The sequence below is a fragment of the Corynebacterium sp. LaCa_70 genome (assembly GCF_058182015.1).
Genome location: NZ_CP190914.1, coordinates 1,381,842 through 1,843,214, shown reverse-complemented (window position 1 = coordinate 1,843,214; position 461,373 = coordinate 1,381,842). Strand labels below are relative to the sequence as shown.

Sequence of the window (461,373 nt, the reverse complement as noted above, 5' to 3'; positions counted from 1 at the left end):
AAGAATAAGATGCCGTTGCACACAGAGCCGTATGGAGTCGAACAAGATTACTAATTAATGAATCCTGACGTGGATAATTCCCAGACCATCAGGAGATCAACTTCAGTGCATCGAACGCACTATTGAGCAAAGAATTCAACTCAGGGCGGGTCTTTTCGCCAACTGCTTCGGTTGCTTCAGAGTCAGAATCAGAGACGCCGGAGCTGCCGACATCGCGGCTGCGTGCCGACGACCGTGCAGCCGTGTATTCGTCGACCGCCGAGGCAATCGCGGCGCCGATCAACCAGTCGTACGTGTGGATGGTGAACTGATCAGCATCCGGCATCCGCGCGGCCAAAGCGTCGGCAAGCAAATGCGGGGACGTGTTGCCGTAGTTCTCCTCGAAGGCGTATTTTGCTGCACTAATATTCGGCATCGCCGCTACCTGCTGCACCACGTGCATTAACGCAACCATCGAGGACTGCTCGCCAGTGCCAGTGCCAGTGACAGCGTCAGTGCCAGCACCAGCATCGGACCCCACAACAAACACCGCGCGGGCAGCTTCCACCACGGAATACTCGGCCGGAACCTGCGCGAAAGCCTCGGTGATCTCCGCGCCGTGCAAATGGATAAACCACAGCAAGGCCTCTTCCATGGACTGGAAGTAGTTGTGAAACGTGCGGGGAGAAACCCCGGCCGCCTGGGCAACATGGGCGACAGTCAGCGCCTCTGCGCCGTCGCGCAATAAGACGTGCGCTGCAGCTCGGGCGATGGCCTCTTTGGTTTCGGCCTTCTTTTTCTCCCGCAGGCTGGTGTTGCTGGGGCAGCCCCCAGTCGCCCTGTTGCCAGCACCGTGGCCCGTGCGGCTAGTCATCGCTGGCCTGCTTTTCCGTGCGCGCCAACAGCTTCTCCTTGTCGTCTTCCAAAGCTTCGCCTTCGATATCCAGGCGCGGCAAAATCTTATCCAGCCAACGCGGGAACCACCAAGCGCTGTTGCCCAGCAGGTACATCGTGGCCGGAACCAGCGTCATGCGCACGATAAACGCATCCAACAGGATGGCGACGGCCAGTGCGAATCCCATGGTGCGGATGAACGGTTCGTCGAGAAGCATGAACGCCGCGAACACCGAAATCATGATCAGCGCAGCAGCAGTGACCACACGCGCGCCGTGCTTGAAGCCGTTCGCCGTTGCATTGCCAGCGGTCTTGCCGACGCGCACGAAATTCTCGCGCATGCGGGTGACCAAAAAGACCTGGTAGTCCATGGCCAAACCGAAAGTCAGACCGATGAGCATGATCGGCAGGAAGGACAAGATCGGCTGCGGATCGCTGACGATGCCGAACCCGCCTTCCTGGAAAATGAACACCGTCAGGCCGAAGGTCGCAGCAACCGAGAGGGCGTAACCTGCGGCCGCGATCAGCGGCACCAGAATGGAGCGGAACACCAGCACCAACACGATGAATGCCAGGCCCAGCACGATCAGGATATACGGGATCAAAATGCTGGTCAGCAGCTGCGAAATATCGTCGAAGATCGGGGCGATGCCGGTGATGCCGAATTCCGCGTCGTACTGCTCAGCAAAGTGCGTCTGGTTCTCGCGCAGACGCTCCAGAGTATCGGTGGTTTCCTCGTCGGTAGCGCCCGTGGTGGGGGTGATCAGCATCTGGATGCCATCGGCCTCGGCAGTGGTATCTATCACCTGGGCATTGACGACGCCGTCGGTGGCGGTAAACGTCGTCATCGCTTCCTGCATCAGCTGCGGGCGCTGCTCGGCAGGGGTGTTGGTGGCGTCGATATACGCGAGCATCGGGGCGTTGCGGCCGTCCCCAAAGGCCTCGGCGGTCATCTCATAAGCGTTGCGCTGCGGGCTGCCGGGCGATTCCTGGCCCTCGGTAGGCATAGCCAACTGCAACTGCGCTGCCGGAATGGCCAGAATGCCCAGCATGACGACGCCAACCACCAGGTTCAGAATTGGGTGCTTGCGAATCTGCCGCGCCCAGCGCAGCCCCATGGTGGGGTTATCGTTTTCTGGGTCCGGGACCTTCGGGCCCGGGATGCGCAAGGCGAAAATCTTAGAGCCCAGCAGGCCGACCAGAGCGGGCAGGAACGTCAGTGCGACCAGCACCGCGAGTGCGACGGTGCCTGCGGCGGCCAAGGCCATGGCGGTCAAGAATGGAATATCGATGATGCTCAGGGCAGCCAAGGCGATCAGTACTGTGACACCCGCGAAAATCACGGAACCGCCGGCGGTGCCCAGGGCCATGCCCATCGCGTGCGCGCGGGTAGGCTTGTCCAGGCCACGTAGCGTCTGGGCGAATTCCTTCGGCGATTGGTGCTGCGCCCCGGTCACGGTGATCAGCTCGTTGCGGAAGCGCGAAAGGATGAACAACGAATAGTCGATACCCACGGCCAAGCCGATCATGCTGGCCAAAACCGGGGTCATGTCATTGATAGCGTCGGTCAGTGCGGTGCCGGACATGACAATGAGCAGCCCGGTGGCAACACCGACGATCGCAGAAATCAGCGGTATGCCGGCAGCGATAGCGGAACCGAAAGTCACCAGCAGCACGATGGCGGCAACGGCTAAACCGATCATTTCCGCGGTTGGGTCCATGCCCATTTCACCCATGAAAGCGTTGCCAGAATAGCCAGCCTGGAAGCCGGGTTGCTCGTCGAAGGCGTCGACAAGCGAGGTAATGGCTTCGCGGGCTTCGGGCGCAATGTCCATGGCGGTTACGGCATCGAAGGTCAGCGAGATGGTGCCGGTGTGTTCGTCGTCCGATAATGGCGAGATTGCGGCCAGGTCCGCCTGGATTTTTTCTTCCGGCATGCCCTGGGCGGCGAGCTGCTCACGCATTTGCTGTTCCATGCCCGCAGCCGCCATAACCGGGTTGACCACGGATTCTGGGGTAGCGAGCACGCCGGTGGCCTGCATATCGGCGACCAAGGCGTCGACTTCAGCCATGACCTTCGGGTCCGTTAGTGGGGCATCCTGTGCTTGGATAACCACCGTGCCCTCGGGCGCGGAGACGAAATCCTGCTCGTCGGTGGCCTCGCCCTGCGCAGCTTTATCGCGTGCGAAATGCTCCTGCATGCGTTCTTGGGTGTCGGTGGAATCCATCGACGGCATGGAAAAATTCGGCGAAGGTTGCTGGGCAACGGTGGCAACGGCGATGCCTAAGCCGGTAAGAACAATGAGCCAAAAGGCGAGAAAAGGCCAGGCGTGCCGGTAGGCGAGGCTACCGAGCCGGTAGAGGAAGCGCGACATGACAATCCTTTGCGGTATGCAGCAAATAAAATACTTGCACATACTATGCAAGATTGCAGTCGGTGTGCAAGTATCGCGCGGGGCTTATGGATAGTGTCGCGCGGGGGTGGGGATGGCCCACATTGCGCCTGGCAGGGCGCGGGCAGGCAGGCTTAAATGCTGTAGGGCTCCGGCAGGGACAGCTTCAAGAACTTCCGAAAAACGCGATCCAGCTGCCGTGTTTCCGTCAAAAAGGCGTCGTGACCCACGGGGGAGACAATTTTGGCCATGCCCAAGAAGTTGCCGATATTGCGCGAAAGGTGTTCTTGCTGGTGATACGGGTACAAAATATCCGTGTCGACGCCGACGATCATCGTGGGCACAGTGGAATTTCCGAGTGCACGATTGAGGCCGCCGCGCCCACGCCCAATATCGTGCCGGTTTAGCGCCTCGGTGAGTGCGACGTACGAACCGGCGTCGAAACGCTTCGACAGCTTAAGGCCTTGGTGCTCTAGATAGCTATTGACGGCAAAGCGCTGGGTGGGATCGCGGAATTCACCAAAGGGGTTTTCGCCTTCGTTGGGATCGGAACCAAAGCGCTCGTCGATCTCCTGCTCACCGCGGTAGGTCAGGTGTGCGATCCGGCGGGCGGCGCACAGGCCCTCGAGAGGATAGTCGTCGGTGTCGTAGTAGTCGCCACCGTGCCAGTTGATATCGCGCTCAATGGCGGAAATCTGCGCGCACTGAATACCAATTTGCCAGCCGGAAGCCCGGGCAGAGACCGCCAGGATGCACACCGCATCCATCATTTCAGGGTAGAGCAGCGACCACTCGAGCGCGCGGGCACCGCCCATGGAACCGCCGATGACGGCGTGTATTTTTTCCAGGCCGAGCATGGCGAGCAGCTGGGCCTCCGCGGCGACGATATCGCGAATTGATACCGCCGGGAAGCGTGAACCCCAGGCGCGTCCGTCGGAGGCATTGCTAGACGGCCCCGTGGAACCGTGGCAGCCGCCCAACGCGTTCACGGAGATAAAGCACCAGCGCGAAGTATCGAGTGCGCGGCCGGGCCCAAGGAGATCTCCCCACCAGTCAGAGACGTCGGAGGAACCGGTCAGGGCGTGTTCGATCAGGATGACGTTATTGGGGCCATCCAGTTCACCCCGGAAAGTGCCAAATACGTGGTAGCCCAGCGTGACCTCATCCATCATGGCGCCAGCCTCGGTGCGGAATTCGCCGATGCTGGCGTGGTTCAGCGTGGAAGTTGGGCCAAAAGGCGTGGTATGAGGCATATCTGTCGCTTTCCGACGTGGACGGTAACTTGCTTCACATAGTCTAGATGAACAGAGCTGTCTACTTATAGAATTATATTCTGCTTCCGCGGCGGGATTCGTCGACAAGCCTGATATGGCCGATTTGTTTGTGCTTCAGATCTGGTTTTTTATTCTTGTGATGTGGCTGACATAATGGTGTGGACTGCTCAACAATCTGTGATTATTAATAATCATTCTTGACGACGGAAAGGCTCCAGCTCGTGAGCGAAAAACACACTCCCGCCTCAGCACAGACCGAAACCGCAGGCGGCCAAGGTACAGCTGGCGATCCCGGCGCACCAGGCGGTTCTGGCTACGATCAGGACGTCCGCGGCGAAAAACCCAACAACTCGAAGTGGGCCCTGGCACTGTTTGGTACCGCAGTCGGTGCCGGCATCCTCTTTTTGCCCATCAATGCCGGTAGCTTCGGGTTCTGGCCGCTTTTGGTAGCCACCCTGCTGATCGGCCCCATGGCATTCTTTTCGCACCGCGCCTACGCGCGCATGCTCAGCGGATCCTCGCAACAAGGCCAAGACGTGCTGGAAGTAGTCACCAGCTTCTTCGGCAAAAACGCCGGTATTTTGGTCGCCCTGATCTACTGGTTCACGGTATTCCCGATCGTGATGATCTACGGCATCTCGATCACCAACACCGTCGACAGCTTCATCCAAAACCAGCTGAACGGCCCAGAAATCTCACGCCCAATCTTGGCGACGCTCTGCGTCGGCTTGATGACGCTCGGCTTTGCCCTCGGCCGCAACACCGCGCTGTTGGTCGCGCAGTTCGTGATCTACCCGTTGATCGTGGCGCTGGCAGCGGTGTCTTTGTACCTGATCCCGCAGTGGGATTTCAGCTCGTTCTACCACTACAGCGCCGACGGCTTCGTCGCTAACCTCGGCGACATCATCTTGATCATGCCGGTGCTGGTGTTCTCCTTCAGCTTCCTGGCGGCAATTTCGCAGTTCGTGCTGGACACAGAACGCTTCTACGGTGACGGAGCCGAGAAGCAATCCTCCAAGATCATCCTGATTGCCACGGCCTTGCTGACGCTTTTCACCATGTTCTTCGTCTGGTCTTCCGCACTCGCTTTGGGTGCAGACGGCATGGAAGAAGCCTACGAGCAAAACATCCCCGTGCTGTCTTACCTGGCGAATGAGACCGGAACGCAGTTCCTGGCCTATATTGCGCCGATCGTGGTGATTTGTGCGATTGTTTCGTCGTATTTCGGCCATCTGCTGGCCACGGTGGAAGGCACCCGGTACTTCGGCAAACTGGTGGCGCCAGGCGCGATGCGGGATGCTAACCCACGGAGCGTGGCCATCGCGATCTACGTATTCGTGTTTGTGGTGGTCACGGCCGTGGCGATCATCAACCCATCCATCCTGGACATGATCACGCTGATCGGTGGCATCTTCATGGGCTTCATGACGTACCTGCTGCCAGTGTGGGCGATCTACAAAGTCGATGCTCTCAAGCGCTTCCGGCCGGTTGCCAGCAACTGGTTCGTGGTCATCATCGGTATCGTCGTGATGGCCGGAACCTTCTGGGATGTGCTGCGCAACCTGGTGGGTTAAGTGGGGCTGGGGCAGCCCGGAAACCTTCGCTACCTGGTGGGGTAAATGGGGCTGGGGTAGCCCGGGAACCTTCGCAACCTGGGGAAATGGGGTTTTTAAACCAAAACTAGTGGTGCATTTTTACAAATAGTGTGGCAAAAAGGGCGGGTTTTGGCCCACTATTTGCAAAAAAGACACAAAACCCGAATATCTCGGCAACATCCGGAGCCGGGCACCCCCCGAGAATCTAAGCCCAGAGCCAGAGCCGCGCAACACCCCGAGAATCTAAGCCCAGAGCCAAAGCCGGGCAACCCCCCGAGAATCCAAGTCCGGAGCCAGACCCGGAACCAGAAAACCAAAGCGCCCGGGGCAGAAAAACCTGCCCCGGGCGCTTTCAGCTTTAATTATGTACCTGCGCCGCTTATACGGCGCAGGTTCTGCAGCTAATTTAGCCGCCGCAGCTGCCGAATTCAGAACGGCTCGAAAGCAACAGCAGCTACTACAGCTGCTGCATGCTTTGTGGTTTCGGCAGCATCCCCGACTTAAGCCGAAAGATTACTTCTTCAGCTCTTCCATCAGCTGATTGTACGTAGCCGATGGACGCATCACCTTGGAAGCCTGCTCGTCGGATGGCTGATAGTAGCCACCCAGGTCAGCGCCTTCGCCCTGAACTTCCATCAGCTCGGCGTCGATCTTGTCGGCGGCCTCGGAGAACTTCTCTGCGATTGGTGCGAAGTGCTCAGCCAGCTCCGATTCCTCGGACTGTGCCGCCAGCTCCTGCGCCCAGTACATCGCCAGGTAGAAGTGGGAACCACGGTTGTCGATCTCGCCTACCTTGCGGGAAGGGGACTTGCCTTCGTCGAGAAGCGTCTCGGTGGCCTTGTCCAAGGTGGAGGCCAGGACCTTTGCCTTGGCGTTGTCGTTTTTCGCTGCCTCGTGGCGGAAGGATTCTGCCAGAGCCAGGAATTCACCGAGGGAGTCCCAGCGCAGGTGGTTTTCTTCCAGAACCTGCTGGACGTGCTTCGGAGCGGATCCGCCAGCACCAGTCTCGAACAAGCCGCCGCCAGCCATCAGCGGAACCACCGACAGCATCTTCGCGGAAGTACCCAGCTCCAAGATAGGGAACAGGTCGGTGTTGTAGTCACGCAGCACGTTACCGGTCACGGAGATGGTGTCCTCACCCTTGCGCATGCGGTCGACGGACTTCTTGGTGGCCGAGATCGGATCCATGATGGTGATGTCCAGGCCCTCGGTGTCGTGATCTGCGAGGTACTTGTTCACCAGCTTGATCAGGGTGGCGTCGTGGCCACGGTTCTCGTCCAACCAGAAAATGGCTGGCATGCCGGAAGTACGTGCACGGGAAACTGCCAGCTTGACCCAGTCCTGGATTGGCTCATCCTTGGTCTGGGTGGCGCGCCAAATATCGTTTTCTTCGACGTCGTGGGAGATTAGAACTTCACCGGCGCTGTTGCGAACCTCGACGGTGCCTGCAGAAGGGATCTTGAAGGTCTTGTCGTGGGAGCCGTATTCTTCGGCTTTCTTGGCCATCAGGCCCACGTTTGGCACGGTACCCAGGGTGGTTGGGTCGTACTGACCATTCTTCTGCGAATCCTCGATGACGGTCTGGTAAACACCGGCGTAGGAAGAATCCGGGATGATTGCCAGGGCGTCCTGGGTTTCGTCGTTCTTGTTCCACATCTGGCCGCCGGTCTTCATCATGGCAGGCATCGAAGCGTCCACGATGACATCCGAAGGCACGTGCAGGGCGGTGATGCCCTTGTGGGAATTGACGTACGCCAGTGGGGCGCCGTCTTCCTGCGCCTTGTCGAAGGCCTTCTTGATCTCGTTGCCGTTGTCCAGCTTGTCCAGGCTCTCCAGGATGTGGCCCAGACCGTTTTCGCCGTTCAGGCCAGCTTCGATGAGCTCGTCACCGTACTTGTCGAAGACGTCGTGGAAATAAGCGCGTACGACGTGGCCGAATAGAATTGGGTCGGAGACCTTCATCATGGTGGCCTTCAGGTGCGCCGAGAACAGCAGGTTGTTTTCCTTGGCGTAGGCAACCTGGTCACGCAGGAAGGAATCCAAGGCTTTGGCGGACATGAAGGTGGCGTCGACGACCTCGCGGTCTTCTACCTTCAGGCCTTCTTTGAGAACCTTCTCGGAACCGTCAGCGGCCTTCAGCACGAAGCTCAGCTCGTCGTCACCGTCGATGATGACGGACTTCTCGTTGTGCGCGAAGTCGTTGTCGTCCATGGTGGCCACAGCGGACTTGGAATCTGCTGGCCAGTCCTGCATGGAGTGTGGGTGCTTCTTCGTGAAGTTCTTTACAGCCTGCGGTGCGCGGCGGTCAGAGTTGCCCTCACGCAGCACCGGGTTCACAGCCGAACCCTTCACGGAATCGTAGCGATCGCGAATCTCTTCTTCTTCGTCGTTCGCTGGCTTATCTGGGTAATCAGGAAGGTCGTAACCGTCTTCCTGGAGCTCCTTAATGGCGTTTTTGAGCTGCACCAGGGAAGCCGAGATGTTTGGCAGTTTGATGATGTTGGCCTCTGGCTTTTTCGCCAGCTCGCCAAGCTGTGCCAGGGCGTCGTCCATTTTCTGCTCGTCGGTGAGACGCTCTGGGAACTGCGCGATGATGCGTCCGGCCAAAGAAATATCGGCGGTTTCGACATCAATATTCGCGGTGGAAGCAAACGCCTCAACCACTGGCTTGAACGAGTAGGTAGCCAGCAGTGGGGCTTCGTCGGTACGGGTCCAAACAATTTTAGCCATTTCAGACTCCTTGAAATATTTCGTCACTAAAATGTTGCGGCCCCAGGTTACCTATAAACTGACTAGTTTGCTGTTCGACGCCGAGAATTGTGACCCACGTATGGAGGTTTCACAAGGTAGTTGTGGTACCTGCCACAGAAACTTTGCCGGACTAGGCACCTGCGCTTTTATGGGCGTAGGGTCTCATGCGTGCCACAGTTGAGTCATTTGCGCAATTTAGCTTCTAGCCCCCGTCGTCGAGCCCTGCCACGGCAGACGGAAATTACCGAAAAACGGCGATACATCGTCATGGTCGCCCTCGGGTTGGGTGGGTTCGGAATCGGCGTGACGGAGTTCGTCTCCATGGGTTTGTTGTCGCTGATCGCCGAGGATTTCGGGGTCACGGAAGATTCTGCAGGGCGCATCATTTCGCTCTACGCGCTGGGCGTGGTGATCGGCGCGCCAGCGATCACGGCGGTCACCGGCAAAATCCCGCGTCGACGCCTGCTGTTGTTGCTGGTCGGTGCGTTTATTGTTGGTAACTTTTTGTCGGTCGTTGCTCCGACGTATGAGTTTTTGCTGGTAGCGCGATTTATTGCCGGCCTGCCGCACGGTGCGTACTTCTCGGTGGCTGGTTTGGCTGCGGCCTCCATGGCGCCGGAGGGCGAGCGTGGGCGCGCGATTTCCTTTGTCTCGATGGGTCTGTCCTTTGCCACCGTCGGTGGTGTGCCTGCAGCACAGGCACTCGGTCAGGCCTTCGGCTGGCATGCCTCCTACGTATTCGTCACTGTCGTCGGTGTGATCACTTTGGTCTCGTTGTGGTACCTGATGCCGCACATGGTGCGCATGGGTGCGACGTCGGTCCGCACGGAACTGGGCGCGCTACAACGCGGCCAGGTGTGGCTCACGCTGGCGATGGGCACCGTTGGTTTCGGCGGCATGTTCGCGGTATATACCTATATTTCCTGGACAATGACCGAGCAAGCAGGCCTGGATCCGTCGCTGATGTGGATCGTGCTCATGGCCTACGGCATCGGCATGGTGGCCGGTACCTGGTTCGGTGGCCGCGTTGCTGACTGGAACCTGGAAAAGGGCATTTTGTTCGCCTTGGCAATGATCTGCCTGGTGCTGGTCGCGTTCTACTTCACTTCGTCGAACCCGTGGTTGGGCACCATCAACTTCGGCTTGGTCGGCTTCTTCGGTTCGACGCTGGTGCCGTCGTTGCAGATTCGCCTGATGGATACCGCTGGCGACGCCCAAACCCTGGCTGCGGCTCTAAACCACTCCGCCCTCAACATGGCGAATGCCGCTGGTGCCGCGCTGGGCGGCGCGGTGATTTCTGCCGGTTACAGCTACAGCGCACCTTCTCTCGCCGGAGCTGGTTTGGCCATTGCTGCCATCGTCATTTGGTTCCCGACTATCTGGTTGCGGCACAAGTCTTTCACTAAGACCGGTTAGTTTCTTGACTGTGGCGCCCACGCTATACAGTGGTGGCCATGTCTGAACCTCAACTGACGATAGCCACAGTTAACGTCAACGGCATCCGCGCCGCCTGCAAAAAGCGTAACGACGACAACCTGGGAATGAACCATTGGCTGGAAAATACCTCGGCCGACGTCGTTCTCATGCAGGAAGTCCGCGCGACCCCGGAACAAACCGAAAAGGCATTAGCCCCCGCGCTGGAAGCCGGCTGGCACCTGGTGGTTGCCGATGCCGAAGCCAAGGGCCGCGCCGGGGTGGGAATTTTATCGCGCAGCCCGCTTGCCGACGTCCAGGTGGGCTTTGGCGACGCAAGCGCGTTTGCCACCGCTGGCCGCTGGATTGAGGGCACTGTTGACTCCAGTTTTGGTGACGTGCGCGTGGCCTCGCTGTATCTGCCGTCGGGCGCGCAGGGGACAGCCAAGCAAGATGAAAAATATGCCTTCTTGGACGAATTCGATTCGATCTTGCTGCAGCGCGCAGATGCACACGAGAACATGGTCATTGGCGGCGACTGGAATATTTGCCACCGCAGCCAAGATCTGAAAAACAACAAACCAAACGAAAAAGTGTCGGGCCACTTGCCCGAAGAACGCGCATTCTTTGATTCCGTCTTTGGTGCGTTTCCTGATGAAGCCCCGCAGGAAAAGAAATACCTCGGCGACTACCAGGGTGTTGTGGACTATGCAGCGAACACCCAGCGTGAGCCAGCCACGGATCCGCAGTGGTTTGACCTGGCCCGTCGCCTAAACCCAGATCCGGAACACGACGGCCCGTATACCTGGTGGACCTACCGTGGCCAGGCTTTCAACAATGATGCGGGGTGGCGTATCGATTACCAGGCTGCCACCCGCGCCATGCTGGAACGCGCACAACGGACGTGGGTAGAAAAAGCCCCGACCGTTGAGCAGCGTTGGTCCGATCACTCGCCTTTGCTGGTGGAATTTCACTAAGCTCGATTCTCATGTAAAGGACGTGCACCTATGACCGTGACGACGTTATTAACCGCGACGTATGTGGTTGGTATTTCTGCAGAGGCGATGACCGCGGCTTTGTCCGCAGGGCGCCAACGGCTGGATTTCTTTGCGGTCTCCTTGCTCGCCGCTATTACGGCTTTCGGTGGGGGAACCGTGCGTGACGTGTTGCTTGGGCATTACCCGCTGGTGTGGGTGGATAACCCGGTTTATTTGATCGTGGTGCTGGTAGCAGCGGCGGTGACGGTGTCGCTGTCGTTTTTCATGCACTATTTCCGGTCGCTGTTCCTGGCTCTCGACGCAGTGGGGCTGGCAGCGTTTACAGTGTTGGGTACCCAGGTGGCGTTGTCGGAAGGCCATGGGCCATTGATCGCTATCGTGGCCGCGATTTGCACCGGTGTTTTCGGCGGAATTTTGCGCGATATTCTAAGCGACCGTGTCCCGCTAGTATTCATGGGCGATTTGTATGCAGCCTGTGCACTGATCGGCTCGGTGACGTATATGGTCTTGGAACAATTAGGTGCCCCACCGGCCGTGGTGATTCCCGCAGGGCTGATCGTGACATTCGCGGTGCGCATGTGGGCAGTGAAATACAACAAGTCCATGCCAATTTTCGCGTATAACGACGAAAACCAGCCGGTGGATCCGCGCCTGCGCCTATCTGCGCAGTTTGTGCGTGAAACCGCGCGGAAAGCGAAATCGAAGGTTGCTAGGGGGATCAAGCCGGAGACGTCGAAGAAATCCGTGGACACTTCTAAGAACCCTGAAAATGAGCAGTCAAAATCGTCGGAAAGCGACTAAGCTGCTAGCATAAAAGAGACTTATTTTCTGATACTGACCGGAAAGAGAATTCAGTATGATTCGCGTTTTATCCTGGCTGATCATTGGCATTGCCATCCTGGCCGGCTCGATTGTCTGGTACATGAACGTACAGTTCTCCATGGCAGGGCTGGTCTCGGGTATCACCATGGGTGTCGGTGGCGCGTGCATCGTTGCTGCTTTCGCCACTGCGCTGGATCTGTATGATCCAACCTCGCGCAAGGTGTAGCCGACTACCTACAAGCTACCGTTAGCTTCGCGCCCTGCTGGCTGTACTCTGCGCCAGCAGGGTTTTTGCGTGCCAGAAACCACGTTAAGTGCAACGTAAACTGCCACTTTCAGTACTGAGTAAAGGATAAAAAGATGACCGCATCGGTACCTACTACAGACAAACCTCGTGTGCTGTCTGGCATTCAGCCAACCGCCGATTCGTACCACCTGGGAAACTACCTCGGAGCCCTGAAACAGTGGATCGAACTGCAGAATGACTTCGACGCGTTCTACTTCATCCCGGACATGCATGCGTTGACCGTGGAGCAGGACCCGAAGCAGCTACGCGAGCGCACCTACGCCGGTGTTGCACAGCTGATTGCGCTGGGGATTGATCCGGAGCGCTCCACGCTGTTCATCCAGTCGCATGTGCCAGAACACGCTGAGTTGAACTGGGTATTGCAGTGCCTGACCGGCTATGGCGAGGCCGCGCGCATGACACAGTTTAAGGACAAATCCGCCAAGCACGGCGAGGAGCGCACTTCGGTGGGCCTGTTTACCTACCCGATGCTCATGGCCGCCGATATTCTGCTCTATCACCCGCAGTATGTGCCGGTGGGCGAGGACCAGCGCCAGCATTTGGAGCTTACCCGTAACTTGGCAGAGCGGTTCAACACGCGCTTCGGCACAACGTTTGAGGTACCAGAGCCATTCATTCCCGAAGGTTCGGCCAAGATTTACGATCTGCAGGATCCGACGATCAAGATGTCCAAATCCACCCCGCACCCCAAGGGCCTGATCAACCTGCTGGATCCGCCAAAGACCTCCGCAAAGCGCCTGAAGTCCGCCGTGACTGATGACCGCGGCGTGATCGCCTTTGATCGTGAGCAGCAGCCGGGCGTTTCCAACTTGCTCACCATCCAGTCCGCGTTAACCAATACTCCTGTCGATGATCTGGTTGCTTCCTATGAAGGAAAGGGCTACGGCCACCTCAAGGTTGATACTGCGGATGCGCTGGAAGAATTCACAAACCCGTTGCGTGCTCGTTACGACGAACTCATGGATGATCGCGCACAGCTGGGCCAGATTCTTGCCGACGGCGCGGACCGTGCCCGGGATGTTGCCGCAGGGATGCTTGCCGACGTCTATGACAAGGTGGGTTTCCTGCCAGCGCAGCCGCGTTAGCTACGGATGCGTTAGAGTGAGGAAGCAACGCTCACAGAGAAAATCCAGGGCCGTGCAAGCCAGCGCCAATTACCAACTTAAAGGACACTGAAGTGGCAGCCACCACCACAAAGTCAGCTGAGAAAAACCAGGACAACTACGGCATCGAACGCGTGCGGGACGATGATCCTGGATTCGTCGAGAAGATGCGGCACAAGTCTGATTTTTTCGACCACATCATGCGCACCGTCGAGCGTTACGGTGCACAGGGTGGTAATCAGTTTGCCGCTGGTATTACGTATTTCTCGGTGTTGGCGGTTTTTCCGATTGCGATGTTGATCGTTGCGGCTGCCGCGCAGGTCTTGGCGGGTCGTCCGGAACTGTTCGCTAGTTTCCAGGATCAAATTACTGAGTCGCTGGAAGGCCAGATGGGCGAGATCGCCAACGAAATCCTGGAAGGCGCGGTGGAGCGCCGTGGTGCCGTGGCCGGAATTGGTGGTTTGACTGCGCTGTGGACCGGTCTGAACTGGATGCATAATCTGCGCGCCGGTATTTCCTCGATGTGGAACATGGATCCGAACGATGGCGCAAACTTCGTCGTCAAGAAGTTCAATGATTTGCTGGGCCTGATCGGTTTGATCCTGGCATTCGTCATTGCTTTCGGCATCACCGCTGTGGGTTCGTCTGGCATTGTCTTTACCGTTTTAGAGTGGCTGAATGTTGACGATGTCATGCCAGGGTTGAACTATATTCTGTTCTTCTCCGCGCTGTTCATTGGTATTCTGGCGAACTTCCTGGTCATGTGGTGGCTGGTGGTTATTCTGCCGCGTAAGAAGGTACCGAAGAAAGCCGGCTTCATTGGTGCATTGCTCGGTGCACTTGTTTTTGAAGTAATTAAGCAGCTGTTTACCGTGATCCTGTCTTCGGCCACAGGCAGCCCAACTGGCGCGATCTTCGGGCCGATCATCGCTTTGATGATTGTGTTGTATCTGATCTGGCGCGTGGTGCTCTACGTTTCTGCATTCACCGCCACCACCAAGCAGGCTCGTGCCACGGAAGAGGTTCCGGTTCCCGAACCAGCCGTGATTCGAGTGCGCCACGAGGTGAAAAAGCGCCCGTCGACCCGAACCCTGCTAGGCGCCGGTGCAGGCTTGGGTGCGGCTGGTGGTTGGGCGCTTCGCCGGATCTTTAAGGCGAAATAACCTGAGGTATAGCGCATCGCTGGGGTATTTGTCAGAATAGTTATCAGCGGCGTTGCCCCCAAAAAGGAGTTTTAACGCCTACGCAAGAAGAATCCCGCAATTGCCGCTATTCCGGCGCCAGCGGCGATGACAGCGAGTACCACAATCAAGATTGTCTTTTCGTGGGGTTCAGCATTCGTACCGGCATTGTCTGCGTCCGCGCTATCCGGTGATGTATCGTCAGAATTTTGCGGTGCCGGGCTAGCCCCTTGTGTCAGGGTGGGTTCGGTGTCCGCATCGGCGATTGGTTGCAATATGCCGATATTCGTGCCCGGTGCCACAGAGAATCCCGAGTGCAATAGTTTCTGCGCTTGCTCCCACGCGCGGGCCTTGTCGACGGTGGTATCGAGAATTACCGCCATCAATCGACGACCGTCACGGTTCAGTGCACCGACGAAGGTGTGGTTGGCATCGTCGGTGTAACCAGTTTTACCGCCCATGCCATCCGGGTCATTCATGAACAGGTGGTTGTCGTTCCACACTTCGAATCCCTCGTGCTCGTCGAATCCCGGGAATGCAATGAATTCAGTATTCACGATGCGGTCAAAAGTAGGGTTTTGGTAGGCCGCGCGATAAATCAACCCCAGGTCATACGCAGAAGCCGAGTTACCCGCCACGTCCAAGCCGGAATAGCTCGCGGCGTAGGTGTCCGTGGTGCCGAGATCGTCGGCAAGCTTATTGATTTTGCGCAGCGTCGCCTCGTCGCCACCAAGTTCCTGTGCCAGAGCGTGGGCGGCATCGTTACCCGATGCCAGCAACAAACCGTGTAATAACTGCTCGATGGTGTATTCGCCACCGGCGCCGATGCCTACTCGGGAGCCGACTTGATCGGCAGATTCCTGCGAGACGGTCACGGTCTTTTCCAGATCCAGCTCTTCAATGGCGACCAAAGCCAGCAATGCCTTGATGATCGAGGCCGGGCGGTAGCGCCCGTGGGGATCTTTCTGTGCGATGATCTCGCCGGAATCAATATCGGCAACCAACCAGGCCGAAGCCAAGACGGATTCGTCGACATGAAAACCCGGAGCAGTGCTGACCCCGCAATTTTGTTTTTCCAGCGGCGGCAATGGGGTAGGAGAGGGTTGACCGGGCGCGACAGCCTCAGAGGTCGTGCGAGCCTGCGGCGGGTGCACGCGGTTTGGGCACGAGCTGGTATCGGGTGCTTCCTCGCGGCTAAGTGGCTCCGGAGCTGCCGACTCGTCGCCCTCGCTTGGAGCTGGGCCTTCCAGCGGGGTGGGTTCTTCCTGCTGGGCGTGGATCAGCGGGGCCGCGGCAGCGTGTGGGGCAGCGGAGTTGAGTGTGCCGATGCCAAACGCGGTGGTTCCCGTGACCAAGCCAGTGGCAAGTACAGCCGCGCAGCAGGTCGATCCGTATCTCACAAGGGCGCGGCGGCCGGGTTTGCTCTCATTCATAACAGCCGATAAGTCTACTCCTTGTTATGGCAGCATTGCCTTTTTGTTTGGGCGGGGCGAAGAAACTCTGCGTGTGAAATTCGCGCGGTACCATCGTGGGCATGATTGAGACCCCTGCGATTAGCCCCGAGCACAAAAATTTTGCTTCCCAGTTGATCAGTGAGCTGCCGAAAGTCACGATCCTCGAGCAGTTGCCTACCCGCACCCAGGATGGTGCAGCGGTGACCACGCGCGAGGAGCTGGCCGCACACATCCAGTCCACCGTGCACAAATACCGCGACGACAACGTGGTGTACCTGGAATTACGTGTTGTGGTGGAGGATTTTTGCACCGACAACTTTGTGCTTGCCGACGCCTTCGCCACCGCTCTGGATGCCGTGGCGGTGGATGGAATCCGGGCGCGATTGCTGCCAGTTGCGCGCGCAGACAGCGATGCCGTCGCTGAGTTGGCGGAGCTTGTGCTGCATGCACAAGGTGACCCGAACCTGGCTGGTGTGGTGTTCCTGGTTTCTGGAACTACCCATGATGCCAAACCGGGCGCTGCTGGCTCGGCTTTGGCAGCCGCCTGTGCCAAGCTGCGGGAAAATTTTCTGCCGTTTGCCATCGATGGCGCTGCTGATATCGAATCCATCGGCGCAGCCGTGCGATTGGGGGCGCTGCGCCTGGGGCGTCCGTTGGCGTTGGTTGATGATTTTTCTGCCGATATGACCGGCATCGTGCCGGGAAAGATTTCTGGTTGGGTGCGTGATCGTGGCATTGCTGCAGAAATGACGCCATTATGGGATCTTGCCGACGACTCGTTGGGCGATGCAGCTGTTGGTGAGCTGCCGGATCATCCGCTTCCGCTGTTTCAGCAGCTTGGTTTTAGTTGCACGATTTCCGCCGGGGATGTGGCAGCCGGTAATTGCACCGATGTCATGAACGCGCTGACCGAAACTTTCGGTTATGGTCTGGAAGAATTCTTTGACCTCACGGCAAAGACAGTTGCGGCAAGTTTTTTGACTGAGCCGGAGCGTCAGCAGCTCATGGAGACCCAGATTTTGCCGCGCTATGAAAAACTGGCCGACGCGGAACTGCGCCAGCCAGATGATGCGGATGAGTCAGATGATATGGACGAGTCAGAGAAGAGCGATGCTGCCGTTGATTAGCAGGCTGATTAGAATTTCGCGAAGCGCTTAACCAGCATGTCTTCCAAGCCGCGCCATCCCTTCGAGTGGTCGGTGTACGGCTTGGATGGCACGTAGCCACTAGTTTGCTGCGAGCCCAGCATATAGCCCAGGTAATCCTGGAAGCGTGGGTTTGCCAGCATATAGGAGTTGATGGAATCATCGCCGGCCCAGTCGGCGGCGTCGGCAAGCAATTCGTAGCAGGCTGACATCTGTGGGATATCCACGGCTTCGGGGCCTTTTTCCATGTCCTCGGTAAGACCCTGGAAGCTGTAGGCGTTATCGCGGTGTACGGTCAGTTCGAGTTCACCAGCATTGGCGGCGGTGACGATGTCTTCCCAGGTAGCAACTTTTGCGAGATCGTGTTCGTCGTTTTCGATGATCCAGCGCAACAGTTGACGGCCGGTGGGGAAGGTGTTGATGGTGCCGAAACGCCCCAAAAAGATCGGCGCGCCGTCCAGATAGCAGCGCAATGTGTAGACGGATTTGCCGTCGATGGTGATTTTTATTGGGTCGATGCCTGCCGCCGCCCAGGCAGAAGAATCATACGGATCCGCAGCCTCGGCCTGACGTTTGCGTTCTTCTTCCCGCTCTGCGCGTTCTTTGTCTGCTTGTTCTTTCGATTGGGTGATGCGTTTTTCTGCATCGGCGATGGTGTCTTTATCCACGCTGTCGAAATCTTCGGTGACATCGACGATGCGCACGCTGTCTGCCAGGTTGGATTCGATCTTTTTCCAGTTTGTCAGTACCGCACGCCCTACTGATGACCACTCGGAAAGCCCATGGTCGCCGGAGTAGTGATCAGCGCCGCGTTGCACATTGCCGAGCACGGAGTGGGTGGAAAAGAAGATCATGGTGTCATCGTCGGCGCAGACATTTCCCAGCGCCTTGGTGATGGACAAGATCTTGGCCGAGGTTGCCACCGCGTCATAGGACGGACGGTCGGCCAAGTAGTGTGGCAGCCCAACGATGTCGTAGTGGTCGCGGTCTTCTGGGTGCGCGCGATATTCTGGAAGCTTCGCGAAATCCCCCCATTTCGGGTGCTCACGAAGGTCGTGCTTAGTGGTGTTTTCAAGATACACCAGCATTTCGGCCACTGTGGGAAAGACCAGGACGTTGTCGTCGTCGCCGAGAAAAGCTTCCCACTGTGAGCCGTTTTCTTTCCAGGTCGGAGCCCACAGGGTATAAAAATCACCGCTGCTCAGTGATAGAGAAACCGGGATGATCGCGCGATTATTCATGGGCACTAAGTTTAGCGAACGTGGTGGGGCAGTGTGCCGTCGTGGTGCTTGGGTGGTGCCGTCGGCCGGTAGACACGCTAGCTCGTCGGCCGGTAGACACGCTAGCTCGTCGGCCGGTAGAAACCATGAAAGTTCATATCCAGGTTGTTAGTGCGCAGTGGTGAGGTGGAAACCGGGCTGCCAGCCTCAATGAGTTCACCGTTTCCTGCGTACATGGCGACATGCCCGTCCCAGACAGCCAGGTCTCCTTCACGTAATTCACTGGCAGAAATCTGCTGGCCGACGGCTTGTTCATGCGCCAACCGTGGAATATCCACACCGGCTTGGCCCCAAGCCCACTGCGTAAACCCGGAGCAGTCAAAACCGACTCCGGGGGTGGTCCCGCCCCATTCATAGGGCGTGCCCAGTTGGCTGCGCGCGGCAGCCACGGCTTGGCGTCCAGCTTCAGCCCCAGCATCATCGCTCGGGGCTGGTGCGTCTACCGCTGCCGGTGCGAAAGCAGGATCAGAAGTGGTAGCTGATCCGGCATCGCCGGTAGGAACCGTGCTTGGCGGCGGGCCAGCAGTGGAGGTCGCTGCGGCGGCCTGGGTTGCAGCTGGTGCCTCGGTAAGCGCGAAAGGCTCGTCGGCAATGTTGTGCAGCCGACCCGCCAGGGTAGAAAGCGTTTCGTCTAACTCACCTGCAGCCGCTTCTGCTTGGGCAATATGCGTACGTGCCACCGCTTCAAGCTGCGCAATAGCAGAGGTGGCTGCACCCGGGGTTGGCTGTAAAGCAGAAAGCGCGACTGGCGCGGCCTGGTGCAGAAACGATTGTCCTATTCCGAATAGTTGTTCTGCGGTGGCGCTTATCGCCGCTTGTGCCTCAGCGGTGATCCCGGCGATCTGGTGATTGTGCCCATCAATCAGCGTTGCTGCAGCCTCGATATCGGCTGCGCTTGCCCCGCTGATCGCTGCCAATTCACCGGCGGCAGACACATCCGGCATAACGGGTACGGGATAATCACCCAACTGGGCAGGCACTAACTCGCTAATGCGGCTTACGGTTTCCACAACACTCATCAGCGCACCTCCTCAGCCGTCGGCACGGCGTCGGCAAGCGAATGGATCCCAGCTCTCGTGGCATTTTCTGCCAAGGAAGCATCGCGGACCATCGCAAAACCAGAATCAGCTGCGGCGGATAAACGTTGTGCTAACTGGCGTGACTGCATGGCGGTAACGGAGCTGGCACGTTGCATAGCAGAGAGGAATTCCTGGTGGCCAGCAGCATGAGCGGGCAGGGAGAGATCGACAGGTGGGGCGGCGGGTTCGCGCACATCTATGGCGGCGCGTTCTAGATCCTTCGCTAGTGCAGTGGCGTGGTCATAATCTAAAGCAAACGTCGTCATGGTCCATTAGACAGTGCAATCCGCAGAATGGTTCCGCGGGACCCCGAATATCACCGAACACCCCGAATATCACCGAGCACAGTCACCGGAACTACTTCGTCATGGCATAGCATGGGGGATATGGATATCACCGTGGTAGAACACCCCCTGGCCGCCGCACGCTTGAGCTTGTTGCGCGATCAACGTAGCGACAATGCCGCCTTCCGCGCTGCCCTGAAAGATCTCGGTTCCATGCTGGTTTATGAGGCCGCCCGCAATCTGGATGTCGACGAATTCGCCCTGGCCACCCCGGTCGCCGACACCACCGGTACGCGGCTGTCGAACCCACCGATTATTGTGCCGATCATCCGCGCCGGGTTGGGCATGGTGGACCCGGCCTTGGCGATGATCCCGGATGCGCAGGTCGGTTTTATCGGTATGGCCCGCGATGAGGAAACCCACGAGCCGGTGCCGTACCTGGAAGCGCTTCCCGACGATCTCAGCGACCGCACGGTTTTTCTCGTCGATCCCATGTTGGCCACCGGCGGCTCCCTGTTGCATTCGTTGCGCTTGTTGGCAGACCGCGGCGCGCGCGATATCACCGCGGTATGCATCGTTTCGGCGCAACCCGGTGTGCAGGCGCTGCAAGAGTCCGGGTTGCCGGTTCGCCTAGTGACCGCGGCGATTGATCCGGAACTCAACGACAACGCGTATATCGTTCCCGGGCTTGGCGACGCCGGCGACCGCTTGTATGGACCGCGCAATATCGACCTGTAAGCCCCTACCTCTAAACACCTACCTGTAAGCTAGGCCTCATTGCACATGATTTCGGGGGATTTCGGGGAGGATCTGCAATGGGGGAATACCACCGTTGGTATTGGGCGAGTTTTGGCCATGCACTGGCGAATAACCTGCGTGCGTTGCGGAAAATGCGTGGTCTTTCGCAGGCCAGGTTGGCGCAATTATCCGGGCTGTCGCGCACGGTGATCTCTAACTTGGAGCGCAATGAATCCGGCGCGAAAGCCTGCGATCCGCAGCTGTCCACCGTGTATAAACTGGCCCAGATTCTCTACGTCCCGCCTGGGGTGTTGCTGCCGCAAGCTGATGCGTTAATCGACGGGCCTTGTACCGCGAGCACGCCGCATCTGCGCAGGGTGTGGCCTGTTGACGAGGTTGATACCGCGCCGTTTAGTTCGGGTTATCTGACGCGTGCGCGGGCTAACGAGTTGCCGAAATTTGCTGGTTCCTAGAACCAGTGGGCAGACCAGCGTGCCGACGACACCGGCCTGTAGGCACAACCGCGTATAATCTGCACACGTGCCGTAATATACAGCTCAGAAAACTATGAGCGTGAAATAGCTGAAGAAAGGATCGGGTTAATGGACATTGCCTCGTTCGTTGCTGAGTGGATCGAGCACCACCACGACGAGGTGATCGGCTGGCGGCGTCACATTCACCGCAACCCGGACCTTTCGCACAAAGAGCACGCCACCACAGATTTCCTCTGTGGCGTATTAGAAGAATATGGCCTGCAGCCGCACCGCTTCCCAGAAACCGGTCTCTACGTGGATATCGGTGATGACCACGGAAAAAGGCGCTTGGGCTTCCGCGCCGATATTGACGCGCTGCCGATCCAAGAACTCACCGGTGCTGAATTTGCCTCGCAGATTGATGGAGTTTCGCATTCTTGTGGCCACGACATCCACACCACCGTCGCTTTGGGTTTGGCGTGCGCCCTAGGGCAGTTGACTAACGCCTATCCTGGTGCTTTGAGCTTCGGGGTACGCGTCATTTTCCAGCCCGCAGAAGAGGTCATGACGGGTGGTGCGGTCAATGTCATTGAGTGGGGTGCGCTGGCGGGCGTATCTGCTTTGTACGCGGTTCACGCTGAACCAAAACTAAAAGTCGGCCAAATCGGCATCCGCACCGGTGCTATCACCTCGGCCTCCGACGTCATTGAAATCGCGGTCTCTGGTACTGGCGGCCACACCTCACGCCCGCATCTCACCAGCGACGTCGTCTATGCGCTGGGTAAACTCGTGACCGAATTACCGGCGGTGCTGTCGCGCAGGGTTGATCCGCGCACCGGCACCGTCGTGGTTTTTGGCGCTATTCATGCCGGTTTTGCTCCGAACGCGATCCCGGAACAAGGCTCTGTGATGGGCACACTGCGGACCGCGGATATCACCGTGTGGCGGTGGCTGCGCCGGGAGCTATCGGAGATTATTGGCGAGATCCTGGCTCCGACGGGCGTCGATTACGTCGTCACGCATGATCAGGGAGTGCCACCAGTGCTCAACGATGAAGTGGCCACCTCGCTGCTGACAGAGGCAGTGACCAGTATTGATCCGCACGCTGCGGTGCAGGCGCCGCAGTCGTCGGGCGGCGAAGATTTCTCCTGGTACCTCGAACACGTGCCGGGCTCGATGGCGCGGTTGGGTTGTTGGTCGGGAACTGGCGAGATGCAGGATTTGCACCAAGGCAACTTCAACCCTGATGAGCGCTCGGTGTCCGTGGGAATCCGTCTGTTCGCAGGCATCGTTGCGCGTTACGAAGCCCAAGCACGTTAGAATAGGGAAAAGTGTAATCTTCGCCGCACAGTTTTGTGTGCCAAATCAGGTGTGCGGGCGTGTGGCGAGGAACTAATTATGACGAAACCCAAGACTGCACAAAATTTTTTGACGAGAGTGTAAGGAGCCCGCGTGTCTCACACCGCAAAGCGAATGGTCATCATAGGCGGCGGACCAGCCGGGTATGAAGCAGCCTCGGCGGCTACCAAATATGGGGCCAAAGTGACGTTGATCGATGATCTGGCTCCGGGCGGCAACTCGGTGCTATTGGACTGTGTTCCGTCGAAATCATTTATCGCCGGCGCGAATATTAAAACCGACTTGCGCCGTGCCGACGACATGGGCCTGAACGAAGGCATCGGTGAAACCAATCTGTCGGTGAAAGCCCTGAACGAGCGTGTGCAGGTGCTGGCCAATGAGCAGTCTGCCGATATTGCTGAAGGCCTGGAAGAACTGGGCGTTCGCGTGATTAACGGCCGCGCCAGCTTCGAAGAAATGGTTTCTGGTGTCACCCACTTGGTTACCGCGACCCATAAGGAAGACGGCCGCGAAGAACTTATCCCGTGTGACCTGGTGCTTTTGGCTACCGGTGCTAGTCCAAGGATCCTTCCGGGCGCGCAGCCGGATGGTGAACGCATTTTGACCTGGCAGCAGATTTATAACTTGGAGGAGCTGCCAGAACACCTCATCGTGGTCGGTTCCGGTGTTACCGGTGCTGAGTTCGTCTCCGCGTTTTCTGAGCTGGACGTCAAGGTCACGATGGTTGCCTCCCGGGACCGCATTTTGCCGCATGACGACGCCGACGCCGCCGATACTCTGGAGGAGGTTCTGGCAGAACGCGGTGTGGAGCTGGAAAAGCACGCGCGTGTTTCCGAGATCAAGCGCACCGACGGTGAGGGCGGGGAAGGCGTGGTCGTTATTACCGACGACGGCCGCGAAATCCACGGCTCGCACGCGCTGCTGTCGATCGGTTCCATCCCGAATACTTCCAATATGGGCCTGGAACGCCTCGGCGTAGAGATGGAAAAATCCGGACACATCATGGTGGATCGCGTTTCGCGCACCAACGTGCCCAACGTTTATGCTGCTGGTGACTGCTCGAACTTGTTCCCACTAGCGTCGGTGGCCGCCATGCAGGGGCGCATTGCGGCATATCACGCGCTGGGCGAAGGCGTTTCTCCGCTGCGTTTGAAAACCGTGGCTACTGCGGTGTTCACCCGCCCAGAAATTGCCGCTGTGGGTGTGACAGAAAAAGAAATCGAAGACGGGGAAGTGCTGGCCCGCAAGTTCAAACTGCCGCTGCACACCAATCCACGCGCGAAGATGCGTTCGCTGCGCCACGGTTTCGTCAAGATCTTCTGCCGTGGGCAGTCGGACTTGGTCATTGGTGGCGTCGTCGTCGCCCCGCACGCCTCGGAATTGATTTTGCCGATCGCTGTTGCAGTGGCGAATAACCTCACCGTGACGGATTTGGCTGATTCGTTTGCCGTGTACCCATCGCTGTCTGGTTCGATTACCGAGGCCGCTCGTCGCCTGATTGCGCCAGATACGCTGACCTAAAGCCGAATTCGGTAGCGCCAGATTCCGCAATATCTGTCGAGTTATCACCCCACCCGCCGTCACCCACGGCGGGTTTAGTATATTGAGACCTAGATTACCCAGGCGCCTGTGTGCCGTATGCCTACATACGAGGGTGCCGGTTGGGTGATTTCTCTCGTGTATATCCGAAAGGAAGTTGACGTGGCACAGTCAGGCTTGCCAGCCTTCAACAAAGTTCTGGTCGCTAACCGCGGTGAGATTGCCGTTCGCGCATTCCGCGCCGCTTTCGAAACCGGGGCGCGTACCGTCGCGGTGTATCCGAAAGAGGACCGCAACTCGTTCCACCGCGCTTTTGCTGATGAGGCAGTGCGCATTGGTGCTGAGGCCCAGCCGGTCAAGGCTTATCTGGACGTCGACGAAATCATCCGTGCTGCCAAAAAATCGGGCGCGGATGCTGTCTACCCGGGTTATGGTTTCCTCTCTGAGCGCGCGGATTTGGCGCGGAAGTGTGCAGAAAACGGCATTAAGTTCATCGGCCCTACTGAGGACACTTTGCACCTGACTGGTGACAAGTCCGCCGCTGTGCATGCTGCGGAAGAGGCTGGCTTGCCGACGCTGAAAGACTCCAAGCCGTCGTCGGACGTCGACACGCTGGTGGAGTATTCTTCGGAGTTTGAATACCCGCTGTTCGTTAAGGCCGTGGCCGGTGGTGGCGGACGCGGTATGCGCTTTGTGAAAAGCGAGAAAGAGCTGCGCACCAAGATCGCTGAGGCCTCCCGTGAGGCCGAAGCCGCTTTCGGTGATGCCAGTGTCTACCTGGAAACCGCGGTGATTAAACCACAGCACATTGAGGTGCAGGTGCTGGCGGATTCGCAGGGCAACGTCGTCCACCTTTATGAGCGTGACTGCTCGCTGCAGCGCCGCCACCAGAAAGTCGTCGAAATTGCCCCGGCACAATTCCTGGATGCCGAGCTGCGCGAAAAGATCTGCGCCGATGCGGTGCGTTTTTGTGAGCACATTAATTACGAGGGTGCGGGTACCGTCGAGTTTCTTGTCGACGAAAACGGCAAGCACGTCTTCATCGAGATGAACCCACGTGTGCAGGTCGAACACACCGTCACTGAGGAAGTGACCTCGGTAGACATCGTGAAATCGCAGATGCACATTGCCGCTGGCGCTACCCTGGAGCAGCTCGGTCTCACCCAAGATTCCATCACACTCTCCGGTGCCGCGCTGCAGTGCCGCATTACCACTGAGGATCCTGCCAACGGCTTCCGCCCAGATACCGGCACGGTCTCGTCGTATCGTTCGCCGGGTGGTGCGGGTGTGCGTCTCGACGGTGCTACCTCTGTTGGCGCAGAAATCACCCCGAACTTCGACTCGCTGCTGGTGAAGATGACCTGCCGCGGAGCGGATTTCCAGATCGCGGTTGCTCGCGCGCAGCGGGCACTGAACGAATTCACCGTTACCGGTGTGTCCACGAATATCGGCTTCCTCCGCGCCCTGCTACGGGAACCGGAATTCGCCAATGAGCGCATCAACACCGGCTTCATCGCGGATCACCCGCACTTGCTGGAAGCCCCACCGGCTGACGATGAGCCAGGCCGCATCCTGGAATACATCGCGGATATGACCGTGAACAAGCCACACGGCGAGCGCCCCACCGCTTTGCGCGCCTTTGACAAACTGCCGAAGACGCTGGCACCGGAGATCCCGAAGGGTTCGCGTGACCGTCTGCTAGAGCTTGGGCCAGAAGGCTTCGCGAAGTCCATTCGTGAGCAAGATGCGCTGGCGGTCACCGACACCACTTTCCGCGACGCGCACCAATCGTTGCTGGCTACACGCGTGCGTACCTCCACGCTGTTCGCCGCGGCCCAGCACGTCGCACGCATGACACCGGACCTGTATTCCGTGGAAGCCTGGGGTGGCGCTACGTACGACGTTTCCATGCGCTTCTTGCACGAAGACCCGTGGCAGCGCCTGGATCTGCTGCGTAAAGAAATGCCGAACATCAACCTGCAGATGCTGTTGCGTGGTCGCAACACGGTGGGTTATACCCCGTACCCAGATGCCGTCGCCAAGGCTTTCGTGCAGGAGGCTTCTGATTCCGGTATTGACATCTTCCGTATCTTTGATGCGTTGAATGATGTTTCGCAGATGCGCCCGGCTATCGACGCTGTGCTGGAGACTAACAAGTCGGTCGCTGAGGTTGCCATGGCGTATTCGGGTGATATGACCTCGCCGAAAGAAAACATTTACACCCTGGATTACTACCTGCGCCTAGCAGAAGAAATCGTGAAATCTGGTGCACATGTTCTGGCGATCAAAGACATGGCTGGTCTGTTGCGCCCTGCCGCTGCCACCAAGTTGATTACTGAGCTACGCAAGAACTTTGACTTGCCGGTGCACGTGCACACCCACGACACCGCGGGCGGTCAGCTGGCTACCTACCTGGCAGCAGCCAATGCGGGTGCTGATGCCGTCGATGGTGCATCGGCACCATTGGCTGGCACCACCTCGCAGCCGTCGTTGTCGGCGATTGTGGCAGCCTTTGAAAACACCGAGCGTGACACCGGACTGGATCTGCAGGCTGTGGGGGATCTGGAGCCGTACTGGGAGGCCGTACGGCAGGTCTACGCCCCATTTGAGTCTGGTATTCCAGGGCCGACCGGTCGCGTGTACAAGCACGAAATCCCGGGCGGCCAGCTGTCGAACCTGCGTACCCAGGCCAGCGCGCTGGGCTTGGCCGATCGTTTCGAGCTGATCGAAGACACCTATGCCGCCGTGAACGAAATGCTGGGTCGCCCAACCAAGGTCACCCCGTCGTCCAAGGTGGTCGGTGACCTCGCGCTGCACCTGGTGGGTGCGAATGTATCCCCGGAGGATTTCGCCGCTGATCCGCAGAAATACGACATCCCGGATTCAGTCATCGCCTTCTTGCGCGGTGAGTTGGGTACCCCACCTGCCGGGTGGCCAGAATTGAAGGACAAGGCGCTGGCGGGCCGCTCCGAATCTAAGCCAGCTTTGACCGAGGTTCCGGAAGAAGAAGAAAAAGCGCTTGCCGACGACGACAAGTGGGTGCGCCGCGGCGGCCTGGATCGTTTGCTGTTCCCGAAGCAGGTGGAAGAATTCGCCGAGTTCAAACGCCGCTTCGGCGATACGTCCGCGTTGGATGATCGCGTGTTCTTCTACGGCTTGGTGGAAGGCGAAGAAACCGTGTTGCACTTCGCCCCGGATGAGACCGGCTTTACCCCGCCATCCATGGTGGTGCGCCTGGATGCTGTCGGTGATCCGGATGAAAAGGGCATCTGTAACGTCGTGATGAACGTCAACGGCCAGATCCGCCCGATCAAGGTCCGCGACAACTCCGTGGAATCATCCGTGGCGTCCGTGGAAAAGGCTGATAAGTCTAACCCAGGGCATGTGGCCGCACCATTCGCTGGTGTTGTGAACCCAACTGCTCAGGTCGGCGACAAGGTTTCTGCTGGCGACGAGGTGGCGATCATCGAAGCGATGAAGATGGAGGCCCAAATTTCTGCCACCGTCGATGGCACCATTGAACGGGTTGCGATGGGCCAGGCCACCAGCGTGGAGGGTGGAGACTTGATCGTCGTGATCAAGGAAGACTAGTGCGCGACTAGACTAGCCAGTCTCTGTCCAGCTAGTCTGCGTCCACTTCGAAGTACTCGGCGATATCGTCGAGTACTTCGTTTGCTCCATAAATGCCGACGGCGCTCATCCAAATGGTGTCGTCGACATCGTGGATCTCACCTTGCAGTTGGTTCCAGAGCGGATTGCGCTGGAACTCTTCTTGTGTCTTTGCGGCTTCGCCATCGTTGTCGCCATACGCGCTGGTAAAGATGTAGTCTGCATCCGCTTTGGCGATTTCTTCTGCGGAAATTTCGGTGCTGAACCCAGTGCCGGTGGAAGCGTCATTTCGTGCGAAGCCGAGATCGGCAAAGATCACCCCGATATAGCTGTCGTCTTTATAGATCCGAGTTGGCCCATCGACGAATCGCACGGACGTCACGCTAGGGTTTTTCCCGAGCTTTTCGCGTACGCGATCACCGATGCGCGCAGCACGCTCTTCGTAGTCGGTGATGAGCTCGTCGGCTTTTTCGGATTTATCCGCTACTTCACCTACCAGGCGCAAGCTGTCTTTCCAGCCATGGCCTCCAGAATCAGAAAAAACCGTCGGCGCGATGCTGCTCATCCGTTCGTAGAGATCTTCATGCCGGACTTTCGACGACAAGATCGCGTCGGGTTTCAGCGCAGCGACTTTCTCTAATGACGGGTCACTAAGTTCACCAACCGAGACCGCGTCACCTGCATATTTCTCGCCATCATCTCCGAAATAAGCAGGGATTTCGCTGCCTCCTTGGAGCTCGGTGAAGCCAACGACGTGCAAGCCCAGAGCGATAGCTGGGTCCAATACCGTGCGGTCGAGTGCTGCGACGGTGGTAATTTCTTCGCCCAGCTCCGTCGTTCCCATTGCGTGCGAAATTGTCCGTGTAGCAGACGATTCTGCAGGTTTGAGTGTGTTGTCTGCAGTGCCGGTGGTTGCATTCTGGCTGGAGTGCGCAGAATCATCGGCTGGTGCGGTACATGCAGTCAGTAGCCCCAAGCTGCAGGCGACTGCGAGGAATGCGCTTCTGGCCTTCCGGCTATGAAATGGGCTGCCGAGCGATTGCCTGCTTATCGACGTTGGGTGTGGGGAGAATTGCCTGTGGGGAAGTGGTGAGGAAACTGCTGCTGCTTCGGGCAGTGGGGATGCTGGCACTGTGGCTGTACCTCCTGGTCGCAAAACTGAAGTGCAGACCAAAAACGCCGAACTAGCGTACGGTGTTGCTAGTCTACCCTTATTACGGCCAATAGGTTAGCATAGCCAAAGTTATAAGTTATTGTGAAGCTGGGTTATGAAACGGTGGTGATGATGTGGAGACGATGAAATAGCCACGGAGCCGTGGCGGGTTAAATCCCGCTCAACGTGCAGACCGGCCCCGCTAGACTCCCACAACGCCCCCGCTAAACGCGTGGAGTCGCGAACCACTTGATCATCGTGGAATCCGTCTTGTATTCGAATCCGAATTTCTCGTAGCGGGCACGCGCACGTGGGTTGTCCTTATCCACGAACAAAGAGATACCTGGGGCGCCTTGTGTGCGCGCTAGTTCCACACCGGCTTCCAAGAGGCGGGTGCCCAACCCGAGGCCGGCATAGCGGCGTTCCACAGCGATCACGAGCTCCGGAACCTCTGGGTAGCCCACCCAGCCAGAGCCAGGGTTGTTGGACTTCCAGTAGCGCAGGAACAAACCGCCAGCTGGTACCGCGTGGCTCGATATCGCGATGACACCACCCTGGGTGTATGGGTCCCACTGGTTGACGTATTTGTGGTGGTCAGCAGACTCGCTTTCGGGAAGATCCCGGCTCTCGTCACCGAAAACGTCGGCAAGATAGTGCAGGCGAGACAGGTAAGTGCGATCGTCGTTGGTGGCAGGGCGCAGGGTAATTGTTGTGTCGTTAGGCATAGCTACTCATGATAGTCGAATTGTATTGCTTCCGAACTGTTTTGTCGCCAGAACTAGCCAAACAACTACTTCAGCTCCAGCATGACATCGCCTTTGCCAATCTGGCCACCTTCGGAGATATTCAGGCCGGTAACCGTGCCAGATTTGTGCGCCTTGACTGGGTTTTCCATTTTCATGGCCTCGAGAACGACGATGACATCACCTTCTGAGACTTCCTGGCCTTCTTCCACAGCGACTTTAATGACGGTGCCCTGCATCGGCGCTGTGACTGCATCGCCCGAGACAGCGGATTTGGAACTGCCCCCGCGGCGCTTTTTTGCCTTCTTCTTCGGCGCCTCGCCGCCTCCGCCGATGGTAAGCGATCCTGGCAATGCCACCTCGATGCGACGCCCATCGATCTCGACGACGTATTTCTGCGGTGGCAGGTCCGGCTCGGCGTCTGGCTCCACGTGCTCGCCGGAAAATGCCGGCAGGTCGTTGGTCCATTCCTCTTCGATCCATTTGGTGTAGACCGTAAAGCCCTCGGCATCGGCGGCGGCAAATGCCGGATCGTCGATGATGGCGCGGTGGAAGGGGATGACCGTCGGCATGCCGTCAACCACAAACTCATCCAAGGCGCGGCGTGAGCGAGCCAGTGCCTCGTCACGGTTTTCTGCGTGCACGATGAGCTTCGCCAGCATGGAGTCGAATTGACCACCGATCACCGTGCCTTGCCGCACGCCGGAATCCACGCGGATGCCAGGGCCAGCTGGCTCGGAGTAGGTAGCGACGGTACCGGGGGCAGGCATGAAGTTCGCGCCTGGGTCCTCGCCGTTGATACGGAACTCGAAAGCGTGGCCCACCGGCTGTGGATCTTCGGTAAAGCGTAATTTTTGGCCCTCGGCGATGCGGAACTGCTCGCGCACCAGGTCGATGCCGGTGGTGACTTCGGTGACTGGGTGCTCTACCTGCAAACGGGTATTGACCTCCAGGAAGGAGATCAGCCCATCAGAGCCAACTAGGAATTCGACGGTACCGGCGCCGTAGTATCCGGCTTCGCGGCAAATGCGCTTGGAGGATTCGTGGATCTCTGCACGCTGCTTATCAGTCAAAAATGGGGCAGGGGCTTCTTCCACCAGTTTTTGGAAACGGCGCTGCAGCGAACAGTCACGCGTGCCGACGACAATGACGTTGCCGTGCTGGTCTGCCAGCACCTGGGCTTCGACGTGGCGGGCGCGGTCCAAGTAGCGTTCGACGAAGCATTCGCCGCGGCCGAAAGCAGCGGTGGCCTCGCGGGTGGCGGATTCAAAGAGCTCGGCGACTTCCTCGCGCTCGTAGGCAACTTTCATACCGCGGCCACCGCCACCAAAAGCCGCTTTAATCGCGATCGGCAAGCCGTGCTCGTCGGCAAACGCTTCTACCTCTGTGGCATCGGCGACTGGGTCCTTGGTGCCCGGGGCCATGGGCGCATCGGCTTTTTCTGCAATGTGGCGAGCAGTGACTTTATCGCCTAAGTCCGCGATAGCGTCAGGTGATGGGCCAATCCAAATAAAACCAGCGTCGATGACTGCGCGGGCGAAATCCGCGTTTTCTGACAAGAAACCGTAGCCGGGGTGGATGGCGTCGGCGCCGGATTTTTTCGCAGCATCGAGCACTTTATCGAAGTCCAAGTAGGATTCTGCAGACGTGGAACCACCCAAGGCGAAAGCTTCGTCGGCAAGCCCAACGAATGGGGCGTTGGCATCAGGTTCCGCATAGACCGCCACGGAACCAATTCCGGCGTCTTTGGCGGCGCGGATGATACGTACCGCGATTTCGCCGCGGTTGGCGATCAATACCTTGGTGATTTTCGTCTGTTCAGCCACGTTGGCCCTCCATAGCGCTTAATAAAAAATCGTTCTACGTTTTACGTTCCACGTTCCGCGTGCCAGGTACCGCAATGCGTGATTTCGTCAGCGTGTGGTTTCTGGAACGCGTGATTTCGTCTCAGTCTATTCTTACACACCAAAACATGAGAAAACCATCAGGTTTTGGTTCGTATCCCAAAATGATGCCGCAATTTGTGCGAAATGACAATTCCCAGCACTGCATACGCAGCCAGATATGTACGCAGCCGGTTACGTGCTTTGCCCGGTTACGTAAGCAGCCCAGTTACGACGTGCCCGTGCCTTGGTCGATGGGCATGCCGACCATATTTCCCCACTCGGACCAGCCGCCGTCGTAAATGCGGGTTTTGTCATGACCAAGCAAAAACCGACCGACGAACCAGACCAGCGCCGCACGGGCGCCTACCTGCGAATACACCACGCTGTCCTCCGCAGGCCACAGCTGATCCAATTCCGCGCGCGAACGGAACATCCCAGCCGGTGTCATCAGCGATTTCCACGGCAGATGGATCGCACCAGGCACATGGCCTTGCCTGCGGGTAGTAACCGCGCCCGGGCCCGAACCCAATTCCCGCTCGGCAGCGTCCTGCTGGTGTGGCAGCCCAGAAAACTCCGCGGCGGAGCGCACGTCCACGGCGGTCAAGGCGTCGTCGTCGGCAAGTTCATCGACGAAAGCACGCACACCGGCATCATTTCTTTCGCACACCGGGTAATTAGACGGATGCATGACCAGTGCTGGGGTGAGTGAGGTATCGCGTTCTTCTTGCATCCAGCCTTCACGCCCGCCATCCAAAATCCGGGTATCCGGGTGGCCGAAAAGCTCAAAAACCCACAGCGCGAAACACGCCCACCGGTTGCCGCGGTCGCCATAAAACACCACCGTGTCCTCGCGGGAAATGCCCAACCGGGACAGCAGTGCGGCAAACCCCTCGCCGTCAATAACATCGAGCGTGGCGGGATCAACGAGTTCTTCCGGATTGATCCGCAGCGCAGAGGGCAAATGCCCGATGTTATACAGCACGGAATCTTCATTACACTCAATGACGTGTAATCCTTTGACTCCTAACCGCGCGGATAACCACGACGCAGACACCAGCCGTCCTGGGTCCGCATAGTCCCGAAACGACGGATGGTTATCGAAAGCAACAGCCACGGGTCAGCCTTTCAAGTGGTGGAAAGTATACTCTACAAATCTTATCGAAAACTCTCTAGGCAAGGAGCAACCATGCGTCGCGACATCCACGAGGCGGTCGTCATTTTCGAAATCGAAGGCGGCAACGACAAAACCATTCACGGCAACCGGGTCGATACCAAGCCCATCGTTGAGGCGCTGCAGGCTGCGGGCTGGCACGCGGAAGTTGTGGTGTACCGCCCGGAATGGACGGACAAGATTTTCGACTACGTCGCCGGTTCCTTTGACGCTTATATTTCGCGGGTTAACCCGGGCAATATCCCCGGCGGTGAGGACGGATATTTTGCATTGCTGGAAAGGCTTGCCGACGCCGGGCTGGCCGCGTTTTCCCGCCCCGCAGAAATGCTCGCTTATGGTGCCAAGGACGCGCTGGTCAAGCTCAATGACACCGATCTGGTGCCTGCCGATACCGCGGCCTACTATGACGTAGCCAGCTTCCGCTCTGCGTTTCCGGTGTCGTTGGCCCGCGGCGAGCGCGTGCTCAAACAAAACCGTGGTTCGACCGGTGAAGGTATTTGGCGTGTGCAGCTGGCAGATGAATCCGCGCGACCGGAACCAGGTGCGCCTATCCCATCTGATGCGCTGGTCACGTGCACCGAAGCCGTGGATAACCATACGGAAACTCACACGTTGGATGAGTTCATGACACAGTGTGAGGATTACCTGGACGGCGATAATGGCATGCTGGTAGACATGCGGTTTTTGCCGCGCATTGTGGAAGGCGAAATCAGGATTCTTCTGGTCGGCGATATGCCGGTGTCTGTGATCCACAAAAAACCGGCGGCCGGTGGAAATAATTTCTCCGCGACGCTATTTTCTGGGGCGCAGTACACCCATGACACCCCGGATGCGTGGCCGCATTTGTTGGACGTATTCGAACGGTTCCGCCCGGTGATCGCCGAACGCCTCGGCGGCGAGTTGGGCGGTGCCATGCCGCTGTTGTGGACGGCCGATTTCATTCTTGCCGGTGGTGCTGAGGGCGCAGAGGGCGCTGAGGGCGCGGATAACACCCGTGATGCCTATGTGCTTGGCGAGATCAACTGCTCGTGCGTCGGCTTTAGTTCTCAGCTGGAATCTGGAATCCAAGAAAAAATTGCCGCGGAAGTGATCTCGCGGGTACAGGCTCGGGCTTAGCCCAGGAGCTTGTCGACGCTGCCTGGGTCCGCATCCGAGAGCATCTGGCGGCAACGATCGTATTCGGCGTCGTCGCCGATGGCTTTCGAAGCGAGTGCCAACGCGGCGATTGCGCGCAGCACACCCTGGTTGGGCTCGTGGGAAAACGGAACCGGGCCCCAGCCCTTCCACCCGTTGGCACGCAGACGATCGAGGCCGCGGTGGTAGCCGGTGCGCGCACAAGAATAAGCGATGAGTTTTGTTTCATTGCGCGATAAGCCCTCCGCGGTGGACTGTGAGGCCCACAGCGAAGACACGGATTCGGCTTCGCTCGTACTGAGCATCTTCAGCGTTTCTTCGGCGCGAAACGCCCACACCAGAGGGCTTTCCGGGAATTTCAGGGCGGTATCTGCAGATTGCAGATCCTGGCCCTGGGCCGGATCGGCGGGCAGTTTCAGCGGTTCTGGGGCAAGCATGTCTTTCATTTCCATGCCCCATAGACTACTGGAGAATTGTGCACCTCACTGTGCGGTTATTCGTGCAGCGTGGTTAGGCGTGCAGCGTGGTTAATCGTGTAGCTTGTTCCAGAAATCGGAGACGTCAAAGCCGAAGTGATACAGCGCGCGGCGCACCACGGGTAACGACAGCCCAATGACCGACGACGGATCGCCGTCAATTCGGTCAATGAACCAGCCGCCCAGAGCTTCTAAGGTGAATGCGCCGGCGCATTTCCACGGCTCACCGGTAGCGGCATAGGCTGCAATATCGGCTGTGCTCGCTTGGGCGAAATCGATGCCGGTGGTAGCAGCTTCCGTATAGACCTGCCCTGCGACAATCAGGCAGTGACCGGTCAGTAGCTCGGCGTGGCGCCCAGCTTGTGCCTGCCAGCGTTCCACAGTGGCTGCTTCAGTATGCGGTTTGCCCTGCAACTCGCCGTCGAGAAGCAGCATGGAGTCACCACCAATGACGACATCATCGGGATAATCGTGCGCGATCGCTTCGGCTTTTGCCTGCGCTAAGGCGGCGACGATCTCGGTGGGGGAAGACTTAGCCAGCCCAGCTTGGATCGCGGCTTCGTCCACATCGGCGGGCGCGATGAGTGGCTCCACGCCTGCGGAACGCAAAATCCCAGCGCGCGACGGTGACTGGGAAGCCAGCACAATGCGGGGTCGGTGTGAGTTAGTCGTCACAGTACTCACTAATCAAAGTGCACATTCCGGTAGGCCGAAGGGTTGTACACGGGGCGTCCGCCGAGGTTTCGCCCAGTGCCCCAGCGGTTGCGTGGAGCGTGCACACCGGCGGCTTCGGCGCGGGCGCGGGCATGTAATTGCGCGACGACGACGGTCAACGCGGTTAATTCACCCTTGCTCGGGTCGCCGTTAACGACAGAATACGATTCCACAGCGTTGATTATTCCTTCCAGCGTGATGGGATGCTGTTATCTACAGTGTGATTATCTACAGCGCGATATTGCCGTGTTTTTTCTGCTGCGTCATGACCACTTTGCGGCCCAGCATGCGCAGGGCTTCGACCAAGTGACCGCGGGTTTCATTTGGCGGGATGACGGCATCGACGTATCCGCGCTCCGCAGCGGCATAGGGGTGGATGAATTTTTCTTCCATTTCCGCGGCCTTGTCTTCTGTAGCGTCAGCACCAAAAATGCCGCGGGCGGTTTCTTCGGCCTCTGCTACCGCGATCTGGGCCGTTGGCCAGGCATAGACTAGATCAGCGCCGAGATCCTTCGAGCCCATGAAAACATAGGCGGAGCCGAAGGCTTTCCGCAGGATGACGGTGATTTTCGGAACCGTGGCTTCGGCATATGCATAAGCCAGCTTTGCGCCTCGGCGCAACAAGCCGGAGCGTTCTTCAGCGTCGCTGTGCACAAAATCTGCCGCGTCCACGAATTCAATGATGGGCGTGTTGAAGGCATCGCAAGTGCGGATAAAACGCGCGGCCTTTTCCGCTGCCTGCGAGCTCAGCGCACCTGACTGGTGTGCGGACTGGTTGGCGACGATACCCACGGCTCGTCCTTCAATGTGGGCGAAGGCGGTGACGATATTCGGTGCGTATTCGTGCTGCAACTCAAAGATACCGTCGTCAGTGACAATATTGAGCACGTCGCGGACATCATAGGCAGCGTGGGCATCGTCCGGGATGAGCTCATCCAACTGATAATCAGTATCAGTGACGTTGTCTTGGACCGAGCCGACCTGGATTTCCGCTTCGGTGCGCAGGGCTTCTGCCATGTTGTTGACAGGCAAAAAGCCAATGACAGTGCGTGCGGTTTCTAACGCCGCAGCGTCGGACTCTGCACGCAAGTGGCAGGTGCCGGATTCGGTGGCGTGGATTTCTGCGCTTCCCAACGCTTGGGCATCCAGCCGGGTTCCGGTGGCATGGGCAATAGCTTCCTGGCTTGCGTGGTGCAAGCTGGCTTCGCCGTCGACCATAATGACGATATCCGAAAATGCTGGGGTGAAAGCATGCAAACCGGTGGTCTGGCCGGTCACCACAGAAATTTGCGGAACGACACCAGATGCCTTCGTCATGTGCGCCAAAATCTTGGAATACATCGACAAGGTGACGATGCCCTCGGCCAACCGCGGGCCGATGCCTTCGTGGATTGCGACGATTGGTTGGCCGGTTTTGGTGGCCAGCTCATAAATCTTGCAGATCTTTTCACCGTAGACTTCACCCAGCTGCCCGGAAAAGACCGTGTTGTCTTGCGAGTATACGCAGACCCGACGGCCGCCGATGGTTCCGTAACCAGTGACTACACCGTCGGTGAGCGGCTTGTTGTGCTCGAGATCGAAATCACTAATCCGGTGCCGCGCGAGAGCATCGGTTTCGACGAAGGAATCAGCATCAAGTAGCTGCTCTGCACGCTCGCGCGCGGTGAGCTGACCGGCCTCGTGACGCTTGTCGACGGCCTCAGCTCCAACGGGCTGCGCTGCGTTTTTTAGGCGCTGGGCAAGGTCGGCGAGCTTGCCTGCGGTGGTAGTCATATCCGGTTGGGAAGCAGTCATAAGTGTCTAGTTTAGAGAACGGGTACCAAACCAGGAAATGATACCGCGAGAATTTCATAGATTTTAATAGAAGCGGACGTGGGGGAACTGGACCGGCAGGTATTCGCGTCCAATATCAGCGACCAGACGGCGGGTTTGCGGAGTACGTGCTGCGGTGGTGCGCTGCGGGCGGGCCGCCAGCGAGGACACGATTGCCGACAGGGCTGCGAGTTGGTCGTGGGTCGGATTGCCTTTTGTGATCTGCAGCAGCGGAGACTGGGTAGAAGTTAAGTTCAGAGAAGCCATGAATACAAATCCTTTCGAAAAACTAAGTGAAAACTCACTGAAAACTACAGCTGAGAACTACAGCGGGATATTGCCGTGCTTGCGCGCCGGGCGGGCGACAGATTTATCGGCATACAGCCGCAGATTGCGCGCGATCATGCCGCGGGTTTCACTCGGCAAAATTACGGCGTCGATCAGCCCACGCTCGGCGGCCTTATACGGGTTAAGCATGAAATCTTCGTATTCGCGCTCGAATGACGCCGCCAGGGCAGCGGTGTCCAGCCCGTCGTCGGCGGCTTTTTTGAGTTCCTTGCGGTGAATGAACCCCACCGCACCGGCTGCTCCCATGACCGCGATCTGTGCTGTTGGCCATGCCAGGTTCACGTCTGCGCCCAGGCCTTTCGACCCCATCACGCAATACGCGCCACCGTAGGCCTTGCGCATGGTCACGGTGATTTTCGGGACGCTGGCCTCGCCGTAGGCGTAGAGCAGTTTCGCGCCGCGACGCAGGATGCCGCCGTATTCTTGCGAGGCACCGGGCAAAAAGCCGGGGACGTCGACAAGCAACACGATCGGGATATTAAAAGCATCGCAGGTGCGGATGAACCGCGCGGCCTTTTCGGAGGAGTCGATATCCAAACAACCCGCATAGACCTGCGGTTGGTTGGCCACAAAACCGACCGTCTGGCCTTCGATGCGGCCAAAAGCAATCACGACGTTTTCGGCGCGTTTTTCCTGAATCTCTAGGTATTCGCCATCGTCGGTCAGCGCTTCGATGACGTCGCGGACCTCATAGGGTTGGGTCGGGGAATCCGGAATGATGGAATCCAATGCCGAATCCGTGTCCGCGAGATTATCCTCGACGGCACCGGTTTCCGGCACGTAGTGCTCCCGTGGTGGGCTCACGCGATTAGAGGTTGGCAGGTAGCTCACCAGGTCGTGTACCCAATCGAGGGCTTCTTCATCGGTGTCGGCAGTGAAATGCGAGTTGCCTGCTAGCCCCATGTGTGCGGAAGCGCCACCGAGTTCTTCCTGCGTGATTTCCTCGCCGGTGACAGTTTTGATGACGTCCGGTCCGGTGACAAACATCTTGGATTTCTTATCCACCATGACCACGAAATCCGTCAACGCGGGTGAATAGGCGTTTCCACCTGCGCAAGCACCCATGATGACCGAAATCTGTGGCACGACGCCGGAGGCTTGAATGTTTTGGTAAAAAGTCTGCGCGATCCAATCCAGTGAGACCACACCATCCTGGATGCGGGCACCGGCACCCTCGTATAAGCCGATCAGCGGGCGACCGGTAGTGATGGCTAGTTCTTGGATTTTCACCATTTTCTCGCCATAAACTTCGCCGAGCGCGCCACCAAAGACGGTGCCATCCTGCGAGAAGATGCACACCTCCCGCCCGTCGATAGTGCCCCATCCGGTCACGATACCGTCGGTGACCGGGCGGCGCGCACCCATGCCGAAATCCTGCGTGCGGTGCCGGGCGAGCTGGTCGGTTTCTACAAACGAGCCCTCATCGAGGAGATAATCCAGCCGGTCACGCGCGGTGAGCCTGTCCTGGGAGCGCACTTTGTCGTGTGCGGCGGTACCCATGGGGGCGTGGGCTTCTTCCCGGCGGCGCTTGAGGTCGGCGATCTTTTCCGCGGTGGTTTCCGCAGCCAAGTTCTCTAAAGGTGAGGAAATAGTCATGTTTAGACTATAGGCAGGTTTTGCGACAGAAAGCACGTTTATATGAGGGTGAGTTTAGTCACAAAACAAAACTAATATGTTCGTGGCGCCGTAACCAACGAAGCAGCAAAGGCTAAGCCTCCAGTGAAAACCAATAAAAACCATGCGGCGGCAGCATCACCGTCCACGGCGTGGTGCCGCATTGCGGAAAGCGCGCGCCACCGGATAATTCCACCGGCGTGCACCCGGCAAAAGCCGAAAGATCCAGGTGGGCGGCCTGCGCGGAATCCGCGAAATTAAACACGCACAGCACAACTTCGGCGGGTTGCCGATCAATCGGGCGCTGCTTGTCGACGGCCGGCCCCGCCGCACCGTTCGCCGCACCACACGCTCGGGTAAACGCCAAAATCGCAGGATTACCACGGGCGGGAGTGCCGGTGGTGTTTTCTGCACTAGTTTCTGTCGCTACTTGTGCAACTTCGTGATAGCTTCCTTCGCCAAATGCCGGGTGTGCTTTGCGAATCTGAATCAGCTCGCGGAACCAGCGCAACAACGAATTATCCAATTGCAGCTGCGCAGCGACGTTCACTGCTTGATAGCCAAAGCGCTCATTCGCGATCACCGGGCGTCGTAAAGCTTCTGGCTCTGCGGTGGAAAAACCTGCGTTGCGCTCCGACGACCACTGCATCGGGGTGCGCACGGAATCGCGATCCGGTAAAAACAGATTTTCTCCCATGCCGATCTCATCGCCGTAGTAAATAAACGGCGAACCCGGCATGGCCAGCAACAAAGCCTTGAACAATTCGAGCTTATTTCGGTCACCGCCCAGCAGCGGGGCCAAGCGGCGCGAAATGCCCACGTGAGCGCGCATCTGCGGATCCGGCGCATACATGGCATACATGAGTTTGCGCTCGGCGTCGTCGACCATTTCCAAGGTTAGCTCGTCGTGGTTGCGCAAAAACGTGCCCCACTGAGCGGTGGCAGGCAGAGCTGGCATCTCCGCCATGATCTCCGAAATCGGAGCCGCCTCCCCGCGCGCGGCAGCCTGGTAGATCCGCGGCATCAGCGGGAAGTTGAAACACATGTGGAACTCATCGCCGTTGCCCTCGCCGAAGAAATTCACCACCTTCTCCGGCGGCTGGTTGGCTTCGGCGAGCATGATCGCATCCGGGTACTCAGCATCCAGCAGTGCACGGATGGAGCGGATGAATTCGTGGGTTTCCGGCAATGATTCACCACCGACGCCATCGCGCTCATACAAGTAGGGGATGGCATCCAAGCGGAAGCCGTCCAGGCCCTTGTCCATCCAGAAACGAATGATGGCATAGACCTCATCGTGCACCGCGGGGCAGTCATAGTTGAGGTCTGGCTGGTGGGAATAAAAACGGTGGAAATAATACTGCCCGCGCACCTCGTCATAGGCCCAGTTGGAGGTTTCTACGTCCGTGAAAATCACGCGGATTTCCGGGTATCGGTTCGGATCATCACCCCAGACGTAATAATCACCGTAGGGCCCTGTTGGGTCCGTGCGGGATTGCTGGAACCAATAGTGATCACTTGAGGTGTGGTTGAGTGCCAGGTCAGTGATGATTTTCATGCCGCGCTTATGCGCCTGGTCCAGTAGTTCCTCCAGGTCGGCCATGGTGCCGTAGGCGGGAAGGATCGATCGGTAATCGGCAACATCGTAGCCGTCGTCGCGCAGAGGCGAATGAAAAAACGGCGGGAGCCAAACACAGTCCACGCCCAGCCACTGTAAATAATCCAGCTTGGCAGTTACCCCGCTGATGGTTCCGGTGCCGCGGCCTGCCCCGTCGTAGAAAGCCGGTACCAAAGCTTGGTAGAAAATCGCGTTTTTGTACCACATGGTGGCGACACTCCTTGCAGTAGTGGATGGCGGTTATGGCGGGGTATGGGGTGTGGCTGGGTACGGGATATGGCTGGGTGTGGGGTATGGCCGGGCGGGGTGCGGACCCTGCTTTATGGTCTAGCGCGCCAGACAACGACGCTGAGAATGAGCATGCCAGCAAACACGAGCGCTGGTAGCACCCCAGGCTCATCCTGAAACACGTTCCACACGGCTTGCACGCCGGCTAGCACGGTGAAAAACCCGACGAAGCCAGCGATGGTCTGCCACACGAGATGATCCCGCTGGCTGTAGTGCTCCGGGGCCCGATCGCCGTGCATAAAGCTTAAGCTTTCACGCCGCCAGCAGTCAGGCCGGAGACGATGCGGTGCTGGAATATCAGCACCATGACGATCAGCGGGATGGTCACCAAAGCACCGGCAGCCATGGTGGCGGCATACGGGTATTCGAATGCCGACGGACCGGAAAAACGGGCAATGGCGACGGTCACGGGCTCGGTCGCCCGGTTGGACAGCTGGCGTGCCAGCATGAATTCATTCCAGGTGGTGATAAACGCGATGATCGCCGTGGTAAATAACGCCGGGGCTGCCAGCGGCAAGAGAACCAACCGGAAGGCTTGCCCGCGTGATGCGCCGTCGACGCGCGCGGCTTCTTCCAATTCCCACGGCAATTGCCGGAAAAACGACACCAGGGTGTAGACGGTCAGTGGAAGGGCGAAAGAAATATTCGGGATGATCATTGCCCGGTAGGTGCCGATCCACTCCAGGTCACCGAACAGCTGAAATAGTGGGGTGACTAGCGCGATCGCCGGGAACATGGACGCAGCCAGGATCAAGCCAGTGATGAATCCCTTGCCCGGAAATTCCAGGCGTGCAATGGCATAGGCAGTAAACACGCCGACAGCGACAGCCAGGCCGGTCGTTGCCAAGGAAATCAACAGCGAGTTAACAATCGCGCCCACAAAGTCGTTGCCCTTGTCCGTCGCCAAGGCATCAGCGAAGTTGTCCAGAGTGACGTGCGTGGGCCACGGGGTGGTATCGAAGGTGTGGTCGGAATCGCGCAGTGCGGTGACCACCATCCAATAAAACGGTGCCAAGCCCCAGAAGATGATGAACGCCAGGCCCAGGTAGTGCCAAAGCTGTGCAGGCCGACGGCCCGAGCGCGCGCGTGGAGCTGCCTTAGATGGAGCTGCCTCAGTGTGTGCCGTGCTCATTTAAGACACCTCCTGCGGTGTTGTCGTGCGCTTGCTGCCGGAAACATTGGCGCCCAAAAAGCGAATCATGAAAAACGCCACGGCGAAGATCAGCAGGAAGATCAGTGTCGAGAGGGCAGAAGCGGAATTGAAATTGCCCTGACGCATATCTTCGACGACCAACTGGGAGATCACTGCCGTCGGCGAGTTGGAAGAACCAGAAATCATGATCACTGGCAAGTCATACATGCGCAGTGCATCGAGGGTGCGGAACAAGATCGCCACCATCAGGGCAGGCTTGACCAGTGGCAACGTGATGCGGACAAAGCGCTGGATGCGGCTAGCGCCGTCCACCTTGGCGGCATCGTAGACCTCATCGGGGATCATCTGCAGGCCAGCGAGAATCAGCAAAGCCATAAACGGCGACGTCTTCCACACATCGGCGATGATTACCGCAAATCGCGCGGCCCACGGGTCTGTTGTCCAGTGAATATTGGCGTCAAGCAGCGAGTTCACGACGCCGTGATCGGCAAACATGAATTGCCACAGCTTGGCCGTCACCGCCGTCGGAATCGCCCACGGGATCAGCACCGCGGCACGCACCAGACCGCGGCCACGGTATTTCCCATTCATGATCAACGCCATGGCCATACCCAGAATGATTTCCAGGCTGACGGTCACGACGGTGAAAAACAGCGTGATGCCCACCGCCGGCCAAAAATCCGTCGCCAGAGAGCCTGGAGGGCAGGTGATTGCGGTGCCATCAGAGCCCATACACCGGTTATTGACCCAGTACAGATAATTATCCAGGCCGGCAAAACCGCCTTCGGTAAACAACCCTGTTTCGGGGTCGAGTCGACGGTTTCCTTGAAACGACAAGAAGATCGCGCGCACCACCGGATAACCAATCACGATGGCGAGCACGATCAACGCTGGGGCAATGAGCCAACCAGCCTGCCGAAGTTGTGAACTCCAGGTAGTGCGTGCAGGCATATTAGTGAGAGGCAGCCTCGATAGCCTTCTTCATGTCCGCAACAGCCTCATCGACGGGCTTGTCGCCCTTCAATGCCGCATATGCGTTGTCCTGGATGGCCTTCGAGATCGCCTCGTAGAACGGCGAAACCGGACGTGGTGCGGCGTTTTCCAGGGATTCCTTCAGCGCTGGCAGGTACGGGAACTGCTCAACCAAGGACTCATCTTCGTAGATGGACGCCAGTACTGGTGGGAAGGAGTTTTCCGCGAACGAGGTCTGGTTTTCCTCGTTGATGATGAACTTCATGAAGTCCAGCGCGGTCTTCTTGTGCTCCGAATTGACGTTGATGCCGTTGTTGTAACCACCCAGGGTGGACACACCGACGCCATCCTTACCGACGAGCGGGGACACCTCGAACTTGCCAGAAGTCGCGTCTGCTTCTTCCGCGTTGGTGTACATATATGGCCAGTTGATGGCGTAGGCGGTCTCGCCGCCAGTGAATGCCAGGTTGGTTTCTTCTTCGGTAGCAGACAGTGACGACGAGGAAATGGTGCCGTCCTCGAAGGCATCAACTAGTGCTTGCAGGCCAGCTTCGGCTTCGGCGCTATCTACGGTGACTTCGTCGCCGTCCAGCACGGAACCGCCCCAGCCTTCGATAAAGCCGATGGTGTTGACGGTCAAGCCCTCGTACTGCTTCAACTGCAGGGTCAGACACTCGACGGCGTCGTCCAGATCCGCACAGGACTGTGCCAGGTCATCGAAGTTTTCCGGCTCGGAATCCACCAGTTCGGTGTTGCGGAACAACAGCTGGCCGTTGGTGTTTTGCGGCAATGCGTACAGGGTGTCGCGGTAGGTTGCGGATTCCACGGTGGCATCCAGCAGGTCCGAGGTATCAACTTCGTAGTCGCCCTCGAGTGGTTCCAGCCACTGGTTTGCAGCGAAGTCGGCGGTCCAGATGACATCCAGTGCCATGACGTCATAGTCCGAATTGCCGGCCTGCAGGGACTGCACGAGGGTTTCGCGCTGGTCATCGGCCTCGCCTGCGAGCTCTTCGAGCGTTACTTGCTCGTCGGGGTGCTCTTCGTTCCACTTTTCGATAATTGGGGTGATCTTATCGGTGTCGTTACGGCCCATGGCGAAGGTGATCGGGCCGCGGCCTTCTTCACTCGAACCGGATTTCTCGGCGGTGGATCCGGCCGAATCTGCCGAGGAATCGGAGCCAGAACCGGCGCTGTCTGCTGAATCTTCCGAAGAACAGGCAGCAAGTACCAGGGAAGAGGCGAAGACGGTGGCAGCAACTTTGCCGGTACGGCCGGTGGCCAGGGAACGCATGGACGGCAGGGTCCTGGTCTTGAGTGGCTTGGAGGTCATGGGGCGAGGCACCTTTCTGGTCGGGGGTGTGTGACGTGCCGCGCGAATCACTCGCGAGTGGCGGTGTGCACACAGGTGTTGACTAACTTTAAAATGAATCCACAGTATTGCGCGCTGAAATCTGGAAATTCACCCCCAATATAGGGAATGTTGGGGGTGGAAACTACTTGTTGTGTCCGCCGCTGGCGCGCGCGGTGACAGAGTTATCGCTGACAGCCTGGCCGGTTTCGGCATCGAAGCGGTGGGCACTGGCAGGATCGAAAGACAACGTCACTGTCTGGCCACGCTGGGGGCGTGTATCGGCATACCAGCGAGCCACGAAGCGGTGGGGAGTGCCGTCGCCATGTGCGCCTGCATTATCACTGCCAGTAACACCGCGGCCAATACCATCACGGCCAGCCGCGTCATCCGGCGCGAGGTAAATATAGGATTCCGCGCCTAATTCTTCGACAATGTCGATGGTTCCGCGCACCGTGGCGAGGGAGGCGGGGACTGCGGGGGCCTCCGAGGCTTCAGGGGATTGCCGGCTGGTGTCGTCAGCAGGGGCGATGTGGACCTGCATATGCTCAGGGCGCACGCCAAAACGAATGCCGTGATGCGCATCCGCATCGCCGTCGGCAAACACAGCGCTGGCCGGGAAGATATTCATCGCCGGGGAACCGATGAAACCGGCGACAAACTCGTTGGCTGGGTGGTCATAAAGCTCACGTGGCGGGGCAACTTGCTGCAATAGGCCATCTTTGAGCACCGCCACGCGATCCCCCATGGTCATCGCTTCGACCTGGTCGTGGGTGACATATATCGTCGTGGTGCCCAGGCGCTGTTGCAATGCGGCCAGCTCGGAACGCGTCTGCACGCGCAGCTTCGCATCGAGGTTGGATAGCGGCTCGTCCATCAAAAATGCCTGCGGTTCCCGCACAATCGCCCGTCCCATGGCCACACGCTGGCGCTGACCACCGGAAAGCTCTTTCGGTTTGCGCTTGAGAAAGTCCGTCAGCCCCAGGGTTTCCGCGGCGGCTGCCACCTTTTTCGCGATCTCAGCTTTGGGAACTTTCGCCAGCTTCAACGCGAAACCCATGTTCTGCTCGACCGTCAGGTGCGGGTACAACGCGTAGTTTTGGAACACCATCGCGATATCACGCTCGCCCGGTTCGGTGCCGGTGACGTCTTTGTCTCCAATAAGAATGCGCCCGGAGCTGATATCTTCCAGCCCGGCGAGTGCGCGCAGCGTAGTGGACTTGCCGCACCCAGAGGGACCGACCAGCACCAAGAATTCGCCGTCGGCAATCTCAAGATCCAACTCGGAAACCGACGGTGCCGCTGCGCCGGGATACTGAATAGTGACCGACTCAAACGTGACTTTTGCCATGCAAGCAATGTAGCACCAGTAGAATATCGACCATGAGTCTTGATGCCCGCCAGCTTGCCGACGCCCTGGATTTCGCGACTATTTCCTATACGGAATCCACCGAATCGACGAATACCGATCTGCTTGCCGACGCCGACGCTGGGCCGTGGACGGTGCGCATCACCACGAACCAAACCGCGGGCAAAGGCCGATTGGGTCGGGTGTGGGAAGCCCCACCAGGGGCAAATCTGGCGATGTCGGTGCTGCTGATGCCTACTTCGCTGGATCGCATTGGCACGATCCCGCTGGCTGCCGGTCTGGCGGTCGCGGATGCGATTAGTGGAACCCGCCTGAAATGGCCCAATGACGTGCTGTTGGGAGAAAAGAAGCTGTGCGGAATTCTGGCGGAAGCTAGTGCAGCGCCGAGAGCTCGCGTGGTCGTTGGTTGGGGCATCAACGTGGCGTTGCGCGAAGATCAATTGCCGGTGCCGCATGCCACCAGCCTGCAGATTGCTGGGAAATCAACGGATCACACGCAGGTCGCGGCAGATGTGCTGCGCAACTTCTACGAGCGCATGCAGCAATGGCAGGACAACGACCCACAGTTGCTGGATGATTACCGCTCGGCCTGTGCCTCAATTGGTGTGCGGGTGCGCCTGGAGAGCCATTCGGACACCATTGAAGGCACCGTCGATACTGTCACCGATGATGGGCGCATCAGCATCGATGGCAAGGCGTTTTCTGCTGGCGACGTGTCCCATCTGCGTCGACAAGATGGGAACTATAGCTAATGGCGGGCATGGGCACAGGCGGTGGCCGCGGGCTGGCGATCAAACCGGACGAGCAGGTGTTGGTGGATATGACTGCGCCAACCAGCACGCTGGTCTTCCCATTTTTGGAAGTCATCCTGCTTACCGGTGTGGCCTGGATGGGTATTGGTTGGCTGGATAACCCGCATAACCTACCGGACCTCGCTACCGGTGTGTTTGATCCCGTGCTGCTGCACAACAGTGTGGTCACGGTGTGGCTGGTTTTGGTGGTATGGCGATTTGTGTTGCCGTTGCTGCGCAGTCGCAAACAGCGGTTCATCGTGACCAACCAAAGGATCGTCGCCCGCCCCGCCAAGCTGACAGCAAAGGTAGATTCCATTCCCTTAGGGCAGGTGCTGGATGTAGCGCGGCGTCGCAAAGGGATTTCTTTGGCGGTGCGTGGGTTTTCGTATCCGCTGTATTTCGGCGGAGTTCCGAAGTCCAAGAAAGTCGTCGGGGAAATCAACAATGCTTTGCACCCGAGCCCATATTTTTAACCCGCAACGTGCAGCAGCTTGAAACAGCGATGGTTTCCGGCTTAGTGCGAGCCCGGTTACAATAAGTTTTTGTGACTAACCCATCTGAGCCATCTGAGACAGAACAATCCAATTCCGCTGCAGCTGAAAGCCCGGCACGGACACCCGCCGCTGATCTTCCAGTAGTCGCAGTCGTCGGCGATGGGCAGTTGGCGCGCATGATGGCCCCGGCGGCCAGCGAATTGGGGCAATCGCTGCGCGTTTTGGCAGGCAAGCCAGATTCTTCGGCGGCCCAGGTCACCAGCGATGTTTACATCGGCGACTACCGTAACTTGGATGATTTGCGTGCGGTTGCCGCTGGTGCTGATGCCGTCACCTTTGATCATGAACACGTGCCGCTAGAGCACCTGCGCACCTTGCAAGCGGAAGGCGTGAATATCCAGCCAGGTCCTGCTGCCTTGGAAAACGCGCAGGACAAACTGGTGATGCGCCGCAACCTGGACAGCCTCGGCGTGCCGGTGCCGGCATTTGCACCGATCACCGATTCCGAGAGCGCCCGTGCGTTTTGGGAGGAGCACGACGGCAAAGTTTGTCTGAAGGCTTGCCGCGGCGGATACGACGGCAAGGGCGTCTGGTTCCCGGAATCGATAGCCCATTTAGAAGCTCTTGTCGACGAACTGCTGGCAGAAGACGTCGAATTGCTAGCAGAAACCAAGGTGGATTTCGTCAGCGAGCTCTCCGCAATGGTTGCGCGTGCACCATCTGGCCAGCTGCAGACCTGGCCAGTGGTGGAATCGGTGCAGGCCGGGGGAGTGTGTGCCGAGGCAGTTGCCCCCGCGCCGGGGCTGCCGGAATCGCTGCGCAGTGAGGCCGAACAACTGGCAGTGACCGTGGCCGAGCAACTGGATGTGACCGGCGTTTTGGCGGTCGAGTTGTTCCATTATGTTGATGAATCAGGTAACGACCGGTTGAGCGTCAACGAGTTGGCGATGCGCCCGCACAACACGGGACACTGGAGCCAAGATGGGTGCGTGATCTCGCAGTTTGAACAGCATTTGCGGGCGGTGCTGGATTATCCGCTTGGTTCAGCTGAGACCACCGCGCCGGTGACCGTGATGGCCAATGTATTGGGTGGTGAGGCTGATCCGGAGATGCCGATGCGCGAACGTGTGCGCGCAGTGTGGCAGCGTTTTCCGCAGGCCAAGGTGCATTTATACGGCAAAGATTACCGTCCAGGCCGCAAGATGGGGCATGTGAACATGAGCGGAGGGGCTGACGCCGCGGAAGTACGTCGGCAAGCCACACTGGCCGCGAATTTCGTGGTTAATGCCCAGTGGGACGATGGCTACACCGGCTAGTCTGAAAATGAGCGTCTGAAGATGAGCATGTGAGCATGAGGAGGAGCAAAGATGAGCCAAGAAACTACGCAGCACCATCACGTACAGAACACGCAGAATAACGGCCCTGCTATTGGGCTAATCATGGGCTCGGATTCTGACTGGGACACCGTCAAGCCCGCCGTAGAAGTATTCGCGGAATTCGGAGTGCCATTTGAAGTTGGCGTAGTTTCGGCGCACCGCACCCCAGAAAAAATGCTGGCGTATGCGAAACAAGCACACCATCGGGGCGTGAAGTGCATCGTGGCGTGCGCAGGCGGTGCTGCTCATTTGCCGGGCATGGTGGCTGCGGCCACTCCGCTTCCCGTGATCGGGATTCCCCGGGCACTGAAAAACCTGGATGGGCTGGATTCTTTGCTGTCTATCGTGCAGATGCCAGGCGGAGTGCCGGTGGCTACGGTCTCGATTGATGGGGCGAAAAACGCCGGACTGTTGGCGGTGCGTATTTTGTCGGCGGGGCAGCCAGAGCTGGTCGACGCCATGGCGAAATACCAGGAGTCCATGGCTGCCGACGTCGAAAAGAAAGACCAGCGTTTGCGCGAGAAACTCGAACGCATGGCCGAAGAAGAGGCCTAGACGGGTCTAGATGGGCCGAGGCTGCGCGATGGAGTACCACGGGATCGTGCCGCGGCCATCGCACCCTGAATAAACCTGAATAAACCTGAATAAACCTGAATAAAAATCCCCGGAAAATTGGCTGTGAACTGACAGTACGCGTGTGATCCGTCATACTGTCTGAATGAAAACCTCCGAGGATCGCTCCGCGAAGCTAGCCGTTACCGTGTTCCCCGTCGCCATTCTGGTGGGGATCACGATTGCGTATTTCTTCCCGGCACCGTTTCTGCCGCTCGCGGATTACATCACGTATTTCCTGATGCTGATTCTCTTCGCGATGGGGTTGACACTTACCATCCCGGATTTTCAGGAAATCGCGCGTCGCCCATGGCCAATCTTTCTCGGTGTGATCGGCCAGTTCGTGATCATGCCGTTGTTTGCGGTGGGTGTTGCCAAGCTTTTTGATCTGGATTCCGCACTCGCCGTCGGACTGCTGATGCTTGGCTCGGTTTCTGGTGGAACCGCCTCGAACGTGATCGCCTACCTGGCGCGGGGAGATGTCGCACTGTCGGTGGCGATGACTTCAGTATCCACGCTGGTCTCACCGATTGTGACCCCACTGCTCATGCTGGCACTAGCCGGAGAAGACATTGCTGTTGACGGTGCCGGAATGGCCCAGACTTTGGTGCAAACCGTGTTGCTGCCGGTGCTGGGTGGCTTGGTGCTGCGCTATTTCTTTGACGGCTTCATCACCCGGATTACCCCGATCCTGCCGTGGGTGTCCATCGTCGGTATCTGCTTGGTGATGTTCCCGATGGTGGCAGGCGCCGGCGAGCGTTTGGCGCAAGTCGGATTTGTCCTGGTGATCGCCGTGTTGCTGCATAATGTCATCGGGTATGTGCTGGGATATCTTGTTGGCAAACTATTGGGCATGCCGCAGTCGTATAACCGCACCGTCGCCATCGAAATCGGTAGCCAGCAATCAGGCTTGGCCTCGGCGATGTCGGCAAAATTTTTCAGTCCAGAAGCCGCGCTACCAGGTGTGGTAGCTGCGATTGTCCACAACATCACCGGCGCAGTCTTTGCCACGATCGTGCGCCGGACGGGCAGCGATGCTGCACGACCTACCCAACCTGCTCGTTAAGAATAAAATTTCAGAAAGTGACCATCGACCGTGACAATGAGAACCTCTGAGGACCGCTCGGCTGCCATCGCCGTGACCGCATTTCCTGCCTTCATCTTGGTAGGAACGATCATTGCGTATTTCTTTCCTGCGCCGTTTGTGCCATTGACCGGGGCAATTACCTATTTTCTGATGATCATCATGTTCGGGATGGGGCTCACACTCACCATCCCGGATTTTCAGGAAATCGCCCGTAGGCCGTGGCCGGTGTTTATCGGGGTGGTTGGTCAATTCGTGATCATGCCGCTATGTGCGGTGGGCGTCGCCAAGCTCTTGGGGCTGAATCCAGCGCTGGCAGTCGGGCTATTGATGCTGGGCTCAGTGCCAGGCGGAACCTCGTCGAACGTGATTGCCTATCTTTCGCGTGGCGACGTCGCGCTGTCCGTGGCCATGACGTCGGTGTCGACGTTGCTCTCGCCGATCGTGACCCCGTTGCTCATGCTCGCATTAGCTGGGGAAGACATTGCCATCGATGGTGCTGGCATGGCGGTGACTCTGGCGCAAACCGTGTTGGTTCCGGTGATCGGTGGGCTTATTTTGCGTTATATTTTGGATACTGCGATCGCGAAAATTAGCCCGATCCTGCCGTGGGTTTCCATCGTCGGTATTGGCGGAGTGGTCTTTCCTACCGTGGCAAATACTGGCGAGCGGCTCGCGCAAGTTGGGGTGATCGTGGTGGTTGCTGTGTTGCTCCACAATGTTTTCGGTTATCTCTTGGGGTATGCAGCTGGCGCTTTGTTTAAGCTGCCACCATCGCATAACCGCACCATGGCGGTCGAAATTGGTACGCAATCGGCGGGTCTGTCTTCCGGCATGGCCGCAAAATTCTTTACCCTAGAAGCAGCATTGCCGGGTGCTGTCGCCGCCGTGCTGCACAACATCACCGGCGCTATCTATTCTGCGATGGTGCGGCGTTTTTCTCGTGCGATTCCGAACGCCACTGATGCCGATGCTGGTGGCGTGGTGTCGCAGTCGCTACCGGCCACCCGGTAAATGCGGTTTAGCTCACAAAAAATCGGGTGTGTTAACTGGTTCCCCGCTATAATTGCGGGGCATGATCTTCCAACGAACCGTACCGCAGCGTTTGTCCCTGCAACCACTGCCCGATAAATTTGCCGATTACCTACGGACCTTCGCTTTTACCGGGGCAGATGGTGCAACCGCTGCAGAAAGGGTCGAAATCGCAGCACCGTTTTTGTCCCAGTCACTGGGGTGGGTCCCGAAAGTTGGTGCTGATGTCGCGGTCGAGGCATTTGATAAAGCACGCGCGGTGCAACCCGAGTGGCATGCGCTCGGCGTGAAAAAGCGCGCGAAGATCATCGAAAAATTCCATGATCTGGTGCTCAGTAATCGCGAGCTGATCATGGACCTGGTGCAGCTGGAGATGGGCAAGGCCCGTTCGGGCGCGTTCGATGAGGTCACCGACGTGGCGAACAATGCCCGGTATTATGCGGGGCAAGCACCCAGACTGCTGCGTCCGCAGAAAAAGCGTGGTGGCATGCCGGTGCTGACCACAACCTATCTGCATCATGATCCCAAGGGTGTCGTTGGGCAGATCAGTCCATGGAATTACCCGTTTAGCTTAGGTATTGCCGACTCTATCCCGGCGCTGCTGGCGGGTAACACCGTCGTCGCCAAGCCGGATTCGCACACCCCGTTTACGATGTTGCTGATTGCGCACTTGTTGTCTGAAGCCGGCCTTCCTGACGGCGTGTTCACTGTCGTGATCGGCTCTGGTGGGGTAGTGGGCAGTGTGATTGCTGACAACTGCGATTTTTTGATGTTCACCGGCTCGACAGCCACCGGCAAGATCCTAGCGGAGCAAGTGAGTAAACGCCTGGTCGGTTTTTCTGCGGAACTCGGCGGTAAAAACCCAATGATCGTCGCCAAGGATGCCAATCTCGATACCGCGGTGCGCGCGATCACGCATGCGTGTCTGTCGAATACGGGGCAGCTGTGCGTGTCCATCGAGCGCATTTATGTCGAGCACGATATTTACGACGAATTTTGTGAAAAGCTTGCGGAGGCTTTCCAGTCGCAGAAACTAGGCGGTGCGCTGAACTGGAAACACCAGGTCGGTTCGTTGGTCAGTGCAAGCCAGCTGGAGACCGTGCAAGAGTTCGTGGATGATGCGAAAGCCGCTGGTGCGCGCGTGGTTACTGGTGGCAGGGCCCGGCCGGATGTGGGGAAGTATTTCTACGAGCCGACGATCCTGCTCGATGTCCCGGATAGCGCCCGTCTGTTGCGCGAAGAAGTTTTTGGGCCAGTCGTGTACATCCAGCCGGTGGCGGATATGGACGAAGCCGTCGCGGCTGCAAATGACACCTGCTATGGGCTGAATTCTTCGGTATTTGCGGCACCGAAAACCGCGTGGAAGATTGCTCCACGGGTGCAGGCGGGATCTGTCAACATTAACGACGGCTACGTTGCGGGTTGGGCCTCGGTGGATAGCCCGATTGGTGGGTATAAGGAATCGGGGGTTTCGCGGCGCCATGGCGCAGAGGGGCTATATAAATACACTGAGCCGAAAACGATCGCACAACAACGTGGTTTCCCCATTTGGGGGCCGCGACGACTTCCACAAAAGGCCTGGTCAAAGGTGTTGAGCCGCAGTTTATCGCTGGGGAAGAAAACTGGGTTGCTGCGCTAAGATCTTTTCGTTATAGTAGGAGATGTCTTCGCAGGCCGTGGCCCGGGCCACCACCCCCCCGAGTGGCCCCTGGCCCTCCTGTCGGAGGCGCCGCCCCGTGGAATTCACCCCCCCCGAAATCCCACGGGGCTTAAAAATTTCTTGGTTAAATAAGTGGCAATAGATCACACGTCCGCACCCCTCCTCCTGGCCAACGCCATGGTATCTTATGTAAAAATATCGGCCGATGTAGTGCCGATTTGTTGACAATGTTGTGGTGTATGGAGGCAAGGGGCGGAATGTCGGGTGTGCTGAAAGTTGTAGCTGGCCTGCTGGTAGGAATTGTTCTGACGGTGGGTGCTCTCTTTGGCCTCAACAAGATGAGCCTATTGGAGGAGCCGACTCGCTCCATTACTTCGACTGGTATCGGTGGCACGCTCGAGGAGATCTCGGAAGTGGCCGTTGAGCAGTACTCGTATTCTGCCGTGGGACGCTTTGAGGAAGACGGGTGGAGGGCACTAGGGTTCAGGGTTCCGCTGACGGGAAAGCATTTTCTTATTGCCTACGACGGGGTGGTGAAGGCCGGGGTGAAAAACATTGAGAAGTCGGATGTGCATATCGACGATGCCGCCCGTACTGTCACCATCACGGTTTTCCAGGCGGAGATCCTCTCGAATGAAATTGAGCCCTCGTCCGTGGTGGTATATGACCAGTCATTCAACCCTTTGAATCAGGTCAGGGTGGAAAATTACGCGGAGTTCTTGGACAGTGAAGAAAAGCGAGCTGAGGATAAGGCCAGGGAGAATGGTTTGCTCGAGCGGGCGCAACAGCGTGTGACTGATTTGGTTGCGGCCCAGGCCGAGGCGTTTTTGGCAGGATCGGACAAGGACGGCTACGAGGTTCGAGTCCAAGTTTCCTAGGCCGCCGAGTATTCGGGTTCAGCTCCGCGCGCCTTGACGCGCCGCGACCCCAGCACTAGACATAAGTTATGTCTCTCAACACCACTTCCAGTCGCCATTTTGGCCACAACCTCAAAGAACACACGCTCACCGTCCCGTGGGACCCGCACAGTACCTCCGCCGGCAGCTTTGAGCTCTACGCCCGCGAAATTTACGCCGACGGTAACGAAGACAAACCCGCCATCGTCTACCTGCAGGGTGGCCCAGGATTCCCCGCACCACGCACGTTCGGAGGGGCAGGCAAAGTCGCCGGATCCGAGATCGGCGGGGTAGTGGGCAAAGCACTGGAAGAATTCCGTTTCATCCTGCTGGACCAGCGCGGCACCGGCCGTTCCCACCGTATCGATAGCGCCAGCCCAGCCGAAGATTTAAGCGTCGAGCGCCTGTCGAAACTCCAGCAAAGCTATATCGTCGACGACGCCGAAGCCCTACGCAAGGCCCTGGGCATCGAAAAATGGTCCTTGTTCGGCCAATCCTTTGGCGGTTTCTGCATTACCTCGTATTTGTCGCGCTACCCAGAGTCCATCGAGCATGCCTACCTCACCGGTGGCCTACCCGCCACGAGCGTGGGCATCGATGATGTCTACCGCTCCACTTTCGAGAAAGTGCGCGCCCGCCACCACGCCATGTATCGCGAGTACCCCTGGATCGATGAGCGCATCCGGGAGGTCTGCCACCACCTGGATCAGTCCCAAGAACTCTTGCCGACGGGCGAGCGGCTGAGTGCACGCCGCCTGCGCACCATCGGCATCACGCTGGGGCAGGGGCCGGGATTCCACACCCTGGCGTACCTATTTGAAGATCCATTCCGCACTGTTGGCGGCGAAAAACGGTTGAAGACTGATTTTTTGACGAGCGTCGCCGGAATGGTGTCTTTTGCCGACGGCCCTTTGTATGCCGCGATCCACGAATCCATCTACGGCGGTGTGGTAACCCCGGGCGCTACGAACTGGTCTGCGCACCGCATCCGCGAAGAAATCCCAGGCTTCGAAGAAAACGCCGATCCTCGTTCGAACGAACCGTTTTATCTCACCGGTGAGCATGTCTTCCCGTGGCAATTCGATGAAGATCCCGCCCTGCACGCTTTCCGCGAAGGCGCCCACGATCTGGCACAATACAATTTCCAGACCTCGCCGTATGACCGTGCGGTCTTAGCAACCGCACCCGTATCTGCTGCTGCGACGTATTTCGACGACATGTATGTGCCATTTGAGCTGTCTTTAGACACCGCGCGCGCTTATGCGGATTGTCGCCTGCATGTCACCAACCTGTATCAGCACGACGGCATCGGCTACGCCGGCGCAGAAATCTTCGACACCCTGCGCGATAAGGTCCGCGATTTTTAACAGTGAAGAATCTTTTAACAGTGAAAAATCACAGTGCCGCTGCTAGTAGACGAGCGGTGTAGTCGTGGGCCGGGTTCTGCCACATCGTGCCGACGGCACCGGATTCCACGATCCGGCCGTCGCGCATGACAACCGCCTCATCGCAGATCTGGCGCACCACGTGCAGGTCGTGGCTCACGAACACTAAGGTCAGTCCGTAGTCGTCGACCAGCAAGTCCAGTAGTTCCAATACCTGGGAACGTACGGAAACATCAAGCGCGGAGACGGCTTCGTCGGCAAGCAGAATATCCGGGTTGCCAGCAACCGAGCGCGCAATGGAAATGCGCTGGCGCTGGCCACCGGAAAACTCGTGCGGCAAGCGGGCGGTGGCATCGTCGGGCAACCCGACCTCGGCCAGGATTTCTGTGATGCGCTCATCGCTACCGCCGCCCTCCGCAATGGCGCGGCCGATGCGCAGCCGCGGGTTCAGGGAAGAAAACGGATCCTGGAACACCATCTGGACCCCAGCGTTGACCTGGACTTTCCCGGCAGTCGGAGCCTCCAAACCTGCGATGAGTTTCAGCAGCGTGGATTTCCCAGAACCGGAAGCGCCCACGATGCCCAGGCGCGCACCCCGGCGCACCTGCAAGTTGATATCGCGTAGCACCGGGGCCGCATCATAACAATGCGCAACCCCCTCGAGCGTGATGATGGGCGGTTCGGAGGTGTTTTGCGTTTGCGTTGACACTTGCGCACGCGCGGGCAACTCGTGCCGAGAAGCCGCCACCAGCCGCTGCGTATACGGCTCGCGGGGATTATTTAGTACCTCCGCGCTAGCACCGCGCTCAACAACCGAGCCATTGTGCATCACCAGCACATCAGCGCACATCCGCTGCACCACAGCCAGATCATGGCTGATGAATAACAATGCCATACCGCGCTCGCGCACAAGCGACTCAATCACGCTGAGCACCTCATCCTGGGCAAGGACATCCAGCGCGGTCGTTGGCTCGTCACAAATCAACACCTCAGGATCCTGCGAGATAGCCAGCGCCAACAGCACCCGCTGGCGTTGCCCACCGGATAATTCGAATGGATAACGGGAAACGAACTCCGGATCCAGTCCAACTTCCGCCAGCAGAGCACTGGCGTTGCGGCCTAATAACCGACCCACCTTCATCAGCGGATCCAGCGCGCTCATGGGCTCCTGGAACACCATGCCAATGCGCTTGCCTCGCAGTTGTGCCCAGCGTTTTTCCTGCTTGCGGGCGCTAAGCTCTGCTGCAAGCATCTCGCGGCCTGCAACGCGGATAGAACCGGTGGCTGCCACCCCACGCGGTAACAATCCCAGCAGCGCTAAGGCCGACAGTGATTTTCCAGACCCGGATTCCCCAATGATGCCCAGTCGCTGGCCAGGGGAAAGCGAAAAGCTGAGATCGTCGACAAGCACGCTACCACCAGCCTGAATACGCAGCTTGTCGACGTCCATCAGGTGTTGCTCCTCTGCAGAGCCCATGGAGCCTCTAAGTCGTGCGTTAGTCATCGCTTCCTCCTGTGTGCACTGTGGCGGGGATCTAACGCGTCCCGTAAGCCGTCGCCAAGCATGTTAAAGCCCAGTACAGTCACCGCGATCGCAAGCCCCGGCCAGAGTGCCAGCAGCGGGGAAGTACCCAGCTGAGTTTGCGCCGCCTGCAGCATCAAACCCCACGACGGATTCGGTGGGCTGGCGCCAAGGCCGAGGAAACTCAGTGCGGCCTCGGCAAGAATCGCCAGGGCAAAAGCCACCGACGCCTGCACAATGGCCAGCGCGCGAATATTCGGCCAAATATGGCGCCACGCAATCACTGGCTCCGGCACCTGCGAGATGCGTGCAGCAGAAATATAATCCTGCGTGAGCACCTGTAGCGCGCCAGCCCGCGCGACGCGCGCAAACCCCGGAACCCCCGAAATCCCAATGGCCACCATCGCGGTCACCACCGAAGGCCCAAATACCGCAGCGGCGATAATCGCCAACAACAATGCCGGGAAAGCCAACAACAAATCCGCGCCACGCATGATGAAGACATCCGTCCACCCGCCACGCATAGCAGCCCAGATACCCAACGGGATGCCCACGGCCGCGGAAATTCCCACGGCGATGACACCAACCACGAGCGTGATCTGCGCGCCCACCATAAGCCGGGAGGCAATATCGCGGCCGAAGCGGTCAGTCCCCAACCAGTACTGTGTCGAAGGGCCCTGCAAACGGTCTGCAGGGACCGCCTGCACAGGATCGTGCGGAGTCCACAACACCGAAACCACCGCCAGCACGACGACGAGCCCGACGATGCCAGCGCCCAGGTAAAGCGACAAATTTTTCTGCGGCGATGTGCTCATGTGCGCAACCTCGGGTCAATAAACCGATAAGCCAGATCCACCACCAGGGTCACGGCCAAGGTGAAAAACACCAGCACCATCACCAGCGATTGCACAGTGGGCAGATCTCTGGAGTTGACCGCATCCAACAGCATGGAGCTCAAACCCGGGATGACAAATACCCGTTCGATGACCACCGCGCTTGCCACCAGCGTCGCCAACTGCACCCCGGCGACAGTGAGCACCGGCAGGCTAGCGTTGCGCAGCCCGTGGCGGCCTAAAGCCTGCAAGCGCGAATACCCGCTGGCACGAGCGGTGCGCATATAATCCTGCTCGATGACCTCCAACACCGCCGAGCGCACATAACGCGTCAAAATCGCCGCCTGTACCAGCGCCAAGGAAACTACCGGCAACACCAGACGCGCAAGGAACCCACCGAAACCATAGTTCGGCGGCAACCAGCCACCAGCCGGTAACCAACCCAGGTGCACGGCGAAAACGGCGACCAGCACGATCGCCAACAAAAACGACGGCACCGCAATGCCCAACTGCACCAACCCGGAGACCACCGCGGCATCCGGCTTACCCTGCCGGTAGGCCAGCCAGGAACCAACCGGCACAGCAACAGCCAACGACAGTGCCATGGCCAAGCCCACCAAAATCAGCGACACCTGCGCACGATCCCACACCAACGGGGTGATATTTTCCTGCGAAACCAGCGAGGTACCGAAATCACCACGCAGCACACCAGCGATCCAATCCAGATACTGCACCACCAGCGGGTGATCCAAACCCAGCGCCGCAGACAACTCTGCGACGTCCTGGTCAGAAGCAGAAACCCCTAGCGCCACCCGCGCCGGGTTACCGGGAGCTGCCCGCAGCAGCAAGAAAATTAGTACTGAGGCCAGTGCCAATAACACGAAAAAGCGCGCAAATACCCGGGCGAAAACCCGAACCGTGCCAGTGGTGCTCATTGCGCCTCCCGGAGACTCGACAAGTTGATCGCATCGGTGACCATGGTCGGCTGAATCCCAGAAATTGCAGGATCGGACAGCACGATATTCGGCAAATTCGCAACAGTCAGGGCCCCGGCATCATCCATGATTTGCGCGATAGCCGCGCTCATCTCCGCAGCTGGGTTCTCGCTGCGGCCGGCGGCGTCGAAAAGCTCGCGCACCCGCGCGTTGTCATAGCCCAGGTAATAATCCAGGTTGCCAAACATATGCTCGGTATCGCGGGCTTCCAGATGCGCGATGATCGAGGCTTGATAATCCGCAGCACCATGCACCTGATTCAGCCAGACCGCCGGAAACTCAACGGTTTCTACCGCCACCTGGAAACCAACCTCGCGTAGCTGTGAATAGAGCAATTCTGCCAGCAACGTGGCATACGGCAGCGACGGCACCGTCAACGTGACCAGCTGACCGTCGTAAGAGCTTTCCGCCAATAGCTCCCGTGCCCGCTCTGGATTATGCGGATAAAAGCCACCGCTGTTGTTCGCGCTGCTGCTCTGAGCGCTGTTGTTGGCGGCGCGGCGGACAACCTCGTCGAACCACGGGTCCGACGGCGAGACCGGAGCGCCTGCAGTATCAGTAGCATGCCCGGAAAAGATGACTTCATTGGCAGCAGCTCGATCAATCGCGAACGCCGCGGCCTGGCGCACCAACGGATCGTCGAAAGGCGCGGCCTGGTTATTCATGGAGAAAATGATCTCACCGTTGGTGGTGCCGATATCGACGTTGATGTCTTCATCCAGCGCATCCAACAGCTCCGGCGCCTGCATCGCCCACACGAGATCCACCTGGCCCGACTGCAAAGCATTAATCGAGGAGATTGCATCAGAGAAATAACGCACCTCCACCGGCGACTGTGCGGGCTCACCCCAATAATCCTGTCGCGGGACAAACCGAATCGATTCCCCCGTCGCAAAGCTTTCCACCGTCAATGGGCCCGTGCCGACGGGATCGGTGGCCAGTGCGTCCACGCCCGACGGCGACATCATGGCCCCGATGGTGGTGCCCATCGACCACAACCACTGCGAATCCGGATGTTTAAGTTGCACGCGCAGGGTGTATTCATCGAGTGCTTCGGGCTTGGCGACGACATCCATGCCGGATTTCAGGCCGTTCGTCCACTCCGTTTGCACGTAACCAATGCTAAAAGCCGCGGTTTCGGCAGTAAAAGGCGAACCATCAGAAAAATTCACGCCCTCGCGCAGCTGAAAAATATATTCGGTGCGATCATCCGAGACCTGCCACGAGGTCGCCAAATGCGGAACCACCGCACCGTCATCGTCGATGCGCACCAAAGTCTCATACACATCAGTCAGCAGCGCGCCGGGTGCGGCAGAACCACCGGTATTGGTGAAATCCAGCGAACTGGCAGCAGAGGTTGCTGCCACCACGATGGCATCGGCACTTTTGGGCCGCGCGTAATTGGCGGTGTGCCCAGCCGAGCACCCGGCCAACGCTAGTGCGCTGACCGAGGCAACAACTGCGCTGCCTGCTTTGCGCATTGGTGCGCGCACCCTAGCCCAGCTGCCAAGCGTTCGCCAAATGCTGCATGCCCGCTGCCGTGTCGTCAAAGGTGGTGCCCTGCAGGGAAATCATCAACTCATCGGCGTGTGCGGTAGCGGCGAAATCCTGCAGGTAGTCGCGTACTTCGTCTTCGGTACCGACGGCAGTGTAATGCAGCATGGAAATAATTTGTTGCCCCTGTGGCGAGTGCACCAAACCCTCCAACTGGGCGTCGGTGATCTTCCGGCCGCGCGCAGCGAACGCACGGACGCGACTGCGAGCTACCTGGTCGAATTGCTGTTGAGCGCCCTCGGTGGTCTTGTCGGCGATGACGTTGACCGCCGCGATGACATAAGGTTCGGAAAGGTATTCGGAGGGTTGGAAATTTTCGCGATAATAGGCCGTGGCATTTTCCAAGTGTTGCGGAGCGAAATGCGAGGCGAAGGCATAGGGCAGGCCATATTTCGCTGCCAGGGAGGCGCCAAACATGGACGAGCCCAAAATAAACAGTGGCACATTGGTATTCCGGCCCGGAATCGCAATGACACCGGGAACCGGGGAATCCTCCGGTGCACCCAAAAACCCTTGCAGTTGGCGAACATCGTCGGGGAAGTTTTCGGCCGCACGCGGATCACGCCGTAAAGCACGACCCAAGGTATGCATGTCGGTGCCCGGTGCTCGGCCCAAGCCAAGATCGATACGGCCGGGATACATTTCCGCCAGCGTCCCGTACTGTTCTGCGATGGAATACGGCGAGTGGTTTGGCAGCATCACACCACCGGCGCCCAAACGGATCGAGTCCGTGTGCGCACCCACGTGTGCCATGATCAGCGCTGGCACGGATGAAGCGATGTGAGGCATGTTGTGGTGCTCGGCGTACCAAATACGCGAAAAGCCAAGTTTTTCTGCAGAACGAGCAAATTCCACCGACCGAGCCATGGTGTCGGCGGTGGATTCTCCGGAATACAGAGTGCAGAAATCAATCAGGGACAGAGGGATTCTCTGAGCGGAAGCGTTGGCGGGACTAGTGGGGCTCGCTGCGCTAGCGGCATCAGTGGAATTAGTGGAACCAGCGGAACCAGTGGAAACAGAATCAGACATAATGCCCGCCAAATTAGTCTTTGATTATCTTCTGCGCAATATTTTCCAGTGCAATATCTTCTTGCGCGAAGGTTTCCTCGTGGATGCGTTTATGCTCCGCGCACTGCTTCCTGGCGCAGGCGAGCCTGCGCTGGTGCTTGCCGTGGCTTCGAAATATCCATAATGAGACCAATGACTACAGCGATGAGCACCGGCAATACCCAGCCGAGGTCTACTGCGTGCAGCGGCGTCCAGCCGATGATCGACTCCAGGCCTTCCACACCCTGGGATACAGCGACCATGAACGCGGACCACACGACTGCGGTCCACAGCCCGATGCGGAAGGTGAAGAAGAAGTTCACCTTGCCGCCGAATGCGGGCTCGAGCAAAGTGAGAATGATCAGGGTGATTGCTGGCGGGTACAAGAAGATGATGATTGGCACGGCAATATCCAGCACGAAATCCAGACCCTGCGCGGCCAGCACCAGCGACACCACGGTGAAGATGACGGCCCAGACGCGGTAGCCCATCTGTGGGGTCAGCGTCGCAAAGAACTCAGAGGTCGACGAGATCAGGCCGACGGCGGTGGTCAAACACGCCAGCAAGACGATGAAAGCCCAAATGATCTGGCCGGGGGTGCCCAGCGCGGATTCGGCAGCAGCAGACAAGATTGCCGCACCGGAATCATGATCCGCAGCGCCCGGCAGCGTCTGGCCGATATAACCCAAGCCGATATAAATGGCTGCCAAGAATGCACCAGCGATGATGCCGGTGGTGATGGTGCCGCGAACCAGCTGACCGCCTTCAGTAAAACCTTTGGTGCGCAGCGTAGAAATGATGACGATACCGAAGGCCAGACCAGCGATGGAGTCCATCGTCAGGTAGCCCTCCAACAGGCCGGAGGTGAATGCGGATTCTGAGTATTCCTCAGCAGCAGTCAAGGTTTGCGGTTCAAAATTGGTGATCGCAGAAACCACCAGGATGATCAGCAATATGGTCAGCGCCGGGGTCAAAATACGGCCCAGAGTGTCCATGATGGTGGTCGGGCGCCAGGCCAGAGCCAGGGCGACGCCGAAGAAGATCAGACAGAAAATCCAGTTCGCGGCCGTGCCTTCAAAACCTAGGATCGGGGTGATCGCGGTTTCAAAAGATACGGCAGCAGTGCGGGGCAACGCGTAAAACGCACCGATTGACAGGTAGGCCAACAGCGAAAAGACCAGGCCGAAGATGGCGCCGCCGCGGGCAGCGAGGTCGCGCACGCTGTTACCGGAAATAGCGATCGCGATGATTGCCAGTACCGGCAGGACCACGCCGGAGCCGACGAACCCGAGGATCGCCGGCCAGAAGTTTTCGCCCGATTGCACACCGAGCATCGGCGGGAAAATCAGGTTTCCGGCGCCGAAAAACATCGAAAACAGCATCAACGAACTGAAGATGATGATGCTGATGCCCGCACCGGACTTCGCAGAACCGCCTGCCGAATCCTGCTGAGCCTGGGTAGCAGCTGTTGCCATAGTGAGTCACCTTAACTTTGTGGGTGAGTAGTGAAGAATATTCAGAATACTGTACACAGACCCTAACCAGTTTGCGGTGATGAGACTATCAGATTGCCAGATTTTTATTCAGCTGCCCGCTTGTCGACGGCTGCCTTGATCCGGGCGATCGCTTCTTCCAAAATTTCCCGCGACGTTGCAAAGTTTAGCCGCGCGTGCCCGGCGCCTCCGGTGCCGAAGTCCGTGCCTTCATTCAACCCTACTTTCGCGTGACGACGAAGCCACTGCGCCGGGGTATCCAGATCACCCAATGCGGTATCGCGGAAATCCAACCACATCAGGTAAGTCGCGTGCGTGGCAGAAACCCGCAACCCTTCGACGGCCTCCGGCAAGGCCTGCACGAGCCAATCGCGGGTGGCACGCAGATACTTCACCTGCGCGTCCAACTCGCCGCGGGCGTCGCGGTAACAGGTCTGCGAAGCCACGATGCCTAACGTGCCGGTGCCGTCTTTCGCGACGCCGGTTAACTGTGACCATTTTTCGCGGTCAGCGTCATGGGAAAAGATGATTTGTGCACATTTCAGCCCGGCGATATTCCAGGCTTTGGAGGCAGCCGTGACGGTGAAACATACCCGCGCGGCTTTCTCTGATAGCGAAGCCGCCGGTACATGTTCGCCGTCATAAACCAGCGGCGCATGGATCTCGTCGAGCAATAACCGCGCGTCGTAGGCGTCGGCAAGCTCCACTAAGCGGGTCAGGGTCTCGCGGGAAAAGACCTCACCCAGCGGGTTATACGGATTCGACAGCACCAGTGCACCGGCGCCGTTCTGGAAGGCCTTCTCAATCTCGTTGAGATCCAGCCCACCGTAGGCAGACACCTCGATTTTCTCCCGACCAGCAGTTGTTGGCAGTTCCAGCAGCGGTGGGTACGACGGGGTAGGGATGATGACCGCGGAGTTCTCGCGCGTGAAATACTGCAGGCCTAACAAGAGGCCGCGCACCACATCCGCACACCAGACAATATTGTGCGGATCCGGGCGCCAACCGAAGTAGTCAGAATAAAAATCAGCGACGGACTCCGCCAGATGTGTTGTGTGCGGCGCTGGGGAATAGCCGAAGGTTTCTGCTTCTACCGCATCCCGGATGCGCTGGTGCACCGGCGCGGCGGTGGGAAAATCGCTCTCAGCGACCCACAGCGGCAGCACGTCGTCGTCAAAAACTGTCCACTTGCGTGTGCCACGGGCACGAAGCTGTTCCAGGCCCGGGAAGTTCAGGTGAGGTTTTTCTTGCGTGTTCATGCGCCCCAGCCTAGTGACAGTCGCGTGTGCGCTCAGGCCGGAAGCGCCACCGCGAGCTAATTAGTGCTGTCGTGCACCATGCCATAGCGTTGGAAATGCTGCCGTTGTTCCTCTGTGACCTGCTTATCTGGGTTTGCAGAAACAGATTCCGAAAGCTCCAACAACTGTGCATATATTCCACCGCTACGCGCCAATTCCACCGGGGAACCAGACTCGACCACCTCGCCTTTTTCCAAGGTGAAGATCGTATCTACGTCTGCGATGGTGGACAGCCGGTGCGCAATGATCAACGTCGTGCGATCTTTCATCAGCTCTTCCAATCCGGCCTGCACGCTGCGTTCTGCCTTGGTATCCAGCGCAGAAGTGGCCTCGTCCAGGATCAACAGCGGGGCATCTTTCAACATGGCGCGCGCGACGGCCACACGTTGTTTCTGGCCGCCGGATAGGCGTAGGCCACGTTCGCCGATGACGGTGTCGTAGCCGTCTGGGAATTCTGCGATGAAATCGTGCGCGTTGGCTCGCCGCGCCACCGCGATGACTTCCTCGTCACTGGCCTCCGGTTTTCCGTAGGCAATATTTTCCCTGATCGTGCCGGAAAACAGGGATGGTTCCTGGAACACCACGCCGACAGACGAACGCAATTTCTCAGGGCTCAGCTCTGCGGTTTCGTGGCCAAGCACGGACACGCTGCCAGCTTGCGGTTGGTACAAGCCCAACAGCAAGTTCACCACGGTGGATTTACCGCCTCCGGATTCACCGATCAGCGCGATCTTGCTGCCTTGCGGTGCTGAAAGTGAAATATCGTTGAGCACCGGTTTGCCTTCTTCATAAGCGAATTTCACGTTGCGGAATTCGAAGCCGGGCTCGGAATCTGCCTGCTGCAGCGGTGCCGGAACCGCGGGGTCGACCTCGGGGATGTCCGGGGCATCGATGGTTTTGCGCAATTGCGGGTTGGCGCTGTCGTCGAGCTCTTCGTCCATGATGCGGAAATAATCCCGGGAGTTAGCCATGGCTTTTTGCGCGGCGTCGACAAGAAACGACAGCATGAACACTGGGGTTTTCGCCATGTTCATCAGCTGAATGAGCATGACCATTTGGCCGAGTGAGAAATGGCCCTCCAGCGTGCGCCAAAAGATCAAGGCGTAGATGCCGAAAAACAGCACAGCGGTGGTCAACCCACGCGCGATATCCATCGCATGCCACCAGCGCGACTGCGGGCGGGTAATTGAGACCGTACGACGGTAACCGTTGCCGAAACTGGCCAGCTCGCGTACCTCAGAAACGAAAGACTTGGCAATTTTTACCTGACCAACGGCTTCGGCAAAGCGTGAATTCGCGGTATCGATTTCTTCGTTTTTCTCGTGCTCGTAGCTTTGCCACCGCTTGGACGTCAGCGCCGTCAACCACAGGTATGTCGGGAACAACAGCGCCAGCAACACCGCCAACGGCCAGTAATAAAAAATGGTGATGCCCAAAATCACGAACAACTGAATGATGATCGTGAACATGTTGTTTGAGAAATACTGGATAAATTGCGTGACCGCGTGAATAGAACGATCCAGCCGGGCGATAATCGCGCCGGTGTTCTGGTTATCGTGAAAGCGTTGCGGTAAAGCCAGCAGCTTCGCGTAGTAGCGCGTCGACAAGATCTGGCGCAGGCGCGCCGCCATCATATCGCCCCAGTAGCCGCCGAGGTTATCGACCAACACCCGCACCGCATCGGCGGCAAACAGCGCGACGGCCAGCCACAAGACCGTCGTCAAGACCTTAGAGGTATCGCTGCCTTCGCGGATCCCCTCGGCGATCACGTCGGTGGTTTGACCAACGAGAAACGGCCCGATCATCGAGACCACCGCGACCACGATTGCGGATACGATAACGCCTAAATACAGCGGCCACAGCGCCGAGGCACTGCGCATGATGCGAAATAGGGAAGACACGACGAATTCACGCTTTCATAAGGGATTGCTGATCAGTCAGGGTGCAGAACTTACCATTGTGCCACTGTCGGCGAACATCTGTTGTGCTGCGGTATCCGGTGATAGCTTTCGGTTACCATAGACGGGACGTAGGAAGACAGTGAAAACTGGGGTGGTCAGCCCCGGCGGGGTGGTCCAGCCCCAACGGCTACAAGCAGCGTGCTGAAAGGCAGTGGAAAACCAATGGTGAAACCAATCGCGAAGCCACAGACAACGACGCGGGCCTGGTTTGTCGGTGTCCTTGGCACCCTGGCGTTAGGCCTGGCGGCCTGCGGGGATCCGAATGGTGGTAGCAGCGCAGACCCAGCCAGCACTATTGAGGTGGAAGAAACCGAGGAACCGGATTACAAATCCAAAGATGTCGATCCGATCAGACCCGACAACGTCAATGCCCAGGTGGAAGACCCAGGCTACGGGGTGAGCTTCACTTATCAGGGCGCGGTGTCGGCGTCAAATGGTGGCACGGTGGTGACCATCGCTGTGCGCAACGACAATGATGTGACCCTGCCGCCGGATGCGTTCGACGAGCCGACCCTGGAAACCGGCAACGGCGGTGGAAATTACAGCAAGGTGGATTTATTGCAATCCAACCCAGAGGATGGTGAGGCACTCGGCGGGCTGGATCTGCCGCTGGGCGTTGGCGCCACGACGAACTTGCAGTATGTCTTCGATACCACCCCTGGCGCGCTGTGGGACGCGCGCCTGACCATCGGCAACGTGGTGTATGAAGGAAACCTGAGCAACTAGTGGCTGGTGGCCGGTGGCTAGTGCCTAGTGGCGGGTGCCTAGTCTCTGGTGCCTGGTGGCGGGCGTCCAGCATCGAGGACCTGGCGCGCCGGGGTTGTTCCGTTCTAGCCTTACTGCCCCCGGGATTCGGTAGGGAAGTGTTCGGCCAACCGTGGGATTCGGGATTCTGACATGGTGGCTTGTCCAGTGCCGAAATCCAGCCGCCAGGTGCGCCCTGTGGCCGAATAGCTGTCAAAGCCGGGGTTACCGGTGCGGGCGAACGACAATAAAGCCTCGTGCAGTCGCCTGCGCCCGGCATGTTCACTGGCGCTATCATTGTCGCCGTCACTGACACCAAATAAGTACGCGATATCAGAAGAATGCTGCACGGCACCCGCGGTGCTGCGGTAGTATTCGGACAACCAGACTGGCCCGGTGACCTTGGTGACCGCGCTGGCAGCCCAGCGTCCAATCAGAGCATCCGTGAGCAACCGGCCCATTGGGCGGTAAGGATCCAGCGCGAGCGCACCTTCCATCCACGCGTCAAAATTACGGGAAAGTTGCAGATCCCGTGCGGTCTTTTTAAACAGTGCTTTGGAGCCTGGCACACTGCGCACCCACGGCTTACTATCGGTGGCCGCCAGCGGGTGGTGGTGAAATTCATCGTGGGTGGTAGATACCCACAGTGGGACGTCGGCAAGCTCGCCCAATTCGCGCAAGTCGGGCCCTAACGCGACGTCATTAATGTGTAGGTATTTGAAGCGCTGGTAGCCGCGGTCGAGTTTTTTCTGCGGCAGTTCGGTCAAACGGCGGCGAGTCAGTGGTACTTGCATCGCCATGCGCAGGGTAGAAGTGCGGGCCTCGATTGGTTCACGCGGTGAGGCCGGCGACATGACTATCGCGCGCCGGAAACCGCCCCGATAATGATCCGGTCGGCAGAGCCACAGCACTAAGTTGGCCCCAGCGGACTGTCCGGCCAGGGTAACGTTGGTGGGATCACCGCCAAAAGATTCAATATTACGCTGAATCCACTCTAAGGCCAGTAGGCAGTCGTGCACTCCTCGGTAATGACCGGGGGCATCGTTATTGAAGCGTGCAAATCCAGGTAATTTCTTACGGTAACCAATATTGACCTGCACGCAGCCAGCCTGCACGTTGGCTGTGGCATCGTGGCGCGGGTCATCGTGTGAACCAGTTTCGAATGATCCACCGTGGATAAACACGATGACCGGAAGATCGTCGCGATCGTGGGCATCGGCCGGGGCTGCGACCGTCAATGCCACAGCATCTGGGGCGGGTGTGCTGGCATCCACATCGCCGTTGGCGGTGCGCAGTTCGGCGTCGTCAAATTCCCCGAGGAAGTTCGCATACGGAATGGAATAAAAGCGCCGCACCGTGTGGTTGTTGCTCAAAGCCCCGGTGATCATGCCAGTGGGAGTAACGACGTGTGGTTGTAATGCCATAAACTAAGACACTAGCTTAGACCAATCAGGGTCGTTAGCGATGTGGGAGGGATCGTCCTGGATGGCTTTCTTCTCCGGGAAAATGATTGGGGAATATGGAAGATTATTCTCCAGGAATTCTGAGTACCAAGGGAGTTTTATTTTTACATAGAACATTCCCGTTGTATCTATGGTGTATTCTGGCCAGTACTCTTTAGTGATGTTTCCTTCGAGGTCCTGAGTATAAGATGTCTCTGCAGGCGAAATGATTCCACGTTTATAGCATCGCAGTAGATGGCGAATATAATTTTCGTCGTAAGATGCTCTGTGAGGCGCTAGCGAGTCAATAGCAAAATATTCCGGTGAAGGAGAATCAATCCTCTGATTCAGTTCTTCGAGGGTAGTAATATTTTTCAGGTGTTGATTGATTGCATCAGGAAACCAACTAACTCGAGTTTCCTGTAGTTTTTTCCCAGTGAACGGCTGACGCAACAACAAGGAGATTTCTTGTTTCTCCCTATTTTCTTTTTCGCAAGGTGTTGGAGGAGAAGTTATCCCGTATCCACCAAGTTCGACAAGGAAATCTGAGTCGGGAGTTTCCGCATCGTATATTGCTTGTCCCTGGGCCCAGGTAACATATCCGCATTCGAACAGACATCGACTAGACGTCCACCGTGGTGCTAGGTTTACTACCCAAATGCATTCGGAACCACTGCGACTTTCATCCTTTTTATGAAGTTGTCTCTCGTATTCCCTAATATCTTTCGTGGTGCGGAAATCTGGATAAGTTTCAAAGGTTTCAGAGTGGGGCATGGAAATTACTTTCTTCCTATACATTTGGTTTCGTGGGCATGCGCAGTTTCAGGGGGGGGGAGGCCCTGTTGCGAAAAGGTGTCGTTTTAACATGTGATCCCTCATGTCTGTTTGTTATCTGTATCTCAGTTTATTCAAGTATGCCAGATGAAACACATTTGGTGTGGAAACTTACAGATTTATGCCAGCTGTTTGGTGAAGCCGTAATGCTGGCGAGGGTCTAATTGGAGGCATTGCGCCCTTCCACCCTGTGGGGCACTGTGTCTAGAATGAACGCAATGGACGATGCACTGATAACCAGCACATCGCTAGCTGGGGGAACTCTAACGGGGGTAACGCAAATGCTGGTATCGCTATCGCCGTGGTTGCAGATGCCGATTGTTGTGGTGGTCGCGGGCGTCGTGGCGGCGGTGTTGGCGACGGTAATCGTGCGCGGCTTGAACTTTGTGCTAACCGCCTGGTTGTCATTGCGGGACAACGCACGTGACAAGCCGGAAGCGAAGGCACAGGATAGCCAGTCGACAACTCAATGACGGAATGAGCGGTAAAAGGTTAGGCTAGTGGCATGGCGAAGCAGAAGAAGTACCCGCGTTCCCGAGTGCGTTTTGCACTTATTACTTTGCTGGTACTGATTGTCCTGGTGTATTTGTTTAGTCGTTTTTAAGTTGTTTTTAGCTTAAGGCTTCACCGCGAACGCCCGGCATGTGGGCGTCGGCCCGCATTAGCACGTCCGACTTCGGGCAAACGCGGGGTGGGGGAGTACAGTAACCCAGTGAGTAAGTGGAACGGCACGTAACCACCTAGGAGAACTGTGCGAGAAGCCTTCAGCCCCGCGAAATACACCATTGAACCTGGCCAAACGCTATTAACCCTGACTATCGATGCGGTGAAAACCCAGCCGAAGGCGGAGTTGTTCAGCCGCCCGAAAAACCACACCTGGGTCCCGGTGTCCCGCCAGGAGTTTCTGGACGAGGTCTATGCGGTGGCCAAGGGGCTGCTCGACGCTGGTGTGGAGCATGGTGATCGCGTGGCGCTGATGGCCAATACCCGCTACGAGTGGATGCTTCTCAACTACGCCATTTGGGCCGCCGGTGCCGTTGTCGTTCCGGTTTATCCGTCGTCGTCGCTGTCGCAGGTCCAGTGGATCATCGAGAACTCCGGCGCCGTGCTTGGCATTGGTGAGACCCAAGAACACAGTGAGATCCTGCGCATGTTGCAGCTTGCCGACGACGGCGAGCCGCGTGTGAAAGACTCCACGTCGCAGATGCGTGCGTTCTATGAAATTAACGACGGCGCGGTAGCAGCGCTGCAAGCAGCAGGAAAAAATATTGATGACGACGCCGTCGATAAGCGCATTGCTGCGACCACGTCGGATGATTTGGCTTCACTGGTCTACACCTCGGGCACCACGGGGCGGCCGAAAGGTTGTATGCTGACGCATCGCAATTGGACTGCCCAGGTCCTAGGGTTGCTCACCAACCCAATCGGGGGCATTGCGCATGCTGGCAACCACGTGTTGACCTTTTTGCCGCTGGCGCACGTGCTGGCATTTTCGGTCTCTGCAGCAGCGATGATCAGTGGGACGACACAGAATTTTTGGGCGGATTTCGCGACCTTGCCAACGGAATTCCAGCGCTCCAAACCAAACTTGATTCTGGGCGTCCCGCGCGTTTTTGAAAAAGTCCGCAATGGTGCGCGTGCGAAAGCACATGATTCCGGAACTGTTCAGGGGAAGTTATTCGATCGGGCCGAGGCGACCGCGATCGCTTATTCCCGTGCCCTAGATACAGAAGATGGCCCGTCGTTGGCGCTGCGCGGCGCACACAAAGTCATGGATAAATTGGTGCTATCCAAAATCCGAGTGGGTATGGGTGGAGAAGTCGACTACTGCATTTCCGGCGGGTCTGCGATGAGCCCGGAAGTGATGCATTTCTTCCGTGGAATCGGTGTGCCCATTTATGAAGGCTACGGCTTGACAGAAACTGCCGCCGCCGCGACCGTTGATTTCGAAAACCAGAAAATTGGCACCGTAGGCCCGCCGCTGGGCGGAACCCGTGTGCGCATTGCCCCGGATGGTGAACTGCAGTTAGCCGGAGATTTGGTATTCGACGGTTACTGGCGCAACGCAGAAGCTACCGACGAAGCATTCGATGGTCAGTGGTATTGCACGGGAGATCTGGGCGAGATTCTGCCTTCCGGTCACGTCAAAATCGTTGGGCGGAAAAAGGATCTGATCGTCACCGCGGGCGGCAAGAATGTCGCCCCGGGTGGGCTCGAAGACGGCCTGTGCTCGCACCCGTTGATCTCCCAGGCGCTCGTGGTTGGTGACGGCAAACCATTCGTTGCTGTTTTGGTGACATTGGACGAGCAAGCACTGGGCCGCTGGAAGTCGCAGCACAATATTCCTGCCTCCCGCAGCGTCGACGAATTAGCACACGATGCAACGCTGCGTGCAGAAATCCAGGACGCTATCAACGCGGTGAATTCCACGGTCTCGCACGCGGAAGCAATCAAGAAGTTCTACATCCTCGATAAAGACTTCACGGAGGAATCCGGCGAACTCACCCCGACGATGAAGGTGAAGCGCAACGTGGTTGTCCAGCGTTATTCGGAGGTGCTGGAGAAGCTGTACTCGCGCTAGAATCCGCAGCCTGTGGGCCAGCTCTGTCTTATGCTCCGAGCCTGCCGCCAGGAACCGTCGGCAAGCTTATAAACTGCTGAGTTTTTTCCGGCGAGTCGAACCATTTTTGGGCCGCTACTGCAATAGGCTACAGCGCAGAGAAACTCTCAACTAGTACTTCAGGTTTCGTGGGCTAGGTTGAGGATGAGGGTATTCGGTCGCGACGGTCTAGAAGGAGGCAGCCCCCTAATGCGCAAAATCGCTGCTGAACTGCGCCATCGTGAGCTCACCCAAGAGGTGTACAACATTGGCGACGAGGTGGCCGAATACATCGAGCACGTGATCGAAGCGATCGAAGATTACGACGCAGAACTCGTCGAGGATTGCCTGGCAGAGTTGGCGGAGATCGTGGAAGACGCGCGCCGGGATTCCCGCGATGTCGTCGGCGAGCTGATTGGCCTGCGCCAGGCACTGGTTTCCGGGGTGGCTTCAGGCAGCATTTCTGCGGCTGCCGACGGTACCAAGCGGATATCCGAGCCCGAAGCCGTGACAGCGGAGTCGCTGCAGGCATTTTTCCCGCTGTCTGGCCCGCCGGTTGTGGTCAACGAGTTAGTTCATACGCTGCACGAACGCACGACACACACCGTGGACTTTCTGCGCGAGTTGGTGGAATACGTACTCGAACAGACAGAGGCCGTGGCCCGCGATTTGGATGCGGTCTCCCTGCCGCACCTATACAACAAAGTTGGGAGGATGGCTGCGACGGCGGCGCATGCGTGGGAAACCACTGCGGTTTCTGCGCACCCTGCTTTTGCCCGCAGCATGCGTGGGCGCAAACCGCCGGAATTTTTGGAAGAACGCGCACGCATTGACCGGATCGTCGCCAAGGTTGCTGCAAAGCGCGCTCGGTTGCGCGCTGCGAGCGTGGGCTAGCGACAGTAGCGCAGTAGCAGCGGGCAGGACGAGGCTTTCTTTCTAAGCTTCCCGCTCCAGCTGCTTCGTGATTTCCGGCCATAGCTGGCCCATGATGTCGTCCCAGTTCAAAATCCACAGTGATTCGCTGTTGTCTCCGCGACCAACGACGACGATTTGTTCGCCGAGTGCGCGCATGTGCTCGATGGCGTGCTGCACTTTCGTGGAACCAGCTAGCGACAAGGCTGGGCGGGCGACAGCGGCGGCTGGACTATCTGGCTCCTGTAGCAACGTATCCCGTACGTGCACTACCCGCGGTACGGCGGATTCTGCATCGGAGATCACCACACGCAAACGGTTCATCGACCGGCTCGCCTCTTGCACATCACGTACCGTGGCGTCATGTGGCAGGGGAGTAATCTCCACGCCATGCGCCCGGGCCAAGGCAGAGACTGTGGAGTTTTCCAACTCAATCACACCACTGATCTGCTGTGCAGACTTCTGATCCATCGCACCCGTCTGCCCAGAATGCTGCACCAACGTGCGCAAAGTATCGGTGTCATAACCCTGCGCACCGGCGCGATCGACCGGCTGCACGCCAGTAGCCGCAACCAACTTATTGGCAATGACGTTGATCCACTTCAACAACGGGCGGAAGATCCAGATGAACCCGCGGGCTGGTAATGCAATGATCCGCACGGCAAGCTCTGGGTGCGCAATCGCCCACGACTTCGGCGCCATTTCACCAACCACCAGGTGCACAAACGTCACCAGCAGCAATGCCACCACAAACGCGATCGTGTCTGCTAAACCACCAGAAATCCCGACGGCGGCAAACACGGGCATCAGCATATGATGGATCCAGGGCTTGGTGATCGCACCCAGCGCAAAGGTCGCCGCAGTAATCCCAAGCTGTGCGCCAGCCAACATGATGGTCAACTCATTCAAGCTCCGCAATGCCGCGCGCGAGGCCGCAGAAGACTCCGCGGTTTCTTCCAGGCGGTGTCGGCGGGCACCCATCAAAGAAAACTCAATGATGACGAAAAACCCGGACAATATGACGATCGCCAGGCTCAACGGGCCAGCGATATACCATTCCTGCATTCCCTAGCCCCTTTCTGCCGTTTCCTCTTCAGCGCGGGCGCTGCGGCCGCCTTCGCTCCCTGCGCCCTCGAATTCCTCAACCAATTCCAGGGACAAACTCGATGGCACGTGCCGTTCTACCTCGTCCACCGTGATAATCAACTGGCGGTTTGGCGCGGCATCCGCATCCACCCAGTCCTCTGGTTCTGCATCCAATTCGATGGTGTGGGTTTCGCCTTCTTCCACGAGTGAGCCCACCTGGGCAATCAACAATCCAGCGACGGTTTCGTAGTCGCCTTCCGGCAGGTCGTGCCCGATGGCGCGCTCGACCTCATCCAGCGGGGTATCGCCATCGACTGTCCAGTGGTCCTCGGCGGTTTCGGTGATCTCTTCGGATTCTTCCAGGTCAACGTCATGCTCGTCGGTGACGTCGCCAAGAATCTCTTCGGCCAGATCCTCCAAGGTGACGATGCCGACGAAACCGCCGTATTCGTCAATCACGCAGGCCAATTTCTCGTCGTTTTCTTGCAGCTCGACGACGACGTCGGGAAGCGGCATCAGCTCCGGAACCACCAATGATTCGCGCATGAGTTCGGTAGCCAACGTGCTGTCAGGCTTGTCGGTCAGCAAAATATCCGTGAGGTGCACGACGCCGATCGGGGTGTGTTCGTCGTCGATAATGGGGTAGCGGGTGTGCGCAATGGCCATGAGTTCGCGCAGCTCACCGAGGGTGGTATCGGGATCAATCACGTCGACGCGTGAACGGGGGATCATGGCGTGTTCGACGTCGTGGTCGGGAAAGTCCAATAGACGGTCGAGCACCATGAAAGTCTCGTCGTCAATGTCGCCGGTCTCGTGGGAGCTTTCCACGATGGACTCGAATTCTTTGGTGGTCGCGGAATTATCGATATCGGCAACCGGCTCGATGCGCAAAACGCGCAGCAAAGCGTTGGAAGAAAAATCGAAAAATTTGATCAGCGGGCCGAAAATTCGCAGGTACCAGGCCGTGGACCGCGACAAAAACAGCGCGGATTCCATTGGGGCGGCGATGGTGTAGTTTTTCGGGAATAGTTCACCGAAGATCATCTGCACAACCGTGGATACCGCCAGAGCAGAGACGGTACCGATCGCGACGGCCGCGGTCACAGAAAGCCCGGTTGCACTCAGCAAGGTGCCCAGTGACTCGCCCACCAGCGGCTCTGCGACGTAACCCACCAGCAGGCCGGTGACGGTAATGCCCAATTGCGCGCCGGAGAGCATGAATGAGGTGCGGTTGGTGATTGCCAAAGCGCGTTTGCTGGCGTCGTCGCCACGCGCGGCATTGGTGTGCAACTGCGCACGGTCGACGGACATGAAGGAAAATTCCTGGGCCACGAAGTAGCCGTTGGCCACGATGATCAGAAAAATCACCGCGAGCCCGAGAATGAGGAACAAAACCGCACTTAACATGGTTGCACCGCCTCGGTGCTCATGGATTGTTCGTGCGGGTCGTCGATACTTCGACTCGGAGGTTCCACCATCATCCTTTCTGCCCTGCGGCAATCTCACTGCTCACTTATTTCACGCCTACTATGTAGCGCGCAATAAATACGACCAGCGTACACCTTGGTTGGCAACGCGACCAACTATTAGGCTGGTGCTATGCAGTCGCAGATATCCAGCCAGTCGCAGATATCCAGCCAGTTGTCCAGCCGCCTCACCAGTCAGTCCGGTGACCCGTTTGGCTTGTATATCCATGTGCCGTTTTGTGCTACACGCTGTGGTTATTGCGATTTCAATACCTACACCCCACGGGAAGCTGGTGGCGCGAATCCGCAGGGCTACCTGGACGCGTTGGACGTGGAGCTCGACATGGCGGCCCAGCGCGTTGGTCGGAAAGCGGACACGGTATTTATTGGCGGCGGCACCCCATCGTTGCTGGGGGCAGATGGGCTGGGCCGAATCTTGTCGACGGTGCGCACTACCTTTGGTCTTGCCGACGATGCGGAGGTCACCACGGAATCTAACCCGGAATCGACCTCTCCGGAGTTTTTCGCGGGCCTGCGGGAGGCTGGTTATAACCGCATTTCTTTGGGGATGCAGTCTGCCTCGCATGATGTTTTGCAGGTGCTGGAGCGCGCACACACCCCAGGCCGGGCGTTTGCTGCTGCTCGTGAGGCGCGCCAGGCAGGCTTCGAGCACGTCAATCTGGACATGATTTATGCGACGCCAACGGAAACTGATGACGATGTTGCCCGCACCCTGGACTTGGTGATTGCAGCCGAGGTAGATCACGTTTCGGCATATTCGCTGATCGTGGAAGACGGCACTGCGATGGCGCGTAAGGTGCGCCGCGGCGAGATTCCGGCCCCACAAGAAGATGTGATGGCCACCCGCTACGAGATGATCGCGCGGCGCCTGGCCGAGGCCGGCATGGAGTGGTACGAGGTCTCGAATTGGGCCCGGTCCGGCGGCGAATGCCAACACAATTTGATCTATTGGCGCGATGGCGACTGGTGGGGCGCGGGCCCGGGTGCGCACTCTCACCTGGGTATGCAGCGGTTTTCCAATGTGAAGCACCCGAATCGCTATTCCGCTGTGCTTGCCGACGGCGAGTTGCCGATTAACCAGGTGGAAGATTTGACCCCGGCGGATCGCCACACTGAGCTGCTGATGTTGGGGCTGCGGCTGCGCGAAGGCATTGACTACGCCGCCGTGGGCGCCGGTGCTGCGGGCGTCGTACAGAATTTTGTGGACCGCGGCCTGCTGCACTTTCCGCAACCGGACCGGCTGGCGTTGACCGATGCGGGCAGGCTGCTTGCCGACGGTATCATCACCGATATTTTGGTCGCTGAAGATGACGGTACAGCTGATGTGAAAGCGAGGTCCTGATGGCTGGTGCGACTGAGGCACGCCGGGTGGAAGTTCTGCGTGCGATCGTCACGGATTACATCGCTTCCCAGGAACCCGTGGGGTCGAAGGCGCTGGTGGAGCGTCATCAATTGGGGGTGTCGTCGGCAACGATCCGCAACGACATGGCGGTGTTGGAATCAGAGGGCTTTATTGCCCAGCAGCATGCGTCGTCGGGAAGAGTGCCCACCGAAAAAGGTTACCGGCGCTTCGTTGATGGTTTGGGCGAGGTCAAGCCGATGTCGGAGGCGGAAAAACGCGCCATTCGCACGTTCCTGGAAGACGGCGTCGATTTGGAAGATGTGCTGCGGCGCTCGGTGCGGTTGTTGGCGCAGCTGACCAGGCAGGCGGCGGTGGTGCAGTTGCCGACGTTGAACGTTTCGCACGTCAAACATGTGGAAGTCGTGGATCTGACACCGATGCGCTTGTTGTTGGTGTTGATCACGGATACTGGGCGCGTCGACCAGCGCAACGTGGAATTGGATGCCCCGATCGGGGAGGCGGAAGTTCATGAACTGCGGCAGCTGTTAAACCGTGCGCTCGCGCGGGTTCCGGTAGGGCAGGCGGCCAATCGGGTGGCTGATTTGTTGGAGCATTCCCCGGCGGATTTGCGTCACCACATGATTCGCGTGGCCACGGTGCTGATAGAAACGTTGGTGGATCAGCCCAACGACCGGTTGTTGATGGCGGGGGCGTCGAATCTGACCCGGGCAGGGCGTGATTTTCCACAGGGGCTGCCACAGATTATTGACGCGCTGGAAGAACAAGTGGTGATGTTTAAGCTGTTAGCGAACGTGCCGGAACTTGGCAATGTCGACGTGCTGATTGGCCAGGAGAACGAAGACGAAGAATTGCAGCAGGCGTCGATCGTTACCGCTGGTTATGGCAATGAATCCGCCACACTCGGTGGGCTTGGTGTGGTGGGTCCCACATTTATGGATTATCCGGGAACAATTTCTTCGGTTCGTGCTGTTGCACGGTATGTCAGCCAGATTCTGGCAGGCACGAATTAGCCTGTAGGCTGGTAGATCGATTAATGCACAAAGATGCATGTGCAGTTGCAGGTGCAGCGAGAACACCGAGAAACCCTATAAACCAACTGACCCGAAGGAATCGATACAACAGTGGCTCGTGACTATTACGGAATTTTGGGAGTATCCAAAGACGCCAGCGAGGCGGAGATCAAAAAGGCGTACCGCAAACTCGCCCGTAAATATCACCCGGATGTGAACCCGTCCGACGAGGCCGCCTCGAAGTTTTCCGAAGCGACCGACGCTCACGACGTCTTGATGGATCCGAAGAAGCGCAAAATCGTCGACATGGGTGGCGATCCCATGGAGCAAGGCGGCGGAGCCGGGGGCGGTGGCGGCTTCGGCGGCGCCGGTGGCTTTGGCGATATCTTTGAAGCCTTCTTTGGCGGTGGCGCAGGGGGCGGGTCCCGTGGCCCGCGTTCGCGTGTGCAGCCGGGTAACGACGCGCTGCTGCGTACCTCCATCACGCTGAACCAGGCCTATACCGGCATGAAAAAACAAGTTACCGTCGACACCGCGGTGCTGTGTGACCGGTGTACCGGTTCCGGCTCGGCGGATGGTGAGAAGCCAGTGACCTGCGAGGTATGTAATGGCGCTGGTGAGATCCAGGAGATGCAGCGCAGCTTCTTGGGCAATGTGATGACGACGCGTGCGTGCCACAATTGCCAGGGCTTTGGTGAAGTTATCAAGGATCCGTGCAATCACTGTGGCGGCGATGGCCGCGTGAAAAAGCGCCGTGATCTGACCATCAACGTCCCGAAAGGCATCGACGATGGCATGCGTATTCGCATGGCAGGTCAGGGTGAAGTTGGCCACGGCGGTGGGCCAGCAGGCGACCTGTATGTGGAAGTCCGGGTGAAAAAGCACGATATCTTCACCCGCGATGCCGATACGCTGCACCTGTCCATCACCGTGCCGATGGTTGATGCTGCGTTGGGCACCACCTGCAACGTGGAAGGCCTGGACGGCGAAGAGATCGAATTTGAGATCGCAGCCGGAACTCAGCCGGGCGGCCAGATTGTGAAGGAAGGCAAAGGCATGCCACGCGTGCGCACCGACGGGCAAGGCAAGATGATTGCACATGTCGACGTCGCCGTGCCGACGGACCTGGACAAAAAGACCCGCCAGTTGCTGGAGGAAGTCCGCGACAAGCGCGAAGAATCGTCTCGCGTGAATTCCGAAGCCGACGGTCACTCGGACGGATTGTTCAGCCGGCTGCGTGGACGCTTTGGATTTTAAGCTCGGCTTCTAGCGCACAAGGTAGTCGCAATGTCACTCCCGGTATTTTTTGCTTCCGCGCCGTTGCCGCAGGTCGGTGAGGCCACGGAGCTCACTGGGCCAGAAGCCCGCCACGCCGTCACGGTCAAGCGTATCGGGCCCGGCGAGCTCATCCAGCTGATTGATGGCGCGGCACGCTGGGCCGAAATTGAGGTCACCGAAACATCCGGCAAAGAACACTTGACCGGGATAGCGGTGGCCAGCGGCGAATGCGAACGTCCGGACCCGTACGTCATTGTCGTACAAGCATTACCGAAGGCCGAGCGCAGTGAGTTAGCCGTGGACTTGGCGACGCAAGCCGGTGCCGATGAGATCATCCCGTGGCAAGCCGCCCGCTGTATTGCGAAATGGCAGGGCGCCAAACGCAACAAAGGCGTGCAGAAGTGGCAGTCCGCGGCGGCTGCAGCGGCGAAACAATCGCGCCGGGTGACGGTGCCGGAAGTCCGGGAACCGGTGAGCACTGCCCAGCTGGCGCAGCTGATCGACGGGCACACCGCCGTCGTATTGCACGAAGAAGCGAGCCAGCCGCTAGCCCAGCTGGCTCCGGAGTTTTCCGGCACGGTGTTTCTTATCGTCGGGCCAGAAGGTGGCATCGGCGAGGAAGAAGTAGCGCTACTGCGCAGCGCCGGTGCGCAGCCGGTGGTTCTGGGGCCACAGGTGCTGCGCACAGCTTCTGCGGCGATGGTGGCGCTGTCCGTCATCGGTGCAGCCACCAGCCGTTGGGGTGGGTAGTCCACACGCTTATGAATTCTTATGAACTTTATGAACTTTATGAAGTTTATGAATTTATGCGCTGAAGTGCAGAAACGATGACGAACAAATGTTTGTGTACCGTCAAACTACCCAAAAGTAAACGAGTACAGGCTCAAACCGGGTGAGACTTCGATCTCCAGGATTCCCGCTTGTGCTTTCTCAACGTCGAGGAGGTTTACCGTTCCGTCGTCGGTAACAGTGAACTCTTTCCCGTTGGCCTTGATGGTGCCACTGCCGGAAACGACTGCTTGCACCAGAGCTGCGCGGTAGTTCAAGCGGATTGTGGCGTTGTCACCAGCGGTGATGTTTTCCCGGTCGATGGTCCAATCGCCTTCCAAGGTGTATTGACCGATCTCCGGCTCCGGTCCAGATAAGGTGCCGGACTTATACGCGGGGTTGGCGTAGTACCGGGCGCGTTGGCTGCCCAAATAAGTCTCCGGGTTGCGATGCTGTGTGGTTTCGTCGTCGGAATCTTCCAATGGGGCAGGAAGTTCAACCGACGGATCACGCTTCTGTAGCAACTCGCGCACGAGCTGCTCAGTACGGGCATAGGCTCCCTCGCCTTCGTGGATTTCCCGGACGGTGCCCTCAGCGTCGACAAGATAATGTGCCGGCCAATATTGATTGTTGAAGGCTTTCCAGGTGGCGAAGGAATTGTCTTGGGCGACTGGGTAGTTGATGTTTTGCTCGGAAACCGCCTGGCGCACGTTCGCGGTTTCCCGCTCGAAGGCATATTCCGGGGAGTGTACGCCGATGACGGTGAAGCCATAGTCGCGGTAGTGATCATAAAGTTTGGTGATGTGTTTATTCGCGCGTTGGCAGTTGATGCAGGCATAAGCCCAGAAATCGATCAGCGTGACATCACCAGAAGTACGCGGGTCGACGGGGGTGTCCGTGTTCATCCAGTTTTCCAGGCCCACCAGCTCCGGGACGGTGCCGCAATTGCCAAGTTCACCGTTGCCACGGCAATCTTCCAATGAGTCTGATCCTTCGTTTTGTTGTGCCAGTTGCGCGGTGACGGTCTTTTCGGCATCACCTGTCCAGTTTGGTAGTTTTTGCTGGATCCACGCCGGCGCACCCAATGCCAGGGCACCGGCCATACTGATGACGATAACGCCAGCGGTGGCGCGGAAGACGCGTTGACGCGACTGGAAGAAATCTACGCGCTTGCCCACTTGCTGGCCGCCCAACGCAAAAACCAGCAGTGGGATGGCTACGCCAATCGCGAACGAGATGCAGAGAACGGCGATGCGGGCATCGATTTCGCCTGTAGCACCAGCCACGGTGATTGCCGCCAATACTGGGCCAGCGCACGGTACAAAAACCACACCCATGGCCAGGCCGACGGCAAACCCGCCCTTATCGCGGGCGCGGGCCTGCAACTTATGTGCCCGCGGCAGGAACTGGAATGGCCATTCCAGTAGCTCCTGTAGTTTGGGAAAGATCATTCCTAGGCCGACCAGCACCAATAGTGCGATGCCGAGCTTCCACAAAATATCTGCGGGCAGCCCCAGCGCATTGAGCAACGTGGTGGCAAACAGCGTGACGACGGTAAAGCTGGTGACCAAACCGCCGATAACCAACCATGGGCGGGCTTTGGAGCCTTGGGATACTGCCAGCACTAGCGGCAGGATCGGCAAAATACACGGTGATATACCCGTGATCAGGCCACCGATAAAACCGATGGCGATGGTGCTGAGCATGATTGTGCAGCCTTTCTGAATGTCGCGCGCGTGACGGCGGAGGTTCGTCGTACGCGGCTCGTATTTTCTCTGTCATTGGTTTATCCGGAGCCGAGCGCCGTAGTGGATTGCTGCGAATGGCAGAAAAAAAATTTTCATATTTTCCAATCCGGTCTGCAGGGTGGTTCCGCAGTAGTAGTTGAAGGCAGGAAAAACTGCTGACACCACTAGTTGTTGAGGAGACCCCAATGTCTGCACATACTTCGATGAAGAAATTTTTGATCACTGCCGCTGCCGTTGCGATGAGCACGGTGGGCCTGGCTGCGTGCAGTAATGATTCTGCTGCAACTCCAACGAAGTCGTCAGAAACGAGCACTGAGAAGAGCACTGAGAAAAGCTCGGACGAGAGCTCGGACAAGATGAGTTCTGAAAAGACGACCTCGGAGAGCACGAGTGGCGACAAGATGGGGGGCGACAGCGACAAAATGGGCGGCGACAAGATGGAGCACGACAAGATGAGCCACGATGACAAAATGGGTGGCGACAAGATGGGTGGCGAAGGCGACAAGATGGAGCACGACAAAATGGAACACGACAAGATGGGCGGTGAAGGCGACAAGATGGAGCATGACGACAAGATGAGCCAGTAGTATGTAATGCTGTGTCTAGTTGCAGCCCTGAAGAACATGCTCGCCTCGACGCGCTCGTCGCGGGCGTGGCCGACGGGGACCAGCGCGCTTTTTCACAGCTTTATGATGCGCTTTCGCCGCTGGCCTACGGTGTGATCATCCAGATCCTCGGTGATAACTCGCTCGCGGAAGAAGTGCTGCAGGAAGTTTTCGTGGAAGTCTGGAATAAAGCACGTAGCTTTGACCCAGACCGTGGTCGCGCCCGCACGTGGGTGGGTAGGATCGCGCATTCCCGCGGAATTGATAAACTGCGTGCGCATAACGCCAGCGTGCGCCGCGACGATGCCGATTTTGTTCTTGGGGAACGCATCCGTGAGGTAGATGTGGAAACTGAGGCTCTTACTAATGTGGAGGGAAAACGACTGCGGGCAGCCGTCGACAAGATTGGCGAGCCACACCGCACGGCCGTTCTGCTGACGTTTTTCGACGGGCTAAGTCACGCGGAACTGGCAGAATCCACCAATGTCCCATTGGGTACCGCAAAAACGCGGGTGCGTGATGGGGTACGCAAACTAGCAGCTGTTTGGGGAAGGGGTGAAGCCCACCATGAGTGATCGTGACAGGAACGACGCCTCGAGCAACGACATCACTAGCAATAACGTCTCTCAGGCTAACTCGGAGCAATTCGACGACGAGTTTTTCGATGCCTTCCTCGATGCTGTCCCGGAGCACACCCCGCCGCAGCATGTGAAAGGGCAGCTGCTTGCACGTCTCGGTCATTCTGATGCGGACGCAGCTTCCGACGATCGCACACAGCGTGAATCGGCGGTGGAAGCACATAATGTCGTTCCGTTACGGGCGAAAGCTTCATCCGCGACGGCTCAGTCAGCGACGGCTCGGTCAGCGGCTTCTCGGAAGAGTGCGCCGCGAAAAACCTGGGTGCTGGCCGGTGGTCTCGCAGCCGCTGCATTGCTGGTGGTAGTCACAGTGCTTACTCCCGTGCTGGATAACGCTACCGATGACGCTGGTGAGGGCACGATCGTTGCAGAAGATGCGGATTCTACCGCGGCCGGGCACGAACAGATGCATGAGATCATGTCGGCGGCCGATCTGGTCAGCGGCGCGACTAGCGCGGAAGGCGCACACCTGCACATTGTGTCGTCGACAGAAATGGGCAAAGCCGGTGCGATGGTGGATGGTCAACCGGATCTTGCCGACGGCATGGGCGCGCAGGTGTGGTCCGTCGACAAGAATGGTGTGGTACGTTCGGCCGGAGTCATCGGCCAAGACCCGCACGAGGACGTGTGGATGCCTTTCGACGCTGCCACCCATAAGGTCATGGTCACTGAAGAGCCCGCAGCTGGCAGCACTAGCCCGAGTGGTCGGATGCTCGCTGAGGTTGTGTTGGAAGCCTAAAACCGAGAAGCGTTCAAACTTCGTGGAAAGTTAGTTGCAGTTGGTAGGCTAGCGACGTGCACATTCAAACCCGCAAGATCGACCTGGACCCCGCTTATGCACGCACAGTGTTAGGCACTACTGATGAAAACCTGCGCGTGCTGGATAACCAGCTGGACGCGGATATTTTTGCCCGCGGCACGATGGTGAAAATCACCGGCCCGGATTATGAGGTCGCGCGTGCAGTGAAAGCGTTCGATGAATTAGAAGCCATGGCACGGCGTGGCCACACCGTCAGCCCTGATGGCGTCAAGCACGTGTTGTCGCTGTTGAGCGAGGATTCACCGGTTTCTGTTGCCAAGGCACTGGGCGGCAGTATTGTCTCGCGTCGCGGTAAAAAGATTCGTGCGAAAACCGTTGGCCAGGCTGAATACGTGGATGCGATTGATGAAAACACCATCGTTTTCGGCTTGGGTCCTGCCGGTACTGGAAAGACTTACCTGGCGGTGGCTAAGGCCGTGCAGGCGCTGCAAAATAAGCAGGTCCAGCGCATCATCCTGACTCGTCCGGCAGTGGAAGCCGGCGAGAAGCTGGGCTTTTTGCCGGGCACCTTGAATGACAAGATTGATCCTTATTTGCGTCCGCTGCACGACGCATTGCGGGACATGCTGGACCCAGAGGCTATTCCGCGTCTCATGGAAGCCGGGATCATTGAGGTGGCCCCGCTGGCCTATATGCGTGGCCGTACGCTGAACGACGCGTTTGTGATCTTGGATGAGGCGCAAAATACTACCCCCGCGCAGATGAAGATGTTTTTGACGCGCTTGGGCTTTGGCACCACCTTCGTGGTTACCGGTGATGAATCCCAGGTTGATCTGCCGCGTGGGCAGAATTCTGGGCTCAAGACCGTGCGTCGCATTCTCGGCGGGGTGGAAGGGATCCACTTCGCGGAAATGGGTGCTGGCGATGTTGTGCGCCATGCGTTGGTGGGCCGCATCGTCGATGCTTATGACTATCACGAGCAGTCGGGCACGAGTAGCCGGGAAGCGAATTCCCGAGATTGATTCTACGAATCAACGAAGCAGGAACCGTACTAGGAAACCACACAGGATCGGCATATGAGTATCGAATTTTTCAATGAGTCTGGCTTCGACGGCATCAACGAAGAAATGTTGCTGGATGTCGCGGGATTCGCATTGGCAGCTATGGATGTGAGCCCAGATGTGGAAGCCACGATCACGTGTGTTGATGAAGACACCATTGCTGAGTTGCACGTGCATTGGATGAATTTGCCCGGCCCGACGGATGTGATGAGTTTCCCGATTGATGAGCTCACCCCGGGGTTTCATACTCCGCGCCCGGATGGTGAGTCCGCTGGCCCGGCGATGCTGGGCGATATTGTGTTGTGCCCAGAGTTCGCGAAGAAGCAGGCAGATGCTGGTGGACACAGCCTGGCACACGAGCTTGCACTGTTAACGACGCACTCGTGCTTGCATTTATTGGGGTATGATCATGGCACCCCGGCCGAGGAAAAAGAAATGTTCGCGCTGCAAAACGAGATTCTCGCGGACTGGTACGACGATGTTGCTCGCAGCGGGAAAAAGTTCCCGCCGAAGCCCACTGGTCCGCAGGCTTTCCCGTCGGCAGCTGATCGCGCTCATTTGGATGAACAGTTGGCGGGGGAAGCTCGTGCCGACGGACGCATCCCGGCGATCGCGCAGCCGCAGGACAAATCTGGCGAGAACGAAGAAAACTAATACAGAATTGCGTGTAATTTCAGGTGAAGAGGTAGCCGTTTTATGAACATGAACACTGTGTTGTCGATCCAATCGCACGTGAGTTTCGGTCACGTGGGCAACTCCGCAGCTGTGTTTCCGCTGCAGCGTGCTGGCTATGAGGTCTGGCCAGTGCATACCGTGAATTTCTCTAATCACACTGGTTATGGCGATTGGGGCGGCCCGCTGCTTCCGGCAGACCAGGTTGCTGATGTCATTGACGGTCTGGAGCGTCGTGAGGCCTTCGACAAGATCGATGTTATTTTGTCTGGCTACCAGGGAAGCCCAGAGATTGCGGATGTCATCATCGATGCGGTCACGCGTATCAAAAAAGAAAACCCGAATGCTGTGTATGCCTGTGACCCGGTGATGGGCAACGCGAAATCCGGGTGTTTTGTGGATGATTCTATCCCGCCGCTGCTGCGGGACAAGGTGATTCCGGTGGCAGATATTGCCACCCCGAACCAGTTTGAGCTGGGTTTTTTGACCGGTAAGCCCGTGGACACGTTTGAGCAAGTTCTTGACGCTGTGCGCGCCTTGCAGGAGATGGGGCCGAGCGTGGTGTTGGTGACTTCCCTGGTGCGCCCGGAAACCGGTGATGATGTCATCGAAATGCTCGCCGTTGACGGTGATGAGGCCTATCTGGTCCAAACCCCGTACCTGAATTTCAAACGTAATGGTTCCGGCGATGTTACCGCCGCGCTGTTCAGCGGCCATTACGCCTACCATGGTGAAGTATCGCAAGCGCTGGAGGCCACGGCAGCATCGGTCTACGAGCTGTTGGAGACCACCTATAAGCGTGGTTCTGCTGAGTTGGATTTGATCTTTGCGCAGGAATGTTTCGTGGATCCGAAGCAGCACTTTGATGTCACAGCCGTGGACAACTTTCCTACAGGCGGGAAATAATCGATGAGCCTAGATAGCTATCTTGATGTACCGGAAGGCTTCCGTTCTGGTTTTGTCAGCTTCGTTGGGCGCCCCAATACCGGCAAATCGACGCTGACGAATGCGCTGGTGGGCCAGAAGATCGCCATCACAGCGGACCAGCCAGAAACCACCCGCCATGCCATTCGTGGGCTGATCCATCGCGAGGACGCGCAGGTCGTGGTGGTGGATACCCCTGGATTGCACCGCCCACGGACATTACTGGGTGAGCGTTTGAACGAGTTGGTGAAGGACAATTATTCGGACGTCGACGTGATCGGTTTTACCGTGCCTGCCGACGAGAAGATTGGCCCGGGCGATCGCTGGATTCTGGATAATATCCGCAACGTAGCACCGAATGTGCCGATTATCGGGATCGTGACCAAGCTGGATAAGGTGGGCAAGGATACCGTCGGCAAGCAGCTCATGGCGTTGCACGACATGCTCGGTGGCGATAGTGAAGTGGTTCCGGTTTCTGCGACTAAGCGCACCCAGATTGATGTGCTGACTGATGTGATTGTGCAGCATTTGCCGGAGGGGCATAAGTTTTATCCGGATGATCACCTGACCGACGATGACAATTTCACCCGCATCAGTGAGCTGATCCGTGAGGCCGCACTCTCCGGTTTGCGTGATGAGCTTCCGCACTCGGTGGCAGTGGAAATCGACGAAATTCTTCCCGACGAAGACCGCCCGGGTGTCAGCAATGTGCACGCGGTGTTGTACGTGGAACGCCCTGGCCAAAAGAAAATCATCGAAGGCAAAGATGGTCGGCGCTACGGACGTATCGTGCATAACGCGCGCAAGCAGATCATCGAGTTGCTGGGCCATAACGTATTTTTGGACCTGCGCATCAAGGTACTGAAAAACTGGCAGTCGGATCCGAAGTCGCTGGGGCGGCTTGGTTTTTAAATAGTGGCACGGAGTAAACCGTATCGCGACGACGCAGTGGTGGTGCGCACGTATGATTTCGGCGAGGCCGATCGCATCATCGTGTTGTTGACTAAGCAGCATGGGGTCGTCCGCGCAGTGGCTAAGGGCGTGCGGCGGGCGAAGTCTCGTTTTGGATCGCGGTTGGCGCCTTTTGTGCACTTGAATGTGCAGCTGTATCCCGGACGGAGCCTGGATACCATTACCGGTGCAGATACAGTGGCGTTTTTTGCCGCCGGAATTATCGATGATTATGAGCGCTATACCGCTGGCTGCGCCATGTTGGAGGCTGCGGAGCGATTGACGCAATCCGACGATGCGTCGATGTTTAGCGCCTTGGTGGGGGCGTTGAGTCTGCTTGGCGACGCCCACGATCCGGTCGCGGTGTGTGATTCGTTTTTATTGCAGGCGATGGATTATGCCGGCTGGGCCCCAGTGCTGTTTGCGTGCGCGCAGTGTTCCCGTCCTGGTCCACACCATGCTTTTCACCCGGGGGTCGGTGGTGCGTGTTGCCATCAGTGTCGGCCGCCAGGTTCGGCGGATATCGCTGAGGACGTGTTGCACTATATGTGGTTGTTGGCCGGGCGTTATTGGGATAAGGCCGCCGAGCTCAGCCGAAAGAATCCGGAAATTTCTAGTACTGCGCACAGACTGGTGCGGTGGCACCTGCAGTGGCATATGGAGCGCAACGTGACGGCGTTGAGCATCATGGAACAGTCGTTATAACCAATCATTCTTTGCAACCAATCATTCCGTGCTTGCTTGCTGCGCACTAGACTGTCAGGCGATGAGTATTTTCGATACGGACCACCAGATCCCGCAGCAGTTCATTCCACGCCATATTGCCCTGGTGATGGACGGTAACGGGCGGTGGGCGCAAGAGCGCGGTATGGAGCGAACCGAGGGGCACAAGCGCGGTGAAGCGGTGTTGATGGATGCCGTGGATGCGTGCCTGGAGCTGGGGGTGGAATACCTTTCGGCATACGCGTTTTCCACGGAAAACTGGCGTCGTTCTGCTGGCGAGGTTCGTTTTCTCATGGGATTTAACCGCGATGTGTTGCGCCGTCAGCGCGACGTGTTGCATGAAAAAGGCGTGCGCGTGGTGTGGGCTGGGCGGCGTCCGCGGTTGTGGCGCAGCGTGATTAAAGAGCTGCGCGAGGCCGAAGAATTGACGAAGAACAATACCCGGATGACTCTGGTGATGTGCGTCAACTACGGTGGCCGGGCTGAGCTTGCCGACGCCATGCAGCTGTTGGGCCACGATATTGAGGCTGGGAAGCTGCGGGCCGGCGATATTAATGAGAAAACCATTGGGCGCTATCTTTATGATCCCGGCATGCCGGATGTGGATTTGTTTTTGCGGCCGTCGGGAGAAAAGCGCACCTCGAATTTCTTGTTGTGGCAATCCGCGTATGCAGAGATGGTGTATCAGGATAAGCTATTTCCGGATTTCACCCCGCAAGATTTATATGATGCTGTGGCGGAATATGCGCGCCGTGATCGCCGATTCGGAGGCACGAAGTGAATCAGCAGCAAGCCCCATCTGAGCAGCAACTAGAGCGGTGGCGTCGGTATCTTGCTAATGAACGCTCGGAAGCCAAGGTGTATAAAACCCTGGCTGCCAGGCAGAAGAACCCGGAGGATCGTGAGATCCTGACCAAAATCGCGGAAGCGGAATCGCGGCACCAGCAGTATTGGCGAGACAAATTGGGCGATCAGCTGGGCTCGCCCCGGAAAGCGGATTTCAATACCCGGGCGTTGGGTTTTCTGGCGAAAATCTTTGGATCCGTGTTTACGTTGGCGCTGATGCAGTCGGCGGAGTCGCGGAGCCCGTATCTTGCCGACGACGATGCTTCTGATCAGTTGGCGATGGATGAGCAAGTTCACGCGGAAGTGGTGCGCGGGCTGGCCACGCGCTCGCGTGAGCGGATGTCGGGAACGTTCCGGGCGGCAGTCTTTGGCGTTAATGACGGCTTGGTGTCCAACCTGGCGTTGGTGCTTGGCGTGCTGGGTTCCGGGGTGGGCAGCACGGTGGTGCTGATCACCGGTGTGTCTGGCTTGCTCGCGGGCGCATTGTCCATGGGGGCCGGTGAATTTATCTCTGTGAAATCGCAAAACGAGCTGCTGGGGGCGTCTACTCCGCAGACCTCGTCGTCGGCGATGGCAGCTAATGTGGATGTCGAAGCCAATGAACTGGCTTTAGTCTTCCGTGCCCGTGGAATGTCGGAATCGGAGGCACAGCACAAGGCTGATCAATTATTCGCCAAAATTTCGCAGGATGCTGAACCCCACGGCGGTACTGCTGTCGAAGATGATGAGTTCGGCCAGATGAACACACCAGGCGGTGCCTGGGAAGCGGCCATCTCGAGTTTCTTTTTCTTTGCCGGTGGCGCGCTGTTGCCGATCTTGCCGTTTATTTTTGGAGCTTCCACCAGCCTGGGGGCTGTGATTGCGGTCGTGCTGGTGTCACTAGCGCTGTTGACTACTGGGGGAGTAACCGGAATTTTATCGGGTAAACCACCGGCCTGGCGTGCGGTGCGCCAGTTGCTCATTGGCCTGGGCGCGGCCGGGGCCACGTATGTGCTGGGCCTTGCCTTTGGCGGGATCGTCGGTTAGTTGTCGATCAATTTTTGCTAAACCCGCCGTGCGCTATTTAGCGCTGGCGCTGTCTTGTTTCTTGCTACACTCTGCACAGATGCCGAAGACTTCGGCATCGTGGCCGGTGAGTTGGAAACCATAGTTGGCGACAACCTCTTGCGCCCAGCGTTCTACCGGGCCGCCGTCGATTTCCTCGGTGCGCCCGCAGCTGGTGCACACCAAATGGTGGTGGTGATGGTGGGACTCGCAGCTGCGGTACAGCGTCTCACCGGATGGCATGTGGAGCACGTCCACAGCGTCAATCTCAGAGAGTGATTGCAAGGTGCGGTAGACCGTCGTCAAGCCAACCTGGCTGTCGCGATGTACCAATTCGTGGTGAATGGCTTTTGCGGATGCGAAATTGTCCAGCTCGTTGAGTACCTGAATGACGGCGGTGCGCTGGCGGGTATTGCGGGCGCCTAGCTTCGGGATGGCGGACTGTACGGAAGACATTGCTCCAGTCTATTTAAGGAGCGATGCTGGCCGCAATGGCTGCGATATTGAGTGCTTCGCGGCGGGTGAGTTGATAGGTTACTTCGCGCCCGCAGGAATGCGAAGAGACCAAGCCGGATTGCTTCAAAATCCGCAAATGCTGGCTCACCAGTGGTTGTGAGCGGCCGAGTTCGCGCACGAGTTCGTAGACGCAGCAGTCGCGCTGGCTCAAGCAATGCAGGATTTGCAGGCGCAGTGGGGAATTTAATGCGCGGATGATGGTCGCAGCTGCGGTGGTGTTCGCGATAACGTCGGTAGGCATCACGAGTCCTTCCTGGTGGGAGACTATCTAGCGCCACGGATTTGGCGATAGATAACAATCCCGTCGATAATGGGATTGATCTTCAATAAGTGACATCTTACTGGTTTTCAGGTGCCTGAACAAAACTAACCAAGTATTGCCTTATGTTTGCAAAGCGTATGGTTTTGTTGCTACCCCCATTCGGGGATACTTATGAATCATGTGAAAAGTCTGGGATACCAGAAAACATAATGGGCACAGTGCAGTCTAGACCACCTAACTCCCGTGCGGTTGTGCAGGCACTGTAGGATGGCCTGCGAGAACTGACTTATCCCCTACCAGAGGAGTCCTTGTAACAATGGCGAATGTCATCGATACCGTCGTAAACCTATGTAAGCGCCGCGGCCTGGTTTACCAGGCTGGTGAGATCTACGGCGGCTCGCGTTCGGCATGGGACTACGGCCCGCTGGGTGTCGAGCTCAAAGAAAACATCAAGCGCCAGTGGTGGCGCCACATGGTGCAATCCCGCGATGACGTCGTCGGTATTGATTCTTCCATCATCCTGCCACGCCAGACCTGGGTCTCGTCCGGCCACGTCGAGGTATTTACTGACCCGTTGGTGGAATCGCTCTACACCCACAAGCGCTACCGCGCTGACCACCTGCTGGAAGCCTACGAAGAAAAGCACGGCCACCCACCAGAAAACGGTCTGGCAGATATCAACGACCCGGAGACCGGCCAGCCTGGTAACTGGACTGAGCCGCGTGCTTTCTCTGGTCTGCTGAAAACCTTCCTGGGCCCAGTCGACGACGAAGAAGGCCTGCACTACCTGCGCCCAGAAACCGCGCAGGGTATTTTCGTGAACTTCAAGAATGTACTGACTTCCTCGCGCATGAAGCCACCATTCGGCATCGCGAATATCGGTAAGTCCTTCCGCAACGAGATCACCCCGGGCAACTTCATCTTCCGTACCCGTGAGTTCGAGCAGATGGAAATGGAGTTTTTCGTCGAGCCCGGTACCGACGAGGAATGGCACCAGTACTGGATCGATGACCGCCACCAGTGGTACATCGACCTGGGCATCAAGCCAGAAAACCTCCGTCTGTACGAGCACCCACCAGAGTCGCTGTCGCACTATTCCAAGCGCACTGTCGACGTGGAATACGCCTTTGGTTTCCAGGGCTCCAAGTGGGGTGAGCTGGAAGGCGTGGCCAACCGTACTGACTATGACCTGCGTGTGCACCAAGAAGGCTCTGGCGAAGACATGTCGTATTTCGACCAGTCGAAAGAAGAGCGCTGGATCCCGTACGTCATTGAACCAGCCGCTGGCTTGGGCCGTTCTATGATGGCTTTTCTTGTCGACGCCTACCACGAAGAAGAAGCCCCGAATGCCAAGGGTGGCACTGACAAGCGCGTCGTGCTGCGGTTGGATCGTCGCCTGGCACCGGTCAAGGTTGCGGTTTTGCCGTTGTCTAAGAAGGAAGAGCTGACCGGACCAGCGAAAGAATTGTCGCAGAAGCTGCGCCAGCATTGGAATGTTGATTTTGATACTTCCGGTGCTATCGGCCGCCGCTACCGTCGTCACGACGAAATCGGTACGCCATTCTGCGTCACCTACGATTTTGACTCTCTGGAAGACGGCGCCGTCACCGTCCGCGAGCGTGACACCATGGAGCAGGAACGCGTAGCTATCGAGGATCTGGAATCCTACTTGGCTGCACGCCTGGTTGGCTGCTAAACGCTTATAGCCCCGTAAAGGGGGCTCGAGAGAAAGGCACGCGCATGCGCTACACCAGTTGGGACCGCAATGATCGCAACACCCCGGTGTTGTTGGAAGAAGATGGGCCGAACCGTCTGGGAGTCTTCAGTGACGAGCTGGCGCGGCTCGATGGGGCCAACTGGCAGCTTCAGGTGGAACAATCCCGCGGGATTGAAGCAGTGGATGCGGAAACCTCGCAGCCGAAGCTGTCTGTCGACGGCAACCTGGCGCGTGCCCAGCGTGTGCTCGCCCGGGTGGGGGAGCGCGAATTTACGTTGATCAATGAATCTGGCAAAAACTGGATCATTGATGATGAAAACGGCGCCAAGGTTGCACAGTTCAGTGGCACCAACCGCGGGGTTCGCCGGGCTATTCTGGAGTTCGACGGAGAACAATCACTGAGCCGGGATGAAATCATCGCGTTGAGCTTTACCGCGCGCATGATTCTGGAATCACGGCTATCGTCATCGGCCGTCGGCATTATCGCCACGCTGCTGTTGTGCACGATCGTGGCGATCCTGGCCTTTTTGTTCTAGCCTGCTCTCGTTTTTTGTTTTAGAACGAGCCGCCGGAGTGGCCGCCGCCGAAGCCGCCACCTCCGCCGAAGCTTCCGCCGCCACCAAAACCACCGCCGAAGCCACTGCTTCCACCGGAACCACCCAAGATGGATCCGAGCACCATACCGGTCAACAAAGAACCAGTGGAGCTGCGGCCACGGCGGTAACCACGTCCGGTGGGGCCGCCGAAACCACCATGCGAATTCATTGACCGCTGGTGATCTTTGACGTCATCTTCGGCACGTTTAATCGCTGCTTGCGCGGCCTGGCCCGCACCACGAGCAGCCTCGATGGCTAATCGGGCATCGGTCTGCCGCAACTGCAAGGCTTCTGCGTGCATGCGCTGGGCGTCGGCAAGCGCGGTTCGAGCCCCAGATTTTACGATGCGGCCGCGGGAAGAGATTAAATCTTCTGCCGACTGAATCCGGGAGTTCGCAGACTGCAGCTGCTGCTGCAACAGCTGCAGCGTGCGCTGGTGATCCGCAGATTTTTCGCGTACCCGGTCCAGCTTGTCGTCGAGCTCAGTATCGGCATCCAACAGCTGGTTATAGCTGCCCAACGGGTCGGTGTTTTTATTTTCCTTGGCGTGGGCCAGTGCTTCGCGCGCGGAGCCAACGACGGCATCGAGCCGGTCCCAGTCCGCTGGGGTGCCATCCTGCGTGCCTTGCTGTTTCAGCTGGGCAGCCTCGGCAATTTCTTCTTCGACTTCGGCAATAAGATCGTTGATGCCAGATTTCGCAGTGGCAATATCTGAGCGCGCGTTTTCCACGCCGTCGAGCAGGCGAGTGGTGACTTCCAGCGCGTGTTCAGTTTCGCGAATCGTTTCCACCAGGCCCTGCTGCTGGCCAGCTGGCTTGTCCTGCAATTCGTTCGCGTGGGCGAGCAAATCTTCGGCCTCTTCCAATGAGACCTCAGCCATTTCTGGGTTGTCGATGATGGTGTGCAGTACTTCTGGCGAGTAGTTTTCCTGCAGTGAGGCCATGGTGGATTGCGCCCGCTGCAGTTGGGAGCGGGCAGCGACGCTGCGCTGAGTAAGTTCAGAAACCTTGGAGTCAGCTTGGGCCAGCAAGTTACGCATCTCCGCGAATTTCTCGGCTTGCGAATCCAGCTCGCGGTCGGCCTTGCCGCAATCCGAGATAATCTCCACCAGCCGGGCGCGGCGCTGGTCTTCCGGCACGGCGTTGTGGGAATCCAGCTCTTTTTTCGTGCGGAAGGCGCGCTGCATGACGGATTTCGAGTTGTTCATCGCGCGGGTGAATTGCCGGGCGCGGTCGGCACCGAATTCCGCGATGGCCAGGTCCAGTTCTTCTTTCGCACGGCGGATCGACTCATCCGTCGAGGTGATTTCTTCATCGGCGCGTTCTTCCAACGTCGCCACCGGTAGCCGCAGTAGTGAGCTGGTGTCGTCCGGCGAGATTCCGCGGGCATCACTCAACAATTTCGACGAGTTGTGCTTGTTCTGCCTGCGGTTGTAATACCAGACACCACCGCCACCTGCGACGACGGCTAGACCACCGGCGGCGAGCCAACCAGCACCCGAAGAATCACCGTTGCCACCGCTAGAGCCGCTGCCGCCGCCAGCTGAACCGGTGCGCACAGCCTGTGCGGCAGCCAGCCCAGCACCGGCGAAGTTGTCGTTGATCAGCTCGTCGTAGGCAGCCTCCGAGGCAGCATCGAGCTTGCTTTGGCTCCAGGTGCCACCCGGCGAGGCGTAGACGTCGTATTGCCGGTCATCCACGGCGATTGCCAGCACGCCAACGTTGCTACCTTGCCCGCCGCCGTTGGCCGCGGCGGTGGTTTCGGCATATTCCTGCGCACTCATGCCACCGAAGGTGTCTGTGTAGACGATATAAAACTGAATGCGATCCGACTGTTGCAGCTGCTTGAGCTCGTCGTTAATGGCTTGCTCATCATCCGGGGAGAGGATGCCGACGCCGTCGACGAGTTGGCTGTCGAGCCGACCTGCATCCACCGCCTGGGCCAGTACCTGCGAGTACTCCGCGACCGCAGGGGGTTCGGTGGCAGCGCTTGCACCGGCCGTACCCAGGCCGAAAGACGCGGCCCAGCCGGTGGCAGCCGCTGCCGCAGCAATACCGGCTGCAGTGCGGAAACCGCCGCGGGTGCCCGAACCGAGCAGGCGGCGTCGAAAAGCGACGGCTTTACCGGGATGTGCAGCGTCGTAGGCGTCGCAAGGACGTGAAGTACGTCCACGCGAGAAACCTGCACGCGCTGTGGAAGCTGAGGATTCGAAAGAAGCTGAATTCTGCCGCATGGCGACGATGTTACCCGTCTGCAGTAGCGCGGTAAGGCAGACTATAGGACGTGAAACCACAAACAATCGCACGAGCAGGGCTGGCAACGCTTACACTCGCGCCCGCAATAATCGCGGCTGTGCAAGCATCCCGCGTGCTCACTATCGCTTATCGACGGCGCTACCTGCCGGTTTATGATCCAGAAGCCATCGTGGTTATGGGCACCGCACAGTACAACGGCACCCCGTCGCGGCAATTCGCGGCGCGTTTGGATCAGGCGGTGTTTGCCGCACACATTTTCCCGGATGCCCAAGTGCTGTGTGTCGGTGGTGCGTTGCCCGGCGATACCGTCACCGAGGCGGAGGTTGGCGCGGACTATCTTCGGGCTCACGGGATTGTGCGGGCAGAAGCCGTCGGCAAGGGCTCTGATAGTGCGGCGAGCTTGGCGGCGGTGTTGAGCAGGTACCCGCACCTGCAGGGCCGCGATGTGCTGTTGGTGACCGATCCGAATCACAGTGCGCGGGCGGAGAAAATCGCGCGCAGGTGTGGGGTGTTGCCGCAGGCGTTTCCTACTCCGGATTCGCCGAGCCAGTTTCCCAGTCCGGCCTGGTGGAAATCGCTGCTGCATGAGATCGGCGGGTTGACGGTGGCGGATGTGTATGTGCTGGCAGGAGCCTCCTGTGCGGTTAGGCTAGAAAGTGTGTTGCGCAGGGTGCAGGCGATCGTGTGGCCATCGCGTCGGATGCGGCATGAGTATCTGCGTGCCCAGCATGCGCGGGAACAGCAACAGCAAGACCAACAACAAGAACAACAACAACAAGACCAGCAACAGGGGAGCAGCCAGTGACAGCAGCTGGGAATGACTACCGCTACTACCGCTATAGCCAGGCGGATATGCAACGCCGGTTTGGAGAGCGCGCGAAACAATCACTCTTGACGACGGCTAGCACCGGTGGTGCGGCTGGTACCGGCAGCTCCATCGACCCCGCGACGGCGGAACAACGCGACGAGTTTTCCCGGGATCGTGCCCGCGCGTTGCACTCGGCTGCGTTGCGTCGGCTAGCGGACAAAACCCAGGTGGTGGGCCCGCGCGATGGGGATACTCCGCGCACTCGCTTGACGCATTCCCTGGAGGTCGCGCAGATTTCCCGGGGCATTGGCGAAGGCCTGGGCTTAAACCCGGACCTGTGTGAAATGGCAGGGCTGATTCACGATATCGGCCACCCGCCGTACGGCCACAATGGCGAGACCGCGCTCAATGAGCTTGCCGACGAATGTGGCGGCTTCGAAGGCAACGCGCAAACGCTGCGGATTCTCACGCTGCTGGAACCGAAAATTCTGGACGACGCCGGTGCCAGCTGCGGGCTGAACCTGACCCGGGCGGCACTGGATGCGGCGTGCAAATATCCGCGCACCAAAACCAACTCGGATGGCAGCACGAATCGGAAATATGGCTGCTATGACGAGCAAGCCGATGTGCTGGAATGGATCCGCGCTCACGACCCCGCGGGCAATCACCGCAGCGGCCAGGCGCGTGCCACGATGGAAGCACAAACCATGGACTGGTCTGACGATATCGCCTATTCCGTGCACGACGTCGAAGACGGTGTGGTCGCCGGGCGCGTGAACCTGGCTGTGCTCTGGGATCTGGTGGAGCTAGCCGCGTTGGCAGAAAAAGGGGCCAAGGCCTTCGGCGGGGATGCGGAAGAGCTGCTCGACGCCGCCGGGGCGCTGCGCGATTTGCCGATCATCAATGCCGCGGTTGATTTCACCCCCAGCTTGCGCGGCTACGTGCAGCTGAAAGCCATGACCTCCGAGCTCGTCGGCAGGTACGTCGGCGCGACTATTGCGGCGAGCCGGGAGCACAATGCGGAGCTCGTCGACAAGGGGCAATTGGGGCGCTACCAGGGCACGCTGCTGGTTCCGCGACAGGCAGAAGCTGAGGTAAAGCTGCTGAAAACCCTGGCTGTGCTGTATGTCATGGATGAGCCTTCGCACCTGGCGCGGCAAGATCGGCAGCGCGAGCGGGTCTACAACGTTTATGACTATCTGGTGGCGGGCGCGCCGGGTTCGCTGGATCCCATGTTTGCGCTGTGGTGGGAGCAAGCAGAAACTTCGGCGCAGCGCCAGCGGGTGATCATTGATCAGATAGCGTCGATGACGGAATCGCGGCTGGAGCGCCTAGCACAGCAGGCTGCGCAGTTGTCCGGATTTTTGCACTAGTCCAGCTACGCTGTTGTGACGGGAAAAGGTAGTCTTTGGGCATGGCTCAAGGACGGATCCCCGATAGTGATATTCAGGCAATCCGCGAACGCGCAGCTATCGACGAGATCGTCGGCGAGTATGTACAGCTGAAAAGCGCGGGGCATGATTCGTTGAAGGGCCTGTCACCGTTTAAAGACGAAAAGACGCCGTCGTTCCATGTGCGCCCGCAGCGCGGCTATTATCACTGCTTTTCTTCCGGCAAGGGCGGCGATGTTTTCAGCTTCCTCATGGAAATGGAGCAGCTGAGCTTCCCGGAGGCGGTGGAAGCCGTCGCGGAAAAGATCGGTTATCACATCACGTACCAGGGCGGAACCACTGGTGGACGGCGGGAAAAACCTGGTACCCGCCAGCGCCTGATCCAAGCCAATCGCGTGGCGCACGAGTTCTATCGTGAGCAGCTCGAAACAGAGCAGGCGCGCACCGGGCGCGAGTTTTTGCTGGACCGCGGGTTTTCGCGCGAGCAGATTTACGAGTTTGAAATTGGTTATGCCCCGGCTGGGTGGGACACGATGACCAAGCACCTGCTGCGCAAGGGCTTCGAGTTCGACGAGCTGGAAAAGGCAGGCCTGTCAAAGATGGGCAAGCGCGGCCCGATAGACCGTTTCCACCGCCGTTTGCTGTGGCCCATCAAGGATATCGCCGGCAACGTGATTGGTTTTGGTGCGCGCAAGCTTTTCGACGACGACAAGCTAGGCAAATACATGAACACCCCGGATACCATGCTGTATCACAAATCCAAGGTGTTGTTTGGCCTGGACATGGCGAAAAAACATATCGCTGCTGGCCACCAGGCCGTGGTCGTGGAAGGCTATACCGATGTCATGGCGATGCATGCCGCCGGGGTAAAAACCGCGATCGCTGCCTGTGGTACCGCTTTTGGTCAGGACCACTTGCAGGTGATCCGCCGGTTGATGCTGGACGATAATTATTTCAATGGTGAGCTGATCTATACCTTCGACGGCGACGAGGCCGGGCAGAAGGCTGCGCTGCGGGCGTTTTCTGGCGAACAGAAATTTTCCGGGCAGTCCTTTGTGGCTATTGCCCCGCCGGGGATGGACCCGTGCGATCTGCGCCTGGAGCGTGGCGACGCCGCGGTGCGGGATTTGGTGGCTGACCGCATCCCGATGTTCGAGTTCGTGATTCAGTCCATTTTGGCCAGCCACAAGTTGGATACAGCGGAGGGCCGCTTGCAGGCTTTACGACGAACCGTGCCGGTGGTTGCCGGGATTCGTGACAAACCACTGCAGATGGAATACGCGCGGCGGTTGTCTGGCTGGGTCGGCTGGGAAAGCCCGGATGAGGTCGTCGCACAGGTGCGCAAGGAATCTGCGAAGGTACAGAACCCACAGGAAGCGGTGAAGCGTGCGCGTCGGTTTGATAATGACAGCCAGCGTGATGCCCGGCAGGATAAGCCCGGCATCGTCGCGCCGAACCCGCGGGATACGTATTTGTGGCCGCAGCGCGAATCGCTGAAACTGGCGCTGCAGTACCCGCAACACGTCGGCGAGTATTTCGACGGCTTGGGTGAGGACGTGTTCAGCAACGAGGCCTACCGGGCGGTGCGGGCTGCGATTTACCAGGCCGGGGGAGTAGCCAATGCCAGCGACGGTGTCGACTGGATCGCCGCGGTGGCCGAGCACATGGCGGATTTGGTGGGCCGCTCGCTGGTGTCGGAACTTGCTGTAGAAGAGATCCGCTACGCGAATGCGGGGCTGGAGGCTTACGTCGACATGGTGTTATCCCGGTTGCAGGAAGCGCGGGTGGGCGATCAGATTGCGCAGTTGAAAGCGCAGCTACAGCGCATGCGCCCGAGCGACGATGAGCAAACCTACCACTCTTTGTTCGCTGATTTGGTGGCGCTGGAGCAGGCGCGCCGGGACCTGATTGCGCGCGCGTTTCGGTAGTAAGTTGGCGCGGGTCGGGGGGTTGTGTTTAGCAGCCTTCCTTGCAGTTAGACCTTACGGGCTGGTCCTTATTAGCTAGTCTTCGTCGTGTTCGTAGATGCGGTCTGCTTCTGCGTGACCGTCGTAATCATCGTGGTCGCGGCGGCCGTTTTTGCCAGCGCGCAAGTCTTTGATTTCACGCATACGTGGTTCTGGGTCCAGCTTGTTTGCGATGGCTTTGCGTGTAGAGCGAGCCACGGACTGGGTGACCGGGGAGTTAATGGCCTTTTCGTAAGCGCCTTTGATCTGGTGGAACCGCTTTCGGCCCGCCTTCGTGCCGAAGACGTATCCCGCGGTGGCACCGACGACGAACTGAATCATGGTGAAACGTTTCCTTTTTCCTTGCGTTGCGCACAAGCCTGCGCAGTGACGTGCAATGAACTGGGCTCTAGCCTACCTGTCTCGAGGGGCAGGTGGTGTGGGGATGTTGGGGATTCCACCGCGGCGTGGTGGGGAGAGTTTGGTGTTAAACCTGGTGCTTGCTAGCTGCCGCTCTGCCGCGCTGACCAGAGCAAAAGCATCCATGGCGAGGAATGCATGGATATTCTTGCCGACGCTGCGCCTGGTCAGTATTTTTAGGCTTGTTAGCTCGTTCAGCGCTGCTCGGGCAGTATTTGCCGATACGCCATATGCCTGCGCAACGAGGTCGACAGTCAGCATTGGCTGCGAGATCAGTGATGATAACAAGCGGGCGGTTAAAGAATCTGTACGCACCTTGCGTTCAGAACTTCTGGAACACGAAAATTTTTCATTCCATTCTGTCTGTAATTCGTTGATGTCGTCGAATAGTCGTTGTGCTTCATCGGCTGCGATATCGGCTGCAGTGAGAAATGTGTCGACCCATGCTGCGAGTGCTGTATCGCAGCATCTTGTGTCCACAGTGGAGTTGCGTGTTTCGTCGTCGAGGGCACGAAAAGCACTAAGCCCGGCAAGATATTTATCCGACCACGTCGCCAAGACCATGCTGAGTGGCAGGATTGGCGACGGACATAAGCCTCTTCTTTGCAGGATTGTGTGAATAACCGCTCGACCTACGCGCCCATTGCCATCAGCAAAGGGGTGAATGGTTTCGAATTGGGCGTGTGCGATTGCTGCTTGAATGAGCGGGCCGTGTGCTGCACCGTTAATGAATCGTATTAAGTCTTCTAGCAAATCCGGGACATAGATGGGTGGGGGGTGGTACAAATTCCGCATCTAATGGATGCCAATCTGAGCCACCGATCCAGTTCTGCTGCTTGCGGATACCATGAAGTTCGCTGCGTGCGATGATGGTTCGCTGCATGGTTAGCAATCTTTCGAGGCTAAATTTTTCAGCGCTGGTGTCTGTTGCTTCAATGTCATCGAGTATTTTGACATTTGCGGCAACTGCGCGTGCAGTATCGGTGACTTTCACGATGCGGTCGTCAGAATCCGACAATTCCGCAATGGCAACTTTGTCCGCAGCTGGTGCTAATCCTTCGATACGGGAGGACGAGACCGCTTCTGAGCGGAGCAAAAAACGAGTGACGCCTTCGAGACCTTTATGGGCGGGAGCTGCGGCAAGATTCCGAATTTTGTGTTCGACCTGGGCGGCTTTTAGCGATAGTTCTTCGGGGATATGTAAATCCCTGTGCGCGAGGAGCTCAGGTAAATAAGCACGGTAAGTACCGGCAATCCGATCCCGGCGAGTCGGGGCAGTATCTGCAGGCGTCCAGTGTAGTTCGATCCATCGTGGTAGTGGCATTCGAGTTTCCTTTCTGTCACAACCTTAATACTTTTCCTTGTGTTCATCCGGTCGCCAGTACAAGTTTAAGTATTAAACTTGTACTGCTTTCTTTATGAGCACAAGTTAAGTCAGCTTTGTTGGCTCATGGGGTGGAGACATCTGGCAGCGAAGAGATGCCTGGTTATGAAGGCGCGCCTAGCTGTTTTAAGGCAAGTGTAACCACGGTCATGTCATATACTCTTGTGATATATGCCCCACATTTTGGGGTTTGAGTACCTAGTTGACGTGTCACTAAAGGTATACTCGCTAAACGTGTCGAGCTGGAGTTCTCAGAGGCTAGACACCGCCTCCCCAGCAAACGTTGGGAAAACTCACAAGACTCATAAGAAGGGTTGAAGACATGAAATCGAATAATTTCCGCCGCGTTTCCATCGCAGCTGCAACCGCCGCTCTGGGCCTGACCCTCGCAGCCTGCAGCAATGGTGGTAGCTCCGCCCCAGTGACCGTCACTGAGACCGCTGCACCGGCAGATCAGAGCAGCCAGAGCAACCAGAATGGTGGCAAGGAAACTGTCACCGTTACCCCTGGTGCCGACGCTAACGCGAATGGCGGCAATGCTGGTCAGGCTGGCCAGGCTGGTGGCAACGCTGCTACCAACGATCTGCCAACCGAAATCACCGGTTACTCCGGTGAAGCAGAGCGTGACTTGACCGAAGAGCGTCTGACCAAGGACGAAGTAGCTCAGGTTCTGCAGCGTGCCCACAATGGCGAAGGAAAGGTCAAGTGGGACAACGACGGCTACTGGGAAGTTGAAGTTGGTGGCGTCGACATCGACATCGACCAGAACGGCCTGGTGCTGAACGTCGACCGCTAAGAGGTCACCAGGCTTTTGCATAGGCTTTGTGACTATGCAGAGCATTCAATAATTGGTTCTTTTGGGAACCCAGCGAAACCGCCCGATGTGCATGCAGCGCACCGGGCGGTTTTCTTATTGCCAATTTGCTTTAGACTCTAGGAGTCGGGAATGAGAAAACGGTGTGTTCCGAATTCGGCAACGAGGGAGTCAGGACCGAAGCATATGAAAACGGACGTTGCGATCATCGGCGGCGGGTTTGCAGGAACCTCGGCTGCTATTACGTTGGCACGAGCTAATCGCTCGGTGGTGCTCGTGGATTCAGGGAAGCCACGAAATAGATATGCTGAGCATGCGCACGGAATATTGGGGTTTGATGCTGCCTCACCGTCCGAAATGCTGGATGCAGGACACCGCGAGTTTCTATCTTTTTGTGGGAAGATCGTGGAAGCGTCAGCTACCTCGCTGACAGCGGATGTGCACTCTACGCGGGCAAACACAATCAGCTGGCAGGTAGTGCTTTCAAACGGTGAGATGATTCATGCCCGGCAAGTACTCGTCGCAACGGGGATTGCTGACAAATTACCTGCTGTTTCCGGATTGCACGAGCTTTGGGGTTCCCGAATCTTCCACTGTCCGTATTGCCATGGGTACGAGATTCGGAAGAAAAAACTTGTCGTCGTTGGAGGGGAAAATCCCGGGTTTACCTTTCGGATTACTAAGCTGCTCTCGAAATGGACTGGCGACATCACGTTTTATCCCAATGGGCTGGATCTTTCTGAGCAAGAACAGGACAGTATGGAAAGGCTGGGGATTACCATTGACCCACACACGGTGCGCGCGGTGTCGAAATCCAGCCAGTATGAAGCGGGAATAACGGTGCAAACGGATGCGCGTGAAATCGACTACGAAGCGTGTTTTACTGGGCCCGATTTCATGCCTAACGATGGGCTTCTGCGTGACGCTGGCTGCGCTGTGGACGGTGGCTGGGTGATTACGGAAGCGGGAAAGACTTCGCAGAACGGAATATGGGCTGCGGGCAATGTAATTAGCTCTCCGGATCAAATTCCGCAAGCTATGGGAGCAGGTGCCGCGGTGGCGATCAAGATCGACCAGTATATGTTCGACCAAGACCTGCCGGTTATCGATTAGCCCCATGTAGCAGGGGGTGGTGCGCCAAATCGTGGATGTAAGAAATCGCTCAAAACCCCACGACAATTCCAAGACATGTGGCGTGAATTCCGCCTCTTTTTAAGCGTGCCCAAGGGCGACGAAACCCCGCTGAACAGCGAATTCGCTGCTCAACGGGGCTATGTATTGCTCCTCCAACTGGGCTCGAACCAGTGACCCTTCGATTAACAGTCGAATGCTCTGCCAACTGAGCTATGGAGGAATATTGCTGACGACTTCCGGCTTGACCTGCGATTCAGAGTCTCTCTGAACTTTTCGGTCTGTGCCTTCCGGCGCAACGGTGATTAACTATATAAGCGTATTTAATACAGCGCAAATCGCCAGCTTAACTATGGTTTTTCGGCCTTTATTACTTCCTGCCATAGCGCAATACTGTGACGTTGGCCGAGACTGGAATTTTTCGCGGACTCATACCGTTGCGAAGGAATGTAAGGCCTACCGAATCATCACATGGCAGACCAACTAAACCCGAGAAGAAAGGTCTAGACACGAATGAGTGAGAACATGAACGTCGACGTTCTAGTCATTGGCTTCGGCAAAGCCGGAAAAACCATCGCTATGAAACGAGCCGCAGCAGGCGACCGCGTCGCCCTCGTTGAGCAGTCCAGCGCGATGTACGGCGGAACCTGCATCAACATTGGCTGCGTGCCGACGAAAGCCTTGCTTACCGACGCAGAAAGCCACCACACTAAGCCAACCGCCGATGACTCCACGGCCTTTGCGCAAGCCATCCAACGCCGTGGCACTCTGACCTCCAAAATGAACCAGATCAACCTGGACCTTGCGAAAGACAAAGGCGTCATTGTCGTTGACGGCCACGCCAGCTTCGTCAGTGAGAAAACCGTGGAAGTTACCGGTGGTGACGATCGTCTGGAGATCACTGGCGAGACCGTCATCATCAACACCGGCGCTGAGCCGGTTGTTCTGCCACTGCCAGGCGCAGACCTGGAGCGCGTCATTGACTCCACGCAGGCGCAGCAGTTGGACGAGCGCCCAGATTCCTTGCTCATCGTGGGCGGTGGCCCTATCGGCATGGAATTCGCAACCTACTTCGCGAAGTTCGGCACCAAGGTGACCGTGGTCGATACCGTCGACAAGCCATTTGCCAACTTTGATCGCGACATCGCAGAACACGTCGGCACGATCATGGACAACTTGGGCATCACATGGGTGACAGGAGCCCAGGTCACTGAATTCCGTGAAAACGGTGCTGATGCAGTAACAACCGTGTGGAAAGACGGCGATGGCAACGAACAGACCGCCGATACCGCGCAGGTGCTGGTCGCTGTTGGGCGCAAACCTGTCACGAAGAATCTCGGCCTGGATAAAGCCGGCATCGAGCTGACCGAGCGCGGCGCCGTAGCCGTCGACAAGCACCTGCGTACCAACGTCGAAGGCGTTTATGCCGCGGGAGACGTCAATGGTGGGCCACAATTTACCTACGTCTCGTTCGACGATCATCGTGTGATTCTTTCGGACCGCTGGGGCGATGGCTCCCGGACGACGGAAAAACGTGTGGTTCCGACGACGACGTTCATCGACCCGCCGCTGGCGACGGTTGGTTTGGGCGAAGAAGCGGCCCGCGAAGAGGTCGAAGCGCGCGGAAACACTCTGGATGTCAAGGCTGCAGACATCAAGGATATTCCTATCATGCCGCGGCCAAAGATCCTGGGTAAGCCAGAAGGCCGTGCGAAGATTCTGGTTGAGCGCGAAACGGACCGCATCGTGGGCGCAACCCTGCTGTGCGTCGATGCGCAAGAACTGATTAACACGCTAGCGCTGGCGATGTCCGCTGATATTCCGGCTAGCACCGTCGGCAGCGGCATCTACACCCACCCAAGCTCAAGCGAGGTTTTTAACGCATTGCTGGGGTAGTGGTAGACGGCGATTAATTTGCCGTTATACTTAAACAACAGTTTTGGCACCTCGGCTCGGGCGCTTTTTCGCAAGGATCCCGCGGAAGAGCTTTTCGGGCCGTGACGTGCGGAGACTGGAAGGGGCTATAGCTCAGTCGGTTAGAGCAGTGGACTCATAATCCATTGGTCGCGGGTTCGAGCCCCGCTGGCCCCACAAAAGCCAGGAATTTCGGCGTTGTTTTGCTTCCTTCTCGTCAGGAATAGGCGTGCCAGTGTTGGACACAGTGCCATGCAAGGAGCTGCCGGGGGTAACCAAGCTGGAATGCAACTGGCGTATCTTTCGAGGTGTATTATCGCGAATAACAACAGCCAACGGGGTTGATTAGGGCGAAAGGAAGTTGATGACTGATGCAGAAGATTCGGAATTGGCCGGAAATTCGAATCGGGATTCTGTCCCTGTTCGACCTCAAAGGGGAATGGACGATTCGCCAGATGCAAAAGGCAATGCCAGCCCCGAAGACCGGCGGAAACCTCAATCAGACGCTGACACAAGGGGCGACGCGAGCAAATCGGGAGATTACCCGTTTCTTCTCGCTCAAATAAGCGCTCATCTGCAAGAAAACCATCTTCATCTTCCAATTGTTGCTCCAGATCAAGAGCAACTTGCGAACATTAAAGAAAATAGCCCCGAGCTTTATGAAATCTACCTAGACTCAATCCGCAAGGCAGTTGATGCAGATTATATCCAGCGGACCTATCCTTACACTGAGCCAATAAAGACGGTGCAATCGGGGCGCCGCTATGGTCTGGCCGCGGTTCTTTCGGTACTTGCTGTTGCGACCATTGCTCTTGTCCTCGGTCACCCAGGATTCGCCACAGCCATTATCGCTATTGACGTAGTAGCGCTGGCTGCAGTATTCAGTTCTGGTCGTGACCGAGGAACACCAAACGAGTAGGGCGCGTCATTGCTGTGCCTGGCTCGTCCCATCGACATATTCTCAGGGACGTAAGGCACAACCAAAAGTGGCTTAGCCGATATTGGTAGACCAGGTGTGCACCGGCTTGCCGGATTTCTGATTGTCGATATAAGCGCTGAGCATACGTGCGATGGCTTGCCGACGCGGCGTGCTATCCGGGACGTCATGCCCCTCGGCACTCGTGTAGGTTGTGGAGTCAGCAGCGGTCGCGTTATCGAGTGCTGCTAGCTGCCAGGTTGCCCCGTTTTGTCGCTTCCGGGCGCGCCCTTCGATGATCCCGAGATGCTTCTGAATCAGCGCCGGATCCACGGCAAGCTGCTTCAAGCCCTGCTCTGCTTGCTCCAATAAATGCTCGGTCACCAGCTCAGACGCCGGGATGGTTCCTAACGTCGGCCACGTCATCTGCGCGTGAATTCCATCGCGAGCGCCGGTGAAGAAGTTGCTCGTGGCGTCGGCAAAAGACAACCGCGACCACACCGGCCGAGTCTGGCCGACGAGGAAGTTCACCAGGCCATAATAAAACGCGGCATCGGCCACAATATCTGCCACGGTGGGGCCAGCGGGCAACAAGCGGTTTTCCACGCGGATATGGGAAAGCTCGGTGTTTGGATCATATATCGGGCGATTCCACCGCCAAATAGTCCCGTTTTGTAGGTTTAGGTAGTGCAAACCGGGCTTGCCGTCGGTGACGATCGGAGTTCCGGACTCCACGCGGTCTTCGGGTAGCAGCGGCGAGAAATAGCGCACGTTTTCTTCGAACAGATCGAAAGCGCTGGTGATCCACCGTTCGCCGAACCACACTCGTGGCCGTACCCCCTGGGTTACTAATTCTGGGGTACGGGTATCGATGGATTGCTGGAATACCGGAATGCGTGACTCGTGCCAGAGCTTGTGCCCAGCGAACAGCGGAGAGTTCGCGCTGAGCGCGGTTTGTATGCCAGCGATGGCTTGGGAAGCATTCCACGCGGCAGCGAAATGGTTCGGTGCTACCTGCAGGTGCAGCTGGATCGACGTGCAGGTGGATTCCGGAGCGATATCTTCAAAACTGTGCCGGTATTTCTCCTGGCCTTCCAACGCAATGTCAACCAGTTCGCCGCGGGATTCCAGTACAGAATTCGACAATGCTTTGTAGCGATTCTCTGAGGTCATCCACGCTGGATCTTCCAGAAAATCGGTGGTCACGCTGGGGAGCGTTCCGATCATCGCGACTTCCGCATCCGCCTGTTTCGCGGCTTCACGCACGGTGTTCAGACGCCGGTTGAGCCCATCTTCGAGCTTTTCCAGGCCGGCGCCAGCAATCGATAGCGGAGGGTGGTTCATCTCCACGTTATAGGCGCCAATTTCCGACTGGTGTTCGTCGTCAAGCGCAGCCAATACCTCACCGTTGCACGTCTTGGGCTGCATATTCTTGTCGACGAGATTGAGCTCGAGTTCCAACCCGATGGTGCCCTGATCGATGAACTCGGCCTGTTGCAAGTGGCGATCGAAGACCTCGAGATCGTCGATCAAACGTTGGCGGTAGCGCGTGCGCTGGCGCGGCGTATAGGACTCGGTACTGACTGCATCACCCATGCTGGCCAAGTATAGACCGGCGTGCGCAGGGGATTCGGACTTTTATGCAGTGCCGGGGCGGGTGCGGTGGAATGGGGCGACTTTATACTTCTTTATACTTTCGGCCAATTTATAAATAAGTATAAAGTCGCGCAGCACAGCACTTCACGCTGAGGCTGCACGATTACTCCCACACCCCGGCGACATAAGTGGCCTGCGCGAGATGCGCGGTGGCGTCGTCAATAATTGACACCAAGCGGGTTCCGCGGCTGATTGGTTGGCCTTCATATTCGGCGATGATGTCACTGAGATCATCATCAGCGAGGCTGCGGCAGTAGTCGGCTAATGCATCAAGCGTTGCGGCGACGTAGCTGCGTAGGTGCTCGAAGGCTGCAGCATCCTGGAGCTGGATCTGTGCGGCATCGTTGGCAGAATGACCGTAACCCAGGCTGTCGCCGGCGTCACCAAGCGCCAGGGCGTCCCGGCACTCGCTGGAATACCACAGCTCGTCGTCGCTGGTAAGGGCCGACAGCTGCACATCAATCTCACGGCCGGTATGCCAGATCAACCAAGCGATGGAATTGGGGTGGCCCTCCGGGTGCTGGTTGAGCTGCTTGGCACTAAGGCGGGGGAGCGCGTTGAGTACGTCTTTTGGTCGTGCTGCGAAGTCTAGGAGTACGTCGATTCCGTTCATGCACCCCATGGTAGTTCTGTAGTAGTTATCGGTAGCAAGCTCGTTGTTTTAGCGAAGCAATGCCGGTGTTGATACTGTGGGGTCAGTCAATTTTCAAGGGGGAGGAAATTTGTCGCTCTAGATGCATCAAGAGCCACTCATGCAGTTCACTGTTTTGGAAGAGTGATGCGAGTAACTGGACTAGCGGCAAATAACGATTAGGATATGAAGCATGAACATGATCCGCAAAATTCTCGACGATGTGTCGAAAATTCACATGTCGCAAACACCACGGGTGGAGCAGGCGGCACGCGAGATGCACTTGAGATCAGCGACCAGGACGCAGCGAGCCTTCGGCCGGGTTGGGGGACGGATCAATTACCAGATGAACAGGTACTCACAGGAACTGGAAAATTCGCCGCGATAACATTCCAGGGGCCGATTCCACCGCCTTCGGTGATTGAGGACTACAACCGGATATCCGCGGGCGCTGGCAGCCAAATTCTTAAAGATGCCCACGAGGATGCGGTACAAGACAGAGAAGTAAGTAAAAGGTCTTTTGAGTTCGCGATTTTTGAAGCTAAAGTCAGACTCGTTGCAGCGGTCATGTTTCCGTTGATTGCCTTTTTATTTATTTCGTTATTCTTATTTTTCTTGGAACCCCCTGAATCATTAGTCGGTGCAGGCGTTGCAGGAATTGGTGGCATTACTCCTTTAGTCCATGCGCTCCTTAATCGAGGCAAACAGCGATAACGAGCCTGGTATCTGCCTTGACTGAACTAGTGCGGAGGGCGTGGATAATCATCCTTACGCTAGCAGTCCCGTTGCAAACGCGACGGACACGATAATCACGGAAAACACCCATGCGATTGGGAAGGCCAGCTTCAAGTAGCGGCCCATCTGCGCGTTCGCCAGGCCGAGTGCCAACCACAGAGCCGGGGAGAACGGCGAGACGAACGTACCAATCACGTTGCCCAGAATCAGCGCGCTGGCAGCACCCAAGCCGGAAATATCGTAGGCGGCGACGGTTTCTTGCACGATCGGCAGCACAGAGAAGTAATACGCATCAGTCGAGGTCAACAGGTCCAGCGGAACACCCAGCATGCCGACGGCGACGTGCAGGTATGGCCCGGCGGCTTCCGGAAGCACACCAATCAGCGACAACGCGATGGCCTCCAGCATGCCGGTTTCGTTCAACACACCCAGGAACATCGCGGCGGCGATAATGATTCCGGCCATCGACAGAGCATTCGGCGCGTGTCGTTTCAAAGCATCGGCCTGCTCCGCCTGCGAGGTGAAGTTGATGATCAACGCCAGCGTGGCGGCAATCAGGAAGGTCGGTGCAGGAGGCAACAGCCCAGCCAGCAACACCACCAGCGCGGCCAACACAACCAGCACATTCAACACAGTCGGCACGGTGCCTGAGCGGAACTCGTAGCCCTGCTGTTCCTGTTCCTCGCGCTGCTTTTGTTCGAATTCATCGGCAATGGCATGCACATCGACGTCGTCAGTGGCGGGAAGATCACCCGCGGCCTGCAGCGCGCTAATCCGGCGCTTTTCTCGCACACCCAGTGCAAAAGCGATGGCCACCACGAACACCAGCGCCAGCCCCTGCATGGGAATCAGGTGCATCCACACGGTGTTCGTGTCCTGCGAAATCACCGCACCCGCGCGCCCCAGCGGCCCGCCCCATGGCACCATGTTCATCACGGACGCAGCCAGCGCGACGATCGTCAGCAACACATACCGTGACATATGCAGCGCCTGGTAGAGCGGCAGCAGCGCAGGAATCGTGAGCAAAAACGTCGTCGAACCCGAACCATCCAGGTGCGCGACCACACCAATCAGCCCCGTACCGACGGCAACTGCCACCACATTGCCGCGCGTAGTTTTGATGAGCGCGCGAATGATCGGTGTGAAAAGCCCAACGTCTTGCAGGATGCCAAAGAAGATGATCGCGAAGATGAACATCACGACGACCTTCATCACTGAGCTCAGGCCTTCTTCGAAGAACGTCGAGAGATCTTCCAACCCAAAACCGGTAATGAAAGCACCGATTACCGGCACCAGCGTCATGGGGATCAGCGGGTGGGTTTTGCCGCGGATCAAAATGCCGACGGTGGTACCAACGATGAGGAGACCCATCAGGGTCAAACCGAGCTCAGTCTGCATACGCAGTACAGTAGTGTGCAAGCTTACAGTGACCAAACTAATGAGCGAATCATCACTGTCTCGCTTGCCGACGCCCGCACTCCGCTTGCCGACGCCATCAGGAAGGAATTATGTCAGCTGAGATAATCACCGCGCTGCTGGTGGGATCGCTCGCTGCCGGTTGGGTCGATGCCGTGGTTGGCGGTGGTGGGTTGATTCTCATTCCGCTGATTCTGGTGCTCAACCCGAGCATGGCTCCCGCGCAAGCACTGGCTACTAATAAAGTCGCCGCGATTTTTGGAACTTCTAGTGCCGCGATCACGCTCTCGCGCCGGGTTCCATCGGCGCTGCATGCCCTGAAATACGCTCCGCTGGCTTTGGTCGGTTCGGCGGCCGGGGCTTTGCTGGCAGCGAGCGTCGACAAGCAGGTGATGCGCCCGGTGATCATCGTGTTACTGGTTGCGGTTGGAGTGTTTACTGTGGTGCGCCCGTCGTTTGGGGCGGCGAAAGGCCCATCGGCCGGGCCGGCGGCTGCCAGCAAGGGCGCGGAAAAGAATATGGCCGCACGTCGTTGGGTGGGTCTGCTCGCGTTGGTTGGCGCGATTGGGGTGTACGACGGCGTGTTTGGCCCGGGCACGGGGTTGTTTTTGATCATGGGCTTTGTGGCGCTGCTGGGTACTGATTTTATTGCCAGTGCCGCGCGGGCGAAGATCATTAACGTCTCGACGAATATTGGTGCGTTGATCACCTTCGGATTGCAGGGCGAGGTGCTGTGGCTGCTTGGTCTGGCGCTGGCGGTGACCAACGTGGTGGGTGCACAAATCGGTGCGCGGATGGTGCTGGGACGTGGTACTGGATTTGTGCGCGTGGTGTTGCTGGTGGTTGTCGTCGTTATGGCGGGAAAGCTCGCGCTGGATCAGGTGGGGATTACCGGCTAGCTTTTGTGAGCTCAGACTGATTCGGTTTCTGGCTGGTTTAGACGCTGACTGCGCGGCGCGGCGTATCCTGGTGGCCATGACTACGAGCGAAAACTTCACCATTGAAGGCCACAGTGGCATCCAGTTGGCGGCGCGGTTGGAAAGCCCGGCCAACCCCAGTGCGTATGCCTTGTTGGCGCATTGTTTTACCTGCTCAAAGGATTCTCCGGCGACATCGCGCATCGCTAAGCAGTTGGTGCAGGAAGATATCGCGGTGTTGCGCATTGATTTCGCGGGCCTGGGGCATTCCGAAGGTAATTTCGAAGATTCTACGTTTTCTGGCGACGCCCAGGATGTGGTGGCGGCTGCGGAGTGGTTGGAGGAGAATTATCAAGCCCCTCAGTTGCTGATTGGTCATTCGCTCGGTGGTGCGGCGGCGTTGGCTGCGGCTGCCGATATTGATTCGTTGCGCGCGGTGGTCACCATCGCCGCGCCGTACGATCCGGAGCACGTCACCGGCTTGTTCGCTGGTGCGCTGGACGATATCGCTGAGGATGGCTCGGCGTCGGTGAAAATTGGTGGCAAGACCGTCTGCGTGGGGCAGGGGCTTGTCGACGACCTGCGTGGCTTTGATCAAAAAGAGCGCATTGCAGCGATTGATGTGCCGTTGTTGATCATGCACTCGAACGCGGATGAGCTGGTGGATATTCACAACGCGCAGGGGATTTACCGCGCGGCACGCACCGTGAAGTCGTTTATTATGCTTGACGGCGTCGACCACTTGCTTAACAAAGATAAGCAGGCGCAGCACGCCGCGCAGATGCTGGCTGGTTGGGCTCGGCCATATTTGCCGGATACCCCGGATGTGGATAGCGATGATTGTGCCGACGAGCGCTGCAGCTATACCAAGGAAGGTGTTGTTGAAGCACGATTGACTGGTGATGGTGATTTCGCCACCGAGCTTCGTGCCGGAAACCATCGCTGGATCGCCGACGAGCCGACGAGTGTGCCTGGGGCTAAAGATACTGGCCCGAACCCGTACGACATGCTGCAAGCCTCGCTGGCTACATGCACCGCGATGACGATGGGCATGTATGCTCGCCGCAAGAAGTGGGACATGGGCGATACTAAAGTTACCGTGACCCATGAGCGAGACAAGCAGGGCGTGACGACGTTTACCCGCGTGCTGCATTTCGATTCCGCTGTGAGCGAGGAGCAGCAGAAGAAGCTCACGGCGATCTCCGAGAAATGTCCAGTGCACAAGACTTTGCACGGTGAGATCCATATTGCGACGGAAACCAGCTAGTTACATATATGACCACGTTTCACAAGGAGGCCCCCTTCATGGCTACAAACAACGAAACCACTGCACATAACGATTTCGAGACTATTCAGACGGAGACCCGCGGCCGGGTCGGCATCATTACACTCGATCGTCCCAAAGCATTGAACGCTTTGAACCAGCAGCTTATGCTCGAGATCATTTCCGCAGCGCAAGAGTTTGACGGCGACGACGGTATCGGGTGCATCGTGCTCACCGGCTCAGAGAAAGCCTTCGCGGCAGGCGCTGATATCAAAGAGATGGCGAATAAATCTGCCACTGAAATGTATATGTCGGATTGGTTTTCCGAATGGGAGCAGTTGACGCAGGTGCGCACACCGTTGATCGCGGCCGTGAATGGTTATGCGTTGGGCGGTGGCTGCGAGCTGGCCATGATGTGCGATTTCATCATCGCCGGCGACAAAGCGAAATTCGGCCAGCCAGAAATCAACCTGGGGGTTCTGCCTGGTATGGGTGGTACGCAACGGTTGACCCGTGCCGTCGGCAAGGCAAAGGCAATGGAAATGTGCCTGACTGGCCGCATGATGGACGCAGCAGAAGCCGAGCGTTCTGGTTTGGTTGCCCGCGTTGTCGAGGCCGACAAGCTTGTCGACGAAGCCGTGTCCGTCGCCGAGACCATTGCGAATAAGTCGCTGGTGGCAACAACGATGGTGACAGAAGCCGTTGATGCGGCATACGAAACCACTTTGCGTCAGGGGCTGCTGCAGGAGCGGCGTTTGTTCCATTCTGCTTTCGCTTCGGAAGACCAGAAAGAAGGAATGGATGCCTTCGCCAACAAGCGTGATCCGGAGTTCAAGCACCGCTAGGGCACGGCCTGTGCTGCGCTACATGTAGCTGCATGTAGTCACCGCCCGCCGAATGCCCTGCCGACGTTTAAACTGGTGAGCATGACTAACCAGGAACCACTGACATCTTTCGACAAAATCGCTGACTGGCCAGTTGATAATGTGGCCGCCGCGCTGATTCGGGACGGCGAACTCGCCCACACCCTGGGCGACGACGCGCATGTTTTTGCCGTGGCCTCGGTGACCAAGCCGGTGGCCGCGTATGGCTTTGCGATGGCCGTAGAGGAAGGCGTGTTTGAGTGGGATACGCCGGTTGGACCCGAGGGTTCGACCGTACGGCATTTGCTCGCACATGCCAGTGGTATCGGGAAAGATGCAGAAAACCCGGATCGTGTCCCGGAGGAGCGCCGCATTTATTCCTCGGCGGGGTTCGAGGTGCTGCAGGAAACGCTCGAGGACGAAACCGGCATGGATTTTGCCGAATACCTCAAGTTGGGGCTGTTCGAACCGTTAGGCATGAATAAGACTGTGCTGAAGGGTTCGTCTGGTTACGCGTTGGAAACCACCGCGGCTGACCTGGCCCGATTTGCCCAGGAAGTGCTGGAGCCGACGCTGCTGGATCCGTCGACGGTGCAGGCGATGCTCACACCGCAGTTTGCGGATTTGCGTGGGATTGTTCCGGGTTATGGCATGCAAAAGCCGTGTTTGTGGGGGCTAGGTTTTGAAATTCACGGCGCAAAAAATCCGCACTGGATGGGTGCGGAGTTGCCGGACAATGCCGTCGGGCACTTTGGCATGAATGGTTCTTTCCTCTGGTTGGTGCCAGACGAAAAAATCGCGCTGCTCGCGCTGACCGACAAGGACTTCGGCGAGTGGGCGAAGCCATTGTGGGCAGAGACGAACGACGCGATCTGGAAAGAAAATACAGGTTAAGCCTGGTTAAGCCTGGTTTTGGAAAAACTCCCAGGACAGCAGGTTTGCTGATGGAACAGCCTTGAACCAGGTGTGTCCGTTGTTGACCTGCGGGCTGACGACGGTGGCAAATTCGGTGGCCGCGCGGCAGTTGCTTCCAGAGACGGTGTGCGCACCAACGATCCAGTTATTGGTGTTTCCGCCGGGCGCGCAGCCGTTGCGGGTAGCGAATTCGTCGAAGACCTGGCGGGCGGCCTTGTAGTGTCCGCCGTGGTCGTTGGTGCCGCCATTGATGTTGATGACGTGATCGTCTTTGTGGTGCATGATGAGCGTCGGCACCTGCGCGTCTTCTACACAATTGGATACCGTCGCATCGTAGTATGCGCCTGCAGAACTGGTGACGCCGTCGACAAGATCCGGTGCGTGGCAGGCCAAGCTCAGCGCCGCGCCGCCGCCGTTGGACAGGCCTGTGGCGTAGATGCGGTTGGTGTCCACGTTGTACTGCGCTGCTAGATCAGCAACGAGCGCGCGGGCGAATGCGACGTCATCGTCGATGGTTTGGCTTGCGTATTTTGGCCCAGCCCACGCCGGTTTATTTTTCAGCTTGTCGACGACACCCTGCGGGTAGGCCACGATTGCGTCATTGCCTACGGCTTTGTTGATGTAGGAGTGGCCGCGGAAAGCATCCGCGGTATCCCAGGCGCCGGAATAACCCAGAACCACGGGGTAGGCGCGGTTCGGGTCGTAATTTGCTGGGATATCGACGATGAAATCACGTGGGGTGCCGTTGACGTCGATGGTGCGCGTCGGGGTGGGGGTGCCTGCGATGGCGGAGGATAGTGCGGCCATTGGGTCTGCAGTCGATTGTGCGTGGCTGACAGGTGCCGAGATGGCCAGCAGGCCGCCGAGGGTTCCGGCGGCAACCGCTGCAGTGAGTGCGCGGAAGGATAATTTCATGATTTCGTAGCCTACTGGATGTGTGGGGCGGAAACCAGCCCAAAGCAACGAATATTTTTGTAACGCGCTGGGGTTTCTTGGTGTGAGCTGGCCTTCCACCCATGGTGTAGAAGTGCATTAGTGGGATTACAGTGATGTAACTTTCTGAGCTGCAGGGACGGCGAAACCTTCAAGTGGCGGTTGATAGATCGGGGGGTTAAAGATGTTGTTGAGGGTTGCTAGTGGGGCAGGAGGGATAGTTGAATCATTCCTGGCGCAAGCGAGAGCGAGCACGTTGGGGAAGACGATGCTCGTCTGGCACCGCTTTCTGCCTGTCATGGTTCTGTGATCGTTGTGCGGTCATGTCCGTGGCAGGCGGGCATTGCCCGGGCAACCGTGTCGCGGGCGGTGGGTGCTGTGCACATTCGAAGGGTCGTGAACCTGCAGATGGCATTACTCGCTGCTTTATATCAGCCCGCGCGCCTGCGGGCTGCCCTGACGTCGGCAAGCGCTGAAGAGTTGACCCGTCCAGCCGCAGCGGTGGGTGAAGCGGAAGCCCGGCGGTTTACAGCTTCGGCGCCGAGCAGTACGCTGCAGCCTGGTTATAGCGAGGCGGTTTTGCTTGTCGACGCTATGCCCAGGCATTTTCGCCCTGCCGTCGAACGTGCGATGGCTGTGTGTCTGCGCTCGGAGCCGGTGGATGCGCCGTATGGTGCTGATCCGTTGACCGCTGATTGGTGTACCCGCTGGGTGCGCGATGTGCGGCGGATGCAGCCGGAGGCTTCTGCCCAGGATTCTCGTTGCGATGGGGAAGTCGCGGACGGGAAGATCTCGGCTGGGGAGATAACGGTGGGATGCGCGCAACCAATCTGTGCACCGACTACGGAATTAATTCGGCTGCGCGGGATGGTGGAGCAACTGGCTGCTCGGGGTGGTTTTCGCGCCCGGTTGAGGATCCGCGAAGATTAGCTTTTTCTGCCGGTGCTGCCGTTTGCACCGTTCCCGCCATGCTCGTCGATATGAGAAATGATATTTGTGACCGTAGACCATTCGCGTACGGTATTTTCTTCGAGCCGCACCTTGAATTCGTCTTCGATCTTGACGACGAGTTCGATCATCGACAGTGAATCAATCGCGAGGTCACGCAGCTTGGCGTCGCGGGTGATGTCGTCGGTATCTGCCGCGCTGGCCTCATCGAGCAGGGGAACCAGGCGGGTAAAAGTGTCGAGTTTATCGGCGAGATCCATGCTGCCAGTGTAAGTCATTTTCGTTGCTGAATGGTTTGGAGAGTTCGAAGCAATATACCGGAACTTGGTCACATTTAAGCCGATGCGGTCTTAAAACTGCCATGGGTGCTATATAGTAAAACGATGTTAAACCACTGAGGCATAACTTAAACCTAATAAATTGGAATTTTTGGGAACGATATCGTTACCTCATTATGATGAGATTTCTTTTTAAACTAGTTGATTAAGATTTTCAGCCCTGTGTCCTTTAATGGACGATCCTTGCTGCCAATTCCTGATCTACGGTACAGGTAATTTGACCCGGTGGAAAAAATAGAAACGAAAAAGAGGGTATGGTGAAGAAAATTCGCAGGACTGGTCGGATCGGTGCAGTCGTCGTCTTGACGGCTCTGTTGATTTTGGGTTTGCTACCTGAAGTGGCTCGCTCAGGATTACTGGGTAACCAGTCCCCAAGTGCGGAGGCGCAACCTGTTGCTAGATCTCAAATGCACGTTGTGGGTGTGAAGGATACCGACGACGGCAAAGTGTCGTTGAGTTTATCTGCGACTAGTGCAATGAAAATGACTCGCTTGCAAATCAATTCTTCGACTGTCCTTACTGAAGGCGAGGAACTGACGGTGACAAGTCTAGGGATCGGTGGTGAAGCGTCTCCGCAAGATTGGGTTGTGGCAACAGATACCGGGCTCACTGTTCAGCCCAAATCTGAGGTTGATGTCTTTCCTGGAACGCCGGTTACTATAGAATGGCTGAAAACGCGGGCAGGGACACCCGCGGTTGAAGGGCTCGATGCAATAGCTGAAGGGATTGCTATTGCAAACGATTTGGCCGAATCGCAAATGGGCTTGGATAGCCCGCATCAGGGGGAACTCGACCTTACTGCAGAGAAAGATGCAGACTTACCTGGCCAGTACTTTGCTGAAAGAGCTGTCAATGTAAGCGGAGATTCTTATAAGAGGATCACAAATTCTTCGAAGCATAAGCGTTGTGCGCTTCGAAAGAATGTTTTTTCGGGTAAAACCTGGTGGGATAATTCCGCGTCAACACTTAGCCAAGGAGGGGTTGATAGAGTTGATGTCGAAATTACGGGGGCTAATAATTTAGAAGCTCAGGTAAATCTAAATGATCCGCGCTTAAAGCTCAGGTTTGGCTCTGAGGCAAAATATGGATGGGGTTTTGTGACCTTAGAAAAGGGGGCTGATTACACCGCTGAAATCGTCGGCAACGTTGTCAGATTTAATTTGACTCGCACGCATGTTCGGGCACCGAAGGTGCAAAAATCGTATGATATTGAGGTGGAAATACCTTATACTGGAGGTAGGGGTTCAACTTGCGACGTTCAATTATATAACAAGGAGCTCAGCGAACCGCTGGATCCGGCCGAAGGCAATCCGACATCTGCGGATAATTATTACAACTTGAACTTCCCGAAGGCTGAGAGTAGCTGTCAGTTAACGCAGGATCGGCGTACAAAAGATGCGAAGCTAACGATGAAGGCAAAATGGGGCTGGTGGGAAGAAGAATCGCAGCAAAACAGCTTTGATGTCATTGAGCTAAAAGATAAAGGTGCGCATCTTCCTAGCCGTATCAAGACTTTAAGTCCCGAAATTAGACTTCGTGCTCAACCGGATGCTTCGGGAAAAAACGACTGGCAAACGCTTCGAAAAGGCATCGACTATAGCTTGACATTTAACGGAGAAAGCGCTTATATCGAGCTGAAATCAACGAAGCACAACCATGATCGTAAAAAAGCTTTCAACGTTGAGGTTGAATTGTCGGCTGTCGGCCACAGTTCTGCGTGTGATGTCGCTCTATGGCGTAAAGGGCCGAAATGGTTCAATAAAAATGCGTCAAGTCTTGAGGTTGAAACTTCAGAATCTTCTCGGGAGGAACTTGACTGGTTGCGTCCATCTGTAGCTAATCCGGAATTGCCGCAACGATGTGGTCTGGACATTGCGCTCGTGTTTGATACTTCGAACTCTGTTATGAATCACCCTAAAGGTCCGTCTGCGAGTAAAGAAGCCGGTTTGGGTATCATTGATGCATTGCAGGGGACGGGAAGCCGTATGGCTGTATATAACTTTGCTTCTCCGGCGAACCGGTTTGGTGAAATTTTTGCGGAGAAGCAAGCTCTCGGTAAAGAGGAAAATATCGAAAAGCTCCGGCAAGCGGTGAATGCATTCGATTGGGTGAGTCCAAAAAATCAACCCGAAAAAGGCGGCACCAATTACCAGGCTGGCCTCAGTCAAATTAAGGATGGCGAATTCGACGTCGTCTATTTCATTACGGATGGAATCCCGACTACGAATAATGTTGATTACCCAGGTAAAGGATTAGATAATGGCCAAATGACAAATCAAAGTGATTTGGATTTAGCTATCGAAGAGGCTAATAGAATTAAAACAGCTAATACACGCATTGAAACGGTAATGGTCGGTGTTGATACGATGAATGAACACATTCTGAAAGATGGAATATTCAATTACAAAAGAGTCGGCGGCTTCGATAGCGTCCAGAAATGGCCGCTTCTCCAAGGGTATGGATACCCAGCATTCTATGACCCTGAAGTTCCATCGCCGCTGCCTGGTCACCCGCATAGGAAAGTGCCATCAGACTCAGTGCGTGAAATGCTTGGCTTAGAGGGGAGAAAGATATTCATTGCAGAGTCTCCGAACGCCAATTCAGCCTATTGGGATGTTACAAACCAGCCCGAACTTTGGCGTGCCGGTGTACGTAGTGCACAATCTATTGCCGAAGATATTTCGGGCAAAGGAGCAGTTACCCGAGTTGAGGATTTTTTGGGCCTTAAAGAAAAGTTGAGAAATCTTGTGCTCCGCAATTGTTTTGGATCAATTAATGTAACGAAGCTTGTCCACGATGAAAACAACCAGGCCAGTCGTGGCGTTGGTTGGACGTTTGAGACTGAGGTCGACAATGCAGGGCACAATGCTGGTTCTGTGAGGGATGGCCATCAGCTGAGCGTTTTCACGGATATTACTGATGAACAGGGAAGATTTGGGAGGACCCTGGATCAACAGAATCAGAAAGGACAAACTGTGAAAGTCCGTGAACACCAGCAAGAAGGCTTTAGGCTCCGGAGTCAAGCTAATGGTGATAACGCGAGTTGTGAAGCTAAAGTCTACGATCAAGACAAGGATGAGTGGCTGATGCAGACAATTCGGCCGCGTAATGAAGGGGCAGAAAATATGCCTGGCTTCAGCGTTGATGTACCGTTCCGGGGGATAGTCAACTGCACTATCGAGAATGAACGTATTCAGGATAACCTCAGTCTCTCGATCAAAAAGGTTATTTACGGAGATGAAACCAAGGTTTTGGCTGGCTCGCGATTTTCTCTCTACAAAGTTGAGGGAGATAACAAAGAAGAATTGCAAAAGGTTGATGACCAAAATAGGGTAATTGCAGATCTTGAACGAGGTAAGCGATATGAGCTAGTGGAAACCCACGCCCCGAAAGGTTACCAACTGTTAGCTCGTCCAATCGTGTTTGAAATAGCTTCTGCAGATATTGGGAACCCGGAAATTCAGCTTATAGGTGGTCCTGAACAATACCCAGAAGTTTCCGTGAGCAGAGATGACACTGATGCCAACCATCTAATCATGCAGGTTGCGAACATCTCTAAGCCTGGACTGCCACGGACAGGAGGGCCCGGGCTTTACGGACTGTTGGCGATTGGGGCTGCGCTGTTATTAGCCGGCATCATGCTTGCGCGACGTCTGAAGGCATAAGACAGCTAGAATTTTGAGCTGAGCCTGAAAGTATAGCCCCGTGCGACCGATTCAATGATTGGTGGCACGGGGCTGGTACGTATCGCTTTGTGGAACTGGTGTTATGAATTTTATGAGCCCTGAATACGGCAGTGAGGATGGCCAGACGTCTCAGACGGCTAGAACCGTGTGGTCGGTTAACCTACTGGCTGACGTTGCCGATGCTTATCAGACTATTCCAGTCAACGCTTCCACCAAGTATCATGGCGACGAACTCGGCGAATTTTTACGACGGAGCCGGAGATCGTTCCGGTGAGAATCACGCGCGGGGCATTCGGGTGGGGGTCGGTGTGGTCAACATCGAATGTTGAGGCAATGTTGTTCGTCATACGGTTTTCGAATGCAACCCCCACGGGGGTGATAATCCGTATCGTCGCCATTCTGGCCGTAATGTTGAACTCAGTGACTAGGGAATCCGCACGCGCCTGTCGGAGATCAATATGGAGTGTGCCTGCATTGATAATAAATTCTTGTCGCGCAGGCACACGCCAATCGCCGGTTAACTCGATGGTGCCGAGGGTGGTCTTCAGCGGTGCAGGCGAGGACATCTTGCCAGCACTCGGCCTGACAGGCGGACTAGCAGCTTGATACTGCTGTGCAGCCTGTCCCAGGTAATCCCGTCGGATCGACTGTAAAACATCCATCGAATCGCTGGACCAGACGATCCCCATCAAATAATCGAATTGCTTGATGTTGATGCGGCCAGTGCCCACCGCGCGGGTGAGCTCATTTTGCAGTTGTTGGCGTTGCTGCTCCGACGGACTCGACACCACTAATCACCAATCCCATTCTCTAAGCAATCCGGGCATAATACGTTGCTTTATATTACGGAATTTAGTGGCGTACGACAGGTAGGGATAAGCCCTTGCCGAGGGGCTGGTTTGTTGTGTTGCACACGGCCCCTCTGAACTCAAGCCCTGGGGCTCAACCTCGCGATGGACACAGCACAACCCCGGCCAGAGTGCTCCGCATGGTACGTCGTGCGGAAACCTCCAGCCGGGGTTGGGATGCCGCGTTGGCCAGCAGACAAACCAGCCAGTAGCTAGCCAGCCAGCGAAAACCAAACTAGGCCTTGGTTGGGTCATCCAAGTGGAACTTCTTGGCTGCCTTTTCGGCAACCTCTTCGTCCATGGTGCCTTCCTTAGCCAGGTTTAGCAGCGTAGCGACGACGATGGATTCGGCGTCGATATTGAAGTAGCGGCGTGCGGCCTCGCGGGTATCGGAGAAACCGAAGCCGTCGGCACCCAGGGCGGTGTAGGTGCCTGGTACGTATGGGCGCAGCTTCTTCTGCAGGTCGGTGCCGAAGTCGGAAACACCAACGAATGGGCCGTCAAAGCCTTCCAACTGCTTGGTGACGAATGGCTTTTCTGGGTTGATCTTGCCTTGCTGCAGCGCTTCCTTGTTGCGTGCGGCAGCCTCACGGGCGAGCTCGATCCAGGAGGTCACGGAGAACACGGAGGCCTTGACGTCGAATTCCTCGGCCAGGATCTTCTGTGCGCGCAGTGCTTCTACCATGCCGACACCGGATGCCAGGATATTGGCTGGGATGGAGCCGTCCTCTGCGGTGTTGTAGTGGTAGATGCCGCGGTGCAGGCCTTCGATGTCCAGGTTTTCCGGCTCGGCAGGCTGGTCCATTGGCTCGTTGTAGACGGTGAGGTAGTAGATGACATCCTCTCCGCCCTCTGGGCCGTACATGCGGTCGATGCCGCGGTGCACCAGGTGCGCAATTTCGTAGGCAAAGGCCGGGTCATAGGTCACCACTGCCGGGTTGGTGGCAGCCAGCATTGGCGAGTGGCCGTCCATGTGCTGCAGGCCTTCACCGGTCAGAGTGGTACGCCCTGCGGTGGCGCCAACCAGGAAGCCGCGGGCCATCTGGTCGCCAGCTGCCCAGATGCCGTCGCCGGTGCGCTGGAAACCGAACATCGAGTAGAAGATGTACAGCGGAATCATCGGTTCACCGTGGGTGGCATAGGAAGTACCAGCCGCGGTAAACGATGCCACGGAACCGGCCTCGTTGATGCCTTCGTGCAGCATCTGGCCGTCCTTAGCCTCGGTGTAGGACAGCATCAGGTTGTGGTCGACGGGCACGTAGTTTTGGCCGTGTGGGTTGTAGATCTTCAGCGTCGGGAACCAGGAGTCCATGCCGAAGGTGCGGGCCTCATCCGGGATGATTGGAACGACGCGCTTGCCCAGTTCCTTGTCACGCATGAGTTCTTTGAAGGTACGCACCAGCGCCATGGTGGTAGCGACTTTGTTCTTGCCGGAACCCTTGCGCACGCTGCGCAGCTTGTCCAGTGGCGGAACCTCGATCGGGGAGTAGTTCACACGACGCTCTGGCAGGTAGCCGCCGAGTTCTTTACGACGCTCCAGCATGTACTTAATCTCGTCGGCGTCTTTGCCTGGGTGATAGTACGGCGGAACGGCTGGGTCCTTCTCCAGCTCTTCGTCGGTGAACGGGATGCCCTGTTTGTCGCGGAACTGCTTGAGGTCATCCAAGCCGATCTTCTTCATCTGGTGCGTGGCGTTACGGCCCTCGAAGTTGTGGCCCAAGCCGTAGCCCTTGATGGTCAACGCCAAGATGGCGGTTGGGCGGCCGTCCTTCTTTTCGGTGGCGCGCTTGTAGGCGGCGTAGATCTTGCGGTAATCGTGGCCGCCGCGGCGCAGTGCCCAGATTTCCTCGTCGGTCATGTCTTCGACCAGCTTGGCGGTGCGCTCGTCGCGGCCGAAGAAGTGCTCGCGCACGTAGGCGCCGTCGTTGGCCTTAAAGGTCTGGTAGTCGCCGTCGGCGGTGGTGTTCATGATGTTCACCAGAGCGCCGTCTTTGTCAGCGGCCAGCAGCTTGTCCCATTCGCGGCCCCAGACAATCTTGATCACGTCCCAGCCGGAGCCCAGGAAGAATGATTCGAGTTCCTGGATGATCTGCGAGTTACCACGCACTGGGCCGTCGAGGCGCTGCAGGTTGCAGTTGACGATGAATGTGAGGTTGTCCAGGCCGTTCAGGGCTGCGAAGTGCACCAGGCCGCGGGATTCGGCCTCGTCCATCTCGCCGTCGCCCAGGAAGGCCCAGACGTGCTGGTCGGAGGTGTCTTTGATGCCGCGGTTTTCCAGGTACTTGTTAAAACGTGCCTGGTAGATGGCGTTCATTGGGCCTAGACCCATGGACACGGTGGGGAATTCCCAGAACCAGTCCATGCCCTTCGGGTGTGGGTAGGAAGGCAGGCCGTTGTTGGGGCCGCGGGAGACTTCTTGGCGGAAGCCGTCGAGGTCTTCTTCGTCCAAGCGGCCTTCCAGGTAGGCGCGGGCGTACATACCGGGGGAGGCGTGGCCTTGGAAGAAAACCTGGTCGCCGCCGGATGGGTGGTCCTTGCCCTTGAAGAAGTGGTTGTAGCCAACCTCATAGAGTGGGGCGGCGCCGGCGTAGGTGGAGATGTGGCCGCCTACTTCGATGCCTTCACGCTGTGCACGGTGCACCATCACCGCGGCGTTCCAGCGCATCCAGCGACGGTAGCGCTTCTCAATCTCCTCATCACCCGGGAATTCTGGTTCCTGGTTCGTGGGGATGGTGTTGACGAAGTCCGTCGACGTCAATGACGGCAGTGGCACGCGCTTGGCCGAGGCGCGCTCCAGCAGACGCAGCATGAGGTAACGCGCTCGGTCAGAGGAGGCGTTTTCCAGCAGCCCGTCGAGGGAGTCCATCCATTCCCGGGTTTCCTCCGGGTCTTGGTCATTGAGGTAGGAGGCGACGCCGTCCCGAATCAGCGGGTGGTTGGATTCGTCGCTGCCGAAGTCCTGCGCGGGGTTTTTGCTGTTCGCAGAATTATCAGAGTGATCCGCCATGTTGTTCTCCTTGCACAGATATATTGCACCATCAGGGCGCGCTTATGCCGCATAGCCTGGGGTTCAGGCCGTGTTTCACCGGTGGGCAACCGATGTCGCGGCAGCGCGCGGTGTGTGGGTTCTATGCTACCCGCGCCCACCAATAGTTGAACAACGCTAAGTAATTAAATCGGAATAACCCCGCATATCTCACATTTTCGACGCTAATCGTTGTAGGGTGTGGCTTGAAGCTGTAATCAAGCTGTAATCAAGAAAAAATCAGGAAGGATTAACACAGTGGTAGACACTCCGGGTGGTGAGGAGCGCACCCAGGATCTTGCACAGCGCCTTGGTATCGAAAAAGGCATGGTGGTGCAAGAAGTTGGTTGGGACGAAGATTGCGATAGCAGCATTTCCGAAGCCATTGAGGACGTGATTGGCGAGGAGCTGTTGGATGCAGATACCGATGAGCTTTGCGACGTCGTCTTGTTGTGGTGGCGGGAGGAAGACGGGGACCTTGTCGACGGTTTGGTGGACTCGATTACTCCGCTTGCCGACGGCGGCTGCATCTGGTTGCTTACCCCTGGCGCGCAGAAGCCGGGCACTGTGGAACCTGGTGTGATCTCTGAATCTGCTCAGCTGGCCGGAATGGTGCAGACGAAGGCTGATCGCTTTGGTGATTGGCAGGCTTCGTGCTTGGTGGGTCGCGGCTATACCAAGTCCAAAGGCGCTTCTGTATAACGTTCTATAACCCCATAAAATGATGCATAACCTGGAGATTTGTCAAAGTTTATGATGATCATGTTATGGTATACCAGTACCTCGCACAGAGGGATGCGGCTTTAGCTCAGCTGGAAGAGCAACTGGTTTACACCCAGTAGGTCGGGGGTTCGATCCCCTCAGGCCGCACAGTTGTGAAGTCTCGAGACATCGTTCCTATTTCGGTGTCTCGAGATTTTCTTCGTTTTGGGGGTTCGTTTTCTAGATTTCACCGAGTTGGTTGCGGTGGTATTTTTTGGTTTTGTCTAAGTGGTATCGGCCCCAGATTTCGCCTGTGTGGGGGTTAATGGCGGTGATGTCGTTGTTGATGCAGATGAGCATGATTTCTTTGGTGCGGTGTTTTCTTCCGACGTAGAGTTTGCGCATGTTGCCGGCCCAGCGAAGGGTTACTTTTCCGTCGTTGTCGACTTTGTCTCGCCGTAGGCGGTTGTCGGTGCCAATGGGGATGTCGAGTGGTTGGGCTTTGGGTAGTCGGTTGTAGGCCTGTGCTGGTGTTTGTCTGTTGAGTGCTCGGTGGGGTCGGTGGTTGTTGTAGTAGTCGATGATGTCATCGAGTTGTTGGTTTAGCTCGCCGATGTTGTGGGCGAATGGCCTTGCGTGCAGGGCTTTTTGGAGTGTTTGGTGGAAGCGCTCGACTTTTCCTTGGGTTTGGGGATGGTATGGAGTTCCATTCTTTTGTTGGATGCCCATTTGGAGGAGTAGCTGTTCGAAGCCGTTGCGAGTGTCGGCTTTTTTGTAGAGCTTTGTGGTGAACACGCTGCTGTTGTCGGTGAGGGTGGATTTGGGGAATCCATGTTTGTTACCTGCGGATATGAAGGTGTCGATGACGTTGGTGCCGGTTTCGTGTTCGAAGGCTTTGCAAGCGATGACAAAGCGTGAGTGGTCGTCGATGATGGTCAGGATGGCTACGCGTTGGTTGTTGTTGAGGTAGCAGTGGCTGTAGTCGAGTTGCCAGGTTTCGTTTGGTTGGTCTGCTTCGAATCGTTTCCAGGAACTGCGTGGCCTTTTGTGAGGTTGTTCGATGACGTAGCCGTGGCGTTTGAGTATGCGGTGGATAGTCGATGCTGCTGGTAGTGGGGTTATTTTTTGTTGTTGAAGATGCCATCGGATGGTGTGGGCGCCGTTGTCTTGGCCGGTGTTTTCAAGGTGTTGTCGGATTTCGAGGATGGTTTTGACTGTGCTCTCTGGTACCTGTCTGGGGTTGGAGTGCGGGTGCCGGGAGCGTGGTTGTAGTGCTTGGTAGCCACCTTCTCGATAGCGGTGGAGTAGTTCGCGGATCCAGCGGGTGCTGACGTTAAAGAGTGCGGCGGCATCTTTATGACTCATGCCGGTCGCGAGGATGGTTTCGACGATGACTTTGTTGGAAGTGTGTTTCTTGCCCATGTTCTATTTTGGGCGGAAGTATGTCTCGCTACATCCTAAGGTGGTGCGTGTGTCCTCATTGTCCCTGTTGGGGTGGTTGTGTGGGAACAGCGGAACGATGTTGTGGCACATCAGAGCCTTGAGGGGCGGAAGGATGTCGTGAGACAGAGCGGAACGATGTCATGGAATCAGACACCTCAGGCCGCACAGCACAAAGACCGGAAACCGAAAGGTTTTCGGTCTTTTGCGTTCATTCACCCCTGAGCTGTGATCTTCGTTAATATTTTTGGTCTATGAAGCTAAAAACCTTAATATTAGCTACGCGTGGTCACGATTTGTGGTCATTAGCTGAAATAAATTCATATGACACTGCTGAGAAGGCGGGGAAGAGCCTGTTTCCGTTGATGGGGAGATTGTGGTCCTTTCGACTCCTTAGCGTCAGTGTTCTTGTTTGGAGGTACTTGCATGGCAAAAGCTATTTCTAAGCCACTGGCACTCGCGGTTGCAGTTGGCCTGACTCTCGGCGGAGCATTCGGAGTAGGAGCGCCTGCTTTTGCTCAGGTGAATGATGCTGTCGAAGCTAACGACCCAGCAGAAGCAACCCAAAAGGTCCCTGGTGCGAGCACGATCCCCGCTGGGGATAACTCAAATTGACTATCCATAAGCGTTTGAACCCTACGTTGCGTGGCACCGCGGATGGCACCGAAGATGAGAATGTTACCGGTAAGCCATTGCCAGGTGCTGAATTTGAGATCCAGAAATTGGAAGGCGATATTCGTCATCAGGCTGGTTTTAACCACCTTGCGAGAATTGCAACCGAATTCAATCGTACCGGAGGGGCATCGCCTGAACTGCAGTACGATGTAAACTTCAATGCCCGCACTGGAACGACTGGTGCGAACGGAGATTACACTTTCGATAACCTGCCTGCAGGTGCTTACCTTGTTACCGAAACTAAGGCTCCTCAGTCGGCAAATCCAACGGAAAGCTTCGTTAAGAGCAAGCCTTACATCATCATGGTCCCTATGACTAACGAAGACGGTGATGGTTGGTTGCAGGAAGTTCACACCTACCCGAAGAACACCGCGGCCCGTGTGAGCAAGGAAGTAAAGGATGCGAACAAGCATGCTGAAGATGACTTGCGCGATCCTGAAACCAAGGAAGTAGAGTATACTCTTAACGCAACAGTACCGGCTGCTCCTTCTAATGATGCACGTTTGACTGAGTTTAGGATTCGTGACTCCTTCAATAATGCTGAACTCCGTCTTGGTGAAGCTTTCCAGCCGTTCGTTGAGCGCATTCCGGGCGGTACCGGCACTCCTGAACCTATCGGTAATGAGTTTTATCACATTGAAGGACCTGCTGAGGTCTTGCCTGAAAATAAGGAAGGTCTGCCTGCCGACGCCAATTCTTCGTTTGCGGTTGTTTTCGAAGATGCGGCTCGAGCTGGGCTTGAAGCTGGCGATGAGATCCGTGTAACTTTCAAAGCCACGCTCCTGAAGGCGCCGGATCAGGAGATTGAAAACGCGGTAAATGAATCCGGTATCTTCCGCGGGCCAGGCGTTGATCAGCGTTTTGAGACTCCAAACGATAAGGTCGTCAGCTACATTGGTAACATTCGTGTCATCAAGGTTGATGCAGATCGTAACGAAAAGCGCCTAGAAGGCGCGAACTTCGAGCTTTACCGTTGCGAAGCTGAGAACGATATCATCCAAACCGGATCTACTGATCAGAACGGTGAGCTGACTTTCGAAGGAATCCACGTCAGCGACTGGGTGGATGGTAAAGCGCCGGCACAAAGCATCGAATACTGTCTGCGCGAGACTGAAGCGCCAGAAGGATACCTGGCGACCAAGGACGAACCATACAAGTTCTTCTTGAACTTGAATTCGAAGGAATTCGTCGAAGGTTCGAACAATGAGCAGACGATTCGCCGCGTTTCGATGGAGATCGAAAACGTCTCAGAGTCTGAGCGTCCGATCCTGCCGTCGACTGGTGGTATGGGTATCTTGCTAGTAGCTCTGCTCGGCCTTGGAATCATCGCCGGTGGTGTCTACGCCGCCCGTCGTAACTCCGCAAAGGCTTAATGTCGTTAGAGCCTGGACGGAATCCTTCCCGTGAAGTACGGTATTAAGTCTGCACTTCATAAGAAAGGACCATGGCCCGGTGTTTCACCCACCGGGCCTTCGGTGAATTTATAAAAACTATTAACTTAAAAACTTCATTAAAGTTACAGTAAAAGAAAGATCGGGGTTCGCCGCAATGACCCTTGCTACGCGTCAGTCGACGAGACAACCAAAGCCCGAACAAACGTCTGTGTTCCGACGTGTCGTTGTGCCAGCTTTGATCATTTTGGTGGGAATCTCGATTCTCCTGTACCCAGTTGTATCGACCCAGTGGAACAACTACATTCAGCGCAAAGTAGTTGAGGAATACAGTTCGCAGATCCAAGATGTGCCGGAAGAAGAACTGAATGCTGCCCTCGACGCAGCGCGGGAGTATAATGCCAACTCTATTGGTGGCCCAATCCTGGACCCTTGGCTTTCTCGGGTGTCCGAGGACAACCTGGACTACCAACAGTACATGGAGCAATTATCTGGGCTACCAGCAATGTCACAGGTCTCGATCCCGTCAATTGAATCCTCTTTGCCGGTCTATCACGGCACGACGGAAGAAGTGTTGCAAAAAGGTTTAGGTCATCTTTACGGAACCTCATTGCCCGTTGGTGGGGAAGGCACACACTCGGTTATTACGGGGCACACCGGCCTGACCACGTCAACGATGTGGGATAACCTTATTGATATGAAAGAAGGCGACGCGGTTTACGTCAACACCTTCGGCCAGAAGATGAAGTATCAGGTGACTTCTACAGAGGTAGTCCTGCCACACGAGACAGAAAGCTTAGCGCAGCAACCGGATAAAGATCTCATTACTCTGATCACCTGTACGCCGTATGGCGTCAATTCCCACCGTTTGCTTGTCCATGCTGAGCGAGTACCACTGGATCCCGAAGACGAAGCCGCGTTTGACCAAAAGAACGGTATTTTACAGTGGTGGATGTGGGCATTGTTGATCGTTGCTGCCTTGGCTATCGCGTTTTTGATTCATTGGATCCGCAAAGAACGTCGTAAAGCAGCTGCGGCTAACGGTAATCATGCTGTTGCCGACGATGCGGAAGACGCGGTGCTAACCAGTGCCGCGCGCAAGAGCTTGAACGCCACCGAAACCCCTAAGGGCGGAAGGCATCGTCGTGACAATTAATCTTCGCAAAATCACTGTGGCCGTAGCAGTTGCTGCGTCACTTGGGCTGTCCGCACCGTTTGCGGATGCTGACCAGCGGGTAATCAGCGGCAATGATAAGAACTTGTCGGCAGACTCGATGGATGCTGCTCGTTCCCAAACGCTGAACATTAAGAAGCTGCCGCGGAATCCCCATGATGATCCGATTCCAGGTGCGAAGCCGTTTGGTGGGGTAGAGGGGTTGACCTTCCGCTTGTCAAAGGTCAATGGAGTAGATGCGACAACCGAGCTTGGCCGTGAAGCCGCGAAGAAATATACGGTGCAACGCGCACGACACGAGGGGTTTAGTGAAAGCCGCGAAGAGGCGACGGATGCAATGGGCGTAGCGGTGTTTAACGACCTTGGCCCTGGTTTGTACCTCATTGAGGAATTCGCTCCCGATGATGAACATGATTGGCGCCTGTCTAGGCCACAGCTTGTGATATTGCCTCTCGGTGATGTCGTGGGCGAAAACTACAGCTATGACAACGTCTTGGTGACAAAACCGGATCCAGGCACCCCGCCAACAACTCCGCCGGGTACCCCGCCGGAGGAGCCAGGAACACCACCAGAAACACCAGAAAAGCCAGGCGATCCGGGTACTCCTCCGAGTACGCCTGGAGATCCCGGCGACCCAGACGGACCAAACACCCCCGATACGAATGAGGAACGGCCTGATGGCGGAGATACCGAACGCCCGCGTGATGGAGCGCTGGCAGTTACCGGTGTAAATGTTCTTTGGGCGTTTGCTGTGGGTATTGCCATGATTGTGCTCGGTTTTATCCTGATGCGGCGTAAAAGCATTGAGAATAGAAGCCGTACGTAGAGGTCTAGGAAGAAAACGACGTGGATAACAAATTGCTTCTGTAACGAAGCTAAGATTGCCATTGTATTGGTCGCAGTCGTTGCGTATTCGTGTATCGAATATTAGACATGCGGAAGATCCTTCAAGTTTTCGTCCGCATCCTCATGTGTCCACTCTCCGGGGGCAGCTCCCTCCTCTTGTGAAGGGTAGCCTATGTACAAATCATCGGACGCCTCCCAGGCCCCTTAAATCCAGCGACTTCGCCGGGGTCCGCATTCACTTTGTTTCTGTTAAAGCTAAAAATTAGCTGTTAAGATAATCGGCGTGGAGACCCCGGAACCACCAGTGATAGGCGGATAAGAGAATATGGGCCAGCACTTAGCTGTTAAACCTGGCAACACGACAATGCGCCACGTTGTAACGTCTATGGTCGGAGCGCTTGCCATCTTAAGTCTGTTAGCCTTTGTGTTTTCTGGGACTGCCTTCGCAGACGAACCGTCGCATGACCTCACCGAGGACGTTCAAGCCCCCATAAATGATGAGCAGGGCAGCGAAGATGCTCACTCCGATAATGACGTTACATTACCTTCCGTAATCTAGTCTCCAATTAAAGTCGAGGAAGAAACTACGTTGCCTCCGTTCCCTGAGCCTGACATAGTCGCGCCAGCAGATGATGAGCCAGGTACCCAAGCCGATAGCGGCTTGCACTGGTTTGCAGCACCAGTTGCTGGAGAGCGTCGGCTAGAAATGGGTTCAACGCAATTCACTTACCGTGGCTCGCGCGGGGGCGTAGAGAGCCAAGTTCGTGGACCCCAAAAATTCATCGACCACAAGGTCAAGCGAATTCGCATAGCGTTTACGCGCACAGATGATAGAGACCACCGAACCTTACAAGTAGAAAACGCTCGTTTCATCAAAAACGGCAGTACATGTCGCGGACGTAATGTAACAACCCAGAGTTTCGGCAATATAGTCGTCGAATTTGACGTTTCTCGCTGCGACGTCAACATCTGGGAAGGCTCCAACGATGAGCTCCGCGTCGAGGACATAGCACTATCCGGTGGCGGCCAAGTGCCACCAGACGCCTTCGCAATGAACGTTTGGGTCGATGACATTTTCGATCCAGGCGATGCGAGAGAGTGGACGTAGAAAGTTGAAAACGGAGAGTTAACGACAACCATCGAACCCGAAGACCGTCTCGAGATTTCCAATGTATTGATGAGTCGGACGGTTGAGCGAGAGGCGAAAATCTTTGGAGATTTTATTGCCCGAGTTCAAAACCAAAACGGATTCGACGGGGACGCAAGCCAGAAACCTGCAGAACTCCGAATTATCAGCCCAAATGGAACGGTAATCTACACAAAGCAGATCAACGCTAATGCGGGCCATGCCGCGTCAGTAGACCCCGGAAATGGCTGGGGAGGTATTGACTTCAAAGAAAAAGGTGCGTTTACCGTACCGGCAGGTTCCCGCGTGGAAGTACACATGATACTACACGGCCGTAGTAGGTATGGACGGAAGCTCAAAGAACCCAGTACTCGTTCCCCGCTGGGCCCCGGGGTGCTTGAGTTTCGAACCGAAATACTGGAACAACGACGCCAGTTGTGTGTACAACCAGACAAAAAGGCACCGATAACCGGCTTTCGAATTGCGGCGAAGGAAAATATTAGCGGCAAGATTAGCGATGTTCAGGCGCTTCATTTCGGTACCGGACATGAAGCCGAAGAGATCACGGCCCGTTACGAATCCAACATTGATGGTCTGCAGCTTTCTGGAAGATTCGCCACTGCTGTAACACAACCTACAGGCGGGCCAGGAGCGGAAGGATTGCCGAAACCTTTCTGCGTTGATTTCTCATTCAACGCAGACCGGACCGTGCCAGAAAGCGAAGTGGAGAAGTACTTCGGCCTAGAGCTGGATTATGCACTGATTCCGTTTGAAGCTAGGGCCTTCGACTATGACGAGAGTGACAGCGAGAATAAGACCAAATTGGTGGGCGCAAAGTTTGCTGTGTACGCAGCAAAAAGTGTTGCTCATCCCGCTGCAGGCGAAAATGCGGATCAGCCTGATTGGGATAAGCGCGTGTGGAGCAGTGATCAAGCAGAAACCGCGATGTTGTCTCCTGACGTCTACTACCTTGTAGAAGAACAAGCCCCGCAGCCGACGGCAAGTGTGTATAGCCCGCACAATGATCCCGGCACCGTAGATGTGGCGGCAGGACTGCAACAGGGCGCCGAGCGGATGCTATCGGTGGTGCAGCCGCAGCTGTTAATTCGGTCAGCCGGTGCGTTACAGCGGGGCACCTCACAAACTGCAAGATCTACGTTGCAGGCGCAGGGTGATGCGCAAGGCTATTCTTTGCTTCCCGGGCCGATCCGGTTTGAACTCACCTATGGCGAAGGAAGCAACGACGGCTTTGGCATCAATGTTCCTTCATCGGCTGAGGCTCCCTTTGTGCTGAGTGCTCGAGTCGAAGATGGCCGTGCGATTATGGATATTGGTAACATAACCCGTGGCGAGATGCCGCTTATCGGTGGTTATGGTGTCTGGGGATTTGTATTCGTTGGTCTATTGTTGTTGGCAGTTGGTGGGTTTGCTGCGCAGCGGCGTCGGCAAGCATAAAGCTCATGCATTAGGCATTGGAGAGTACGTGAAATCTGAGCCATTTAGTATCCGGCGGTTGTTGGGCGAGATCCTGCTGACGGCCGGGCTGCTCATCGTATTGTTCGTGTTTTATGAAGCGTTCTGGACGAATGTGAAGTCTGGGCAGCTGCAGGCGCAAGCGAATGAGCGCATGGAACAGCGCTGGCAGGAGACCAATTCAGGCGTTCCGGGCGACGGCGTTGCTGAACCGGATAACGGGCAGGCATTTAGCCGCATCTATATTCCGCGGCTGGGTTCCGATTATGAGTATGCGGTGTTGGCGGGGACTTCGCAGGATGTTTTGGCTGCTGGGCCGGGGCATTATGTGGATACGCAGGGGCCAGGCGAGATCGGCAATTTTGCGATTGCCGGGCACCGGATTGGGCAGGGGGCGCCGTTTGTGCACCTGGAAGACCTGCATGCGTGCGACGCCATCGTCGTCGAGACTGCTACGCAGTGGATCACCTATCGCGTGTTGCCCCTGGACGGCGTGCATGGCGGAGATGTGCCGGTGGGGGCTGACTGTTTTCATGAGGAGCAACGCGCCAAGCTCGCTGGTGAGTACTCTGGCATCTCCGGGCGGCACATCACGCACCCGGGCGATGTTGGGGTGATTGCGCCGATCCCAGGTGTGGATCTGAGCCAGGAAGGTGCACCGGAAGCGAGTGAATCATTGGTGACGTTAACGACGTGCCACCCGTGGTTTTCGAATAGCCACCGGATGATTGTGCACGCGATGGAGGTTGAAGCTCTGGATAAGGTGAGTGGGCAGCGTCCGGCGGCTTTGGATGAGGCCGTGTAGATGTTGGGACTGGCCGATAAGGTTGCCTGGGCGGGCCGAGCTAATGGGATGAACGGCGCAGAAAGATAATGAGGTGAGGTATGTATCGCGGATTGTGGAACCTGCTGCCGGGTGGCGTTGTACTGAAAACTCTGCTCGCTGTGTTGCTGGCGGTGGGGGTGTTTTTCCTGCTGATGGAAGTGGTGTTTCCCTACGTTGCAGAACTGATGCCGTACTCGGACGTGTCTGTTTAGACGCTAGGATCTGGTTGCCTGACTGGTAAAAGCCTGTTAATTTTATCTTGGTTAGCTGATGTTGAGCTTAAAAGCTGTGGTTTTGATGGGAAAACCACTTTTTTATTGCAAACCCAGCAATCACTGAGATAAATCATCGCCTCATAGGAACGGACATCATGGCCACATTCAAGTCGCGTGTAATTGCAATCTGTGCTGCTGGCACACTTGCCGTCGGTAGTGCTGCAGTAGCAGCACCAGCAACTTTCGCTCAGGAAGCGGAAAGCGTTGACAACACTGTTGTGGATGGCGGAACTACCGACGGTGCAGAAGGCAATGCTGTGGAAGGTGCCGTAGATCGCCCATTTGGTGCTCCAGCGCCACTTGATTCACCAAACGGATTGCCATCCGCTGAGCAAACCGGTTTGATTGATGGAAACCAAACAGGCACCCTAACGATCAAGAAAATCCTGGGTGACCCCGAACGCGGTGGCGATGGCTCGATCCATCATGGCGCACCAAGTGGCGACCCACACTACTTGCAAGGCGCTACTTTTGACATTAAACGTCTGGATATCGATCTCACCCAGCAAACGGGCTGGCGTACTCTGAACGATTTGGTTGCAAGCCCGGAAGGTATCGAGAATATTGCTGAGCATGAGACACAGCCGGCAGAAGCGAATCGCTCTCAAACGACCAACGGGAATGGTGAAGCAGTTTTCAGGGATCTCCCGGTCGGTGTTTACATCGTGACCGAGCAGCCACGTGATGGCTACTCAACTTCAGCGCCTTTCTTGGTTTCGCTGCCTTTTTCAGATGGTGAATCCGGCCAGTGGCAATACTCGCGCACTGTATACCCCAAAAACCAAGAGCTGCGTCCAAACAAACAGGTTGACGCCCAGGGGGCGACGCTTGGCTCGAACATGAAATACACCATCAACGCGCCAATTCCTGCAGGGGAATTGGAATATTTGTCGATCACCGATGCATTGGTTTCTAATTTGCAATTGGTAACCAATAGCTCTGCACCGAAGGTTACTTACTCAGACGGCACGCAAACTCCGGTCGAGATGGATGCGGATGATTATAACCTCGATACCGCGAATAACACGCTGTACGTGGATTTCACAGATGCTGGCTTGGACAAGCTGGAAGAAGCGCGCAAAGGTAGGCCAAATCTACAGGTACACGTTCAGTTTGAGGCAAAAGTCGTGTCGCTGCCAGATGCTGGGCAGTCCATTACTAACACTGCCGAAGTTGACTATCCTAATGGTGCCACAATCTCTACCGATAGCCCGGCTGAGGATGAGACAGATGCCAAACCCACCCGCACTGACTATGCGAATCTAACCATCGAAAAGTTTACCGATGACCAGGAGAATACAGCCACACTCGCAGGTGCAGAATTCAACCTGTATCGCTGTGTGGATAAAGAGCTCAAAGGTGAGGCAATTCCGGTTTCGACCTCTGATAACCTCACTGTAGACTTTGATGTAGCCACTGCAACCACGCTGACGACGGTGGAGAACGAACAAAACGAACGGGAAGGTATCTTCCGTGGCTACGGCATCCCAGTTCGCACTTTTGCTGCGGGTGGTACCGCAACACAGAATTATGACTACTGCGTAGTAGAGACCAAGGCTCCGAATGGTTTTGTGCGTAACCCAGAGGTGCATGAAGTTGAACTGCAAGCAGCTAACGGTGACCAAGCCGAGCGGTTGTTCGTACGCGTCGAAAACCAGCGCGATAACTTCCTGAACTCGCTTCCAGCTACCGGTGCGTGGGGCATCATCCTGGTGTTCTTGGTTGGTTTGGGACTTCTGGCACGTGGTTTCTACACCAGCCGTAAGGACGGTCGCGCAACCGCGTAGTCAATTAGCCACCGCGGTTGGCTGTTAGAAATACCGCACCCAACTGGCGGGAGGCTGAGGAAGTCTCCCGCCAGTTGCCTAAGAAGCCCACGCAGTTCATGAGTCGATATCGTGTCCTGCACCGGTTAATCGGTAAGGAATCTGGATTGATTACTCAGCCGCGCACAATACTCGCGCTCGTCGTTGTCAGCATCATGCTTACAGCAAGCTCAATGATCTCGATCTTCGGTGGAGCACCCGCAACCCCACGCGCACGCGCAGACGTACCCAACCCAGCTATGCACTCTAACTTTGGGGACTGCGCATTCCGCAACGCCGGAACCGGACACAACACCAACAAACTCGAAGACTCATACTGCTGGCTCTCGGCAGAAAAGCTCATCTCCGGGCAGCCGATAACGGTCGGTGAATATGAGCTTCACTATGACGCCGCATTCGTCGGCTCACCAGGTCATATTAATGGTAGCGCAACTTCTCATACCACTTGGAACAGGGCAGCATTCGGTAACACAGTTTTTACCCCAGATTCTTTAAGCGACCCTGCGCCAATCATCCAATATGAGAAAAACTTTGTTCGCCAAGACAAGCGAGGTGCGCAAAACGCCATCATTAATCTTTCAAATATTCGACTCGTCGAAAAAAGCGGCAATGGTGGTCAAGTAGACAATTTCAGTCTTGCATTTGCTGATGCGGAAACCTCGGACAAGCCAACAGAATCCTGGAGTTTATCTGCTGACACAGATGCTGTCATTGCGACAGGTAAAGACATGGGGTTTGCCGGATCAGGAAGAGGTAACCGTAATTCCTGCAGGAGAAGCTTCTCGGATGCTGGAACAAGTTTCCGCTGTGAGCCGCAAAACAGCGACGGTGGATCCTTTGCTGTCACAATGAAGAACCCCAAGAGCTTCAATTTACAGATTGATCTGCGTACCGGAGGAAACCCGAAGCAGGCTGTAGCTTTCGCAATCGTGGTAGACCGTGTTGGAGGCGATGTACACCCGAAAGCCGGCGGGCGCCCCGAACTTACCGAGCTTGAATCACGCTACACAGGCCAACGTACTGAATTTGATCTGACCGCCACCGTTAATAGCGAACCGGTGCCCTTTAAACATGGTTCTTATGGGCTCGTTCCGCATGCGCACAAAGTGCACCGCTTCAATGCCGTGCCCCGTGATCACGCGATTGAACCAAATGAGGATCTAGTGTTTAACTCTCAAGCTATCAACGGCGACCAGGCAAAAGCCCTGTACCGGTATCGTCCCGAATGGACGTGCCGCGTACCAGGCGTCAACATCGATGGAATAGATGGGGCGAAAGGAATTACTTTCCGCGAGCCTGTGAAGCTAGAACGTTATAGGCCCAATGGGCAAGCGGAATCATCAAACTACAATCACCAGGACGTCAACGGCCACAAAAACTATTTCGATTCCAACGTGTTAGAAAAATACGGAATCGAAATGTTCAATGACCCAGCTACTGGTACGAGCCAAGTGCGCATTGCTGCAGGTAACCGAAACATGGGCGGTACCTACTGCGAGGTTGAATGGATCCCGCGATTCGAGCTAGCCGAATTGCACCTGAGCAAAACTTTTGCCGCAGCGAGTGATTACCATCCCGGAGGCGAGGCCCCGACGGCAAAAATTGGGTACCAGTGTACAGTCGACCGTCGCAGTACCGGCAGCTATAACGCAAACTCCACGACGTTTAGCAATGACGATTTACGCGCGGCCTACCCAGAATATTTCCTCGCACAAGGCCCAGAGAATCAAGCAGACCTTGTGCTGCGTAACGTAGTAGACGTTCCAGTTGATGGCCGAGCCGTAATCGCTACTGTTCCCGAGCGGTTGCGCTGTGGAATTTTCGAAGATGACAGTGCCCAGGATGGCTTAGAACAGGACATAAACATCTCGATTAAACCCCACCCGAACGCTCGACCAGGTAGCGCTGCAGATGAGTTCCGTGGAAAAATGCCGAAAATTGGGCCGGGTGAATTCGAAACCCTAAATTTCTACGTGAACAGGAAGAATGAGGTGCCTTCCCACGGGGTTGTGCAACATAGTAGGGGCGGTTTGCCGGTTAATTATGCGATTGCCTTGGAGAACAACTACCAGGCAGACCGTGCTCCCGTGACGATAGACTACGAGTTTATTCCGGAAAATAATCCGGAAGCTATATTGGGCTCTACGCAGACAAAGCAGATTACCTCTCATCTGACCTGTTATCGTGTTTCAATCGTTGATCAGGATAAAAAGCCGGTTCCAGATGCTCACTCGGGAGCACAGCTACGCCGAGCCGGAGGCTCAATTGCCCTGGATGAACAACAAAACTTCCACGCGATGCCCACGCAACGGCAATGCAAGCTCGAGATCGAAGAATCAGCGGACGGACCTCGCCCGATTGACCGAAAGCTATATCTCAACGGCGAAGAAGTACCACCAGGCATGCAGACCATAGATAATACTGACACTGCGCCGTTGGCATTCCTCTTCACACTTCCTGAAAAGCTTCCGGAAGGACAAAACAGCCATCAACTGCGTTTGGTATCCGACTACCGTCCGAGGGAACTAAAATTCACCGTCGACAAGCACATTGAAGGTCGGGAACCATTCAATATTGGACGTAACGCGTTGCTTCCGCATGATGCCACGGTGATGCCAATGACCTTGAAGGTGCGCAACGACGCCAATTTCCCCTTACCAGCTGGAGACAATCTTTCGCTTACTGATGCTTCACTTGCTGGTTACCGAGTAACAGTGGGCGGGACGATCGAGAACTTCGCGGTATCCGGAGGCGAGGAATTCACCATCCCAGAAGGCGGCAACCTTGCTGCCATCAGGCACTGTTTCGCCGGTGCCGACGGTGCAAACATTGGTAATCTCCGCGAAGCCGAGGCCATTCCCGCAGAGACAGAGCTAACATGCCAACTGGCAGTACACATCCGGGCAGCAGCTGGCGATGATTACAGCTATGACGGAGACGCGTTCATAGTCACTGTCACCGCAGACGGACAAGAGCCAAAAACGGAACAATCTAGCTACGGTGCAACCCGGTTGAGCGCACTCATCGACCAGATGCTGCCAAACACCGGTGTGCAAACCATGGTCTGGATTTTGGGCCTTGGCCTGTTAGCATTGCTGTACGGATTGTGGCGGTACCTTCGTGATGATAAAGAGGAAAACTAAATGACGCTCCTTGCACAGCAGCCCTCGGGCGGTGGGCAGCCGCGCCAGCAGCAGAGTGCGCGGCACGCGAAGCGCAAGAAATCCAACAGTGCCATCTACCTCATCCTCGGTATCGCGGTGCTGCTGTACCCAATTTTCGCGACCATCTACAACGACTACCAGCTCGACGCGCAAGCACGCAGCTACTCCGACAACATCGAAAAGATTCAGCCAAGCGAGCGCGTCGCCAAGTACCTCGAAGAAGCCCGTGAATACAACGAACGCTTAGCACGCCAAGGCCACCACGCCATGCCACCAGAAGAAGGCGTGCCGGGCTTCGACGATTACATGTTGACGCTCAACGCCCCCGAGACTAACGGCGTGATCGCGCGTATCACCATCCCGTCGATCGACGTCGACCTGCCGATCTATCACACCACCGCCGACCATGTGCTCTACGAAGGCGCCGGACACATGTTCGGAAGCTCGCTGCCGGTCGGCGGAATGGGCACCAACTCGGTGATCTCCGCGCACACGGGCATGGTCAATGCCACTATGTTCGACAACCTGCCACGCATCAAAGACGGCGCCGATGTCTACATCGATATCATGGGCGAAAAGCTGCGCTATCAGGTCAACGCACGCGAAGTCGTCGGCCCGGATGACTACGAGGCCGTCACCTACGAACACGACAAAGACAAACTGACGCTGGTGACCTGCACCCCGTACGGCATCAACACAGACCGGCTGCTGGTCAACGCCGAACGCGTGCCAATGGACGAAGCCCAAGAAACCCGCACATCGTGGATGCCGCACCTGAGCTGGTGGATGTATCTTGATCTGTTCATCATCCTGGTGGTGCTTGCCATCGTCGCCTATCGCGAATGGAAAAAGCGCGCCGCACGCAAGGCAGCAGAGCGCGAAGCCGCAGAGCTAGAAACGACCGCCTAGGCCCAGGCACATGCGCACCAACCACAGCACGCGGCAAAAACCACGCCGGCGCTATCGCTCGGTCGTGTACTTCCTGCTAGCGCTGGCGGTTTTCCTATCGCCGGTGGCGCTGACGCACTACAAAAACGTCGAACAGCACAACCTCGCCGCGCAGTACTCCGAAGACATAGCGCTGCTGCCCGCAGAATACATCGACCCCGTGCTTGCCGACGCCCACGCCTACAACGAAGGGCTACTGGATTTTCCCGTCTCCGACCCGTGGAAATACGGCGTGGATACCAACTCGCCGGCCTACCACGACTACGAAAACCACCTCAACGTCGACGGGCTCATGGCGCGCATCGAGATCCCATCGGTGGGCGTTGATTTACCTGTCTACCACGGAACTTCGACTGACGTGCTGGCAGCAGGAGTGGGGCACTTATTTGGCACGGATTTACCGGTTGGTGGGTTGGGAACGCATTCCGTGCTCACCGGGCACACTGGCATGGCGACGTTGACCATGTTCGACAACCTCACCAGCGTGGAAGAGGGTGAAATTTTTACCGTCGAATCGATGGGGCAGAAGATTGCCTACCAGGTAGACCAGATTCAAACTGTGCTTCCCGACGAAGTCGAGCACCTACGCGCTGAGGAAGGCAAAGACCAGATGACGCTGGTCACCTGCACCCCGTATGGTCTGAATACGCACCGGCTGTTGGTGCGCGGGCAACGAGTAGAAATGCCAGAACAACCACTCACGCGCACCTATTACAGCCCCTGGCAGCCGTGGATGGTGGCGTCAGTGGTTATCTCGTTGCTGATCCTGCTCTACCTGGTTTGGTGGTTGGTGCGCCGCGGCAGGCAAACCCGGAAAGCACAACGCGCTGGGGTGTAGCGTGTCAGTATGACCGAGAACAGCGAAACCAACCTGCATCATCCGACTGATGTCTCGCCTGAATCCATGGCTGATGAAGCAGTCGGCTACCGGCCGTTTCCTAGTGTTTCTCAATGGGCGGAGCTTTCGGTGTCGTTGCGCGATATAGATAACGCACACGCGCGGATGCAAGAAGCAAAAGAAACAGTTTCTACTGAAGCTCTTGGTTCCGCTCTAGAGGCTGCACGACGAGCAGCAGCAGTCGACACGAATGCCATCGAGGGGATTTTTCCCACAGATCGTGGCTTCACGCGCACAGTGGCAGAGCAAACTGGTGCGTGGCAGCAGTTGATGGACCAACGAGGTGCGCACGTGCGGCCAGCATTTGAAGACACCCTAGCCGGGTTTGACTTCATCTTGGACCACACCACGGGCAAATACCCGCTGACGGAAACCGCGATTAAAGAATTACATGCCGTGATGCTGCGTAGCCAGGACGAGATCACGGTGTATGTGTCTGTTAACGGCAAGCTGCAAGCTCAGCAGCAAAAGCTGCCGAAAGGCGAATACAAGAAGCAGCCGAACAGCCCCACCCGGCACGACGGCAGCACCTTCCATTATGCTCCGGTCGCTGACACGGCTCCAGAAATGGCGCGCTTTATAGCAGAACTGAACTCTGAGACGTTTGCGGCCCTGCACCCCGTGGTGCAGGCTGCGTATGCGCATTATGCGTTTGTGCGTATTCACCCGTTCGCGGACGGTAACGGCCGGATAGCACGGGCATTGGCAAGTGTCTTCTTATACCGTTCTCCCGGGGTACCGCTGGTTATTTACCATGACCAACGCGCCCATTATCTGGATGCGTTGGAAGCCGCCGACGATGGTGATTTCAAGCGGCTAGTGCGGTTTCTCGCCGAAAAATCGGTGGACACAGTGCTTTCGATCACCGAAGACCTGCGTGAACATGCAAGCGAAAGCTACGGCCAGGTAGATGACGAGCTAGCTCAGCTTCTCAACGCTGACGCAGTGCCGAAAGACGTGCAAGAAGCAGCGACCAGGCTGCAAGAACTAGTACGCAGTGCACTGCAGAGCGAAATTGCTAAGTGCTCGGTCAAAGATCAGCTGCAGCTAGAAGTTTTCAGCTTTGCCTACCCGCAACAGCACATCGTCGACTCCGTCGAGGAACCGTTTACTTTGCTTGATGGCAACCTCGGGCTGGTAATTAGAGCAAAGACGACGAAAGTAAAGGAAGAAAGGCACTATTGGGAGGTGGTGGCACTGGCGGTAACGGATACGAACGACGAATCACCCGCAACAGCAGCTGATTTACGTCTGCGCTCCGCTGGTGGTCAAGACTTTGATGTGTTTCAGCGTGAGCTCATCCCCGCGGTCTCCCAAAGTCTGCGAAACCGCACACAATCGTATGCCAAGGTGGTGCTCAGAGAGTTCCTCCACCACCTGAAGGATCTTCTCCTTAAAGAGAAGTGAGCACCATTAAAGAACAATGAGCGCCCAGCAGCCGACTAGGACAATCGCGACTAAGGCAATCTCAACTAGGGCAATCGCTTAGTCCCGCCGCACCAACCGCTGCGCAGCGACGTCGTAAACGTAGTGCACAATATCGCCGTTGATGATCTTGTCGACGGCATCGATAATGGCCTCCAGCGGGTTATGCAGGTAGGTCGGCGTCGACAAGCGGGCGGAAGTAGACGATGTTCTTTTGGGCGTAATCCCGGGAAGGATCCTCCGCCACGTTGTAGCTGCCATTGCGGAGGCGAGTGACATTAGACTGCGCGCGGCCATAGGCGAGCAGCAGATCGAAGAGGAGATCATCGCCGAACTCATCCTGCTCCGCGATCTGCGTGACGCGCTGCTCAATTTCCCGGACGCTAAGCATAGCCACCTTGCTAATTGATGGATTGGTGTAAACCCTTTGGGGGTAGGCGGATTGGTGCCACGGCCACTATCTCGGGGTACAAACATGTAGTGGGAAACGCTATTTAAGGCGTTGAACGGTCGCCGGTGGTGTGTTAGTAAGTGCCAACGCCTCTATGCTTGCCGTATGATAGTAGCGATTATTTCTCTGGTCGGATCCATTATGGTCGCGGGCGCAGCACTTTGGACAAACGCATCAAGCAATAGAGCGGCTGACCAACGACGCAAAGATGACCAAGCAGCGGCTGATGAACGCCGTCGTGCCGACCAAGCGACGGAGGACGATAGGCGCAAGGCCGACGACAACCGACGCGAACGGGAACGACGCGAACAACTGCAACGTGAGGACTACGCGCATCAACGCCGGGCGGTGACCGAGTACATCAGAAAGATGCGTGCAGCCGAGGCAGAAAGAAGAGTTGGTCCGGAGGACTTGGAAAAATACCAGCAACTTTTTGAGCGGTACAAAGACTATCTAAAGGATCTAGAACTAGAGGTCACGCACCCTGAAGTATGTAAATGCCTGGAAGAATGGCTTGAAAGAATTGATGAAGCAGCAAAAAGGCTTCGGAAATTCCGGGCAAATTTTGGCGGGAAGGGGTTGCCGTCAGAAGACATTACATATGTTATAGAAGAGTGCCCAGAGGACTTGCAGCGCTCCGCTAAGGAGCATCTACATATTCCATACGACTACAACCAGCTAAAATAAAGAGACCGCCGCCCCTCCGCTCTAAGTGTGAGCACCGGCGCGGTGGTATATCCCGAGTATCTAGGTGCCGAGATAGAGTTGCCAAAGCGGTATGAGCCAGGAGGCGGACCGGCTACTTGGTCTAATTCGTATCGGTTATTCACGACCTTGGTAACCTCTCTGCCCCTACTGCGGCTGCTGGTATTACATACGGTAAGCGAGAGCTTCTAGTTCGTCGTGTTCCGGGCCCGCAAGGCGACACGCGGCAGGTGTATGGCAGCATTCATCAAGTCGCCACGGTCGCTCTTCTGTTTCTTCGGTACTGATCATCACGTCAATGTGATTGGAGTTATAAATTCGGGCACTGATCTGGTCAAGTTCGCTATTGGTTGTCATTGGCTCTAGTCTCTTTCTAGTGGACAAGGGTTTGTTGGGGACGAATCCTTTAGGCGATTCAGGCGCGGTAGGCTTTTCGCTCTGAAATAAGCCCGTCGAAGTCGGTTGCTTGCCGGGCGAAAAAGTGACTGGGGTGGCCACTCAAGTTGTCGATATAGCGCTTGGCTAATCCGATACTGTTTCGCCCCGGTGAAAGTGCTTTAAGCACAGCTTCCATGTTTTGCGGCTAGGCATTGATGTCTGTTTAGCCACCCGGCGGGCTAGTTCACAGCACCCGACTACTTCCCTGGCTCAATTAGGCTGCGGGCGCTGGTTACTACCTGGTCGACCTGCTCATCGTGGAGTTTCATAAGCTCTTTTTGGCAGGGGAGGCCTTTCCGCGTGCCTATCCCACACCGCTAAGGCTGCGGCGTCAACGTCATCTACAGGTAGGCCCGCGGCCTGGTGGGCTAAGGCGCGTTGCCATGAGCCACGAGGGTGACACGGCCACATATTCAGGCCTAGGCATTCCATGGCGTTTAGCTCCCGTAGGGGTCATTGGTTGCGTCGAGGTCATATTCTTTGCTCTTGTACTCAAGCGCCTCCGGGCGACGTGCCTTGAGTGCCGCCAGCGATTCTTCAGCGGTGCTCATGCCGTAACGTTCATAAGGCTCGTGCCAACCTTTTCCACCATATCGGTCACCAACAGTGCGTTTACGGTGGAAAAGCCACTCGTCGACTCCATGGATAGCGCCAATATGGTGCTTAAGTTCGGGCAGGTCGTCGCCTATCGGGTCGGCAAGCGGTGCGATATGGCCAAGTCCTTTGCACACTGTCTCAAGCCAATTCATGCCGAGCGTCTGTAGCACACTCGTCTGGGTGTCAAGCATTAATGCGGTGTAGCGTGCCCGATTGTCGGTCATTTTTTCCAATCCCTCGAACACATCACGGTCATGGTTGGTCGTTTCACTGACGCCATTAAAGGCCATTGTGGGATGCAGACATTTTTAGACCCATACTCGTTGTCGGACCCTCATCACCCTGGAGAGGAAGGCAGTCAATTAAAATTTGATCATGAGCTTTACTGCAAAAATTATACGGGTGCTGGTTGCTTCGCCTTCCGATGTTCCTGAGGCTCGTGACGCCGTTGAGAATGCAATTCATTCATGGAACAGCCGCAATGCTGCTACGCGCAGAATCGTGCTACTCCCATGGCGTTGGGAAAGCTCCTCTGTGCCCCTATTGGGTGATCATCCACAGTCAATCATCAATGAACAAGGGATCGACGGGGCCGACATCGTCCTAGCGTTGTTCGGTAGCCGTCTTGGTTCTCCCACTCGCGAAGCGGTTTCAGGAACCGTTGAAGAGATCGAGCGTGCCGTAAATAGCGGGAAGCCAGTGCATCTCTACTTCTCAAAAGCGCGACTACCGCACGATGTAGACACCTCTCAATTGGAAGGGCTTCGTCAGTTTAAACAGGAAATATGCGAGCGGGGTTTGCTCGGCGAGTTTGATGATGTTCGCGAGCTTGAAAGCCAGATCTGGGCAGCTATCGAGCTCGACCTGGCAACGATGGATCATTCTGTTCGTGAGAGCAGAGGATCATCAATCGGTGTTAAGTTCCGTGTCGATTCCAGGAAAGAGAGTCTGCAAAAGGGCCTAGACAAGAATGGCAACATGAAATATCAAACCAAACGATGGTGCGAAATTACCAATATCGGTGATCGTGCTGCAGAATCAGTCACCTTTGAGTGCCAAGCCGCATCGGGGTTGATGCAGATCCTTTCGAAACAGCAGCCGATCACTCTTGAACCTGGGGCCAGCTGGAAAGTTCCATTTTTCTATTCGGCGGGGACTTACGGCAGCAAGCTAACAGTTCGTTGGGTCGAGGATAACGACGACCGTTCAAAGACTTTCGATGTTCAGTAACTTGTCTTTTCTACAGGTGAAAAATTCAGGCAGCTAAATCGTAGTTTGTGCGCGTTTGTATGCGTCATGGCATGAACGATTTGAAAACCTTAATATTGCCGATGTGATTCAACAGCTGTTCTAGCTGTGGTGCGGAATCGCGGGCGGCTTCGAACCGTTGCTTGAGTTCGTCGAGGAACAACGGCTCGATGGTTTTCAGAATGTTCGGTATCGAGGTGTAATGCTGACCCAGTTCTGAGCGTGACGCGCTGTGCACTACCGCCTTGAGCATGTAACCGAAAATATCCGGGTTGATGTCTTGCCCAATCAACCGGCCCAGGCGAATCAACAGATCCAGGGATTTAGCGTCGAAATGCGGTATCTGGAAGCGCTCGGCGTCGCTGAATAAGCGACCGTTGACGTAGGGGAAAACCTACAGATGGGCAGGGTAGTCAGATTTATCGGCGACATCGAAGGCGACGAAGATCATCTTCGATGATCGGGTTGGTACCTGTGCCGTCCTCACGCGAATGCGAGGCAATAGCCTGGGGAAGGAGCCGTCACGGAATAGCCCGGTGTCTTCTGCGAAATAGCAGTAGAATAAGCGAGTGAAAAATACGTTGAGGCATACAGCTTGGGCGTCGTCAAACCATTGTTCGTTGTATCTTCTGGTTTGGGCATTGTGGATACAATTTCGGAGAAACACTTTGAGATGCTCAATGTCGGCAAGATAAGTCTGCGCGGGGTGAATATTCCAAAGGTGTAGCGCTTATGGCGTTGAATGGTGGGGCGTACCGTGACATTCGTGGAGAGGAAACCATTGAGATAGCGAAACGGGGCTGGTCTTCGATTATTCATGTTGGGAGTGTTAATCTTTAAGTCGCAAGCCCCGGAACGATCCCTGCACTATGGAAGTAGGAGTAGATCGCCGGGGTTATTGATATTTCGGGTTGCTAGTGGCTATGTATGTGCATTCGCGAATTTTTCAATGCCTGCAGTACACTAAGAACCAACAGAAACCTCCTCCAAGCTTCTCATTAAGAACAGCTAAAATGAGAGGAGGGCTGTGTTATGTGTCCTAAACGACAAAATGTGTTGTTTTTCGGTGTGTCGAGTTAAACGACAGATTGCGTTGGTGGTGCTGGGGGTAGCGAAGCCAATCAGATGCTAGTCATTTCCTTGGCGGGTTTTTCGTGTAACAATGGGAGCATCAAGAGCTTCGTTCTGAACGCGACTTAAGCCCGTGATCAATCCTGAAAGCCCAGAATCAGAGAGGATGTCAGATGAGGATTCCACATCTGCACAATCAGAATGGCCGGGTGATCGCTCGTTTGAGCGACGGCAGGATCGTTCGAGAAGCTCAGATTCACGATCCAGCCGAGAGCTTAGAAAAAGGTTGGGAAGCGACCGGGAGATATCTTCGCGAGGCGATCGAGAGTTACAAGACCACGACGATGAATTAACCAATGTTCACGCTGTCACACAGCGTGAATACAGTATTTTGTGCGGTGTTATTCATCTAGTTAAATTCCTTATATGGCTGAAACTATCGCACGCCTGATGCATTGGCGCCTGCACCTAGTCGTGTTGGTGCTCGCATGCCTGGCAGAAGTCATCGGCATCATCCAGATCGACATCGGCATCGGCACGGTAGTTCTGTTGCCGCTGCTGTACGCGTTTTTCTTCTCACTGCTGTTCAACCCGAACATTGTTTCTGGTCTGGGCAACGTCGTCGGCAAGCAAGGCGCGGCCATTGCGCCGCGGTGGATTCTCATATGCATGATGCCGTTCATGGCGAAATTCGCCATCGGTATTGGCCCGCAAATCGGTGACATCATCGCAGCAGGGCCAGCGCTGATCCTGCAAGAACTCGGCAACGTTGCCACACTGCTGATCGCCATGCCCGTGGCCGTGCTGCTGTTCAACATGGGGCGCGAAACCATCGGTGCAACACACTCCATTGCGCGGGAACCAAACATCGCGCTGGTTGCGGATAGATACGGTCTGAAATCCTCCGAAGGCATCGGCGTGATGGGCGTCTACGTTATGGGCACCGTCTTCGGCGGCGTCTACTTCTCGCTGGTGGCCGGGCTATTCGCCTCCTGGGAGGTATTCGATATTCGCTCGCTAGCCATGGCCTGTGGCGTGGGCTCCGGCAGCATGATGGGCGCGTGCTCCACGGCGTTGGCAGAAACCGTGCCGGATGCCGCCAACGAGATCAGCGCCTTCGCGGCCACCAGCAACCTGCTTACCTACGGCACCGGATTATTCGTCTCCGCGTTCATCGCGCTACCGCTAGCAGAACGCCTGTTCACGGTGCTGGCGAAAGTGCGACGGCAGAAGGCGTCGGCAAGCAACTTCAGCGCATACACCGACGAAGAATGGGAATCCGGCCAAGAAGGCGACACCGAGCTGCCGATCCGCACAGTACTGGCTGCGCTGGTGTGGGTGTGCGCGCTGGCGCTGGTAGTGAACTGGGTAAATTCCGGAGTGAACCCGCTGGCTGCCGCACCGGGCATGGTGATCCTCTACGTCTGCTGCATCGGCGGGCTGCTGATTACGAAGTACGTGCGTATCGGAGTGCCCAACGTGGCGTGGATTTCCGTGGTTGCGATCCTGGCTGCGCTGCCGTTTTTGCCATGGTCGGAAGCTTTCATTGCCGCGACGGATCAGCTGAATATGCTGGCTCTGCTCACCCCGGCGTTAACGTATTCTGGGTTGGCGATCTCGCGCACGGAAGTCTCGATCTTCAAAAAATCCGGCGTGCAGATTGCCGTGATCGCACTGCTGGTGTTCACCGGCACCTTCGTGGGTTCCGCCGCGATTGCGAATGTGTTGTTGTAAGGAGCAAACTTCATGGATGCTGGTAGCGCGGTTACTACGATCATGGGCGATTACGCCTCGGTGGAGCAGTGGCAAACCGAGATTTACCTGGACCTGCACCGCAACCCCGAGCTGAGCATGCAGGAGGTACGCACGCGCGGGGTGATCGCTCGTGAGCTGGAGGCACTGGGGTACCGCGTCGACAAGATTGGTGGCGGGCTTGTCGGCACGCTGGACAATGGGCCTGGGGCGACGGTCATGCTGCGCGCAGATTTTGATGCGCTGCCGGTGCGCGAGGAAACCGGGCTGGACTATGCCTCGAAGGCAACGGCGGTGAACCCAGAAGGCAAGACCGTCCCCGTCATGCACGCGTGCGGGCACGATTGCCACGTGGCATCGTTGCTGGCGATGGGGGCGTTGATGATGCGCCACCGTGGGCAGTGGTCCGGCCGGTTGCAACTGCTGTTCCAGCCGGGCGAAGAAACCGGCGAGGGCTCAAAGTCGATGGTTGCCGACGGGCTAGTGGAACGCGTCGACAAGCCAGATGTGGTGCTGGGGCAGCACGTTTTCTGTGGCCCAGTGCCAGCCGGGCACGTGGGCGTGGTGCCAGGGCCATTCATGTCGACGGCGGTGAATGTGGACATCACGCTGCACGGGCGCGGCTCGCACGGTTCAATGCCACACCTGGGTGTCGACCCGATTGTGCTGGCAGCGCACGTGGTGCAGCGCTTGCAGACGATCGTGGCGCGTGAGCTGAGCCCGCACGAATTCGGGGTGGTCACCGTCGGTGTCGTGGAAGCTGGCACACGGCCGAACGTCATCCCGGAAACTGCGCGGCTCAAGCTGAACGTGCGCGCCTATGACGAAGCAGTGCGCGCACGGATCCTCGCGGCGATCGAGCGGATCACTCGCGGGGAAGCCGCAGCTGCCGGTGCGCCGCGGGAGCCGGAGTTCCGCTACTACGAATCCTTCCCGGTCACAGACAACGACGACGTAGTGGCCAGCCGGTTAACCGCGAGCTTCGGGCGTGACCTGGGCGAGAAGAACGTGCACCGCATCGAACCACTGACGGCCTCGGAAGATTTCTCTGTGCTTGCCGACGCCTTCGGCGCACCTTATTGCTTCTGGCTACTAGGCGGCGCGCCGGAAGGAGTGAGCATCCCGAACCACAGCCCGAAATTCGCGCCGGTTCTGCAACCGACTCTAGAAACCGGAACCAGGGCGTTGGTCTCGGCAGCGTGTGAGTATTTGCGCTGATCAGACGATTGATTGGATTATTCGATTAAAAGTAATGTCGATTTTCAGGCGAAAAATCGACATTAAACATGTCTAATGTCGATTGCGTAAACATATCGGGGGGCACGCTCGTCGCCGGGGAGCCGCCTGCTGAGCAGTTGCTGCCCACCCCCGGGGTGAGCACGTGTAAACCGAAGCGCGTAGCGCTTGTTGGACAATGTTTGTTTAGGGTAAGCTAATCTGGTGCAAAAATCTCATAACCTCCGCAAAATATGGATTGCGGCCACAATAAGCATGTCTGTTGCCGGCATACACCTTAGCGTTGTACAACCAGCTTTTGCCCAACCTGCGACGCAAGAAGTAGCACGTGGCACAACACAGGATAGTGAAAAAGCGCCCGGCGAAGTACCACGCGGTGAAGTGCCACACAGTGAAACCGCGTCAACGCCGCAAAAAGAGCAACAAAGCAAAAACCATCAAGTCACTGCGACGTTTGCTGCCGGGGAAGTCACCAGAGACATCCTCATCGACGAAAAACGTGGACGCGGCTGGGTAGCCGTCGACAAGTTAGGGGAGAGCCCCAGCGGAATAACGTGGTTCGACTTGGAAACTCAGAAACCATCTGAGACCGTGTACTGGGCTCCAAGCAAAGAAGCGCTAGTACAGATCTCCCTGAGCAACGACGGAAAATATATCTACGCTCTACACCAACGCGAGGGAAAACTCACCGTCTTTAATGCAGATGACGGAACCGTGGTACGCCAGATTTCTGGGACCCCGAAGTTCCCGAAGGGTATGGCGGAAGACACAGATACCGGTGCAATCTACATCTACGATTCGAAATCCCTGGTTCATGTAGATCCCACGAACGCAACCGTGAGCGCGCCGATCCCCGTTAGCACGGAAAAATACCCGTCGATTAATGGCCTAGTCTATGATGCAACCCGCAAGATGCTGTGGATCAGCGCAGGCCGCGAAAACGTCATCACTGGGTACAACACCGCAGCCAAACAATGGGTACAAGACCTGGCTATTCCCGTCGCGGAAACCAGTTTTCAGGGGGTTGCAGTAGGCGGGCGCCCATACGAGCTAGCTTATGACGCAGAACTCGGGCACCTGTACATCGTCGTCAAGCCAACTTTGCAAGACGAGTTCACAGAAAGCAAGATACTCACACTCGATGCAGCGACCGGCAAATTCCTCGGCACGCCGATCGAGGTCGGAACCAAGGTTAACTCGCTACACGTTAACCCGCGCACACACGAAATTTATGCGGCAGCAGCTGACGACAACCGTGTGTCAGTCGTGAGCCCAGAAACCTGGACTGTTGCCGAAAAGATCGATTTTACTGAGCTGGGCGTCACGAGCGGCTACGGTACAGGCGAAGCCAATCTTGCTGTCGTTACCGGAAACTCCACGGGCGATGTCGCCTACGTTTCACACCCCTATAAAGAACGTTCCCGAGTAAGCCAGCTGCACCGAACCGGGCCAACACCGGCGATTACCCCCTTGCAGCCCGCCGACGAGAACCAGAAACCACCAGTCGACGCCGACAGCACAGGCTGGAACGGCCCGGAACAACCCCAGGATGCAGCAGTCCACAAACCGGCTAGCGCCGTCGACGTAAAAGAGGCGAATTTGCGCTGGGGAATCAACGAATACCTGAAGGCGTGGTCAGTAGAAGCCTTAGGCGAAGCAGTGACAGTGGATAACTATCTGCCAAGCTTCACTCGCGCCCAAGGATGGTTCGATAAAACCACTAAACAAATGCACGTGTCTTTTGGCAACGGTTTCCGAATCAAGCATTATCCCACGCTCGCCCCGCATGTAATTACGACGATGGGTAATCCCGAATTACAGGTCAATGCAGACGGCTCCGGTGCCTTGACCATGGACGTTGCTTGGTCAGTCTACGAAGATAAAAAGAGCGAGGGCTACAAGCGCGTCACCGTCGCCACGTTTAGCTCTTCGACAATAGATATTGTCGGTGGAGAAATCGCCTTCGAAGCAACACCAGAATTCTATGGACGCGCCTATCAGGGAGAAGAGAAGCAATATCCCAACTCGTGGCCGAAAGAATTCATCGATTATCTTTCCCCGGACACCCGGGCATGGTGGTACACCACGGGCGCTAGCCTGGATGCGGATAAAGCACCCGCACCGATCAAGCTGACTGCCAAAATCCCGGTCGCTGATGCGCCAGTAGGCAGCGATCATGGGGATAATCAGGATTCCGCAACCCCAGACGCGAAACCTGGAAAGACCATGGCGGAAGAATATTCGCCCGCACCACACACCTCAGTCACAGTTGCACCTGATGCAGCCGTCCAGGCAGAAGATGCCCTGACAAATACTGCGCAATTGCCGGCAGGCACCACCTATGCTTGGAAAACACCGCTCGATACCTCCCGTCCGGGAATACAAACCGCCACTATTGTGGCGACCTACCCAGACGGCTCGGCGGACGAGGTCACAACCATCATCGTTGTCGATGACCAACCAGCAACAGAGCAGCCGGATACCGCGCTTGCCAAAATTTTGCGGGTCATCACCGGACTCGGCGTAATCGCGGCAGTATTTGGTGGAATTATTCATTTGCTGAATAACGATCCAGGCTTTGCACAACTGAAGCACAGCGTCACTGAGATGCTAAAAGGAATCGGGATTCGCCTATAGACGGGGATGCACTCGTCGCTGGGGAGCCGCCCGCTGAGCAGTTGCTGCCCACCCCCGGGCGAGCACGTGTCGACTCGCGCGGTTGCTGCCCGCTGTCGGGTGGCGCCCGTCGACACAGCCCACAGCAGCCGATACGGTGAGAGCATGCTCTTTGATTCTCTACCGCGCCCGAGTGAGCGCATCGCGCCGGGCGTGGCGCACCTGCCGGGGTGGTTGGGCGTCGACAAGCAAGCAAAGCTAGTGCACGAGGTCCGTGAGATCGCCCGCACGTACGCAGATACTCCGATGGCGATGCTGCGCCCGACGTTAAAATCCGGCGGGCAAATGAGCGTGTACCAGCTGCATTTAGGCAGGTACTGGCACTATCCGAGTTACCGGTACGTCGACAAGATTGCTGGCACCACCGTTCCGCCAGTGCCAGAAAGCCTGGTGGCGTTGGCGCCGGTAGCGTTGCGCGCGGCAGCGGGGGTTGCCGAAGAATTAGCCCCGTGGGTAGGGACCTTCGTGCCAGAGATGGTGCTGGTCAACTACTATCCGCCGGGCTCCGGGATGGGCATGCACGTCGACGAATTTGAGGAATCCCGGGCGCCGGTCATTTCGCTCTCCATTGGCGACGAAGCGTTGTTCCGCATGGGGCATACCGAATCGCGAACCCAGCCCTGGGACGATGTGACGCTGTGCTCCGGCGACCTGGTGGTTTTCGGCGGGCCGAAGCGTTTTGCTTATCACGGGGTAGTGCGCGTGAACGATGCCACGCTTCCCGACGGCTGTGGGCTGGAACAAGGCCGGATCAACATCACCATCCGGCAGGTTTCTGCGGCGCCGAAGGGGCAGGGGCGTTAAACAGGGATTTGCTCAAAGATTGCCTAGGGAACCGTGGATGCAGACTTGCTAAGAAGACGACAGACCCAGGCTGGAGCCACCGCCACCAGCTCCGCTACGGCCTGGCGTGGCTTGCGGTCCGCGTGGTTGCTTGGGCTGCGAATTCTCGGACCGTGGATTCTGGGGCTGTAGATTCTTGGAATTCGGGTTCTCGGGCTTGGCGACGGGGCCATTGTGGTGCGGGGCATTCTCAGCTGGAGCGTCGCCAGTGCTCGGCTGCGTTGGGGTAGCGGTGGTCTGCGCAATCCAATCACCCAGCCCATGCAGCGAAGCAAACAGCGAGTAGCGCCCACCACCTTGAGGAGCTTTAAACGAGGTCACCCCGGCAACCTCATCGTCGATAAAAAGCGGCCCACCAGAATCGCCACGCCCGGCCCTGGCCTCGTCCAAATACTGCACGACGAATGCATCATGCTCGTTGCCTTGCGGCCGAACTCCAGAAGTGGTTTTGCCAACCGCAGCGCGGGAATACTGCAGCGTCTCGCCGGTGCCAGCACCCCAGCCGTACACGCGTCCTTGTTCGCCAAAGCTCACAGGTGTGCGGCGAACCTCGCGGACCAGACGCTGCGGCAGCGCATCGGTGACATGGGCCAGCGCCACATCGCCGTGCGGTGCCCACACTGCATAATCCGAGGTGAACTTATTTTCTTCCCGATGTTGCTGCTCTCGGGTGGTGCCAACATAGATCGACCGCTGCAAATTGGGCACCTCGACGCAATGCTGAGCGGTCAGCACCCAGTGAGGGGCAACCACGGTGCCAGTACAACTAGCTACCTGCACTACTCCGGCAGCGGTATCGTCCTCAGGGGAGACGGGCGTGCCATTCGTCAACGCGGCGGCTGTTCCCGCAGCAAGAACACCGCTGGTACCCGCAATACCCAGCAAGCTTGCTGCAGCAAGGATGGTTATTTTCCGCATACCGTTATCTTAGTACTAGCAATCAGTATGTTTTGTAAGTGAATAATATTCACAGTTGTTAGAATTCAGCTATCGCAAGATGCTCAATATTTTGACTAATTACGTCTCTGTAGGGGTGGGATGAATTCAAGCCGAAAAAGCGCGAATTTTCTGGGCGAGAATCCGCCGTTTTCTAAAAGCCGAGTAAATAAACACGGAAGTCTTTGGCGTGATGGTCAAGACTTTGAAGTCAAAGTGATTAATGAATACATCGCGTTTAATGCAGTGTATGTCGAAGAATTACTCTCGATTACAGAGCAAATTACGTCTGGATTCATGATGAACATCAGTCCTGCAGGTGATGCCGTGACCCCAGACTCGGGTTCGTACTTATTATCCGCACGAGTAAAGACTAAAGACACCTTGCTTGAAAAACTGCAAAGGTTGCAGACCACGCCGTTAATGAACATTCAAGATGTAGCTGGCATTAGGTTTGATTGCGATCTGTCGCTGACTGAGCAAACAGAAGTTGCAGAAGTTTTTAAGCGCGGATTCGAAAAGAGGGGTGCGAAGCGTGTAGATATCAGGGATTGTCGGGATGAACCCCACTCGGGATATCGCGCTATTCACCTCCATATCCGAGGTAATGCTGGTAGAAGCGAGATGCAGATCCGGACGGCTTGGCAATCTAAATGGGCAAACTACTATGAAGAAGCTGCTGATATTTTCGGAAGAGAAATTCGCTATCTCCATGAAGGGGCAAGTTTGCCTCTGGATGCGAAGGATATTGTGGGGCAGCTTTTTGAAACGTCACAGGTTATAGCTGAGTATGAACTCCTTACAGACAAGGAGTTGTCTAAGCGTTATGATGTGGCCCGAAAGCTTCGGGATCAGATCGATGATAAGCTTTCCTGTATCCGGGCCGAGCTTCGGCAACAGCGACATCGAGACTGATACGGAAGGGCAATCGTTATGGCATCATATCTTATTCAGTATCATCGGCGTTCCGGGAAGCTAGATATCCTCGAATATGATTCGCTGTCAGAAGCAACAATGAAGCGCCTTGAATTGGACGCCGTGAATGATGACCCTGATCTCGAGGTTGTCGCAGTTGCTTGTGAGAGCGAAGATCACTTGCGGCTATCCCACTCACGGTATTTTTCTGCAGCTTAAATTCATTTTGGTGAATGATACCTGATCTCCACTTTGAATGATTAGGCAAAGTCTCGTGAAATCGTTTGTTGCGCACAGGGGCCGTGTCCCCGCTCCGCTAGCCGTCGCCATTGTTACAGGAAGCCTCGTGGCAGTTCCTAATTTTGTGGCGTCGGACGCCTCCGGCTCACCGGCCGCGGCAGCAGAAATGAGCCCCCAGGCAAGCGAGACACAAAACACCACGCACCTGGCACTCCCATTTGAGATTCCACAGCTACAATTGCCTGCCCCGAAACTCTCCAGCGAGCACGGTGCGGGGCCAGAACACAGCCCGCTGAGCTCGATCGGAGCGAGTCCACAACATCACGCGGGCGCCCCGGTGCCGCAGCCTTTCGATGTCAGCTACCTCACCGGTTACGTCTCCGATGTGTCTTCTTACCAGTACGGCATCTATTACGAGGTGGTGCGGGAGTTTAAAGACCTGCGCAGTAACCACCCGGAGGTGATGCAGAAAAACCTGAACATCGTCGCCGAGTACAACAATAATGCGCACCAACAGCGCGTCGACAAGGCCATTCGCGATGCCCTGGCAGATAAAGACGGCGTGCTTTTTACCGCAGCTGAGGCTCTTGGCGACGAATTCGGCCGGCATTTTCTGGCTGCGTTACAGGAAAAGCGGCTGCCGAAGACCGAGTTTCTACTGGGCAACGGCTATGCTGCTCGCGCCGGTGGAATCGCTAGCTGGGGTCGCGCGGAAAAGCTGCTGTTCAATAACGATCGCCCATTCGTGCAAGCCCCGGAGCGCATTCAGCGCCATGAGTCACCGGAACGTGCCCTCTACGACGGCTCTAGCAAATCCTTCCCGTCCGGGCACACTAACCAGGCGACGTGGATTACCACGCTGCTGGCCATGATGCTGCCGGAGGTGGGTACGCAATTGCTGGCTCGCGGTTCTGAGGCTGGCGAATCGCGACTGGTGATGGGCGTGCACTTCCCACTGGACGTCATCGGCGGCCGCATGACCGGGCAGGCAGCTGCGGCGGATCGGTGGAATGATCCAAAAATGCGTGATGCGCTGCTGCAGGCGCGTGAGGAGATCGTCGCAGAGATGGAATGGCGTGCGGGCAAACCTTTTGCCGAGATGATTGCCGAAGACTCGCATGCGCTCAGCGACCAGCAAGCAGAAGCCGATTACACACGACGCATGACCTACGGCTTCACACCAATTTTCGCGACCGATGAACCGGTGAACGTCCCCACAGCGGCACCAGCGTTACTGGAAACCCGCTTCCCAGAGCTCAGCTACGAGCAGCGTGCTGAAGTACTGCGCCACACCGCCTTGCCGTCCGGCTACCCACTGGATGATCGCGACCCAGCCAAAGGGGACTGGCAGCGAATTAATCTAGCCCGCGCCTGGAATGCACAGGTAAGCATCGACGCGGGCGGGGAAGTAGTGGTGAAATAAGTTAGTCGTCGAAGATGAGGTGGGTGTTCCAGTTTCGGCGCCACCAATGTTTAAGCTTTGTACCAATGCTGGTGTCGGCTGGAGTGCTTGTGCCCCGCTGGAGTTCATCGGTAGCTTCTGGAGGCACCGGCGCACCGGCGAGTTCATAAACATAGCGAGGAAGAATTTCGCCGGTGAACTTCGTGCCTTCTACTGCGACTTCAGCAATCGTTTGGCGTACTCGAGGATTGGTTTCTTGGGGCATCGCTACCTCCTGTATCGTCTTGCTCTCGATTATCGTCGGTCAATGTTTCTAAGGCAAGACCAGCAATTAGTGCTTTTTCGGTTTTCGTAATGAGTGAGCTTTGGTATAAGGCTTTCGTATTCTGCCAGGCGGCGCTACGAACTCGTTCATTGTCATTAGCGATATTTTCGATTGACCAGGTGTAGCGCTTCCACCATTCCGAACGATTATCGCTGTTCGTTCGCTGTTGAATGGTGACAACTAGCCCTATAAGGCCTGCTAATGCAACAACTAGCTGTGCTGCTTGCAGAACTATATCTGCCGTATCCATAAAAATCCCCCGAGTATTCTCACAAGCTGTAGCTCACAATAAAGCATAGCTCAGAGAAGACCGGGGGAGGGAGAGACTCAATCAGAAAGTGCTATTTATCCAGCCCCTTGCCCGATGGCGAAACCAAAATCTTCACGGCGGTTTCATTCCGGTGGATCAGCGTGTCGAAGCCTTCGTCGATAAGCTCATCCAAACCGATGCGCGCGGTGACGAACGGAGTCAAATCAACGCGTCCATCTTCGACCAGCTTGATCGCCTGCGGGTGATTGTTTACGTAACCGATGGTGCCGCGCACATCCAGTTCCTTCAGCACGATCTTGTTCAAATCGACCTCAGCAGGTTTGCCCCAAATCGAAACGATCTGCAGCACACCGCGCGGCCGCAGTGCATCCATCAGCGTGGTCATCACCGCAGGAACCGAGGTGCATTCGAAAGCCACATCGGCACCAACACCGTCGGTCAGCTCGTGTACTTTCTTGACGACGTCGACTTCCTCAGGGTTCAGCGCATGATCAGCAACGCCGGTCTCCAGGGCCTTTTCGCGACGGGCTTTGGACAGCTCAGAGACGACGACGGTCACGCCAAAAGCCTTCAGCACAGCCGCGGTGAGCAAACCAATCGGGCCCGCGCCACCGATCAGTGCGACCTGACCCGCGGAATCCTCACCAACACCGGCGCGCTCCACGGCGTGGTAACCCACGGTCAGCGGTTCAATGAGCGCGGCGTGATCGAGGGAAACCTTATCGCTGATCTTGTGGATCCACCGACGCTTGACGACGACATTTTCCGCTAGCCCGCCGCCGCGGCCGCCCAAGCCAATGAAGTTCATGTTTTCCGACAGGTGGTAAGTCTTGGACTCTGGGCCGGTATTGACGTCTTCACTGATGATGTAGGGCTCGACAACGACGTGATCGCCCACGGCCAGGTCATCGATATCATCGGCTACTTCGGAGATCACGCCACAGAATTCGTGGCCCATCGTCACTGGTGGTTCTTCGCCGCTGATGGGGTGTGGGTTGCCGTGTGAAGGGCAAAAGATCGGCCCGTCGAGGTATTCGTGCAAATCAGTGCCACAAATTCCACACCAGGCGACATCGACGCGTGCCGTTCCGGGCTGCAATTCTTGTGGCTCGATATCTTCGATGCGGATATCTTTGCGGTCGTAGAAACGTGCTGCTTTCATGGTGCCTCCTCAGATCAGGGCGCGTGTATACGCAGCCTGCGGCGGTCGCCTGGCCAGGCTGCAAATCGGACGAATAGCGACGGATGATGTACTATAAATTCCGAAACCTTATGATCCCCATCATATAAGCAGTAGCGTGTGATTGGCGTATGTTTTTTATCACGAAGACTGTGCCGCAAAAACCAGAGACGTTGCTTGCTAGAGTTGCACTATGAGTACCCCCACAGAAATCGTTGCCAGGTTGCGCAGCGAAGTCAAAGATGGCTCGCTGGAATCGTTCTGCTTAGAACTGGGTATTGACTTGCTGGTTTTATTCGGAAGTGCACGTACTGATGCTCACAGTGCGGGGGATGTGGATCTTGCTTATTCAGTTGATTTTTCTCGCCCCAAAGAAGACAGGCCGAATCTTCTCGACGTAGCCACGGCGTTTTATGTCCGATACGGGGTCGATGCTGGGGACACCATGGACTTTATGAATTTGGATTTGGCTGATGATGTTGCTCGTTATGAAGCCCTGCAGAAATGTGAATTACTGGTGGATCCGTCTAATTCTAAGTACGGCAATCTGCAAATGATGGCAGCTCGGGAATATATCAATACTGCTTATCGGCGTGAATACGCACTGCGGAGCTTAGCTTCATGACACCGAAAGAATTTCAGTACGGCACTGTGCAAAAACGGCTCGAATCACTTCGACGTCTGCTGGGCGAATTAGAAAAATATCAGCACGTTGAAGCAGACCATTTGCGCGCTAATTTGTCGGAAATGTATGCAGTGTTCTTCATGATCCAGCAAATAATTGACCTTTCTACCGACATTAACCAGCATATTGCTACGACGACTTTGGATATCGTGGATTCAAATAGTCGGCGCGGTTTTGAAACGCTAATCCGCGCTGGAATCTTGCCTAAAGAACTCGAGCAAGACTTCTCTAAGAGTGCAGCGTTGCGCAACATTATTACGCACCAATACGTCGAAGTTGATCTAGACATAATTGCGGAGTCGATTCCGCGTGTGCTCCAACTCTATGGCCAGTATGTGAATTCTGTCGCCGGGTGGCTAGCTGGAAAATAATGCTAGCCACCCGCGAGTAGACGTTTTTCTTGCGTCCTCGGGCGCCAATACGCGGCTTCCACTGCAGTGAGTTCTTTGAAATGCGATGAGGTCAGCTCATCCATGGCCTGCAAATAACCGGGAATGTCTTTGCGGGGCAGGCGCAAACCCATGGTCAGGTGAGGAGTCCACAACGGGCCGTGGCCATCCGGGTTGGCTGCGCTGATTGTGCTGGCGGCAATTTCTAATTCCCGGGTGGTCTGCAACAACCACGCCACGGTCTGTTTGCTCTTAGTACCGAAGATGACGTTGCCCACCCGGCGAAACTGCGCCGGGATCACCGCGGGCAATAACTCGGCAGCCAACTCGACGACGCTGGGATCCATCGCCGCGGAAAACGTCACCGTGATATGCGGGCGCTGGTTTTGCACCGGAAAGCCACGGTCAGCCAAACCAGCGAAGATCTCGCGGATGTGCTGCTCCTGCTTTTCCGGCAAATAGAGCAGGATATTGTCCGGGGAATTTTTACTCACGCCAATCACCACTCATAGCACCCAGTAATAGCAGTGTCGGCGAGCAAAGTCAGCCGACCACCTGCGCCCGCGTACTAGTTCCAGCACGCGACAAAATTCGACACGCAGCTACAGCCGACCGCGGGCGTCGGCGTCCTCCTACTAACACTAGCGCTATTGCATGACGCGGGTTTCCCGGATGCCCTTCTGCAGCCGCTGGTGATAGCTATCCATCGCGCGACGCAGCCACAAGCCCAGCACCAACGCGGGGATGGCGAAGAGCAACAGCAGCAACAGATCGCGGTAAATATCGCCCTCATAGACACCCGCGATGGCGCTGCGGAAAGCATCAATCGCATACGTGGCAGGCAGCCACGGGCTTATTGACTGGAACCAGCCGGGCAACAGCGTCAATGGATAAGCGCCACCGGAACCAGAAACCTGCACGATCAACAACAACACCGCTAAAGCCTTACCGGCGCTATCGAACGCGATCACGAGTGCATGCACAATCAGCATGAACACCAGGGAAGCCACCGAGGCTGCCAGCCAGAGGAGCAACGGATGCTTCGGCTGAATCTGCACGAACAAGATCAGACCACCCACCGCGAAGGTGGCCTGCGCGATGCCGATCAGCCCGAACGTCGCAAAGCGTCCCAGGTAGACCTGGTTACGGCTAAACTCGCCGTCTTCCCGCAAGTACTTGTCCTCGGCGTTGCTGCGCATTAACACACAGGTCAGTAGCGCACCGACCCACAGAGCTAGCGCTAGATAAAACGGCGTCATGCCCACACCGAAAGCGGCGACCTCGAAGACTGGTGTGCGTTCGACGTCGACGGGAGCGGAAATCCGCGAGGCCAGCAGCTCCGGATCAGAGCCGATAATGTCCGCCAACTGGCTCAAATCGCCACCATCACGGACGTCGTCAACCTTGCGCTGCAATTCCGCAAAACGCTGCGCCTGGTTGTACAAGGTATCGGCCAACCGGTCCGCACCATCGCGGGCGCGCACCAGCGCGGAACCATCTGCACCAGACGTAGCAGACAGCGTGTCACGCACATCGCCAATCTCTGCGCGCACCGCAGCAATATCAGCAGCGACGGTGTTGATGCTGCCGCGCAACGCAGTCAACTGCGGCTGCAGATTCTGTTGATAAGCAGTACGCGCATTTTCGACGGCCTGGCGTGCAGCAGCAATCGCCGACTGTGTTTCTTGCCGCGATTGCGCGGCGTTGCCGGTGCCCGATTCAATGCGGTCGGCGGTCGTCGTCAAGGAATCATGCAACGCATTCGACTGGGCAATCGCACCATCCAATTGCGCGCGCACCTGCTGGTACCCGGCGGCAACCGGACCCGGCAGATCCAGGTTGCCTACCTGCTGTTCCATAGCATCGCGCACTCCCTGGAAAGCGGCAGTTTGCTGGGCGACGCGTTCGGCGGCGGTGCGGTAGGTTTGTGCGGTTTGCGCGGTAGCCGCCTGAGCATTGTTCAACAGCTCGTCGAACTGATCCGACAACGCCGAATACGCCTGGACGGTGGCTCCCAGAGAATTCTCCAGGGCACTGCTGGAATCATTTAACGTGGCAGACAACGAGTCGATAGGGGCAGAGGCGTTACTGCCGCCAGCAGCACCGGAGGTCTGGTTACCCGCAGCGTTGAGAATATTATCCGCAGAGCGTGCCAGCGGAATCGTGGAATCCACCAAGTTCGCCAGGCTGCGCACCGTACCGGCAGACGCCGATAAGCGCGTGCCGACGCTATCAATCCGGTTGGCAACATTATCCAGCGCCGCCTGGGTATCGCCCTCCTCAAGATAGTTATCCAGGGATTCCACTACACCCAAGCCGACGGTGGTGACCACGCGGGTAAACGACTCGTCGATACGCTCGATCACACCGCTGGCACTGCGTTCGGTGATCGTCGTCGACAAGGCGTTTTTCTTCTCGTTGGTGTACAAATCCAACTTGGCCGGTTCGGTACCTTCGATATAGAAGGTCAACAGTTCTTGGCTGAAGTTTTCCGGCAGCACGATTCCGGCATAGTATTCACCGGATTTGGTGCCTTCCAGCGCGTCGTCGGAATTCGTGATCACCCAGTCAACCTGCTCGTTCCGGGAAAGCTGGGAGAGAACTTCGTCGCCAAGATTGAGCCGCAGCGATGCCAGATCCGACTCGTGGCCTTCGTCTTTGCTGGCCACGGCGATTTTCAGCCGGTCGGTGTTGCTGAAAGGGTCCCAGCTGGCCAGAATGTTGAAACCGGTGAACAGCAGCGGGATGATTACCAGGCCGAATACAATCACGCCGGTCATGACGTTGCCGCGGATTGCACGCAAGTCATCGCGGAGGATGGTCAGGATATTGTTCATGACTTCTCACCTTGCTTGGCCAGTTGTTCTCTCAGCTCATCGTCGCTGAGATCCGTCAGGCTGTGATCGCGGGCGACGGATTGCTTCACGTATTCCAACGCGCTGATAATGCCCACCGAAACCAGCACGACCAGGCAGGCCAAACCAAAGAAAATTGCTTTTTCCTCAGGGTTAAACCGCGAGATGATTCCCAGGATCAGCACCAACAACACACCGATGCCGATGGTGATACTCATCCACTGCGTGTAATTGCGCGGGTTCGACCGCCACTTGGAATCGAGGTTTTGTTGGTAACCTTCGCGGTCCCGCAGCGCAGAAATCACGTCGGTGATTCGGTATTGGCTGCCGGTGAAGTGCACCTTTTCGTTGATGACCAACCCGCCTTTGTTCAGTTGGTCGTTGACCAGAATATTCACGTGCGACAGGCCCCGGCGCGCCAACATACCGGCGACAAATGCGACGGCGGCCATGCCGATGATCACGATCATATTGACCCAATAGTGATTGCCGTAGAAACCACCGACGGTCTCGCGCATGGCACCGATGCCGTAGGTAAACGGCAAAAACGGTGACACTGCGCGGAAGAAATCTGGCGTCATCTCGATGGGGTAGAGGCCGGATGCGCCTGGGATCTGCACGAAGGCGTAGACCACGGCGATGATGCGGCCAATGTGACCAAAGGCTGAGACCAAACCATAAATGATTGCCAGATAGCACAGGCTTAGAATCACGGCGGTGAGAACATAACCAATTTTCGAGACGTGCTCGACGCCCATGACCAAGTTACCGATTGAGACGATCAGCGCCTGCATGATGCCAAAGACACCCATGAGCATGTAGCGCGCCTGATAAGCCTTGCCGACGGTCAGGTGCTCGCGACCACGCGGATCGACTTCGGTGCGGAAGATGATCATCAACATGAACGCGCCGATCCACAGCGTCAGGTTGATAAACAACGACGACATGCCGGAACCGTAGTGCGAGACCGGGAATACGGCGTGCGATTCCATCTCTGCTGGTGAGGCGAGGAACGACGAGATATCGTCCGCATTCAACGCATTGACGGATTGCAGTGCAGGGTTGTCCTGGGCCAGGCTCGCCAACGTGAGAATGTCCGTGCGGGCGGTGCGCAGACCGTTTTCGATGCCGTCCAAGTCGCCACCGAAACTGCCGATGACTTCTTGCGCGCGCTCTAACTGCACGTTGACGCCGTCGAGCAGGCCGTCGGTTTCGCTAAGCAAGGTTTTCTGCGCGCCCAGGGTGGCCGAAAGGTTAGCGGCGGTAGCTGCAACTTGGGAGATCGCGGAATTAATCTGCGGGATGGTGTTGTTGATGGACGTGCGCAAACCCGCGGAATCATCCCGCGCCGCGGTGGTGGCGTTGTCTAGGGCTGCGGCAGTGTTATCTAATGAGTTGAGGGTGTCTTGCGCGCTGTCTTGTAAAGCAGTGAGTTCACCGAGTACGGCGCGGTTGCTCGCATTTCGACCGTGCAGATCATCCACGGTCTGCTGGATCTGGTTGGCGATGTGTGGTGGCAAAGCAGGCAGATCAGTAACATCACCCAGCCGGTTGATCGCGCCATCTGCCTGGTCGAGAATGCCCTGGGCACCATCGGTGGCCGCCCCAACGCGGTTGAGCGCGCCTGTCAGCTGTCCCGATACGGAATTGACAGTGGCATGTGCGGAAGCAGCGCCGTCGGCAAGCGTGGTGGTGCCTTGCACATATGCGGCGGTGGCTTCGTCGGCGAAACTGGTCAGCTGGCGCTGGACCTCATCGGTGATTGATTGCACTTGGCCCAGGGCCGTCTGGGCGTCGTCGATGGTGCGCTCGACGCTCACCAATGCTTCGCGGGCCTGGGCGATCGCAGGGCGGGCGTTGTCCAGGTTTGCTTGCACACGGCCGAGGTCTTGGCGGGTATCAGCGATGGTATCGGCGGTGCGGGTGAAAGTATCCGAGGCACGATTGGCGGTATCACCGATGCGGAAATCCAGATCGTGCCCAGAATCGCGCAGCTCCGTGGCCACGGACTGTGCTACCTGCTCATTAAACGACGAGCTGATCTGCGAATCGATGGTGGAAGCGCCCTGATCCGTGATCTTCGGCGCGATGGCATTGAGTTTTTCGTTGACCGCGTATTCCAGCGTGGGTTTGGAATAGGTGCCCTCAAATAAGCTGACGAAATCTTGCGAGAAAGTCTTCGGCACCGTGATCGAGGCGAAAACCTCGCCCGAATGCACCGCGTGATTGGCTGCGCCTCGGTCCAGGAATTGCCAGCCCAACTGGTCATTTTCCTTTAGCTGACTGACTAGCTGTGCACCGACGTCGAGATCGCCGGTGATAGTAGAAGAAGCGCCTTCGTCCTCATTGACGACGGCGACTTTGATGTTCTCGGTATTTTCATACGGATCCCAAAAAGCGGCAATATTAATCCACGAATATAAAGCTGGGGTGATCATCAGCCCAATCAGGATCACCCAGACTTTTCGGGTTTGCCATAACCGGGCTAAGTCCTCGCGAAAGACCTTCCAACTAGTACTCACCTGTAGAACGCTAGCACCGGAATTAGCGGACTGCACAGCTCAGAGGCTAATTTTTGGGCGTTTTCGGTTAAGTGATAGTAATTTTGCGATTCTGTTTTAGAAACGGCGGTCATTGGGCGCTTGCCGACGCCGTGCTTAACGGTGCCGTGTGTAACGACGCTGTGCTTAACGACGCCGTCGGCCGCGGAACTTCGCGAGCTGATCCGAGTTATCCCCGCCATAGCGATCCCGCAAACCACGCGAACGCGTGGCCGCGGTTGGCTGTGCGGAATCCTGCGATGGAGAAACCGCAGGTTCCACCACCGATTCCTGGGCAGTCACTGGTGTGGCAGGCTCTTCGGCAGCTGCCTGGCCGTCCTGGTTTTCAGCTTCGCGTTCCTCGCGCTCGCGGCGCCGCTCCCGCAGCTCGGCATAAATGAAATAACCCAAACCAGCCGGGGCCATGATGCCGAAGGCGATCCACTGAAAGCCATACGACAAGTGCGAACCACGATCCAGCTTCGGCACCGGAATTGGTTCCAGTGCTTCTGGCTGATCCGCCGCGGTCACGTTCACGATGGCGTCGGCAAGCTCCAAGCCCGTTAACTCTTCTACCTGTTCCGGGCTCACCGAGCGGACCTGGGTATAACCAGCGTCCTCGATCGGCGGGGCCTCGTGTGGAGCCTCGCCGAAGCGCAGCATGGCCTCGGTAGTGATGTGCTCGCCAGCTGGCGGGGTGATCTCTGGGACGGAACCGTCGCGGTTAGCCACCGCAAAGCCACGATTAACCAGCACCGTCTGGCCGGAATCCAGCTGAAACGGCACCAATGATTGATACACTTGTGAGCCTTCCAGCGGACGCAAACGCAGCAACATCTCGTGCTCTGGCAAGTACCTGCCGGTTAGGGTGACCCGGTGCCACTCCTCGTCGATGGTGATATCGCCGGAGTCGTCGACAAGCTCGGCAAACGGTACCGGATCCTGCTCATAGGCCTGCTGGATGCGCTCGTTGCGGTCGACGATCTCGTCATCCTTGTTCAGCTGCCACGGCGCGAGCACCGTGAAGGCCAGGATGGAAAAGGCGATGAGTGACAGTGCCAGGATGATCCAGCTGGGCTTGGCAAAAACCTTCCACCACGACGTTTGCGTGCTGGTGGCGCTATTGCGCGGCTGTTGCGGCTGCTGTGGCTGAAGCGGCTGTTCAGTTCGTTCAGTCCGTTCAGGCTGTTTAGACTGTTCTTGCTGCTGGGATCGGGCATTCACAACGCCCATGATAGACCGCCCACGATAGACCGGCGCGCGTGTTAGTCCAGCTGACTCTGGATGTGCTCAATCAGTCCCGGCAGGCTGGCTTCGATTTCTTTGCGCACGCGGGTAAAGCCATCGACACCGCCGTAATACGGGTCGGCGACCGAGGGCTCATCTTCTGCCTCCGGGTCGAAACTACGCATTAGGGCTACGCGATTCTCGTCGACGCCGCGAGCAATGAGCGTGGAGCGGTGCCCGGTGTCCATCGCGATGAACAAATCCGTGTCGCCAGCCGGTGGGCCGAACTGTTGTGCGACATGATCGCTGCCGTCCAAACCAATCTCGCGCAGCTCTGCCACGGTGCGTTCATCAGCGCCCTCGCCGACATGCCAGCCATCAATCCCGCAGGAGGCGATATCCACCTGGGTGGCAAGACCTGCATCTTTGATGGCCTGACGGGCCATGACTTCCGCCATCGGTGAGCGGCAAATATTTCCGGTGCAGACGAAATTGATGGAATAGGTTTTGGGGCCGTTGTGATTTGTGCCGTTGTGATTTTTCGTGTCAGCCATGGTGTCCTATTTTATCGCCTGATGTGCACGCTGCGTGCCATAATTGTGTGAGCATATGACGGATATAAAGGAGCAGCACATGAGCACTGAGACCACCGTGGGTGAGATTTGCCAGGTCATGGACCGCGCTTACCCGCCGCACCTGGCGGAAAGCTGGGATAGTGTTGGGCTCATTTGTGGGCGGCGCGAAGCCCCGGTGCGCCAGGTGGCTTTTGCTCTGGACTGCACCGACGAGGTGGCAGAGGCAGCAGTGGCAGCCGGCGTCGACATGCTGATCGTGCACCACCCGTTGCTGCTACGCGGGGTGGACAGCGTGGCCGCGGATACCCCGAAAGGGCGGATCCTACATTCCCTGATCGAATCCGGTATCGCACTGTTTGCCGCGCACACCAATGCGGATTCCGCGCGTCCCGGCGTTAACGACAAACTGGCGGAGCTCGTTGGCATTACCCCCGGGCGTCCGCTCGCGCCGAAGCCGGGGCCTGGCCGCCACCTGTGGGGTGTGCACGTGCCCGCAGAACACGTCGACAAGCTGAAACAGGCCCTATTTGCCGCGGGTGCGGGGCGGATCGGGAATTATTCCGAGTGCGTCTTTGAGATCTCCGGCACTGGGCAGTTCAAACCAGAACCGGGCGCGGACCCGACCGACGGGGAGGTAGGCCAGACCTACCGCGATGATGAGCTGCGCATACAGTTCGTCGCCAAGCCGGGTGATAAGCAGGCGCTTCTCGACGCCTTGTATACCCACCACCCGTATGAGGAACCGGCCTTCGACATCACCGAGCTTGCCGACGCCACCCCGCTGGATACCGCCTACGGGCTGGGCAGGATTGGGCAGCTGCTGGAGCCGATGAGCTTGCGGGAGTTTACTCAGCAAGTCGCGGATGGTTTGCCTGTCACATCCTGGGGTGTGCGCGCGGCCGGAGATCCGGACAAGCAAGTACAGACGGTGGCTGTGGCCTCGGGCGCAGGCGATGGGTTTATCGACGTGGCTGCGAAATTGGGCGCGGATGTGTTTGTGACCTCAGATTTGCGCCACCACCCCGTTGATGAACACCTGCGCGTTAGCGATATGGCAATTATTGATACCGCACACTGGGCTTCCGAATTCCCGTGGACGGAGCAGGTAGAAGAAATCGTGCGCCGGGAAACCGGAGTGGAGACCACCGTGATTACTGTGCGTACCGATCCGTGGACGGTGTCTGCGGAGTCTGCGCACGGAGCATAAAGGGCGACTAGAACGCTCGGCCGGAGGCCGTAAGGCTGGAAAAGCGAACGGGATTATGCAGCCGCGAGCGCGGTTACAGTATGAGGGCGAAAAACGACAAGCAAAGGTGGATAGACGATGATGAAGCTAGCTCCGAAACAACAACAACGATTGCTGGAACTCGCCAACTTAGAACGCGCACAGGCTAGCGCAGGCAACTCTGGTGCAGGCAGCGCTGCTGGGGGTGGCGCTGCTACTGGGGCCGGTGCCGGTTCTGGTGCTGCGAACAAAGCATCGACGCCAGAACGCGCCGAGGCCGACAAAGCAGCAGCCACGCTGAAACGTGCCCGTGATGCAGCCGCGGCAGCACAGATGGCAGTGGATGATATGGAAGCCGAAATTCTGCGCATCCAACAAGACGAACGCAAGCTGAAGCGGCGCAATATTGATAACAAAAAGCAGCTCGCCACTGAGCAAGACCCGGAAATCCGGAAAGACTTAGAACACGATAAATACACCACGAAATCACGCATTGCGGATTTGATGAGTGAGCTGCAAGAAGCCCACAACGAGATCCACGCGCTGCGGCAAAACCGCGACGTGCACGCTGCGAAAGTGGATCAGGCAAAAAGCGAGCTGGAAGCAGCCGAGCGCGCCGCAGACGCTGCGGATGCAGTAAAGACTGAGGAACCGGACCCGGTCGAAAACATCACTAAACTGCGCGCGGAACTGCAAGAACAAGCACCGGAGGCCTTGGCTGCCTACGACGACGTCCGCGGCGAAAACGGCGTCGGCGTGGCTCGGTTTACCGGACGTGGGTGCGGTGGGTGCTATATCCAGCTGCCACCGGCGGACCAGTCCGCGGTACGCGGCGCGAAACCTGAAGTTATGCCAGAATGCCCAGATTGCGGCACCTACCTGGTACGTGGCCAGGCAGACTAAGGAGCGTAGTGCCATGAAGCTGATCATTTACGCCGATGGCGGCTCGCGCGGAAATCCCGGAATCGCAGGTTCTGGCACCGTCGTCTACGCCGCCGATGGTGAGACGGTGCTGCGAGAGATTGTCTATGTCGTCGGCAAGAAAGCCAGCAACAACGTCGCCGAATACCACGGGCTGTTGCGCGGGCTGGAAGCTGCAGTCGAGCTGGGCGCGGATGACGTCGACTTTTATATGGACTCCCGGCTGGTCGTCGAGCAGATGAACGGCCGCTGGAAGATCAAACACCCAGACATGAAACAGCTGGGTGTGCAGGCGCAGAAGCTCATGCAGCAGCTCGGAAGGGTGAACCTGAGCTGGGTGCGGCGAAACGACAACAAAGTAGCCGATGCACTGTCGAATGAGGCTATGGACGCTGCTGCCGCCGGCCACGCGCCGGGTGTGGTGGACCGCGGCGATGATACTGGCGATGATTCTGACGCTGTTGATACTGCCGCCGGCGCGGATGCTGGCGCTGCGAAAAATAGCACCGGCTCGCATGCCTCGTGGACGGGCGCGACCTGCCAGCCGACCACGTTGATTCTGGTGCGGCACGGGCAAACGGTCTACTCCGCTGAGCACCGGTACTGCGGGCACAGCGATATTGAGCTGACCGAGACCGGCATGCAACAAGCAGAGGCTTCGGCTGCCGCCGTGGCCGAACGCGGTGAGATTGACCTGGTGGTCTCCTCGCCACTGCAGCGCTGTCAGGTGACGGCGAAAAAGATCGCGGAGAAAACCGGTGCCCAGGTAGAAACGCACGACGCGTTGATCGAGGCGGATTTTGGCGACTGGGAAGGGCTGACCTTCCAGCAGGCCCAGGATGACGATGCCGAGCTGCACGATGCCTGGATTACGGATGCGTCGCTAGCACCGCCAGCGGGGGAATCACTCGCACAGGTGCACCGCCGCGTACGGGAATTCCGGAAACAACTCGTGGCCAAGCACCCTGGTAAAACGATTGCGGTGGTCAGTCACGTTAATCCGATTAAATCGTTGACCCGCCAAGCGTTGAACGCTGGGCCAGCGACGTTTAGTCACCTGTTTTTGGATCTCGCCAGCATTGGCGTCGTCAAGTTTTATGACGAGAACTCGCCGGTGGCATCCGCGGTGCTCAGCGTGAACGAAACCGCGCACCTGCGCTGACGGTGATGCAAGCTTAGTTTTTACGCAGCTAGTGCCGGGAACTCGATAAGCAGCGGCTACAGTTTTTGCCGCTGCCTTTCTTTCGCTTACTGCCTCCACCGTGTGCACCGTGTTCGGCTTGTACTAACCCCTCGTTGGTGAGCCTTATAAGCCGCCGAGGGCGTTAGGTACAGCCACTCTTGATGGCAGGACAGGTGCGCAGCGAAATGAAAACAATACCCAATAAGTGATTTGCTTCACATTTTATTATTTTGTTTCTATACTGAAATTCAACAGCTTGCTCATTAACCAGAGCTCATTGCTTGAGCTCACCAACCAGAGGAGGAGAAGCAATGACTACACCAACCAGAACCGCACAGTCCACACAACCGCCGAAGGAATTCACGGCAGCAGTCGTGGAAGAATTCGGCCCCAACGTCACCGTACGTGCAGAAAAACTCCCAGAACCCGGCGAGCACCAAGCACTCGTGAAACTCGAGGCATCCGGGATTTGTCACACCGACCTGCACGCTGCAGAAGGTGACTGGCCCGTAAAACCAGAACCACCGTTTATCCCCGGACACGAGGGAGTAGGGCGCGTCGTCAAGCTTGGGCCGGGTGAACAGTTCGTGAAAGAAGGCGACCTTGTCGGCAACGCCTGGCTCTGGTCGACGTGCGGCGAATGCGAATCATGCTTAACTGGCTGGGAGACCCGCTGCGTGAAAGCAGAGTACGGCGGCTATACCGTCGACGGAAGCTTCGGCGAATATATGCTCGTTGACACACGCTACTGCGCACGCATCCCGGAAGGCAGCGACCCGGTAGAAGTCGCACCGATCCTATGTGCAGGCGTGACCGTATACAAAGGTCTGAAAATGACCGAGACTAAGCCCGGTCAATACGTCGTCATCTCCGGTATCGGCGGCCTGGGACACCTGGCGGTGCAATACGCCGACGCGATGGGCATGCGGGTTATCGCCGTTGATATTTCCGATTCCAAACTGGAGCTGGCCAAGCGCCACGGCGCAGAATTTACCGTGAACGCCAGCGAAGTTGACCCGGTACAGGCGGTGCAGGACTTTACTGACGGTGGCAGCCACGGAGTGCTGGTGACTGCGGTGCACCCGGATGCTTTCGGGCAAGCCATCGAGATGGCTAAACGCGGCGGAACCATTGTGTTCAATGGCCTGCCATCAGGGGAATTCCCGGCGTCCATCTTCGACATCGTGCTGAAGGGGCTGACAATTCGTGGCTCGCTCGTCGGCACGCGTCAAGACCTGGCCGAGGCCATTGATTTTTATGCGCGCGGCAAGGTGAAACCAGATGTCACCGAATGCAGCATTCACGATGTCAACGACGTGTTCAAACAGCTGCACGACGGTAGCATCGATGGACGAAAAGTCATCCGTTACGACTAAGCGCCTTGCAGAGTGTTCCAGCACATTTGCACAGGTGCGCGGCTATCGACGAAGATGGAGCGAGTGAATGAGCCGGCCGGGCGATCGCGGCTGACAAACTGCGCCGACAGCTGTTGGGCGCAAGTGAAAGTCGAGGAAAGTCCGGACTCCACAGAGCACGGTGGTTGCTAACAGCAACCCAGGGCAACCTGCGGGCAAGTGCAACAGAAAGTAGACCGCCACCGGGTATATCGCGATTCGTCGCGGCGTGCCCGGCGGTGAGGGTGAAAGGGTGCGGTAAGAGCGCACCAGCATGTCAGGTGACTGGCGTGGCTAGGTAAACCCCATCGGGAGCAAGGCATCACGGCGCGCCACGCTGCGCGCCTGCTCGAATGTTTGAGGGCTGCTCGCCCAAGTTCGAAGGTAGCTGCTTGAGGCCACCAGCAATGGCTGGCCCAGATGGATGATCGCCCACGCACCGCACTGGTGCGGGACAGAATCCGGCTTATAGGCTGGCTCATTCACCCACCTAACCGGGTCTTACGGATCCAGCATTAACCGAGCTGCGCGATATCTCCAGGAATTAGCCGCGTGACGACGAGCCCGTCGGCCACCAAGTCATGCGCAAAGTTCTCAGCCTTTTTCTTGTCGACGTAGGCGATGACCGCTTTCGAGGTTCCCGCAGCAGCCGCCCGCGCGCCGATCGCACCGCGTACCTGGCATAACTGTGCCAGCTCCATGGACGCATCCAGCGTGTAATCATCCTGCAGTGCCTGCTGCGAATCCCGCAACAGTGGCCAAATATCACGAGCACGCTGGGAACGAATCGCATGCGCGAATAGCTGCGCACGTTCAGTTTCTGCAGCGTGGAAATCCAACCAGGTGCGTGATTCATGCAACTCCGGGACCCCGTCCGTGCCGTGCACTTGGTGGACCGCAGACAACCACTGGGTCACGCGTGCCGGGGCGTCGGGAAGCAGCCGCAAGGACTGTGCACCGAAAGCCTGGCGGGCGGAATCGACGAATCGGTTCCTGGTGCGGATCTCATCGGATTGCCCGGTCGCCGCTGTGGTTTCCGAATCGTCTCCGGGGCTGGTGTTTCCAGCGTTTGTATCTCCGGTGCTGGTGTCCTCGTTAGTGCTCACGTCCTGTGGCACCGTGACCGCAAATGCAGCCAGCTCGCGGCCAACCGGATGCACGGCCTTGGTCAGCGAACCATCGGCGTAATCAAGCACTGATACTTGCGCGCCAGCACCAGAGCCAGACCTCGAGCCAGCACTCGAGCCAGCGTTGGAACCGGTGCCAGCACCAGCGCCACGCAGCGCTGCCGAATAACGAGCCCGCAGAGTCACCGTAGATGAGAATAATTCGCCAGCTTGCGCGCAGACTTCCGCAAGACGCGCGCGCAACGGCGCCTCGTCGACATCCGGTGCATCGGATTGCAAAGCTAAGGCTAAAGCAGAATCGATGGCGGCATATTCACCCAGGCCGGAATTCGGGGTGATCGCAGAAACGACCGTGATATTCATGCCGCTGGTATCCCGCGATAGCAGCTGGCGCTGCATCATCATCCACACGATGCCGCCCAAGCGGTGTACTAACCCCCCACGGGGGAGTGGCGGGGTGGTGGGCTTGCCCGAATCGTCCACGTCCGGCTGTTGCTGGGAAAACAGCGTGGCGATCTCTTCTACCGTGGTGGAATCTTCCTCGCTGGCTGGTTCACCGGTGCTCCGGGCGTCGGCAAGCGAGTCCCGCCGGAAATGCACCACAAACTTGTGGTCCTCGCGGGGAGAGACCGACACTGCGGCGCGTTGGCCAGCCAGACTCATGACGACGACGCCGCCAGCGTGGTCCACGTGCTCGCCGATCACTGACCACGTTGCCGGAGCGTGCGCAAGAAAAACGGGCGCAACACCGTAGAGTTCAGCGTGCCAGCGGGTTGTGGCTGTTGTCAGGGCGGTGGTGTCGGTTACGGCGGCGTTAAGAGTGGCGTCGGTTTTTGCCGTGTCGGTTTTTGCAGCATCTGTGGAAGAAGCATCATCAGCGAAGTTATCCGTCTGGGGCGCTTGGGGCATGGGCGAAGAAAACTCCTTGAAATAGCTCGGAAATGGCTCGGGAATGGCTTAGAAATAGCTCGGTGCTCGCGAACGAAGTCAGTAATCTCGGGCAATTTTACCTGTTTAGCTGTGCTGGTGGGTAGCCAGATTTATACTGAAACTGCCCAATCCACCGTCGCGGCACTCGCATCGCAACGGTCCGACCTGGGGCGCCGTCGGTGCATGGCGCGCAGGTGGTAAATCGCCCGGGTGATCAACAGAAAAGTCAGCAAGGAGCACAGCATGGCACACGCAGACGAACAATGGTTTTTCAATCCCTCCACCGGGGAAGTCACCAAAGGCAAGGTGGCCGGGTGGAATAACCGCATGGGGCCGTATGACACCAAAGAATTAGCCGAAAACGCATTCGATATCGCAAAAAAGCGTAACGACGCCGCTGACCAGGCAGAAGACGACGAAGACGACTGGGGCCAGCCTGCGGATTGGGAAAAATAATCCCAGCACGACGCCAATGTGATCGTGGTTGCCTAGACTGGGCAGCATGAACAGCCAACACGATTACGTCTTGCGCACCGTCGAGGAACGCGACGTGCGTTTTATCCGTCTCTGGTTTACCGATATCACCGGCGCCCTGAAATCCGTGGATATGTCACCGGCAGAGCTGGAAAACGCATTTGAAGAAGGCGTCGGTTTCGACGGTTCCTCGGTAGAAGGGTTCTCTCGCGTCGCGGAGTCTGACACCATCGCGATGCCGGATCCTTCCACGTTTAAAATCATGCCCTCAGAAAGCGGCAATGACTCTTTGCTGACTGCGCGCATGTTCTGCGATATTGTCCAACCCGACGGTAGCCCCTCGGTGGTAGACCCGCGGAATATTTTGCGCCGCCAGGTAGAAGAAGCCGCCGATGACGGATTTACCTGCATGATTGGCCCGGAAATCGAGTTTTATTTGCTGCAGCAGACCGACGATGAAGCGGATCTGCGCCCGACCGATAACGGCGGCTATTTTGACCAATCAACGATGAATCTGGCGCCAGAGTTTCGTCGTACCGCCATTCAGATCCTGGAAAACGTCGGTATCGTCACCGAATTTTCGCACCACGAAACCAGCCCGGGCCAGCAAGAAATCGACTTGCGTCACACCGATGCGTTGACGATGTCGGATAACATCATGACCTTCCGCTACCTGATCAAAAAGGTGGCACAGCAGCAGGGCGCGCGGGCCACGTTTATGCCGAAGCCGCACAAAGATTGGACCGGTTCTGGCATGCACACCCACCTGTCATTGTTCGAAGGCGATTCCAACGCCTTCCACGATCCGGACGATGAATTCTGCTTGTCGACGACCGCGAAACAATTTATCGCAGGAATTTTGCACCACGCCCCAGAGCTGACCGCGGTGACCAACCAATGGGTCAATTCTTATAAGCGCTTGATGTTTGGCAACGAAGCTCCCGGCGCTGCCACCTGGGGAGTATCGAACCGATCTGCCATGGTGCGGGTACCAACCTACCGGCTGAACAAACCCGAATCGCGCCGCGTGGAAATCCGCAGTTTGGATTCTTCGGCCAACCCGTATTTGGCGTATTCAGTGCTGTTGGCTGCTGGTCTGCGCGGAATCCGCGAAAACTACCAACTCGGTGAACCTGCCGAGGACAACGTGCAGGAACTCACCCGTCGTGAGCGTCGCGCGATGGGCTATATCGATCTGCCCAATTCGCTGGACCACGCGCTGCGCAAACTAGAAAACTCCGAGTTCATGGCGGAAGTATTGGGCGAAAACGTCTTCGAATTCTTCCTTCGTTCTAAATGGGAGGAATTCCGCAATTATCAACAGCAAATTACTTCCTTTGAGCTGCACAATAACTTGAACTACTAGCGTTGGGCCCATCAACGCTTTTTACCGTGCCCGGTGCTAGCGCTTGGGTCATCGTGTGGTGACACCGCGCTCACCGACACCGCCAACCACATATTCCAAAGAGCTGAGCATTACTGTGAGTTCGAACCGACCATCTATCCCATCGACTGCCACCCTGGGGTTATCTAGCCCAAAAGCCAGCGAAGACATCTCCTGGCTTGGTTGGAATAAGCCCGAACACACCGCATTGCTGTGGTGCCTGGCTGCGGCATCTGACCAGGACCTCGCGCTGAATACGCTCATGCGCATGGCCGGAAACCTGGATGATGACGGCGCAGAATTAACCACCCAGCTGTGCGAAGATGAAGCACTACGAGTACGGTTTTTCGCTCTGCTGGGTGGGTCCACGCTACTCGGCGATCATATGGCGGCCCACCCGGAGACGTGGAAACAACTTCTCAAGCCGCTGCCGGAAAAATCCGAAATGTTCCAGCAGATGCTGCAGGCAGTGGGGGCCCAAGTCGCCGATTTCGCGGACCCGGATGCTGATTCTGATTCCGGGCCCGGCACAACAGCTGGTGCAGGTTCTAATACAGGTTCCGGTGCCGAGCCTGATAACGACGATGCGCCCGACCCGGCTAGCTCTGACTTGTCGACGCCTGGTACCTACCGCGCTGCTATGACCGGCAGCGATGCTACCTGTGCATTGCGTGATGCCTACCGCACGTTGATGCTGCGAATCGCCGCGCACGATCTGGCCGGGAGCTATTTTGCGCGGAAAGGCCAAACCGAACCGCAACCGAAGCTGTTGTTTAGCACGATTACCGGTGCGCTTTCTGATTTGGCTGATGCTGCATTGACCGCGGCACTTGCGGTTGCGGTGGCTGAGGTCTATGACCCGTGCGCTGGTGGTTCTACCGAATCAGGCGCGGTGACCACGAAGAACACTACGAAGAACACCTCAAAAAGCAAGTCCCCGAAGCCGGTCGACGCCCGGCTAGCGGTGATCGCGATGGGCAAGTGCGGCGCGCAGGAGCTGAACTACATCTCCGACGTGGATGTCATTTTTGTTGCCGAACCCGCCAGCAACAAAGCCACGCGCTTGGCTGCTGAGTTCAACCGCATCGGTTCCGCCGCATTTTTCGAGGTAGACCCCAACCTGCGCCCAGAAGGCAAATCCGGCGCGTTGGTGCGCACCCTCGAATCGCATATCAAGTACTACCGGCGCTGGGCCGAAACCTGGGAATTTCAAGCACTGCTGAAAGCCCGCGCCCAAACCGGTTACCTACCGCTGGGCCACCGCTACGAAGACGCAATCCGTCCAATGGTGTGGACGGCATCGGAGCGTGACTCCTTCGTCGAAGACGTCCAAGCGATGCGTCGGCGTGTACTCGCTAACGTGCCCAAAGACATGCGGACCCGCGAATTAAAACTCGGTACCGGTGGCATGCGGGATGTCGAATTTGCTGTGCAGCTGTTGCAACTCGTCCATGGCCGGTCTGATGAACGCCTGCGGGTGCTCTCCACCGTCGAAGCGCTCGAGGCTTTGAAGTCTTCCGGTTATATCGGCCGCGAGGATTCCTGGCAGCTCATCGAAGCGTATGAGTTTTTGCGTTTGCTGGAACACCGCCTGCAATTGCAGCGTTTTCGGCGCACCCACACTATGCCAGCAGACGATGACACCGACGCGCTGCGCTGGCTGGCACGCGCTGCCGGGTTTGATGCGCATGGGTCAAAATCATCGTATGACCTGATGGTTAACCACTTGCGCAAAGTCCGTGTGCGTATTTCCGAGCTGCACTCACGGTTGTTTTACCGGCCATTGTTGGATTCTGTAGCTTCAATGTCGGCCGAAGAACTCAAGCTTTCCCCAGCGGCCGCGAAACTACAGCTTTCCGCGTTGGGCTACCGGCATCCTGGTCGCGCGTTCGATCACCTCAACAAACTGGCATCCGGTACCTCACGCAAAGCGCGTATCCAATCGATTCTGCTACCCGGGCTGATGGAATGGCTTGCAGATACCGCCGACCCAGATGCTGGCCTACTTAATTACCGCAAACTTTCGGATGCCGCCTTTGATCGTTCCTGGTTTTTGCGCATGCTGCGCGATGAAGGAATCGTCGGCAAGCGGCTGATGTCAATCCTGGGTAATTCGCCGTACACAGCGGAGTTGATCATCAACGCGCCCGATACCGTCAAGTTGCTATCCGATGGCGCGAACGGCCCGAAATTCCTGGAGACCAACCCACAGCAAGTGTCGAAGTCCTTGGTGAACTCGTCGAAACGCCACGCTGACCCAGACAAAGCAGTGGCGGTAGCGCGCTCTTTACGACGCGTGGAATTGGCCCGTATCGCTTCGGCGGATCAACTTGGTTTCATGCCGGTTGAGCGCGTGTGTCGAGAGCTGTCACTGATTTGGGACGCGGTGCTGGAAGCCGCAATTCGTGCAGAAGTCCGCGCCAGCCTGCGAGAACTCGACCGCGAAGAACCACCGGCGCGCATCGCGGTGATCGGCATGGGCCGCCTGGGTGGCCAAGAGCTCGGCTTCGGATCAGACGCAGACGTGCTCATGGTGGCTGAACCCACCGAGGGCGAAGACGAAACCGAGGCAATGAACTGGGCGAAAAAGATCGTCGACAAGCTTCGCGCACGCCTGGCGAAACCCTCTGGTGATCCGCCGCTGGAGGTGGACTTGGGGCTGCGCCCGGAGGGCCGAAGCGGGGCAGTGGTGCGCAGCATTGCGTCTTACCGACGCTACTACTCGCAATGGGGGGAAGCCTGGGAAATCCAGGCGCTGTTGCGGGCCAACGTGGTGGCAGGTGATGCGGAAGTCGGTGCGGCGTTTATCGAGATGATCAATGATTTCCGTTATCCGGCCAGTGGGATCTCTGAATCGACGATCCGCGAGATTCGGCGAATCAAAGCACGTGTAGATAACGAACGCTTGCCTCGTGGGGCAGATCGCAATACGCACACGAAGCTTGGCCGCGGTGGGCTGACCGACGTGGAATGGACCGTGCAGCTGTTGATCATGATGCACGCTGCGCAGCACCATGAGCTACGCACCCCGTCCACATTGGACGCACTCGATGCATTGCGGGACTGCGAGATTTTGACGGCCAATGAAGCCGAGCAATTACGCGAAGCTTGGTTAATGGCGACGAATGCCCGCAACGCACTGGTATTAGTACGCGGCAAACGTGTGGATCAACTGCCGCAGCCCGGCAATCATCTGGCACAAGTTGCCGGTGTGGCCGGGTGGGCGCCGGAAGACAACCAGGAATTTCTTGAGGCTTATCTGAAGGCAACCCGCCATGCGCGTCGAGTGGTGGATCAAGTTTTTTGGGGTGAACCCGATTCTTATGAGTATGACTGAATGCGCAGAGTCGAAATATGTCTAGCCGAATGTGGATAAACTCGATGGCACGCCAACCTTTGGCGGCGAAAGGAAATGATTATGGGACTGTCACTCTCATTCAATGTTGACAATGCCACCCTGGCGGACCTGCAAGAATTGGTCGCGATGGCAGAGCGCATCGGAATCGCCAGCGATACGTATGTGGAATTTGATGAGGATTCCCGTCATGTTCGCGTCGACAGCGACGGCATGAGTGCAAGCAAAGTCGCGGAGATCCAAAACAACGAACGGGCTCGGAAGGCCGAACGACTCCACAGTGATGATGTCGATGACCTCGATGAAATCGATGACGGTGATGAAGTCGATTATGCCGACGCCCGGAATGATGCAGGTGCTCATCGTCGGCAAGAAAACCAGCATGCCCGGTTTACACACCCGCGTGATGGTGGGGAATGGTCTGACGTCTTCGATCGCGTAACGCGTACCGTCAACAACAACCCAGTGACGCAGCACATTGGGGATGCGGCGATGCGCTCGCTCGGTGACATTCTCTCCGGGCGGCGGAATCCACCGCGCCACTAGTTTTGGGGTGCTAGTTATGTGAGACGCATAGCATATTGACAGGTTTATCTACTGTGAAAATCACATAACCTGGTTATGCTAACCCCGATAAGCGTCATAACTGGAATAGCGCGTATAAGGAAGAGATAGCCGACATGTCGAAACCGACAACTAACACGCACAAGGCATCACGTACCTGGTGGATTTACGGTGCGCTTGGCTTGGTGATAGTGCTCGCCGGTGTTTTCGTTGTCCCAATGGTGATCAATAGCTCGGACAAGCATAACGAGCAAACCGTTGGCTCGATGCTTGATGATCAACCGCATCCATTCGAAGACCAAGCAGCTGCAGGCAGTAGCGTCGCGGCCGCCCCAAAATCAGAAATTTCCCCGCAGATTTATGGTCAGCGGTTGGCAGAACTCGCTTCAATTCTTGGCATTTCTGCGGACTACATGAATCCAGATAATTGGCCGGAAATCGTGCTCCAAGTAGACCACGAAAACCGTGCCGCTATGCGGGTTATGCTCGAAAATATTTTGCATGATGCCATCGAGCGCGGCGATATTTCTTATGTTGACCGCGATCGGGTTCTCTATGCCTTCGATTTAGGGCTTATCGACGCCCCGCTTAGTGCTATTTCGAATTATCCCATTGACGGCGAACCACTGGAATCACCCAGCTCAGACTAATCAGTGCGGTTTTCCGGTTCCGGTCTGGTTGCTTCGTGGATCACCAGACCGTGCTGCGTCGCAGTGCTGTTGCCCTCTGAAGCAGCTGCAGCAGCAGAACCAGTAGAAGCCGCGGTGCCAGCCGAACGTACGCGTTGAATCTCGCGTGTTCGCCAAGCCGTAGCGCAGAATAAACCAGCAATACCCACCGCCCACACGCCGCCACCAGCGAGTGCAGCGAGTTGAAAATCCGTCCAACTATATGCGGCACCATCGGCAGAAATATCCAAGACAATGCCGATTCCCTGTGATGCCGCCATACCGGAAAGAAAACCACCCATATTCGCCAGCCCCGTAGCCGTCGCGACGGTCTCTCGCGAGACACCCTCACGGACATTATCAAAACCGTAGTTCGCGGACGCGGCACACAGTGCAACAACCACATTCACCACGACGATTGCCGTCATCCCACGTGGAGTGCCGCTAGCGAAAAACACCACCCAAGTAAGCACAATCGTGGTGGAAAAGACCACGACGGCCCAATGCCGGGTAGCTCCCAAGCGCGCCGAAAACATGCCGTGCAGGGGACCGGAAGCAACCGTAACGACGGTGTTGATGGCTAAGACTGCACCGGCTTGTTCGGAACTTAAACCCATGCCGAGAGTCATTAAAGGAAATCCCCACATCATCAAAAACACCAGCTGGAACATCAGGCACGAGTAGTGCATGAAAAACCCTTGCCATGCCACCGGAGTGCGCACGAGCGCACGAATCCGGGCGGCCAGGGAAGCAATGTTGGTATCTGGCGACGCGTCGTCTTTCGGAGCTGCATTTTTCATCGACGCTGCATCTTTGACCTTTGAGCCTTGCCCCATAGTGTGGCGATCGACGTCGGGAAGATCCTTAATCGCGAGTCCAGCCAGCCCGGCGATTAATATGCTCGCCGCGCCCAGAGTGACAAACGATGCCGTCCAACCGGCAGCACCCAGCAGGGCCAAAAACGGTACCGCGGAAATAAACTGGCCAGTCTGCCCAATCGCGCCCGTCAACTGCGTAAATAATGGAGTTTTGCGCAGTGGGAACCAATAGGGCAGAAGCCGCATGACCGCCAGAAAAGCCGAAGCATCCCCCGCGCCGATCAGCACCCGCGCGCCAATAGCCAGCGGATATGATGTCGTCAAGGCCAAAATGAATTGCCCGAGTCCCATGACTACCGCGCCGACAATCACCATCGCCCGTGGGCCAAACTTGTCGATGCCTAACCCTGTTGGAATCTGCGCCAACGCATACACCCCAAGCTGGACAGCAGCGAAGACCGCGATGCGCGAAGCATCCACCTGAAAGCGCTCAATCGCATCCACGCTGGCCACGCCAAATGACGTCCGCCCGGTAATCGCGACGATATAGCAGGCCACACCACCTACCCACACCAGCAGCGCCCGGCGGGTCACCACATCACGTGGGTGCGGGGCAGCAGTGGCAGTCTGAGAAGCTGATTTGGCGCGATTTTCCATACGAGCCATTGTAGGTAGACGCTAAGATGAAACCCGTGGATTATATTTCGACTCGTGATACCCAGGCCCAACCCGCACAATTTACCGACATCTTACTCGGTGGCCTTGCCGCTGACGGCGGGCTCTATTTGCCGACGAGCTACCCGCATCTCGGCGCAGAGAAATTAGCAGAACTCCGGGAGACCTCGCGCACCCACGGATACGCCGGGCTGGCAGCAGAAATCCTGAAGTTGTTCGTCGACGATATTCCTGCCGACGAGCTCGAAGCCATGGCGCACAGGGCCTATAGCACCGAGAAATTCGCCCACGAAGAAATCGTGCCGGTGACCAAGCTGGATGAGCAGTTTTATATCGGCCACTTGTCTGAAGGCCCAACCGCAGCGTTTAAAGACATGGCTATGCAGCTGCTCGGCGAGCTTTTCGAATACGAATTGGCGCGCCGCGACACCACGTTGAATATTCTGGGCGCGACTTCCGGCGATACCGGATCATCAGCGGAATACGCCATGCGTGGGCGGCAAGGTATCCGTGTGTTTATGCTGACGCCGAAAGGACGGATGACGCCGTTCCAGCAGGCGCAGATGTTTGGGTTAGACGATGAGAATATTTTCAATATTGCCCTCGATGGTGTCTTCGATGATTGCCAGGACGTCGTCAAGGCCGTCAGCGCGGATGAGGCTTTCAAGCGCGATTACCGCATCGGCGCGGTGAATTCGATTAACTGGGCGCGACTGCTGGCGCAGATCGTGTATTACGTTTCCTGCTGGATCAAAGTCACCGACGCCACCGGTGATTATTCGCAGAAGGTCTCGTTTAGCGTGCCGACGGGCAACTTCGGCGATATTTGCGCAGGGCACATCGCACGCCAAATGGGGTTGCCAATCGACCGGCTGATCGTCGCCACGAATGAAAACGACGTGCTGGACGAGTTTTTCCGCACCGGGCAATACCGGCCGCGCTCTGCCGCGGATACCCACGAGACTTCCTCGCCGTCGATGGATATTTCCCGCGCGTCGAATTTCGAGCGTTTCATTGCGGACTTGCTGGATCGCGATGCCGCCCAGGTGGCAGACCTGTTCGGCCACCGCATCAAGGATGGTGGTTTTGCGCTTGCCGACGACCTGCTGGCGCGTGCACGCGACGAGTTCGGGTTCGTCTCCGGGCGCTCGCTGCACGCGGACCGCTTGGCGACGATCGCCCAGGTACATAAAGACCATGAAGTGTTGGTGGATCCGCACACCGCTGATGGCATCAAGGTGGCCTGGGATGCCGTAGCCGAACACGACGTCACCAGCCCGGTGGTCTGTCTGGAAACAGCCTTGCCGGTGAAATTCGCCGACACTATCAAAGAGGCCCTAGGAACTGCCCCGGATATGCCGCAGCGCTTTGCCGGAATTATGGATGCCGGACGCCACGTCGCGGACCTTGACAATGATGCCGACAAGGTCAAAGACTATATCCGCAGCTCCATCGCAGAAACCAACGTGCGGTAATCGGCACCGGTTGTGGCTATACTCTGTAGCTATGATTGGGCAGAAACAGCAGGCCGACGCTGGCTCTGGCTATAGCAGCGTTGGCGGCTCTAACCACAGCCGTACCGGGATATTAGCGGTCATGTGTGCTGTGTTGCTGTTTGCTTCTGCCTGCACCAGTACTGGAATCTCCGCGTTTGGGGAGGGCGATCCTAGCGGCGGCTCGGCCGCGGATGGCTTCCCGGAGGGCGCGGATATGGCTGCTGAGTTTGATCCAGTGCAACCGCGCTCTTTACCTGCACCACCGCCGCGCGCTGATGCCCTCACGGGGGCGGATCAACAGCGCCTTGGGCAAGAACCGCAATCGCAGACCCGGATCATTCACCCAGCACATTCCCCTTTAGCGCCGGGCGCACCGATTGATATTTCTACGCACGTACCCCAGCCCGGCGAGCAGTTTCATTACAATATCTGCACCGTTGCCTATTCTTTTACCGATGAAGCAGGCACAGGCTATGCGATTACTGCTTCTCATTGCGGGCGCGAAGGCGATCTCGTGTGGGCGGGGCAGGCAAATAACCGTTTCCAGTGGCCAGCAGAACCGATAGGGTCTTTTATCTATTCCGACCTCTACACTGTGGATTCTTCCGATTTGGATATCGCAATCATTGAGCTCAATGCCAATGCCTATGATGCCAGCGTGGCCGGCGGATCCGAAGCAGCACTAAACCCCATGGCAACCGCGATTGCCGATCGGCTGGACTTCTTGCCGGAGCACGTGTGTAAAAACGGCCGTATCACTGGAATCACGTGTGGGGACACGACCGCGGCGCAGGCGTTGGGCAAATTGAATACCCATGACGGTTCGGTGCTGGATGCCAGGTCCGCCCGCGCTGCTCTGTGCGCGACCACGGGTGATTCTGGTGGCCCAGTGTATGCCGAGCTCAACGGCGAGCAAGTCATCGTTGGTTTAGTCTCCGGCACTACGACACAGCAGGCGGCGCACCAGTGCAACGGGGATGAACCTGTGGATGGAAACAACGGGGACATCAGTGTGTCATATACCCCGGCGACGGAATTTCAGCGCATTATTGGCAGCATTGTCCCGCAAGCCGCAACGACGACCACCACGTGGTAGACAACGCAGTGGTAGGCAGCGCTGTGGTAACCAGCGCCGCGTTGTGCTTGCAGGAGAGCTGGGTTTGTCTGCCCCCGCTAGAATGCAGATATGGCTACCCCGGAATTTATTACGGAACTGCGCAAACATATCGGTTCGGCACCCCTGTGGATTCCTGCGACGACTACCGTCGTCATCCGCGAAGTCCCGGCTGATGCCCCCATTTGGGAGGTGCCGACGGTTCTGCTGGTCCAACGGGCCGATAGTGGAGATTGGACTCCCATTGGTGGCATTTGTGAACCGGGTGAACAACCCCATGACACCGCCGTGCGCGAGGTCAAGGAAGAAACTGGGTTAGACATTGTGCCCGTGGCATTGTTGGGATCTGGGGCAGTGGGTCCGGTGACGTACCCGAATGGGGATGTGTGCCAATTTATGGATACTGCAATTTCCGCGCGATTGGTGGGCGCATACGATCAGCAGCCACGCGTTGCCGACGACGAGTCCGTGGACGTGCAATGGTGCTCGGTGGCGCATTTGCCACAATCATTATCTGCCCGGCACCGGATGGTGATTGCCGATGCTGTGGCCCAGATGAAAAATCCCGCTCGTTTTCGGCCCCGTCTCGGGTTTAACAAGCGCAATGGTTAATGCGCCGCGGCGATTGCGTGCGGAAAATGCCGATGATGCTCCCGAGCCCCAAGCACAGCGCCATACGCAGAACCAGAACCAGCTTCAGGCCCAGACCCTGACTCCGACATGGCGCCGCGCCGTGCCCGCGTTGTTGCTCAGCAGTGGGCTAGTACTTAGTGCCTGCAGTGCCGGGGTGGACAACGACGATGGTTCTGAAGCGGCTTCTGAACCAGGTACTGAACCAGCTACTGAACCAGCTATTGATACCTATGTGGCACTCGGGGATTCCTATGCCGCGATGGCCTCGCGTGCCGGAGCCGACGATTCTGGTGATCTGGCGGCAGATTTTTGTCGGCGTTCACCAGATAATTATCCCGCTGTGCTCGGTGATCTGCTTGCTGCAAATACCGTTATTGATCGTAGTTGCCAAGGCGCGATCATCGACAACCTCACCGCAACCCGCGACGCCGGTGGGGTAGAAGTGCCCGCGCAGTTGCACGCTTTAAGCGAGACAGACGACGGCGCAACCGACAGAACCGTCGATCTGGTGACATTGACCATTGGTGGTAACGACATTGGCTTCGGAGAAATGGTGTGGTGCGCACAGCACGCCCTCGAGACCGCCGAACCTTCCAACTGCGGCGCCTATATGGACCGGAAGGTTGAACACGAAACCCGTGTGGTGGAAGACCGACTACACGAAATTTTTGCTGAGATCCGTTCCCGGGCACCCGAAGCGCAGATTATCGCCACGGGTTATCTTCCCTTGCTTGGTGCATTGGACGACTGCGCCGAAATTGCCGCCATTTCCGGGCCTGACCGCACCTGGCTACAAACTGTCATCCAGCAGCTCAACCAGGCTGTCGCACAAGCGGCGAAGGCGCACGACGTGCAGTTCGTGCTGCCTGCCGAGGCCGACAAGCATACAGTTTGTGCCGAACCAGAGCAGCGTTGGGTCGATCTTTCGGGGACGGCGACGGGATCGTTTCCGTATCATCCGACAGCTGCCGGGCAAGCTGCCATGGCGCAGGAAATCTATCAACGGATCCCGCGAGATTAACGGCATCATCCCTCTGGTTTCGCTGCCCTAACCCCGGCTTGTAGATTAGAGAGCATGGCGGAGAACAAGCGAAGCTGGCTGGATGGACCAGCAATTCCCGGTGAAAATGAAGATCCGAATTCACCAAGTCGGTGGCCCGGTGAAAAACTTGGTATGCCGAAAAACGGGCGCGGCTCGCTAGCGCCGGTGGGCAAGCGTGCATTAGCCGTGCTCATTGATTGGTTTGTGGCGCTTGCACTAGCATTCGGCCTTCGTTACGGGCTCGGCAGTGCTGATATCAGCCAGGGTGCTACCACTACCTGGAATTACCTGTTGTGGATTGCCATCGGCATAATTTTTGGCTGGCTGTTCGCGCGCACCCCAGGCATGATGCTGCTGGGGATGGGCGTGGCCCGGGTGGACGCGGAAGAACGCGTCGGCTTGTGGCGCGCTGTCGTGCGTACGTTGCTCACCGCCTGTTTCTTCCCGGCGGTGATGGTCGATTCCGACGGCCGTGGCATGCACGACCGCGCGACTGGAACCGCAGTTATTCGCACGAATTAATGGTGCTTATTTGCCCTTTTTGGCATTCATGCGGCGCATACGGCGGTTCATGCCGGAAGGGTTCTGCGCCTGTTGCGGCAGTGGGCCTTTCGGCATGCCAGCGCCTGGTCCGGCTGCTGAATCCATGGCCTCGATACGCGCGTTGATATCGTATACCTCGGTTTTACTGTAATTACGTGGCAACTTCAGCAGTTTACGCTGTAGCTTGCCCAGCGGAACCTGGTTTTCCCCGGTGCCGGTGTAGACCACATGTACTGGCACACCACCGGCGATCCGGTCAATGCGGCGGCGTTCTTTGTCGACGAGTTTCTCCAAGCGCTTGGGGTTACCTTCACCAACGAAAACCACACCCGGGTTGCCGACGACGCGGTGCAGCAAATCCTGCTGGCGAGTCATGCCGACGCCCTGCTTGGTAAACCAAATGATGCCGAAGGTATTACGCAGGTTGTCCAGGGTCCAACCAGCGGCGCCAGGCTGATCCTCAACGCGCTTGTACATCGATGATTGCAGACGGCGGGTGAAAATCCACATGGCGACGACGGCACCCAGCACGATGCCGACCGGCAGCATGAACCATTGGCCGCCCCACAACATGCCGAGCAAGAAAAACAGCACGGCGATGCCAATAACCGCCAGCAGCATCAAAGGAATCAGCGCTTTATCATCTTTGCGCTGCATGTTGAAGGCCTGCCACATTTGCGACCGCGTTTGCTTGCGCTGCGCTTTCTTGGCTTGTTTTGCCTCACGTTTTTGGGCTTTGAGCTTCGCCTTATCGTCTTTTGCCATGTCTCTCACTTTAAGGGGTAGTCAACCGATTTCTAAAACATCGTCAGCACTCATAATAATAAGTGCTCATAAGAAAACGCGCTCCGGGCAGATTCCCGAAGCGCGTTGCACGTTCGAACTCTAGCGAGTCGTTACCGGAGTCGCCTCTGACGCGCCATACTTGCTCAACAGCGAGGATGCTTCCTGTGCCGTTGGGCCCTGCGAAGTTTCCTGCAGATGTGACAGGCGCTCTGGTAATTCACGCCCACGCGCCTGCATTGCCTGCACGTAGAGCTTGCCTGCGCGGTAGGACGAACGCACCAGCGGACCAGCCATAACAGCGCCGTAACCCATTTCGCGGGCTGCCTTGGAATGCTCCACGAATTCTTCTGGGCGTACCCAGCGGTCAATCGGGTGGAATAGCGGTCCTGGCCGCAAGTACTGCGTGATGGTGATGATGTCGGTACCGGCATCGCGCAAATCCTGCAGGGTATCCAGGACCTCTTGCTCGGTTTCGCCCATGCCCAGAATCAGGTTCGATTTGGTAATCAGACCGTAATCATGGGCCTGGCGGATAACATCCAGCGAACGGTCATAGCGGAATGCTGGACGGATGCGCTTGAAGATGCGCGGAACGGTTTCCAGGTTGTGCGCGAAGACCTCCGGCTCAGCCTCAAAAACTTCTTGCAGCAGATCAGGCTTGCCAGAAAAGTCCGGGGTAAGGTTCTCAATTCCCGTATTCGGGTTGAGCTCCCGGATCTTGCGCACAATTTCTGCGTACAGCCAGGCGCCCTCATCCTTCAGGTCGTCACGGGTAACGCCAGTGACGGTGGTGTAGTTGAGATCCATCTCGCGAATATTTTCTGCAACGCGACGCGGCTCATCGGTATCAAGCAGGCCTGGCTTGCCGGTTTTAATATCGCAGAAGTCGCAGCGACGGGTACACAGGTCGCCGCCAATCAGGAACGTGGCCTCACGCGATTCCCAACATTCGTGGATATTGGGGCAGCCGGCCTCCTGGCACACGGTGTGCAAACCGGCGCCAGCGACCTTGGCTTTCATGTCTTTGTATTCTGGGCCGTTGCGGACCTGGTTGCGGATCCAGCGTGGCTTTTTCTCGATAGGATTTTCTGCGTTCCGCTTTTCAATGCGCAGCAGTTTGCGCCCTTCGGGGGTGACACTCATAATGCCCCAGCCTACGCCTAGTAGTTTGTTCTTACCAGCACGCTGTAATACAGCGTTTGCGGAGGGGTTTTGGGGCGGATTACTGTGGCGAGTCGCCCACCCGCGAGGTATCCAAATCGTGATCGCTGACAGCCAAATCCCCAGCTAACGCGTGCACTAAAGACTCCTGCAAAAGTGGGATCATTTCCGCGGTGGTTACGTCCCGGCCATGCTCCAGCGATAATGTCGTGACATCGGCGTCGTCGATGCCGCAAGCGACGATATGGTCGTAGAATTCTAGCGAGTTATTGCAGTTCAATGAGAGGCCATGCATTGTCACACCACGGGTGACGCGAATGCCCAAAGCCGCGATTTTGCGGTCACGTTCGGAAGCATTCTTGTCGACGGCGCGTACACTATGCGGAACCCACACGCCGGAACGGCCTTCCATCCGGCCAACTTTCTTTGTGCCGAATTTTGTCAGCGCGTCAATGATGGCTTCTTCTAGGCGGCGCACGTAATCCACCACATCGACTGGTTCCGCAAGTTTGATGATGGGATAGACCACCAACTGTCCGCGGCCATGCCAAGTGATGCGGCCGCCGCGATCCACCTTGATTGTCGGTAATCCGTTAGTGGGCATATCCGACGGTTGGGTGCGTTTGCCCGCAGTATAGACATCGGGATGCTCCAGAAACAGTAGTTGATCTGGGATTTCGTCGTCGGCGCGTTGCTTGGCTAGTTTCGCCTGTAGATCCCACGCCTCTTGGTAGTCAATGGTGCCAAGGTTCTGGACCTCGAGGTCCTCGTTGGCACGGATAGAACGATCAGCAGGAAAAAACGGGGCGCGTGGAGCAGTCATGGTGCACATTTTAACGCGCCCCGAAGACAGCGGGGCTGTGGGCGCGGGTTGTGGATGGGGGACGTGGACGCGAGATGTGGATACGGGATGTGGACTATGTCCGCTGTGGGAAGCGACGGGATTTTTTGAAAAACCGGCCGTCGAAACGCAGCACCATGAAGATGGTGAATAGCGCCATCGCGATACCAAACAAGAAACACGTGATGTAGCCAATTGCTGGCCCCAGAATCGAAATGATAAACGGGAAGGTAAACCCGATATAGGTCAGCGAGTAGAACGAGGCACTGGCCGCACCGAGCTCATCGTCCGGTGCGAGCCGCTGTGCTTCTTGCAATCCTGATGACATCAGGATGCCGTAGGCAAAGCCCAGCGGAATAGTCGCGAGCAGGCCAAAGATGACACCGACCATGGAATCTTGCCAAATGGCGACGCAAATCGAGCACAGCATACCGACGATAATTAGTGACAAGCCATAAACCGCAGGAGGGTAGGTGCGAGAGCCGCCGACATAACGTTGAATAACGTTTCCGAATACCATGGCCAAACAAGCGATGGATCCGGTGTAGACGACTGGGTGCTCCATCTGTGCTTCGAGCAAGCGTGTGTTGACTGCGAACGCGGTCGATGCAGCACCGAAAACCCACGGGCCAGACAAACCAAGGGTGAGCCAGAAACGTGACGTTTTCACCTGGCTGGCCAGCCGCTTGCCCGTGCGCGTGCCCTCAGTTGGCACCGTTGGGGTGTTCCAAACTAAAGGGGTGATGATGGCGGCAAGAACCAAGTGCAGCAGGTACGGGACCAAGTCTGGTTTCGGCAGAAATTCTGCAACGATGCCAGCGACCAGTGGGCCGCCAGCGAAACCGGATGTCAAAGCAATGGTGGCCCGGCGTGCACCTTGGATCGCGGGACCATCAGAAAGCTGTTTCAACCAGGCAGCACCCGATGCCATCACCAGGCCCGTCGCCAAGCCCGTAATGAATCGGCCTGCGCCGATGAAAATAGTCGGGCCGAATGCACCGAGTGCGAGCACAGCTGATCCAATGAAGGAAAAGATCAATGCTGGACGAATGAGTGCGCGGCGCCCGTGGGTATCGGACATGGGGCCGCCGATGATGAGCGCGGGAATGAGACCAACGATGTAGATCGCGAGGAAAGCCGTTACCTGGCCGTCGCTAAGACCTGCTTCTAGACGGTAGGAAACCATCAATGGGGCGAAGGCATTCGCGCCGAAGGCGACGACGAACATGCCTAAGCCAACTCTTAACCAATCGCTGATACGCATACGTTCCTCTTTTGGCTTCTTGGCGGTCGTCTCTCACGTTCCACCGAACAATGGTGGGTGCTTGAGTTGCTCTACATCACGTCACCGTGTGACCGCGGTTAACATGATGACCGTTATGTTACGTGAGTTGGCTCATAATGAGAAAACCGGGCCTTCCCGCCGCGTTGCCAGTGAAAGTAGCTGGAAACGCGGTGCTGGGAAGACCCGGTGCTGGGTTAGCAGGCTAGCTTATAGCTCCAGATCGGATTCGAAATCCGCAGTCTCGAGACGGTCCTTGATGGTGGTGATGAAGCGACCTGCATCCGCACCGTCGACCACCTGGTGGTCGTAGGTGAATGGCAGGTAGCACATCTGACGGATGGCGATGGCATCCTGGCCGTCTTCTGTGACGACGACTGGGCGCTTCTCGATGACCGCGGTGCCCAAGATACCGGCCTGTGGCGGTACCAGGATTGGGGTGTCCAGAAGCGCGCCTTCCGAACCAATGTTGGTGACGGTGAAGGTAGCGCCGGTGAGATCGCTTGGCTTCAGCTTGTTGTTGCGTGCTCGATCTGCCAGCTCGACGATCTCTGCAGCGATCTCTGGCAAGGATTTCTCCTGGGCCTTCTTGATGACTGGCGTCAGCAGACCCTTCGGAGTGTCTACCGCGATGGCGACGTTGACGTCTGCGTGGTAGGTCATCTCCTTCGTGTCTGCGTTGTACGAAGCATTCACGTTCGGGTGAGATACCAAGGCTTCCACGGTGGCCTTAACGAAGAACGGCAGGAAGGTCAGCTTCGCGCCGTGCTTGTCAGCAAACGCCTGCTTGTTGGCCTTGCGCAGGTTGGATACCGCGGTCATGTCGATTTCCTGCACGTGGGTCAGCTGTGCAGAAATCTGCAGTGCTTCCACCATCTTCTGTGCAGTGATCTGACGGATACGGTTAACCTTCTGCGTTGTACCACGCAGCTCCGCCTTTTCGGGATCGACAGACTTGGTCGACCAGTTCGAACCGGATTTCTTGGTGTCTTTCCCGGAAGTCTTCTCGGCATCCTTATCCTGAGCGGACGAGTCAGCGGAACCACCTTCGACAGCAGCCATGACGTCTTGCTTGCGGATGCGTCCGCCAACGCCGGTGCCTTCCAAGGAGTTCAAGTCGACGCCGTGCTTGTCAGCCAACTTACGTACCAGTGGGGTGACGTAAGGAACCTTGCCGGAGTTCTTCTTGCCGGAATCCTTGGATTCGTCCTTCTTCGGCTCAGACTTGTTGGCTTCTTCCTTGTCCTCGGACTTCTTCTCCGCCTTCTTCTCGGAAGCAGATTCCTTCTTGTCGGACTTGTCCTCTTTGTCGTCAGATGCGGAATCGTCAGTGTCATCGGAGTCATCTGAGCCAGCTGCGGCGTTGTCGTCGCCGACGCGGACAATAACCTCGCCAACTTCGACGGTGTCGTCTTCGTCGGCGAGGATTTCGACGATGGTGCCAGCTACTGGGGATGGAACTTCGGTGTCAACCTTGTCGGTGGATACCTCTAGTAGTGGTTCGTCTACTTCGACGGTGTCGCCCACGGATTTCAGCCACTGGGTGATGGTGCCTTCGGTGACGGATTCGCCGAGTTCTGGCATTTCCACATCGGTGGTCTTGCCGGAGCCGCCGGATTTCTTCTCCGACTTCTTGTCGGACTTGTCTGCTTTGTCCTTGGACTCTGCGGACTTGTTGTCAGCCGCCGAGTCATCAGCATCGTCAGCGTCATCGGAGTCATCCGAGTCAGCTGCGGCGTTGTCGTCGCCGACGCGGACAATAACCTCGCCAACTTCGACGGTGTCGTCTTCGTCGGCGAGGATTTCGGCGATGGTGCCAGCTACTGGGGATGGAACTTCGGTGTCAACCTTGTCGGTGGAGACTTCAAGCAGTGGTTCGTCTACTTCGACGGTGTCGCCCACGGATTTCAGCCACTGGGTGATGGTGCCTTCGGTGACGGATTCGCCGAGTTCTGGCATTTCCACATCGGTGGTCTTGCCGGAGCCGCCGGATTTCTTCTCCGACTTCTTGTCGGACTTGTCTGCTTTGTCCTCAGAATCCTCAGATGCGGAGTCATCGGCAGCGTCGGCCTCATCTGCATCAGCGGCGTCGTCGGAGTCAGAATCCGCGGCTTCGTCCTCATCACCAATAATGGCAATGACGTCGCCAACCTCTACAGTGTCGTCTTCTTCCGCTTTGATCTCGAGGATCGTACCCGAGACCGGGGAAGGGACTTCAGTGTCCACCTTGTCAGTGGAAACCTCAAGCAAAGGCTCATCGGCTTCGATGGTGTCGCCGACGGATTTCAACCACTGAGTAATGGTGCCTTCGGTGACTGATTCGCCCAGCTCGGGCATCTCTACGGAGTGCGACATGTGTGAGAGACTCCTCTAAAGTCGTTAGTAAATAGAAGCTACGCCATCCCAGCCTACCGCCATCAACGGTGCTTCGTGTAATGAGTCAATACGCACATTTGTGCATTACCCCTAGAATTGTGAACCGTGTTTAACCTATTCCGTCGGAACTCTACGAAATCACAGCTCAAGCCCCCTCGCGCTCCGGGCGATACCATCCGTGACAAAGACCGCGCAGAACTGGTCGCCTGGGTCAGCGGACGCGGAATGGTGGAAGGTTTCGTGGAGCCGGAAACTGTGGTTAACGAGATGTCGATCGTGCTTGTCGACGACACCGGCGACTACATTCGCCGCCGCATCGGAGGGCCAAAAGGAATAGACGCTGTGGCCCAGGCACTCGACGTTCCAATTTACGACGTCGAGGAAACCGGATATCCACAGCGTATGCGCGAGCGAATGAAACGTGAACGGATCCTGCGCAAGCGCCGAGAGCAAACCGAGCGCCGCAAACAATGGGAGCAGCGTAACAGTGATGCTTAATGCTCGGCGCTTGATGTTCGAGGCTTGACGTTCTGTGCTTAGCTAGCAACCTCGTTTAACCAAGCTACCAACGTACGCACTGGCACACCGGTAGCGCGCTTGGCTGTATAGCCAGAAGCACTAGCCGCCCAGGCGGGTCCCGCGATATCAAGGTGTGCCCATTCGATGCCTGCGCTGACGAACTGCGAAAGGTAAGTGCCGGCGAACTGCATGCCGCCCCAACGATCTTCCGAGATATTGCGGATATCGGCGGCTGGGGTCTTGATGGCTTCCGCGTGTTCTTCCAATAGCGCCATTGCCCAAGCTTTTTCGCCGACGGTGCGGCCTAGCTCAGCAATGCGATCACGCAATTCGTCGCTGCCCATCACGCCGTAGGTCTGCTTACCCAGCGCCAGCATCTGGTGACCGGTCAAGGTGGCTGCTTCGACCAGGTAGTCGGGCTTATCCTCGCTGGCCCGTGCGATGGCGTCGGCAAGCACGATGCGGCCCTCGGCGTCGGTGTTGAGGATTTCCGAAGTGATACCGCCGTAGTGAGTGATGACATCGCCAGGGCGGATCGCGTTGCCGGATGGCATGTTTTCTGCCAACGGAACCGTGGTGGTCAGCTCCACGTTGATATCAAGTTTCGCGGCGGCGACGGTGGCAGCAACAACGGCAGCAGAGCCGCCCATGTCCATGATCATGTCGCCCATGCCAGCTCCTGGCTTGAGAGAGATACCGCCGGTATCAAAGGTAATACCCTTACCAACCAGCGCGACTTTTTTCTTCGCTTTGTGTGTGCGGTGGTGCAGGCGGACCAAGCGTGGCGGACGAACAGAACCTTGGCCTACCGCCAAGATGCCGCCGAAGCCTTCTTTCTCCAGCTGCTTTTCGTCCAAAACCTCGACCTTGAGACCGGCGTCCTCGGCGAAACCGCGAATAAACGAGGCATAGGATTCTGGGAATTTGTGGCTGGACGGCACATTGACGAAATCGCGAGCCAAGCAAACTGACTCTGCGCCGACCTGTGCGAAGCGGAAGATCTCTGCATCTTTCTTCGGATCACCAAGCACAGTGAAAGCGGCGGGGTCCTTGTCGGACTTGTTTTTCTTATCCTCTGGCTTGTCGACGCCATCGTCCTTGCTTCCACGGATGCCTGGGTAGGAATAGCTGCCCAAAATCAGGCCTTCGACGACCGGTGTCAGCTGCTCACGGTCGTCGGACAGCGCTACTGCAACGGAATCCAAGTCCTTGACCGCGCGGGATACGCTGCCAGCGGCGCGACGCAGCACCTCGTCGTCAAGCTTGTCGCGGGAGCCCAAACCCACCGCAACGATGACGTCGGCATCTAGCTTCTTCGGAGCTGGCAAGCGAGTGATCTCGTTCGCTGTACCCTTTGCCTTGACGGTCGCCAAAGCGTCGTTGACCTCGCGAAACAGGCTTCCACCGAGCCAAGCAGTCTCGACAGCCTCCACCGCGTTATCGTCATGGAATACGCCCACGACCAAGCCGTCAGACTTCTTCGGCAACTTCTTATTTAGCTCAACCGTGCTAATTTTTCCGCGGGCTGGAAGCTCAAACTTTTTGTCAGCCATATTTTCCTTTCTCGCGTAATACATTGCTTGTGCAAATCGGTTTCAGGCCATACCAGCCTAGCGAGATTTAGCGGTGCATGCTGCGGCTTGTGTGCCCTGTATCTCTTTTAACTCAGGCAGCGGGTACATTAGCTACCATGACCGACTTCGAATTTGCAGTAACCCGCAACGAAAACCCGACCCCGCAAGCTGAGCGTGAAGAGATTCTCGCAAACCCAGCGTTTGGGAAAAAATTCACCGACCACATGGTGGTCGCAGACTGGAATGCTGAACAGGGTTGGCACAATCTCGAGGTCACGCCATATGCACCATTGACCTTGGACCCGGCAACCACCGTGTTCCACTACGGGCAAGCCATTTTTGAAGGAATCAAGGCGTACCGGCACAAAGATGACACGGTTGTTACCTTCCGGCCTGACAAAAACGCCCAACGGATCGGCAATTCCGCCCAGCGTATGGCAATGCCCGAAATCCCAGAAGATTTGTTTGTCCAGGCATTGGAAGAACTCGTCGCCGTTGACAAAGACTGGGTGCCGGCTGGCGGGGGAGAGGGCTCGCTTTACCTGCGCCCGTTTTTGATCGCCACCGAGGTGGGATTGGGAGTAGCCCCTTCGCAGAGCTATCGCTTTTTAGTTATTGCATCGCCGGTGGGAGCGTATTTCCCAGGCGGCGTGAAGCCGGTGTCGGTGTGGATTTCTGAGGATTATGTCCGCGCGGCACCCGGTGGTACTGGAGCCGCGAAATTTGCGGGCAACTATGCCGCATCGTTGGTGGCACAACAAGAAGCGAGTGCACACGACTGCGACCAGGTGGTTTTCTTAGATGCAGCCAACCGGCACAAAGTCGAAGAAATGGGCGGAATGAACGTCATGTTCATCATCGACGGCAAACTGGTGACCCCAGAGCTGTCTGGCACGATTCTGCCGGGAGTGACTCGAAACTCTATCCTGCAGCTCGCGCGTGAGATGGGCATTGAGGTTGTGGAAAAGACCATTACTTTGGAAGAGTGGCGGCAAGCCGCGAACAGTGGCGCCATGACTGAGGCTTTCGCCTGCGGTACCGCAGCGGTAATCACTCCGATTGGAACAGTGAAAACCAACCGCGATACTTTCACCATCGGTGGTGGGGAATCGGGTGAGATCACCATGCGCCTGCGCGAGAAACTGACCGGGATTCAGCGCGGTGAAGTTGCTGATGAGCACGGCTGGCTCCACAAATTGGCTTAAGTGTCGTCGTTTTGTGCGTTGATCGCTTCGGTGATTGCGTACACTTCGTCGCTGACAAGCTCAATTGCGGCGTTAAGAGCCGAAAGGGCAAGCACACCACCGGTTCCCTGCCCCGTGGTGAGATCAAATGCCAGCAGGGGAGTGAGCTCAAGTTTCTGCACTGCCTGAATGTGCGCCGGTTCGGGCGAGAGCTGGCTCGAATACAACCACGCTCTGGTGCCGGGAGCAATCTTTTCTGCCACCAAGCCGCACACCGTCGCCAAGCAGCCGTCGACAAGCACTGGTGTTCTGCGAGCAGCTGCCTGCAATACGAAGCCGACCAAGGCCTGGGCTGCTGGCGAACCAGACTTAGTGAGTAGCTCCAGTGGTGCCGCGTGCGCAGTGCGGCACCGAAACATAAGGTCGCGAATAGCTGTGACATCGCATTGCCATTGTTGCGTAGTCAGCGATGTCTCCAGGCTGGCGAGAGCAACTGGCTCAGTCTTCGTTAGCGCGCCGAATAGCGCCGCTGCTTCGGTAGAAAACCCTTCGCCCAGCTCACCCGGGATTAATAAATCCGCTCCGGCATCGATTTCGGAATCGGCAATGGCACTGCCGAACTGCAATGCGGACTCACCGGCGGGGATTTCTTCGACGCGGACCCCCGCCCCGTGCGTACGCGCCAGTGTGGCGACTGGCGCAGAACCGGCAGCGATGTCCTTGGCTGAGTTTGCGCTAGCGTCATCGTGCGCGTAGAAAATCACGACCCGCGGCTGGCGCAACGGCTCTGCAGGTACTTTGCCCTGGCAGGCGGCCATGAATGCCGCAGCGTCGGTAAGCCGACCGAAACTCCGCCCCCGCTCAGTCGACGACATTGCGGCGATGACTGCGGTTGCGGCTTGCGCATCCACCTCAGCGGGACGTGCAAACTCTGCGTCAGAAACCATGGTGCAGCTACCTCGTTGCCGTTAATTTAAACAGTTACTTTAAGCCGAAGCTTTAAACTTTTGCGCCGCGTTCAACCTGTGGCTTTGGTGAACGCCACTTGCGTGGTTGAGTAGCACGCGAATACGCATAAAAGCCCAAACGAAGGCCGGTTTCAGTGGTGTCGGGGAATTTCTTGCGCACCGCATTATTGCAGCGCTTGCCCAAGATGACGCCCTCGATAGCAAGAATAACGATGACGACCATGCCGATCAACGAGATGATATTTGCAACGTAAGGGTTGATTCCGCCCAACAGCGTCGCACCCAAAATGATGAGTGCGATAAGCATGACCCAGTTGGTTAAAAATGCGCGCGAGTCCACCCAGTCGCGTGCGTAGCGGCGAACCGGACCGATATCGCGGGCTAAAAGATAACGCTCATCGCCAGCATCCATACGTTCTTGCTGTTCTTTGCGTCGACGCATGCTTTCTCGGCGTTCTTCGCGCTTGTAGTCCTTCCATTCCTGTTTGGACATGGACTTCTTTAACTCTTTGCGACGCTGCCGAGCCTGTGCCGGTAACGCACCGTTGGGGTCGCGCCGTACCCCGCGCCGAATCTCCTGCTCCTTACGGGAAGGAGTGGGTTTGTTCTTTTTCGGGGTATAACCCTTGGGCAAATCCGGCTGTTCAGATTGGTGTGCCCCAGACTCGGCTGATTCAGGCTGGGCTGAGTTGGACCGAGCTGAGACAGACCGATCTCGCGAACCGGCACCGTCTGTGCTGGAAGCGGAGTCGGCGGATTCGCTGGCTTCATTCTGCTGAGGTTTTTGCCACGGTAGTTTCACAGTTTTACAGGGTACAACTTTGCCAGCCAGTAACAACAATGAACACAGGGTAATTCATGGTGGGTTTCGGCATCGGAAAAAGGGGAGTAGACTAACGGCAAAACAAGCGTTCACCATGAAGGAGAACTATTATGACCGCCCCTACTTCGTCGACTGGCGTCATCCTGACCGACGCCGCGGCTGAAAAAGCTAAGTCTTTGCTGGAGCAGGAAGGCCGCACGGACCTGTCCCTGCGCATCGCAGTGCAGCCAGGTGGCTGTGCAGGCCTGCGCTACCAACTGTATTTCGATGACCGCGAACTTGACGGCGATAAGATCGATGAAGTCGGCGGCATTAACTTGGTCGTCGACAAGATGTCGGTACCGTACTTGATGGGCGCGAAGATCGACTTTGCCGATACCATCGAACAGCAGGGTTTTACCATCGATAACCCGAATGCCGGTGGCTCCTGCGCTTGTGGCGACTCGTTCAACTAACCCCAAGCACAACTAGCGCCAAACACAGTTGAGCACCGAGCTTTGCGGCCATCTCGCCGCTGTGACCAGTTAGCTATTGCGCGAGCGATGAGCCACACGCTAGATGCTCGTGACTGGGCTGAGAAATACTAGAAGACCCTGAATCCCGGTGTAAACCGTGGATTCAGGGTCTTTTGCGTGGGTTAGTGCTCGCAAATGAGGCCTAAACGACAAAATGTGTTGTTTTACGGCGTGTCGAGTTAAACGACAGATTGCGTTGGTGGAGTTGGGGTTTTAGCGTAGGTGGCCTTTGCGTATTCCGATAGAGTGGTTGTAGGCAGTGTCAATGGCGCTGTCGTAGGTTGCTGGTCGGCCGTCCTCATGGCCGCTGGTAGCTTGTGTTTCCTGGCTGGCTAAGGTTTGTGCTTTGGTGAGTGCGTTTTGGCCCCAGTTTTGCTGCCTGGCGATCTCTACAGGGTCGTCAGGCAGCTGCGTGTGTAGGTACAGCCACCAGTCGCAGGCGATGCGTTGGTGCTCGTCGCGCAGTCCGCGGTGGGCGTGCATTAATTGCTTGATCTGCGAGTTCACCCCGCCTTCCAGGCTGTTGGTTGTGCGTTCTAAACGTTGGCCTTCTTTAGCTTGGGTGAGGTAGGCAAAGAGGTGTCCTTGTTGGCTCATTTTCTTTAGTTGTAGGTAGATTCCGCGGTGAACATCGTGGGTGTACCACCATTTTTTGTTGCCGCGTTTGGATTTCGGAATCTGCTCGAAGGGCACGTCTTTGACGTAAGTCCTGGCTTTGAGCTGGGAGCTAAATACGGTGCCGAATTGGTGTAGCTTGACTGTCCATTTAGCTGCTTTATCCAGATTGTCAGCGGCGAGCAGTTCAAAGGAAAGCCGTTGTAGTGCTTTGCCCATCGGCGAGGTGGGGTGAAGGCCTGTGGCGCGTTGGATATTGCGTTTTACGTGGACAATGCAACGTTGCACCGGGGTATTAGGCCATAAGCGGTGTAGTGCTTTAAGCCCTCCGGAATCCCCATCACAGGTCACCAGTTGTGGTGGGGCTAGTTCGTCCAGCAGGCGCATGTAGGACCAGGAAGATTCCTTCGTGCACCAGAACCAATTGATGACATGGCTGGAGTCAGCAGCCACGACAAGGCACTTGGTGTTGAAATAGGTGCCGTCGATGAAGATTTGATCGTAGATTCGCTGCTTATCAACATTTCGGGGAGGTTGGATAAACCAGAACGTTTTAAAGCGGCGTTGCAGAGTTCGTGGTGAAACTCCACAACTTTTAGCTGTCTGTGCCAGGCTGCGGCCAGAGATAAGCCACAAGATGAAAAGGCGAAACCATTTAGCTTGTACTGCGTCGTCATTAGCGCGGGTGAAGGTGGCCTTGCAGGTGCGGCATCGCCATCGTTGGCGACCGGTACTCGTTGTTCCGTATTTGGTACACGCCCCGCTACAGACGGGACATCGAGGATGATTCTTACTCATCCTCCCATCGTGAATCTAGGCAACTAGCACACCAGCACGCCCCTGGCGGTATTTCCGGCCCGAGGCCGGTTTATCCCTCCAGATAAGTGAAATAATCCTAATAACAACCCGCCAGAGCGGTTAACCATACAACCTCACCAACACATCCTGTCGTTTAGGCCGCAAATGATGCTCTAACCGTCTTGGGTTATAGCCGCACTGGGTAGTCTCGCTGTTCGATTTCCGGGTCAATGCGCTTTTCGACGAAAATGCCGTGCCAAATCATGAACGCCAGTACTGTCCACAAACGTCGGGAGTGGTCAGATTGGCCAGCGCGGTGTTCCTGCAGCATGTCCAGGACGGCGTTTTTGTCAAAGATGTCGTCAGTCTGCGAAGCCTTGATTTGGTCTTGCGCCCAACCGTGCAGTTCGTCTCCAGCCAACCAATGCCGCATCGGAACCGGGAAGCCGAGCTTCTTGCGGTGCAAAACGTGCGGGGGAACGATCTGTTCCATGGCTTTGCGCAACGCATATTTCGTTGTGCCGTGACTGATTTTGAGCTGGTGTGGGATGGTTTCGGCCACGCGGAAAACTTCCTTATCCAAAAAAGGCACGCGTAGCTCAAGCGAATTTGCCATATTGATCTTGTCGGCCTTTACCAGGATGTCGCCGCGCATCCAGGTAAATAAATCTAAGTGCTGCATTCGCGCGACTGGATCCATATCTTCTGATTTCGCGTAGATATCCTTCGTGACATCGCGGTGATCCCAATCTTTCCGTGCCCAAGGGATGACTCGCTGCATCTGTTCGAAATTGAAAGAACGCGCGTTGCCGTAATAGCGCTCTTCCATAGTCAACGAACCTCGTTCAAGCAGAGACTTCCCCTTCATGCCGTCGGGCAATACGCGGGATAGGACGCCCAGTCCACGACGCAGTGGTCCTGGTACTTTCTCAAATGGTGCGAGGGAAAGTGGTTCCTTATAGATCGTGTAGCCGCCAAAGAGCTCGTCAGCTCCCTCACCTGAAAGCACAACCTTGACGTGTTTGCGAGCTTCGGCAGCGACAAAGTGCAACGGGACTAGGGATGGGTCAGCAACGGGGTCATCCAAGTACCACATGATCTTCGGAATAGCGTCGGCGTATTCCTCTGGGCTGACCACTTTGACAATGTGCTCTGCACCGATGGCTTCCGCAGATTCCGCAGCGACGTCGACTTCTGAATAACCTTCGCGTTCAAAACCAGTGGTGAACGTCAGCAGGTTAGGGTTGTGGCGTTTTGCTAACGCAGCGATTGCCGTGGAATCGATGCCGCCGGAAAGGAAAGAACCAACGGTAACGTCGGCCCGCATATGTTTTTCGACGGAATCCTCCAGCGCGTGCGCGATGCGATCAAATAACTGCTGTTCCTGTCCTGCAGGAACAGGCTTAGTGCGGAAGCGCGGACGGAAATAACGCTCAGCTTTTACCTCGCCAGCCGGCGATATAATAGCGGTGCAACCAGACTCCAGACGCCGGATACTAGCGTGTAGGGATTCAGGTTCCGGCACGTATTGGAGGTCGACGTAGTGCTCAATTGCCCGCCGGTCAAGATCCAGGCCTAGACCGATAGTGTCGGCCAGCTCCAGGATTGATTTCTTTTCCGATGCAAAGACCGTGCCCGCGGGCGTCGTAGCGTAGAACAATGGCTTGATGCCAAATTGGTCCCGCGCGACGAACATCTGCTGGCTTTGTGTATCCCAGATAGCGATGGCGAACATGCCACGAAGTTGCTCTACAACGGCTGGGCCCCAATGATGGTAACCGACCACAATCGGTTCTCCATCACCGGAGGTATTGAAGCTATAACCTGCTTCCTGCAGCTCTGCCCGCAATTCAACGTAGTTGTAGATTTCGCCGTTGAAAGTCATCGCGTATCGTTCGGGCTCGTCTTCTGGGCCCCAACGGAGTGGTTGATGGGAATGTTCTAAGTCGATAATCGAAAGACGGTTGAACCCAAATACCGCATGATCGTCATTCCACGTACCTGCGGCATCGGGACCGCGGTGACGCATGCAGGGGAGCGCATCCTCCATTGCAGAGACGTAAGAAGTAGCGTCGCCACGCGCCGTCAACATAGCGAGAAGTCCACACATTGTTAATTTCTCCTCTGGGTGGTGTAGTGCCCCGACTACTTTACGGCCCACAGTGATTAAGCGGTTAATCATCCGCCGAAAGTTGCTACGAAGGCGTGTGCAATCACCATGGGCTTATCCGTTTACCTCAAAGTGAGTGAAACTTTGGGATGATACCAAGCCCTTTTAATGTGAGCTGGATTATAGGGAATCCCAAAACAGGTTGAGTCTGCTGTCTAGGGCTGCCTAAAAGGTGCCCGTTGTGCAGCACATACCCCGTAAGTAAGTGAAATGAAGCGATTCCTGCAGAAGGCTAGCGAGTTTACTGGAGTTAGGCTGCTGCGAAACTGAAAAGAATGCGGCCCATTTGAGTTATGCTGCTTAGATAGGAATGCTTATAACAGTAGGCAGACAATTGTGTGCAAAGAAAGGCAGAACACACGTGGGACAGCGTAATGAACGCAGCTTGCGCCGGAAATTGGGTCTTGGCGGCGTCTTAGGTCTCGCAACGGTCGGTTTGGCCGCTTGTGACGTCGAGCCGCCAGCAGCGGCATCAAATTTCCTGCACATGGGTTGGCCAGAGGGAGTTACCCCAGAGGCGAACTCCATGTTCAACTTTTGGATCTGGATCTGGGTACTGGCTTGGTTTATCGGAATTATCATGTGGGCGTTGTTCTTGACGGCTATTTTCCGTTGGAGTGCCAAGCGTGCCAAAAAGAAAGGTCGGGGGGAGTTCCCACGACAGCTGCAGTACAACGTTCCGGTCGAACTAGTTTTGACGATTATCCCGGTCATCATCGTGATGGCTTTGTTCTTCTTTACCGTTCAGGTGCAGCAGAAAGTCGTCGCCAACGACAAAGAGCCTGAGGTTGCGGTAGACGTTACAGCTTTCCAATGGAACTGGAAGTTCGGCTACGCCGAAGTTGGCGGAAATTTCACGCCAAATGGCCAGGACTACGACGGTGAAGACGAAGAACGCACCGCGATTGCTGAAAAATCGCAGCACGACCCTGAAGATATGAAGAATGCGAACCCAGTGCATGGTCGTTCTAGCGGAGACAATTCGTACCTGAATTACAACGAGATTGAGACTTTGGGTACAACGGATGAGATTCCAGTATTGGTTCTGCCTACCAACACCGCAATCGAATTCCGTCTGGCTTCCGGCGACGTGTCCCACTCATTCTGGGTGCCGGAGTTCCTCTTCAAACGCGATGTGTACTCACACCCAGAAAACAACCAGCAGGAACGCGCATTCCAAATTGAAGAAATTCAAGAAGAAGGTGCCTTTGTTGGACGCTGTGCCGAAATGTGCGGTACATACCACGCGATGATGAACTTCGAGATTCGTGCAGTATCTCCAGAGAAGTTTGCCGACTACATGGAATTCCGCCTTGCAAACCCAGACGCTCCTAACTCAGAGGCTCTGGCGTCGATCGGTGAAGCTCCTTACGCTACCTCCACCAAGCCATTCAACTCCGCTCGTGAAACCGCCGATGGCGATAACGCTGCGGATCCAAATACCGCTCTGTAAAACCAAAGGAGAATACAGACATGCGCGCTAGTGCGAAACTGTTCTACGCAATCGCCGTCTTCCTCGGAATCTCCGGAGTGGTCTACGTCTTCGGCACCGTGTGGATCGAAGACGACGGCTGGATGCACCGATACGATTGGGCAGGTGGCGTTCCGCTGCTGTTGGCTGCGTTGATGGCCATCATGCTCGGCGTCTATCTGCATGTGACTGAATCCCGAGCTGACGTCTTGCCGGAAGACTGGGAAGAAGCAGAGATCTCTGATTCTGCCGGCGTTCTTGGCTTCTTCTCGCCAGGCTCGATGTGGCCATTCTGGATGTCGATTGCTATCTTCGTCTTCGGTCTCGGCGTGATTTTCATGTACTATTGGCTGATTCTGGTCGGTGGCGTCATGCTTATCTGGGCCTGCACTATGTTGAGCCTGCAATACGGACTTCCAAAGGAAAAGCACTAGTTCGACAGTGCTTTCACGGCCTCCGTTTAAGCGCCTCAGCTGTTCCGTTAAAGGAACGGGTGGGGCGCTTTTGCTGTCTGGGGTATCGCGCTTTAATGAACCGGCAGGCTACTATCTTGGCACTCGCTTATCGTCCAGTGACGAAATCAAATCAAGAGTTCCAACGGGTTTTGATCATGAATAAGTTCGCGCAATTTTAGGGGCATACAAAAGTATGATCAGGCATTTTAGCTCGGTTTTCATGCTGTGAGTTGCGGCACGTTTGGGGGTTGGGACGGTGGCCTATTACCCCCGATTTGAGTTATGTGTGGATATAGCTTTCGGTGGAGAAGTGCATACGATGGGGGATAATTGCCCAGTGACCTGCCAATAAAGGTAGTCGGAAAAAGCGAGAAAAAGTTCCCAAATTTTCATGGGTATTTTAGCTACCCCCGTCGGTAAGTCACCCAGGCTGTCGCCTTAACGTGACCTGGGAAAATGGGTGAGAGTTGAGATGAAATTCAGGAAAGGACGGTGCATACTAATGAGCGTGACGAGCGCAGTAACTAACCCAGGAATGACAGCACCACAACGTGTCGTGTCGCTGAACCGGCCAAACATGGTCAGCGTCGGCACGATTGTGTTCCTGTCGCAGGAATTGATGTTCTTCGCCGGATTGTTTGCGATGTGGTTTACATCGCGAGCTAACGGACAGGCGGGAGACTGGAGTGAGCAGACCCATCACCTCAACGTGATTTATGGCGCGATCATTACAGTCATCCTTATTACCTCGTCTGTTACTTCGCAATTCGGTGTATTCGCGGCTGAGAAAGGCGACGTATTTAAGCTTCGTCTGTGGTACACCGTGACTATTGCCTTGGGCGTTGTGTTCCTGGGCATGGTTGCATTCGAGTATTACGAGATGATCTCGCATGGCGTGACCATTCAGGCCAGTGTATTTGGATCGGTGTTCTTCATCATCACTGGTTTCCACATGCTCCACGTGACTGCAGGTCTTATTGCTTTCGCCATTGTTTTGGCTAGGGTTTGGAAGTCAAAGTTCACCCCTGCTCAGGCAACCGCTGCGATGGCAGTCTCGTATTACTGGCACTTCGTTGACGTCATCTGGATCGGCGTCTTTATCGTTATTTACCTCGTTCAGTAGGCCGTAGCTAGCCGTATTACGGTCTACAGCCCTTCACTTTCCGTTCTCGACATTTTAAAGGGAAATGATGGATACCAACCCGAACACAGAGCCGCAGCGGGAAAATCCGACTGTCGGCAAAGCGGGCGCTTCGCGCCGTAAACGCAAGATGCGTCGGACGCTCGCCGGCGCAGCTGCATTGTCTGTGGGGCTCACCGGCGCCGGTATTCTTGCCAGCGCTTTGACCCCGGAAGCGCAAGTCGCTACCGCACAACGTGATGATCAAGCCTTGATTCAAGAAGGTAAGGACATCTACGAAGTTGCCTGTATTACTTGTCACGGCACCAACCTTCAGGGCGTTCCTGACCGTGGGCCGTCATTGATTGGCGTTGGCGAAGGCTCCGTTTACTTCCAGGTGCATTCAGGTCGTATGCCTATGATGTCCAACGATGCACAGGCAGAGCGAAAAACGCCGCGTTATACCGAGCAGCAAACTCTTGCTTTGGCCGCGTACGTAGCAGCTAACGGTGGGGGACCTGACCTCGTATACAACGACGACGGCACTATCGCGATGGAGGAACTTCGCGGTTCTTCGTACAACGGCCAAATTCAGCCTGAAGATGTGGCGCGCGGTTCGGAGTTGTTCCGTATGAACTGTGCATCCTGCCACAACTTCACAGGCCGTGGCGGCGCGTTGTCGTCCGGTAAGTATGCGCCTCCTTTGGACCCTGCCAATGAGCAAGAGATCTATCAGGCTATGCTCACTGGCCCGCAGAATATGCCTAAGTTCTCTGAACGGCAGTTGACCCACGACGAAAAGGCCGACATTATCGCGTTTATTAAAGACGCGAAAGAGTCGCCTTCGTCCGGTGGTTGGTCTGTAGGTGGATTGGGCCCGGTTGCTGAAGGCTTGGCCATGTGGATCATCGGCATCACCGCTCTGGTTGGTGCAGCTATGTGGATTGGATCGCGTACCTAATGTCGAACGAGAAAAAGAATTACACGGAACAAGAGCTCCGGGGAATGAGCCAGGATGAATTGGCTCAACTCGGTACGGAACTCGATGAAGTTACCGTCGCATATCGTAAAGAACGGTTCCCGGTCGAGAACGACCCTGCAGAGAAGCGCGCATCGATATCGGTCGGCATCTTCTTCGGCATAGCCATCATTGCTGCAATCGCCTTCCTTGGCGTCTACCTGTTCTGGCCATGGGGCTACAAGGGACACGGCGAATCCGGTCAGTTCCTGCACGCCGTATACACGCCATTACTTGGTCTTACTTCTGGTCTTGCCATCCTGTGTCTCGGCATTGGTGTGGTAATGATCGTCAAAAAGATGGTGCCAGAAGAAATTGCAGTGCAAAACCGGCACGACGGCCCTTCGGACGAAGTTGATCGTCAGACGGTGACCGCTTTGCTCAACGACGCATGGCAAACCTCGACTCTTGGTCGTCGAAAAGCATTGCAGGGTCTGCTTGGTGGAGCAGGAATTCTGGCAGGTCTCGTTGTCATTGCTCCGCTGGGTGGTGCGATTCGCAACCCCTGGGCTGTTCGCCATGAGATGAACTACAACGGCGATGGAACTTTGTGGACCTCCGGGTGGACTCTTCACGATCAGGGCGTAAAGCTTTACTTGGCGCGTGACACCGGTGCGATTGCCGAACACCATGAAGGCCAATCTGGAAACCACTGGGAGACCAAAGGTGTTTCTCGCCTTGTCCGTGTCCGTCCCGAAGATTTGTCTGCGGCAGCGATGGAAACCGTATTCCCATTGGCTGAAAACGATGTCAACGATGGTGATCGTTATGATCCACAGCGTGATGTATATGAAAACCATATGCACTCAATTCACGGACCACGCAACGCAGTAATGCTGATTCGTCTTCGCCACGACGACGCCAAGGCGGTTGTCGAACGGGAGAATCAGGAAGACTTCCATTACGGCGATTACTACGCGTATTCAAAGATTTGTACCCACGTCGGTTGTCCTACCTCGCTTTTCGAGGCTCAGACCAACCGCATTCTGTGCCCGTGTCACCAGTCGCAGTTCGACGCAATGCAATATGCAAAGCCAGTTTTCGGACCTGCGGCTCGTGCCCTGCCACAGTTGCCCATCACCGTTGACGAAGAGGGCTACCTCATCGCTCGCGGTAACTTCATCGAGCCAGTTGGCCCGGCTTTCTGGGAGCGTGAATCCTAATGAGCAATAAACTTGGACAGATTGCGGACAACGTCGATTCGCGTTACACGATCTCTGGGATGGTCCGCACCCAGATCAATAAAGTCTTTCCAACCCACTGGTCGTTCATGTTGGGTGAGATCGCACTGTACAGCTTCATTATTTTGTTGCTGACAGGCGTTTACCTGACGTTGTTCTTCGACCCGTCAATTACCAAAGTTATCTACGATGGCGGTTATCTGCCGCTCAACGGTGTCGAGATGTCTCGCGCTTACGCGACGGCGTTGGATATTTCATTCGAAGTGCGCGGTGGACTGTTTGTACGCCAGATGCACCACTGGGCAGCGTTGATGTTCATGATGTCTATGGTCGCGCACATGCTTCGCGTGTTCTTTACCGGCGCGTTCCGTCGCCCTCGTGAAGCGAACTGGATCATCGGTTGTGCGCTCATCATGCTGGGCATGGTCGAAGGGTTCATGGGGTACTCCCTGCCGGATGACTTGCTGTCTGGTGTCGGCCTGCGCATCATGTCCGCCATCATTCTTGGTGTCCCAATCATTGGCACCTGGATTCACTGGGCAATCTTCGACGGCGACTTTCCATCTGAACTGATGTTGGATAGGTTCTATATCCTGCATGTGTTGATCATTCCGGGAATTATCTTGGCACTGATCGCTGCCCACCTGATGCTGGTCTGGTACCAGAAGCACACGCAGTTGCCAGGACCTGGACGCACTGAGAACAACGTCGTTGGCGTACGTATCATGCCGGTGTTTGCAACTAAGGCCATCGGTATGGGCTTGATCGTCGCCGGTGTATTGGCCTTGATGTCTGGTTTGTTGACCATCAACGGTTTCTGGACCATTGGCCCGTACAACCCATCGCAGGTTTCTGCAGGCTCGCAGCCGGACGTTTACATGCTCTGGACCGACGGTGTGGCACGTATTATGCCCGCTTGGGAGCTATACATCGGTGGTTACACGATCCCATCCGCATTCTGGGTTGCACTCATGTGTGGTGTCATGGTCATCTTGCTGTTTGCCTACCCAGCTCTAGAGAAGAAGGCCACGGGAGACGATGCCCACCACAATCTTCTGCAGCGTCCTCGCGACGTCCCAGCTCGTACGGCTATCGGTGCCATGGCTATCACGTTCTTCTTGTTGGTCACTATCTCCGGTGGTAACGACCACGTCGCGCACTTCTTCAACATCTCGCTGAATGCAATGACTTGGTTTGGTCGTATCGGCCTGGTGGTGCTTCCTCCACTGGTTTACTTCCTGACTTACCGCATCTGCGTTTCCTTGCAGCGCTCTGACCGCGAGGTACTTGAACACGGTATCGAGACCGGTACCATTAAGCAGCTGCCTAACGGTGCGTTTATTGAAGTACACCAGCCGCTGGGTCCTGTAGACGAGCATGGTCACCCAATCCCGCTGGAGTACGCTGGTGCCGCTGTTCCAAAGCAATTGAACAAGCTTGGCTATGCAGATCAAAACGCGCCTGGTGTCTTCAGCCCGGACCCGGATGACGTTGCTGAACGCAAGCGTCGCATCGAGCATGACAATCACGAAGAGGAAGCAGAGATGCTTCGTCGTCTCAACGAGGCCAACCGTGAGGCTGATCGCCGTAACGGACATCTCGACGACTAACTGAGATGGCTTTATAGTTCCCGGCGGAGCTAACCCGGCTAGGCGAACCGCCTAGTGCACTGAACCCACCCCGCCCCTAGGATCCCTAGGGGCGGGGTGTCTCGCGTCTATGCGGTATCGAGTTGTGCGCACCCATCTTTCTACAGAGTCCCTCGGTCGCCAACCAACCACACAGGCGCTGCGTCTCGCCTGTCTGGGCTTAATCCACGTCGAGACGAAATTACCGCAGCTAACACATTTCGAGACGGTCCAGTTCTGCTCCACGGAAGTTCTACCTACAGCACTATGGAAAAGTTGCTGATGGTGCACAAATGGGAAGATTTTATCGCTATCGGTAGGAATATGAGTAAAGTCACTTCAATTAAATTTTCGGCACTTGTGGGCCTTCTCTCTGCCGGTGGTTGGATTGTTTTGACTTGCCTCTTCTTCAGAAAATGCCTGGTAAGTCCGTTATTTTTCTCTTTGCTTCTTCGTCTGTTTCGTTCGCATGTAATCAGATCTTTTATGATGTCGATCTTGCAACGTGTAGATAACAAGTCGGTAACGGCTGTAATTCCGGCTCTCGATTCGACAACGTTTGTTGTCATTTCGTAACCTATCTGTGACATTAAGTCAGGCATCCAGCTCTCAACTTTGAGGCCGAAGGTGCTCTGAGCAGAAACTACGAAAACTGTAGTGCACACTCAACCGATTTTGGAGAATATTTCGTGGCTAAACACCGTAAGCAGAACCTGTCCACCAAACGTCGTGTAGCTGCTGCATCCGCTGTTGTTGTCGGATCCACCGTCATGGCGCCAGGAATGGCAAGTGCTGCCGAGTTCACCATCCCGAACACTAACTTCACTGTCGATGTTCCTGGTGTTGAGAACATCCCTGGTGCTCAGGAGTTCCTGAACAACGCCCCGGCTCCAGCTCCACAAGCAAACAACCCAGTTCAGGTTGCGCAGAATGCTGTGAGTTCGAAAGGGCAGCAAATCGTTGATGCGGCACGCTCGGCAGTCGGTAGTCCATATGCCTGGGGTGCTGCAGGTCCTAGCTCTTTCGACTGCTCGGGTCTCACTAGCTGGGCATACCAGCAGGCAGGCGTAAACATCCCTCGTACCTCGCAGGCACAGGCTGCAGGCGGAACTCCGGTGTCCCTGGACGCGTTGCAACCTGGAGACATCATTGCGTACTACGGTGGTGCTTCGCACGTCGGTATCTATACCGGCCACGGCACCATCATTGACGCCTTGAACGCCGGTAGCCCGGTTGGCGAGCGCCCACTGCACTTCCAGCCAATCCACTCAGCCGTTCGTTTCTAAGTAGCAGGCAGGACTAGCCATTGCGCTGTGCATAGCGCTAGTATTGCCGTTGGTCTACTCGCTTCATCAAGAAAGTTACTCAACGCATGATTTCTAGTGCTTTCCGGTCGCGCCAGCGCTTCCTAGCCATCGCAACTGCTTCCGCCCTTATCGTCGGTGGAGGCGCATTTAGTGCACCTTTTGCTTCTGCAGACGACATTGAAATCGTCAAGCACGACATTGAAACTAAGGGATTCGAGCTTTCCCGGAAGCACGAAGAGTTGAAAAACCTTGAGGGCGTCCTAGAGGAGCGCTCCTCGCGCGTCGCGCAGCTTGATTCCCTTAGCGCCGACGCCGCTGCGAAAGCGGCTCAGGCGGCGGACGCACGCCAAGCACTGCAACAGACAGTAGACCGGATTGCGCAAGCAAAGCAGACCGGAACTTCCATTGATGACGCCTCAGCTGTGTTGGCCTCGGGAAGCCCGCAGGAAATGATTGATCGGCAAGCGTTCCTGAATTCTTTGTCTCGTGGCGCTACCGATGAGATCCAACGGCTGCAGGATGAAGTGAAAACATCCGCTCGTAGTGCCAGCAAGGCCAACGCTAAGCTGCAAGAAGCAATTTTCCACAAAACTGATTTGGAATTCCAGCGCGGGAAGCTGCAAGAACAGCGTGACGCGTTGGAATCTGAGATTGCCGAGTTGGAAGCTCGTGTTAACGCTCTGAGCGATGAGGAGCGCACAGCTCTCGGCGGTGGCGGCTCGGTAGACCTCGCGGCTGCCGGCGAAGCTCTGTTGAGCGTTGCAGGATCTGGAGCATCCGGGGCAGCATTGACTCGGCTCGGAATGCCATACAACTGGGGTGCGGCAGGCCCTGATTCTTTCGACTGTTCTGGCTTGATGCATTGGGCCTATCAACAGCAAGGCAAGAGCATACCGCGTACCTCGCAGGCACAATTGTCCGGAGGAACCCCTGTATCACTCAATGCTCTGCAACCTGGCGACATCATCGGCTATTACCCTGGTACGACTCACGTCGGCATGTACATCGGTGACGGCAAGGTAGTGCACGCCTCTACGTATGGTGTTCCCGTCCAAGTCGTTCCGTATGATTCCATGCCGATCACTGGAGCTTCCCGCTACTAGTTAATAACTACTTAACGGCGGTCATTTCACAGCTTTGAACCCGCGTCTTCTAAGAAGACGCGGGTTCTCTGTGTTGCGATAGGCCGCGAGCATATCGGAAGATTGCCGTCCGTAACGCGGCTTCGCCAAATGGATGGAGTATAGTGAGATGGTTATGTCAATTGCCTCAAATTCCTTGACGATCGGCGTAGATATTGGTGGCACAAATATGCGTGCCGCCGTCGTCGACGCGCAAGGACAGATATTGGACCGCGCTGCAACGTTGACTCCAAACAGCGAAGGCGTGCTCGTCGACAAGCTGGTGGCCCTGGTTGATACTTTGCGGGACCGCCATGAGATCTCCGCTGTTGGTCTTGCCGTTGCGGGTTTCCTGGACCCTGAATGCACCAAGGTGCGATTTGCGCCGCATTTACCCTGGCGCGAAGCTCCAGTCCGCGACATTATGACTCAACGCCTTGGAATCCCGGTTCGCCTAGAACACGACGCCAATTCCGCTGCGTGGGGTGAATACGTATTTGGGCAGGCACAGGAGACAGAAACGTGGGTTTATTTTTCTGTCGGTACTGGAATAGGCGCGACCATCATGCACCAAGGCGAGATTTTTCGCGGGTCCTTTGGCATGGCCCCAGAATTCGGTCATGTCACAGTTGTCCCTGGTGGACGTAAGTGCTCCTGCGGCAAGCGTGGATGTTTAGAGCGCTATGCTTCGGGGACGGCACTGGCTGATACCGTGTTAGAGCTTGCCGACGAATGCCCTGAGTATCGCCGCAGCTCTTTATTGCATACCGCTTCTACCGGCGAAGAAATTATGGCTGCTGCGCGCAAAGGTGATCCGTTGGGGCAAGCGGTGGTCGCGGAATTTGCTCGCTGGCTCGGTATTGGTTTGTCTTTTGTCGCAGATGTCATCGATCCCGAATTGATTGTTCTTGGTGGCGGTGTAGTGGGTAATCATGACCTGTTTTTGCCTCGCGCCCACGAGGTGATGGGGGAGTCCATGGTCGCAGCAACCCATCGGCCACACCCGCAGGTTTCTATTGCAAAACTAGGGTCCGCGGCGGGTATGGTTGGGGTGGCACATTTATCACGATATGCTGAAGAATCCGCGAAAACTAGCTAGAAAGGCTGGATCCGAGCTGTGGCGAGGACAAACACCAAGGGCATGAACAATGGCTGGTACCGTTTTTTTAAGTACGTGCTTATCGGCCCCTGGCTGCGGGTATGGAATCGTCCATTCACCGAAGGCTTGGACAACGTTCCACGTCAAGGCTCAGCTATGTTCGTGTCCAACCATCAGGCAGTGATGGACTCGTTTTACCTCCCACTGATATGCCCGCGTCAGCTCACATTCCCGGCCAAAAAAGAATATTTCACTGGAACCGGATTTGTCGGGGCTATCCAACGATTTTTCTTTACGTCCGTGGGACAGGTTCCCATCGACCGCACCGCAAAAGATGCCGGTGATGCGCTGATCGATACCGCAAAAACTGTTTTTGCTCGCGATGATATTCTTGGCATCTACCCAGAAGGTACGCGTAGCCCTGATGGTCGTATCTACCGGGGTCGCACCGGTATGGCGCGGATTGCGATGGCCACGAACGTCGACGTGATTCCCGTGGCGATGATCAATACCGCACAAGCCAACCCCATCGGTTCGTGGATCCCACGTCCTGCCAGAGTTGGTGTGCGTTTTGGTAAGGCGATTTCGCCGCATAAATGGGCAGATGAGCACGGGCTGAACCCGGAAGACCATCAGACAATGCGGGAATTTACGGACTTTGTGATGCGCGAACTGGCGGAGCTTACCGGTACCGAATATGTCGATCGTTACGCATCGGAAGTGAAGGATTCCTTGCAGGCAGGCAATGGGTATCCAGAGGGTACCGAACCCAACCGCGCGTGATTCAGCGGCAGGAGGATAGTGGCTAAGCAGCGACTGAAGTGGCCCGATATCGCCCGGGGAATCTCAATTTTGGGCGTTATCGTCCTCCATGTTTCGCTGGCGATTCCCGAGGCTCGCGATACCTGGCTTTCGCAAGCAAATGAATTTCTCGACCCCTTACGGATGCCGCTGTTTTTCTTAGTCAGCGGACTTTTTGCTGCGAAAATATTCAGATATAGCTTCTGGCAACTTTTCGCCCACCGCCTTTGGTTCCTTTTGGTTCCCTATGTTATTTGGGTGCCACTCGAGCTGGCTGCCTTCCAGGTAATCATCATGAACGACTATGATTCCGCGTGGCCGTCCGTCACTTATTTTCTGCTGCAGCTCGTTTCTGGGTCGACGATGATCTGGTTCTTATACGCATTGATCTTGTTCAATATCGTCCTGTGGTTGCTGCGTTCTTTGCCTGGGTGGGCAGCTGTTTTGGTATCTTTTCTCGCTCCCGCTGCGTTGTTGCCATTTCATGAGCATTGGCACCTGATCGCGAAATCGGTCATCTATCTTCCCGTGTTTGTTTTTGCTGCGTACTTTTCTGCCTCAGTGCATCGATTTACGGCGCACGCCAAACGCGTGCCGGTTGTTATCGGGGTTACGGCGGCGTACCTCATGGGCTATATTGGTGCCGAGATCTGGGGAAGTATGCGCAGCTCCACGATCTATTGGGACGGTCCGGGGATCATTGAGTTTGGTGATTTTGAACTTGATCTACTCTTGCGCATTGTTCAGCACGCGTTGTCCCTCCCAGCTGCTATTGTGCTGTCTGTCGTGCTGACCGCGCTTCCTCGTGTGAGCGTGGTCCTGCTCAAACTTGGACGCAATACTTTGCCGCTCTACGTCGGCCATCACTTCGGCATTATGGCTATGTTCCACTATCAACGCCTCTGGGTTGTGGATGTGGAGCTGGATGAAATTAGCCGATTCGGTAGTTTTCCCTTGGGTAACACTTATTTTTGGTGTGTGTGCGCCGTGCTCGGTGCCTTGGCAGCGGGGGCGTTATTGAAATATCTCACGCGTATCCGCTCTCTACGATGGTTGCTGTATCCGCCCCCATTGTCGGCGTTGCTGCGCCGCGAGTAAGATCGTCGCTGGGAGTAGTATCACTGCCGAGTGCGCAGCATGCTAAGAAAGAAGGAAGCATTTCGTGGATAAACTCACCATCTTCCGGTTGGTCGCGGTCACGATGGCCATCATCGGTTACGTGGTTTTGGCGTCAATTGGTGTGGATGCCACTGTCGTCGGACCTATCTCAGTTCTGCTTATCGTCTTGCTGTTATTCGTGCCATTGCGTCGTCGCTGACAAGCGTGGGGCTAGATCGGTGCGGTCGGAAAACGTTGCTGAGTGATGAGATCTGCCGTTCACGGGCACAATTTCACAGGCACAATTTCGCACTCACAATCCCATATCCACAACTTTGTATTCACAACATTGCCGTCGATTTAGGAAGACATTGGGCTTAACGTGCGCTATTTTTACGACACCGAATTTATCGAAGACGGCAATACAATTCAGTTAGTCTCGATCGGCATTGTTTCCGAACGCGGCGAGGAATACTACGCAGTATCGACAGAATTTGATCCGCACCGCGCCAATGCTTGGGTGCGCAAGAATGTGTTGAATAAATTGCCCCCGCGTTCTGCGTCGGTGTGGAAGTCGAATGCACAAATCCGTCGAGAAGTCCTGCGATTTCTCACTACCGACGGGCGGCCAGATCTGTGGGCTTGGGTAGGTGCATATGACCATGTTGTGCTGGTGCAACTGTGGGGTGATATGAGTGGCTTACCACAAAATCTCCCGCGCTTCACCCACGAGCTAAAGCAGCTGTGGGAAATGGTGGGACGGCCAAAACTGCCGGATGTGCCAAAGGGTAACCATGACGCGCTTGTCGACGCACGGCACAACTTGGAAAAGTTTAAAGTATGCCAGAACGTGGCCGCGTTGGATCGCGAGAATCGTGTGCAAAGAATCATATCTTAGCCGTTTTCCAGTGCTTCTGCTTTAATGGAAGTGTGAGTTGGACAGTAGATATCCCCAAAGAAGTACTCCCTGATCTTCCACCGCTGCCGGATGGCATCCGTGAGCGGTTTGAAGATGTAATTGCTCGTCCAGCCGGTCAGCAGCCGTCGTGGGATCGCGCCCAAGCAGATAACGTACGGAAGATTCTGGAATCGGTTCCACCGATTGTGCTGCCACCTGAGGTTTATTCCTTGAAATCGCAGTTGGCCCAGGTTGCTAATGGCGAAGCCTTTTTGCTCCAAGGCGGAGACTGTGCAGAGTCTTTTGAGACCAATACTGAACCGCACATCCGCGGAAACATCAAAACCCTGCTGCAAATGGCAGTGGTCCTGACATATGGTGCGTCCACTCCGGTGGTCAAGCTTGCACGTATTGCTGGCCAGTATGCGAAACCACGTTCTGCTGATCACGACAGTAATGGGTTGCTGAATTACCGCGGCGACATCGTTAATGGTGTGGAGCCGACGGAAGAAGCCCGCCGCCATGATCCCGCCCGCATGATTCGTGCGTATGCTAACTCATCGGCCGCAATGAACTTGGTTCGGTCGTTGACCTCCTCCGGAACTGCTGATTTGCACCGGTTGAATGAGTGGAACCGGAAATTTGTTGCTACATCGTCTGCAGGCGCGCGCTACCAGGCATTGGCGAATGAGATTTCGCGTGGTCTGCGCTTCATGGACGCGTGCGGCGTTAACGACTCTGTCCTGAAAACCGCCGATATTTACTGTTCGCATGAGGCCTTGCTCGTCGATTATGAGCGTGGAATGCTGCGTTTAGGCAAAGACGAAAATGATGAGACCAAACTGTATGATCTCTCGGCGCACCAGGTTTGGATTGGTGAGCGAACCCGTGGTTTGGATGACTTCCACGTTAACTTTTGCGCCTTGATTGCCAACCCGGTCGGTATCAAAATTGGCCCGTCGATCACGCCGGAAGAAGCCGTGGCGTACGCCGACAAACTGGATCCGGATAAGGAACCAGGGCGCCTGACCTTCGTGGCGCGCATGGGACACGACAAAGTCCGCAGCGTTTTACCTGGTGTGATTAAAGCCGTGGAAGAATCAGGCCACAAAGTTGTGTGGCAGTCTGACCCGATGCACGGCAACACGTTCACGTCATCGAATGGTTATAAGACCCGACACTTCGACAAGATCATCGATGAAGTCCAGGGATTTTTCGAGGTACACCGCGCACTGGGTACTCATCCAGGTGGTATCCACATTGAGCTGACTGGCGAAGATGTTACGGAATGCCTGGGCGGTGCGGAAGATATCACGGATATTGATCTTCCTGGCCGCTACGAGTCTAAAGTGGATCCGCGGTTGAACACTCAGCAGTCTCTTGAGCTGGCCTTCTTGGTTGCGGAGATGCTGCGCAATTAATCGCACGCAGTGGCATTAACCATTAACCGTGGCAGTTATTACTCGCCGCTAGTAGGCAACTCTAGCTGGCGCTATACCGCTGCGAACACCATTTCTGCTAGAGCCAGAGCTGCGGCATATAGCCATAACCACCTGAGCCGAACCACCAGCTGGCAACGGCGACAGCGCCGGTTGCCACGGCCATTCCCAGAACCACCAGCAACAGCTTCACTGTGGAGCGGTTGCTGAGTGGTTTTTCTTTTGGCGCTGGGCTTGCTGCTGCCGGTGGAGCCGGAGGCTGCGGTTTGTCTGCAAAGGGGCCTTCCAGCCGTGTTTCGTTGTGCGCCCGCGGTGGTACTGGCGCAACCGGTGGCGCTGCGGGGCTTACCGGGCCACCGAAACCTGCAGGCCCCGTAGCTGGCGGAGTAGGTCTTCCTGGGGTATCGGCGACGGTGCCGTCGGCAAGCGTTTCCCGCGGTTGCGCGTTGTCGCTGGAGGCACTGTCGTTGGGGACGCTGTCGTTGGGGACGCCGTTTGGGGCTCGGCTAGCGGAGCTGTTTGGGATAATGCCAGCGGGTTTATCCTCGTCGTCGGCGAGAGGCAAGTGTGCCGTTGCTTCCGGCAGGGGAGATTCCGCAAATGGTGTGTGCACTGCGGCTCGGTGTGCCGCCGCGTTTTCGGGTACTGGCACGGCAACATGGGGAAGTTGCAGCTCACTGGCGACGTCGTCAAGCGCATCCAAAAATTCTCGGGCATCCCGGAAACGCTCATCCGGGTTGCGGGTGGTTGCAGAAGCCACCAAGGCGTCGAAGAGCGGTGGCACGCCGTCGATCAAATCTGACGGCGCCGGCACATCATTGTGCAGCCGGGCGAGTGCGCGCCCCAGGGAAGTCTCACCAACGAATGGCACCTGGCCGGTCAGCAGCTCAAACAGCACGATCCCCGCGGAATAGACGTCGGTCGCGGGCGTGATGCGGCCACCGTCGACCTGCTCCGGCGAAATATACGAGACCGTGCCGACGATCTGATTCGAGGTTTTTTGCGTGTTGTTCATCGCTCGCACCAAGCCGAAATCGGCAAGTTTAATGCCACCATCGGCGTCGATCAGTACGTTGTGTGGCTTGATATCGCGGTGCACTAAGCGTTTCGCGTGGGCGACAGAAAGCCCCTGTAACACGGATCGCAGCATCACGGTGGCGGTGGCGGGATCCAGCGGCCCGGTTTCTGCGAGTAACTCGCCGAGGGTGCCGCCGGTGATCAGCTCGGTGATGAGATAGACGTGTTCGCCGGCGGACGAGAAATCGTATACGCCCAGGATATTGGGGTGGCGCAGTTGTGCCATCGCGCGTGCTTCCCGGGTAAAACGGTCGCGTGAGATGGGATCATCCAGGTAGTCGCCGTCCATGACTTTCGCGGCTACTGCGCGCCCCAGGCGAAGGTCGAGGCAGCGGTATACCGTGGACATGCCGCCGCGTGCGATTGCTCGATCTATGCGGTAGCGATCTTCCAGCACCTCGCCTTGTTCCAGCCTTGTCATGGTCTCCAGTATGACTGATAAGTGGTGCGAAGTGTGTAGCAGGGCAGTGAGTTCCGCGGTCCGACTGGTTAAGCGCTGCGGCTTCGTGCAAGTAGCAGAGCACTGACGGTTGAGCGCTGGTAGTAGAGTAGTGGCGTGTTGGATAACGAAAAACAATTGAGCGAAAAAACGCTAGCTACTTTGCTTGCCGACGAGACGCTGCTGACGCTTCCGGAGGTTGCCGACAAGCTCGGTCTGCGCATCACGCGGGTGCACGACTTGTTGTCGGCCAAGCGCATCATCGCTGTGGAACTTTCGGGCAAGCGCTATGTGCCTGCGGCATTTTTTAATGACAAGGGTGCGATCAGCAAGCACGTTGCTGGCATAATCACTGTGCTCTCCGACGGTGGTTTCAGCAATGATGAGATTTTCGAGCATTTGTTTACCCCGGATGAGACTTTGCCGTCTCGCCCGATCGATGCGCTGCATGGTCATTTGGCCCGCGAGGTTATTCGCCGCGCGCAGGCGCTGGCTCTGTAATCGTCTGCATTTTGTCCGGATTGTGCTGCACCGGCGCCGCTGGGTAACTGACCCGTGCACCAAGCGGGAACACCAGCACCGTCAGCGCCCAAGCCACAGCGCCGGTTACTAGTACCCACACCAGGTTGTAGAACTGATGGTTGCCGCCAGCGGCGAAACCCAACCCTATAAACACCGAAGCGCCGGTTGCCAACTTCCACACCCACATCGGTGGGCGCGCGACCCCGACTAGCGAAATCAGTGAGGCGTAATACCAGGGCAATGTCACGGAGTTGGCCACAAAGGCAACCGAGTACGCGGCGACGATGCCTTGGACGGCTGCGCGCTGGGTTTTCCGAAATACCAGCCAGGCGATGACGAGCCCAGCAAGCATCAGCAGCGAGCCGACTGTGCGCGTTAACGTGAGCACCTGGTTGTACGTGAGCTCGATTTCGGCTAGGCCGAGCACCCCGCCGACGAGCACGTCGGTCACCAGGGTCGGCAGGGCCAGTGGGTTAACTACCTTGGAGTTTCCGGTGATTTCAGTCAGCCAACCCCACGATGACCCAGAAGCAACGGTCACGGCCGCGATCACGAGAACGGTTTCAGCCACGGCAACCACGCCGGTGACCAGTAGGCTGAGTAGCCGCCGCCACAGTGGGTCGTCTAGCGCGGTGTAGTGGCGCACCATCATCCACACCACGAATGGTAGGACGATGCCCGCGGTAGCCTTGAGTGAGACCGCAACCGCGATCAGTGCGATGCCGAGCAGGAATTTTTTCCGCAGCGCCAGCAATAGCCCTAGGGAGGCCAGTCCGACCATCACGGATTCGTTGTGCATGCCACCGATCAGGTGCAGGATCATCACAGGGTTTGCCGCAGCCATCCATAATGCGAGTTCTGCATTGCCACCCACATGGCGGGCGATCCTGGGCACGGCGTAGACAATTCCGGCAAAGCCCAGGATAGAGAGCAATTTATAAACTATAATTCCGGCTGTGACGTTGTCGCCGACGATGCTGGTGATTATCTCACCGGTCCACAAATGTAGCGGCCCATACGGGGTGGTGGTGTTGCGCCAATCGTGGGAGACTTCCAACAAATATGGTCCTGGATTAACCGCTGCACCGTCGTTGTAGGGGTCGAAGCCGTCGCGCAGCATCGCGCCTTGCATCAGATACGAATAGACATCGCGGGAGGCCAAGGGACCTGCTAATAACAGTGGGGCCACCCACACCGCAATATGCTTGCCGACGGAGGCGGTAGCCGGCTGTGTCGCCTCGGTGCGCTGCTCACCGCACGACGGCTTGCCGACGATGTGGCGTCCGAGCAATGCCCACGCGAAAACCAGTAAGAAGAGTGCTATCCAGTAGACCACGCTGGCGAGCCCACGCGCGTGGCCGAAGGTAAGAAAGCTCCATCCGAGTTCGTGGAGGATACCGCCCCGGTTGCGCACGGCTCCCGCACCAAATGATGAGGCCGTGAGCAATACGGTCGCTGCTAGCCCGAGCCACAGTGGGCGCGGAATGGGTAGTCGAACAGTCATCAGCTGTGACGCCTCGTGGCTTTGATCGCGAGTGATTCCAAATTGGCGCGCACGTCGTCGCGCAGGCTGACCGCGCGCAGCTGCGCCAAACCGGATTCACGCAGCTGGTCAATGTCGCGCTCGATTTCATCGACGGCACCCGAAGTAGTGATGATTTCCCGCATACGGTTGATGTCTGCCGGATCGGACGTGGTGCCCAACAGGCGTCGGAGATCAGCTGCGGCGTGTGGGTCACGTTCGTCGGCCCGCGACAACGTCAGTGCGATCAGTTCTGTTCGCTTGCCTTCGCGTAAATCATCCCCAGCAGGTTTGCCGGTCACCTCGGGGTCCCCGAATACGCCCAGGAGGTCGTCGCGAAGCTGGAAAGCAATCCCAATATCCCGGCCATAGCCGCGGAAAGCAGTGATGAGTTCCTCGGACCCGCCGCCGATTGCCGCGCCCAAGTGCAAGGGGCGTTCAATCGTGTACGCGGCGGTTTTGAAGCGATTAACATTGGCGGCCAGCGTGCGGGATTCGTCGGCATGAGCTTCGATGGAAATATCAAGCATTTGGCCCCCAATGACTTCTTGCCGCATATGATGCCAAGGTTGCTGCGCGCGAAGCAGTGCCTGTGGGGAGATTCCGGATTCGCGGAACATGTCATCGGCCCAGGCTAGTGCCATATCTCCCAGCAAAATCGCCACTGAGGTACCAAAATGTCCGGCGTCACCGAGCAAGCCTTGTGCGTCGTGTTCATCAGCGACCTGCCGGTGCACAGCTGGTTTACCGCGCCGGGTTTCGGAGGCATCGAGAATATCGTCGTGGATAAGCGCACAGGCCTGGATGAGTTCGAGGGAAGCCGCGGCGCGGATCACAGCATCGTGGTCTTCGCCTGCGCCGGAGCTTGCGGTTAATCCTGTCGCCTGGGCGCCGCAGAAACCCGCCCAGAGATACAGCGGGCGGATGCGTTTTCCGCCGTCCAGCACGAAGCGTTCTAGATAGTCGATCGCCTGTGTTACCGGTGCCCCGATGTGGCTGAGCTCGCGGCGTCGCGAAGCAAAAAAGTCTTCGAGTGCGCCGTGCGCGGCGTCGGGAAGTTGCTCGAGTGCTAAGAATGGCTCGTTCTGATCACGCAATTCGAATGCCACGGAAAAATCCTTGCGGGGTGGTCGGTGCCAGGGCGTCAGCGTCGTTATCTGGTTTGACTTGGCTGAGCTTGGCTGGTTTTCAATGCTTTCAGTACCTGTGAGCCTACTGGTTGGACGTATCGGCTAAGGGGAGTGGGGCAGATAAGATCGCGTAGGCGCGGGGATCACCTGGATAGTGCACGTGGCGGACGATGTCACGAAAGCCGAGTGAGCGGTATAAGCCAAATGCCCGGTTGGATTCGTCTGCGACTTCTGGTGTGGAAAGCAAAAGGTAATCGGCTGGCATATTCCAGGCCAGTCGACTTAAAAGGCGCTTGCCGACGCCATGGCCTTGCATTTGTGGCAGTACGTGCAATTCGGCGAGCTCGGCGTAACTGCTGAGTTGCGGGCGGTATTTGTTGGTGGTTCCAGCCTGTTCTAAAAACGTGCGCAGATGGTTGTCCCACCAGTAACCGCGGTAGCCCAAAAAGCCGTAGGCCACCCCAATGATCGTGTCGCCAACGACCGCAATGATGGCGCTAAACCCGGGGTGGAAGATGTCACGCCGCCAGGCTTTAATCCGGTTGCTTGCGACGTGTGGCGAATACTCCATTGCGGCAAGGTAAATGCTGACTAATTCGGGTGCTAGCAGGGAAAATTCCTGTGGCGATAGGCGGCGGTATTCGATCTTCATGGGGTTGGCGATATTCTTTCGAACAGATTTGCGTATCCGGCAGGGTGGGTGTGAGCGGCCGGGCATAGTCTCAATTTCACACGATGTAGCAGCGACACGATATAGCAACGACGTAGCAGCGAAATATAGAGCGAGGTTGAACACTATGCCACAAGTTATTTCTGCAACCACTAAATTTAACCACACTGCCAGCTTGCGCCGGGGTGGAATGCAGCCACGTACGCGCCGTTCTGGAGCCACTATTTCTCGTGCTGGGGCAGGCAGTGCTCGAGTGGACTCTGCAGCGCTAACCCGGCACCGCAAGCTGGTAGCAAGCGCGGAAATGCTGATGGGTAAGGCGCGTGCCTACCTCCGCGATGGTGATGCTAGCCAGGCACTGGAATTCGCTTACTGGGCTGGCCTCCGTTTGGCTGGTGCGCGGGTTGCAGTTTCTCCGGTGGGGAAACGCCGTCGGAAGCCGACAAGCGCATGGGAGCAGCTAGCGCTGGTTGATGCCGCAGGGAAGCAGTGGGTCCACCGGTTTCAGCCGTATTCCAGGGTGTGCCGGGATATTGGGCTTGGCCTGGGCGCAGAAATCTCGGAGCTGCAGGTGATGTCATTATTGAAATTAGTGGATGAATTTCTCGTTGAGGTTGCTGCGCAGACGCTGGTGGAACGTACTGCGGCTTAATATGGCGCCAACTGTGATGCTCGGCGCGATCTGGTGTGATGAGGTCTCGCAAAAAAGTAGAAATTACGGGAACAATAGCGATAGTCTGGGCGTTAACTAGAGAGAAAAGCTAGTGAGAAGTGTCCATGCGCGCCGACGGCAAGCCGTATGGGATGCCTATTGCCCCACCAGGAGGAACCACCGTGTCGCTGTCTGAGCAAGAGCAGCAAGCACTCCGTGAGATTGAGGAGTCGCTGCTTGCTGAGGACCCCAAGTTTGGCTCTTCAGTTTCCGAAGATGATTCGCCCTTCACTGGTTTTGGTGAGGGCGGGGGACTCACACTCCGTGGCGTCGCGCTAGCAGTAGTCGGTCTGGTTGCTGTCATCGGTGGCGCCGCCGCCGCGCAGTTTAGCCTTTGGTATATCGCCATTAGCATCGTCGGGTTTTTGGTGATGTTCGGTGCTGGTGTATGGATGTTGCGTGGTAATGGGAACTCCAACAGTCAGCTTTCCGCGGCTTCGCTGTCGAATTCTTCCTCGGGCTCTTCGCGCGGGAAGTCGAAGGCTGCTAAATCTGTGCGCAATAACAACGCCGCTAATGGTAAGCGCACTTTGGGCGACAAAATGGAGGAGCGCTTCCGCTCTCGCTTTGACGAGAATTAAGCGTTTTCTAGCGTTACGCGGGCTTAACCCCATGGTGATCTGCACGGTTATCGTGGGGTTTTCTCGTGCCTAACTGTTTTCGCTATGTGCTGCGGCCATGCCCCCCACTTTGCCCCACCACGTGGGTGCTGCACCCATAATCTCCACTTTGCCCCACCATTCCCACTTCGCCCCACGGTGCTGGTCTGCTGGCTGCGTTGCTGGACCGGGCAGCAGTGACTCAGGCCGTAGCCGCAGCTAGAACCCCTGGCAGAGCCCTCAGAGTTAAATCCCTTAGGCTTGTTGTGTTCCGCGTTGCGGCTGCCTAAACCCCGAAACAATGGTGGTGTTTTAGCGGTGGTCCACAGCGCATCTGAGGAATTTTCCCCCACCCAATTTAATGCCAGCTACCTGCATGAATAGGCCCATACTGGCGGTGTTGCGCGTGTTGCCGACGTGTTTGGGGTTGATTGTGGGGCAAAGTGGGGTACAGTGGGCTTAGCCGACACGACCAATCTTGTAAACGCGCAGATATGTCAGACATGGACGCGTGAATCTGTATGCACGAACAAGGAAGTGACGGTCAGAGAAAACCCGTGTACCGGAGGAGTTGAGTGACAGGAGGTTACCGAGAATGTTTCTCGGCACATACACTCCCAAGCTCGACGACAAAGGGCGGCTGACACTACCGGCGAAATTCCGAGACGAACTCGCCGGTGGGCTTATGGTAACGAAGGGGCAGGACCACTCTTTGGCGGTCTATCCCCGGGAAGAGTTCGCTGCTCGCGCACGCAAAGCGGCAACGGTCTCACGTACCAACCCGGAGGCACGCGCGTTCATTCGTAACTTGGCAGCAAGCGCGGATGAACAACGTCCGGACGGCAATGGTCGTATTACCTTGTCAGCGGCGCACCGCGAGTATGCAAACCTGTCCAAGGAATGCGTGGTCGTAGGTTCTGTGGATTTTCTCGAGATCTGGGATAAAGAGTCCTGGGCCGCATACCAAGAACAGACCGAAGCTGCGTATTCCGCAGCCGACGCTGACGAAGTGCTGGCTGGCCTTCTCTAAGGCAGCGCACGGAGTGTGTATAAGGACTCTGTTTGAGGCGGATGCCTCTGGTGTACTTCCCCGACATCAGAAACCTGCCTCGAACAGAGCCCTGTATGCACCCCATCATCACGACGTTTATCGCGCGAGGGGAGGACAGTCGCCATGGCACACCCAACTGATGCAGCTAATTCCGCGGAAGCGAGTTCGGCGCAGCCGGTACAGGACCACGGTCACGTCCCAGTGATGCGTGAGCGGATGGCGGAATTGCTGGCCCCTGCTATCGAAGCTTCGGGTGGCACCGGAATTCTTGTCGACGGCACCTTGGGTGCAGGCGGGCACACGGAATTTTTTCTCGAGCAGTTTCCCCAGTTGCGCGTGATCGGTCTTGACCGTGATGCGAATGCTTTACGCTCGGCCACGCAACGTTTGCAGCCGTACCTGGATCGCGTGTGCGCGGTACAGTGCCGTTTTGATGAATTTGGCGACAAGCTAGCCGCAGTCACAACGGATGCTTCGGAAGCTGCCGCAGCGGATGCGAGTTATGCGGGTAATCCTGAATTTCTTGTCGACGCCGCCCAGCAGGGAATCACTGGGGCGTTGTTTGATCTCGGTGTGTCGTCGATGCAACTAGACCAGCTGGAGCGTGGTTTCGCTTATAAGGCAGATGCGCCGCTGGATATGCGTATGGATGCTTCGGCGCCGACGACTGCGGCGGATATCCTCAATACGTATTCGCATGGTGCTCTCGCACGTATCTTGAAAACGTATGGCGATGAGAAATTTGCTGGCAAGATCGCCTCTGCGGTGCTGCGTGAGCGGGACAAGGAACCGTTTACGACCTCCCAGCGTCTTGTAGAGCTGCTGTATGCCACCATCCCGGCACCGGCACGTCGTAGTGGGGGTCATCCTGCAAAGCGTACGTTTCAAGCGCTGCGCATTGAAGTGAACCAGGAGCTGGCGGCCATCGAAAACGCGCTGCCAATGATTACCGGCTTGCTGCGGGATGGCGGCCGAGCGGTGTTCATGAGTTATCAGTCCTTGGAAGACCGCCTAGTCAAATCGCATTTCCGTGATATTTCGCAGTCGAAAACCCCAGCAGGGCTACCAATGGACTTACCGGGCACAGCCGCGAAATTCCGTGTGGTTACTCGCGGGGCGGAACAAGCTAGCCAGCAAGAAATCGAGGATAATCCACGCGCAGCGTCGGTGCGGGTGCGCGCTGTCGAAAAATTGCCGGAGCACAACCCACAGCAAGATCAACAAGCCGCATCCGCGGTGGACTCGGAAGGTCGTGTCTAGAGATGTATACCAATACTGATGAACGCCAGCGCAGCGCCGCGGATCGTTCCTCTAGCAATGGCACGGCGACGCTGCCGCGCCGGGCAGAATATACCCGAGCCAACCGGCAGGCTGGTGTCCGTGCTCGCAGCGGCCAGGCAGCTGCTGGGGCAGTCGGTTATGCTGAGCCGTCACGCCCATCGCGCAGCGGTGGACGGCAGAATTCGCCGCAACCTGGCAAGGGCCCGCACCGGTTGGGTTCGCAACAGGTTGTTAGCGTACGCGGCCGTAGGGTAAATCCGATCAAGCGCGTGACGACGCGCGCCCGCTTGTCTATTGTCGCTATCGCCATGATGGTCGGTGGCATCGTTTTCGCGATTTGGCTGTCAGGTATTGCTACGCAGCAGACTTTCCGTGTGCAGGTGTTGACTGCGCAAGAAAGCCAGCTGAACAACGAACTAGAAACGCTGCATCGTGATCTGGAAAACGTGCGTTCCGCGGCAGAGATCGCGGGGCATGCGGTTGACGAGGGCCTGGAGATTCCGGAGTCGCCAGGTATCCTGCGTCGGGAAGAAAATGGCGACATTGTGGAAGATCGCCCGGCTTCGGCAGAGACTCGTCCTATTATTGATGTCAACGGTGAGCCTGTTCGTCCGGGACAAGCTTCGAGTGATCCAGACGGCATTGGTGAGTTGCGTGAGCGACTGGAGTCAATTCCGGAAGGCCGTCGTGGCATTCCGTATCCGCAGGCTGGTGCCCCGCAAGCTCCAGAAGGAGCTGCCGCGGAAGTGGAAGGCAACCAGCAACCAGCCCCGAACGAATCTGGTGCTGGCGACCCAGATGCGGCTCGCTCAGGTGGAGAAAACCCAGAAAACCACGACAATCAAGCTCCATTACAGGCGCCGTACCAGCCCAATTTCCGCTAATTAGGAAGGTGACATTTCCACCGTGACATCTTCTGCGCAGCGTGGCCCTCATAGTCCGAATGGTTCGGCACGCCCAGGTTCTTCGCGCACGCCGCAACCAGCGCAGCGCATGCTGATGCATAAGCGCTTGCGGTTGATCGCGGCATTATTACTTGTTTTTGCTGTGGTATTGGCTGGGCGCCTTGCCTGGGTGCAGGTGGTCTGGGGGCCAGATTTATCGGCGCGCGCTGAAGACCAGCGTGCAAGGATTTATGTTGACCCGGCTCGACGCGGCGCAGTGCTGGATCGGGAAGGCAAGCAGATTGCCTACACCATGCAGGCGCGCTCGCTGACTGTTTCGCCAACCACGCTGCGCAAAGAGCTGCGGGAACAGGCGCAATTAGAATCTGATGAGCGTCTTGACGACAAGCAAAAGGATGAGTACGTCCGCACAACGCTGCGCGAAATGTCTCGAGAGATTCCGAAGATTATCGAAGAAGCCTCCGATGATGAGCAGGATCTCAAGTCGAAAGACCTGCTGGATAAGCTCAACGCGGACACCCAGTATGAGGTGCTCGTGCGCAATGTGGACCCGGATGTTGCCGCCGAAATTTCCGAGCGATTCCATGGTGTAGCAGCAGATCACCAGGATATTCGGCAATATCCTAACGGCGCGATCGGCGAAAACGTTGTTGGGCGGGTCTCGATGGATGGCACCGGCCAGTTTGGTTTGGAGGCCTCACGTGATTCGAAGCTGTCCGGCATTAACGGCCGATCGACAGAAGATGTCTCCACCAATGGACAGGTCATTCCCGGTACCTTGCGTGACGAGACCCCGGCTGTCGATGGCAAAGATATTGAGTTGACGCTGGATTTGGATCTGCAAACGTATGTGCAGCAACAGTTGGAGCAGGCCAAGCGTAATTCTTTGGCGGAATCAGCCGAAGCTGTCGTGCTTGATGCCACAACGGGTGAAGTATTGGCGATGGCGAATACCGATACCATTGACCCGAATGGTGATATCGGAAAGCAATTAGAAGAAGGCAAGCACTTCGATAACCGATCGATTTCTTTCCCTTATGAGCCAGGGTCCGTCGCAAAGATCATTACGGCAGCCGCTGCGATTGAAGAGGGTTTGACCACCCCAGATGAGGTACACACGGTACCGGGCAGCATCCAGGTTGCGGATGTCACGGTCAATGACGCTTGGCCGCATGGTCCGTTGCCGTATACGACGGCCGGTATCTTCGGTAAATCGTCCAACGTCGGCACGCTGCAGCTTGCAGAAAGGCTCGGCCAGGATAAGTTCGACGAATACCTGAATAGGTTCGGGATCGGTGAAACCACAGGCATCGAGTTGCCTAATGAGTCCTCGGGGCTGCGGCCGCCGCGCTCACAATGGTCGGGTTCGACGTTTGCGAACCTTCCGATTGGGCAGGGCATGTCGTGGACCACGTTGCAGATGGCATCTGTTTTCCAAACGCTGGCTAATGGTGGCGAACGGGTTGAACCGCGCATCATCAAATCCGATCGTGACGACAAGAACGCCAGCGATAAGGACAATGGCGACGATGGCGCTGGTAGCGCAGGAAATGCGGCCGACGGCAACGGCGGAAATGACGGCAACGGTGCGAACGACAAAAAGTCTGACGCTTCGACCAGCGACGATAAACCAGAAAAGACGCGCGTAGTCAGCAAAGAAACCGCAGAGGCCGTGGTCGATATGTTCCGCGCTACGGTGCAGGCAGATCCGGCGGGCGTCAACAACGGCACCGCGCCGGATGCCAATATTGAGGGCTACAACATCAGCGCCAAGACGGGAACCGCGCAGAAGGTCGACCCGAACACCGGGGCCTATTCCAATTCCGCTTATTGGATCACGTTCGCAGGAATTGCGCCCGTGGACGATCCACGTTTCGTCGTTGCGATCATGTTGGATGAGCCAGAACGCGGCGTCCTCGAAGGTGGGGGCGGCGGAGCTAGTGCCGGACCGCTGTTCCACCAGATCGCCTCGTGGTTGCTGGATCGGGACAACGTTCCGCCATCGCCAGCTGCACCAGATTTGACGCTGCAAGCACCGTAAAGTGGTGGCTGAACCGATATAAAGCAGCGATTTACGCAAAAACCCTAGAATCCACCGGCCCAGCATTCGATACCGGCCTAGTTTTCGAAAAGGAGCACGCCCCCGATGAGTACATCTTTGGACGCACTGCTAGAAAAGTTCGGCGGAAAGCTTGCCGGTGATACCAGCACCGCGCACACCATCACCGGGATCAGTCTGGACTCGAAGGCTGTGAAATCCGGTGAGCTGTTTGCTGCCTTGCCGGGCAACCGGGTCCACGGTGCGGAATTTGCCGAAGGCACTGCGGCTGCAGCAATTCTCACGGATGCTGCCGGTGCTGGGATACTGGCGAATCGGGGTGAGGATCGTCCGGTCTGGGTCGTGGACGACCTGCGTGGTGTGCTGGGCTTTATTGCCGCCGAGATTTATGGGCAGCCATCGCAGAAGATGCAGGTCATCGGCATTACCGGAACTTCCGGAAAAACCACGACGAGCTATATTCTGGAATCCGGATTGCGCGCTACCGGCGCGAAGGTCGGCATCATCGGCACTACGGGTACGCGTATCAATGGCGTCAAGGTTCCTACCAGCCTGACTACTCCGGAAGCACCGAAACTGCAGGAGCTTTTCGCGATGATGGTGGCCCAGGGTGTTACCCACGTCGTTATGGAAGTCTCTTCGCACGCGCTTGAGTTGGGGCGCGTGAATGGTACCCAGTTCGCGGTTGCCGGGTTTAGTAATTTATCGCAGGATCACCTGGATTTTCACCCGACGATGCAGGATTATTTCCAGGCCAAGGCCCGGTTGTTCCGCGGAGAGTTGGCAGCGCACAAAGCTGCGATCGTGGTTGATGAGCAGTGGGGGCGCGATATGGCCGTTATTGCTGCCGACAGTGCTCAGGAATGCTGGCGCGTGCAGACGAATCTCAGCAGCAGGGATACAGCCGATGCAGTGCACCCGAATGCCGAGGTTATCGTGGACTCAGCGGAACTGGCAGCCAGCGGTAACCAACAGGTGCAGCTGCGAATCGCTGGTGAAAAAATAGCATTTAATCTGCCGCTTCCGGGAAGCTTCAACGTGGCTAATGCCGCGTTGGCGTGCGCGATGGCCCGGCTTGCCGACGCCGACCTTGCCGCGTTTGTGCGCGGGGTAGAAGCCGTCGCGGTTCCGGGCCGGATGGAATCGCTGGCCGAAGGCCAGGATTTTGTCGCGGTAGTCGATTATGCGCATAAACCGGGCGCGTTGGAAGCTGTGTTGGCGACGTTGCGTGGGCAGGTCAGTGGCCGCGTGGGCGTTGTGGTCGGCTGCGGTGGTGATCGGGATTCCTCGAAACGCCCGGTCATGGGGCGTATTGCTGCGCAGCACGCCGATTATGTTGTGGTCACGGATGATAATCCGCGTACCGAAGATCCCGCACCGATCCGTGCAGCCGTTATGCAGGGCGCGCGTGAAGCGCTGCACGCAGCTGGCAGGACGGGTGTGGCTGTGGGTTCGGCAGACGAAGCTGTGCACTTAGTAGAAGAAGGCGATCGAGCCAAGGCTATTCAGCTTGTGGTCGATTGGGCACGGGCTGGAGATGCCATCGTCGTGGCGGGCAAAGGCCACGAGACTGGCCAAATCGTGGGTGATACCGTGCACGAATTTGACGATCGCACTGTGCTTGCCCAGGCTCTGGCCGGAAAAGAGACGAAATAATGATTCCGTTTACCATCGCGCAGATTGCCGCTATTGTTGGCGGGCGGCTCGATAACGTTCCTGATCCGGATGTGCGGGTCACTGGTTCGGTGGAATTTGACTCCCGCAAAGTTAGCCCAGGTGGGTTGTTTTTGGCTTTGCCGGGCGCCAAGGTTGACGGTCACGATTTCGCGCACAAAGCCCACGAGGCTGGGGCTGTGGTGACGCTGGCGGCCCGCCCGGTGGGCACCCCGGCGATCATCGTGCCCACGCTGCCGCAGCGCCAAGAAACTGTATCGCACGATGCGGCCGGTTCACAGGCCTATGTCTTCGCCCATGATGAGGACGGCTCGGTACGTGCGTTGTTGGCCGCGCTTGCCGCGCTTGCTCGCGCAGTGGTGACCGAATTGACCGAGCATGGTGCACTCACGGTGGTGGGGGTGACTGGTTCTGCCGGTAAGACATCCATGAAAGACATGCTTGCGGCGATCTTGTCGACGGCTGGCCCGACGATCGCCCCGCCGGGTTCTTTTAACAACGAGATTGGCCACCCGTACACCGCGCTGCGCTGTACGGCGGATACAGAATTTCTCGTCGCCGAACTATCCGCACGCGGTATTGGGCATATCGCCCAGCTGGCAGAGATTGCTCCGCCGCGAATCGGTGCCGTGCTTAACGTGGGTAGCGCGCATTTGGGGGAGTTTGGTTCCAAGGACACGATTGCGCAAGCTAAAGGCGAGTTGATTGAAGCTGTGCCGGCAGCGAGCGCGGGCGGTGTTGCGGTGCTAAATGCCGATGATCCGGTGGTCGCGGGCATGGCGCCGAGAACCCCGGGCAAGGTGGTGACTTTTTCTGCCGAAGGCGTAACCACCGCGGATTACTATGCCAGTGATGTCACGCTCGATGAGCTTGCACGCCCGTCTTTTGACTTGTACACTCCGAATGGAAAATCCGTTCCGGTGCGTCTGCAGGTTATGGGAGCCCACCAAATCAGCAACGCGCTCGCGGCTGCGGCAGTCGCGGCAGAAGCCGGTGTGTCGCTGGAAAACATCGCCGTCGCGCTGGGTGATTACACTGCGGTATCGGCGCACCGAATGGATGTGCGCCAGCGTGCCGATAACGTCACCGTCATCAACGATGCGTACAACGCGAATCCAGAATCGATGCGGGCAGGGCTTGCGGCGTTGGCATCTGCCGCGCCTGCGCCGGTGCAGGCGATTGCGGTGCTCGGCGAAATGAGCGAGTTGGGTGCTGATGCAGCTGCTGTGCACGAGGAATTAGGCGCGCAATTAGGTCAGTTTGGCGTCGACACGCTGGTAGCCGTCGGCAAGACCGAAAACATCAACGCGTTGGTAGCCGGTGCACGGCAAGCGGAGATTAGCACCCGCCATGTTGCAGATGTGAATGGTGCGACGCGTACAGTGGAAGAGATCCTTCGTTCGGCACAGCAGCGCGCAGTGGTTTTGGTGAAAGCCTCACACGCGTGGAGCCTGTGGCGGGTTGCCGAGCAGCTGCTAGGCACACCAGCCTAACTGCAAAAACCAGGCTTCGATCAGAAGCAGCGTAGACAAGAAGCATTGAGCAAAGCATAAGGAACAGTAACCAGTGACTCAGATTATTCTCTCCGGCGTTATCAGCTTCCTGGTCGCGATATTCACGACTCCGGTGCTGATCCGGTACTTCACTAACGTGGGCCGGGGCCAAGAGATCCGCGAAGACGGTCCCCGTTCGCACATGCGTAAGCGCGGCACCCCAACCATGGGTGGAATCGCGATCGTGCTGGGCATTACGGTGGCTTACGTCCTGGTCAATATCTATGGCTTGCTGACGAATGCGGGCTCATTTACCGCCTCGGGTTTGTTAGTGCTCGGCCTGGTTCTCGGGCTGGCAGCGCTGGGCTTTGCCGATGATTCAATCAAACTCTTTAAGTCCCGCAACCTGGGGCTGAATAAGACAGGCAAACTCGTTGGCCAGTTGGTGTTGGCCATCGCTTTCGCGATTTTGGTGCTGCAGTTTCCTAATGATCAAGGGCTCACGTCGGGATCGACGAACTTGTCGTTTATCCGTGATATCGACACCTTTGATATCGCTGCTGGTGGCGCGATTATCGGCACCGTCATCTTCGTCATCTTCATGTATATTCTGATCTCCGCATGGTCGAACGCCGTCAACTTCACCGACGGGCTCGATGGTTTGGCTGCTGGATCCACCGCGCTGGTTATGGGGGGCTACACGCTAATTACCTTCTGGCAGTTCCGGAATTCGTGTTCCCATGCCGTTGATGCTGCGTGTTATCAGGTGCGGGACCCGCTGGATATCGCCATTTTGGCTTCTGCGGGTCTCGGCGCCAGCTTGGGCTTTTTGTGGTGGAATGCTGCACCAGCGAAAATTTTCATGGGCGATACTGGGTCGTTGGCACTCGGTGGTCTTGTCGCTGGTATCTCCGTGACGACGCGCACTGAGCTGCTGATGATCGTTATCGGTTCCATCTTCGTTATCGAGGCGGCTTCGGTGGTTATTCAGATCGCTGTCTACCGCACCAGCGGCAAACGCTTTTTCCGGATGGCGCCGATCCACCATCACTTCGAAAATGGTGGTTGGGCCGAAACCGCGGTGGTCATCCGCTTCTGGTTGCTCTCTGCTATGGCAGTGATCTTCGGTACGTCGCTGTTTTATGGCGAATGGCTGCTACTCACCGGATAATGCTCACCGGATAATGCTGACCTGCTCATTCTGCCCGGATAATACTGATAGGTGGTAACGCTTGTGGATATGCAACTTGACCGCGTGCTCGTAGCCGGAGCCGGTGTGTCCGGGGCAGGGTGTGCGAAAGCCTTGGTGGATCTCGGCGTGGACGTGATCATTGCCGATAACAACCTGGCGGCGGCAACGCAGCTTGCCGACGAATTGGCGGGTCGGCCTACCCACGCCGGTACCGAAGAAGCCCGGGAGAATTCGACACCCCGGGTGACTGCCGTGGCGGCCAGCGAGGTCGATTTTGCATCCGGTGCCGAGTTTGCTGCGCTCGACCTCGTGGTCACCAGCCCCGGCTGGCCACCGCATGCGCCGTTACTCGTTGCTGCGCAGAATACAGGATTGGAAGTCATTGGTGATGTCGAACTGGGCTATCGCCTGGATCGCGCCGGAGTATATGGCCCGAAACGCGATTGGCTGGTTATCACCGGAACCAACGGCAAAACCACCACGACGGGCATGCTGGCATCCATCTTGGATGCGCATGGGGAACGCGTCGGCAAGCGGTCCTTGGCCACAGGCAATATCGGCGCTTCGGTGTTTGCAGCGCTGGCGGCTACACCACGGGTGGATATTCTGGTGTTGGAGGCGTCGAGTTTCCAGCTGCACTGGGCGCCGAGCCTCACCCCGGATGTCGGGGTGCTGCTGAATATTGCCGACGATCATATTGATTGGCACGGTAGCTTCGCTGCTTATGCCGCGGATAAAGCCGCGGTCTTGCGTGCGCCGAAGCGTGTGGTGGGTATTGACGATGCCGAAGCCAAGCTGGTTGTCAGCGAGCAGGGCCTGAGTTCGCGGGAGTTTACGCAATATGCTCCGCGGCCCGGGCAGGTCGGTGTGGTCAATGGCGCCCTGGTTGTGGGCGGCGATGCAGACCTCGAAACCAGAGAACTCGCGCGCACCGAGGGATTACAACCACCGGGCGCGGCTGGGATATTGGATGCTGGGGCAGCAGCAGCCGCTGCTTATGACTACGGCGTGCACCCTAGCGATATTGCAGCAGGGCTGGCACGCTACCGCGTCGCGGCGCACCGCGGGGCAGTGGTCGCGAGCATCGATGGCGTGGACTATATCGACAATTCTAAGGCCACCAATCCGCATGCCGCGCAGGCGGCCATGGCGGGGCTTGCTTCCATAGTCTGGGTGGCAGGCGGCCAGCTGAAAGGCGCAAGCGTTGCGGAGCTGGTGCGTGCGGAAGCACACCGCATCAAAGCCGCGGTGCTGGTCGGCGTCGACAAGCATCGTATTGCCGAAACACTGCGGGAGCAGGCACCGGAGATCCCGGTAGAAATTATCGATTCTGTAGAACCGCGCGAATGCATGCAGCGTGCGGTTGCTGCAGCGCACAGGTTGGCAAGCGCAGGCGATACGGTGTTGTTGGCGCCGGCGGCGGCGTCTCTCGATATGTTTTCTGGCATGGCCCAGCGTGGCGATCTGTTCGCTAGGGCCACATCCGACTACTCTGGTTAACCATGGCCACACAAACCCCGCAACGACGCCGACGTACCTTGCGTAACTGGAAGCTGGTTATGCCCAAGCATCCTGGCTTGGATTACTTGATGCTGCGCATCGCCATTTTTGTGTTAGTCGGCATCGGTGTCGTCATGGCGTTTTCGGCGACCATGACCTGGTCGGTCATCGAAGGTAATACCGTGTGGGCGCAAGCTTTCCGGCAAACCTTCTATGTTGTGTTGGGATTAGTGGCGTTTTGGTTGGCGCTGCGTACTCCGTTTAGTACCGTCAAGCGGCTTACCCCGTGGTTTCTTGCCTTCGCGGGTATTTTGACCATGTTGGTTTTCGTCCCCGGTATCGGTGTGGGGCGTAACGAGGTTGGTTCGCAATCGTGGATTGTCCTGGGGCCGATTCGCCTGCAGCCTTCGGAGATTGCTCGCATCGCGGTTGCCATGTTTGGTGCATTGAGCCTGGCCAACAAACGCCCGCCGCGCACTCTGAGCGAAGTGCGGCTGAATAATCCGTTCGTTATCTATATTTTGATTTCGATGGTGTTTTTTGGCGCGATGATCGCCGAAGGCAACCTTGGTGTGGCGATGACTTTCGCTGTGGTTGTTGGATTCACCCTGTTCTTTGCGGGCATCAACTGGCGCGTGATCGCGCTGGCGGTCACTGGCGCTTTCGTTGGATTGATCTTTGTGTTCTTGGGCGGCGGCTACCGCGGGGAACGCTTTACGACGTTTTTCGGTGCGTTTACCGGCAACTTCACCGACACCCGGGGCTCGGCATTCCAGAGCTACCAGGGCTTTCTGTCCCTGGCGGACGGGTCGCTGACGGGAGTCGGCATTGGCCAATCGCGCGCGAAGTGGTTCTACTTGCCAGAGGCAAAAAATGACTTCGTGTTCGCCATCATCGGCGAAGAGCTTGGCTTATTCGGCGGTGTGCTGGTCATCCTGATGTTCGTGATCTTGGGAATTTTTGGTTTGCGTACCGCCATGCGCGCGCAAAATCAATTCCAGTCGCTACTGGCGGCTACCTTGACCGCTACGGTGGCATCACAGGCGTTTTATAATATCTCTTATGTGATCGGCTTGATGCCGATGACCGGTGTGCAGCTGCCCCTGATTTCGTCCGGCGGTACCTCCACCGTGGTCACGCTCGGCGCGATGGGCTTATTGGCGTCGGTGGCCCGGCATGAACCAGAGGCAGTGTCGTACATGCAAAGCTACGGCCGCCCACTGTTCGACCGGGTGCTGATGATTCCTGAGCCTACGGTCGCCGTTGCTTCCGCCCGCGCGGCAGCCGGTGGCCAGCGCTCCCGGGAGCGTAGTGGTCGGCGGCAGCCGGCACGGCGCCCGCAACAGACGCGGCCGGAGCAGCGGCGAGCGGACCAGCGCTTCGGCACCGCGGTGACATCCCGGTCGCGTACGGCCTCCAGCGCCAGCGCGCGTAGCGCACACAATCATTCGCACTCGCACCCGAACCAGAAAGGCCAACCAGGAACATGGCGTCAACGACCGATTCGGCACTGACCGTTGTCCTCGCGGGAGGTGGCACGGCCGGACATATTGAGCCAGCCTTGGCTGTCGGTGAGGTGCTGCGCAACCGTTACGGCGCAAAGGTTCTGGCGGTGGGTACTTCCCGCGGGCTGGAAAGCGATATTGTTCCGGCCCGTGGCTTTCCTTTAGAACTGATTACCCCAGTGCCAGTGCCGCGACGTATCAATGCGGATTTGTTCGCGTTGCCGTTTAAGGTGCTGCGTTCGATCCGGCAGGCACGAAAGATTCTCAAGAAAAACCGCGCCGATGCCGTGTTTGGCACTGGCGGGTATGTGTCTGCTTCGGCGTATTTGGCGGCAAAATCCTTGGGTATCCCGTTTTATGTGTTGGAGACTAACGCGTTGGCTGGGATGGCGAACAAAATGGGTGTGCGCTTGGGTGGTACCGGCTTTAACGCTATCGAAGGATCCGGCATGAAAGGCGATATTGTCGGGATCCCAGTGCGCCCGCAGTTGGCAGGCGGGGACCCCAGTGGAGAGAAAGCTGCCCGTGCCCGGGAGTTGTTTAGTCTCGTGACAGATCGCCCGACCATCTTGGTGACGGGTGGTTCGCAAGGGGCAGCGTCAATCAACGCTGCGGTGGCTGGCAGCATCGACCGGCTTGTCGACGCCGGGTATCAGGTACTGCATGCGTATGGAAAGAAAAACGAGCCGCCGCGTGAACATGCGCATTATGTGTCATTGCCGTATATCGAGGACATGGCGGCAGCTTTGGCGGTCGCGGATCTGGTGGTCTGCCGTTCCGGTGCGATGACCGTTGCCGAGGTTTCTGCCTCCGGGTTGCCTGCGATTTATGTTCCTCTGCCACATGGTAATGGTGAGCAGGGGCTCAATTGTGAGGCTGTCGTTGCCGAGGGCGCTGCGCGCAAAATCGATGATGCGGAATTCTCGCCGGATGTGATGCATGACGCCGTGACCTCGATTCTCGGCGATGACGCAACCTACCGGCAGATGCGTACTGCGGCTGCCGCGAGCGAACAAGGAGACGCTGCGTGGCGGCTGGCTGAGCGCATCATCTTCGATCGTTCAGTCAATCCTTCCCGGCATGCGCCTGCTGAGGACCCGGAGGAAGAATCCGCGCCCGCGAACGATACTAAAAATGCGCGGTAATAAGAATGCGCAAAAATAACTGCGCCCGGCGATAAGAACACCTGATTCTACTAACTAGGAGAGCACTCGTGTCAGACATGCATGCAGAGTTGAATACGAACCCCGACACGGTCGATCTGTCGCGGGTGCATTTAGTCGGGATCGGCGGCGCAGGAATGTCGGGTGTAGCCCGGATCTTGCTCTCGCGGGAAGCCACGGTGTCTGGTTCGGATATGAAAGATTCCCGCCCGGTGCGCGCGCTGCGTTCGATGGGGGCGGAGATTGCCATCGGACACCACGCTGAAAATTTGGAGTTGTCGGGGAGCTTGCCGACGGTTGTGGTGACGTCGTTTGCGGCAATCCCGAAAGATAATCCGGAATTGCGTGCTGCGGCTGAGCATGGCATCCCGGTGATCCGTCGCTCGGATCTGTTGGCGGAGCTCATGGATGGTTCTACCCAGGTGTTGATCGCTGGGACGCACGGGAAAACGTCGACGACGTCGATGGCGGTTACCGCATTGCAGGGCGCGGGTGTGGATCCATCTTTTGCTATTGGTGGCCAGTTGAACCGTGCTGGTACCAATGCGCATCACGGCACCGGGGATATCTTCGTTGCAGAAGCAGATGAGTCGGACGCATCGCTTTTGCGTTACCGTCCGTCGATCGCGGTGGTGACCAATATCGAGCCGGACCATTTAGATTACTTCGGCACTGCGGACAATTACTTCCAGGTGTTCCGTGATTTCGCTGAGCTTATTGCCGACGACGGTGTGCTGGTGGCATGCCTGGATGACGCCCACACTGCGGATCTTGCGGTAGCGTGCGCGCAGCGCGGTATTACGGTGTTGGGCTATGGCACTGCTTCGCAGACCCGCTCGCCGGAGGTCGACAGGCTCCTGGTGGCTGAGGTGACTGCAACGGAAGTGTTGGCAGCTGGTACGCGCGTGTGGCTGCAATTGCGGGTGCCGCGTGGAGTGGGAAGCACCGAAGAGTCTGCGATGTCGTTGGATTATCTAGTGCAGATCCCGGGCTACCACATGGTGTTGAATTCGGTGGCCGCGGTTTTGGCGGGCACTGCCGCTGGTGTCGATCCCGAGAAATTGGCCGAGGGGGTAGCTAGTTTCGCCGGGGTGCGTCGGCGTTTTGAATATCACGGCGCGGTCGACGGCGGCCGATTCGACGGGGTGAAGGTCTACGACGATTATGCCCACCACCCCACGGAAGTCATGGCGGTGCTGACGGCAGCGCGTGAACAGGTGTTGGCAGAAGCCCAAGGCGGCAAAGTGATCGCTTGTTTCCAACCGCATCTGTATTCGCGGACCAGAGAGTTTTATCAGGAGTTTGCCCAGGCGCTTTCGCTTGCCGACGCCTGCGTGGTCTTGGATATTTTCGGTGCCCGAGAAACCCCGGTGGAGGGGTTGACCTCCCGCATTATCACCAACGCGATGGAGGAGTCTGTCACCGTACGTTATGAGCCTGACATGTCGGCGGTTCCAGAAACGGTGGCTTCGCTTGCCGGCCCGCATGATCTGGTGTTGACGATGGGTGCGGGGTCGGTCACGGTTGTAGCACCTGAGATTTTGCAGCATCTGCGAGAGAATACGGAACAGGCCGGTAGCTAGTCGTGCGGAAGAAACCACTGACTTTATCTGTTGTTGCGGTGGTGGCGGTTGTGCTGCTGGCCGCTGTGGTGGTCTGGATTTTTCCCGTAATTCGGGTTAATTCCATTGAGGTCTCCGGCGCTGAGCGTGTGAGTGCGGAGACGGTGCTTGCAGACAGTGGAATTGCCGAAGGCGATAACCTTCTGCGCATTGATGCTTCGGGTGCGGCGAGTCGCATTGCGAAGCAACCATGGGTGCGGGGAGTAACTGTGTCCCGGCATTTCCCTTCGACGGTGGATATCGCGGTCACCGAACGCGAAGTTGTTGGGTTCGTCGAACATGATGATGGTGCGCACCTGATCGATCACCAAGGGCATGCTTTTTTGATTGATACGCCGCCGGATGAGGCCGTGGAGATCACCGGCGAAGTAGAGGATGAGGCCGCGGTCAATGCTGCAGTCGCTGCGATCGCCACCGTGTCGGATCCGATTCGTCGAGAAATCGCGTCTCTGGAAGTGAAATCCTCGCATGCCATGGAGTTACGGCTGCATGATGGCCGCACGATTTACTGGGGTGTCGATGATGCGAACGAACAGAAGGCAGCAGCGTTAGAACACGTGATTCACCGGGAAGGTCAGCACTGGGATATTTCCAACCCAAGTTTGGTGACTGTTCGCTAGCGTTGGAGTGCGGATGGCGCACCGGAGTTTTCGGGGGTGATCGCAGGGGGTGATCGCCCGTAAGGTTAGGCCGAAAGCCCAGTTCAGTACCCTAAAGTAAAGGTTTAGGTGTTCGACACGCGTGGAAATATGCGCCAAAATTACATAAGTGTCAATCAAGATAGTCAAGTAACTCGCACGCAGTAACGACCGACTAGACGAAAAGCAGAACCTGAAAGGCCGGAAAACCTCTTATGACCTCACCTAACAATCACCTTGCTGATATCAAGGTCGTTGGCGTTGGCGGCGGCGGCGTCAACGCAGTGAACCGCATGATCGAAGAGGGACTCAAAGGGGTCCAATTCGTCGCGATTAACACGGACTCGCAGGCGCTGCTGTTTTCTGATGCCGACGTCAAGCACGATATTGGCCGTGAAGCCACCCGTGGTCTGGGTGCTGGTGCGAACCCAGAGGTTGGCCGCAGCTCTGCAGAAGATTCCAAGTCCGAATTGGAAGAGACCCTGCGCGGCGCCGACATGGTGTTCGTTACCGCAGGCGAGGGCGGCGGAACCGGCACGGGTGCTGCACCAGTCGTGGCGAATATTGCGAAGAAGATGGGCGCGCTGACCGTCGGCGTCGTTACCCGTCCGTTCAAATTTGAAGGAGCGCGCCGTTCCCGTCAGGCTGAGGCTGGTATCGCTGAGCTGCGCGAAGTGTGCGATACCTTGATCGTCATTCCGAACGATCGTCTGCTGCAGTTGGGTGATGCCAACCTATCCATGATGGAAGCTTTCCGGGCCGCCGATGAAGTACTGCACAACGGTGTGCAGGGTATTACCAACCTGATCACCATTCCGGGCATGATCAACGTCGACTTTGCCGATGTGCGCTCCGTTATGGCTGAGGCTGGTTCTGCTCTGATGGGTGTGGGTTCTGCTCGTGGCGATGAACGTGTGATGACTGCCGCGGAACAGGCAATTAACTCTCCGCTTTTAGAATCCACGATGGAAGGCGCCAAGGGCGTGCTGTTGTCCATTGCTGGTGGCTCGGATCTGGGATTGCAAGAGGTCTACCAGGCTTCCACCATGGTGGAAGAAAAGGCGGATCCAGATGCCAACATCATCTTCGGTACCATCATCGACGACAATTTGGGTGATGAAGTCCGCGTGACCATCATTGCTACCGGCTTCGATGCCCAAGCGAACCTGCAGGATGAATACGGCAAGCAGGAAGTAACCGCGCAGTCTGGTGCACAAGTGCAGCGCGGCCCGGCCGCTGATAATGCTGCTCGCTCGCAAGCGCAGGCTTCCCAGCCGCAGCCAGCACGCCCAGAACGTGGATCTTTGTTCAGCGAGCGGGAAAAGCCGCGGACACAGACCAGCCGTTCAGGTGGCTTGTTTACCTCCAACGAGCGTTTCCACGACGCTCCGGAGCCTCGTCAGCCACAGCATGCTGCCGAGCCAGACGATGATCTCGACGTACCAGATTTCATGCGCTAAGGCTTAGGCTTGTTTATGGCTTCTGATGATTCCTCCGAATCTGGCACGGGTGGCGCAGCTGTACCTGCGCCTGCCGACGTCGACAAGCGCCCTGTACGCATGGTGTTTACCTCGCGGAAAGGCGGGGTATCGCAGGAACCTTTTGACTCGTTCAACCTGGCAGATCACGTGGGTGATGATGTGCACGCGGTTGCGCACAATCGTGCACGGCTTGCCCGCGTGTTGGGGCTAGAGCACATCCAGTGGATGGAGCAGTTGCACACCAATACTGTCACCGTGGTGCGTGAACCCAGCGCGGAACCGATCGCCGTTACAGATGCTGTCGTGACGACGGTGCCCGGTTTGGCTTTGGGTGTGCTGGTGGCCGATTGCGTGCCGGTTCTGCTGGCTGATCCGGACGCTGGCGTTTGTGCGGCCGTGCATGCTGGCAGGATGGGCGCGCGCAACGGGATTGTCCCACGCACCGTGGAAAAGATGCGTGAGCTTGGTGCGGGGCCGCACGCTATTCAGGCTTTATTGGGTCCGGCGGCCAGTGGGAAAAACTACGAAGTTCCGCCTGCCATGGCGGCAGATGTAGAAAAGCACTTGCCGGGCGCGCGCACAACGACGACGCAGGGCACTACCGGACTCGATATTCGTGCCGGGCTGGTGCGCCAGCTCATGGGGTTAGGCGTGACTGCGATTGAGGCGGATCCACGGTGCACGATCGCTGAGAAAGACTTCTTTTCGTACCGCCGGGAAGGCCGCACTGGACGGCAAGCTGGCGTGATTTGGTTGACAGGGAAGTAATTATGTCTGATGACATTGAGCGCGCACAGTCGGGCCTAGACCAGGCACAGCTTGCAGCGAATCTCGCACACACCCGAGAACTGATCGCGAAGGCAGCCCGTGCACATGGCCGCACGCCGGAAGAAATCACCCTGTTGCCCGTGACGAAGTTTCACCCGACTGCAGCCATTGCCGCTTTGGCTGAGCTCGGAGAATTGGACGTGGCAGAAAACCGGGAACAAGAAGCCCGCGACAAAGCGGAAAAACTGCCGCATGTACGTTTCCACGTGATCGGCCAGGTACAGACGAAAAAGGCGAATTCCGTCGCACGCTGGGCATACAGTGTGCATTCGCTGGATTCGCGGAAGCTTGCCGACGCCCTCGATCGTGGCGTCGGATTGGCAATCGAACGCGAACAGCGCGATGCAGAGTTTGTGCTTCCCGTATACTTGCAGCTTTCTGCCGATGGTGACACCTCTCGTGGCGGGCTGCCTGCCACGGACTTAGAAGAACTGGCCGCGCGCGTCGAAAAGCTGGATCGGCTATCGCTGGCTGGCGTTATGGTGGTGCCGCCATTAGATGCTGATGCCGCTGCGGTATTTACCGATGCCCGGCAGTTGTGCGACAAGCTTGCTGCACGGTTCGGCCGCAGGTTGTATTTGTCCGCCGGAATGTCAGCTGACCTGGATAAAGCAGTCGCTGCTGGCAGTGACATCGTGCGTGTCGGTACCGGTATAATGGGGCCGCGACCAGTAGCTTTTTAAGCAGCGGATACGTACAGTAGCGGCTTCGTACGGCTTCGAGAAAATTTAGATGACTAGTTAAACACACAAGGGGAAAGCCAATGTCTATCATGCGCTCTGCCAAAGAATTCTTCTTTGGGCCAGAAGACGACGCTTATTATGAGTATGAAGAAGCCGCCGACTATGACCGACGCGACGGCTACCGGGATGCTCCCATGCGTGACGACGCCCGCGATGGCGGTTACCGTGATGTGCCACCGCGTCGGGAAGTTGCCGGTCGCGATTATGGGTATGACCGCGAGCCATTGCGGGAACCCGAAGCGGCACCGGCGCCTGGCCGTGCGCGTAGTTATGACGGCTACCAAGCTGCCCCGGCTGCAGGTCCGGCGGTAAATCCAACCCCGAGTGTGGTGGCGTTGTCGCTGGTGAGCTATGACGAAGCCCGCAAGATGGGGGAGGCATTCCGCGATGGTGATGTCGTGGTGTTCGAGATTACGGATGCTGAACGTGGTGTCGCCAAGCGCATCATTGACTTCTCTGCAGGTCTGTGTTTCGCTTTGCGCGGACAGATGAAAAACGTCACCGCTAAATTGGATACTGATCGTAAGATTTTTGCGATTGTTCCGGAACAAGCACAGGTCACCAGTATTGATCTGGAGCGTGCCGCAGGCTTGCGGTAACTGCTGTGGATGACTGCCGCAGTGTTTGTGAACCGTGGCGTTCAGTCAGCTGTGGCGTCGACAAGCTAGAACCAGGTTTCCACCCATTAGTGATCAGGTAAAGTAGGCGCCCGTGATAATGCTCGGAGTAATTCTTCTCGTTGCCATTCGGCTGTATACGTTGGTCCTGGTTGGGCGCATCATCATTGAGATGATCCAGTCCTTTGGCCGGACTTTCCAGCCACCGCGGTGGTTCATCATGATCGCCGAAGTGCTATTTATGCTGACGGATCCGCCGGTCAAAGCGTTGCGTCGGGTGATTCCGCCGTTGCGTACCGGTGGCGTCGCCGTCGATATGTCTGTCTTGGTGCTGTTCTTGCTGCTCATGGTGGCCAGCATGCTGGTGCGGGCGCTGCTGCTCTCTAGCACATGACAAGCCGCGACGAATCTGGCTCTGCAATCACTAGCAAAGGTATTCTTCAGGTATTACCTGCGTTGTAAGATTGATAGAAGCAGGCGAGTCAGATAAATTTAATATCGTTAATACAAAGCATGAGATTTTCGTAACTACTAGGTCTCGCCCGCATTCGCGGGGCCGTCACTTAAGTAAGAAGGGGAGTGCCAATGCCACTTTCACCAGCAGACGTCCACAACGTTGCGTTTAACAAGCCACCCATTGGCAAACGAGGCTACAACGAGGACGAAGTGGATCAGTTCCTCGACTTAGTTGAGGACACCCTGGCTCAGCTGCAGGATGAAAATGACGAGTTGCGCTCGCTTCTCGACGAAGCCGATAACAAGTCTTCGGCGAGTGCTGGTGCCGGTGCTGCCGCTTCCCAGTCTTCTTCGGTTGATGAGTCCAAGCTTCGCTCAGAGATTGAAGCTGACCTACGCTCGAAGATTGAAAAAGAAATTCGCGCAGAATACGACGAAAAGCTCAACGAGTCCCGTAAGGCCGCCGATAAGGCACAGTCTGCGGCAAATGAGGCGAAAGCGGAGCACGAAGCTACCAAGAAGGAATTGGCACAGGCTCGCCAGTCGGCAGAGGCTGCTTCCAAGTCCGCCGCTGCGGAGAAGCCGGCCAACGCCGCAGCTTCCTCGAAGCAGGCGCCTGCAGCTGACGCGCCAGCACAGGCCACCGCGGACGCGAGTGGCATGGCTACCCCTGCTACCCACATGCAGGCCGCTAAGGTCTTGGGCTTGGCGCAGGAGATGGCGGACCGTCTGACTTCCGACGCTCAGGCTGAATCCAAGGCAATGTTGGATGATGCTCGCTCTAGCTCCGAAAAGCAGCTGTCTGAGGCGCAAGCTGAAGCGAAGCGTTTGGTTGACGATGCTCAGCAGAAGTCCACGAAGCAGCTGAATGACGCGGAGACCCGCTCCCGCACCATGGTGCAGGATGCTGAGAAGAAGGCGGAGCAGACCACCTCGGATGCAGAATCCCGTGCGGAAGCACAGCTGCGTCAAGCCAACGAGAAGGCCGCGGCATTGCGCGCGGATGCTGAAAAGAAGCACACCGAGGTTATGAATACCGTCAAGCAGCAGCAGACGGCATTGGAAGCTCGTATCGAGGATCTGCGCACCTACGAGCGCGAGTACCGCACTCGTCTGCGCACCATGCTGGAATCCCAGTTGGAAGAGCTTGAGGCTCGCGGCTCTGCAGCCCCAAGCGGCGACATCAAGTCCAATAATAAGTAATGGCTGCCGTCCTGGCCGTAGAGCGTTAGCCAACGATTATCTGCTATAACGCGTTAGCGGCCACTCGGGCTAGGAGTTGGTGAGAACCATAAAGTGCCTGCAGGTTTTCCTGCAGGCACTTCTTCTGTCTTTGGCGATGCCCCGCACGGGGCATGCGTTTGTTCGGCGTGTTAAGCGTTTTCTCCCTGTAGTTCTTCGACCGCAGGATCATTCCATTTACCTTTGTCCACGCCCTTCTTGTACACCATGCCAGCGACAAGCGCGATGATAAACACGATTGCCATCGGGATCAGGATGACGTAGACATTTCCAACCGCAAACATCACTGGGATACACAGTGCGGTGATTAAACCTCCACCAAAGAATGGCTCAAAGGCCAGCTGTTTGTAGCCGAAAGCCTCCAACGCCGGAGACTTCTCGTCTGGGTCTGCTACGCGCAGCAGCGCCAATCCGGTGGCGGTGACACCCATGGACTGGCCGAAGTCGCCGACGCCGCGCTCTACCCAGAATTCTGGGATCACGCGTGGGGTGAAGAACCACAGAATGGCGACGTTGAACAGGATGCCGACGACGGAGAGCAATACGAAGGCCTGCCAGTAGTCCGCGATCACGGAGAGCGAGATCGTCGCCAGGGCAGAAGCAATCAACAGATCCAAGCCCAAGCCCTGGATACGCTTCATCATTTCGTGGTCGATTAGTTCGGTGCGTCCAGTCTTGTCCAAGAACAGCTGTACAATAACGCCGCCGATCATTGCCAGTGGGAACAGTGGGATATAACCCAGCAAGGTTGTGCCATCGCTTTCGGAGACGAAAACCGAATCAGGCTGGCCCCACAGCATGTTTTCGATCCAGGTGATCAGCTCCAGGAGCAACCAACCGATGATGATGGCCACACCGACCACGGCCATGTGCAGGGTCAGTGGCTCGATGGAGTTCGGGCGCGCAGTTTGCTTACCGGCCGAGACCTGCTCGTCGGAGGTGTACAGGCCCTGCAACTCAGATTCGGATTGTTGGTCGATGTTTTTAATGACTTGCGTTTTGCCTTTGCGCACGGCCCAGTTCAGAAAGCCCATGCCGACTATGATGCCTGCCACCAGGCCAACAGTAGCCATGGCGAGTGCCAAGTCGGTGGCTTCCGGCATACCGACGTCGTCGAAGGCTGGCTGCATACCAGCAGCGGTGCCGTGCCCACCTTCGAAGGCGATCTCGATCAACGCGCCGAATTTCTCGTCGACATCGAACAGCGGCGCCAGGATCAGCACCGCGAGTAACAGACCCACGACGTATTGTCCGGAGCCGTAGGCGATACCAATTGAAAGCTGTGGTCCGGCAAGCTTGACGACGCGGCCCGGCTTCGGAATTCGCGCGCCCAAAAACAGTGTCGCGAAAACGACGGAGATCAGCAGCCCGGGTAGGCTCGACCAAACTGTGTAGATGTCTTCGGTAAACAAGCCGCCGTCGGCCAGCCAATCCCAGTTGATGACGTCGGCAAGCCGGCCGATGACCTGATCACCCGCCACCAACGCCAGGATTCCGGCGATGATGCTGCTGGGCAACAGAATTTTTTGTAAGAATTTCAGCTTCACGCGTAGATACTTACCGGCGAGCATGATCGCCACCAGCAAGATCAGGGCGAAGCCTACGACTCCTGCACTCATATTCTTCTCTTTCTCTATTCAGTGCTGTGTTATCAGGTTCAGTACATCCCAGTGTTCGCACAGTGCTCACATACTGCCGCCAACTGCCCGCGGCGTGGTCACCGGCAGGTGCCTAGAAACGCAAAAAGTGGGCTAGGCGGCAGTGCTATCTGCAATTAATGCAGATCACTTACCAGCCTAACCCACAGTAAAAATAACCTGTGAATGGGCTAATAGTTTGTTGGCAGTATTGCCGAAGTGGGGCCGAAAGGCACAACGTGGCCGAATGCCACCGCCACGGCCCACCTACCCACACGGCCGAGGCACCCCCAACAGGGCCCTAGCAGTGCACCGGCCTAGTTAGGCAACGATGATGATGTCCAGGCGACGTGGGCCGTGCACGCCTTCAACGCGTTCCAGCTCGATATCGGAGGTTGCCGAAGGCCCGGAGATCATGGTGATCGGCCGGGTACCTTCGATAGCTTCCAGTGCTTGCGGCACCAGATCGACGACGTCTTTTTCAAACACGACGCAAATGTGGTGGTCGGGCACCAGCGTGATTGCGCGGCGGCCCTCGTTGGGCTGCGCGGACAAGAAGATGGTGCCGGTGTCGGCACAGGAGACGGTGGAACCGGTCAACACGGTGTCGATCGAATCAAGATCATCGATGGTCAGCGGCTGATCAGCGTGGTCGACGATGAAGTCGCGGTCCGGCAGCCATTTTTCCGATACTCCGGACGGCATCACACAGCTGCGATCTTCCAGTAATGCGCTGATGCGGTCCGGCAAGGACGCGAGATCATCGCGATACACATTGGCTTTGTAGTCTTCCAGGCGGTCAATGAGCACGTCGACAACTTCGGCCCCAGTGCGCTCGCCGACGCGTCGGTATTCGCGTGGTACGGCAGGTGGGGCAGGGTGGTCACTGAGTGAATTGCGCAAGCGCGCAAAGATTTCCGTTTTTGCGTCGCTGTACTGGTATGTCTGGTCCATTAGGATTCCGCCTCCGTTGTGTTTCCGCGGTTTTTCGCCCACCAGTGGCGGAAGGCCTGCTTCGGTGGCTTCGGAATATCGCGTTGCGACGTCCACGCGCCCGCGATGCCCGGTAGCCAGCCGATGGTTCCGGAACGTCCGGCGACGATGCGGCTCAGTGGCAAGCCGCGTTCGACGAGTTTCATGACTTGGCCGGAGCCCATGACAACGCTGGCGGCTTTCATCAGCGCGGCCATTTGCGATGGTCCGGATTGCTCGTCGACGGCCTTGGAGCGCAGGTGTACCAGGATGTCCGGGATATTGATTTTCACCGGGCAGACGTCGTAGCAAGCGTTGCATAGCGAGGATGCAAACGGCAGGGTCGCGTTTTGCTCCGAGGTAATACCTGTGAGCTGTGGCGACAAGATGGCGCCGATCGGGCCGGGGTAGACCGAACCGTAGGAGTGACCGCCAGCTTGCTCATAGACGGGGCAGACGTTCAGGCACGCCGAGCAGCGGATGCAGTGCAGCGCAGAGCGGCCATCCTCGTCGTTCAGCACGGCCGAACGACCGTTGTCCAGCAGCACGACGTGCACGTTTTCTGGGCCATCACCGTCGAATGCGCCGGTCCACAAAGATGTGTAGGGGTTCATGCGCTCCCCGGTGGAAGAGCGCGGCAGCAGCTGCAAAAAGACCTCGAGGTCAGAAAAGGTGGGAATGAGTTTTTCGATACCCATCACGGTGATGAGGGTTTCCGGCAAGCTCAAGCACATGCGGCCGTTACCTTCGGATTCCACGACGGACAGGGTGCCGGTATCGGCCACTCCGAAGTTCGCGCCAGAGACCGCGACTTTGCGTGACAGGAAGCGCTTGCGCAGGTGGCGACGGGCGGCCTCGGCCAAAACGGCTGGCTCAGAGGTCAGGTCGTCGCCGGCTTCGGGCATTTTTTCTTTGAAGATCTCGCGGATCTCATCGCGGTTGCGGTGGATCGCAGGCACCAGAATATGCGAGGGCTTGTCCTCGCCGAGCTGCACGATCAACTCCGCCAGGTCGGTCTCGGTGGCGGTGATGCCTTGTTCTTCCAAGTATTCATCCAGGCCGATTTCTTGGGTGGCCATGGATTTGATCTTGTTTACCTCCGTCTCGCCAGTCTCGCGGATCAGCTCGGTGACAATCTTGTTGGCTTCCTTGGCATCGCGTGCCCAGTGCACGTGACCTCCGGCGGCCTCGAAGTTCTTCGCGAATTGTTCCAGAAGCTCCGGCAGGTTGGCCATAACGTTGGATTTAATGGCAGACCCCGCGTTGCGCAGATCTTCCCAGTCCGGAACCTCGCCGACCACGTTGTTGCGCTTGGCGCGGATCGCGTGGGTGGCGTGGTGGATATTTTTGCGCATCTGCGTGTTTTGCATCTGGTGCTTGGCAGAAGCGGGGAACGGGGTGGAAAGATTGATATTGCCCTGGCCGTAGGCGGGCATTCCCAAAGCGACGGTACTCATTATTTCGCCTCCTGCGGGATGGAAAGTTCGTCGGCGGTGTCTGGGTTCCACGGATTGTCGCGGGTGGAGGCCAGAATTTCTGCCAAGTGCAGCGTGCGAGTTGTCGAGCCCTGGCGGTGCAAGATGCCGCCAATGTGCATCAGGCAGGATGCGTCGCCGCCGGTGCACATTTCGGCCCCGGTGGATTCGATATTGCGCACTTTTTGTTCACCCATGGCGCCGGAAACGCCGGGGTCTTTGATGGAGAAGGTGCCTCCGAAACCGCAGCATTCTTCCTTGTCTGGTAATTCCACGACGTTGATGCCGCCGACGGTTTCCAACAGGTCCGGCTGGCGGCTGCCCAGGCGCAATAGTCGCATGCCGTGGCAGGACGGGTGGTAGGTCACGGTGTGCGGGAAATAGGAGCCGAGTTGCTCGGCGGCGTTGGTGATGCCTTCGATATCGCGCAGGAATTGCGAAAGCTCGTAGGTATTGCCGGCGATGTCGGCGGCGCGTTCGGCGAGCTTCCGGTCACCGTTTTTGTTCGCGACCATTGGCTGTTGGTGGCGCAGGGAAGCAACGCAGGAGCCGGATGGGGCTACGGCAATGTCGTAGTCTGCTTTGCTGAACGCGGAGACGTGGTTGCGTACCACGGGCAAAGCGTCTTTGAGGTAGCCACTGTTGACGTGCATCTGGGAGCAGCAGGCTTGACCTTCGGGGAAGATGACCTCGTGGCCGAGTCGTTCCAGAATATTTGCCGTCGCCAGTGCCACCCGAGGGTACATCGCGTCGACGATGCAAGTAGCAAATAATGCAATTTTCATGGGAATTATCCTTAAACTAAGGCAGTGACGCATAAATCGGTTGTATAAAATTATCTGACCACCGGGCCAATTTCTGCAAAACGGCTGGAATGGCCGTTGGATGGTTACCGGATGGTCGACAACGCTGCGATGATGCGCGTGCAATTCCACGGTGCCACATCATGTGTCCAGTGGCATAATGGAATTATTGCTAAAAAAATCACACAGGTAATGCTTAGCAAGCAGGAAAGTCGGGGATTACAGACACCATGATGCTAGCGGTGCTCATATTGGCGTTTCTGGCCTTCCTAGGTCTCGTCTTGTTCTTGGCGACGGGCGCGGGCGTCTGGTTGGCGTTGCTGTTCGGCGGCGGTGGGGTGGCGTTGCTGCTGTTGCTTGTCGACGTTGTGCGCAAAAAATAGTAGGCTTAGTTTTCGTTGCGATGATCCGGCCATCACCGGGGAGCTTTCCGGAAGAACGGCGCTTAAGTGCTTATTAGAACCGGGCCGCAAGGTGAAAACCTTCACCACAACGAAGTGGAAAACGTCTGGCACGTTTTCAAGCAGGGTGGTACCGCGCTGAATTGGCGTCCCTGCACCGCGAAATTTCGTGCGTGAAGGAGAAACCGTGGCTGAAAATAACACCCCAGATCAGCAAACCGCCGCATCTGTCGGCAGCGTGTACCCGAAGGTCGATATGACCGACGGCAGCAATAATTTCCCGGCGATGGAGCGCATCGTCCAGGATTATTGGAAGAATGATCAGACCTTCCAGGCTTCGTTGGAGCAGCGTAAGGACGCGCCAGAATACATCTTTTATGATGGCCCGCCGTTTGCGAACGGCCTGCCGCACTATGGCCACCTGCTTACCGGTTACGTCAAAGACATCGTCCCGCGTTATCGCACTATGGCTGGTAATTATGTCCCGCGTGTGTTCGGTTGGGACTGCCACGGCTTGCCCGCTGAGCTGGAGGCTGAAAAGCAGTTGGGTATTAACCAGCGCCATGAGGTCGAAGAGATGGGGCTGGAGAAATTTAATGAGGTCTGCGCGACGTCGGTGCTGAAATACGCCGATGAGTGGGAAGACTACGTCAACCGCCAGGCGCGCTGGGTTGATTTTGACAACGGCTACAAAACCATGGACATCGAGTTCATGGAATCTGTCATGTGGGCGTTCAAGGAGCTCTATGACAAGGGCTTGATCTATCAGGGCTTCCGCGTGTTGCCGTATTCCTGGGCAGAGCATACGTCGTTGTCGAATCAGGAGACGCGCCTGGATGATTCCTATAAGGAACGCCAGGATCCTTCGTTGACTGTCTCTTTCCCACTGACGGGCACTCGCGCGGGCTCTGCTGCGGAAAAGACGCTGGCAGACAACCCGATCTTCCGTGACGTAGAAGCCGTGGCCTGGACGACGACCCCGTGGACGCTGCCGTCGAACTCCGCGCTGGCGGTTAACCCCAAGGTCACCTACACCGTCGTGCGGGTGGGCGAGAGCGGCTCGGAGGAATTTGTGGGCAAGCTGTTGCTGCTTGCCGACGACCTCCGTGATGCTTATGCCAAGGAATTGGGCAAAGATCATGAGGTGGTGCTCTCGCTGCCGGGTGCGGACTTGGTGGGCTTTACTTATGAGCCGATCTTCGGTTACTTCCCCAACCTGAAAAACGGCTACCAGATTTTGGCGGCTGACTACGTCACTACCGACGGCGGTACTGGTGTGGTCCACCAGGCTCCAGCTTTCGGTGAAGACGATATGTTGACGTGCCAGGAAGCAGATATCGAGCTGGTGATCCCGGTGGATGCCGACGGCGAATTCACCGCGGATGTGCCGGATTACCAGGGCCAGCTGGTCTTTGATGCGAACAAGAACATCATCCGTGACCTCAAGCAGACCGGCCGCGTGCTGCGCCACCAGGTTATTGTCCACTCCTATCCGCACTCGTGGCGTTCGGGCCAGCCGTTGATCTACCGCGCGATGCCAGCGTGGTTCGTGGCCGTCACCAAGTTCCGCGACCGCATGGTGGAGCTCAACCACAATGAGATTGAGTGGATCCCGGAGCACATTCGCGATGGCCAGTTTGGTAAGTGGTTGGAAGGCGCCCGCGACTGGAATATTTCGCGCTCTCGTTATTGGGGCGCACCGATTCCGGTGTGGATTTCTGATAGCGAGGAGTACCCGCGTGTCGACGTCTACGGTTCGCTGGACGAGCTGGAGCGTGACTTCGGGGTGCGCCCAACCTCGCTGCACCGCCCGGATATTGACGAGCTGACGCGCCCGAACCCGGATGATCCGACGGGCAAGTCCACCATGCGCCGCGTTCCGGATGTGCTGGACTGCTGGTTTGAGTCTGGTTCTATGCCGTTTGCGCAGAAGCATTACCCATTCGAGAACAAGGAATGGTTCGAGTCGCACAACCCGGCGGATTTCATTGTCGAGTATTCCGGCCAGACCCGCGGTTGGTTCTACCTGCTGCATGTGCTGTCCACCGCGTTGTTTGATCGTCCGGCGTTTAAGAAGGTCGTTGCCCACGGCATCGTGCTGGGCGATGATGGGCTGAAGATGTCGAAGTCCAAGGGCAATTACCCGGACGTGAATGAGGTCTTTGACCGTGACGGTTCGGATGCGATGCGCTGGTTCTTGATGTCCAGCCCGATCCTGCGTGGCGGCAACCTGATTGTTACTGAGCAGGGCATTCGCGATGGTGTGCGGCAGGCGATTTTGCCGATCTGGAATGCTTATACCTTCCTGCAGCTGTATTCCAGCAAGCCAGCGCAGTGGTCGGTGGAATCTAGCGATGTGCGGGACCGCTATATCTTGGCCAAGACTCACGATCTTGTCGACGCCATCGATACGGCATTGGCGAATACCAATATTGCCGATGCCACCGAGGCCGTGCGCATCTACGCTGATGCGCTGACCAACTGGTACGTGCGTCGTTCGCGTGATCGTTTCTGGGAAGGCGACGAGGCCAACCCGGAGGCCTTCAACACCTTGTACACGGTGCTGGAGATCGTTTCCCGCACGGTAGCCCCGCTGTTGCCGCACGTTGCGGAGGTTATTTACCGCGGTCTGACGGGGAAGCGTTCGGTGCACCTGGCTGATTTCCCCGCTGCCAGTGATTTGCCTGCCGACGACGAGTTGGTGCATGCCATGGACTACACCCGCGCGGTGTGCTCTGCAGCATCGTCGGTGCGCAAGGCGAATAAGCTGCGTAACCGTCTGCCGTTGCCGAAGCTACTGGTGGCGATGCCACAGTCTGGCCAGTTGGCTGATTTCGCGGACATCATTCGCGATGAGGTCAATGTCAATGACGTAGAGCTGACCGATGATGTGGATGCGGTGGGCCGTTTTGAGGTCGTCGTTAACGCGAAGGTCGCTGGCCCTCGTTTGGGCAAGGACGTGCAGCGCGCGATCAAGGCTGTGAAGGCCGGCAATTATGAGCGTTCTGGCGATCTGGTGCTTGCCGACGGCGTCGAGCTGCGTGAAGGCGAATACACCGAGCGCCTGGTAGCAGCGGATCCAGATTCCACAGCGCAGATCGCGGGCCGGGAAGGCCTGGTGGTGTTGGATATGACGGTGACTGAGGAACTGGAAGCCAAGGGCTGGGCAGCTGATGTGATCCGCGGTATCCAGGATGCGCGTAAGGCTGCTGATTTTGCGGTCAGCGATCGCATTACCGCCACGCTGTCGGTTCCAGCAGACAAAGAAGAATGGGCCCACCGCCACCGCGAGCACATCGCAGGTGAGGTATTGGCTACTGATCTGCAGGTTGTTACTGAGCCGCTGGATGGTGACAGCAGTGACAGCGACAGCGGCGACAGCAGTGCCAATGTCTACCGCGTGCTCGATGGCGTGAGCGTTGCCGTGCAGCTGGCCTAGGGTTCATTTTCTCGCCAGCGCAGCAGTTGTCCGCTGCTGGCACCGCGCCGGATAGCTTCTGTGAGTTCGTCGACAGAGCTCGGTTGCTGCAGACGGGCGCGTGCGGTCTGCGTCCCGGCCCAGTTGGTCCAACGATTCGTGTTCGTCGTCGCGTTGGGGTTGTGTGCAGTCATAGGTAGCACCGTCCTAATCCTCGGTAGGTAGGCCAGCGGTCAACGACTGTCCCGCCACGCACGACGGTCACCTGGTTAGCGTGCTCGGCACCTTCCCCGGCTTTGGCGTGGCGGAAGCGCACGGCGTCGCCAAGCTGATAATCCTGTGCGGCCGTGCCTTTCAGCAGGGTTTGGACCTCTCCGGCGCCTTCAGTGCAGAGGTAGCGCAGGCCGTCGGGAGGCAGCGGCAGGCGATTCGGGTGGGCCGTCCCCGAAGCTATGCGCCCGCCGCCAGCAACAGTGATGATGTTTTTCGCCGATGTGCGCACCACGGGAAGCTCGAACCACAGTGCGGGCCCGGCAGGCGAGTCGCGCAGGCAGTCGTAGTCGTCGAAAAGCGCAGGCATGATGATGCCCGACCCGGCACCAGCTTCCGTCACTACCTCTTCCGCGCATGTGGATTCCAACGAACCGGTGCCGCCGCCATTGACTAATTCCAGTTGACCACCTGCGCTTACTGCTTGCACTACCCGCGCGCGTCGTCCTGCCAGGGCGCGCCGGGCCCGGCGTTTCATGAGCCTGATGGCCCACGAGGTATCGGGAACACCGGCGATGTGGCCCTCGTACATCATGATCCCAACAAGTTTCGTATCCGGGCGTGCACGCACCTGCTTGGCGACGCGAGCTGCGTGTCTGGGTCGGTAAATGGGGGAGCGGCGGGTGCCGAAGTAGATTCCGGGGAGGGGTTTCCAGGATGCGTCGACGTCGATGCAGATTCGGAAAGGGGCGCTGCCTGTCGTCTTTGTGGGCAGAAAACCGAGGTGATCTGGGCTGTCAATCATGATGGTAATCGCGCGACGTAGCGTGTCATCGGCTGCCAGTGCTGCGAATGCCGCACGGTCGGTGCTGGGGTAGGCGACCAGGATGTCGTCGCTGATGCCGTCGCGGACCAAATCGATGGCCTCGGCAAGGCTATAGGCAAGGATGCCGGAAAACCCCGGCTTGTCCAGCACATAGCGCAGCAACTCCGGAATGTGGATGGATTTCGACGCCAAGCGGATTGGTGTTCCGTTCGCGCGGGCAACCATGTCGGCGGCGTTGGTGTCTACTTGGTTGAGATCACAGATTAGGCCCGGAAGTTTCATGACTAAACATTACCAGGTGAATGGGCACGTCAGGCGGGGTTGGAATAAAGCTATGCTGCACGCTGTTGTAGTTGTCATGGCAACTTTATTTAGTCCTTTGGAACTCGGTCGTTATACCTTGAAAAACCGCGTGACCATGGCGCCGTTGACCCGTCAGCGCGCAGGCCACAGCGGTGTGCCGAGTGAGCTGCACAAGAAGTACTATTCCCAGCGCGCTAGCGCCGGGCTCGTGGTTACGGAGGGGGCGTTCCCTGCGTGGACGAACCGCGCATTCCCGGGCCAGGCCGGCATTGTTGATGATGAGCAGGCAGCTGGTTGGCGCGAAGTCGCCAACGAAGTGCACGCAGCTGACGGTGTCTTGTTCATGCAGATCATGCACGGTGGGCGAACGAGCCACCCGGATCTTATCGACGGTGCCCAAGCAGAAGCTCCAAGTGCGCTGGACTGGGGCGGTGACGTCCGCGGCTTTTCCGGCAAGATGGAGGCGCCAGTCCCACGTGCGTTGGAGGCGGAAGAACTCCCACGGATCGTCGAGGAATTCCGCGCCGCTGCGCGCCGGGCTATCGACGCCGGCGTTGATGGTGTGGAGATCCACAATGCCAATGGATACCTGTTGCACGAGTTCATGGCGCCGAACGCCAACCAGCGTGACGACGAATTTGGTGGCAGCCCGGAAAACCGGTGGCGCCTGCCGGAGATGGTTATCCGTGCCGTCGTCGAGGAAATTGGCGCTGACCGCGTAGGTGTGCGTTTCTCACCTGCGCACGTTGTGCAAGGAATTGTGGAAGATGACGAAGCAGACATGGTGGCAACCTATGGTGGCCTCTTGGATGCAATCGCCCCATTGAACCTGGCGTATGTGTCCTTTTTGCACGCGGAGCCACAAGGCGAGCTGATTTCTACTTTGGCGAATAAAGCCCGCGCCAACGGTGTGACCAAGGTACTGATGAACGACGGTTTTGGCAGCGTCACCACCAAGGAAGATGCGGAACGCGAGCTGGAACTGGAGCACGTGGATGCTGTGGTGGTCGGTCGTCAGCTTATTGCCAACCCAGACCTGGTACGCCGGTGGGAAGAAGGCCTGGAGCTGAATGAGCCGGATGAGTCCACCTTTTACGTCGGTGGCGAGCGAGGCTATATCGACTACACAACCTACGAGGGCTAATAGCTAGTCGGGTAACCGGTAGCCCGCAGCTGGTGCTTGCGGTTGCGGGCCCTGCGCGCCCAGGCCGTGCGCTTGCTGCCTGCAGGTCGACAGATGGGGGTGGATGGTTCGCGGTTTCGTTATAAAATATTGACTTTCGTTTGGGGTGGGAGTTAGCCTGAGCGCAGGCTGGAAATTACATCGGAACAAACTTAGCGCATTGTGTTGCGTGTCAGTGCGTTTCTGTAGCCTATCGGGCTGCAGAAGGGGTTTGCTCTTAAAGGTTGCCAGTCTTTGTTTTCTTGGTATTTTGTCTCGGAAGGTTTCTTCATGAACTTCAACAAGCGCGTTCTGGCCGCTGCCGCGTTGTCTGTATCTCTCGTTGTCCCTACTGTCGCACCGGTTGCACAGGCTGCTGAGCACCTGGGATGTGAGCAGGCATTCCAGCTGAAGCAGGATTTTGATGGTACTGCTTCGATCGTGGTTGCGCAGCACTTGAGTAAAAACTGTGGCCTGTCCGCTGACGAAATTTCGAAATTGAGCGTTGATGAGCTGAAGAAGGTCGCTCAAGAGCTCAAGGACAAAGATGGCAACTCGCTTTCTGAAGAAAAGATCAATGGCATTAATAAAGCGGTAGTGAGTGGTGCCGCGAAGGATGCCGAGGTGAAAGACCAGAAGGAAGCCGAGCAGTTTACCGTTGCACCTCAGGTGAATGACATCAAAGCCGGTGACAAAGAGATTACCGGAACAGTTCGCCTATACCCAAGCGAGAAGAACTACGAATTTTCCGCTACTTTCCCAGGTGGTGCAGGTGAAAAGATCACCGTAGAGGCACCGGCTAAGGCTGCCACGGTTGACTTCAAGATCGCAGTGCCACAAGGCGTTGAGCTGAAGGCTGGCGACGAAGTCTTTGTTACTCCTATACCGAACACGATCAACCCACAAACCGGTGAGGGACCTGGTCAGACCATCGTTGTGAAGCCAGCTGACGTAGCTGACAACGGCGACGGTGCTAATAAAGAAGAAGGCAAGAAGCCAGGTGCGGGTGCCAACGACGAAGAAGGTAAGAAGAAACCAGGTAACGATCTGTCTTCCAAGGGCAGCTCGGATGCTGGCAAAGCGATTGCCGCTGTAGCTGGTTTGGGTGGGTTGGCTGCGCTGGTAGCTGGCGTCGCGCACTTGCTAAACCAGAACTTGGGTGGCGTGCCATTCTTGCAGCCAATCCGTGAATTTTTGGCGCAGTTCAACATTCACATCTAAGGTTCAGCGCAGTAGCGTAAGCCAAAAGTAGTCACTGCCGTTTGTCAGTGACTTTGTAATCTGACCGGGGCACCTCGATTCATGAGGGTCCCGGTTTTGTCTATTATCCCGTTTTGTTGCCAGCAGGTTCCGTGTTGGCTCCCTATAAGTGGACAGGATTGCCAGTATATTTTTATATAGAAAACTACAGCTAGATAGGTGTTTTTGACAACCAAATAAACGGCGCACTAAGTTTCTGCAATCGATCATTCAAGTGGTTGGATGAAATAACCGGCTGGCAGAATCCTAGGAATGTAAGCGCCCAGGCGAATACCTACGGCATCTGTTCACGAATGATCAGCCCAATTCCGTTGTATTGCCTTGAAAGGTGCCAATCATGATCAATAAACGTGCCGTAGCTGCTGCCGTTTTGTCTCTGTCTATCGTCATTCCCGGCGCTAGCTCGGTAGCGCAAGCGACAACAGCGCCGAAACACCTCGGTTGCGACAAGACAGTGGCTGAAGACGCTGGCTTTCGGGGAACCTCTTCGATTGTCGTCGCCAAGCATTTGAAAGTGTCGTGTGGGTTATCGGTCGCTGAGATTTCCCAATTGTCGGATTCCGAACTCACTCAAGTTATTGAAGAACTGGGAATTTCCAAGGAAGGATTCAACCCGGCTTTAGTGCGAGCCGCAGCCGGGACCATTGACCAAAACACTGATAAGTCAGGAAACGGTGGAGGAGCCGGCGACCATGATCGTGACAACCAGACCGGTGTGAGCGTAGACCGCATCAAAGCTGGAGCCCGGACCGTGACCGGTACGGTGTATCTCCAGGCAGATCAGGACGAGCAGAAAGTTAGCGCAGCGCTTCCAGGTCGTAACTTTGTCACGGTTACTGCGAAGAAGAAAAACCCGGGAAAGGCGGAAACTGTGAAATTCGAAATCCCGGTTCCGGAAGGTCTACAGCTACGGGAGCATCATCAGGTGTTTGTGTATACGGGCGAGGGTGCACCGACACCACAGCGCATTCGTAACGGTGGTGCTATGTTGCTGGTTGAAGCGGACGGGTCAGGTGGTGAGGAAAGTAGCGCGGATAGCGCAGATAATGGTGCACAAGCGCAGCAGACGCAGATTCTTGTCGACGATATCGTCGTTGGAGCTCAGACAATAACCGGGAAAGTGAAACTGCCCGAGGGGGTTTCGGAGCAGAAGATTGCAGCCTTTTTCCCACGCTCGCTATTTGGTGAAGCTATTGTCAGTAAGTCTGAGGCAGATGCAGCAGGAGTAGTGACCTTCGAAATTGGCGTGCCGGAATCATTGCATTTGCGGGTAGGGGATCAGGTTAAGATTGGACCAGTTGGAAGCCCCGCAGAGATTCAGTCGATCACAGTAAGGACTGCTTCCTAGTAACCGCGGTGGTTAGGTGCAGACGTTAGAGCCGTGTACATGTAATTTCTTGTGACGAGCGTTATCACAAAAGTCATAGACTTGGCCTAATGCAGCTTTCACGCTGAATATTTAAGCATTGTGCTTGACCACGAATAGCAATTGTGGCTTACTTTGTTTTGGAATTGAACATCCATTAACGAATCCTAATTCAATGTGTTACTGCTCCAGGTTCGCGGGTGGTGCAATAAAAATTATTTGTTTTAGGCTTCGGGATCGTTCATCTCAATTTCTACTGGTTTGTCCTGAAAGGTTTCTCGAATGCTTAATAAGCGTGTGCTTGCGGCTGCTATTATGTCCGCCTCCCTCATTGCTCCTGTTGTATCCCCGGCTGCCCATGCGCAGAACGTCACTATGCAACCAGGGGAATCTCAACAGTCACAGGTCTCTGTACTACAAATCGACCCTGTGAAAGAGGGTGCGACTAAGATTACTGGCCGAATTGGGCTGCAGGCGCCTGAGGAAACGGTGAAAATCACCGCGCTGCTTATGCGGCAAGTGCATCTGCTTAGCACCTCGGTATCAAAGAGTAGTTCTGATGTGCCTGAACTTGTTGAGTTTGAGATCATGATTCCGAGTACGCACTCGCCAATGGCTGGTGATCAAATTCAAATTGGTCCTGCGGGTGAACCAACAAAACAGCAGGTGATTACAGTTTTAGGATCGGATTCAGCCGAGCAGCAAACGCCTGCGCCGCAGCCTCTGCCGGAGCCGAACCCGGCACCGAATACGCCAGCTCCAGGCGGGGACGACTCAAAGCCAGGGGCTGACCAAAAACCGGAAGATGGCCAGCAGGACTCGAAGCCTGAATCAGGGCAGAAACCTGAAGGTGACCAGCCAAAGCCGGAAGGCGAAAAACCTAAGCCAGAAGGAGACCAAAAGCCGGAAGGCGAAACCCCTGGCGCAGGTAAGAAACCAGAAGCTCCAAAGGGGCCAGAAAATACCCCGAAGGATCCAAAGCTACCCGGTGATAATGGAAAGAATCCTGAGGTCGATAAAGATATGCTGCAAGGTAGCTCCACTATCGGCGATCTCTTCAAAATCCTCGCAGCTCTCGGTGGTGCGACCGGACTAATTTCTGGCGTCGTTAAGCTTTTGACCCTGGGGTCGGGTAGCGCGAACTTCGTGCAGTCGATTCGTGATTTCTTCGCGCAATTTAACATTAAGTTCTAGCGAGCTGTCGCGGCGGCACGTGAGTTCGTCGTAAAGCACGTCGTGCAAGTTTGAATTAGTGAGACCTAACTGACCGGAGTGTCCTTATCTAGGGTGCTCCGGTCTTGTTGTACCAGTATTATCGCATGTCAAAGGAATGATTTTCCCAGGATTATCAGGTTATTATTAGGGGTAAAACTGCAGCTAGATCGATGCTTTTGACAAATGAATCTTTTGCTGACTAGTTTCTTGCAACCGACCGCAGAGACTTTTGGAAGAACTTTCTACCTGGCAAAACCCTAAGAATGACATCACGACGCCAGTGGAAGAGTTAGCCAAGGACGATGCAGTCCGAACGGTTCATTGTTTTCCTGAAAGGTAACTCCCGCATGCTTAATAAACGTGTGCTTGCCAGTGCAGTTCTGTCGGTTTCGATTGCAGCTCCCATGGTGACTCCTACTGCTCAGGCTTCTGATGCGCATCTGGGATGTGCGCAGCTGCAAAAAGGCAGCGATTTCGATACTCGCAATATTGAGGGCCACTTGGATGAGCACTTGCGCCGCGCCTGCAAACTCAGCGCTGAACAAGTCAAGGCACTTTCTCCCGATGATCTGAATAAAGTCGCTGAAGAGCTCGGTTACGTTAATCAAACAATTAATATCGGTTTGCTGCATGCATACGCCTCGGCAGGCGAACCTGCGCAAGACAGAGGCGATCGTGCTGCAGGGGATTCTGCGAGGAAGAGCCTCGACAGTATCTACTTGTACCCCGTGAAAGCTGGTGACACCGCGGTCAAAGGACAAGCGTGGTTGCACACCCCTGGGCAAACCCGCACTGTTTCTGCCTTTTTCAAGGCCCAGGCGACGTCTGGAAAGACGACGGTTACGAACAAACAGACGGACCGGCCAGAGATCATTGATTTCACTATCCAGATCCCTGGGCCATATGTGCCGAGAGCGGGGGATGTGATTACCGTGGGATTTGAAGGTGACGCATCGTCGCAAAAACACATCACCGTCGATGCAGCGCCTTCATTAGAAGAAGAAACCCCTGAACCAAAGCCTTCTCCAGCCCCGGAAGCACCGGCACCGCACAAACCAGTACCGGAGAAGAAACCGGAAGACGGCGCGCCGGACCATGGCAGTGAACCGCAGCCAAAACAACCGGAGAACGGAAACAAACCTGGCGAAGGTGACAAACCAAGGGAAGGCGCAAAACCCGACGCTGGTAACAAGCCTGGTGCTGGAAAGAAACCAGATAGCCAGCCACAGGATCCTAAATTGCCGGAGGGTACAACTCCTGAGGACAAGAAACCGGACAACAAGGCACCTGAAAAGGAGCAGCCAGAAGACAAGCAACCTGAGCAGAAAACCCCAGAGCAAAAGACACCTGAAAAACCAGGGAACTCGAAGACTCCAGCCCCGAAGGTACCTGGTGATACCAAGAACCCAGGGGTCGACAAAGACGGCGTACAGGGAAGCTCGAGCGTTGGGGATCTGTTCAAGACGCTGGCCGCAATCGGCGGGGTGATTGGCTTGATCACTGGCGTCGGCAAGATTCTGTTCCAGGGCACAAACGGGCTGGACTTCCTGCAGCCGCTTCGTGGATTCCTCTCCCAATTCAATATTCGATTCTAATTTCACCTCTATTTTCCGGAAAGGAAAACCTCATGATCACAGCACGCATGGTGGCAGCCGGAGTCTTGGCCGCCGCGATCGTCATTCCAAACATCGCACCTGTCGCACAAGCCCAGGATTCGACAGCTACCGCAACCACTGACAACCCGACTATGACGAAGGCGCAGTCTGAAGTTGTGGTAAAGCCTATCAACATCGGTGATAAGACAATTTCTGGCAAGCTCCTTTTACGTAAAGGGGAATCGAGCCGCAACGTGGCCATTCGTTTTGATCGACGTAACCACCAGGAGACGGTCACCGTCGCACGTGAGGAAGCGCTGGGCGATGATCTTGTCGCTTTCGAATACCCAATTCCAACCAAGTATAAGTTGCAAGATGGTGAGCCAATCACCGTCGGAGTCCCTGGGCAACCGGAAACTTTCAAGCATGTTTTTGTAGGGGACACCAACGCTCCAGAGACCCAGGTGCCTGCGCCGGGAAATACGCCTGGTCAGAAGCCAGATGGGGAAAATAAGCCAGGTCAAAAGCCGGGTAATGACAAGCCGGGAGTTGTGCCGCAACCACCCCAAAACCCTGGCGCGACTCCGAAACCACCACAGCGTCCAGGTGGAGGCAACGGTGGCATGATGCTGGGAAGCTCGGGTTCGTCGAACTTGTTCGGCTGAAATTGCCCAATCCAGATCGCATAGCCCGGTGAAGCCTCTATTATTAATAAAAGAGGGTTGACGTACTGAGCTAAGCCTCCGCACCGGAGCAAGTCAACGTCGCATGCTGAAGAATTGCGTGCACGTACTTGCTCCGGCTTTTTTAATTCTGGAGTTTCCTTCTCTTTCCATACTTGGCGTAAGTCAAAATAAAGGTTCACTACCCCGTAAGGGCATCATCATGTCCATCGTGGCGGGCCTGTTCCTCGGTGTGGACTTCACAGCCTGGAACTACTCAATCTTCTACGTTGGTGCTGGCATCGCAGCGATTCTGCTGAATCTCCAGGTCATCATCGTGCCAATGCTGACCGCCATCTTCGATAAATACAAGATCCCACCAGTGTTCCTCATTCTGGTGCCGATCATGATCGCCGGTGTCGCATTGACCGGTGGCGTCTTCGAGCCATCAGAATCCACGGGCCCATCCACAATCTATGGAATTAGCACCCCACTGTTGGGCACCCTGCTGGGCTTGACCTCGGGTATCTGCTTCTCGTTCTACCTGTACTTCTCGCGTAAAGCTGGTACTACAGCTCCTCGTAAGGACCTGTACGTTCAGCCAATGATGTACACCGCAGCCGCACAAATGGTGGCACCGTTTGTCTGGGCGCATACTCGTTCTTCCCGCGGTGGATTCGACTTCACCCATGGCGTGCTTGCCGACGGTCAGCTGCCGCTTGAAAACCCGGAAACCGCGTTGGGTGATCCACTGACTGCTACCAACTGGTTGATGCTGTTGATGCTGGCCACCCTCGGTCAAGCTGTGGCATGGACCTTCGTTATTCGGCGAAGTTCCATCAGCTTTGCAGTTCGTCGGTATCTTGATGATCCTCGGAACGGTGATGTATCAGAATGGTCTATTCGATAAATTCATAGGCAAGAAGAAGAAACCACCGAAAGGTAAGGCAGGTAAAGATTATCCAAATGAGCTTGTCGACATCGGCATAGGCGGAAAAGGCCTGAAGGAAGAGCCTGAACCGGTGAAAGATCCGGGCGAAGGCCCGTGGCGACCAGCTTAACCACACCCCGTGGCGTCGAAGGAGGCTTTCACCCTCGGCGCCCTCGACCATGTCCGGTCCTTATGTCTTAACTACATAACTAGTTTTTGGAGGAAATCAATGCACTTGACAGAGCGTGAACAAGACAAGCTGATGATCGTCGTCGCAGGTGATCTAGCCCGTCGGCGTAAAGAACGCGGCCTTAAGCTCAACCAACCGGAAGCAGTCGCCTACATCACTGCTGAACTTCTCGAAGGAGCGCGCGACGGAAAATCCGTAGCCGATTTGATGAGCGAAGGCGTGACCTATCTCAGCCGCGAAGATGTCATGGAAGGCGTTCCGGAAATGATCTCTGATGTGCAAGTCGAAGCCACCTTCCGCGACGGCACCAAACTTGTCACGGTGCACCGCCCAATCCGCTAAAACATCAATCCCGCCCTGCTTGCATCCCCTCATTATGAAGGAGAATACCTTGATTCCTGGTGAATTCTTTATCTCAGAAGACGGCCCGATCATGTTAAACGAAGGCCGTGAGGCCATCACGCTCGAAGTCACCAACACTGGTGACCGTCCCGTTCAGGTTGGCTCGCACTTCCACTTCGCCGAAGCCAATGCGGAACTCGATTTTGACCGCGAAGCTGCCCTGGGCAAACGCCTCGACATCCCAGCCGGAACTGCAATTCGTCTAGAACCAGGTGATTCCCGCACCGTCAACCTCATCGACTTCGCCGGCGACCGTGAAATCCACGGCTTCAACGGCAAAGTCAACGGCAAAGTCGACTAGCTAAAAACCTACGTCGGAATACTTAAAACACCCAGCTAGAGGAGTAATACACCATGTCTTTTCAGATGGATCGACGCCAATATATTGAGCTTCACGGCCCAACGACAGGCGACGGCATTCGTCTCGCAGATACTGACCTTGTCGCCCGCGTGGAAAAAGATTTCACCAAATACGGCGAGGAAGTATCCTTCGGCGGCGGCAAGGTAATCCGCGATGGTATGGGCCAGAACTCGCGCATGCGTGGTAACGATATGGTGCCAGACTTGGTGATCACCAACGGAACGGTCATCGACCACACCGGCATTTTTACCGCAGATATTGCAATCAAAGACGGCAAGATTTTGAAGATCGGCAATGCCGGTAACCCAGACATCATGGACGATGTCGACGTCATGATCGGCGTGGGCACCGAAGTTATTGGCGGCGAAGGCAAGATCATCACCGCTGGTGCGATTGATACCCACGTGCACTTCATCTCCCCGGAGCAGGTGGAAGCAGCGCTCGACAACGGCACCACTACGCTGATCGGTGGCGGAACCGGCCCTGTCGATTCCACGAATGCCACCACGGTTACCGCTGGTGCCGACAACATCACCCACATGATCCGTGCGACGGAAAACTTTGCCGTCAACGTCGGTTTCTTGGGCAAGGGGCACGCTTCAGATGCCAACCCGCTGCGTGAGCAGATCAAGGCAGGCGCGATTGGCCTGAAGATCCACGAGGACTGGGGCGCCACTGCCAACACCATCGACCAGGCGCTTACTGTTGCCGACGAAATGGATATCCAGGTAGCTATCCACACTGACACCCTGAATGAAGGCGGCTTTGCCGACAACACCATCGCTGCGTTCAAAGACCGCGTCATTCACACGTTCCACACCGAGGGAGCTGGCGGTGGTCACGCCCCGGACATCCTGAAGGTTGCCGGCCTGAACAACGTTTTGCCTGCGTCCACGAACCCGACGCTGCCGTATACCGTCAACACGATGGACGAGCACCTGGACATGATCATGGTGTGCCACCACCTGAACCCAGACTTGCCCGAAGACGTCGCGTTCGCTGACTCGCGCATCCGGAAAGAAACGATTGCCGCAGAAGATGTCTTGCACGATCGCGGCATCTTGTCGATCACGTCCTCTGACTCGCAGGCAATGGGGCGTGTGGGTGAAGTGGTTCTGCGCACCTGGCAGGTTGCACACCGCATGAAGGAACAATTCGGTCCTCTGGCTGGTGACTCAGAAGGCAACGACAACGAGCGCATCAAGCGTTATATCGCGAAATACACCATCAACCCAGCGATCGCATCCGGCATTTCGCACTCTGTTGGTTCGGTCGAAGAAGGCAAGCTGGCCGACCTCGTTATCTGGGATCCGAAATACTTCGGTGTAAAGCCAAACATGGTCCTGAAATCTGGCTACGTCGTGCGCTCCATCATGGGCGATGCCAATGCGTCGATCCCAACCCCACAGCCACGCACCATGCGCTATTCCTTCGGTGCACTGGGCCACGCCTCTCGTCGTAACTCGGTGACGTTCTTGCCGACGGCTGCTATGGATGCCGGGGTGCCAGAAACGCTGCGCATCGCGCGCCGCTTCGTCGAGGCCAAGAATATGCGCAATATCTCGAAGAAGGACATGCGCCTGAACGACGCCACTCCTGAGATTAAGGTGGATCCAGAGACCTACGAGCTGTCTGTTGATGGTGAAATCATCACCGCTGAGCCAGCGACGGAACTGCCAATGACGCAACGCTACTTCTTGTTCTAGCTACAGGAAGCCCGAGTTTTCAGCCCCGATACTGCAAGAAAGGTCGATATGATTATCACTGAAATTTCCGGAAATTTGGCGAATCTACCTGGTGGCAGCTCCGAGCGCACCATCGACTGGGTGGAATTCGACAACGAAACCCGCTTGAAACGCGTGCAGCGCGTCCGCGCTAATTCCGGTGCAGAAGTTGCCCTGCGTTTTTCCGGTGACTTCACGGAGCTGAAAGACGGAGACGTTCTTTACGACGACGGCGAGAAGCTGTTCGTCGCCAAGATCAAGCCGACTGATGTTTTGGTTATCACGCCAGAATCTGTGCAAGAAGCACTGCGTGTTGCCCACACCCTCGGGAATCGTCACCTGCAGGCACAATTCTTTGGTGCTGATAGTCAGTTTGGCGCCGAGGTGATGGTGGTGCGCTACGACCACACTGTTGAGCACCACCTGGATCATGTGGGCGTGTCCTACGAGCGCACCGAACACGTAATGCCGGAGGCCTTCCGCCATGCCGAACACACCCACTAACGCCGTGGACTCTGCCGAGACGAGCACCAGCGGTTATGCACAGCTAGTGTTGTGGCACCTGACGGACTCCGCGTTGCCTACCGGTGGCTTTGCCCACTCTGCGGGGATGGAAGTCTCGGTGCAATCCGGTGAAATCGATTCCCCGGATACCTACGGACGCTGGCTGCACGGCTACCTGCGGCAGGCGAGCTTTTCTGAAGCGCTTGCAGTCCGCTTCGCGGTGGAACTGCAGCAGGCCGCACTCAGCGTCGAAGAGAAACAGGAACATCTGCACGCTTTAGACCGTCTGGTGCATGCGTGTCAGACTCCTAAACAAGTGCGAACCTCAATGAATTCGATGGGTAAGCGCATGTCCCGCGTCGCAGCCATCATCGCCCCAGAAGACCCACTGGTAGCGCACTATAAAAAGAGCCTGACGGGCCGTAGCCTGCGGGGCAACCCGGGCGTCGCGGCCGGCTTGGTTCTGGGATCTGTGGGCGTGGGTGCACGCGAAGCCGTTACCGCGTATCTCATGCAGATGGCGAACTCGATGACGCAAAACGCGATTCGCGCTATTCCGTTGGGCCAAGATGCCGGACAAAGGGTACTCGTGCAGGCTTATCCGGCGATCACCCAGGCTGCACAGATGACGATGGCCCATGACGTCAGTGATCTTGGTGTCGTGGCACCACGCTTAGAGGTCGCACAGATGGCTCACGAGAGCCTGATCTCTCGGATGTTCATGTCGTAGATCTCTTATTAACCTGGTGCCGAAATCTGGTGTAGGGCCGACGGTGCACTGCACATACACGAAACGAAAGGAACTTGTTCCATGAGCATTATTAAAATCGGCGTTGGTGGCCCAGTTGGCTCGGGTAAAACTGCGCTCATCGAGCGCATCACCCGTGCCCTGGATGGCGAAGTCTCGATGGCTGCCATCACCAACGACATCTACACCACAGAAGATGCAAAGATCCTCGCCCGGGATGGTCTGCTCCCGGTAGACCGCATCATCGGTGTCGAGACCGGCGGTTGCCCGCACACCGCCATCCGGGAAGATACCTCCATGAATGAAGATGCCATCGAGGAATTGATGAGCCGTCACTCGGATCTGGAGCTGGTTTTCGTGGAATCCGGCGGAGATAACCTGTCTGCGACGTTCTCGCCAGAACTCGTGGACTTCTCCATCTACATCATCGACGTGGCCCAGGGCGAAAAGATTCCGCGTAAGGCAGGCCAGGGCATGATTAAGTCCGATATGTTCGTGATCAACAAAACTGACTTGGCACCACACGTGGGTGCGGACTTGCAGGTGATGACGGATGATTCCAAGGTTTTCCGTGGCGATAAACCATTCGTGCTAACGAACCTGAAGTCCGACGAAGGACTAGACGAGCTCGTCGAATGGATCCGCCATGACGTGTTGATGCAGGATCTGGCTGATTAGTATGTGGCAGCTCCCGCAAGACCGTTTTTTGCATGATCCACCGCGCAAAGAAATGGGCGAGCTGGAACTCGGTATCGCCCTCAGTGACGGCAAATCAGTAGCAACAAGGCAGTATCACACGCGGGCCTTGAAAGTGATCCGCCCGCATTATCTGGATGATTCCGGGCAGGTTTACTACATCATCGTGAACCCGGGCGGCGGATACGTCGGCGGCGACGCCTACCGGATTGACCTGGACGTCGACAAGAATGCGTCGATGCTGATCACAGATCAGTCCGCGGCCAAGGTGTACCGCACGCCCGATGAGTACGTCGTGCAGAATATGAACTTCTCCGTGGCCGAAGGTGCGGTACTGGAATACATTCCGGATCAGCTCATTTTGTACCGGGATGCAGATTTCCGCCAGCACATCACGGTGAAAGTGCACCCCACAGGCAGTTTGTTCATGTCGGACATCGTCACCCCAGGATGGTCGCCAGATGGGGAACAATTCCGGTACACCCAGGCACACCTGCGCAACGTTGTGGAGATTGACGGCGAGACCGCTCTTGTCGATAACCTGCGGCTATGCCCGCAAGAAACCGAGTTTGATCAGAATCTCGATTTCGCGATGGGCGGGCGCACTCACGTGGCGACGGCCATCTGTTTCGACCCGGCCGTGGACGAGGGACTTTTGGCTGCAGTCCGCACGGTGGTGGGTGAGCATGCCGACGCCGATGAGTCCATGGAAGCAGCCATCACCGCCACGGAACGTCCAGGTTTTGTTCTGCGCGCAATTGGTAAGCGGACGGAAGAGCTTTTGGCACTGGTGCTGGCGGTAGCCGGGATGGTTCGAGCGACCCGCGGGCAAGGCCCAATCAATCTGCGGCAGTACTAGGCCGTTGCTAGGGCAGCGTTAGGGCACGGTTATTCCTCTATTCCTCGTGTTCGCTGCCCATGCAGTGGAGAAGTTTATGCGCGTTTTCATCTTTGAGCGCATAAAACATTGACCGGCCTTCACGTTTATACGTGACCGTGCCATTGAGTTCCATTGTGCGTAACGCGGCCGAACAGGTGGCGACGCGCAAACCCGTGGTTTCTGCGAGTTCACTAACGGTGAGAACATACGGTCCTGCGAAGTGCAGGGCCGTCAGTAGTTTCAGGCGCGTGACATCACCGAGAATGCGGAAAGTCGTGCACCAATTTTCGGCGCGTTCCAAGTTGTTTTCGAGATCGGACATGCCTGCTCCTGAGAACTATCTGCGGAATTCATTACTAAGCTTAGTGTTAACTGCGTGGAATTTCTTATTCAATTGATTGGTTGATAAAATAAAGCAGTGAACACCGGTCGAACCGAATCTGAAACCCGGCTTGCTTCGCACAACGAAGCACAGCCAGAGGACGCTGAACCTGACAGTTCTACGTCAGACATTCTCGGTTTCTCTGCACAAGCACGGCGTACCACGATATGGACAATCCTGCTCGTGCTCCTGCTCATTACTGTTTTCGCCTGTGGCATCATTATTGGGCCGACTCCGATTAACTTGTCGGATGTCCGCATCGCATTAGCGCACAATATCTTCGGCGTGGAAGCTCCCACTTCCGCATCGTCGACTAACGCTGTCATTTGGGATATTCGTATTCCTCGCTTGATTCTGGGGGCCGCAGTAGGGGCAGGTCTTGCCGTCGCTGGCGCGATTTTGCAGGCGGTGGTGCGCAACGCGCTGGCGGATCCGTATATTCTGGGCATCAATTCTGGTGCTAGTACTGGCGCTGCGCTGGCAATTCTGTTCGGTGTGGGTGCAGGCTTCGGCGAATATGCTTTGCAGGGTGCCGCTTTTATCGGTGCGCTCGCAGCATCGGCAGTGATGTTCTTCATTGCTCGTTCCGCGGGGCGTTTGACTTCCGTGCGCCTTCTCATGGCAGGTATTGCCGTGGGCTATGCGCTGTCTGCCGTGACCTCATTTTTGATTTTCGCCTCCGATTCCGCCGAAGGCTCACGCTCTGTGATGTTCTGGCTGCTCGGGTCGTTGGGCCTGGGCCGTTGGGGGCTGCTGTTGCTGGTGAGTGTGCTCGTCGTGGTGGCTGTGACGATTGTCTTCTGGTCCATGGGGCGCCGAATTGATGCTTTGACCGTCGGCGACGACGCGGCGCTGACGTTGGGCGTGAATCCGGATCGCATGCGCGTGCTCCTGGTGGTGCTGACTTGTATTCTGGTCGGATCCGTCGTCGCTATGGCTGGCTCGATTGGCTTCGTCGGTTTGGTGGTTCCACACGCAGCACGCCGCTTAGTGGGTGGTTCGCACCGCCACATGCTGCCGGTCGCCGCGTTGCTGGGAGCTAGTCTCCTGATCGCAGCGGATATTGGCGCGCGCACGCTACTGGCACCGCAGGAAATCCCCATCGGCATCGTGACCTCCTTGGTGGGGGCACCATTTTTGATCTTGCTGGTCCGTCGGATGGGGGTACTGAAATGATTACCGCGGAAAATATTTCTTACCAGGAAATCATCAAAGATATCTCCTTCGAAATTCCCGACCATGGTGTCGTCGGTTTAGTGGGGCCGAATGGCTCTGGCAAAACCACGTTGCTGCGCACACTATTCGGCGCGTTGCAACCAACTGCGGGGCGGGTGCTGCTGAATGGGAAACCGCTTTCTACGATGCGGGCGCGCACTATCGCCCACGAGCTTTCCGTGGTGGCGCAAGACAGTGGGGAACCACCACAAATGACTGTCGCAGAGGTAGTCCGCCTCGGGCGATTGCCGCACAAGGATAATTCTGCTGACGGCATCATCGCTGCTTTAAAAAACGTCGGAATGTTGCATAAAGCGAAAGCCCCGTTGACGCATCTTTCTGGCGGTGAGCGGCAACGCGTCATGATTGCCCGCGCGTTTATCCAGGATGCGTCGCATATTTTGCTCGACGAGCCGACGAACCACCTGGATATCCATTATCAGATGGAGGTGTTCAACCAGATCAAGCACTACCGCGCCAATGCCACGGTTGTGTTACACGACCTGAACATGGCGTTGGAGTACTGCGATTGGATCCACTTGCTGGATGACGGCCGGCTGGTGGAATCGGGGCCGCCTGGCGACGTTCTCGTGCCGGAGATTCTCGAGCCCATTTACCACGTTGGCGTGGTGCGCACAGAGCATCACCTACACTTCGAACGGTTAGAAAAATGAAGAAGCTAGCACAAAAGAAATTCGCTCCACTACTGATCGCACCACTGATCCTGGCAGGCTGCAGCGCTGCTGAAACCGAAGACACCGCGATCTCGCTGCAAAACTGCGGCCGTACCGTAACCCTCGAGGCTCCTCCAGAGCGGGTGGTTTTGCAAGGGCCAACCTCGGTTCCAACCCTTCAGCGCCTGGGCGTGCTGGACCGCGTGGTCGCTAAAGCCGGTGACTATCCGGAAGAGTACTTTGACGACGAGACTAATGCGGCGTTGGAAAAGATCCCTTCGCTGACCAGCCGCCAAGATGCGACCGGCCACTTGGAGCTGTCGAAAGAAGCCATCATGGCGGAAGAACCTGATTTGATCATTGGCCAGAGTGAGACGGTGAACCCGGAAACCACCATCGAGACAGCTCTCGTGCAAGAGCCAGGCTTTTGTGGCGAGGTGAAAAACGCTTCCTTCGATGATGTTTATGACCACATCGACTTGTACGGCACCTTGTTTGCGAAGGAAGAAGAAGCTCAGAAGATCAAAGATGAAGTGGCTGCGGATCTGGAGAAGATCGGCTCCGACGTTGGCAAGGGCAAGACGGTGGCTGTGCTATACCCAGGCATCGAGGGTGCAAGTACCTATGCTTACGGGAAAGACTCCATGTCTAACCCAATCGTCGAAGCAATGGGACTGAAAAACGTCTTTGGCGATGTCGATGATCGCGTTTTCGAAATCAGTGCAGAACAGTTGGTAGCTAAGAATCCGGATGTCATCTTGCTCTTGCACTCCGGCCAGGACGGCGTGAAAGAAGCCGTCACTAGCTTGGCGGGTGCGGACACCGTCACCGCGGTGAAAGAAGACAAAATGCTATCAATGTTGTTGGCTTTTGCTGAACCACCATCACCACTGGCTATCGATGGTGTCGAGCAGCTGAAGAAATTCTTGTCTGACAACTAGCCCAACGCTAGCCGCGTACCTGATCGGCGGCCTGGGCGGCCGTGATCAGGCCCAGCGGCATACGCACCATCTCGTCGGCACCCACGTTGTAGGAACGTGAGATCAGCCCGGAAACCAGATAGCTGCCGTCGGGTTGCGGGGTGAGCCACGGATCAGCGACCGCAACTTCTGCCAGAGTAAAGCGGGCAGTGGTAATCACGGTGCCTTTGTATTTGCGCACGCCGTCGCCGTTTTCTGCGGCCGCATCACGGGTGAAAGACACCCGACGCTCGTCCACCTTCGTCGCTCCGTTTTTGGCGTTGACCCCACCGTTGGTGATCTCTGCGAAACGGAAGGCAAGGTCGGCGTCGACAAGAAGATCTGGTTGGGGTGCAGGAGGGGTGTTTGGGCCAGGTTCGGGTGAATAATTCACGGGAATATAAAACTCTTCGGACGCGTTGATGGAACCTGCGCCAGGGTAAACATAGACTCCCCAGTTATCGCCCGGAGTGGTCTCGGGCGGATCCACCACGATGCGAGCGGTGAAAGAGCCGTCGGCATGCATCGGTTGTTCCTGCCGTGCGATAGAGCGGCGCATGTCGATAGCACCTGCCGGAATGCTTTCCAAGGTGCCTTCTGGCATGACCCACGCCATACGATCGTGCGGGTGCGTGCGGGTAGATGGAGCTGCGCCCTCGCTGGGCTTCCAGTGTGCGGGAAATGCGCCGTACAGTGCGAAGAGGCCATTGGGCACACCCGGTGGAACGGGGAACGGGAAGCCGCCTTGGTTAGCCTCGGGGGAGAATCCGGTGCCATGTACCAGCAGCACGTCGCCGCGGTGGACGGTTGCGCCTTCGACGGGGGTGCCGTCTTCAAAAGTCACGGTCACCTGTGGATTTTCAGAAACTTTCGGGAAAATAGGAAGGTCGTCCGGAACCACTGGGGTGGCGGCGTGGGCGTTCGGGGTGATTTCGGGAGTGCCGGGAACAAGCGTGCTAGCTCCGAGGGCGAGGGTGAGCACGGCGGCGGAAAGCGATCTTGTGCGGAATGGGCGGTGAGCGTTCATATAACTCAGATTAATCCATGGTCAGGTTCGCCAATCTTAATTATGTATGTTTTGTGTCACCCGGGTGATGATCTGCTGGGGCGGTCACTGGATTGTGGGTGTCTGATCTCTGACGTTAGAAGTGAGTCTGCCTGCTTGGTGAAATCTGCGTTGAAAACCGCTTTCCCAGTGCGTGGACGCGGAGTCAGAAAGCTTCCGGGGGTAAAATGGTGGAGCCGACAAAACCTTACTCAAAAGATCAATTTTTCACTCCAGTCAAGGAACGCGAATGAGCCTAAAGATATATGGAATCGATGTAGAAGAGACTCAATATGATGGCGGGCTTTTTATACAGTTTTGGGAGGAATTCCTCACTGATTATCTACAGCAATTCAGCCAGCCTGACATTATTGAATTAGCCTCAGAGGGCGGTGAATATGAGTTGGCCTTTGAACGCGCGGTGCGTAGCCTGATTGATGAAGACATTCTCGTTAGTGAGAGATGGCTTAAAGCGATCGAGTTGGCGGTTTATATCCCAGATTACTGGCGGTCAGATTTTGCCGAATACGCCAAGCGCGTCCGCGCGCACCACGCTAAGGCAAGCGCTTAACCCGAAAAATTCACCACCAACCCGGCCCGATCATCATCGCGCCGGGATTTGTCAAAACCGCATCAATAGCATTCCCAGGAGGAGTCGCCAATGGATACAGCAACCGCTACCGCAGATAACTCGAATGCACACGCCGAGGAGATCCAAGAGCATACCGAGACACTCAAGGAAGCATTCGACAAGCTGCAAGCACAGGTATTAGCGCTCCGTATTCGTGGAGAAGAGGCGTGCTCGACGTGTGCTGCTACCAGCGACTTTGCATTACCCCACGTGCCTGGAGAAGAGAATGATGGTGGGGTGTGCTACACAGCTTTCAGCTCTTTGTACAGCCGGGGTATGTTTCTCAGGCCATAGCCTACTGCCATAGCAAAAGCTGCGTATAGGATAAGAGTCAGTTCAATAGGTCCGGGTAGGGCATTACTGACGATAAGCGCTACGCCGAGTGTGATGGTGATTATTTTTTCCATGATGGTTACTTTCTGTTGTAGGGTGCGGGGTTAGTAGACGAACTGGGAATCGAACCTGACTGACAGTACCCACCAGGGCTGAACGTCTCACGGTGTAGGTGTAACAAAACCCAGCGCGATGATCATCGGCCGGGCTGGTAGTTAATCTTAGTGGCTAGGTACTTGCCCTGGCGTGGTGGGCGCGTACTCGCTTGGCGTAGTCGGCGAATCGCTGCTGCCAATGGTCTGAAATGTAGACTGCTGTTTCTATGGCTTCCAGCCACTGCACACTGATCATAATATCTTCGTAAATTAGATCGCGGACAGCTAGCTCAAACGCTAATTCATATTCGCCTCCTATTGGTGCTGTTTCAACCACATCAGGATTACTAAACTCTTGTGAATAATCAGTAAGAAATTCTTCCCACAGGGCGATGAAAAGGTCGTCATCATAACGTGCTTCCTCAACATCAATGCCGTGAATCATGAGGGGTATTTCTTCCCTTTCACTGGGATGAAAAATTCATCTTTACTATAAGCTTTAGTCGGGTTCCACAAGTTTACCACCTTTAACCTGCATAACCCCTTTTCTCCGAATTGGATAGGCCGTTTTTAATACAGCAGTACGTTTTGAGCCTTTCCCTATAATATCCCAGCCTACTTCGACGAGCAGCCCATCAACCCATTTTCGGGCTTCACGATAGCTCCCTCTTGCCTGATAGCTCTCTGGATCTTCAATAGTCTTATGCACTGCATGAACAATATCTTGAGGTATCCATTCTTCCGGGAATACTGTTTTACCCTTTTCCTTAGAACCATAAAGGTGTCCAAGGCGATCAGAAACTTCGTGAGCACTTCTACCGATGTGTCCAGGACCTTTACCTAATTTCCCAAGTTCGGAATACTTCCAGCCGAATAAGAAGTGGAATTACCTCCGCATACGCGGAGAAGAGAACACTTGCAGAATTACGCAAAGTTATTACTCGTATGGCGCGTTATCCCATCTCACGGTATTGCGAAAATTGGTAAACCCCGCGCGGTTGGTGGTAGCATTCAGGCCATGGAACACAGAGTATGGCTAGAAAAAATCACAGACGATTCCGTACTCGCGATAAGCAAATCAATCGGTGTAGCCAATTCCACGCTGGTAGCCCAGCTGAATAAGCAGAAAATTTCAGCGGATAACGTCGTGAAAATTGCAGAGCATTACGACCTGCACCCCGTAGGCGCGCTGGTAGATACGGGCTATATACATGAGAAATGGGCACGCACCGTAGACCCCGTGCAGGCCCTGCGCGAGGTCACCGAGGACCAACTCGCCGACGAGCTGCTGCGGCGCATGAAATTGGGCCAAAATTCCGGGGCGCTAAAACAGCCGGTTGATGAGCTCGTGGCACGCCGGGGGCTGGATTTCGATCAGGCCGTTGCAGATTCCAGCGCTGCAGAGCCAGAGCCTGGGAGTCAAGAATGATTCAGCTAGAGCGTATCGCCGACAAAAGAGGTATTGCGATTGTGCACCATCGTGGCGGGGCGAAAGGCTTTCGTGGGTAGATCGCGGTGTAATTAGCCTCCGCCACGGGCTAGGTGAGGTACAAGCCCGCTGCATGCTAGCCGATCACTACTATGGCGATAGCGCAGGCGGAATTATCTCCGAGTGCGCGGAGAAGAGCTTCATATTTTTTGTGGGCCTGGCACTACGCAGGAATTACCTCCGCATGCGTGGAGAAGAGGGACGCTAAGGGTAAAGGCGGGCACGTCCGACCGGTGCCATGCCCAGCACGATTAGCGCGAAGAATTAGCAGCGCGGGCGCGTGGTTTTTTCCTGGCGATGATCATGGGTACATATCACCAGCATGGCTAGGCAAGATGGTAACGCGTTACTTGCCGGATGGCTGGACTGTGCATAAATTGCGGCATCGTTTTGCGAGTGTGGCATATGCCGACGGTGGGCGCGATCTGCGAGCCGTGCAGGCTGCGTTAGGACATGCCAGTATTGCGACTGCTCAAATTTATGTGAGTACGGATGATGATGCGGTAACGCGGTCTGTGCAAGCCGCTTGGAAGATCGCTATCTAGCGTGCTTAACATCACATAACATATGTCAACCACGGTATGCATGTCTACTGTAGTTTGCACTAGTATTAATCACAGAAAGGAGGTGATGATAATGATTGGTTTCATTGAAGCACTGTCAAAGTTAATGGCTTCAATCGCTGGCCTAATAAGCCGCGGTGGTGGGATACCGTAACCTAGACAAGGACCAGCGAAAGAAGGAAATCACCAAAGACCCCTGAGAGTCGGGGTGTCCGGGGGAAGGCCCGAGCACCTTTTATCCTAGCAAAGGAATTTTCACCATGGAACGCTACATCTATCTTATGACCGCAATCTGCGCTAGCGCGGTACTAATCACGGGTGCTAGCGCGTGGGTGCTTATCCCACTGGTAGCCGTGGCAGGGGTTACTTACGGTCGTGCCAATGCCTAGCCCTATTGATCGCGTAGCTAATGCCAAGTCTGCCTATGAGCAGGCAGAAAGCGCACTAGCTAGCGCGCGCGATGATTATTACCAATCGATTGATGCCGCCGTTAATGCCGGGGTTTCCAAAATGGAACTGCACCGACGAACTGGCCTATCTAGAGCGATGCTATACCGCATCATTAACCGATCTGATCAATCTTCGCAGGGTGATGCGTGAAAAGCCTAGTTGACGCTAAGGTTTTGCAAGGCCCAAGCTAGCTCTTGTGTCACTTTCCAGCCACGGCGGCCACTGTATGAAATTTCGCCCTTGATCGGTTTAGCCAGCGGCTGTTCAATAAATCCAAGTTCTTTCAGTAACTTAGCGTGTTCCGTCCAGCGTAAATCAGCGTAAGTTGAATCATTGGGCATAAACCAATAATCAGGGTCTTCTACGTTTTTGCCTTGCGCGTGAAATTCCAGTCGCGGGGGCCGTGGCAATAGCGCGTCTTGTTTTACGTAGTTCACGACAAAGTGAGGATCATTGAAGTCTAAGTGTCCAACATTTCGAGTAGCCCAGGTGAGTGGAATTACCTCCGCATGCGCGGAGAAGAGGTATTGACCGTGGTATGCGACTGGTGCACCGGGGAATTACCTCCGCATGCGCGGAGAAGAGAAACAAGCAACGATCGAAGCAAAACTTACCGAGGAATTACCTCCGCATCCGCGGAGAAGAGGTATTGACCGTGGTATGCGACTGGTGCACCGGGGAATTACCTCCGCATGCGCGGAGAAGAGCAAGATCGAAGCGAAGCGTGATCCCAGCATCGGGAATTACCTCCGCATGCGCGGAGAAGAGGCAAAACCGACCTGTACGCCAAGGGGGCTGAAGGAATTACCTCCGCATGCGCGGAGAAGAGCCCCGCGCCCTCAGCGGGCACCAAAATATCCAGGAATTACCTCCGCATGCGCGGAGAAGAGAGTGGCGCCCGCGGTGATGGCCGTAAAGCCACGGAATTACCTCCGCATGCGCGGAGAAGAGGCTTCGAAGAGGGCTAGGCCATGGTCGATATTGGAATTACCTCCGCATGCGCGGAGAAGAGCAGGGTTACTGGGGGGGAGGGGATCGTTACGGTGGGAATTACCTCCGCATGCGCGGAGAAGAGATCACCGCGAGCATTTCCGGTAGCGTGCCCCGGGAATTACCTCCGCATGCGCGGAGAAGAGCCCCTTGGATGACCTCAATCCCTACCGAAATTGGAATTACCTCCGCATGCGCGGAGAAGAGATGCCGTTTTGAGCTGTGAACCACACACGCGCGGAATTACCTCCGCATGCGCGGAGAAGAGGGACTAACCTCATGGCAATCAAATCAACCATTGGAATTACCTCCGCATGCGCGGAGAAGAGGGACTAACCTCATGGCAATCAAATCAACCATTGGAATTACCTCCGCATGCGCGGAGAAGAGGGTGGCCTTATCGGTGGTATTCCGCGCGCCATGGAATTACCTCCGCATGCGCGGAGAAGAGGCCAGTTAGTCCTAGTACGGCTCCGGCGGCAAGGAATTACCTCCGCATGCGCGGAGAAGAGCATTAATCACCCACACATCCTCGGTGGTTTCAGGAATTACCTCCGCATGCGCGGAGAAGAGGAGTGGCTGGCGCGGGGCTACCGTGACCTGCGGGAATTACCTCCGCATGCGCGGAGAAGAGGATCACTTTGCATTGAGTGCAGAGAATCTTCAGGAATTACCTCCGCATGCGCGGAGAAGAGAAAAACTCGTCCCGGAATTTGTCTTGCAGATTGGAATTACCTCCGCATGCGCGGAGAAGAGTTTTGAATTTTTAAAATTCTGCGACCACGCGCGGAATTACCTCCGCATGCGCGGAGAAGAGGTTCCGAAACATGCGTTGCCGCGTGTGCCATTGGAATTACCTCCGCATGCGCGGAGAAGAGTTGATCTCGTTCCACAGTGGAACATCGGAGTCGGAATTACCTCCGCATGCGCGGAGAAGAGTTGATCTCGTTCCACAGTGGAACATCGGAGTCGGAATTACCTCCGCATGCGCGGAGAAGAGTGGTGCAGCGAGCTTTGCCTGTATGGCTGCGAGGAATTACCTCCGCATGCGCGGAGAAGAGGGGGGTGGTGCTCGCCCAAGCCGATACTGAGGGGAATTACCTCCGCATGCGCGGAGAAGAGGTCGTTATTCCTTGCGGCAGGGGTAAGACCTAGGAATTACCTCCGCATGCGCGGAGAAGAGTGCAAGCTGCTTGGAAAATCGCGATCTAGTGTGGAATTACCTCCGCATGCGCGGAGAAGAGTTCACGGGCCTAGCAGCCGCCGCGCGTATACCGGAATTACCTCCGCATGCGCGGAGAAGAGTTTTCATGCTCTTCTATATACGGAGCCGCGCGGGAATTACCTCCGCATGCGCGGAGAAGAGTCACCCCATTCCATGAATGGGGTGAAAACATTGGAATTACCTCCGCATGCGCGGAGAAGAGTCCCACGCAGCAAAAACGGCTTCTTTTACCCAGGAATTACCTCCGCATGCGCGGAGAAGAGGCGCGCTTAATCGTTTGTGCCAAGTAGTCTTCGGAATTACCTCCGCATGCGCGGAGAAGAGCTGCTGTTCCCAGATTCTTAGCCATGGTCTAAGGAATTACCTCCGCATGCGCGGAGAAGAGGTAGGCGCGGTTGAAGGCGCCGAGCATGCCTGGGAATTACCTCCGCATGCGCGGAGAAGAGCGATTGAGCCACCTTGTGATCGGCGTTGCCATGGAATTACCTCCGCATGCGCGGAGAAGAGAATGAGGTGCATTAGCGGTTCCTTTCCATGGTGGAATTACCTCCGCATGCGCGGAGAAGAGGAAAGACATGCTTGCAGTATCACGCCGTTGCTGGAATTACCTCCGCATGCGCGGAGAAGAGGTCGCTTGGTGCGGGTCCACAGCTTTTGCCTCGGAATTACCTCCGCATGCGCGGAGAAGAGTGCATCCACCTATTAATAAGCCGCTTGACTTCGGAATTACCTCCGCATGCGCGGAGAAGAGGATATTCACATGAATAACTACAGGGTCTACGGGGAATTACCTCCGCATGCGCGGAGAAGAGCATCGTGACTAATCCGGCCCTCCCGGAACATCGGAATTACCTCCGCATGCGCGGAGAAGAGAGCTGCGCTTTTGGGGTGTTGTAGCGTTTGAAGGAATTACCTCCGCATGCGCGGAGAAGAGGGCAACAGTGCTTCACCTAACGCGGCCTTAGAGGAATTACCTCCGCATGCGCGGAGAAGAGACTGCGTTACCTGCGGAAACTTTAGCGGTTGGCGTCGTTTTGTGACGCTACAGCCGATAAGGTCGCGGGTAACAACATGCCATCTAAGTCTATTATATTTTTGCGCTGCGGACCAAGAGTGTTAACAGCGAATCCTTGCTCTCTACTGGAATCGCTGTTGATCATGGTTAAGCTGCCGCGATCGATTGCTTCGGCACAGCGCTTCCAAATATTGTCGCGCACCCTGCGAGAGATATTGCCGACATAAACACCGGGATCCACCTCTATCAGGAATCTGCTCAAATACCCGCGCAGATGGTCAGGAAGATAAGTAGAAGTCAATACTAAAAACATTTATTTATCTTTCCCATATTGAGTATGTCCCAAAACCTCGTCACCGCGCCCTGCTACTAGCCGGTCATCATCGCGTGCGGGTAAGTGCGGCTCCAGAATATGCATGAGCGTAGACAACATCTCTTTGAGAACTTGATTTCCGTGAATCTCCGTTCTGACGCGACGACGTAGTGCCTCAGCAGGGTTGTCTTCCTGTGCGGCAGCAAACGCTGCGGGAATTGATAACTGCGGTTTATAAAGATCCGCAAGATCAAATAATAAAGCCCGAATATTGCCGCGATGAATCACTCCCAGAGCAGGATTAACTCCGATGGCATTACACGCTGCCACAGCGCAACCATAAAGCAAAGAGTTGGCGAGGTTAAGCCCCTGGTTAACAGGATCTTCAGCATCAGTACGGCGTCGGAAATTCTTGATGCCGTATTTACGAGCTTGCTCTTGATATTTCATTTTCATCATCCGTCCCTCGATGCCGCGCATCACCTTAATGCTGGATTCTTCGGGGTCGAGTTCAAGACCAAGCTGCTTACGATAGAGATACACAGCCGCTTTCCGCTGATTCGTTTCTGAAGACACAAGCTTGGCTTGCGCGATAGCCCAGCGGGCCGACTGTGTCAAGGGGACCGAATAGCTATACGACGGGATTCCTCCGCCGCCAGTGAAAAGTACAGTGGCACCTGCACGCGTGCACGAGGTCATCGCTGCCGCGGAAATGCTAGTGCCAGGCCCTAGCTGCAACACCGCAATCCCGGAGACTGGTATCTGAATCGCCTGTTCACGCTTATTGTCATTATCTTGTGAATAAGCGACGACGCCTGTGCGGTTTTGCCGGATGAGACAATATTCTAGATACAGAAAACTGACGCGGTCTTCCAAGCGGATTTGATGGTCAGCTGGAATTTGCGCGAATGTGAGCGCTTGCTCCGAATACGCCATGTTATGCCTCCGGCTGGGGTCCGATAAATCCCAAGAAAGCGTCGTAAAGGCCGTCGGCAGGCACAAACACATAACGACTGAGGATCGTCTTCGCCGCTGCAAGCGAGGTCGAATGCTCACTAATCTGTGCAAATTTACGAGCACGAATAGGCATTGAGCCTTTCATCGCCTGCCTGATGGCAGTTTTATCGGAGCCGTCAACACTCAGTAACTCTTCTGGGGTGCCAGGCCACGCGCCAGGTAATTGGGAATCACTGCTTCCGATGATCACTTGAACAGATTCTTCTTCAATATCGCGGGTGCGTAGTTCATCCGCGTCAGGGCTAAGCATGCCTTCCTCCGCGCGCAACTCTCGGGACAGATCGTCCAGCCATTGCTCCGGATCCAGAAGCTGGGACATTGAGTATGAACGCTGCTTGCCTTTCGAGCGTTGTAGAAGGTGGGCAGCATTTTGTTCGTACTCGGCAGCAGTCGCGTCCGCCCTTTCCAGATCTTTCATGCTCACGGTGGCGGCTTCGACGAATGGTTGACAATCATCGGGGAAACAAATCTCTTTATGATTGCTCAGCCATTGCATAGTCTTTTCCATCTCTGCCTCGTAATAGGGCAGCGCACCGCCTTTGGCGAAATCCATGGCGACGATTCGAACCATTTTATGCGGAGCTTTCGGTATTCGAGACCAGCGATGATCATCTGCATGACGCCATAAGCGCCCAAGGCGTTGAAGCAAAGACGAGGAGGGGCACAGGTCGGTCGACAGCATATCTAGATCAATATCTAAGGAAGCTTCAATGGCTTGGGTTCCCACTACGGTTAGCCCCTTGCCGTCGCCATTCGGGCCGCAGCTGCTGGTCAAGCGTTCCGCGTTGATGCGTCTGTGCTCGGCTGTCATGGCCGAATGCAGAAGAATAACTTTGTGCCCGTCGGCAGCCAGTTCGCGTGCCACCTCTTGTGCCCAGGCGACTTGATTGCAGATAATCCCGATGCGCGCATCGGGGTGTGCCTGGCGCTGGTGTTGTGCCCACGACACGTGCGCGGAGACCGTGCTGTTGGCCGTGGAAGTTTCAACTTCCAAAAGAGTCTTCGAGGCTGGGCTAGAAAAACTTTGTACGGACTTACTACGCGGTGGAGCTGATGAGGCTGGCAAAGCTGATGAGGCTATGGCTGGAAAACCGAAATCGTCGGTAAAATCTGTTCCGGTATAAGCACGGTATGCTTCGCGTAACTGCCATCGCGGCATAGTAGCTGTCAGTAGAGTGACGCGGCTGTTGGTTGCCCCCACCCATTCGAGCACGGGGCCCAGCAATTTCATCTGATAATGGTCAAGGGTGTGCACTTCGTCGATGACAATGTGCGAATTTGCTAGAGCGAGCAGCACTAGGTGCAGCCATTTGATGGGTAATCCCGCTTTCAAGCATTGGTCGACGGTGGCAACGCTTACCGACGCCAACAGTCGCGAGATGCCGGAACGAACAAAAGATGAGGGGAAAAGCCCTTCATTTTGCTGCATTGAGGGTTCGGCATGATCCGTGGAATCATCGAATGAAGTCACGGGAGTTGTGTAAAAATCTTCGATCGACGCCAGTGAATGAGCCAGTGAAGCGACGTTGCTGGTGCTGGAATACGCCTTTTGCACACGTCGCATGAGCGCATTCGTGGTGGCCTGCGTCGGAAGTAAAAACAGCAACCGTTCGTGGCGCCGAGCATGACGGAGCAGCGCAGCTTCCGTCTTACCGCTACCTGTTGCACTCATGACGGCAACGAGACCAGCGTCATTGTCACGCGTTAGCCGCTGCACCTCGTATGGCTCACGGCCTGGACCGAGGATAGCGTCCTGGGCAGCTTCTTGTCTGGGCCAGCCTTCGTAAATGCCAAGAAATTGTTTAATATGCGCTGGTGCGTGCGATTTCTGTGCGGCGAACCAGCCTGCATAGTCGTTTGCTGGAATGGTACTTTGCTGGAGATCAGCTTGTGAGCGCTGTACCCAGTTGGTGTGGGAGGCCAGGCGATCTGCAAGAACAGTCAAACCGCTGAGCAACAAACCCACCGTAACTGGTGCTTGCTCCGGGAGAGTGCCGTGATCGATGCCTAAAGCGTCGTAAAACTGCGCGGAAATTTCCTCCCGTTTTTCCTTCCATCCTGGAAAGTTCAGGCAATCATCGACGGTAGCGCTATCCAATCTGCGGTCCCGTGAATTGCTCAACGGAAGCCGAAAGAATCCATGGTGACCCAGCGCAGGCAGGATGTGCCAGGCCTCGCCAGTAGTCAGCTCGTCTAAACGGATATCCGACAGCGATAAGGCAGAGACCTGCTCGTGCCTGCGAAGCGCAGCAAGTTTTGCCCATCTGTTACTCCGCGCGGCGGGAGGAAAATCTACGTTTTCTTCCCGTGCAATCTGGTCGCGGACGGCTTGCCAAACCTCTCCAGATTGGGCGAGCTGGCCTTGGAAAAGCGGATTTGCCTTTCCTATGTCGTGGATACCCGCTATCGCAGCGACGATCCGCGGTGCCTCTGCGCCCAATGCCTGAGTAATTTGCTCTTGCAGCCCTGGGCGCAGCCAGTGATAGAACAGTTGTTCTGCGATAGCCGCGGTGTCCAGCAAATGACGGATAAGCGGATAACTGGAATCGAGTCCGTGCCGCTTAGCCCATATGGTGTCGCCTGATTGTGTGCTCATGACAGCGCCCGCACCGTTAAGAAACCACAGCCATAGGCTTTTTCGCGTCCGACGCCTTCTAACAGAAAAGCAGCAAGTTTTTTGGGTGATTCGACTATTCCGATGCCATCAATTGTGTCGAGCTGAAGCGTCATTCCGGATCGTGTGTGAGGAGCATCCTGCAAGACTTCCCGTACGTGGTTTGTCATCTCCACGCCGTGTAAAGCGCCGGCAAGTTTGTTGCTCAGCCACATCTCTAAGTTTTGCGAGTAGTCAGTTGTGTCGTCGCTGTCTTCGTCGATTTCAATGGGAACAGGGGTTACCTGTACACGCTTTTTGCCGCCGCTTTCAACTGTGCGGCGCCTGACGGCATTGACGGTAATCCGGAAACTGACCGTCGTACCATGCTGTAATTCTGGCAGAGAGATGTGTTTGGTCAGCGCACCGTCAAATTTCTCGATATTTTCCGGAGCCACCGAGGACTGCACCAGAAAGAATGGGGCTTGACCTGGTAGTGCGTCCAGCCGGAATAATATGTTGGCATCTTTCCGTACGGATTTTCCTGACAGAGCGCCAAATAATGACATGACAGCTCTGTGCCGAAATGTTGGTGAATTGATGTCCCAAGCGTGTTTAGCATGCTCATTATTGTGTCTTAAGAGGGAATGGACGGGAATTTTTGAGAGGTGAACTTCGGCTGACATATTTTCCTTCTTGGCGACGAGGTCTGGCGTTATACTAAATGCGTTCTCCGCGTCGGCGGAGGTGTTTCGTCATAGTTTCTGGTTTGAACTCACTTCTCCGCGTTAGCGGAGGTAAATACCGGGAGAAGACCCGGGTGTTTTTATTATAACTCATAATTTCTTGTTTGGTGCCGCGCTATAATCCTGTTAATCTTATGTTTATCAGAAAAACTTGAAGTGTTTCACAGAAAAACTGGAAGAAATGAGTTCTCTGGCATGGGGATAAACGCCTTAACGGATGTGCGATTTCTTGTAACGCAAGAATCGCACGCAAGCTTGCGTGAGTATTTACTGAATTGCCATCGCGCAGAGTGGGCACTACACAAAGACATCGCTGGGTTTCGCTATACCGCACAGCTCCGACTAGCAGCGTCCGTCGCGGCAGTCGCACTGCGTTACGTTGACAACTTGCCCCGTAAAGTTCGCTCACGGGCATTGCTTGAGTCTGGTTTTCCGGAGCATGCTGTCGATGCCGCATTACAAGATGTGGAACCGGGAAGTGACTTGTTTTCTGAACGGCAGCCATTCATGCAACGTCCGGCAAAGACGCCAAGAGGGCCCAAAGATACCGCGCGGGCGTTGGGGCCGCAGCAGCAACCCGTGAAAAAGCTTTCGCCGTCCATGCCGCCGGATGAAGCAGAGACGTATTGGAACCTCGGCGTGGGCGCACCGAGTTCATTGCCCCTGGAAAAAGCGGTGCTGGAACTGGTGACGTATCACCACATGTCCATGGCAGGCAATAATGCGTACGACGGTGATAAATGCCAGATGGGTGCACCCGCAATGCGTTATGTGGGTGCAGATTACACCGCGACGGAAGCGTTTATCCGAGGCGAATCCGATCTCGCAACGCTACTACGATTAATTCCTAAGCACTGGGTGGAAGGTACTGGCCTGCCAGCTTGGGCCGACCGTACCTGCGAACAATCGTTGGTTGATGACGGCGAGATGCAGATTGCCCATCCACTGTGGGCTGCTACCTGGAGTTCGAATGCGCCGGCTTGTTACTGGGAGGGCGAAGAACTCCATGGCGTTCGCACGGGAGGTATCCCGGAGGAGTGGTATCGCAAATCTGAAATGGGAACCACTAAGGAAACCCGAAAACAGTGGTGGGATACGCGTAACCAGGATGATCCGTTTTATCTGTACATGCCCGATGAGCAAGGCCAACTTAAAGTACAACGCCTTGATTTCGGCCGGGATGGCACAGAACTAGCAGTTGAGTGGGCAGCAGAAGGTAAGACCGGAGCGTTATTGCAACCACGGCTGCCGCGAATCTTGGATCGTGCTCCGGACGAAGTGCCAGTCGTTTTCGTGCGTCATTACATCGCAGGTACTGCAAGTTCACCCAATATCCGAGCCAGTGAAATTTTTGAGACTGACCAAAAAGTGTGGGCTTTTGCTATTGATCCCTGGTTGCGGCGTGACGTGCAAACACAAGCAAAATATATTCAACAACTCAATGCTGCCGTCCGGACACCATTTGGACGAAAGCCAAGTTCCACAGCGGCATTGGTATACCTCGACGATCTCGCGGACCGTCGAGGTGATATCGAACAAGCTTTTTGGCGCAAGATTCGCGCTGTCTACGTCGATATCCTGCAAGAAATCCGGCAAAACTATCAGAGCACTGATGATGAACCATCTCCGTTTGAGCTGCCGGCCAACCTTACAGAACGGTGCGTGCACGCGGGGTTGGAGGCCTTTGACGAAGTAGTTAACCCACATTCCCTGCAAGAACCAGCCCGAATTGCTTTTGTCCGAAGCAACCTGCAGCGGCGCTTATGGGGGATATCGAAAAAGCACCGCAATACTTCACAGGAGAAATCATGACCGAATACCCACCACATAGCGAACCGGAAATGTGGCAAAAGGAATTAAGCGCAATTTTGCGGCAGCGCCAAGCAGCACGAGAGACACACCAGCCGCAGTGGCGTCGCAAACGAGCCGAACTACGCCGTGGCCTGTCTCCTTTTACTGAGTACTACGCCTACCCACACGTACTGCCGTATCTTCCGGCTGACACGAACGATACGCAGAAAACGATCTTCATCCGTCTATTCGCGTTAGTGGCGGAATACGACAAAATTCCTGCCGCAGAAAAATCCAAACAGCGCGGAAAACAATACAGCTTGGGCGCGTGGGCCCAGCGAGTTTCTGCCGTACTTGCCAACAGCAATGGCCAAAACTTTGCCGTTGATCCCGGCAACATGGATGCCGTCGGCAAGCGTTTGCAATTTCTCCATGCACTTGATGCAGAAGAAGCCATCACCAATATCGGGCGCATTATGGCACTGGCTGCAGATAAAAATAATGTCCCGGCGCTGGATTATTTCGACCTCTTCCACACGATGCTGCGCTGGGGCAATGGCTTTAGCGCAGAATCCCAGGCTGTACGTCGTAAGGTACTGCGCGAGTACTTCTCGGTGACTCCCGACGACAACACCAAAGAAGTCCATAAAACTACCGCTTAAATTCCTGAAAGGAACACACCATGTCTCACCACTTGACCCTGCACATCATTTCTCCGATCCCATTTAGTAACTTGAACCGCGACGATACGGGGACCCCGAAGCGCGTGAACCAAGGCGGCGCCCTGCGGGCTCTACACTCCTCGCAGTCCATCAAACGCGGAATTCGTAAGGCTTATGAAACCGCATCTTTGGATCTGTCGGTACGTTCCGGTGAACTCAGCGAAGCCATCGCCGAACGTGTCAAGCAGATTGATGCTGAATTGGATGAGAAAAAGGTTGCAAAAGAAGCGAAAGCAATCGTCGGCAAGCTGACGAAAGCGGAATCGACTGATAAAGAATCGAACCGCTCCATTTGGTTATCACAAGAAGAAATTGAGACCGCCGCGCAAACCGTGGTAGAAATTCTCAGCCCGCAGGAAGATGCTGAAAAGGCAGAAGTGCAGGATTTCATCGACGGTACCAAGACCGGCTCACTGGCGATTTCTGCTTTTGGTCGTATGTTTGCCAATTCACCGCAGAACAACACGGAAGCCGCCCTGAGCGTTTCACCGGCAGTAACCACGCACGCTGCAAGCATCGACACGGACTATTTTTCCACCGTCGACGACCGCTACGAAGAACAAAACAAGACCGGCGCCACCTTCTTGGGAGTCAGCCAATACACCAGCGGAGTTTTCTACCGCACAGTCACCATCGATAAAGCCCAGCTACGCCGGAGCTGGTCGGCGTTCGATAATCCCGACTCGCGTGACAACGTAAAAGAGCTCGTGCGCAGCATTGTCTACGGCCAGCCCCGTGGTAAGGAAAATTCCACTGCACCTTATACGCTGCCAGCAGTCGTTTTCGCCGAAGAACAGCGATACCGCACCGCTTATGACTTTGAATCTCCGGTGACGGCCGCGAAAAACGGTGGCTTCCTAGAATCCACCGTGAATGCGTTGGGTGAACAATACCAGCGAGCACGGTCCTTCGATGCCAGCAACTTTGGCCCGGTTGAAGCGCTGTCGGGTACTTATCCTGAGTTGGCAGGAGCACTTCCAGGTGTGGAACCAGTAGGGCTGGACCAGCTTATCGATACAGTTACCGAATGGGTGTACGATGACTAGTTCGGTATACCTCAGGCTCGCCGGGCCCGTGCAATCCTGGGCGAAACCAGCGGTGACTGGCAACCTAGTACGCACTAATCCAGTACCGACGCAATCGGCTTTGCAAGGAATGGTGGCTGCTGCTTTAGGTGCACCGCGTGGGCATTGGCCGGAGTGGGTAAACGAGATTGATTTCCGAGTCCGGGAAGATCACCCACCGCAGTTTCTGGATGATTTTCATACCATTGGCTCGCGGGAGGATGAATGGGATTTTCGGCGGCGTTTGGCCATCACCCAGGGGCTGCGGGCATCCTCGGCGAAAAAACTAGCCTACAAACCCGGAGTAGGCGCCACTGTTATTTCCCAGCGCACCTACCTCGCCGATGCCGAGTTCCTCGTGCAGGCAACAGCGCAAGGACACACCGAGGAACTCGATTATGCTTTGTCCAATCCCGAATTTTCCATTTATTTAGGCCGAAAAGCGTTCGCAGCATCGTTCCCGTTTTATCTGGGGGTCGGTGATGCCAATGTGCTTACCCAGCTGCCCGCGTTAGCCCGCAATGAGCAAAAAATAACGAATGGAAAAGTTTCGGTGAAGCTCTACCAACACGCACTCGGACAGGCAGCCGCACCCGCGCAGACCATGGTGCCTGCAGCACGCAGCCGAGCAGAATGGATGGATAAACTGCGCCCATTCGAGTTGGTCCGTCGGCAGACGCAACACTAGGAGCCACTAGACTGGAGGGCATGCAGCGCTGGGTCATTCACATCGACATGGACGCATTCTTCGCCTCCGTCGAGCAGCTGACCCGGCCCACTCTGCGCGGCCGTCCCGTCATCGTTGGCGGCATGAATGGCAGGGGAGTTGTCGCAGGTGCTTCCTATGAGGCCCGCAAATTCGGGGTGTCGTCTGCGATGCCGACGTACCGCGCGCTGCAGCTGATTGGCTTCGGTGCGGTGCAGATTCAACCGCGCAAGGCCGTGTATTCTGCAGCCAGCAAGCGCGTATTCGAGCTGATTCACCAGCGCGTGGACCTGGTAGAACAGCTTTCCATCGACGAAGCTTTCATGGAACCAACCGAACTCATCGGAGCCACCGCGGCAGAGGTCAAGGACTGGGCGGATAATCTGCGCGCAGAGATCAAAGACATCACCGGTTTGCCGTCGTCGATTGGGGCCGGTTCCGGCAAGCAATTCGCGAAAATTGGCTCGGGCCAGGCGAAACCGGATGGCTCCAAGATCATTCCTGTCGACGAGGAACTGGAATTTTTGCACCCGCTGCCCGTCGGCAAGCTGTGGGGCGTAGGCCCGGTCACGGCGTCGAAACTCCAGGCCATTGGCGTGACGACGATCGGCGACCTGGCGAAAATGAGCGAGCGCGAGGTGAAAATCTCGCTGGGCAGCACCGTCGGCATGGACCTGTGGTACCTGGCGCGCGGCATCGACGAGCGTCCCGTGGCCCCGCGAGCGGAGGCGAAATCACATTCAGCGGAACAGACCTTCGCCAAGGATCTCACCACCGCCGCTGAGGTCGACGAGGCCGTCGGGTGGGCCGCGGAATCAGCGCACAAGCGTCTTCTTGCCGACGGCCGGGGCGCGCGCACGGTCACGGTGAAGTTGAAGATGGCGGATTTCCGCACCGAAACCCGCTCAGCCACGCTGCCGTATGCCACCGACGATGCCGAAACCTTGCGTGCGCTTGCCGGGACTGTCGTGCGCTACCCGGCGGAAACGGGCCCGGTGCGGTTAGTCGGCGTGGGGTATTCCGGATTGGAGGTCGCCCGGCAAGACGTGTTGTTTCCAGAACTCGATCGCGCGGCCCAGCGGCAGGTGTCCGCGAGCGCAAACGGTGGTCTGAGTATGGAAGAACCCACTATGGTCACCGGCATTCCGGGCGCGGATGGGGCAGTGATCACTGATGCCGGGGAAGCCGGAGATACCACGCCCAGTGCCCCGGAGCTTCCCGGCAGTCATTGGCGCGCGACCCAGGATGTGTTTCACCCAGATTTTGGTCATGGCTGGATCCAAGGCAGCGGGCACGGGGTGGTTTCGGTACGTTTTGAAACCCGCGCGACCGGGCCTGGTAAAACCCGCACCTTTGCCGCCGACGATCCACAGCTGGTGCCCGCGGACCCACTCGATTCGCTGGCGTGGGAAGACTGGTTAATCAAAGCACCGGAATAATTCCTCCGGGTTTATGCCGGTAGCCAGGGCAATAATCAATGCCAGGCGGGCTTGTCCCGGGTGCACAGTGCGCGCAGAAACGGCGCCGTACTCGGCTAAGGTAGCACCGCCGCCGCCACCGCCATAGGCTAATTTGACCGCACCTTCTGGCACGCGCGTGGCCACGACCACGGGGATACCCTGCTGCACGGCGCGCTGGGCAGCGTGGCCCAATTTGGCCGACAAGTTTCCGGAACCGAGTGCTTCGATGACCAGACCGTCGGCCCCGGCATCCACGGCGTGCTCCAGCAACTCCGCGGTGGCACCCGGGTAGCCAGCAATAACGGGCACAAAATAACCGGAGAGTACAGGTATTGCAGGGGAAGCAGAGCTCGGCGAAGGCAACGCCGAAGCGTCCACGGAAACCGCATCTACTGAAACCGAAGGGCCGTGCGCGGTGAAGGCTGCAAGTTCTGAGGTGTGCCGTTTGTGCACCGCAGTAGCAGGCAGGTTCTTACCGGCGAAATGCACCTCGACGGTATTCGTTGCCACGCCCGCTGGCTGAGCATTCGCAGAACCACGTGTGTTTGCGGCTAATTCCACCGCCCGGTTGATGGCGCCTGCCAGGTTGCCGGGCCCATCGGTGCCCGGGTGGTCAAATGCGCGTTGTGCACCGGTAAAAACCACCGGGGCGCCGTGCACCAGCAGGGCGGTGGCGAAAGCTGATTCCTCCATGGAATCGGTTCCGTGCGTGACGACGACCGCGTCGACTTCCGGGTCAGCGGCGTGCTTCGCAATCGTGGTGAGCAGCGTGTCCAGCTCTGGCAGACCAATCGACGACGAATCCAACTGCAGCGTATCGTGGATGCGAAAGCTCAGGTCGTCGGCAAGCGAATTCCGTGCGGCGTCGACAAGCTGGTGGCCGCTGACCGTCGGCACGAGGGCCCCGGTGTGATCGGCGGTGCAGGCGATGGTGCCGCCGGTGCAGATGATGGCGATCTGGCGAGTCATAAATTCAAGTATAAAAGGCGCACGGGTAAGATTTCTTCGAGCGCTCCGAGTCTGAACGCTATGGCCGCTGCATGCGATGATGCGTGCACGCTCTGGCTTCGTTCTCGATAACGCCGATGTCTATTTTGGAGGATAAACCGTGAAATTCACGAAAACGAGCATCACCGCCGCCACTATTGGTTTGGCATTGACCCTTGCAGCGTGCTCTGACGACGCCGAAAATGCGGACACCGCCGCCGAAACCACCAAGAACGCAGAATCGAGCACCAAGGCGGAAAGCGCCCCGGTCGATCTGCCAACCGCAGAAGAACTCAACGGCGTTTTGCAGCGTGCATCTGATCCGAATCTTCCGGCAGAAGAGCGCACCAAGACCGTCGAAGGTGGCGAAGACTTCCCAGAACTGTTTGATACCTTGGCCGCCGCGAAGGTCGAATCTGGCGCTAACTTCGAAGTGCAATCTGTTTTCCCTGGATACACCGATGACACCGCGTTGACCATCGTCGGCTACACCATGCCGGATCGTGAACCACAGACCGCCGACAATGTCGAGTTCATCCACCAAGACGGCCAGTGGAAGCTCTCGCGCGAATGGGCCTGCGTCTTGGTCACCAACACCGTGGAACCGGAGCAGGTGCCGGAGATGTGTCTGCATGACGGCGTCGACGTGCCACCAAACGAGGCAGAAGTTATCGAAGAAGGTCACCCTGGCCACCCTGAGGGCCACGACGAGCACGCAGAACAGCCGGCGGAGCAGCCTGCGCAGTAGCGAGCTTTTCGGACTAGCACGTGGGCTAGCTTTCGGGGCAGCTTTTGGCGTTTAACCCAGCTGCTGCGGCGATTGGGCCACCTGATCACAAGGCTCGTGCGGCATGGCAATTTGCCGTACGGCGTCGGCAAGTACATCCTGCGACAAGCACGGCGTCGACATGAGGAAGGCCGCCCAACACCAAGTACACGGTGTGCGGGCGGCCTTTTTGTTGCCTACAGTTTTGTTGCCTGCTGGTTGCGTGAGTTTTAGTTCACGACGGGCGCCATCCAGGACAGAATGTTGGTCTGCAAGAAGACCAGAGTGCAAAGTCCGATCAGCAACACGATGGAGTAGCCGACGACGGACTTGAAGATCGCGCTTTCTTTGCCTTCTAGGTTGACGGCGGTAGCGGCAATGGCCAGTGATTGTGGCGAGATCATCTTGCCGACGACACCACCGGTGGTGTTTGCTGCCAGCAGCAGGTCTGGATTCAGGCCAATGTTATTTGCGGCGGTGACCTGCAGGTTGGCGAATAGCGCGTTGGCGGATGTGTCGGAACCGGTAATCGCGGTACCGACCCAGCCCAGAACAGGTGCGAGGAAGCCGTAGACTGCGCCGAGCGAGGCCACATAGGCGCCCATAGCCACGGTCTGGCCGGAGTAGTTCATGACGTACGCCAGTGCCAGAACCATCACGATGGTCAGCGCGGTCCAGCGCATCTTGTAGGCGGTGCTGGTCAGCTCGCCGACGACGTCGCTCGCATTCACGCGGAATTTACCGTTGTGGTTGAAGATGCCGTACACAACCGCCACGATGATGCCAGAAATCAGCAGCAGCGTACCCGGGTTGTTGATGATCTTGAATGTATATGAGGTGTCGATGACACTGCCGGTAGCGCTGACGAGGCGGTCGGTGAGCAGTGGCCAGGCGAAGGAAATCTTTGGTTTGTCCAGGATTCCCGGGATGGTTTCGCCCAGGTTGGCCAAGCCGAAGATAACGGTCACGACGGCGTACGGCATCATGGCCATCCACACGCGGTTTTTGGTGAGAACTTCGCCATCGTCTTCGCGCTCTGGGATGTCGAGGCGCTTGCGCATTGCGGCAACGCCTTTCGGCTGCCAGACACGTAGGAAGGCGAAGGCGGCACCCAGGGAAACCAGGCAGGCGACGATGTCGGTGAGCTGGTACGCGAAGAAGTTCGACGCCCACCACTGCGCGATGGCGAAGGCACCGCCGATGACTGCTGCGGCTGGGGCGGCTTCGCGCATGCCGCGGGTGCCGTCGAGGATGAACAGCAGGATGAATGGCACTAAGAACGCGAAAAATGGTGCCTGGTGGCCGACGATAGCCGCGATGTTTTCGGTCTGTTCGACGGTGCGGCCACCGACGTTACCTGCGGTGGTAATCGGGATGGCGACGGCACCGAAAGCTACCGGTGCGGTGTTGGCCAGCAACACGGTGGTGGCAGCTTTGAGCGGCTTGACTCCCAGGGCCAGGATCATGGTTGCGGTGATGGCCACCGGTGCGCCGAATCCGGCGAGTGCTTCCAACAGGCCACCGAAACAGAAGGCAATGAGGATTGCCTGGATGCGGATATCACCGTTGCCGAGGGCGTCGAATGTGCGACGTAGATCCTCGAAACGGCCCGACGCCACGGTGACCTGGTAGAACCAGATCGCCATCATGATGACCCAGACGATCGGCAACAAGCCGAACAGACCACCGCGGAATGCCGAGGAAATCGCGGCGTCGACAGGCATGCTCATGCCAAAGATTGCGATGAGCAGGGCCGCCAGCAGTGCTGCAGCGCCGGAGGTGTGTGCGCGTGCTTTCACGAACAACAGCATGACGAAGAAGGTCACCAGTGGAACGGCGGAGACGAGCGCTGTGAGCCCGAGACTTCCTCCGATCGCTTCGGTATTAACCATAAATTGGTTCATGGGAGACTCCGAACTGTGAGGTGGATAAAAAGCTTCGTAGTGAGGCTGTAAGGCTGTAGCGCTGAGGCTGGCCAACGGGGCCTTTCAGTCTGTACGAAGTTTTACGTGCTCAGACGCGAATGCGGTGGCGGCAACAGCGGCGTATGCAGCAGCTCATGCAGTGTGCGATCGGCACGTAATCAGATATGTAGTTGAAGCCCAGGGGCTAGGTATTTGTTTTTAGCAGCAGAAGCAGGCATTCCACGTGGGAGTTCCGTTCCTGCTGCCGAAATACTGCATGTGGCTAAATCGATTCAGTTATCCCGATGGTTGGGCTGAAGCGGTAATTCAAGTCACGAAAACGACGTTAACACAGCGTAATTCACGAAATTGAATTACCTGCAAAACCCACTTTCTTGGGGCTTGATATGCGGGGTTGGTGAGTGGGGCCGTTATACGGGATTGGTGTGCGTGGTCGGGTCATGGGCGTGGGGTGCTTGTCGACGAATGGGGGCTCCGGGACTTCGTCTGTTATCCCTGTTCGGCCATACGTTGTTCGAATAAAGGTTCTTTTTTGGGCGGTGGGTGTGAAGGTCCGGTTTTAGTGTTTGGGTGGTGTTGGTTGGAGTCTGGTGGGATCCGCCTTTCGGAACTTCATGAGTTTTCGAACACTATTGCTTAATTGGATTGTGTTTAGTAGGGTTTAACTATCCTTAGTTAGTAAATTATTTCGGGGGAAGGAATCATGGACAGTAACCACAGTGATGACCACAACAACAAACTCGACGGTGATGACTTAGACGATGACGTTGCGGCTTTGCCGCGGTTCCCGGAACCGTTTTATTCTCACTGCAACCCTGACAACCAGCAAGCGTTAGTTGGACTAGAGTTGCGGCGCCAGGAATTCTATTTTTGGGATGGACTGATAGATACCAACTACGGTGATGTTGATGAGCTTTTTACCGGCCTGATAGCAGATACTGGTCTCTCGCCGTACCGGGTCGAACAACTCGTGCATGCTTTTGTGCGCATGCGAGAATTGCCAAAGTTGTATGAGTTAGCGACTCGGATGTGGCATATCGATCTAGAACGCTGGATTTCTATTGATCGGGCGATGGATAAAGCAGGCGATGCCGACGCATCCCTTTACCGGCATATTGACGCAATGCTGGTGAAATACCTGTACCCAAAGAAACCAGGGCAGGTGATGCCCACAAAAAATGCGATTGCGCGAAGAATCAGTAAAGAAATCGAAGCACTGGATTCTACGGTCGCTGATAAACCGCGACAAGCTGACCGGAAAGATTTTGAGCACTCTGATATTCCCATTAGCCAGCGTAGCGGTGATAATGCGCGGAGTTTCCGCTTCGATACGGATGTGGCCACATCCGCCACAATCGATGCCCGCATTCGGGCGCACGCGAAAGACACGGGGCTTTCGATGCGTGATGCCACTGTGGAATTACTCCTTGGCACTAGCGGGCCGAAGGTGAGCCTGCAGTGCTACCGGGCTAGTGATATTCCCGGTGCCCCAGTGTTTGTTTCCACGGATACAGCGACCGCGACTGGTGCAGGCTACGAGGTGGTATTCGGTAAGCAAGCCGAGGATCTTGCTAGTCGGGCAACCAAGATTGTGGATGTCGATGATGCACTGACCTTCCAGGTCGCCAGTTACGTGGCTACTTCCGCGATGCGGGCAGCAGTAGTGGGCAGGGATGGCACGTGCCGGTATCCCGGTTGTAGCAAGCCTGCAGCAACATCGCAGTTGGATCATGTCATTGAGTACGACGAGGGTGGGCCAACCACACCTGCGAATTTGGTGGTGCTGTGCCAGCATCACCACAACATCAAAACTGATCGCCGAGTCCGGCCTATTTTTGAACCAGCTTCGGGAACGGTGGTGTGGTTGTTTGCCGATGGTTCGTGGTCATCGACTGAGGCGAATGGTCCGCTGGCGAAGTCACAGCGGAAATGGGTGTGCACGGTGGCAGACCAGGTTGCACGCTACCGGCAGGAGCGCAGGGAACAAGCCCAGGCGGATAAGATTCGGCAAGAAAAACATGACGCCGACCGGATGGCGAAGATGCGTGAGCATGATACGCGGCGAAAAACCGAGCAGGCACAAGATCCTGCCCACAACGGTAAGCCGTCGAGGAAAACCTATTTCGGTGTTGATGTCGGTGCTGGTGCTGGTTCGGGCTTTGGTGCTGTATCCGGTCCGATTATTGATCCGTTTGAAGCAGCCCAGGAAAGCACTCACCGGCAGTACCGGAATGAAAAACAAAAAACGTGGTTGGAACCACTCGGACCGGAAAGGATTGATGACCACATCGTGGACAAAGAGAAAGCCGTGGGTCGCACAACCGGTAGCGCCTCCGGTGAGCCATCATTCTAAAAATCCGCGCGCACGCCTACTTCGCCGCCTATTTTGTGCTCGTAAAACGCAGGCGAGTCGAGGAATCCTGTACGACGCTGGCCTCGCCGCTCTCATTGCCGTATACCACGCGAGTGGTGAAATCGAGCTCGCCGGAAACCGGCAACGGCTTATGCACATCAACAGTCAGCGAACCCGTCGAACGCGTATCCGTACTGGTCACATTCAACGTGTCATCAGCAAAACCATCCGCACCAGCCTGGCCCTCCAACGACAATGCACCCAAAGCAGGCCGCTGCTCGACGGCAACATCCAACGTGATTTCATCGCCAGCAATCTCGGTGACGGTAAATGTGGTGGTCTGCAGCATGGTGGCCTCGCCAGCCACGCGCGAATCCACCGACCACTCGGCACCCACGCCAACCGGTTCCTCCGGGAAAATCACCGGAGTAGAGACCAACTTCGTCAAAGACTGTTCCATAATCGCACGGGCTTCATCGCTCGCTCGCTCCGGAGCAGCCAACAACAGCGTATTCAACTGGCCATTCGACTCAGCCAACCAGCCGAAACCAAAACCATCGGCAGAGGCAACCTCTGCCGAATCACCAGAAATCTTCGGGTCCCGCACCCGGAAATCCACATGCCTTGCAGAATCCGCGCCCGGAGTCGACTCATCAAATCCCTCCGGAACCAACACGGAACCAGCAACCGGCAGGGTGGTAGTCACCATCTCACCAGCCTGGGGGGCCTCGGTGACCAGCTGCTCATTGCGCATCACCAGTTGCTCGAACCCTTCCGACACCTCGACATCAACTGCCTGTTCGGCATCGACATCGTCATACGCCAAGGCCACGCGCTCACCCTCACCAGTGGAGACAACTTCGATGCGTGGAGGGTCAATAGGCAAGCCGACCGCCTGCTCTGTGGCGGGAGCCTCACCGCGACGCTCACCAGCGCTACCAGCTTTATTAGCGCTACCTGCGCTATTTGCAGTTTCCGCACTACCGGAACCATCAGCACCAGCCCCGTCATCACCGCACGCAGCCAACACCAGCGCAGAAGCGGTCAACAGGGAAGCAGCGGCGACGCGTCGGGAAACACCAGAGCGTCGAGACGCGCCAGAGCGTCGAGAAGAAGTCCGTCCGGCGGAAGCGAATGGGGCACAAACAGCAGCAGAAATCACGACCGCCAGTCTAACCAGCGCCGCGATTTCACGTAAAACCCCACTTTCAGGAACAATAAAACCCGTGACTAGGTTAAAAACGTTGCCAACTCGACGACGCGCACCCTACCTGCGGCTCATGCTGCTGATCATCGCGGCCGTCGTCGCGTTCGATCAAGCCAGCAAAATCGCTATCGAAGCTGCACTACAACCCGGTCAAGCACTCCACATCATCGGCGACTGGTTCCGCTTCCTGCTGGTCTACAACCCGGGCGCGGCATTCTCACTGGGCGGTGAATCATCGACCTGGCTGTTTACCACCTTCCAACTGGTCTTCCTCGTCGGCGTGCTCATCGCAGCACCGCGCATCGACGACCGATTCCAAGCAATCGCGCTGGCCATGGTCGCAGGCGGCGCGGGTGGCAACCTTGTGGACCGGCTGCTCCGCGAACCCGGTTTTTGGTTTGGCCACGTGGTGGATTTCATTTCCGTGGGTGATTTCGCCATCTTCAACGTTGCGGATTCGTTCATCACCGTCGGCGTCGCACTGTTTTTGCTCGCGGTATTCACCGAAGAACGCCGCGCACGCAAAGCTGATGCTCAGGAGGCCGATGATGAGCACTAATTCTCGCGAAACCCGCTCACTTCCGGTGCCGGAAGGCCTAGCCGGAATGCGTGTCGACGCCGCGCTGGCCAAGTTGCTTGGGCTCTCACGCACGGTCGCGGCCAGCTTGAGCGCGGACGGGGACGTGCTTGTCGACGGTGTGGTCGTCGGCAAGTCAGACCGTTTGCACGAAGGCGCCTGGCTGGAGGTCACGCTGCCGGAACCGGCGAAACCACTGGTGCCGAAGGAAGAACTTGTCGAAGGCATGGACATTCTCTACTTCGATGATGACCTTATCGCCGTGCACAAACCTGTTGGCGTGGTCGCGCACCCCACCGTCGGCTGGGAAGGACCGACTGTCGTGGGAGGCCTGGCTGCGGCCGGTTTCCGCATTTCGACGTCCGGCCCGCCGGAACGCAAGGGAATTGTGCAACGCCTCGACGTCGGCACCTCGGGGGTGATGGTGGTCGCGGCCTCGGAGCGTGGCTATAGCAGCCTGAAAAATGCGTTTCGCCAGCGCACCGTGTCCAAAACCTACCACGCGCTGGTGCAAGGGCTGCCGGATCCGATCGAGGGCACCGTGGACGGCTCCATTGGACGCCACCCGAGTTCCGGCTGGAAGTTCGCGGTCACCGACGACGGCAAACGAGCCATCACCCACTACCGCCTGCTCGAGGCATTCCGGGAGGCCAGCCTGTTGGAGATCTCCCTGGAAACCGGGCGCACCCACCAGATTCGCGTGCATATGTCCGCGCTTGGCCACCCGTGTTGTGGTGATCCGATGTATGGCTCCGATCCGAATCTCGCGCAGCGCCTGGGGCTCAACCGCCAATGGTTGCACGCGGTCAAGGTCGGCTTTCACCATCCCGCTGACGGGCACTGGATGGAAATCGAGGCGCCGTACCCGGACGATCTTGCAGACGCCCTCGGCAAGTTGCGGCAATAGTTGCGAGATACTGGATACTGGGCACACGATGTTTACCCGCACTCTCGGTGAACTGCTCGTCGTTGCTTCGCTGCTTGCGGGGCTGATGTGGTTGGCGGGCGGCGATGATTATGCCCGCCCGCGGCCTTTCGCCGGCGATCACCTGGGCCAGCATGCGCAGCAGCCTGATGCCGAGTACCAATCGCTTGCCGACGACTCCCTGGCCACAGCACTCGCCGACGCGCCAGGGCACAATGCCTTCGCGATGATCTCTTTCACCGAACCGCTCACCGGCGCAGAAGCAGGCGCACTCGTCGCAGATCTCCACCGTGTCGGCACCGTCATCACGCAGGATTTACACATCCTGGATCTGCCGGAACCCACCGAAGCCAGCACACGCGTTGCAGCCGGTAGCCGCGCCGAAGTTTTCGCGAATGTTCTCGCTAACACTGTCAGTGCTGCCTCAGATGCGACAACGCCGGGCATCATCGCCGTCGTCGCCTATGACACTCCGAGGCACCTAGCACCGCTGGCGAATTCCCCGCACGTCTATGCCGTCGAGGTATTGCCGCCGGATGCAGTCTTCGGGCAGTTCGGCATCAGCCCACCGCAGGTTACCTTCCACCCGCCTGCGAGTGTCGGCTAGAATCCATGGCTATGAAGAAGCGAGAATCGATCACGTTTAGCGTCGCACTGTTGGCGATTTTTGCGGGCTGTTTCAGCTTGGTAATCGGCGTATTTAACGGCTCTTTTGCCTGGCCAGGCCTTCTTGCAGCAACCTTGGGTGCGGTTGCTGCTTTTTCTGTTTTGCGAGCTCATGCGCGTGCAGAACAAGCACTGGAGTCCTAGCGCCCAAGCGTTAGAATAACTCCATGGCTAAAAACTCCTCTTTCGTTCATCTGCACAATCACACCGAATTTTCCATGTTGGATGGAATGGCCAAGGTGGATCTGCTGTCGGAAGAGGTCAACCGGCAAGAAATGCCTGCCGTCGGCATGACAGACCACGGCAATATGTTCGGCGCGGATGCGTTTTATCGCCGCATGACGTCGAAAGGCATCAAGCCGATTATCGGAATCGAGGCCTATATGGCCCCGGAATCCCGCTTCAATAAAAACCGTGTGCGCTGGGGAACCCCGGATCAAAAGCGTGACGACGTCTCCGCCTCTGGTGCTTATTTGCACCAGACCATGCTCGCGGAAAACGCTACGGGCCTGAAAAATCTGTTCAAGCTGTCCTCGCTGGCATCCTACGAGGGCCAGCTTGGTAAGTGGCCGCGCATGGACGCCGAGCTGATCGCCGAGCATGCCGACGGCATCATCGCGACCACCGGCTGCCCGTCGGGTGATGTGCAGACTCGCCTGCGCTTGGGCCAATTTAACGAGGCCTTGGAAGCCGCAGCCATGTGGCAGGACATCTACGGCAAGGACAATTATTTCCTGGAGCTGATGGACCATGGCCTGGACATCGAAAAGCGCACCAGGGATCAGCTGCTAGAGATCGGCAAACGCCTGGACTTGCCGCCGCTGGTGACCAACGACTGCCACTATGTCCTGCAATCGCAGGCCAAAGCCCACGAGGCGATGCTGTGTGTGCAGACCGGCAAGACGTTCCAGGACCCGGATCGCTTTAAGTTCGACGGCGACGGCTATTACATTAAATCCGCAGCCGAAATGCGTGAGAGCTGGGATCATATGGTTCCGGATGGATGCGATAACACGCTGTGGATTGCCGAGCGCGTCGGTGATTATTCCTCCATGTGGGAAGAGCACTCGCATGACCGCATGCCGGTGGCGGATGTGCCAGAAGGTCATACGCCGACTACCTGGCTGCACCACGAGGTCATGGAGGGCCTGGCGGAACGATTCCCGGGCCAGGAGGTGCCTCGTGAATACATTGAGCGCGCAGAATATGAAATCGAAGTTATTGACGGCAAGGGCTATCCGTCGTACTTTTTGATCGTCGCCGAGATCATTAAATATGCCCGCTCTGTGGGTATTTGGGTGGGCCCGGGCCGTGGCTCGGCTGCGGGTGCGCTGGTGGCCTACGCGCTGACGATCACCAACATCGACCCCATCGAACATGGCCTGTTGTTCGAGCGATTCTTGAACCCAGAGCGTCCGTCGGCACCCGATATCGATATCGACTTCGACGACCGCCGACGCGGAGAAATGATTACCTATGCCGCAGAGCGCTGGGGCGAGGACAAGATTGCGCAGGTGATCACCTTCGGCACGGTGAAAACCAAGCAGGCGATTAAAGACTCGGCGAAGGTGCACTTCGGGCAACCCGGTTTCCAGATGGCCGACCGCATCAACGGCGCGCTGCCTGCGCCGATCATGGCGAAAGATATTCCGCTGTCGGGCATCATGGATCCGGAGCACGAGCGCTATTCCGAGGCCACCGAGGTGCGCAACCTCATCGAATCCGACCCGGACGTGAAAAAGATTTATGACACCGCCCGCGGGTTGGAAGGCGTGGTGCGACAGCCGGGCGTGCACGCGTGTGCGGTGATTATGGCCTCGGTGCCGCTGATGGAGCACATCCCGATGTGGAAGCGCAACGCGGATGGTGCGATCATCACCGGATGGGATTACCCGGCTTGTGAGGCCATCGGCCTGCTGAAGATGGACTTTCTGGGGCTGCGTAACCTGACGGTGATCGGTGATGCGTTGCGCAATATCCGGCAAAACCGCGGCGAAGAAATTGATCTGGAAACACTCACGCCTGACGACGAGGCGGTCTCTGAGGTGTACCGGCTGCTGTCGCGCGGCGAAACCCTGGGCGTGTTCCAGCTGGACTCCACGGGTATGCAGGAGCTGCTGAAACGCATGAACCCGACGGGCTTTAAAGACATCGTCGCCGCGCTTGCGCTGTATCGCCCAGGCCCGATGGGTGTTAATGCCCACTTGGATTACGCCGACCGCAAAAACGGACGGAAACCGATCACCCCGATCCATCCGGAGCTAGCGGAACCGCTGGAAGAGATCCTGGCAGAAACCTATGGTCTGATCGTGTACCAGGAGCAGATCATGCGTATTTCGCAGAAGTTGGCGAATTACACCGCTGGTGAGGCGGATGGTTTCCGAAAAGCCATGGGTAAGAAGAAACCAGAAGTGCTGGCCCAGCAGTACGAGAAGTTTTCTTCCGGAATGGCAGAAAACGGCTATTCCAAAGATGCCTGCGATACCTTGTGGGGCGTTATCGAGCCGTTCGCGTCCTACGCGTTCAACAAATCGCACGCGGCGGGCTACGGGCTGGTCTCGTTCTGGACGGCATACCTGAAGGCCTACTACACCGCGGAGTACATGGCTGCGCTGCTGACTTCGGTGGGTGATAAGAAGGATAAATCCGCGATTTACCTGGCAGACTGCCGCCACCTGGGCATCAAGGTGATGCCGCCAGACGTGAACGAGTCGGATGTCGAATTCATGGCCGTCGGCAAGGATATTCGTTATGGCATGGGCGCGGTGCGCAATGTTGGTACGGAAGTGGTCAACTCGATTATTAAAACGCGCAAGCAAAAAGGTGCCTACCGTTCTTTCGGCGACTATCTGGACAAGATCGAGCTGTTGCCGTGTTCGAAGCGGATTACCGAAGCTTTGATCAAAGCCGGTGCTTTTGATTCGCTGGGGCATCCGCGCAAGGGGCTGATGCTGATCCAGGAAGATGCCGTCGACTCGGTGCAATCGACGAAGAAGGCCGCGGATAAAGGCCAGTTTGACCTGTTCGCCGGCATGGGGGGCGATGATAGCGAGCAAAACGCGTTTACGATTACCGTCCCGGACGAGTCGTGGGAGCGCAAGCACGAATTGGCGCTCGAACGAGAAATGCTAGGGCTGTATGTTTCTGGCCACCCGCTCGACGGCTTCGAACAAGCACTGGCTGCCTATACCGATACCGCGCTGACGACGGTGGTCTCCGGTGAACTTCGGCCAAAGCAAAATGTCGTCATCGGCGGCATTATTTCGAACGTTGACCGGCGTTTTTCCAAGAAGGACGGCTCGCCCTGGGCGATTGTCACCATTGAGGATCACCACGGCGCGCAGGTGGATGTGTGGGTCTTTAGCAAGGCTTATTCGCTGGTCGCCGAAGACATTGTCGAGGACAATATCGTGCTGTTCAAAGCGCAGATCCAGGTCTGGGGTGACGGTGACCAGAAAGTTATCGGTAACGATATGCGCGTGCCCGAGTTGGGACGTGGCGGGGGAGCAGGCTTACCGTTGCGCCTGCACTTGAGCACGCAGCAGTGCTCGATGGAGGCGATTGCCGCGCTGAAATCCGTGCTGCTGGATCACCCGGGTGATACTGAGGTCTATTTGACGCTGAGCCATGGCGATGCCGAGGAAGTCTTGGTACTGGGAGATCACTTGACCGTGGAGCGCTCTAATAACCTGATGGGGGATCTGAAGGCCACGATGGGTCCTGGCATCGTGATGGCGCAGACTTAGTGTGGGGTGGTTACAATAAGTTGCTATGACGACCTCGCAGACTGCCGCTAGTTCCCCTGCTCATTTCGAGCCCATCCGGGCTGCTGATATTCAGCTTGCGCAGTCGCGAATTTCCAGTGTCATCGCACCCACCCCGCTGCAGTATTGTCCTAGGCTATCTCAGGAAACCGGCGCTGAGGTGTTTCTGAAACGCGAGGACCTGCAGGATGTGCGCTCCTATAAAATCCGGGGCGCCTACTATTCCATCGCGAAACTCAGCCAGGAAGAGCGCGAAGCCGGAATCGTGGCGGCGTCTGCCGGAAACCACGCGCAGGGCGTGGCTTATGCCTGCCGCACCATGGGCATCAAGGGCCGGATTTTCGTGCCGACGAAAACCCCGAAGCAAAAACGCAACCGCATCAAAGTCCACGGTGGCGATGCCATCGAACTCGTGGTCACCGGGGCAAACTTCGACGAAGCGGCAGCTGCTGCCCGCGCGGAAGCCGAAAAACACGGCTCCACCGTCGTCGAGCCATTCGATGCCCGCGATACCATCATCGGCCAGGGAACCGTTGCCGCCGAGATCCTCTCGCAGCTGTCCGCCCGCGGCCACAGCCTGGATACCGTCGTCGTACCCGTCGGCGGCGGTGGACTGTTGTCTGGGATCACCAGCTATTTCGCGGATATGGCACCGCACGCCAGCCTGGTCGGCGCTGAACCGCGTGGTGCTGCCTCCCTGGATGCTGCACTTGAGGCAGGCCAGCCGGTGACGCTGGAAGACGTCGACCCGTTCGTGGACGGTGCCGCAGTCAAACGAATCGGCGCGCACCCGTACCAGGTGATTGCCGCGAACCGGGAGCGTATCCAGAATCTTAAGGTCTCCGAAGGCACGGTGTGTACCGCGCAGCTGAGTTTGTATCAAGACGAAGGCATTATCGCCGAACCGGCCGGTGCGTTGTCGGTGGCCGCATTGGGCCAGATGGATATTGCGCCGGGTTCGGTGGTCGTGTGCATCATCTCTGGCGGTAACAACGACGTGCTGCGCTATGCCGAGATCATGGAACGCAGCTTGGTGGACCGCGGCCTGAAGCACTACTTCCTGGTTAATTTTTTGCAAGAACCAGGACAGCTGCGGCATTTCCTGATGGAAATCCTCGGCCCCGATGATGACATCACATTGTTTGAATACCTCAAGCGCAATAACCGTGAAACCGGTGCGGCACTGGTGGGACTGGAGTTGGGTGCTGCCACGGATCTGGGGCCATTGCTGGAGCGCATGGAGGAATCGTCTATTGACTGCCAGCGTTTGCTGCCGGGCACTGCTGAATATGACTATTTGGTGAAGTAATGGCTGACAACGATCATTGTTATCAATTGCCCGCGGCGGGCCGGTCGTTTCGCGCCGAGATTGAGATCAAGCGTTCGCGGTTTATCGGCATCATTGAGCGTGTGTCCGACGACGAACAGGCACGGGATTTTATTGACCGCGTGCGGGCGGAATTTCCGGACGCCCGGCACCATTGTTCGGCTTATTTGTACCGGGTGGAACAGGCAAACCCGGTGGAGCGTTCTTCTGACGACGGCGAACCAGGCGGGACCGCCGGTAAACCCATCTTGGATGTTGTGCATGGTTCCGGGATGCAGGATCTCGCGTGCGTGGTCGTTCGATATTTCGGTGGTATCAAATTGGGCGCAGGCGGGCTGGTGCATGCGTATTCGCAGACCGCGGGGTTGGCAGTAGAACAGGTGCAACGACGCTGGCGGTGCCTGCGCAATTTGTATACCGTGAGTTTTTCGCATGCCGACGCACAGAAATACGAAGCTGAGTTACGTGCGAAAAATATCACGATCACTGATACGGAATACGGCGCTGATGTCACCTATACCTTGGCGGTGGACCCGGATGGTGTGGAGCAGCTGGAATCCCAGCTGGCGGCGTTGACTTCGGGTGCTGCGCAGTTAGCCGAAGCGGGGACTGCCTGGGTAGAAAAGGCGGTAGACTAGGCAGCCATGAGCATGCAACCAACTTCGCAGAACCCGATTGAGCGGCGCAAGGCGTCCGTGCGTAAATACTCCAAAAACGGTGTGATCAGCGTGGGTGCCGGCATCGGTGGCGGCCTCTTATTCGCGTTTTTGTTTTCTAGTTCGTCGTTCTGGTTGATCTTGGGCTTTATCGTGGCCGTCGTTGGTGGTGTCTACAACTACGGCAAGGTGCGCAAGATCATCAACCACAAAGACCATTACTAAAACGAGCAATACTCAACAAAAGTTTTTTGGCTGTTTTATGACTGCGAAACCCAATGAGCCTTCGGCCGCACCGGTGCGCATCGATGCCTGGTTGTGGTCGACGCGCTTTTTCAAAACCCGTGCTGAAGCTACCAAGGCGGTGAAAGCCGGGCACGTGTTGATTGGTGACAAGGTCGCCAAACCATCATCGCCAGTGGTCCCGGGCCTGCGGATTACCGTGGGGAAAGATGACCGGGAATTTCGCTTAGAAATCAACGCGACGGTATCCAAGCGTGTGGGCGCGAAGCTTGCGGAGCATTGCTATATCGACCATTCGCCACCCGCCCCACCGAAACCACTGCAACCAAGTCTGCCGAAGCGTGATCCAGGGGCGGGACGGCCGACGAAAAAGGAACGCCGCGACATGGAGAAATTTACTGGTAAGCGCCGCGGTTAGGTCGGCGCCAGGGTAGAGCGCACATGGCGCGCAGCGGACGGCCGTGCTCAACATAATTCGGTAGGAAAGCCATGCGCGGCCACCAGCGGAGATTCGCATAGCAGTTCAGGCGGCCCGAAAATCCGGGATACGGCTTGTGTATTTTCTGCTGCCACCCGCAGCCAACCGGTAGCAGCCGGAATGGTGCATTCCGTGACTGCCACCAGTGTTGTGATATCTGGGGCCAGAAAAATCAGGGCATCAGTGCCGAGTAATCGCGCGAGATGATCGTGCATTACCGACAGCAACCGTGGATGCGCCAGCCAGGAGGTCGCGGGCACTGGGTGGGAACGCAACTGAATGCCGGGTGGGGCAGAAGGCCCCAGTAGATCCGCTGCTGGCCGCGTCCAAAATTCGGTGCCCTGCGGAGTATGCGCTGCGCGTAAAACATTATCGGCGGCGATATCCCAGGCGCGGCGCATCGCGATATTGAATTCGGCTAATGCGCGGTGGCTCAGCGTCATCTCATCGACGCTGAGCGTTACAGCGGTGGTACGTGACAAGGGCAGGTGAGCCAAGGAATCACAAAAACCGTCGTCGCTTAATCCGCGCTGGTCTACCCAGGAGGTTGGCCGCATAACAGGCACACACTCGGCTAAAGCAGGAAGGCTGGGCGTCGATGCAGTTGCGGGCGCCGGTGCACTTGGCGCTGACGTAATTGGTGCTGGTGCAACTGGTGAAATGGTCGCTGCCGTCATGGGAATCCTTTCGCTGGAGTGTCACACCATTGGACTCTCACACTCCAGCGCGGGTTCCCAGAAACATCAGCAAATACAGAAGCACCGGCGAGTTACGGCGTCACCACCGGACGCGAGGCCTTTTCTAGCAGCACAGCCACAGAATCAAACTGGTACCCGGCGACGACGTCCAAGCCCATCTCGCAGGTACGGTTCGATGAAACGAAGGCGTCGTAATGCCGAGCATCCAAGCCGGTGCGTTCCTCGCGGGTGGCAGATTCCACCAGCTCCGGGTGCAACAGCCCGCGGTCACCAGCGGTGCCGCAACACATCGCACCGAACGGAACACTAGCCTGTCCCGCACGATTGGCGACGGCAACGAGCGCGTCGGTCTGGCTCATATGCTGGGTAGAACAGGCCGGGTGCACCGCGATGGTGCCCATGTCGTGATGGATCGGCAGATAATCGATGACATCATCATGCAGCCACTCGACGATGTCGATGATGCGTAGCTCGTCGTAAAGCTGCTTCGTCTCGGCATCCAGCACCTCAGGCACACCAGAGAGCAATCCGTGGGTACAGCTGGAAGCGTCAATGATGATCGGTAACGTGCCGCCATCGGACCAGTCGTGGAATTTCCGCACGATCGCGTGCGCCTGGTGGCTAAAGCCATCCTGGTAGCCTTTCGACGACCACGGCGTGCCGCAACAAAAACCGGTGACATCGTCGGGGATCCACAGCGACTGGCCGCTGCGGCGAGCAAGTTCCACCATGGCGCGCGGCAGGTCGACGGATTCGGGATCCGAGCCAGCCGGGCGGCCGAAAATACGGTTCACGCATGCCGGGAAATACACCGCGCTGGCACCGGCACGTTCGGTAGCCGGCAACCGGTCCGCAGCCTGCGGCAATGCGCCCGGCACCGATGGCACCAGATCCGGGTTAATCACATTCCGAGCCACGTTAGCGGCCCAACCAGCGGCCTTTTCGCCAACCTTGTTCGCGCTGATGATGCCCGCCCGGGCCAGTTTCTCCACCACATCCCACTTTTCAGCGGTGGTCAAAGCGACCTTTTCGGCGCGCGGAGTAGTCTGCTTTGCGCGCAGGTTCTTCATCACCGCGCCGGTATCAATGCTGATCGGGCAAGGGATGGCACAAGTGCCGTCGGCAGCACACATATCGACGGCGTCGTACTGGTATTCCTCCTGCAGCTGTTTCAACACCGGCGAGCCGGGGGCCTGGCGCGCCATCTCCCGCCGCAGCACGATGCGCTGGCGTGGGGTCACGGTCGCGTGCCGGGAAGGGCAGACTGGTTCGCAGAAACCACATTCCACGCACGGGTTGATCTCTGCTTCCACGCGCGGGAACGATTTGAAGTTGCGCAGGTGGTTGTCCTCGCGCCAGGTGAGCTTCACATCTGGTGCCAGCATCGCGGTGGGGTCGATGAGCTGCTTGGCTTCCCACATCAGGTTCCAGGCGGTATCGCCCCATTCTTGGCGCACAAATGGAGCCATGTTGATGCCGGTGCCGTGCTCGGCTTTCAACGAGCCGTTGTACTTGTCGATGACCAGATCCGCGAGTTCACGCAGGAATTCGGCGTATTTATCCTTTTCTTTCGGATCATCAAATTCCGGGATGAGGAAGAAGTGCAGGTTGCCGAAGGCAGCATGGCCCATGACCATTTCTGGGTAGCTGTAGCGTGAGAGCAAATGCAGCAGATCGGCAGCAGCCGCACCGATCTGTGCCGGTGGGAAGCACACGTCCTCGGTAATCAGCGCGGATCCCTGCGGCCGGTCTGCTCCTAGCAGGCCGAAAAGCCCGTTGCGGATCGCCCATGCGCCTCGGATGTCTGCATCACTGGTGAAAAATTCCAGTTCGGCGCCCAGCTCGGCGTCGGCAAGCACCTCTTTGACGCGGTCCATGGCGTCGGCAAGCTCGGCATCATCAGCGCCACCGACTTCCAGCAGTAGGGCGGCGGACTCGTCGGAAATATCCGCCCACTCGGCTGGCGCCTGCGCGAAATTCTCCACGGATTTCTTCAGCACCGGAGCCACCAACAGCTCGCAGGCCCACGCGCCGGTCTCCATTAGTGGGGCGACGTAGTTCGCTGCCTGGAAAAGGTCGGGCAGCATCACCCAGGACACGGCCTTCTTCTTCGGCAACGCGACGGTATCGAGCTCGCATTCGGTGAATGCGCCGAAAATGCCTTCGGACCCGACCAACAGACGCATCAGGATGCGTACTGGCTCTTCTTCGTCCAAGAACGCGTCCAGGCGCAGGCCGTTGGTGTTGCGGATAGAAAATTTCTCCCGCAAGTGTGCAACCAGCTGTTCGTCGCTACGGATCTTGTCGCGCAGTTGTAGCAGGCCAGCGTGCAGCTCCGGTTCCTGGGAGCGGAACTTTGCATCACCGGCGTGCGTGTCGACGATCGTGCCTGACGGCAGCACGAATTCCGCCTGGCGGATGCTGTGATAGCTATCGTTTTCCAGCCGGCAGCGCATACCACCGGCGTTGTTAGCGAGCACACCACCGATGGTGCACACCGACGTTGATCCGGGGTCCGGCCCCAGCATGAAACCATTGCGGCCAAGCACCGCCTGGGCATCACCGAGAATCACGCCTGGGCGTGACCATAACACCGTGCCGCCGTCGCGAACCTCCATGCCGGTGAAGTGGGTTTTCAGATCCACCAGTAGATCATCGCCCTGGGCCTGGCCGTTCAGTGAAGTGCCAGCAGAACGGAACGTGATATTGCGGCCATGGTCAGTGGCATAGCGCATCACGCGCGAGAGATCCTGTGTGTGGCGCGGTGCGACGATGACCTGCGGGAGCAAGCGGTACGGGCCGCCATCCGAGGCATAGCGGACGACATCACTAATGCGTGCGTGCACGTTTTCCGGGCCGACGATCGCGCTCATATCGGCGACGAGCTGTTGTTTATCGGCGCGCAGGTGGGAGGTGGGCACGGCATCGCTTTGCGGCGTGGAGTTTTCCGGCCTGCCGTAGCTGCGTGGGTTGGGTGTGAGAAGCTTTTTCATAGCCCATACCTTATATTGTCGGGATCACACGCGTGCGCAGGGTCACGGTAGCGAATTGTGCGAACTTGAGTTCAGTGCTGTGAGACGACAAGAAAAGACCGGGAAAGAATTGTTGAGCACTCTGTGCGTAAGCTGGATATTTGCGGAAAACAGTTGTAGTATCAGGTGACTAAATTAACTAATGTTCTGCCAGCTCTTTGCGCACAGGGGTGCTCTTGCGTTGGACGGTTCATACCCGCTTTCGCGCGGTCTATCACGAAGAGACAGAGTAATAACGTGAAATATATCCCTTGTGTACGATTTCCGGTGTTCGTAGCTATCGTGGTGGCGATAGCTGTATTGGTTATTTCGTTCGTAACGGGTAATTTTGGGCAATTTGCCCGTGCGGATGAAGAATCTAATCAGCCGGCCACACAGGAAACTATCACAGGGCCCGCAGGCGAGACTCTTAAGAATACGGCGCGACCGGCTCCGGGCTCAGCGACACCGACTGAATCTGCGACGTCGGTTACAGAACCTATAGAGGATACTGAACCGTCGGTGTCACGCGAAATGGATCAGACGGTACCTGAGCACATGCCACATGAGGCGTCTGTGCAAGATCTTGAGGAACAGCCGCAGGTTACAGTTACTCGTAACGGGAACGTCGATGAGGTCGTCATTGAACACCCAGTGGATTTTTATGACCATCTTTCGTTAGATAACCTGGTTGGGGTGGTCCGCTCAGGTGCGGGCGAGATTGAGGCGGTAGACAAAGCTGTAACTGACGGTCAAGAGCGTGAGCCCGTTGATTATGCGTTGCGTGCTTCCGCCATTGGCGATTTGATCATCTTTGATGGCAATAAGCTTCATGCAAATCCACCAAAACGCATTGAGTTAACAGTGATGGCGCCATCAGGTGGAGAGTACCGCATTGCGGGTGTTGACGAATTGCCTACTCGTGCAGAATTGGAAGCAGAAGGACTCTTTAGTTCCGAGAATTTAAACCTTGCGGAAGGGGCCCGTTCTGTTGCGCAATGTGAACCATTGGGTAAACAGTCTTCTAGTACCAAAGAGCTACCGTTGTCAGGACGCGGGAATTATGAGAATCATGGGACATCTACTCTTGTAAGGATCAGTGGATTACGCCCAGGCGATAAAATTAATTCGTTAACGATCAAAACTAGTGCGCGATTAAATTCTGGGAGTGCCACAATATTCCGTAACTCTCAGGGTAATTTAACTACGCGTTCATCGTCGGTAACCAATAGCGAGATTAAAGGTCAACTCTCAGCTAATCGCTTTGAAATTAAATTTGTATTACCGACATTTGAAGTAGGTGGGGATGGAACCATTGAAGTTGCTGTCGACACGGGAGCTCGACCAAAACGCTTTTTTAAGTCAGCCATTGTGGGTTTAGTAACTCATTCCGAGGAACTTTACGATAACCCACCCCGTGAATCAGATTTAGCGAAACCACAAGCTAAACGTGACTTAACCCGCGAAGAAAAGACTTCGGGAACCCAGGTCTACGTCAGTACTTCTCTTAACCAACAGGGACAAGGTAGCGGTGACCTCATTCGTACAACCTTGAACTTGCAAGAGCAGGATTCGAAGTCATTCAAAAGGGTTGGCGAAAGTGGATGGATTTATAACGGGCTTGCCTATGATGAACAGGATAACTGGCTATATGCAGTAAGTAACGAGAAGACAGGCGACCAGCAAAACTGCTTTCCGGAGGCTCACTTACTGCAAATAAATCCCCTCAACGGGCAAACCCGGAACTTAGGACCTCTACGGGCCGCGAACGGGGCCGATATATTGGCCGAAGCTGGGGCGAGCGACCGACAGTTATTGAATGCCGGTGTTGTCTACAAAGGACACCTGTTTGTCTCAAATTCATCGACTTCTGGTACTCGGACGATGTATAGGATTCCGTTGCCCTCTGCAGGTCGATTTGTCGCTGGAAAACCAAAGATCGAGAAACTCAATGTTAAATTCTATGCTGAGGACTATGCACAGGTAAAAGGAAACCCAGAATACGCTTGGGGGCTTGTAAGTCGGGAGCCTCTGCGAAAGCAGCAGATTCCTGAAGCGAGGCCCTCTACTGACCAAGATCTAGTCTTGCAACGTGTAGATTTGCGTAACGGCAAATCGCGGTACTTTAAACTATCGGATTCGCAGAGAACGACCCTTGACGGAAGCAAGCTAAAGCAAGTTACAACATGGGGTACGGCGTGGAGCTACGGAAACGGCAATCTTGGATTTGGCCCAGGTGGTGAGGCGCGCGCGGAAAAGAATGGTGTACAAGTTCGGGTGGAGAATCCCGCGAGCAACGACCCCAAGATTCAGGTCGTGCAGTTGCTCACTCAGATCCCGGATTCCTACAACACGGATGCGACAAGTAATGCACTGGCCCTTCCGGATGTAAATAGTGATTTACGGGTCAGCAAAACCCATCTTGCTGGTGAAATCGATGAAAAGTACCGGGCGCAGCTGTATTCCCTGCAAGATGGGGTGCGAAAGACCGTAGAACAAGAAACGGGTACTGCCAGCATCGAAGGCTACCACTTTTGGGCCGTCGAACTTACCAACGTTGGAGAAGCTGCGTCGTCGGGATCAACCGTGTATGAAAAGCTCCCGCAAGTATACGATCCAACGACTGGAGAGTATCGCTGGGAGACCTTTAATAGTGCCGGACAAAAAATCACTACGCCCATTGCTGAACTGAATTATCAGGCGAACGATCCGAGCCGAGGAACGATTCAGTTTGTCTTTGGACGCTTAAACCCTGGGGACACTGTGCGGATGTATATCGCCGCGAGATTCAAAGATGGGCAAAGTGAATGCAAACCTAACCAGGTTGAAGTACTGAACAATGACAAAGACGAAACTCCGAATGATAACCACGATAGTGCGGGCTGCGTCGAGGAAGTTGACTCGAAAGTTGGCTTCGAACTACACAAGGTTGATGCAAGCGATATCGAAAATAGTGTTCCTCCGAAAAAGCTCAGCGGTGGTCAATTTGTCTTGATTGACGGTACGAAAGAAGACGGAAGCTTCACGCAAGAAAATGACATTAACTGGCAAGCCGCGGTGCACCCTGATAACCCTGGAGCACACGCATTAGTTGAGACCGAAGAATCTGGTGTTTACAACACCGAGGATAAGCTCGAGGTTGGCAAATATTATTGGTTGCTGGAGACGCAATCTCCTAAGGATGAGTCCGGAAAGCCCTATAATCTGCTCACGCGGCCAATCTTGTTCCAGCTCACACGTGATAACGACAACAATGTCCAGGCAATGTTCTACGATTCTTCCGCGCGGGGAGCGGAGGGAGACTCGTGGAAAACTAGCTATCCAGTAGCGAATATGTACTCGGACGTGAAATCCAAGGAAAAGTTGACCATCCAATTGGCAAATATCCGGCAAGGAGAAATGCCAAAGACGGGATCATTTGGAATCTGGCCATTCGTGTTGGCAGGACTGCTGACCATATTAGCAGGAGCATATTTGTCACTTCGGCGCCGCGAAGCCTAATACCAGCTTAATACCCCTGGAACGCTGGCTTATTCTGGTCGGCGTACTGGTAGTACTCGCGGAAGGTCAGCTGGGAGGCTGCTTCCTCGTCGATCAGCACCGTCGCGTGCGGGTGCAGCTGCAACGTGGATGCCGGGCACATTGATGACAGCGGGCCTTCGACTGTCGCCGCGATGGCCGCCGCTTTGCTAGCACCCGTGGCCACCAGTAACAGATGCCCGGCGCGGCGGATCGTCGCCAAGCCTTGCGTGAGCACGTGGGTGGGCACCTCGTCGGGGGTGTCGAAAAAGCGTGCGTTGTCCCGGATGGTCTGTGGGTGCAGGGTTTTCAGGCGCGTGACGGAGTTGAGTGAGGAGGTTGGTTCATTGAAACCGATATGCCCATTGCTGCCGATGCCAAGTAGCTGGATCGCGACGTGTTCGCTGGTGATGTGGCGTTCGTAGTCAGCTGCGGCTGCTAGTGGGTCGCCGCTGGTGCCGGATGGGGAAAAGACATCGGCGTCGTTGATGTCTAAGTGTTCGGTGAATTCGCGGCGGATGGTGCGGGCATACGATTGCTCGTGTTGGGGGTCAAGGCCTAAGTATTCGTCGAGCATGAAGACTTTGCAGCCGGCAAAGCTTAAGCCCTCCTGTTGGTGGCGGCGGATGAGTTCTTGGTAGGTCGCGATCGGCGTGGATCCGGTGGCCAGCCCTAATACCGAGCCGTGTTGCGCATAGCCTGCGATGATGTCGGCTGCTTGTGCGGCGACAGCCTCTGGGGTGGGACGAATGAGAATTTCCATGGTGGGTTCCTGGCAGCCTTTCGGTGGTGACAGTGGGCAAAATGGTGATAGCGGCGATAACGGGAAAATCGGGATTGTTTTTAGCGCGGCGAATGCACATCGTGTGCGGTGTGCACTGCGTGGATGGTGCCTTTCGGGGTAATGCCGACTAGTTCGATGGGCTTGCCGACGATGTCGGCGGGGTAGTCCAGTCGCGGTTTGCCGAGCACGGCGCGAGCATTGCTGGAGGTAAAAGCCACTGCTTCTGGCAGGCTATGGCGCCCGGCAAAGCGCGCGAATTGTTCAAACAGGGTGGTAGTACCTCCGGCGATGCTGCCGGTCGTGCCATCGGTGGTGGTGAGCCTGGCGACCCCGGAGCTAACCGTGACAGCAAGCCCGCCGAGCTGATAGCTGCCGTCGGCAAGACCCGCGGCTTCCATGGCATCGGTGATGGCGAAAGCCGATGGGTTGCCACCGGCCATGATCATGTCGACGGTGCCATCGGCTAGGTGCACGCCATCGCCGACGATCTCCAGGTGCGTCTGTCCGGTGCGCGCAGCCGCGATGCAGGCCGCCGCAGGTCCCGGCGCGCGGTGGTGGATGGGCGGCATGGCGTTGAACAGATGTGTTGCCGTGACGGTGACTCCGAGTTCTACTGCGCGAGTAATCACGGCGTGGGTTGTTGCGTACTCCGCGTTGGTGTGCCCCAGTGAGACGATGATGCCGTGGTTTGCGCACAAGTGGAGTAGTTCGTCGGCATGCTCGGTTTCCGGGGCGAAGGTGATTGCTCGGACGGTGTTGTCCGAGGCGTCGATGACGCGGGCAAACAGCGTGGGGTCGCCAGGCATGACTTTCGCCGGGTTCTGCGCGCCGCATTTGCCCGGGTTGATAAACGGGCCTTCCATGTGGATGCCGTCGATCAAGCCTTCGGCAACGAGGGGTTTAAGGCGCTCGGCTTGGCGCGCGAGTTCGTCGCCGGTGGCAGACACCAGGCTGGCCAGCAACGTCGTGGTGCCGTGGGTGCGGTGATACAGCGCGGCGCGACGGCAGTCGTCGGTAGTACCGGAAGGAAAAGCACCGGCATTGCCGCCGTGATTGTGCAGGTCGCTAAAACCAGGCACCCAGGTGATCTCGCCGTGGCCGGGTAATTGCTCGACGGCGGTGACCACCCCGGCTTCGTCGACGGTGATGGCTGCGTTGTCCCATTGCCCACCTGCGGTGACAAGCCGGCCTTCGAGGCGTCGCGGGAGTGCGTGATCCAAGGTGGCGGTAGGCGAGGTGGTCATGATTCTCCTGAACTAGCGACCGGTTGAGATATTGACCGGAGAAATGATTAATTGTGAATTCTACCCCATCTAGACATAAGACGTATGATGTTTACGTACCCGCCCGCGCACACAACGTTTGGACTAGCAACGTCTGGACTGTCAGGAGCTAAAAATGTCAGAAACCATCGCGCCATTCCACGGAGTAGTGCCCCCCATCGTCACCCCGTTTCATGAGGACTTTTCCATTGATACGGATTCGCTACGCGCACAAGTAGAGCGGATGATCAAAGCCGGTATTCACGGTTTGTTCGCCCTGGGCTCTTCTGCCGAGGTGGCATTTTTGACTCGGGAAAACCGGCAAATCGTCTTGGACACCATCATCGACCAAAACGCGGGTCGGCTTCCGGTCGCCGCAGGCGTGATCGACATGACCACCCCGCGCTGCCTAGAACACGTAGCTGATGCGCGTGAACGCGGCGTCGACGCACTGGTGGCCACCGCACCGTTTTATGTACGTACCCACCCAAACGAAATCGAAGAACACTTCCGCCAGATTCACGCCGCAGCACCAGAGCTGAAGCTCTTTGCCTACAACCTGCCGGTCTCGGTCAACGTGGTACTGGAGATCCCCATGTTGATCCGCCTGGCACAAGAAGGCGTGCTGGACGGCATTAAAGACTCCGGCGGCAAAGACGATTACACCCGTGCCGTGGTTGCCGCGCGCAAAGCTGTGCAGCTGGACAACTTCGTGGTGCTTACCGGTTCGGAAATGACCGTGGATTATGCCTACCTGGGCGGCTGCGACGGCGTCGTACCGGGTCTGAGCAACGTCGACCCTTATGCCTACGTAAACCTGCACGAGACCTGCCGGGCAAAAAACTGGGACCAGGCCGTCGAAATCCAAGAGCGCATCAACAAACTCATGGCCGTGGCCTTCGTCGGCGACGGTGCCCGCATGGGTGGGTCCGCAGCCGGGCTGGGCGGATTCAAATCCGCACTGCACCACCTAGGAGTGTTTGCTTCCCCGCGGATGTCGCCGACGCACATGCCGCTCAACGACGACGAACACGCACGCGTTGCTGCCATCGTTGATGAATTCGGCCACGGGGTGTAGGTGTGTAGCGGTGCCTAGCACTTTAAGTTTTGATATCGGCGGCACGAAAATCGCCTACGGCATCGTCCGCGATCACGCCCCGAGCGACATCATTGCCGCGGGTTCGGTACCGGCTCAACCACAAGGCTCGTCGCTTGCCGCCGAGTTCGACAAGGCCGTCGGTGTGGCACTGAGCGTTGCCCGCGAGGCAGGTGTCGAACCGGATCGCATCGGTGTTGGCGTGCCGGGGATCGTGCGCGGCCCGCACGGCACCGTTTTGCGCTCCGGACCTACCGTTCCCGGTTGGCAAGGCACGATCATTGAAGACATCATCGCCCGGCACACGCACGCGCCGGTGGCCTGCCACAACGACGTGCGCATTTGGGCCTTCGGCGAGCACACCTTCGGGGCGGGCCGGGAGCTTCCCGGTCGCGTGGTCTACCTATCGTTAGGCACAGGTGTTGGCGGAGCCATCGTCGACAATGGAGAACTACAAACCGGAACGACCGGTTCCACCGGCGAATTTTCCGAATTGCTCGTCGCAGACCTGCGCGGGATGGCCGATCGGGTAGAAAACACCTGCTCCGGCAACTCTCTGGCGCGCTACTACAACGTGCTCGCCGCGCAACCGGACTTCGCCGGACGCATCGCGTGGGACCATCCACCTGGGCCCAACGATCTCAGCCTGCCGGAGATCATGCAGCGCTATCATAACGACGACCGCCTGGCGTTCGACGTGATCGACGGCAATATGCGTGGCTTCGGGCGCGCGCTGGCAGGTTTGGCGTTTGCCTTGGATATCGACGGCATCGTCATCGGCGGCGGGGTTGGCGGCCTGGGCGAACCAGTACTGGGGGCACTGCGCGCCGGATTTGCGCAATGGACAGTCGATTCTGCGCAACGGCTGCCGATCGTGGCTTCCGAGCTGGGCAGACTAGCCCCGCTGGTCGGTGCCGCCGCCTATGCGCGGGAATTCGCGGCAACAACCAGCTAGTGTGGCGACCGGAGCGATAGCCGGGCGAGAAACCGCTGCATAAAAACCACTGCCTAAGAGTCCACACACTACACAGGAGAACCGAAAGCTATGGCGTTTACCTTCCAAGCCAGCGATATCGCTGGGCGTCGGCAAGAAATCATTAATGCGGTGCGCGGCAACGTGGTCGTGTCTGTGCAAGCACCCGACGGACACGCAATGCGCGATACCCACACGTTGACGCACGTGGCGCGTGCCTGCGTCGACGGGGGAGCGCCAGCAATTCGCTGTGGCGGATATGGCGGGGTGGACGATATTGCCTCTATCGCTGCCGCCGTTGACGTGCCGGTATTTGGGCTGACCAAAGAAGGCGACACCGGCGTATACATCACCCCAACCCGGGAATCTGTGCGCAACGTGGTTGCTGCGGGTGCGGCGGTGGTGTGTGCGGATGCCACGTTGCGGCAACGCCCCGACGGCTCCAGCTTCGCTGAGCTCGTTGAATTAGCCCACGAGCTGGGCGCGGTGATGATGGGCGATTGCGCGACGCCGGAAGAAATGGCCGCTGCCCACAAAGACGGCGCGGATATTATCTCCACGACGTTGGCTGGCTACACCGAGCACCGGGAGAAAACCGAAGGGCCTGATTTCGAATGCCTAGCTCAGGGGCGTGCATTGGTGGGCCCGGATGCATTCGTGATCGGGGAGGGGCGCTTTCACACTCCGGCCTTGGTGGCCGAAGGGATCAAACGCGGTGCCGACGCAATCATTGCCGGTACCGCGATCACCGATCCCGGCTGGATTACCGCGGCATTTTCGGCTGTGCTGGACTAAAATCTGCCTGCGCTAGCCTTCCTGCTCCGCAGCAATTGCGCGCTGCAGCGGGGCGTAGTGCTCGAGGACTTTCTCGCGATAACGTTGCTCGTCGCCAGCTTGCAGCGCATGCACAATGGCGGCATGCGCCTCGATGGTTTTTTCAATATCGCCGGGCATCTGCACTTTCATCAAGGGCAGCACGTCCATGTGGATCTGCCAAAAAGCATCGCAGAGCTCGCGGATCAGACTATTCGAAATCAGTGAGTTCAAGCGCTGGTGGTAGGCGCGGTCTTGCTCCGCAAATGACTGTCCCGACGCGTGTTTGTCGTGCATGTCGTCGACCAGTGCCAATAGGTGTTCGGCGTCGTCGGGAGTAAAAGCTCGGCATAATTCCGCGGCCATGGAGAGATCCAAGCCGATACGGACTTCCACCACCTCGCGCAGATGCGCGAAAGAATTGGCGGAATCGATGGTGGTGCGCAGCACCAGGCCCTGTACCAGCGGCGACAGAGACAGAGTACCGACAAACGTGCCGTGGCCGTGGCGGACCTCGACAATATCCAAGCTGGCGAGGGTGCGCACGGCTTCGCGGACAGAAGACCGGGAAAGATTCAGTGCTTCACACAGACGTGCTTCCGTCGGCAACGGATCGCCGGGGTTGAGCTGGTGTTGTTTGATGTAGTCGGTGATCCCATTGGCGGCCAGCGTTGCGGCATTGGGGCGGTGGCTCACTGCGGTTCCTTTCGGGCGGTGCGGTATTTCCGGATGTGGTTTTCGGGTGGGGATCGCCGGTGAGGTTACCCCCGTAGCGGTGGTGCAGTAAAGCCGATGACCTTGGAAAATGCGCGGTGGACGGTTTTGTGAACGAATTCATCAATGAACTAATTGGTAGAAGTCAGATGTCTGACATATTATATGATCACGTTCACAACTTTAAGTTCCGACGCTGAGAGTCACGCCAGGATCACAATCGGCTGGTGTAATACGCGGTTGGGCCTTGACAGAAAGGATCAAGACCTCATGTCTCTGAATGTCTCCATTATCCGCCGGATTGGCATGGTCGCCGCAGCTGCCAGCGTGAGTCTTGCACTGGCTGCCTGCGCCCCAGACAATAGCTCCAACGGCGCGCAAGATTCCGCGTCGAATGGTTCCAGCAGTGATTCCAGTGCTGATTCCGCAGCATCGGGCGAAGTTAACGAAGATGGCACCATCCGTGCTGCCATCTCCTACGAGCTGGGCACCAACGGCTATGACCCCATGACCACCACCGCTGCACTGACGGTTGCCGCTAACTGGCACACTCTGGAAGGTTTGACTGAGCTGGATCAAACCGATGGCTCCACCTATGCAGCACTGGCTAAAGAATTGCCGGAATCCGGCGACGGCACCGAAGCCACCGTGGAACTGCGCGAGGGCGCGAAATTCTCCAACGGCTCTGATATCACTGCCGACGACGTCGTCTACTCGTTTGAGCGTGTTATGGATGAATCCAACGAGTCTTTGTATGCCTCGTTTATTGATTTCATCGATTCGGTAGAAAAAGTCGATGACACGAGCGTCAAGTTCACCCTGAAACACCCAACCGGTGTTTTGGCAGAACGCTTGTCGACGGTCAAGATCGTGCCGAAGGACGTCGTGGAAGAAGATCCCAAAGCCTTCGACAACAACCCGGTTGGTTCCGGGCCATACGTCATGACCGATAACGGTGGTGCCACCAACACCATTAAATTCGAACGCAACGAGCACTATAACGGAAAGCGCCCGGCACGCTCGGCAAAGATGGAATGGGACATCATCCCGGATGCCTCCACCCGCATCAACGCTTTGCAATCCCAGCAGGTACAGGCCATTGACGCCGTGCCATACCTGAATGTAGACACCGTTGCTGCCACCAACGAACTCGAATCCGAGCAGGGCTTCGGGCTGTTGTTCTCCATGTTCAATAACGACCCATCGAACCAGTTCTCGAACAAGGACGCCCGCCAGGCATTCCTGTACGCCATCGACATGGATAAGATCATCGAAAACGCGATGCAGGGCCAGGCCACCGCTGCGAAATCCTTCCTGGATACCGAACACCCGAACTTCCACGAGGCAGCCACGGTCTACGAGAAAGACACCGAAAAGGCCAAGGAACTGTTCGAGAAGGCCGGCGTCGACAAGCTGCACCTGCTGGCTACGGACCATGACTGGGTCAAACTGGTCTCACCGATCGTGCAGGAAAGCCTGAAAGAAGCCGGCGTCGAGGTCGAATTTGAAGAGAAGAAATCTTCCGACGTCTACAACACCATCGACGGCAAGCCGGATGCCTACGACGTCGTGCTGGCCCCAGGCGACCCATCCGTTTTCGGTAACGATCCAAACCTGCTGATGCGCTGGTGGTACGGCAACGACACCTGGACCCAGACCCGTATGCACTGGAACGACGAAGGCTACGAGAAGATCCAAGACTTGCTGGATAAGGGCCTGCAGGAAACCGACGAGTCCAAGCAGCAAGAAATCTGGAATGAAACTTTCGACGTGCTGTCGGACGAAGTCCCGCTGTACCCACTTTTCCACCGCAAGGCACCAAGCGCTTGGGATGACAACACTCTCGTTGACTTCAAACCAATTTCAGTGACCGGACTGTACTTCTTGGGTGCAGGTACGACTGAGTAATTAGTGTGCGGGCACGGGTGAATAATTCGTGCCTGCACATGATCGAGTACTAAAGGCAGACTGAATGTCTCATCTCATCCGCCTCATTGGGCGCAGGCTGTTGGCGCTGCCGATAATGGTCCTGGGCGTAACGTTCCTGGTGTTTTTCATCATGTCGTTTTCGCCTGCGGACCCGGCACGTCTAGCGCTAGGCGAAACCGCATCGCCGGCCGCTTTGGAGGCTTACCGTGAAGAACATGGATTAAACGATCCGCTGCTCGTGCGTTATGGCCAGTTCTTGGTCAACATGATGCAGGGAGATCTGGGCCTGTCGTCTGGCGGCGTGCCGGTGACTGAGCGAATTGCCCACGCGTTTCCCATCACGCTGCAGCTGACTTTCACCGGCTTGTTGTTGGCCGTCGTGGTGTCGGTGATCTTGGGTGTTTTGGCTGCGATCTACCGCGAAAAATGGGTAGATCAGGTCATCCGTGTGCTGTCGATCGCTGCACTGGCGACCCCGTCGTTTTGGTTGGCGATTCTGTTGATCCAATGGCTCGGCACCATCCCCGGCGGTTGGGGAGCATTCCCAGCCGTCGTGGCCAGGTGGGTGCCGTTTAGCCAGGACCCAGCGACCTGGGCGAACAATATCTTCCTGCCCGCGGTGGCACTCGCGGTGCCGGTGGCTGGTTCGCTGACCCGCGTGGTTCGAACCTCCATGGTGGAAGAACTCGATAAAGACTACGTCCGCATGGCAATCGGTGCGGGCGTTCCGCGCGGAACCGTCATTGGACGCAACGTTTTGCGCAACGCTTTGATCACCCCGATCACGGTGTTGGGTCTGCGAGTGGGCTACCTCATGGGTGGTGCTGCCGTCATCGAGATCATTTTCAATATCCAGGCAATGGGCCAGCTGATCCTGGACGGCGTCGTGCGTAACGACGTCTACCTGGTCCAAGGCGTCACATTGGTGGTGGCGATCGCGTTCATCATCATCAACATCATCGTCGACATTCTCTACGTGCTGGTGAATCCACGGATTAGGAGCATCTGATGCTACGAGCAAAAACCACACAGAACCTGGAGAATAAAGCCGGTGCGCGGTTTACCGGCCTGAAAAACTTGCCGCTGAAATCCAAGATTTCCATGGTTGTCCTGGGCATCGTGGTGCTGGCGGCCGTGTGTGCACCACTGATCGCACCGCATGATCCGCTGACTACCGGCACCCCGATCCAACCACCATCCGGCGAGCACCCATTTGGCACCGATTCCGTCGGCCGCGATATCTTATCGCGCGTCATCTACGGCGCGCGTTCCTCGCTGCTGATTGGTTTACTTGCCACAGGCTTGGCGCTGCTGGCTGCCGCGGTATTGGGTTCAATCGCAGCGACGTCGAACAAAGTGGTCTCGGAAGTGCTGATGCGCTTTTTGGACATCGTGATGTCCTTTCCGGCTATCGCACTGGCAGCGGTGTTCGTCGCCGTGTGGGGCAATAACGTCGCGATTCTGATCATCGCGATTGGCTTCGTATACACCCCGCAGCTCTCGCGCATTATTCGCGCGAATGTGTTGGGGCAGTTCGGCGAAGACTACGTTTCCGCCTCCCGTGTGATGGGCGCGTCGACGCCATATATTTTGCTCAAGCAAGTTGCGCGTAACTGCATTGCACCGGTGCTGGTGTTTGCTACGGTGCTGGTTGCTGATGCGATTGTGCTGGAAGCGTCGCTGTCATTTATCAACGCCGGTGTGGCACCACCGAATCCATCCTGGGGCAATATCTTGTCTGATGGGCAAGGAATCTTGCTTACTGGCGCGTGGTGGCCAACGTTTTTCGCCGGTCTGATGCTGCTGGTCACCGTGCTGTGCCTGAACATCATGTCCGAAGGCATGACCGACGCTTTGGCCTCGCCACCAGCGCGCAAGCCGATTGCGGATGATGCGAAAGCAGCCGAGCAAGCAGAAAAAGCTGCTGCCGTAAAAACCCTGGGTGCCACCTCCCGGGAAGAATCCCAGGCAGCGTTGGAGCAGTCGTTGGCTGCTCTGCGGGGCTCGGCCATGGTGACGCACAAGCGAGATTCTGGAGTTGCGAGTGCGGACGGATCCGCGAAGAAATCTCCTCTCCTGGAGGTAAAAGATCTGCGCATCAGCTTCCCGGATGCGCACGGTTCTGTGGACATTATCGACGGGGTGAATTTTTCCGTCGCGCCCGGTGAAACGCTGGGACTGGTGGGAGAATCCGGCTGCGGAAAATCCATTTCCGCCATGTCGATCATGGGCTTGCTGCCGGCATCAGCCGTGAAAACTGGCGAGGTGCGCTACGACGGAAACAACGTGCTGGAGCTTAACGACAAAGAGCACAACAAGTTGCGTGGCCACGAAATCGCGATGATCTACCAGGACGCATTGTCGTCGTTGAACCCGTCGATGCTGATTAAAGCGCAGATGGCGCAGCTGATTAAACGCGGTGGTAAGCGTGGTGCCCGGGAGCTGCTGGAGCTTGTGGGATTGGATCCGGATCGCACCTTGAAGTCCTACCCACACGAGCTTTCTGGTGGTCAGCGCCAGCGCGTGCTCATCGCCATGGCGTTGACGCGCAACCCGCGTTTGCTGATTGCCGACGAGCCGACGACTGCGCTGGATGTGACAGTGCAGAAGCAAGTCGTCGAATTGCTTAATGATCTGCAAAAGAAGCTGGGCTTTGCGATGATTTTCGTCTCGCATGACCTTGCTTTGGTCGCGCGCATGGCGGATAAAATCACCGTGATGTATGCCGGACAAGTGGTTGAGCAGGGCGCGACGTCTGAGATTTTGGGTAACCCGACGCATGAATACACCCGCGGGCTGCTTGGTGCCGTGCTGTCTGTCGAAGCCAATGCACAGCGCCTGTATCAGATCCCAGGCACAGTGCCGTCGCCGACGGAGTTCGTCAACGGTGATCGGTTCGCGCCGCGCTCGTCGAATCCAGAATTGGGCTTGGAGGAAAAACCGACGCTGCGTGTGGTCGGTGATGCACAAAGCTCGACTCATTACTATGCGAGCACCGACGAGCTGGAAGCTGCGCGTGGTGGCGTAGATAGTGGTGCAGGCGGTGGCGCAGGCTCGCAATCTCGTTCCGTGTCGGGTAGCTCGAAGCAGGAAGGCTAGTGGCTATGAGTCAGTTGGATAACAAGCAGAATGACCCGGTCCAGCCAAACCAGAACTCTGGTCTCGGCGAGCCAGTTCTCGAGCTGCGCGATACCAGTGTGGTATTTAAAACCCGGACTGGTAGTTTGTTCAGTCCGAATAAAGTACAGGCCAATAAGCACATTAATTTCCAGATCTACCGCAACGACATCGTCGGCATCGTCGGTGAATCCGGCTGTGGTAAATCCACGTTGGCGAAAGTTATGGTTGGGTTGCAAAAGCCGACTTCTGGCGAGGTGCTGTTTAAAGGCGAGCAACTTGGCTGGGGCAGGTCTGCGCGTAAAAAAATGGGCAGGTCGGTGTCGGTGGTGTTCCAAGACCCAGCTACCTCGTTGAACCCGCGTATGAGTGTGCAACAACAGCTACTTGATCCGTTGAATGTGCACGGCGTGGGATCGCATAGCGACCGGCTCAACCGCGTGCGGGAGCTGCTTTCGCTGGTCGGTTTGCCGCAATCGGCGTTGAATGTGTTGCCGCGGCAAATTTCCGGTGGCCAGCGCCAGCGCGTCGCGATTGCCCGTGCGCTGGTGCTAGAGCCGGATGTGATTATTGCGGATGAGCCGACGTCTGCGCTGGATGTGTCCGTGCGCGCGCAGGTGTTGAACCTGTTGTTGGATCTGAAGCGTGAAATGGGCCTAGGCCTGGTGTTTATTTCTCACGATATTAATACCGTGCGTTATGTATCCGACCGCATTTGCGTGATGCTCGGCGGGGAAATCGTGGAAGAAAATACCACCGAGGAAATTTTCACCAACCCGCAGCATAGCTACACGCGTGAGCTGCTGGGCTCGGTTCCGTCGTTACTGGGAGAATAGCGCGGAGAATCCCAGAAAACTCTACGGCATTTGTGCGAAAAATGAGTAATAGTTAACAATTCTTGGAATAGTAAAAGAAATCTATTAGTCTCTGAGGTATGAGATTAAAGAAGGTTGCGCTCGTTCTGAGCGCCATTGCTGTTGCTGTCACCGGTGCGGTCGCGCCGCAAGCCAATGCCGTTCGGGGAGGCCATGACGTCTCTCCCGATGACAAAAATGCACAAAATATCGTCATCATTGGCGGCTGCACGGGTACCGCCATCAGCCCACACTGGGTCCTCGCCGCAAAACACTGCTTCCGTGAAGGCAACCACCCGATGCCGATCACTGCGGGCATCGACAAAAAGGGCGGCCGCAAAGGCTCACAGGAAACTTTCTATGCCCCAAGCGGAGACATTTCGCTTGTGCGGATGTCCATGTATTCTGCCTTTGATTTTGACAGCTACCCACAATTGGCCTCCGAATCGCCCCAGGCTGGACAGACCGGAACCTTCTATGGTTGGGATAATCGAGCACACAATTACTTGCAGCAATCGACCGCGCAAGTGCAAGGTAGCTACCAAGACGGCAGTTATACCAACGGCAAAATGTTTGTTGTGCACCACCAAGATGGTGCCTATTCCAAGCCAGGCGATTCCGGCGGGCCGCTTTTTATCGATGGAAAGCTAGCGGGTGTGGCCTCGGCAATCTCTGGCAACGGCGTGCCACTGAACCTCGCTGATATTGCGGCGCAAAAAGACTGGATCGCGGAAAAATTGGCAACGACAGGCGACACCGCGAATTTCTAACACAGTTCGCCTGCCTGCCGCCTGACGGTTTATCGCTTATTTATTATCGCCAGTTTCGACAGTGACGTTGCCTGTGAGTTTCCACCCGTCGCCTTCGTCGTATTCGAATTCCGGGGCTTCGACTTCGTTGCCATCTTTGTCGTAGCCCGGAGCAGGCTTGTTTTCTGCCTGCTCGAGTTTTTCTGGGGTATCGGTCTTTTCCCAGCGTCGGGTGCGCAAACGTTTCTCGGCGGCGAAGTCATCGCCCATGCCCTTCAACAACGAGACCATGATGAAGCCCTGCATGATGAAAAACGGCAGAGCGACGATGGTGACCACTTCCTGGATTGCTTGGATACCAGCGTCATTAATGAACAACAGCGCGGCGGTCACGACACCCACAGCGATTGCCCAGGCGACGCGGTAATAGGTGGGGGATTTGGCTTCTTCACCGGTGGCGAAAGTATCCATCACTAGGGCCGCGGAGTCGATCGAGGTGATGAAGAAGATTGTGATCACAGCCAAAGCCAGTGTGCCGGATACGGCATACAGCGGGTATTGCTCTAACAGTGCGAACAGCGCAACTGGGGTATTGCCTTCTTCGACTACAGGACCGGTGAGTACCCCGGGGGCGGCAAGTTCCATTTCGATCGCGGAGCGGCCGAATATCGAGAACCACACGATGACGAAAATCGTCGGCAAGGCGAGTACCCCACCGATGAACTCACGCACGGTGCGCCCACGGGAAATGCGGGCGATGAACATGCCGACGAACGGCGACCAACAAATCGTCCATGCCCAATAGAAGGCCGTCCAGGAATTTAACCAGCCTGGGTTTTCGTTGTACGAGTCCACCCAGAACATCAGTTCTGGCAAGCTGCTGGCATATAAGCCGAAAGCTTCCGTGGTGTGGTTTATGACTTTCAGTGTTGGGCCCATCGCGGCCACGAAGATCATCAACAGTACTGCGCCCAGGATGTTTAGGTTGGAGAGGATTTTCACGCCTTTATCCAGACCTGTGGCCACGGAAATCGAGGCAATCACGGTGATGCCGACGATGATCAGCACTTCTACCCAGCCGACCAGCGGCACGCCCCACATGATATTCAGGCCAGCGTTGATCTGCAGCACACCCAGGCCGACGGAAACCGCCAGACCGAAGATAGTGCCGATGATTGCCATCGCATCAATCAGCTTGCCTGGCCAGCGATAGACCATGCCGCCCAGAAACGGCGAAAAGACTGAAGAGATGCGTGCGGGCATTTTGCGCTTGTAAATGAAGTAGCCCATGGCCAAACCAGGCAGCACGAAAATGACCCACATGTGGGCGGCGAAGTGATAGTAGGTGTATTCGAATGCTTGGGTGATGGCCTCTTGACTCATCGGCTCTAGTTCACCGCGCGGTGGGTTATAGGCGTGATGGATCGGTTCGGCCGCGCCCCAGAACAGCAAGGTTGCGCCGAGGCCGGCGGCAAAAAGCATTGCGAACCACACAGGAAGCGAAAACTCCGGTTCGTCTTCGTCATCACCCAGGCGCAAGTTGCCGAATTTGGATACAAAGATTCCGATCAGGAACACGAAGATGACTGAGAATCCGCCGATGTATAGCCACGCGAAATTTTCCAGCAAGCTTTCGGAGACGTTGCCGTAAAGATCGCGGGCGCGGGCACCAAAGGCGATGGTTCCGGCGACGAAAACGATCACGAAAATGGCTGCGGTGAAAAAGACAAAGGGGTCGGTCTGCAGCCGGAATCTGCGATTATTATCCGCGGAATCCGCCGGGGACCCGGTTGGGGAAGTAGAAGGTGCCGTCATGATTGTCCTGCCAGCTAGGTTGCAAAGTTCTAGCAGGGATTATACTTAGCCCCACCTTGCCGGGGGCGGTATTGCACCTCGGGAGTTTATCGCGCCAGCCCTAGAACTCACTGCGTAAGCCCTAGAACGGCGGCTGCTCGTCCAGCCCCAACACGTGCAACAATTTCGAGGCCGGCCAGATGGCAATATCTTGGCCTTTTTCGTTGAGTTCTTCGGCGCGTTTTTCCTTGGAGGTCTTTTTCGCCCATTCACCGACTACCAGCACGGTGGTTTTCTTGGTGACGTTTTTGCCTACCTGGCCGCCGCGTTCTGCGATATCGGACCACAACCGGCCTTTATCAAAGGGCTCGAACTCGCCGGTGAGCGTGACATGCTGGCCAAATAGTGGGTGGTCGGAATCTGCTTCGTCGTTGGCTTCCGGCACTGTGTCTGGGGTGGCTACGGCCTGCCATGGGGCGGGTTGGCCCCCGCCGGAGTTGCCAGCTTTCTTTCCCGATTTTTTGCTTGTCGACGACGCCTGGTCCTTGTTTTCGCTACTTGCGAGAATATCTGTGCGTGCGGTTTTTTCGGCGCCACCGCCGGCGAGTTCGCTGAGATCGGTACGCAACACCGGGCGGTGCGTGCCGTTGGAAATGTGGCCCAGTGCGAAATTTATGCCGGCAAACAACTCGGAAACGCTGCCACGATGGTGTTCGCGCAGGGCCAGTTGCACCAATACTTCGCCAGTCAGCCGTGCTGCTGTGGCCGGATCCGTGTCTTGGGTCGTGGACTGAGAGTGAGCCTTGGACTGGGCTCCGGATGAGCCTGCATCATCTGCGCTGTCAGCGACTCCGAGTGCCTGGGCTACGGTGGCCAGATCGTGGTTGCGAACAGCAATGACTGCCCGTGTGCTGGCCTCGCGGGCGAGTGCGAGCGTGCAGCCGTAGGTGAATTCCGGGGCACTGCTACCGGCGTCCATGAGTGCTCGGTGTAACAATGCAGCGTGCGCGAACCCATTGTGTGCGATGAGCGGGCTGGAGCCGTCGGCAAGCGAATTTGTGGAGTCTAGATACTCGGCGAATTCCGCGGCGCTGAAAGACTTCGCCTCGCCAGCTTGGCCATCGGTGTATTCGATGGTGTGGACCAGCGGTGCGGTGCCAGTCCCAGCAGCGTTGTTGCCAGCACCAGCGGCGCCATTACCCGTAGAAACCGCGAAGGCCACGAAATTCAAGCCCGCTACTGCGCCTTCCGCCGGGGCATTGCCTTGTTGTGCGTCGCGGACATCGGCGATGAATGACTGCAATGCTTTGCGGCCGTTGTCACCAGGGGAAAAGATAATCTCTTCGCCGGTGCCACCCAGTCGAACACTGCCACAATTGAGAGCGGTGGGTTCGGTTGCAGACAGGCTGGTGATCTCGGAAATCGCGATGGTAGATACTGTGCGTGACTGCGAACCGCGGTACAAAGCCGCGGACAATTCGCTGCGCATCACCGTGATTTCCTCATTCGATACCGTCAGCGTGGCGTTATGGGCTTGAGTCACGACTTAAGTTCCTTCCTGATCATGTAACCGGGCGTGCATCCCAGCTAATAACACAGTAATGCCGCGTTCGACGTCGTCGGTGCCGGGGAGGTTTGTGCTTCGTGCGGTCCCGGGGCGTGTGGGCTTAGTGGCCGGTTGGGTGGCTTCCAGAAATTGCTGTGCTGATTGCTCCATGATGCTCGCGCCAAACACCAAGTGCAATGCAGAAGAAGTAGTAGCAGCAATATCCGCGGTGGTGTGGGCTTTTCCCGGGGCGAGTCCTGCCAGGTTTAGTTCGTGGGTGATCGTGGCAGACAAGCTATCGTGCAATTGCGACCACAACGGCGAGTTGGGTTGAGCAGCTGCCGCATGTACGAGTTCGGCACCGTCGCGGTGGGCTAACAGCGTGGCGTGCAAGGTGGTGCAGAATTCTTGCGGGCTGGGCGGTTGTTGAGCAGGCTCAGATTCTGCGGTGATAGCAAGCCCGTCGGCAAGTGCAAAGACGGGTGTGACGATTTTGTGGGCTACTGCTGTAATTAATTCTTGTTTGTTTGCGATATGCCAATATAGAGCCCCCGCGGCAACCCCTAGGGAGCTTGCTACCCGCCGCATTGTCATATCAGCCAGCCCATAGGCGTCGAGAAGCTCTAGGGCCTGGTCGATGATGGTTTCGCGGTATAGCTGCACAACTGCATAGTTTACGGTAAATAACCCGAGCAAACTTTCGCGGGCTCATGCTGTAGAAAACGCTTATGTGCGCAGGTGTGCGCTGGCTGGAATGTATGCGAGAAAAGCTCAACGCGCGCAGTATGTGTCGCTCACAGCATATTTCGAGGGAGTTCTCATGTTTACCGTACGCTCAGGCTGTTAGCATTACGTGACGTTACACCTGAGAATCCAATTTTTGCCGAATGGCGTGTTATTCCCGAGTATGCAAGGAGCATTCATGTCTCTGTCCCTGACGCCCAAAAAAGCCATTGTGGCTGTCGCTGCGCTGGCCCTACTGATTGTGGCGGGGTGCTCGTCGGCCGATGAGGAGACCGCTGCGAAAAATACTTCGACGGTTACCAGCACCTCTGAGACCGCTACTGAAACCCCCACAGAGGACCCAGAGCACAAAGACGAAAAAGACAAAGAGGAAAAGGATAAGGGCAAAGATCAGCCTGCCGAAAATCAGCCAAAGCCACAGGATCAGGCAGCAAACGGTGGCACCCGTGATCACGGTGGACACAACGGCGAGCCGGTGAACCCCTTTGCAGGCGGGAACCCCCAAGGCATGAACGTCGCACCGGTGGAGGGTGGTCAGCCTGCCGACGAGCAGACGGTTGCCGAGATTCGCCGTTTGCTCGACGGGCAATTCGAGCAGACCAATCCGATGGACTTTTTCACCTATATGCCGAAAAACAGCTGCAGTGCCGTTTTGAATGAGATTGATGGCGGAGCCGATGCTTTCAAGGAAGAAAACGTAGATCCGGCAACTCGTGCGGCAATGGACAACCTCTTCCAGATTGCCCCAGTCAACGCGCATATCGAATCGGTTACTGACGTCCAGCGCAATGGCGACCGTGCCTCCGCATCGGTGACTATTCGCAACCAGCAGGGCCCTGATACCGCTCTGTATCGCTTTCAGCACGAAGGCGGACAGTGGAAGTTCTGTAAGTAATTTATGCAGCAGAAGATTCCGCGATGGCTCGGTGATCGGGCTGGCCTGATCGGGCTGGGGCTGATTGCCTATTCCCTCGGAGGTGCGCTGTGGGGGCTTGTGCGCCCAACGTTTTCGGCGGAAGTGGTCAGTGCTGAGCGGCTGATTCCGGATTATTCGGATTCCAGCCACTTCATCGCTTTTGCTTCTTTCGTGATTGCCGCCATCGTGCTGTCTGTGGCGTTGGCGATTTTTGCCTATCTCACGCAAGGGTCACGAAAATTCGTGGATCTGTTGTGGGTCGGGGTGGTCGCCCTGGCCGGAGCGGTGTCGTTTTTGGCGGTTGGCGATGTCGTGGGCATGAGTGTGCACGGTATTGGTTCGGCTGATCAGCTGGCTCCGGGGACGACTATCACCACGGTGGCCGCGGCCAAACCTGGTATTTCGGGTTACCTGGTGGCTCCGTTCGTGGCTATGCTGGTGTATTGGTCGTTACAGGTTCTTAGCCCTGCGACAGAAACAACAGGACCCACAGAACCTACAGAACCTACAGATGATAACGGTCAGAAGGCTCAGCAGATCCAAAAGACCCATAAGGTTGACAAAACCCACAAGACGCCTAGCCAGCATTAAGGAGCCACCACGGTGTTAAGCACGATCGACCTGCGAGGCCAGGTGCCCACCACCAGCCAGTTGCGGCGCAGTCTGCCGCGCGGCGGTACGGATATCACGTCGGTCTTGCCGACGGTTGCGCCGATTATTGATGCGGTGAAGACGGGTGGGGCCAACGCTGCCTTGGAATTTGGTGAGCGTTTTGATCGTGTGCGTCCGCGTTCGGTGCGTGTGCCCGCGGAGATCATGGACCGCGCTGTCGGTGGGCTGGACCCGGATGTGCGCGCCGCGATTGACGAGGCGATCGCGCGCACACGCCGGGTGCACCGGGAACAAAAACCGTCCAGCCATACCACCACGCTTGCCGACGGCGCGCGGGTGACCGAGGTTTTCCGCCCCGTTGAACGCGTGGGATTGTATGTTCCGGGTGGCCAGGCGGTGTATCCGTCATCGGTGATTATGAATGCGGTGCCGGCGCAAGAAGCCGGTGCGCAATCACTGGTGGTGGCAAGCCCACCGCAGGAAGATTGTGGCGGTTGGCCGCACCCGACTATTTTGGCTGTCTGCCAGTTGCTCGGGGTAGATGAAGTCTGGGCAGTTGGCGGCGCGCAGGCTGTTGCGCTGCTCGCGTACGGCTCTGATGCTGCTGATGATGCGGATATCGCAGGTGCTGCTGGCGCTGTTAGTGACGATGCTGCTGGCGCTGCGTGTGAGCCGGTCGACATGATCACCGGCCCGGGCAATATTTATGTCGCTGCCGCCAAGCGCCTGGTGCAGGGCGTGGTCGGGATCGATTCGGAAGCAGGCCCAACCGAGATTGCCATTATTGCTGATCACACCGCGAACCCCACGTGGGTGGCTTATGACCTGATTTCGCAGGCCGAACACGATGAGATGGCCGCTAGCGTGCTGATTACCACCGACGAAGAATTCGCGCAACGCGTCAACGATGAGATCACGCAGCGCTATGGTGTCACCGCCAACCGCACGCGCGTCGAACAAGCTCTGCGCGGGCAGCAATCCGGCATTGTGCTGGTCGATGACATCGAGCAAGCCATTCGCGTGGCCGATGCTTATGCGGCAGAGCACCTGGAAGTACACACGGACAATGCGCGCGAGGTGGCTGAACGCGTGCGCCATGCCGGTGCCATTTTCGTCGGGCAGTACTCTCCCGTGCCGTTGGGTGATTATGTTGCCGGTTCCAACCACGTGCTGCCCACTGGGGGCACGGCACGGTTTTCGTCTGGCTTGTCGACGCACACGTTCTTACGCCCAGTCAACCTGATTGATTATGACCAGGAAGGTTTGCGCGCGGTCGCGGAACACGTCATTGCGTTTTCGCAGGCGGAGCAGTTGCCCGCGCACGGTGAGGCGATCCGGGCGCGGTTTGCTGAGAATCCAGAAAACACGGATACCAGCAGTGCAGAGGCTTCGGAGGGTTAAGCGATGGTCGATATTTCGCATTTGCCGCTGCGCGAAGAACTCCGCGGCCAGCGTGCCTATGGCGCACCACAGCTGGACGTTCCGGTTGCGTTAAACACCAATGAAAACCCGTACCCGCCATCACCGGCGCTGGTGGAATCGCTGTTGGCGGAAATCCAGCGGCTGTCTACCAGGTTGAACCGATACCCGGACCGTGATGCTGTGCAGCTGCGCGCGGATTTGGCGGATTACGTCACCCGGCGCACTGGGGTAGAGGTCACCGGCGAGAATGTCTGGGCAGCCAATGGCTCCAATGAGATCCTGCAGCAACTGTTGCAGGCATTTGGTGGTCCGGGTCGCAGCGTGTTGGGCTTCCAGCCGTCGTATTCCATGCATCCGATATTGGCGGCCGGTACGCATACAGAATTTCTCAACGTCCCGCGTCGTGCAGATTTTACCGTCGACATCGACGCCGCGTTGGCTGCCATCGCTGAACATCAGCCGTCGGTGCTGTTTATTACGACGCCGAATAATCCGACTGGCACGCCGACCGGATTGAACGAGATCGAGCAGATGTGCCACGCGATGCATGGGCTCGACGGCATCGTGATTGTCGATGAGGCCTATGCGGAGTTTTCCGGAAGCCCGTCGGCGACCACGCTGATTGCTAAATACCCTGCCACGCTGGTGGTTTCGCGCACGATGTCGAAGGCTTTCGATTTTGCCGGGGTGCGGCTGGGCTATTTCGTCGCTGATCCCGCCTTCGTGGAGGCCGTGCAGTTGGTGCGCTTGCCCTATCACCTGTCGGTGTTGACACAAGCGGCCGCACGTGCGGCGCTACGCCATGCTGATGAGACGCTGGCCGACGTCGACAAGCTGATTGCAGGCCGCCACCAAGTGGTCGCCGGGCTGGAAAAACTGGGTTACACAGTAATGCCGAGCGAATCGAATTTCGTGTTTTTTGGCGATTTTGCTGATCAGCACGATATCTGGCAGCAGTTTTTGGATCGTGGGGTGCTCATCCGCGACGTGGGCGTTTCCGGGTATCTGCGGGCGACAATTGGTACACCAGAAGAAAATGAGGCCTTTGTGCAGGCAGCACGGGAGGTGCAGCGATGAGCGTGCGTAGTGGGAGCCACCAGCGGAGAACGAGCGAATCCGATATTTCGGTAGAGATCAACCTGGACGGCCCAGCCGCGGCCGATATTTCGACCGGGTTGCCGTTTTTTGATCACATGCTTACCGCGTTTGCTGTGCACGGTGGTTTTGGGCTGCAGGTCGCAGCGCGTGGGGATATCGAGGTTGATGCTCACCACACCGTGGAAGATACCGCGATCGTGTTAGGCGAGGCTTTCGCGAAAGCATTGGGGAACAAGGCTGGAATTACCCGGTTTGGGCAGCAGCAGTTACCCATGGATGAAGCGTTGGTTGAGGCCGTGGTGGATATTTCCGGTCGCCCCTACTGCGTCTTTACCGGCGAGCCAGAGCACATGGTGCACCAGATCATCGGCGGGCACTATGCGACGGTGATGAATGAGCATTTCTTTGATACCTTCGCCAAGCACGCGGGGTTGACCCTGCACGTGCGCTGCCACTATGGCCGTGACCCGCACCACATCACCGAAGCGGAATTCAAGGCGGTTGCTAGGGCTTTGCGCACTGCGGTGCTCGTTGATCCGAAACAGGCGGGTCATATTCCGTCGACGAAGGGTGCGCTGTAATGGCGAATCTTTCGGTACTGGTCACGTTTTTGGTCGCGGGAATGCTTGCTGGCGGTGCGGTCAGTGCGTATCGCGCGGGCTCGAAGGTATGGACGATCATCGCTGCGGTAGCCGCCGTGCTGGTTGCGGTGTTGGCTGTGTGGATGATGACGATGCAGATGCCGTAGCAGTGTTGACTAGGTAGTCCGCCCGCCCGATGGCTTTACTAAGCCTGGCGTTCGTGTAATTTTAAGCACGCACGGAAGTATCAGTGAGGAGGCGATGGCGGCAATGAGTCAACAGCATGGTGGTGAAAACAACAACCAGTCTGCGGAACAGTCTCCAGAACAGTCTGCCGACGTACAACCCGCACGGGTAGTGCAGTCGCCGGCGGCTTCCATTTGGAAAGTACCCGGTTTTACCTCCACGATGGTGGCCATCGCCGCCGCCTTCGGAGCTTTTTCCTTGTTACTTCCTGTGCTGCCGTTGGCGGTGCTCGATTCTGGTGGTTCTGCCACCTTGGCCGGTGGTGCCACCGGTTCTTTTATGGCCGCGACGGTGGCCATCCAGATTTTTACCCCGCAGTTGGTGCGCAAATTTGGCTATAACCCCGTGATGATGGCGTCTGCCTTCATGCTCGGCGTTCCGGCACTAGGCCATCTGCTAGGCATGGAACCCTGGGTTGTGCTGCTGTTTTCCGCGTTGCGCGGTACTGGGTTCGGTGCACTTACGGTGGCACAGTCCGCGTTGATTGCAGAGCTCGTCCCTATCCGCCTGTTGGGCAAAGCCACTGGCATCCTGGGCGTTTTCGTTGGCGGTGCACAGATGGTGTTTATGCCCCTCGGCCTGATGATGGGGGATGCCTGGGGTTATCACACCGTGTTCTACCTGGCAGCCACGACGGCGCTGATTGCGGTAGCGATGATTATCCGCTTACCGAAGCTTTTCCCAGCCACCGCGGATGAGGAAAGTTCCGGTGTCGTCCAGGTTTCGATGTGGAAATTGGTCCTCGTGCCTGCGCTGGCGATGACCAGTATTTCTATGAGCTACGGTGTGGTTTCAGCCTTCTTGCCGGCCTCGGTGCGTGAGGCCGACCCAGAAACCGGTGCCGTGTTGGCTGGTTTCATGCTCTCGCTTATTGGCGCGATGACATTTATCTTCCGCCTGGTCTCCGGCACCGTGGCAGACCGCACGGGCAAACCGGGCATGTTGATGATCCCCATGCAGTTCCTGGGGTTGTTCAGCATGCTGTTGATGGCTACCGCCACTTTTGCCGGTTGGTCCATCTGGTGGTTGGTTCTATCAGCGCTGTTGTTTGGTGCTGCTTTCGGTGGCATGCAAAACGAAGCCTTGTTGTCGATGTTTGACCGGCTGCCTCGGCACAAATTCTCTGAGGCCTCGGCGGTCTGGAATATTTTTTATGATGCAGGCACCGGTCTGGGTTCGCTAGCCTTGGGTGCTTTGGTCGCCGGATATGGTTACGGGGGAACCTACCTTGCGGCCGCCGGGATTGTCTTCATGTTGATTATCTTGACCTGCATGGATGCGTATATCGGGAAGCATCGCACCACCGATTATCACCATATCCGTGGCCGTCTGCGCCAGGTGCCGGGTGCGCGCACCGCGGGCCGGGCGTGGCGGGTCTCGCGCCGTAGTGCTTCCCGTTTGCGGTTTGGTAAGAAGCCATAGCCTAGACTGTCAGGCATGAGCCCGACTGTCGCCCTGCTTGATTATGGTTCCGGAAATATCCGCAGTGCCTACCGTGCCCTTGAACACGTCGGTGCGGACGTAGAAATCACTCGTGACCCGCACACCTGCCTGAACGCGGACGGTCTGCTTGTGCCCGGTGTGGGTGCGTTCGCGGCCTGTATGAGTGGGTTGCGTGAGGTGCACGGCCCCCGCATTATTGGCCAGCGCTTGGCTGGTGAACGCCCGGTGCTGGGCATTTGCGTCGGCATGCAGATTTTGTTTGAGCATGGCGTGGAACACGACGAAGCCGCGGATGGTTGCGGTGAATGGCCGGGTACCGTCGAGCGCTTGCAGGCGCGGGTGCTGCCGCACATGGGGTGGAATACCGTGCAACAACCAGACTCGCCCATGTTTGCGGAGCTTGCCGACGACGAGCGGTTCTATTTCGTGCACTCGTATGGGGTGCGTACTTGGGAACTCGACAGCACGGATTTCGCGGCCCCGCCGAAAGTAGCCTGGTCGGTGCATGATGGTGATCGTTTTGTGGCTGCCGTCGACAATGGTGCGCTGTGGGCGACGCAATTCCACCCGGAAAAATCCGGTGCGGCTGGTTCGCAATTGCTGCGAAACTGGATTAACACGCTGTAGCGTGCCGCGTGTGGGGGATAAGAAGCCGTGTGGGACATAAAAACAAGAAAGAATCTGTCATGAGTTTTAGTCTTTTGCCTGCCGTCGATGTCGTGGATGGCAAGGCTGTGCGCTTGGATCAAGGTGCTGCCGGAACAGAGAAATCTTACGGTGATCCCATCGCTGCTGCGCGCCGGTGGCAAGATCAGGGCGCGGAATGGATCCATTGTGTGGATTTGGATGCGGCGTTTGGGCGTGGTTCCAACCATGAATTGTTGGCAGAGATTGTCGCAGAAGTCGGCGTCAACATTGAGCTGACTGGTGGTATTCGCGACGACGCCTCCCTGGAACGCGCGCTAGCGACTGGTGCACGCCGGGTGAATATCGGTACTGCCGCGTTGGAAAAACCAGAATGGATTGCTCAGGTGCTGGCTTCGCATGCCGACGTGGTGGCGGTGGACCTCGCGGTGTTGCGCGACGGTGACGGTGAATGGCGTACCCGTGGGCGTGGCTGGGAAACCGATGGTGGTGATCTCTGGGAAGTACTTGAGCGGTTGGATGCTGCGGGCTGCCAGCGTTTTGTGGTGACCGATGTGTCGAAAGATGGCACGCTGTTGGGGCCGAATATTGAGCTTTTGCGGGATGTCAGCGCCGCTACAGAAGCCAAAATTACCGCCTCGGGCGGGATTTCGAGTCTGGATGATGTGGCCGCCGTCGCCAAGCATGCCGATGAAGGAATTGATTCGGTGATCATCGGCAAAGCCCTGTATGAGGACCGCTTTAGCTTGTCCGAGGCGCTGGAGATGGTGGATGGACTAGTAAGCAAGGCCACACGCGGCTAGGATCGGTGTGTAATGGATGCATCCGAGAGCACAGCACGAGAGGCACATGCGCACGGCTTGTCGAGGCAACAGTCGCTGCAGTATTTGGCTCAGTTGGACACAGTCCTTGGTAAAGCCGAGGAGATGTTTCGTGCTGGCTTCGGCACCGCGCCTGCGCGCCGGAAATCCGGTGGATCGCCGGTGACGACCGTCGATTTCAGCATTGAGGAATATTTGCGGGAAACATTGCACGGCATTGCCGGTGCCACGGTGTGCGGTGAGGAACATGGCGGTGAGATTGGTGAGGAACCCGCGTGGGTGATTGACCCGATTGATGGCACCGCCAATTTCGCGGCGGGTAATCCGATGTGCGCGATCAATGTGGCTCTGGTGGCCAATTACCGTCCTGTCGTTGGCATGATTGCGCTGCCGCTGTTGCATAAACGCATCAGCGCTGTGGCTGGCGGGGGAGTGCTGCGCAATGGCGAGCATTTTGCCCGTCACCGGCCGCACGGGCACATCGGTGCTTCGAATGTGGGCTCGGCTGCGGTGGATCAGGTATCTGCGCATCGCCGTGCACAAATGTTGGAAGATATTGTCTCGCAGGGGCTTTCGACCCGCATTACCGGTTCGGTGGGGTTGGATCTCGCCTTTGCCGCCGAAGGTGTTTTTGATGGCATCATGAATTTCTCGCCGTTTCCGTGGGACAACGCCGCTGGTGCGCTGCTGAACTCCGAGGCCGGGTTGGTGGTCACTGACCTGGAAGGCAGGCCGTGGACGACGCGGTCGCATGGCATTATCGCCGGAAGCGCGGATATTCACCACCGTCTGCACCGTTTGGTGCGCGAGAATTAGATAAGAAAGGCATTGTCATGAGCCTGGCAACACGGGTGATTCCGTGCTTGGATGTCAACGACGGCCGCGTAGTCAAAGGAGTCAACTTCGCAGGACTCCGCGATGCTGGCGACCCAGTGGAACTAGCGCGCAGGTATGAAGCCGAAGGCGCCGACGAGCTGACGTTTTTGGATGTTTCTGCCTCCAAGCAAGGCCGCGGCACCATGCTGGAGGTGGTGCGTTCTACCGCCGAGCAGGTGTTTATCCCGCTTACTGTCGGCGGCGGTGTGCGCAGCGCGGATGATGTGAACGAATTGCTGCGCGCTGGTGCGGATAAAGTCTCGATTAACACCGCAGCGATTGCGCGTCCGGAACTTTTACGGGAACTGTCCCGCCGCTTTGGTTCGCAGTGCATCGTGCTCTCGGTGGATGCGCGCCGGGTACACCCTGCCACCGGAGAAGAAGGCCACACAGGCGGCACAGGTCACCTGGCCCCAGCAGATTATGCCCCGTCTGGGTTTGAGGTCACCACTCATGGTGGCTCGAAGTCTGCAGGCCTGGATGCTATTGCGTGGGTACGCACCGCCCAAGAACTCGGGGTGGGCGAAATCTTGCTGAATTCCATGGACGGCGACGGCACCAAGGCAGGTTTTGATCTGGAGCTGATTACCGCGGTGCGGGAGCACACGAGCCTTCCGGTGATTGCTTCTGGCGGGGCCGGGGCAGCTGCGCATTTTCCACCCGCAATTGCAGCTGGTGCTGACGCGGTGCTGGCAGCGTCAATTTTTCACTTTGGAGAAGTAGCGATCGACGAGGTGAAAGCAACCATGCAGGATGCAGGATTGACGGTGCGGCTATGAGTACCACAGACAACCGCCAGACCGGCGGCGGAGCGAGCGATAATCCCGCCGATTACGAGTTGGACCCAGCCGTCGGCACGCGCCTGAAACTCAACGACGACGGACTGCTGCCTGCCGTGGTGCAGGCTGCTGATACCGGGGAAGTGCTCATGCTCGCCTGGATGGATACCCATGCGCTGGCCTACACGCTGGCGATGCGGCGGGGCACGTATTATTCGCGCTCGCGCCAGGAATATTGGATCAAAGGCTTGACCTCCGGTAACACGCAGCACGTGGAATCGGTGGCGCTGGATTGTGACGGCGATACGGTGCTGCTGCGGGTCCGGCAACGCGGAGGAGCGTGCCACACGGGTGATCGCACGTGTTTCGATGCCGACGTTTTGCTAGCCTAAAATGATGTTTTCGCATCGCGTTTCTGCGCTGTTAATAGGCCTGGGTGCTGCCGGTGTGTGGGGTGCTTCCCGCATGGATTGGGTGGTGGCTGATACCGCCGATGACCTGGCAGGTGGCCGCTCGATTGCGATTAGTGGCGGGCAGTGGTCCATGGAGATCACCGCACTGGCCCTAGTCATGCTTGCTGGTTGTGTCGCTGGGTTGGCTTTGCGACGCCTGGGCCGCCGCGTGGTGGGGGTAATTTCTGCGCTGGCTGCGATTGGGGCAAGTTGGTCGGGGCTGAGCATGCTCGCCGGAACCCCGGATCCGGAGCATGCCCGTAATGTGCTGCGCGCGGCTGCCACGAATGAGACTGCGGTGAATGCGGAAGGCATCAGTGAATGGGCGACTGTGGTCACGGTGGAACCGCAGATTGTGGGCCCCGTGCTGAGCTTGGTCGCTTGTGCTGTCGCGTTGTTTGCCTCGGTGTTGCTGGCGATGCGGCCCGGTACTGATCTTGTTGCGGCGAATAAGTATGAACGCAAGGCTGCGCGTGAAGACAAAATCGAGCGGGATTTGGCAGAAAGTCCGGATTCCGGCCGTGTGCTGTGGGATGCGCTGGATGCTGATATTGACCCCAGTGACAGCCCCAATCCGGGCCCCAACGAGAGCCCCAAAAATTAGGTGCACCTTGGTGATCTGAATAGTGATGTGGAATACTCAAAGAAACTGAGAAAACATAGGCCCTAACGAACAAAGAGAAGGGTGAGCAAGTGGTCACCACGGCACTGACAGCGAAGGATATCGTGGCAGGTATCCTCGCAGACGTCGCTGCCCGTGAAGCCCGCTTGCCTTTTCTGGACATCAAGGCGCTGTCGCGTGCGGTGCCCGCGCCGCGTCCGGTGGCGCCGTTGCTGTCCCAGCCCGGCTGTAGTGTGATCGCCGAAATTAAACGGGCGAAACCTGCCGCGCGCTATGACGATGCTTTCGGAACTTGTGCCACAGGCGCTGGCCATACGGATTCTCTGATCGATTTCGGTGCGGTGGATACGCTTGCCGACGTCGCCAGCTTGGCGCACGATTTTGAATCCGCGGGTGTGGCGGTGATCGCCTGCCAAACGGAGCGGCTGCGTTTCCGAGGTTCGTTGGAGGATATGGCTACGGCCCGTGCTGCTAGCTCCGCGCCGATGCTGTGCCGGGATATTATTGTTGATCCTTATCAGATCCACGAAGCGCGGTTTTTTGGTGCGGATATGGTTCCGCTGCAGGTGGAACTGCTGGAGCAGGCCCGGTTGGAAGCACTCGTGGATCGCATTGAAAGCCTTGGCATGACCGTGTTGGCTGAGGTGCGCAGCCCAGAGCAAGCCTGCCGCGCGGTGTCTGCGGGGGTGAGTGTGGTGGGAATTAACGCTCGTGGGTTGGAATCGCGGACGTTGACTCCGGATCGTTTCGCTGCGATCGTGCCGCACCTGCCGGAGTCCGTGATTCGCATTGGTTTGGGCGGGGTGCTTGGTGCCCGCGAGATGTGGCGTTATGCCGGTTGGGGTGCTGATGCCGTGTTGGTTGGTGAGGCGTTAATGTCAGCACCGAATCCAGCTGCGACTGCCCGGGGCTTGGTGGCTGCGGGGCGGCACCCAGCCTGCCCGGCTGTGCGTGGCTAGGGTTATGGCAGAATCCTAAGGCATGGCTACAGATTTTTTGGCTAATATTCCCTCGCCACCGCAAGGCGTGTGGCAATTAGGCCCGCTCCCGCTGCGTGCGTATGCCTTGTGCATCATCGCTGGCATCATCGTCGCGCTGTATATCACCCAAGCTCGGTATGTTCGCGCCGGTGGTGATTCGAATGTGGTGTGGGATGCAGCAATTCTCGCGATTCCCGCTGGTGTGATTGGCGGGCGGGCGTATCACGTGCTCACGGATCATCATAAGTATTTTTGTGCCGACTGCGATCCGGTCGACGCGCTGCGTATTACCAATGGCGGGCTGGGCATCTGGGGTGCGATCGCTCTGGGTACCATTGCTGTGGCAGTGATGTTTAAAATCCGCGGCATCCGCCTGGCCGCTTTCGCCGATGCGGCTGCGCCTGCCATCGTGTTGGCACAAGGTATTGGGCGTTTGGGCAACTGGTTCAATCAGGAGCTCTATGGACGGCCTACCGATGTCCCGTGGGCGCTAGAAATTTATCGTCGTGTGGATGAAAACGGTGACTATGCGCCGATTGCTGGTAGCTCCACGGGGGAAATCATCACGACGGTGCACCCGACTTTCCTTTATGAGCTGCTGTGGAATCTCGCGATTTTCGTGTTCTTGTTGTGGGCACACAAGCGCTTCCGTTTAGGCGGCGGGCAGGTATTTGCGCTCTATGTCGCTGGTTATACGGCGGGCCGTTTCTGGATCGAGTTGATGCGTGCCGACGAAGCCACCTTGTTGTTTGATGCGGTGCGCGTCAACGCGGTGGTGTCTGTGGTGGCATTCGTGTTGGCGATTGCCGCGTTTGTGGTTCTGGGCAAGCGTTTCCGCAGGCAAGTCCAGGATGGTGTTGTGGACCCGGAGACACCGGCTGCGTCGAAGCCCCTGACTAGTAACCCCTGACTAGTGCTGCGGCAACCGGGTAAGCTTGGGTGGCGTGGACAGACGAACAAAGATTGTATGCACACTTGGACCAGCCGTCGCCAGCCAGGAAGCCATTTCGGGCCTGGTTGCTGACGGGATGAACGTTGCCCGCCTGAATTTTTCGCACGGTGAACACGAAGATCACCAACGCAATTATGAATGGGTGCGCCAGGCCTCCGCGGAGAGCGGAAAGGCTGTTGGTGTGTTGGCTGATCTGCAAGGCCCCAAGATTCGCCTGGGCCGGTTTACCGAGAATGAGACCTATTGGGAAACCGGTGAGACGGTGCGCATCACCGTCGATGACGTGGAAGGTACCCATGACCGGGTATCGACGACCTATAAAAATCTTGCCGACGACGCCCGCCCGGGTGATCGTCTGCTGATTGATGATGGCAAGGTTGCTGTGGAATGCGTCGAGGTGGACGGCACTGATGTCGTGTGCCGTGTGACTGAGGGCGGCCCGGTCTCGAATAACAAGGGCGTGTCACTGCCCGGAATGGACATTTCCGTTCCCGCCTTGTCAGAAAAAGACATTGAAGACCTGCGCTTCGCGCTGCGGTTGGGTGTGGATTTCATCGCGCTGTCGTTCGTGCGCTCGCCGTCTGATGTGGATTCGGTCCACGAGATCATGGATGAAGAAGGCCGCCGCCTGCCGGTGATCGCCAAGCTAGAAAAGCCAGAGGCCGTGGATGCCCTGGAATCGATCATTTTGGCCTTTGATGCTGTGATGGTTGCTCGTGGTGACCTAGGTGTGGAAGTCCCATTGGAGCAAGTACCGCTCGTGCAAAAACGGGCGATTCAGATTGCTCGCGAGAACGCCAAGCCAGTCATCGTGGCTACCCAGATGTTGGATTCTATGATTGAAAACTCCCGCCCCACGCGCGCGGAGGCTTCGGATGTGGCCAACGCCGTGCTCGATGGTGCTGATGCCGTGATGCTCTCCGGCGAGACGTCCGTGGGGGTAGACCCGCATAACGTCGTGCGCACCATGTCGCGCATTGTGCTGGAAGCAGAAACCATTGGTGAACTGCCAGATCTGGGGCATATCCCGCGCACCAAGCGTGGTGTGATTGCTTATTCCGCCCGCGATATTGCGGAGCGTTTGAACTCCAAGGCGCTTGTGGCGTTTACTACCTCCGGTGATACGGCCAAGCGTTTGTCGCGTCTGCGCTCTCAGCTGCCGCTGTTGGTGTTCACGCCCCATGAAAATGTGCGCTCCCAGTTGTCGCTGACCTGGGGTGTGGAAACTTTCTTGTGCCCAGAGGTTGCCTCTACCGACGAGATGCTGCACGTGCTGGACCGCCAGCTGGTGAAGGTCGACGGTTATCACCGCGATGATGTGATCGTGCTGGTCGCAGGCACCCCACCGGGAGTCGAAGGCAACACCAACATGGTCCACGTCCACGCGATTGGTGAAGACGTGCGCATCTCGCCACAGAATTAACAGGCTGTAGCGCCTTACCGCTACAGCGTTACAATGCCAAAGCGTGTTAAAGCGTTATAGCGCCACGAAGCTCAACAGTGCACCTGCGCCCGCAAGGGTGGTGGCGTGCACTGTTGGTTCGTATTCGGGCACGAAGTTTGCCTGGTGATTGACCGGCACATCCGTGTCTATGGTGCCGCGCGCAGCGGCCTCATCCCACAGTTGGCGTGGCGTTGAACCCACGAACCAGAACAGGTACGGAACGTTCCACGCCTTCGGTAAATAGGTGAAATCTTCCGAGACAGTGGAGCGCTGCGCAGTAACACTGTGTTCGCCGAAGGTCGCATCAAAAATCCCGCGGACGCGATCAAAAACGGCCTCGCTATTATCGACTACCTCCCCGTGGGCATAGAAGTGAAACTCCGGTTCTTTCGCGGAACCAGACGCCTGTACCTCGGCCTGGACCACGCGCTTGAGCGCGGCGTATACGCGCTCTGCTAATTCCTCGTCGTAATACCGCGTATTCAGCACCAGCTCCGCGCTCTCCGGAATGATGTTGTTGGTATCGCCAGAACGCAGCGTGCCCACGGAGATCACGAAGAACTCATCGGGTGCAACCTCTCGGCCCACGATTGCCTGTAAGCGCGTCACGATCATCGCCGCCGTATACGTCGGATCAATCGATTTATGCGGCATCGACGCATGCGCCGATTTACCGAAGATGGTGACCTTGATGGAATCGCAGCCCGCCATCAATGGGCCGCGCCGGGTTTGCACTTCGCCTGCGCGCCCAGGCATGACGTGCTGGCCCAGGCATACATCTGGGGCGGGGATCTTGTCGACGAGGCCGTCCTCGATCATGAGCTTGGCACCTATGGAGGATTCTTCGGCGGGTTGGAATAGTGCGATGACGGTGCCTGCCCAGTGCTCGCGGAGGCTATCCAGAATTGCGAGTGCTCCGAGCAGGGCAGTGGTATGCATGTCGTGCCCGCAGGCATGTAGATTTTTCCCATCGACGAATAACGCGTCGAAGTCGGCGCGCATCAAGGCTGTTGGAGTATTGGAAGTTGCTTCGTTGCGCATGACAGCGACGATGCCATGGCCGCCGATGTCTGTGGTGACCTCTACGTCGAAACGTTGTAGTGCGGCCTGGATGGCTGCGGCTGTGCGTTTTTCCTGGTGGGATAACTCTGGGTTCGCGTGCAAGTCATCGTAAAAGGTTTGCTGCCAAGTAAGGTCAGCGGTGTGGCCGGCTAGCAGGTCGGCGATGTGGCTGGCGCTTGGTTGAGATCGGGATACGTTTGCTGGTGCAGTGTCTAGCTGTTGTGGCATGGGAATAATAGTAGCTTGCTTGGAGTTGTGCGAGATTTTACTGCGAAAATCTATATAAAATAATGCACTTTACAGTAGAAATTGATAATTATGAGACGTTGAATACTTTTGTCATTTAATTTTTGTAGTGAGATTGCGTGAGCTTACATTGTTTTCGTGTGTGAAAGTTGGAGTGTGTCCTGCGCACGGTGCTGTGTGGGAGCGTTTCACCGACGATTGAGGTATTCATCGTGTGGGCTCTTTCCAATCTTCACCGCTTACTCAATTTTGGTACTTATCTTGGAAGGTTCCCATGAAACTTAATAAGCGCACGGTTGCCGTTGCAGCATTGTCGGTTTCCCTTGTTGCCCCTACTATCTCTCCGGTCTCGCATGCACAAGAAAAGCAACTGAACTGTTCTAATGGTGTCGAAAAAGGCGTTGACTTTGACGCAGAGACAGTTGAAGCTCATGTTGCTGAATATTTGCAGAGGTCTTGTAAGCTAACAGGATTTGAGATTGGTAACCTGAGTGATAATGAATTGCGAGCTGTCGCCAGGGAGCTTGGCTACGACGATTCGGCACTAAATATTGGGTTTTTGAGGGCTATGCTTGCTTCAAAAGATTCCCCAACCGGTGCAGAAGAAGATTTGCAGTGGGCAACGATAACTGTTGATGAAGTGAAAGCTGGAGCTAAAAAAGTCAGTGGGCGAGTTCATCTTCCTGCTGGCCAGGATCAACAAAAAATTTCTGTGACATTTCTACCGAGAGTACACACGGAACATACTTTGGTCTCTCGTCCAAATGCGGATAACGCGGGGTGGGTGAATTTTGAACTCGCTGTGCCTGAGAGCATAGTACTTAATGCTGGAGATATGATTTTGGTGGGAATAGTACCAGCTGATCATCCCAAGCAAAAGAAAACTATTCTGGTGATGCCGAGCGAATCACCAGAGGATATGATGCCAGATCCTGAACTACCAGTTCCAATGCCGAACCCAGGTGGCGGTAGTGATAATGAAGAGTCCGAGCAGACGCCACCAGCTTCGGCCTATAAGCCACATTTGGATTGTAACCAAAAATTCAGGAAAGGGGCGGATTTCGATGGGGTACCGTCGGTTGTAGTAGTAGAACATTTACAACGAAACTGCGGGCTATCTGATGATGAAATCCGCAAGCTGAGCGAGGAAGATCTGCGGAAGGTTGCAAAAGAACTTAATGAGCCCGCAGATAAGGTGAAGTCGTCGTTGGTTCGTGCTGTTCTTTCTGGTAAAACCGGGGCACCGGTGCAAGAGCCAAAAGCTGAACCCCAGCCAGCTCCCCCACGCGTCACAGAGAAAGAGAGGCAAGATGCCTTGCAAAAGCTGGCTGCATCGAGTGCAATAAATCCCGAGCAGCGAAAGGCTTTTACTAAGGACATTGAAGATGCATCTGATGTCGAACGGCTGCAAAGTATCAAACAAGCTATTGAGGCTGAGAATTCGAACCCGATAGGAAAGTTGGTACCCAAGAAAAGTCTGAAGCCGCAAACTCCTAAGAAGAGTCCTGAATCAAACAACGAAGATCTAACGAAGAAACCAAATCCCAACAAAGAGTCGGGCAAACTCAACTTTGAGGATAATGAGGCATTCTCTCCAAACCAGAAGGAATGGACTGCTAAGGATTTCGTGAATCCGTTTAAGCAGCATGAGAAGAATGAAGCAGGGCAAGAACTACAGGAAACGAAGCGGGCAGCTTCTGCGGCTATTGATGGTATCCAGCATTTGTCAGATGAACAAAAAGCTGCATACAAAGCAGTCATTGCATCAGCGACTTCCGTCGAACAGGTCGAACTCCTTGTTCACGGTGCATTGGAAACCTCTGATAACGCAGCAGCGAATGATAAGCCGTCTGGTCCTTTCGGAATTGATGAGAATCCACTATATTCCCCGAACGAAAAACAGTGGACGTCGGAGGATTTCCTAAACTCGTTCAAGCAGCACGAGAAAAATGAGGCGGCTAAAGTAACTGAAGAGACGATGCTGAAAGAAGCAAAACGACAGGCCCATGCAACTATCGATGGAATCAAAGGTCTGACAGAAAAGCATCGTACTGACTATAAGGCTCAAATTGATGCAGCCATCAATGAACAGGCTGTGCAGCAGATTGTTGAGGTTGCGCAAAAAGCCAGCACTACCGATACCGATGACGCTGCCGAGAACCAGCCACCAAAGAACGGTGGGAACTTGGGCGGTACTGATAACGGAAACAGCACTGGTGAGCGCGAAAATACACCAGGTTCGAGTGCGTCAAAGGCCAAAGGCATTGCCGCGATTGCCGCAAGTCTTGGTGCACTAGGACTTGCAATTGGTGGAATTCTCAGTGCCGTGAACTACTTTGGAGGTTTAAACACCATCCAAGCGAAGGTAATTGACATGCTAACCAGCATCGGAATTCGTTTCTAAAATGCAGCTTGTTTGCATTTCGCGAACATAAGTTAGAGCCTGACCCTGTGTGAAGGTTAATCGCTGTCTCTAGTTGGGATGGCGGCTGGCCTCAGTAATTGCCGAGCTGTTGAGCAAGTTGATTGAAGCTTAACAGCTCGAATTTGGCTTATTTGGACGATAAAGGGGGTGGGGGATTTACCCCCGAGAAATTAACTTTGTCTTTACAGGTTGTCCAAAATGGATAAGTTTTAATTTATATAGTCGCAGTATTCGTGCAGGTAATTCAGAATCCGCTTTAGTCTTTAATAACTAAATCGATATATAAGGTTTCGACGATGGGTTTTGGTGTTGTAGAAAAACATGAGTTTTTGCTGAATTTTACTTGATAAAAGGGTTGTGGCGATATAAATTTTGGCTTGTCAAAATTAGTTACCTTCCTTGGTGACGTCTGGTTGTTTTATCGAAAGGGATGGCCTTGTCTAAGCCAAAACCAGCTATCGGATCTGTAAAGCGTCGTGGATTAGCTATTGCAACGGCAGTGGCAGTTGCTGGTAGCGGTTTCGTAACCGCGAACTACGTATCTGCGCAGGAAGAAGATCGCGATCCGACATACGAAGAGCTGAAGGCCGAATTTGGTGGCACACAGGCAGATGCGATTGCGAAGGAGTATGCGCAAAAAGCATATGAGGCGCTGATCAAGGGCAACGTGGATGATGTTGATCAGATTTTCCAAGATGCATTGAACAAGGCAGCAAAGACTGATGACGCAGGATTTTCTGATGCGGATGTGCAAGCAATTGATCAGGAATTACTAAAATACCAAATTGATGGACTTGTCGCGGATGAAAAAGATGCAGCAAAATTGGCTCATCAGGTAAATACTGCGATTCGGGAGGGTAAGTCTGAAGAGGACATCAATCGAATTGTGAAGTCTGGCTTGGAAGGTGCTGGATACAACTCTGCTGAAATCACTGACGAAAATACCTCTCAGGTTGCGGCAATAGTCAGTGGGGCCAAGCAGCGGGTCGAGGAACAAAAGTCTGATCGCGAGCCAACCCAAGAGGAGCTCATTGCAGAATTTGGTGGTCTAGACAGTGAGTTAAGCAAGCAAGCGGAAGCTGCTGCTAAAAAGGCTGCGGATGCCTTGGCTGCTGGGAAATCTGCTGATGAAGTAAATAAAATTTTCGCTGACGCTGTAAAAGAGGCTGCGAAAAATGATGATTCCGGTTTTGACGAAGATGACATTGAGCGCCTGGGGCAAGATGAGTTGAACCAGCAAATCGTCGAGCTGCTTAAGGAAGAGCAAGCAGCTGCCGATCTGGCACATAAGGTTGCGCAAGCGGTGCAAGCTGGCCAGAACCAGGAAGCGGTTAAGGGCATTATTAAAGAGGGCCTCAAAGATGCTGGTTTTTCAGAAGCCGATGTGGAATCAATTAATGACTCGGAGATTGTCGAAGTTTATTCTGCTGCCGAAAAACTTGCAGACGCCAAGAAAGCAGAACCGAATGCTTCTGAATTCGGAGCAGAGTCAGACAAGATTGCCAATGAAGCAGCGAAGCAAGCTGCTGACGCCATGAAAAATGGAGCTCCTGTTGATGAAATCAAGAAGATTTTCGAAGACGCAGTGAAAAATGCTGCGAAGACTGGTGATGCTGGCTTCGGAGAAAAAGACATTGTTGATGCAGAACTAAATGCACAGATTTCTGAAGTTTTGAAGGAGGAGCAGGCTGCAGAGGCCCTGGCAAACCAGGCTGCTAACGCGGCTAAGGAAGGTAAGTCTTCTGAAGAGATTCGGAAAATTATTAATGATGGTTTGAAGCAGGCCGGTTTCTCTGATGATGAGGTGGCTGCTGTTGCTGATGATCAGGTTGCTGCGATCGTTGAAGAGGCGACGAAAAAGGTATCCCCTCACGATGCTGAGCAGAAACAATCTGGTGTTGAGCAGGGGTCAGAGTTCGGTGAGAACTCTGACAAGATTGCCAAAGACGCGGCACAAAAAGCCGCTGATGCCGTCAAAGCGGGTGCCTCTATTGCTGAGGTAGAAGAGATTTTTGCCGACGCTGTTAAGAAAGCAGCGAAAACTGGTGATGCTGGCTTTGGCGAAGGTGACATTGATGAGTCAACTTTGCAAGCTCAAATCTCTGAGGTCCTGAAAGATGAGCAGGCTGCTGAAGAGCTGGCTCATAAGGTTGCTAATGCGGCTAAGGTAGGCAAGTCTTCTGAAGAGATTCAGAAAATAATCAGTGATGGTTTGAAGCAGGCTGGCTTCTCTGATGATGAGGTGGCTGCTGTTGCTGATGATCAGGTTGTTGCAATTGCTGATGAGGCGAAGCAAAAGGTTACACTGCAGCAGGAGCGTGAAAAACTGATCGAAAAGGCTGCAGAGCTTAGCCTGGAAGCCGAAAAGCTTCAGAAGCTGAAGGGGGAGCTGGAGCAAAAGGCTCAGAACCAGATTGCTCAGCAATCTCAGCTCAATAAGAAAGAATCTGAGCTTAAAGGGCAAGCCGCGAAGCTACAAGCACAAGAAGATGTATTGGATACAGCTACGAAAGAGCTTGACAAGCTAAAGAAAGAATTGGAGCAAAAGGCTCAGAATCAGGCTGCTCAGCAATCTCAGCTCAATAAGAAAGAATCTGAGCTCAAAGAGCAAGCCCTGAAGCTACAAGCACAACAAAACGCAGTGGATGCAGCAGCGAAAGAGCTTGACAAGCTGAAGCAAGAGCTGAACCAAAATAATAATGGCAGCCAGAACGATGATACTTCAGATAACGGGACAGGCAACAATGGTGACGACCAGGTGGGCACCGAGCCTGGAAAGAACGATGATTCGTCGCGCTGGTGGAAGCCAAGCGGAGCATCGGATTCTGTCAAGGGCATCCTTGGAATTGCTGCGGGAGTCGGTGCGCTAGGACTGATCTTTGGTGGAATCTTCAGCATCTTTAACTTTTTCAATGGCGCTGGTGACATCCAAGCAAAGGTTCGAGACGCTCTTGCGCAGATCGGAATCCGGCTTTAAGCCGACAGTATCGCAGGTTTTAGCCTAATCTCGGGCTATTGAAAGCCGCAGCCTCATAGCGAGGGTGCGGCTTTCTCGTTGCCAATTGTGTTGGAAGCCACGATTGAATTAGAGCTATCTTATGGCAGGTCAGGTGTGCATTTCTTGCTGTCAGCTTACTCTTAACTTTTCAGTAACAAACTCACGAGTATTTTTGTTCAACAACACATAAAACCGCTTTAAGTTTAATCACGAAAGCAACGGCAGCCCGCCGTAGCGCCCTGAGTACCTATTGAAAGGGGACCAATCGTGTCTAACCTTAAACTTGTCGTCGGCACCGTCAAGCGCCGTGGAATTGCTATCGCTGCGGCTGTAGCCGTTGCTGGAGGTAGCCTCGCTACTGCAAACTATGCAATGGCTGTGGAAGCAAACGAACCGAGCTGGGAAGATCTGTACGCGGAATTTTCTGGTACTGAGGCTGGAGATGTCGCCGTTGATGCTGCAAAGGAAGCTGCGAATGCTCTTAAAGGAGGCGCTTCGCAAGCTGATGTTCAAAAAATCTTGCATACTGGTTTGAAAAATGCCGCCGACAAAAATGGAGCTGATTTCACAGAGCAAGATCTAAAAGACTACGATGAATCCCAGCTGGATTCTGAGCTGAAGTCTGTCGTTGATTCCGCGAAGCAGACACTACAGCAGAAGGGGGGCAATCAGGAGGGGAATCCAAGTGCTTCAGTAACACCGGAAGAAAAGTTCTCCCCACAGCGCTTGGAAGCTGAGTTTGGTGGCACAGACGAAGGTATAGCAGCTGAAGAGACTGCACGTATGGTGGCTGATGCGCTTCGTCGTGGCAAATCTGAAACAGAGATTCGTCAATTGATCAAGGACCGTTTGTCTGCTGCTGGTTTCTCTGAAGATGAAATTTCTGCGCTTAAAGATGACCAGTTGAATGACACCTTTCAACAGGCAAAGAAGAAACTTCAGCAGCCAAATCTAGAATTGAATGAAGCCAGGGCAGAGGCGCTAGTTGAACTTGAAATGCTCACCTCGCTAAACCCATTGCAGCGGAGCATCTTCAAGAAGCAAATTGAAGATGCGACTTCGGAAAACGATGTAAGCACCGTTTTGACCGCTGCAAAGGCTGAGAACAAAAACCCTGTTCAGCAATTCGCACCGGCCCCAGGTCAGAAAGCCCCAGGAAAGGCTGGCGAAAAGACCGACGTCGAGAAGGCCCTGGAATACACCAAGAAAGAAGCGCTCCAAAAGCTTGAGGACTTCATCTACCTGACCCAGCAGCAGAAAGAAGCCTACAAGAAGCAGGTTGAGGCTGCGACCCAAGTCTACGAGGTAGAAGCAGCTTTTGAGACCGGCGAGGCTGAGAACACCGCGAACCAAGCGGTTAAGGAAGCGACCAACTTTGTTGGTAAAGCATTGGCCCGCACGAAGCAGCTGGCCCTGAAGCAGCTGGACAGCTTCACCAATCTGTCCCACGAGCAGAAGCGCGAAGCACGCAAGAAGATTCTTGATGCAGACCAGGTCTACAAGGTCGAAGCTGCATTCCACGCTGCTGAGAAGTTGAACAAGACTGCGAAGAAGTAAACATCGTTGCTTCTTAACGTTGAGGTTTAGCGCGGAGCTGAAGCTGCGTGTAAGGCTAACTTGTTCTCTCCTAGACTGTCGCCATCCCACACGGGGTGGCGGCTTTCGTTTTGCGTAGACCAATTGGATTTTGCGGGGCGGCGAACGTGCAGCGGCCAGGTAACGTCGGCAAGAAAACCGTGAATAACGGCACACGTATGCTTCTAGGCAACGCAAAATAATGAGGGTAGGCTTATCGCTATGCCAACAATTCAGTTTGACGTTCTCATCCCCGCAGAGCCAGCACAACGGCTGCGTGAAAACTACGAGCTTGCCTGCGATAAACTCGTGAAATCCGAGATGCTGAAATCGGCGAAGCTGTCCTTCGATGACAACCCGAAAGTCGCCGACGACATTGTAGAACAACTACACCGCATCTACGAGGACGAGCACAACGACGACGAACTCGAAGACGGCGCCATGCACCGCTACCGCTTCGAGGTCGACGGGGTGAAAGGCTCAGTCAACCAGTTGACCATGGCGCTGTCTCGCTTTTTAACCCCAGAAGCACCACTACCGAATGACCGGGTGCTGCTTGAAAATGAGCAAGCTTACGAGCAGCCCGCCACCTACCCGTGGACGGTTAACATTTTCCGTTAGCGGGAGCGCTCCTGAAACTTCCGGGCGATCTCTGCCCCCGCAGCGCGTAGCTGCTCCGCCACATCCTTACCGGGTGCAAGCTGCACGCTGAGCACATTTTCGCCCGGCTTGGTGCTGAACTCTGCAGCGGCAATAGCCAATACTGGGGCGGTATCGTCGTCATCGTTGCCGTTATGGTGCCGTGCTGTATCGACCAGCTGTGAGATCTGGCTAATGACCTTGCCGCGGCCAGACTGCTCATCAAAGCCGCCCTCACCGGTAATCACGAGATCCGCCTGGGCAATAGCGTCGGGAAGGCCCAATTCCTGGGCAACGACCGCAGCACCGGGCAATAAATGCACGTGATCATTCGTCCCGTAAATCAGCCGCGACAACCAGATCAACCCCACCGGTGTGGCGCCAGCAGCCCCCATAAATTCCGCATCCGAGTCCACGTCGGTGATGTCACATAACCGGGCGAGTGCGGTATCCAAGTGCGCAACCTGCTCGTCATTGGCGCCTTTTTGGCGGGCAAATACCTCGGCACTGCCATTCGGGCCACAAGCTGGCGCAGTGGTATCAGCCAACAACACGAATTCCATTCCCGCGGCGGCGACGTTCAGATTAGCTGTATCAATGTGTTCTAAACGATCCAGCGGCCCGCCGCCTTTCGGTAGGGGATAGCCACGCTTGTCATGTGGGGCGGCACCCAGCGCAACCAGGATGCCCATTCCGCCATCGGTGGTGGCAGACCCACCCAACCCGAGAACAACGCGCTGTGCGCCGCGGGTTTGCGCATCCGCGATCAGCACCCCAGTGCCGTAGGTATCAGCGGTCAGCGCATCGAGTTTATCGGCAACTGCAGGTAGGCCGGACGCTGCCGCGATATCGATATACGCGGTTTTTGTGGCGCGGTCGTAACGATAGCTGGCTTCGGTCAGGCGCCCGGCGGCATCCGTCGTCGGCAAGGTGATGGTGTCACCGGAAAACCGAGCAGCGGTTCCTTCGCCGCCGTCGGCCATGCCAAAGGTGGTGATGGTGGCATTGGGGAGAACCTCGGCGACGCCGTCGGCAAGCCACGTGGCCGCTTGGTCCGAGGTAGCGAATCCTTTGTACGAATCCGGGGCGATAACGATATTCATGTCAGTCAGATTAACCGAGCCGCGATTGCGTGAGACGGCGGCCTGGTCGGTGGTGGGGGATTGGGGTAATACCTGTCGAACGGCCGTCGAAAAACGTCAGGCTAGCGGTGTGATGCGTTGTTGCATGATGGCGCATTGCACACTTATGGGGGTAGGTTCCAATAGGATGACCGGTATGTTTCCGGATTGTCTTTGCCGTTGGTTGCGAAATGTCTCACGTGAGTGAAAACTAAAAAATGTTGGTGCAACCCACAAGAAAGGTCACAGAGATCATGAACGTCGAAAAGCAAGTCAACGGTTACTACGAGCGTTTGCTCGAGCGTAACGCCGGCGAGCCAGAATTCCACCAGGCGCTGGCAGAGGTTATGGACTCCCTCAAGATCGTTCTAGAAAAGGATCCGGAATACGCCAACTACGGCCTCATCGAGCGTCTGTGTGAGCCCGAACGCCAGCTCATGTTCCGCGTGCCATGGACCGATGACAATGGTGAAGTGCAGGTGAACCGTGGTTTCCGCGTGCAGTTTAACTCCGCGCTGGGGCCATACAAGGGTGGCCTGCGTTTCCACCCATCGGTCAACCTGTCCATCATTAAGTTCCTGGGCTTCGAACAGATCTTCAAAAACTCCCTCACTGGCCTGCCCATCGGTGGCGGCAAGGGTGGCTCGGACTTCGATCCTAAGGGCCGTTCCGACGCCGAGATCATGCGTTTCTGCCAGGCGTTCATGACTGAACTGCACCGCCACATCGGCGAATACCGCGACGTTCCGGCCGGTGATATCGGGGTTGGTGCTCGCGAGATTGGCTTCCTTTTTGGCCAGTACCGCCGTTTGGCTAACCAACACGAATCCGGCACCCTGACCGGCAAGGGCCTGACCTGGGGCGGTTCCCTGGTGCGTACTGAAGCGACCGGTTACGGCGTCGTCTACATCACCAAAGAAGCGATGAACCACTTCGGTGACAGCTTCGAAGGCTCCAAGGTCATCATCTCTGGTTCCGGTAACGTCGCCATCTACGCTGCACAGAAGGTGCAAGAACTTGGCGGCACCGTCGTGGCTATGTCGGACTCGTCCGGTTATATTTCCACCCCGAATGGCGTAGACGTCGACAAGCTGCGCGATATCAAGGAAAACCGTCGCGAGCGCATCCACGTCTATGCCGATGAAGTAGACGGCGTGACCTTCCACGACGGCGGCAACATCTGGGAAGAATCCGGCGACGTCGCACTGCCATGCGCCACCCAGAACGAGCTGGACGAAGACGACGCGAAGCGCCTGACCGAGGCCGGTGTGAAATACGTTGCCGAGGGTGCCAACATGCCATGTACCCCAGAGGCGGCTCACTACTTCCAGTCCAAGGACGTTGCTTTCATCCCGGGTAAGGCTGCCAACGCTGGTGGTGTTGCTACCTCCGCGCTGGAGATGCAGCAAAACGCTACTCGTGACTCCTGGTCCTTCGAATACACCGATGAGCGCCTGCAGCAGATCATGGCGAATATCTTCCAGTCCATCTCGAAGACAGCCAAGACCTACGGCCGCGAAGGCGATTACGTTGCTGGCGCCAACATCGCGGGCTTCAAGAAGGTTGCCGACGCCATGCTGGCACAGGGCGTTATTTAAACTGGGCGTTATATCTAAGCAGGGCGTTATTTAATAGCCATCTGGTAGGCCGATCCGGGTCTGTCACGTTCACACCGACGTGGCAGACCCGTTCGCATATCCAGCTCGTTTAAGATGGCAATTATGTACCGTGTCTTTGAAGCGCTTGATGAACTAGTCCAACACGTCGAGCAAGGCTATGGCGTGCCAATGACCTCCAACTGTATGGTGCCCCGCAATGACATGCTGGCCCTGTTGGATGACCTCCGCAATGCCCTGCCGACGGAAATTGACGACGCGCAGGATGTGCTGGATAACCGCAACGAGATCCTCACCGGAGCCGAAGAGCGCGCGAATCAAATCGTCGATGATGCGCAGGCTGATGCCGACGATATTCTTGCCGACGCCCAGACTCGCGCAACCGACATGGTTGATCGCGCGGAGGCCGACGCCGAAGCAATGACCACCCGCGCCCGCGATGAGGCAGAAGACACCGTCACCCGTGCCCGTGACGAAGCCGAACGCCTGGTTGCCGAAGGTAATGCCTCGTACCAGCGCAGCGTGGACGAAGGAATGGCAGAACAACAGCGTTTGGTCTCTGAGGCAGAGGTCGTGCGGCGCTCCGAAGAAGAAGCTCAGCGCATCGTGTCCACGGCACACGCGGATTCGCAGCAGTTGCGTACCGAATGCGATGACTACATCGATGCTCGCCTGGGCGAATTCGAAGACAACCTCAATGGCGTATTACGCACCGTCACCCGTGACCGTGCTGCCCTGCGTCGCGGTGCGGGAGCCGGAGGGGCAGTAAGTGCCAATGGGCGCAGTGCTCGCCGCTGGGAAGAACCCGGCGAAACCTACTAATTACCCTGGGCCGGTATGCTAGGACGAGTTATGACATCACCATTTGTTTTCGACGTCAAAGCGCTGCTTACCCAGCAGCAGAGCCCAGAACAGACCACGCACACCGGACCGGCACCACGACGCATCGGTGCGGAAATGCTCGCCATCGAAGAAGGCGCGGAAGTCACCATCGATGCTGTGCTGCATTCGTTGGGGTCCGGCATCATGGCCGACGCTGATGTGAGCGCCGTGCTCCGCGGCGAGTGCTCGCGTTGCCTGAGCCCGTTGGAACGTCCAATGACCGTCCGTATCAGTCAGGTTTTTTCGGCGGATGATGATTTCATCACCGGTGATGCCGAAGACGATGAGGACGAGGGCTCAGGGGATGAAATCCCACAGGTCAGCCACGAAGACACCATTGATCTTCTGCAAACCCTCACCGATGAGTTGGTAGTTGCCTTGCCATTTAATCCGGTGTGTGAGGGCGGCTGCCCCGACGATTCCCTTACCCCAGAACCAGATGGGGTATCAGGCGAAGAAGATGCACAGGAACGAATCGATCCGCGTTGGGCGGGGCTGGAGAAATTCCGTGACTAGATCGAACAAGAAAACCCGGCTCACTGGGGAACAAGCCCTGGCAGAGGCTTTTGCTGCGGTCGACCACACGCCGCTGCTATCCCAGCTGGGTGTGGAACTCTCCGATGAATACCTCTGCTTGGCGCTGACGCACCGTTCGTTTGCTAATGAAAACGGCACGCTGCCGAACAACGAACGCCTGGAATTTCTTGGCGACGCCGTGCTGGGCTTATCCATTGCCGCGAAGCTGTATGAGCGCCACCCGGACCGGCCGGAATCAGATATTTCAAAAATGCGTGCGTCGATCGTTTCGCGCTATGGGCTTGCCGACGTCGCCCGCGAGATCAACCTGGGCCCGCATATCTTGCTGGGTAAAGGAGAAAAGCTTACCCACGGCGGTGACAAGGACTCTATCCTTGCAGACACCACAGAGGCACTACTCGGCGCGATTTATCGGCAGCATGGTTTTGACACCGCCCGGGAAGTGATTTTGCGGTTGTTCGACTCCAAGATCGTGGGTGCATCAGCCCGCAACCGCACCTTGGATTGGAAAACGACGCTGCAAGAAATGTTGGCGGAAGCGAAGCTGCCGATGGCGGTCTATTCCGATGAACGTACCGGCCCGGACCATGAGCTGACGTTTTATGTCACTGCCACCGTCGGCCAGACAGAAGTTGGCCACGGCGAAGGACCGAATAAGAAGACGGCCGAGCAGCAGGCGGCACGTCAGGCTTGCGAGTTGGTGCAGGCAAACCCTGACGCTATCAAGGTCTAGCCCGTGCCAGAGTTACCTGAGGTCGAAGTTGTGCGCTCTGGTTTGGCCGAGCACACCACCGGCGCGCGGTTTGGCAAAGTCGAGGTTCTGCACCCTAGGGCCAACCGCGGGCAAGAATTCCCGTTGGCCGGGCTGCTGCAGGATGCGGTGATTAAGCGCTGGTGCCGACGCGGGAAATTCCTGTGGGCAGAGCTTGCCGACGGCCAGGCGCTATACGTGCACCTGGGGATGAGCGGGCAGATGCTGGTTGGCAAGCCAGGGCAGGTGCAGTCGAAACACCTGCGGATTCGCGCGGAGCTGGAAGTGCCGACGAGGCTCGTCGGCGACGGTAGCGCTGGGCCGGGCGTCGTCAAGCGCGAGCTTGCCTTCGTCGACCAGCGGACTTTCGGCCGTTGGTTAGTATGCGAGTTTTCAGGTGAACGCCCTGATCTGCCAGAACCAGCAGCGCACATCGCCCCGGATCCGTTTAGCCCGGATTTTGACGCGGTGGCAGCGGCCCGAGCGTTGCGTAAGCGTCGTTCTGCGGTGAAATCCGTGCTGTTGAACCAAGAGGTTATCTCCGGAATTGGCAATATTTATGCCGATGAAGCGCTTTGGGCCGCGCGCATTCACCCGGCACGGCCTGCGAATAAGCTATTACAACGTGAAGCGGTGGCTTTGGTGGAAGCGGCGCGCGATGTCATGGCGCGGGCGCTAGAAGCAGGTGGAACAAGCTTCGACGCCTTATACGTCAATGTCAATGGCGGTAGCGGTTATTTTGAACGCTCACTGAACGCTTATGGCCAAACCGGAAAACCATGCCGACGCTGCGGGAATGAGATCACCAGAATCGTGATTAACAAACGCTCGTGTCACTTTTGTGCAGTGTGCCAATGACACTATAGAGTGCAAGCTATGAACTTCCTGGAAAGCGTTGAAGCCGTCATCGTTAAGTTCAACGACGGCATTTGGGCAATCATCCCGTGGTTGCTGATTGCATCTGGTGTCTACTTCGCTGTGCGCACAAGCGGCGTGCAGATCACCAAACTCGGCGACATGTTCCGTTCGCTCGGGGAAGGGCCAAAGGGTAAAGGCAAGAACCTAGACCCTGAATACGGCGGCATCTCCGCTTTCAAAGCATTTACTATTTCTGCGGCTTCCCGTGTCGGTACCGGCAATATCGCCGGCGTAGCTGTGGCCATCACCATCGGTGGCCCTGGCGCAGTGTTTTGGATGTGGATCATCGCCATCGTCGGTGGCGCGACCGCCTTCATTGAGGCCACGCTGGCGCAGCTGTGGAAAACCAAGGAATCCAGCGGCAACTACCGCGGCGGCCCGGCGTACTACATGACCCGCGGTTTGGGCTTTAAGCCATTGGCCGCGGTGTTCTCGGTCGCCTTGGCTTTCACCTTCGGCTTTGTCTATAACGCTTTCCAGTCGAATGCGATCGTCGATACCATGTCCACCTCCCTGGGACTGGAAGGTTGGGTTTTCAACCTGATCATCGGTATCATCTTGGCCGCGATTTCTTCGGTGGTGATTTTCGGTGGCGTGCAGCGCATCGCGAACTTCACCCAGGTTATCGTGCCATTCATGGCAGGCTTGTACGTGATTATCGGCCTGGTAGTCATCATCATCAACATCAACGAAGTTCCAGGGATGATCGGCCACATCATTGGCCACGCATTCGGTGTTACTGAGGTGGTTGGTGCCACCGTCGGTGCTGCGTTCTCACACGGTATGCGCCGTGGTCTCTTCTCCAACGAGGCCGGACAAGGTTCTGCACCGAATGCGGCGGCCACCGCAACCGTTTCCCACCCGGTGAAACAAGGCTTGGTGCAGACTCTGGGCGTCTACTTCGACACCCTGCTGGTCTGCTCGATCACTGCTTTCATCATCCTGCTGGGCGGAGACCACAAGTACGGGCTGGATAACATCGAAGGTGCTGCGCTGACTCAAACCGCGCTGGCTAACGAGGTCGGTAACTGGGGCATCCACATCGTCACCTTCATCATCTTCTGCCTGGCGTTCTCCTCGGTTCTGGGTAACTACTACCTGGCACAAACAAACCTGCAGTACTTGACGGAATCGCCCAAGATTCTCAATGGATTCCGCGTTGGTGTGCTGGCCTTCATCATCATCGGCTCGGTTACCAGCATCCCAGTCGTGTTCGCCCTGGCCGATACTTTCGCCGCGACGATGGTGGTGCTGAACCTGATCGCTATCGTTCCGTTGGGTGGTGTCGCACTCAAGCTGCTGAAGAACTACAACCAGCAAAAACGTCGCGGCCAAGACCCAGTATTCCACCGCGATATGTTGCCGGGCCTGAAAAACGTGGAAGCCTGGGACGGTTCCGATCCGGTGACTCGCCGCAGCGAAGAAGATGCGCTGAAATAGGCCATCGAGGTTCGTTACACGCGTAATTTATGCACTTAAAAGCGCTGACCCTGAAAGGGTTTAAGTCGTTCGCCTCGGCGACGACGATGAAGTTCGAGCCCGGCATCTGTGCAGTTGTCGGGCCTAACGGCTCTGGCAAATCGAATGTGGTTGACGCGCTGGCCTGGGTCATGGGGGAAGGCAGCGCGAAAACTCTGCGTGGCGGCAAGATGCAAGACGTCATCTTCGCTGGTGCAGGTGATCGTAAACCATTGGGGCGTGCGGAAGTCACGCTGACCATCGACAATGCTGACGGCCAATTGCCAATCGAGTACACCGAGGTCAGCCTGACCCGGCGAATGTTTCGTGATGGGGCCAGCGAATACGAAATCAACGGCGCCAAAGCGCGGCTGGCCGATATCCAAGAATTATTGTCTGATTCTGGCATCGGGCGCGAGATGCACGTCATCGTTGGCCAGGGCAAGCTCTCGGAAATTCTGGAATCGAAACCAGAAGAACGCCGCGCGTATATTGAAGAAGCCGCCGGTGTGTTGAAGCACCGACGGCGTCGGGAAAAAGCCCAACGCAAACTCACCGGGATGCAGGCCAACTTGGACCGGCTGCAGGATCTTACCGACGAGCTATCGAAACAGCTCAAGCCGCTGGCACGCCAAGCCGAGACTGCACGCAAAGCTGCGACTGTGCAGGCAGAAGTGCGTGAGGCCCGGTTGGTGCTGGCCGGCGAGAAGATCGTGCGGTTGCGCGGGCAAGCAGAACAGGCCGCAGCCACAGCCGAAGAACTTCGTGCCCGGGTGGATACCAATCAGGAACACCTGGAAGAAGCAGAATCCCGCCAATCCGAAGCCGAAGCGCAGCTCTCGCAGGTCACCCCAGCAGAACAAACAGCACAAAACCTGTGGTTTCGCCTGTCTGCGCTGAGTGAGCGCATAGCCGCTACCGTGCGGATTGCCGCCGACCGTGCCCGCAATACCGGAAATATCACACCATATTCTGGGCAGGACCCGGATGACCTGGAAGCCCGCGCGCTGCGTGCAGACGAGGAACACGAGGAACTCGTGGAGGCCGCTGAGGTTGCGGCGGAGGAGCTCGAAGAGATCCGCGAGGAAGTCGCCGAGCTTAACGAGACGGTGCAGGCTGCCGAACGCGAACACTTGGCGCGATTGCGCGCAGAATCTGATCGACGCGAAGGCGTGGTGCGCCTTGTCGCAGAAGAAGAATCGATTGCGCAGCAACTGGCCAGTGCCCGCGAGAATTTGGCGCGTGCAGAAGAAACTGGGACGGAAGCTCGCGCGCGCCTGCGGGAAGTACGTGCGGAAGCCCGCGACTGGGCGTCGAAAACCAAGGACTTGCGCGGGCAGCGGGAAAATCTGGCGGGGCGTGCGCAGCAGGCCAACTCGGAATCGAAGGCTGCCGAGCAGCGCTTGGACGAGCTACGCGAAAACCAGCGGGAACGCGAGCGCGTGGTCTATACCCTGCAATCACGCATCGACACGTTGCAGGCGCAGGCACCACAACAAGACATCCGCGAACACCTGGATGATTCTTGGCGTGACCTGGTGGATCTCGTGCGTGCGGATGCCGGATGGGAAGCTGCGCTTTCTGCCGCCTTGGGTGATTACGCGAAAGCATTGGCTGGTCCCGTTTCGGCCGAGTTGCTTGCTGGTGCGGGTGATTCCACGCGCGCGGTATTGGTGGATACCAGCCGCGACGGTGCTGCGTGGCACGTGGATACCGCAGTGCAGGCCGAGTGGTTGGTCGATCACATCACCGTTGACTCTTCGGTGGCAGTGGCGGTCGGCCGGGTGCTTGCCGACGTCGTCGTGGCCGAAGACTATGCGGCCGCGGTAGAGCTGATTGCCGAAGACCCACGATTGCGGGCGGTCACCCGCGACGGGCTGTTGGTTGGTGAAGGCTGGGTCGAAGTTGGCTCACACGCGGGTTCGGCGGTGGAGCGAAGCTCAGAGGTCGCGAAGGCCCAGCAGGGTTTGCGCGTTGCACAAGCCGAGTTAGAACAGCTGTCCGGCACGATCGAAGGCGCCAAGCAATCCGCGGAAGAAGCCCGCCTGGATTCCGCGCACCATGGTGCGGCATTGCGCGAACACGATACAGATATTCAATCCGCAGAGCGGGAAGAACAACGCGTGCGCCAGCAGGTGGAACGCTATACCCGCGAATACGAGACCGCTGCCGAACGCGCCGAGCAGGCACGCGCGCGCAGCGAAAAGCTGGAAACCCAACACCGGGAGGTCAGCGACCGGCTCGCGCGCGTCGACAAGCACGGTGGTGCCGCCGGGGCTGACGGTGTAGGCGAGGTGGACGAAGAAACTGACTCTCTGGCCCAGCAGCGGCAGGAGGCACAAGCCGCGTTATCTGCGGCCAAAGCGCGGGAGATGGATGCTGCGGTGGCGGCACGCAGTGCGCAAGACCGGGCTGGGCAGGCGCAAGGAAAAGGCGATGCGCTGCGTCGGCAAGCAGAACACGAGCGGGTGGCCAAGCGCAGGCACGAGCAAGCGATGGCGCGGCGCAAGCAGCAGGCAGAGTTGGCCGAAGCGGTGCTGGGGCATGCGCGGGAGATTGCGGATCGGGCCGAGGACGCGACCGACCAGGCTGCGCGTCGTCGTGATGAGCTGACTGCCCGGCGCACTGAGACGACTACCCGGTTGAATGCGGTGCGCTCGGAAGTGTCCGCGGCGCGGCGGGCGTTGGATGCGGCGACGAAGGAATTCCACCAAGCCGACATGGAAGCCTCGCAGGCATCCGTGCGCGTGGAAGAAGCCGAGAATAAAGCAGGCGAGCAATTGGGTATTGCGATCGAGGACCTGGTGCGCGAGTACAGCCCCGGTGAGGATTTCGACCGGGCGGCAGAAACTAAAAGGCTCAAGCGTGCTGAAAAGGACTTGGGGGCTTTAGGCAAGGTCAACCCGCTGGCGCTTGAGGAATTCAAAGCGATGGAGGAACGCTACAACTATCTGTCGCAACAGCTCGACGACGTCATCCAGACTCGGCACGACCTGCAAAATATGATCGCGGACGTCGACCAGCAAATTCTGGAGTTGTTTACTCAGGCATGGAAAGACGTGGAAGCGGAATTCCCGCGCGTGTTCGCCACGCTGTTTCCGGGTGGCGAGGCGCGCTTGCTGTTGACCGAGCCAGACGACATGCTCACCACGGGTATCGAGGTGGAAGCCCGGCCGCCGGGTAAGAAAGTGAAGCGGCTGTCGCTGCTATCCGGTGGTGAGAAATCGTTGACCGCACTGGCGATGCTGGTGGCGATTTTTCGGGCCCGCCCGTCGCCGTTTTATGTGATGGACGAGGTGGAAGCAGCGCTGGATGATGTGAATCTGCGACGGCTGCTGGCGTTGTTTGAGGAGCTGCGTAAGGATTCGCAGCTGATTGTGATCACGCACCAGAAGCCGACGATGGATGTCGCGAACGTGCTCTATGGCGTGACGATGCGCTCAGACGGTATTACGCATGTGCTTTCGCAGCGCTTGGCGCGCGGGTAGCAGGCGGCACGTAGACTAGCGGTGTGAAAAAGAAAATAGCATTTGTATCCATGCTGGCGGCTGCTTCGGTGGCGCTGGCGGCGTGTTCGAACGAATCTGCTGAGGGGGATGACAAGGAACTAACCCTCGGTTATATGACAGCGTGGAGCGATATGCTGCTCATGGCCAACTTGATCGAGCATGTCGCTTCCGAGCACGGCTATAGTTTCGAGCACACAGAGGTCAACGATGTCGCGGCGGTGTATACGGCCGTGTCCAATGGCGATATTGATATTGTGCCGTCGAGCTGGCCGGAACGCACCAACAAAGATCAGTGGGAGCGTTTCAAAGACAATATTGAAGACGTCGGGGTTTTCTTCCCCAATGCCCGATTGACCTTGGCTGTTCCCGAATATAGCGAGCTGGATTCCATCGAGGATTTGGTTGGTGCGGAAGCGCGTTTCGACGGCGATATCATCGGAATCGAAGCTGGCTCTGGCGCGGTTAATGTCGTACAAAACGAGGTCATGCCGGAATACGGTTTGGACTCGTACACGTTGAAAACCTCGTCGACTCCCGCCATGTTGGCTGAGCTGGACGACGCGATCGCTGAACACCGCGATGTTGTGGTGACTTTGTGGCGGCCGTACTGGGCGAATAATTCCTACCCGGTGAAGGATTTGGCTGACCCGAAGGGTGCGCTGGGGGAGCCGGAAGGCTTGCACACCCTGGCGCGGCCGGACTTTTCCGCCGCGCACCCGGAGTTGGCGCAATGGATTTCTGAGATTTCGCTGTCTGACGAGGAATATGGTGCGCTCGAGGATCTGCTGCTGAACAAGTATGACGAGGGCGAAGAGCAAAAAGCGATTGCTGAGTGGATCGAACAATACGGCGATTCTCTTCCTGCCTGGCCTGGGCAATAGTGTGGGAATGCCGCACGAAGGGCTCGTCTTCTCCGGTTGCGCAACGTTTAGCGTCGGGCGTCGACAAGATCGCCGCAGGATTTGCGGAGCTGCAAGAAACGCTTTTCGACAACGGTGCTCAGTTTTCTGACCTGCGAGACGCTTTTGAAAAGCTAGAAGTGGTGGCCGCAAAGAAAACCCTGTTGGATGCCTATTTCGCGCAGGCTGTGGTAGCCGCGGATGCTGGGCGCATCGTTGGATCTTCCAAGCCCATTCAGTACCTGATGCAAGTGCTTGGCCTGTCCCGTGCGCTGGCGCAAGGCCGTTTGGATCAGGCCGCGTTGCTTTTCGACGAGCCGTGCACCACTGTCGACGAGGACAAACTTGCATCGCTTGGTCTTGACGACGCTGAGCGGGGCGAGATTCGCGAACAGATGGATTCTCGTGATGACAATGCTCGTGCGGCCCAACATGACGTGCTACGTGCACACACCGACGCTGCGGTGCCGGAACATGTGCTCGCTGCTATTCGCCGCGAAGTAAAACACTTGCTGCCTTTCGCATTGGTATCGCAGGTGGAGGTTATGCGAGAAGCCATCGGGGAATATCACGATGGTCGTGGTCTCCGGGATTTGCGTGCATGGCTGGCCGAGCGCGTGTGGGAAGCCAATACAGAGGTCGATGATCGCGCGTTGTTACGCGGACGTGATGCAGCCTCTCGGCGCCGTGGTTTGCGGTTTTCCGAGCCAGATCGCTACGGTGGCGTGCGTTTTTCCGGCTACCTTGATGCCAAGCGTGCAGCCGTCGTCAAGGCTGTGCTTGGGTGCGGAACCAGTAAAGCCGATGAGTCGACGGACCCGCGTACGCTGGCGCAGCGCCGCGTCGACAAGCTTGCGGATCTCTGCGTTGATGTCGACCGTTACCGGCAAACACACAATGGTGGTGTGAGCAGCATTATTGTCACCACGACGGTGGCTGAAGTGGAAAACATGACGGGATCGACGTTGTTCACCACCGGAACTGGGGATCAGCTCACACCAGCCGATCTATTAGCTTTGCAAGCCGGAACACATGACTTCGTGGCCTTGACTGACAACAATGCGTCACTTCCGTTGGCGCTGGCGAAAGGCAAGCGCAGCGCAAGTTTGTATCAAAAGCTTGCGCTGGCAACGACGGAATTGACTTGTACTTACCCGGGATGCGCAGCGTATTGGTACGAATGCGATGTGCATCATCTGGATCCGTGGCTGGCAGGTGGTGTTACCGATATAGAGAATCTAACCCTTTTGTGCAGATCACATCATGTTGATAACAACGACAAACATGATGGGCACAACAATATGGGGCATGCAGAAAGAGATCCGGTAACCGGCAGAGTTGGGCACCGGTATGCCAACGGTAAATTCGCTACTAATGAGTCATCAGCAGCGAAGAAATCGTCAGGAGCGAAACTGCGTCGAGAGTCAGTGCGGGACAATTTTGGGGCTGCGCATGTAAAAAACAAGGAAGGCTGCCAGAATGGAGACCATGAATACTTCAGAATCATGGTGGGATAGTCTCGTTGATTTTGCGACAAACAATGCCGTCGCGTTTTGGGTGATCGTCGCCGCTGTTGTGCTGGCGCTGATCGTCATCATTGCGCTCATCGTTGGTACCAAGCGTAAAAAGTCGAAGACAGTCCGTTTCGGTGGTGAGGATGCCGAGGAACCGAAACAGCTGACGCAACAGCAAAAATCCGGTAATTACCAAGCCACCGGTGGTTTTAATTTTGCTTCTGGAGGGGCAGGCGAGAAGCAGCCAGTTGTTAAGCCGGAGCCACAAGAGCCGACAACTGAGCCACGTGAGCCGCGTGAGCCACTGGCGGAAGAAAAGCCGGAAGCACAAGAGCCGGTTGAAACACCGGATGAAGCGCATGCGGATGAGTCCGTTGTTGAATCTGCTGAGGTTGCAGAAGCTCGACCTGAAAAGGCTCAACCTGAAGCGGCTCAAGCTGAATCTGAAGCGCAGGATAAGAAAACAGAACCGGACACCGCGGAGCCGGTAGGGGAGCCCGCAGAAGACGCTGAAGAGACCGAACCGGAAACTTCGAGCGAGGCAAAGCCGGACGTCGAGTCCGAGCCCGTAGCCGAGCACGAAGCTGGGCCAGAACAGGTTGAGTCAGAAGAAGCTCAATCAGAAGAAGCTGAGCCTGCGCCGGAGCCAGCAGTAGAGCCTGCTGTGAAAGAAGACGCTGCGCCCAAAGCAGCAGACATTGCGTCCAAAGAAGACATTGCGCCGGCGGCGGGGCGTCTGTCGAAGCTGCGCGGGCGTCTATCTAAGTCGCAAAGCGCGATCGGGCAGGGCGTCCTGGGGCTTCTCACCGCAGGTGATCTGGACGAGGACGCCTGGGAAGAAATTGAAGACACCCTGATCATGGCGGATCTGGGAACCAACGCCACCATGAAAGTCACCGACTTGCTGCGCGACAAAATCGCAGAGCGTGGTGTGTCGAGTGAAGCCGAAGCCCGTGCGATGCTGCGTGAGGCTCTCATCGAAGTCGGTAAGCCAGAGATGGACCGCTCCATCAAAGCCATGCCGCACGACGGAAAGCCAGCCGTCGCCATGATCGTCGGCGTTAACGGCACAGGCAAAACGACGACCACGGGCAAACTCGGGCGCGTGTTGGTCGCCATGGGCCACGATGTTGTCTTTGGTGCCGCGGATACCTTCCGTGCGGCAGCGGCGGACCAACTGGAAACCTGGGGACGACGTGTGGGCGCAACCACCGTGCGTGGCGCTGAAGGAGCAGACCCAGCCTCGGTCGCCTTCGATGCAGTCGCCACCGGCGTCGACGAGGGCGTTGACGTGGTCTTGGTCGATACCGCAGGCCGCTTGCACACGTCGAATAACCTGATGGACCAGTTGGGCAAGGTCAAACGCGTCATCGAGAAGAAAGCGGAAGTCGACGAGGTTTTGCTGGTCATCGATGCGACCGTCGGCCAGAATGGTTTGGCGCAGGCTCGTGTATTCCGGGAGGTCGTCGACATCAGCGGCGTGGTGTTGACCAAGCTCGATGGCACCGCTAAGGGAGGCATTGTCTTCCAGGTGCAAGAAGAACTTGGTGTTCCGGTCAAACTCGTTGGCTTGGGCGAAGGTGCAGATGATTTGGCGCCGTTCGAAATCGAGTCTTTTGTCGACGCGCTCTTGGGAAATGAGCGTTAGCTGAACGTGATAACCTAAGCGACGATGATTTTTTCCTTATTAGCGCTACTCGGGGTGACGGTGGCCAGCGCCCCGCTGTGTTCGCGCCTACTAGGCCGAAACGCGGGTTGGGTGTTGGCGCTACCGCTAATCATTGCAACCGTTATGGCGGTTTCCGTCTACGACGGGGTACACACGGAATCAACGTCGTGGATACCGTCGTTGGGCGTGGACTTTAATATCCGCCTCGACGGTCTCTCGTTCGTTTTTTTGCTGTTGGTCTTGGTGATTGGTGCCGGGGTGTTGATGTATTCCACCCGCTACCTGCACCACAAGGACTCAGCGTTCTATTTCTTCATTACAGGCTTCGCAGCGGCGATGGCGTTGTTGGTGACCACCGATAACCTTTTCGTCTTCTATGTTGCTTGGGAAATGACGACGCTGTGTTCCTTCTTCCTTATCGGGAACTCCGGTGAGAAGGGGCATCAGCCAGCCATCCGTACCCTCCTGGTCACGGTGCTGGGTGGTCTGTTGCTGTTGACTGCCACCATCATCATGTCCGTATCGACGGGCACGATGCAGCTCAGTGAAGTCATTGCGTCCGATTACTGGGCGGACAACCCTGGAACCTTGACCGTAGTGGCCATCTTGGTCGCGGGTGCAGCGTTTACGAAGTCTGCACAATTCCCGTTCCAGGCTTGGTTGCCGGACTCGATGGTGGCTATCGCGCCGGTCTCGGCCTATCTGCACGCCGCAGCCATGGTCAAGGCTGGTATCTACTTGATTTTGCGCTATTCGCCACTGTTTGGCGAGGTAGCAATCTGGAATATCTTGCTGATCGTCTGCGGTTTGTTCACCGCTGCCTTCGGCGCCATGACGGCAGTGACCCGCGACGACCTGAAAGAATTGCTCGCATATTCCACAATGTCGCAGCTCGGCCTGTTGGTCGCCACCGTCGGTATCGGCACCGATGCTGCACTGACTGCAGCGATCGTGCACACCATTGCGCACGCCTGCTTCAAAGCCGCGCTGTTTATGTCGGTCGGTATCGTCGAACACGAATCGGGTACGCGGTCATACTCTGAGCTGCAACACGTGCGCACGAATATGCCAGTGACCAAGACCTTGGTCGTTATTGCCGCAACCTCGATGGCCGGAATTCCGCTGTTGTTCGGCTTCATCTCCAAAGAAGGTTTGATCGAGGCGGCGCTGGAGGCACCATTCGGCGATAACATGAACGTCCTCATCACCGCGGGCATTGTACTGACTTCGATGTTCACCTTTGTGTATTCCTTCAAATACATCATCGGTGTCTTCGGTGCAGGCAAGAAAGACGCGCAGGACGTGGAAAAGACAGTGCCAGAAGCCGCCTTGAGCTTCTGGATCATCCCCGCGTTGTTGGCTGCACTGACACTTGCGTTGGGTCTGTACCCGGGCGCGGTCGACGGTCTTGTCGACGATGCCGCGTTGGCGGTTACCGGTACCGATCAACACGTACACCTGGCTATTTGGCACGGATTCAATATGGCTCTGGGTATGTCGGCGCTGATCATCGTCGTCGGTGCCTTGCTGGTTCTCAACCGTGATCAGCTGTTCCGCGCCATGTCCGTATTCGGTGCCCCGGTCACCGGCCTCTACGTGGTGGAGTTCCTACGTCAAGGCATCATTAACACCGGTAATAAGTATTTCACTGCCGCAACCGGCACGACGTCGATGCGCCGCCACCTGGTGCTGCCGCTGCTTGGTGTTATCGCGCTGACTGTGATTGGCATCTTCACCCTGAACGATCTGCCAGAGGTCGTTGGCGAGCGGGCCTGGGCCATCGACTGGATTTTTGTGTTGCTCGTGGCAATGGGCTGTATGGCTACCGTGATGGCGAAATCTCGTCTGACTGTGGTGGTCGTGGTCTCGATCGCGGGCTTCGGCATGACGCTGTGGTTCTACATCTTGGGTGCTGCCGACGTGGCGAACACCCAGTTGACTGTCGAGATTCTGACCGTGTGCGTGCTGGTGCTGATTCTGCACCGGCTACCGGATCACTTCACCCCAGACACACGCCGTTCACACTTTTGGTCTATCGTGCTTTCGGTTGCCGTTGGTGTGTCCACCATGTTGGCGGTGCTGGCGCTGACCGGACGCCGCGAGATCTCCGATGTCTCGGAGTATTTCTTGCGCGAAACCGAAGAGCTCACGGGCGGTTCCAATATCGTCAACGTCATCCTGGTGGAATTCCGTGCCTTCGATACGTTGGGCGAGCTGACCGTGCTTGGCGTCGCCGGCATCGCAATCGCGGTGCTGTTGTCCAATAACCGTTTGCTGGCGGTCCACGACACGCACATGGATAAGGCTTCGCCGTTAATTGATGCACGCGCGAACTCTGTGTTCTTGCGCGCCACCACGAAGCTGGTCGGCCCAATTATCGTTGCATTATCGATTCTGCTGTTCTTCCGCGGGCACAACGAAGCCGGTGGTGGATTCGTTGCTGCGCTGATCGCATCGGCTGGATTCGCCTTGGTTTACCTGTCTGCACCATCCAACGCCGAAGCCAAGATCCGTCTGCCATATATGGCGTTGATTGGCGGCGGCATCACGATTGCCGTTGCCACCGGCCTGCTGGGCTTTATCGAAGGATCCTTCCTGAAACCTCTCGATACGCACATCTTGGGCATGCACTTGTCGACGGCGCTGTTGTTCGACCTTGGTGTGTACCTGGCGGTGATCGGTATGATCCTCGCCGCGTTCAACCTATTGGGTATGCCGCGGTTGAATTCCGACGAAGCTGATGCCCGCGAACCAGGAGCGGATGCGGATCTTGCAGACCGGTCCCTGGAAGCCGAACCTCAGGCAGAAAGGAACTAATTTATGACTCTCGCCATTTCTGCCGGCTTACTCGTCGGCTGCGCGGTGTATCTCATGATGCGCCGCGACATGCTGCGCATTGCACTCGGCTTTACGCTGCTCTCGCACGGAGCGAACCTGATCCTCATCGCGGCGGGCGGTACGTCGTCGCGCACTGAACCGTTCGGTTCACATGACACTGCGGCCGTTGCCGAAGCAGCGGACCCGCTGCCACAAGCGCTGGTGTTGACCGCGATCGTGATTTCGTTCTCGATCTCGGTTCTGATGTTCGTCACGGCAGCCGTCGGCAAGAAAGACGATGCCACCCGCCCCGAAGTTAACCTCGCACGCGAGCAGGATGTGGTTCTGTAATGGATATTGCTGTACTACTACCACTGTTTACTGCGCTGCCGTTGATCTTGGGCGGCATACTCGTCGTCGGACACCGCTTCCAGTTGCTGCAAGACATCGTGCTATTTGCCACGCTGGGCGGAGCCGTCGCAGCATCTGCGGCGTTGTTCCCGTTGGTCTCTGAAGGCCAAACCATTGCGCACGGTATCGGCATGTGGGGCTTCGGTTATTCGATTCCGTTCGTTGCTGACATGTTCGCGGTGTTGATGCTTGTCACCACGGCAGTATTGGGTCTGGTTTGTGCCTGGTTTGCTGCAGCCACGGGATTGACGAAACAACGGTTCTCCGCACCGTTGATCCTGATCCTGATGGCCGGTGTCTTCGGTGCGATCTTGACAGGCGACCTGTTCAACTTCTTCGTCTGCCTGGAGATCATGCTGCTGCCATCTTATGGTCTGTATGCGCTGACGATTCACCGGCGCGGCGGATCTCTGCTGGTCGGCGGCATGCGCTTGTTCATCGCATCGAACCTGCTGGGCTCCACGCTCTACATGGTTGGTGTGGGCTTGGTCTACGGCACCGCAGGCAGCATTAACCTCGCCGAGCTTGCCGGTGCGGCGAAAGAAGACCCGGCCGTGGCCTTGGCTGGTTCGGTTTGTTTGCTGGCGATGTTTATCAAGGCATCGATCGTGCCCGTGCACTCGTGGTTGGCCCAGACTTACCCATACACCAGCCCGGCGATTACCGCGCTGTTTTCTGGTCTACACACCAAGGTCGGTGTGTACATGATCTACCGCATCTACGCGGTGCTTTTCGACGGCGACGAACGGTTCCTGTGGATCATGGTCGCGTTGTTTAGCTTGACCATGCTTGTCGGCGTATTAGGTGCGGTCGGTGAAAAGACCACGCGGTCGATTCTGGGCTTCCACATGGTCTCCCAGTTGGGTTATATCGTGATGGGCGTGGCACTGTTTACCGAGCTTGGGCTGGCAGCCGGTATTTTCTACTTGGTGCACCACATGATCGTCAAAGCCTCGCTGTTTATGTCCACTGGTGCTATCGAGGTGCAATACGGCACTGGCGAGCTGGGCAAGATAACCGCGATGGCTAAACGCGAACCGATTATGGCCGTAGCATTTTTCGTTGCCGCGTTGTCGCTGGCTGGCATCCCACCATTTTCTGGTTTCGTCGCGAAGTTCTCGTTGATGATGGGCACATGGGATGCTGGTTTGATCTACCCACTGGTTGTGATGGTGGTGGTCTCGCTGATCACGTTGTTATCGATGTTGAAGATCTGGGGCGGCGTCTTCTGGGGCGACCCGAAAACTCCAGTACCGGATCCAGGGCATGGGCAAGACCCAGATGGTGCACATGGCACGTTGGGCGGCGGAGTAGCGACCTATACCCGGAGTGATTCGCAAACCATGACGGAAACGACAACCACACCGAAATCCCGCGTTGGTTTCTGGTTGGCAGCTCCTGCTGTGATTACCGCTGCTATCACGCTGGTACTCGGCCTCGGCGGCGAATATTTGATGCAGTATTCCGAGGTCGCCGCCAATAACCTGATGGATACCTCCAGCTACGTTGAGGCGGTGAAAAACTAATGGATATTGCTACTTGGCCTTTTCGCATGGTGGGCTTCTGGCTGTGGTACTTGAAGGAATTTGTGGTCGCGAATATGTCGGTGATTCGCGACATCATTTCCCGCGGCCATGATTCGACGCCCGGTGTGGCCCGCTATGAATCCCGTAGTTTCAAAGGTGGTCACTACACGCTGTTCGCAGCTTTGGTGACTATCACCCCCGGCACGTTGGTGGTCGGCGCCGGTGAGACCAAAGATGGTGTCCGGATCATGTATGTGCACGGCATGTACAACAAAACCGCTGACGAATTGCGCGACGATCTTCGGGATATGGAAGAGCGCATGCTGAAAGGAATTATGTTTCGTCCACGACTGAATGAGGACGCCAAATAATGACTACCGTTATCGCTATTGCAATCGTCATGATCGCGTTGTCGGCGCTGCCGGCTGCGTATCGTATGCTCGTTGGCCCGACTCGCTCGGACCGCGTTTCGGCAGCGGACTTCTTGTTGTTCGTGCTGGTCGCACTTTTGGGGCTTAGTGGGTTCCTGAAAGGTTCTGGCTATACGTTTGACTTGATGCTCGTGGCCTCGGTGGTTGGGTTCTTATCCGCCGTTTCGTTGTCTCGTGCTTTGTTGAGGGGTGCTCGCTAATGGACGTTATGGAAATTATTTCCTCGATCTTTATCCTCATCGGGGCGGGCAACTTCGTGATTTGTGGCGCCGGAATGCTGACTTTCCGCGACGTGTATGCCCGCATGTCTGTCTTGTCGACGGCGTCGGGCTTCGGAGTCTCGATGATCATCATCGGAGTCTTTTTGCTTGACCCGCACTGGTCCACCGCAATCGTGGGCATCGGCGCGATTATCCTGTTGTTGGGCACTTCTGCGATCGGCTCAATTTTGATTTCGCGTTCGTCAATTCTGCGCCACGTTGCCATCGTGGACGTGCAGTTCAACGAGGCTAACGTCTGGGAAGGCGAATTCGTTTCACCATCGGAATTCCAATATCGGCAGGAGACCGGGCAAGCACGGAAGGTCCAGTAGTAGTCGCACAACGTCTCGAAGCCCCACACAGCCCCAAGCCGTATGGCTTGGGGCTTTTGTTACCCCAAATGAGGGCACTAACTATCTTTCGATAGATATTTATTACCTGTAGTACTACCGTTATATCTCGTAAGGCTGATATCAAGGAGAGTTTATGGAAACGGTAATTGCAGGTAATGCCGCCTGGATGCTGATGAGTGCAGCTTTGGTTTTGCTCATGACTCCAGCATTGGCACTTTTTTACGGAGGCATGACAGAGCGCAGAGGTGTGCTCAACATGATGCTGATGTCGTTTGGCTCGCTAGCCGTCGTTAGCATCGTTTATGTTTTATGGGGTTGGTCGATGAGCTACGGCACGCAGTCGTGGGGCGGAATCGTTGCCAGCCCTTTTGAGTTTTTCGGTCTCAAGGACTCCATTATCGATGAATCCGGTGAATACCTGGTTGGGGCGGAAGGCTACGCCAATATCATCGATATCGGCTTCCAACTCACCTTCGCAGTGATTTCCACTGCGATTATCTCGGGTGCTTTGGCCGGACGTGTGAAATTCGGTACATGGTTGGTATTTAGCGGTCTGTGGGCAACATTTGTCTACTTCCCGCTGGCACACATGGTGTGGGGTGGCGGAATCCTCGGCGAAGGCGATAACAGCGTCGCGGCCTGGATCTTTGGTTCCGAAGGTGGAGAAGCTGTGGTTCCGCCGATCGACTTTGCAGGTGGCACGGTAGTTCACATTTCCGCCGGTACTGCCGCACTGGTGCTGGCTATTGTCGTCGGCAAGCGGAAGGGATTCCCGAAAAGCGTGCAGCGTCCGCACAACCTGCCGATGGTCATGTTGGGTGCAGGCATGCTGTGGTTCGGCTGGTTCGGGTTCAACGGCGGTTCGGCCTTTGCCGCCGACGGCCTGGCTGGCCTGGCTTGGGTCAACACCACAGCCGCGACAGCTGCCGCAATCTTGGGTTGGTTGTTCGTCGAAAAGGTTCGCGACGGATTCTGCACCTCGCTGGGTGCGGCCTCGGGTGTGGTTGCTGGGCTGGTTACTATCACCCCGGCTGCTGGCGACCTAAACCCGGTCACCTCGCTGATCATGGGCGTACTCGGTGGCATGCTGGGCTGCCTGGGGGTTGGGCTGAAGTTCCGGTTTGGCTTCGACGACTCGCTCGATGTCGTCGGCGTGCACTTGGTTGCCGGCCTATGGGGCACAGTTGCCGTAGCGTTTTTCGCTAACGACCGCGGCATCTTTACCGGCGGTGGAGCGCAAGGTTGGCAGCTGTTGCTCATCCAGATTCTCATTGCCGCCATCGCCATGATCTTTACCATCGTGATTACTACGATCATTGCGTTGATTCTGAAGTCCACGATGGGCTGGCGTGTCACTGACCAGATCGAAACCGACGGTATTGACTTCGGTGGGCACCGTGAGACTGGCTACGATATCGGCGGTCGCGGCGTGCGTGGACACACCAGCCGGAACTAACAGCCACCACTAAGCTGAAGCGAGAACACGTTTTCAGCGCCCAGAAAATAGAGCTAGGAGCACACAATGAAACTCGTGACAGCCGTCGTCAAGCCGTTTACGCTCGACGATATCCAGAAAGCCTTGGAAAAGCTCGGCTCACCGGGAATGACCGTTTCGGAGACTGAAGGTTTTGGCCAGCAGCGCGGGCATAAAGAAATCTACCGTGGTACTGAATACGCCACGTCGTTTGTGCCGAAGACGAAAATTGAGCTAATCGTCGCTGATGGTGATGTCGAGCAGGTTGTTGATGCAATCGTAGAAGCGGCCTGCACCGGTGAAATTGGTGACGGCAAGATTTGGATCACCCCGGTCGACGACGTTGTTCGAGTGCGTACCGGCGAGCGCGGCGAAAAAGCGATTTAGCCGAATCGTACTAGCCCACTGCGGTGGAATCGCAATGACAAAGACCGCTGCTTAGCTAGCTCGAATTAAGCGAGCCGGATATGACCCGCGTGGGTAAAACCGGCTAGGCTGGTAGGGCTAGTAAATGCCAACGGTAGGGAGTTACGCAACGTGTTTGAGTCATTGTCCGACAGGCTACAGTCCGCCCTGAAAGGGCTTCGCGGCAAGGGCAAACTGACTGAGGCTGATATTAACGCCACTGCCCGCGAAATCCGGCTCGCGTTGCTGGAAGCCGACGTTTCGCTCACCGTTGTGCGCGGCTTTATCAAGCGCATTAAAGAACGCGCCGTCGGCGCAGAAGTTTCGGAGGCTTTAAACCCGGCGCAGCAAGTCGTCAAAATCGTCAATGAGGAGCTCCAGGACATCCTCGGCGGCGAGACACGGCGCTTGAACCTGGCGAAGAACCCTCCGACCGTGATCATGCTGGCGGGTTTGCAGGGTGCTGGTAAAACCACCCTGGCCGGTAAGCTTGCTAAACACTTGGAATCCAAGGGCCACACCCCAATGCTCGTGGCCTGTGACCTGCAGCGTCCGGGTGCTGTCGACCAGTTGCGTATCGTCGGTGAGCGCGCAGCGGTGAAGACTTTCGCGCCTGATCCAGGCACGTCACTGGATTCCCAACACGAAATGGGAACATCGCACGGCGATCCTGTCGAGGTCGCGCGCAACGGTATTGAAGAAGCCCGCACCGCCCAGCACGACGTGGTCATCATCGACACCGCGGGCCGGTTGGGCATCGACGAAACCCTGATGAACCAGGCGCGTGATATCCGCGATGCCGTTAACCCGGATGAAGTTTTATTCGTCATCGACTCGATGATTGGCCAAGACGCCGTCCACACCGCGGAAGCTTTCCGCGATGGCGTGGACTTTACCGGCGTGGTATTGACCAAGCTTGACGGCGATGCACGTGGTGGTGCGGCGCTGTCGATTCGGGAAGTCACCGGCAAACCCATCATGTACGCCTCCTCTGGTGAGAAGCTCACTGACTTCGATGTCTTCCACCCAGAGCGTATGGCCAGCCGTATTCTGGGCATGGGCGATATGCTCTCCCTGATCGAGCAGGCCGAAGCCACCCTGGACCAGCAGAAAGCCGAAGAAGCTGCGCATAAGCTGGGCTCCGGTGAGATGACGCTGAACGACTTCCTCGATCAGCTTATGATGGTGCGCAAGATGGGGCCGATTGGCAACCTGCTGAAGATGATGCCGGGCGGCAGCCAGATGTCCAAGATGGCGGACATGGTCGACGAGAAACAGCTGGACCGGATTCAGGCCATCATCCGTGGTATGACTCCGGCAGAGCGCAACGACCCGAAGATTCTGAACGCTTCCCGACGCAAGCGTATTGCGGCTGGTTCCGGTGTGGAAGTTTCGGAAGTCAACCAGCTGGTGGAGCGCTTCTTTGAAGCCAAGAAGATGATGAGCAAGATGGCTGGGCAATTTGGCATGCCTGGTATGGGCGGTTCGAAGCGTTCGGCGACGAAGAAAAAGCCTAAGGGACGCAAAAACAAGAAGGGCAAGCGCAAGAAAGGAAAAGGCGGTGGTCAGGGCCAGGGCATGCCAAATATGCCGGGAATGCCTGGAATGCCAGGCATGGGTGGCGGAATGCCATCGATGCAGGACATGCAGAAAATGCAGCAGCAGATGCCGCCGGGCATGGAAAACATCGACTTGAGCAAGCTGAACTTCGGTAAGAAATAGGCTCTGGCCCTGTGGTTCAAGCAGGGCTTAGTCCACGCTTAGTTCACGTAGCGCTTGATGATCGGCTCCAGCAATGGCTGGGCCGATTTTGCGTATGCGTTGGAAATATGGTGCATATCGCGGTAGACGGCGATATTACCAATAACGACATCACAACGACGACGGTCGCAGAACCAGTCGGCAGTATCGACAGCTTCCATGCCGAGCTCATCAAGCACGGCCTCGGCAGGATCAACCTCTTGGTAGACCTGGTTCCGTGCAACCGAACACAGGCCGCCATTAACTAAGCAATTACTAAAATCGAATGGCTCGCCATTTGGGCGGAATCCCCAGGGATTGTCGCGCAGCCCAACGAAATCGATATCGGCGTCGGCAAGCTCTTGCCAAAACGCTGCATACCCATACGGCACATAATCGGGGCCGTGCCCGAAATCGCCAGACGGGCGGGTGGAATTCGAAATCACCAGTTCCGGCTGCTCATCCAGTAGTTTTTCGATGACTCTCTGGCCCCAGTTATAGCAACGCTGATCAATCTGATGGGAGCCAACGACCATGTCATTCGGGCCGGTGACAATCGGGCAACCGGCGCGTAGCATGACCTCGAGGCGGAAACCATATTTTTTGCCCAAGGCATCCAGTGGGCCAGCCCATTGCTCAGAGTGTGACCCACCAACCAGATAGACCGCCTTATCGGCGTTCCTGTCGCCGAAGACACACGGCTCGCCGAACCGGGATTCTTCGAACTGCAGCACAGAAGAAGGAAAATCACTCGGAATAAAGCAATGAACCTCGGAGACCACGGGCTGCAAACTGGAAACTAGTTGCGGGTCTGGTGCGACCGCTACGTCGTCAGGAACATCGTGGCCAAAATTGGCAAGCACGCCAGGATAAGTCTCTACGGGTAGCGGCTGGTTGCGTTCATTGTGCAGGCGTTGGGTCCACCATGGCTGCACTGTCAATAATGCAAGCAAGGCGATCGTGGTTACTACCGCGCCCGTGACGCGCCCCGGGTGGGATTTCGCGTCCGCACCTAGCGCGCTCCAGGACAGTTTCGGCGACTCAGTGGTACGACGCCGAGCTTTTTGGCGCAGTGGCTTTTCGACACACTGATATGTCAACCAGGCCAGCACCAACGAGACGACGATGATGCTGATTCCCAGGACCACGTTCGGCGAGGATTGGCTCCAAAAATTCGTCGCCAAGATCAGCAACGCCCAATGCCACAAATACAATGAATAGGCGATATCACCCAACCAACGCATAGGACGAGTAGCCAGGCCGCGTGCAATCACACCGTTGCCGCCGAGCACCAACAACACCGCACCACCCAAGGGGATCAGTGACAGGGGGCCGGGGTAGGCCGTGGAGTCTTCCACAATGATGCCGGTGGCAAACAACAGCGCTAGACCAATGACGCCTGTGACGTCGGCAAGCCAACGCGGCATGGTGATGCGGCTGCCATAAATGACGAGCACTGCCCCAAGAGAGAGTTCCCACAGGCGAGAAAACGTTGAATAGTAATTATCCGGAGTGCCGTAGACACCGAAGCGCGACGCGTAAGCAAACGAAACAATCGTGACGACGATCAGTATTGGGCCCGCGACCCGGGTGATGTGTTCGCGGCGCGAGCGCAATAACGCGGCCAAAAGCAGGGCAAAGGCGATGGCTGCTAGGTAGAACTGGCCCTGCACCGACATTGACCACAGGTGCTGCAGGGGTGAGATTTCCGGTGCGGCCGCGGCATAGGCGGCTTCCTGGCGGGTCAATTCCCAGTTCTGGTAGTACAGCAAGCTGGCAGAGATTTGCTGGGCGAATTCGATGTTCATTAACCACGGGGTGGCGATGAGCACCAGAACCGCGGTGACACCAATGACAAGTGCGAGCGCGGGCACCAACCTGCGGATCGTGCGCCACATAGGCCACCAGGGGTTCAGCGAGGCGTCGTCACGCGCGGCATAACGCAACTGCGAACCGAGGAAAAAGTATCCCGACAGCAGCAAAAAGACATCGACACCACCGGACACCCGGCCGATGAAGACATGAAAAAATACCACCAGAGCGATGGCAAGGCCGCGCAGGCCGTCCAAGTCATAGCGGTAGGAGGGCTTGTTTAACGATTCGGTCAAAACAGGCTCACATGTTTCATCGGGGTGAGGCATTTTTCGGTCGTTGGGTAGTGTATCGCTTTTGGTGTGCGTTCCCTATTCGGAAGGCATGTGCTGGAAACGTTCGCGCGTGGTTTGGCCAAAACGAGGCTTGCAGGTTAAGATTTAATGCTGTCTGTGTTTCTGCGTAACACTGCGCTCGTCTACGGTCGTCGCAGTCGGGATCACGCGCAGACTAATCCAAGGGTTGAACCGGCCTGCATCCGCAGGTGTCCGAACTGCCCAGTGAATCTCTAGCAAGAAAAGGAGCCAACAATGGCTGTCAAGATTAAGCTGCAACGCCTCGGCAAGATCCGCACCCCACAGTACCGTGTGGTCATCGCGGACTCGCGCACTCGTCGTAACGGCAAGGAGATCGAGGTTATCGGTCGCTACCAGCCAAAGCAGGAGCCATCCCTGATCGACATCGATTCCGAGCGCGCTCAGTACTGGTTGTCCGTTGGTGCGCAGCCAACCGAGCCTGTTTTGGCTCTGCTGAAGGTTACCGGTGATTGGCAAAAGTACAAGGGCCTGCCAGGTGCAGAAGGCACCCTGAAGACTGCCGAGCCTAAGCCTTCCAAGCTGGAGCTGTTCAACAAGGCTCTGGAAGAGGCCAACAATGGCCCGTCCATCGAGGCCATCACTGAAAAGAAGAAGAAGGCCAAGGAAGAAGCCGAGGCTAAGGCTGCTAAGGAAGCTGAAGAAAAGGCTGCTGCGGAGAAAGCTGCTGCCGCTGAAGGCGAAGCTGACGCTGAGGCTGAGTCCAACGAATAAAGGCCCAACGCATAAAGCCTGTAGCGCTTATTCGTGCGCTTAAGACCGCGTGGTGTTTCCCAACCGGGAACCCACGCGGTTTTTGGTATGACCGACACGCTAAATTAGGGGTATGGACGTACGTATTGGTCGGGTAGTGAAAACCCACGGCATCCGCGGCGAGGTCGTGGTGGAGACAACCACGGATGATCCGGAGGGCCGTTTTGCCCCGGATGCTGTTATCGAAGGCCGCCAGGCGGGTCGTACGCAATCGTTGCGTATTCGTAGCGCGCGCCCACACAAGGGGCGTCTGTTGGTGGCATTGAATGAGATCACCGACCGCACCTCTGCGGAATCGCTGCGCGGTATGGAGTTTTTCGCTCCGGCTGATGAGTCGGATGATGACGGCTACTATGACCACGATCTAGAGGGCCTGCGCGTGTGGCACGATGGCGCGGAGATCGGAACCGTGAGCGGTGTGGTAGAAACCATTAATCGTAGCCTGCTGGAGATTACGCTTGCCGACGACGACCGCACAGCTTTAGTTCCGTTCGTCGACGAGTTCATCGCTGAAGTAGATCTGGAGGCTGGCACCATCACAATCACCCCGCCGGAAGGATTGCTGGACCTGTGAGGCTGGACGTCGTCTCGATTTTCCCGGAATACCTGCAACCCCTGCGCCACGCACTGCTGGGGCGCGCGATTGAGCGCGGCTTGCTCAACGTCGGCGTGCACGATTTGCGTGACTGGGCCAGCGGTGTGCACAAATCTGTTGATGATTCGCCCTACGGCGGCGGCCCGGGCATGGTGATGAAGCCAGAGGTGTGGGGTCCGGCCCTCGATGAGATTGCTGCGGGAAAGCGCGTAGATGCCGCTAACCAACTGGAATCGGCGGCTCAGCATGTTCACGGCGCTACCCACGATGAACTTTCGGGAACGACCCCACAGCGCTACGACGGCCGGGACGTGCGCGCTGGCGAGAACCCGGATGCGCCGTTGCTGCTGGTGCCGAGCCCCGCAGGGGTGGTGTTCAGCCAAGATAAGGCGCAGGCCTGGTCCAATGAGGAGCATATTGTCTTTGCCTGCGGCCGCTATGAGGGCATCGACCAGCGGGTTATTGACGATGCAGCCCGCCGCTACCGGGTGCGCGAGGTCTCGATTGGCGATTATGTGTTGATCGGCGGCGAGGTGGCGACTCTGGTGATCGCCGAGGCCATCGTGCGGCTGATCCCAGGCGTGTTGGGCAACCAGCGTTCGCACCAGGAAGATTCGTTTTCCGATGGTTTGTTGGAAGCGCCGTCGTATACCAAGCCGCGCGTGTGGCGCGGACTAGAAATTCCGGAGGTGCTCACGTCTGGCCATCACGGCAAGGTGGCGCAGTGGCGGCGTCGGCAAGCATTACTGCGTACGCAAGCACGGCGGCCAGATTTGTTGGATGCTGTGGAGCTGAGCACAGAAGATCACACGATATTGGCTGAAGGTATGGGGAATAACTAGGCTTGGCCCAATGATCGCCAGTGTTATTGCCGAAGAATTAGGCGTTTCCAGCAATCGCGTGCAGGCGGCGTTGTCGTTGCTCGCGGAAGGAAACACCGTCCCGTTTATCGCCCGTTACCGCAAGGAAGCCACCGGTGCGCTGGATGATACCCAGCTGCGGCATATCCAACAGCGTGCGGATTACCTGGAAGAACTCGCGGCGCGCAAAGAAACCATCCTGGCTGCGATCGAGGAACAGGGCAAACTCACCGATAAGCTGCGCGCGGAGATCACCGAATGTGATTCGAAGGCGCGCTTGGAAGATCTGTACCTGCCGTACAAAAAGCGCCGGAAAACCAAGGCCGACAAGGCCCGTGAGGCTGGTCTGGAGCCACTGACGGACGCACTGATCGCTAATCCGTCGGTGGATCCAGAAGCAGCCGCGCAGGATTTTCTTGTCGACGGCTATGCCGATGCGAAATCGGCACTCGATGGAGCCCGCGCGATTTTGGTCGATAGGTTCGCCCTTGATGCGGATCTGGTGGGGGAGGTTCGTGAGCAGTTTTTCCGCGATGGCACGTTGGGTGCCCAAGTTGTGGCCGGGAAAGAAACCGAAGGTGCGAAATTCCGTGATTACTTTGATTTCTCGGAACCATTGACCGCTTTGCCATCGCACCGGATCTTGGCGTTGTTGCGCGCGGAATCCGAAGGCATTATTCAGCTGGATTTCGACGGTGGAGACGATGCCGGTTTCGAGCACCTCATTGCGCAGCGATTCGAGCTTGATACTGAGACGTCGAGCTGGCTGGCGCAGGCAGTACGTTGGGGCTGGCGCACCAAACTGATGGTTTCCGCCGGGCTGGATGCGCGGAACCGTGTGCGCGGTCGCGCCGAAGATGAGGCGTTGAAGGTCTTTTCGACGAACTTGCGTGATGTTTTGTTGGCCGCCCCCGCCGGGCAAAAAGCGATGTTGGGCATGGACCCGGGCTATCGCAATGGCGTGAAATGCGCAGTGGTCGATGCCACCGGAAAAGTTGTCGATACGACTGTGGTCTACCCGCATCAGCCGCAAAAACAGTGGTCGCAGGCGGTGGAAGTATTACGCGGTTTGTGTGCGCAGCATGCGGTGGAGTTGGTGGCTGTGGGTAACGGCACGGCTTCTCGCGAGTCCGAGGAGTTGGCGGCGGAAGTCGTCGGCACGCTGGAGCCCCGCCCGCAGGTTGTGGTGGTCTCGGAATCGGGTGCATCGGTGTATTCCGCTTCGGAACAGGCGGCAGCCGAGTTGCCGGATATGGATGTCTCGCTACGCGGGGCTGTCTCGATCGCCCGGCGTTTGCAGGACCCGTTGGCTGAGCTAGTAAAGATTGATCCGAAATCCATCGGTGTGGGGCAGTACCAGCACGATGTGAATCAGACCAATCTGGCACGGGCGCTGGACGACGTCGTCGAGGATGCGGTGAATAGCGTGGGCGTGGACGTGAACACAGCCTCGGTGCCACTGCTGGAGCGCGTTGCCGGGCTGAATGCGACCGTCGCAGAGAATCTGGTGACTTACCGGCATCAGAATGGGCGGTTTGCTACGCGCAAGGAATTGTCGAAGGTGCCGCGTTTGGGGCCGAAGGCGTTTGAACAGGCGGCAGGGTTTTTGCGCATCAACGGCGGGGATAATCCTTTGGATGCCTCCGCGGTGCACCCCGAGGCGTACCCAGTGGTAGAAAAAATTGCCGCGACTGTCGGCGCCGGCGTCGGCGAGTTGATTGGTGATTCTACTCGGCTGGCACAGCTGCGTCCTGCAGAGTTCGCCGATGACGAATTTGGTGAACTCACCGTCGCTGATATTATCGCTGAGCTGGAAAAACCTGGGCGGGATCCGCGCCCAGAATTCCGCACTGCCAGTTTCAAAGAAGGCGTGACCAAGGTGTCGGATTTGCAACCGGGCATGATCCTGGAAGGAACGGTAACCAATGTCGCTGCCTTCGGGGCGTTCGTGGATATTGGGGTGCACCAAGACGGCTTGGTGCATATCTCCGCGATGAGCAACAAGTTCGTTTCTGATCCGCACACCGTGGTGCGTTCCGGTGAGATCGTCAAGGTGAAAGTCCTGGATGTCGACGTCGACCGGCAACGCATTGGGCTGAGCCTGCGCTTGGATGATGAGCCGGGTGCTGGCGGAAACAAACCGGGTGGAAACAGGCCCGGTGGCGCCAGCGCAGCGGATAACCGTGGCGGTAGCAACCGGGGTGAGAAACGCGGCAAGAATAAGGCTAAGAACCATGCTAAGGACAAGGTTAAAAACGGCGGCACGCAGAAGAATAAGCCCGCCGGTTCCATGGCTGATGCGTTGCGCAATGCCGGATTCGGATCTTAAGTTTCAGCTAGCTGGATTCGTGGCTCGCGAAATTATGGCTCGCGAAATTATGGCTCGCGAAATTATGGCTCGCGAAATTATGGCTCGCGAAATTATGACTCGCGAATTTGTGGCTCGCGAATTTACGGCTATGTTTGCGGGCGCGCGTTGGATCATTCGGCCATGTGCGTTGGATTCTGTAGGAAGCAGGAAGTATACTGAAGCCTACAATGCCCGGGTGGCCCACTGCGCCATGATTTCCCGGGCGCGAGTTCAGAAAGCTATTTAAAGGGGCAGAGCATGAGCACCAAGCAGGACCGGCAAGAAGAGGCTCGGGACATTAAGTCCGGCGACGATCAGCCGTCGAATATGTCTGAGGTCTACCTGCCGTTCATTGGCTTCTTCATCGTGATGGCCGTGGGCCTGGGCCTGGTCATCGGTGGTTTCAACGCTCTGGAATACCTCTAAAGCTTAAACCCGCGTGCTCACCCGCTCCCGTTTCGGGAAGCGGGTTTTTAGCATGTCCTGCGGCGATGCTGAATTCTTGACCACCGTGAATTTTTTGGTGCCGTTAGGTCCCGAATGGAACCTAGGCGTTATTGATATCGGCAGCGCCGAGAGCACCCACCCCGCCAGGCAGACTATGCAGCTGTACCTGCGGCAGCGCTGCGGCGTATGTGTCGACGACGCGCTGGCTGCGCACACCGGACGCGCAAAACACCACGGCCTCGGCAGCACCGCCAAGCGCGTCGGCGATATCCGCGCTGCTGGTGATCTCACTCAATGGAAGCCGCAGCGGATGGTAGCGCTGGGCAAGATCCGCCACGTATTTTTCATGCGGCTCACGCACATCCAGGGCCACCGCGGCACCCGAGGCGACGCGCTGTAACAGGGTATCTGCCGGGTCGTTGCTGGGTACCGCGCAATTGGTGCCATAAAAAGCAGCTAATTCCGTGGTCAGCGGACGCTGCGGATCCGCACCAACCCGGTAACTCGTGAGCGAAGCTGGTAATGCCTGATAGCGAAGGACCCGCCCCGGCTCGCAGCGCAGCCCCGCAAGGTAGGCGATGGCTTCGGTAGACATGAGCCCAGCAACCACGGACGTCGTCACACCCAGTACACCGGCGGTCGCACAATCGGGCGCGCTTGCGGGATCGGGTTGTTCCGGAAATAAATCCCGTAAACCGACGCCGCGTTGCACGCCCTGCCGCTGTCCATCGGCATTAGCACCGGAATGCCATAGGGCGACCTCACCGGAATAACGCAACACCGTGCCCCACACCAACGGGATGCCGAGGATCTCGCAGGCATCGGCGACCAGATATTTGGTGGCAAAGGTATCCGAGCCATCCAATACCAGATCCACGCCGCCGACTAGCTCCACTACGTTATCAACCCGCAAACGTTCAGCTACCGCATTAATCTGGATATCCGGCTGCAATTCCCGGGCGCGCGCCGCAGCGACGTCTACCTTTGGCTTACCGATATCTCCGGCGCCAAATAAAATCTGCCGGTGGATATTGCTGAGATCCACCGTGTCGTCGTCGATCAGCGTAATCGTGCCGACCCCGGCTGCCGCTAGCTGCTGTAAAGCTGGGCACCCCAAACCACCGGCCCCGATAATCAGGACGTGGCTGGCATGCAAACGAGCCTGCTGTACCGGGCCAAACCCCGGCAGATTCATCTGGCGTGCGGTGCGATGAATTTCACGGTCGGGTAGCTGGGCTAGGGCATCGTGTGCGTTAGCGGCAGGATCAGTGGCCATGGCCTATACCTATAACACTTGATCCGACCACGAGGCCAGACCATCGAAACTACTCGAGGCTTGTGCATGCTCTCGGCGCGGGATACGCCCGGCGGTGCGGGAAAGATAGCCGCCGATCACCGCGTGACGCATCGCCTCGGCCATCGCGACTGGATCTTGGCAACGGTTGATGGCACTAGCCAGCAGCACTCCGGAACATCCCAGCTCCATGGCGAAGGCCGCATCGGAGGCGGTGCCGATACCGGCGTCGATCAGCACAGGGATATCTGCGCGGGAACAAATCAACTCGATATTGTGCGGGTTCAAAATTCCTAAGCCAGTGCCAATCGGTGAGCCCAGCGGCATCACAGCGGCAGCCCCGGCATCTTCGAGTTTGCGCGCCACTACTGGATCATCAGAGGTATAAGCCAGGACGGTAAAGCCTTCGTCGACCAGCAACTCGCACGCATCCAGGGTTTCAGTCACATCGGGCAAAAGCGTGTGCTCGTCGGCAATGACCTCGAGTTTCACCCAGTTGGTGCCTAGTGCTTCGCGGGCGAGTTTCGCGGTGATCACGGCATCCCGGGCGGTGCGGCACCCTGCGGTGTTCGGCAAAGGGTCAATGCCTAAACGCTGCATCAACTCAAAAACGGATTCGCTTCCGGTGGAGGTTGCTGCAGAATAGCGCCGCATTGCCACCGTGGTCAGCTGCGTGCCGGAAGCCACCAGTGCTTTTTCCAACATCTCCTGTGATGACGACCCACCGGTGCCCATGATCAGGCGGGAATCGTAGGAGCGATCAGCAATTGTGAGCATATGGTTGCTTAGCCTCCCTGGCGCGCGTTGAGAATATCGATGGTCTCGCCGTCGTTCAGCAGGCGGCACCATTGTGAAGCCGGTACTACCTCGCCATCAATCGCGACCGCGATGCCGGCGGTGAGATCCTTGCCGGTAATTTCTTTGACCAAGGCGGTCACGTCAATCGCGGAGGTCTCGTGCGGCTGGTCATTGACGGTGATGTGCACGGTTTTGGGGGATTCGTTACTCATGGTCGGTCCTTCCTAGGGGAGCAGTTAGCGGGCATCGCGAAGCGGGGCACAAGCACTGATGTCGACGCTGAGTTGATCGTCATCCACGCCGTCGATGAGTTCGCGCGTGATGCGAGCAGCCAGCGCAGAAAGCAAAATCCCGTGCCGAAAATAGCCGGTAGATACCACCAGGTTAGCACTGACCCGCCCCAAATACGGCAGGTCATTGGGGGTGCCCGGGCGGGCGCCGGTGGTGGCTTCCAGAAACTCGCATTCTTCAATTCCCGGCACAATGCGGATGGCATCACGCAGCAGGTCATAGACGGAGGACGCTGGTGGGCCAGAGCGGTGATCTTCTCGGCTGGTGGCACCAATCGTGATGCGGCCGTCGGCACGCGGGATGATATAGATCGGGCGGTCTTCCACGAAACCGCGAATCACCCGGTCACACAGTGGCTGCACGTGCGCTGGGCAGTGTAATTGTAGAACTTCGCCATAGACCGGCCGCAGTTGGAATGCCTGGTGCACGTCGGGCTTGTCGACGTCGTCCAGCACCCCGGAAATGTGTGCGGCTCCCAAACCGTTGGCGAGCACCACCTGGGTGCCGGGATAGCGGCCATGTTCTGTCACGACCGTGCCCGATTCCACCGCCGTGGCTTTTTCGCGCACTATCTGCGCCCCCATATTCTCCAGGGCATCCAGTAGCGCGCGGGCAGTCAGACGCGGGAAAACTTGGTGATCACCGGGAATTTCCACCGCACCTGCCACCGCGGGGGAAAGCGCAGGTTCGAGTGCACGGGCTTGGCGCACCGTCAGCTTGGACACTTCCATGCCGTGGGCATTTTGGTAATTCATGAGCTCGGACAAATGCTGCGAGTCTGCGCGATCAGCGGCAACTACCAGTGTGCCTTCGGTGCGATAGCCAGTAGGAAGGTCTGTGTGCGCGGCAACAATCTCCATGAGTTCCGGGTACCACTGCCCGGATTTCTGCATGAGCGGAAAGAGCGGGTCCTGCTGGTAGACCACCTCCGCAGCCGGGGCCAGCATGCCTCCTGCATGATGCGTCGCACCGGAGGCTGGGGCGGGATCAATCACGCGCACGCTATGGCCGTGGTGTGCTAGTTCGACCGCAGTGGCCAGCCCCACCATGCCAGCGCCGATGATATTAACGTCAACGACAGTGGCGGCCTGTTTCGTGTTTCGGTAATCCGCGTGCCCAGCGGTGACATTCTTGACGACGTCCGCAACGTAGTCTTCCGGGTTCTCGGCATGCATGATTCCACGCACAATGGCGACACCAGAGACTCCAGTGGCAGCTAGTTCACGAGCATCGTCGACGGTGACATCGCCAATAGCAACGACTGGAACCTCGCTTGCGGCCACGATCGGTGGATAGCCAGCAATCCCCAGCGGCGCGCGGCCAGAATCCTTCGTCGGCGTGGCGCGAAACGGCCCACAACCGATGTAATCAAGATCGTCGGCATGCGCATTCGCTGCTGCGGCTAGTTCCACCGTGCCCGTCGTCAAGCCAATGACCGCGCCGGGCCCCAACAACTCACGCACCTTGTCGACGGGCATGTCGTCTTGGCCCACGTGCACGCCAGCGATCGGGTAGCCGTCGGCTTTGAGCTTGCCGACGAGCTCGACAGCGTCGTCGACCAGCACTGCGCACTCAGGTGCTACTTGCGCGACAGCCACGGAAAGATTCGCGGCAAGCTCATATAAGGCGGCCGTGTTAATCGGCTTGGAGCGCACCTGAATGATGCCAGCGCCGCCGCGGGCGGCAGCCACCGCGCGGGCAATGATCGCCTCGTGGCTGCCGGAACCAGTGACGAAATAACAGCGGAGATCTAGCTGGTCGCGGGCGCTGTGAGATCGGGATGGGAAGGGCACAGGCATGAAACCACCACTTTGCTCGCTGGATTAAACTGCACTGGAATGCTGGAATAATAGTTGACAAGATTTGAAATCTATCTGCCTATTGTGCCAGACTAGAGCGGTTGATTGTTAAGGATACGAACCGGTCACACCGCTAGTCATCACAGGAGAATCACCCTGGGGTTATTAGTGGTTGCTAGGCTCCTCTTTCCCGACGTATTAAGGACACTGCTATGAACAACATTCTCGATAAAGTCGATGCCGCGCAGCTGCGCGATGACATCCCAGAATTCCGTGCCGGTGACACCCTGGACGTAGACGTCAAGGTCATCGAGGGTTCCACCCAGCGTACCCAGCTCTTCTCGGGCGTGTGCATCCGTCGTCAGGGTTCCGGTATCCGTGAGACCTTCACTGTGCGCAAAATCTCGTTCGGTATTGGTATCGAGCGTACTTTCCCGGTTCACTCGCCAAACATCGATTCGATTAAGGTGACCCGCCGCGGCAAGGTCCGTCGTGCGAAGCTGTACTACCTGCGCAACCTGCGCGGCAAGAAGGCTCGTATCAAGGAAAAGCGCTAAAAGTTTTTCGCAGATGTTGCAAGCACCCAGGTGGGAATTTTTCCACCTGGGTTTTTGTGTAGCTACGGTTCGCAGCCCCGCTGTAGTGCTGGCGCACTGCTTATTTCCCGCTGCTAAGGTGTAATCCGTGACTAGCCAAGAAAACCGTCCTGGAGATGATGCTGAGTCCGTCGATGCACTGGATGCTGGTGATGCTGGCGTGCAACCCGTTAACGACACGGCTGCAGACGACGAATCCAACGCGCACGCGGAGGACGTGGAAGATGACCGCAAGCCCCGCCTGCCGGCGTGGGCGGAAACCGTCCTGACGGTACTGGTGGTGCTGGTTGTGGTCGGCCTTTTTCAAAACCTGATTGGACGCCAGTACGTAATTCCTTCAGCCTCTATGGAACCCACCTTGCACGGCTGCCCGGAATGTACCGATGACCGGATCTTTGTGGAAAAGGTCAGCTATTATTTCTCGGACCCACAGCCAGGCGATGTCGTGGTGTTTGAAGGCACGCCGTCGTGGGCTGGGATGTACCAATCGCCGCGTTCTGATAACGCGTTGCTTGCTCGCATTCAGGATGGTTTATCGTTGGTGGGGTTGGCGGCTCCGGATGAAAACACCTTGGTCAAACGCATTATCGCCACTGGTGGGCAGACCGTGTCGTGTCAGGAAGGCGATGCGGCTGTGATGGTTGATGGGAAACCGATCGACCAGTCATATATCCAAACCCCGCCACAGTATCCGATCGATGAGAGCGCAGGCTCGCAGGCCTGTGGCGGCCCATATTTCGGGCCGATCGAGGTCCCGGAAGATTCCTATTTCATGATGGGCGATAACCGCACCAACTCGGCGGATTCCCGGGCGCATATGTTTGATGACCGCCACGGCACGATTCCTGCGGAAAATATCCGCGGCAAAGCGCAGTTTGTCTTCTTCCCGTTTAACCGCTTTGGCGGTATCGATGACCCGGATATTCAGCAATAGCACCGACTCACCCGATGCGGGCACTGATGTCACGAGTTTATGGCGGTGGCGGATCATTCTCGCTACTGCTGTTGTGACTTTCGGCGTGCTGGCTGCGGTGCAGGCGTTCGTCGGCAGGTTTTATGTCGTGCCGTCGGCGTCGATGGAACCCACGCTGCAGGGGTGTACGGACTGCGCGGAAAGCAACGACCGCATCATCGTCGACAAGCTGGCTTATCGATTAGGTGAGCCACAACCCGGTGAGGTGGCAGTGTTCGATGGCACGGATTCCTGGCAGGCAGGTTTTTCCTCCCCACGTAGTGATAATCGATTCGTCCGGGGGCTCCAGAATGCCGGAGCAGCGATTGGATTGGTGGCTCCGGACGCGAATAGTTTTGTGAAACGTGTCATCGCCACGTCAGGCCAAACTGTGCAGTGCATGCCAGGTGATCCGGGGGTGCTTGTCGACGGCGTGGCGTTGGTTGAACCGTATATTGCGAATCCACCTACGCATCGTGTCGACGGGCCGGGTGGCGCGCCAGAATGCGGCGGAGATTATTTCGGTCCCGTGACCGTGCCGGACGGGCACGTATGGGTGATGGGGGATAACCGTACTAATTCGCTGGATTCGCGGGCCTATCTCGGTGATCCATACCAGGGCACGGTTCCGGTAGAGAATTTCATCGGGAAAGTCCGCGGGATAATTTTGCCGCTTGCTCGGTTTGGCGGGGTGGAATAACCGCATGAATAGTAGCGCGCGATCGTCGGCTAGCAACTCGACTGCGAAACTCCACGGGAATCCCAGCTGGATGGAACAGCACTTGGAAGACCACGGCTTCGGCCCGGTTGCAGGTGTTGATGAAGCCGGGCGTGGAGCCTGCTGTGGGCCGGTGACGATCGCCGCGTGTGTGTTGCCTTCCGGGCCCCTGCCGGAGCTAGCGGCGTTGACGGATTCGAAGAAGCTGTCCCCGGCGAAACGGGAAAAGCTCTTCGATATCATTGTTGACAAGGCTATAAGCTTTACCGTGGTGCATGTGTCGGCTGCTCGCATTGATGCGCGCGGTATTCAACACGCGAATCTCTCGGGGATGCGCCGCGCATTGGCAGGGCTGGGGCAACCGGTGTCTTACGTACTCAGCGACGCGATGAAAATCCCGGGCCTGACTGTCCCGCAGCTACCAATTATTGGTGGGGATGCGGCTGCGCGCTGTATATCTGCGGCTAGCGTGCTGGCGAAAGTCAGCCGGGATCGTCTGATGGTCGAGCTCGATCAACGGTACCCAGGCTATGGCTTGGCCGGGCATAAAGGCTATGGCACCAAAGCGCACAGCCAAGCAATTGCAGAACGTGGTGCCTGCCCCGAGCATCGTCGCAGTTATGCGAACGTTGCCGCAGCTCATGCGCAGTGGGAAGCGCTCCAGCACGACTAACCTGTGCGACAGCAGTACTCACCCCGCCGCCAGTACCCAGATGCCAGCACCCAGATGTCACGAGTCCCGGTGCGCCGCAGCCGTGAAAGGCGGTGCCGGGATTAGACTGGTGACCGAATTGTTCGCCAACACCTGGTAGTCGCCCGCATAAGGAGTAATCGCAGATGAGCGCAGAAGAACTGGACAACTACGAAGCGGAAGTCGAGCTGTCCCTGTATCGCGAATATCGTGATGTCGTCAGCCAGTTCTCCTATGTGATTGAAACTGAGCGGCGGTTCTACCTGGCCAATGCCGTTGAACTCATCCCGCATACGTCTGGTGGCGATGTGTATTACGAAGTCCGCATGTCGGATGCCTGGGTGTGGGATATGTACCGGGCTGCTCGTTTCGTGCGTTATGTCCGCGTCATTACGTACAAGGACGTCAACATCGAAGAGCTGGATAAGCCGGATATGATTGTGCCAGAGTAATTCGCCCAGCTTTCCACGCGGTTGTTTGCCCCAGTACACGGAGTGTGTGCTGGGGCTTTCCCGTGTGCCCATGAGTTGGAGGCGTGTTCGGGTGTTGCTCGTCTTCTAGGGGGCTAGGGGGTTCTAGCAGCCAGCCGGTTCTAGGCTCGGAACAACTTCTGGCAACCTGTCAAATTCTGCGCGCTAAGGGTGTGGATAACTCAAGTAGTCCACAGATTTGGCTTACTTCCCGGACATACTGCTTGTTTGGGGGCGCTTGCCGACGAAAACTAGCGGTATCTGGAAAAGCTTCAGATACAGCAACTGTTTTGTTGGGGGAGTTTGTCATGCCTACCCATGCACGCCAATTGGGCCAACGCGGCGAAGTGATTGCGCAAGATTTTTATCGCAACCGAGGTTATGAGGTCGTCGCTAGCAATGTGTATTACCGCGGCGGTGAAATCGATCTGATTGTCCGGCCTACTGCGGGCCCACCCGGTGCCGTTGTTTTCGTGGAAGTAAAAACTCGTAGTAGTACCGCATTTGGTGCGGCCGAGGCTGTGACTGCCCAAAAATTGCGGCGTATGCGTCATGCTGCAGCTCGGTGGCTGAGTGAGCAACAGCGTTGGCAGCGCCCCTCGTTGTTGGGGCCGGTCCGCTTTGATGTTGTGGTGGTTCGAGCTGATGTTGATCCAGAAAAAGGCGCTGCCGTAGAAATTTTCGAGGGGGTAGAACACGGTGCTTGCTAAAACTCATACCGTTGCCTTGTCTGGTGTTCATGCCGATATCGTTACCGTCGAAGCCAATATTGGTCCCGGGCTCCCGGGCATCCACGTGGTCGGGTTAGGCGATGCAGCCGTCAACGAATCACGTGATCGTATCCGTACTGCAGTAGCGAATGCGCAATTAGGTTGGCCGAAAACCAAAATCGTGGTGTCTATGTCCCCGGCGGGCTTGCCGAAGTCCGGTTCGCATTTTGATTTACCGACGGCGCTGGCGATTTTGGAAGCCGCAGAACGTTCGCATCGATTAGAACATCGGGATTTAGATTCCACCTTAGTGCTGGGCGAGCTTGGATTGGACGGGCGTGTGCATGCGGTCGCCGGGATCGTACCAGCGCTGTTGGCAGCACGCCGTTTCGGTTTTGATACCGTGATTATCCCGCCTGCGAATGCCGCTGAAGCCGCACTGCTTGATGACATGAACGTTCTGGTCGCACCCACGCTGAGCGCCGCGTATTACTGGATGCGTGGTGAGGCAGAGCTTGCCGACGCTCACCGTTATGCCAATCATCCTGATAGGTCGGGGCCTCCGAGGTTGGATTTCGCGGATATCGCAGGCCAAGAAGAAGCGATCCGCGCAGCAGAAATCGCGGCAACTGGTGGCCACCACCTGTTATTGATCGGCCCGCCAGGTTCTGGAAAATCCATGCTGGCTGCTCGCATACCGGGGATCATGCCGGAGCTGACGACCTCGCAAGCGTTGGAAGTCAGCGCGGTGCATTCTGTTCTGGGAACTGGCAGCGCACCCAGGTCGGTGATTACCCAGGCACCGTATATCGCCCCACACCATTCCATCACCCGCGCCGGGCTACTCGGTGGTGGCTCTGGAAATCCGCGCCCTGGTGCGGTGAGCCTGGCGCATCACGGTGTGTTGTTTCTTGACGAGATTTCGGAAATGCCAGCAGCGATCGTCGATAGTTTGCGTACCCCGTTAGAGCAAGGCGAAGTGCGGCTAGTGCGCAACCGCCGAGAAATTATTTTCCCGGCGCGGTGCCAGCTGATACTCGCAGCGAACCCGTGCCGGTGTGCCGCCGAGGATGCCACGAAGTGTCGCTGTCGACCGCATGAGCGCATGCGCTATTTAAATAATCTGTCTGGGCCGATGCGCGATCGGTTGGATATGACTGTCCGGACACATTCGCAGGCGGCGACGTTGGTGAGTAAGAATGCGCGCAGTTCGGCAGAAATAGCGGATGCGGTGGCCCAAGCGCGCGAGCGTAGTGCCCACCGCTGGATGAAAGCAGGTATTGCGGTCACCACTAATGCCTCGGTACCTACGACGCTGCTACGTCGTGATTTCGCAGCCGATTCTGCTGGCATGGCATTGTTGCAGGCTCATTTGGCGCAGGGTGATATCACGCAGCGGGCTGTCGACAAGGTGTTAAAACTGGCGTGGACGCTCTGTGATCTGTCAGGTGTGGCACAACCGGGTTTGGAAGAAATTGCCCAGGCCATAGAAATACGCGGTGAGATGGCACAGCCGCAGCAGGAGCTTGCGGTATGACCCACGAGGGAATGAACGACACCAGCGATAACGGCGGCAGTAGTAGTACCAGTAGTAGTACTAGCAGCAGCGGTAACAATGCTGAACGCTATGCCTGGGCATATCTCAATCGAGCCATCGAGGGGCCATCGCAACCACTCTGGCAGCTATTACGCGCCGGGAGGGATGCCACAGAAATTGCGCACGGGGTGCGCAGACGGGCGAGCTGGCTGCACGACCTGTTGGGACAAACAGAAGCCCGGCATGACTGGTGCCGGTGGGAACAAGACCTGGAAATAGCCACCCGCTACGGTGCACGCTTGGTCACCCCGGACGATGCTGAATTTCCGACGGAAACATTTGACGCAGCCTTTGGCTTTGCAGAACTCGGAGCAGCGCGTGCAGCGAGTGGTTCGAGCAGCGGGGCAGGAGCTAGCGCGCCGCCGCATGGTTTGTGGGTGCGCGGACAGGACCTTCGACAACTGGTTGCGCAAGCTGTCGCTATTGTCGGTACGCGTTCGATGAGCGCATACGGGAAAGCCGCCACCGAGCAGTTAGTGCGGGGCCTTTCTCCTGCGCAATGGACAGTAATCGCCGGAGGTGCACTAGGCATTGATGCCGCAGCACACTCAGCTGCTTTGGCTTCGGGAGGAAAGACCATGGTCATTACTGCCTGTGGCGTGGACAAGGTCTACCCGCGCGCTCATACGAGGTTGTTTCAGACCATAGCCGCAGGCGAGTCCGGGGCGATGGTGACCGAATACCCACCGGAAACGCCGCCACAACGACACCGCTTCCTTACTCGCAACCGACTAGTTGCGGCATTAACCGAAGGCACCGTGGTAGTAGAAGCCGCCTGGCGCTCTGGGGCACTCAATACTGCGCACTGGGCGGAAGGATTCGGTAAAACCACGATGGCGGTACCAGGGCCGATAACCACAGTAGGATCACTAGGCTGCCACCAACTCCTCAAAGACGGCCGAGCACAGCTGGTTACCAGCGCCGATGACGTACGAGAACTACTCGGAAGCATCGGCGAGGTTGACGCGACCGGGCAATACGAACTGCAATTTAGCCCCGACCCAATACAAAAACTATCGCGCAATGAACTCCGCATCTATGACTGCACCCCAGCACACGGTTTTCCCGGGAAGACAGCCGAAGAAATAGCCACAGAAGCTGGAATGCCGCTAGGGCTTGCCGTTCACCTGCTGTTGGAACTCCACAAAACCGGGCTTGTGACACGCGAAGCTGGACGGTTTACCCGCACATCCTGACAACGCGAACAGGACCAGCCCGCGTACCGGCCTATAATCAACCGCTATGGACACGGGCACAGAGAAACCGCGCACCCAAGGTAAGCAGCGCAGCCAATTGCACGAAGCCATCGATGACTTCACCGACTATCAACACTTTGTGCAAGGCCGCTCGCCAGCCACGGTGCGCAGTTACCGCAGCGACCTGTACGATCTCGCAACCCATATTCCCACCTTTGCCGAATTCCGCTTGCCCGCCTTACGCGCATGGCTGGCGACGGCAGTCCGCGATGGGAAATCCCGGGCGACGATTGCGCGCCGGGCTTCGTCGGCCCGGGCTTTTTCCACCTGGGCGCAACGACAAGGCCATCTGGATGCCGATATTGCTGCCCGACTGCACAATCCGAGTGCCGCTAATACCTTGCCCACCGTGCTTGCTGTTGATGAAGCCGCCAATGTGGTCTCGTCGACAACAAGGCAAACAGCAAGCAATGATTCAGGCTCAGACCCACTTAGCCAGCGCGATACTGCGATCCTCGAATTGCTGTATGCCTCCGGCCTGCGAGTTGCCGAACTCGTCGCGGTCAACCTTGCAGATCTCGACGTGGACCGCGGCACCATCAAAGTCACGGGTAAGGGAAACAAGCAACGAGTCGTCCCCTTTGGGCGTACCGCCGCGCACGCATTGAGCACCTGGATTGAACACGGTCGCCACGCCGTGCTCAAAAAAGCACACAGAGGTACAGACACCAATCACGACTCCCGTGGAAGCAAAAACCAGCATCAAGAACCTGCATTATTCGTTGGCGCTCGTGGCAAACGAATAGACCAACGCCAGGTAAGACGAATCGTCGAGCGCGCCGGGATGGCGCACGGAATCAGTTCATTAAGTCCGCACGGCCTACGCCACTCAGCAGCGACGCATTTATTAGAAGGCGGGGCAGATCTACGCGTGGTGCAAGAAATCCTGGGGCATGCCTCCCTGCAAACGACGCAGCGGTATACCCATGTGACTGCCGAACGACTCAAACAGGTACATGCGCAGGCGCACCCACGGGCGTGATGGGGTGATGCCCGGGGGCGGTAACGATGCGGAATTTTCTTGCGGGCAAATCCCCGCTAATCCCAGGGCTTCAAGCGGATGATTACCTCATCTAAGAGATCCAAAGGATTGATATAGGTTTTCGGGCCAGTTCGTGCTCCCCAATGCAAGCCAGGTTCGCCGTTTATCGGCGGAGCCAAGGTGCCAATGATTTCGCCGGCAATAACGTGATCTCCGGCGCTGACCCGAGCAAAAACAGGCTGGTACGTGGTACGCAGACCACCGTCGTGGTTAATCGAGATAGTCGGTGTGCCCGCTACCGTGCCCGCGAAATGCACGGTGCCGGAACCGGCTGCGGCGATAGGCGCGCCGATGGCGATATCGAGATCGACCCCGCGGTGGCCGGGTAACCAGTCCTGCTCGGGCGGGGCAAAACCTTGTAACACGGGAGACGGGGAGGCGCTGCGGGTGCCGGGGTCAACGTAATTTCCAGGAAAATCTGTGGAAGCAGACTCTTCTGACGCCTCGGCGGGGGCGGCGTGGACGGTCGGCGTGACGTCGGCAAGCAGAGAAAAAGCCAGAGCCACGATGGCAAGAATTGCGGCGTGCGGATGAGGGATTGGCGGCAGATTCGTCATGGTTACACAGCATGTCGGAAAAGCGATGTGTACTCGTCGGAGCGTCGCTATGACTGTGGATAAAGTGATAGCAGACTACAGTAGTGACATAACGAAGCGCAGTTGTGGATAATTTCGGGACATCGTGCGCAAAAAGTTGGTGTTATCTGCCTGTTTAACCTAAGATACCGCTCAGCAGTGTGTGTTATGCGCACTGACTACGCGCGATGAAGTTTTTCGTCATCCCATAACAGCACCGAGGGTGGTGGAAAACCGGCGCCGACGTGGTCTCCTAAGCCTCCAATGATTGTGCTAAATCGTGTGGAGGCGCAGCGGAGTGTTGGCGACGGACTTCATTGCCAGGGCAAGGGATAAAAACCCTTGCGCAACAAACACGGGGCTGATAACGCTGCAACACAGCACTACAGCTACGCAGCGGTATGGCCCTGTGACGTCCGTAAACAACCAAAACTATCTACCGAAAAGGAAGCTAACCATGGCAGTTGTAACCATGCGCGAGCTCCTCGACGCGGGTGTCCACTTTGGTCACCAGACGCGTCGCTGGAACCCAAAGATGCGTCGCCACATCTTCACCGATCGCAACGGCATCTACATCATCGATCTTCAGCAAACCCTGACGTTCATCGATGAGGCATACGAATTCGTGAAGGAAACCGTCGCTCACGGCGGCACCATCCTGTTTGTCGGCACCAAGAAGCAGGCACAGGAGGCTGTCGAAGAAGAAGCAAAGCGCGTCGGCATGCCATACGTCAACCACCGTTGGCTCGGCGGTATGCTCACCAACTTCCAGACCGTCACCAAGCGTCTGACCCGCATGAAAGAACTGCAGGCTATGGATGCGGCTGAGGACGGCTACAAGGGCCGCACCAAGAAGGAAGTTCTGACCCTGACCCGTGAGCGCGAGAAACTCGAGCGCGTTCTGGGCGGTATCTCTGAGATGACCAAGACTCCTTCCGCACTGTGGATCGTGGACACCAACAAAGAACACATCGCTGTTTCTGAGGCTCACAAGCTCAACATCCCAATCGTTGCCATCCTGGACACCAACTGTGACCCAGACGACGTTGACTTCCCAATCCCGGGTAATGACGACGCCATCGGCGCTACCAAGTTGCTGTCTCGCGTCATCGGTCACGCAGTCGAAGAAGGCAAGAAGGCACGCGAAGAGCGTAAGCTGGCTGCCGCTAAGGAATCTGCTGGCGATTCCGCTGACAAGGAACAGCGCGATGCCGCAGAAGCTGCTGCCGCCGCTGATCCAGCATCGGCAGAAGGCGCTTCTTCCGAGCAGGCTTAAGCTTGGCGCCGAAACGTAGCTGATGAGCGTTTCGGCGTTTTCCCTATTGTTTCTATCAAAGGTTCCTATACAAGGAGGATCGCCCACACTATGGCGAACTACACCGCTGCAGACGTAAAAAAGCTTCGTGACATGACCGGCTCCGGCATGATGGACTGCAAGAAGGCGTTGGCAGAAAACGACGGAGACTTCGACAAGGCCGTTGAGACCCTGCGTATTCAGGGCGCCAAGGACGTCGGCAAGCGCGCAGACCGCGATGCTTCCGAAGGCCTGATCGCTGTTTCCGGCAACACCATGGTCGAAGTTAACTGCGAAACTGACTTCGTTGCTAAGAACCAGGACTTCATTAACTTCGCCCAGAAGATCGCCGACGCCGCCGCTTCCGCAAAGGCTAACTCCCAGGAAGAACTGGTTGCAGTCGAGGTTGACGGCAGCACCGCTGGCGATTTGATCCAGGAGCAGTCCGCCAAGATCGGCGAGAAGCTGGAACTGAAGCGCGCCGCCACCGTAGACAGCGACAAAGTGGCTATCTACCTGCACAAGCGCTCCGGCGACCTGCCACCATCAGTGGGTGTCATGGTTTCCTACGAATCCGATGCTGACAACGCTGATAACGTCGCCCGCGCTGCCGCCATGCAGGTTGCTGCATTGAAGGCCAAGTACCTGACTCGCGAGGACGTTCCTTCCGAGATCGTCGAGAAGGAAAAGGCTATCGCTGAGCAGATCACTCGCGAAGAAGGCAAGCCAGAAAAGGCCATCCCGAAGATTGTCGAAGGTCGCCTGAATGGCTTCTACAAGGACGTCGTTCTTTTGGAACAGCCATCCTTGGAAGACAACAAGAAGACTGTCGCTCAGCTAACTGAAGAAGCAGGCGTGAAGCTGACCGGTTTCCGTCGTTTCGAGGTTGGTCAGGCATAAACCCTGATGCAGGCGCCTTGCGCACTGCTTACCCGGTAAACCCTCGCCATTACGGCGAGGGTTTTGCTGTATCTGGGGTAGCGGGCCTAAGCCCTGATTGTGGGGTTGCGTACATACCTTGTGGGGAGGATTGTGTGCCGAGCCAGGGCTCTAATTGCTAGGCTAGTGAGCCGAGAAGGTAGCATGGAAGCTATTGTCTGCACAGCCAAGGAGAGAACAACGGTGACTGACACCGAGAGTGCCCAAAGAACCCGCTATAAACGCGTCATGTTGAAACTCGGCGGAGAAATGTTTGGCGGTGGAACCGTCGGCATTGACCCGGATGTGGTCGAAAACGTGGCCCGCCAAATTGCCGAGGTAGCAAAAACCGGCGCGGAAATCGCCGTCGTTATCGGTGGTGGCAACTTCTTCCGAGGCGCTGAGCTATCCCAGCGCGGAATGGATCGGGCCCGCTCGGACTACATGGGCATGCTCGGTACAGTCATGAACTCATTGGCGCTGCAGGACTTCCTGAAGCAACTGGGCGTGGACTGCCGTGTGCAAACCTCTATCAACATGGCCCAAATCGCAGAGCCTTATCTGCCATTGCGTGCCGACCGGCACTTGGAAAAGGGACGCGTGGTCATTTTTGGCGCGGGCATGGGAATGCCGTATTTCTCTACGGATACCACTGCGGCTCAGCGCGCCCTGGAAATTGGGGCAGAGGTGCTGTTTTTGGCCAAGGGTGTCGATGGAGTCTATTCCGATGATCCACGGTATAACCCAGATGCTGAACTCTACGCAGAAATTACCCCACGGGAAGTCATCGAAAAGGGCCTGAAGGTTGCTGATGCCACGGCCTTTAGCCTGTGCATGGATAATGACATGCCAATTTTGGTGTTCAATCTGTTGACTGAGGGCAATATCGCCCGCGCGGTAGCCGGGGAACGTATTGGCACCCTGGTAACCTCACAGGAAAGCTAGAAACAGCTGGATAGCTGGACACACTAGTTCGGCTGCAGATCTGCATTACTCGATTACATACAGGATTTATTCATGATTGATGATATTTTGCTGGAAGCAGAAGAGCGCATGGCCGCCTCTGTTGAGCACACCCGTGAAGACCTCACCACCATTCGCACCGGCCGGGCGAACCCATCGATGTTTAACGGCCTGGTCGCGGAATACTACGGTGCCCCGACACCTATTACCCAGATGGCGACGGTCTCGGTACCTGAACCACGCATGTTGCTGATCAAGCCTTATGAGCAGTCGATGATCGGTGAGATTGAAAACGCAATCCGCAACTCTGATCTCGGCGTGAACCCAACGAACGACGGCCAAGTGCTGCGCGTGACTATCCCGCAGCTTACTGAGGAACGTCGTAAAGACATGGTAAAACTTGCTCGTTCCAAAGGCGAAGACGGCAAGATTGCTATCCGTAACGTTCGCCGGAAAGCCATGGAGCAGTTGAAGAAGCTGCAAAAAGATGGCGAAAGTGGCGAAGACGAAGTCAAGGCGGCAGAAGCCGAGATGGAAAAAGTGACCGGGAAGTACGTCGATTCCATCGATGACGTCGTCGGCAACAAAGAATCCGAATTGATGGAAGTCTAAATTCTTTTCATCATTTTGCCAACGTCGCACTGTGAGTGTGGTTAACTCGCAGTGCGACGTCTTTCTACAACCAGCATTAGCGCTGCCACGAACACGGTGCATGCGTGCATGCCAGGTACGCGGTCACTCAGCGAACACTGTCACTAAGAATTCCAGACACGGGCCTTAAGGAGGGGTATGAAGGAATCGAAACCCGGTTGGTCACTGCGTGGCCACCTCCCATACCCAAAAAACGATGCCGGCCGTGATCTTCGCGTAGCAATCGGTGTTGGTGTGTTGCTGGGCGCGCTGGTTATTGGCGCGCTGTTGATTGGCCCGGTCGCGTGGTATCCGGTTGTTTCTATCGGCGTGGCCGTGGCTATGTGGGAAGTGCTCTCACGCTTGCGGGAAAACTCCTACAGCCTGCCGTTTTATCAAATGATCATCATGGGCCAAGCCATGGTGTGGCTGTCGTGGCCATTTGACATCACGGGCTTGGTTGCGGCGTTTGTTGCATCCGTTTTGGTTTTGATGTTCGGCAGGCTATTTCATAATGGCAGGCACGCTGCCCCGCAGAATTATTTGCGTGATATGTCCGTTGGCGTATTCGTGCTGATGTGGATCCCATTGTTCGCCTCGTTTGGCGCGATGCTGTCGCATCTGAGTACTCCATGGGCATCGGGTAGTGCCTCGATCGCGACCTTTATGTTATGTGTCGTGGCCTCCGATGTTGGTGGTTATGCCGCTGGCGTCATGTTTGGTGCCCACCCCATGGCGCCTGCGGTGAGTCCGAAGAAATCCTGGGAAGGTTTTGCGGGCTCAGTGTTGTTTGGCATGATCACTGGGGCGCTGAGTGTACATTTCTTGCTGCATGATGATTGGCGCATCGGCCTCGTGCTGGGCGTGGGGTTAGTAATTTGCGCCAGCCTGGGCGATCTTGTGGAGTCGCAATTTAAACGTGAATTTGGCATCAAAGACATGTCAGCAATTCTTCCTGGCCACGGTGGACTCATGGACCGTATTGACGGCATGCTGCCCGCGGCCATGGCTACGTGGTTGCTGATTAATACGCTGGTGGAATATAGCGCTTAGCGATTTGTCCATACGCTTCGAACAAGGCAGTATGGCAGTCATGCCACAACCAGTTAAACTCGATTTTTCCTCCCCAAAGCGGGGCCTTCCGCCAAAGCATTTTGCGGACTTGAGTGAACAGCAACGCATCGACGCGTTAGCCGAGCTGGGGTTACCAAAATTCCGTGCCAATCAGATTGCGCGCCACTATTACGAGCGTTACGAAGCCGATCCGACGACGATGACGGATCTACCTGCCGACGCCCGGGACAAAGTCGCAGATGCTCTATTTCCACAGCTGATGACACACCTGTATTCCAAGGAAACCGATGACGGTCATACCTCAAAGTCGTTGTGGCGTCTGCATGATGGAACCTTGTTGGAATCGGTAGTGATGCGCTATCCGAACCGTGCCACACTGTGTATTTCTTCGCAGGCTGGGTGTGGCATGAACTGTCCATTTTGCGCGACTGGCCAAGGCGGGTTGGACCGTAACCTCTCAGTCGCAGAAATGACAGAGCAGGTGCGTCATGCAGCGAAAACTCTTGCCGACGAAGGCTCGCGTTTGTCGAATATCGTGTTTATGGGCATGGGTGAGCCACTGGCAAACTACAAGCGCGTGAAGGACACCGTCGCCCAGATTATTGCCCCCGGTCCGAAGGGATTCGGTATTTCTGCTCGTAACGTGACAGTCTCCACGGTGGGACTGGCACCAGCTATCCGCAAGCTTGCCGACGAGCAGATGAACGTCACCCTGGCGGTTTCTTTGCATACGCCGGACGACGAATTCCGCGATACCTTGGTGCCCGTGAATAACCGTTGGTCGGTAGAAGAAGTGCTGGATGCCGCGAAGTACTACGTGGAAAAGACCTCACGCCGTGTTTCTATTGAATATGCTTTGATCCGCGATAAGAATGATCAGGATTGGCGTGCGGATCTCCTCGGAGAGAAGCTGTGGAAAGCCTTGGGCACCAAGGTGCATGTGAACTTGATCCCGCTGAACCCAACCCCAGGCTCAGAATGGGATGCCTCGCCGAAAGACCGACAAGACGAGTTCGTCCGTCGCGTTTCGCAGTGGGTACCGTGCACCGTTCGTGATACCAAGGGACAAGAAATCGCGGCAGCCTGTGGTCAGCTGGCTGCCGAGGAAGAAGCAGACCGAAAAATGGAAGCTGAAGCCAGAGTTTAACTCGGGAACGTATTTTGGGTTTGAGAAAGCTCCACGTACAACAATAGCCACCCCGAAACCGGGGTGGCTATTAGTTTGATGCGGTATGAGTAACCGCGGTGGTGATTAGCCCTCGATAGATTCGTTGCGCTGGCCGGCACGCAACTGAGCAACACGCGCTGGGTCGATGTTCATCGAGCGCAGCTGCGAATCGGTCAGCTCAGCGTAGACACCGGTGAGGGTCGCCTGCTGGTAAGCCCATTCTGGTTCTTTGTGGTTTTCGCCCTTGTTGCGACCGGTCAGGGTGCGTACCTGAGAAAGCTTTGGTTCAAACAGGTGGATGAGCAAGCCAAGTGCAATCAGAATCGCGAAAATAAACAGGTAGATGGTCTCGACGTGACCCTCGTGGTTACCGAAGTTCAACCCCAAGAGCCACAGGACGGAAATCCAGCCAGTCACCTGGATGGTGGTGCGCTTTACGGCGCTGTAACCCCAGGCCGCCGAGGGAACATCGAGGGTAGATACACCGTTATGTACCTGCGGTGCGGGTTCGTGGGAAGCCACAGCGGATACTCCTTCACATCAACGTCAGTTAAACCTGTGTCCGGTGCACCACCAGAACAAACCTGCTTGCTCCCGACAACGGTGTGAGTTGACGGGACCATGGTGTCTATTGTGGTGGCAAGTGCCGAACTTGAAACATAGCTGTCTTTATTCTTGCATACCGACGGGTATAAAGCGATTAAGGCATCTAGGCGATAAAGTAGCGGGCGTGATTGGTGCAGAACACAAACAGCAGACGGTAGCTCCGGAAACCGGCCACAAGCGCACTGTCGTCGTGGTGGGCTCGACCGGGTCGATCGGCACCCAGGCCTTAGAAGTTATCGCCGATAACCCGGATAAGTTTGAGTTAGTTGGGCTCGCCGCGGGTGGCTCGCGGCCGGAGTTGCTGTGTCAGCAGGCACGACATTTCGCGATTTCAGCGGAATTTCTCGCCGTCGCCGATAAAGCCGCAGCGCAGAAGATCTCGCAAGAATTCGGCGAAAATATTGCGAGCGGTCCGGATGCAGCGGCTACGCTGTGTGCGGCTGCCCACGCAGATGTCGTACTCAACGCGATGGACGGTTCGCGCGGGTTGCCGGTCACGCTTGCTGCGCTGAGCGCAGGCTCGACACTGGCGCTGGCGAATAAAGAATCCCTCGTTGCTGGTGGACGTTGGGTATTAGAACAAGCAGCAGAGGGCCAGATTGTTCCGGTTGATTCTGAGCATTCTGCTATGGCGCAGGCTCTGCGTTCTGGGCGTCGGCAAGAGCTTTCGCGGTTGGTGCTTACTGCCTCCGGGGGCCCGTTTCGCGGATGGGACCGCGAACGTATGTGGGATGTCACTCCGCAGCAAGCCGCAGCGCACCCGACATGGTCGATGGGGCAGATGAATACGCTCAATTCCGCGACTTTGGTTAATAAAGGCCTTGAGCTGATCGAAGCCAGCTATCTATTTGATTTTCCCGCCAGCAACATTGACGTGGTGGTGCATCCGCAGTCGATCGTGCACTCAGCGGCGACGTTTTGCGATGGCTCTACGCTTGCGCAGGCCTCGCCGCCGTCGATGAAGCTTCCGATCGCATTGGCATTGGCGTGGCCGAACCGCCTCCCGCATGCGCAGCCGCCGATCAACTGGCAAGACGCACAGTCGTGGGAATTTCTGCCGGTGGATAACGATGCTTTTCCCGCCCTGGATTTAGCCCGCACTGCGCTTGCTACCGACGGTCTACCCGCAGTGTTTAACGCTGCCAATGAGGAAGCCGCTACCGCATTCTTGCGTGGGCAGCTCCGTTTCCCACAGATTGTTGATGTCGTCGGCACCGTGATGGAGACCCTCGCACAGCAACCGGGACCGCTTGCTCACAGCCTCGACGATATTTATGAACTGGAAAAAGCCGCCCGCCGCGTTGCCGGGGAACACATCACACGCGCGCACCGCCTGTCCTAGTGCGTAGTTAAGGTAGAGTTTTCGCGATGGCTTTTATTCTTGGCATTTTCCTGTTTGCCCTGGGCATTGCGGCCACGATCGCACTGCATGAGGCCGGGCATATGGTTTCGGCGCGGGCATTTGGTATGTGCGTGCGTCGCTTTTATGTGGGCTTCGGCCCGTCCGTACTGTCGTTTACCAAAGGGCATACCCGGTATGGGCTAGCTGCGCTTCCGCTTGGTGGCTTTTGTGACATTGCTGGTATGACCGCGATGGACGAGATGACGGAGGAGGAAAAGCCGCATGCCATGTACTCCAAGCCGGCGTGGCAGCGTATTGCGGTGTTGGCGGCGGGCCCATTCGTCAATGTTGTGCTCGGGTTGCTGATCTTGTTCTTTGTCGCGGCGAGTGCTGGGTTGCCAGATCCGCATGCCGACGTCCGGGCGAAGGTAGGCGAGGTGACGTGTTCTGCGGATCAAAAGGCGCCCATTCAGGCGGATGCGCCTGCTGAATTAGAAGACTGTACGGGCCACGGCGCTGGTGGAGAAGCCGGAGTTGTCGCCGGAGACATTATTACCGGACTTAACGGCGAACAGCTGGATAATTTCATGCAGTTCCGCGATGAGGTCCAGGACCGGCCGGGGGAGACCGTCACGCTGGATATTGAACGTGATGGCCAACAGTTGCAGCTGGATGTCGAGCTGGACTCTGTGGTGCGTTACGACGCCGACGGCCAGCCACAGACCGTCGGCTCGGTTGGCCTGACCAACGCGCCGCTGGATGTGCATCGTGAATACAACGTTATTGAGGCGATACCGGCGAGTCTCGATTATTCCTGGTACATGCTGAAAGCCACGGTGGACGGCATTATTGCTTTCCCAAGTAAGATCCCCGCGGTTGCGGCTTCCATTTTTGGTGCAGAGCGAGAACAAGATGGCCCGATGAGCGTGGTGGGTGCCTCGCGTGCGGGCGGTGAACTCGTCGAACGCGAGCTGTGGCCGATGTTCTGGATGATGCTAGCGACGCTGAATTTTTTCCTCGCGCTGTTTAACATGATCCCGCTGCCGCCTTTCGACGGCGGGCACATCGCGGTGGTGCTGTGGGAAAAGCTGCGCAACCTTGTCCGTCGACTGCGTGGCCAAGAACCAGGTGGCCCGGCGAATTATGAAAAATTGCTGCCGTTGACCTACGGCATGGCGGCATTACTACTGACTGTCGGTGTGATCGTCATTATTGCCGATCTGGTCAATCCCATCATGCTGTTTTAGCAGTGTGTAGTAGTTGCTGGCAGTGTTAGAATATTGCCAGCACGTTCGCAATTTGCAAGGAGAATACATGCCAACTCCGATTGGACTCGGAATGCCGGAAGGTCCGCCGCCAACGCTGGCTCCGCGGCGTAAGACGCGTCAGCTTATGGTCGGTGATGTGGGAGTCGGATCGGATTATCCGGTTTCAGTACAGTCGATGACGACGACCAAAACCCATGATATTAACGCAACGTTGCAGCAGATCGCCCAGCTGACTGCTACCGGCTGCGATATCGTCCGGGTTGCGTGCCCGAAGCCTATCGATGCTGAGGCACTACCGGCGATCGCGAAAAAGTCGCCGATTCCGGTGATTGCGGACATCCACTTCCAACCGAAGTACATTTTCCAGGCCATTGATGCCGGGTGTGCCGCGGTACGCGTGAACCCCGGCAATATCAAGGAGTTCGATGGCCGGGTGAAAGCAGTTGCCAAGGCGGCTGGCGATGCGGGAATTCCCATCCGCATCGGCGTCAACGGCGGCTCGCTAGACAAACGCTTGCTGCAAAAATATGGCAAGGCAACCCCGGAAGCCTTGGTGGAATCCGCGATCTGGGAGGCCTCCCTGTTCGAAGAACACGGCTTCGGTGATATTGCGATTTCGGTCAAGCATTCCGATCCAGTGCTGATGGTGGAGGCATATCGACAGTTGGCAGCCAAGACGGATTACCCGCTGCACTTGGGCGTGACAGAAGCTGGTCCGTTGATGATGGGCACCATTAAGTCTTCGGTAGCTTTCGGTGCACTGCTTTCGCAAGGAATTGGCGATACCATCCGCGTGTCGTTGTCAGCTGATCCGGTAGAAGAAATCAAAGTTGGCGAGCAAATCCTGCAGGCGATGAACCTGAAGGAACGCAAGCTGGAGATCGTTTCTTGCCCTTCGTGTGGTCGCGCCCAGGTGGATGTGTACAAGTTGGCCGAAGAAGTCACCGAAGGCCTCGACGGCTTGGAATTCCCGTTACGCGTTGCTGTGATGGGATGCGTCGTTAATGGCCCTGGTGAGGCTCGCGATGCTGATCTTGGCGTGGCATCGGGTAACGGTAAGGGACAGATTTTTGTGAAGGGGCAGGTCGTGAAGACCGTCCCCGAATCACAGATTGTCGAGACTCTGATTGAGCAGGCGAATATCATCGCTGAGGAACAGGGCTTGGAAGCACAAGAAGGCGCTAAGGCCGATGTGCGCGTCACTTCCTAAAATCATGACGTTGTCGTGTTAGTCTTTTCGTCATGAAAAAGACGGTTGCGCTGCTGGTTTCCGCTGTCATTGGCGGTTCTACGCTGGCGGCGTGCACCCCAAAGCCAGCCTCTGCAGACCCGGTCGCCCAAGAATTCTTGGATGCCATGGCCGAACGCGATGCGGAGGCTTTATCTGATGTTGTGGACAACCCACAGGACATCACGAACGCAATCGACGATACTTTCACGGGATTACAGGCAGAAGGCCTCACCGCCACTCTGGACGACGTCGACGTCAATGATTCGATAGCCACGGCGCGTTATTCCATGCATTGGGATCTCCCGCGCGATCGCGAGTTGGTCTATGACACTGAGATGACGTTGACGAAGGCGTCTGATGAGTGGACTGTGCGCTATAAGCCGACGATCATTCACCCGGATCTCGGGGCTAATCAACACCTGGAATTGCGTGCGGTCGAAGCAGCTCGTGCCAGCGTGGTGTCCTCGGATGGGGTAGAGCTCTTGTCGCCAGGAGTTTCGCACCGGTTGTTGGTCGATACCGCCCAGTTGGATGATCCCCGCGCGGCTGCAGCGCGTATCGCTAGTGCGGTCAATGCTGCCAGTCACAGGGATACGACAATTTCTTCACTGGATGCTCCTGAGCTGGCATCGTCATTAGAAGGCATTGATGGGATTTATTCGGTTGGTGTGTATTCCGCCGATGAAGGCCCGGCGATTGCCGAGGACCTTGCAGGCGTGCCCGGGGTCCGCCTGAACGAGGAACCGGCGATGGTTCCGGTGGAAAAAGACTTTGCGCCGGATATTATGTCGCGAGTGACCCGGATCGTTGGCGATGATCTGGAAGGAGCTAACGGCTGGAAAGTGAGCGTGGTCAATCCCCAGGGGGCTGCGCTGTCCGACGTGAGTGTGCATGATGCAGACCCGGCCCCGGCGCTGAAAGTAGCGATCGATTACAACGTACAACGGGCGGCACAAGATGCCGTCGCCATGCGGGAAGATAAACAAACCATGTTGGTGGCGATGCGTCCGTCGACGGGGGAAATTCTCGCGGTCGCACAAACTCCGGAAGCAGATAAAGACGGCGATATTGCCCTCAATGGGCATTATCCACCCGGATCGGTATTCAAAATCATTACCGCGGCAGCTGGAATCGAACACCAGGATGTTAGTCCGGGAACGTATGTCGGCTGTCCGGGAACGATGAATATCCAAGGCCGCACCGTGATTAACTACAATCAGTTCTCGCTGGGTACCGTTCCGCTACAGCGCGCATTCGCTGCGTCATGTAACACCACGTTTGCGGAAATGTCGACGAACCTCGCGCCAGGTGAATTGGAACAGACCGGCAAAAAATTTGGCCTCGGGATTGACTATGAGATCCCCGGATTAGTGACCATCACCGGGGAAATTCCAGAAGGCGAAACCGCGTTTGAACGCACCGAAGCTGGTTACGGCCAGGGCCTGGATCTGGCTAGCCCATTTGGTTTTGCTCTAGTCTCGGCGACAGTGGCTGCAGGGCACCGCCCTGTGCCGACGCTGATCGAAGGTCATGAGACAACACCGAGTGAAGACGTCCCAGGTCCGTCCCCGGAAGCTATTGAAGGTTTGCGCTCGATGATGCGGGAAGTTGTCGCCTCGGGTACCGCTGCGGGTATGCAAGCCGGAGGCACGATCCACGGCAAAACCGGTGAGGCGGAGTACTCCGGAGGATCCCACGCGTGGTTTACCGGTTTCCGAGACGACGATATCGCTTTTGCCACGCTGGTCGTCGACGGTGGTGGCTCGACCACGGCGGTGAATGTTTCTGATCGCTTCTTCCAACGCCTCGATGAACTACGTGCCGGAGCAGGTACGCCTGCTGACACAGCCGATGAGGGATAGATGGTTCCGGTTTTTAGGGCCACGTAAATCACAGACTTGTGTGATCCGCGTTATGCTTGATTCATGCCTGACAGTGAATCTATAGACAGACCGGTAACATCCACCAATCCGCAAACAACTGGCGTCGCTGACAACGCCCCGGCATTGGACAAAACATTCAAGCCGTCCTGGGTCTTCGCCATGGCGCTGGGCTCTGCGATTGGTTGGGGCGCTTTCATTCTTCCCTTCGATTGGATGAGTGAGGGAGGCCTGTACGGTACGCTACTGGGCTTTCTCATTGGTGGTTTCGCCATCCTTGTCGTCGCTTTTAGCTATGGATTCGTGGTGCGGGCATTGCCGGTCACCGGCGGTGGCGTAGCCTTTGCTCTTGCCTCGCTGGGTCGAATACACGCGTTTATTGCCGGTTGGGCGCTGACACTCGGCTACGCGGGTATCGTTGCGCTGAATGCTTCGGCGATCACGCTGGTCTTCCGCGTGACGCTGCCGGATCTTTTTATGCGCAACAAGCTCTACGAGGTTGCTGGCTGGGATATTTATTTGCCAGAAGTGCTGATTGCGTCGCTATTTATCGTTGTTTTCGGGTTTTTGAACTACCGCGGAGCGTCGATTTCTGGCCGTTTCCAGTTCTACGCTGTGGTGCTGATTATCGTCAGTGTTGCCATAATTTTTGTGTCCATGGTGATTTATTACTTCACCAACGACATCACCATGGCACCTGGCTATCCGACCGATACCTCGCCGGTCGCCGCAATTGCAGTGATTGTTGCTTTCGCCCCTTGGGCCTATGTCGGTTTCGATAGCGTGCCACAGTTGGCCGGCGAATTTAATTTTTCACCCCGTAAAGCTTTGGGGTTGCTGATCTGGGGTGTTTCGATTGCGACGTTGATCTACATGACGATGATGATCGCCACGTCAATCGCAGTCAGCCGATGGGCACGCTAACTATGCAGACGACGCCTGGCCACCGGCTGCTGCTATCAGCGACGTCATGGGTCCAGTCGGGTTGATCCTCATGGTGATTGCCGTCAGCGCCGGAGTTTTGACTGGACTTAATGGTTTCTATACCGCGACCTCGCGCGTGTTGTTCACCATGGGCAAAGCACAGATGTTGCCGAGTCAGGTCTCTCATATCCACCCGAAACACAACACGCCGGTCATCGCGATTGTGGTGACGGCATTGCTGTGTCTGATTAGCCCGTGGTTTGGTCGCGCAGCACTGAATTGGGTCGTGGATATGACCAGCGTGGGTATCACCATCGCGTATTTCTATGCTTGCTACTGCGCGTACAAGATCGCTCGTGATGGCAAACTCCGATCGGTCCAGCTAGAAACCGGGAGCAATCCAGTACAGAAGTGGATTAGCCTCGCGGGCTGCATCCTATCGTTGGGCTTTATGGCCTTGTTGCTGGTACCGAGCTCGCCAGGCATGCTGAATACCGAATCGTTCTACGCGCTGGTCGCGTGGGTAATTCTTGGGCTCGGTTTCTTCTGGATGCGTTCAAAGGTCTACCTCTCGCAAGATGAAGACGAACTGAAAAAGGTCGTGCTGCAGTAAATAGTGGCTTCTTCAGCGTGGTTGCAGTTGCCGCTGCGTTTGTCTCTGTCTTCGTCTTTGCCTTCGTCTTTGCCTTCCAGCGCCAGGCGTCGACAAGCACCCACGACCTCATCATCCTGGTGTAGGTATTACCATGGGGAGCCATGACTCAACGTGGAAAGCTCTCCCCAGGAAAACAAACTCCAATACGCACGGTTCCGGACCATATCGAACGTCCGGAATACGTATGGAAGGACACCGTCCAAGAAAATATCGGTGAGCCGTTCATCCAGAAGCCAGAAACCATCGAGGCTATGCGTGAATCCTGCGAAATCGCCGCGAACGCGCTCGAAGTCGCAGGCCGCGCCGTCGCCCCGGGGGTTACCACCGACGAACTCGACCGTATTGCGCATGAATACATGTGCGACCACGGCGCTTATCCGTCGCCACTGGGATACATGGGCTTCCCGAAATCTTGCTGCACCTCTCTCAACGAGATCGTCTGCCACGGCATTCCGGACTCTACCGTGATCCAGGAAGGCGATATCGTCAACATCGACGTCACCGCATACAAAAACGGCGTCCACGGTGACACCAACCGCACCTTTCTGGCAGGGGAAGTCTCCGAAGAACACCGCCTGTTGGTTGAGCGCACCGAAGAATCACTGATGCGCGCAATCAAGGTGGCAAAGCCGGGTAGGGAAGTAAACGTTATTGGACGCGTCATAGAATCGTATGCCAACCGTTTTGGCTACAACGTGGTGCGCGATTTCACTGGCCACGGCGTCGGCCCGACTTTCCACAACGGTTTGGTCATCTTGCACTACGATTCTGATCACTACCGCGATGTCCTCGAACCAGGCATGACCCTGACCATCGAGCCAATGATCAACCTCGGATCACTGGATTATGACGTCTGGGACGACGATTGGACCATCCAGAACTCGGACGGCAAATTCACCGCCCAGTTCGAGCACACCATCGTCATCACTGACGACGGTAATGAGATTCTGACGAACCCGACTATCTAAGGCGCCGGTCTAAAACTCCAGGCCAAGCAGTGCGTTTTCGGTGACTTCCGGCAGTGCTGGGTGAATCCAGTACTGCTGCGTCGCTACCTCGCGGACGTCCTGGTCAAAGGCCATGACCTGCACCATCTGTTGGATCAGCGTGGAGGCCTGCTCGCCGAAGTAATGCGCACCGAGCAACCGGCCGGTGTTGCGATCTGCAATCAGTTTGGCCACACCCTGCGAATCATTCATCGCCCAGCCATACGCAACATCACCATAATTTTGTACCTTCACGGTGATATCGAAACCAGCCTCGCGGGCTTCATCTTCGGTCATGCCGACGGTGGCAATCTGCGGGTGCGTGAAAATCGCTGATGGCACGTGATCGTGCGGCATCGGACGCAGATCTTCCGGGTGCAGCATATTGTGCTTGAGCACGCGAGTTTCAGCGTTAGCGACGTGCTTCAGCATGTACGGCGAGGATACATCGCCGAGTGCCCACACGCCGTCGGCAGTCGTGCGGCCGTAATCATCAACTTTGACGCGTCCGTCCTCACGCATCTCGATGCCTGCGGCATCCAAGTTCATCTGATCGCCGTTCGGCACGCGTCCGGTAGCAACCAGCAAGACATCTGCTTCTTGCGTGCTGCCGTCGTCATAGGTCACGCGGACACCATGCTCGGTATCTTCCACCTCACTGATGTTCAGGCCAAAACGCACGTCGACAGCGTCGGTCATGGCCTGGTTGAAGCGAGATTTGATGTCCTGATCCAGGTGTTTCAACAACTCTTGCCCGCGCACTGCGACAGTAACGTCCGTGCCTAAACCATGAAAGACATGTGCGAATTCCATGGCGATGAACCCGGCGCCGACAATGATCATCGATGTCGGCTGCTTATCCAAACGCATGATGTCTTCGTTGGTATAAAACCGCGCGCCAGATTTAGCGATTGGTCCCGGAATCATTGGGCGAGAACCAGTTGCAACCACGATCTCGTCGCCGGTGACGACGCAATCGGAACCATCGGCGCCAGCACCGGCAACTGTCAGCGATTTCGGCCCGTTAAACGTGGCGTGCCCAGCATAGACGTCGATATTTGGGCATTCGTCGCCACGGCGATATTCTTCGCCACCCTGCGCGATCAGGTCGATGCGATTGGCAAATACACGCTCCACGATGGAGTTCCAGTCAACTTTGGTGACCTCACCGTGGATGCCCAGGTGCTGTGATTCGCGTGCTGCCAGTGCGATGTCAGCAGCGTAAACGTACATTTTTGTGGGAATGCAGCCAACGTTTAGACAGGTGCCGCCAAACCGGCCCTTTTCGATGATCGCGATGGATTTATTCGCAAAATTTTCGTCTGGGATCGAGTTGGCAGAACCGGTACCAATGATCACAAGGTCGTAATGTTTCGCCTCGTTATTGTCCGCATTATTGTTTGCCGTCGATGGTGCTGGTGCAGATTTTGTGCTCATTAGTGAGTAATCACTCCGTTTCGTTCTAGCCACGTGAGGGTGGTCTCGCAAGCGTTTTCGCGCACTGCCAGACGGGAAAGGAATACGTCGTGCATGGCTCCTTCTAAAGGAGCGAGCGTGACGTCTGGAGCCAAGTACGGCGTCCATTTCCACATGTGCTCAACGTCTAATATGATATCGGCCTGTTGGGCTTTGTCCATGGTGGAAGTTCCCACCGCTGACTGCGTCGACGATAATGTCAACACAGGAACACCCGCATTTATTTCATCCCGATGAATCCGTCCCTGGGCGGTGATGATCGCGCGGATCCATCCCATGTGCTTGTTGAAGCCACCCAACGGCTTGAATCGTAGATCGATGTCCCATTCCCCGTCATAGTTTTGGTGTAGTGAGCGCCCGTATACATCCATCACGCCACCGGGGAAGGGGATGCCAGGAAAAATCTTGCCGACGCCTGCCAGCACTGGGCGCGCAATTTTTGCTAGAAAATCAGACACCGGCAGTTCCATCCATGGGCTATTGAGCACCAAGGCTGCGCAGCGTGCGTGTAGTTGGGGTTTTTCGCGGCGCAGGTAATCCAGCCATAGCGGTGCAATTAAACCGCCCGTGGAATGGGCTAGTGGAATGATTCGTTTGTGCGGTGCTCGTTCGTGGGCTGCGGTAATAAGTTCTGCCGCGGCGTCGAGCTCTTCGTAGTATTCGGCGATATCGAGGCAGTGGTGTGCGGTTTGCCCGTCGCGTAACGACCGCCCGCATTTACGTAAATCGAGTGCGTAGAACGCGAATCCCTGGTGATGGAAGTATTCGGCGACGTGCTTGTGGAAGAAATAATCAGTGAGTCCATGAATCCACAAGATTGCTGGGCGGGCAGCCCAATCGTCGGCAAGCGAGTCTGGACCCGAACTGCTGGTGTAGCGCACAAGTGTGGCATACGCCGTGGTGTGTTCAGTTGTTTCAGTACCGAAATCAAAGGTGAGCTGCTGGAATGGTGTGCCCAGCACGCTGTCGGTTACCCAAGAATTATTCATGGCAACAGTCTAGGCACAACGATCGGATCGTGGAGCAGTAGCCGGTATGCACTCACTGAGTGTGGGGGATAAATGGGCCACGGTTATTCGCGTATTAGCTCACACAGGGCGTATGGTAAATAAGGTAAAAGGCAAGTAAATTTTCGCCAGGCGTATCGCTTCGCGCTCATCTTTCCGGGCGCGGTGTGCAACGCGTGGCGGAAGCGGTGCAATCGAATACGAAGAGGTAGTCAGGTGTCCAAAAACCCCAACCCGAAACCCACCGATGATGTAGACATTGTTCTAATCGGCGGAGGCATCATGAGCGCCACGCTCGGCGCCATGCTCCGCGAACTGGAACCGAGCTGGTCGCAAATGGTTTTCGAGCGCTTGGATGCACCGGCCATGGAATCCTCGTCGCCGTGGAACAACGCGGGTACTGGCCACTCCGCTCTCTGTGAACTGAATTACACCCCGGAAAAGAACGGCACCATCGACCTGTCCAAGGCAGTGGGTGTTAACGAAAAATTTCAGATCTCACGTCAGTTCTGGGCGCATCAGCTCAACAACGGCATTTTGTCGGATCCGAAGCAGTTCATCAACAAAGTCCCGCACGTGTCTTTCGGTAAGGGTACTGATCAGGTCGGCTATATCGAGCGTCGCTTTGAAGCATTGCGCGATAACCACATGTTCCCGGACATGAAATTTACCGACGACCGCGAAGAATTCGCGGAAAAACTGCCGGTGATGGCAAGCGGCCGTAACGATAACGAAAAGGTCGCGATCTCCTGGACCGACAAGGGCACCGACATCAACTTCGGTGCGCTGACCAAGCAATTCTTCACCGCAGCAAAGGCCGCAGGTACGGAAATGCGCTACGGCCACGAGGTAAAAAATCTGACCAAGGACGGAAACAAGTGGAAAGTTACCGTCAAAAACCTGCACACCGGTGACACGAGCGTCGTCAAGGCCAACTTCGTTTTTGTCGGTGCCGGAGGCTACGCACTGGATCTGCTGCGTAAGGCTGGGCTTTCGGAAGTGCACGGCTACGCAGGTTTCCCGGTCTCCGGTCTCTGGTTGCGTTCGACTAACCCGGACCTGATTGAGAATCACTCGGCCAAGGTTTATGGCCAGGCTATGACCAAAAACGCTCCACCAATGTCGGTTCCGCACTTGGACACCCGCGTGATCGATGGCAAGAAGGGCCTGATGTTTGGTCCATACGGTGGCTGGTCACCGAAGTTCTTGAAGAAGGGCTCGTACCTGGATCTGTTCAAGTCTATCCGCCCGGATAATATTCCTTCCTATTTGGGCGTTTCTGTTCAGGAATTCAACTTGACCAAGTACCTGGTCACCGAGGTGCTACAAGACTTTGACAAGCGCATGGAAAACTTGCGCAACTATGTCCCAGATGCGAAAAACGAGGACTGGGAGATCGTTACTGCGGGCCAGCGCGTGCAGGTGATTAAGCCAGCAGCTCCACCGCATTTCGGTTCCTTGGAATTCGGCACTGCTTTGATCAACAACACCGAAGGCTCCATCGCCGGTCTACTGGGCGCATCGCCAGGAGCATCCATCGCACCAGCCGCCATGCTGGAGCTGCTGGAACGCTGCTTCGGAGAAAAGATGATCGAATGGGCTGACAAGATCTACGAGATGATCCCGTCCTACGGCACCAAGCTCTTCAAGGACGAGAAGATGTACCACGAGCTGTGGGAGTTTACCCAGAAGACGCTAAAGCTGGAAGACTAAAACCCACCTACAGCTAGTGTTTTCCGGGCACGCATGCCAGGAAGCGCGCTTAGTGCGCGCTGTGGAGCTGCTGGATATAACTATCGCACAAGGACGACAAGGGGTCCGCGCCCTAGGGCGCGGACCCCTTCTGCTTTATTACACAGATGGTGTTAGGTGCCGCAAAAAGTTTGATACGATTCGCTGAATTCTACTGGCGCTGGTGTCCGGAATTCCTCTGGGTGTTTGTCATTGAACGGATCCGTTACTGCAGCCAATAATTCCTCAAACCGGGCCATATCGCCATCGGTAGCCGCGCGCAAGGCCTTTTCGACCAAGTGATTGCGGGGAATTACTACCGGGTGCAGTTGTGCAAGGGCAGCAGAATCTGGGCCGTGCTGCAACCATGCGGCAATCCACTCGTGGGCTTGCTCAGTAGCACCAAGGTGGCGTGTGAGATCCAATACAGCTTGCTGCTGGCGGGGATCCTGCTTGTGCAGATCCTGTGCGTGCCTGCTCGGGTCGGCTGTAATATGCGTATTCGTTTCCGCGGCAGCCACCAACGCACGATGGACCGTGGTTAAATCTGGACGCGCCTTGTCGACCAACCTGTAGAAATCGTCGGCAAGCGTCGTGTTGTTTTCGGTGTAGGCTACACCGATCGCGCGGCACCGGTGTGTACTTTGGGCCGTGCGCCAACGGTCCGGAAACCCGTCCATGGTCGCTTGCGCAAAATCCACCGCCTGCTCGGGATCATCGTGGAAAGTAGGCAGCATAGCCTCAGCCAAGCGCGCGAAATTCCACCCAATGATGTGCGGCTGGTTGCGGTAGCGGTAGCGACCTCCGTGGTCAATGGAAGAAAACACCGTGTGCTCGTCATATTCGTCCAGGAACGCGCAAGGGCCATAATCAATGGTTTCTCCCGATAACGTGGTGTTATCGGTATTCATCACGCCATGGATAAAACCGAGACGCATCCATTGTGCGACGGTGGAAAGCTGAGCGTCCAGCGCGCAGGTAAACACCCCGCGGGCATCAGCCGCGTCCGGGTAGTGGCGTGTGCGCGTGTATTCCGCAAGCGTGCGGGTGAGCTTTTCGCCGCCAATGAGTTGAGCGTATTGAAAACTACCGATGCGTATGTGTGAGCTGGCTACACGCACCACAAGCGCGGCCGGTACTACGCGTTCGCGGGCGATTTTCCTCCCGGTGGTAATAACCGCCAGAGCGCGTGTCGTCGGTACACCAAGCGCATGCATGGCTTCAGAAATGAGAAATTCGCGCAGCATTGGCCCAAGCGCACCCCAGCCGTCACCACCGCGGGAAAACTTCGTTGGGCCAGAGCCTTTTACGTGGATATCGCGCAGGTTTCCCTGGGTATCTTTGATCTCACCTAATAAGAGTGCGCGCCCGTCACCCAGCCGCGGTGAAAGCTGGCCGAATTGATGGCCGGCGTAGCCCATCGCTACTGGGCGGGCACCTTTCGGCAGCGTTGTGCCACACAAAAAGCCGACGCCCTCCGGGCTGCGCAGCCATTCGGGGTCGAGCCCCAAATCTCGTGCAAGCTGCTCGTTAAGACACAGCAGTTGTGGCTCTGGCGTCTCGGCTGCCTGCCAATCGCGACACAACTCCGGAAGGTGATCGGCGAATTCGTGGTGCAAATGCGGCACTGGTTATTTAACTCCCAATTGGGTAGCGATGCGGCCTGCGACAGCCAGGTCCAGCCATGGCATACCGGTGGTCTTAAACACGATAGGGGATTCACGGTGTAATGACTTGTCGCCGGTGATAATATCCCGCAGGGTCACGGCGTGTGAAAGGTCTGCGCCCTCTTTCAAAGCGCGAGCAGCGTCACCGCCGTACTTCAGCGTGACGTCGCCACCTTCCAAGATAATCTGGGCCTTTTCCATGAAGTTGGTGGTGAGCTCGCGGTCATTCGGGTTACCAGCACCCAAAGCGACAACCAACGCGTCACTGCGGACTTCGTCGATGTCCAAGTATGCTTCATGCGCCGAAGTGGAGCACACCACGACTTCTGCTTCCTTGGTCGCCTTTTTCGCTTCCTCGGATCCGATTTGTACCCAGTTGTCCAGATCGCCTGGATCATTGCGTGAGATGAAGGTGTAGCTCGGATTGCGCTGGCCAAAGTTGTCGTCGATGGCTTCTTTGTGGGCACGTGCTTGCACACCGGAACCAAATATAACAACCTTGAGGTCGTCGTTGCGTTCCTCAATGAAGTCTTTGAACGCGGCCATGGTCACGGCTGGGGTGCGCAGGTTGGTGAGCTCCGCACCGTCAATGGAAAACAGCGGGCCGTAGGTGGTGTTCGAAAACAGCACGTAGGTGCCCTGCACGGTTTCCCGACCGCGAGTGGGGTTGATGTGGGCGACCGTGATCAACTTGGCACCAAAGTAGTCCGGGTTGATCGCCGGTAGCAAGAGGAACTTAGCGTTGTCTTCCTTGTCGACGACCGCTCGGGTCTTGTCGAAGTCATCGGCGGGATCGAATCCGTCCAGAATTGTTTGCCGGAGGGCGTCGGCGGCGTTTTTCGGGCTCATAAGCTCGCGCAATTTTTCGGCGCCGATGTGGAAGAACTCTTGGGTCATGAACGAATCTCCTTGCTAGATGGACACGGTGCTAGACGGCACGGTGCTAGATCGACACGGTGTACCCTGCATTGGCTGCGTGGGCTGCCGTCACAAACGGGGCCGCCACAAACGGGGCCGTCGAAAGTGTAGCAGGGATCACTTTTGTCTAGTCTAGCGAGAAACAGTATCCAAGGTGGCTATTCGTTCAACAATCCGCCTCGAATGGCGCGAAAAAACGTGAACTTAAGCGACCACTAAGGTTAACTCGCGACATTTTTGCTTGTCGACGGGGCCTTCCACAACTAAACCTGCGCTTCGTGCAATGTCAGCCACGTCGTCTGCGGAATCTGGGGTGGCACCGTCGGCAACAGCTAAGGCTAGAATGCGCGCCAATTCCCCCTTGTAGTGTTTATTGAAGTGAGAGACTATTTTCCGGGAACCATCCTCGCGGATGGATTCCACTCGGACGGTCACGGCGGGCACGCGCCCGAGTTGTTGGTAGGTGCCAGAGCGCAGATCCACGATGAGTTCTCCACGGTCTAGCAGGGCTTGTGTGATGGCGTGACCCCAGCGTTTTTTCATAGTGGGGACGCTACTGTCATTCCTGCCGTGGCTGTTGTCGCTATTTTGATTGCTTTGACGACGGGGAAGTTTGGTACCCCCGGATAGGCGGTAATAGGGGATCGGATCGTTGGCACCGACAACACCGAACAAAGCCGAGCCGACGGCTAGCGAATTCAGCGCGGAACTCGGAAGGCTCGGTGCATCCAGGGCGTCGTAAAGCACCCCGGTGTAGCGAAAAATTGCGGGCATGGTGGGAGCGTCGGCAAGTTGTTTGTTCGCTTCCAGTTCCGGCCGCAGCTTTTCTGAAACCCCAAGTATCGAAAAAGCCTGCTCAATCGGTAGAGCCATTAAATCGCGCGTGATCTCCCGGCGAATGTCTTGCAAACCTGGGAAAGAAAGTTCCGATAAATTATCCCAGTTCAACGGCGCACCGTCGCCGCCGAACGCTTTGGTCTCGGAAGGAGGAAGAACAATCAGCATGCCCCCATACTAGGCAGTGGTGACAGAATGTAAGCTAAGGGCCATGATCACACGTATGTCCACACTGTTTTTGCGCACGCTGCGCGAAGACCCTGCAGATGCCGAGGTCGCTTCCCACAAACTCCTCGTGCGAGCCGGCTATATTCGACGCGTCGCACCCGGGATTTACACTTGGCTGCCGCTGGGCTTGAAAGCGCTGCGCAGGCTGGAAGGCATCGTGCGAGAAGAAATGGACGCGATTGGCGGACAAGAGCTGCTTTTCCCAGCGCTGCTGCCACGCGAACCATATGAGGCGACCGATCGCTGGCGTGAATATGGCGATAACCTGTTCCGTTTGCACGATCGCAAAAACGCAGACCTGCTGTTGGGGCCAACACACGAAGAGATGTTTGCTACCGCAGTCAAGGATATGTTCGGATCGTACAAGGATTTCCCTGTTACCTTGTACCAAATCCAGACGAAATACCGTGATGAAGAGCGCCCCCGCGCAGGTATTTTGCGGGGCCGCGAATTTTTGATGAAAGATTCCTATTCGTTTGACCTCACCGACGAGGGGCTGGATGCGGCGTATCAGCGGCACCGCGATGCTTATCGCCGCGTGTTTGATCGGGTAGGCATTGACTACGCGATTTGTAAAGCAACCTCTGGAGCCATGGGAGGCTCAGCATCGGAAGAATTTTTGGCTATCTCTCCCAACGGCGAAGACACGTTCGTCAGCGCAGGCGACTACACCGCAAACGTCGAGGCTGTGACAACCCAGCCAGGTACGGAATCTGATCCCCAGGCGCACCCAGCGGCAGAGGTTTATGAAACCCCAGGCGCCGACACTATCGACGCGCTGGTGGATTGGGCGAACGGACAAGGACTGCAGATTGCTGGCCGTGCCGTGACCGCTGCAGATACGTTGAAGTGTGTGTTGGTGAAGATCCAGCAGCCTGCGCAGGTTGGACAAGACGAGCTCGAGAAAAAAACCGGTGGCGACGAAAAAGTGGACAATACGGACAATGCGTCTGCACAAGCTGCACCCGAGTCCGAACTCGTCGGCGTGTTGATTCCTGGCGATCGAGAAGTCGATGTGAAGCGGTTGGAAGCAGCCCTTGAACCAGCCACTGTGCAGCTGGCAGATGCCAAGGATTGTGCAGAATACAATCTAGTACCAGGTTTCATGGGCCCGCGTGGGTTGGCAGAAGCTGGATTGCGCACATTAGCGGATCCTCGTGTGGTGCGCGGCACCAGCTGGATTGCCGGAGCCGACAAGAAAGACCGCCATGCCGTGGGCCTGGTAGCTGGACGAGATTTCGAAGTCACCGATTTTATCGAAGCAGCAGAGGTCAAAGACGGCGACATAGCCCCGAACGGGGAAGTGCTCAGTATCCAACGCGGCATCGAGCTAGGCCATATCTTCCAATTGGGCCGCAAATACACGCAAGCATTTAACGTCACTATTCTCGATGAAAACGGCAAACAAGTCGTGCCGACCATGGGCTCGTACGGCATTGGTGTTTCGCGCATGCTGGCCGTTCTCGCCGAACAAAACCATGATGAGAAGGGCCTGATCTGGCCAGTCGCCGCAGCACCATATCAGGTGCATGTGACCGTCGCGGCCAAAGGCGAGGACGCAAAACTGGCGGGCGACCGTCTGGCTACCAACTTGTCCGATCACGGCATGGATATCTTGTACGACGACCGCCCGAAGGTCAGCCCCGGTGTGCGCTTTAAAGATGCAGAGCTATTAGGCATGCCGCTGATCGCCGTCGTGGGACGGGCATATGCAGAGGGCAAGATCGAGCTACGTATTCGTGGCGGTGAAACTCTCGAGGTGGCAGAAGAAGAAATCGTCGCCAAGATTATTCAGCTACTGGGCCACGACCGCCAGGCGCAGCCGGGAGTTTAATTTCTAGACCTCGATGGTGCCGCGTATGATCGGTGCAACCTTGCCGCCGACCCAAATATCGGATTCAATATTGATCTCGACCTCACCATTGAATCCGATGCGCGAGCCCTGCTTGGCACGGTAGCGCTGCGGGACGGCATTTTTTGCGTGCAAGAACTGGGCGATCGCGGCGTTCGCAGAACCAGTCACTGGGTCCTCGTGGGAGCCGTGGACTGCACGGACTTCGAGAATTGCTTCACCGGAGACTGCGTGCCCTGCATCGGCGACGAATTCTTCATCCTTTGCCCCGACTATCGGTTGCGCATCTTTGTGCGTCACGTCTTCTTTGAAACCAAAGATTGCCATATTGACGTGACCGTGGGTGCGCGCTTTGATGCGGCGTACAGCGTCGGCGTTTTTCAGCTGGATCAAAGCCCAGCCTGGCCCATTATCACCCCAGGACTGGTCGATAATGTCATAATGCGAAATTCCTAGCGCCCGCACGATGGTGCCGATGGTGTTATCGTCCAACGGGCCTGTGCGCTGCAACTCGGGTGCCGCGAAGTAGAGCTTGCCGTCTTCTTCGCGCACAGGAACAACCCCGGCCTGACACTGCTGCGAAATTTCCGTTTTCTCCGTACCCGTAAAACTCTGCCATGCAAACGCTGCGCCCAACGTCGGGTGTCCGGCAAAGGGAAGTTCCCGATCTGGGGTAAAGATGCGCACTTTATAGTCTGCAGAGATGCCGTCATCTGGGGTACACAGAAATGCGGTTTCGGAAAGGCCCGTCCACCGCGCTATGTTTTGCATTTGTTCGTCGCTGAGATCATCAGCGTCATTGATCACCGCTAACGGGTTTCCGGTGAACGCGTCGGTGCTAAAGACGTCTAATTGTACAAAATCATGGGAACTCATAACGCCAGTCTAACCAAGATCCTGGTTAGTTTCGGCTGCAAAAAGTACCGCGAGGATGCTCCACTCGGTATCGCGGACACTGAGTGCTCGGTGCTTCCATTGCTGAGAAGTTTGCTGTAACGCGGTGGTAACGAACTCGACCGCATTGCCATCGTGGACGGCGGACGCGTCCTGGGCGGAGGCTTCCTGGGCTGCGGCATCTCCTGGCAGCAGGGCCGACGGCCCATGGCCTTGGTACGTCAGGGCGCGCTCTGAGAGCTCCCCTCCGAATTGCCGTAAAAGGGCCAACCGCGCATCGGAATGTGCAGCCGCCTGCTCAGTGTGTGTCGCAGCCGCGCCGGCGGTGAAGGCACGGGCAGCTTCCAAAGCAGTGCCCAATTGGTATTCCCAATCTGGCATGTCCGTCCACGATCCAGGCAGGGAAACCTCGTCGGCACGCAGGGTGTCAACCGCGGCAGTGAGCACATCTTCGTGGTTGGGTAGCTGTTTGGCCACGGTGACAGCCTGTTCGATCAACAATGCTTGCGACGGCTGCGGGGCGTCGGCAAGCGATTCCACCAGCTGGTGTAGCGCCTGGTCTGGGGTGTTGGCGATGTGGTGGTTGCCGTCGTAGTTACTGCGTTCTGTGCGATCGACCGCGCAGGTTGCGGGAGCACTGCCGTCTGGGTGGTGGCCGCAGATGCGCGCGATTTCACCGAATAATTCACTGGCTTGCTGGGCTCGCAGTTCAGAAAACCTCGGATCGGATTCCGCAAATGCCGCAGCCTCATCTTCTGCGCTAAAAGCCATACTGACTAAAGTCTCGTCCGGTGAGGGGCCAAATGGTTCGGCGATGGTTTCCAAGGAGAATTCGCAGCCGGATAGGGCCAAGCTAGCTGCCAGAATGCTCGCCGCCGCGCTGGTGCGGCGAAAGCGGTGGACACGTCGAAAGCTACTGAGCAGACGAAGCTTGCGCGACGTCCCAAGGCGACTCGGGGATATCTTCGGTGACGTCAGGGTGCCTGGCGTCAGGGTACTCGAAGTCAGGGTGTTGTCGCGGTGAGGTTTCCTGGTGAATGCTCGCTTGGGGTTCACAGCGAATAGGTTACCGTTGACGGTTAAGCTGATGGTTATGGCATTCCCGTCTAGCGCACAATTGGAAGAGGTGCTCACCCCGATTGCTAGCGCGCAACAGCTGGATATTGAGCACATAAAGATTACCCGGGCAGGTAAGAAATCTCAGGTAGGAATTTATCTTGATGGTGATCAACGCCCGGATTCTGAACTATTAGAAAAACTCTCGCAGCACATCGGCGATGAACTTGACGCCCGGGAAGAAGCCGGCGACATGAGCTTTGGCCCGGGGTATACCTTGGAGGTTTCAACTCCGGGATTGGATATGCCGTTGACAGCGCCTCGTCATTGGCGCCGGAACCGGCACCGCCTAGTTTCTGTACAGATTGATGGCCATGGTGCCGCTGAAGTCTGGCGTATTGGTGCGCTTGCCGACGACAACACGGCCGTGATTTTGGTGCCAACGAAACAATCCGGTGTCGGCCCTGCAGGATCTTCCACGAAGAAATCCGGTAACAAAGCCAGTGGCAAGAATAGGCGTGATCCGGTTTCCCTGGAATTGGCATCTTCGATGCATGCTTTGGTAGAAATTGAGTTCTCGCAGCCGCCGCAAGCGGAGTTGGCGTTGACGCAGCGACCGTTTGCCGAGGTGCAGGTTGCAGAGCATATCGCTTCCGGAGCTGCGCTTACTGCGCGCGATGACCAGAACCACGGCGCCAAGAATCACAGCACCGAAATCCAAGACTCCGAAATCCAAGACACAGATAGTAAAGACTAGGACGATCACAAGTGAATATTGATCTCAACGCACTACGCAGCATCGAAACCGATAAGGGTATTCCGTTCGAGGAATTGCTCGAAACTATTGCTCGTGCACTGCTCGGGGCTTACCGTGAGCACCGGGGGTTGGAAGAAGATCTCAGTGGTGCAGGAAAAGCCAACCGAGCACGCGCCGCTGCAGCGGGAATTGAGGGCCCTGCGGACCGTGCACGGATCGATATTGATACAGCAACCGGTGATGCTACGGTCATCGTGCAAGAACTCGACGCCGAAGGGGAAGTGGAGTCTGAATACGACGACACCCCAATCAATTTCGCACGCATTGGCGCCCCGGCGGTTCGGAACGCCATCGTGCGAAAACTGCGCGAGGCTGAGGCAGGACGGACATATGAAACGTATTCCGAGACCGAAGGCCGCGTGGTCTCCGGAGTGGTGCAGGCCGATGCCCGAGCCAATGAACGGGGAATTGTCGTTGTTGAGCTGGGTACCGAAATTGAGGCGCAAGACGGAATTTTGTTGCCGGCGGAACAAATTCCAGGCGAGAAGCTGAAGCATGGTGATCGCATCAAGGCTTATGTTGTTGGCGTTAACCGGCAAAACACCAACGTTCAGGTGAATCTTTCCCGCACGCACCCGGACCTGGTCCGCGGGCTGTTTGAACTCGAGGTGCCGGAGGTCGCGGACGGTAGCGTCGAGATCCTCTCGATTGCTCGTGAAGCAGGCCACCGCACGAAGATTGCTGTGCGTGGCAATGCCAAAGGGCTGAACCCGAAAGGTGCTTGTATTGGCCCCCGTGGGCAACGTGTGAACAATGTCATGCGTGAACTCGGCGGCGAAAAGATCGACATCATTGGTTATTCAGATAACCCGGCGGTGTACGTGGGTAATGCGCTGGCGCCGTCCAAGGTAGTGGCAGCTGAAGTATTGGACGAACAAGAGCAGAAAGCCCGCGTCGTTGTTCCGGATTATCAGTTGTCACTGGCTATTGGTAAAGAAGGCCAGAATGCTCGCTTGGCGGCTCGATTGACCGGCTGGAAGATTGATATTCACTCGGATACCGAAAAGCTGGAACCCCTAGAGCAAGTACGTGCCCGCGTGCAAGCGGAATCTGCGGCTGCAGCAGCTTCTGGAACCGAAAACAGCGATGAAGCCTCAACTGTGGCAGCTGCTTCAGTTGACGAATCTGTGTCGGATGTTGTCGTCGAGGGATCAGGATCTACGGACGAGGGCACGTCGCAGGAATAAGTACGGTAGATCGGCAAAGTTCACCTTTTGCCTGTTTTCTATTAGACTGGACTATTGCGTGCAGAACAACTGTAGGCGAGTATGTGCGTTTCAGTACGTTTCACGGTAGGAAGGATGCGATGACGCGAGGTGTGCAACCGATTCGGACTTGCATCGCTACCCGGAAACGTTACGACGATACTCACCTGCTGCGCATGGTGATTGATCCCAATGACCATCAACGTGTTCTCGCAGATCCTCACCGCAGCCTGCCGGGTCGCGGTGCGTGGATAACGCCGGAACTATCTGCACTCGATACGGCGCTGCAACGTCGCGCTTTAGAGCGTGCGTTCAAAACGTCCAGGAAACTGGACGCTGGTCATGTACGGACGTACCTAGAAGCTCGCGCCACTTCACCGACTAGAGAATGTAAGGAAGACCGACACTGATGAGCACTCAACCATGAAGTTGCATCAGCGATGAAAGTCACTAGCACACACTAGAGGTCACAAGGGTTACTTGGGCCTCTAGTAAACAACAGAGGAGTCAAGTGCCCGGAAAATTACGCGTGCACGAGCTAGCAAAACAGCTCGGCATTACCAGTAAAGAACTACTTGCGACGCTGAAAGAAAAAGGCGAGTTCGTCAAAACCGCGTCGTCCACAATTGAACCACCGGTAGTCAAAAAAATGCGTGCGCACTATGAACAAGATGCAGCAAATGAAGCTGCCTCATCTGGTGCGCAAAAAACCGGTGCAGCAGGACCCCAGACGAAACCTGGGGCACAGCCTGCAGCGAAATCTCAAGCTACTGCGCCCAAACCAGGTCAGGCGAAACCTGGTCAGGCTAAGCCTGGGCAAGCCGCACAGGCGAAACCTGGTCAGCCGAAATCGGGCGCACCGAAGCCAGGACAAGAACGCCCGGCTAAGCCTGTAAATCCAGATGCGCGGGCACCGAAACCGGGGCAAGATCGTGCAGCTAAGCCTGGCAAAAACCAGGCACCTGCAGGGCAGGGAAGCCAACCAGGTAAGCCTAGTCAGAACAAGGCAGCTGCAGGCGCAGAAAAACGCCCGGGTCAGCGTCCGGGCGCCAATGCACCGAAACCAGGTCAGGCGAAACCTGACCAAACGAAGCCTGGGCAAGCCGCGCAGGCGAAACCTGGTCAGGCAAAACCAGGTGCGCCAAATCCTGGCAATGCAATGCCTCGCCCGATGCCAAAGCCGGGCGGGCGCCCAAAGGTGGCGAACAACCCGTTCTCATCTGGCGCGGGAGACGATCGTGCGAAACCCGGTCCACGTCCGGGTGGTTCTAAGGGGCCAAAACCGGGGCAGGGGCAAGGCAAGCCTGCTCGCGATGGTGGCGGCGCTAAGCCACGCAATAATCGTGATGATCGTTCGGCTTCTTCGAACGAACGCAGCGGTGGCGGACGTCGCCCAACCCCGGCGATGATGCCAGCGACGCCAACTCCAGCGGCAATGCCGAACAAACAGTCCGGTAGTGGTCGTGGACGCGGAAAAGCAGGCCCTGGTGGCCCAGGTCGTGGTGGCCCTCCAGCTGGTGGCTTCCGCGGTGGCCGCGGTGGCCGTCGCGGTGGTACCGCAGGTGCATTCGGACGTCCAGGCGGCCCACCGCGCCGTGGCAAGAAGTCGAAGCGGCAGAAGAAAGCCGAGTACGAGGAGCTGCACGCACCAAATGTAGTCGGCGGTGTGCGCTTGCCAGATGGCAAGGGTAAGACTGTTCGTCTGCGTCGTGGCGCTTCTGTGTCGGATTTTGCGGAAAAGATCAATGCTGATCCAGCCGCACTGGTGCAGGCCTTGTTCAACATGGGTGAGATGGTGACCGCAACGGCAACGGTGTCGGAAGAGACCCTCCAGTTGTTGGCGGCCGAGATCAACTATGAACTCGAAGTGGTTTCCCCAGAAGACGAGGACCGCGAGCTGCTGGAGTCGTTCGACCTGCAGTTCGGTGAAGACGAAGGCGATGAGGAAGACCTCGCGAAACGCCCTCCAGTCATCACCGTCATGGGTCACGTTGACCACGGTAAGACTCGACTATTGGACACCATTCGTAAGACCAACGAAGGTGAGGGCGAAGCCGGTGGCATCACCCAGGGCATCGGCGCATACCAGACCGAGGTTACGGCCGAAGGCAAGCAGCGTATGCTGACGTTCCTGGATACCCCAGGTCACGAAGCATTCACCCAGATGCGTGCTCGTGGTGCGAAAGCCACAGACCTGGCCATTCTGGTGGTTGCTGCCGACGATGGCGTGATGCCGCAGACCATTGAAGCGATTAACCACGCGAAGGCCGCGGATATCCCAGTGGTCGTTGCCGTTAACAAGATCGATAAGCCGGAAGCACAACCGGACAAGATCCGTGGCCAGTTGACTGAATACGGCTTGATTCCGGAAGAATATGGCGGCGACACGATGTTCATCGATATCTCTGCGCGTCAGGGAACCAATATCGATGAGCTGCTCGAAGCCGTTGTTCTTACCGCGGATGCCGCACTGGAGCTGACTGCCAACCCAGACATGAATGCCCAAGGTCTGGCGATTGAAGCCAACTTGGACCGCGGTCGTGGTCCGGTTGCCACCGTCATTGTGCAGCGCGGTACCTTGCACGTCGGTGACTCGATCGTCGTTGGCGATGCCCATGGCCGTGTCCGTCGCATGGTTGACGAATTCGGCAATGACGTCGATGAAGCGGGCCCCTCGCGTCCCGTACAGGTGCAAGGTTTGAACGGCGTGCCTGGTGCCGGTGACTCGCTGCTGGTCGTGGAAGATGACCGCGTCGCTCGGCAGATCGCTGCGCAGCGTGATGCTCGTCGTCGTTCTGCAATGCAGGCGAAGACGAAGAAGCGCGTATCCTTGGAGGATCTGGACAAGGTGCTGAAGGAAACCAGCACGCTCAACCTGATCCTGAAGGGCGACAATGCTGGTTCGGTCGAGGCCTTGGAAGATGCTTTGCTGCAGATCGAAATCGACGACGAGGTCGAGCTGAACATCATCGACCGTGGTGTCGGTGCTGTCACACAGACCAACGTGTCCCTGGCTGCTGCATCGGATGCCGTCATCGTGGCGTTCAACGTCCGCGCGGAAGGCAAAGCGACCGAGGCTGCCAACCAAGAAGGCGTCGACCTGCGTTACTACACGGTCATCTACCGTGCGATCGAAGAGATCGAGCAGGCTCTCAAGGGCATGCTCAAGCCGATCTACGAAGAGCGCGATACCGGTGAAGCCGAAATCCGTGCGCTGTTCAAGTCTTCGGCCGTCGGCCTCATTGCGGGTTGTATGGTCAACGAAGGCTCCGTCAAGCGCAATGGAAAGGCCCGCATCCTGCGCGATGGCAATGTCATCGCACCGAATGCCACGATCGAGTCCCTGCGTCACGAAAAGGACGACATGAACGAGATCAAGGCCGGTTATGAATGCGGTATGACCCTGTCCTACCCAGACATCCAGGTTGGCGATATCATCCAGGCTTACGAAGAAGTCGAGGTTCCACGCGACTAGTAGTATCTAGCCTGCAGCCAGGCGGAGCCCATCGGGTACAGTCGATCGGGCCCGTCTGGCAGGCTAAATCCCTGAGAGCTCCTGTAGACCCACCATGCAGTTGTGGTAGGACCTCACTGTTTACACCCATCCGAGTTGGCGCATTGTCACCTCGGGTGGGTGTTTTTCGTCTGCGCTAAAATAGCGGGAACTGAAGAGAAACTCGTTACCGAACCAATCGGGAAAAGATAATACGACACAGACTGCGCAGTGCGTGTTTCGCTCTGCTGGCAGTCATTATGTGAAAGGTAGATATTTCATGGCTGATAATGCACGAACCGGCCGGATCGCTAAACGTATCCAGGAAATTGTCGCGAATGCCCTAGAACACCAGATTAAGGATCGCCGACTCGAACTTATTACCATCACTGACACTCGTGTGACCGGCGATTTGCACAACGCGACGGTGTATTACACCGTGCGCGGTCGTGATATCAACGAAGAGCCAGATCTGGATCAGGCGGCAGAAGCGTTGCACCGCCACCGTGGCCAACTGCGCAAGCTCGTCGGCGATGTGCTTTCGGTGCGGTTTACCCCTACTCTCGAGTTTGAATTCGACGAAGTGCCGCAAGCCTCTGCCCATATGGAAGGCCTACTCGCGAAAGCGAAAGCTCGTGATGAAGAGCTCGCACGTTTACGGCAGCAGGCACGCCCTGCTGGAGACGAAGACCCGTATAAGGATTCTGAGTAATGCCTTATTCTCAGGTAGCTAGCGCCATTCGCCAGGCACGGCGGGTAGTTATCTTGGCACATGTGAACCCGGATGCTGATGCCATCGGCTCGGCGTGCGCGCTTGCCCTGGGACTGAAGCAACTTGGTATTAGCTCGCGGCTGTACGTGGGGCAAGATAAACCAATTCCGGACAACCTCTTGTCTATCCCGTATGCAGACAAGGTGGAGCTATTTGAACAGGACCAGGCATTTCCGCCTGCCGACGTCGTCATTAGCGTTGATTGCGGTTCGCTGTCTCGAACTGGCACAGCTGCGGCAGAATATCAGGCATTTTCCGGCCCGTGCATCAATATTGACCATCATGACACAAACCCAGGCTACGGCGACATTAACTTGGTGGATCCTGCCCGGGAGTCCACGACCGTGGTGCTCTACGAGTTGTTTCGTACCCTGGGGATCTCGCTAGATCGAGAGATCGCGCACGGGTTGTATGCCGGGTTGATGACCGATACGGGTAGTTTTCGCTGGGGTAGTCGCCTCATGCATACCATGGCTGCTGAGCTGATGGATTACGGGCTCGACCCAAAGCAAATCGCTGTTGATTTGGTGGATCTGACGGCTCCGGATGATCTGCAAATGACAGGCGAGGTACTGTCCAACCTGCAGATTAAATCCGCAGGATCGGTAACAATGGCGGTGTTACAAGTCCCGCACCACATTATCGCTGCGCATAGTCAATCCGCGGTGGAAAAGCTCGTGGATTTTGTCCGCTCGCTCGACGGCACCAATCTCGGGGTGGTGTACAAGGAGATGGCTCCGGGGTATTGGAATGGTTCGCTGCGTTCGCGGGAGATCGACTGCTCGGCGATTGCCATGAAATTAGGTGGTGGCGGCCATGTTCCGGCGGCGGGATTTGCTGCACGCGGCACGGCTGCGGAAGTGATCGATGAACTACTGACTGTTATTGAACGCGAGTGCCCATGACCTCACCTTCTCAGACGCAATCACCTGGTACAGACAGCGCAGAGATCAGCGCTCGTACAATTTTCGGCCTAGCGCTTCCGGCGCTCGGGGTCCTTGCTGCCATGCCGTTGTATCTATTGCTGGATACAGCAGTCGTGGGAAGGCTTGGGAGTTTCGAACTCGCCGCGTTGGGTGCTGGAGCCACTGTCCAGTCGATGTTGACTACTCAGTTGACGTTTTTGTCTTATGGAACAACTGCCCGGGCCTCGCGGTTGTATGGGCAAGGCAAGAAATCAGCTGCTATTGCCGAGGGCGTGCAGGCAACGTGGGTTGCGGTTGCGGTGGGCTTATTGTTGGCTGCGGTGCTGTGGATCTTCGGTTCGCATATCGCACAGTGGTTAACCGGCGATCCGACTGTGGCAGCTGCAACGGCTAGCTGGTTGCATGTGTCCGCGTTAGCGATCCCGCTGACCTTGGTCATCATGGCCGGTAATGGGTGGATGCGCGGGATTCAGAATACCCGGTGGCCGTTCTATTTCACACTGGCTGGTGTGGTTCCCGGTGCAATCGCTCTGCCATTTTTGGTCTCCACGTTCGGCCTTGTCGGCTCTGCCTGGGCGAATGTGTTGGGGATGGGGCTTACCGCAACCTGTTTCGTAGTGTGCCTGTTGCGCGCTCATGGTGGTAGTTGGGCACCGCGGGCTCGAGTGATCGTGCGCCAACTGGTGTTGGGGCGTGATTTGATTTTGCGTTCTCTTGCATTTCAGGTGGCGTTTTTGTCTGCCGCTGGTGTGGCTGCGCGGTTCGGCACGCATGCGTTGGCAGCGCACCAGATCATGTTGCAGTTGTGGAATTTCCTTACCTTGGTGTTGGATTCGCTGGCTATTGCCGCGCAAGCGCTTATTGGTGCTGCGCTCGGTGGGAAAACCGTCACCGCGGCCCGGCGTGCTGGCTTGAAAATCACCTGGTATTCGGCCATTTTCGCGTTGGGGCTTGCGGCTGTATTTGCTGTATTTTCTGGCTGGATTCCGCGGTTGTTTACCGATGATGCTGGGGTACTGGATACTATTGCGACACCGTGGTGGTTATTGCTCATCATGATCGTGTTGGGCGGCGTGTTGTTTGCCTTTGATGGTGTCTTACTCGGTGCCGGTGATGTGGCGTTTTTGCGCACGATCACCATCGGTTCGGTGCTTGTCGGGTTCCTGCCGGGTGTGTGGATTGCCTATCTTGTCGACGGCGGGTTGACGGGTATCTGGTGCGGGTTGTTGGCGTTTATTGGGCTGCGTACTGCGGCGGTGGTCTATCGATTCCAATCCATGAAGTGGGCGGTGATTGACTCGTGACCCACCCTGATGCATCAAGCGATCCGGTTGCGTTTCCACCGACCTTATGGGCAGTCGCGGATCTGCATGCCGCAGTGCGGGCGAACCGGAAGCGTTTGGCTGAAATTACGCCGCGTCATCCCGATGATTGGTTGATCGTGGCCGGTGATGTTGCGGAGCGAACTGACCTTATTGCTTCGGTGTTAAGTGAGCTGCGTAGCCGGTTTTCCCAGGTGATTTGGGTACCTGGCAATCACGAGTTGTTTTGTCGTTCGACGGATTCGCATGTCGGGCGCGCAAAATACGACAGTCTGGTGCAGCTTTGCCGCGAGATTGATGTATTGACTCCGGAAGATAGTTTTCCGGTCTTCGGGGATACCACGATTGTGCCTTTGTTTACGTTGTACGATTACAGCTTTCGCCCCGCGGGCATGGGTGTGGAGGAAGCATTAGACGCTGCAGCGCAGAAAAACGTGGTGCTCGCCGACGAAATCGCTATCGCGCCGTTTACTGATATCCGCGCATGGTGTTGGGATCGGTTGGCGTATTCCATTACTCGGCTGTCGCGGGTGAATGGACCGACGGTGTTGATTAACCATTGGCCGTTGGTGCAGGAACCGACACTGCGCCTGGGGCTACCGGAGATTGCTCTGTGGTGCGGGACTCGCCATACGCGTCATTGGCCGCGGCGTTATCACGCGAAAGCTGTGGTGTATGGGCATTTGCACATGCCAGATGAGAGCGAGTTCGATGGTGTGGTGCACCATGAGGTCTCGTTGGGCTACCCCCGGGAATGGACGCGTTACGACGAGGACAGAGTCTGGCCTTGTCCGATTCTGGAGCTTGCCGATGACGGCACCGGAACGATGACGGCACGCACGGCTCGCCGACAGCGGGGAAGGGGGATGCCATGACTAACCACAACCGCGAGTTTTTGTTGCCAGACTCCGCCCGTATGGTTTTGGTGCGGAGCACCGGCGATGGTGACTTGGTGAATTTCCGAAGTTTGCATCCGCTGGAACAAACCCTCGTTGCCCATTCGGTGGATAAGCGGAAAGCAGAATTTGGTGATGCTCGGTGGTGCGCGCATCAAGCATTGGCCCAACTGGGGTATTCCGGTGCAGCGCCGATATTGCGGGGCAACCGTGGGATGCCGCTGTGGCCGGAAGGCTTTTGCGGTTCCATGTCGCATACCTCGGGCATGCGGGCAGCCGCGGTGGCACCTACTGAGAAGGTGCGTAGCTTGGGCATCGATATTGAACCAGCGCAGAAGCTTCCCGTTGATATCGTTGACTTAATCGTACGGGACACCGAAAAACCACAGATTTCACGGCTACGCTCTGCGGGGATTCCGTATGCAGACCGGATCATTTTCTGTGCTAAAGAAACGGTCTACAAGACGTGGTTTCCTATGACTCAGCGCTGGCTGGGATTTGAACAAGCCGAAATTGATGTACGGGAGGATGGGACGTTTATCGCTTATTTGCTGGTGCGCCCCACTCCGGTGCCTTTTATCAGTGGGCGGTGGGCGATCGAGGACGGATTTGTGATTACTGCTGCTGTGGTATCTGTCTAAGATCGGTCTACCCACCGTGCCAGCGCATGCTCGTTGGTTGGGCCCTGAGTACACCGATTACAGCGTGCTCGGGCGTGCTACGAAAATTGTTTTAATTTCTGTGGCCTCTGTGACCAGTGCGATCGCGCGTCCGTCGGGAGCAAGTGCTGTATGTATACCGTCGAGCCCGCAGGCGGGGAGCCGTTTCCCCATGCTCAGATCGCGCGCTTGTTGTTCTGTGACCTGCCAAGTGGGGTAGGTCCGGGTCAATGCCTCATCCAGGCTCAGGCTGATGGCCGGTGCGTCGGCAAGCTCATCGAGGCTTTTGGCATCCGTAATAGAATAGGGACCCACCTGCGTGCGGCGGAGGGCGGTAAGGTGCCCGCCGACGCCGAGGTCAGAGCCAATATCACGGGCTAGGCTGCGGATATACGTGCCAGAAGAACACGCGATGGTGCACTCAATATCGATCCAGCCACCGTTGATGTCAGTGCCTTGCATCTCGCCGCGCTGGTCGTTATCGCTGTGCGGGTCGTTATCACTGTCTGTAGAACGCTTGATGGAATGAATCTCGAAACTACTGATCGTGACGGTGCGTGCCGGAATTTCGACGTGCTCTCCGTCACGAATGCGCTGGTGGGCACGTTTGCCGTCAATTTTGATGGCCGAGACTTTCGCCGGGACTTGTTCAACGGTGCCGGTCCAGGCAGCAGCGGCGGCGTAAATCTCGTCATGGGAAAGCGCTGCTAGACGAGCCTGAATCTGCGACTGGCTCAGCCCTGCAGAAATTTCTTCGGCGGGCAGGAACTCGCCTTCGGCATCATCAGTGGTGGTGCCTGCGCCGAGCCGAATCGTTGCCTGATAACTTTTCGTCGCGGCCACGATGTGCGCCAAAAATTTCGTGCCACGTTCGATACCGGCAACCAGAACTCCGGTGGCCATGGGGTCTAAGGTGCCGGCATGCCCGACTTTTTTGGTTCGGAATATCCGTCGCAGCTTGCCGACGACGTCGTGTGATGTCATACCAGCGGGTTTGTCGACGACTACCAATCCAGATCCTGCCAACGGGTCAGTCTGCTGTCTAGTCGTCTGGTCAGTCTGCGGGTTGCTGTGAGCGTTCGTGCGCGAAAAATCCGTAGCTGAATTCATAGCAGTCAGTGTATGCCTTAAGCTGGCAGGGTGAATATTTGGCACGGTATGGACGAGATCCCAGAACACGTGGATTCTGCTGTGGTCACTATCGGAGTTTTTGATGGTGTGCACCGCGGGCACCAAGAGCTAATTTCTGCTGCTGTGAGCACGGCGCGCGCTACGGGGCAGCAGTCGGTGTTGGTTACTTTCGATCCGCACCCTGTCAGCGTGTTCTTGCCGGAGCGCGCCCCCTTGGCGTTGGGGACGTTTGATCAGCGGATGTCGGTCGTCGACAAGATGGGCATCGACAATGTCATGGTGATTGACTTCACCAAGGAGATGGCGGGGTGGTCGCCGCAGGAATATGTCGATCGGCTGCTCGTCGGCAAGCTGCATGCTAACCATGTGATCATTGGGGAGAATTTCACGTTCGGTAAAAATGCCGTCGGCACGCCAGACGTGATGCGGCAGCTGTGCCAGCCGTACGGTATTTCCGTGGATGTCGTCGAATTATTGCATGATCGGCAGTGTGAGTCTGACCTACCTGCGCACGACCACACCTTGATTTGTTCCACGGCCATCCGGAAATTCTTGGCGACGGGCGACGTGGCCTCTGCGCGCTGGGCATTGGGGCGCCCATTTAGCGTTTACGGTCCGATTGTGCGCGGGGCGGGTAGGGGAGGCAAAGAGCTGGGCTTTCCGACGGCGAACCAGTATTTTCCGGACAATCTCGCGCTTCCGGCCGATGGCGTGTATGCCGGCTGGCTTGTGGTGGAAGGCGCAAACTCACCGGTCGATGGAAATATCGTGCCGGGCACTGCTTATGCCGCCGCCATATCGGTGGGAACCAACCCGACTTTTGGCGATGACGAGCGCAGCGTGGAATCTTTCGTGTTGGACAGGGATGCAGATCTCTACGGTTTCAGCGCCACCGTGCATTTCGTCGCTCGTATCCGCGCGATGGAGAAGTATGACAGTCTCGATGATTTGCTCGCGGCGATTTCTCGGGATGTAGAAAACGTGCGCGACGTTTTGGCCCGTGACCTCGCGTCACAGGATGCGGGCGAGAGCGGAGGAAGCGGCAGCGGTGTGGGTGATCACGCCACAGTTGCAGAGGAGTTCTTTTTGCAACCTGACCCCCATAACGGCTAGAGTAATCGTTTGGTTTGCGACTACGGTCCGCAGTGGTTGCAAATAAATTTTCGTGTGGACTGAAATAAGGAGATAAGCATGGCTCTTTCTACGGAAAAGAAGCAAGAGATTCTGAAGGAATACGGCGTTCACGAGACTGACTCCGGTTCCCCAGAGGCCCAGGTTGCGTTGCTGACCCACCGCATCACCAACCTGACTGAGCACCTGAAGGATCACAAGCACGATCACCACTCTCGTCGTGGTCTGTTGCTGCTGGTTGGTCGTCGTCGCGGTCTGCTGAAGTACCTGCAGAGCAAGGACATCAACCGCTACCGTGATCTGATTTCTCGCCTGGGTCTGCGTCGTTAAGCAGTCCTAAGCCGTTAAGCAGTCTTGACTGTGCGCTTATCGCCACCCTGTCCGGTCGTCCGGGCGGGGTGGTTTTGCATCTTTATGTGGGGTCCGCATGCTAAGGTGGTCTTGGCTTAAAAATCTGCCAGGAATACCTCTTAGGAATTTCTCTTTTTGAAGCAAGATTTTCCTTAACAGACAAAGATTAAATGACGGCTACGATGATCGTCACGACGAACGAGCTCTCGCACGAGCAAGGAGTTTGTATGAGCAGCACAAAGGCTGTGCAAAAATTTATTGATGAAGAAGTCGGAATCAATGGCGTAGAAGCCACGATCGACAACGGGGATTTCGGAACCCGCACCATCCGATTTGAAACCGGCCAACTAGCCCGCCAGGCCGATGGATCGGTCACCACGTATTTAGATGATGACACGATGATCTTGTCGACGACCACCGCGTCGTCGAAACCCAAAGAGGGACTCAACTTTTTCCCACTGACAGTGGACGTGGAAGAGCGTATGTATGCGGCTGGCCGCATTCCGGGCAGCTTTTTCCGGCGTGAAGGTCGCCCGTCCACCGAAGCAATTTTGGCGTGTCGTTTGATTGACCGCCCACTGCGCCCGACTTTCGTTAAAGGCCTGCGCAACGAAGTGCAAAACGTCAACACGGTGCTCTCGATAGCACCGGGTGAATACTACGACGTTCTCGCGATCAATGGTGCTTCCGCAGCGACGCAGATTTCTGGTCTGCCGGTTTCTGGTGCTGTTGGTGCCGTACGTATTGCTTTGCTGGCTGATGACGAGCACCCGGAAGGAGCGTGGGTCGCTTTCCCGAACCATCAGCAACACCAGGAAGCTCTTTTCGAGATGGTTGTGGCCGGGCGAATCGTGGAAAAGAAAGACGGCGGTCACAAGAAGGGCCGTCGTGGCTCGAAAGGCAACAAGTCAGTGGGCAGCGACGTTGCCATCATGATGGTAGAAGCAGGCGCTGGCGTGAACGTGGCAGACCGTGTGGCTGCGGGCGCCCCGGCTCCCACCGAAGCCACCGTCGCGGAAGCCTTGGAGGCCGCAAAGCCCTTTATTGCTGTGCTGTGTCAGGCACAGGCGGATTTGGCTGCCCAGGTTGCCAAAGAAACCGCGGAATTCCCGTTGTTCGTGGAATATTCCGACGAGGTTTACAATGAGGTTTCCAAGAAGGCACGTAAGAAACTGCATAAGCTCCTGTCAATCGGCGAGAAAAACGCCCGTGAGGAAGCCATCAATGATTATATCGCCGAGTGGGATGAGGATCTTGCCGACGATATCGAGGATGAGTACGACATCGACGATGATGATGCTCTGATCGAAATCCGGGCTGCCTACAATGCACTGCAGAAAGAAATCGTTCGCGAAAAGATTTTGCGTGACGGTTACCGTGTGGATGGCCGCCGTACCACGGATATCCGTGATCTGGAAGTGGAAGTTGAGCTGATTCCACGCGCGCACGGGTCGGCATTGTTTGAACGTGGCGAAACCCAAATTCTGGGTGTCACCACGCTGAACATGCTGGAGATGGTGCAACGCGTTGATTCCCTGTCGCCGGGAGAATCTAAGCGCTACATGCATCATTACAATTTCCCACCATTTTCGACTGGCGAAACTGGTCGTGTTGGGTCGCCGAAGCGTCGCGAGATCGGCCACGGTGCACTTGCAGAGCGCGCCGTCGCACCAGTGATTCCATCACGGGAAGAATTCCCTTACGCCATCCGTCAAGTCTCTGAAGCATTGGGCTCTAACGGCTCGACATCTATGGGTTCTGTCTGCGCTTCGACGTTGTCTTTGTACAATGCTGGCGTTCCACTGAAGGCACCGGTGGCAGGAATTGCCATGGGCCTGGTTTCTGGTGAGGTCGACGGTGAGGAACGACACGTCACCTTGACCGATATCCTCGGGGTGGAAGACGCATTCGGCGATATGGACTTTAAGGTAGCCGGTACTCCGGACTACATCACCGCCCTGCAATTAGACACCAAGCTGGATGGTATTCCTTCTGACGTGTTAGCCCAGGCGCTGGAGCAGGCTCGCGAGGCGCGTTTGACCATCTTGGACACGATGGCAGATGTTATCGATTCCCCAGATGAGATGGCAGAAACCGCACCACGTGTAGTGACGGTGTCCATCCCAGCATCGAAGATCGGTGAATTGATCGGTCCGAAGGGCAAGACCATCAATGCCATCCACGATGAAACCGGTGCAGAAATTTCCATCGAAGATGATGGCACTGTCTATGTTTCGGCTGCTACCGGTGATCAAGCCGATGCCGCTGTGGAAAAGATCAACGCCATTGCCAACCCACAGTTGCCGAAGGTGGGAGAGCGCTTCTTGGGTACCGTCGTCAAGACTGTTGCTTTTGGCGCTTTCATCTCGCTGATGCCAGGACGTGATGGTTTGATGCACATCTCGAAGATCGGGGGCAGCCGCCGCATCGAGAAGGTGGAAGACGAAATCAACGTTGGCGACAAGGTCCAGGTGGAAATCGCTGATATCGACGATCGCGGCAAGATTTCGTTGGTGCCGGTCGAAGAAGACTAGGGAGTTTCCTGGCTAAACACCAAGGGCACCCCAAGGCACGATACCTGATCTGGTTTTTCTGGCCTTGGGGTGTTTCGGCATGCCTGCCGCTATTTTTGAATATCGACCACGACTCGGGTGGGGTTTTCTAACCGCGTAATGGAATATGGGCGCGGTTTGTCCAAGCCGATAACGAAGACCGACTGCCCCTCGAAGGCCCCGGCGAGTTTCACCTCGGTTACGGACCCAGCGCCAGGAAATTGGGCGTTTATATCAATCCATTTTGCCTGTTTCTCGGGATCAATCGGGGCGGGGGTGCCTTCAATCGCGACATTTAGAGCGATATTTCCCGCATATTCAACGGGAAAACCCGAGCCTGGCTGCGCTGGCTCTTCGGTCAAGCGGGTAAACCAGCCCGGTTTTCCGGTGCCTTCGAACTCGAACACGACTCGGTCAAAGCCTTGGTGAGAGCCCACGCGGACATCTGTTGGACTCAGGTTTCCGTAGTCAGCCGGCAGATCCTGCCGGTCTTCCAATGACGGTGTGCCTAACATTTTCGCTCCGGCAGGTTGTGCCGAGGACTGGCCGCGGGCGGCGGTAGTGCGGGAAGTATCAGCCGCACCGTCGTCTTCGGGCTTTTCGGCCGTGCTGGAGTGTTCGTCATTCGGAGTAGTTGAATCCGCCGCCTCAGATGGCTGTGGTGACGTAGAAGTTACCGTGCTGGTTGGACGCTGTGCGGAATCATTCGAATCGTCGGCAGACGCACAGGCTGCAAGCACTAAACCGGCAGCGCTTACGGTAGCCACCAGGCTAAGAAATTTCCGAGAAGTGTTCATATACCCAGTTTATCGGTTATTCCGAACGCATTCGGCGAAACTGCGCAACACTGTCGATACAATTAGGTAACGAGATAATTGGATAAACAGAAAGAACCGTTAATCCGCCCCGGTGTCGGGTCGGTGGGAAGCACATAAGGATCATTAATGACTATTAAAGTTGGCGTACTCGGAGCACACGGCCGCGTCGGTAGTGCAATTGTGGAGGCAGTTAACGCAGCTGATGATTTAGAGTTGGTGGCAGCACTAGACAGGGATGACAGCTTGGAGGCTTTGGTGGACAACCACGCCGAAGTCGTGGTTGATTTCACGCAGCCGGGCGTGGTCATGGGCAATCTGCAATTTTGCCTGGCCCGGGGGCTTCACTGTGTTGTGGGCACCACTGGGTTTGATCAGGACCGGCTGGAAGAAGTTGCACAATGGGCGCAAGCTGATGGTGCAGGCCACGTACTTATCGCGCCGAACTTCGCAATCTCTGCGATTTTGACTATGCACTTCGCCCGGCAGGCGGCGGAATACTTTGAGACCGCTGAGGTCGTGGAATACCACCATCCGACGAAACTCGACGCCCCGTCTGGTACCGCCATCCATACTGCACAGGGCATCGCAGAAGCGCGTCGGCAAGCCAATATGCCAGACATGCCGGATGCCACGGAACAATCGCTTGACGGAGCTCGCGGGGCCAACGTTGACGGAGTGCCAGTGCACGCGGTACGCACCCGGGGCATGGTCGCGCACGAGGAAGTGATTTTTGGCGCACAGGGCCAGTCGCTGACGATCCGTCAGGATTCTTATGACCGAACCTCGTTTGTCCCCGGTGTCTTCGTCGGTGTGCGTCAGATTAAAGACAACCCCGGCTTGACAGTTGGCCTCGATAAGTTCTTAGGCCTGAACTAATCCATGGCTACTGCCAAGAAACTCAAAGTCGATCTTCTCGCAGCGACGCAATTTTTCCCGCCCGCAGATCTCGACTCCGTGTGGCAGGTCGATGAGACAGCGACGGATGCTGAATCATTGGTGGAATTCGCTGGCAGGGCGTGCTACGAAACTTTTGACAAGCCCAACCCACATACTGCAGCTAATGACGCCTATCTGCACCACATCATGGAGGTTGGTCACACGGCATTGCTGGAGCATGCTACCGCGACCATGTATATCCGCGGCATCTCGCGCTCGGTCACGCATGAACTCGTTCGGCACCGACATTTCTCGTTTAGCCAACTCTCCCAGAGATTTGTGCATTCCGGGGATGCACAGTTTGTGATGCCTGATGCCGTGGCCGAGGACGACGAATTATCTCGCTTGGTGGAACAGGCAGTCGATGATTCCCGGTTTGTGTACAACGAGTTGCTTGCTGCGTTGGAAGATAAGCTTGCCGACGAGCCGAATGCATTGTTACGCAAAAAGCAAGCCCGACAGGCGGCGCGTGCGGTGCTTCCGAATGCCACCGAGTCTCGCATCGTAGTGACTGGCAACTACCGCGCATGGCGCCACTTCATTGGTGCGCGGGCTAGTGAGCACGCCGACGTGGAGATGCGCAGGCTCGCCGTGGAATGCTTGCGCTTATTGCACCAACAGGCCCCGTCACTGTTTTCGGATTTCCACGTCAGTACGCTCTCCGATGGCACCCACATGGCTGTGAGCCCCTATGCTTAACTGCGCAAAGGCGCGCCGGTTCTCAGTTGGACGTGGTTAACGGGTAACCTAGACCAGCATGAGCACAGGTTTGACAGTCAAGACTGGAGTCGAGACATTCGGCAGCGTCAGTGTTGCCATGGTGACCCCGTTCGATAAGGACGGCGCTGTGGACCTTGGCGCTGCACGAAAACTAGCCGCTCACCTGGTGGATAATGGCTTGGACGCCCTCGTGGTTTCCGGTACCACTGGAGAGTCACCCACCACCTCGGTGGAGGAGAAGCTTGCTCTTATCAAAGCTGTCAAAGATGAGGTCGGCGACCGTGCCAAGATCATGGCCGGCGTCGGCACGAATAATACGGCTACCACGATTGATCTCGCTCAGAAATCCGCGGCTGCGGGGGCAGATTCTCTCTTGGTCGTGACTCCGTATTACTCGAAGCCGAGCCAAGCAGGCCTTATCGCTCATTACACGGCAGTTGCGCAGGCTACGGACCTGCCCATCAGCTTGTATGACATCCCTGGACGCTCGGGCATCCCGGTCGAGTCGGAAACTATCGTTGAACTCGCCAAGCTGCCCACCATCCAAGCAGTGAAAGACGCAAAAGGCGATCTGCATGCTGCTTGCAATCTGATTCAAGAAACCGGCCTGGCATGGTACTCGGGTGATGACCCAGCAAACCTGCCATGGTTGTCGGTTGGTGCAAGCGGGTTTATCTCCGTAATCGGACACGCTGCACCGAAAGCTTTGCGTGAGCTCTATGACGCATACGACACCGGAGATCTTGCGCGTGCGCGAGAGATCCACACAACTGTATTAACGCCGTTAATCCGAGCACAACATCGCTTGGGCGGCGCCAATTTTGCTAAAGCAGCCCTGCGTGAACAGGGCATTGACGTAGGCGAGCCGCGGTTGCCACTCGTTCCGCTAGACAACGAGCAGGTGGCTGGGCTGCGCCGTGATTTGGACCAAGCTGGAGTCTTATAGATGACTGAATCTCGCACTCGTTCCCGGAAAGTATCCCGTAAGGCGGGGCCGCCGGAGGACGCTGCAACTGTATCGCAATCCTTGTCGCAGAACAGCAGTTCTGCCGAAACTGCACCGAACCCGTCGTTTAAGCCACCAGAGAACACCCCAGACTCCGGTGGCTCGCAGTCTGCTGGTTCCGGTAACCACAACCAGAACCACAAGAACTCGAACAAGTCCAAAAAACAGGACAAGTCGAATAAGTCGGATAATAAAAAATCCGGGGGAGATAATTCAGCCGACAACGCGTCCGGAAATAACAAAGACAACAAAGGTGGAGGCAACAATTCCGGTAAGGGACGCGGCCGCGGTTCTCGTGGGCGCTCGAACCGGGGTCGTGGCGGTAATAACAACCACGGTGGCGGCCAGGGTGGAAATAACCAAGGCGGAAACAACCGTGGACGTCGTAACGTCCCGAAGTCGATGCAAGGTGCTGATCTAACGAAGCGTTTGCCCGAGCCGCCGCAGCAGCAAAAAGGCACGCTGCGTATGTATGCTCTGGGTGGTATCTCGGAGATCGGCCGTAACATGACCGTTTTTGAATACGACGGCAAGTTGTTGATCATCGACTGCGGCGTGCTGTTCCCCTCGTCAGGAGAGCCAGGCGTGGACCTGATCCTGCCGGACTTCGGGCCGATCGAGAAAAAGATCGACAAAGTCGAAGCATTGGTCGTGACTCACGCCCACGAGGATCACATCGGTGCTATCCCGTGGTTGCTTAAGCTACGTCCGGATATTCCAATCGTCGCGTCCAAATTCACCCTGGCACTGATCGCGGCAAAGACAAAAGAACACCGCCAGAAACCAAAGCTGGTGGAAGTTAATGAAAAATCGGACGTGAATTACGGCCCGTTCCGGTGCCGGTTCTGGGCAGTTAACCACTCGATCCCAGACGCATTGGGCATCATGCTGAACACGCCTGCTGGATCGATCATTCATACCGGTGACATCAAGCTCGACCAGACGCCGTTGGATAACCGTCCGACGGATCTGCCAGCCTTGTCGCGGTACGGCGATGAAGGCGTCGATCTGATGCTGTGCGATTCTACGAATGCCACGGTGCCGGGGGTCTCGGCTACCGAGGCTGATATCGCACCGACACTGAAGCGCATCGTGCAGTCTGCAAAAAACCGCGTGATCGTTGCATCATTTGCCTCGAACGTGTACCGCGTTCAGGCCGCCATTGACGCTGCTGTTGCTTCGCACCGCAAGGTTGCGTTCAACGGACGTTCGATGCTGCGAAACATGGAAATTGCCGAAAAGATGGGTTACCTGCGCGTACCAAAGGGCACCATCATTCCGATCGAGGAAGCCTCGAAGATGGCTCCGCACAAGACCATGTTGATTACCACCGGTACCCAGGGTGAACCGATGGCTGCGCTGTCACGGATGGCCCGTCGTGAGCACAGGCAGATCACGGTGCGTGCAGGAGATCTGATTATCCTGTCATCGTCACTGATCCCGGGTAACGAAGAAGCAGTTTTCGGTGTGATCAATATGCTGTCGCAAATCGGCGCGGAATTGATCACCAACGCGGATGCCAAGGTGCACTCGTCAGGCCATGGTTATGCCGGTGAACTTTTGTTCCTGTATAACGCCGCGCGTCCGAAAAACGCCTGGCCGGTTCACGGTGAGTGGCGCCATCTCCGCGCAAATAAGGAGTTGGCGATCTCCACCGGCGTGCCGCGTGAGCGCGTTATGCTCGGACAAAATGGCGTGGTTATTGACATGGCGAACGGCAAAGCCGAAGTGGTGGGCCAAAAGACCGTTGGTAACCTCTACGTCGACGGTGTGAACATGGGCAACGTGGACGCCGACACCCTCGCCGATCGCACCAGCCTCGGGGCTGGCGGTGTGGTGTCGATTACCTGTGTGGTCGACAACCGCACCTCACAGTTGCTGGAGCGCCCACGCGTTGAAACCACAGGCTTTGCAGAAGACGATCGTGCGCTTATTCCACAGGTAGTCGAATTGGTGGACAACACCATGAATGATTTGGCCGCCGAAGGAGAAAACGATACCTACCGCATGGTGCAGAAACTTCGTCGCAAGGTTTCCCGTTTCATTGAGCAGAATTGGAAGCGTGAGCCAGTGATTCTGCCGACCGTCGTTCCAATGGCCTCCGAGATCGAGATCGTGGATGATGAAGAAGTCGACAACTCACGTGAATCTATCTAATCCTCTGGCTTTTTAGCCCGCGTAGATAGTTCAGATGGAACATGGCCCCGGGGTAACCTGGGGTCATGTCTTTTTCTGATTCTGAACGCCAGCTATTGGCCGACCTTTTCCTGGAAGTCGGCCCAGAAGCACCTACCTTGTGTGCAGGGTGGACGACTACCGATTTGGCTGCGCATTTATGGGTGCGTGAACACCGCCCCGAAGCTGCTGCGGGGATGGTGATTTCGCCGCTGAAAAATCACCTCGCGAGCGTACAGAATAAAGTGAAAAAGCAGGATTATTCGCAATTGGTAGAACACTGGCGCGCCGGCCCGCCGAAATTCTCACCGCTCCGGCTTGTTGATCGCACAATGAATGCAGCTGAGCATTTCGTTCACCATGAAGATGTTCGTCGCGCCCGCCCGTCGTGGAGCCCACGTGTACTTGAGGCAACAGCGACTGCTGCCTTATCCAAGTCATTGCCGCTGCTGGCGAAGGTGCTGCTTCGTCATTCGGAGTTACCAGTTATTTTGACCCCGACAAGCTTAGCTCCCCTGACTATTGGTGGTGAGCGGGGAGTGGTTGACCATGGCGATGCTGTCGCCCGTGTGTCCGGTGATATCGGAGAGCTCGTGTTGTGGGTTTTTGGTAGAGACGCTGTTGATGTTGCGATGACTGGCGATACCGCGAAAATTGTTCGGTCTAGTTCATAGACTTGACTTACAGATATGTAAGTTCATTCGCGTCAATGGTGTGGCGCTTGAGAAAAATGAGCATTGAGGTATTAGGGTATGGGTCATGTCTGTGAAGTCCACCAGCCCACGCAATACTCGAGGTGGTAGTGAGCGCAAAAAAGCCCGTTCCAATTCCACCCGCCCGGCGCCGCGCAGCCGCACCAGCCGCACGGAGACTAAGCCGAGCGGCAGCGCTGCGTCGACACGAGCTGGTGACAAGTCCACGCGGGACTCGGTGACAAAGGTGGAACCCACACATCCAGAAACGGCGGTATTTGGCTCTTCGCATCGCGCTGCGAACACCTCGCACGAACGTACGGGTAGCGCATTTCGGGCAGTCGGCTCGGGGATTGGGGCAGTTTTTTCCAAAACCGCTGAAGCGCTGACGAAGTTTGGCAATATTGGACAATCCGATGAAGAATACGACGAGTATGCCGAATATGACGATGATGTCGTAGCGTATAGAGGCAGCCACGGAAAACTTGATGAGGACCTCTATTCTGCGGATACCCCTGATAGTTCGGTGAAGCAGAAAAAACCGGCGAAGAAAACGGAATCTTCGGTTCGCTCGACCCCCGAGACATCAGATACTGACGAACTCGGCGATGAGGTATCGACAGCGCAGAAGGCTACCAGTGGCCCGTCGTCGCGCTCCGATGCCATCGCGTTGGTCTTAATTGGTATCGCCATAGTCTTGGGGGCCTCGGTCTGGCTTGATATCGCTGGATTCATCGGGCGTGGGATCGCGACAGCTACCCATGCAGTACTTGGAGCCGGCGCTTTTGTGATTCCCGTGGCTCTGGTGGTTGCCGCGGCAGCTCTGTTCTCTGGAAAGCGAGTGGCATTAGAAAACCGCGTGCGCGTCAGCGCTGGTACCGGCTTGATTGTGGTGTCGATGCTGGGGCTAATTCACCTGTTTTCTGGTGCACCAGATTCTTGGGCGGAACGATTTGTCGCCGGGGGTGCACTCGGGGCGTGGACAGGTGGTGCCCTAGCCGCCGGATTTAGTTCATACGTAGCGGTGCCTTTACTGATTTTGGTAATTATTTACGGAGCCCTGAAAGTCACTGGGATCACCGTCAAAGAATTCGCTGAGTACCTTCGCGAGGCAGTCTCTGGCAATGCTGGCGATACTGAAGCAAGTGCCGAGGATTCCACAGAGCTAGATGATGCCTATGGCCACGTTGATGAGGACATCGATGCCATTGTTTCCGGAGGGCCTCGAACGCCACGTCGTCGCGCACCAGTGCGTGCGACACCTGTCGTTCCGCCAGCTCGTTCTGCGGGCAGAGGGACAGTACCCGTGAATGCTGCGCGCGCTGTTGCACCAGCCGCCCAGCAATTAAACAATGCTGGGCACAAGGCACGTAGTGAATCGGCGTTGGATAACGGGCGGGAAGAACAGACTGAGGTATTGCGAAATACTGGAGCAAACGCACGCAGCGAGCAATCCTCGGCGTCTACTGCGGCAGCGCGGCGTGCACCGTCTGTGAGTGACACCGATGAGATCCCAGCAGTACCCGATTCCTCGCGCGCCGGTTCGGAGAACTCTTCTACCAGCGCTGGTTCGGAACACACTGAGGTGCTTCCAGTAGGATCTCGCGATGCTGTCGCCCAAGCACACGATAGTTTGCAGCAACAGAAGAAGCCGGTACCGCAGGCACCTCAGGCAAAGGCCTCACACGCTCCGCACACCGAACAGACAGTGCCAGAGGTCATCGACGCGGAACCGGCCGACGGAACGGAGTTGAATTCCGAAACGGTGCTTGAGCCGGTTGAATATTCGATTCCATCACCGGGATTGTTGGAGCCGGGTCGCGCACCGAAGACGCGCACCGAGACTAATGACCGCACTATTGAAGCCATCGACGCCTGCTTCGCAGAGTTCAAGGTGGATGCAGAAGTTACTGGTTTCACGCGCGGCCCAACAGTGACGCGTTATATCGTTGAGCTGGGTCCAGGTGTGAAAGTCAGCAAGATTACCAACCTGCAGTCGAACCTGGCTTACGCGGTAGCGACAGGAAACGTGCGTATTTTGGCGCCAATTCCGGGCAAGTCGGCAGTTGGTATCGAGGTGCCAAATTCTGATCGTGAGATCGTGCGGCTGCGTGATGTTCTGGAATCTGAGGTTATCAATGGCGACGAGGATCCGACGTTGGTTGGATTGGGTAAAGATATCGAAGGCGAATTTATCTCGTCGTCTATTCAGAAGATGCCACACTTGCTTGTTGCCGGTTCGACTGGTTCTGGTAAATCGGCATTTGTTAACTCCATGCTGGTCTCGTTGCTCACGCGTGCGACTCCGGATGATGTGCGCTTGATTTTGGTGGATCCGAAGATGGTGGAATTGACTCCTTATGAGGGTATTCCACACCTGATCACGCCAATTATCACCCAGCCAAAGAAGGCTGCGGCCGCGTTGCAGTGGTTGGTGGAAGAAATGGAGCAGCGCTACCAGGACATGCGGTCGGCGCGGGTCCGTCACATCAAAGACTTCAACCACAAGGTCCGCACCGGTCAGGTGCAAGCACCTGCGGGCTCTGAGCGTGTGATGGAACCTTATCCATTCATTGTATGTGTCGTTGATGAGTTGGCAGATCTGATGATGACCGCACCGAAAGAGATTGAAGAATCGATCGTGCGTATCACGCAGAAGGCGCGTGCGGCGGGTATCCACTTGGTATTGGCCACCCAGCGCCCGTCGGTCGACGTGGTGACCGGTTTGATCAAAACCAACGTGCCATCGCGTTTGGCATTTGCGACGTCGTCGTCGACGGACTCGCGCGTGATTTTGGACCAGACCGGTGCCGAACAACTGATTGGTATGGGTGATGGCCTGTTCATCCCACAGGGTGGACGTCCAGTGCGCATGCAGGGTGCCTTTGTATCCGATGACGAGGTCTATGCCGTGGTAGAAGCGGCTAAGGCGCAAGGGGAGCCGGACTATACCGAGGGCGTGACCGAGGATAAACAAGCTGAGGCGAAGAAGGCGATTGACGACGACATCGGTAAGGACATGGATGACTTGCTGGAGGCCGTCGAGCTGGTTGTAACCTCCGGACTGGGATCCACGTCGATGCTGCAGAGGAAGTTGCGTATTGGTTTCGCCAAAGCTGGTCGTTTGATGGATTTGATGGAAACTCGTGGAATCGTCGGCCCTTCAGAAGGCTCGAAAGCCCGTGAAGTGTTGACTAAACCAGAAGAGCTGGATACGACCATATGGATGATCAAAGGTGCGGATCCAGCTGAGGCTCCGAAGGAAGTACAAGAACAGGAAGCGCACTTTGGTGAAGCTGCCGAGGATGACTCATCAGATGGTACGGGAGCGCCTCAAGTATCTAAGGCGTCCTATAACCCCACCTCATCGGCGTTTTAAAGCGTGATTATCGGGGTTCGCTTTGGAGTGCGCTAAACTGTAGAGCAGTCCATGGAGGGGAGTATCCTCAACGCGACAGTAATCGTCAACACGGTGGCAGCGGCTTTGCTGGCGCCCGGTTCTGTCGGTCCACCCCACGCGGCATGAGGGAGCACAATAAAGTTTTGAGCTCTTCGAGCAGCAATGACGGCAACAGCTAGTGCGTCGCAAAGCGTGACTGTTTCTGAGCTGTCCGTGTGTGTGGGTTGTGGGTAGGAGAGACCTCTGGTCCATCTACATGCTGACCGGAGGTCGTGGTGGGAGTACCACTTGTTGTTTGGCTGATTACTATCGCAGCTATCGCTGGGTTTTTCATATTTGATTTCTATACTCACGTTCGCAAGCCACATGCGCCTACGCTGAAAGAGGCTGGTTTCTGGTCAGCGTTTTATATCGGCATCGCGTTATTGTTCGGCGTCGTCGTGTGGTTTGGATGGGATGCGCAGCACGGCATTGAATATTTCACTGGTTATGTGACCGAAAAAGCATTGTCGATTGACAACCTCTTTGTGTTTGCCTTGATTATTGGTGCATTTCAGGTGCCGAGGCAGTACCAGCAAAAGGTATTGCTGATCGGCATTGTTCTCGCCCTTATTTTCCGCCTGATCTTTATCCTTGCCGGTTCCGCGCTTATTTCTGCTTGGTCAGATATTTTTTACGTATTTGCGATCTTTTTGCTGTACATCGCCATCAAGCTGGTAGTCGATGAGTTCCGTGACAAACCGGAAACGCATCCAAATGACATGCTGGCCATCAAAATGATCCGTAAGGTCATGCCGGTCACGAAGGATTACCAGGGCGATAGTTTAGTCGTGCGTAACGCAGGAAAACTGGCGGTCACCCCACTGCTGGTCGCACTTCTGGCCATCGGCTTCGTGGATGTCATGTTTGCATTCGACTCGATCCCAGCAATTTACGGAATTACCACCGAGGCTTATTTGGTATTCGCGGCCAATGCCTTTTCACTCATGGGCTTGCGGCAATTATATTTCTTGCTTGATGGTTTGCTGGATCGCTTGATTTACTTGGCATACGGTTTGGGTGTCATCTTGGGATTCATCGGCATCAAACTACTGCTGCACGCGTTGCACGAAAATAATCTGCCGTTTATCAGTGGTGGAGAAAACTTGTCTGTGCCAGAGATATCCACAGTAGGCTCACTAATCTTTATTGTCTTGACGCTGGTAGTGACAGTGGTTGCCTCGGTGATCAAATCTCGCCGGGATGTCGCGCAAGGTGCAATTGATACGCGTAAACATCGGCCGGGGGTCTAGGCAAAAGGTGAATCGGAACGGGGTAGGATCAGGAGTGTGAGTACCCCAGCTGCGAAGCCGTCCAACCTAAATCTCCCAAACGTTCTCACGAGTTTGCGGATCGCCTTCATCCCGGTCTTTGTGTGGCTCGTTCTAGCGGGCGGGGGCACCGAAATTGGCTGGATGTGGGCGGCGTTCTTGGTTTTTGTCGCGCTCATGATTACCGATAAGCTCGATGGTGACATCGCGCGAGCACGCGGATTGGTAACAAATTTCGGCAAGATTGCCGACCCGATAGCCGACAAAGCACTGATGACTTCTGCGTTGGTGAGCTTGAATATTATCGGTGAGCTTTCGGTATGGATAACGGTCGTTATTTTAACCCGTGAATTCGGCATCACCGTCTGGCGCTTCGCGCTTTTGCGTCGTGGAAAGGTAGTCCCAGCTAGCCAAGGAGGCAAGCTAAAAACCGCGCTGCAAGCGCTCGCCGTCGCACTCTACCTATGCCCGCTGCCAAGCTGGATGGACGCGCCGACGCTATTGGTCATGCTGGCTGCCGTCGTCGTGACTGTATGGACCGGCTTTGCCTATTTGCGTGATTCACAGCGGGAGAATTAAAACGTGCCAGCATTTCGAACTGCATACTCTGGGGACTGCCGCGATAATGCCTGCGACGATGCACGAGATGGTGATGCCCGCGCAGTGCTTGAGCTGTTGGAAGCCCGCAGCCAAACCCTGGCGACGTGTGAATCGCTGACGGCAGGTGGAGTGGCAGCGCGCCTTGCAGATATACCCGGGGCATCTGCTGTTTTGCAAGGAGGGCTAGTTACCTATTCTGCCGACCTCAAGGTGCTGCTGGCCGGCGTGGATCGTGATCTGATCACGCGCTACGGGGTAGTGTCTGCCGAGTGCGCGCAAGCGATGGCTGCCGGTGCCCGCAAGGCATGCAGGACTGATTGGGCAGTATCTCTTACTGGTGTGGCAGGGCCTGGTCCGGCTGATGGGCGTGCTGCCGGTGATGTCTACATTGCGGTCGCGGGGCCGACATCTGCATCGTCAGCAGTGCAGTTGTACCACTGGCCGAATCTCACGCGCGGACAGGTGCGTGAAAACTCAGTTCGAGCTGCGTTGCGACTACTACTATCTGTGCTTTCTACTGGCTAGTCGATTGCTATTTAAGGTAATTATTGGATCGACGTAGTAGATCGCTGATACGTTCGACAAACTATGGAATTTAGAGTCTCGGTGTTTAAAGCCGTTGTATACTAGCCGGTGATCCCACACCATGAGGTGGGAACAAAATATGAACTCGAATCGTTGGAATAAGTGATGGCAACTCAATCAGTAGTACTTGATACTCCGATTATCACCGGAGAAACCACCGCATATCACGAGCGTTTGGCTAAGCCAGAGCCTCTGTTGCGGCAGGCTTTAGGCTTGGCGCTGCGTGCCTTCCGCGCTGATAAAGGTGTTACGTTGCGTGAACTGGCGAAAGCGGCACGGGTTTCACCTGGTTATATCTCCGAGCTTGAGCGTGGGCGCAAAGAAGTTTCTTCGGAACTTCTTGCGTCGGTCTGCCACGCTCTGAATGCAACCGTGGCTGATGTGCTCATTGAAGCCGCCGGAAATATGGCAATGACTTCCGTTGATCAAGAGCTGGCGCAAACCTCACCTGCCGCCGCGGAGCCTGCTTCGCAGTCTTAGGCTTGCTGCTTTCGGTGGCCAGTTCATGGAAAATTGATTCGTAGTTCATTCCAGGCCGCGGTGGCTTTACACCGACAACCACAATTCGACCTAGATACGCACACAGGAAGGTGCTTGATTTAGCATGGCTAATCCTTTTAGCAAGGCATGGAATTATTTCATGGCTCTGTTCGATTCGAAGATCGATGAGCACGCGGACCCAAAGGTCCAGATCGAGCAAGCGATTAGCGATGCGAAGCGGCAACATCAGGAGCTGTCGCAACAGGCGGCCGCAGTGATCGGTAATCAACGCCAGTTAGAGATGCAGTTGAACCGCAGGCTTAATGAGGTAGAAAAGCTGCAGTCGAATACGAAGCAAGCGTTGGAATTGTCGGATAAAGCCCGCAGTGAAGGTGATGAGCGAAAGGCTATCGAATACGAAAACGCTGCAGAGGCTTTTGCTGCACAGTTGGTGACTGCAGAGCAATCTGTAGAAGAGACCAAGCACCTGCACGATCAAGCACTGAAACAGGCTGACCAGGCTAAGCAGGCTGTAGAGCGCAATAATATGCAGCTGCAAGAAAAGGTACAGCAGCGGTCCAAGTTGCTGAGCCAGCTGGAGCAGGCCAAGATGCAGGAAAAGGTTTCGGAGTCGCTCAACTCCATGAACAACCTCACCAATGATTCCTCACCATCGCTTGATAGTGTTCGCGACAAGATTGAACAACGCTATTCGCGTGCATTGGGCCTAGCTGAACTGGCGGAGAACTCCGTCCAGAACCGCATGCACGAGGTAAAGCAGGCTGGTATCCAGATGGCTGGTCATTCGCGGCTTGAGCAAATTCGGGCCGAGATGGGCGGGTCAGGTTCTGCACAGAAGTCGGTGTCGCAAGGGCAATCGGGTGGACCGAAACAGGTGACGTCTGGTCAACAAGGTGGTGCCCAGGCAGACCAGCAGGCTCAGCCGCAAGTTTCGGAAGACGAAATTGCTAAACGCATGCGGGAACTTCGTGGGGAATAGCAACTACGATTGCACAAGATCCCGAGTTTAAGGCGGTGTTGCTATGCGACTAACTGAATTCAGCCGACTATTGCACGACGAATTTGGGGAAACCCAAGCGAAATGGATTGCCCATTCTCACGTGTTGACCGGGCGTGAGGCCACCGCCGACGAACTTATCGAAGCAGGAGTTGATCCCGCAGAGATTTGGGATGGGATCATGAATGATTTTCGCATCCCAGAAGAGCGACGCTTGGGTAAGGATAACCTTGGTTGGTGACCGGTCCCGATGCATGTTCTCGACAGCGTTGGGTGCACACGAATTTGATTCGGGTGCCGACGTGGTCGAGTAAAGGGAACTATTGAGCCAGCAATCTGTGCAGGTGGTTCATGCAAACTCTAAAAAAATGAGATGAGCGGAACCTTTTGAGGTTTTGTGGCGTCTAATGATGCACAGCGCACACGGGGAAAGAGAACAAGGAAAACAATAACTATGGCAACGAAGAAAAAAACTAGCGCTAAGAAAACGGAAAATGCGGGAGCAGATCGCCAAAAGGCACTCGATGCCGCAATGGCGATGATTGAAAAAGATTATGGCAAAGGCGCTGTCATGCGTCTGGGGGACGACGATCGCCCTCCAATTCAAGCTATTTCTTCGGGAAATACCGCAATCGACGTTGCCTTGGGCATTGGTGGTTTCCCGCGCGGGCGCGTTGTAGAAATCTACGGTCCGGAATCATCGGGTAAAACGACTGTGACCCTGCATGCCATTGCCGAGGCGCAGAAGGCAGGTGGCATTGCTGCGTTCATTGACGCTGAGCATGCTCTTGATCCAGAATATGCCCGTTTGCTGGGTGTCGACACCGATAACCTGCTAGTTTCGCAACCAGACACCGGCGAGCAAGCGTTGGAAATCGCCGATATGCTTGTGCGATCTGGCGCCATCGACATCATTGTGGTGGACTCAGTGGCAGCGCTGACTCCCAAGGCAGAAATCGAAGGTGAAATGGGTGATTCCCATGTTGGTCTGCAAGCTCGTCTGATGTCGCAGGCACTACGAAAGATGACCGGTGCGTTGTATAACTCTGGTACGACTGCGATCTTTATTAACCAGTTGCGTGAAAAGATTGGCGTCATGTTCGGTTCGCCTGAAACTACCACCGGTGGTAAAGCCCTGAAGTTTTATTCGTCAGTGCGCTGTGACATTCGCCGTATTCAGACGCTCAAGGACGGACAAGACTCCATTGGCAACCGTACCAAGCTCAAGGTTGTGAAGAACAAGGTATCGCCACCATTTAAGGTTGCTGAATTCGACATTATGTACGGCGAGGGTATCTCACGGGAGTCCTCGATCATTGATTTGTCTGTGGAAAACAACATCGTTAAGAAATCCGGCTCCTGGTTTACCTACGAAGGTGAGCAACTTGGGCAGGGTAAAGAAAAAGTCCGGCAATTTCTCAAGTCCAATCCTGAGCTGAGTGACGAGCTGGAGCAAAAGATTTTCCAAAAATTAGGAATTGGAAAATATGCTGCTAAAAATAGTGGCGAGGAGAGCCTGGACGTTCCGGGCTCTGATACGCCATTGAGCGAACAAACAGGCGCAGACAGCGACGCACCTGATTTTGATGATTCCGAAGAATAAACAACCTGTGGATCAGCCAGCTGGCGATTCGCACCCCAATTTGGAGAAAATCGCTCGTCTGCGCGATGCAATTGCGCAACACACGACCGATAATTCTGATGGCTCGTCAATCATTGATTACGAGCTAGAAGAACAAAAAACTCCTGTGCGTAAAAAAGCACTGGGCTTGCTTAATTACCGCGCACGATCCGTACAGGAATTGCGCGGTAAGCTTCTCGACGCAGAATTCGAAGCCGAAGTTATCGACGAGGTGATAGCGGATCTAGAGCGTGCGGATTTGCTTGATGATGAGAAATTTGCGCATGAGTGGGTTTATCAACGGCACAATCGCCGCGGGAAAACCAGACTGGTGCTTGATCATGAGTTAGCCGACAAAGGTATTTCGCCGGCCATCCGTGCGCAGGCCCTAGACCAGATTGACGACGACGATGAGGCTGAACTTGCCCAAGCCCTGGCAACGAAAAAAGCGAAGAAGGTCAAACGCATCGACGACCGGGCGGGATATGACAAAGAGCTTCGAAAAATTGTTGGTGTGCTAGCCCGGCGAGGATTTGGCCAGGGGATGGCTTTACGATACGCCAGACAGGCACTCGATGAACGCTGTGATGAGCTAGAGATAGATCCTCGCTAGCACAACCAGACACTGTCCGAGATGATGGCCAGCAGCAAAGTGATAGTGCGCCTTGCTGCTGGCCATCGCGCTTATCTCGTGTGTTAACCCAGGGTTCGTGATGGCGTCGTAATGATCAACTCGTTGTCGATTTCTGCGTACCGTGGTAGCCAAACTTGGGATTTCGTGGCAACCTTGGTGTTCAATGAGAAAATACAATGGTAGAAAACTTCGGACTAGCACATAGCTCTAAGGCACGACACCGTCGTGCGCACAGACTTTGTTTCACGGTAGGGGAGAGCATTAGTGACGGGTATTTCTGCCAACGGGCTGTATAAAATTTTCGGGAAAAACCCCAAGCGTGGCGTTGATGCGCTACATCGCGGGGTTAGCCGCGCAGCGCTGCGCGAAGACGGACTCACGGCTGCAGTTATTGATGCTAGCTTCGAAGTAGTCCCAGGAGAAGTATTTGTTGTCATGGGGCTTTCAGGCAGTGGCAAGTCCACTCTCATCCGCATGGTTAATGGTTTGCACACAGCTACCGCTGGGGAACTGCGTCTAGGGGGCCACTTGATCACGGATATGTCCGAAGCTGAGCTCCGCGCAGTCCGCCGTGACACCATCTCGATGGTCTTTCAAAATTTCGCTCTACTACCGCACCGGACTGTCGGAGAAAATGCCGCGTATGGCTTAGAGATCAAGGGCGTAAATAAGTCTGAGCGGGAAGAAAAAGCTCGGAAAGCTTTACAAATGGTGGGATTAGAAGGCTGGTCACACTATCGGCCGGATGAATTATCAGGCGGAATGAAACAACGCGTTGGCTTAGCGCGAGCGTTGGCGAACGATACCGATATTTTGCTCATGGATGAGGCTTTTTCTGCACTGGATCCGCTAATTCGCAAAGAAATGCAGGATCACCTGATGAATCTGCAACAAGAACTGGGCAAAACCGTATTGTTCATTACCCACGATCTTAATGAGGCGATGCGCATTGGTGATCGAATTGCGGTGATGCGTGATGGCCGGATTGAGCAAATAGGTACGGCTGGGGAGATCCTCCGTGAGCCTGCTAACGACTACGTCGCACAGTTCATTCACGATGTCGACCGTTCTCGAGTATTGCTCGCCGGCGATATCTGTCAATCTGCGGCAACTCCGCTGTCGGATGAGCCAACCGCAGACAATGCCCATATCGTCGCCGCGGATACCCCGATTGCCCAGTTATTTTCCCGCGCTGCACGCCACGAGCAACCACTCGTCGTCAAGAATAGCGATGGTGGGATCGACGGCATCATAACGCGAGAAACATTGCTTACAGCCGCAGCTGATCATTCCGAAATCTCCGAAGAAGGTGGCCGCTCATGGCACTGAATGAAGAATTAGTCCCACGCATTCCGTTAGGAACTTGGGGCGATGATGCCTTGATGTGGCTGCGGGAAAACGCCTCTATTGTTTTTGATGTCTTTTCCACGGTCACGTCGTTTCTGGTTGAAGGTCTCGCCGACGGTTTGAAGGCAATACCGGCGTTTTTGTTGTTGCTCATTTTCGCGTTTGCCGGTTGGGCGCTGCGATCCTGGCGGCTGGCAATTGGCGTGGCACTAACTTTCTTGCTGGTTATGGGAATGCGTCAATGGGAGCAGATGCTGGACACCATGGCTTTGGTGATCATTGCGACGCTGGTTGCGGTGGTCATTGCAATTCCGGTGGGGATCTGGGCTGCGAAAAACGATCGAGTCTCCGCCGTGGTTCGCCCAATTTTGGATTTTATGCAGACCATGCCAGCCTTCGTATACCTACTGCCAGCGGTGATGTTTTTCTCCATCGGAGTGGTTCCGGGCACCTTCTCGACGATTATTTTTGCTCTGGCCCCGGGCGTGCGCATGACCGAATTGGGTATTCGCCACGTCGATGCGGAGACCGTGGAAGCTGGGCGCTCCTATGGTGCTACCGATCGCCAAATTCTTCGTGGCATCGAATTGCCCTTAGCCATGCCATCGATCATGGCCGGTATTAACCAGATCATTATGCTTTCGCTATCAATGGCAGTAATTGCAGGCATGGTCGGTGCCGATGGACTCGGCAAAGAAGTCGTCGCAGCGATTTCCACGCTGAATCTGGCGCAAGGACTGGAAGCCGGCCTTGCAGTGGTAATCCTGGCGGTCTTTTTGGATCGTCTCACCGCAGCTCTGGGCAATCCTGGCGATTATCCGTCGTCGTTGCTTGCTCGTTGGCGCAAACGGAAACGCGATAAGCACAAAGCACATTCGACACTGGCCGCCGGTGCCAAATAAAGACAGAACACGTTAGCGAGGGCACACTCACGCACTCGTTAACGCATAACTTCATATCGCAGTCAATCCCATGACATCTCTGTGAGTGGCGAAAGGACAACCCATGATTAACCGAAAACTTCTTGCCGGAGCGGGAGCTAGCGCCTTGGCGCTGACTCTAGCCGCCTGCGCTGATGACGGCGGCGATAGTGCAGCCAATGGCGCTGGTGACGCGACGATTACCTTGGGCTACCTACCGTCGTGGCCAGACGGATTGTCCACCGCCTATCTTATCGAGCACTTTTTGGAAGAAGCTGGCTACGAGGTCGAGCATGATCCGCAATCAGAAGCAGCCGTGCTCTACACCGCCGTAGCCAATGGCGATATCGATATGTATCCATCCGCGTGGCCAGAAATGACCCATGACCACTACATGGAAGAACATGGCGACAACATCGAAGATCTGGGTGCTTACTACGACAATGCCCAATTGACGCTGGCGGTTCCGGAGTATGTCGAAGGCGTCGACAAGATTGAAGATCTCAAAGGCCAAGGTGAGCGCTTCGGCGGCCGCATCGTGGGTATTGAGCCATCCGCCGGCTTGACTGACCAGACAGAAAACTCGGCGATGCCAGCGTATGATCTTGACGACGAATACCAGCTGGCTACTTCTTCTACTCCTGCGATGCTGGCTGAGCTTGATGCCGCGATCCAGGATGAAGAAGATATTGTCGTGACTCTGTGGCGGCCACACTTTGCCAACCATGTCTTCCCGGTTCGTGATCTGGAAGATCCAGACAAGGTGATGGGCGAGGCCGAAGCGTTGCATTGGTTGGCGCGCAGCGGTTTCAGCGAGGAATTCCCAGAACTGGCCGATTGGTTCGCTGAGCTCAGCATGACTGATGAGGAATACGGTGCGCTGGAAGATCTCGTCGTCAACGAGTTTGAGGGCGAAGAAGACAAAGCCATTGCAGCCTGGCTCGAGCAGTACCCAGACGTCATTCCTGCAGCACCCCAGCGTTCCTAGGTTTCCGGTAATGCTCCGCAGGTGCTTTCTGCAGGATGTCGATAGGACCGGTATTCGGTCGCTGGGGCGAAAGGCACTCAGCTAACCGGGTATCCGGCTGTTATGAACTCTCGCGGGAGGTCACTACAATGTCCTTCCGTGAGCATGCGCAACGAGAATAGGGAATACACCACCGAGATGCGGCAGAACGCAGTCGATATGACCACTGGCTCCACTGAGCAAGCAGACCCCGCGGGATCTCCGCGCACCTATGAGGTGCGCACCTTTGGTTGCCAAATGAACGTGCATGACTCAGAACGTCTGGCTGGGTTGCTGGAAGATGCGGGCTATGTCTCCGCCGCAGAATATGGCGCTCATGCCGGAGCGGATGCCGAATCGGTGCAACCTGATCTCATCGTATTTAACACCTGCGCAGTACGAGAAAATGCTGATCAGCGCTTATACGGAACTCTGGGTAATTTAAAAAAGACCAAGGAAAATCATCCTGGTATGCAGATTGCCGTAGGCGGCTGCCTGGCGCAAAAAGACAAAGACGCGGTTCTGAAAAATGCCCCGTGGGTCGATGCCGTTTTCGGCACCCACAACATGGGCTCGCTGCCGACGCTTTTGGAACGGGCGCGTCACAATGAGGAAGCCCAAGTAGAGATCGTTGATGCTTTGGAAGATTTCCCGTCGGTGTTGCCAGCCAAGCGCGAATCTGCTTATTCCGGATGGGTATCGATTTCTGTTGGGTGCAATAACACCTGCACATTTTGCATTGTGCCATCGTTGCGCGGTAAAGAAATTGACCGCCGCCCAGGAGATATTCTCGCGGAAGTGAAAGCGCTCGTGGACCAGGGCGTTAGTGAAGTTACCCTCCTCGGACAAAACGTGAATGCTTATGGGGTGAACTTCGTGGACCCTGACCTGAAGCGTGATCGCAGCGCGTTTTCGAAGTTGCTTGCAGCCTGCGCGCAGATTGAAGGATTGGACCGGCTGCGTTTTACCAGCCCACACCCTGCAGAATTCACGAGTGATGTGATTGACGTGATGGCGCAGTACCCGGTTATTTGTCCACAGTTGCACATGCCGTTGCAGTCGGGTTCGGACAAAGTGCTTAAAGATATGCGCCGTTCGTATCGCAGCAAGAAATTCATGAAAATCGTGGATGAGGCTCGAGAAAAAATTCCCGGAGCTGCAATTACCACCGATATCATTGTCGGATTTCCTGGTGAGACCGAAGAGGACTTCCAGGCGACGATGGAAATCGTTCGCCGTGCTCGATTCTCCTCTGCTTTTACCTTCCAGTATTCCCCACGCCCAGGTACTCCCGCCGCGGACATGGATGAGCAGATCCCGAAGGATATCGTGCAGGATCGTTTTGAGCGCTTGGTGGCGCTACAAGACGAAATCATGCTGGAGGACAACCGTGCCCTGGTGGGCACCGAAGTAGAATTGCTAGTCCAAGCAGGCGGCGGACGGAAAAATGACCAGACGAATCGCCTATCTGGCCGTGCCCGTGATGGCCGTCTTGTGCACTTTGACCCTAGCGGCAATCTCGATGGCGAAATTCGGCCCGGCGATGTGGTCGTGACTACTGTGACCTCTGCGAAGCCATATTTCCTTATCGCGGACGGAGGTGTGAGCCACCACCGCCGCACGAAAGCTGGTGACATGTCCGGTGCCGGTAAGACCCCGAGTACTGCACCAGTGGGCGTGAGCTTGGGCTTGCCGACGGTTGCTGCTCGCAGCAATTAGGCGCGTCTTATACCATCGGTGACATGTCTACTTCGTCCTCTTCGGAACCAGTGTCGGACTCATCATCATCGACCCCACAGCAGCCACAACCGCAGCAGTCACAGTCACAGGAGCCGACGCGCCGTCCGACTGCGGCCGAATCAGCCGTCGTCGAAAAGCGAGCCGCACGCACGATGATGCTGGGGAAAGCAGCTTATGTGCTGATTGCTGCCATTGCGGGCTATGTCGGGTTTCTGTTGTTGCCGTATGCCGGCAGCGCGCGTGGTTATGAAGCTTTGCTGGGAACCAGTGAGGTCACCACGACGATTGAACAGGTTCATGCAGTGCTGTTAACCGTCGGCATTGGTATCGCGAGCACTCTCGTGGTTATCACCCGCTTTGCTCCGGCAGGCCTGATTGGCTGGATGTGTGTGACCGTTGCGCTGCCGTATTCGTTGTTCTCGTTGTGGGTGCGCCACACCGGGCCACATGATGGAGAAAATACTCCGCATTCCATTGGGATGTACGTTGGCATAGTGGCTGCTATTTTCGCGTTTGGTGCGTATTGTTCGGTGGCGCTGAAACGTAATCCGCAGCAGCAAGCCGCGGCTCGGATGCGCGCTGATTCGACCACTATTGACGATATTGCCCGCTTGCAGCGAGCATCGGGTATGGAAGTCCAGAACACGGATTATGATTCAAACCCGCTGTTTGTCGATGACCGACGTCGGCATGCAGCTTCGCGCACGCAAAGGGACAACTAACCTTCAGGTCCTCACCACTAATCTGCGGCTGTCTCGGCGGAGGGAAGTCGTTTTTCCCATGTCGAGCTGCAACTGAGCTCGACGGCACCAAGGCTGCGATAAAGTGAGCGCATATGGCCGGGCTGATCCGGGATGGATCCGTAAATCCGGTTCACGCTCGGCCACATTTCTTGTGCAGCGTGGATAGCTTCGAATTTCACGTGGCTTGCTAAGCCTTGCCGACGTCGCGTGCGGGCGGTCACGGTCAGTGTCCATTCCGCTACTGTTGGGTCGGAGCCATAGTGCCGCGCAATTTCGGTCAAGGCGCAAATCTTGTCTGTCTGCTTGTCGACGAGTGCGAACAACAAAGTCGAGCCACCGCGATCGCGCAATCGCTGGGCAGCTTGCTCCATACGGGTCGGTGTCCATTCGATGGGGTCGAGTTCCATCCCACCGCTGGGAACATCGATGGAAGCAACCGTTAACAGCTGTCGGATTTGCGGGGCGTATTCGTCGGCAATGGCGTAGTCCCGCCATGCCAACAGTCGATAGCCTGGGTGGTTTTCTGCTCCACTGTGTGCTTGCTGTCTGGCTACGTGCGTTTGTTCCGTAGCATGTTCCGCAGGGATATATGCCTGTATGTGCCCCAAATGGCGGTGGTAGCCGGAATCGATGATGGCAGGATAAAACGGGTCCGCATCTGGTGGGCAATCAGCCGGATGATGCACGGTAATCTGTGCACGGCTTCGCCCCAGTTGAGCCGCGATGTGCTCGGCGGAAGCGAGCAGCCGTGCCGTTACTTGCTTGGTCTTATCATCTGCGGATTCGCCGGGCAACGGTAGCAGGTCAATATCGAGGACGCATTCAATCTCGGCGATACTGGTATCTTCCAGTAGCGGCAATGTCAGGTGAATAAAACCAACAAAATTGGGTTCGCCACCCGGCCAAGCATGGCCGCGGATACCACACTCGCGCGGGTTATCCGTGGAACTAATGAGCGGATAGGACAGTTCAGAGACCTCGCCCAGTGGGGGCGCTTCGCACAGCGCGAATAGATACGTTGCTGACTCGGCTGAGCCTGCGAGTTGGGTGACTACACGTTCCGGTGCTGCAGAGGCAGCTGGATCCGGCGTCGCATCCTGCGCAGCTACGTTTGCGGCGAGGACGAAATCGCGGATTTCATCGCTAGGTGCAAGCAGCGTGTGTGCCTGCTGTGCATTCTGTGGCGTCTGCGGCCGCTGCCGACGGACGGGAGCAGCGAATTGGGCTACGTGCATCTAGTTGGTGGTATCGTCTAGGCTTTGCTCTGCCATCTGCGTCCATTCACGCCATTGGTTAGCCTGCTCGCGCAGAGCATTCGCTCGTGCTGCTTTTCCGGCCTTTTCCGCAGCTTCGGCTTGTGCGGCGAAATCATCGGCCTTCGCCTGGAATTGTGCGATCCGTGCCTGCGCCTCGGGGTCAGTGCGTTTCCACTCAGCTTCCTCTGCTTGTGAAACCCGGGCTTCTACTGCGGCAATTTTGTCCTCATATTCGCGCACTTGGCCACGGGGTACAAACCCGATTTCGTCCCACTGCTCTTGCAACTCCCGTAGCTTTTCGCGGGCGGTGGCAATGCCTTTGGCAGGGTCGACGAGCTCGTCGTACCGCGCGAGCAACTCGTCTTTGCGCTTTGCGTTGTTCGCAAACTCCTCGTCTTTTTCGGCCTGGGCAGCATCGCGCGCACTGAAGAATTTATCTTGTGCTGCACGGAAACGTGCCCAGAGAGCATCATCTGCGGCGCGGGGCGCGCGGCCAGCTGCTTTCCACTCCCGCATGAGATCGCGGTAGGCGCCTGCTGTACGGGACCAATCCGTGGAATTTTGCAAGGCTTCAGCCTTGTCCGCTAGGGATTCCTTTGTCTTTTGCGCTTGGGCGCGCTGCTTATCTAAGTCTGCGAAGTGTGCCCCACGGCGCCGGTGGAAACTGTCTCGGGCGCGGGAAAAGCGTTTCCACAACTCGTCATCAGTGGCACGGTCCAGTCCTTTAATGGACTTCCACTCTTGCACGATGCTGCGCAAGCGATCGCCGGAGGCCTTCCAATCGGTGGAATGCTCGGCG

General features: G+C 56.7%; 407 protein-coding genes, 3 tRNA genes, 1 other RNA gene, 4 pseudogenes and 1 CRISPR repeat array (1 of these 416 cut by a window edge). Of the genes and pseudogenes, 284 read left to right on the top strand and 131 right to left on the bottom strand.

All coding sequences use genetic code 11. The annotated features are described in order from the left end of the window. Positions 1-88 precede the first annotated feature (88 nt). The 3 genes from ACP8MI_RS08360 to metX all read right to left on the bottom strand — a co-directional run bounded on the left by ACP8MI_RS08360 (position 89) and on the right by metX (position 4,519). Positions 89-853 (bottom strand): TetR/AcrR family transcriptional regulator, encoded by a 765-nt coding sequence (locus ACP8MI_RS08360; RefSeq protein ID WP_053084967.1) that lies wholly within the window; start codon positions 851-853, stop codon positions 89-91. Continuing rightward, positions 846-3,248, bottom strand: coding sequence for an MMPL family transporter (locus tag ACP8MI_RS08355; protein ID WP_249606007.1), 2,403 nt, complete (start codon positions 3,246-3,248; stop codon positions 846-848). Before ACP8MI_RS08355 ends, ACP8MI_RS08360 begins: the two co-directional genes overlap by 8 nt. A gap of 152 nt (positions 3,249-3,400) precedes the next feature. Next, positions 3,401-4,519, bottom strand: a complete 1,119-nt coding sequence (gene metX, locus ACP8MI_RS08350; RefSeq protein ID WP_249606006.1) for a homoserine O-acetyltransferase MetX — start codon at positions 4,517-4,519, stop codon at positions 3,401-3,403. Positions 4,520-4,761: 242 nt separating this feature from the next. Between metX and ACP8MI_RS08345 the strand changes: the two genes are divergently transcribed. Continuing rightward, positions 4,762-6,114 carry an SLC5/6 family protein gene (locus tag ACP8MI_RS08345; protein ID WP_144737056.1) on the top strand — a complete coding sequence of 451 codons (1,353 nt, stop codon included), beginning with the start codon at positions 4,762-4,764 and terminating at the stop codon, positions 6,112-6,114. A gap of 534 nt (positions 6,115-6,648) precedes the next feature. Here ACP8MI_RS08345 and ACP8MI_RS08340 read toward each other — a convergent pair. Continuing rightward, complete coding sequence (locus ACP8MI_RS08340; protein ID WP_249606005.1) at positions 6,649-8,865, bottom strand: NADP-dependent isocitrate dehydrogenase; 2,217 nt, start codon at positions 8,863-8,865, stop codon at positions 6,649-6,651. Between the two features lie 189 nt (positions 8,866-9,054). On the opposite strand from ACP8MI_RS08340, the gene ACP8MI_RS08335 reads away from it, so the two are divergent. The 6 genes from ACP8MI_RS08335 (at position 9,055) to ACP8MI_RS08310 (ending at position 14,692) form a co-directional block, all read left to right on the top strand. Then, entirely contained in the window at positions 9,055-10,302 is a 1,248-nt protein-coding gene (locus ACP8MI_RS08335) for an MFS transporter (protein ID WP_049150207.1), read from the top strand. 38 nt (positions 10,303-10,340) lie between these two features. Beyond that, positions 10,341-11,276: an exodeoxyribonuclease III gene (locus ACP8MI_RS08330; protein ID WP_018121423.1), complete on the top strand. Its 936-nt coding sequence runs from the start codon at positions 10,341-10,343 to the stop codon at positions 11,274-11,276. Positions 11,277-11,306: 30 nt separating this feature from the next. Further along, complete coding sequence (locus ACP8MI_RS08325; RefSeq protein WP_018121424.1) at positions 11,307-12,098, top strand: trimeric intracellular cation channel family protein; 792 nt, start codon at positions 11,307-11,309, stop codon at positions 12,096-12,098. Between the two features lie 55 nt (positions 12,099-12,153). Continuing rightward, positions 12,154-12,345: a hypothetical protein gene (locus ACP8MI_RS08320; RefSeq protein WP_018121425.1), complete on the top strand. Its 192-nt coding sequence runs from the start codon at positions 12,154-12,156 to the stop codon at positions 12,343-12,345. A gap of 134 nt (positions 12,346-12,479) precedes the next feature. Then, the gene (gene trpS / locus ACP8MI_RS08315) at positions 12,480-13,511 is read left to right on the top strand and encodes a tryptophan--tRNA ligase (protein ID WP_018121426.1); all 1,032 of its coding nucleotides are present in this window, start codon (positions 12,480-12,482) and stop codon (positions 13,509-13,511) included. A gap of 92 nt (positions 13,512-13,603) precedes the next feature. Further along, positions 13,604-14,692, top strand: coding sequence for a YhjD/YihY/BrkB family envelope integrity protein (locus ACP8MI_RS08310; RefSeq protein ID WP_018121427.1), 1,089 nt, complete (start codon positions 13,604-13,606; stop codon positions 14,690-14,692). A gap of 71 nt (positions 14,693-14,763) precedes the next feature. On the opposite strand, the gene ACP8MI_RS08305 is transcribed toward ACP8MI_RS08310, so the two are convergent. Next, entirely contained in the window at positions 14,764-16,143 is a 1,380-nt protein-coding gene (locus tag ACP8MI_RS08305; RefSeq protein WP_144737052.1) for a D-alanyl-D-alanine carboxypeptidase family protein, read from the bottom strand. Between the two features lie 101 nt (positions 16,144-16,244). Here ACP8MI_RS08305 and ACP8MI_RS08300 point away from each other — a divergent pair, with 101 nt between their 5' ends. Further along, positions 16,245-17,291: an amidohydrolase family protein gene (locus ACP8MI_RS08300; protein ID WP_490290658.1), complete on the top strand. Its 1,047-nt coding sequence runs from the start codon at positions 16,245-16,247 to the stop codon at positions 17,289-17,291. 8 nt (positions 17,292-17,299) lie between these two features. Here ACP8MI_RS08300 and ACP8MI_RS08295 read toward each other — a convergent pair whose 3' ends face one another. The 3 genes from ACP8MI_RS08295 to ACP8MI_RS08285 form a co-directional block, all read right to left on the bottom strand. Further along, positions 17,300-18,550 (bottom strand): hypothetical protein, encoded by a 1,251-nt coding sequence (locus ACP8MI_RS08295; protein ID WP_018121430.1) that lies wholly within the window; start codon positions 18,548-18,550, stop codon positions 17,300-17,302. A 101-nt stretch (positions 18,551-18,651) separates the two neighbouring features. After that, positions 18,652-19,608: a C40 family peptidase gene (locus tag ACP8MI_RS08290; protein ID WP_490290657.1), complete on the bottom strand. Its 957-nt coding sequence runs from the start codon at positions 19,606-19,608 to the stop codon at positions 18,652-18,654. Continuing rightward, complete coding sequence (locus ACP8MI_RS08285; RefSeq protein WP_018121432.1) at positions 19,608-19,934, bottom strand: hypothetical protein; 327 nt, start codon at positions 19,932-19,934, stop codon at positions 19,608-19,610. Before ACP8MI_RS08285 ends, ACP8MI_RS08290 begins: the two co-directional genes overlap by 1 nt. A 120-nt stretch (positions 19,935-20,054) precedes the next feature. On the opposite strand from ACP8MI_RS08285, the gene upp reads away from it, so the two are divergent. The 5 genes from upp (at position 20,055) to ACP8MI_RS08260 (ending at position 27,652) form a co-directional block, all read left to right on the top strand. After that, the gene (upp, locus tag ACP8MI_RS08280) at positions 20,055-20,690 is read left to right on the top strand and encodes a uracil phosphoribosyltransferase (RefSeq protein WP_049150217.1); all 636 of its coding nucleotides are present in this window, start codon (positions 20,055-20,057) and stop codon (positions 20,688-20,690) included. A 77-nt stretch (positions 20,691-20,767) separates the two neighbouring features. After that, positions 20,768-21,163 (top strand): helix-turn-helix domain-containing protein, encoded by a 396-nt coding sequence (locus ACP8MI_RS08275; protein ID WP_144737047.1) that lies wholly within the window; start codon positions 20,768-20,770, stop codon positions 21,161-21,163. Positions 21,164-21,292: 129 nt separating this feature from the next. Next, positions 21,293-22,483: an amidohydrolase gene (locus ACP8MI_RS08270; RefSeq protein WP_144737045.1), complete on the top strand. Its 1,191-nt coding sequence runs from the start codon at positions 21,293-21,295 to the stop codon at positions 22,481-22,483. Between the two features lie 153 nt (positions 22,484-22,636). Continuing rightward, on the top strand, positions 22,637-24,043 hold the full coding sequence (locus ACP8MI_RS08265) for an NAD(P)H-quinone dehydrogenase (RefSeq protein WP_018121436.1): 1,407 nt from the start codon (positions 22,637-22,639) through the stop codon (positions 24,041-24,043). A gap of 180 nt (positions 24,044-24,223) precedes the next feature. Beyond that, positions 24,224-27,652, top strand: coding sequence for a pyruvate carboxylase (locus tag ACP8MI_RS08260; protein WP_144737142.1), 3,429 nt, complete (start codon positions 24,224-24,226; stop codon positions 27,650-27,652). Positions 27,653-27,683: 31 nt separating this feature from the next. On the opposite strand, the gene ACP8MI_RS08255 is transcribed toward ACP8MI_RS08260, so the two are convergent. From ACP8MI_RS08255 to ACP8MI_RS08240, 4 genes are all read right to left on the bottom strand, one after another. Beyond that, positions 27,684-28,802 carry an ABC transporter substrate-binding protein gene (locus tag ACP8MI_RS08255; protein ID WP_249606001.1) on the bottom strand — a complete coding sequence of 373 codons (1,119 nt, stop codon included), beginning with the start codon at positions 28,800-28,802 and terminating at the stop codon, positions 27,684-27,686. A 245-nt stretch (positions 28,803-29,047) separates the two neighbouring features. Continuing rightward, a complete protein-coding gene (locus tag ACP8MI_RS08250) occupies positions 29,048-29,548 on the bottom strand; it encodes a GNAT family N-acetyltransferase (RefSeq protein ID WP_018121439.1) in 501 nt (166 codons plus the stop codon). A 65-nt stretch (positions 29,549-29,613) separates the two neighbouring features. Further along, on the bottom strand, positions 29,614-31,392 hold the full coding sequence (locus tag ACP8MI_RS08245) for an acetyl/propionyl/methylcrotonyl-CoA carboxylase subunit alpha (protein WP_249606000.1): 1,779 nt from the start codon (positions 31,390-31,392) through the stop codon (positions 29,614-29,616). A 286-nt stretch (positions 31,393-31,678) separates the two neighbouring features. Then, positions 31,679-32,566, bottom strand: coding sequence for a sulfurtransferase (locus tag ACP8MI_RS08240; protein ID WP_018121441.1), 888 nt, complete (start codon positions 32,564-32,566; stop codon positions 31,679-31,681). Positions 32,567-32,650: 84 nt separating this feature from the next. Here ACP8MI_RS08240 and ACP8MI_RS08235 point away from each other — a divergent pair, with 84 nt between their 5' ends. After that, positions 32,651-33,739 (top strand): Cj0069 family protein, encoded by a 1,089-nt coding sequence (locus ACP8MI_RS08235; RefSeq protein ID WP_026168055.1) that lies wholly within the window; start codon positions 32,651-32,653, stop codon positions 33,737-33,739. Here ACP8MI_RS08235 and ACP8MI_RS08230 read toward each other — a convergent pair. The 12 genes from ACP8MI_RS08230 to ACP8MI_RS08175 form a co-directional block, all read right to left on the bottom strand. After that, complete coding sequence (locus ACP8MI_RS08230) at positions 33,736-34,209, bottom strand: DUF3151 domain-containing protein (protein ID WP_018121443.1); 474 nt, start codon at positions 34,207-34,209, stop codon at positions 33,736-33,738. The genes ACP8MI_RS08235 and ACP8MI_RS08230 overlap by 4 nt on opposite strands. Before the next feature lie 75 nt (positions 34,210-34,284). Next, a complete protein-coding gene (locus tag ACP8MI_RS08225; protein WP_249606552.1) occupies positions 34,285-34,908 on the bottom strand; it encodes a Maf family protein in 624 nt (207 codons plus the stop codon). Positions 34,909-34,916: 8 nt separating this feature from the next. Beyond that, positions 34,917-35,120 (bottom strand): acyl-CoA carboxylase subunit epsilon, encoded by a 204-nt coding sequence (locus ACP8MI_RS08220; RefSeq protein ID WP_249605999.1) that lies wholly within the window; start codon positions 35,118-35,120, stop codon positions 34,917-34,919. Between the two features lie 55 nt (positions 35,121-35,175). Next, positions 35,176-36,741, bottom strand: a complete 1,566-nt coding sequence (locus ACP8MI_RS08215; protein WP_239211576.1) for an acyl-CoA carboxylase subunit beta — start codon at positions 36,739-36,741, stop codon at positions 35,176-35,178. 63 nt (positions 36,742-36,804) lie between these two features. Beyond that, complete coding sequence (locus tag ACP8MI_RS08210; RefSeq protein WP_144737039.1) at positions 36,805-37,026, bottom strand: acyl-CoA carboxylase subunit epsilon; 222 nt, start codon at positions 37,024-37,026, stop codon at positions 36,805-36,807. Between the two features lie 57 nt (positions 37,027-37,083). Then, positions 37,084-38,703 (bottom strand): acyl-CoA carboxylase subunit beta, encoded by a 1,620-nt coding sequence (locus ACP8MI_RS08205; protein WP_049148793.1) that lies wholly within the window; start codon positions 38,701-38,703, stop codon positions 37,084-37,086. Between the two features lie 112 nt (positions 38,704-38,815). Then, positions 38,816-40,546, bottom strand: a complete 1,731-nt coding sequence (gene treS, locus ACP8MI_RS08200; RefSeq protein WP_144737035.1) for a maltose alpha-D-glucosyltransferase — start codon at positions 40,544-40,546, stop codon at positions 38,816-38,818. 113 nt (positions 40,547-40,659) lie between these two features. Continuing rightward, positions 40,660-40,866 carry a hypothetical protein gene (locus ACP8MI_RS08195; RefSeq protein ID WP_018121450.1) on the bottom strand — a complete coding sequence of 69 codons (207 nt, stop codon included), beginning with the start codon at positions 40,864-40,866 and terminating at the stop codon, positions 40,660-40,662. Positions 40,867-40,871: 5 nt separating this feature from the next. Next, positions 40,872-41,759, bottom strand: coding sequence for a carbohydrate ABC transporter permease (locus ACP8MI_RS08190; RefSeq protein ID WP_018121451.1), 888 nt, complete (start codon positions 41,757-41,759; stop codon positions 40,872-40,874). Then, complete coding sequence (locus tag ACP8MI_RS08185; RefSeq protein WP_018121452.1) at positions 41,760-42,731, bottom strand: carbohydrate ABC transporter permease; 972 nt, start codon at positions 42,729-42,731, stop codon at positions 41,760-41,762. A gap of 1 nt (position 42,732) precedes the next feature. Then, complete coding sequence (locus ACP8MI_RS08180) at positions 42,733-44,043, bottom strand: ABC transporter substrate-binding protein (protein WP_126844167.1); 1,311 nt, start codon at positions 44,041-44,043, stop codon at positions 42,733-42,735. A 202-nt stretch (positions 44,044-44,245) separates the two neighbouring features. Continuing rightward, the gene (locus tag ACP8MI_RS08175) at positions 44,246-45,451 is read right to left on the bottom strand and encodes an ABC transporter ATP-binding protein (protein ID WP_144737033.1); all 1,206 of its coding nucleotides are present in this window, start codon (positions 45,449-45,451) and stop codon (positions 44,246-44,248) included. A 32-nt stretch (positions 45,452-45,483) separates the two neighbouring features. On the opposite strand from ACP8MI_RS08175, the gene ACP8MI_RS08170 reads away from it, so the two are divergent. The 9 genes from ACP8MI_RS08170 (at position 45,484) to ACP8MI_RS08130 (ending at position 54,784) form a co-directional block, all read left to right on the top strand. Further along, the gene (locus ACP8MI_RS08170) at positions 45,484-46,221 is read left to right on the top strand and encodes a biotin--[acetyl-CoA-carboxylase] ligase (RefSeq protein WP_018121455.1); all 738 of its coding nucleotides are present in this window, start codon (positions 45,484-45,486) and stop codon (positions 46,219-46,221) included. Beyond that, the gene (locus ACP8MI_RS08165; protein WP_018121456.1) at positions 46,221-46,736 is read left to right on the top strand and encodes a hypothetical protein; all 516 of its coding nucleotides are present in this window, start codon (positions 46,221-46,223) and stop codon (positions 46,734-46,736) included. The genes ACP8MI_RS08170 and ACP8MI_RS08165 overlap by 1 nt, the downstream gene beginning before the upstream one ends. A 71-nt stretch (positions 46,737-46,807) precedes the next feature. Further along, positions 46,808-48,073, top strand: coding sequence for a 5-(carboxyamino)imidazole ribonucleotide synthase (locus ACP8MI_RS08160; protein WP_284589597.1), 1,266 nt, complete (start codon positions 46,808-46,810; stop codon positions 48,071-48,073). A gap of 51 nt (positions 48,074-48,124) precedes the next feature. Then, a complete protein-coding gene (gene purE, locus ACP8MI_RS08155) occupies positions 48,125-48,688 on the top strand; it encodes a 5-(carboxyamino)imidazole ribonucleotide mutase (RefSeq protein WP_126844122.1) in 564 nt (187 codons plus the stop codon). 163 nt (positions 48,689-48,851) lie between these two features. After that, positions 48,852-49,811: a bile acid:sodium symporter family protein gene (locus ACP8MI_RS08150; protein WP_126844124.1), complete on the top strand. Its 960-nt coding sequence runs from the start codon at positions 48,852-48,854 to the stop codon at positions 49,809-49,811. A 36-nt stretch (positions 49,812-49,847) separates the two neighbouring features. Further along, positions 49,848-50,843, top strand: a complete 996-nt coding sequence (locus ACP8MI_RS08145) for a bile acid:sodium symporter family protein (protein WP_144737138.1) — start codon at positions 49,848-49,850, stop codon at positions 50,841-50,843. A gap of 61 nt (positions 50,844-50,904) precedes the next feature. After that, positions 50,905-52,500 carry a succinic semialdehyde dehydrogenase gene (locus tag ACP8MI_RS08140; protein ID WP_144737028.1) on the top strand — a complete coding sequence of 532 codons (1,596 nt, stop codon included), beginning with the start codon at positions 50,905-50,907 and terminating at the stop codon, positions 52,498-52,500. A gap of 287 nt (positions 52,501-52,787) precedes the next feature. Beyond that, positions 52,788-53,399, top strand: a complete 612-nt coding sequence (locus tag ACP8MI_RS08135) for a DUF4230 domain-containing protein (protein WP_186310256.1) — start codon at positions 52,788-52,790, stop codon at positions 53,397-53,399. Between the two features lie 68 nt (positions 53,400-53,467). Beyond that, a complete protein-coding gene (locus tag ACP8MI_RS08130) occupies positions 53,468-54,784 on the top strand; it encodes an alpha/beta fold hydrolase (RefSeq protein ID WP_249605997.1) in 1,317 nt (438 codons plus the stop codon). A 28-nt stretch (positions 54,785-54,812) separates the two neighbouring features. Here the strand turns inward: ACP8MI_RS08130 and ACP8MI_RS08125 are convergent, their stop codons facing one another. The 8 genes from ACP8MI_RS08125 to ACP8MI_RS08090 form a co-directional block, all read right to left on the bottom strand. Then, the gene (locus ACP8MI_RS08125; RefSeq protein WP_236588448.1) at positions 54,813-56,306 is read right to left on the bottom strand and encodes an ATP-binding cassette domain-containing protein; all 1,494 of its coding nucleotides are present in this window, start codon (positions 56,304-56,306) and stop codon (positions 54,813-54,815) included. Further along, on the bottom strand, positions 56,303-57,139 hold the full coding sequence (locus ACP8MI_RS08120) for an ABC transporter permease (protein WP_018121465.1): 837 nt from the start codon (positions 57,137-57,139) through the stop codon (positions 56,303-56,305). The genes ACP8MI_RS08125 and ACP8MI_RS08120 overlap by 4 nt, the downstream gene beginning before the upstream one ends. Continuing rightward, a complete protein-coding gene (locus tag ACP8MI_RS08115) occupies positions 57,136-58,092 on the bottom strand; it encodes an ABC transporter permease (RefSeq protein WP_249605996.1) in 957 nt (318 codons plus the stop codon). The genes ACP8MI_RS08120 and ACP8MI_RS08115 overlap by 4 nt, the downstream gene beginning before the upstream one ends. Next, positions 58,089-59,633 carry an ABC transporter substrate-binding protein gene (locus tag ACP8MI_RS08110; RefSeq protein WP_284589598.1) on the bottom strand — a complete coding sequence of 515 codons (1,545 nt, stop codon included), beginning with the start codon at positions 59,631-59,633 and terminating at the stop codon, positions 58,089-58,091. The genes ACP8MI_RS08115 and ACP8MI_RS08110 overlap by 4 nt, the downstream gene beginning before the upstream one ends. A 13-nt stretch (positions 59,634-59,646) precedes the next feature. Continuing rightward, positions 59,647-60,735 carry an LLM class flavin-dependent oxidoreductase gene (locus ACP8MI_RS08105; RefSeq protein ID WP_249605994.1) on the bottom strand — a complete coding sequence of 363 codons (1,089 nt, stop codon included), beginning with the start codon at positions 60,733-60,735 and terminating at the stop codon, positions 59,647-59,649. An 89-nt stretch (positions 60,736-60,824) separates the two neighbouring features. Further along, a complete protein-coding gene (brnQ, locus tag ACP8MI_RS08100) occupies positions 60,825-62,228 on the bottom strand; it encodes a branched-chain amino acid transport system II carrier protein (protein ID WP_249605993.1) in 1,404 nt (467 codons plus the stop codon). Positions 62,229-62,332: 104 nt separating this feature from the next. Beyond that, positions 62,333-63,505, bottom strand: a complete 1,173-nt coding sequence (locus ACP8MI_RS08095; RefSeq protein ID WP_249605992.1) for a MalY/PatB family protein — start codon at positions 63,503-63,505, stop codon at positions 62,333-62,335. A gap of 56 nt (positions 63,506-63,561) precedes the next feature. Beyond that, positions 63,562-65,445, bottom strand: coding sequence for an ABC transporter ATP-binding protein (locus tag ACP8MI_RS08090; RefSeq protein ID WP_249605991.1), 1,884 nt, complete (start codon positions 65,443-65,445; stop codon positions 63,562-63,564). Positions 65,446-65,667: 222 nt separating this feature from the next. Between ACP8MI_RS08090 and ACP8MI_RS08085 the strand changes: the two genes are divergently transcribed. Continuing rightward, positions 65,668-66,231, top strand: coding sequence for a hypothetical protein (locus ACP8MI_RS08085; protein WP_018121472.1), 564 nt, complete (start codon positions 65,668-65,670; stop codon positions 66,229-66,231). 110 nt (positions 66,232-66,341) lie between these two features. On the opposite strand, the gene ACP8MI_RS08080 is transcribed toward ACP8MI_RS08085, so the two are convergent. Both ACP8MI_RS08080 and ACP8MI_RS08075 read right to left on the bottom strand, forming a co-directional pair. Next, positions 66,342-67,673, bottom strand: a complete 1,332-nt coding sequence (locus ACP8MI_RS08080) for a carboxylesterase family protein (RefSeq protein WP_239211591.1) — start codon at positions 67,671-67,673, stop codon at positions 66,342-66,344. Positions 67,674-67,676: 3 nt separating this feature from the next. Beyond that, on the bottom strand, positions 67,677-68,465 hold the full coding sequence (locus ACP8MI_RS08075) for a hypothetical protein (protein ID WP_049168034.1): 789 nt from the start codon (positions 68,463-68,465) through the stop codon (positions 67,677-67,679). A gap of 278 nt (positions 68,466-68,743) precedes the next feature. Here ACP8MI_RS08075 and ACP8MI_RS08070 point away from each other — a divergent pair, with 278 nt between their 5' ends. From ACP8MI_RS08070 to ACP8MI_RS08060, 3 genes are all read left to right on the top strand, one after another. Beyond that, a complete protein-coding gene (locus ACP8MI_RS08070; protein WP_249605989.1) occupies positions 68,744-68,998 on the top strand; it encodes a hypothetical protein in 255 nt (84 codons plus the stop codon). A gap of 278 nt (positions 68,999-69,276) precedes the next feature. Continuing rightward, positions 69,277-71,106 carry an AMP-dependent synthetase/ligase gene (locus ACP8MI_RS08065; RefSeq protein ID WP_249605988.1) on the top strand — a complete coding sequence of 610 codons (1,830 nt, stop codon included), beginning with the start codon at positions 69,277-69,279 and terminating at the stop codon, positions 71,104-71,106. 228 nt (positions 71,107-71,334) lie between these two features. Continuing rightward, a complete protein-coding gene (locus ACP8MI_RS08060; RefSeq protein WP_049148094.1) occupies positions 71,335-72,018 on the top strand; it encodes a hypothetical protein in 684 nt (227 codons plus the stop codon). 42 nt (positions 72,019-72,060) lie between these two features. On the opposite strand, the gene ACP8MI_RS08055 is transcribed toward ACP8MI_RS08060, so the two are convergent. Beyond that, positions 72,061-73,101: a CNNM domain-containing protein gene (locus ACP8MI_RS08055; protein ID WP_018120357.1), complete on the bottom strand. Its 1,041-nt coding sequence runs from the start codon at positions 73,099-73,101 to the stop codon at positions 72,061-72,063. Positions 73,102-73,104: 3 nt separating this feature from the next. Beyond that, the gene (locus tag ACP8MI_RS08050) at positions 73,105-74,529 is read right to left on the bottom strand and encodes a hemolysin family protein (protein WP_049168373.1); all 1,425 of its coding nucleotides are present in this window, start codon (positions 74,527-74,529) and stop codon (positions 73,105-73,107) included. Positions 74,530-74,721: 192 nt separating this feature from the next. On the opposite strand from ACP8MI_RS08050, the gene hemW reads away from it, so the two are divergent. The 4 genes from hemW (at position 74,722) to ACP8MI_RS08030 (ending at position 79,010) form a co-directional block, all read left to right on the top strand. Beyond that, complete coding sequence (gene hemW, locus ACP8MI_RS08045) at positions 74,722-75,951, top strand: radical SAM family heme chaperone HemW (RefSeq protein WP_249605987.1); 1,230 nt, start codon at positions 74,722-74,724, stop codon at positions 75,949-75,951. Then, positions 75,951-76,982, top strand: coding sequence for a heat-inducible transcriptional repressor HrcA (gene hrcA, locus ACP8MI_RS08040; RefSeq protein ID WP_018120360.1), 1,032 nt, complete (start codon positions 75,951-75,953; stop codon positions 76,980-76,982). The genes hemW and hrcA overlap by 1 nt, the downstream gene beginning before the upstream one ends. Positions 76,983-77,093: 111 nt before the next feature. Then, on the top strand, positions 77,094-78,239 hold the full coding sequence (dnaJ, locus tag ACP8MI_RS08035) for a molecular chaperone DnaJ (RefSeq protein WP_018120361.1): 1,146 nt from the start codon (positions 77,094-77,096) through the stop codon (positions 78,237-78,239). Positions 78,240-78,269: 30 nt separating this feature from the next. Further along, positions 78,270-79,010 (top strand): 16S rRNA (uracil(1498)-N(3))-methyltransferase, encoded by a 741-nt coding sequence (locus ACP8MI_RS08030; RefSeq protein ID WP_049148089.1) that lies wholly within the window; start codon positions 78,270-78,272, stop codon positions 79,008-79,010. A gap of 107 nt (positions 79,011-79,117) precedes the next feature. Here ACP8MI_RS08030 and ACP8MI_RS08025 read toward each other — a convergent pair whose 3' ends face one another. Continuing rightward, on the bottom strand, positions 79,118-80,734 hold the full coding sequence (locus tag ACP8MI_RS08025; protein ID WP_049148088.1) for a cytochrome c biogenesis protein CcdA: 1,617 nt from the start codon (positions 80,732-80,734) through the stop codon (positions 79,118-79,120). Positions 80,735-80,961: 227 nt separating this feature from the next. Here ACP8MI_RS08025 and ACP8MI_RS08020 point away from each other — a divergent pair, with 227 nt between their 5' ends. The 10 genes from ACP8MI_RS08020 (at position 80,962) to ACP8MI_RS07975 (ending at position 88,982) form a co-directional block, all read left to right on the top strand. Next, a complete protein-coding gene (locus ACP8MI_RS08020; RefSeq protein ID WP_147579300.1) occupies positions 80,962-81,363 on the top strand; it encodes a hypothetical protein in 402 nt (133 codons plus the stop codon). An 11-nt stretch (positions 81,364-81,374) separates the two neighbouring features. After that, the gene (locus ACP8MI_RS08015; protein ID WP_049168367.1) at positions 81,375-81,956 is read left to right on the top strand and encodes a sigma-70 family RNA polymerase sigma factor; all 582 of its coding nucleotides are present in this window, start codon (positions 81,375-81,377) and stop codon (positions 81,954-81,956) included. Further along, positions 81,949-82,758: an anti-sigma factor gene (locus ACP8MI_RS08010; RefSeq protein ID WP_249605986.1), complete on the top strand. Its 810-nt coding sequence runs from the start codon at positions 81,949-81,951 to the stop codon at positions 82,756-82,758. The genes ACP8MI_RS08015 and ACP8MI_RS08010 overlap by 8 nt, the downstream gene beginning before the upstream one ends. A gap of 56 nt (positions 82,759-82,814) precedes the next feature. Continuing rightward, positions 82,815-83,801 (top strand): PhoH family protein, encoded by a 987-nt coding sequence (locus ACP8MI_RS08005; RefSeq protein ID WP_249605985.1) that lies wholly within the window; start codon positions 82,815-82,817, stop codon positions 83,799-83,801. Between the two features lie 54 nt (positions 83,802-83,855). Next, the gene (gene ybeY / locus ACP8MI_RS08000; RefSeq protein ID WP_018120368.1) at positions 83,856-84,494 is read left to right on the top strand and encodes an rRNA maturation RNase YbeY; all 639 of its coding nucleotides are present in this window, start codon (positions 83,856-83,858) and stop codon (positions 84,492-84,494) included. Between the two features lie 42 nt (positions 84,495-84,536). Then, positions 84,537-85,418, top strand: a complete 882-nt coding sequence (gene pdxY / locus ACP8MI_RS07995; RefSeq protein ID WP_375544314.1) for a pyridoxal kinase PdxY — start codon at positions 84,537-84,539, stop codon at positions 85,416-85,418. Between the two features lie 3 nt (positions 85,419-85,421). Next, positions 85,422-86,348, top strand: coding sequence for a GTPase Era (era, locus tag ACP8MI_RS07990; protein WP_018120369.1), 927 nt, complete (start codon positions 85,422-85,424; stop codon positions 86,346-86,348). A 3-nt stretch (positions 86,349-86,351) separates the two neighbouring features. Then, positions 86,352-87,092 carry a DNA repair protein RecO gene (gene recO, locus ACP8MI_RS07985; protein WP_147579301.1) on the top strand — a complete coding sequence of 247 codons (741 nt, stop codon included), beginning with the start codon at positions 86,352-86,354 and terminating at the stop codon, positions 87,090-87,092. Positions 87,093-87,153: 61 nt separating this feature from the next. Further along, complete coding sequence (locus ACP8MI_RS07980; RefSeq protein WP_018120371.1) at positions 87,154-87,891, top strand: isoprenyl transferase; 738 nt, start codon at positions 87,154-87,156, stop codon at positions 87,889-87,891. Then, positions 87,888-88,982: a VIT1/CCC1 transporter family protein gene (locus ACP8MI_RS07975; RefSeq protein ID WP_284589600.1), complete on the top strand. Its 1,095-nt coding sequence runs from the start codon at positions 87,888-87,890 to the stop codon at positions 88,980-88,982. Before ACP8MI_RS07980 ends, ACP8MI_RS07975 begins: the two co-directional genes overlap by 4 nt. A 33-nt stretch (positions 88,983-89,015) precedes the next feature. Here ACP8MI_RS07975 and ACP8MI_RS07970 read toward each other — a convergent pair whose 3' ends face one another. Together ACP8MI_RS07970 and ACP8MI_RS07965 are read right to left on the bottom strand one after the other, a co-directional pair. Continuing rightward, complete coding sequence (locus ACP8MI_RS07970; RefSeq protein WP_018120373.1) at positions 89,016-89,456, bottom strand: Fur family transcriptional regulator; 441 nt, start codon at positions 89,454-89,456, stop codon at positions 89,016-89,018. A gap of 13 nt (positions 89,457-89,469) precedes the next feature. Beyond that, complete coding sequence (locus ACP8MI_RS07965; RefSeq protein ID WP_018120374.1) at positions 89,470-89,757, bottom strand: ArsR/SmtB family transcription factor; 288 nt, start codon at positions 89,755-89,757, stop codon at positions 89,470-89,472. A 337-nt stretch (positions 89,758-90,094) separates the two neighbouring features. On the opposite strand from ACP8MI_RS07965, the gene ACP8MI_RS07960 reads away from it, so the two are divergent. Both ACP8MI_RS07960 and ACP8MI_RS07955 read left to right on the top strand, forming a co-directional pair. Next, a complete protein-coding gene (locus ACP8MI_RS07960) occupies positions 90,095-91,474 on the top strand; it encodes a glycine--tRNA ligase (protein WP_049148080.1) in 1,380 nt (459 codons plus the stop codon). A 44-nt stretch (positions 91,475-91,518) separates the two neighbouring features. Further along, positions 91,519-92,031, top strand: coding sequence for a hypothetical protein (locus tag ACP8MI_RS07955; RefSeq protein ID WP_201810426.1), 513 nt, complete (start codon positions 91,519-91,521; stop codon positions 92,029-92,031). A gap of 19 nt (positions 92,032-92,050) precedes the next feature. Here ACP8MI_RS07955 and ACP8MI_RS07950 read toward each other — a convergent pair whose 3' ends face one another. Next, the gene (locus ACP8MI_RS07950; protein ID WP_018120377.1) at positions 92,051-94,324 is read right to left on the bottom strand and encodes a TPM domain-containing protein; all 2,274 of its coding nucleotides are present in this window, start codon (positions 94,322-94,324) and stop codon (positions 92,051-92,053) included. Between the two features lie 50 nt (positions 94,325-94,374). Here ACP8MI_RS07950 and ACP8MI_RS07945 point away from each other — a divergent pair, with 50 nt between their 5' ends. Genes ACP8MI_RS07945 through dnaG form a run of 3 tightly spaced genes read left to right on the top strand, consistent with a single transcriptional unit; the run spans position 94,375 to position 98,473 of the window. Then, a complete protein-coding gene (locus ACP8MI_RS07945) occupies positions 94,375-95,151 on the top strand; it encodes a YdcF family protein (protein WP_236658174.1) in 777 nt (258 codons plus the stop codon). Between the two features lie 47 nt (positions 95,152-95,198). Further along, positions 95,199-96,527: a deoxyguanosinetriphosphate triphosphohydrolase gene (locus ACP8MI_RS07940; RefSeq protein ID WP_039733824.1), complete on the top strand. Its 1,329-nt coding sequence runs from the start codon at positions 95,199-95,201 to the stop codon at positions 96,525-96,527. 41 nt (positions 96,528-96,568) lie between these two features. Next, positions 96,569-98,473, top strand: coding sequence for a DNA primase (gene dnaG, locus ACP8MI_RS07935; RefSeq protein ID WP_018120380.1), 1,905 nt, complete (start codon positions 96,569-96,571; stop codon positions 98,471-98,473). 75 nt (positions 98,474-98,548) lie between these two features. Here the strand turns inward: dnaG and ACP8MI_RS07930 are convergent, their stop codons facing one another. The 4 genes and pseudogenes from ACP8MI_RS07930 to ACP8MI_RS07915 form a co-directional block, all read right to left on the bottom strand. Next, complete coding sequence (locus ACP8MI_RS07930) at positions 98,549-98,833, bottom strand: hypothetical protein (protein WP_018120381.1); 285 nt, start codon at positions 98,831-98,833, stop codon at positions 98,549-98,551. Positions 98,834-98,905: 72 nt separating this feature from the next. Beyond that, the gene (locus tag ACP8MI_RS07925; RefSeq protein WP_051067303.1) at positions 98,906-99,475 is read right to left on the bottom strand and encodes a DeoR family transcriptional regulator; all 570 of its coding nucleotides are present in this window, start codon (positions 99,473-99,475) and stop codon (positions 98,906-98,908) included. A 102-nt stretch (positions 99,476-99,577) separates the two neighbouring features. Then, positions 99,578-99,664 (bottom strand): annotated as a pseudogene (locus ACP8MI_RS07920) (Fic family protein); the annotation flags it as partial. Next, complete coding sequence (locus tag ACP8MI_RS07915) at positions 99,636-100,235, bottom strand: Fic family protein (protein WP_051067304.1); 600 nt, start codon at positions 100,233-100,235, stop codon at positions 99,636-99,638. The pseudogene ACP8MI_RS07920 and the gene ACP8MI_RS07915, both read right to left, overlap by 29 nt. A gap of 382 nt (positions 100,236-100,617) precedes the next feature. On the opposite strand from ACP8MI_RS07915, the gene ACP8MI_RS07910 reads away from it, so the two are divergent. Together ACP8MI_RS07910 and ACP8MI_RS07905 are read left to right on the top strand one after the other, a co-directional pair. Next, positions 100,618-101,091 carry a hypothetical protein gene (locus ACP8MI_RS07910; protein ID WP_018120382.1) on the top strand — a complete coding sequence of 158 codons (474 nt, stop codon included), beginning with the start codon at positions 100,618-100,620 and terminating at the stop codon, positions 101,089-101,091. 204 nt (positions 101,092-101,295) lie between these two features. Then, positions 101,296-102,222, top strand: a complete 927-nt coding sequence (locus ACP8MI_RS07905) for an NAD(P)/FAD-dependent oxidoreductase (RefSeq protein ID WP_018120383.1) — start codon at positions 101,296-101,298, stop codon at positions 102,220-102,222. 168 nt (positions 102,223-102,390) lie between these two features. Here the strand turns inward: ACP8MI_RS07905 and ACP8MI_RS07900 are convergent. Further along, a tRNA-Asn gene (locus ACP8MI_RS07900) sits at positions 102,391-102,463 on the bottom strand. 290 nt (positions 102,464-102,753) lie between these two features. Between ACP8MI_RS07900 and ACP8MI_RS07895 the strand changes: the two genes are divergently transcribed. The 3 genes from ACP8MI_RS07895 to ACP8MI_RS07885 all read left to right on the top strand — a co-directional run bounded on the left by ACP8MI_RS07895 (position 102,754) and on the right by ACP8MI_RS07885 (position 105,073). Continuing rightward, positions 102,754-104,136 carry an FAD-dependent oxidoreductase gene (locus tag ACP8MI_RS07895; protein ID WP_018120384.1) on the top strand — a complete coding sequence of 461 codons (1,383 nt, stop codon included), beginning with the start codon at positions 102,754-102,756 and terminating at the stop codon, positions 104,134-104,136. 121 nt (positions 104,137-104,257) lie between these two features. After that, positions 104,258-104,331 (top strand) — tRNA-Ile (locus ACP8MI_RS07890). 187 nt (positions 104,332-104,518) lie between these two features. Next, entirely contained in the window at positions 104,519-105,073 is a 555-nt protein-coding gene (locus ACP8MI_RS07885) for a hypothetical protein (protein ID WP_018120385.1), read from the top strand. Between the two features lie 72 nt (positions 105,074-105,145). On the opposite strand, the gene ACP8MI_RS07880 is transcribed toward ACP8MI_RS07885, so the two are convergent. Continuing rightward, positions 105,146-106,666: a glutamate-cysteine ligase family protein gene (locus ACP8MI_RS07880; RefSeq protein ID WP_018120386.1), complete on the bottom strand. Its 1,521-nt coding sequence runs from the start codon at positions 106,664-106,666 to the stop codon at positions 105,146-105,148. A gap of 163 nt (positions 106,667-106,829) precedes the next feature. After that, a complete protein-coding gene (locus ACP8MI_RS07875) occupies positions 106,830-107,339 on the bottom strand; it encodes a DinB family protein (RefSeq protein WP_018120387.1) in 510 nt (169 codons plus the stop codon). A 204-nt stretch (positions 107,340-107,543) separates the two neighbouring features. Between ACP8MI_RS07875 and ACP8MI_RS07870 the strand changes: the two genes are divergently transcribed. Further along, positions 107,544-108,071 (top strand): hypothetical protein, encoded by a 528-nt coding sequence (locus ACP8MI_RS07870; protein ID WP_155860932.1) that lies wholly within the window; start codon positions 107,544-107,546, stop codon positions 108,069-108,071. A 54-nt stretch (positions 108,072-108,125) separates the two neighbouring features. On the opposite strand, the gene ACP8MI_RS07865 is transcribed toward ACP8MI_RS07870, so the two are convergent. Next, entirely contained in the window at positions 108,126-109,511 is a 1,386-nt protein-coding gene (locus ACP8MI_RS07865; RefSeq protein WP_337891759.1) for a citrate:proton symporter, read from the bottom strand. 89 nt (positions 109,512-109,600) lie between these two features. Between ACP8MI_RS07865 and ACP8MI_RS07860 the strand changes: the two genes are divergently transcribed. The 4 genes from ACP8MI_RS07860 (at position 109,601) to ACP8MI_RS07845 (ending at position 113,446) form a co-directional block, all read left to right on the top strand. Beyond that, positions 109,601-110,407: a TSUP family transporter gene (locus ACP8MI_RS07860; protein ID WP_049149020.1), complete on the top strand. Its 807-nt coding sequence runs from the start codon at positions 109,601-109,603 to the stop codon at positions 110,405-110,407. A gap of 76 nt (positions 110,408-110,483) precedes the next feature. Continuing rightward, positions 110,484-111,692: a bifunctional alpha/beta hydrolase/OsmC family protein gene (locus tag ACP8MI_RS07855; protein WP_337891758.1), complete on the top strand. Its 1,209-nt coding sequence runs from the start codon at positions 110,484-110,486 to the stop codon at positions 111,690-111,692. Between the two features lie 38 nt (positions 111,693-111,730). Then, complete coding sequence (locus ACP8MI_RS07850; protein WP_337891757.1) at positions 111,731-112,534, top strand: enoyl-CoA hydratase; 804 nt, start codon at positions 111,731-111,733, stop codon at positions 112,532-112,534. A gap of 81 nt (positions 112,535-112,615) precedes the next feature. Beyond that, a complete protein-coding gene (locus ACP8MI_RS07845) occupies positions 112,616-113,446 on the top strand; it encodes a serine hydrolase domain-containing protein (protein WP_490290656.1) in 831 nt (276 codons plus the stop codon). A 6-nt stretch (positions 113,447-113,452) separates the two neighbouring features. Here ACP8MI_RS07845 and ACP8MI_RS07840 read toward each other — a convergent pair whose 3' ends face one another. Next, positions 113,453-114,382, bottom strand: coding sequence for a CE1 family esterase (locus ACP8MI_RS07840; protein ID WP_490290655.1), 930 nt, complete (start codon positions 114,380-114,382; stop codon positions 113,453-113,455). 396 nt (positions 114,383-114,778) lie between these two features. Here ACP8MI_RS07840 and ACP8MI_RS07835 point away from each other — a divergent pair, with 396 nt between their 5' ends. Then, the gene (locus ACP8MI_RS07835; protein WP_490290654.1) at positions 114,779-115,330 is read left to right on the top strand and encodes a hypothetical protein; all 552 of its coding nucleotides are present in this window, start codon (positions 114,779-114,781) and stop codon (positions 115,328-115,330) included. Here ACP8MI_RS07835 and ACP8MI_RS07830 read toward each other — a convergent pair. After that, positions 115,327-115,608, bottom strand: a complete 282-nt coding sequence (locus ACP8MI_RS07830; RefSeq protein WP_284589614.1) for an acyl carrier protein — start codon at positions 115,606-115,608, stop codon at positions 115,327-115,329. The genes ACP8MI_RS07835 and ACP8MI_RS07830 overlap by 4 nt on opposite strands. A 332-nt stretch (positions 115,609-115,940) precedes the next feature. Here ACP8MI_RS07830 and ACP8MI_RS07825 point away from each other — a divergent pair, with 332 nt between their 5' ends. Next, positions 115,941-119,351, top strand: a complete 3,411-nt coding sequence (locus ACP8MI_RS07825) for a VWA domain-containing protein (RefSeq protein WP_490290653.1) — start codon at positions 115,941-115,943, stop codon at positions 119,349-119,351. A 221-nt stretch (positions 119,352-119,572) separates the two neighbouring features. Here ACP8MI_RS07825 and ACP8MI_RS07820 read toward each other — a convergent pair whose 3' ends face one another. Continuing rightward, entirely contained in the window at positions 119,573-120,160 is a 588-nt protein-coding gene (locus ACP8MI_RS07820; RefSeq protein WP_284589618.1) for a hypothetical protein, read from the bottom strand. Between the two features lie 295 nt (positions 120,161-120,455). Further along, the gene (gene aceE / locus ACP8MI_RS07815; protein WP_284589619.1) at positions 120,456-123,227 is read right to left on the bottom strand and encodes a pyruvate dehydrogenase (acetyl-transferring), homodimeric type; all 2,772 of its coding nucleotides are present in this window, start codon (positions 123,225-123,227) and stop codon (positions 120,456-120,458) included. Positions 123,228-123,503: 276 nt separating this feature from the next. Between aceE and ACP8MI_RS07810 the strand changes: the two genes are divergently transcribed. Together ACP8MI_RS07810 and ACP8MI_RS07805 are read left to right on the top strand one after the other, a co-directional pair. Then, positions 123,504-123,947 (top strand): DUF3052 domain-containing protein, encoded by a 444-nt coding sequence (locus tag ACP8MI_RS07810; RefSeq protein WP_049148990.1) that lies wholly within the window; start codon positions 123,504-123,506, stop codon positions 123,945-123,947. Between the two features lie 95 nt (positions 123,948-124,042). Further along, a tRNA-Val gene (locus ACP8MI_RS07805) sits at positions 124,043-124,115 on the top strand. 72 nt (positions 124,116-124,187) lie between these two features. Here ACP8MI_RS07805 and ACP8MI_RS07800 read toward each other — a convergent pair. Continuing rightward, positions 124,188-125,369 (bottom strand): IS481 family transposase, encoded by a 1,182-nt coding sequence (locus tag ACP8MI_RS07800; RefSeq protein WP_490290652.1) that lies wholly within the window; start codon positions 125,367-125,369, stop codon positions 124,188-124,190. Positions 125,370-125,813: 444 nt separating this feature from the next. Between ACP8MI_RS07800 and ACP8MI_RS07795 the strand changes: the two genes are divergently transcribed. The 12 genes from ACP8MI_RS07795 (at position 125,814) to ACP8MI_RS07740 (ending at position 141,416) form a co-directional block, all read left to right on the top strand. Next, positions 125,814-126,002, top strand: a complete 189-nt coding sequence (locus tag ACP8MI_RS07795; RefSeq protein ID WP_490290651.1) for a hypothetical protein — start codon at positions 125,814-125,816, stop codon at positions 126,000-126,002. After that, complete coding sequence (locus ACP8MI_RS07790; RefSeq protein WP_490290650.1) at positions 125,999-127,435, top strand: SpaH/EbpB family LPXTG-anchored major pilin; 1,437 nt, start codon at positions 125,999-126,001, stop codon at positions 127,433-127,435. The genes ACP8MI_RS07795 and ACP8MI_RS07790 overlap by 4 nt, the downstream gene beginning before the upstream one ends. A gap of 175 nt (positions 127,436-127,610) precedes the next feature. Then, entirely contained in the window at positions 127,611-128,609 is a 999-nt protein-coding gene (locus ACP8MI_RS07785) for a class C sortase (protein WP_490290649.1), read from the top strand. After that, positions 128,599-129,453, top strand: coding sequence for a pilin N-terminal domain-containing protein (locus tag ACP8MI_RS07780; protein WP_490290648.1), 855 nt, complete (start codon positions 128,599-128,601; stop codon positions 129,451-129,453). Before ACP8MI_RS07785 ends, ACP8MI_RS07780 begins: the two co-directional genes overlap by 11 nt. A 1,197-nt stretch (positions 129,454-130,650) precedes the next feature. Beyond that, positions 130,651-132,054: a hypothetical protein gene (locus ACP8MI_RS07775; protein ID WP_490290647.1), complete on the top strand. Its 1,404-nt coding sequence runs from the start codon at positions 130,651-130,653 to the stop codon at positions 132,052-132,054. A gap of 28 nt (positions 132,055-132,082) precedes the next feature. Continuing rightward, positions 132,083-132,877 (top strand): class E sortase, encoded by a 795-nt coding sequence (locus ACP8MI_RS07770; protein WP_490290646.1) that lies wholly within the window; start codon positions 132,083-132,085, stop codon positions 132,875-132,877. An 80-nt stretch (positions 132,878-132,957) separates the two neighbouring features. Continuing rightward, positions 132,958-133,110 (top strand): hypothetical protein, encoded by a 153-nt coding sequence (locus ACP8MI_RS07765; protein ID WP_272731331.1) that lies wholly within the window; start codon positions 132,958-132,960, stop codon positions 133,108-133,110. Positions 133,111-133,268: 158 nt separating this feature from the next. Further along, the gene (locus ACP8MI_RS07760; protein WP_490290645.1) at positions 133,269-134,960 is read left to right on the top strand and encodes a SpaH/EbpB family LPXTG-anchored major pilin; all 1,692 of its coding nucleotides are present in this window, start codon (positions 133,269-133,271) and stop codon (positions 134,958-134,960) included. A 98-nt stretch (positions 134,961-135,058) separates the two neighbouring features. Continuing rightward, positions 135,059-138,142, top strand: coding sequence for a hypothetical protein (locus tag ACP8MI_RS07755; RefSeq protein ID WP_490290644.1), 3,084 nt, complete (start codon positions 135,059-135,061; stop codon positions 138,140-138,142). Next, the gene (locus ACP8MI_RS07750; protein WP_490290643.1) at positions 138,143-139,072 is read left to right on the top strand and encodes a class C sortase; all 930 of its coding nucleotides are present in this window, start codon (positions 138,143-138,145) and stop codon (positions 139,070-139,072) included. It abuts the gene before it with no gap. Positions 139,073-139,082: 10 nt separating this feature from the next. Further along, a complete protein-coding gene (locus ACP8MI_RS07745; RefSeq protein WP_490290642.1) occupies positions 139,083-139,949 on the top strand; it encodes a class C sortase in 867 nt (288 codons plus the stop codon). A gap of 9 nt (positions 139,950-139,958) precedes the next feature. After that, positions 139,959-141,416 (top strand): Fic family protein, encoded by a 1,458-nt coding sequence (locus ACP8MI_RS07740; RefSeq protein ID WP_490290641.1) that lies wholly within the window; start codon positions 139,959-139,961, stop codon positions 141,414-141,416. Positions 141,417-141,494: 78 nt separating this feature from the next. Here ACP8MI_RS07740 and ACP8MI_RS07735 read toward each other — a convergent pair whose 3' ends face one another. Together ACP8MI_RS07735 and ACP8MI_RS07730 are read right to left on the bottom strand one after the other, a co-directional pair. Next, a complete protein-coding gene (locus ACP8MI_RS07735; RefSeq protein ID WP_021353756.1) occupies positions 141,495-141,623 on the bottom strand; it encodes a hypothetical protein in 129 nt (42 codons plus the stop codon). Then, positions 141,598-141,825, bottom strand: coding sequence for a hypothetical protein (locus ACP8MI_RS07730; protein ID WP_490290640.1), 228 nt, complete (start codon positions 141,823-141,825; stop codon positions 141,598-141,600). The genes ACP8MI_RS07735 and ACP8MI_RS07730 overlap by 26 nt, the downstream gene beginning before the upstream one ends. 165 nt (positions 141,826-141,990) lie before the next feature. Here ACP8MI_RS07730 and ACP8MI_RS07725 point away from each other — a divergent pair, with 165 nt between their 5' ends. Beyond that, positions 141,991-142,572, top strand: a complete 582-nt coding sequence (locus tag ACP8MI_RS07725) for a hypothetical protein (protein WP_487277449.1) — start codon at positions 141,991-141,993, stop codon at positions 142,570-142,572. A gap of 183 nt (positions 142,573-142,755) precedes the next feature. On the opposite strand, the gene ACP8MI_RS07720 is transcribed toward ACP8MI_RS07725, so the two are convergent. Next, positions 142,756-142,947 carry a hypothetical protein gene (locus ACP8MI_RS07720; RefSeq protein WP_490290639.1) on the bottom strand — a complete coding sequence of 64 codons (192 nt, stop codon included), beginning with the start codon at positions 142,945-142,947 and terminating at the stop codon, positions 142,756-142,758. Positions 142,948-143,465: 518 nt separating this feature from the next. Beyond that, positions 143,466-143,915 (bottom strand): hypothetical protein, encoded by a 450-nt coding sequence (locus ACP8MI_RS07715; protein ID WP_490290638.1) that lies wholly within the window; start codon positions 143,913-143,915, stop codon positions 143,466-143,468. An 85-nt stretch (positions 143,916-144,000) separates the two neighbouring features. Between ACP8MI_RS07715 and ACP8MI_RS07710 the strand changes: the two genes are divergently transcribed. Next, on the top strand, positions 144,001-144,855 hold the full coding sequence (locus tag ACP8MI_RS07710; protein ID WP_490290637.1) for a DUF4062 domain-containing protein: 855 nt from the start codon (positions 144,001-144,003) through the stop codon (positions 144,853-144,855). Between the two features lie 64 nt (positions 144,856-144,919). Here ACP8MI_RS07710 and ACP8MI_RS07705 read toward each other — a convergent pair whose 3' ends face one another. Together ACP8MI_RS07705 and ACP8MI_RS07700 are read right to left on the bottom strand one after the other, a co-directional pair. Then, a complete protein-coding gene (locus ACP8MI_RS07705) occupies positions 144,920-145,165 on the bottom strand; it encodes a hypothetical protein (RefSeq protein ID WP_490290636.1) in 246 nt (81 codons plus the stop codon). Positions 145,166-145,267: 102 nt separating this feature from the next. Further along, the gene (locus ACP8MI_RS07700) at positions 145,268-145,540 is read right to left on the bottom strand and encodes a type IIL restriction-modification enzyme MmeI (protein ID WP_490290635.1); all 273 of its coding nucleotides are present in this window, start codon (positions 145,538-145,540) and stop codon (positions 145,268-145,270) included. Positions 145,541-146,370: 830 nt separating this feature from the next. Here ACP8MI_RS07700 and ACP8MI_RS07695 point away from each other — a divergent pair. The 4 genes from ACP8MI_RS07695 (at position 146,371) to ACP8MI_RS07680 (ending at position 152,412) form a co-directional block, all read left to right on the top strand. After that, on the top strand, positions 146,371-147,678 hold the full coding sequence (locus tag ACP8MI_RS07695; protein WP_021353765.1) for a DUF3100 domain-containing protein: 1,308 nt from the start codon (positions 146,371-146,373) through the stop codon (positions 147,676-147,678). 12 nt (positions 147,679-147,690) lie between these two features. Then, on the top strand, positions 147,691-148,914 hold the full coding sequence (locus ACP8MI_RS07690) for an amidohydrolase (protein ID WP_490290634.1): 1,224 nt from the start codon (positions 147,691-147,693) through the stop codon (positions 148,912-148,914). A 273-nt stretch (positions 148,915-149,187) separates the two neighbouring features. After that, positions 149,188-151,569, top strand: coding sequence for a Rib/alpha-like domain-containing protein (locus ACP8MI_RS07685; RefSeq protein ID WP_018120429.1), 2,382 nt, complete (start codon positions 149,188-149,190; stop codon positions 151,567-151,569). A 144-nt stretch (positions 151,570-151,713) separates the two neighbouring features. Continuing rightward, complete coding sequence (locus ACP8MI_RS07680; protein WP_049148122.1) at positions 151,714-152,412, top strand: alpha-ketoglutarate-dependent dioxygenase AlkB family protein; 699 nt, start codon at positions 151,714-151,716, stop codon at positions 152,410-152,412. A 48-nt stretch (positions 152,413-152,460) separates the two neighbouring features. Here the strand turns inward: ACP8MI_RS07680 and ACP8MI_RS07675 are convergent, their stop codons facing one another. Beyond that, positions 152,461-153,369, bottom strand: coding sequence for a S1 family peptidase (locus ACP8MI_RS07675; protein ID WP_018120431.1), 909 nt, complete (start codon positions 153,367-153,369; stop codon positions 152,461-152,463). A 120-nt stretch (positions 153,370-153,489) separates the two neighbouring features. Here ACP8MI_RS07675 and ACP8MI_RS07670 point away from each other — a divergent pair, with 120 nt between their 5' ends. Both ACP8MI_RS07670 and ACP8MI_RS07665 read left to right on the top strand, forming a co-directional pair. Continuing rightward, positions 153,490-154,302: a GTP pyrophosphokinase gene (locus ACP8MI_RS07670; protein WP_026167849.1), complete on the top strand. Its 813-nt coding sequence runs from the start codon at positions 153,490-153,492 to the stop codon at positions 154,300-154,302. A 346-nt stretch (positions 154,303-154,648) separates the two neighbouring features. Next, positions 154,649-155,965, top strand: a complete 1,317-nt coding sequence (locus ACP8MI_RS07665) for an acid phosphatase (protein ID WP_018120434.1) — start codon at positions 154,649-154,651, stop codon at positions 155,963-155,965. 1 nt (position 155,966) lies between these two features. Here the strand turns inward: ACP8MI_RS07665 and ACP8MI_RS07660 are convergent, their stop codons facing one another. The 3 genes from ACP8MI_RS07660 to ACP8MI_RS07650 all read right to left on the bottom strand — a co-directional run bounded on the left by ACP8MI_RS07660 (position 155,967) and on the right by ACP8MI_RS07650 (position 157,702). Continuing rightward, positions 155,967-156,209, bottom strand: a complete 243-nt coding sequence (locus ACP8MI_RS07660) for a hypothetical protein (protein ID WP_018120435.1) — start codon at positions 156,207-156,209, stop codon at positions 155,967-155,969. Next, positions 156,166-156,519, bottom strand: coding sequence for a hypothetical protein (locus ACP8MI_RS07655; protein WP_126843607.1), 354 nt, complete (start codon positions 156,517-156,519; stop codon positions 156,166-156,168). Before ACP8MI_RS07655 ends, ACP8MI_RS07660 begins: the two co-directional genes overlap by 44 nt. A 91-nt stretch (positions 156,520-156,610) precedes the next feature. Continuing rightward, positions 156,611-157,702, bottom strand: a complete 1,092-nt coding sequence (locus tag ACP8MI_RS07650; RefSeq protein ID WP_018120436.1) for a 2,3-butanediol dehydrogenase — start codon at positions 157,700-157,702, stop codon at positions 156,611-156,613. Positions 157,703-157,913: 211 nt separating this feature from the next. Between ACP8MI_RS07650 and ACP8MI_RS07645 the strand changes: the two genes are divergently transcribed. Then, positions 157,914-158,345 (top strand): nucleotidyltransferase domain-containing protein, encoded by a 432-nt coding sequence (locus ACP8MI_RS07645; RefSeq protein WP_018120437.1) that lies wholly within the window; start codon positions 157,914-157,916, stop codon positions 158,343-158,345. Continuing rightward, positions 158,342-158,776, top strand: coding sequence for a type VII toxin-antitoxin system HepT family RNase toxin (hepT, locus tag ACP8MI_RS07640; protein ID WP_018120438.1), 435 nt, complete (start codon positions 158,342-158,344; stop codon positions 158,774-158,776). The genes ACP8MI_RS07645 and hepT overlap by 4 nt, the downstream gene beginning before the upstream one ends. Positions 158,777-158,778: 2 nt before the next feature. Here hepT and ACP8MI_RS07635 read toward each other — a convergent pair whose 3' ends face one another. The 5 genes from ACP8MI_RS07635 to ACP8MI_RS07615 all read right to left on the bottom strand — a co-directional run bounded on the left by ACP8MI_RS07635 (position 158,779) and on the right by ACP8MI_RS07615 (position 165,970). Beyond that, positions 158,779-159,288: a 2'-5' RNA ligase family protein gene (locus ACP8MI_RS07635; RefSeq protein WP_026167850.1), complete on the bottom strand. Its 510-nt coding sequence runs from the start codon at positions 159,286-159,288 to the stop codon at positions 158,779-158,781. 153 nt (positions 159,289-159,441) lie between these two features. Further along, positions 159,442-161,631 carry a YhgE/Pip domain-containing protein gene (locus tag ACP8MI_RS07630; protein ID WP_018120440.1) on the bottom strand — a complete coding sequence of 730 codons (2,190 nt, stop codon included), beginning with the start codon at positions 161,629-161,631 and terminating at the stop codon, positions 159,442-159,444. Next, positions 161,628-164,171 carry a YhgE/Pip domain-containing protein gene (locus tag ACP8MI_RS07625; RefSeq protein WP_026167851.1) on the bottom strand — a complete coding sequence of 848 codons (2,544 nt, stop codon included), beginning with the start codon at positions 164,169-164,171 and terminating at the stop codon, positions 161,628-161,630. The genes ACP8MI_RS07630 and ACP8MI_RS07625 overlap by 4 nt, the downstream gene beginning before the upstream one ends. A 165-nt stretch (positions 164,172-164,336) precedes the next feature. Beyond that, a complete protein-coding gene (locus ACP8MI_RS07620) occupies positions 164,337-165,413 on the bottom strand; it encodes an SURF1 family cytochrome oxidase biogenesis protein (RefSeq protein ID WP_236588455.1) in 1,077 nt (358 codons plus the stop codon). 41 nt (positions 165,414-165,454) lie between these two features. Next, positions 165,455-165,970 (bottom strand): low molecular weight protein-tyrosine-phosphatase, encoded by a 516-nt coding sequence (locus ACP8MI_RS07615; RefSeq protein ID WP_018120443.1) that lies wholly within the window; start codon positions 165,968-165,970, stop codon positions 165,455-165,457. Between the two features lie 79 nt (positions 165,971-166,049). Here ACP8MI_RS07615 and ACP8MI_RS07610 point away from each other — a divergent pair, with 79 nt between their 5' ends. From ACP8MI_RS07610 to rnpB, 5 genes are all read left to right on the top strand, one after another. Then, positions 166,050-167,198: a Nif3-like dinuclear metal center hexameric protein gene (locus ACP8MI_RS07610; RefSeq protein ID WP_018120444.1), complete on the top strand. Its 1,149-nt coding sequence runs from the start codon at positions 166,050-166,052 to the stop codon at positions 167,196-167,198. Between the two features lie 120 nt (positions 167,199-167,318). Further along, entirely contained in the window at positions 167,319-168,119 is an 801-nt protein-coding gene (locus ACP8MI_RS07605) for a zinc ribbon domain-containing protein (protein ID WP_026167854.1), read from the top strand. Between the two features lie 13 nt (positions 168,120-168,132). After that, entirely contained in the window at positions 168,133-169,299 is a 1,167-nt protein-coding gene (locus ACP8MI_RS07600) for a bifunctional RNase H/acid phosphatase (protein ID WP_018120446.1), read from the top strand. 332 nt (positions 169,300-169,631) lie between these two features. Continuing rightward, positions 169,632-170,696: an alcohol dehydrogenase AdhP gene (gene adhP, locus ACP8MI_RS07595; protein ID WP_018120447.1), complete on the top strand. Its 1,065-nt coding sequence runs from the start codon at positions 169,632-169,634 to the stop codon at positions 170,694-170,696. A 68-nt stretch (positions 170,697-170,764) separates the two neighbouring features. Next, positions 170,765-171,199, top strand: an RNA gene (gene rnpB / locus ACP8MI_RS07590) — RNase P RNA component class A. Between the two features lie 30 nt (positions 171,200-171,229). Here rnpB and ACP8MI_RS07585 read toward each other — a convergent pair. After that, positions 171,230-172,750, bottom strand: a complete 1,521-nt coding sequence (locus tag ACP8MI_RS07585; protein ID WP_144737191.1) for a galactokinase family protein — start codon at positions 172,748-172,750, stop codon at positions 171,230-171,232. A gap of 264 nt (positions 172,751-173,014) precedes the next feature. Here ACP8MI_RS07585 and ACP8MI_RS07580 point away from each other — a divergent pair, with 264 nt between their 5' ends. The 5 genes from ACP8MI_RS07580 (at position 173,015) to ACP8MI_RS07560 (ending at position 179,198) form a co-directional block, all read left to right on the top strand. Continuing rightward, positions 173,015-173,227 (top strand): hypothetical protein, encoded by a 213-nt coding sequence (locus tag ACP8MI_RS07580; protein ID WP_144737193.1) that lies wholly within the window; start codon positions 173,015-173,017, stop codon positions 173,225-173,227. Between the two features lie 46 nt (positions 173,228-173,273). Beyond that, positions 173,274-174,611: a type I glutamate--ammonia ligase gene (gene glnA / locus ACP8MI_RS07575; protein ID WP_018120450.1), complete on the top strand. Its 1,338-nt coding sequence runs from the start codon at positions 173,274-173,276 to the stop codon at positions 174,609-174,611. A gap of 115 nt (positions 174,612-174,726) precedes the next feature. Next, on the top strand, positions 174,727-177,966 hold the full coding sequence (locus ACP8MI_RS07570) for a bifunctional [glutamine synthetase] adenylyltransferase/[glutamine synthetase]-adenylyl-L-tyrosine phosphorylase (RefSeq protein WP_490290633.1): 3,240 nt from the start codon (positions 174,727-174,729) through the stop codon (positions 177,964-177,966). Between the two features lie 75 nt (positions 177,967-178,041). Next, positions 178,042-178,530, top strand: a complete 489-nt coding sequence (locus ACP8MI_RS07565; RefSeq protein WP_490290632.1) for a hypothetical protein — start codon at positions 178,042-178,044, stop codon at positions 178,528-178,530. A 134-nt stretch (positions 178,531-178,664) separates the two neighbouring features. Next, positions 178,665-179,198 (top strand): hypothetical protein, encoded by a 534-nt coding sequence (locus ACP8MI_RS07560; protein ID WP_049148127.1) that lies wholly within the window; start codon positions 178,665-178,667, stop codon positions 179,196-179,198. Here ACP8MI_RS07560 and ACP8MI_RS07555 read toward each other — a convergent pair. Beyond that, positions 179,195-180,691: an MFS transporter gene (locus tag ACP8MI_RS07555; RefSeq protein WP_049148128.1), complete on the bottom strand. Its 1,497-nt coding sequence runs from the start codon at positions 180,689-180,691 to the stop codon at positions 179,195-179,197. The two genes, ACP8MI_RS07560 and ACP8MI_RS07555, sit on opposite strands and share 4 nt — an antisense overlap. Before the next feature lie 35 nt (positions 180,692-180,726). On the opposite strand from ACP8MI_RS07555, the gene thrC reads away from it, so the two are divergent. From thrC to ACP8MI_RS07530, 5 genes are all read left to right on the top strand, one after another. After that, positions 180,727-182,184, top strand: coding sequence for a threonine synthase (gene thrC, locus ACP8MI_RS07550; RefSeq protein ID WP_049148138.1), 1,458 nt, complete (start codon positions 180,727-180,729; stop codon positions 182,182-182,184). A 31-nt stretch (positions 182,185-182,215) separates the two neighbouring features. After that, complete coding sequence (locus tag ACP8MI_RS07545; protein ID WP_239211896.1) at positions 182,216-183,301, top strand: trypsin-like serine protease; 1,086 nt, start codon at positions 182,216-182,218, stop codon at positions 183,299-183,301. Positions 183,302-183,391: 90 nt separating this feature from the next. Next, a complete protein-coding gene (locus tag ACP8MI_RS07540; protein ID WP_049148129.1) occupies positions 183,392-183,931 on the top strand; it encodes an NUDIX hydrolase in 540 nt (179 codons plus the stop codon). Next, positions 183,924-184,973: an SGNH/GDSL hydrolase family protein gene (locus ACP8MI_RS07535; RefSeq protein WP_239211898.1), complete on the top strand. Its 1,050-nt coding sequence runs from the start codon at positions 183,924-183,926 to the stop codon at positions 184,971-184,973. The genes ACP8MI_RS07540 and ACP8MI_RS07535 overlap by 8 nt, the downstream gene beginning before the upstream one ends. 54 nt (positions 184,974-185,027) lie before the next feature. Beyond that, on the top strand, positions 185,028-185,516 hold the full coding sequence (locus ACP8MI_RS07530; protein WP_018120459.1) for an RDD family protein: 489 nt from the start codon (positions 185,028-185,030) through the stop codon (positions 185,514-185,516). Between the two features lie 6 nt (positions 185,517-185,522). On the opposite strand, the gene ACP8MI_RS07525 is transcribed toward ACP8MI_RS07530, so the two are convergent. From ACP8MI_RS07525 to sucB, 5 genes are all read right to left on the bottom strand, one after another. Continuing rightward, positions 185,523-186,302: a DUF4191 domain-containing protein gene (locus ACP8MI_RS07525; protein WP_018120460.1), complete on the bottom strand. Its 780-nt coding sequence runs from the start codon at positions 186,300-186,302 to the stop codon at positions 185,523-185,525. A gap of 120 nt (positions 186,303-186,422) precedes the next feature. Next, positions 186,423-187,466 (bottom strand): lipoyl synthase, encoded by a 1,044-nt coding sequence (gene lipA / locus ACP8MI_RS07520; RefSeq protein ID WP_018120461.1) that lies wholly within the window; start codon positions 187,464-187,466, stop codon positions 186,423-186,425. A 79-nt stretch (positions 187,467-187,545) separates the two neighbouring features. Beyond that, the gene (lipB, locus tag ACP8MI_RS07515; protein ID WP_049148132.1) at positions 187,546-188,307 is read right to left on the bottom strand and encodes a lipoyl(octanoyl) transferase LipB; all 762 of its coding nucleotides are present in this window, start codon (positions 188,305-188,307) and stop codon (positions 187,546-187,548) included. Between the two features lie 94 nt (positions 188,308-188,401). Beyond that, entirely contained in the window at positions 188,402-189,589 is a 1,188-nt protein-coding gene (locus ACP8MI_RS07510) for an MFS transporter (protein WP_065420286.1), read from the bottom strand. 228 nt (positions 189,590-189,817) lie between these two features. Continuing rightward, the gene (gene sucB / locus ACP8MI_RS07505) at positions 189,818-191,962 is read right to left on the bottom strand and encodes a 2-oxoglutarate dehydrogenase, E2 component, dihydrolipoamide succinyltransferase (protein WP_284795856.1); all 2,145 of its coding nucleotides are present in this window, start codon (positions 191,960-191,962) and stop codon (positions 189,818-189,820) included. A gap of 126 nt (positions 191,963-192,088) precedes the next feature. On the opposite strand from sucB, the gene ACP8MI_RS07500 reads away from it, so the two are divergent. Further along, on the top strand, positions 192,089-192,481 hold the full coding sequence (locus tag ACP8MI_RS07500) for a hypothetical protein (RefSeq protein ID WP_049149345.1): 393 nt from the start codon (positions 192,089-192,091) through the stop codon (positions 192,479-192,481). A gap of 38 nt (positions 192,482-192,519) precedes the next feature. Here the strand turns inward: ACP8MI_RS07500 and ACP8MI_RS07495 are convergent, their stop codons facing one another. Further along, positions 192,520-194,055 (bottom strand): leucyl aminopeptidase, encoded by a 1,536-nt coding sequence (locus ACP8MI_RS07495; protein ID WP_049149346.1) that lies wholly within the window; start codon positions 194,053-194,055, stop codon positions 192,520-192,522. Between the two features lie 137 nt (positions 194,056-194,192). On the opposite strand from ACP8MI_RS07495, the gene ACP8MI_RS07490 reads away from it, so the two are divergent. Continuing rightward, positions 194,193-195,281, top strand: a complete 1,089-nt coding sequence (locus ACP8MI_RS07490) for a branched-chain amino acid aminotransferase (RefSeq protein WP_049149348.1) — start codon at positions 194,193-194,195, stop codon at positions 195,279-195,281. On the opposite strand, the gene ACP8MI_RS07485 is transcribed toward ACP8MI_RS07490, so the two are convergent. Then, the gene (locus ACP8MI_RS07485) at positions 195,278-196,207 is read right to left on the bottom strand and encodes a nicotinate-nucleotide--dimethylbenzimidazole phosphoribosyltransferase (RefSeq protein ID WP_018120468.1); all 930 of its coding nucleotides are present in this window, start codon (positions 196,205-196,207) and stop codon (positions 195,278-195,280) included. The genes ACP8MI_RS07490 and ACP8MI_RS07485 overlap by 4 nt on opposite strands. Before the next feature lie 52 nt (positions 196,208-196,259). Next, positions 196,260-197,030, bottom strand: coding sequence for a DUF3043 domain-containing protein (locus ACP8MI_RS07480; RefSeq protein WP_049149351.1), 771 nt, complete (start codon positions 197,028-197,030; stop codon positions 196,260-196,262). Between the two features lie 131 nt (positions 197,031-197,161). Between ACP8MI_RS07480 and ACP8MI_RS07475 the strand changes: the two genes are divergently transcribed. After that, the gene (locus tag ACP8MI_RS07475; protein ID WP_018120470.1) at positions 197,162-197,506 is read left to right on the top strand and encodes a HesB/IscA family protein; all 345 of its coding nucleotides are present in this window, start codon (positions 197,162-197,164) and stop codon (positions 197,504-197,506) included. A gap of 273 nt (positions 197,507-197,779) precedes the next feature. Here ACP8MI_RS07475 and ACP8MI_RS07470 read toward each other — a convergent pair whose 3' ends face one another. Beyond that, positions 197,780-198,979, bottom strand: coding sequence for an IS1249 family transposase (locus tag ACP8MI_RS07470; RefSeq protein WP_284573195.1), 1,200 nt, complete (start codon positions 198,977-198,979; stop codon positions 197,780-197,782). 187 nt (positions 198,980-199,166) lie between these two features. Beyond that, the gene (gene asnB, locus ACP8MI_RS07465; protein ID WP_249605932.1) at positions 199,167-201,089 is read right to left on the bottom strand and encodes an asparagine synthase (glutamine-hydrolyzing); all 1,923 of its coding nucleotides are present in this window, start codon (positions 201,087-201,089) and stop codon (positions 199,167-199,169) included. 421 nt (positions 201,090-201,510) lie between these two features. On the opposite strand from asnB, the gene ctaC reads away from it, so the two are divergent. The 14 genes from ctaC (at position 201,511) to ACP8MI_RS07395 (ending at position 215,767) form a co-directional block, all read left to right on the top strand. Then, on the top strand, positions 201,511-202,602 hold the full coding sequence (gene ctaC, locus ACP8MI_RS07460; RefSeq protein WP_018120472.1) for an aa3-type cytochrome oxidase subunit II: 1,092 nt from the start codon (positions 201,511-201,513) through the stop codon (positions 202,600-202,602). A gap of 20 nt (positions 202,603-202,622) precedes the next feature. Next, positions 202,623-203,054 (top strand): aa3-type cytochrome oxidase subunit IV, encoded by a 432-nt coding sequence (gene ctaF / locus ACP8MI_RS07455; RefSeq protein ID WP_018120473.1) that lies wholly within the window; start codon positions 202,623-202,625, stop codon positions 203,052-203,054. 529 nt (positions 203,055-203,583) lie between these two features. Continuing rightward, positions 203,584-204,198 (top strand): aa3-type cytochrome oxidase subunit III, encoded by a 615-nt coding sequence (gene ctaE, locus ACP8MI_RS07450; RefSeq protein WP_430622803.1) that lies wholly within the window; start codon positions 203,584-203,586, stop codon positions 204,196-204,198. A gap of 64 nt (positions 204,199-204,262) precedes the next feature. Continuing rightward, a complete protein-coding gene (gene qcrC, locus ACP8MI_RS07445) occupies positions 204,263-205,156 on the top strand; it encodes a cytochrome bc1 complex diheme cytochrome c subunit (RefSeq protein WP_065420329.1) in 894 nt (297 codons plus the stop codon). Next, entirely contained in the window at positions 205,156-206,376 is a 1,221-nt protein-coding gene (qcrA, locus tag ACP8MI_RS07440; RefSeq protein WP_018120476.1) for a cytochrome bc1 complex Rieske iron-sulfur subunit, read from the top strand. Before qcrC ends, qcrA begins: the two co-directional genes overlap by 1 nt. Beyond that, entirely contained in the window at positions 206,376-208,004 is a 1,629-nt protein-coding gene (gene qcrB, locus ACP8MI_RS07435) for a cytochrome bc1 complex cytochrome b subunit (protein ID WP_018120477.1), read from the top strand. The genes qcrA and qcrB overlap by 1 nt, the downstream gene beginning before the upstream one ends. A gap of 707 nt (positions 208,005-208,711) precedes the next feature. Then, positions 208,712-209,308, top strand: a complete 597-nt coding sequence (locus tag ACP8MI_RS07430) for a C40 family peptidase (RefSeq protein ID WP_284590047.1) — start codon at positions 208,712-208,714, stop codon at positions 209,306-209,308. Positions 209,309-209,394: 86 nt separating this feature from the next. Further along, the gene (locus tag ACP8MI_RS07425; RefSeq protein WP_239212136.1) at positions 209,395-210,432 is read left to right on the top strand and encodes a C40 family peptidase; all 1,038 of its coding nucleotides are present in this window, start codon (positions 209,395-209,397) and stop codon (positions 210,430-210,432) included. 154 nt (positions 210,433-210,586) lie between these two features. Beyond that, positions 210,587-211,549 (top strand): ROK family protein, encoded by a 963-nt coding sequence (locus tag ACP8MI_RS07420; protein ID WP_026167859.1) that lies wholly within the window; start codon positions 210,587-210,589, stop codon positions 211,547-211,549. 42 nt (positions 211,550-211,591) lie between these two features. Next, positions 211,592-212,332 carry a lysophospholipid acyltransferase family protein gene (locus ACP8MI_RS07415; RefSeq protein ID WP_018120482.1) on the top strand — a complete coding sequence of 247 codons (741 nt, stop codon included), beginning with the start codon at positions 211,592-211,594 and terminating at the stop codon, positions 212,330-212,332. An 18-nt stretch (positions 212,333-212,350) separates the two neighbouring features. Then, positions 212,351-213,448: an acyltransferase family protein gene (locus ACP8MI_RS07410; RefSeq protein WP_239212140.1), complete on the top strand. Its 1,098-nt coding sequence runs from the start codon at positions 212,351-212,353 to the stop codon at positions 213,446-213,448. 64 nt (positions 213,449-213,512) lie between these two features. Then, the gene (locus ACP8MI_RS07405; protein ID WP_018120484.1) at positions 213,513-213,668 is read left to right on the top strand and encodes a hypothetical protein; all 156 of its coding nucleotides are present in this window, start codon (positions 213,513-213,515) and stop codon (positions 213,666-213,668) included. Between the two features lie 162 nt (positions 213,669-213,830). Beyond that, a complete protein-coding gene (locus ACP8MI_RS07400) occupies positions 213,831-214,346 on the top strand; it encodes a polyadenylate-specific 3'-exoribonuclease AS (RefSeq protein ID WP_018120485.1) in 516 nt (171 codons plus the stop codon). 32 nt (positions 214,347-214,378) lie between these two features. Continuing rightward, the gene (locus tag ACP8MI_RS07395) at positions 214,379-215,767 is read left to right on the top strand and encodes a class II 3-deoxy-7-phosphoheptulonate synthase (RefSeq protein ID WP_018120486.1); all 1,389 of its coding nucleotides are present in this window, start codon (positions 214,379-214,381) and stop codon (positions 215,765-215,767) included. A 97-nt stretch (positions 215,768-215,864) separates the two neighbouring features. Here the strand turns inward: ACP8MI_RS07395 and ACP8MI_RS07390 are convergent, their stop codons facing one another. After that, positions 215,865-217,283 (bottom strand): protein kinase domain-containing protein, encoded by a 1,419-nt coding sequence (locus tag ACP8MI_RS07390; protein WP_337891689.1) that lies wholly within the window; start codon positions 217,281-217,283, stop codon positions 215,865-215,867. A gap of 135 nt (positions 217,284-217,418) precedes the next feature. On the opposite strand from ACP8MI_RS07390, the gene ACP8MI_RS07385 reads away from it, so the two are divergent. Continuing rightward, a complete protein-coding gene (locus tag ACP8MI_RS07385; protein ID WP_018120488.1) occupies positions 217,419-217,802 on the top strand; it encodes an Rv2175c family DNA-binding protein in 384 nt (127 codons plus the stop codon). Here ACP8MI_RS07385 and ACP8MI_RS07380 read toward each other — a convergent pair. The 3 genes from ACP8MI_RS07380 to ACP8MI_RS07370 all read right to left on the bottom strand — a co-directional run bounded on the left by ACP8MI_RS07380 (position 217,771) and on the right by ACP8MI_RS07370 (position 221,127). Beyond that, complete coding sequence (locus ACP8MI_RS07380) at positions 217,771-219,327, bottom strand: alpha-(1->6)-mannopyranosyltransferase A (RefSeq protein WP_049168602.1); 1,557 nt, start codon at positions 219,325-219,327, stop codon at positions 217,771-217,773. The two genes, ACP8MI_RS07385 and ACP8MI_RS07380, sit on opposite strands and share 32 nt — an antisense overlap. Continuing rightward, entirely contained in the window at positions 219,327-220,454 is a 1,128-nt protein-coding gene (locus tag ACP8MI_RS07375) for a polyprenyl synthetase family protein (protein ID WP_284590037.1), read from the bottom strand. Before ACP8MI_RS07375 ends, ACP8MI_RS07380 begins: the two co-directional genes overlap by 1 nt. A 103-nt stretch (positions 220,455-220,557) precedes the next feature. Beyond that, positions 220,558-221,127, bottom strand: coding sequence for a GNAT family N-acetyltransferase (locus tag ACP8MI_RS07370; RefSeq protein WP_018120491.1), 570 nt, complete (start codon positions 221,125-221,127; stop codon positions 220,558-220,560). A 145-nt stretch (positions 221,128-221,272) separates the two neighbouring features. Here ACP8MI_RS07370 and ACP8MI_RS07365 point away from each other — a divergent pair, with 145 nt between their 5' ends. The 20 genes from ACP8MI_RS07365 (at position 221,273) to ACP8MI_RS07270 (ending at position 243,867) form a co-directional block, all read left to right on the top strand. Continuing rightward, positions 221,273-221,797, top strand: coding sequence for an SAV_6107 family HEPN domain-containing protein (locus ACP8MI_RS07365; RefSeq protein ID WP_018120492.1), 525 nt, complete (start codon positions 221,273-221,275; stop codon positions 221,795-221,797). A 182-nt stretch (positions 221,798-221,979) separates the two neighbouring features. Beyond that, the gene (locus ACP8MI_RS07360; RefSeq protein WP_026167861.1) at positions 221,980-222,438 is read left to right on the top strand and encodes a DUF3040 domain-containing protein; all 459 of its coding nucleotides are present in this window, start codon (positions 221,980-221,982) and stop codon (positions 222,436-222,438) included. Between the two features lie 613 nt (positions 222,439-223,051). After that, a complete protein-coding gene (gene mraZ / locus ACP8MI_RS07355; protein ID WP_018120494.1) occupies positions 223,052-223,486 on the top strand; it encodes a division/cell wall cluster transcriptional repressor MraZ in 435 nt (144 codons plus the stop codon). 144 nt (positions 223,487-223,630) lie between these two features. Next, positions 223,631-224,767: a 16S rRNA (cytosine(1402)-N(4))-methyltransferase RsmH gene (gene rsmH / locus ACP8MI_RS07350; protein ID WP_284590036.1), complete on the top strand. Its 1,137-nt coding sequence runs from the start codon at positions 223,631-223,633 to the stop codon at positions 224,765-224,767. A 2-nt stretch (positions 224,768-224,769) separates the two neighbouring features. Beyond that, positions 224,770-225,672 (top strand): cell division protein FtsL, encoded by a 903-nt coding sequence (ftsL, locus tag ACP8MI_RS07345; RefSeq protein WP_239212154.1) that lies wholly within the window; start codon positions 224,770-224,772, stop codon positions 225,670-225,672. 115 nt (positions 225,673-225,787) lie between these two features. Beyond that, positions 225,788-227,734, top strand: a complete 1,947-nt coding sequence (locus ACP8MI_RS07340; protein ID WP_239212166.1) for a peptidoglycan D,D-transpeptidase FtsI family protein — start codon at positions 225,788-225,790, stop codon at positions 227,732-227,734. Between the two features lie 105 nt (positions 227,735-227,839). After that, a complete protein-coding gene (locus tag ACP8MI_RS07335; RefSeq protein WP_337891690.1) occupies positions 227,840-229,408 on the top strand; it encodes a UDP-N-acetylmuramoyl-L-alanyl-D-glutamate--2,6-diaminopimelate ligase in 1,569 nt (522 codons plus the stop codon). After that, positions 229,408-230,919, top strand: coding sequence for a UDP-N-acetylmuramoyl-tripeptide--D-alanyl-D-alanine ligase (locus tag ACP8MI_RS07330; RefSeq protein WP_337891691.1), 1,512 nt, complete (start codon positions 229,408-229,410; stop codon positions 230,917-230,919). Before ACP8MI_RS07335 ends, ACP8MI_RS07330 begins: the two co-directional genes overlap by 1 nt. A 73-nt stretch (positions 230,920-230,992) precedes the next feature. After that, positions 230,993-232,090, top strand: a complete 1,098-nt coding sequence (gene mraY / locus ACP8MI_RS07325; RefSeq protein WP_284590034.1) for a phospho-N-acetylmuramoyl-pentapeptide-transferase — start codon at positions 230,993-230,995, stop codon at positions 232,088-232,090. A gap of 69 nt (positions 232,091-232,159) precedes the next feature. Further along, positions 232,160-233,611: a UDP-N-acetylmuramoyl-L-alanine--D-glutamate ligase gene (gene murD / locus ACP8MI_RS07320; protein ID WP_249606549.1), complete on the top strand. Its 1,452-nt coding sequence runs from the start codon at positions 232,160-232,162 to the stop codon at positions 233,609-233,611. 2 nt (positions 233,612-233,613) lie between these two features. Continuing rightward, a complete protein-coding gene (locus ACP8MI_RS07315; RefSeq protein ID WP_239658391.1) occupies positions 233,614-235,125 on the top strand; it encodes an FtsW/RodA/SpoVE family cell cycle protein in 1,512 nt (503 codons plus the stop codon). Further along, positions 235,098-236,261, top strand: a complete 1,164-nt coding sequence (gene murG / locus ACP8MI_RS07310; RefSeq protein WP_284590033.1) for an undecaprenyldiphospho-muramoylpentapeptide beta-N-acetylglucosaminyltransferase — start codon at positions 235,098-235,100, stop codon at positions 236,259-236,261. Before ACP8MI_RS07315 ends, murG begins: the two co-directional genes overlap by 28 nt. An 89-nt stretch (positions 236,262-236,350) precedes the next feature. Beyond that, entirely contained in the window at positions 236,351-237,862 is a 1,512-nt protein-coding gene (murC, locus tag ACP8MI_RS07305; protein WP_174232069.1) for a UDP-N-acetylmuramate--L-alanine ligase, read from the top strand. Between the two features lie 2 nt (positions 237,863-237,864). Continuing rightward, positions 237,865-238,521, top strand: a complete 657-nt coding sequence (locus tag ACP8MI_RS07300) for a cell division protein FtsQ/DivIB (protein ID WP_018120505.1) — start codon at positions 237,865-237,867, stop codon at positions 238,519-238,521. A gap of 233 nt (positions 238,522-238,754) precedes the next feature. After that, positions 238,755-239,999 (top strand): cell division protein FtsZ, encoded by a 1,245-nt coding sequence (ftsZ, locus tag ACP8MI_RS07295; RefSeq protein WP_018120506.1) that lies wholly within the window; start codon positions 238,755-238,757, stop codon positions 239,997-239,999. A 15-nt stretch (positions 240,000-240,014) separates the two neighbouring features. Further along, positions 240,015-240,788, top strand: a complete 774-nt coding sequence (gene pgeF, locus ACP8MI_RS07290; RefSeq protein ID WP_082148416.1) for a peptidoglycan editing factor PgeF — start codon at positions 240,015-240,017, stop codon at positions 240,786-240,788. Between the two features lie 2 nt (positions 240,789-240,790). Then, on the top strand, positions 240,791-241,531 hold the full coding sequence (locus ACP8MI_RS07285; RefSeq protein WP_490290631.1) for a YggS family pyridoxal phosphate-dependent enzyme: 741 nt from the start codon (positions 240,791-240,793) through the stop codon (positions 241,529-241,531). 80 nt (positions 241,532-241,611) lie between these two features. Further along, positions 241,612-242,190 carry a cell division protein SepF gene (locus tag ACP8MI_RS07280; RefSeq protein WP_018120509.1) on the top strand — a complete coding sequence of 193 codons (579 nt, stop codon included), beginning with the start codon at positions 241,612-241,614 and terminating at the stop codon, positions 242,188-242,190. Positions 242,191-242,308: 118 nt separating this feature from the next. Then, positions 242,309-242,602 (top strand): YggT family protein, encoded by a 294-nt coding sequence (locus tag ACP8MI_RS07275; protein WP_018120510.1) that lies wholly within the window; start codon positions 242,309-242,311, stop codon positions 242,600-242,602. Between the two features lie 191 nt (positions 242,603-242,793). Next, positions 242,794-243,867: a DivIVA domain-containing protein gene (locus ACP8MI_RS07270; protein ID WP_018120511.1), complete on the top strand. Its 1,074-nt coding sequence runs from the start codon at positions 242,794-242,796 to the stop codon at positions 243,865-243,867. Positions 243,868-244,037: 170 nt separating this feature from the next. On the opposite strand, the gene ACP8MI_RS07265 is transcribed toward ACP8MI_RS07270, so the two are convergent. From ACP8MI_RS07265 to ACP8MI_RS07250, 4 genes are all read right to left on the bottom strand, one after another. Then, on the bottom strand, positions 244,038-245,525 hold the full coding sequence (locus ACP8MI_RS07265; protein ID WP_239212161.1) for a sodium/glutamate symporter: 1,488 nt from the start codon (positions 245,523-245,525) through the stop codon (positions 244,038-244,040). Between the two features lie 339 nt (positions 245,526-245,864). After that, a complete protein-coding gene (locus tag ACP8MI_RS07260) occupies positions 245,865-246,497 on the bottom strand; it encodes a LutC/YkgG family protein (protein WP_018120513.1) in 633 nt (210 codons plus the stop codon). Further along, positions 246,497-247,972 (bottom strand): LutB/LldF family L-lactate oxidation iron-sulfur protein, encoded by a 1,476-nt coding sequence (locus ACP8MI_RS07255; protein WP_018120514.1) that lies wholly within the window; start codon positions 247,970-247,972, stop codon positions 246,497-246,499. The genes ACP8MI_RS07260 and ACP8MI_RS07255 overlap by 1 nt, the downstream gene beginning before the upstream one ends. Beyond that, positions 247,972-248,775, bottom strand: a complete 804-nt coding sequence (locus tag ACP8MI_RS07250) for a (Fe-S)-binding protein (RefSeq protein ID WP_284576247.1) — start codon at positions 248,773-248,775, stop codon at positions 247,972-247,974. Before ACP8MI_RS07250 ends, ACP8MI_RS07255 begins: the two co-directional genes overlap by 1 nt. Positions 248,776-249,023: 248 nt before the next feature. On the opposite strand from ACP8MI_RS07250, the gene ACP8MI_RS07245 reads away from it, so the two are divergent. Together ACP8MI_RS07245 and ileS are read left to right on the top strand one after the other, a co-directional pair. Beyond that, entirely contained in the window at positions 249,024-249,176 is a 153-nt protein-coding gene (locus ACP8MI_RS07245; RefSeq protein ID WP_018120517.1) for a hypothetical protein, read from the top strand. A 274-nt stretch (positions 249,177-249,450) separates the two neighbouring features. Continuing rightward, positions 249,451-252,633, top strand: a complete 3,183-nt coding sequence (gene ileS / locus ACP8MI_RS07240; protein WP_249606548.1) for an isoleucine--tRNA ligase — start codon at positions 249,451-249,453, stop codon at positions 252,631-252,633. Here the strand turns inward: ileS and ACP8MI_RS07235 are convergent. Next, entirely contained in the window at positions 252,630-252,806 is a 177-nt protein-coding gene (locus tag ACP8MI_RS07235; RefSeq protein ID WP_161797450.1) for a hypothetical protein, read from the bottom strand. The two genes, ileS and ACP8MI_RS07235, sit on opposite strands and share 4 nt — an antisense overlap. Next, positions 252,803-253,930, bottom strand: coding sequence for an alanine racemase (locus ACP8MI_RS07230; protein WP_425654256.1), 1,128 nt, complete (start codon positions 253,928-253,930; stop codon positions 252,803-252,805). The genes ACP8MI_RS07235 and ACP8MI_RS07230 overlap by 4 nt, the downstream gene beginning before the upstream one ends. Positions 253,931-254,006: 76 nt before the next feature. Between ACP8MI_RS07230 and ACP8MI_RS07225 the strand changes: the two genes are divergently transcribed. From ACP8MI_RS07225 to ACP8MI_RS07160, 14 genes and pseudogenes are all read left to right on the top strand, one after another. Next, entirely contained in the window at positions 254,007-255,095 is a 1,089-nt protein-coding gene (locus ACP8MI_RS07225) for an alkene reductase (RefSeq protein WP_490290630.1), read from the top strand. A 309-nt stretch (positions 255,096-255,404) separates the two neighbouring features. Continuing rightward, complete coding sequence (locus tag ACP8MI_RS07220; RefSeq protein ID WP_049149379.1) at positions 255,405-256,334, top strand: hypothetical protein; 930 nt, start codon at positions 255,405-255,407, stop codon at positions 256,332-256,334. A 376-nt stretch (positions 256,335-256,710) separates the two neighbouring features. Further along, positions 256,711-257,721, top strand: coding sequence for a hypothetical protein (locus tag ACP8MI_RS07215; RefSeq protein ID WP_049149381.1), 1,011 nt, complete (start codon positions 256,711-256,713; stop codon positions 257,719-257,721). 300 nt (positions 257,722-258,021) lie between these two features. Beyond that, positions 258,022-258,933, top strand: a complete 912-nt coding sequence (locus tag ACP8MI_RS07210) for a hypothetical protein (RefSeq protein WP_490290629.1) — start codon at positions 258,022-258,024, stop codon at positions 258,931-258,933. A gap of 368 nt (positions 258,934-259,301) precedes the next feature. Further along, positions 259,302-260,549 (top strand): hypothetical protein, encoded by a 1,248-nt coding sequence (locus ACP8MI_RS07205; RefSeq protein ID WP_249605926.1) that lies wholly within the window; start codon positions 259,302-259,304, stop codon positions 260,547-260,549. A 32-nt stretch (positions 260,550-260,581) separates the two neighbouring features. Further along, positions 260,582-261,214 carry a hypothetical protein gene (locus ACP8MI_RS07200; protein ID WP_249605925.1) on the top strand — a complete coding sequence of 211 codons (633 nt, stop codon included), beginning with the start codon at positions 260,582-260,584 and terminating at the stop codon, positions 261,212-261,214. A gap of 184 nt (positions 261,215-261,398) precedes the next feature. Further along, positions 261,399-262,272, top strand: a pseudogene (locus ACP8MI_RS07195) (EamA/RhaT family transporter); the annotation flags it as partial. A 99-nt stretch (positions 262,273-262,371) separates the two neighbouring features. Continuing rightward, complete coding sequence (locus ACP8MI_RS07190; protein ID WP_049149390.1) at positions 262,372-262,674, top strand: urease subunit gamma; 303 nt, start codon at positions 262,372-262,374, stop codon at positions 262,672-262,674. Between the two features lie 49 nt (positions 262,675-262,723). After that, the gene (locus ACP8MI_RS07185) at positions 262,724-263,035 is read left to right on the top strand and encodes an urease subunit beta (RefSeq protein WP_049149447.1); all 312 of its coding nucleotides are present in this window, start codon (positions 262,724-262,726) and stop codon (positions 263,033-263,035) included. 53 nt (positions 263,036-263,088) lie between these two features. Further along, positions 263,089-264,801 carry an urease subunit alpha gene (gene ureC / locus ACP8MI_RS07180; protein ID WP_049149392.1) on the top strand — a complete coding sequence of 571 codons (1,713 nt, stop codon included), beginning with the start codon at positions 263,089-263,091 and terminating at the stop codon, positions 264,799-264,801. 48 nt (positions 264,802-264,849) lie between these two features. Then, positions 264,850-265,323: an urease accessory protein UreE gene (ureE, locus tag ACP8MI_RS07175; RefSeq protein WP_049149395.1), complete on the top strand. Its 474-nt coding sequence runs from the start codon at positions 264,850-264,852 to the stop codon at positions 265,321-265,323. Further along, complete coding sequence (locus tag ACP8MI_RS07170; protein ID WP_049149397.1) at positions 265,304-266,053, top strand: urease accessory protein UreF; 750 nt, start codon at positions 265,304-265,306, stop codon at positions 266,051-266,053. The genes ureE and ACP8MI_RS07170 overlap by 20 nt, the downstream gene beginning before the upstream one ends. A gap of 81 nt (positions 266,054-266,134) precedes the next feature. After that, complete coding sequence (ureG, locus tag ACP8MI_RS07165) at positions 266,135-266,749, top strand: urease accessory protein UreG (RefSeq protein ID WP_049149399.1); 615 nt, start codon at positions 266,135-266,137, stop codon at positions 266,747-266,749. A gap of 1 nt (position 266,750) precedes the next feature. Next, complete coding sequence (locus ACP8MI_RS07160; protein ID WP_049149402.1) at positions 266,751-267,626, top strand: urease accessory protein UreD; 876 nt, start codon at positions 266,751-266,753, stop codon at positions 267,624-267,626. A gap of 37 nt (positions 267,627-267,663) precedes the next feature. Here the strand turns inward: ACP8MI_RS07160 and ACP8MI_RS07155 are convergent, their stop codons facing one another. Next, entirely contained in the window at positions 267,664-267,969 is a 306-nt protein-coding gene (locus ACP8MI_RS07155; protein WP_144737237.1) for an ArsR/SmtB family transcription factor, read from the bottom strand. 96 nt (positions 267,970-268,065) lie between these two features. Here ACP8MI_RS07155 and ACP8MI_RS07150 point away from each other — a divergent pair, with 96 nt between their 5' ends. Genes ACP8MI_RS07150 through ACP8MI_RS07140 form a run of 3 tightly spaced genes read left to right on the top strand, consistent with a single transcriptional unit; the run spans position 268,066 to position 270,859 of the window. After that, positions 268,066-269,205: a FecCD family ABC transporter permease gene (locus ACP8MI_RS07150; RefSeq protein ID WP_082150553.1), complete on the top strand. Its 1,140-nt coding sequence runs from the start codon at positions 268,066-268,068 to the stop codon at positions 269,203-269,205. Continuing rightward, positions 269,202-269,918, top strand: coding sequence for an ABC transporter ATP-binding protein (locus ACP8MI_RS07145; RefSeq protein WP_425654249.1), 717 nt, complete (start codon positions 269,202-269,204; stop codon positions 269,916-269,918). The genes ACP8MI_RS07150 and ACP8MI_RS07145 overlap by 4 nt, the downstream gene beginning before the upstream one ends. After that, the gene (locus ACP8MI_RS07140; RefSeq protein WP_049149410.1) at positions 269,915-270,859 is read left to right on the top strand and encodes an ABC transporter substrate-binding protein; all 945 of its coding nucleotides are present in this window, start codon (positions 269,915-269,917) and stop codon (positions 270,857-270,859) included. The genes ACP8MI_RS07145 and ACP8MI_RS07140 overlap by 4 nt, the downstream gene beginning before the upstream one ends. Before the next feature lie 7 nt (positions 270,860-270,866). Here the strand turns inward: ACP8MI_RS07140 and ACP8MI_RS07135 are convergent, their stop codons facing one another. After that, a complete protein-coding gene (locus tag ACP8MI_RS07135; protein ID WP_238635784.1) occupies positions 270,867-271,904 on the bottom strand; it encodes an HtaA protein in 1,038 nt (345 codons plus the stop codon). Between the two features lie 268 nt (positions 271,905-272,172). Between ACP8MI_RS07135 and ACP8MI_RS07130 the strand changes: the two genes are divergently transcribed. Continuing rightward, a complete protein-coding gene (locus ACP8MI_RS07130) occupies positions 272,173-272,493 on the top strand; it encodes a hypothetical protein (protein WP_049168625.1) in 321 nt (106 codons plus the stop codon). Positions 272,494-272,583: 90 nt separating this feature from the next. Further along, positions 272,584-272,847 (top strand): hypothetical protein, encoded by a 264-nt coding sequence (locus ACP8MI_RS07125; RefSeq protein ID WP_126843656.1) that lies wholly within the window; start codon positions 272,584-272,586, stop codon positions 272,845-272,847. A gap of 267 nt (positions 272,848-273,114) precedes the next feature. Here ACP8MI_RS07125 and ACP8MI_RS07120 read toward each other — a convergent pair whose 3' ends face one another. Continuing rightward, positions 273,115-273,426, bottom strand: coding sequence for a hypothetical protein (locus ACP8MI_RS07120; protein WP_238635785.1), 312 nt, complete (start codon positions 273,424-273,426; stop codon positions 273,115-273,117). Between the two features lie 54 nt (positions 273,427-273,480). Further along, the gene (locus ACP8MI_RS07115; RefSeq protein ID WP_238635786.1) at positions 273,481-273,690 is read right to left on the bottom strand and encodes a hypothetical protein; all 210 of its coding nucleotides are present in this window, start codon (positions 273,688-273,690) and stop codon (positions 273,481-273,483) included. 309 nt (positions 273,691-273,999) lie between these two features. On the opposite strand from ACP8MI_RS07115, the gene ACP8MI_RS07110 reads away from it, so the two are divergent. From ACP8MI_RS07110 to ACP8MI_RS07095, 4 genes are all read left to right on the top strand, one after another. Next, positions 274,000-274,410 (top strand): hypothetical protein, encoded by a 411-nt coding sequence (locus ACP8MI_RS07110; protein WP_126843659.1) that lies wholly within the window; start codon positions 274,000-274,002, stop codon positions 274,408-274,410. Between the two features lie 395 nt (positions 274,411-274,805). Beyond that, positions 274,806-275,015 (top strand): tyrosine-type recombinase/integrase, encoded by a 210-nt coding sequence (locus ACP8MI_RS07105; RefSeq protein ID WP_049149424.1) that lies wholly within the window; start codon positions 274,806-274,808, stop codon positions 275,013-275,015. Between the two features lie 278 nt (positions 275,016-275,293). Then, positions 275,294-275,422 carry a hypothetical protein gene (locus ACP8MI_RS07100; protein ID WP_018120537.1) on the top strand — a complete coding sequence of 43 codons (129 nt, stop codon included), beginning with the start codon at positions 275,294-275,296 and terminating at the stop codon, positions 275,420-275,422. Next, complete coding sequence (locus ACP8MI_RS07095; protein ID WP_049149426.1) at positions 275,415-275,633, top strand: hypothetical protein; 219 nt, start codon at positions 275,415-275,417, stop codon at positions 275,631-275,633. The genes ACP8MI_RS07100 and ACP8MI_RS07095 overlap by 8 nt, the downstream gene beginning before the upstream one ends. Before the next feature lie 5 nt (positions 275,634-275,638). Here the strand turns inward: ACP8MI_RS07095 and ACP8MI_RS07090 are convergent, their stop codons facing one another. The 5 genes from ACP8MI_RS07090 to ACP8MI_RS07070 all read right to left on the bottom strand — a co-directional run bounded on the left by ACP8MI_RS07090 (position 275,639) and on the right by ACP8MI_RS07070 (position 283,322). After that, positions 275,639-275,920, bottom strand: a complete 282-nt coding sequence (locus ACP8MI_RS07090; RefSeq protein ID WP_065420330.1) for a hypothetical protein — start codon at positions 275,918-275,920, stop codon at positions 275,639-275,641. A gap of 58 nt (positions 275,921-275,978) precedes the next feature. Further along, a CRISPR array of direct repeats spans positions 275,979-278,693; the repeat unit is 29 nt; unit sequence GGAATTACCTCCGCATGCGCGGAGAAGAG. A gap of 21 nt (positions 278,694-278,714) precedes the next feature. After that, positions 278,715-279,026, bottom strand: coding sequence for a type I-E CRISPR-associated endoribonuclease Cas2e (gene cas2e, locus ACP8MI_RS07085; RefSeq protein ID WP_049149155.1), 312 nt, complete (start codon positions 279,024-279,026; stop codon positions 278,715-278,717). After that, the gene (gene cas1e / locus ACP8MI_RS07080) at positions 279,027-279,962 is read right to left on the bottom strand and encodes a type I-E CRISPR-associated endonuclease Cas1e (RefSeq protein ID WP_284590023.1); all 936 of its coding nucleotides are present in this window, start codon (positions 279,960-279,962) and stop codon (positions 279,027-279,029) included. A 1-nt stretch (position 279,963) separates the two neighbouring features. Beyond that, complete coding sequence (gene cas3, locus ACP8MI_RS07075; RefSeq protein ID WP_425654240.1) at positions 279,964-282,639, bottom strand: CRISPR-associated helicase Cas3'; 2,676 nt, start codon at positions 282,637-282,639, stop codon at positions 279,964-279,966. Next, the gene (locus tag ACP8MI_RS07070; RefSeq protein WP_147578965.1) at positions 282,636-283,322 is read right to left on the bottom strand and encodes a type I-E CRISPR-associated protein Cas6/Cse3/CasE; all 687 of its coding nucleotides are present in this window, start codon (positions 283,320-283,322) and stop codon (positions 282,636-282,638) included. The genes cas3 and ACP8MI_RS07070 overlap by 4 nt, the downstream gene beginning before the upstream one ends. Before the next feature lie 255 nt (positions 283,323-283,577). Between ACP8MI_RS07070 and ACP8MI_RS07065 the strand changes: the two genes are divergently transcribed. The 5 genes from ACP8MI_RS07065 to ACP8MI_RS07045 are packed head-to-tail and all read left to right on the top strand — an operon-like array spanning position 283,578 to position 289,104. After that, positions 283,578-285,194 (top strand): type I-E CRISPR-associated protein Cse1/CasA, encoded by a 1,617-nt coding sequence (locus ACP8MI_RS07065; protein ID WP_425654237.1) that lies wholly within the window; start codon positions 283,578-283,580, stop codon positions 285,192-285,194. Continuing rightward, a complete protein-coding gene (locus ACP8MI_RS07060) occupies positions 285,191-285,835 on the top strand; it encodes a type I-E CRISPR-associated protein Cse2/CasB (RefSeq protein WP_049168634.1) in 645 nt (214 codons plus the stop codon). The genes ACP8MI_RS07065 and ACP8MI_RS07060 overlap by 4 nt, the downstream gene beginning before the upstream one ends. A gap of 20 nt (positions 285,836-285,855) precedes the next feature. Then, positions 285,856-286,941: a type I-E CRISPR-associated protein Cas7/Cse4/CasC gene (cas7e, locus tag ACP8MI_RS07055; protein ID WP_049168635.1), complete on the top strand. Its 1,086-nt coding sequence runs from the start codon at positions 285,856-285,858 to the stop codon at positions 286,939-286,941. Next, positions 286,934-287,647, top strand: a complete 714-nt coding sequence (gene cas5e, locus ACP8MI_RS07050) for a type I-E CRISPR-associated protein Cas5/CasD (protein ID WP_049149143.1) — start codon at positions 286,934-286,936, stop codon at positions 287,645-287,647. The genes cas7e and cas5e overlap by 8 nt, the downstream gene beginning before the upstream one ends. 20 nt (positions 287,648-287,667) lie before the next feature. Next, positions 287,668-289,104 carry a DNA polymerase IV gene (locus ACP8MI_RS07045; protein ID WP_049149142.1) on the top strand — a complete coding sequence of 479 codons (1,437 nt, stop codon included), beginning with the start codon at positions 287,668-287,670 and terminating at the stop codon, positions 289,102-289,104. Here ACP8MI_RS07045 and ACP8MI_RS07040 read toward each other — a convergent pair. After that, positions 289,084-290,094 carry an asparaginase gene (locus tag ACP8MI_RS07040; RefSeq protein WP_249605917.1) on the bottom strand — a complete coding sequence of 337 codons (1,011 nt, stop codon included), beginning with the start codon at positions 290,092-290,094 and terminating at the stop codon, positions 289,084-289,086. The genes ACP8MI_RS07045 and ACP8MI_RS07040 overlap by 21 nt on opposite strands. Positions 290,095-290,233: 139 nt before the next feature. On the opposite strand from ACP8MI_RS07040, the gene ACP8MI_RS07035 reads away from it, so the two are divergent. Beyond that, positions 290,234-290,860 carry a WKL family lipoprotein gene (locus tag ACP8MI_RS07035; RefSeq protein WP_018119865.1) on the top strand — a complete coding sequence of 209 codons (627 nt, stop codon included), beginning with the start codon at positions 290,234-290,236 and terminating at the stop codon, positions 290,858-290,860. Between the two features lie 248 nt (positions 290,861-291,108). Here ACP8MI_RS07035 and ACP8MI_RS07030 read toward each other — a convergent pair whose 3' ends face one another. Next, positions 291,109-292,782, bottom strand: coding sequence for an L-lactate permease (locus ACP8MI_RS07030; protein ID WP_018119864.1), 1,674 nt, complete (start codon positions 292,780-292,782; stop codon positions 291,109-291,111). Positions 292,783-293,506: 724 nt separating this feature from the next. Here ACP8MI_RS07030 and ACP8MI_RS07025 point away from each other — a divergent pair. Then, positions 293,507-295,156, top strand: a complete 1,650-nt coding sequence (locus tag ACP8MI_RS07025; protein ID WP_144736187.1) for an HNH endonuclease signature motif containing protein — start codon at positions 293,507-293,509, stop codon at positions 295,154-295,156. Between the two features lie 28 nt (positions 295,157-295,184). Here the strand turns inward: ACP8MI_RS07025 and ACP8MI_RS07020 are convergent, their stop codons facing one another. Beyond that, complete coding sequence (locus ACP8MI_RS07020; protein ID WP_186310210.1) at positions 295,185-296,318, bottom strand: hypothetical protein; 1,134 nt, start codon at positions 296,316-296,318, stop codon at positions 295,185-295,187. A 64-nt stretch (positions 296,319-296,382) separates the two neighbouring features. On the opposite strand from ACP8MI_RS07020, the gene lspA reads away from it, so the two are divergent. Genes lspA through ACP8MI_RS06975 form a run of 9 tightly spaced genes read left to right on the top strand, consistent with a single transcriptional unit; the run spans position 296,383 to position 304,939 of the window. Beyond that, on the top strand, positions 296,383-296,922 hold the full coding sequence (lspA, locus tag ACP8MI_RS07015) for a signal peptidase II (RefSeq protein WP_284571808.1): 540 nt from the start codon (positions 296,383-296,385) through the stop codon (positions 296,920-296,922). Further along, positions 296,912-297,847: an RluA family pseudouridine synthase gene (locus ACP8MI_RS07010; RefSeq protein WP_049149128.1), complete on the top strand. Its 936-nt coding sequence runs from the start codon at positions 296,912-296,914 to the stop codon at positions 297,845-297,847. The genes lspA and ACP8MI_RS07010 overlap by 11 nt, the downstream gene beginning before the upstream one ends. A 28-nt stretch (positions 297,848-297,875) precedes the next feature. Then, on the top strand, positions 297,876-298,472 hold the full coding sequence (locus ACP8MI_RS07005) for a hypothetical protein (RefSeq protein ID WP_018119859.1): 597 nt from the start codon (positions 297,876-297,878) through the stop codon (positions 298,470-298,472). 11 nt (positions 298,473-298,483) lie between these two features. After that, on the top strand, positions 298,484-298,675 hold the full coding sequence (locus tag ACP8MI_RS07000; RefSeq protein ID WP_018119858.1) for a hypothetical protein: 192 nt from the start codon (positions 298,484-298,486) through the stop codon (positions 298,673-298,675). Between the two features lie 23 nt (positions 298,676-298,698). Beyond that, positions 298,699-302,277, top strand: coding sequence for a DNA polymerase III subunit alpha (gene dnaE, locus ACP8MI_RS06995; RefSeq protein WP_049168640.1), 3,579 nt, complete (start codon positions 298,699-298,701; stop codon positions 302,275-302,277). A 25-nt stretch (positions 302,278-302,302) separates the two neighbouring features. Continuing rightward, positions 302,303-303,604: a threonine ammonia-lyase IlvA gene (gene ilvA / locus ACP8MI_RS06990; protein ID WP_049149120.1), complete on the top strand. Its 1,302-nt coding sequence runs from the start codon at positions 302,303-302,305 to the stop codon at positions 303,602-303,604. Beyond that, the gene (locus ACP8MI_RS06985) at positions 303,604-304,260 is read left to right on the top strand and encodes a YigZ family protein (protein WP_239210692.1); all 657 of its coding nucleotides are present in this window, start codon (positions 303,604-303,606) and stop codon (positions 304,258-304,260) included. The genes ilvA and ACP8MI_RS06985 overlap by 1 nt, the downstream gene beginning before the upstream one ends. A gap of 6 nt (positions 304,261-304,266) precedes the next feature. Further along, complete coding sequence (locus tag ACP8MI_RS06980; protein WP_049168643.1) at positions 304,267-304,503, top strand: hypothetical protein; 237 nt, start codon at positions 304,267-304,269, stop codon at positions 304,501-304,503. Positions 304,504-304,540: 37 nt separating this feature from the next. Further along, positions 304,541-304,939: an RNA-binding S4 domain-containing protein gene (locus tag ACP8MI_RS06975; RefSeq protein WP_239210693.1), complete on the top strand. Its 399-nt coding sequence runs from the start codon at positions 304,541-304,543 to the stop codon at positions 304,937-304,939. 47 nt (positions 304,940-304,986) lie between these two features. On the opposite strand, the gene ACP8MI_RS06970 is transcribed toward ACP8MI_RS06975, so the two are convergent. Then, on the bottom strand, positions 304,987-305,556 hold the full coding sequence (locus tag ACP8MI_RS06970; RefSeq protein ID WP_049168644.1) for a hypothetical protein: 570 nt from the start codon (positions 305,554-305,556) through the stop codon (positions 304,987-304,989). A gap of 212 nt (positions 305,557-305,768) precedes the next feature. Next, the gene (locus ACP8MI_RS06965; RefSeq protein WP_284590020.1) at positions 305,769-308,690 is read right to left on the bottom strand and encodes an FAD-binding and (Fe-S)-binding domain-containing protein; all 2,922 of its coding nucleotides are present in this window, start codon (positions 308,688-308,690) and stop codon (positions 305,769-305,771) included. Between the two features lie 276 nt (positions 308,691-308,966). Between ACP8MI_RS06965 and ACP8MI_RS06960 the strand changes: the two genes are divergently transcribed. Continuing rightward, positions 308,967-312,209: a DUF6923 family protein gene (locus tag ACP8MI_RS06960; RefSeq protein ID WP_284590019.1), complete on the top strand. Its 3,243-nt coding sequence runs from the start codon at positions 308,967-308,969 to the stop codon at positions 312,207-312,209. Between the two features lie 7 nt (positions 312,210-312,216). Here the strand turns inward: ACP8MI_RS06960 and ACP8MI_RS06955 are convergent, their stop codons facing one another. Then, complete coding sequence (locus ACP8MI_RS06955) at positions 312,217-312,990, bottom strand: glucosamine-6-phosphate deaminase (protein ID WP_049149107.1); 774 nt, start codon at positions 312,988-312,990, stop codon at positions 312,217-312,219. Positions 312,991-313,070: 80 nt separating this feature from the next. Beyond that, positions 313,071-314,255: an N-acetylglucosamine-6-phosphate deacetylase gene (locus tag ACP8MI_RS06950; protein WP_239210696.1), complete on the bottom strand. Its 1,185-nt coding sequence runs from the start codon at positions 314,253-314,255 to the stop codon at positions 313,071-313,073. Positions 314,256-314,409: 154 nt separating this feature from the next. On the opposite strand from ACP8MI_RS06950, the gene ACP8MI_RS06945 reads away from it, so the two are divergent. The 3 genes from ACP8MI_RS06945 to ACP8MI_RS06935 all read left to right on the top strand — a co-directional run bounded on the left by ACP8MI_RS06945 (position 314,410) and on the right by ACP8MI_RS06935 (position 317,137). Next, complete coding sequence (locus tag ACP8MI_RS06945; RefSeq protein WP_239210697.1) at positions 314,410-315,351, top strand: dihydrodipicolinate synthase family protein; 942 nt, start codon at positions 314,410-314,412, stop codon at positions 315,349-315,351. Positions 315,352-315,361: 10 nt separating this feature from the next. Then, a complete protein-coding gene (locus ACP8MI_RS06940) occupies positions 315,362-316,324 on the top strand; it encodes an ROK family protein (protein WP_239210699.1) in 963 nt (320 codons plus the stop codon). A 90-nt stretch (positions 316,325-316,414) separates the two neighbouring features. Then, positions 316,415-317,137, top strand: a complete 723-nt coding sequence (locus ACP8MI_RS06935; RefSeq protein WP_239210701.1) for a putative N-acetylmannosamine-6-phosphate 2-epimerase — start codon at positions 316,415-316,417, stop codon at positions 317,135-317,137. Between the two features lie 12 nt (positions 317,138-317,149). Here ACP8MI_RS06935 and ACP8MI_RS06930 read toward each other — a convergent pair whose 3' ends face one another. Beyond that, entirely contained in the window at positions 317,150-317,851 is a 702-nt protein-coding gene (locus tag ACP8MI_RS06930) for a FadR/GntR family transcriptional regulator (protein ID WP_239210702.1), read from the bottom strand. A 288-nt stretch (positions 317,852-318,139) separates the two neighbouring features. On the opposite strand from ACP8MI_RS06930, the gene ACP8MI_RS06925 reads away from it, so the two are divergent. The 5 genes from ACP8MI_RS06925 to ACP8MI_RS06905 all read left to right on the top strand — a co-directional run bounded on the left by ACP8MI_RS06925 (position 318,140) and on the right by ACP8MI_RS06905 (position 324,539). Next, positions 318,140-319,777: an ABC transporter substrate-binding protein gene (locus ACP8MI_RS06925; protein ID WP_284590018.1), complete on the top strand. Its 1,638-nt coding sequence runs from the start codon at positions 318,140-318,142 to the stop codon at positions 319,775-319,777. Between the two features lie 64 nt (positions 319,778-319,841). After that, complete coding sequence (locus ACP8MI_RS06920) at positions 319,842-320,807, top strand: ABC transporter permease (protein WP_018119842.1); 966 nt, start codon at positions 319,842-319,844, stop codon at positions 320,805-320,807. Beyond that, complete coding sequence (locus tag ACP8MI_RS06915) at positions 320,807-322,897, top strand: dipeptide/oligopeptide/nickel ABC transporter permease/ATP-binding protein (RefSeq protein ID WP_284594040.1); 2,091 nt, start codon at positions 320,807-320,809, stop codon at positions 322,895-322,897. The genes ACP8MI_RS06920 and ACP8MI_RS06915 overlap by 1 nt, the downstream gene beginning before the upstream one ends. A gap of 5 nt (positions 322,898-322,902) precedes the next feature. Continuing rightward, positions 322,903-323,751, top strand: a complete 849-nt coding sequence (locus tag ACP8MI_RS06910; RefSeq protein WP_018119840.1) for an ABC transporter ATP-binding protein — start codon at positions 322,903-322,905, stop codon at positions 323,749-323,751. A 98-nt stretch (positions 323,752-323,849) separates the two neighbouring features. Continuing rightward, the gene (locus ACP8MI_RS06905) at positions 323,850-324,539 is read left to right on the top strand and encodes a S1 family peptidase (protein ID WP_018119839.1); all 690 of its coding nucleotides are present in this window, start codon (positions 323,850-323,852) and stop codon (positions 324,537-324,539) included. A gap of 36 nt (positions 324,540-324,575) precedes the next feature. Here ACP8MI_RS06905 and ACP8MI_RS06900 read toward each other — a convergent pair whose 3' ends face one another. The 3 genes from ACP8MI_RS06900 to ACP8MI_RS06890 all read right to left on the bottom strand — a co-directional run bounded on the left by ACP8MI_RS06900 (position 324,576) and on the right by ACP8MI_RS06890 (position 328,521). Then, positions 324,576-326,333: a BCCT family transporter gene (locus ACP8MI_RS06900; protein ID WP_053084904.1), complete on the bottom strand. Its 1,758-nt coding sequence runs from the start codon at positions 326,331-326,333 to the stop codon at positions 324,576-324,578. A 121-nt stretch (positions 326,334-326,454) separates the two neighbouring features. Continuing rightward, entirely contained in the window at positions 326,455-327,855 is a 1,401-nt protein-coding gene (locus tag ACP8MI_RS06895) for a hypothetical protein (protein ID WP_049149083.1), read from the bottom strand. 3 nt (positions 327,856-327,858) lie between these two features. After that, positions 327,859-328,521 carry a TetR/AcrR family transcriptional regulator gene (locus tag ACP8MI_RS06890; protein WP_284606993.1) on the bottom strand — a complete coding sequence of 221 codons (663 nt, stop codon included), beginning with the start codon at positions 328,519-328,521 and terminating at the stop codon, positions 327,859-327,861. A gap of 259 nt (positions 328,522-328,780) precedes the next feature. Here ACP8MI_RS06890 and ACP8MI_RS06885 point away from each other — a divergent pair, with 259 nt between their 5' ends. The 16 genes from ACP8MI_RS06885 to pyk all read left to right on the top strand — a co-directional run bounded on the left by ACP8MI_RS06885 (position 328,781) and on the right by pyk (position 342,470). Then, positions 328,781-329,497, top strand: a complete 717-nt coding sequence (locus tag ACP8MI_RS06885) for a hypothetical protein (RefSeq protein ID WP_284606991.1) — start codon at positions 328,781-328,783, stop codon at positions 329,495-329,497. Positions 329,498-329,500: 3 nt separating this feature from the next. Beyond that, positions 329,501-330,109, top strand: a complete 609-nt coding sequence (locus ACP8MI_RS06880) for a hypothetical protein (RefSeq protein WP_049149078.1) — start codon at positions 329,501-329,503, stop codon at positions 330,107-330,109. A 12-nt stretch (positions 330,110-330,121) separates the two neighbouring features. Further along, positions 330,122-331,531, top strand: a complete 1,410-nt coding sequence (gene hisD / locus ACP8MI_RS06875; protein WP_284606989.1) for a histidinol dehydrogenase — start codon at positions 330,122-330,124, stop codon at positions 331,529-331,531. A gap of 3 nt (positions 331,532-331,534) precedes the next feature. Further along, positions 331,535-332,629: a histidinol-phosphate transaminase gene (locus ACP8MI_RS06870; protein WP_284606987.1), complete on the top strand. Its 1,095-nt coding sequence runs from the start codon at positions 331,535-331,537 to the stop codon at positions 332,627-332,629. After that, positions 332,626-333,231, top strand: coding sequence for an imidazoleglycerol-phosphate dehydratase HisB (hisB, locus tag ACP8MI_RS06865; RefSeq protein ID WP_259816206.1), 606 nt, complete (start codon positions 332,626-332,628; stop codon positions 333,229-333,231). The genes ACP8MI_RS06870 and hisB overlap by 4 nt, the downstream gene beginning before the upstream one ends. Then, complete coding sequence (locus ACP8MI_RS06860) at positions 333,231-333,398, top strand: hypothetical protein (RefSeq protein WP_018119826.1); 168 nt, start codon at positions 333,231-333,233, stop codon at positions 333,396-333,398. The genes hisB and ACP8MI_RS06860 overlap by 1 nt, the downstream gene beginning before the upstream one ends. A 103-nt stretch (positions 333,399-333,501) precedes the next feature. Beyond that, entirely contained in the window at positions 333,502-334,899 is a 1,398-nt protein-coding gene (locus ACP8MI_RS06855) for an MFS transporter (RefSeq protein ID WP_174232063.1), read from the top strand. Between the two features lie 15 nt (positions 334,900-334,914). After that, a complete protein-coding gene (gene hisH, locus ACP8MI_RS06850) occupies positions 334,915-335,547 on the top strand; it encodes an imidazole glycerol phosphate synthase subunit HisH (RefSeq protein WP_284606984.1) in 633 nt (210 codons plus the stop codon). Positions 335,548-335,606: 59 nt separating this feature from the next. Beyond that, a complete protein-coding gene (gene priA / locus ACP8MI_RS06845; RefSeq protein WP_284606982.1) occupies positions 335,607-336,368 on the top strand; it encodes a bifunctional 1-(5-phosphoribosyl)-5-((5-phosphoribosylamino)methylideneamino)imidazole-4-carboxamide isomerase/phosphoribosylanthranilate isomerase PriA in 762 nt (253 codons plus the stop codon). A gap of 12 nt (positions 336,369-336,380) precedes the next feature. After that, entirely contained in the window at positions 336,381-337,202 is an 822-nt protein-coding gene (locus tag ACP8MI_RS06840; RefSeq protein WP_284571783.1) for an inositol monophosphatase family protein, read from the top strand. A 17-nt stretch (positions 337,203-337,219) separates the two neighbouring features. Beyond that, the gene (gene hisF / locus ACP8MI_RS06835; protein WP_144736213.1) at positions 337,220-338,041 is read left to right on the top strand and encodes an imidazole glycerol phosphate synthase subunit HisF; all 822 of its coding nucleotides are present in this window, start codon (positions 337,220-337,222) and stop codon (positions 338,039-338,041) included. Continuing rightward, the gene (gene hisI, locus ACP8MI_RS06830; RefSeq protein ID WP_284606980.1) at positions 338,038-338,433 is read left to right on the top strand and encodes a phosphoribosyl-AMP cyclohydrolase; all 396 of its coding nucleotides are present in this window, start codon (positions 338,038-338,040) and stop codon (positions 338,431-338,433) included. Before hisF ends, hisI begins: the two co-directional genes overlap by 4 nt. 4 nt (positions 338,434-338,437) lie before the next feature. After that, positions 338,438-339,097 (top strand): TIGR02234 family membrane protein, encoded by a 660-nt coding sequence (locus ACP8MI_RS06825; RefSeq protein ID WP_490290628.1) that lies wholly within the window; start codon positions 338,438-338,440, stop codon positions 339,095-339,097. Between the two features lie 89 nt (positions 339,098-339,186). Next, entirely contained in the window at positions 339,187-340,074 is an 888-nt protein-coding gene (locus ACP8MI_RS06820; protein WP_144736220.1) for an indole-3-glycerol phosphate synthase TrpC, read from the top strand. Positions 340,075-340,096: 22 nt separating this feature from the next. Then, positions 340,097-341,005 (top strand): prolipoprotein diacylglyceryl transferase, encoded by a 909-nt coding sequence (gene lgt, locus ACP8MI_RS06815; protein ID WP_302524595.1) that lies wholly within the window; start codon positions 340,097-340,099, stop codon positions 341,003-341,005. A gap of 34 nt (positions 341,006-341,039) precedes the next feature. After that, complete coding sequence (pyk, locus tag ACP8MI_RS06810) at positions 341,040-342,470, top strand: pyruvate kinase (RefSeq protein WP_490290627.1); 1,431 nt, start codon at positions 341,040-341,042, stop codon at positions 342,468-342,470. Positions 342,471-342,524: 54 nt separating this feature from the next. On the opposite strand, the gene ACP8MI_RS06805 is transcribed toward pyk, so the two are convergent. Then, the gene (locus ACP8MI_RS06805; RefSeq protein ID WP_126843692.1) at positions 342,525-343,781 is read right to left on the bottom strand and encodes an amidohydrolase; all 1,257 of its coding nucleotides are present in this window, start codon (positions 343,779-343,781) and stop codon (positions 342,525-342,527) included. 292 nt (positions 343,782-344,073) lie between these two features. Between ACP8MI_RS06805 and ACP8MI_RS06800 the strand changes: the two genes are divergently transcribed. From ACP8MI_RS06800 to ACP8MI_RS06785, 4 genes are all read left to right on the top strand, one after another. Then, positions 344,074-346,203 (top strand): GA module-containing protein, encoded by a 2,130-nt coding sequence (locus ACP8MI_RS06800; protein ID WP_126843693.1) that lies wholly within the window; start codon positions 344,074-344,076, stop codon positions 346,201-346,203. A 457-nt stretch (positions 346,204-346,660) separates the two neighbouring features. Next, a complete protein-coding gene (locus ACP8MI_RS06795) occupies positions 346,661-349,201 on the top strand; it encodes a hypothetical protein (protein ID WP_126843694.1) in 2,541 nt (846 codons plus the stop codon). 288 nt (positions 349,202-349,489) lie between these two features. After that, positions 349,490-350,779 carry a GA module-containing protein gene (locus tag ACP8MI_RS06790; RefSeq protein ID WP_126843695.1) on the top strand — a complete coding sequence of 430 codons (1,290 nt, stop codon included), beginning with the start codon at positions 349,490-349,492 and terminating at the stop codon, positions 350,777-350,779. A 240-nt stretch (positions 350,780-351,019) separates the two neighbouring features. Further along, entirely contained in the window at positions 351,020-351,418 is a 399-nt protein-coding gene (locus tag ACP8MI_RS06785) for a hypothetical protein (RefSeq protein ID WP_126843696.1), read from the top strand. Here the strand turns inward: ACP8MI_RS06785 and ACP8MI_RS06780 are convergent. Beyond that, on the bottom strand, positions 351,415-352,539 hold the full coding sequence (locus ACP8MI_RS06780; RefSeq protein ID WP_126843697.1) for a glycerate kinase: 1,125 nt from the start codon (positions 352,537-352,539) through the stop codon (positions 351,415-351,417). The two genes, ACP8MI_RS06785 and ACP8MI_RS06780, sit on opposite strands and share 4 nt — an antisense overlap. A gap of 272 nt (positions 352,540-352,811) precedes the next feature. On the opposite strand from ACP8MI_RS06780, the gene gdhA reads away from it, so the two are divergent. From gdhA to ffh, 19 genes are all read left to right on the top strand, one after another. After that, positions 352,812-354,155 carry an NADP-specific glutamate dehydrogenase gene (gdhA, locus tag ACP8MI_RS06775; protein ID WP_126843698.1) on the top strand — a complete coding sequence of 448 codons (1,344 nt, stop codon included), beginning with the start codon at positions 352,812-352,814 and terminating at the stop codon, positions 354,153-354,155. A gap of 123 nt (positions 354,156-354,278) precedes the next feature. Continuing rightward, complete coding sequence (locus tag ACP8MI_RS06770) at positions 354,279-354,995, top strand: SPFH domain-containing protein (protein ID WP_126843816.1); 717 nt, start codon at positions 354,279-354,281, stop codon at positions 354,993-354,995. Positions 354,996-355,025: 30 nt separating this feature from the next. Further along, positions 355,026-355,571 (top strand): YceD family protein, encoded by a 546-nt coding sequence (locus ACP8MI_RS06765; RefSeq protein ID WP_126843699.1) that lies wholly within the window; start codon positions 355,026-355,028, stop codon positions 355,569-355,571. After that, on the top strand, positions 355,564-356,325 hold the full coding sequence (gene rnc, locus ACP8MI_RS06760; RefSeq protein ID WP_284606967.1) for a ribonuclease III: 762 nt from the start codon (positions 355,564-355,566) through the stop codon (positions 356,323-356,325). Before ACP8MI_RS06765 ends, rnc begins: the two co-directional genes overlap by 8 nt. A 3-nt stretch (positions 356,326-356,328) precedes the next feature. After that, the gene (mutM, locus tag ACP8MI_RS06755) at positions 356,329-357,201 is read left to right on the top strand and encodes a bifunctional DNA-formamidopyrimidine glycosylase/DNA-(apurinic or apyrimidinic site) lyase (RefSeq protein WP_126843701.1); all 873 of its coding nucleotides are present in this window, start codon (positions 356,329-356,331) and stop codon (positions 357,199-357,201) included. An 18-nt stretch (positions 357,202-357,219) separates the two neighbouring features. Then, positions 357,220-358,701, top strand: a complete 1,482-nt coding sequence (locus tag ACP8MI_RS06750; protein WP_049148507.1) for an alanine/glycine:cation symporter family protein — start codon at positions 357,220-357,222, stop codon at positions 358,699-358,701. 29 nt (positions 358,702-358,730) lie between these two features. Further along, positions 358,731-362,207: a chromosome segregation protein SMC gene (smc, locus tag ACP8MI_RS06745; RefSeq protein ID WP_490290626.1), complete on the top strand. Its 3,477-nt coding sequence runs from the start codon at positions 358,731-358,733 to the stop codon at positions 362,205-362,207. Positions 362,208-362,230: 23 nt separating this feature from the next. Continuing rightward, on the top strand, positions 362,231-363,109 hold the full coding sequence (locus tag ACP8MI_RS06740) for a glycine betaine ABC transporter substrate-binding protein (protein ID WP_490290625.1): 879 nt from the start codon (positions 362,231-362,233) through the stop codon (positions 363,107-363,109). After that, on the top strand, positions 363,109-364,644 hold the full coding sequence (locus ACP8MI_RS06735; protein ID WP_284572697.1) for an HNH endonuclease signature motif containing protein: 1,536 nt from the start codon (positions 363,109-363,111) through the stop codon (positions 364,642-364,644). The genes ACP8MI_RS06740 and ACP8MI_RS06735 overlap by 1 nt, the downstream gene beginning before the upstream one ends. Then, the gene (gene ftsY / locus ACP8MI_RS06730; protein ID WP_249605886.1) at positions 364,607-366,289 is read left to right on the top strand and encodes a signal recognition particle-docking protein FtsY; all 1,683 of its coding nucleotides are present in this window, start codon (positions 364,607-364,609) and stop codon (positions 366,287-366,289) included. Before ACP8MI_RS06735 ends, ftsY begins: the two co-directional genes overlap by 38 nt. 24 nt (positions 366,290-366,313) lie before the next feature. After that, positions 366,314-369,127, top strand: a complete 2,814-nt coding sequence (locus tag ACP8MI_RS06725; RefSeq protein ID WP_018119800.1) for a DUF4040 family protein — start codon at positions 366,314-366,316, stop codon at positions 369,125-369,127. Positions 369,128-369,130: 3 nt separating this feature from the next. After that, positions 369,131-369,478 carry a sodium:proton antiporter gene (locus ACP8MI_RS06720; protein WP_018119799.1) on the top strand — a complete coding sequence of 116 codons (348 nt, stop codon included), beginning with the start codon at positions 369,131-369,133 and terminating at the stop codon, positions 369,476-369,478. Beyond that, positions 369,478-371,064 carry a monovalent cation/H+ antiporter subunit D family protein gene (locus tag ACP8MI_RS06715; RefSeq protein WP_018119798.1) on the top strand — a complete coding sequence of 529 codons (1,587 nt, stop codon included), beginning with the start codon at positions 369,478-369,480 and terminating at the stop codon, positions 371,062-371,064. Before ACP8MI_RS06720 ends, ACP8MI_RS06715 begins: the two co-directional genes overlap by 1 nt. After that, on the top strand, positions 371,064-371,435 hold the full coding sequence (locus tag ACP8MI_RS06710; RefSeq protein ID WP_249605884.1) for a Na+/H+ antiporter subunit E: 372 nt from the start codon (positions 371,064-371,066) through the stop codon (positions 371,433-371,435). The genes ACP8MI_RS06715 and ACP8MI_RS06710 overlap by 1 nt, the downstream gene beginning before the upstream one ends. Then, a complete protein-coding gene (locus ACP8MI_RS06705) occupies positions 371,435-371,695 on the top strand; it encodes an MrpF/PhaF family protein (protein WP_018119796.1) in 261 nt (86 codons plus the stop codon). The genes ACP8MI_RS06710 and ACP8MI_RS06705 overlap by 1 nt, the downstream gene beginning before the upstream one ends. Further along, on the top strand, positions 371,695-372,087 hold the full coding sequence (locus ACP8MI_RS06700) for a cation:proton antiporter (protein ID WP_026167746.1): 393 nt from the start codon (positions 371,695-371,697) through the stop codon (positions 372,085-372,087). The genes ACP8MI_RS06705 and ACP8MI_RS06700 overlap by 1 nt, the downstream gene beginning before the upstream one ends. Positions 372,088-372,241: 154 nt before the next feature. Continuing rightward, positions 372,242-373,564, top strand: a complete 1,323-nt coding sequence (locus tag ACP8MI_RS06695; RefSeq protein WP_049148500.1) for an ammonium transporter — start codon at positions 372,242-372,244, stop codon at positions 373,562-373,564. Positions 373,565-373,630: 66 nt separating this feature from the next. Beyond that, complete coding sequence (locus tag ACP8MI_RS06690; RefSeq protein ID WP_049148499.1) at positions 373,631-373,969, top strand: P-II family nitrogen regulator; 339 nt, start codon at positions 373,631-373,633, stop codon at positions 373,967-373,969. A 150-nt stretch (positions 373,970-374,119) separates the two neighbouring features. Continuing rightward, positions 374,120-375,709, top strand: coding sequence for a signal recognition particle protein (ffh, locus tag ACP8MI_RS06685; protein WP_284589455.1), 1,590 nt, complete (start codon positions 374,120-374,122; stop codon positions 375,707-375,709). Positions 375,710-375,747: 38 nt separating this feature from the next. Here the strand turns inward: ffh and ACP8MI_RS06680 are convergent, their stop codons facing one another. Continuing rightward, a complete protein-coding gene (locus tag ACP8MI_RS06680) occupies positions 375,748-377,835 on the bottom strand; it encodes an acyltransferase family protein (protein WP_053084885.1) in 2,088 nt (695 codons plus the stop codon). Positions 377,836-378,129: 294 nt separating this feature from the next. Between ACP8MI_RS06680 and rpsP the strand changes: the two genes are divergently transcribed. The 5 genes from rpsP (at position 378,130) to ACP8MI_RS06655 (ending at position 382,897) form a co-directional block, all read left to right on the top strand. Further along, complete coding sequence (rpsP, locus tag ACP8MI_RS06675) at positions 378,130-378,627, top strand: 30S ribosomal protein S16 (protein ID WP_018119790.1); 498 nt, start codon at positions 378,130-378,132, stop codon at positions 378,625-378,627. Between the two features lie 112 nt (positions 378,628-378,739). Continuing rightward, positions 378,740-379,240, top strand: a complete 501-nt coding sequence (rimM, locus tag ACP8MI_RS06670; protein ID WP_049148495.1) for a ribosome maturation factor RimM — start codon at positions 378,740-378,742, stop codon at positions 379,238-379,240. After that, positions 379,237-380,103 (top strand): tRNA (guanosine(37)-N1)-methyltransferase TrmD, encoded by an 867-nt coding sequence (trmD, locus tag ACP8MI_RS06665; RefSeq protein ID WP_239210761.1) that lies wholly within the window; start codon positions 379,237-379,239, stop codon positions 380,101-380,103. Before rimM ends, trmD begins: the two co-directional genes overlap by 4 nt. 10 nt (positions 380,104-380,113) lie before the next feature. Further along, complete coding sequence (locus ACP8MI_RS06660) at positions 380,114-382,450, top strand: Tex family protein (protein WP_049148492.1); 2,337 nt, start codon at positions 380,114-380,116, stop codon at positions 382,448-382,450. A gap of 279 nt (positions 382,451-382,729) precedes the next feature. After that, positions 382,730-382,897: a hypothetical protein gene (locus ACP8MI_RS06655; protein WP_018119785.1), complete on the top strand. Its 168-nt coding sequence runs from the start codon at positions 382,730-382,732 to the stop codon at positions 382,895-382,897. Positions 382,898-383,018: 121 nt separating this feature from the next. Here the strand turns inward: ACP8MI_RS06655 and ACP8MI_RS06650 are convergent, their stop codons facing one another. The 5 genes and pseudogenes from ACP8MI_RS06650 to ACP8MI_RS06630 all read right to left on the bottom strand — a co-directional run. Beyond that, entirely contained in the window at positions 383,019-384,194 is a 1,176-nt protein-coding gene (locus ACP8MI_RS06650; RefSeq protein WP_284589456.1) for a ThiF family adenylyltransferase, read from the bottom strand. 9 nt (positions 384,195-384,203) lie between these two features. Then, on the bottom strand, positions 384,204-384,989 hold the full coding sequence (locus ACP8MI_RS06645; RefSeq protein ID WP_126843717.1) for a thiazole synthase: 786 nt from the start codon (positions 384,987-384,989) through the stop codon (positions 384,204-384,206). Positions 384,990-384,997: 8 nt separating this feature from the next. Next, positions 384,998-385,222, bottom strand: coding sequence for a sulfur carrier protein ThiS (gene thiS / locus ACP8MI_RS06640; RefSeq protein WP_284575754.1), 225 nt, complete (start codon positions 385,220-385,222; stop codon positions 384,998-385,000). Positions 385,223-385,246: 24 nt separating this feature from the next. Beyond that, entirely contained in the window at positions 385,247-386,365 is a 1,119-nt protein-coding gene (gene thiO / locus ACP8MI_RS06635) for a glycine oxidase ThiO (protein WP_026167744.1), read from the bottom strand. A gap of 51 nt (positions 386,366-386,416) precedes the next feature. Next, positions 386,417-387,100 (bottom strand): annotated as a pseudogene (locus tag ACP8MI_RS06630) (thiamine phosphate synthase); the annotation flags it as partial. 212 nt (positions 387,101-387,312) lie between these two features. Here ACP8MI_RS06630 and rplS point away from each other — a divergent pair. From rplS to ACP8MI_RS06585, 9 genes are all read left to right on the top strand, one after another. After that, a complete protein-coding gene (gene rplS, locus ACP8MI_RS06625) occupies positions 387,313-387,657 on the top strand; it encodes a 50S ribosomal protein L19 (RefSeq protein ID WP_018119780.1) in 345 nt (114 codons plus the stop codon). A gap of 256 nt (positions 387,658-387,913) precedes the next feature. Then, positions 387,914-388,630, top strand: a complete 717-nt coding sequence (gene lepB / locus ACP8MI_RS06620; RefSeq protein ID WP_026167743.1) for a signal peptidase I — start codon at positions 387,914-387,916, stop codon at positions 388,628-388,630. Continuing rightward, positions 388,608-389,348, top strand: coding sequence for a signal peptidase I (gene lepB, locus ACP8MI_RS06615; RefSeq protein WP_018119778.1), 741 nt, complete (start codon positions 388,608-388,610; stop codon positions 389,346-389,348). Before lepB (ACP8MI_RS06620) ends, lepB (ACP8MI_RS06615) begins: the two co-directional genes overlap by 23 nt. Before the next feature lie 70 nt (positions 389,349-389,418). Further along, positions 389,419-390,039: a ribonuclease HII gene (locus ACP8MI_RS06610; protein WP_049148486.1), complete on the top strand. Its 621-nt coding sequence runs from the start codon at positions 389,419-389,421 to the stop codon at positions 390,037-390,039. Between the two features lie 164 nt (positions 390,040-390,203). Next, positions 390,204-390,509: a DUF2469 domain-containing protein gene (locus ACP8MI_RS06605; protein ID WP_018119776.1), complete on the top strand. Its 306-nt coding sequence runs from the start codon at positions 390,204-390,206 to the stop codon at positions 390,507-390,509. Positions 390,510-390,835: 326 nt separating this feature from the next. After that, positions 390,836-391,237, top strand: a complete 402-nt coding sequence (locus ACP8MI_RS06600) for a YraN family protein (RefSeq protein WP_284575753.1) — start codon at positions 390,836-390,838, stop codon at positions 391,235-391,237. Beyond that, on the top strand, positions 391,227-392,774 hold the full coding sequence (locus ACP8MI_RS06595; RefSeq protein WP_284589457.1) for a YifB family Mg chelatase-like AAA ATPase: 1,548 nt from the start codon (positions 391,227-391,229) through the stop codon (positions 392,772-392,774). Before ACP8MI_RS06600 ends, ACP8MI_RS06595 begins: the two co-directional genes overlap by 11 nt. Then, positions 392,771-394,030, top strand: coding sequence for a DNA-processing protein DprA (gene dprA, locus ACP8MI_RS06590; protein WP_284589458.1), 1,260 nt, complete (start codon positions 392,771-392,773; stop codon positions 394,028-394,030). Before ACP8MI_RS06595 ends, dprA begins: the two co-directional genes overlap by 4 nt. Before the next feature lie 46 nt (positions 394,031-394,076). Continuing rightward, positions 394,077-395,072: a tyrosine recombinase XerC gene (locus tag ACP8MI_RS06585; RefSeq protein WP_284589459.1), complete on the top strand. Its 996-nt coding sequence runs from the start codon at positions 394,077-394,079 to the stop codon at positions 395,070-395,072. A gap of 56 nt (positions 395,073-395,128) precedes the next feature. On the opposite strand, the gene ACP8MI_RS06580 is transcribed toward ACP8MI_RS06585, so the two are convergent. Next, entirely contained in the window at positions 395,129-395,689 is a 561-nt protein-coding gene (locus ACP8MI_RS06580) for a peptidoglycan DD-metalloendopeptidase family protein (protein WP_284589460.1), read from the bottom strand. Between the two features lie 475 nt (positions 395,690-396,164). On the opposite strand from ACP8MI_RS06580, the gene rpsB reads away from it, so the two are divergent. The 6 genes from rpsB to rlmN all read left to right on the top strand — a co-directional run bounded on the left by rpsB (position 396,165) and on the right by rlmN (position 401,733). Next, the gene (rpsB, locus tag ACP8MI_RS06575) at positions 396,165-396,983 is read left to right on the top strand and encodes a 30S ribosomal protein S2 (RefSeq protein ID WP_018119770.1); all 819 of its coding nucleotides are present in this window, start codon (positions 396,165-396,167) and stop codon (positions 396,981-396,983) included. Between the two features lie 90 nt (positions 396,984-397,073). Continuing rightward, complete coding sequence (gene tsf, locus ACP8MI_RS06570; protein ID WP_284589461.1) at positions 397,074-397,901, top strand: translation elongation factor Ts; 828 nt, start codon at positions 397,074-397,076, stop codon at positions 397,899-397,901. Positions 397,902-398,168: 267 nt separating this feature from the next. Beyond that, positions 398,169-398,864 carry a UMP kinase gene (pyrH, locus tag ACP8MI_RS06565; RefSeq protein WP_049148525.1) on the top strand — a complete coding sequence of 232 codons (696 nt, stop codon included), beginning with the start codon at positions 398,169-398,171 and terminating at the stop codon, positions 398,862-398,864. A 72-nt stretch (positions 398,865-398,936) separates the two neighbouring features. Beyond that, positions 398,937-399,494, top strand: coding sequence for a ribosome recycling factor (frr, locus tag ACP8MI_RS06560; RefSeq protein WP_018119767.1), 558 nt, complete (start codon positions 398,937-398,939; stop codon positions 399,492-399,494). Between the two features lie 177 nt (positions 399,495-399,671). Next, complete coding sequence (locus tag ACP8MI_RS06555) at positions 399,672-400,565, top strand: phosphatidate cytidylyltransferase (protein ID WP_018119766.1); 894 nt, start codon at positions 399,672-399,674, stop codon at positions 400,563-400,565. A gap of 40 nt (positions 400,566-400,605) precedes the next feature. Beyond that, complete coding sequence (gene rlmN, locus ACP8MI_RS06550) at positions 400,606-401,733, top strand: dual-specificity RNA methyltransferase RlmN (protein ID WP_026167741.1); 1,128 nt, start codon at positions 400,606-400,608, stop codon at positions 401,731-401,733. A 105-nt stretch (positions 401,734-401,838) separates the two neighbouring features. On the opposite strand, the gene ACP8MI_RS06545 is transcribed toward rlmN, so the two are convergent. Continuing rightward, positions 401,839-402,276, bottom strand: coding sequence for a DUF2631 domain-containing protein (locus ACP8MI_RS06545; RefSeq protein WP_018119764.1), 438 nt, complete (start codon positions 402,274-402,276; stop codon positions 401,839-401,841). A gap of 208 nt (positions 402,277-402,484) precedes the next feature. On the opposite strand from ACP8MI_RS06545, the gene dxr reads away from it, so the two are divergent. The 7 genes from dxr (at position 402,485) to map (ending at position 410,628) form a co-directional block, all read left to right on the top strand. Beyond that, entirely contained in the window at positions 402,485-403,702 is a 1,218-nt protein-coding gene (gene dxr, locus ACP8MI_RS06540; RefSeq protein WP_284589462.1) for a 1-deoxy-D-xylulose-5-phosphate reductoisomerase, read from the top strand. Positions 403,703-403,728: 26 nt separating this feature from the next. Next, on the top strand, positions 403,729-404,949 hold the full coding sequence (locus ACP8MI_RS06535) for a M50 family metallopeptidase (RefSeq protein WP_284589463.1): 1,221 nt from the start codon (positions 403,729-403,731) through the stop codon (positions 404,947-404,949). 67 nt (positions 404,950-405,016) lie between these two features. Then, positions 405,017-406,180, top strand: a complete 1,164-nt coding sequence (gene ispG / locus ACP8MI_RS06530; RefSeq protein WP_284589464.1) for a flavodoxin-dependent (E)-4-hydroxy-3-methylbut-2-enyl-diphosphate synthase — start codon at positions 405,017-405,019, stop codon at positions 406,178-406,180. Between the two features lie 32 nt (positions 406,181-406,212). Continuing rightward, entirely contained in the window at positions 406,213-408,063 is a 1,851-nt protein-coding gene (locus ACP8MI_RS06525; protein ID WP_284589465.1) for a penicillin-binding transpeptidase domain-containing protein, read from the top strand. Between the two features lie 63 nt (positions 408,064-408,126). Further along, positions 408,127-409,005, top strand: coding sequence for an APC family permease (locus ACP8MI_RS06520; RefSeq protein ID WP_284589466.1), 879 nt, complete (start codon positions 408,127-408,129; stop codon positions 409,003-409,005). 46 nt (positions 409,006-409,051) lie between these two features. Continuing rightward, positions 409,052-409,618, top strand: coding sequence for an APC family permease (locus tag ACP8MI_RS06515; protein WP_284589467.1), 567 nt, complete (start codon positions 409,052-409,054; stop codon positions 409,616-409,618). 143 nt (positions 409,619-409,761) lie between these two features. After that, positions 409,762-410,628, top strand: coding sequence for a type I methionyl aminopeptidase (map, locus tag ACP8MI_RS06510; RefSeq protein WP_018119757.1), 867 nt, complete (start codon positions 409,762-409,764; stop codon positions 410,626-410,628). Between the two features lie 9 nt (positions 410,629-410,637). On the opposite strand, the gene mtr is transcribed toward map, so the two are convergent. Both mtr and ACP8MI_RS06500 read right to left on the bottom strand, forming a co-directional pair. Beyond that, positions 410,638-412,083 (bottom strand): mycothione reductase, encoded by a 1,446-nt coding sequence (mtr, locus tag ACP8MI_RS06505; RefSeq protein ID WP_284589468.1) that lies wholly within the window; start codon positions 412,081-412,083, stop codon positions 410,638-410,640. Beyond that, the gene (locus ACP8MI_RS06500) at positions 412,083-413,111 is read right to left on the bottom strand and encodes an alpha/beta hydrolase (RefSeq protein ID WP_239210769.1); all 1,029 of its coding nucleotides are present in this window, start codon (positions 413,109-413,111) and stop codon (positions 412,083-412,085) included. Before ACP8MI_RS06500 ends, mtr begins: the two co-directional genes overlap by 1 nt. 234 nt (positions 413,112-413,345) lie before the next feature. Here ACP8MI_RS06500 and mqo point away from each other — a divergent pair, with 234 nt between their 5' ends. After that, positions 413,346-414,842, top strand: a complete 1,497-nt coding sequence (gene mqo / locus ACP8MI_RS06495) for a malate dehydrogenase (quinone) (RefSeq protein ID WP_284589469.1) — start codon at positions 413,346-413,348, stop codon at positions 414,840-414,842. Between the two features lie 152 nt (positions 414,843-414,994). Here the strand turns inward: mqo and ACP8MI_RS06490 are convergent, their stop codons facing one another. The 3 genes from ACP8MI_RS06490 to yaaA form a co-directional block, all read right to left on the bottom strand. Next, complete coding sequence (locus tag ACP8MI_RS06490; protein WP_284589470.1) at positions 414,995-416,488, bottom strand: protein adenylyltransferase SelO; 1,494 nt, start codon at positions 416,486-416,488, stop codon at positions 414,995-414,997. A 3-nt stretch (positions 416,489-416,491) separates the two neighbouring features. Further along, positions 416,492-417,424: a hypothetical protein gene (locus ACP8MI_RS06485; RefSeq protein WP_049148473.1), complete on the bottom strand. Its 933-nt coding sequence runs from the start codon at positions 417,422-417,424 to the stop codon at positions 416,492-416,494. 225 nt (positions 417,425-417,649) lie between these two features. Then, positions 417,650-418,450: a peroxide stress protein YaaA gene (yaaA, locus tag ACP8MI_RS06480; RefSeq protein WP_284589471.1), complete on the bottom strand. Its 801-nt coding sequence runs from the start codon at positions 418,448-418,450 to the stop codon at positions 417,650-417,652. Positions 418,451-418,493: 43 nt separating this feature from the next. Between yaaA and ACP8MI_RS06475 the strand changes: the two genes are divergently transcribed. Then, positions 418,494-420,344 (top strand): proline--tRNA ligase, encoded by a 1,851-nt coding sequence (locus tag ACP8MI_RS06475; protein ID WP_284589472.1) that lies wholly within the window; start codon positions 418,494-418,496, stop codon positions 420,342-420,344. A 3-nt stretch (positions 420,345-420,347) separates the two neighbouring features. Here the strand turns inward: ACP8MI_RS06475 and ACP8MI_RS06470 are convergent, their stop codons facing one another. Both ACP8MI_RS06470 and ACP8MI_RS06465 read right to left on the bottom strand, forming a co-directional pair. Next, a complete protein-coding gene (locus ACP8MI_RS06470) occupies positions 420,348-421,238 on the bottom strand; it encodes a PhzF family phenazine biosynthesis protein (protein WP_284589473.1) in 891 nt (296 codons plus the stop codon). 9 nt (positions 421,239-421,247) lie between these two features. Next, a complete protein-coding gene (locus ACP8MI_RS06465) occupies positions 421,248-422,027 on the bottom strand; it encodes a hypothetical protein (protein WP_284589474.1) in 780 nt (259 codons plus the stop codon). Positions 422,028-422,349: 322 nt separating this feature from the next. Here ACP8MI_RS06465 and rimP point away from each other — a divergent pair. The 9 genes and pseudogenes from rimP to ACP8MI_RS06420 form a co-directional block, all read left to right on the top strand. Then, positions 422,350-422,934, top strand: a pseudogene (gene rimP, locus ACP8MI_RS06460) (ribosome maturation factor RimP); the annotation flags it as partial. A 146-nt stretch (positions 422,935-423,080) separates the two neighbouring features. Next, positions 423,081-424,316, top strand: coding sequence for a transcription termination factor NusA (nusA, locus tag ACP8MI_RS06455; protein WP_284589476.1), 1,236 nt, complete (start codon positions 423,081-423,083; stop codon positions 424,314-424,316). Positions 424,317-424,435: 119 nt separating this feature from the next. Beyond that, complete coding sequence (locus ACP8MI_RS06450; RefSeq protein ID WP_081604891.1) at positions 424,436-424,744, top strand: YlxR family protein; 309 nt, start codon at positions 424,436-424,438, stop codon at positions 424,742-424,744. Positions 424,745-424,845: 101 nt separating this feature from the next. Continuing rightward, positions 424,846-427,809, top strand: a complete 2,964-nt coding sequence (gene infB, locus ACP8MI_RS06445) for a translation initiation factor IF-2 (RefSeq protein WP_126843733.1) — start codon at positions 424,846-424,848, stop codon at positions 427,807-427,809. 298 nt (positions 427,810-428,107) lie between these two features. Next, positions 428,108-428,539 (top strand): 30S ribosome-binding factor RbfA, encoded by a 432-nt coding sequence (rbfA, locus tag ACP8MI_RS06440; protein ID WP_126843734.1) that lies wholly within the window; start codon positions 428,108-428,110, stop codon positions 428,537-428,539. Further along, positions 428,539-429,504, top strand: coding sequence for a DHH family phosphoesterase (locus ACP8MI_RS06435; protein WP_049148467.1), 966 nt, complete (start codon positions 428,539-428,541; stop codon positions 429,502-429,504). Before rbfA ends, ACP8MI_RS06435 begins: the two co-directional genes overlap by 1 nt. Continuing rightward, complete coding sequence (locus tag ACP8MI_RS06430; RefSeq protein ID WP_049148466.1) at positions 429,501-430,829, top strand: MATE family efflux transporter; 1,329 nt, start codon at positions 429,501-429,503, stop codon at positions 430,827-430,829. The genes ACP8MI_RS06435 and ACP8MI_RS06430 overlap by 4 nt, the downstream gene beginning before the upstream one ends. Then, entirely contained in the window at positions 430,826-431,722 is an 897-nt protein-coding gene (locus ACP8MI_RS06425) for a metallophosphoesterase family protein (RefSeq protein WP_126843735.1), read from the top strand. The genes ACP8MI_RS06430 and ACP8MI_RS06425 overlap by 4 nt, the downstream gene beginning before the upstream one ends. Then, positions 431,719-432,384 carry a 4'-phosphopantetheinyl transferase family protein gene (locus ACP8MI_RS06420; protein ID WP_018119740.1) on the top strand — a complete coding sequence of 222 codons (666 nt, stop codon included), beginning with the start codon at positions 431,719-431,721 and terminating at the stop codon, positions 432,382-432,384. Before ACP8MI_RS06425 ends, ACP8MI_RS06420 begins: the two co-directional genes overlap by 4 nt. A 57-nt stretch (positions 432,385-432,441) precedes the next feature. Here the strand turns inward: ACP8MI_RS06420 and truB are convergent, their stop codons facing one another. Next, positions 432,442-433,386 carry a tRNA pseudouridine(55) synthase TruB gene (truB, locus tag ACP8MI_RS06415; protein ID WP_425654281.1) on the bottom strand — a complete coding sequence of 315 codons (945 nt, stop codon included), beginning with the start codon at positions 433,384-433,386 and terminating at the stop codon, positions 432,442-432,444. A 156-nt stretch (positions 433,387-433,542) separates the two neighbouring features. Between truB and ACP8MI_RS06410 the strand changes: the two genes are divergently transcribed. The 3 genes from ACP8MI_RS06410 (at position 433,543) to ACP8MI_RS06400 (ending at position 437,549) form a co-directional block, all read left to right on the top strand. Next, positions 433,543-434,646, top strand: a complete 1,104-nt coding sequence (locus tag ACP8MI_RS06410) for a bifunctional riboflavin kinase/FAD synthetase (protein ID WP_261792520.1) — start codon at positions 433,543-433,545, stop codon at positions 434,644-434,646. Between the two features lie 78 nt (positions 434,647-434,724). Continuing rightward, positions 434,725-434,994 carry a 30S ribosomal protein S15 gene (rpsO, locus tag ACP8MI_RS06405; protein ID WP_018119737.1) on the top strand — a complete coding sequence of 90 codons (270 nt, stop codon included), beginning with the start codon at positions 434,725-434,727 and terminating at the stop codon, positions 434,992-434,994. A 248-nt stretch (positions 434,995-435,242) separates the two neighbouring features. Beyond that, positions 435,243-437,549 carry a polyribonucleotide nucleotidyltransferase gene (locus tag ACP8MI_RS06400; protein ID WP_249605874.1) on the top strand — a complete coding sequence of 769 codons (2,307 nt, stop codon included), beginning with the start codon at positions 435,243-435,245 and terminating at the stop codon, positions 437,547-437,549. A gap of 89 nt (positions 437,550-437,638) precedes the next feature. Here ACP8MI_RS06400 and ACP8MI_RS06395 read toward each other — a convergent pair whose 3' ends face one another. Next, on the bottom strand, positions 437,639-438,364 hold the full coding sequence (locus ACP8MI_RS06395) for an AMIN-like domain-containing (lipo)protein (protein ID WP_284589478.1): 726 nt from the start codon (positions 438,362-438,364) through the stop codon (positions 437,639-437,641). A 147-nt stretch (positions 438,365-438,511) separates the two neighbouring features. On the opposite strand from ACP8MI_RS06395, the gene dapB reads away from it, so the two are divergent. The 19 genes from dapB (at position 438,512) to ACP8MI_RS06300 (ending at position 459,297) form a co-directional block, all read left to right on the top strand. Then, positions 438,512-439,261 (top strand): 4-hydroxy-tetrahydrodipicolinate reductase, encoded by a 750-nt coding sequence (gene dapB, locus ACP8MI_RS06390; RefSeq protein WP_284589479.1) that lies wholly within the window; start codon positions 438,512-438,514, stop codon positions 439,259-439,261. Between the two features lie 3 nt (positions 439,262-439,264). Continuing rightward, on the top strand, positions 439,265-440,020 hold the full coding sequence (gene thyX / locus ACP8MI_RS06385; protein ID WP_284589480.1) for an FAD-dependent thymidylate synthase: 756 nt from the start codon (positions 439,265-439,267) through the stop codon (positions 440,018-440,020). 58 nt (positions 440,021-440,078) lie between these two features. Then, positions 440,079-440,987, top strand: a complete 909-nt coding sequence (gene dapA / locus ACP8MI_RS06380) for a 4-hydroxy-tetrahydrodipicolinate synthase (RefSeq protein ID WP_026167736.1) — start codon at positions 440,079-440,081, stop codon at positions 440,985-440,987. After that, positions 440,988-443,204, top strand: a complete 2,217-nt coding sequence (locus ACP8MI_RS06375; RefSeq protein ID WP_284606952.1) for an RNase J family beta-CASP ribonuclease — start codon at positions 440,988-440,990, stop codon at positions 443,202-443,204. It begins immediately after the preceding gene. Between the two features lie 65 nt (positions 443,205-443,269). Then, complete coding sequence (locus ACP8MI_RS06370) at positions 443,270-443,896, top strand: TIGR03085 family metal-binding protein (protein ID WP_126843740.1); 627 nt, start codon at positions 443,270-443,272, stop codon at positions 443,894-443,896. An 85-nt stretch (positions 443,897-443,981) separates the two neighbouring features. Continuing rightward, positions 443,982-447,293, top strand: coding sequence for an FtsK/SpoIIIE family DNA translocase (locus ACP8MI_RS06365; RefSeq protein WP_249605872.1), 3,312 nt, complete (start codon positions 443,982-443,984; stop codon positions 447,291-447,293). 296 nt (positions 447,294-447,589) lie between these two features. Beyond that, positions 447,590-448,606 (top strand): TerC/Alx family metal homeostasis membrane protein, encoded by a 1,017-nt coding sequence (locus tag ACP8MI_RS06360; RefSeq protein WP_284607014.1) that lies wholly within the window; start codon positions 447,590-447,592, stop codon positions 448,604-448,606. Between the two features lie 36 nt (positions 448,607-448,642). Then, on the top strand, positions 448,643-449,203 hold the full coding sequence (gene pgsA / locus ACP8MI_RS06355; protein ID WP_239210783.1) for a CDP-diacylglycerol--glycerol-3-phosphate 3-phosphatidyltransferase: 561 nt from the start codon (positions 448,643-448,645) through the stop codon (positions 449,201-449,203). Between the two features lie 3 nt (positions 449,204-449,206). After that, positions 449,207-449,749: a CinA family protein gene (locus tag ACP8MI_RS06350; protein ID WP_343328155.1), complete on the top strand. Its 543-nt coding sequence runs from the start codon at positions 449,207-449,209 to the stop codon at positions 449,747-449,749. A 165-nt stretch (positions 449,750-449,914) separates the two neighbouring features. Continuing rightward, positions 449,915-450,289: a helix-turn-helix domain-containing protein gene (locus tag ACP8MI_RS06345; protein WP_018119725.1), complete on the top strand. Its 375-nt coding sequence runs from the start codon at positions 449,915-449,917 to the stop codon at positions 450,287-450,289. 124 nt (positions 450,290-450,413) lie between these two features. Beyond that, a complete protein-coding gene (locus tag ACP8MI_RS06340; protein WP_239210785.1) occupies positions 450,414-451,289 on the top strand; it encodes a PspA/IM30 family protein in 876 nt (291 codons plus the stop codon). 43 nt (positions 451,290-451,332) lie between these two features. Continuing rightward, positions 451,333-451,548, top strand: a complete 216-nt coding sequence (locus tag ACP8MI_RS06335; RefSeq protein ID WP_284589482.1) for a DUF3046 domain-containing protein — start codon at positions 451,333-451,335, stop codon at positions 451,546-451,548. Positions 451,549-451,761: 213 nt separating this feature from the next. Next, positions 451,762-452,910 (top strand): recombinase RecA, encoded by a 1,149-nt coding sequence (gene recA / locus ACP8MI_RS06330; RefSeq protein WP_126843746.1) that lies wholly within the window; start codon positions 451,762-451,764, stop codon positions 452,908-452,910. Beyond that, entirely contained in the window at positions 452,894-453,541 is a 648-nt protein-coding gene (locus ACP8MI_RS06325) for a regulatory protein RecX (RefSeq protein WP_249605871.1), read from the top strand. The genes recA and ACP8MI_RS06325 overlap by 17 nt, the downstream gene beginning before the upstream one ends. A gap of 285 nt (positions 453,542-453,826) precedes the next feature. After that, positions 453,827-454,891, top strand: a complete 1,065-nt coding sequence (locus ACP8MI_RS06320; RefSeq protein ID WP_239210787.1) for a quaternary amine ABC transporter ATP-binding protein — start codon at positions 453,827-453,829, stop codon at positions 454,889-454,891. After that, on the top strand, positions 454,882-455,811 hold the full coding sequence (locus ACP8MI_RS06315) for an ABC transporter permease (protein ID WP_239210789.1): 930 nt from the start codon (positions 454,882-454,884) through the stop codon (positions 455,809-455,811). The genes ACP8MI_RS06320 and ACP8MI_RS06315 overlap by 10 nt, the downstream gene beginning before the upstream one ends. 103 nt (positions 455,812-455,914) lie before the next feature. Continuing rightward, positions 455,915-456,817 carry a glycine betaine ABC transporter substrate-binding protein gene (locus ACP8MI_RS06310; protein WP_239210791.1) on the top strand — a complete coding sequence of 301 codons (903 nt, stop codon included), beginning with the start codon at positions 455,915-455,917 and terminating at the stop codon, positions 456,815-456,817. Positions 456,818-457,015: 198 nt separating this feature from the next. Then, on the top strand, positions 457,016-458,554 hold the full coding sequence (miaB, locus tag ACP8MI_RS06305; RefSeq protein WP_249606546.1) for a tRNA (N6-isopentenyl adenosine(37)-C2)-methylthiotransferase MiaB: 1,539 nt from the start codon (positions 457,016-457,018) through the stop codon (positions 458,552-458,554). A 23-nt stretch (positions 458,555-458,577) separates the two neighbouring features. Then, positions 458,578-459,297, top strand: a complete 720-nt coding sequence (locus ACP8MI_RS06300; protein WP_239210793.1) for an Rv2732c family membrane protein — start codon at positions 458,578-458,580, stop codon at positions 459,295-459,297. A gap of 17 nt (positions 459,298-459,314) precedes the next feature. Here ACP8MI_RS06300 and ACP8MI_RS06295 read toward each other — a convergent pair whose 3' ends face one another. Both ACP8MI_RS06295 and ACP8MI_RS06290 read right to left on the bottom strand, forming a co-directional pair. Then, on the bottom strand, positions 459,315-460,553 hold the full coding sequence (locus ACP8MI_RS06295) for a GNAT family acetyltransferase (RefSeq protein WP_249605870.1): 1,239 nt from the start codon (positions 460,551-460,553) through the stop codon (positions 459,315-459,317). Next, positions 460,554-461,373, bottom strand: partial view of a DUF349 domain-containing protein gene (locus ACP8MI_RS06290; RefSeq protein WP_026167732.1) — the 3' portion only. Its footprint extends 545 nt past the window's final position; only the last 820 of its 1,365 coding nucleotides appear in the window; the start codon falls outside the window, past its right edge — the gene reads right to left on this strand; the stop codon is at positions 460,554-460,556. It lies immediately after the preceding gene.

What these genes read in the sequence shown, in the direction of transcription:
- ACP8MI_RS08360 (WP_053084967.1), bottom strand. Translation starts at nt 853, where the DNA reads ATGACTAGCCGCACGGGCCACGGTGCTGGCAACAGGGCGACTGGGGGC.
- ACP8MI_RS08355 (WP_249606007.1), bottom strand. Translation starts at nt 3,248, where the DNA reads ATGTCGCGCTTCCTCTACCGGCTCGGTAGCCTCGCCTACCGGCACGCC.
- metX (WP_249606006.1), bottom strand. Translation starts at nt 4,519, where the DNA reads ATGCCTCATACCACGCCTTTTGGCCCAACTTCCACGCTGAACCACGCC.
- ACP8MI_RS08340 (WP_249606005.1), bottom strand. Translation starts at nt 8,865, where the DNA reads ATGGCTAAAATTGTTTGGACCCGTACCGACGAAGCCCCACTGCTGGCT.
- ACP8MI_RS08330 (WP_018121423.1), top strand. Translation starts at nt 10,341, where the DNA reads ATGTCTGAACCTCAACTGACGATAGCCACAGTTAACGTCAACGGCATC.
- ACP8MI_RS08325 (WP_018121424.1), top strand. Translation starts at nt 11,307, where the DNA reads ATGACCGTGACGACGTTATTAACCGCGACGTATGTGGTTGGTATTTCT.
- ACP8MI_RS08320 (WP_018121425.1), top strand. Translation starts at nt 12,154, where the DNA reads ATGATTCGCGTTTTATCCTGGCTGATCATTGGCATTGCCATCCTGGCC.
- trpS (WP_018121426.1), top strand. Translation starts at nt 12,480, where the DNA reads ATGACCGCATCGGTACCTACTACAGACAAACCTCGTGTGCTGTCTGGC.
- ACP8MI_RS08305 (WP_144737052.1), bottom strand. Translation starts at nt 16,143, where the DNA reads ATGAATGAGAGCAAACCCGGCCGCCGCGCCCTTGTGAGATACGGATCG.
- ACP8MI_RS08300 (WP_490290658.1), top strand. Translation starts at nt 16,245, where the DNA reads ATGATTGAGACCCCTGCGATTAGCCCCGAGCACAAAAATTTTGCTTCC.
- ACP8MI_RS08295 (WP_018121430.1), bottom strand. Translation starts at nt 18,550, where the DNA reads ATGAATAATCGCGCGATCATCCCGGTTTCTCTATCACTGAGCAGCGGT.
- ACP8MI_RS08290 (WP_490290657.1), bottom strand. Translation starts at nt 19,608, where the DNA reads ATGAGTGTTGTGGAAACCGTAAGCCGCATTAGCGAGTTAGTGCCTGCC.
- ACP8MI_RS08285 (WP_018121432.1), bottom strand. Translation starts at nt 19,934, where the DNA reads ATGACGACGTTTGCTTTAGATTATGACCACGCCACTGCACTAGCGAAG.
- upp (WP_049150217.1), top strand. Translation starts at nt 20,055, where the DNA reads ATGGATATCACCGTGGTAGAACACCCCCTGGCCGCCGCACGCTTGAGC.
- ACP8MI_RS08275 (WP_144737047.1), top strand. Translation starts at nt 20,768, where the DNA reads ATGGGGGAATACCACCGTTGGTATTGGGCGAGTTTTGGCCATGCACTG.
- ACP8MI_RS08270 (WP_144737045.1), top strand. Translation starts at nt 21,293, where the DNA reads ATGGACATTGCCTCGTTCGTTGCTGAGTGGATCGAGCACCACCACGAC.
- ACP8MI_RS08265 (WP_018121436.1), top strand. Translation starts at nt 22,637, where the DNA reads ATGGTCATCATAGGCGGCGGACCAGCCGGGTATGAAGCAGCCTCGGCG.
- ACP8MI_RS08250 (WP_018121439.1), bottom strand. Translation starts at nt 29,548, where the DNA reads ATGCCTAACGACACAACAATTACCCTGCGCCCTGCCACCAACGACGAT.
- ACP8MI_RS08230 (WP_018121443.1), bottom strand. Translation starts at nt 34,209, where the DNA reads ATGGAAATGAAAGACATGCTTGCCCCAGAACCGCTGAAACTGCCCGCC.
- ACP8MI_RS08215 (WP_239211576.1), bottom strand. Translation starts at nt 36,741, where the DNA reads ATGACTGCTTCCCAACCGGATATGACTACCACCGCAGGCAAGCTCGCC.
- ACP8MI_RS08210 (WP_144737039.1), bottom strand. Translation starts at nt 37,026, where the DNA reads ATGGCTTCTCTGAACTTAACTTCTACCCAGTCTCCGCTGCTGCAGATC.
- ACP8MI_RS08205 (WP_049148793.1), bottom strand. Translation starts at nt 38,703, where the DNA reads ATGACTATTTCCTCACCTTTAGAGAACTTGGCTGCGGAAACCACCGCG.
- treS (WP_144737035.1), bottom strand. Translation starts at nt 40,546, where the DNA reads ATGTGGTACAAAAACGCGATTTTCTACCAAGCTTTGGTACCGGCTTTC.
- ACP8MI_RS08195 (WP_018121450.1), bottom strand. Translation starts at nt 40,866, where the DNA reads ATGCACGGCGATCGGGCCCCGGAGCACTACAGCCAGCGGGATCATCTC.
- ACP8MI_RS08190 (WP_018121451.1), bottom strand. Translation starts at nt 41,759, where the DNA reads ATGAGCACGGCACACACTGAGGCAGCTCCATCTAAGGCAGCTCCACGC.
- ACP8MI_RS08185 (WP_018121452.1), bottom strand. Translation starts at nt 42,731, where the DNA reads ATGCCTGCACGCACTACCTGGAGTTCACAACTTCGGCAGGCTGGTTGG.
- ACP8MI_RS08180 (WP_126844167.1), bottom strand. Translation starts at nt 44,043, where the DNA reads ATGCGTTCCCTGGCCACCGGCCGTACCGGCAAAGTTGCTGCCACCGTC.
- ACP8MI_RS08175 (WP_144737033.1), bottom strand. Translation starts at nt 45,451, where the DNA reads ATGGCAAAAGTCACGTTTGAGTCGGTCACTATTCAGTATCCCGGCGCA.
- ACP8MI_RS08170 (WP_018121455.1), top strand. Translation starts at nt 45,484, where the DNA reads ATGAGTCTTGATGCCCGCCAGCTTGCCGACGCCCTGGATTTCGCGACT.
- ACP8MI_RS08165 (WP_018121456.1), top strand. Translation starts at nt 46,221, where the DNA reads ATGGCGGGCATGGGCACAGGCGGTGGCCGCGGGCTGGCGATCAAACCG.
- purE (WP_126844122.1), top strand. Translation starts at nt 48,125, where the DNA reads ATGAGCCAAGAAACTACGCAGCACCATCACGTACAGAACACGCAGAAT.
- ACP8MI_RS08150 (WP_126844124.1), top strand. Translation starts at nt 48,852, where the DNA reads ATGAAAACCTCCGAGGATCGCTCCGCGAAGCTAGCCGTTACCGTGTTC.
- ACP8MI_RS08145 (WP_144737138.1), top strand. Translation starts at nt 49,848, where the DNA reads ATGAGAACCTCTGAGGACCGCTCGGCTGCCATCGCCGTGACCGCATTT.
- ACP8MI_RS08140 (WP_144737028.1), top strand. Translation starts at nt 50,905, where the DNA reads ATGATCTTCCAACGAACCGTACCGCAGCGTTTGTCCCTGCAACCACTG.
- ACP8MI_RS08130 (WP_249605997.1), top strand. Translation starts at nt 53,468, where the DNA reads ATGTCTCTCAACACCACTTCCAGTCGCCATTTTGGCCACAACCTCAAA.
- ACP8MI_RS08125 (WP_236588448.1), bottom strand. Translation starts at nt 56,306, where the DNA reads ATGACTAACGCACGACTTAGAGGCTCCATGGGCTCTGCAGAGGAGCAA.
- ACP8MI_RS08120 (WP_018121465.1), bottom strand. Translation starts at nt 57,139, where the DNA reads ATGAGCACATCGCCGCAGAAAAATTTGTCGCTTTACCTGGGCGCTGGC.
- ACP8MI_RS08115 (WP_249605996.1), bottom strand. Translation starts at nt 58,092, where the DNA reads ATGAGCACCACTGGCACGGTTCGGGTTTTCGCCCGGGTATTTGCGCGC.
- ACP8MI_RS08110 (WP_284589598.1), bottom strand. Translation starts at nt 59,633, where the DNA reads ATGCGCAAAGCAGGCAGCGCAGTTGTTGCCTCGGTCAGCGCACTAGCG.
- ACP8MI_RS08105 (WP_249605994.1), bottom strand. Translation starts at nt 60,735, where the DNA reads ATGTCTGATTCTGTTTCCACTGGTTCCGCTGGTTCCACTAATTCCACT.
- brnQ (WP_249605993.1), bottom strand. Translation starts at nt 62,228, where the DNA reads ATGGCAACAGCTGCTACCCAGGCTCAGCAGGATTCGGCAGGCGGTTCT.
- ACP8MI_RS08095 (WP_249605992.1), bottom strand. Translation starts at nt 63,505, where the DNA reads ATGAACACGCAAGAAAAACCTCACCTGAACTTCCCGGGCCTGGAACAG.
- ACP8MI_RS08085 (WP_018121472.1), top strand. Translation starts at nt 65,668, where the DNA reads ATGGTGAAACCAATCGCGAAGCCACAGACAACGACGCGGGCCTGGTTT.
- ACP8MI_RS08080 (WP_239211591.1), bottom strand. Translation starts at nt 67,673, where the DNA reads ATGGCATTACAACCACACGTCGTTACTCCCACTGGCATGATCACCGGG.
- ACP8MI_RS08075 (WP_049168034.1), bottom strand. Translation starts at nt 68,465, where the DNA reads ATGCCCCACTCTGAAACCTTTGAAACTTATCCAGATTTCCGCACCACG.
- ACP8MI_RS08070 (WP_249605989.1), top strand. Translation starts at nt 68,744, where the DNA reads ATGGACGATGCACTGATAACCAGCACATCGCTAGCTGGGGGAACTCTA.
- ACP8MI_RS08060 (WP_049148094.1), top strand. Translation starts at nt 71,335, where the DNA reads ATGCGCAAAATCGCTGCTGAACTGCGCCATCGTGAGCTCACCCAAGAG.
- ACP8MI_RS08055 (WP_018120357.1), bottom strand. Translation starts at nt 73,101, where the DNA reads ATGCAGGAATGGTATATCGCTGGCCCGTTGAGCCTGGCGATCGTCATA.
- ACP8MI_RS08050 (WP_049168373.1), bottom strand. Translation starts at nt 74,529, where the DNA reads ATGTTAAGTGCGGTTTTGTTCCTCATTCTCGGGCTCGCGGTGATTTTT.
- hemW (WP_249605987.1), top strand. Translation starts at nt 74,722, where the DNA reads ATGCAGTCGCAGATATCCAGCCAGTCGCAGATATCCAGCCAGTTGTCC.
- hrcA (WP_018120360.1), top strand. Translation starts at nt 75,951, where the DNA reads ATGGCTGGTGCGACTGAGGCACGCCGGGTGGAAGTTCTGCGTGCGATC.
- ACP8MI_RS08030 (WP_049148089.1), top strand. Translation starts at nt 78,270, where the DNA reads ATGTCACTCCCGGTATTTTTTGCTTCCGCGCCGTTGCCGCAGGTCGGT.
- ACP8MI_RS08025 (WP_049148088.1), bottom strand. Translation starts at nt 80,734, where the DNA reads ATGCTCAGCACCATCGCCATCGGTTTTATCGGTGGCCTGATCACGGGT.
- ACP8MI_RS08020 (WP_147579300.1), top strand. Translation starts at nt 80,962, where the DNA reads ATGTCTGCACATACTTCGATGAAGAAATTTTTGATCACTGCCGCTGCC.
- ACP8MI_RS08010 (WP_249605986.1), top strand. Translation starts at nt 81,949, where the DNA reads ATGAGTGATCGTGACAGGAACGACGCCTCGAGCAACGACATCACTAGC.
- ybeY (WP_018120368.1), top strand. Translation starts at nt 83,856, where the DNA reads ATGAGTATCGAATTTTTCAATGAGTCTGGCTTCGACGGCATCAACGAA.
- pdxY (WP_375544314.1), top strand. Translation starts at nt 84,537, where the DNA reads ATGAACATGAACACTGTGTTGTCGATCCAATCGCACGTGAGTTTCGGT.
- era (WP_018120369.1), top strand. Translation starts at nt 85,422, where the DNA reads ATGAGCCTAGATAGCTATCTTGATGTACCGGAAGGCTTCCGTTCTGGT.
- ACP8MI_RS07980 (WP_018120371.1), top strand. Translation starts at nt 87,154, where the DNA reads ATGAGTATTTTCGATACGGACCACCAGATCCCGCAGCAGTTCATTCCA.
- ACP8MI_RS07970 (WP_018120373.1), bottom strand. Translation starts at nt 89,456, where the DNA reads ATGTCTTCCGTACAGTCCGCCATCCCGAAGCTAGGCGCCCGCAATACC.
- ACP8MI_RS07965 (WP_018120374.1), bottom strand. Translation starts at nt 89,757, where the DNA reads ATGCCTACCGACGTTATCGCGAACACCACCGCAGCTGCGACCATCATC.
- ACP8MI_RS07960 (WP_049148080.1), top strand. Translation starts at nt 90,095, where the DNA reads ATGGCGAATGTCATCGATACCGTCGTAAACCTATGTAAGCGCCGCGGC.
- ACP8MI_RS07955 (WP_201810426.1), top strand. Translation starts at nt 91,519, where the DNA reads ATGCGCTACACCAGTTGGGACCGCAATGATCGCAACACCCCGGTGTTG.
- ACP8MI_RS07950 (WP_018120377.1), bottom strand. Translation starts at nt 94,324, where the DNA reads ATGCGGCAGAATTCAGCTTCTTTCGAATCCTCAGCTTCCACAGCGCGT.
- ACP8MI_RS07940 (WP_039733824.1), top strand. Translation starts at nt 95,199, where the DNA reads ATGCAACGCCGGTTTGGAGAGCGCGCGAAACAATCACTCTTGACGACG.
- dnaG (WP_018120380.1), top strand. Translation starts at nt 96,569, where the DNA reads ATGGCTCAAGGACGGATCCCCGATAGTGATATTCAGGCAATCCGCGAA.
- ACP8MI_RS07930 (WP_018120381.1), bottom strand. Translation starts at nt 98,833, where the DNA reads ATGATTCAGTTCGTCGTCGGTGCCACCGCGGGATACGTCTTCGGCACG.
- ACP8MI_RS07925 (WP_051067303.1), bottom strand. Translation starts at nt 99,475, where the DNA reads ATGGTCTTGGCGACGTGGTCGGATAAATATCTTGCCGGGCTTAGTGCT.
- ACP8MI_RS07915 (WP_051067304.1), bottom strand. Translation starts at nt 100,235, where the DNA reads ATGCCACTACCACGATGGATCGAACTACACTGGACGCCTGCAGATACT.
- ACP8MI_RS07910 (WP_018120382.1), top strand. Translation starts at nt 100,618, where the DNA reads ATGAAATCGAATAATTTCCGCCGCGTTTCCATCGCAGCTGCAACCGCC.
- ACP8MI_RS07905 (WP_018120383.1), top strand. Translation starts at nt 101,296, where the DNA reads ATGAAAACGGACGTTGCGATCATCGGCGGCGGGTTTGCAGGAACCTCG.
- ACP8MI_RS07895 (WP_018120384.1), top strand. Translation starts at nt 102,754, where the DNA reads ATGAGTGAGAACATGAACGTCGACGTTCTAGTCATTGGCTTCGGCAAA.
- ACP8MI_RS07885 (WP_018120385.1), top strand. Translation starts at nt 104,519, where the DNA reads ATGACTGATGCAGAAGATTCGGAATTGGCCGGAAATTCGAATCGGGAT.
- ACP8MI_RS07880 (WP_018120386.1), bottom strand. Translation starts at nt 106,666, where the DNA reads ATGGGTGATGCAGTCAGTACCGAGTCCTATACGCCGCGCCAGCGCACG.
- ACP8MI_RS07875 (WP_018120387.1), bottom strand. Translation starts at nt 107,339, where the DNA reads ATGAACGGAATCGACGTACTCCTAGACTTCGCAGCACGACCAAAAGAC.
- ACP8MI_RS07870 (WP_155860932.1), top strand. Translation starts at nt 107,544, where the DNA reads ATGAAGCATGAACATGATCCGCAAAATTCTCGACGATGTGTCGAAAAT.
- ACP8MI_RS07860 (WP_049149020.1), top strand. Translation starts at nt 109,601, where the DNA reads ATGTCAGCTGAGATAATCACCGCGCTGCTGGTGGGATCGCTCGCTGCC.
- ACP8MI_RS07855 (WP_337891758.1), top strand. Translation starts at nt 110,484, where the DNA reads ATGACTACGAGCGAAAACTTCACCATTGAAGGCCACAGTGGCATCCAG.
- ACP8MI_RS07850 (WP_337891757.1), top strand. Translation starts at nt 111,731, where the DNA reads ATGGCTACAAACAACGAAACCACTGCACATAACGATTTCGAGACTATT.
- ACP8MI_RS07845 (WP_490290656.1), top strand. Translation starts at nt 112,616, where the DNA reads ATGACTAACCAGGAACCACTGACATCTTTCGACAAAATCGCTGACTGG.
- ACP8MI_RS07840 (WP_490290655.1), bottom strand. Translation starts at nt 114,382, where the DNA reads ATGAAATTATCCTTCCGCGCACTCACTGCAGCGGTTGCCGCCGGAACC.
- ACP8MI_RS07830 (WP_284589614.1), bottom strand. Translation starts at nt 115,608, where the DNA reads ATGGATCTCGCCGATAAACTCGACACTTTTACCCGCCTGGTTCCCCTG.
- ACP8MI_RS07825 (WP_490290653.1), top strand. Translation starts at nt 115,941, where the DNA reads ATGGTGAAGAAAATTCGCAGGACTGGTCGGATCGGTGCAGTCGTCGTC.
- aceE (WP_284589619.1), bottom strand. Translation starts at nt 123,227, where the DNA reads ATGGCGGATCACTCTGATAATTCTGCGAACAGCAAAAACCCCGCGCAG.
- ACP8MI_RS07800 (WP_490290652.1), bottom strand. Translation starts at nt 125,369, where the DNA reads ATGGGCAAGAAACACACTTCCAACAAAGTCATCGTCGAAACCATCCTC.
- ACP8MI_RS07795 (WP_490290651.1), top strand. Translation starts at nt 125,814, where the DNA reads ATGGCAAAAGCTATTTCTAAGCCACTGGCACTCGCGGTTGCAGTTGGC.
- ACP8MI_RS07785 (WP_490290649.1), top strand. Translation starts at nt 127,611, where the DNA reads ATGACCCTTGCTACGCGTCAGTCGACGAGACAACCAAAGCCCGAACAA.
- ACP8MI_RS07775 (WP_490290647.1), top strand. Translation starts at nt 130,651, where the DNA reads ATGAGTCGGACGGTTGAGCGAGAGGCGAAAATCTTTGGAGATTTTATT.
- ACP8MI_RS07765 (WP_272731331.1), top strand. Translation starts at nt 132,958, where the DNA reads ATGTATCGCGGATTGTGGAACCTGCTGCCGGGTGGCGTTGTACTGAAA.
- ACP8MI_RS07760 (WP_490290645.1), top strand. Translation starts at nt 133,269, where the DNA reads ATGGCCACATTCAAGTCGCGTGTAATTGCAATCTGTGCTGCTGGCACA.
- ACP8MI_RS07755 (WP_490290644.1), top strand. Translation starts at nt 135,059, where the DNA reads ATGAGTCGATATCGTGTCCTGCACCGGTTAATCGGTAAGGAATCTGGA.
- ACP8MI_RS07750 (WP_490290643.1), top strand. Translation starts at nt 138,143, where the DNA reads ATGACGCTCCTTGCACAGCAGCCCTCGGGCGGTGGGCAGCCGCGCCAG.
- ACP8MI_RS07745 (WP_490290642.1), top strand. Translation starts at nt 139,083, where the DNA reads ATGCGCACCAACCACAGCACGCGGCAAAAACCACGCCGGCGCTATCGC.
- ACP8MI_RS07740 (WP_490290641.1), top strand. Translation starts at nt 139,959, where the DNA reads ATGACCGAGAACAGCGAAACCAACCTGCATCATCCGACTGATGTCTCG.
- ACP8MI_RS07730 (WP_490290640.1), bottom strand. Translation starts at nt 141,825, where the DNA reads ATGCTTAGCGTCCGGGAAATTGAGCAGCGCGTCACGCAGATCGCGGAG.
- ACP8MI_RS07725 (WP_487277449.1), top strand. Translation starts at nt 141,991, where the DNA reads ATGATAGTAGCGATTATTTCTCTGGTCGGATCCATTATGGTCGCGGGC.
- ACP8MI_RS07720 (WP_490290639.1), bottom strand. Translation starts at nt 142,947, where the DNA reads ATGACAACCAATAGCGAACTTGACCAGATCAGTGCCCGAATTTATAAC.
- ACP8MI_RS07715 (WP_490290638.1), bottom strand. Translation starts at nt 143,915, where the DNA reads ATGGCCTTTAATGGCGTCAGTGAAACGACCAACCATGACCGTGATGTG.
- ACP8MI_RS07710 (WP_490290637.1), top strand. Translation starts at nt 144,001, where the DNA reads ATGAGCTTTACTGCAAAAATTATACGGGTGCTGGTTGCTTCGCCTTCC.
- ACP8MI_RS07695 (WP_021353765.1), top strand. Translation starts at nt 146,371, where the DNA reads ATGGCTGAAACTATCGCACGCCTGATGCATTGGCGCCTGCACCTAGTC.
- ACP8MI_RS07690 (WP_490290634.1), top strand. Translation starts at nt 147,691, where the DNA reads ATGGATGCTGGTAGCGCGGTTACTACGATCATGGGCGATTACGCCTCG.
- ACP8MI_RS07685 (WP_018120429.1), top strand. Translation starts at nt 149,188, where the DNA reads ATGTCTGTTGCCGGCATACACCTTAGCGTTGTACAACCAGCTTTTGCC.
- ACP8MI_RS07680 (WP_049148122.1), top strand. Translation starts at nt 151,714, where the DNA reads ATGCTCTTTGATTCTCTACCGCGCCCGAGTGAGCGCATCGCGCCGGGC.
- ACP8MI_RS07675 (WP_018120431.1), bottom strand. Translation starts at nt 153,369, where the DNA reads ATGCGGAAAATAACCATCCTTGCTGCAGCAAGCTTGCTGGGTATTGCG.
- ACP8MI_RS07670 (WP_026167849.1), top strand. Translation starts at nt 153,490, where the DNA reads ATGAATTCAAGCCGAAAAAGCGCGAATTTTCTGGGCGAGAATCCGCCG.
- ACP8MI_RS07660 (WP_018120435.1), bottom strand. Translation starts at nt 156,209, where the DNA reads ATGCCCCAAGAAACCAATCCTCGAGTACGCCAAACGATTGCTGAAGTC.
- ACP8MI_RS07655 (WP_126843607.1), bottom strand. Translation starts at nt 156,519, where the DNA reads ATGGATACGGCAGATATAGTTCTGCAAGCAGCACAGCTAGTTGTTGCA.
- ACP8MI_RS07650 (WP_018120436.1), bottom strand. Translation starts at nt 157,702, where the DNA reads ATGAAAGCAGCACGTTTCTACGACCGCAAAGATATCCGCATCGAAGAT.
- ACP8MI_RS07645 (WP_018120437.1), top strand. Translation starts at nt 157,914, where the DNA reads ATGAGTACCCCCACAGAAATCGTTGCCAGGTTGCGCAGCGAAGTCAAA.
- hepT (WP_018120438.1), top strand. Translation starts at nt 158,342, where the DNA reads ATGACACCGAAAGAATTTCAGTACGGCACTGTGCAAAAACGGCTCGAA.
- ACP8MI_RS07630 (WP_018120440.1), bottom strand. Translation starts at nt 161,631, where the DNA reads ATGAACAATATCCTGACCATCCTCCGCGATGACTTGCGTGCAATCCGC.
- ACP8MI_RS07615 (WP_018120443.1), bottom strand. Translation starts at nt 165,970, where the DNA reads ATGGCTGACACGAAAAATCACAACGGCACAAATCACAACGGCCCCAAA.
- ACP8MI_RS07610 (WP_018120444.1), top strand. Translation starts at nt 166,050, where the DNA reads ATGAGCACTGAGACCACCGTGGGTGAGATTTGCCAGGTCATGGACCGC.
- ACP8MI_RS07605 (WP_026167854.1), top strand. Translation starts at nt 167,319, where the DNA reads ATGAAGCTAGCTCCGAAACAACAACAACGATTGCTGGAACTCGCCAAC.
- ACP8MI_RS07600 (WP_018120446.1), top strand. Translation starts at nt 168,133, where the DNA reads ATGAAGCTGATCATTTACGCCGATGGCGGCTCGCGCGGAAATCCCGGA.
- adhP (WP_018120447.1), top strand. Translation starts at nt 169,632, where the DNA reads ATGACTACACCAACCAGAACCGCACAGTCCACACAACCGCCGAAGGAA.
- ACP8MI_RS07585 (WP_144737191.1), bottom strand. Translation starts at nt 172,750, where the DNA reads ATGCCCCAAGCGCCCCAGACGGATAACTTCGCTGATGATGCTTCTTCC.
- ACP8MI_RS07580 (WP_144737193.1), top strand. Translation starts at nt 173,015, where the DNA reads ATGGCACACGCAGACGAACAATGGTTTTTCAATCCCTCCACCGGGGAA.
- glnA (WP_018120450.1), top strand. Translation starts at nt 173,274, where the DNA reads ATGAACAGCCAACACGATTACGTCTTGCGCACCGTCGAGGAACGCGAC.
- ACP8MI_RS07565 (WP_490290632.1), top strand. Translation starts at nt 178,042, where the DNA reads ATGATTATGGGACTGTCACTCTCATTCAATGTTGACAATGCCACCCTG.
- ACP8MI_RS07560 (WP_049148127.1), top strand. Translation starts at nt 178,665, where the DNA reads ATGTCGAAACCGACAACTAACACGCACAAGGCATCACGTACCTGGTGG.
- ACP8MI_RS07555 (WP_049148128.1), bottom strand. Translation starts at nt 180,691, where the DNA reads ATGGAAAATCGCGCCAAATCAGCTTCTCAGACTGCCACTGCTGCCCCG.
- ACP8MI_RS07545 (WP_239211896.1), top strand. Translation starts at nt 182,216, where the DNA reads ATGATTGGGCAGAAACAGCAGGCCGACGCTGGCTCTGGCTATAGCAGC.
- ACP8MI_RS07540 (WP_049148129.1), top strand. Translation starts at nt 183,392, where the DNA reads ATGGCTACCCCGGAATTTATTACGGAACTGCGCAAACATATCGGTTCG.
- ACP8MI_RS07535 (WP_239211898.1), top strand. Translation starts at nt 183,924, where the DNA reads ATGGTTAATGCGCCGCGGCGATTGCGTGCGGAAAATGCCGATGATGCT.
- ACP8MI_RS07530 (WP_018120459.1), top strand. Translation starts at nt 185,028, where the DNA reads ATGGCGGAGAACAAGCGAAGCTGGCTGGATGGACCAGCAATTCCCGGT.
- ACP8MI_RS07525 (WP_018120460.1), bottom strand. Translation starts at nt 186,302, where the DNA reads ATGGCAAAAGACGATAAGGCGAAGCTCAAAGCCCAAAAACGTGAGGCA.
- lipA (WP_018120461.1), bottom strand. Translation starts at nt 187,466, where the DNA reads ATGAGTGTCACCCCCGAAGGGCGCAAACTGCTGCGCATTGAAAAGCGG.
- lipB (WP_049148132.1), bottom strand. Translation starts at nt 188,307, where the DNA reads ATGACTGCTCCACGCGCCCCGTTTTTTCCTGCTGATCGTTCTATCCGT.
- ACP8MI_RS07510 (WP_065420286.1), bottom strand. Translation starts at nt 189,589, where the DNA reads ATGCGTATCAGCGATTGGTTAAGAGTTGGCTTAGGCATGTTCGTCGTC.
- sucB (WP_284795856.1), bottom strand. Translation starts at nt 191,962, where the DNA reads ATGTCGCACTCCGTAGAGATGCCCGAGCTGGGCGAATCAGTCACCGAA.
- ACP8MI_RS07495 (WP_049149346.1), bottom strand. Translation starts at nt 194,055, where the DNA reads ATGGCTGACAAAAAGTTTGAGCTTCCAGCCCGCGGAAAAATTAGCACG.
- ACP8MI_RS07490 (WP_049149348.1), top strand. Translation starts at nt 194,193, where the DNA reads ATGACCGACTTCGAATTTGCAGTAACCCGCAACGAAAACCCGACCCCG.
- ACP8MI_RS07485 (WP_018120468.1), bottom strand. Translation starts at nt 196,207, where the DNA reads ATGGTTTCTGACGCAGAGTTTGCACGTCCCGCTGAGGTGGATGCGCAA.
- ACP8MI_RS07475 (WP_018120470.1), top strand. Translation starts at nt 197,162, where the DNA reads ATGACCGCCCCTACTTCGTCGACTGGCGTCATCCTGACCGACGCCGCG.
- ACP8MI_RS07470 (WP_284573195.1), bottom strand. Translation starts at nt 198,979, where the DNA reads ATGAGTAAGAATCATCCTCGATGTCCCGTCTGTAGCGGGGCGTGTACC.
- asnB (WP_249605932.1), bottom strand. Translation starts at nt 201,089, where the DNA reads ATGTGTGGACTTCTCGCTATGTTGACGGCGCGTGGCGACGCTACTTCT.
- ctaF (WP_018120473.1), top strand. Translation starts at nt 202,623, where the DNA reads ATGCGCGCTAGTGCGAAACTGTTCTACGCAATCGCCGTCTTCCTCGGA.
- qcrC (WP_065420329.1), top strand. Translation starts at nt 204,263, where the DNA reads ATGATGGATACCAACCCGAACACAGAGCCGCAGCGGGAAAATCCGACT.
- qcrA (WP_018120476.1), top strand. Translation starts at nt 205,156, where the DNA reads ATGTCGAACGAGAAAAAGAATTACACGGAACAAGAGCTCCGGGGAATG.
- qcrB (WP_018120477.1), top strand. Translation starts at nt 206,376, where the DNA reads ATGAGCAATAAACTTGGACAGATTGCGGACAACGTCGATTCGCGTTAC.
- ACP8MI_RS07425 (WP_239212136.1), top strand. Translation starts at nt 209,395, where the DNA reads ATGATTTCTAGTGCTTTCCGGTCGCGCCAGCGCTTCCTAGCCATCGCA.
- ACP8MI_RS07420 (WP_026167859.1), top strand. Translation starts at nt 210,587, where the DNA reads ATGTCAATTGCCTCAAATTCCTTGACGATCGGCGTAGATATTGGTGGC.
- ACP8MI_RS07415 (WP_018120482.1), top strand. Translation starts at nt 211,592, where the DNA reads ATGAACAATGGCTGGTACCGTTTTTTTAAGTACGTGCTTATCGGCCCC.
- ACP8MI_RS07390 (WP_337891689.1), bottom strand. Translation starts at nt 217,283, where the DNA reads ATGACAAGGCTGGAACAAGGCGAGGTGCTGGAAGATCGCTACCGCATA.
- ACP8MI_RS07380 (WP_049168602.1), bottom strand. Translation starts at nt 219,327, where the DNA reads ATGACTGTTCGACTACCCATTCCGCGCCCACTGTGGCTCGGGCTAGCA.
- ACP8MI_RS07370 (WP_018120491.1), bottom strand. Translation starts at nt 221,127, where the DNA reads ATGAAGATCGAATACCGCCGCCTATCGCCACAGGAATTTTCCCTGCTA.
- ACP8MI_RS07365 (WP_018120492.1), top strand. Translation starts at nt 221,273, where the DNA reads ATGCCACAAGTTATTTCTGCAACCACTAAATTTAACCACACTGCCAGC.
- mraZ (WP_018120494.1), top strand. Translation starts at nt 223,052, where the DNA reads ATGTTTCTCGGCACATACACTCCCAAGCTCGACGACAAAGGGCGGCTG.
- rsmH (WP_284590036.1), top strand. Translation starts at nt 223,631, where the DNA reads ATGGCACACCCAACTGATGCAGCTAATTCCGCGGAAGCGAGTTCGGCG.
- ftsL (WP_239212154.1), top strand. Translation starts at nt 224,770, where the DNA reads ATGTATACCAATACTGATGAACGCCAGCGCAGCGCCGCGGATCGTTCC.
- ACP8MI_RS07340 (WP_239212166.1), top strand. Translation starts at nt 225,788, where the DNA reads ATGCATAAGCGCTTGCGGTTGATCGCGGCATTATTACTTGTTTTTGCT.
- ACP8MI_RS07335 (WP_337891690.1), top strand. Translation starts at nt 227,840, where the DNA reads ATGAGTACATCTTTGGACGCACTGCTAGAAAAGTTCGGCGGAAAGCTT.
- ACP8MI_RS07330 (WP_337891691.1), top strand. Translation starts at nt 229,408, where the DNA reads ATGATTCCGTTTACCATCGCGCAGATTGCCGCTATTGTTGGCGGGCGG.
- murD (WP_249606549.1), top strand. Translation starts at nt 232,160, where the DNA reads ATGCAACTTGACCGCGTGCTCGTAGCCGGAGCCGGTGTGTCCGGGGCA.
- ACP8MI_RS07315 (WP_239658391.1), top strand. Translation starts at nt 233,614, where the DNA reads ATGGCCACACAAACCCCGCAACGACGCCGACGTACCTTGCGTAACTGG.
- murG (WP_284590033.1), top strand. Translation starts at nt 235,098, where the DNA reads ATGGCGTCAACGACCGATTCGGCACTGACCGTTGTCCTCGCGGGAGGT.
- ftsZ (WP_018120506.1), top strand. Translation starts at nt 238,755, where the DNA reads ATGACCTCACCTAACAATCACCTTGCTGATATCAAGGTCGTTGGCGTT.
- pgeF (WP_082148416.1), top strand. Translation starts at nt 240,015, where the DNA reads ATGGCTTCTGATGATTCCTCCGAATCTGGCACGGGTGGCGCAGCTGTA.
- ACP8MI_RS07285 (WP_490290631.1), top strand. Translation starts at nt 240,791, where the DNA reads ATGTCTGATGACATTGAGCGCGCACAGTCGGGCCTAGACCAGGCACAG.
- ACP8MI_RS07280 (WP_018120509.1), top strand. Translation starts at nt 241,612, where the DNA reads ATGTCTATCATGCGCTCTGCCAAAGAATTCTTCTTTGGGCCAGAAGAC.
- ACP8MI_RS07275 (WP_018120510.1), top strand. Translation starts at nt 242,309, where the DNA reads ATGCTCGGAGTAATTCTTCTCGTTGCCATTCGGCTGTATACGTTGGTC.
- ACP8MI_RS07270 (WP_018120511.1), top strand. Translation starts at nt 242,794, where the DNA reads ATGCCACTTTCACCAGCAGACGTCCACAACGTTGCGTTTAACAAGCCA.
- ACP8MI_RS07265 (WP_239212161.1), bottom strand. Translation starts at nt 245,525, where the DNA reads ATGAGTGCAGGAGTCGTAGGCTTCGCCCTGATCTTGCTGGTGGCGATC.
- ACP8MI_RS07260 (WP_018120513.1), bottom strand. Translation starts at nt 246,497, where the DNA reads ATGGACCAGACATACCAGTACAGCGACGCAAAAACGGAAATCTTTGCG.
- ACP8MI_RS07255 (WP_018120514.1), bottom strand. Translation starts at nt 247,972, where the DNA reads ATGAGTACCGTCGCTTTGGGAATGCCCGCCTACGGCCAGGGCAATATC.
- ACP8MI_RS07250 (WP_284576247.1), bottom strand. Translation starts at nt 248,775, where the DNA reads ATGAAAATTGCATTATTTGCTACTTGCATCGTCGACGCGATGTACCCT.
- ACP8MI_RS07245 (WP_018120517.1), top strand. Translation starts at nt 249,024, where the DNA reads ATGATGCTAGCGGTGCTCATATTGGCGTTTCTGGCCTTCCTAGGTCTC.
- ileS (WP_249606548.1), top strand. Translation starts at nt 249,451, where the DNA reads ATGACCGACGGCAGCAATAATTTCCCGGCGATGGAGCGCATCGTCCAG.
- ACP8MI_RS07235 (WP_161797450.1), bottom strand. Translation starts at nt 252,806, where the DNA reads ATGACTGCACACAACCCCAACGCGACGACGAACACGAATCGTTGGACC.
- ACP8MI_RS07230 (WP_425654256.1), bottom strand. Translation starts at nt 253,930, where the DNA reads ATGAAACTTCCGGGCCTAATCTGTGATCTCAACCAAGTAGACACCAAC.
- ACP8MI_RS07225 (WP_490290630.1), top strand. Translation starts at nt 254,007, where the DNA reads ATGGCAACTTTATTTAGTCCTTTGGAACTCGGTCGTTATACCTTGAAA.
- ACP8MI_RS07220 (WP_049149379.1), top strand. Translation starts at nt 255,405, where the DNA reads ATGAACTTCAACAAGCGCGTTCTGGCCGCTGCCGCGTTGTCTGTATCT.
- ACP8MI_RS07215 (WP_049149381.1), top strand. Translation starts at nt 256,711, where the DNA reads ATGATCAATAAACGTGCCGTAGCTGCTGCCGTTTTGTCTCTGTCTATC.
- ACP8MI_RS07210 (WP_490290629.1), top strand. Translation starts at nt 258,022, where the DNA reads ATGCTTAATAAGCGTGTGCTTGCGGCTGCTATTATGTCCGCCTCCCTC.
- ACP8MI_RS07205 (WP_249605926.1), top strand. Translation starts at nt 259,302, where the DNA reads ATGCTTAATAAACGTGTGCTTGCCAGTGCAGTTCTGTCGGTTTCGATT.
- ACP8MI_RS07200 (WP_249605925.1), top strand. Translation starts at nt 260,582, where the DNA reads ATGATCACAGCACGCATGGTGGCAGCCGGAGTCTTGGCCGCCGCGATC.
- ACP8MI_RS07190 (WP_049149390.1), top strand. Translation starts at nt 262,372, where the DNA reads ATGCACTTGACAGAGCGTGAACAAGACAAGCTGATGATCGTCGTCGCA.
- ureC (WP_049149392.1), top strand. Translation starts at nt 263,089, where the DNA reads ATGTCTTTTCAGATGGATCGACGCCAATATATTGAGCTTCACGGCCCA.
- ureE (WP_049149395.1), top strand. Translation starts at nt 264,850, where the DNA reads ATGATTATCACTGAAATTTCCGGAAATTTGGCGAATCTACCTGGTGGC.
- ACP8MI_RS07170 (WP_049149397.1), top strand. Translation starts at nt 265,304, where the DNA reads ATGCCGAACACACCCACTAACGCCGTGGACTCTGCCGAGACGAGCACC.
- ureG (WP_049149399.1), top strand. Translation starts at nt 266,135, where the DNA reads ATGAGCATTATTAAAATCGGCGTTGGTGGCCCAGTTGGCTCGGGTAAA.
- ACP8MI_RS07160 (WP_049149402.1), top strand. Translation starts at nt 266,751, where the DNA reads ATGTGGCAGCTCCCGCAAGACCGTTTTTTGCATGATCCACCGCGCAAA.
- ACP8MI_RS07155 (WP_144737237.1), bottom strand. Translation starts at nt 267,969, where the DNA reads ATGTCCGATCTCGAAAACAACTTGGAACGCGCCGAAAATTGGTGCACG.
- ACP8MI_RS07145 (WP_425654249.1), top strand. Translation starts at nt 269,202, where the DNA reads ATGATTACCGCGGAAAATATTTCTTACCAGGAAATCATCAAAGATATC.
- ACP8MI_RS07140 (WP_049149410.1), top strand. Translation starts at nt 269,915, where the DNA reads ATGAAGAAGCTAGCACAAAAGAAATTCGCTCCACTACTGATCGCACCA.
- ACP8MI_RS07135 (WP_238635784.1), bottom strand. Translation starts at nt 271,904, where the DNA reads ATGAACGCTCACCGCCCATTCCGCACAAGATCGCTTTCCGCCGCCGTG.
- ACP8MI_RS07130 (WP_049168625.1), top strand. Translation starts at nt 272,173, where the DNA reads ATGAGCCTAAAGATATATGGAATCGATGTAGAAGAGACTCAATATGAT.
- ACP8MI_RS07125 (WP_126843656.1), top strand. Translation starts at nt 272,584, where the DNA reads ATGGATACAGCAACCGCTACCGCAGATAACTCGAATGCACACGCCGAG.
- ACP8MI_RS07120 (WP_238635785.1), bottom strand. Translation starts at nt 273,426, where the DNA reads ATGATTCACGGCATTGATGTTGAGGAAGCACGTTATGATGACGACCTT.
- ACP8MI_RS07110 (WP_126843659.1), top strand. Translation starts at nt 274,000, where the DNA reads ATGGAACACAGAGTATGGCTAGAAAAAATCACAGACGATTCCGTACTC.
- ACP8MI_RS07105 (WP_049149424.1), top strand. Translation starts at nt 274,806, where the DNA reads ATGGTAACGCGTTACTTGCCGGATGGCTGGACTGTGCATAAATTGCGG.
- ACP8MI_RS07100 (WP_018120537.1), top strand. Translation starts at nt 275,294, where the DNA reads ATGGAACGCTACATCTATCTTATGACCGCAATCTGCGCTAGCGCGGTA.
- ACP8MI_RS07095 (WP_049149426.1), top strand. Translation starts at nt 275,415, where the DNA reads ATGCCTAGCCCTATTGATCGCGTAGCTAATGCCAAGTCTGCCTATGAG.
- cas2e (WP_049149155.1), bottom strand. Translation starts at nt 279,026, where the DNA reads ATGTTTTTAGTATTGACTTCTACTTATCTTCCTGACCATCTGCGCGGG.
- cas1e (WP_284590023.1), bottom strand. Translation starts at nt 279,962, where the DNA reads ATGGCGTATTCGGAGCAAGCGCTCACATTCGCGCAAATTCCAGCTGAC.
- cas3 (WP_425654240.1), bottom strand. Translation starts at nt 282,639, where the DNA reads ATGAGCACACAATCAGGCGACACCATATGGGCTAAGCGGCACGGACTC.
- ACP8MI_RS07070 (WP_147578965.1), bottom strand. Translation starts at nt 283,322, where the DNA reads ATGTCAGCCGAAGTTCACCTCTCAAAAATTCCCGTCCATTCCCTCTTA.
- ACP8MI_RS07065 (WP_425654237.1), top strand. Translation starts at nt 283,578, where the DNA reads ATGGGGATAAACGCCTTAACGGATGTGCGATTTCTTGTAACGCAAGAA.
- ACP8MI_RS07060 (WP_049168634.1), top strand. Translation starts at nt 285,191, where the DNA reads ATGACCGAATACCCACCACATAGCGAACCGGAAATGTGGCAAAAGGAA.
- cas7e (WP_049168635.1), top strand. Translation starts at nt 285,856, where the DNA reads ATGTCTCACCACTTGACCCTGCACATCATTTCTCCGATCCCATTTAGT.
- cas5e (WP_049149143.1), top strand. Translation starts at nt 286,934, where the DNA reads ATGACTAGTTCGGTATACCTCAGGCTCGCCGGGCCCGTGCAATCCTGG.
- ACP8MI_RS07045 (WP_049149142.1), top strand. Translation starts at nt 287,668, where the DNA reads ATGCAGCGCTGGGTCATTCACATCGACATGGACGCATTCTTCGCCTCC.
- ACP8MI_RS07040 (WP_249605917.1), bottom strand. Translation starts at nt 290,094, where the DNA reads ATGACTCGCCAGATCGCCATCATCTGCACCGGCGGCACCATCGCCTGC.
- ACP8MI_RS07030 (WP_018119864.1), bottom strand. Translation starts at nt 292,782, where the DNA reads ATGAACCAATTTATGGTTAATACCGAAGCGATCGGAGGAAGTCTCGGG.
- ACP8MI_RS07025 (WP_144736187.1), top strand. Translation starts at nt 293,507, where the DNA reads ATGGACAGTAACCACAGTGATGACCACAACAACAAACTCGACGGTGAT.
- ACP8MI_RS07010 (WP_049149128.1), top strand. Translation starts at nt 296,912, where the DNA reads ATGAGCACTAATTCTCGCGAAACCCGCTCACTTCCGGTGCCGGAAGGC.
- ACP8MI_RS07005 (WP_018119859.1), top strand. Translation starts at nt 297,876, where the DNA reads ATGTTTACCCGCACTCTCGGTGAACTGCTCGTCGTTGCTTCGCTGCTT.
- ACP8MI_RS07000 (WP_018119858.1), top strand. Translation starts at nt 298,484, where the DNA reads ATGAAGAAGCGAGAATCGATCACGTTTAGCGTCGCACTGTTGGCGATT.
- dnaE (WP_049168640.1), top strand. Translation starts at nt 298,699, where the DNA reads ATGGCTAAAAACTCCTCTTTCGTTCATCTGCACAATCACACCGAATTT.
- ilvA (WP_049149120.1), top strand. Translation starts at nt 302,303, where the DNA reads ATGACGACCTCGCAGACTGCCGCTAGTTCCCCTGCTCATTTCGAGCCC.
- ACP8MI_RS06985 (WP_239210692.1), top strand. Translation starts at nt 303,604, where the DNA reads ATGGCTGACAACGATCATTGTTATCAATTGCCCGCGGCGGGCCGGTCG.
- ACP8MI_RS06980 (WP_049168643.1), top strand. Translation starts at nt 304,267, where the DNA reads ATGAGCATGCAACCAACTTCGCAGAACCCGATTGAGCGGCGCAAGGCG.
- ACP8MI_RS06975 (WP_239210693.1), top strand. Translation starts at nt 304,541, where the DNA reads ATGACTGCGAAACCCAATGAGCCTTCGGCCGCACCGGTGCGCATCGAT.
- ACP8MI_RS06970 (WP_049168644.1), bottom strand. Translation starts at nt 305,556, where the DNA reads ATGCGGCCAACCTCCTGGGTAGACCAGCGCGGATTAAGCGACGACGGT.
- ACP8MI_RS06965 (WP_284590020.1), bottom strand. Translation starts at nt 308,690, where the DNA reads ATGAAAAAGCTTCTCACACCCAACCCACGCAGCTACGGCAGGCCGGAA.
- ACP8MI_RS06955 (WP_049149107.1), bottom strand. Translation starts at nt 312,990, where the DNA reads ATGGAAATTCTCATTCGTCCCACCCCAGAGGCTGTCGCCGCACAAGCA.
- ACP8MI_RS06950 (WP_239210696.1), bottom strand. Translation starts at nt 314,255, where the DNA reads ATGACCACCTCGCCTACCGCCACCTTGGATCACGCACTCCCGCGACGC.
- ACP8MI_RS06945 (WP_239210697.1), top strand. Translation starts at nt 314,410, where the DNA reads ATGTCAGAAACCATCGCGCCATTCCACGGAGTAGTGCCCCCCATCGTC.
- ACP8MI_RS06935 (WP_239210701.1), top strand. Translation starts at nt 316,415, where the DNA reads ATGGCGTTTACCTTCCAAGCCAGCGATATCGCTGGGCGTCGGCAAGAA.
- ACP8MI_RS06925 (WP_284590018.1), top strand. Translation starts at nt 318,140, where the DNA reads ATGTCTCTGAATGTCTCCATTATCCGCCGGATTGGCATGGTCGCCGCA.
- ACP8MI_RS06920 (WP_018119842.1), top strand. Translation starts at nt 319,842, where the DNA reads ATGTCTCATCTCATCCGCCTCATTGGGCGCAGGCTGTTGGCGCTGCCG.
- ACP8MI_RS06915 (WP_284594040.1), top strand. Translation starts at nt 320,807, where the DNA reads ATGCTACGAGCAAAAACCACACAGAACCTGGAGAATAAAGCCGGTGCG.
- ACP8MI_RS06910 (WP_018119840.1), top strand. Translation starts at nt 322,903, where the DNA reads ATGAGTCAGTTGGATAACAAGCAGAATGACCCGGTCCAGCCAAACCAG.
- ACP8MI_RS06905 (WP_018119839.1), top strand. Translation starts at nt 323,850, where the DNA reads ATGAGATTAAAGAAGGTTGCGCTCGTTCTGAGCGCCATTGCTGTTGCT.
- ACP8MI_RS06900 (WP_053084904.1), bottom strand. Translation starts at nt 326,333, where the DNA reads ATGACGGCACCTTCTACTTCCCCAACCGGGTCCCCGGCGGATTCCGCG.
- ACP8MI_RS06885 (WP_284606991.1), top strand. Translation starts at nt 328,781, where the DNA reads ATGTCTCTGTCCCTGACGCCCAAAAAAGCCATTGTGGCTGTCGCTGCG.
- ACP8MI_RS06880 (WP_049149078.1), top strand. Translation starts at nt 329,501, where the DNA reads ATGCAGCAGAAGATTCCGCGATGGCTCGGTGATCGGGCTGGCCTGATC.
- ACP8MI_RS06870 (WP_284606987.1), top strand. Translation starts at nt 331,535, where the DNA reads ATGGTCGATATTTCGCATTTGCCGCTGCGCGAAGAACTCCGCGGCCAG.
- hisB (WP_259816206.1), top strand. Translation starts at nt 332,626, where the DNA reads ATGAGCGTGCGTAGTGGGAGCCACCAGCGGAGAACGAGCGAATCCGAT.
- ACP8MI_RS06860 (WP_018119826.1), top strand. Translation starts at nt 333,231, where the DNA reads ATGGCGAATCTTTCGGTACTGGTCACGTTTTTGGTCGCGGGAATGCTT.
- ACP8MI_RS06855 (WP_174232063.1), top strand. Translation starts at nt 333,502, where the DNA reads ATGAGTCAACAGCATGGTGGTGAAAACAACAACCAGTCTGCGGAACAG.
- hisH (WP_284606984.1), top strand. Translation starts at nt 334,915, where the DNA reads ATGAGCCCGACTGTCGCCCTGCTTGATTATGGTTCCGGAAATATCCGC.
- priA (WP_284606982.1), top strand. Translation starts at nt 335,607, where the DNA reads ATGAGTTTTAGTCTTTTGCCTGCCGTCGATGTCGTGGATGGCAAGGCT.
- ACP8MI_RS06840 (WP_284571783.1), top strand. Translation starts at nt 336,381, where the DNA reads ATGGATGCATCCGAGAGCACAGCACGAGAGGCACATGCGCACGGCTTG.
- hisF (WP_144736213.1), top strand. Translation starts at nt 337,220, where the DNA reads ATGAGCCTGGCAACACGGGTGATTCCGTGCTTGGATGTCAACGACGGC.
- hisI (WP_284606980.1), top strand. Translation starts at nt 338,038, where the DNA reads ATGAGTACCACAGACAACCGCCAGACCGGCGGCGGAGCGAGCGATAAT.
- ACP8MI_RS06825 (WP_490290628.1), top strand. Translation starts at nt 338,438, where the DNA reads ATGTTTTCGCATCGCGTTTCTGCGCTGTTAATAGGCCTGGGTGCTGCC.
- lgt (WP_302524595.1), top strand. Translation starts at nt 340,097, where the DNA reads ATGGCTACAGATTTTTTGGCTAATATTCCCTCGCCACCGCAAGGCGTG.
- ACP8MI_RS06805 (WP_126843692.1), bottom strand. Translation starts at nt 343,781, where the DNA reads ATGCCACAACAGCTAGACACTGCACCAGCAAACGTATCCCGATCTCAA.
- ACP8MI_RS06800 (WP_126843693.1), top strand. Translation starts at nt 344,074, where the DNA reads ATGAAACTTAATAAGCGCACGGTTGCCGTTGCAGCATTGTCGGTTTCC.
- ACP8MI_RS06785 (WP_126843696.1), top strand. Translation starts at nt 351,020, where the DNA reads ATGCCAACAATTCAGTTTGACGTTCTCATCCCCGCAGAGCCAGCACAA.
- ACP8MI_RS06780 (WP_126843697.1), bottom strand. Translation starts at nt 352,539, where the DNA reads ATGAATATCGTTATCGCCCCGGATTCGTACAAAGGATTCGCTACCTCG.
- gdhA (WP_126843698.1), top strand. Translation starts at nt 352,812, where the DNA reads ATGAACGTCGAAAAGCAAGTCAACGGTTACTACGAGCGTTTGCTCGAG.
- ACP8MI_RS06770 (WP_126843816.1), top strand. Translation starts at nt 354,279, where the DNA reads ATGTACCGTGTCTTTGAAGCGCTTGATGAACTAGTCCAACACGTCGAG.
- ACP8MI_RS06765 (WP_126843699.1), top strand. Translation starts at nt 355,026, where the DNA reads ATGACATCACCATTTGTTTTCGACGTCAAAGCGCTGCTTACCCAGCAG.
- ACP8MI_RS06750 (WP_049148507.1), top strand. Translation starts at nt 357,220, where the DNA reads ATGAACTTCCTGGAAAGCGTTGAAGCCGTCATCGTTAAGTTCAACGAC.
- smc (WP_490290626.1), top strand. Translation starts at nt 358,731, where the DNA reads ATGCACTTAAAAGCGCTGACCCTGAAAGGGTTTAAGTCGTTCGCCTCG.
- ftsY (WP_249605886.1), top strand. Translation starts at nt 364,607, where the DNA reads ATGGAGACCATGAATACTTCAGAATCATGGTGGGATAGTCTCGTTGAT.
- ACP8MI_RS06725 (WP_018119800.1), top strand. Translation starts at nt 366,314, where the DNA reads ATGATTTTTTCCTTATTAGCGCTACTCGGGGTGACGGTGGCCAGCGCC.
- ACP8MI_RS06720 (WP_018119799.1), top strand. Translation starts at nt 369,131, where the DNA reads ATGACTCTCGCCATTTCTGCCGGCTTACTCGTCGGCTGCGCGGTGTAT.
- ACP8MI_RS06715 (WP_018119798.1), top strand. Translation starts at nt 369,478, where the DNA reads ATGGATATTGCTGTACTACTACCACTGTTTACTGCGCTGCCGTTGATC.
- ACP8MI_RS06710 (WP_249605884.1), top strand. Translation starts at nt 371,064, where the DNA reads ATGGATATTGCTACTTGGCCTTTTCGCATGGTGGGCTTCTGGCTGTGG.
- ACP8MI_RS06705 (WP_018119796.1), top strand. Translation starts at nt 371,435, where the DNA reads ATGACTACCGTTATCGCTATTGCAATCGTCATGATCGCGTTGTCGGCG.
- ACP8MI_RS06700 (WP_026167746.1), top strand. Translation starts at nt 371,695, where the DNA reads ATGGACGTTATGGAAATTATTTCCTCGATCTTTATCCTCATCGGGGCG.
- ACP8MI_RS06695 (WP_049148500.1), top strand. Translation starts at nt 372,242, where the DNA reads ATGGAAACGGTAATTGCAGGTAATGCCGCCTGGATGCTGATGAGTGCA.
- ACP8MI_RS06690 (WP_049148499.1), top strand. Translation starts at nt 373,631, where the DNA reads ATGAAACTCGTGACAGCCGTCGTCAAGCCGTTTACGCTCGACGATATC.
- rpsP (WP_018119790.1), top strand. Translation starts at nt 378,130, where the DNA reads ATGGCTGTCAAGATTAAGCTGCAACGCCTCGGCAAGATCCGCACCCCA.
- rimM (WP_049148495.1), top strand. Translation starts at nt 378,740, where the DNA reads ATGGACGTACGTATTGGTCGGGTAGTGAAAACCCACGGCATCCGCGGC.
- ACP8MI_RS06660 (WP_049148492.1), top strand. Translation starts at nt 380,114, where the DNA reads ATGATCGCCAGTGTTATTGCCGAAGAATTAGGCGTTTCCAGCAATCGC.
- ACP8MI_RS06655 (WP_018119785.1), top strand. Translation starts at nt 382,730, where the DNA reads ATGAGCACCAAGCAGGACCGGCAAGAAGAGGCTCGGGACATTAAGTCC.
- ACP8MI_RS06650 (WP_284589456.1), bottom strand. Translation starts at nt 384,194, where the DNA reads ATGGCCACTGATCCTGCCGCTAACGCACACGATGCCCTAGCCCAGCTA.
- ACP8MI_RS06645 (WP_126843717.1), bottom strand. Translation starts at nt 384,989, where the DNA reads ATGCTCACAATTGCTGATCGCTCCTACGATTCCCGCCTGATCATGGGC.
- thiS (WP_284575754.1), bottom strand. Translation starts at nt 385,222, where the DNA reads ATGAGTAACGAATCCCCCAAAACCGTGCACATCACCGTCAATGACCAG.
- rplS (WP_018119780.1), top strand. Translation starts at nt 387,313, where the DNA reads ATGAACAACATTCTCGATAAAGTCGATGCCGCGCAGCTGCGCGATGAC.
- lepB (WP_018119778.1), top strand. Translation starts at nt 388,608, where the DNA reads ATGACCCGGATATTCAGCAATAGCACCGACTCACCCGATGCGGGCACT.
- ACP8MI_RS06610 (WP_049148486.1), top strand. Translation starts at nt 389,419, where the DNA reads ATGGAACAGCACTTGGAAGACCACGGCTTCGGCCCGGTTGCAGGTGTT.
- ACP8MI_RS06605 (WP_018119776.1), top strand. Translation starts at nt 390,204, where the DNA reads ATGAGCGCAGAAGAACTGGACAACTACGAAGCGGAAGTCGAGCTGTCC.
- ACP8MI_RS06600 (WP_284575753.1), top strand. Translation starts at nt 390,836, where the DNA reads ATGCCTACCCATGCACGCCAATTGGGCCAACGCGGCGAAGTGATTGCG.
- dprA (WP_284589458.1), top strand. Translation starts at nt 392,771, where the DNA reads ATGACCCACGAGGGAATGAACGACACCAGCGATAACGGCGGCAGTAGT.
- ACP8MI_RS06585 (WP_284589459.1), top strand. Translation starts at nt 394,077, where the DNA reads ATGGACACGGGCACAGAGAAACCGCGCACCCAAGGTAAGCAGCGCAGC.
- ACP8MI_RS06580 (WP_284589460.1), bottom strand. Translation starts at nt 395,689, where the DNA reads ATGACGAATCTGCCGCCAATCCCTCATCCGCACGCCGCAATTCTTGCC.
- rpsB (WP_018119770.1), top strand. Translation starts at nt 396,165, where the DNA reads ATGGCAGTTGTAACCATGCGCGAGCTCCTCGACGCGGGTGTCCACTTT.
- tsf (WP_284589461.1), top strand. Translation starts at nt 397,074, where the DNA reads ATGGCGAACTACACCGCTGCAGACGTAAAAAAGCTTCGTGACATGACC.
- pyrH (WP_049148525.1), top strand. Translation starts at nt 398,169, where the DNA reads ATGTTGAAACTCGGCGGAGAAATGTTTGGCGGTGGAACCGTCGGCATT.
- frr (WP_018119767.1), top strand. Translation starts at nt 398,937, where the DNA reads ATGATTGATGATATTTTGCTGGAAGCAGAAGAGCGCATGGCCGCCTCT.
- ACP8MI_RS06555 (WP_018119766.1), top strand. Translation starts at nt 399,672, where the DNA reads ATGAAGGAATCGAAACCCGGTTGGTCACTGCGTGGCCACCTCCCATAC.
- rlmN (WP_026167741.1), top strand. Translation starts at nt 400,606, where the DNA reads ATGCCACAACCAGTTAAACTCGATTTTTCCTCCCCAAAGCGGGGCCTT.
- ACP8MI_RS06535 (WP_284589463.1), top strand. Translation starts at nt 403,729, where the DNA reads ATGGCTTTTATTCTTGGCATTTTCCTGTTTGCCCTGGGCATTGCGGCC.
- ispG (WP_284589464.1), top strand. Translation starts at nt 405,017, where the DNA reads ATGCCAACTCCGATTGGACTCGGAATGCCGGAAGGTCCGCCGCCAACG.
- ACP8MI_RS06525 (WP_284589465.1), top strand. Translation starts at nt 406,213, where the DNA reads ATGAAAAAGACGGTTGCGCTGCTGGTTTCCGCTGTCATTGGCGGTTCT.
- ACP8MI_RS06520 (WP_284589466.1), top strand. Translation starts at nt 408,127, where the DNA reads ATGCCTGACAGTGAATCTATAGACAGACCGGTAACATCCACCAATCCG.
- ACP8MI_RS06515 (WP_284589467.1), top strand. Translation starts at nt 409,052, where the DNA reads ATGGGTCCAGTCGGGTTGATCCTCATGGTGATTGCCGTCAGCGCCGGA.
- map (WP_018119757.1), top strand. Translation starts at nt 409,762, where the DNA reads ATGACTCAACGTGGAAAGCTCTCCCCAGGAAAACAAACTCCAATACGC.
- mtr (WP_284589468.1), bottom strand. Translation starts at nt 412,083, where the DNA reads ATGAGCACAAAATCTGCACCAGCACCATCGACGGCAAACAATAATGCG.
- ACP8MI_RS06500 (WP_239210769.1), bottom strand. Translation starts at nt 413,111, where the DNA reads ATGAATAATTCTTGGGTAACCGACAGCGTGCTGGGCACACCATTCCAG.
- ACP8MI_RS06485 (WP_049148473.1), bottom strand. Translation starts at nt 417,424, where the DNA reads ATGACCCAAGAGTTCTTCCACATCGGCGCCGAAAAATTGCGCGAGCTT.
- yaaA (WP_284589471.1), bottom strand. Translation starts at nt 418,450, where the DNA reads ATGCTGATTGTTCTTCCTCCTTCCGAGACCAAAGCGTTCGGCGGCGAC.
- ACP8MI_RS06475 (WP_284589472.1), top strand. Translation starts at nt 418,494, where the DNA reads ATGATCACACGTATGTCCACACTGTTTTTGCGCACGCTGCGCGAAGAC.
- ACP8MI_RS06470 (WP_284589473.1), bottom strand. Translation starts at nt 421,238, where the DNA reads ATGAGTTCCCATGATTTTGTACAATTAGACGTCTTTAGCACCGACGCG.
- ACP8MI_RS06465 (WP_284589474.1), bottom strand. Translation starts at nt 422,027, where the DNA reads ATGGCTTTTAGCGCAGAAGATGAGGCTGCGGCATTTGCGGAATCCGAT.
- ACP8MI_RS06450 (WP_081604891.1), top strand. Translation starts at nt 424,436, where the DNA reads ATGACGCGAGGTGTGCAACCGATTCGGACTTGCATCGCTACCCGGAAA.
- rbfA (WP_126843734.1), top strand. Translation starts at nt 428,108, where the DNA reads ATGGCTGATAATGCACGAACCGGCCGGATCGCTAAACGTATCCAGGAA.
- ACP8MI_RS06435 (WP_049148467.1), top strand. Translation starts at nt 428,539, where the DNA reads ATGCCTTATTCTCAGGTAGCTAGCGCCATTCGCCAGGCACGGCGGGTA.
- ACP8MI_RS06430 (WP_049148466.1), top strand. Translation starts at nt 429,501, where the DNA reads ATGACCTCACCTTCTCAGACGCAATCACCTGGTACAGACAGCGCAGAG.
- ACP8MI_RS06420 (WP_018119740.1), top strand. Translation starts at nt 431,719, where the DNA reads ATGACTAACCACAACCGCGAGTTTTTGTTGCCAGACTCCGCCCGTATG.
- truB (WP_425654281.1), bottom strand. Translation starts at nt 433,386, where the DNA reads ATGACATCACACGACGTCGTCGGCAAGCTGCGACGGATATTCCGAACC.
- rpsO (WP_018119737.1), top strand. Translation starts at nt 434,725, where the DNA reads ATGGCTCTTTCTACGGAAAAGAAGCAAGAGATTCTGAAGGAATACGGC.
- ACP8MI_RS06400 (WP_249605874.1), top strand. Translation starts at nt 435,243, where the DNA reads ATGAGCAGCACAAAGGCTGTGCAAAAATTTATTGATGAAGAAGTCGGA.
- ACP8MI_RS06395 (WP_284589478.1), bottom strand. Translation starts at nt 438,364, where the DNA reads ATGAACACTTCTCGGAAATTTCTTAGCCTGGTGGCTACCGTAAGCGCT.
- dapB (WP_284589479.1), top strand. Translation starts at nt 438,512, where the DNA reads ATGACTATTAAAGTTGGCGTACTCGGAGCACACGGCCGCGTCGGTAGT.
- thyX (WP_284589480.1), top strand. Translation starts at nt 439,265, where the DNA reads ATGGCTACTGCCAAGAAACTCAAAGTCGATCTTCTCGCAGCGACGCAA.
- dapA (WP_026167736.1), top strand. Translation starts at nt 440,079, where the DNA reads ATGAGCACAGGTTTGACAGTCAAGACTGGAGTCGAGACATTCGGCAGC.
- ACP8MI_RS06375 (WP_284606952.1), top strand. Translation starts at nt 440,988, where the DNA reads ATGACTGAATCTCGCACTCGTTCCCGGAAAGTATCCCGTAAGGCGGGG.
- ACP8MI_RS06370 (WP_126843740.1), top strand. Translation starts at nt 443,270, where the DNA reads ATGTCTTTTTCTGATTCTGAACGCCAGCTATTGGCCGACCTTTTCCTG.
- ACP8MI_RS06365 (WP_249605872.1), top strand. Translation starts at nt 443,982, where the DNA reads ATGTCTGTGAAGTCCACCAGCCCACGCAATACTCGAGGTGGTAGTGAG.
- ACP8MI_RS06345 (WP_018119725.1), top strand. Translation starts at nt 449,915, where the DNA reads ATGGCAACTCAATCAGTAGTACTTGATACTCCGATTATCACCGGAGAA.
- ACP8MI_RS06340 (WP_239210785.1), top strand. Translation starts at nt 450,414, where the DNA reads ATGGCTAATCCTTTTAGCAAGGCATGGAATTATTTCATGGCTCTGTTC.
- ACP8MI_RS06335 (WP_284589482.1), top strand. Translation starts at nt 451,333, where the DNA reads ATGCGACTAACTGAATTCAGCCGACTATTGCACGACGAATTTGGGGAA.
- recA (WP_126843746.1), top strand. Translation starts at nt 451,762, where the DNA reads ATGGCAACGAAGAAAAAAACTAGCGCTAAGAAAACGGAAAATGCGGGA.
- ACP8MI_RS06325 (WP_249605871.1), top strand. Translation starts at nt 452,894, where the DNA reads ATGATTCCGAAGAATAAACAACCTGTGGATCAGCCAGCTGGCGATTCG.
- ACP8MI_RS06315 (WP_239210789.1), top strand. Translation starts at nt 454,882, where the DNA reads ATGGCACTGAATGAAGAATTAGTCCCACGCATTCCGTTAGGAACTTGG.
- ACP8MI_RS06310 (WP_239210791.1), top strand. Translation starts at nt 455,915, where the DNA reads ATGATTAACCGAAAACTTCTTGCCGGAGCGGGAGCTAGCGCCTTGGCG.
- miaB (WP_249606546.1), top strand. Translation starts at nt 457,016, where the DNA reads ATGACCACTGGCTCCACTGAGCAAGCAGACCCCGCGGGATCTCCGCGC.
- ACP8MI_RS06300 (WP_239210793.1), top strand. Translation starts at nt 458,578, where the DNA reads ATGTCTACTTCGTCCTCTTCGGAACCAGTGTCGGACTCATCATCATCG.
- ACP8MI_RS06295 (WP_249605870.1), bottom strand. Translation starts at nt 460,553, where the DNA reads ATGCACGTAGCCCAATTCGCTGCTCCCGTCCGTCGGCAGCGGCCGCAG.